Source organism: Bradyrhizobium sp. CB82 (assembly GCF_029714405.1).
Taxonomy (GTDB): Bacteria; Pseudomonadota; Alphaproteobacteria; order Rhizobiales; family Xanthobacteraceae; genus Bradyrhizobium.
This window is the reverse complement of record NZ_CP121650.1, coordinates 2,746,448-3,207,820: the sequence shown is the minus strand read 5'-3', so window position 1 is coordinate 3,207,820 and position 461,373 is coordinate 2,746,448. Positions and strand designations below refer to the sequence as shown.

The following is a 461,373-nucleotide window of genomic DNA, read 5'->3' as shown; positions in this document are numbered from 1 at the left end:
CACACCAAGCTCGCCGCCAATCACTTCGGCTTCGACTTCGCGCAAGGCCTGGCACAGCTCGGCCCGCACACCGCGCATCTGCATTTCGGCGACGCCAAGGGGCTGGACGGCGAAGGCCTTCAGGTCGGCGAAGGCGAGATCGATTTCGATGAAGTCGGCGAGGTGTTGCGCAAGCACGCGCCCAGCGCATCCTTCATTCCGGAAATCTGGCAGGGCCACAAGAACATGGGCGAAGGCTTCTGGACGGCGCTCGAGCGGCTCGAGGGGCACATCTGATGGCGCGCAAGACGCTGGCCGTGATCGCCGCGCGCGGCGGCTCCAAGGGCATTCCGCACAAGAACCTGCTCGATCTCTGCGGCAAGCCGCTGATCGCCTGGACGGTCGAGCAGGCGCGCGCGGCGCGCGGCGTCGACGTGGTCGCGGTGTCCTCCGACAGCGACAAGATTTTGGCCGCAGCCGAAGCCGCCGGCGCCGTCGGCGTGCGCCGCCCGGACGACATCTCCGGCGATCTCGCCTCGTCCGAATCCGCCTGGCTGCACGCGCTCGACGCGATCGACGAGCGCATGGGCCGCTTCGAGCGCATCGTCGCGCTCCAAGCGACCTCTCCGATCCGCGAGCCCCGCGATATCGAACAAGCGCTCGACACCTTCGAGCGGGAAAAGCTCGACAGCCTGCTCTCGGTCTGCGAGGTCGAGGACTATTTCAACTGGCGGATCGGCGCGGACGGACCAGAGCCGATCAACTACGACTTCCGCAATCGCCGCATGCGGCAGCAGATCGAGAAGCGCTATCTCGAAAACGGCTCGTTCTACGTCCTGATCCCCTCACTCCTGCGCGAGCAGAGCAATCGCCTGGGCGGCAAGATCGGCTTTCACGTGATGGAGCGTCACAAGATGTTCCAGATCGACCGCCCCGAGGACGTCAAGCTCTGCGCCGCGATCATACAGGCTTACGGCTATGCCTGACCTCGGCGCCTTCTCGCTTGCCGGCAAGATCGCGGTCGTCACCGGCGCCTCGCGCGGTATCGGGGCTGCGATTGCGGCAGGCCTGAAGGATGGCGGCGCCGAGGTCTTTGGGCTCAGCCGTTCCGGCACCGCGCCACAGGGCGTGACGCCGATCGCCTGCGATCTCTCCGACGATGCCGCGATCGCGCGTGCGGTTGCCATTGTCAGCGCGCAGCACGGGCGGCTTGACGTGCTGGTCAACGCGGCCGGCATCAGCCTTCCCGCCCAAAGCGCCGAGAGCGAGCTCGCGCGCTTCCGCAGTACGGTCGCGACCGATCTCACCGGCGTCTATGCAACCATCCTCGCCGCCCATCCGCTGATGAAGACGGCCGGCGGCTCGATCATCAACGTCACCAGCATCAATTCAGTGCGCGGCTTCCCGGGCAATCCCGGCTACGTCGCTGCGAAAGCGGGCCTCGCCGGGCTGACGCGGGCGCTTGCCGCCGACTTCGCTGCCGACGGCATCCGCGTCAATGCGCTGGCGCCCGGCTATGTCGCGACCGAGATGACCGCAAAGAGCTTCGCCGATCCGGCGATGCATGAAGACCGGCGCCGCCACACCATGCTCGGGCGCTGGGGCCAACCCGCCGACATGGTCGGCGCGGCCGTGTTTCTGGCATCGCCAGCGTCGGCCTATGTGACCGGCCAGGAAATCTTCGTCGACGGCGGCTGGACCGCCAAAGGCCTCGCCACCAGTTTGGACAGACAACCGTGACCGCAACACTCGAACGCATCGGCTTCATGCAAGGCAGGCTGTCGGCGCTCGTCGACGGCAAGATCCAGGCATTTCCCTGGAATGAATGGCGCGAGGAATTTTCGCGCGCGAAAGCTCTCGGCCTGACGCGGATGGAATGGACCATCGACCAGGAGCGGCTGCGCGAAAATCCGTTGATGACCACGCAGGGGCAGAACGAGATCATCGCGCTGTCGCGCGCCAACGGCATGCGCATCCCGAGCCTGACCGGCGACTGCTTCATGCAGGCACCGTTCTGGAAGGTCGACGCCGTGGTACGCGACGCGCTTGTTGCCGACCTCGACCTCCTGCTCGCCGCCTGCAGCCGGCTCGGCATCGAATTCGTCGTGATTCCGCTGGTCGACAACGGCAGGATCGAGCGCGAGAGCGAGAGCGATACGCTCAAGCGGGTGCTGCTCGCCCGCCGCGAGGCGCTCGCACGGCAGAACGTCAAGATCATCTTCGAATCCGATCTGCCGCCGCGCGAGCTCGCCCGGTTCATGCAGGCCTTTCCAGCCGAAACGTTCGGCATCAACTACGACAGCGGCAACAGCGCCTCACTCGGTTATGACAGCGACGAGGAGATCGAGGCCTACGCGCCACGCATCCTCAACGTCCATGTGAAGGATCGCATTCGCGGCGGCACCACCGTGCCGCTCGGCACCGGCAACGCAGACCTCGCCAAGACGATCCGGCTCATCGAGCGCTCCGGCTACAAGGGACAGTATATTCTCCAGACCGCACGCGCGGCCGACGGCGATCACGCCGGCGCGCTCGCCAGGTATCGCGACATGACCGTGGGCTGGATCGAGGACGCCGCGCGATGAAGCTCGAGCTCGAGAACCGCGTCGCGCTCGTCACCGGCGCCAGCCGGGGAATCGGGCTTGCGATTGCGACGACGCTCGCGTTCGAGGGGGCAAGAGTCGCGCTTGCCGCGCGCGGGGCGGAAGCGTTGCATGCGGCGCGCGCGACGATCACCGGCAGCACTTCGGCTCATGTCGCAGACGTCACCGACCCGGGGGCCGCGAGCGCACTGGTGCAGGATGTCGAAAAGCAATGGGGCCAGATCGACATCCTCGTCTGCAATGTCGGCAGTGGCGCTTCCGTCCCGCCCGGCAAGGAAACAGCGGCGGAATGGTCGCGGATGATGGACCTCAATCTGTTCGCAGCGACCAACATGATCGAAGCCGCGCGTCCGCTGATGGCCCGCGGCAGCGGCGATCGCGCCATCATCTGCATTTCATCGATCGCGGGAATGGCCGCGATCGGGGCGCCCGTTACCTATTATGCCGCGAAGGCTGCACTGAACGCGACGGTGCGTGGACTTGCGCGGCCGCTCGGCCTCGAAGGCATCCGCATCAATGCGGTGGCGCCCGGCAACATACTGGCGGTTGACGGCACCTGGGCCCGCAGGATGGCCGAGAACAGGCAGGCGGTCGACGACATGCTCCAACGCGAGGTGGCGCTGCGCCGCCTCGGCAGACCTGAGGAGATCGCAGACCTCGTTGCCTTCCTCGCCTCGCCCCGCGCCTCCTTCATCACCGGCAGCGTGATGGTAGCCGATGGCGGCCAGTTGCGGAGCTGAACAGGAGCATTTTCATGGCAAGCCCCTCCTCCCGCTACGACCTGACCGGACGAACGGCGCTCGTGACCGGTGCTGGTGGACTGCTCGGCAAGCAGCATGTCGCAGCACTCGCGGAAGCAGGCGCTCGCGTGGTCGTCACCGACGTCGGCCTGGCGCAGGCTGAAGCCGCCATCGCGGCACTGAAGCAGGCCATGCCCGAGGCCGATCTGATTGCGCTTGAGATCAACGTCACGTCACAGGACTCGGTGCGTGCCGCGCACGAACAGCTCGCGAGCCGCGGCATCGCCGTCGGCATCCTGGTCAACAACGCCGCGATCGATCCGAAGGTGACGTCGGCGCCCGGCGTCATGCACTCCTCACGCTTCGAGGCATTTCCGGTGCCGCAATGGCAAACCGAAATCGCCGTCGGCCTCACCGGCGCGATGCTGTGCGCCCAGATGTTCGGCGGCGAGATGGCCAGGCGCGGCGGAGGCGTGATCCTCAACATTGCCTCCGATCTCGGCGTGATCGCGCCGGACCAACGGCTCTATCGCCAGCCCGGTGTCACGCGCGAGGAGGAACAGCCGGTCAAGCCCGTGACCTACTCCGTGATCAAGCACGGCCTGATCGGGTTGACGAAATACCTTGCGACGTACTGGGCAGACCACGGCGTCCGCGTCAATGCGATCTCGCCCGGCGGCGTCTTCAATAACCAGGATCCCGCTTTCGTCGAGCGGCTCACGCGGCTGATCCCGATGGGCCGCATGGCCGACGTCGACGAATACCGCGCCGCCGTGCAGTTCCTCTGCTCGGACGCGTCGAGCTACATGACCGGACAGAACCTGGTCATGGATGGCGGCAGGAGCGTGTGGTAGAGGCGGCCGCGTCCGACTGCCCACGAGCGCCGAAAGCCAGCGTGACTGATTCCATGAGCATGAAAGCTGCAGATTGTGACGTCAAATACCAGGCTTTGCTGGTACTTGCCGTCCTTGCCGCCTGGGGGCCGATCATCCTGATCAACCAGGCGCTCTGGGATGACTGGGTTTTGCTGGCGTATTCCGAACTCGGCACGTTCTGGGAGTTCTTCAAGCAGATGGGGCGCCGCGAACAATTTGTGTTGGCCGCCCCCTTTGCGGACCTGGCACAGCCGCGCGTCTGGATCATTGCCGCGCTGGTACTGTGGTGCGCCCTGCCGCCACTAATCTACAACATCATCAGACGGGTCACCCAATGGTCGGCGGCGAGTGCATTCTGGGCTGCGCTGTTGACCGCCCTGGCGCCGCTCAACCAGGCGCGCTTCATTCTGTCGACCATCCCATACGCGTTCTCAAGCCTGTTTTTCGCGCTTGGGCTCGTGCTTTTGCTGCGCGATCTGAACCGCTCCTCGATCCCGCAACGAGTCGCGATCGTCGTTCTTCTGACGATGGCCTTTTCGACCAACTCGTTTCTTGTGCTGGCATGGGTTGCCCCTGCGATCGTCGCGCTCGCGGCTTGGCGGGAAACGGAGCATTCCTCTCCGCTCGATCAGCGCATCAGCGCGATGCTGTGGGGCGTGGCCGGCAGGGGCGAACTCCTCTTGCTGCCCCTTGTCTATTGGCCGGCAAAGCAGCTGCTCGAGCCGACCAGCGGTCTCTACGCGAACTACAACAAGTTCAGGATGAGCATTCCGGCCGCGCTCAAGCAAACAGCCGTCGCCTTCATCGACCAGTTCAGGGATGCCGGCACGCTTCTGCCCACGCGGGGCGACCTGCCGGAGCTTGTAGTCGCGGCTGCAATGGCAATCACGGCCTTCGCCGCATTGGCATGGCTCTGGCGGCTGCCCCTGGCGACAAAGGGCGATCATCTGGACAGGCCGCGCTGGATCGTCACGGCCGTGACGCTCGCCGCCGCAGGAGCGCTCATCATTTGCGCGCTATTCCCCTACGTGATGGTCGGTCAGCCGCCTCGCTTTACCGGATTATGGGAAACGCGCCACCAGACGACGCTGTTGATGGTGAGCGGATTCGTCATCGTTGCTGTATTGCGGTTGATCATGCCCCCGCGGTTCTTATGGCGGGCAGCCGCGGCAATCGCGGCGGGGTTTCTGCTGCTCGACTTGTCCTTCACGCAACGGCTGCTCGCGGACGCGCGCGAGACCCACATGCTGCTCGAAGAGTTCACGCAGAATCCCTCGCCTCCGGGGACGATGATGCTGGTCGTGGAGGCGGACAGGGAGTACCGCGCGTTCGGCCGCTTCTTCCCGTTCTACGAACTTTCCTTCCTGGTCAACGCAGGAAAGAGCGGCCCGAACCTTGCGATCTCTAACCGGGAAGTTCTTGACCCCGCGACGAACGACTACGCCAAATCTGCCGTTCCGCCCGTGATCACCGCCCTCGCCGCACTTTGCGAGAGCCATCGCTCCGATCCGCAATATGGGTTCGGCGGCTTTACCTCGAACGGCCAGATCGAAACGGCCAGCCTGGTTGCCATCCGAGAGCCGCCGGGCTTTTTTCGGACCATCGGCCAGTGGCTTGGCGCATCGGGCGACCGCGCCATTCGCGTGGAGCGAGAGACCGCGGCGATCGGGGGCGTCTGTCAGGCGCCATGCTGCAGCAATCGATGATAGCCGCGCCCCCGCAGCCGAAAACAAATCGACCGCACCGATCGCCTTTGGTAATGCAGTGGCGGCCCCGCTGCCGATCCCGCATCCCGAGGATACCTCCATGCCCCTAGGTCGAAACAATGAGTGAAAAGACCGTGGATGAGCGGATCGAGCTGCAAGGCTGGACTGGGCGGATCGAACCTCGCGCAGCCCTGCTCACCGTCATGGCGATCGGAACCGTCTTGCTCGCCGGGTTGCTCTTTTACGTCATGCTCAAGCAGCCCTTCGAGCCGAACGACGATCTCATTTGGTTCACCAAGCTGCGAAAGCAGAGTTTTTGGGAACTCCCGCTTTCGCCCGCCTGGATCCTGCAGAGCCCGTTCTACCGGCCGGTGGCGGAAATCTTTCTGAAGAGTCTGTACCTTCTGTTCGGCATGGAACTCGCACCCTATCGCTGGGTGCAATTCGCCGCGTTCCTCTTGCTGATGTGGCTCGGCTTTGTCGTTGTTCGGCAACTTCGCCTGCCCTGGGAATCTTCCCTCCTGCTGGTAACCTTTACGCTTGGATCTCCCTTCCTGCCTGGCTCCCTCATTTGGATCAGCGAGCTGCCGCACGTCATCATCTTGATCTGCTTTGCGGCCGCCCTGACCACGATTTTGTCCGAGCAGTCCATCAACACCAAGCTTGTGCTCTGCGCGCTGGCCTTTGCGGTTGCAGTGCTATCGAAAGAGAACGGTCTCGCACTCGCGATCTTCTATCTCTATTTCCTGCGCACCGCGCCGATCAGGGCGGCGCTTGTGTTTGGCGGCATAACGGCGGGCTATCTGCTCTTGCGCGCCCTCGTGCTCGGCCCATCCATCGGGGCCGGCGGGGTCAACGAGTCGGTCGGATACTTCTTCGATTATCTGACTCACGAGCAGCGAATGAGCCTGTTTCCCGGGCATGCCGTCTACAGGCTCTACGTCTATAATGTGACCGCGCAGCTCGCGGCGCTGCTGTTTCGCGCAACCCAATGGGGCATCATCATCTCGCACGTGACCTATCACATGCTGTTGCATACCGCCTCAACTGTCCTGATCGCCATCGGACTAGCTATGCGGATCAAAAGACGGGATGTTCCCGTGTGGTTGGTGATTTTGGTGCTTACGATTCTCGGCGGCACGTTGTTTTCATACTCTTACGCGCGTGACCGTCACCTTGCGCTTCCCGCCTTCGCTTACGGTATCCTCCTGGTCGTTTCTTGTTGCGAACTCGGGCAGTCGATGCGGTCGCGCTTGGCGACGACATCCATAATTTTCTGGCTGTGGCTGACGTGGTCGTATGAGGCCTACAGGTCCGCCATCCTGCTTCCCGGCTCTTCGCTCGAGGTTGTGGAGAAAAGCTATCGGCCTTATCCCGAGGTCCAGAATCCAAGGGTGGACAGCGACATCTGGACGGCCGCGCGTCGGCAGGCGCTGGACCTGGCACCTCGATAGCCCAGAAACCTAAAGCATGATCCGGAAAAGTGCGAAGCGGTTTTCCCTCGCGACAAACGCGGAACGCGTTTGCGCGGAGATCATGCGCGAACAACCACCTAAAGCGCGATGACGATTCATCCTCATCTCATCGCGCTTTAGCGGCGCCGCGACTGCTCCTCCACATGCGTCCAGAGTCGGACAATGGCGCGCTGACGCTGCGTGTAGCCGCCGTCCGCCTCGTCCAGCGATCGGCATAGCCGGTTCAGCACTTCGACGCGAGGGTCGCGGACGTGCACGGTCGTTTGCTGCACCGAGGAGAATGGATCGGCCTGGTCCGCGATGATCCTGTCTCCTTCAGCGCGCTGTCGCGCGTTGATCCTGAAGCACGTTTCCCCCGCGCGGGTATCGATCTTCAGCACGAAGGGGCTCAAAGCCTTTCCGGTGAAGGTCGCTTCCCAGGCAACCGTCTCGGCGTCCGAGGGTCCGGAGAGTGCTGACTCCGATACCTCGTCGTAACCGCACTCGGCCAAGAGCGCGATCAGGTGGATGCCGTAGAAGCGAAGTGCGCCGCCACCGCTGGCGTCGAACCGCTTCCAGTTGTCGAGATTGGCGCGGTAATGGTGCGCAAGGAACATCCAGTCGAGAGAAATGCCGTCGACACCTGAACCGAGGGCTACGCGGAGCCGCTCTGCCCAGGGTAGGAAGCGGAAGGTGTAACCGACACGGTAGCGCTTTCCGGCCCGCTCCAACTCGTCGAGCAGGGAGGCGGCGTGCTGCGGCGTGGGCGCGACCGGCTTTTCCAGGATCAGGTCGCGGATATCAGTCATACGGGCGAGCCGCGGAATCCAGTCGGCCTGGTCGGCCGGGCGGAGCGCAACCACTGCGCCGTTGGCTCGCGCCAGCGCCTGCTCCGTGGTTGCGCACCACGCGACCTGCGACACGTACTGAACCAACTCCGGCCGCCCACCGACGGTAGATCGATAGCGCTCCGGCAACACCACCTTCGTCCCGCACTCGATGAGCGCGGGCAAATATCCGTACATCCCGAAACCCGATCCGAGGATCGTGAATACGGCGGCCTCAGGCATCGAAGTCGTCGGAGCTGAGAACGTCGATCACCGGTCCTCCGTATCCGTTGTCGGAGAGATATTGCCGGATTTCGCGGGAAATGTGCCAGGCGAGATTGAGCAGCGGCTTGCCCTGGTCGCCGCGCGCGAATAGCTCGTCGTCGGAGACGATCGGAATGCGGGTACCCGGCACATAAGTTCCGATCTTGATCGAGCCGGGCTTCTCGTGAACAGCGACGATCTCGCTTTCGGTCAGACCGAGTAGCTTGACCAGGATCGCCGCACGACCGGGGAACGCCTTGGCCCGGATCGGGCCATGGGTGGCGAAAATCCGCTTCAACTCCTCGCCCTTGCGGGCCTTCCAGAGATCGACATCGCGCGCGAGCTTTCCGAAGTCGGTGAGAAAATTGCTTTCCCGTGCGATCACACCGTCCTCGACGGGATCGCTCGTCTTCTGAGCAGCTCGGCCGAGGATCACGCGAATGTTGCCGCCATAGCGCGCAGGGAATTCCGCGTTCACGATGTCGAGGCCGAGCGACTTGGCGATGAAGCTGAACGAGTTGTACGAATAGGTGCGCGGATGTTCGTGATAGAAGGTGTCGAACTGATGCCGGTCCAGCACCGCGCCGAGATAGTGATTTTCGATCACGATGGCGGTGTTCGGCCCGAGCAGCGACTTCAGCGCTGACAGCACACCCGAAAGATCCTCGATGTGGGCGAACACGTTGGTGAAGGTGATGATGTCGGGCGTGCCGACGCCGCGACGGATCTCCGCGGCGGTGTCTGTGCCGAGATAGTTCTGCACCACGAAATGACCTTTGGCCGCCGCGTCCTGGGCCGCGCCCGTCGGCTCGATGCCGGCCGTCTTCGCGCCGGCTTCACGGAAGAAGTCGAGCAGGCTGCCGTCATTGCAGCCGATGTCGAGCACGACCTTGCCGGTCAAGGGCCCCATCCGCTCCGCGCAGGTCGCCACCAGTCCTCGCATGCCCGACAGCACGTCTGCGGTGAAGCGCGAGCGATAGTGGTAGTTCTTGGGGAACAGGTCCTCCTTCGGCACCTGGAAGCGCTGATGCGCCGTGGCGCAGGTCGGACAGAAATCGATCTTGATCGGGTATTCGCGACACTGACGGGAATCGCCGACCGTCACGAGATCGTCGCACAGCGGATGCAGCCCCAGATCGAGTACGGGAACGAGCTGCGTATTGCCGCAGACCTCGCAGCCTCTGATCTCGGTGAGCGGTCTCGTCGACGTGGTCGTCATGTTCATTTGATCCGGTTTGGGCCTATTCGGGCCGGGAAGTAGCGGGCTCGTCCCGCTTCGTGTTCATGAAAGAGTCGATCTGGTCAATCATGACCGGCCTGACTGCGGCGCCGCGATCGAACGCCTTGTACCACTCCACCACAGCCGCTGCAGCGCGCTCCAAGCCCCATCGTGGCGACCAGCCGAGATGCGCCCGCGCCTTGGCGCTGTCCAGCGCCAGGAGGCGCGCCTCGTGCGGGTGCTGTCCAGGCTGCGGCATCTGCTGCGGCTGAACGCCCCACAAGACGGCCATGCGGTCGACCAGCCAGCGCACCGAGCGGACACTGTCGGGATCAGGACCAAAATTCCATTCGCTTGAGTAGGCGACGGGATCCCGCCAGAGATGCTCGGCGAGCAGAAGATAGCCGGACAACGGCTCGAGCACGTGCTGCCACGGCCGCACCGCATCGGGATTACGCACCGGCACCGGCTGCCCGTTGCGGATTGCCGCGATGATATCGGGGACCAGCCGGTCGGGCGCCCAGTCCCCGCCCCCGATCACGTTGCCTGCCCTGGCGCTGGCAAAGCCGATTCGATTGGCTCCGCAAAAGAACGATGCTCGATAGGCCGCCGTGACCAACTCAGCACAGCCCTTGCTGCTCGAATACGGATCCTTGCCGCCGAGCGGGTCGGACTCGCGGTAGCCCCAGACCCACTCCTTGTTGTCGTAGCACTTGTCGCTGGTAATATTGACCAGCACGCGTACGCCGGCTGTCCGCACCGCCTCAAATACGTGAACGGTTCCCATGACGTTGGTTGCGTAGGTGCCGACCGGATCTTCATACGAGGCGCGCACGATCGCCTGCGCTGCCATGTGAAACACGATCTCGGGCTGGAACTGGTCAAATACCGCCTTGACGGCGGCAAGATCGCGGATGTCGCCGAACACAGAGACGACATCCTGCGCGCTTTCGGTCAGATCGAACAAATTGGGGGTCGTCGCAGGCGGCAAAGCGAGCCCCGCGACCTCCGCCCCGAGATGGCGCAGCCACGCGACCAGCCAGCCGCCCTTGAAGCCGGTGTGACCAGTGACGAGAACGCGTTTGTGCTTCCAGAAGGAGGGAGTCATTGCCAGCTCTTCCACGGGGCCCGCCCGGCGTCCCAAAGCTGCTCCAGGTGCAGCTTGTCCCGCAGCGTATCCATGGCTTCCCAGAAGCCCGAATGACGGTAGGCCGCCAACTGTCCGTCTTGGGACAACCGCTTCAGCGGCTCCTGCTCCCAGATCGTCGTATCGTCGCCGAGATAGTCGAAGATCGCGGGCTCCAGTACGAAGAAACCGCCATTAATCCAGCGGCCGTCGCCGCGCGGCTTCTCCTCGAAATGCTGGACGACGTCGTCGTCGATATCGAGCGCGCCAAAGCGGGCCGGCGGCTGAATGGCCGTTACCGTCGCATGGCGTCCATGGGCGCGATGAAAGGCTTGGAGCTTCCCGATATCGACGTCCGCGAGCCCGTCGCCGTAGGTCATGCAGAACGTCTCGTTGCCGACATAGTCCTTGACGCGCTTGAGGCGCCCCCCGGTCATCGTATTGAGGCCGGTGTCGACCAGCGTCACCTTCCAGTGCTCGGCGAACTTGTTGTGGACCGCCATCGAATTGGTCGCGAGGTCGAATGTCACGTCCGCCATGTGGAGGAAATAGTTCGCGAAATATTCCTTGATGACGTACGACTTGTAGCCGCAGCAGATGATGAACTCGTTGATGTCATATGACGAGAAAATCTTCATGATGTGCCACAAGATCGGCTTGCCGCCGATCTCGATCATGGGCTTCGGCTTGACGTGGCTCTCCTCGGTGATGCGCGTCCCGAAACCGCCCGCCAAGATCACGGCCTTCATGCTCATACTCGCCCCGCTGAAAGAGGCCACATCAGAACGATTGGCTCTGTCTTGTCAATATGATCCAAACCTCCACAGCCCAGTTCCGGGAACGGTTGAAGTTGCCGGCTTACCTGCTAAAGAGGCGATTGAACGATGGCAACCCCAGCGAGCTAACCACCCCAGGCGGCGGTCTGCCCGATCTCAGCCCATAAGCGACTGATCTTTCTCGATGGACGTGTTGGAGGATTGATGCGCAAGAGGATCAGCCTTGTGACCCCCTGCTACAATGAAGAGGCAGGTATTCGCGAGTGTTATGCGACTGTCAAGAGGATCATGGATACCGAGCTCCCGGGCTATGACCGCGAGCATATCTTCTGCGACAATGCCTCCACCGACCGGACGGTGGAGATCTTGAAGGAGATCGCGGCCGAAGACCCCTCGGTCAAGGTGATCGTGAACGCCCGGAATTTTGGCGTGCTGCGAAACACGTATAACGGCGTGCTGGCTTCAACCGGCGACGCGACCATATTGTTCCTGCCGGCCGATTTGCAAGATCCGCCGTCGCTCATTCCGACCTTCGTCAAACACTGGGAGCAAGGCTACGAGATCGTGTTCGGCATCCGGGCGCGGCGCGAGGAGCCGCTCTTGGGCCGCACGGCGCGGCATTTGTATTACAAGCTAATCAGCCGCATGTCCTATGTCGACTACCCCGCCGACGTCGGCGACTATCAGCTGGTCGACCGCAAGGTACTCGACGCCATGAAGCAATTCGACGACGTCCAGCCCTTCATGCGGATGATGCCGTTCGAGTGCGGTTTCCGCTCGATCGGCGTGCCCTACACCTGGCAGTCGCGCAAGCATGGGATCTCGCGGAACCGGCTGTCGAGCCTGATCGACCAGGGTCTGTTGGGAGCAATCAGCTTCAGCACGGTCCCGCTGCGCAGCGCCTTCTTTTTCGGATTGATCATTTCGTCCTTGAGCTTCGTCTACGCCTTCGCCGTTTTCCTACTCAAGATCGCTGGTTTCGATATCGGGCCGCGCGGTATTCCGACGATCGTGATCGGGCTGTTCTTTTTCGGCGGCGTCCAATTGTTCTTCCTAGGCGTGATGGGCGAGTACATCGTGGCCATCTTCAATCAGGTTCGGCGCAGGCCGATTGTCGTCGAACGCGAACGAATCAATTTTGACTGAGCTGTTCTCTGGCGCTCGGGCGCTGATGTCGAACTGACAGCAAACAGGCGCCGTGCCGGCACAACCGTCTAGGGGCAACATGTTGACGCCGAATCCGTCCCGCGCCGACGCACACAGCGACCTGCCGCGCGCCGCCTTGCTGGACCGAACGAGCTGCCTTCTCGTCGGTTTCCTGCTGATCGTGCACGTCCCCCTTGCCTTCAACAATGGGCTGTTCGGCGACGATTGGCTGATGTTCGAGATCAAGCCAGGATACCAAACGCTGATTTCCTTCCTGCTGCATGGCGCTGGGCATCCGATCACCTACATTTACTGCGCGATGGCCAACTTTACCGGCTATCCGACGCTCTTCATGAACGGGCTTGCGCTGGCGGGGATCGCAATCGGCGCCCTGAGCCTGCGATCTTTTCTGACTCACCTGCGGATTCTTTCCGACTTCGAGACGTCGTGCGTTGTCTTCCTCGTGTGGACCTACGCAGGCTTCCGTGACTGGGCGACCAAGATCACCGCTCCATATATCTTCAGCTTCGCTCTGCTCTGCCTCGGGCTCGATCTCTTTGCCGGCATCGCAAGTTCACGCCGTCCAAACGTCGGTTTACGGCTCGTGAGCCTCGTTGCAATCTTCTGCAGCTTCGCGATCAACTCGATGATCGTCGTCTACTTCGTTGGCTTGCTGGCCGGCATTTGGCTGATCAAACCCGACGAAGGCCGCAAGCAGTCGATAGCGCGCCGCCTCGCTCAATCGGCAAAACGCTTTGCAGACTACCTTGCGGTTCCCTTCGTTTACTGGGTCTCGACCAACTATTTCTTTCCCAAGGTCGGTCCTTACCGCGACTACTATCTGATCCGGATCCCCGCGCTTGGCGATACGCTTGTTCAGCTGCGGCAATTCGTGCGATGGGGCACCTGCGAACCCTTCCTCAACGCGATCGATCTTGCCGCGCAATCCCGCTTGCCTGTCATCCTGTCGCTTGTTGCCGGCGTCGCGTTTGTGGCCTTGGCTTTGTGGCAGAGCAGGATTGCCGTAAGCCGTCCGCAGACGTTGCCACGCGACCTGATCTGGCCGGCCGTCGCCGGGATCATGCTCTTCATCGTCTGCGCGCTGCCCTATATCAGCGTCGGCATCTCGCCGACCGGTCATTTTTACGAATCACGGCACTTGATCCTTTTTGGTATTCCTCTTGGCTTCATTCTCGTCTCGATCCTTCGTGTCGTGCAGCACGCTTCCAACAAATTCGTCGGTTATGCCCTCTGCGCACTGGTTCTCTCGGTCAATCTTTGCTCGCTCTGGAACAGCTATTTCCATCAGCAGGCCAGATGGATTCGGCAGTCAGCCATGATCGACCAGCTGCAGCGCGGTTATCGCGAGCCGCCTGCGGCGGTGTTCAATCTGGTCGATGGCTTCCTCGACTATCCCGGGCATACCTATTACGGGATCAGCGAGATAACCGGCGCCTTGCACGTCGCCTGGGACAACCGTCCCCTGTTCGGCTTCACCGGGAGAAATGAGCGCCCGACGGTTCTTCAGGAAATAGACCTGGCCATGCGGATGGACGGGACAGCGTTTCGCAACATGGATTTGCGCGGTCCGCAGGCGACGATCGAGTTTGTTCCGAAGGCGCCGGTCCTGAGCAACTATGAATTATCCACCCGCTATTATGGCTGCCTGATCCGCTTTTGCGACCGGCAGGCATTCCTCGACGCGGAGGCAAGCACCTCGGTTCGTATCGGCCCGATCCCTAATATCGTTCCGCTCGACGGAAAGGCGGCCCCTTGACGAGCTCGACGAAGAAAGCGTTCCGGGCATGAACTCGCTGCAAGCCGGCACCGAAGCGGATCGATCAGCTGCAATGCCCGATCGTACCAAAGTCCCCCCCGCAATTTCGATTGTCACACGGTTCGGATACGCCCTGCTTTGGTTTATCCCCCTGTGGTATCTTCTGCCCTTCGCCTCAGCCGCGCTCTACAGCAGTCCATCGACCGACGATTTCTGCCTGGCCTCAAGCACCCTCGGGCAGGCAGTCGGGGCCGTCCACCAATATTACGTGTCGGTGACTGGACGATTGCCCGCGCTGGTGATCATCACCATCCCTTCCCTGCTGGCGAGCGCCACCGGGCTCGATCTTTTTGTCGTCTATCCGATCTTCAACGCCTTCGTCATCGTCCTGTTCGCTGCAGCCATGACGATTTCGGCAATATTGCTGTTACGGACGGACGATTATCTCCTCGGCGGCCTGCTTGGCTTGCTGTCGAGCACTCTGATTTTGAGCCTTGTCCCAAACATCAGCGAGTTCGTCTACTGGGTGACGGGCGAAGCCTGCTATTTGACGGCTGCTGTCGGCGCGTCGCTCTTTGCGGCCTGGGCAACCAGTGTCGCGCTGAACCGAAGTCGGATCGGCATTTTTTCGATTTGTCTTGTCATTCTCGTCTGCGCGTTCACCGCCATGTTCAATGAATTCACGGCATTCTTCCTCCTCGGCGCAGCCGTGTTGTCGCTGCTGTTCAGGGTTTTGGTAATGCGGCGCGAGGCTCAGGCCGGGTACCACGTGGCCATCATCGCGACCATCCTCCTGAGCTATTGCGTCGTGTTTTTTTCACCCAGCAATGCCATTCGGCTCGCAGCCTATCAGCAAAGCGGCAACATCGGCGCGTCACTGGATAGCGCGCTCATCTATCTCGCCGATTACGCGATCTTTCTGGGCGGGCTGGAGGCTGTTCAGTCGTTCGGAATTCTGGCCGTCTGCTTTGGCATCGCCACCGCCAGTCGGTTATCGTTCAAGACGGCCGCGCAGAATACCCTGTTTGCCATCGGCCTGCTCTGCCTCGGTGCGCTGTGGGCATTCTCGTCCTACTTCATCGGCGCCTATAGCACTGGCGAGGTGCTTGCGCTCAGAGCGAGAAACGAACTTGTTGCTGTTGAGGTCATGCTCCTGACGACCTGCATTGTCATCTGGGTCCAAGCCGTCTTGGGCGCATTGCTTCAATTTCAGAAGAACGAAATGCCACGAACGGCAGGCGTCGCCGCCCTCCTCGTCGTCGCGTTCGGAACGTGGCAGATCCTGCCGGTAACCGGGGCCCCTACCTACGTACAGCTGAGAGACGAATGGCCGCAGCTTGTCGTCTACTGGCGTGAGAGCCTCGCCAGAAACTCGCTTCTCTCCACAACCAGCGACGCAGACGTCACTATCTCCCGCCGCACCGCGATGCCGCACCTCTTGGCGGGTGATGAACTCAAGGAAACCCCACTGCAGCTGCCGAACGACTGCATTGCACGCTTTTACAACAAGTCCACGGTGGTGCTCGCCCACTAAGACGTTTGCGTAACGACTTGATCATCGTTTGTTCGGCTCGTCCCCTCGCAGGGACGGCAAAGACGATGGCCGGCTCAATAAGACTGCTTCGCGGGGTTGCCCTGGAGGAGAACCACAGCTAGAAATCCACGTGGCGGGGGCGCTACGACTTTTGTCAGGGGCATCGTGGATCAGTACAATTCGGACACAGCACCGGATGCGAGGAGTGTTTTGAAGTTCATCGGAGCGCGGCTCTGGAAATTCAAACTCCCGATCGCAGGCGCGGCCTTGGCCGCCGCCGTGCTGACATTTGCCCTCTACGAGCCGAAACCCGTACAAGCCTGGACCGGCAAGACAACCGTGACGATCGGAATGGCCCCGCCGGCCGCTTTTGTCTTGCAGCTGTCTGGCCCTCCGCTGGCTCCGCTCGAGCCTCCGCGGAGCCTGGTCGCACGGATTTCGGATCAGGCCTTCAAGGAAAAGGTCGCCAGTCGCGCGGCCCTTGATCCTAAGACCTCGAGCTTTTCCAAGATCATGGTCGCGTCCAGCCTGCGCGGCATAATTCTGGAAAGCGACCGTGACATAGCAGTCGAACTTTCGGCAGGCTCTTCCGCCGATGTTCAGGCGGCGCTCGCCGCCCTGGCTGCGGAAATCAGCGAGGCGCACGGCGCCCTGCTCAAGCAGCGCCTGCAACCCCTGCGGGCCCAGATCGAGGACGCCAAAGCACGGGTGGCTCAAATCGAGAAATCGAACGACAGTATCAACGCCCGTATCCTGACCCCGGAGCCCGCCGACAATATCCGCCCGCCGATCGTGCCCACCGTAACTGCGGCGATTCCAGCCTGGAACCAGTTGAAGGATCGTATTCAGACCGGCGAGAATCTGGCAGAGATGAGCGAGCCTACGGTTGTGCAGCTAAACGCCGCTATTTCTCCCATGGCCTCTCGCTCGATCGGAACGCTGAGGGCGTCCATTTTGGCCGGCCTTGTTATGATTGCGGCGATGAGCATTCTCGCTCTGGCCGTGGGCCCACGTAGAGGATCCGGAGCGTGAAAAGCGTAAAGATGCGCCTATCCACGTCGTGTTGATTTCAAGAAGATGTCTGCCCTCCCAGACCAGGTCGCAGTCGCTTTTTCGACGAGCGCATTCTGCTTGTTTGTTCTTTTCCTGGCAGCCTACCGGCCTGTGATCTTTCTGGGGTTCTTCTTCATCCTGTTCACCTTTGTCTGGCGCACAGCATCGACCACCTTCATCGACTTGGCTGGTCCCGTATGGTCGTCCCAGACCCTTCGCTACATCGGCCCTGGCCTTGCAACGCCGCTGCACGTGCTGGCCTATTTCGTGACACTTATACCCTTTGTCATGGTGCTGCGGCCGAGCGTGATCAGCTCCTGGCGTGACGCGATCGACCGCCGCCGAGCGCAGCAGGGGATGCTGACGCTCTCGGATCTGACGATCGTGCTGTCGGCCCTGTTCCTCGGTTACGTGTTTGTTGACATGCTGCGCCACGGCTCCATTCCGCTGTTTGCGCACGTTGAGCGCTATGCTTACACGGCGGAGATGGCCGGCGCGGCGCACCGGTGGCTCGTTAGGTACGGCAATTTCCTCACATTCTGGTGGGGCATCATGTTTGCCGCGGAATGGTTGCGAAATCGCAGGACCGATGTCCGCTATCTGGGACTGCTCGTGATCCTGCTCGCCTACATGTTCCTTACTGGCAATCGTTTTTCGGCATTCTACAGCCTGCTGAGCTTCTTCGTCATTCCGTCATCTGCAATCGTTGCACAGGGTGCCGCCGAGCGATCGAAGGTGCCGTTTGACTGGATTAGACAAGTATTTGGCACGCGCGAGATTGCAATAATCGGCGCGGGCATTTCGCTCGCCGCCCTCTTGGCCGCCACAGCCATCTATAACAATCTGGTCAGTGTCCGCGGTTATGAAGGCTCTCAGGTCGCGTCCCAATTCTGGGAGCGCCTGCTGATCCAGCCGAGCGAAATGGGTTGGATTTCCTACGAGCGCGTGTTCGTCCTTAATCATTGGCAGCCCGATTCTGTCTACGATTTCCTATTTCAGCGCCCGCTGGATCCTAACAAGAACACAACACCGCAATATCTGATGCTGGAAACAATCGGCGAGCCCCGCACGTCCGAACACATATTCGGAGGCTTCCAGTTTGCCGGCGGATTTCCGGAGATCTTCTTTGAATTGTTCGGTCCCATCTACGCCTGGCCATTTCTTTTCGGCTGCGGCTTCACTGCCGCATTATTGACCGCCCTGATCGTGAAAGGCGCGATGCTCGGACGATATTCATCCGCATTTCTGGCCCTCTACGTGCTGTACGGCTTCCACGTGATGTACATCGGCGGCATGCTCAATTTCGTGACCGTGGAAAGCTACTGGATCAAGGTCGCCGCACTGGCGATCGCTCTGATTCTGGAATCCAGACTTGCTCGTGCCGGATTACCACTCGTACCATGGGCCATTGCCATGGTCCGCCCCCGCTGGCTTGCGACTAAGTTCGGGTTCATTGGACAACACTTCCAACCTAGGGCAACGCAATAGTTGAAGATGATCTCAACCCATCCGAGATGCTTCGCGCTGGCAATGGCGTTGCTATGTAACGGCCATCCCCCATGCTGAGACAGGCCGTCATTCTCGTCGGCGGGCTCGGCACGCGGCTTGGCGAGCGAACCAGGGCCGTGCCCAAGCCGATGCTTGAGGTCGGCGGGCAGCCGTTCCTGGACACGCTGATCGATGAAGTCGCCCGCTACGATTTGTTCGACGAGATCCTGCTCCTCGCAGGCCACAAGGCCGAACTCGTCGAGACGCGGTATTCCGGGGCAAGCCGGGGCCGCGCACGAATCATCGTGTCGCGGGAAACGGAGCCGCTCGGCACTGCGGGCGCGCTGGTTCATGCGAGCCCTCTTCTCCATGACCGCTTTTTGCTGCTCAATGGCGACTCGCTGTTCGACTTCAACCTGCTGGACCTGATCGCCCACGCGCGCGCTGACGGCGTCCACATGGCGCTGCGCGCCGGCGTCGAGGGCGACCGCTACGGCCGCGTCGTACTGGAGGGCGACGTCGTGCGGGCATTTGTCGCGCCCGGTGCGGGCGCCACGGGGCCTGTGAACGCAGGCGTCTACGTCGTCAATAAATCCGTCGTAGCAGGCATCACAACGCTTCCCGCCTCGCTCGAGCAGGACGTGTTCCCCTCTCTTGTTGCACAGGACGCGCTGCACGGCACGGCCTATCGGGGCTATTTCATCGACATCGGCATTCCTGAGGATCTCGCGCGCGCCGACCGCGAGCTGCGCGAGAAGCTGCGGCGGCCGGCCGTGTTCTTCGATCGCGACGGCGTGCTCAACCATGATTCCGGCTATGCCTACGAGGCAGACAAGCTCGAATGGATCGACGGCGCGCGCGAAGCCGTGAAAGCCGTCAACGATGCCGGATACTTCGCCTTTGTCATCACCAACCAGTCCGGCATCGCGCGCGGCTATTACGAGGAGCAGCACGTCGTGGCGCTGCATCGCTGGATGGCGGACCAGATGGCGCTGATCGGCGCCCATATCGACGCGTTCGAGTATTGCCCGGACCACCCGGACGGCACCATTGCGCGCTATTGCCGTACCAGCGATCGCCGCAAGCCGGCACCCGGCATGATTACCGACCTCGTCACGCGCTTCCCGGTCGACATGTCGCGCAGCATGGTGATCGGTGACAAGGCAAGCGACATGGAGGCCGCTCAGGCCGCTGGCGTGGCTGGCCATCTGTTCGAGGGCGGCAACCTCGAGGCATACGTCAGGGAACGACTCGGTTCGACCGGCAAGGCCTAGGCGGGCCGGCCAGCCCGATCCGACGTGCCATCAAAAAGTGCAGCATAAGCGGGCACTTGGCGCTGACGAAAAGGCTGCTCTGTTGCACGCAACCGCCAGTGTGCTATAGCGCCATCCTATTGGGAAGACTGGATTAATCGCGTTTGGGGTCCGGCATGAAAGAACTTAAGGACGCCCGCGTCCTCGTCACCGGCAGCGACGGCTTCATCGGCTCGCATGTCGTCGAGGAGCTGGTGAAGGCCGGGGCCCGCGTCAAGGCTGTCGTCTACTACAACTCCTTCAACTCGTGGGGCTGGCTCGACACCGTTGCATCCGACGTGATGGCATCGGTCGAAGTCGTCGCCGGCGATATCCGCGATCCCCATTTCATGATTGGCGCGGCGAGCGGCTGCACCGACGTGCTGCATCTGGCGGCGCTGATCGCGATCCCGTTCTCCTACGTCGCGCCCGACTCGTACGTCGAGACCAATGTCCGCGGCACCGTGAACGTGCTGCAGGCTGCGCGCATGGCCGGCGTGCGGCGCTTCGTGCAAACCTCGACCAGCGAAGTCTACGGCACGGCACAGAGCGTTCCGATCAAGGAGAGCCATCCGCTGGTGGGCCAATCGCCCTACTCCGCCTCCAAGATCGCATCTGACCAGATGGCGCTGTCCTTCCACGCCTCGTTCGACATGCCCGTCGTCGTCATCCGGCCATTCAACACTTTTGGCCCCCGGCAATCGGCGCGCGCGGTCATCCCCACCATCATCAGTCAGATCGCAACCGGCAAGCGTAAGATCCGCCTCGGTGCCGTCAGCCCGACGCGCGACTTCTCGTTCGTCACCGACACCGCGCGCGGCCTGATTGCGGGTCTTACCGCGCCCTCCGACCAGGTGCTCGGCCAAACCATCAATCTTGGCAGCGGCTTCGAAATCTCGGTTGGTGCGACCGCGCAGATGATCGCTGACACGATGGGAACGACCATCGAGATCGAGACCGACGAAGCGCGCTTGCGGCCGGCTGGCAGCGAGGTCGAGCGCCTGTGGGCCGACAATTCCAGGGCGCGCCAGCAGCTCGGCTGGGTTCCAGCATTCGGCGGCGTGGACGGCATGCGCCGTGGCATCGAGAAGACGGTGAGCTGGTTCACCAATCCATCCAATCTCAGCCGCTACAAGGCTGACGTCTACAATGTCTGAGGAGGCAGTGGGCATCGTCGTGACCAGGTCCATTTTCGAACCAAGAGCCGTCGTCGACGCGGTGCGGCGCGCCGTAGGAACGCCGAACGGCGTGCTCGGCCTGCACGAGCCGGTCTTTGCCGGCAACGAGATTGCCTATCTCGAGGAATGCATCAAGAGCACCTTCGTCTCCTCGGTCGGAAAGTTCGTCGACCGCTTCGAGCGCATGCTCGAGGAGGTGACCGGCGCCCGTCGCGCCGTCGCGGTGGTCAACGGAACGGCGGCACTTCACGCCTGCTTCCGGCTCGCGCGCGTCGAGCCCGGCGATGAAGTGATCTCGCCGGCGCTGACCTTCATCGCGACGACGAACGCCATCGCCTATTGCGGTGCGACTCCGCATTTCGTCGACAGTTCCCTCGAAACGCTCGGCATGGACCCGCGCGCGCTCGCCGCGCGCCTCGATGCGGTTGCGGAGCGGACCGCGAACGGCACGATCAACCGCGAGACCGGCCGCCGGATCGCCGCCATCGCGCCGATGCACACCTTCGGTCACCCCGTGGACATGGACGGGATCGCCGCGCTGGCAAGAGACTGGAACATCGCGCTGGTCGAGGACGCCGCCGAATCGCTCGGCTCGACCTACAAGGGCCACGCCGTCGGGTCCCAGGCCCGCCTGGCGGCGCTCAGCTTCAACGGCAACAAGATCGTCACGACCGGCGGCGGCGGCGCCATCCTCACCGATGACGAAGAGCTCGGGCGACGCGCGAAACATCTGACGACGACGGCGAAGCTACCGCACAAATGGGCCTTCATGCATGACGAGGTCGGCTTCAACTACCGCCTGCCCAACCTGAATGCGGCGCTGGGCTGCGCTCAGCTCGAGCAGCTCGACGGATTCCTCAAGAGCAAGCGCAAGCTCGCTGCAGCCTATGAGCACGCCTTCGCGCATGTTCCCGGCGTGCGCTTCTCGCGCGAGCCTGCGGGCACCACGAGCAACTATTGGCTGAATGCGATCCTGCTCGACGAGGCTCATGCCGACCAGCGCGACGACGTGCTCGCCGCGCTGAACGACGCGGGTTTCGGCGCGCGTCCGGTATGGACACTGATGCACAAGCTGCCGATGTATGCGACAAGCCCGCGCGGCGACTTGCCGACGGCGGAATCGATCGAGCGGCGGCTGATCAATTTGCCGAGCAGCGCCAGTATCAGGGCCCGCGATGAGTGACGCCGCGCGCAAGATCTGCTTCGTCACCGGCAGTCGGGCTGATTTCGGGCTGCTGGCCTGGCCGATGCGCGCGATCCGGGAAACCCCCGGCCTGACACTTCAGCTCGTTGCGACCGGCATGCATCTCGCGCCGGAGTTCGGCTACACCTTCAACAACATCCGCGACGAAGGATTTACCGTCGACGAAACCATCGAAACGCTGCTCAGCAGCGACACCGGCGCCGGTGTTGCAAAATCGGTCGGACTGGGGGTGATCGGATTTGCCGACGCGTTTGCGCGACTGAGGCCCGATCTCGTGGTCGTGCTCGGCGACCGTTTCGAGACATTCGCAGCCGCGCAGGCCGCGATGTTCATGCGTCTGCCGATGGCACATCTGTTCGGCGGCGACGTCACCGAAGGTGCAGTCGATGAATCGACGCGTCACGCCATCAGCAAGATGTCGCATCTGCATTTCACCAGCAACGAGGGTTCGACCCGGCGGCTGATCCAGCTCGGCGAGCATCCGTCGCGGATTCACACCATCGGCTCGGTCGGCATCGACGCGATCAAGCGCCTGGCATTGCTGGATCGCGACGGCACCGGTCGCGCGGTAGGGATGGCGCTCGCGAGCCGCAATGCGCTGGTGACGTTCCATCCTGTCACGGTCGAAGCGGGACGGTCGGTCGCTGAACTGGAGGAGCTGTTCGCTGCGCTCTCGACGCTCGATCCTGCCTTCGGTCTGGTCTTCACGCTCGCCAACGCCGATGCCGAGGGGCGCGCACTGAACGACCGGATCGAGGCATTCGTAGCCGGACGGCCCAAGAGCGTCGCCGTCGCATCGCTCGGCCAGCTTCGCTATCTCAGCCTCATGAACCAGGTGGATGTCGTGATCGGCAACTCGTCGAGCGGCATCCTCGAAGCGCCCTCGCTCGGCATTCCAACGGTCGACATCGGCGAGCGTCAGCAGGGCCGCGAGCGCGCTGCGTCGGTGTTTCATACACCGCCCGGGCACGCCGCGATCGCCGCCGCCATTGCGCAGGCTCTGGCGCGCGGGCGCCAGGCGACGGTCAATCCCTACGGTGACGGCGAATCCAGCCGGCGATTTGCGGAGATCGTCGCCGGCATCCCCGATTTCAGGCCGCTCCTGAGGAAGGGATTTTACGAGCCTGGAGCGCGCCCATGACGGCAAGCCGTACGCTGATCATCGCGGAAGCGGGCGTCAATCACGACGGCAGCCTGGAGAAGGCGCTGGCGCTGGTCGATGCTGCAGCAGAGGCCGGTGCCGACGTCGTCAAGTTCCAGACGTTCAACGCGAAGTCGCTCGCGGCCAGCGCTGCGAAAAAGGCGGACTATCAACAACGTACGACGGATGCTGCCGAGAGCCAGCTGGCCATGCTGACGCGACTCGAACTGCCGCACGCCGCACATCAGGCCCTGATCGCGCGCGCTGCCGCCCGCAACATCGAGTTCCTGTCGACCCCGTTCGACCATGCCTCGCTCGCCTTTCTTTTGTCGTTGAAGCTGCCGCGCATCAAGCTCGGCTCCGGCGATCTCACCAATGCACCGCTGCTGCACGCAGTGGCGAGGGCCGGCGCGACGCTGATCCTTTCGACCGGCATGGCGACGTTGGGAGAGATCGAGGAGGCGCTGGGCGTGCTGGCACATGGTTATGCCCGCCACAGCGATCCGCCGGGCATTGCCGCCTTCCGCGCGGCATGGCGCGATCCGGCCGCGCGCGCCACGCTCGGGCGGCACGTCAGCCTGCTTCATTGTACCACCGAATATCCCTGCCCGACCGCCGATGTGAATCTCGCTGCAATGACGACGATGCGGGCTGCATTCCAGCTGCCGGTCGGCTATTCCGATCATACCGACGGATTCGAGATTTCGCTCGCCGCGGTCGCGCTCGGCGCGAGCATCATCGAAAAGCACCTGACGCTCGATCGAAAGGCCGAAGGCCCCGATCATGCTGCATCGATCGAGCCGGAAGAATTCAAGCGGATGGTGGTGGCGATCCGCAATGTCGAGAGCTCACTTGGCGATGGCGTAAAGGCGCCAAAATCCTCGGAGATCGGCAATGTGCCCGTGGCGCGCAAGAGCCTGGTTGCGGCGCGGTCGCTGAAGCCTGGCGAAATCATTGGCCCGGAGGACATCATTGCCAAACGTCCAGGATCCGGCCGTCCTCCAATCGACTATTGGTCGCTGATCGGGACGGCAGCGTCGCGCGCGCTCGAGCCGGACGATCCTGTCTAGCCGCGAGGCTTTGCCGGAACACCGCTGAGCGCCGATCCGTCGGGACAGGAGGCCGTGACCACCGAGCCCATCGCAATAAACGTGTCCTTGCCGATGGTGATGTGATCCCGCACCCGGCTTCCGAGACCAACGAAGCAGTTCTCGCCGATCTCCGCGCCACCACCGGCAACGGTTCCAGGCGACAGATGGGTGCAGTCCCCGATACGCACGTCGTGCTCGATGATGACGCCGGAATTGATGATGCAATGATCGCCGATCACGGCCCTCGCATTCACGATGGCACCCGGCATGACGACGGTGCCCACTCCGATCCTGGCCGATGGCGAGACGAATGCGCGTGGATGAATGACGCAAGCCCAGCGCTTGACCCGCACACGGCCGATCATCTGCGCGCGCGCCGGCCCGGCCTGCAGCGTCCCAATTCCGACCACGAAGGCGGCATCCGGGTAGTTCGGCACGTCCGCATCGGTTCCGAGGTAGGGAAGCTCGCCGAGCCTGACGAACTGGCGATCGACGAACCCGACGATATTGAACTGACCGGACAGCAGCGCCGCCTCGTAAACCATGACGGCGTGCTCGCCGCCGCCGATGATGATGAGATCGTCCATTACCACTCCCCTGCGCCCTCATCCTACTGCCCGGGTTTCGGGCCTTCAAACCACCGATCCGGACCGGAAATCGCGTACGTCAACAACGACAATCCGACGTAGCGCCCCTTGGGGTTGACGCCGCCCCGCCCAGCCGCGATATAGCTCAATCACCCGCGGGGCGCCCCCAAAAAACCGGCGTATACGAGGCAGATTGCCATGAAATCCTGGCGCAGAGCCATCGTTGGAACGCAGGCGACTGTGGGCGAGGCCATTGCGGCGATCGAAAGCGGCAGCATTCAGATTGCGCTCGTGCTCGACGACCAGAATCGCCTGCTTGGCGTGGTCACGGACGGCGATGTCCGGCGGGGCCTGCTCCGCGGCATTTCGCTCACGGGACTTGCGACCGACGTGATGAACCGCGCGCCGGTATCGGCGCCGGCGACGCTGTCGCGCGACGACCGTCTGCATCTGATGCGGCAAAAATCGATCAAGCAGCTCCCGCTCGTGGACGAGGGCGGCCACCTGATCTTGGTCGAGACGCTCGATGAGCTGCTCGAGGCGCGCCACTATCCGAACCCGGTTTTGATCATGGCCGGCGGGCTCGGCGAGCGTCTCGGTGCGCTGACGCGGGACGTACCGAAGCCGATGCTCAATGTGGGCGGCCGGCCGCTGCTGGAGACCATCGTGCGCAACATCGTGCAGCAGGGCTTCGGCAACATCCTCATCTCGGTCAATTACAAGGCCGACCTGATCAAGGACCATTTTGCCGACGGCGCCGCTTTCGGCGCGAATATCCAGTATGTCCATGAAACGGAGCGCTTGGGGACCGCCGGCGCTCTCGGGCTGTTGCCGACGCCGCCGGACCTGCCGATGGTCGTCACAAATGGCGACATCCTCACCACGATCAATTACGGCGCGCTTCTCGACTTCCACAACGGAACGCCGGCCGAAGCGACGATGGCGGTACGCGAGCACAAGGTGCACGTGCCCTATGGCGTGATCTCGACGTCCGAAGGCTTTCTCCAAACCATCCGCGAGAAGCCGACGGAGAGCTGGTTCGTCAGCGCCGGCATCTATGTGATTGGGCGCTCGGTGTTTCGCCATGTCGAACCCGGCGTCCGGGTGGACATGCCGGCCGTGTTGGAGCGTGTCATGGCCAGCAAGGGACGTGTCGCGGTCTATCCGATCCGCGAATACTGGCTCGACATTGGCCGCATGGAGGATTTCGAGCAGGCGCATGCGGAGTTTCACGAGGTCTTCCTGTGACCTCCAGAACCGCCGTCGTGATTGGCCTGGGCTCGATCGGACTCCGCCACGCGCGGGTCCTGCGTGAACTCGGTCTGCAAGTGACAACCGTGAGCCGCCGCGACGGCGGCGACCACGGGTCCATCGAGACCGCAGTCACACAGATGCGCCCCGACTACGCGGTCGTCGCCACCGAGACCGCGCGACACGCGGGCGATTTGCTGGCGCTTGCACAGGCCGGCTTTCGCGGATCGGTGCTGGTCGAGAAGCCGTTGTTCGCAAAACCCGCGCCCGCGCCCGACTACCCATTTGCCCATGTAAGCGTCGGCTACAATCTACGCTTCCACCCGGTGATGACCGCACTCGCCGAAAGGCTCCGAGGGCGCGAGGCGATCACCGTCGCGGCCTATGTCGGGCAGGACATCAGGGATTGGCGGCCCGGCCGCGATCATCGCACAACAGCCTCCGCAACTGCTGATGCCGGCGGCGGCGTGCTCAGGGATTTAAGTCACGAGCTCGATTATCTGTTGTGGCTGTTCGGCCCATGGCACCGCGTCGCGGCGCTTGGCGGCGCGTCGGGGGCTCGCGACATCGACGTCGACGATCACCTCGACCTCCTGCTCGACATGCAGCGGGCACAATCGGTTCACGTCCACATGGATTACCTGGACCGCCAGGGCATCCGCCGCATCCGCGTCAATCTCGACAACGACACCATCGAAGCCGACCTCGTGAGCAGCCGCCTCACGGTCAATGGCAAGGCAACGGACATCGCCAGCGAGCGGGACCAGAGCTATCGCGACATGCACGTCGCGGCCATGCGCGGCGCGAGCCCGGTCTGCTCTCTGCCGGAAGCTCTCGGCGTCATGCACCTGATCGATGCCAGCGAGCGCGCGCTGCACTCGGAGAGCTGGATCTCGCCATGAGTCTGATCTGCACGATCTGCGCGCGCGGCGGCTCGAAGGGGGTCGTGGGCAAGAATTCCCGCGATCTGATGGGCAGGCCAGTGCTCGCCTGGAGCATCGCACAGGCACGCGAGACTGCGCTGTTCGATGCGATCGCCTTCAGCAGCGATTCCGACGCGCTGCTCGAGGCCGCGCTGACGGCCGGCGCCGACATCGCCGTCAGGCGTCCCGACGAGATGGCGACCGACACCGCGCCGAAGCTACCGGCGATCCGCCACTGCCTCGAACAGGCGATCGCCCGCACCGGCAAGACGCCGGAGATCTTCGTCGACCTCGACGTTACCTCACCGCTGCGCCTTGCCTCCGACATCACCGGCGCCGTGAATCTGCTGCGACAGTCCGGGGCGCGCAACGTCATCACCGGTGCGCCGGCGCGCCGTTCGCCCTATTTCAATTTGGTCGAGCAGCGCGCCGACGGCAGCGTCGGCCTGTCGAAATTGGCCGATCCTCCGATCGTGCGACGCCAGGACGCGCCGCGCTGCTTCGACATGAATGCGTCAATCTACGTCTGGCGTGTCGGGCCGTTCCTGCAACATCCGGCGGTGTTCTATCCGGACACCCACCTATTCGAAATGCCGGAAGAGCGTTCGGTCGACATCGATTCCGATCTCGATTTCGCCTTGGTGGAGCTCTTGCTCCGTCAACGGCTCAAGGCTTGAGGACTGAGCGATGAGCACGAGCTTCAAGGCCCTGTTCGACCTCACCGGCCGCACGGCCGTCATCACCGGCGGCTGCGGCATTCTCGGACGCCGATTCGCCGATGGCCTCGCGGAATTCGGCGCCAATGTCGCGCTCGTCGATCTCGACCAGACGGCGACTGAAAGTGCGGCAGCCGAGATCGCATCACGCCACTCCATCCGCGCCAGGGGCTATGCCTGCGACATCACCCGACCGGACGCGGTACGCAACGCTGCGAGCGCCATTGAAACCGATCTTGGACCGGTTTCGATCCTGCTCAACAATGCCGCCAGCAAGACCCGCGATGTCGACGCCTTCTTCGCGCCCGTCGAGAGATTCTCGCAGGAAACCTGGCGAGAAATCATGTCCGTCAATCTCGACGGCATGTTCAACGTCGCGCAGGTATTCGGCGGGCTGATGGCCGAACGCGGATATGGCGCGATTGTGCAGACCGCGTCGATCTACGGCCTGATGGCGCCCGACCAGCGCATCTATGAAGGCTCCGAATATCTCGGACGCGCCATCAATACGCCCGCGGTGTACACGGCCTCGAAGGCTGGCGTGATCGGCCTGACCAAGCACCTGGCGACCTACTGGGCGGCCAAGGGCGTTCGTGTCAACACCCTCACGCCTGGCGGGGTCGAGAGCGGACAGAACGAAACCTTCAAGCAGCGCTATGGCGCCCGCATCCCGCTCGGCCGCATGGCGCGCGCCGACGAGATGGTGGGCGCAATGCTATTCCTGGTGTCCGATGCGGCGTCTTACGTGACCGGCCAGAATATCGCCGTCGATGGCGGCCTGAGCGCGTGGTGACCTGGCCAATGCCATGCTGAAGCGCCTGGTTCAGAATACCGTGGTGTCCGCGATCGTCTTCGGACTTGTCGCGGTCCTCGGCGTCGTCGTCATTCCCATCATCATCCGCACCTGGGGCGTTGCCGAGTTTGGACTGATCGTCCTCACCCGCCTTTTCCTGCCCTCGGGCCTGATCGGCATCATCGATTTCGGCCTGCCTGAAGTGACCACGCAGGTCGTGGCGCGTGCCAGGGAACACCGCGACTGGCGGCTGGGCGGCAGCCAGATCCTGTTGTTGACGCTGGTCTCCTTGCTCCTGGGGATTGTGCTGAGCCTTGCGATTTGGCTGGCCGTTCCGCTGATCGTCGCCCAATTCAAGGTCGAAACGGCTCACGCCGCGAGCTTCACCAATATGCTGTTGGCGACGGCTGCGAGCAATCTCCTGCTTTTCCCGGCATTGGTGTGGGAAGGCATCGTCAAGGGTTTCGAACGCTATGGGCTGCTGCGGATCTGCGAGTTCCTGACCACCCTTCTCTACGTCGGTGCCACCATCTATGCCGCACGATCGGGACAACCCTACGAGGCGGTGACCTACTATTTCGTCGTCGCCGCGCTGTTGCGCGCGGTGATCCTGCTTGGCGCCTCGATTGCCGCGCTCAGCCGCACGCGGATCAGGCTCTCCATGCCCGCATCCACGGTCAGCCGAGAGGTGATGACGCGCTGCATTCTCGTCATGCAGGGCAAGTTGATCGGCGGCATTATCGCGCCGATTCAGCCTTTTCTGATCGGTATCTACATTGGTCCGCAAAGCGTGGGCATTTACGATACGCTCGTGAGAATCCCGCGCCTCGCCAAGGTGGTCGCGAGTCTGCTCACGTCCGCGCTGCTTCCCGTCGTGAGCCGGCTCGATCAGCGCAACAACCACCGGCAGTTCAATCGATTTGGCGAAGCCGGCATCATGATGCTGCCGATCGTGACCGTGCCGCCCTTTGTCGCGGCCGCGGTCATGTCACCCGCCATCATGCAGATCTGGATCGGGCCGCAGATCGTTCCTTTCGCCCACTGGATGGGCCTGATGTTCGTGGTCACGATGTGTTTTCAATACGTCATCTTTGGCAACACGCTGTTCATGACCCGTACCAAAGTTCAGGCACGGCTGAACATGCTGATGATGATCCATCTGATGATCTGGGCGGCGGTCACCCTTGCGGCCGTGCATCTTTTGGCCGAGCGTGCCTTCATTCTCGGACAGACCATCGGAACCGCCGCGATCGTCCCTTGGCAGCTGATGATTTTCGTCAGGGAACTCGAAATCGACTCGAGGCGGTTCTGGTTCGCCATCCTGGCCCATTGGGCGATCCTCCTGATCGGTGCGCTTTTTCTCGCCGCCATGCTGTATTTCGCGCCCAGCCCGGGAATCGGCACCCTGGCGACGCTGATGGTCGCGTTTTGCGCCGCCACATGGGGAGCACAATATTTCCTGGTCTTGAACCAGGAGCAACGCAGCCTGGTTGCCGGTCTCGGGCGGTCCTATTTCGGCCGAAAGGGTGTCTCGCCGGCAACACTTTAGGGTAGCAAAAGGGTGCGCCATGAGGTTAAAGAGGCCTGCTTTCCTGCGATCGGGCGACCCCATATGACGACCATCGATGCCGGCGTGAAAACACCGAAGAAGCAGAAGATCAACCAGTTTCGCCGTTTGTTGTGGCACATCAACCGGACCGATCTCGGCTGGGTCACCAAGGCGGCCCTGACCACTCTGCAACCGGGCGCGCGGGCCAAGCGCGTCGCGCTGCTGAACAAGCTTCCCTCGAAACCGGAATGGAGCGAGGCGAGCCGCAGGCTCGACCGGGACGGCTATGTCGATGTGTCCTCGCTGGTGGACCGCAGCCTCGCAGAAGCCGTGGCCGGGGTCGCCGACAACAAGGTGAGCCGCCTCAACGAACTCTCCGGCAAGCAGAAGCTCGGACACAAATCGTTCTGGGTGAGCCTCCTGGACGAGGACCTCGTCAAGGGTGCATTCGCGACCGACCATCCCTTCGTGCGTTACGCACTCCAGCCGGCGGCGCTGCGCATCATCGGCGATTTCATGCATGATCTGCCGCAGCTCTCCGACGTGCTGCTGACCCTGTCGCAGCCGACGCCGAACCAGGCGCTGAGCTATTCCCAGCTCTGGCATCTCGATCACGACGACAAGCGCGTTTGCAAGCTCTTCATCTACCTGACCGACGTCCGCGACACCGCCGACGGGCCCTTTACGTTCATTCCGGCAGGTCCCTCGAAACCGTTCCGCAACACGCTGAAGAGCCATATGAGCGACGCGCAGGTGTTCGCCAAGACCGGACAAGGCGCGGTGAAGGAGATGGTCGCGCCGCGCCTGTCATCGTTCATCGTCAACACGGCCCGCTGCCTGCATATGGGAAGCCGCATCCAGTCCGATCACAACCGACTGCTCTATACCGCGACCTACATTCAACAGCCGCGCATGTACCCCGAACCGCCTCCGCGCTTCCGCGCGACGGGGTCCCTGACGGATATCGAGCGCGCCGCGATGCGCCTTTGAGCCGGATCTGCCGGGAGCAACGATCTTGCGCATAGGCCTGGTGGTCGATCACCCCAAGCGTGACTTGGCGGGAGCTGTCCTGCTCGGGTATCAGCTCGCGCGCCGCGGCGTCTCGGTCGCGCTGGTGCCGATGTACGAGCAGGCCGTCGACGTGCCGCGGCTGGGGCTCGACGCGCTGGTCGCCAACTATGCGCGCGCCGCTAATCTCGATCTGATGCGCGGCTTCGCCAAAGCCGGCCTTGCTCTCTACGTGTTGGACACGGAAGGCGGCGTGCTGGCGGAAAAGGGCGGCAACTCACCTCCGGCGATGGCCGCGCATATTCGCGACAGCGGCTATGCCGACATCCTCTCCGGCTATTTCTTCTGGGGCAGCCGGCTCCACGAGGCGTTCAACGCCGCCGGAACGATGAAGCCCGAACAGCTTCACCTGACCGGATGCCCCCGGTTCGATTTCGCGGCGCCGCGCTGGCGCTCGATGCTCGACGGCGAGCCGCGCGGCTATCTGCTCATCAACGCCAATTTTCCGCTGGTCAATTCCCGTTTCGCCGGCAAGCCGGGCGGCGAACGCGAGGCGATGATCCGCGCCGGATGGGACGCCGCCTATGTCGACCATTTCATTGCGGACTTGAAGCGCGTGTTCGCCAACTACCTCGCCGAGATCGATCGCCTCGCCGCAGCCCGGCCCGACCGCAGCATACTCGTTCGACCGCATCCGTTCGAGAACGAGGAAGTCTATCGCAACGCGCTCTCCGATCGTGCCAACGTCGTGGTCGACGGCACCGGCAACGTCCTCGACCGCATCCGCAACGCCGCGGCCATCGTCCATCTCAATTGCGGCACGGCAGTCGAGTCCGTTCTGCTCGGCAAGCTGCCTCTGCAGCTCGAATATCTCAACACGCCGGCGACCGCCGGCCATGCGGCTCTGCCGGCGCGCGTCAGCCGGACGGTCACCTCGTTCGACGAGCTCCTGAGTGCGATCGATCGCATCGACAGCGAGACGGAAACGTTCGGTTTCGACCGGGTTCATGCAGCCGATATCGCGGCATTCTTCCACCACAATGACGGACTAGCGGCCGAACGCGTCGCGGATGTACTGACCAACACGCCGAATTCGCGCCGGACCTATGTCTCGCTGCTCGCAACCGTGAAAGGCATGCGCGCGAACCCGAGTGTCGGCCAGATCGCCAAGGGCGCTGCCAGCGCGCTGCTGGGCTCGGCCGTGACGGAACGGCTACGGAGCCAGTTCAATCCGGTTCGGCGCGACAAGCGGATCGAGCCTGCCGTCGTTTCCGGCCTGCTCGATCGGATCGCCGCCCACGACCACGCAGACCCGTCGCAGTTTGCTGCCCGCCGCGCCCATTGCGCGACGACCGGCGTCCCGCTTGCCAGCATTGCGATCGAGAAAACGCCAATACGCGCATGACGGCATCTTCCAGGACCATCCTCATCACGACGCTCGCTGAATACCAGACCCGGTTCTGGATTCCGGTGGCGCAGCGGCTGCGCGCCGCAGGACATGACGTCGCTCTGCTCGCCTTTGATGATCGCAGCGCCGAGATGTCGGAAACGGAAGGCGTGCCGGTTACCAACATGTATCGCGAGGGCCTCAAGGTCGGGCCAGCGCCCGAGGACCGGGCGGCCTTTGACGCACGCGTTGCAGCTTATGGGCTCGACGGCACCAATTTCCTTTTCAGCCACGAGCGCTTCACCTTCGGCATTCGCGACACTGCAGCGCTGCGCCGTCGGTTCATGATCTATGGCAATGCCATGGAAGTGCTGCTCGACAGGCTGGAGGCGCAGGGCAAGCGCGCCGAGCTGGTGCAGGAGCTCGGCGGCTTTCTTTCCGTCATCGCGAGCTTCTACGCCGCGAAGCGCCGCAGCATCCGCAACTGGTTCATCGAGCCGTCATTCTTTCGCGGCCGGATGTACTTTACGCCCGACAGCCTCGCCGCGCCCGACGTGATGGCGAAGCCCGCGGACACCGTGTCGCCCGAGGTCCAGGCCTATCTCGATGACACGCTGAAACAGCGCGCGATCGTCATTCCCAAGAAGGACCAGCATCATTATTCGGCAGCGTTCAAGAAGGTCGCGAACCTGCGCAATGGGCAGCGCCTCGCCGAAAAGCTCTGGGACCAGTTCGCGCTCGGCAAGCATCAGGAGTTCGGACACAATCTGCGCCACGCCCGCGTTCACGCGGCGATGGCCCTCAACGCGACGCGGCTACGCAAGCTCTACAAGCCGATACCGGAAACGCCTTTCGTCTATTATCCCTTCCACGTTCCCGCCGACATGGCGCTGACGCTGCGCTCGCCGGACTATCTGGACCAGGTCGCGACCGTCGATTTCCTTTTGCGCACCATCCCGGACTCGCATCTGCTGGTGGTGAAGGAGCATCCGGCCCAGATCGGCGCGATCTCGGCCGACCGTCTGTTCGAGCTCGCGCGCCGTTTCGACAATTTCATCCTGCTGCCGCCGCAAACCAACAACTACACCGTGCTCAACCGCTCCGACGTCGTCATCTCCGTCAACAGCAAGTCGGGCGCCGAGGCGCTGTTGCTCGGCAAGCCGGTCGTGGTGATGGGCGATGCCTTCTATCGTTCCTGCCCGCTGGTCCATGCCGTCGATCGCCTGAGCGACGTGCCTGCGCGGTTGCGCGAGGCGTTGCGCGCCGGCCCGTTCGATCCCGCCGAGGGCGCCCACTTTTTCGAAGCCGCCTGGCGCCGGTCGTATCCGGGCGAACTCTACGTCAGCGACCCAAAGTTGCTCGATACGTTCGCGGCGTCCCTACGCACCGCGATCGCCGAACCTGTCGCTGCGACCTGAACGGATATCGGATCAATGCCGCTCGTTTCGATCATCACGCCCTCATGGAATGTTGAGCGCTTCATCGAGGAGACGATCCATTCGGTCCAGGCCCAGACCTTTGCGGATTGGGAGCTCCTGATCGCCGACGACTGCTCGACCGACAAGACGCCCGAGCTGATCGAGGCGACCTCCGCACGCGATCCGCGCGTCAAGCTGATCCGCCAGGAGAAGAACGGCGGTCCGGCGCTGGCGCGCCAGGCCTCGATCGACCACGCGCAGGGTCGCTATCTCGCCTTCCTCGACAGTGACGATCTGTGGCTGCCGAACAAGCTCGAGCGGCAGCTCGCCTTCGCTCGCGAGAAGCGTGCTGCGCTCAGCTACACCGCTTTCCGCCGCATCGACGAGAGTAATACAACCACCGGCCGCCTGATCGAGGTGCCGACCTCGCTCAGCTATGAGCAACTGCTCAAGAACACCTCGATCGCGACTTTGACGGCGCTGGTGGACCGCGAGATCGCCGGCCCCGTCGCCATGAAGAACGAAGGTTACGACGATTTCTGCCTGTGGCTCTCGATCCTCAGGCCCGGCCACACCGCCTTCGGCCTCAATGAGGATCTGGCACGCTACCGCGTCAGGGGCACCTCGGTCTCCAGTCGTCCCATGCGCTCCGCCAAATGGGTCTGGCACATCTATCGCAACGTGGAGCACCTGCCGCTGATCAAATCGGCCTGGTGCTTTGGTCATTGGGGCGCGCGCGCCTGGCTGAAGCGCCGGGACTTCTAGTCGCCCGCTGTCCTTCTTGGGACCACACAAAAATAACGAAAACAACCCCATGCAAAGTCGAGGTATTCAAACACCTCCAACCGAAGGGCCACTTGGCTATTGGCGAGCCCAGCCGTTCTCGATACCACTCAACGCCGCTCCGCCCGAACAAATCTGGAACCGATCATGTCGTTTGAAAACTACAGGAATAGCCGCATCCTCGTAACCGGGGGCGCCGGCTTCATCGGATCGCATCTCTGCGAGCGACTCCTCAAAACAGGCGCAGAGGTGGTTTCGGTGGACAACTATTTCACCGGCAGCCGGCGCAACATCGCCCATCTGATTGCAAACCCGCTGTTCGAGGCGGTCAGGCACGACGTCACCTTCCCGCTTTATATCGAGGTCGACGCGATCTTCAATCTGGCCTGCCCGGCCTCCCCGATCCACTACCAGCGCGACCCCGTGCAGACCACCAAGACGTCCGTGCACGGCGCCATCAACATGCTCGGGCTGGCCAAGCGGCTCAAGGCACGGATATTCCAGGCCTCGACCAGCGAGGTCTATGGCGATCCCCTGATCCATCCGCAGACCGAGGACTACTGGGGTAACGTCAACCCGATCGGGATCCGCTCCTGCTATGACGAAGGCAAGCGCTGCGCCGAGACGCTGTTCTTCGACTATTGGCGCCAGCATAGCCTGCCGATCAAGGTCGCGCGCATCTTCAACACATATGGTCCGCGCATGCAGCCCAATGACGGACGCGTGGTGTCGTCGTTCATCGTCCAGGCGCTCAGGGGCGAGCCGATCACCGTGTTCGGCGACGGCGAGCAAACCCGCTCCTTCTGCTATGTCGACGACCTCGTCGAAGCCATCGTCCGCCTGATGGCGACTGAAGAGGCCGTGACCGGCCCGATCAACCTCGGCAACAATTCGGAGTTCACCATCCGCGAGCTCGCTGAGAAGGTCATCAAGCTCACCGGCTCGCGCTCGCAGCTGATCTTCAAGCCGTTGCCGCAGGACGACCCGCGACAGCGGCAACCCGACCTGACCAAGGCAAAGACGCTGCTGGATTGGCAGCCGAAGGTCGCGCTCGAGGACGGACTGAAGGAGACGATCGCTTATTTCAAGCACACGCTCGAAGCCTGACCGGGCACACGGCGTCCGACCGCTCGCAGGTACCCGGTCCGTCATGGCTTCAGTTTCCGGCGTCTTCTCCGATGTACGATCGCGACTTGAATCGCGGCCCGGACTGGCTGTGCTGGTTGCCCTCCACAGTGCGATCACGTGCCTGTCTCTGATCAAGGTCGCCAACTATCAATTCTACATCTTCTTCAACGAAGATCGGCTGTGGCTGGCGGTGACGATCGCACTGTGCTTTTCGACCGTCTCGCTGCTGTTCGTCGCGGCCCGTTTCAGCCTCGGATATTTCGTCGGCTTCTATCTCTACACCATGATCCTCGGTTTCCTGTGGATCGACACCTTCTCAAAATACAACTACGAGCGCGTGGCAGCCGGCGTGTCGGCAGCGCTCTCGCTCGTGCTGTTCCTGATCCCGGTGCTATTCATCAGGACGCCGATCAGGCGGGTCATCACCCTGTCGGACGCGAACTTCGAGCACCTCCTGAACCTGATCCTGGCGATCTCGGCGGCGACCATCGCGGTCGCCGCGAGCTACAATTTCAGGCTGATATCGATCAGCCACATCTACGACTATCGTAATGAACTCGAATTCCCGGGCGCGATCCGCTACCTCCTCGGTATGACGTCCAGCACGCTCTTGCCCTTCGTTTTTGCGTGCTGCTGGATGCGGAGGCATTTCTGGCGCCTGCTCGCCGTGCTGCTGCTACTGCTGCTCCTGTATCCGATCACGCTGACCAAGTTCGCCTTGTTTACGCCGGCGTGGCTGATCATCCTGGCAATCCTCGCTCTTCTGTTCGAGGCACGAACATCGGTCATCTTGTCGATATTTCTTCCCCTTCTTGCGGGGATCATCGCCATCTCGATTGCGACTACGTCGCTCGGTGAGAGTTTCGCCGGAAAATATTTCGATGTCGTCAACATTCGAATGATCGCGACGCCATCGAGCGCGCTCGACATCTATAACGACTATTTTTCCCACCATCCGCTCACCTGGTTCTGTCACGTCTCGTTCCTGAAGACGGTGACGCATTGTCCCTACCGGGATCCATTGTCGGTCGTGATGCAGAACACCTATGGGTTCGGCAACCTCAACGCGTCGCTGTTTGCGACGGAAGGAGTCGCATCGGTCGGCCCCTACCTTGCGCCGCTGACGGCGCTCGCATCGGGCCTGGTGCTGGCGTTCGGCAACCGCGTCTCCGCCGGCCTGCCATGGCGCTTCATCGTGGTGTCCGCAGGCGTCTTGCCGCATGTTCTGCTCAACGTGCCGCTCACGGTCGCCCTGCTCACCCACGGCACCGCCATCCTCTTCCTGCTCTGGTATGTGATGCCGCGGAGCTATCTCGAACGGACAAAATAACCGCCGTGCGCGTCCTCATCCTCAACGCAGACTATCCGCGCTTTCTCGCCTGGCTCTACCGGCGTCATTCGGGCCTCGACGGCGCCGCCTACGATGGGCAGATGGCAGTGCGCAACGCCAGTCTGTTCGGGGTCGCCGATTTCTATTCGCGCAATTTCGCAGCTCTCGGGCACGTCGCTGCCAACATCCACGTCAACAACGCCTGGATGCAGACGGCATGGGCGCGCGAACATGGCCTCGCCGCCGAGCCACCGCCGCCGCCCGGCACCGCCGTTCGCGATGCCGTTCCGGGCTGGCTGCAGCGCATTGTCGCGCCGTTCAAGCCGGCGCTGCGGCCGCTGGCGCGCAGGATCGGATTGAGCCCGCGCCTCGACGCGCAGTCGGAGCAGATCCTGCTGGCCCAGATCGAGGACTTCAAGCCGGACCTCGTGCTCAACCAGGATCTGTTTCACGTCGACACGCGCCTGGCGCGCCGGATCAAGCAGATCGGCCGCCCCATCCTGGTCGGCCAGGTCGGGATTCTGCCGTCACGCGGCGAAGATTGGTCGGTCTACGATCTCCTGATCTCGCAGATCTCCGCCGTGGTCGAGTCCTTCCGCGCCCATGGCGCGCGTTCGGAGATGATCCATCTGGCGTTCGAGCCGGAGATCCTCGACATTCTTCCGCCGGCGCCGCCGCGCGACGTCGACGTCTCATTCGTCGGCGCGATCTCGGCCGACCACCAGCAGCGTGTGGCCCAGCTCGAAGCGGTGGCCCGGCGCTACGATCTCAAACTGTTCGGCAGCGGATTGCACACCCTGCCCGCCTCCTCGCCGCTGCACCGCTGCTACCAGGGCGAGGTCTGGGGCGTGGAAATGTATCAGGCGCTGCGCGCCTCCCGCATCACGCTGAACTCGCATATCGACCAGGCGGGGCGTGAGGCCGGAAACATGCGTCTGTTCGAAGCCACCGGCGTCGGCACTTTCCTGCTGACGGACTTCAAGGACAATCTGCATGCGCTGTTCGACCCAGACCGCGAGGTCGCGGCCTGGCGTTCAGTCGACGAATGCAGCGCGTTGATCGAACGCTATCTGAGGGATGATCAGGCACGCACGGCCATTGCCGCGGCCGGACAGGCCCGCACGCTCGCAACCCACACGTTCCGGCAACGTGTCGGCACGATCCTACAGCTCGTCAGCTAAGTCGAGCGGCACCGGGTCATCAGCGCTCGCCCTTGACGGTGCAGGCCAAAATGGCCAAAGTGCCGCGCCGGAACGGCTATGTCACTCTAATTCCAGAGTTTTTCGAGGCCAATCGATGGAACACGTCGAACACGTTCGATTCGGCGACGAACTCTATGCGATCATCGTGCGCGCTTCGTTTCGCGAACCGGGCATCCATTTCTTTTCGTCGCCGGAGCTCTCGCAGCAGCTCGCCTTCATGAGCCATCCGCAGGGCAAGAGCATTGCGCCCCACCGTCACAACAAGGTGACACGGGAGGTGCACTACACGCAGGAAGTGCTCCTCATCCAGAAGGGGAAACTTCAAGTCGATTTTTATACGCTTGCCGAAGAGTACCTCGAAAGCCGCGTGCTGTGCGCCGGCGACATCATCCTGCTCTCCAGCGGCGCACACGGCTTCCATGTCCTCGAGCCGCTCGAGATGTTTGAGATCAAGCAAGGCCCCTATGCCGGAGAGAACGACAAGACTCGTTTTCCGGAGGCCGCGCCGTCCGAGATACGGATCAAAGGTCCCGGCCTGTGACCGAAACGTTCATTCCCGTCAACACGCCGCTGCTCGACGGAAACGAGGCTGACTATCTGGCGGAGTGCATCCGCACCGGCTGGATTTCGTCCGAAGGTCCTTTCATCAAGCGCTTCGAAGAGGCGATGGCTGGTGCGGCGGGGCGCCGCCACGGTGTCGCCGTCACCAACGGCTCCGTCGCGCTCGACATCGCTGTTCACGCCCTTGGACTCGAACCGGGCGATGAAGTCATCATTCCGACCTTCACGATCATCAGCTGCGCCGCAGCCGTCGTCAGGGCCGGCCTCGTGCCGGTCGCCGTGGATTGCGATCCGGCGACCTGGAACATGACCATCGAAGGCGTGGAAGCAGCGCTGACCCCGCGAACGCGCGCCATCATGCTGGTTCACATCTACGGCCTGCCGGTCGATCTCGATCCGATCCTCGAACTCGCGCGTGCGCGCGGGCTCAAGGTGATCGAGGATGCCGCCGAGATGCACGGCCAGACCTATCGCGGCGTGCGCTGCGGCAGTTTCGGCGATGTCTCGACCTTCAGCTTCTATCCCAACAAGCACGTCACGACCGGCGAAGGCGGTATGATTCTCACCGACGACGCCGCTCTCGCCGAGCGCCTGCAAAGCTTGCGCAACCTCTGCTTCCAGCCGCAGCAGCGTTTCATCCACGAAGAGCTCGGCTGGAACGCGCGCATGACCAACTTGCAAGCGGCGCTTGGCGTCGCACAGGTCGAGCGCCTGCCCCGGACGGTCGAGCTCAAGCGTCGGATCGGCCGCCTGTACGATGAGCAACTCGCCGACGTGCCGGGGATCCGCCGTCCCGTCGCTAGAACCAACTATGCCGAAAACATCTATTGGGTCTACGGCGTCGTGCTCAACGACGAGGTGCCGTTCGATGCCAAGGACGCGATGCGGCGTCTCGCCACGAAGGGCATCGGGACGCGGCCGTTCTTCTGGTGCATGCACGAGCAGCCGGTCCTGCGCCGGATGGGCTTCATGCTGAACGAATCCCATCCCAACGCGGAACTGATCGCGCGCCGCGGGTTCTACCTGCCAAGCGGGCTTGCCTTGACCGACGACGAGATCGCGCGGTCTGCGCAGGCGCTCAAGGAGATCTTGCCGTGACAGTGTTCGCGGACTATGCCCCCTGGTACGATCTGCTCTACCGGGACAAGGACTACGCCGCGGAAGTGGACTTCGTCGAACGACGCCTGCACGATCATGGCGCGGCGCAGGGCAAGCTGCTCGATCTCGGCTGCGGCACGGGAGTGCACGCGATCGAATTCGCCCGCCGCGGCTGGCGCGTCGCCGGCGTCGATTTGAGCCGGGACATGATCGCGCGGGCGAAGGCACGCGCCGAACAGGCCGGCCTTGCCATCTCCTTTCGCCAGGGCGACGCCTGCGAGACGGGTCCCGAGCGCGATTTCGACGTCGTGGTGTCGCTGTTTCATGTCGCAAGCTATCAGGACGACCATGAGAAGCTCGAGAGCATGTTCAGGACCGCGCATGCGGCTCTGAAACCCGGCGGCTTGTTCTTCTTCGACTACTGGTATGGCGGCGCGGTGCTGGCGCAGGGCGTCGAGACGCGCGTCAAGGTCGTCGCGCAAGCGCCGCTGCGCCTGACGCGGATTGCACAGTCCGATCATGATGAGCTCAACGCAACCGTTCTCGTGAACTACACCCTGTTCTGTGAAGACATGGATCGGGCAACCATCCGGCGCGTCGACGAGACGCACCGCATGCGTTACTGGTTTCCGTTCGAGATCGATGCCGCTCTCGAGACCAGCGGCTTTCGACCGGCAAGTCACGCAGCCTGGCTTTCCGACCACGATCCACCGAGCTCGAAGACCTGGGCTGCCTGTTCGGTCGCAAGAAAGAGCACCACGCCGTGAGACCGTTACGCCTGGCCGTGATGCTGGAGCAGGCTCTCGACGTCGGCGGGGGCTTTCAGCAGCCTCTCAACGATCTCTTGTGGCTGCGCGACTGGGCGGCGCAATCGGGCAATGAAATCGTGGTCTACTCGCCCCATGTGCAGACCCTCGGGATACTGAAGGAATTCGGGGTCGATGCCCGCCTCCTGAAGTTCGGCATCCTCGACCACATCTTCCTGTTTCTGAAATATTGCCGGCCCTTCGATCTCGTCCAGATCGCGATCGAGCTCAAATCGCCGTTCGAACGCGCGCTGATCCGCGACGGTGTCGACCTCGTGCATTTCACCTCGACGTCGAAGCGACATCTATTGCTCTACCAGCTTCCGTTCATCATCACGATCTTCGACGGCTGCCATCGTGACGCGCCGGAATTCCCGGAGGTGCGCACCTTCGGCGAGTTCGAGCGGCGGGAGATCCTGTTTGGGCTTGCGAGCACCAAGGCGGCGCTGGTGATTGTCAACGCGCAGGAGTTGATCGACGATCTTTGCCGGCGCTACGCCATGGGGCGTGAGCGCGCGGTATGCATCCCCTTCTCGCCGTCGACCTATGTCGCCCAATCACCCGGCAACGCTGCGGCGGATGCGGCTGTCCTCGACAAATACCGGCTTGAACCGGGCTATCTGTTCTATCCGGCGCAATTCTGGCCGCACAAGAATCACATCACATTGCTTGCCGCGCTTGCCCAGCTCAGGCAGCAGGGCATCAAGCAAAGGCTGGTGCTGTGCGGCTCGGATCGCGGCGGACGCGAGAAGATCGACGAGGCAATCACGAGCTACGGCCTGTCCGACCAGGTTTCGATCGTCGGATTTGTCGAGTCCTCCGAGCTTGGCGCGCTCTATCGGGGAGCATCGGCCCTGGTCATGCCGAGCTATTTCGGTCCGACCAACCTGCCACCGCTCGAAGCCTGGGCGGTCGGAACGCCCGTCATCTATCCCGAGGCGTTCAAGGCCCAGGCTGGCGACGCGGCGATCCTGTTCGACTATGACGATCCGCGTTCGCTGGCCGACGCGATCATCAGTCTCGGCGCAGATGGGACGCGCGAACGCCTGCGCGCCGCCGGCGAGCTTCGGCTCAAGCACTTCGCCGCAGAGACCGAGATCGGCCGCCGGCAATTCGCGCGGCAGCTTGAGCGATTGAAGCATCGCCTCGCACTTTCGCTGCGCTGACACGCAGCTTCCGCGCCTAAGCCGCGATGAGATTGCGATGAGTAGTCATCGCGCTTTGGGTTGTTGTTTGCTCATGATCTCCGCGCGAATGCTCCGCGTTGGTCGCGAGGGAAAGCCGCTTCGCACTTTTCCGGACCATGCTTTAGGCCGGAACTAGCACCCTCGCGCGATCGCGCACGTGCTTGCTCAGCAGCGGGCTTGCCAGAATGCCGACCACGACCAGCCACAGCGCGCATTCGCCGAGAAAATGCGCAAGGCCGCCGCCCGCAAGACGCGATGTGACGATGGCGCCGATGCCCCATCCCGACAGAACGATCGCCATGGCGACCATGACGAGAAAGGCGGTGTGCCGCAGCGGATGGCGCAGGGTCTGGGCCATGATCGGAAGCGCAAGCAGGCCGAACTGAACAAGGAGGTCGCTCGCGATCACGGCTAGAGCAGCACCGAGTGGTCCAAAGCCGGGGATCAACACAAACGACAGCACCAGGAAGACGACCAGTTGCAGCCCCTTGGTCCGCACCAGGAGATCGCCACGGTTGCTGTGATTGGCAAACACGAGCGCAAACAGCGACGGTGCAACCGCAGCCGAGCCGAGCAACAGGGTGATCGTGAGCGGTGCGTCATAGGGAATGCTGCCACGCGTCCAGAGTGCGAAGAAGTCGGGCCAGAACGGCAGCAGGCCCGCAACGACCAGACACGCCATAACGGTGACGAATGCCGAGCCATGGGCATAGAGCCGGCGCAGCCGCTCCCTGTCACCGATCGCGTAATCATGGCCGAGCTCGGCACCGAGCGGGAGGGCGACTTGGATGCAGAGACCGCGTACAAGGCTCGCGATCACGCGTGTCAGGCCCCATTGCGCGACCGCCACCCGATCTGTGACGAGGGCACTCACTAGCAGCACCGGCAAATTGACGAGCGCTAGCTCCGTGACGTTGGCAACCGCAAAAGGAAAGGCGCGGCCGAATTGCCCGGCGCACCAGCGCAAGGATCCGGACCAGGCGCGACGGATCCGGTCCCGGCGCAGAAACGGAAACAGACGCGGCGCATCGCGGGCGACCAAAAAGACCGCAAACAGGATCTGCATCGCGACGAAGGCGATCGCGACCGCGAGCAGGCTGCCGAACAGAGCGATCGCGACGAGCTGGGCGATCTGGGCCAGGAGCAGAGCTGCGTTTTGCAGCCAGACGGTGCGACTGTATCGGCCGCGCACGCGATAGAGGCCGGAGACCAGATTGGCAGGCAGAGTCAGGAGCATGCCGAGAGTCGTCACGAGCAGCGCAGCATCGAAGCTCTCGGTCGCATGGAAGCCGAGAACCGCCGAGGGCGGCGCGACATAGGCGCCGAGGAGCAGGAGAACGCCGAGCGCCGCGACCGCGAGGACATAGACCCGCAGCATGCGCGCATAGAAGCTCGCCGTCCGTCCGTCGCAGTCGACACAGGACTTGAAGGCGAGAAACCGGTTGATGGCACGCAGCTGCAATCCGACATCGGCCATGACGACAAGGCTCCCGGCCGCGTAAATGGCAAGCCAGGCCGCGAGCACGTCACTGCTCCAGAAATGCAGGAACGCCGGAATGAGCAGCAATTGCTGGGTCAGGCCCAACACCATCTGAACGAGATTTGCAGACCAGCCGTGGACAAGGCGACGCAGGCGGCCGCGGCCTGCCCCTGCAGCCTCTCCTGTGTTGCCTGCCACATCACCTTGCGCGTCGGTCAAACCCAGAACCTTCCTGGCCAAAGAGCCGTTGATCCTGGGACGACAAGCTCAAAGACCATCCGCCGCGGGCGCCGCGGAAGCACCAAGCCGGCAAACTAGTTCCGATGTCCTGTGCCTTCAACCCCGATCAAATCAAAACGGGAAATTATGAGGCCCCTTTGCGCGGCCGGATTCCTGCTCCTCGCCAGCAACGCTTCGGTGGCCATTGCGTCGACTTCCAACAACCGGAGGCCGCCAGCTCCACCAGGCGGGCCGGATGGCGCAGAGGACGCAGCCGCCGTGTTGGCCGAACTATCGGATCAGGAAATGGTCAGCCAATAGATGAGCTAAGAGAACATTGATCTGCGTCGCCGGAGATGTTTGAGATGCCGGTGCCGTAGCAACGCCGGTTGCTCCATCGCCGTTGAGATCCTGATGGAAGCTCGGCTCGAGCGACTCCAGCGCGTAGCTTGCGCCCGACACGACCCCACCGGTCGCATTACCAACCACATTGCCGCTGCTGTCGGTATTCCAAACCGTGTACTGATCGGCCGTCAACGAGTGCAGTGCCGCCTCATAGCCACGGCCCGTCTGCTCAGCGCCGATAACCGCCCAGCCACCCAGGGCCGCTGCCGAGACGGGACTTCCGCCGTATTTCAATTCCGGTCCGGTGCCACCCGAAACAGGATTGAAGAAGAAGTTGTCGCCAAGCTTCACGAGGCTCGTCGAGCCGAACGACTCGATGACCGTGCTTGACGCACCGGTTTGGCCATCGCCATTGAGATCCTGGTGGAAACCGGGTTCGAGCGACTCGAGCGCGTAGCTCGTACCCGACACGACCCCACCGGTCGCATTGCCGACCACATTGCCGCTGCTGTCGGTACTCCAGACCGTGTATTGGTCGCCAGTCGACGAATGCAGTGCCACCTCATAGCCGCTGCCGGTCTGTTCCGCGCCGATAACCGACCAGCCACCCAGCGCCGCCGCCGAAACCGGACTTCCGCCGTACTTCAATTCCGGCCCGGTGCCACCCGAAACGGGATTGAGGAAGAAGTTGTCGCCAAGCTCCGTCAGGCTCGTCGAGCCAAACGACTCGATCACCGTGCTTCGGGCACCGGTTTGGCCATCGCCGTTGAGATCCTGATGAAAACTCGGTTCGAGCGACTCCAGCGCGTAACTCGCGCCCGACACCACCCCACCCGTCGCATTGCCAACCACATTGCCGCTGCTGTCGGTATTCCAGACCGTGTATTGGCCGCCAGTCGGCGAATGCAGCGCCACCTCATAGCCGCTGCCGGTCTGCTCGGCGCCGATAACTGTCCAGCCACCCAGGCCTGAGACAGTGACGGGCGAGCCGCCATACTTCAATTCTGGTCCGGTCCCCCCGGCAACGGGATCGAGGTAATAGTTGTTGCCAATCTGCACCACACTCGTCGAGCCAAGCGACTCGAGCACCGTGCTGACGACACCGATTTGGCCATCGCCATTGAGATCCTGGTGGAAACTCGTCTCGAGCGACTCCAGCGCGTAGCTTGCGCCCGACACGACTCCACCGGTCGCATTGCCGACCACATTGCCGCTGCTGTCGGTATTCCAGACCGTGTATTGGTCGCCAGTCGGCGAATGCAGTGCCACTTCATAGCCACTGCCGGTCTGCTCCGCGCCAATAATTGCCCAACCACCTAGGCCCGTTGCCGAGACGGGGCTGCCGCCGTATTTCAGTTCAGGGCCAGTGCCGCCCGAAACAGGATTGAGGAGGTAGTTGCTGCCCGCCTGCACCAGTTTCGTAGAACCAACAGACTCGATCACAGTTGTGATGACGCCGATCGTGCCATCGCCATTCAGGTCCTGGTGGAAGCTAGCCTCGAAAGACTCCAACGCATAACTCGATCCCGAGACGGCCCCCCCGGTCGCGTTGGAGTAGCCGTTGCCAGTGCTGTCGGCATACCAGACCGTATACTGATTGCCAGTGGACGAATGCAGCGCCACGTCATAGCCGCTGCCGGTCTGCTCCGCGCCGATAACTGTCCAGCCACCCAGGCCGGAGACAGTGACGGGCGAGCCGCCATACTTCAATTCTGGCCCGGTCCCCCCGGCAACGGGATCGAGGTAATAGTAGTTTCCGATCTGCACCACACTGGTCGAGCCAAACGACTCGATCACGATCGGATTGCTGATGGCGAGGTGAAATCCGAGAGCATCCAGCTGCTTCAGATCGACGGATGTCAGCCCTTGAGTGGTGCTGCCGGTGTAGTACTCGTTGAAGGGATCGTTCGGCCCCTGCACGCCGCTGTTCAGGAAGTCGCTCGGGTCGGAGTTCTGGCCGTAATCCGCGATCTTGGTTGCGCCATTGTCGAGCGAGAAATACGCCGCCGGCGCGGTGGCGCCGCCCTGGAAAAGGCGGACGTTTTGGCTTGTGAAACGGAAGAAATCAAACACGTCGGGCGCCGAGCCATAGGGCACGCGGCCCATCGCGTGGGTCAGTTCATGCAGCGCCACGCCGACCAGCAGGTTGGGGTCGATGTCAGTGGAAAAATACGCGCTGGCATCATCGGTCGTGGTATCGCTGGCCCCGAGCACACCCCACAGCTTCAGCTGCGCATTCCAGACCGCGACGCTCGACTGTCCCTGGATCGTCGAGCCGGCCGGCAGGCTGTTGAACGTGGTATCGCCGGCGCTCGCATTATTGATCAACTCCGAGTGGACCCAGGAGTAATTCTCATAGTACCCGGAATCCGGGCCGGCGGCAGCGCCGCCCCCGGTCCCGCTGTAGTCGATCTTGATATTGACGGTGATCTTGTCGGTGATGTTCGCGGCGAGTATCGCGACCGCCTGTTGCAGACCGTTCTTGAAGCTCGCCGGCGCGGCCTGCGCGGCCGCATCGAGGATCAGGTTGATCGTGATGCCGCCCGAGGTGACCGAAATGACCGAGCCGGGTGTGGCAGTGCCGCCGGAGGAACCTCCCGAGGTCGCGGGGATATAGCTCCCTTGGATGCTGTTACCGACGACAGTGTAAAAGGGATCATCGGAGAGCAGATCTTGGTCCGGGGTAGAGTTTGATCTCATCGCCTGTCTCGACTTCGAACGCTTACACCTTCAGTTCCAGCATTGCTCCACTCCGACGCAAAAGCGAAGGGTGAAACGAATCGGGGCGCTTGCACCGGCAGTACCATGCTTTCAGGCCCAAACGATCGACCCATCTGGGTTAATTTGCCGTTTCTCGGCGGCTCTACCGACGTCCGATCCTTCCCCGCAAATGTCGTCACAACGATCATCGCTGGTCAATCCTGATCGCCCGGATCGACCGGAGCATGATCTTCATCAAGCCGAGGGCCGCAGGAATTCACGCGGCGTTCACTATATCTCTGATCCCCTGCATTCGGCTCCGGCTGGAATGGTCCACGTGACACTCACGGCTAAGAAGAGAGCTCAAAGACCATCCGCCTCGCCGCCCTTCGGCGTCGAGCGGGCACGAATGGCACGAAAGAGGTGTCGCGCATAGCCGGGGCGGTCCAGGTTTCCCCCTTGTTCCCGGAGGGACGGCAGCCGCTGGACGGAACTCAACGACCAGCCTGCCCGCGATTCACCCTGGCGCAGCGCGGATCACTTTGACGAGCGGCAGCGGGGCCTCGGTCGCCTTCGGAGGCGGCGGCGCCGGAGCCTGCTCGGCTGGCGAGCTTTTTCGATGGGTTCGAGAAACCGTGGTCTGCATCGAGCAGCCTTGCTGGATGTTCCTTCAGCTTTATTGTGCACCGAGATCATCCTCTTGGAGCCCTTCCATATGCCCTTCCCGCATGCCTCACAGGCCCTGTCGCGCTTCACCGTGCTCGATCTGACCCGCGTCCGGTCCGGTCCCACTTGCGTGCGACAGCTCGCGGACTGGGGCGCCAACGTCATCAAGATCGACGCCCTCATGGAGGATGCCGGTGGCGAGCAACCGGGTGGACCGCGGCACGGGGCGGACTTCCAGAACTTGCACCGCAACAAGCGGGCGATGACGCTCAATCTGAAGGACCCGAGGGGTCTCGAGGTGTTCAAGCGCCTCGCCGCCAAGGCCGACGTCGTGGTCGAGAATTTCCGCCCCGACGTGAAGAAGAAGCTCGGCATCGACTATGAGAGCCTGCGCGCGATCAACCCGCGCCTGGTTTATGGCAGCATCTCCGGCTTCGGCCAGGACGGCCCCTACCACAAGCGGCCGGGCTTCGATCAGATCGCGCAGGGCATGGGCGGGCTGATGTCGATCACGGGGGCGCCGGGCGGCGGTCCGATGCGGGTGGGTATTCCCGTCGCCGATCTCACCGCCGGGCTGTTCTGTGCGATCGGCATTCTCACCGCGCTGCTCGAGCGCGACGTCTCCGGCGAGGGCCAGTGGGTGCAGACCTCGCTGTTGCAGGCGCAGATCTTCATGCTCGACTTCCAGGCCGCGCGCTGGCTGATGGAGAAGGAAGTCGCCAAGCAGGCCGGCAACAATCATCCGACCAGCATTCCGACCGGCGTGTTCAAAACCTCCGACGGCTACATCAACATCGCCACCACCGGCGGGCGGATCTGGGAGCGCTGCGCTCAGGCAGTCGGCGCGCCCGAGCTCCTCGCCAATCCGGACTACGCGACCGCGCCCGCGCGCTCGAAGAACCGCGATGCGCTCAACGCCGAGATCGAGCAGCGCACGGTGGCGAAATCGACCGAGACCTGGGTCAGGGAGCTCAACGAGGCCGGCGTGCCCTGCGGGCCGATCTATGCGATCGACCAGATGTTCGACGATGCGCAGGTCAGGCATCTCGGCATCGCGCAGGACGTGCCGAACGCGGAGAACCGCCACATCCGCCTGGTCGGCCAGCCCGTCACGCTGTCGCGCACGCCGAGCACGATGGTGGCAAGGCCGCCTGAATTCGGCGAGCAGACTGACGAGGTGCTCGAAGAGTTCGGCTTTGATGTGGCCGAGATCACAGCGCTGAAGGAGGCCAAAGTCGTATGACCTCAACCAGCGTCGCAACTTATAGTTAACACTGAATAAACAGCACCAGGGCTTTGATTTGTAATCGCATTCGAGCGGCAACCGAGAACCCGCCCGAGCCATTTTAAATCATGTCTCAGCCGGCCGCCGCAATCGTCCGACGCCGCTGAATAGCTTGTCGATCAGCGGCCAGAACAGCAGCAGGATTGCCAGCGTCGTGATCGAGCCGACCAGCCCATTCGACCAGAACACCCTGAGGTCGCCACTGGCGCCGATCATCGACAGGCGGAAGGCGTCCTCGGCGCGATTGCCGAGCACGAGCGCCAGCGTGAAGGGCGCCAGCGGAATGCCGATCTTCTTGAAGACGTAGCCGACGACGCCGAAACCCAGCATGAGCCAGATGTCGAACATCGCGTTCTGGATGGCATAAGCGCCGATCGCGCAGGACACCACGATCATCGGCGCGACCGCGGCGAACGGCACGCGCAGAATCGAGGCGAAGACCGGCACAGTGGTCAGCACCAGCATAAGGCCGACGATATTGCCGAGATACATCGAGGCGATCAGGCCCCAGACGAAGTCCTTGTGCTCGACGAACAACAGCGGCCCCGGATTGAGCCCCCACACCATCAACCCGCCAAGCAGGATCGCCGCCGTACCCGAACCGGGAATGCCAAGCGCGAGCATCGGCAGCAGCGCCGAGGTGCCAGAGGCGTGCGCGGCCGTTTCCGGCGCGAACACGCCCTCGATGCGCCCTTTGCCAAAGCTTTGGGGATCCCTGGCGAAGCGTTTTGCGAGATTGTAGCCCATGAAGGAAGCTGCGATGGCGCCACCCGGCGTGATGCCGAGCCAGCAGCCGATGAAGGAGGAGCGCAGCAGCGTCACCCAGTATTTCGGCAGATCCTTCCATACCGACAGGACGACGCGTAGCGAGATGCTCGCGGCGTGCCCCCGCAGCGCCAGCCGCTCCTCCATCGTCAGCAGGATCTCGCTGATACCGAAGAGCCCGATGACGGCAACGAGGAAGTTGATGCCTCGGAGCAGTTCGGCGGAGCCGAACGTCATGCGCAATTGGCCGGACACGGTATCCATGCCGATACCGGCGAGCAAAAGGCCGAGCGACATTGAGATGACGGTCTTGTGCTTGGCCTCGCGGCCGAGACCGACGAAGGAGCAGAAGGTCAGGAGGTACACCGCAAAGAACTCGGGTGGGCCGAATTTGAGCGCAAATGAGGAGATCAGCGGTGCGAGGAAGGTAATCAGCAACACCGCAACCAGCGAGCCGATGAAGGAGGAGGTAAACGCCGCAGTGAGTGCTTCCGCCGCCCTGCCCTGCTGCGCCATCGGGTAGCCGTCGAAGGTAGTCGCCACCGACCAGGCTTCGCCGGGGATGTTGAACAGGATCGAGGTGATGGCGCCGCCGAACAGCGCGCCCCAATAGATGCAGGACAACATCACGATGGCCGAGGTCGGATCCATCGTGAAGGTCAGCGGCAGCAGGATCGCGACGCCGTTGGGGCCGCCGAGCCCCGGCAACACGCCGACGAAGATGCCGAGCACGAGCCCGACCATCATCAGGACCAGCGTCTTCCAGGTAAGCAGGACGGCAAAGCCGTGGACAAGGAGACCGAACGCTTCCATCGCGGGCCGCCCTAGAAGCCGAAGGCCGCTTCGAGCGGTCCCTTCGGCATGATGACGTCGAAGGCGATGTCGAAGGTGACGAACATGATCGCCGTGAACAGGAAAGCGGTGAGCAGCGCCTTCCACAGCGCAATCTTGCCGATCAGCCGCATGAAGCCCGCGATCAGGAGGAAGCTCGCGACATAGAGCCCGAGGAACTGCGTCACCAGACAGAACAGAAGCGTCGGTGCAAACACCGCCATCACGCGGCGGGCCTGCGCGCGGGTAACGAAGGGCTCGCTGCCGGTGCGCCCGGCAAGCAGCGCCGCGACGAGGCCATAGAGACTTCCACCGGCGAGGATGACGCACAGATAGAACGGGAAGTAACCGGGCTCGGGCCCGGTCGTATCCCAGGAAATGCCGGTGCGCCAGTTGTCGTAGCCGAGCGTGATGGCGAGCAGCAGCAGCACGAGCGAGACGATGATCTCGATCGTTCGCGAACTGACGACGCTCGGCGAGTCATCTTCAGGCGCGGTCGGATCGTCGACGACGATTTCGATATCGGTTTGAGGCATGAGCTGTTAGGGACGGAATGCTGCCAGTTCTCCCTCTCCCCGCTTGCGGGAAAGAGGGTTGGGGTGAAGGGAAGTCTCCACGCGAACGGTAAGAATTGGACTCGCTGAGAGAGCCCCTCACCCCGCCCCTCTCCCCGTAAGAACGGGGAGAGGGCGAAGAGAGCCTACTTCGCAACGAAACCTGCTTCCATCATCAGCGACTTGTTCAGCGCGTCGTCCTCCTCGAGGAACTGCACCATGTCCTTGCCGGTGAGGAAGATCGGCTTGAGCGCCTGCTTCTCCATGTAATCCCTGTACTCCGGGGTCTGCGTCACCTTCTGGAAGAGGTCGGCGTAGAACGCCTGCTGCTCCGCCGTGACCTTGCCGGGCAGGAACATCGCGCGCAGCATCAGGTACTGGATATCCAGCCCCTCCTCCTTGCATGTCGGGATGTCGTGCCAGGACTGCGTCTCCGTCACCTTGGTGGTGTAGGAGATACGCTCCTTGTCGAACACGCAGAGCGCCCGCACCTGGCCTGCGCGCCAGACTTCGAGATTTTCGCTTGGGTTGTTGACGTTGGATTCGGTGTGGTTACCGACGAGCTGCGTCGCGGCCTCGCCGCCCGATTTGTAGGGCAGATAGGAGAATTTCGCGCCGGTCTTCTGCTCTAGGAAGACGGTCAGGACGTGATCCTCACGTTTGGAGCCGGTGCCGCCCATCTTGAACGGGGGGCTTGCGGCCTTGGCTGCCTCGATGAAATCCTTCACCGATTTCGGTCCCGCCGCGTTGTCCCACAGCACGAACTGGTCGAGCGCGATCACCGAGACCGGCGTCAGCTCGCGCCAGTTGAACGGGATCTTGGCCGACAGCGGCAGCATGTAAATCAGCGAGTAGGCGATCAGCACCTTGTTCGGATCGCCCTCGCTGGACTTCATGTACATCAGCGCTTCGGCCCCGGAGGCACCGCCCTTGAGCGACACCACCATCGGCTGCTTCAACAGATTGTTCTTCTGGATCGCGGCCTGCATCATGCGCGCCATCTGGTCGGAGGCGCCGCCTGCACCGGCTGCGACCACGATCTCGACAGGCTTGGTCGGCTCCCAGCCGGCCAAGGCCGGCGCGCTCATCAACATGGCCGCCGCAGCGCCGACGGCCTTCATTGGAATACGCACGAGTTTCGTCCCCTGGTTTTTATTGGCTTTGTGATGCCGGGAAATCTATCGGCGCATTGTGCGGAGGAATGCCGACGAGTTCAAGCGATCGGGCATTCTGCTGCATATGACTTTCGGCTGACGGAAGGCGTCCTACCTACCCTTCCACTTCGGCGCGCGCTTGTTGAGGAAGGCATCCATGCCTTCACGAAAATCTTCGCTCATATAGGCTTTGAGGATCAAATCCTCACCTTCTTCACGCGACAGCGTGCGGCGAATGCGGCGCACCGCCTCCTTGGTGGCTTCCAGCGTGAGCGGCGCGTGGCTCGCGACGAGCTTGGCAGTCTCGTCGGCGCGGCGCTGGAGCGTCTCGACGTCAGGCACAACCTCGCTGAGCAGGCCGAGCGCGAGCGCCTCCGGCGCCTCGACGAGGCGCGCCTTGAAGATCAGGTCCTTGGTACGGGCAGGTCCCACCAGCGAGACGACGCGGCTGATGTTCGACATCGACAGGCAGTTCCCGAGCGTGCGCGCGATCGGAAAGCCGATGCGGGTGGATTCGGTGCCGATGCGGATATCGCAACAGGCCGCAATCCCCGCGCCGCCGCCGGTGCAGGCGCCCGCGATCGCCGCGATGACGGGGACGCGGCACTGCTCGAGCGTGCCGAGCACGCGATCGATCCGCGCTTCGTAGTCGAGCGCATCCTGCGCGGTCTTGAAGGCGCGGAACTGCGAGATGTCGGTACCCGAGGCGAACGCCTTGTCGCCGGCGCCGGTCAGGATCAGTGCCTTGATCGAACGATCGGCATTGATGGCCTGGCAGATCTCCGCCATGCGCTCATACATGGCGAAGGTGAGCGCGTTGCGCGCTCGCGGACGGTTGAAGGTGATGCGCGCAATGCCGTCCGTGACGGAATAGAGCAGGTCTTCACTGGCAGTCACTGGGGCGTTCATCGCGCTCTCTTTCTTCGCTCACTCGAGTTAGTTCAGGCGACTTGAGCCTTGGTCATCGCCACGACGTCGCGTCCCTTGAGGACGTCCATGGCTGCCAGCACTCCGCCGCTCCGATGCGGAACCTTGGCAAGATCCAGGCCCATCTCGACGCCGGACAGTGTGCCCATCAGCATCAGATCGTTGAAATGGCCGATATGGCCGATGCGGAACACCTTGCCCTTGACCTTGTTCAGCCCGGTGCCGAGCGACATATCGAAATTCTCCAGCACCACCTTGCGGAAACTGTCGGCGTCATGACCCTCGGGCATGCGCACGCCAGTGAGCGCCGGCGAGTGCGCACTGGGATCGGCGCACTGCGTCTCCAGGCCCCAGACCTTGATCGCCGCGCGCGTCGCGGCGCTATGGCGCTTGTGGCGGGTCCAGACGTTCTCGAGCCCCTCCTCTTCCAGCATCTTGACCGCCTCGCGCAGGCCGAAGAGAAGGTTGGTCGCGGGCGTATAAGGGAAGGTGCCGGCCTTGTTGAAGGCGATGACCTCCTGCCAGTCCCAGTAGGAGCGCATGCCTTGGTTGGCCTTGGCGACGGCAAGCGCCTTCTCCGAGACGGCGTTGAAGCCGAGGCCCGGCGGCAGCATCAGGCCCTTCTGGGAGCCTGCGACCGAGACGTCGATGCCCCAGGCGTCGTGCTCATATTCCATCGAGCCGAGACCCGAGATGGTATCGACCATCAGCAACGCCGGATGCTTCGCGCAGTCGAGGATCTTGCGCACCTCCGAGGGCGGCGTCACGCAGCCCGTCGAGGTCTCGTTGTGCACGACACAGACCGCCTTGATCTTGTGCTGCTTGTCGGCGGACAGGCGCTGTTCGATCTCGGCGAGATCGGCGCCATGGCGCCAGTCGCCCGGGATGAAGTCGACATCGAGCTTGAACTTGTCGGCGATGCCGCGCCACAGCACCGCGAACTGGCCGGTCTCGCACATCAAAACCTTGTCGCCGGGCGAGAGAACATTGACCATCGCCGCTTCCCAAGCGCCGGTTCCGGAGGAAGGATAGATGATCACGGGCTGCCTGGTGCGGAAAACCCGCTGCATCGCGGCCAAAACGGCAAAACCGATCTCGGCGAACTCCGGACCGCGGTGGTCCAGCGTCGGCATGTCCATCGCCCGCAGGACCCGGTCGGGCACGTTGGTCGGTCCTGGAATCTGGAGAAAATGCCTTCCAGTATGCACGGTCATCGGCGTCCTTCCCGGTCCCTAGAGTCTGCCTTGGAGGTCTCGGCGAACCGCTCGCATATCACTATTCGCCGGGCTTGTCCCTCGCTTAAGGAGGCCCGTCAATGCGCAACAAGCAGGGCTCGGCTTGCCAAGCCGGCGGACCCTAGGCAAGACGTCACCGGCGAAAAAACGAGAGCGGATCATGGCGGCTGACGTGGCCGAAAAATCGAGAAAATCGGCGCAAAAGAGTGGCCTGGCTGCGCGTCTGGCCCGTGAAATCACGGGCGACGTCCTGTTCGATGCGTTCAGCCGCGGCCGCTACGCGACCGATGCCTCGTTCTATCAGATCATGCCCCTGGGCGTGGTTGTGCCGCGCAGCATGGACGAGGCGCTGCGGGCGCTGGCCGTTGCCCGTGACGAGGGCCTGAAGGTCACCCCACGCGGCGGCGGGACCTCGCAATGCGGCCAGACCATCAATGACGGCCTCGTCATCGACGTCTCGAAACACCTGAACCGCATCCTCTCGCTCGATGTCGAGAACCGCATTTGTGTGGTCGAGCCCGGCATCGTGCTCGACGATCTCAATCGCCAGCTCAAAAAGCACGGCCTGTGGTTCCCGGTCGATGTCTCCACCGCGTCGCGCGCCACCATCGGCGGCATGGCCGGCAACAATTCCTGCGGCGGACGCTCGCTACGCTACGGCACCATGCGCGACAACACACTGTCGATGGAAGCCACGCTCGCCGACGGCACACCGGCGCGCTTCGGCGAGGTGCCGCGCGATCTTTCCGACGTCAATGCAGACGCTACGACGCTGGCGCTGTTCCGCGACATGCTCGATCTCGGCGCGCGCGAGGCCGACGAGATCGCGGACAGGTTTCCGAAGGTGCAGCGCCGCGTCGGCGGCTACAATCTCGATGCGCTGACCCCGCGCAACGCGCCGAACAACATGGCGCATCTTTTGGTCGGCTCCGAAGGTACCCTCGCCTTCACGACCAAGGCCGAGCTGAAGCTGTGGCCGGTGATCCGCAACAAGGCCCTCGGCGTCTGCCATTTCGGCAGCTTCTACGAGGCGATGGATGCGGCCCAGCATCTGGTCAAGCTCAAGCCGATCGCGGTCGAGCTCGTCGACCGCACCATGATTGCGCTCGGCCGCGACATCGCGATGTTTCGCCCCATTATCGGCGCCGCCATCAAGGACGACCCGGATGCTGTGCTGGTCGTCGAGTTCGCTGAAGAGGACCAGGCGACAAATTTGCAGCGCCTGAAGCAGCTCACCGAGCTGATGGGCGATCTCGGCTTCGGCTGGACCAACGACAAGCGCAAATGGGGTGGCGTGGTTGACATCACCGAGCCCGCCTTGCAAAGCGGCATCGCCGATTTTCGCGCCGCCGGCCTCAACGTCATGATGTCGATGAAGCAGGAGGGCAAGCCGGTCTCCTTCGTCGAGGACTGCGCGGTGCCGCTGCCGCACCTCGCCGACTACACCGCGCGCCTCAACGAAGTCTTCGCCAGGCACGGCACCAGCGGCACGATGTATGCGCACGCCTCCGAAGGCTGCCTGCATGTGCGACCGGTCCTTAACCTGAAACTGGACAAGCACGTGAAAGCGATGCGCGCCATCGCGGAAGAGGCCTTCGCCATGGTGCGCGAGTACAAGGGCTCGCATTCCGGCGAGCATGGCGACGGCATCGTGCGCTCGGAGTTTCACGCCACGATGTTCGGCGAGCGTCTCGTCGCAGATTTCAGGGAAGTGAAGCAGCGATTCGATCCCGGGAACGTGCTCAATCCCGGCAAGATCGTCGATGCGCCCAGGATGGACGACCGCTCGCTGTTCCGCTACCGGCCGGACTATCGCGTCGCTGAGCTGAAAACGAAGCTCGACTGGTCTGCCTGGCCCGGTGCGGGCGGCGGCTTCCAAGGCGCGGTCGAGATGTGCAACAACAACGGCGCCTGCCGCAAGCTCGAGGGCGGCGTGATGTGCCCGTCCTATCGCGCGACGGGCAACGAGAAGGACGTCACCCGCGGCCGCGCCAACACGCTGCGGCTCGCGATCTCCGGCCAGCTGGGCCCCGATGCGCTGTCCTCCGATGAGATGATGGAGACGCTGAAGCTCTGTATCTCCTGCAAGGCGTGCCGCCACGAATGCCCGACCGGCGTCGACATGGCCAAGATGAAGATCGAGGTGCTGGCGGCGCGCGTCGCGTCTCACGGTTTGGCGCTGCGCGACCGGCTGGTCGGCTATCTGCCGCGCTATGCGGGTATCGCCTCGCGCTTCGCGCCGCTTGCGAACCTGCGCAACCGCAGCGTTCTGCTGCGAAATCTGTTCGAGCGTTTTGCGGGCATCAGCGCGCGCCGCGCCTTGCCTGCCTTCCGCAGCGATGTGTTTGCGCCGCCTGCGGAAGCAGTCGGACCCGTGGATGGGCGCGAGGTCGTGCTGTTCGCCGATACGTTCAATCGGATCTATGAGCGGGAAAACCTCGACGCCGCTCTGCAGGTGCTCGTCGCAGGCGGCTATCGCGTGCATCTGCCAAAGCCCGTCAGCGGCACCCGGCCGCCTTGCTGCGGCCGCACCTTCCTGTCTGCAGGTCTCGTCGACGAAGCGAAGGCCGAGCTCGACCGTCTCGTCGCAAGCTTCGCGCCATTTGCCGCGCGAGGCGTGCCGATCATCGGCCTCGAGCCGAGCTGCCTCTTGACGCTGCGCGACGAGCTGTTGTCCTTGCGCAAGGACGACGACGCCAAGACGGTCAGCGCCCACTCCCTCACCTTCGAGGAGTTTCTGGTGCGCGAGGCGGAAGCAGGACGCCTGCAGCTGCCGCTCGGCGCGATCGCCGAGAAGGCGCTCGTGCACGGCCATTGCCACCAAAAATCCTTCGGCGCCTTCAAGCCGGTCGAGCAGGTGCTGCGCCTCGTCCCCGGCCTGAAGGTCGAGACCATCGAGTCGAGCTGCTGCGGCATGGCCGGAGCCTTCGGCTATGGCTCGGACACTTACGATGCCTCGATCGAGATGGCCGAGCTGTCGCTGCTGCCGGCCGTGCGCCGTGCGGACCAGGCAACGCTCGTGGTCGCCGACGGCACCTCGTGCCGGCATCAGATCCATGACGGAATGCAACGCGATGCCCTGCATGTCGCGCGCGTGCTCGCCATTAGCCTCGATCGCGTCAAGACAGATGCCAGGGCACATTCCAAAACAAATCCAACGACCTCATCACACAAGGATATTCCAAATGGCTGAACTCACCCTCGACTCCGCCCGCAAGATCCTCGACGCCGCCTTCGCCAAGGCCGCCGGACTGAAGCTGAAGCCGCTGGCCGTCACCATCCTGGATGCGCGCGGCGTCCTCAAGCTCGGGGCGGCGCAGGACGGCACCAGCCTGATGCGCGCGGAGATCGCCCACGGCAAGGCCTATGGCGCGCTCGCCATGGGCATGGGATCGCGCGCCCTGTTCCAGCGCGCCCAGGAACAGGCTTATTTCATCAACGCAGTGAACACCATCGCCAAGGGCGCGCTGGTCCCGGTCCCTGGCGGCGTGCTGATCCAGGACGGCGCTACGCTACTCGGCGCGGTCGGCGTCTCCGGTGATACCTCGGACAATGACGAAGCCTGCGCCGTCGCCGGCATCCAGGCCGCCGGGCTGAAAGCGAACGCGGGATAATGTTCGTCAACGACGCAAACGAGGCAGGCGGGGATGTCCCGGGTTCTGTTGAATTTCTGAAGAGGTCGGCGTTGCCCACCTTGAGCCGGTAGGCTCGGGGTGCTGATTCCACAAAGGAGAGCAACGCCATGACGAGAGATATCACACCGGCTGGTTGGCCGGCGACCGGGGCTGTGGACGAAGCGTTTGCAGAAGTGCGGGCGAGCTTCGATCGGTTCTGCCTTGCGGCAGGGATCGAGGCGCTCGGCACGATGATGGAGGCGGATGTCACGGCGGCCTGCGGGCCGCGCCACGGTCGCGACGCGGCGCGGCGGGCGCACCGTTGGGGCCGAACGCGGGGACGGATCGGCTTCCACGGCGGCAAGATCGAGGTCGAGCGCCCGCGGGTCCGGGGCGTGGACGGCCGCGAGGTCACGATCCCGAGCTGGGAAACGGCGGCGGAGGAGGACTGGCTCGGTCGCTGGGCGATGAACCTGATGCTGATCAATGTGTCGACGCGCCGGTTCGGCCGCGCTGTCCGGCTGCCCGAGGGTGACGTGCCGGCACCGCCCGGATCGGGGGTTTCGAAGTCGGCGGCCTCGCGGAGGTTCGTAGCGCTGTCGGCGGCGCGGCTGGCCGACTTCATGGCTGCCGATCTGTCCGCGCTCGACCTTCTGGTGGTCCAAATCGACGGGCTGCATCTCGGCGACGATCTCGTGCTGGTCGCCGCGATCGGAGTTGACGGCGAAGGCAACAAGCATCCGCTGGCTCTGGTGGAAGGGGCGACCGAGAACGCCGCAACGGTTCAGGCCCTGCTGGACAACCTGGTCTCGCGCGGGCTCGACCCGACGGTGCCAAGACTGTTCATCGCCGACGGCGCGAAGGCGTTGTCGAAGGCGATCCGCCGCACCTTCGGTTCGGCCGCTGCGATCCAGCGCTGCCAGATCCACAAGGCGCGCAACATCATGGAACGCCTGCCGAAAGAGCATCATGCGGCCACCCGTCGGGTGCTGCGCCAGGCCTGGGAGCTCGATGACGCCGACAAGGCTGAAAAATTGATCCGCAATCTCGCGCGTCGACTCGACCAGCAATGGCCCGGCGTAGCGGCCAGCATCCTCGAAGGCCTCGACGAAATCCTGACTGTCGTCCGGTTGAAGCTGCCGAAGGAGCTTCGTCGATCGCTCGCTTGTACCAACATCGCCGAGAACATGATGGGCACCATTCGCCGCGTCACGCGCAACATCAAACGCTGGCGGGATGCCGGCATGGCCTTGCGATGGGTCGCGGCCGGCATGATCGAGGCCAACAAGGGCTTCCGACGATTGAAGGCGCATAAGCAATTGTCGGTTTTGCGTGCGGCCCTTCAAGCTCGCCACAATCGCATGACGATCAACCCCGTTGCCCACGTCACGAGGGCCGCGTAACATTCATTCCGGCAACGTCGGCCCGACGTAGTTCAACAGCGATCGGGACATCCCCAGGCAGGCAGTGTAAATGCAGACATTGTCGCGTTCATGTTCGAAAATGACACTTCCTCCGCCGGGCTAACTGAAGCTGAGATATCGCTCAACCTCGGGGGTTCGAGTCACTGGAGCGCTACCGCTTTTCCCCACACCAACCAAACCTACGATTTCTCATCCAATCCTTCGCATAAGAGCTTACTCGGAATCTTCTTCCTCCATTCACCCATTGACGACATTGGCGAATTGCCTCGGTTCAGATTGGGACTCCAAGGCAGGACCGGGAGATTGGACAGACAAGCGCGCGCCCAGGAGGTGACGGACTCACATTCAACAAGTCCGAATTATGCGCTGTCGAACCTGCATAGAACGCGCAAGATGAACTTGCTCTTCTTGAAACGGGAGATAGGCCGCAGCTGGTGCACATCGCCGACATCGGGCGATCGTTGCGTTCCTGGACAACGGCCACGCCTCAGGGATGACATGGTATGACGCCCTTCAGTCATCTCTCAGTCATGGCTCTCTTGACCGGATAATTCAGCCACTCGCCGAATTTGTCGTTAGCGCGTCAATCGAACTCCGGGGTGGTCGCCGTCGATGAATTCAACCCCTGCGGCCTCTAAAGCACGTCTGACCGCGGCCAAGTTATTTATTGAAGGGATCCTGCGGCCTTTTTCGAAGTCGCGAATAGTGCTCTCGCTCAAATTGGACCGAGCAGCCAATTCGGCCTGAGACCAGTCGAGCAGTCCACGGGCTGCCCGAGATTGATCGGGGGTCATCCAACCGCCATTTCATGAGACACGTTTTCCGTCTATCAGCCACGAAAAGCGTTGACATCCGCGATTTTAAACGGTAATCGTTTAATGCAGACGGTTTTCGTGTATTGGAGTTCAATTTGATGGGCGAGCATCTTGGGAGCATTTGCCCGAATTGTGATACGTCGTCAGACCCAGCTCTTTTGGTTCTTGAGAGGCGATTCATCGCCATAGCAGCAGAACTCGAACGCGAAGTTGGGGATCTTGAGTCTTCCGACGGCTACTCCACGATGGGGGATGAAGCACTACTAGCCTGCCTCGACCCTATCGAACGAGCGATCATGGAGACCCCGGCACACACGATAGCAGGCTTGGGCGTTAAGGCCCGCCATTTGGCCTATGTTGTATCGGAGTACTGGGAAGCCCCGATCGATCAAATCTCTTGGGAAGGACGAGCGGTACGTCTGCTAATCGAAACAGTCTGCAGTATCGCAAACGCGCCTTTGCGCATCGAATACGGTGACGCCGATCCTATGCTCAAACTGACGAATAGATCGGCTCGGGGATCGAGTGTCAGACAGCAACTCGGCGGCTTGCCGGATACTCCCATAATCGGCGGCTGCGATCGCGAACTGGAGCTGCTGCAGGTCATCACCAATCAATAGCAAGCGCCATGGGAGGCCCCAGGCGGATTACCGGAGGACGCGTGGCGTACGCCTTCGATTTCACTGCTGTCGTCGCGCATTGGCGCGAACTGCTGAGGGGCTGCCTGCTGACGCTGCAACTGTCGCTGCTTGCGATGCCGATCACGCTCGCGATCGCCATCGCAGCCGTGCTGGTGCTGCAGATGCGGGAGAACATCAGCACCTGGCTCATCGGAACATTCGTCGAGATCGTGCGCAACACACCGTTTCTAGTGCAGATCTTCTTTCTCTACTTCGGACTGCCCAGCATCGGCGTGCGGCTCGATCCAAATATCGCGGCGATCATCGCCCTTAGCCTGAACGGCGCCGCCTATACGATCGAGATCCTGCGCGCTGGCGTGGAGGCGGTGTCGCGCGGCCAGATCGAGGCGGGGCTCGCGCTCGGTCTCAGGCCGACGCAGATCTTCCGCTACGTCGTTCTCAAGCCGGCGCTGCGCACCGTGTATCCGGCGATGACCAGTCAGTTCATCTTTCTGATGCTGACATCGAGCATCGCCTCGTCCATCACAGCTACCGAGCTGACGCACGTCGGTGCGGAGCTCGAGGCCGTGACCTTCCGCAGCTTCGAGATCTACTTCGCGATCGCCGGGCTCTACCTGCTGATGTCCTTTGGGCTCTCCAAGTTGTTTGCGTTGATCGGGCGCGTCGGTTTTGCATATCCGGCACGGTGAGAGGCGCGCATGCGAGGCCAGCCATGATCACCTCACTTGGGCCCGCACAGTTTCATCTGCTGCTGGTCGGTACCCTGTGGACGCTGGCCTTGTCGACAGTCGGTTTCCTGTTTGGAGGGCTCGGTGGACTCGCCGTGGCGTTATGCCGGACGTGCGGTTTGAGGGCGCTGGAGCGGTTCGCCGCCGCCTTCATCGAGATATTCCGCGGCACGCCGCTGCTACTGCAATTGTTCATCGTCTACTACGGCATCGGGCTGCTCAACATCTCGGTGAGCCCCTGGATCGCGGTGTCGATTGCATTCATGCTTCACGCGAGCGCCGTTCTTGGCGAGATCTGGCGCGGATCGATCGAAGCGATCCCGCGCGGCCAGACCGAAGCCGCAAAGGCGCTCGGCATCCATTACTGGTCCCGGATGCGCTACATCATCCTGCCGCAAGCGCTTAAGATTTCGCTGCCGGCGACCATCGGCTTCCTGGTTCAGCTTATCAAGGGCACGTCGCTGGCGGCGATCATCGGTTTCACCGAGTTGTCCCGGACCGGAACGCTGCTCTCCAACATCACGTACCGGCCGCTGCTGATCTACGCGATCGTCGGCCTGATCTACTTCATCGTCTGCTGGCCGCTCTCGCGGCTGGGACAGGCGATGGAACGTCGCCTCTCGCCAGTGAGAAGCCAATAAACCCAAATGAACCAAGGAGGAAATGTGATACCGAAATATTTTCATCGTCGCGTGATGGTTTGTGCCTTAGCGCTCGTCGCGCTCGGATTGGGGGCCATGTCCCCCCAGCGAGCAGGCGCTCAGACGATCGCGGAAATCAAGCAGCGCGGCATAGTCAGGATCGGTGTGTTGTCGGAGTTGCCGCCGTGGGGCTTCCTCGATGCGTCGGGCAAGCCTGCGGGCTATGATGTGGAGGTCGGCGAGCTGCTCGCAAAGAAGATGGGCGTCAAGGCGGAGTTCGTCGGCACGACCGTCGCCGCGCGTATCGCGCAGGTCATGACCGGTAAGGTCGACATGCTGCTTGCGACCATGGGCATGTATCCGGAGCGCGCCAAGGTGGTGCAGTTCACCGAGCCTTATGCCGGCATGAAGATCATCCTGCTTGCCAAGAAGGGCCAGACGATCGAGAAGCTCGAAGACGCAGCCGCTCTTCGCATCGGTGTCGTGCGCGGCGGGGCGCAGGATATTGCAATTACCAACGGCCTGCCCAAGTCCGCCGACATTCGCCGCTTCGACGATGACTCGGCCGTCATCCAGGCCCTAATTACCGGGCAGGTACAGGCCGTCGGCGCAAACACCACCTACATGATCAACATCAACAAGATATTCCCCAACAATGAGTTCGAGCAGAAGCTGGTCTTGAACGAGCAGTGGATGGGTATTGCGACCAAACCCGGCCAGAAGGATCTGAACGTCTGGCTGAACACCCTGATCGACGAAATCCGGGCCAGCGGCGAACTGGCTGCGGTCAACAAAAAGTGGATCGACCAGCCGCTGCCCGAATTCCCGACCAAGATCGACGGCGTTCCCTTTACCGTGCAATAAGTAGGACGCTCCATGCCCGCCACCGTCGATTCCCAAACCGCCATCGTGATGGATGGCGTCAACAAGTACTTTGGCGGATTTCACGCGCTGAAGAACATCAACTTCAGAGTCGGCAACGGCGAGCGTATCGTGCTGTGCGGACCGTCCGGCTCCGGAAAGTCGACCCTCGTGCGTTGCATCAACCAGTTGGAGACCGTGCAGAGCGGCACGATCATCGTCGATGGCATCGATCTGACGGCCGGACGCAAGAACGTCGACGCGGTGCGAATGGAAGTCGGCATGGTGTTCCAGCAATTCAATCTCTTTCCGCACATGACCGTGCTCGAAAACTGCATGCTCGCGCCGTTGAAGGTCCGGGGCGTGTCCCGGGACGAAGCGCGGGCGACGGCGAAACGCCTGCTCGCTCGCGTCCAGATCGGCGAGCACGCGGAGAAGTACCCAGCTCAGTTGTCCGGCGGCCAGCAGCAGCGCGTGGCGATCGCCCGCGCGCTGTGCATGAACCCGAAAATCATGCTGTTCGACGAGCCGACTTCGGCGCTCGACCCGGAAATGGTCAAGGAGGTGCTCGATACAATGATCAGCCTCGCCGCCGGCGGCGTGACCATGGTCTGCGTCACCCACGAGATGGGCTTTGCACGGGCGGTGGCCGACCGAGTGGTCTTCATGGCCGACGGTGAAATCGTCGAAGAGGCGTCCCCCGAACAGTTCTTTTCGGCGCCCACACACAAGCGGACGCAGGCCTTTCTCGGCCAGATTCTCGTCCATTAGAAGTCGCCCAAATAAGGAAAAAACATGAAGAAAATCTTCATTCTGAACGGATCTAACCTCAACCTCCTGGGCCAGCGCGAGCCCGAGATCTACGGGCGAACCACGCTCGCCGAAATTCGCGAGCGTTGCATCGCCCGCGCCAAGCCGCTTGGCTACGAGATCGACTTCCGTCAGACCAATTTCGAGGGCGAACTGGTTGAGAGCATACATCAGGCGCGCCAAGAGGCCGCAGGTATCATCGTCAATCCGGCCGCCTACACCTTCACCTCGATCGCGCTGTTGGACGCGCTGAAGACCTTCGACGGTCCCAAGATTGAGCTGCATATCTCGAACGTTCATGCGCGCGAGAGCACCTACCACAACTCCCTGATCTCACGCACCGTGACCGGGATCCTGATTGGCTTTGGCGCGAACGGATACGAGCTCGCCATCGATGCCATGGGTCGATTCTTGGCCCCGGCTTGACCGACGGCCGTCTGACGTATTGCCGGAGCGAAGGCCGAGATGTCCTGCACGGCGACGCTGGTCGGCAACGGCATCGACACGGCGCGCTATTCATCAGTACCGACACCTGCTGACAAGGCGCTGCGCGCCCGACTGGCTCTGTGATCGAGACGGGCTCCATCGCGGACGCTGAGATGCCGTCGCTCTATCGCCGCTCGCCGAGATTGAAGCAACGGCAACGCGGTTCGAGGGCATACCCGGAGCGTCCGTTACCATCGTCTCATTTGAAGAATGACAAGGAACTGATCATGTCTGACCTCCACACTCACTATTCCGTCGTCGTGATCGGCGGCGGACAGGCCGGCCTCGCGATGAGCGCGCAGCTTAAACGGCATGGCATCCAACATGTCGTGCTGGAAAAGAACACCATCGCCCATTCCTGGAAAACGCAGCGCTGGGATGCCTTTTGCCTGGTAACACCAAACTGGCAGTGCCAGCTCCCGGGCTTTCCCTACGCCGGCAAGGATCCGCACGGCTTTATGCTGCGAGACGACATCGTGTCCTATATCGAGGACTTCGCGAGGCCACATCGGCGCGCCGGTTCGGGAAGGCGTCGCCGTCACGCGTCTTAAGCAGGCTGGGAGCGGCTTCACTATTGAGACGACTGCTGGCGAGATCACGACCGACCGCGTTGCGCTGGCCGTCGGCGGATATCACGCCCCGAATATCCCCGCGGAAAGGTGGTAAGTCCGCCTGATGAAAAAGTACCGACTGTTCGTCCTCACGTTCGAGGGCATCGTGATCCAGAATATCGCTCTGTTCTGCACCACCGAGGACGACGCAAAGCTGCCTGGGGCACCCACGAAGTGCGAATTGTGCACCGTCTCTCCACAGGCTTCCACATAGCCAGGGATGGTAGACTCGTTCCCCGCCCAATAGGCTTGCTTGGCGGGGACATTCCAATGACCAATTGGCAATCTGATCTCGATGCGTTCATCGCCGAAACGAAGGCGTTCGTTGAAAGGGTTGGCGCCAAGCGGCGCCTCGCCGACGAGTACGACGCCGCGCAAGAACGGGGAGAACTCCGTAGCAACGGCGAGCGCAGCTTTTCCAGTCCGGAAAAGGTAAGCGGCCCAGAGTTAGTGCCGCCAAAGGAACTGCACGAGGCCCGCATCACCCGCGACGCTGAGGCCGCCGAGCCTGGCATTGTCCAGCGCGCGCTCGATGAGAAGTTGGTACTCGGCGAAGAGCCGACCAAGGCCTCACGGCGGCAGATTGTTGCCGACCCGAACCGACCGCGCGAAGAAATCCTCCAGCGTGTCGCAAATTTCAGAGCGCACCAGGAGCGCTTTATGAGGGAGCGAGAGGATTTTGCGGCAGCGGAATTGAGAAGGATGTGGGGGCGCGCTAATATTTGGCTGCAGAAGGACCTTCAGGGCTTCGCCATGGGCTGCGCTGGTGCGTTATTTCCGCTCGTGGCTGCCCGGACTACCGCTTGCGCTCGCCAACCGGGTGCGCTGAGATGTTTCTGGTCTCGGGAGATCAGCCAATGCGCGTCTTAGCGATCGCTCTCGCACTGTTGCTCACCGGCTGCGAGGGCGACCGTATCAAGAATGGCAGCATGAACGAGCGCCAGGCGCAGCCACAAAGCACCGTGCTCACCTAACATTACAGTTGCGGTTTTTGTGGGCTTCTGAATCTATGGGCAACCATGATTCGAAGATCGTGGACGCGGGCAGCGTCGATTGAGGAGACGCTTGCGTTGTGGGCGGCGTCGCTTCGGGAGATCAAGAAGCGGATACGTCCGTTGTTCAGGCAAGAGCGTGGTGCGACGAATGCAGGTCTGTTCCTGGAAGGTCTGCTCGGAGATGAGCAACGCAAGATCGGTTGGATGCGCGCGGAGGCGGCTGGCGATCCCGGTCCATGGCGGCAGCAGGCGATCCTGGGTCGCATGGATTGGGATGCTGATGCTCTGCGCGATATCGTACGTGATTATGTCATCGAGCATTTGGCGGATGACGATGCGGTGCTCGTGATCGACGAGACTGGCTTTCTCAAGCAGGGCAAGGCGTCGTGCGGAGTGGCGCGGCAATACACAGGTTCGGCGGGCAAGATCACGAACTGCCAGATCGGCGTCTTCGCGGCCTACGTTTCGCGCCACGGTCATGCGTTCATCGATCGCGCGCTGTATCTGCCGAAGGAATGGACCGACGATCCAGATCACCTGGAAGCCGCATACGTGCCCCCCGATATCGGCTTTGCGACCAAACCCAAGCTTGCGGCAAACATGATCACGCGCGCCATTGCCACATCCGTCCCGTTCAACTGGGTCGCTGGTGATACCGTCTACGGTGTTGGCGACATCGAACAGCAACTCCGCCAGGCGGGCAAAGGCTACGTACTTGGCATCAAGAGCACTCATGTCTTCCGATCCTGGGGCAAGCCGCAGCCGATCGCCGGAACCGCCGAAGACATCGCTCGGACGCGGCCGGTGTCCGATTGGAAACGCCTGTCGGCGGGGGCCGGAACCAAAGGACCGCGGCTGCATGATTGGTGCTATCTCGAACTGGCCGATCTCGAGGCCGGAGAGTTCAACAGCGCCAATGAAGGTCTGTGGACGCGCGGTCTGCTGATCCGTCGTCATATTGCCGATGGCGATCTCGCCTTCTTCACCACATGGTGCCCAGCGGGAACATCCATCGCAACGCTGGTGGCGGTCGAAGGCCATCGCTGGGCGATCGAGGATAGCTTCGAGACCGCAAAAAACGAGTTCGGGCTCGATCACAACGAGACCCGGTCCTGGCATGGTTGGCATCGCCACGTTTCTCTGGTGATGCTCGCCTTCGCCATGATGGCGGCGATCCGCCATCGGGCCAACCCGCCGCCGCCAAAAAAAACAAAGCGAGACCGCGCCGTCACTAATCCGTTGGTCAATCCAGGAAATCCGCCGCATCGCCGTCAGGCTCGCGCGAAAGCGGATCCAACCCGCACATATCGTCGCATGGTCACTCTGGCGTAGAGCTCACCAGGCTGCGGCTCAGCGCGCGCACCTCAAAGCAAAAAAACAACTGTAATGCTAGGCCGTGCGCGAGCACAGTCCCAACGACTGCCGAAAGAACCGACGCAGCGAATATGGCGATCCTGGCCGAAAAGTCGGTGGTGCTCGGAAACGCCTCCCCGGCGACGAAACGAGGGGGCCCGCCCCGGCCAACTGCACCACGTGTACTCCTCGGTTTCACAGCTATGCCTGCGCGCACGGCCGCGGCAGCCGCGAGAAGGACGCCGAACGGCTTTCCTACGGCGAGGCCAGCGACGATCGTGGCGATGAGCAAGCCATGCCCAACGAAGACGCCCGGGTTTAAATCGCCACACCCGCATTCGCTAGGTACGCGTCCGGTGAGCCATCGCCCGGCAAACCAGCATTCTTGTGATCTTCAACCGCCCGACTTTTGCGGTCGCTTCATAGTCAGAAGGTTCGTCACATCATGCAGATCATCTGCCGATGCGACGGCAATCGTTAGCCATTTTCCGTCGATGTATGTTTTCGCGTCATCGTAGAGTTTGATCAATTGCGGGTGCCAAACATAGCGCCGCTTCTCAAACTTTTCTCGCTCTGCTCTACCCATGACCACCACAGCTGAAACTCGTCGGAATTCCGGCACCAGGTGGCAGAACGCCCTGGTCTTCTTGTAACGCAGGGACCAACCGCGGTTCTTTCCACCGTAGAGCCAATCCGGCGCGAAAACTTCTGGGTAGGATTCATCGATCCAGGTCCGCAGCTTGGCCCAGTATTCGAAGCCATCTGCTCCGATCCATTCGCGAACGGTGCTTTCATCGGGCGATGCTGATTTGTCGGTGATCCTGTCGCCGATTTGCGGAAGCGTACTAATCATCGGAAGACCTCGTGTTGATAATCCCGCGGGGAGCCGGAGGTTAAACGGGCGCTTGTCAAGGCTTGCCATGGGCCCTCAGAATGCCGCCGCTGCGACTTTGTCCAGAGCACGGAGAGCATTGCGATACGGTCTTGCGATCCTCGAGAGCACGGCTGATCAAGCAGCTACGTCTCGAAGCTCTCGCACGACTGTCAAGTCGATAGCGTCAATTACCTTCTCGCTCGCTAGCGGGGCTTGGCCCCCTTCAATAAACGCGGTGGCCTGCAGCGGAAGGAATTGCAGCGTCTTCAGCCCAATAGAGTTCAGTGCCAGCGCCAGATAGGGCGTGAGAAAATCAGGCTGATTTGCTCTCTCTCTCGTGAAGACGCCGCCGGAAGCGACGCCGATAAAAACCGGACGATCCGGAAGCATTCCCACCTTCCCGGCGGGCGTCGACTCCATCGTGCGGCCAACGCGCAGGACTTGGTCGATCCACGCTTTGAGAACCGAAGGGATAGTGAAGTTGTGCATTGGCGTTCCAATGACAATCACATCGGCCGCCTCGACTTCCCGAATGAGCGTTTCGGCAAGGTCAAAAGCGGACTTCAGCGGCGCCGCCAGTGTGGCCGGCGATGACAGCGTATCCGCGTAGTCAGCCGTGGCAGAGGCAGAGGATCAGCTCCAAGATCACGCCGCCTGATGCTCGCATCCGGCGCAACCTGAAGAAGCTTTTTGACGATCGCGGCCGAAAGCTCTCGGCTATGCGATTTCGGGCGAGAACTGCTATCAATATGGAGGATATTCATGCGACCGATCCAAATGGCTAGGAAGCTCTTGCATCAACCGCCTCCAGGGCTCCTTGGAGGCGGTTGATACTACTGGCAGACTCAGATCGAGCCGGCCGGTGCCACAGCGGGGAAGTCCTTGTCGGGATTGAACACGTTGTTGAAGAAGTTCGTCAGCGAGTACATGGCCACGAGCGCGATGATCTCCATGATGTTCGCATCCGTGTAGCCCGCATCGCGGACGGCTTGCAGATCGGCGTCTGTGACATGGCCGCGGCTTTCGATGATCTCGCGTGCAAACTGGACGGCGGCGTCCCGCTTCGGGTCCCTGGCATGACCCTTTCGGGCGAGAATGATGTCGTCGGCCGGCAGCTTGGCCATGTGCTCCGCCGTGAAGCTGTGCACCGTCAGGCAGTAGTTGCAGCCGTTCACTTCGGAGACCGCAAGGCCGATGCTGTCGCGCGTCTTGACGTCGAGCGCCTTGCTCAACGAGCCGAGCAGAGCGGCCCATGCGTTGAACGCGATCGGGCTTTGCGCGAAGGTCGCCATCATGTTTGGCGTGAACCCGATGCTCCTGGTGAACATATCGAGGGTTGGTTTCGAATCGGCCGGCACGTGTTCCGGCTTCAGAGCGGCAGCTCTGGCCATGTTATTTCTCCTTGGATGATTGATTTCAGGGTTGGTTATGCGAAGTGCAGCACGTCGGCCACGGGCAAGCGCGGCTTCTGCGGCCAGTTGCCGGGCCGCTCCGGTCCGACGGTCAGCAGCATGACCGGGATTTCATGTTCGGCCAGGCCGAACTCTTTGTGCACGGCCTCTGCATCGAAACCGATCATCGGTGTCGAACCCAGGCCCAGCGAGTGGGCTGCATAGATGATGGCTGCGCCGCCGAAGGTCGCGGAGCGTACGGCCTCGTCACGCTGGCGCTGCGGTTGATTGTCGTACAGGCCGCGAGCAGGTCCCTCCCATTCCGGCACCATATGTGCTGGCATGATCCCGGCTTCCACGACCGGCGCCAGGCGCGCAGGAACGGTGCTGGCATCGGCCAATTGGCCGACGACGATGAAGGTCACGGCTGCTTCGGTGATTGCGGGCTGGTTCCAAGCGATCGGCCGGAGCCGTGTCTTTGCTTCGGGTGAGCGCACGGCGATGAAGCGCCAGTTCTGCAGATGGAAGGATGTCGGCGCTGAAGTGCCTATCCGCACGAGGTCGCGGATCTGATCGTCGCTGAGGACGGCCGTCGAGTCGTAATACTTCGCCGCACTGCGGCTCAGAATGGTTTCGATTACGGCGTTTGCCAGCGGCCGCCCAAGCGAACGGGAGGTTTCCCGATCGGCAGCGGCAGCGGTTGTAGTCGTGTTGTTCATTGGGGGTGCTCCGTTATCAAGTGATGACGGAGCCCAATTTACCGCCGGGAATGATCGTTTCGAGCTTCTAGTGGCTCAAATTGATGCTCAAAAGGATCATTCTGGCGGCGACGACCCAGACTCATCGCCGTTGTGCGCCAGTCGGCGCCATTCCCCCGGCGTCATGCCCATCCTCTCCGCAAATATACGCCGGAAGGCCGAAACGGATTGATACCCGACCGTCTCAGCCACAGCTTCCGTGCTGATCCTTGGCTTCTTGAGTTCGTTGGCGGCCATACTCATGCGCAGATCGGTCAACAGGTCGAGGGCGGAGCGACCTAACTTATCCTGAAACTGGCGCATGAATGTCGCGCGTGACATGCCGCATAGATCGGCTAGGTCGGGAAGCTTCCAAGGTCGCGACGGATCGGCGAACATCGCCGCAATGGCAGGCGCCAATCTCGGATGGCCAGCAAGGGCCAACAAGCCTTCGGTGGATTTTCCGGATTCGCTCGCGGCGCGTAGAACGAGCGTGAATAAGACCGAAGACAGTGCGTTGAGAATGGCGCGTCCTCCCGCTCTGTCCCCTGCGGACTCCATTCGCATCAGAGCGACCAGTCCGGAAAGTTGCCTCGATGCCGACGTGATGTCCTGTTCTCCATGGCTTTCCTTGGCCCGCACTACCAGATTTGTCGGCAGGTAGTTGCGGATTAGTCGATCATGAGGTGGCACGACGAAAAACCGCCCGCACAGCAGATCGAGTTGCTCACCTCCTCCATCGTTCTCGCTCAACATCCATCCTGCGGAGCCCCTGCTTTCGTGCGTGCTGATCGGCGTTTCGCCGCTGCCGTCGTGCAGCATGTGCGCCGAACCGTGAGGGAGCAGCACGATATCCCCGCTCCCAAGCTCTTGCATCGTTCTCGAATTGGGATCTTCGAAAAAGGCACGGCCCTTGACTATGACATGGTAGGGGATCTCGTTCGCCGCGGCCCTCGGCCAGCTAATACGCCATGGTGCGCCGTAAGCGCAGCGGACCTCGAGTTGGCCGGTCACGGTGATGATTTGCAGGAGATGACTCAACCAGTCGACTTGAGACATGAGACCTCGAGAACCTGAATTGCCCACGCAGCATATCGTATTGCGCCGAGCGCGCTTCTAATTACTACGGCCCGGAGATCAGCCCGTATTTCCAACGATATGTGTCCCTGATCTCTTGCTGCCTCCCAAGGCGGATCAGCAAAGACATGAGCGGGAGAAAGAAGCCGTGAATTTGAAGTGGTTTCAATTCTGACGAGAGGATGGACAGAATACCCCTGGCCATTCGTCGCACGGACCCGGTCGGCAATCATGGAAAACTCGTTATTTGCCGGTGGCGAAACCAAGGCCCTCCATGAACCGGCATCCGCGGCGCTGGAACGTCGTGGTCGCAAAGTGCACGGTTGCCTGCGATTGAGCACAACTGAAGCGTGAGCCGCACCAATCGCTACAGCTGCTCGTCGCCACACTCTTCGATTGCCGTGGACGGCGCAACAATTCAGTGCTCTTCGGCCTTGAGCCCGCCGACATGCTTCTGGGTGTAGAGCTCGAGGCCGATGCGGCCGATTAGATCGAGCTGGGTTTCGAGGAAGTCGATGTGATGTTCCTCATCGCTCATCAGCTCCTCGAAGAGGTCGCGCGTGACGTAGTCCTTTACGCTGTGGCAATAGGCCGCCGCTTCCTCATAGAGGGCACGCGCGCTCATCTCCGCGGCGAGATCGCACTCGATAATCTCCTTGACGTTCTGGCCGATGCGCAGGGGATCGAGCACCTGCATGTTTGGGAAACCATCGAAGAAGATGATGCGGTCGGTGAGCTTGTCAGCGTGCTCCATCTCCTCGATGGACTCCTTGCGCCAGACCTTAGCCATCTCTAGGAGACCCCAATTATTCAGGAAGCGGTAGTGCAGCCAGTACTGATTAATTGCCGTGAGCTCGTGACGCAGTGCCTTGTTGAGATACTCGATGACTTTCGGGTCGCCCTGCATGATGAACTCCAAGACTTGAGGCCCGTTCTTGACCCTCGCAAGTTTAGATCGATTCCGACGAAGGACAAGCAGACGGGCATTTTCTGGACATGAAACCGAGAGGCGCCTGTCCAGCAAATCAAGGGAACCTAGGCTATTTTCGACGCGAGTTTGGGCTCATTCATCCTTGGTCCCACCATGCGGGCAGCCAGCCTGACAGGCTAGTACACGCTCCCTGTACGCCTCGTCGATAATCGTCCTCATGGTGTGCGCGCAGCGGCCGCATTCGGCGCTGCAACCCAGGTGCCCATAGATCTGCTTGGCATTGCGCAGCGCGGTGTCAGCCGTGTTTTCACTGCGTGGCGAACTTCCCGGTCGCTGAGGACATTACAGGAGCAGATGATCATGAAACTCGAAGGAAGACCCTCAGTGATACGGCGTCACCGATAGGAGACGGAGCCAGTGCGCGTCGGAGGCTCCAAACAAGGAGGAGATGGTTGCGTGTCGACCGCCATGGGAAGTCAGCCTTGACCTTTGATCTTTGGAGGTCAGCAAAAATCTGCTTGGTCAATCGGGGCGACCGGTAGCTGCAGATCGGACGGAGGACACAGAAGCACCGCTCCACGCCGGCCGAAGATCAACGCTTTCGGTTAACGTAGATGACACAGCCGGAATCTGTTGGCCCTGAGTAGCAGCCACCACCGCGTTTCGGGTGTTGTTGAAGGCCTCCTCGATCTCCCTTCGCTGAATCCATCCGCGCAAGAAGAGCCGTCATCAGCTGACTATGTGGTTCAGCCAGATCTTCGACGACCTGGCCAGGCGCTGCTGAGCTCAGGATGAGCGCGTTCTCACTCGTTTTAATGGGGCAATCCATTTGACGACCGCGTCGATAGCTCCGGCGTCATCGATCGCAATCGCGTCAACCTGTCCGGAGAGCAGGATCTCTCCGCCTTCGTGGGTCTGGCTTCCGAACAACGGGAGCTCGAGGACGAGGTGCGGCCGTAGCGTCGGGACGTCCGGAAGGGCGAGCGCCCGCGTGGGCTGCACTACACCATTGGGCCACACGGCACAAGGACGACAGTGAGGTCTGGCGTTCGTCGACCCAGCCATACGCAGCAGCTGGCGCGCCACCCCCTCTGCTGGGAGCGCCCAATTGCCCGGCCCGAGAACAAACGCTTCAGACCAGAGCACCGACACAACGCTCTAATCAATGAGGTGGTCGCGACCATCGGCATTGCTCAAGCCTTGGCGGCCGGCCGATCCCGCTAGCGCCGGAAGTGACTTCGTCGCGGCTAAGCAACTTGCCTTGATCTAGGAACGGGATTGAGGACTGTCGCCGCACAATTCCCCCCGCTATGGAAACCATAAGTACTGGCTATTGGAAACTTTCGTGCCGCGCTGCGACCTTGACAGCCACTCAGTCGAATAGCGACCAGGACAACCGTTTCAGCCAACACGCGCAGGAGACCCCTGATGTCGCTGCTCGAGCGTTTTCACTCCGACAAGGTCAGCGCGATGATACCAGTGTATGACCCAAAGCCCGTTCTCATCGCGAGTGACGGACGAACTACTACCACCGAAATCGCCGCCCGACTCGAGTGCGATCTCAAGTACGGTTTGCCGCTGAAGGCCAGCGCGCGTCATGTGTACGTTGCCGGCGATTTCGCCCTGATCGTGTTGGATCGGTCAATTGATGGCAGAGGTCTAAGTCGCAAATACGTTGGAGGCTCAGCGAGCGGCGTCGTACGCCGCGGCGCGGATCGACGATGGCAGTACCTGATCGACAATAACCAAAGGACGGCTGTGGCAGCTCTCAGCGATGGAGCCACTCGTCAGCTTGGCACCGATATCACCGCCACCTAGTGAAGCAAACCAACCGGAGAACTCGGACCTGCGCGCCCGAATTCTTTGGAAGACGACCGATTCGCTACTCGATGCAAAACTTGCCACCAGTGATCAGCCAGTCTCACCGGAGCGGAATGCTCGCGCTGGCATTTTTATCAGCGGTAGTTTCCTTGGTGGTCTCATTCGCCGCTGCGGCCGCTCCGATCCCCCTTTACAACACCTACCGGACAGAAGACGGGTTCACTAACGCCGGTATTTCGATGGCCGTCGTCGCGTACGCCGTCGGCACCATAACCGCACTGTTGGTACTGGGACGCCTGTCCAATCATCTGGGCCGCCGGGTCACTGCGATCACTAGCCTCGGTCTTCTCCTGCTGGGGTGTCTGCTGTTGCTGAATGTGCACGACATCGACACTCTGCTGGCCGGTCGGCTCCTCGTGGGCCTCGCCACCGGGTTGGCTGGCAGCAGTCTGACCTCCTACATCGTCGATGCGGCACCCAGAAGACCGGAATGGTTGGCGTCCGTTGTCACCAGCCAAGGGCCGATGCTCGGCGTCGCTATCGGCGCCATAGCATCCGGCGCGCTTGTTGAGTTCGGCCCCTGGCCGCGCGAACTCATCTATCTCGTCTGCGTTTGCTTCCTATTACTGTCTGTTGCACTCGTCGCAATCAGTCCGGAAACAGCAACTCCGACTCCCGGCGCTTGGCGATCGCTGTTACCCCAGGTCAGCGTACCGGCGCGGGTCAGGCATCTGCTCCCTGTCGCGGCGGCGGTGTTTCTGGCCACTTGGGCCAGCGGGGGCTTCTACCAAGCGTTCATGCCTGCGCTTGTACAAGATGAACTTCACACCCGCAGCCCGTTGATCCTCGGGCTAGTGTTCGCTGCCTATATGACCCCCAGCGTTCTCGGCGCTCCCATTGGTGGCTGGTTCACATCCGCGGTAGCCCAACGCGTCGGTATGATCACCTTCGTGGCCGGAATGATCGGCATCAGCACTGCAATCTTAGCCGGCACACTGGTGTTGTTCATCACCGCGACCATGGTTGCCGGTGCCGGTCAGGGCATCGCCATCAGCGCCGCCACACGCGGCTTGCTGCACGGCAGCACGCTCGCCGAACGGGCACCAATCTTCAGCGCGATCTACCTTCTCTGCTACAGCGGCGCCGCCTTTCCGAGCCTCATCTCCGGGCAACTTTCCAACCTGTTCTCGCTTCCGCAGATCACGCTCGGATACGGCGGACTTGCCGCCGTGGCCACCCTATTTACCCTCCTCGGTGCACGCAATCCGCACACCGACAGGACCGGGAAGAGCACGTCCGACGGTTCGACCGCTAGCGGTTCACCAGTACAGGGAACAGTGTCATGAGAATCGTCGCTGTCTTGGGCGCCGCTTTATCCGGATTGAAGCGCAGATTACCGCCGCAACATACCCAGCAATGAGACGAACGACAGAGGAGATCATTCCCATGAAAGCGATCGTTGTGACGGACCAGGCTGCGGGAACGGCCGGGATGAAGCTGGTGGAGCGCCCCGAGCCGCAGGCAGCGATAAATGACGTCGTCGTTCAGGTTCATGCGTCTGGATTCACCTCGGGCGAGCTGACGTGGCCTTCGACCTGGACCGATCGCCTCGACCGTGACCGGTCGCCGACGATTCCCGGCCAGGAGCTGGCAGGTATTGTCACCGCTCTCGGCTATGGCACGACCGGACTGTCGGTAGGACAACGGGTGTTCGGTCTCTCGGACTCGTATCGCGGCGGCACCCTGGCCGAGTATGTGGCAGTGGAGGCACGCAATCTCGCACCGCTGCCAGGCGAAGTCGAGTTCTCGGTGGGGGCGGCCGTGGCGATGCCGGGCCTGACTGCTTGGCAAGGACTGTTCGTGCACGGTCGCCTTCAGGCGGGGCAGAGCGTTCTCGTGCACGGCGCGGCCGGCGCGGTCGGCTCGATGGTGACGCAGCTCGCACGAGAGGCCGGTGCCTACGTCATCGGCACGGGACGTGCCGCCGACCGTCAGAAAGCGCTCGACTTCGGCGCGCAGGAGTTCGTCGACCTCGAGAACGACGATCTCGAAGGCGTCGGCGGAGTCCATCTGGTTTTCGACGTCATCGGAGGCGAGATCGGTAAGCGGTCCGCCGGCCTGGTTCGAACCGGAGGAACGTTGGTAACCATCGCCGGGCCGACCGAAACGCGGCCCGCCGACGGCTTGGCGATCGACTTTGTTCTGGTGTCCGATCGCGCGCAACTGGGTGAGATCGTCCAGCGGGTACGGGACGGACGACTGCGTACAAACATCGGCAACATCGCGCCCCTTGACGAGGCTGTCGCCGCTTTCAATCCGACGCGGCGGATCAGCGGGAAAACGATCATCCGAGTTCGTCCGTGAGGAAGCAGCGAAGGCGAGCGGTTCTCCCCTCCCATATGGATTGTCGGCGCTTTCCCCGCGGGCCTGTGCGTGGGGCGGGCAGTGCCCATCCATCCCGTCGTCTCTCAGCTGGTTTCCAAGGTCGTGCCCGGGTACCCATGCCATACCGCGGCCGTATCGTTGCCTGCTTTTCTGGATGCACCAGCGGGCAAGCTCGGCTCGCATCCTGGCGGAGAATTCGCCTTTGCCCCGGCCCGGCGCGGCCCGCTTATCTAGGAGGAAGAAAGTGACCGTCGATCATCCAATTTTTGCGCGCTGGCCGGCGCAGTATCCCGATCGGCTGCAACTCTTTTCCACTTCCACGCCCAACGGAGTGAAAGTCGGCATCATGCTTGAGGAAACGAGCCTTCCTTACGAGCCGCACCGGATCGACATCATGGCGAACGAAACCCACGACCCGGCCTTTCTCGCGCTCAACCCCAACGGAAAGATTCCCGCAATCTACGACCCTGATGGGCCTAGCGGAACACCGCTCGCGCTGTTCGAATCGGGCGCGATTCTCCTCTACCTTGCCGACAAGACCGGACAATTCATCTCGGCCGATCCAAACACCCGCTATGAAACGATCCAATGGGTGATGTGGCAGATGGGCGGAGTCGGGCCGATGTTCGGCCAGGTCGGGTTCTTCAACAAATTCGCCGGTAAGGCCTATGAAGACAAGCGCCCGCGCGACCGCTACGCGACCGAATCAGCGCGGCTGCTCGGTGTCCTGGACCAACGGCTCGCGGGCCGGGACTGGGTGATGGGGACCGACTACAGCATCGCCGACATTTCGCTGCTCGGCTGGGTGCGCAATTTGATCGGCTTCTACGAAGCACGCGATCTCGTCGGCTTCAATCGCTTTCTTCATGTGCAGGCATGGCTCACCCGTGGCCTCACGCGGCCGGCGGTGCAACGCGGGCTACAAGTGACAGCTGGCTAGAAGCGCTCGCGAAGAACACGTCACTCGGTCCGGTTGAAAGAAGCGACTGCCTCGTCGAGGGTAGCGATGTTGCATCGAGCTCCCAGGCCTGGCGCAGCACCCGACGGGTGGCCGCATGATGCTCTTTCGGCAGGCGTTCCATGATGTTGCGCGCCTTGTGGATCTGGCAGCGCTGGATCGCAGCGGCCGAACCGAAGGTGCGGCGGATCGCCTTCGACAACGCCTTCGCGCCGTCGGCGATGAACAGTCTTGGCACCGTCGGGTCGAGCCCGCGCGAGACCAGGTTGTCCAGCAGGGCCTGAACCGTTGCGGCGTTCTCGGTCGCCCCTTCCACCAGCGCCAGCGGATGCTTGTTGCCTTCGCCGTCAACCCCGATCGCGGCCACCAGCACGAGATCGTCGCCGAGATGCAGCCCGTCGATTTGGACCACCAGAAGGTCGAGCGCGGACAGATCGGCAGCCATGAAGTCGGCCAGCCGCGCCGCCGACAGCGCTACGAACCTCCGCGAGGCCGCCGACTTCGAAACCCCCGATCCGGGCGGTGCCGGCACGTCACCCTCGGGCAGCCGGACAGCGCGGCCGAACCGGCGCGTCGACACATTGATCAGCATCAGGTTCATCGCCCAGCGACCGAGCCAGTCCTCCTCCGCCGCCGTTTCCCAGCTCGGGATCGTGACCTCGCGGCCGTCCACGCCCCGGACCCGCGGGCGCTCGACCTCGATCTTGCCGCCGTGGAAGCCGATCCGTCCCCGCGTTCGGCCCCAACGGTGCGCCCGCCGCGCCGCGTCGCGACCGTGGCGCGGCCCGCAGGCCGCCGTGACATCCGCCTCCATCATCGTGCCGAGCGCCTCGATCCCTGCCGCAAGGCAGAACCGATCGAAGCTCGCCCGCACTTCTGCAAACGCTTCGTCCACAGCCCCGGTCGCCGGCCAACCAGCCGGTGTGATATCTCTCGTCATGGCGTTGCTCTCCTTTGTGGAATCAGCACCCCGAGCCTACCGGCTCAAGGTGGGCAACGCCGACCTCTTCAGAAATTCAACAGAACCCGGGACATCCCCTTGGTGGTACGCGGCCGGCGGTAGAGCGCCTCTATCCCCATCCGCCGCATCAGCGTTTTAATATGCCGGCGGCCGATCTTGCACCCCTCGGCAGCCAACAGGTCTCGCAACATTCGCGAACCGGCGAAAGGAAACTCCAGATGCAGCCGGTCGAGCCGTCGCATGATCGCGAGGTCGGCGGAAGGCACTGGACGCGGCAGATAATAGACACTGCCACGGCTGATCTTCAAAACTTCCGCCTGTTTCGTGATCGGCAGGTCGTGCTCACGGTCGATCATCGCTTTGCGCTCAGCAGGCCGGCTTTGCTGAGCGCGCCTTCTAAAAAACTGAGCGGGGCGCTGCGCGCCCCCTGTGGGATAGAAACGGGTAACCGCTAGACTGCGGCCGGAAGGGAGCGGCCGATACGATTTTGGTGGCACGTGACCCCGTCAAAAAACCTGGTCCATGGGCTGTTGCGCACTTGAGAGTGGTGACGCCATCTCGGCGATCCCGTTTAGGAATTTGAATGAATTGCGCAGCCCAGCCCTTCCGCCGGAGTCAGGAGGAGCTACAGATGAATCCCAAAAGATCGAAGTCGAAGGACGGCGGTAAGATGCCGATGGTGCACCCGAACGCGGCTGCCATCGACGTTGGCGCCACCATGCATATGGCGGCCGTTAGGGCAGATCGCGCACCGGAGCCAGTCCACAGTTTCGGTACCTTCACGGCCGATCTGCATCGGCTGGTCGACTGGTTTACGGAATGCGGCGTCGAGACCGTCGTCATGGAATCGACCAGCGTCTACTGGATTCCGATTTTCGAGCTTCTCGATGCCCGGGGATTTACCGTGTTTCTTGTCAACGCGCGCGATGCCAAGCACGTGCCGGGGCGTAAGACCGATGTCAGCGATGCGCAATGGCTGCAGCGGCTCCATTCATTCGGGTTGCTGCGGGCCAGCTTTCAGCCCAAAGGGCAGATTGCCGAACTGCGAGCCTACGTGCGTCAGCGCGAGCGTCTGCTGGAGTACGCGGCCTCACACATCCAGCATATGCAGAAGGCCTTGACGGAGATGAATCTTCAGCTCCACCACGTCGTCGCCGACATCACCGGCGCGACCGGCCTGCGTATCATACGCGCGATCCTTGCCGGCGAGCGCGATCCCGAGGCGCTGGCGTGCTTGCGCCACTACAGTTGCCACGCCAGTGCCGAGACGATTGCGAAGGCGCTCACCGGCAGCTACCGAGCCGAGCATCTGTTTGCGCTCGAGCAGGCACTTGCGCTTTACGACACCTACCACGAGAAGGCATCTGCCTGCGACGCCCGGATCGAAGCCGTGTTGAAGGAACTGAGCAACCATCGCGGACGTGGCCATGGACCAGCACCGCCGGCCTCGCTGCGTCGGAATCGAACCGATCAGGCGAACGCTCTAGCTTTCGACGTCCGCGAGGCGCTGTTCGCGTTGCTGGGAAAAGACATCACCACGATCGACGGCCTCGGTTCTTACCTCTCGCTGAAGCTGATCGCTGAATGCGGTGACGACCTCTCCTCGTGGCCAAGTGCAAAGCATTTTACCTCCTGGCTAGGACTGGCGCCGAGCAACAAGGTCTCCGGCGGCAAAAGGCTCTCGTCCCGAACGCGCCGATCCGGCGGCCGGGCGGCGGCGCTTCTGCGCCTTGCTGCCGTCACCGTCGGACGCACCGATACTGCGCTCGGCGCCTTTTACAGGCGACTTTCATCGCGCATCGGTAAGGCCAAGGCAGTGACCGCCACGGCCCGCAAGATCGCAGTTCTGTTCTACAATGCTGTGCGATACGGAATGGACTATGTCGATCCCGGGGCCTCGTCCTACGAGACGCGCTACCGGACGCGAGTGGTCAACAATTTGCATCGGCGTGCCAAGGCATTCGGCTTCGTTCTCCAGCCCTTGGAGCCGAACGTCGGCGATGCCGTTTCTTAGGAATCGTTCTCCAGCGTGAGCTCCCCGATCTTGGCGTGCAGCGTTTTCACGTCCACCGCGGGCTCGCTCGTTCTGTTGCCACCGCCAGGACCAAATACCTCGGCCGCCGCTTCCTGAAGCTGTGACTTCCACTGCGTGATCTGGTTCGGGTGCACGTCGAAATGCTCAGCCAGCTGGGCCAGCGTCATCTCACCCTTGATCGCGGCTAACGCCACCTTCGCCTTGAATGCCGGTGCGTGGTGCCGACGGGTTTCGTCTGCTCATCGTCTCTCCTGATTCGCGGGACAATCTTGCCCGCCGTCAGGCAGAAACTCCACTTATCGCCCCGTCCAGAATTCCGGAGCCAGCTCTCCATTCCATCCGTTTGGCGCTAGGGAGTTCAGTCGGGAAGCTGGCCTCTTGAAACGGAGGAATCGTAGCCGACTCGCGGCTTTCCACACAGCCAGGGTCAGAAGGCGACCATCGGCACTCCCCTCCCCTTCGTCTGCTTCACACCAATGGGCAGACCTTGAGGCTCACGGAACTTAGCGCCTACTTTGTGACTGATAAGCTTTTCGTGAGACTGATAAGGTTTGCAGCCAAACCTTATCAGCCGCCTAACTGACTACGTGTTCGTACGAAACCTTATTAGTCCGCGAGCTCATCCCGTCTGTATGATTTGCTTATCAGTCCGCAACGCGGCTTCATTTGCGGCCAAATTCGGCCGGCAGATCGACTTTTACCTCGCTTCGATCGCAGCCCGTCGGGGGTTCGAGTCACTGGAGCGCTACCTACGTTCCCCCCGACAGTTTTCAGCCGAGTTTTTGGTGTCCGCGGGCTAATCGCCGATCAAGGCCCCCCTGAGAGCTTGCCAATCTTTCTCGTTTTGCGTGGTCATCGAAGGATGTGGCAGTTCCTCGTCGTGGCAACGCGTGGGCTGGTGCGGCTGTGGCGAGGTTGGGGGATGTCGATGAACGCTCCTCTATGCGCTAGCGAGGCGGTTGCCTTGCAGGATGTTGTTGGCGAGGGCGTACCAGAGCACGACGGCGCGGACCTTTTCGAGGCCGCGCACGGTCAATTGCCGCAGGTCCCAGTTGCGCCAGCGGGCATGTATGCACTCGCAAATCGACCGGGGCTTGTATCGGGCCTTGCCCTCTTCGCTCGCCATGCGCGCACGCCAGGCCAACACCCCCGGGCCGTCGCCGCGTCGCGGTAGATGGGGATCGGTGCCGTGCTTGGATTGAGTGGGCGGGCAAAAGATATCGATGCCCTCGGCGTGCGCCCACTCGATGTCCTCGGCACTGCCAAAGCCGCCATCGACGAGATGGTCCTTGGGCAACCCGCCAGGACGCGCGCGCTGCCGCTCCAGCATGGGCCGCATCAGGCCGCGGTCGGACCCGGTGTTGCAGACCTTGATGTCAACGACGATCGGCTGGCCGGCGGCACTCGTCACCTGCACGTTGTAGGCGGGGCGGAAGCCGCCGTCGGCCATCTTCATGACCCGTGCGTCGGCGTCCGTCGTGGAGGCCCGCGGCTCTTTCGGCTTCTTGCCGTTGCCGCGCTTTTCTTCGCGCTCCTTGCGCTGCTGCTTGATTTCGGCGAGCGCCGTCTGCGCCGCTTTGACGCGCGCTCTGCGCTCACGCGCGGCGCGCTCCTTGGCGGCCTTCATGCGCTGATTGCTAGCATCCGAACGAGCGTCAACCTCGCGTTTGAGGTCTTCCACCACCGCCTCAGCCAAGGCCAGGTGCCGATCGAGCGTCGCCTCCCGCCGGAACGAAGCGGCCCCGGCGCTGGCCCGGACCCGAACACCGTCCTGCGCCAGCGTTTCCAGATTGACGAGGCCGACCTTCGCCAGCACCGCCAAATGCTCGCAAAGCAGCCGGTCGAGCAGGTCGGCGCAACCGACCCGGAAGTCCGCCAGCGTGTGATGGTTCACCGACACCCCGCCACACAGCCAACGATAGGTGTCATGGCTCTCGCAAAGCCGCTCCAACGCGCGCGCGCTGCCGACGCCCTCGCTGGTGGCATAGAGCCACAGCGCCAGCAAAAGCCGCGGCGATGTCGCGGGGTGACCGGGCCGATCGCCCCGCGCCTTGATCCGGTTCTCCAGCTCACTCAGGTCGAGTTCCTCGACATAGGACCAGATCAGGCGCACCGGATGGTCTTCCCCGATCAGGCTCTCGATATCCACTGCTCGCAACTCGATTTGATCGCGTTGGGGCTCACGAAGTCGCGGCGCTGCGAGCGGCGCCGCACCGGCTTGCGGCTTTGCCTGCTCCGGCAGATCCCCAAACAATTCATCAGCGGCCATCATCCCTCCTGCGAATCCATCACCGCAAGAGAATCACACAGCACCAGCTTTCGGCTATACCGCTTGCGAGCAGTCAAAAAGATTCACAGCCTCTGAGGGTGTCCATACTTCCGCCAGCCCGGCGCCGGGCAGGACCTTTTCGTCTTTGGAAGTCGCTCATTAGGGCGATGCCCACCACCCTTCGGGGAATGGCTCAAACGAACTAGCGCCCATGATGTTGTCGTTGAAGGCTGTCGGCTTCGCGATTTGATCAGCGAGGGGACTGGCTGCGATTGTAAGAAAACGCCACTCGTCGAACCCGGTTGTGCCGCGGGTCTTGTGATCTTGCTCTAACGGTCTCGCCGATCAGTACCAGCCTACCGGGCAACTCGAAGAAGTACCTGATTGCTCCGCGCTTACTACGTCGCTTCGATACTTCCCTGTGGATTGTGCGAGTAAACCTATAGATTTGCAGCCTTCAGTCGTGCCGACTTACAGGCGCAGGTGCTTCTCTGTGTGGAATGAGTTTCAGGAGGGTGCCGACCGATGACCCAGCTCGGCTCTGTCTTAACTGCTCTTGCCCTAGCGCTTACCGCCTACTTTGCCGTAGCTGCTTGGCAAGCGACTGCTGATGATCGCCGCGATGCGGCTCCAGTGATGATGTGGGAATCAACTGAGGCGCTGACGCAACAGTAGACGAGGAACTCGCCTCTACCATCATTTGTGAACGGCGAGAGCGCTTCTGTACGGCTAGGATTACGTCCATTGCGAGAACGCGATGGATACGCCAAAACCGATCATCCCAATCGATATATTGCTTATAGTCGCGATCAACGTGATCGCTGCCGTGGTGGCTTACTACCTGATCGTACTCTGGGGTTTGGTAGGTGGGTAAGCCAGCAGCTTGGCCGGATCGGCCGGCGTGTTTACAAACTTTGCTCCTTCTCCCCTTGTGGGAGTATGTGGCTCTGTGTAACCGATTGAAACGGAAATCGGTGTCCGTATAGTGTCCCTTGCGCGGGGTTCGTTGCCGCGCGGTCCCGTAGCCGGTGCCCCGTGGCCGCCTATGCGCTGGCGCGGGGTGCCCGGTGGTCCTCCTTAGCCCTGCCGCCCCGGCGCGCTGTAGGACCGTTTATTGCGGTTCTGGCGACGCCTGCCCGTCGCTTGCCGCTCCCGGTGTGCGCTGCGTCCCGTCGCCTGCCGCCGTCGTGGTGACGGTGACGCGCTCGCGCGCAATCGACGTTCTGGCCCGGATGATCTTCAATGCGGCTGAGACATGGTGGTGGCCGATAAGCGAGAGCGCAGCGCGATGTTCAGCGCGAGCGATGGAGGCGACGAAATGAGAGACATTGCTGAGCGGCTTCGCAACGAGGAGCCCTTCTGCCGGGCATGTGCCGACCTGCGCCGGAGCGCCGCCGACGAGATCGAGCGACTGCGGGCAGTGAAGTCCGCCGAGGAGATCAAGCGGTTGCAGTTTGTGCTCGACACGTTTCGCGAGGCCCTCAGAGACATCGCGATAGGCCCGGGCGGCGGGCGACGCGTGCTGAAAAAAGCCTCCATGCAGCAGCGAGCTTCCGAAGCGCTGGACGTAGAATGGGAAAGCCGGGAGCGATGAGTGCTCGCCGACCGCCTGTCTGAAAGGCCCATCGCCATCTCGCCTGCCGCCGTCGTGACGCTGGCGCGCTCGTCGTGGTGATGACGCGATGCCGTCCGCTATCGGTCGCCTGTCGGCTCATGTTCATCATCATCCGGCAGATCAATGACCTGATGAAGGTTCGTTACACGGTAGCCCGCTGGTCTGCCGCCCTTTGTCTGCACATTGATGTCCACGACGAAACCCTTCTTGAAGAGGTTGTCGTCGGCATCCCTTATCTCATGCTTTATGCGCTGCTCAGCGAGATCGGATGCGTAAATCAATGGCAGCTCCCGATCTGATATCGCCTCCACCATAACCAGTTCGCCAGTGCGCTTGCCGACCGCCGGGCTCCTTACGTTCGCTTGCCGAAAGACCATCAACTCACGCTGGAAATCAGCACTGTCCTTCCGTTCAAGTTTCTTACGGTGTTCCTCAATGTGCTCAACGGCCCGCGAAGCTTCTCTGGACGTGAACTTGACAGCAGCTTTGACTTTCCGCTTTCCGTCCTCGAAAACGAGAGCCTCAAGCGAGGCAGACCCATCGGGATCGTTTGCGATGGCCGCGAGCGAGCCCATGAAGTCTTTCAGGTCCGATCTGGACGCGTCCGGTACCTCGCCGCGCTTTTTGAAATATGCTTTGAGCTTCGAGCCGTAGTTGCGCACGAAGTCATTAACGGCGTTGACCTGTTCGATACTGGAAACGATCTGCGGCGCGAACATTGCGAAGGGCACAAACGGCAGTAGCTCGGCAATTATCGAGCCCTTCTTTATTTGCTTCACATAGATACGGGCTTCCGGTCCTAAATCTGGGTGGTTCTCTCTGATGAACTTGTCGTATTGCGACGCAACAGAGGTAAACTCAGCAACGAAGTCCCCTAGCTCAATAGGGTTCTTCGTTTTGATCTTTAAAATGATATGCGCCGCAGCCCCGCCCATAGTCACATCAGCCCCCCACCCAATTGGTCACATCATAGGTTGCTCGTTGCGGTTGTCGATGCCCCTTCGATAACCCTTTTTCGTGCAAGGCGGAGGACCGTCGAAGGATGGCGGTCCCTCCGCAATCGGTCGTCAGGTCCTTCCGAGAGCGTGAGCTAATGCGGGGACCGCCGGACGCCGACCTATAAGCGTATTTCACTCCGCGCATTCCCGGCTTTATTCGGTGCGAACCGGTTACACAAAGGGCGGTGCGCGATATGACGTATGTCGAATACGGAAGCAGTGATCTTGATGGATTGGAACGCCGGGACCGGCACGAGGTTAGATGGATTGCACACCATCGCGGCGGCGCTGACCGCGCGCTGGATTGGAGGCAGCACATGATCATCGTGGACGAAGACGGCGAGATCATCGCCACAGCATCCGATGACCATACTCTAATCGGCGGCCACCACCGCCTCGCGGTGGCGGCCAGCCTTGGTAAAAAATTGTTCTGGCGAGATACCGGCGAACCAGTGAAGCTTGATAACTTCTTCAAGCATTATGGAAGTTCTCTTCGACATACAGCCTAAGCCGCTCGCCGAGCGTATCGTTGTTCACTTCGCAGCCGCTATCGGGCTCCGGTCATTGCTTGAGGACTTCGCGCCGACGATCCCCGATTGGGACTCCTTCAACGCCGGGTCCGGCTCGAACGACCAGTCAAGCGCCATCGGGAAACCTCATGCTTGAAAGGGCCAATTGGCGCGTCTGGCTAGTTGCGCGGCACATAGCCTATTTTTGTCCCCGGTCGCTTCTCAAGCTCTGTCAGATTTTGGTCGATGTGTTTTTTTGGTCCGCCAGTTGTCTGAGCTCCTGTTGTCCGTCCGTCGTCGTGGTGTCGAGCTTCGCCATGTCAGCAGCAAGCCGCGCAGACACCGCGCGCAGTCGCGCATTCTCATTGTCTTGGGCGCGCTGTTCGGACCTGAGTTGCTCACGACCCTCCGCCGTATAGAGTGGGCTGAGGCCGACCTTAATAGGTTCGCGAGAGAGCGCGCGGCGATGCCAAACAATCAAAATCAGAAACATGATGATCCATGCGGCCCCAGCGATGACGTTGCCCCACAATCCAACCGGGAAAAAAGCAACGATGATCGAAATCACCGCTGGCACCAGCGCAGCGAACACCTTCTGAGGCGTGTCTATTCCAACTGTAGCCAATGTCGCACGGAGAGCAGCGCGGCGGCTCTCGGATAGGATCGCCATGGTGGGTCTCGCTCGTTTTGCAAATCAGATGCCCGCACGATGGCACAATGCAGGGTAGTGATGGGGATGCCGTCCGGGCTATCCACAGCGGTAGCCACAGCTAAGATCACGTGGGGCATGGGCGCGGTCCGGCTACTGCCCCATCCTCCGGGCCATGGTCCAGCAGCGACGGCCTCCCTCCGGCTTCATCGAACCGTGCCTGCTGTCGAAGGCGGCGCGCCGATCCATGCTTTCCGAAACGGCGGAAAAAAGAAGCAGGGAGCGTTGCACATTTACAACCCGCGTGGCCATCCGAGACATTAAGCTACGCGGTCAAGACCGAAATATATTCAATGTTTATTTCAGTACGATCAGCGGGGGCCGAAAGATGTTTGATGTCTATCGCAATGATAAACGCGACTTACTCGTCCTAAGCACGGGCTCAGCGATACCCGTGCTTAGCTCCAGGCATAAGTGGCGCAAGAGCAGAAAGCGGGTTTGCAAAGTCAGCGACGAGATCAGGTCAGCCGTTCAGAGGCAAGGCTATTACGTCCGCAGCTTGCGCGTACCGAGAAGGGATTGATCTAGGTCGAGTACGCAAAACATCGTCGGATACGGGAGCATGTACGTCATCGGCACCTCCAGGGGGATTGGGGGGCCCCTGGGCATTTTAGTCAATGGCTGACGACTACTTCGAATGCGATGGTTGAGCCGATCCACCCCAAGGCGATGCCGGTGATCCTGACGACTGATGAAGAGCGCGATGTGTGGATGCGCGCGCCGTGGGATGAGGCGAAGGCGTTACAGCGGCCATTGCCGGATGATGCGCTCAAGATCGTGATGCGCGGGGCGGAGAAGGAGGATCGGGCGGCAGGTCGAACGCGAACAGACTGGTCGGTTAGCTCGTCGTTGCGCCATCCAACCGCGCCAGCCCAGCCTCGATCACGACGATGTCTTCCTCAATTTGCTGAATAGTACTCGCGCAGTCGATCCCGGTACACGCATTAAGGTCTGCGATAAGTTTCCGGCGTTGTATCCGAAGCTCATCGAGAGCCTTCTGGTCCTTGAGGGAAACGTAACCATCCACGATCAGCCCAATAGCTCCTGACATCTCCACCCCCAGCCTTATTCATACCCTCAAGCCCTTCTGATCAAGCAGGTTTGGGAGTGTGCCAATAAGGTTACATCACGCAATCACGCGCCCCGAGTTCGTCTAAAACCACGTCTCTCCGCAAATCGTGTGCGGCGGTCGTCAAATGGGAGGCTACAATTAGACCGAGCCGCCTTAAGGTCAGGAGCGCAACGGGGTCACACAGCTCGATAGAAAGTCCGGCTCCCAATATCGCAATGGCGCGTTGCTCATCCGCGTCGAGATCAGCCCATGAGATGCCGCCTTCCATCACGCGCCTCAAAGTTGTCCCCGAGAGGGTATTTCAAAACCCAAACGCGTGCCTGATTTGCCGCAGCATAGCCATGGCCGCGTCGGTGTACCGACCGTTAGTTAGGTATTGATCCAGCTGCACTGTACTAACCAGCGCCACAACTGCCACCGTGAAGCCCTTAAACATTGGGCCTCTCCTGCAAAAGACCGCCAACCGGGCGTGTCGAAGTATTAAACCGTTCTCGGAATGCGCTGCCGCATATGGCGACCTATATGTAAATGGTGACAGTGACTAGTAACCAATTCCTTAACCGGCGGCTTCATGCGCCCGGAAGTCAGGCGCACTATTCGATCACCAACCACCGCGCGTTGGCGGTCCACCTGTCACCAACATCCGCGATACATCATCGCCGCATTGGCGCGGCTTGCTGAAGCCGGCGGACGCCGCGAAACAAATTGACCTAGTCGATAGGATGTTCTGAGGCAACCTACCTTTTCGGCGCACCTATATGACTACAAGCTCGCACCTGATCCGCTTGTGAAAGTTCGCAGTCGTATTGTCTGTCTGTACTCAATGGCTTCGGGCACCTCCCGGAATTCCAGAAGTTCTCCTGCCAGCTGAGCGAGATGCGCTTTTGCTTCCAACGGCGTAGCCCGAAAAAACTCTCGCCGTCGATTCACCTCATTGACGCGGTAGTCAGCGAGACGATCATGCATGGACGTTTCGATGCCGACGGCATCGTTGGAGAAGAAGAGGGCGTGGACATCAAAATTGAACGGAACTGATGCGTCGCTCAGCTCCCGAATGCGCTCCATTGGATCAAGGCGTCTTGTCATTCCAATCTTCACCATCTTCTCGCCAAACGAACCAATGTTAGAGATCACGTACACGTAACCGGCGCGCGTATTCGCTGCGCGAGCCTCAACGCTCTCGATTGCCTTATCTACGTCTGCGATTTGCTCGCGAAGCCGTTGCATGCCATCCTGATCGCCATTTGCGGTAACCGCTTCAAGCGCGTTCTGGTAGTGCTGCTTCTCTTTAGCCAATTTCGCGCGCTCGCGCTCGATCTCTTGTTGAGCTTTCCGCTCATCTCGCATTCGCTCACGTTCTCGGCGCTCGGCCTCCTTTTCTTCAGCCTGCTTCTCAAGAAAATCGGCAGTTAGTTCCAGCTCATCGATCCGCAGTTGCGCGTATGCGGGTGAAATACTCACCTGTAACGTGGCACCCAGCTTCCTGACCGTCTCCTCAACCTTTCTCAAACGCTCGATTGCACTTTGTAGTTTGTACGGCTTTAAGCTGCGGACGAGATTATCGGCCTCGGCATTGAATGCTCGCAACATGAGCTTCGATATTTCGCGAGTCATCTTGCGGCCCTCAGCTTCGGACCCGCCGACTGTCCAGTTGGTTGAAGCAAGTACCGCGCCGCCGTCCTTCTTTGCAGTTGCCTTGATGGCGTCTTGGAGACGATCCAAAGCGCTCTCGTAAGCCAGAGCGTCTGTAAGTGGATGCCGGTATTCATAGATACCAATTTCTTGAAGAAGGGCGGTTTCCCTTGTTTCCACTATGCTTTGATGAGCTTCTTCAACTTCCTTCCGCAAGGTGTCTCGTTCGGACGCAATGTCAGCACGAGCCTGAACGAGTTCTTTGTTCAGCGTATCCACCTGCGCCTGCAATTCCCGTCGGCGCACATCAATGTCGAGGAGCGGAGCAGCTCCAAAATATTCCAGTTGCTGTTGCGCAAGATCGCGCGCCGCTCGAAGTTGCTTAACTTCGTTGCCCAGCCGCTCGACGGCCGCGCTGAGATCAGCATTCTTAGACAGAATTTCTTTCCGTTCGCGTTCGGCTGATTGAAGTTTTGAGCTAAGCTGATCCGCCTCTTCCAGGAGTTTGCGGGCAAAGGCGCGAGCGCCAAAAAACGGCACAGCCCTGTTCGGCTCGTAAGCAACTTCCTGCATCGAAACACCTTTAAAAAATCAGCCCTAACAACCGCCGGATTGCTAAAGCGATCTGAGGTTGAATGAGAATTCCAGAGCAGCATTGCACTTTCAAGCAGGATTGTGAGATCACGACGTGCGACCTTGGACGTAGCGTATAGCCCGCGGGGATGTCCCGGGTTCTGTTGAATTTCTGAAGAGGTCGGCGTTGCCCACCTTGAGCCGGTAGGCTCGGGGTGCTGATTCCACAAAGGAGAGCAACGCCATGACGAGAGATATCACACCGGCTGGTTGGCCGGCGACCGGGGCTGTGGACGAAGCGTTTGCAGAAGTGCGGGCGAGCTTCGATCGGTTCTGCCTTGCGGCAGGGATCGAGGCGCTCGGCACGATGATGGAGGCGGATGTCACGGCGGCCTGCGGGCCGCGCCACGGTCGCGACGCGGCGCGGCGGGCGCACCGTTGGGGCCGAACGCGGGGACGGATCGGCTTCCACGGCGGCAAGATCGAGGTCGAGCGCCCGCGGGTCCGGGGCGTGGACGGCCGCGAGGTCACGATCCCGAGCTGGGAAACGGCGGCGGAGGAGGACTGGCTCGGTCGCTGGGCGATGAACCTGATGCTGATCAATGTGTCGACGCGCCGGTTCGGCCGCGCTGTCCGGCTGCCCGAGGGTGACGTGCCGGCACCGCCCGGATCGGGGGTTTCGAAGTCGGCGGCCTCGCGGAGGTTCGTAGCGCTGTCGGCGGCGCGGCTGGCCGACTTCATGGCTGCCGATCTGTCCGCGCTCGACCTTCTGGTGGTCCAAATCGACGGGCTGCATCTCGGCGACGATCTCGTGCTGGTGGCCGCGATCGGGGTTGACGGCGAAGGCAACAAGCATCCGCTGGCGCTGGTGGAAGGGGCGACCGAGAACGCCGCAACGGTTCAGGCCCTGCTGGACAACCTGGTCTCCCGCGGGCTCGACCCGACGGTGCCAAGACTGTTCATCGCCGACGGCGCGAAGGCGTTGTCGAAGGCGATCCGCCGCACCTTCGGTTCGGCCGCTGCGATCCAGCGCTGCCAGATCCACAAGGCGCGCAACATCATGGAACGCCTGCCGAAAGAGCATCATGCGGCCACCCGTCGGGTGCTGCGCCAGGCCTGGGAGCTCGATGACGCCGACAAGGCTGAAAAATTGATCCGCAATCTCGCGCGTCGACTCGACCAGCAATGGCCCGGCGTAGCGGCCAGCATCCTCGAAGGCCTCGACGAAATCCTGACTGTCGTCCGGTTGAAGCTGCCGAAGGAGCTTCGTCGATCGCTCGCTTGTACCAACATCGCCGAGAACATGATGGGCACCATTCGCCGCGTCACGCGCAACATCAAACGCTGGCGGGATGCCGGCATGGCCTTGCGATGGGTCGCGGCCGGCATGATCGAGGCCAACAAGGGCTTCCGACGATTGAAGGCGCATAAGCAATTGTCGGTTTTGCGTGCGGCCCTTCAAGCTCGCCACAATCGCATGACGATCAACCCCGTTGCCCACGTCACGAGGGCCGCGTAACATTCATTCCGGCAACGTCGGCCCGACGTAGTTCAACAGCGATCGGGACATCCCCGGTGCTGACGGCGGAGGTCGGATTGCTGTTAAATGCTACCCACCACGATCGGCGCCTTTAAAAATGTTCACCAAGTCGATCAACAACGTAAAAACCAATTTCCCTAAACGGTCCGAAACGAATCCGTTCTAGGCTGCTCCGAGCAAGCAATAAGAGGCTCAAATGTTCGTCATCTTTAGGGTGCTCGTCATCGCAGCATGCGCTTATGCCGGTTCAGCGGTGGCAAGCATTCAATTCCCTGAATTACCGGACTGCAATCAAACATACCACGCAAGGGGATGTCCCGATCGCTGTTGAACTACGCCGGGCCGACGTTGCCGGAATGAATGTTACGCGGCCCTCGTGACGTGGGCAACGGGCTTGATCGTCATGCGATCGTGGTGAGCTTGAAGGGCCGCACGCAGAACCGACAATTGCTTATACGCCTTCAATCGTCGGAAGCCCTTGTTGGCCTCGATCATGCCGGCCGCGACCCAGCGCAAGGCCATACCAGCATCCCGCCAGCGTTTGACGTTGCGAGCGACGCGGCGAATGGTGCCCATCATGTTCTCGGCGATGTTGGTACAGGCGAGCGATCGACGAAGCTCCTTCGGCAGCTTCAGCCGGACGACAATCAGGATTTCATCGAGGCCTTCAAGGATGCTGGCCGCTACGCCGGGCCATTGCTGGTCGAGTCGACGCGCGAGATTGCGGATCAATTTTTCAGCCTTGTCGGCGTCATCGAGCTCCCAGGCCTGGCGCAGCACCCGACGGGTGGCCGCATGATGCTCTTTCGGCAGGCGTTCCATGATGTTGCGCGCCTTGTGGATCTGGCAGCGCTGGATCGCAGCGGCCGAACCGAAGGTGCGGCGGATCGCCTTCGACAACGCCTTCGCGCCGTCGGCGATGAACAGTCTTGGCACCGTCGGGTCGAGCCCGCGCGAGACCAGGTTGTCCAGCAGGGCCTGAACCGTTGCGGCGTTCTCGGTCGCCCCTTCCACCAGCGCCAGCGGATGCTTGTTGCCTTCGCCGTCAACCCCGATCGCGGCCACCAGCACGAGATCGTCGCCGAGATGCAGCCCGTCGATTTGGACCACCAGAAGGTCGAGCGCGGACAGATCGGCAGCCATGAAGTCGGCCAGCCGCGCCGCCGACAGCGCGACGAACCTCCGCGAGGCCGCCGACTTCGAAACCCCCGATCCGGGCGGTGCCGGCACGTCACCCTCGGGCAGCCGGACAGCGCGGCCGAACCGGCGCGTCGACACATTGATCAGCATCAGGTTCATCGCCCAGCGACCGAGCCAATCCTCCTGCGCCGCCGTTTCCCAGCTCGGGATCGTGACCTCGCGGCCGTCCACGCCCCGGACCCGCGGGCGCTCGACCTCGATCTTGCCGCCGTGGAAGCCGATCCGGCCCCGCGTTCGGCCCCAACGGTGCGCCTGCCGCCCCGCATCGCGACCGTGGCGCGGCCCGCAGGCCGCCGTGACATCCGCCTCCATCATCGTGCCGAGCGCCTCGATCCCTGCCGCAAGGCAGAACCGATCGAAGCTCGCCCGCACTTCTGCAAACGCTTCGTCCACAGCCCCGGTCGCCGGCGAACCAGCCGGTGTGATATCTCTCGTCATGGCGTTGCTCTCCTTTGTGGAATCAGCACCCCGAGCCTACCGGCTCAAGGTGGGCAACGCCGACATCTTCAGAAATTCAACAGAACCGGGACATCCCCCCACGCAAGAGCCAATGGAGATAACTTAACTCTGGATCGAGCTCATCTAAAGCAATTCCAGCAGTAACCACGTTCAGTTACGGACCGTCAGGGATTACGGCGTTTGCTCTTGTCAGGTTACTGTGGCGGAGAGGGTTATGCCTGTCGGACGGTACATAGCCTGGGTCGGAACGTCGCTTCTTGCGTTGCTATTCGTAGCAAACTGGTTCCTTCCGCACTCCTTAGCGGAGCCTAGTGGTAATGAGACCGATCGGCCTGTCATTCGGATCGCATCGGTGCAGCAGCCACCGGAACGGATCGTCATCGATACGACACTGCCAACAATAGTGCCGCCGGCAACTCCAGTCCCGCCTTCAAACCTGATTGAAAGTACGTCCAAGCGAATTAATACCACGGCAATCATATGTGGTGCCGGCTCCCAGTTCTCCAATTGCAGTTGATCAAGGCAAGCGGAAGATCGTTAAGCGCCAGGAGGGGCCAAAGATTGCGGCCAAGCAGGGACCGTTGGCGATAACCCCGTCGGTCGCGAGTGGTAGCCCGGCGACGCCTGTTGTCCCACCGACCAAATTATCGTTCGCGGACATTGTGTCCGGCCAGCTTGTGAGAAACTTGTTCAATCTGCATTGATGCAGCGAGCGATCACAGGATAACCATCGTTCGCATCCGTTCCCTTGAAGGTGACGGTGCTCATGATATCAAAGCGCCCTTCGAATCAAAGGAGATCGCAAGTGGCAAAGAAGACCAAGAAAGCCAAGCCGGCCCGGGAGCCATATACAGCGTCAGACATCAAGATTCTGAAGGCGCACTCGAAAGCGCGCACGCCAGTGTCGAAGGTCGCGAAGACCATGAAGCGAACTGAAGGTTCACTGCGACAGAAGGCGCTCTCGCTCGGGATCGGGCTCGGACATCAGCGATAGCGTTCAAGAGTCCGGCGCAGTCCGTGAGGCACTAACCGCAACGCAACCATTTTTGATGCGGCCCAGAGGAATCAATGCGGGAGCTTCGAGACACGCAGGTCCCCCACCGCTCCCCGGTCGATCACCTTGTGATCCGAAACAGCCATCATTGATGAGAGCCATTGATCGTGAGCTTAACCCTGCCCAGGTTAGGCTCTCGCCGTCCGCTTTGCGCCAATAGCTGTGGGTTCAACGAGGCTTGCCTTTGGCCCAACTCCGACCTAGCCAGATGTCCGCTTTCGTGCTGCTGTTGGGGGCGAAGCAGTCTATGCGTCCATCTAGAGATCGAGGACGAATGATGCGGCAGATTCCGTTGGGAGCCAGAGGAACATCGACATTGCGGGTGCAACCCGAACACCTTGCCGACCGATTCAAGGACGCCATATTGCCGCAAGTGCTTGCGACGCCCGTGATGATTTTGATCATGGAAAACGCCGCGCTCAACGCGATCAGACCGTTTTTGGATGCGGGTGAAAGCGCGGTCGGCACTGCCGTAGATGTACACCACTTGGCCGCCACGCCCGTAGGCCGCGAGGTGCACGCGACGGCCGAGGTAGTCAATGTCGAGGGAAAGCGAGTTGACTTCAAGGTGTCGGCAAGCGACGGCATAGAGGAGATCGGCAGCGGAACCCACCAAAGAATTGTGATCGATCTTCGTTCGTTCAACGAGCGCCTTGCCAAAAAGAGGAGCTACTAACGCAACGGTCGGCCTGCCATTGCGGCCAACTCTTGACACAACGCGTGCCCGACCTGCTCGTGACGGAGCCGTAGCGCCTTGCGATCGGAAAAGGAGCAAATCAAGTGCGACCAGAAGGCCAGAATAGTGTGACTTCTCAGTGGCAGTATCAGGTTAGGTTCGACGTGAACGATTCTGCTCTGGCGGATTCGGTACGCCGAAAACTCCCTGATCCGGCACTGGCGCCGCTGTTCGATATCCTCGCCGAGCATCGCGCTGCGCTGAAATGCCAGTTCGACGCCTTTGCGGAGTATGTCGCCGCAGCAGAAGAGCACGGCGTCGAATACTATCCGCTCTACCAATGGACGAAGGCGACGATCGAGAATCCGACGAAAAAGGAAAAGTATTTGAGATCCTTTACATTCTACGTGGACGATCGTGAGGTCTATGCCAAGGAAATTGCCGAGGCGCTGGAGGCGGACTTGCAACCGCTCGCCACTAGCGGGCTGATCACGCGAATATCCAAGTACGATACCAATCCCGCCAACAATCCTCAGTCGCCGCAGCGCCCCCGCGAGCGGGGTTAGCCTATCCGCGAGAGCGAGCTCTGATTTTGCGCATAGTCGCGATCCCGACCGCTTCCCGCAACTTACGAGGCGATCGATCTCACGCGGACGTAAGAGCCAGGCGCGTTTTCGATAATCGCCAGTGCACCGCTACCGGGTTCGCGGGCTGGAACGCGGCCTGCATCAAGTGGCGTTACCCATTCGTCCCAAAGCGGCCACCACGACCCTTGATGAGGCGTGGCGCTGGCGAACCATTCGTCCGGACTGGGCGGCAAATTGCCGTTCGTCCAATGGCCATATTTGGTGCCTGGCGGGCTGATCACGCCAGCCATATGGCCCGCATCGGCTAAAACGAATTTGATCGGCCCGGAATATAAGCGTGTCGCGGCATAGGTCGACTTCCATGGCGCAATGTGGTCTTCGCGCGCAGCCAGAATGAAGGTCGGAGTCCTGACTTTCGAAAGATCGATCGGCACGCCCGCCAACCTGATGCCGCCCGGTTTTGCCAAGAGATTTTGCTGATACATCCCGCGCAAATAGAACGAATGCATCGCCGCGGGCATGCGCGTCGGATCCGAATTCCAAAACAAAAGATCAACGGGCACCTGCTTCTTGCCAAGCAGGTAGTTACTGACGACGAAGGACCAGATCAGTTCGTTGGCGCGCAACATATTGAACGCTGTCGCCATCTCTTGCGCGTCCAGATAGCCGCGCTCGCGCATCCGTCTTTCGAGAGACGCCAGCTGCGCCTCGTCGATGAAGACTGCCATATCCCCGACTTCGGTAAAATCGACAAGCGTCGTGAAATAGGTGGCGCTTGTAATTCGGTCGTCGCCCTTCGCGGCCGAGTATGCCATCGTCGCGGCGAGCAATGTTCCGCCGAGGCAATAGCCAATTGCGTTAACACTATGCTCTGCGGTCGCAGACTCGATTGCGTCCAGTGCCGCCAAAGGCCCCTCGAGCATGTAATTTTCAAGCCCCTTTTCGGCGAGCTTCCCATCGGGATTTACCCAGGAGATGGCGAAGACCGTATGCCCCTGATCGACGGCCCATTTGATGAAAGAGTTCTTCGGCTGTAGATCGAGAACATAGAACTTATTGATCCACGGTGGCACGATGAGGAGTGGCCGCACGCGAACTTCTCTTGTCGACGGCGCATATTGGATTAATTGCATGAGCTCGTTTTGGTAGACGATCTTTCCTGGAGTGGTTGCGATGTTCTCGCCGAGGCGGAACGCCTTCATGTCGGTCGTCGTAATCGCAAGGCGGCCATTGCCGCGCTCCAGATCGGCAAGAAGGTTCTCCAAACCACGCAGCAGGTTCAGTCCGCCGGACGCAAGGGTTGCGGTGAGGACCTCCGGATTGGTGGCGACGAAATTGGAAGGTGACAAGGCATCAACGAACTGGCGGGTGTAGAAATCGACTTTGCGAGCCGAGGCCTCGTCCATGCCTTTGACTTCGCGGATTGCAGAAAGAATCGTCTCTGCCGCGACGAGATAATTGTCCTTCACGAAGTTGAAGATAGCATTCTCGCTCCACTCTGGATGCTTGAACCGTTTGTCTTTCGAGGCATCGGCCTCGCGTGCACGCAGCATGAGCATGCGTTCCGCGGTTTTCTGCCAGATACCTAGCGTCTTGTAGAATAGGTCGATCTGGGCGCTGGCGACCACCACCGGATCGATCATCATCCTCGTCATGAGCTCGAAAAAATCGAACCCGAGTGTTGACCTGTTGCCCATGCCGAATTTAATCGCGTCCGGTTGATGAGACACGAAGCAGCGCATCAGTACTTGGCCTTGTCCCGCGATGTTCCGCAGTTGCGCTGCAAGCGCAATTGGATCCCAGGTGAACTGCATCCGTTTGTCGGCCATAGTTTTCCCCTGCTGTAGGCCTGTACGGTGCCGCTTGGGTTGCGTCCAAAAGATTAACACCTCACCGGACGCGATTGGAAAACGAATAGGCTCGATTTCGCTGTCTGGCCCGATCCCTTGCGGTGTACCCAAAACGAAGTACCGCCGTCGTCGCGGCTACGAGCGGCGAAAATCGCCCAAACCTTCTGCGGCGCAGCTAGACGTTGTGCGACCTCCTTCCGATGTCATTACCAAGGTCGCCCAATGCAAGAAGAGGGTAGCGGGGTTCGTCTCCGCAACTCCAGGGGGAGAGGAGCGGCCACTTAGCTCCAGCGTTGAGCTCGAACTTTCGAGCTACGCGATGGGAAAGGAGGAAATGCCTGGGCGCTACTTCCGCCTCCGCTTTGCGCAATTTCCGGCCGGAGTTGCAGGAGGATACCCCGGAGCTCCCCTGAAGCGCGCCGGGACGCAGTTTTCTGGTGGCGCGTCTGTGAGTTTGCTGACGAGACCTCGACCCCGCATAGGTTGAGCTCTGGGCTGTAGGCAGCCGTGCATCAAACGCTGGCGGCGCGGCGTCTTATAGCAAAGGCGCGCATTTCGGCCACGTCTGCTCTGCATCCAACTAGCCAAGGGCTCCGCCCTTGATATCCCTGCCGTGACGAGGGGCGGTGGAGGATCACCGGAGATCAAAGGGGAGCCATGGCTGAAGGCCGAGAATGACCGCTATGATCCGGCTGCTGATCGCCCGCTGCCGAGCCGGTGCCCAACTTCCCGCGACTTCGTGCCTTGGCGCTTTTTGGACGCCGGTCAGTTGAGGGGGCGGAGCCGCTTTGTTGCCAGCGTCCAAAAACCTTGCACACAAAGGGACATCGGGCGATAGCGTCTCAGGGATCGGCGACACCGGAACTCATTCAGACGGCTGCGAATAGGCGCATGGGCTCGGAGAGACCCTTAAGCTCGGCCCGTCCCTGGTCGACGAACTTGAGGCCGGCACCTGCCACTAGATCCTTTACCGTGCTCGAGGCCAGCACTTCGCTCGCATTCGCATGCTGAGCTACCCGTGCTGCGATGTGCACAGCGATGCCGCCCACATCGTCGCCCATCATCTCGACCTCACCCGTGTGCACGCCGGCCCGCACTTCGAGATCGAGCGGCCGCACCGCGCTGACGATCCCCTGGGCGCAGCGAACAGCGCGCGCCGGGCCGTCGAACAGGGCCAGAAATCCGTCGCCCGTAGTCTTAATTTCGCGGCCGCGATGCCGCTCAAGTTCCGAACGCACCGCTGCATGATGCGCTTCCAGAGTCGAACGCCACTGCTTGTCGCCCACCAACGAGGCTCTCCTTGTCGAATCGACGATATCGGTGAACAGCACAGTCGAGAGGACGCGATCAACCTCGATGGCAGGAGCGGCTACACCCATGAACTGTCTGATCTCCTCGACGAGCCGATTCTGATCTCCGAACCATGGGACGTGATCGTTACCTGGTAGTTCGATATAGCGTGCGTCAGAAATTCTCTCTCCAAGCTCGCGGCCGGCGAGTGCGCGAATGCGCACGTCGTCGCGCCGATGCATGACCAGCGTAGGAACATGGATCGACGGCAGGATGGCCGTCAGGTCGATCTCGCGGTTCATGCGCATCAGGTTGATCACATCAGACGGGCTGGCCGCCGAGCGCTCGAACTTGGCGAACCGCTCAATGGCCCCGGGAATCGCGGCTGCCGACGGGGCGAAACTTGGCAGACTCTTGCCGGTTCCCCAGTTCGACCGGATGTCGCGCTCCAAGGCCGCCAAATCGTCAAACGGAACGGAGGCGCCCACCGTGCGCGCATACGCGCCGAACAGGATGAGACCGGCGACCCGCCCAGGATAGGTCGCCGCGAACAGGATAGACATCGGCCCACCCTCCGAGACACCGAACAAATAGGCCCTCTTAGAACCCGCGGCGTCGAGCACGGCGCGAATATCGTCGATCCTTTCATCGAGATGCGGGACACCGACGCCACGATCACTGAGACCCGCGCCGCGTTTGTCGAATCGGATCAGTCGCGAGAACGAGCCGAGGTCGTTAAGGAAGCGCGCCGCGGTGGGATTCTCCCATGACTGCTCGAGATGCGATACAAAGCCCGGCGTCATGAGCAAGTCCGGACCGTCCTGTCCGGATATTTGATACGCGACGAAGACCTCGCCGCTGGTCACATAGCGCGTCTCGACAACCATGGCTTCCCTCAAGCCTAGCCCGCTGGGTAGCCTACGGCTAACGGCCAAGCAGTGCAATTGAGCGGCGAGAAGCTCATGGATTAGTGTGGCGATGGCCTCAGCTGCCCATGTTCACTAAGGGTCACGAGCACTAATGCTCTGACTGAGCGTAAGATTTCCGCTTGGCCCCTGATAGCGGCGCGAGAGCGGACCTCACCAGAGGCCGAGTTAGGCCATGTGTGGACGGCTCCGCGTTGGCAAGGAGAATCTTCACGTCACAGGATTGGTCGGAGCAGCCATGTGTTCGGCCTGTTTGCGCGGTACACATGACCGCTGGCCATAATGCCCTCCGCGGATCAGGTCCCGGTCAAAAGCACGCATTCGAGATGCCATCGCCCAAGTGGGTTGTCCTGATCGCCGGATCGACCGGCACTGCATTTCGTGCTGTTCGCCCTCCCAACCGTTACGTCACGCCGGCGATGTCGGCGCGATCTCGTTTAGGCCGCCAGCGCGGCCGGCTCCTGGTAGCGTTCGTTCCTCGCCATCATCGCCCAGGCCATCCTGGCGAGCTTGTTGGCAAGCGCGATGGCCGCGACCTTGGTGGGCCGCCGGACCAACAATCGCGTGAGCCATGGCCGATGATCGGTGCCATGGATCTTGGCGTACCTGATTACGGCGAGCGCGCCAGCCGTGAACAGGCTACGCAAATAGCGATCGCCCTGCTTGCTGATGCTGCCAAGCTTATCTTTGCCCCCGCTCGAGCTCTGCTTTGGCACGAGACCAACCCAGGCCGAGAAGTCCCGCCCGGATCGGAAGGCTTTGGGATCGGCAATGCTGGCGACCAGTGCTGTTGCCAGCGCCGGACCGACGCCAGGGATCGCGTCCAGCCGCTTGCTCGTCGCGTTTGATCGATGCCAGGCGATAATGCGGCGGTCGAACTCCAGGATCTGGGCCTTCAGCGCGCGCAATTGACCGCCAAGAGCAGCAAGGCACATCCGGGCGACCTCCGGGACTCGGTCTTCGGCTTTATCGGCGACGACTTCCAGCAGTTGCTCGACGCCTCGCCGCCCAACAGGGGCGACAATCCCGAACTCCGCAAGATAGGCGCGGATCGAGTTGATAATCGCGGTCTGCTGGCGGATGAATAGGTGGCGCGCTCGGTGAAGCATCAGACAGCTCTGTTGCTCGACTGTCTTGGTCGGCACGAACCGCATGTTGGGCCTCGTCACCGCTTCACAGATCGCCTCCGCGTCCGTTCTTCTGCCGCTTGACGTAGGGCTTCACATAGGCCGGAGGCATCAATCGCACCGTATGTCCCAACGCCTGCAATTCACGAGACCAATGGTGCGATGATGCGCAAGCTTCGATCCCCACCAGGCATGGCGGCAACTTCTGGAAAAACGCCAAGACGTGGCGGCGCCTCAACTGACGGCGTACGACCACCTGGCCGGCTGCATCAACGCCGTGCACTTGGAAGACCGACTTCGCAATATCAAGGCCAATCGTCGAAATTGACTGCATAGGCTGCTCCTCCGAATCGTGGGAGCCTCAAAACGGCACCCACTCCTTGGCACTCTCGTGCCGGTGGAGGAGCCGTCCACATGGGGTAATCGCGGGAGCGAGTCGCCCCTGAGTCAGTCCCAACCGACAATGGAAGCTGGTGGCTGTTCCCCGATAGGATGGAAATACGGGCTCACGACTGGACGCCGGGCCCAAGCATCGAATGGAGAACAGCCATGGAAGAGTATATTGGTCTCGACGTGTCGATGAAAGAGACGGCAGTCTCGATCCGCCGAGCAGGTGAACGGATCTGGCGCGGCAAGTGCGCATCTGATCCCAGCATCGTCGCCGAGCTCATCCGCAAACGGGCGCCATCCGTGAAACGCGTGGTATTCGAGACCGGACCGCTGTCGGTATGGTTCTATCATTCTCTGCGCACCGAAGGGTTGCCGGCGATCTGCATCGATGCGCGCCATGCTAAAGCGGCGCTCGATATGGCAACGAATAAGACGGACGCGAACGACGCCGATGGTCTGGCGCAACTCGCGGAAGTCGGCTTCTTTCGTGAGGTGCGTGTGAAGGGATTCGACAGCATGCTGACCCGCACGCTTGTCGCAGCGCGGACGCGCCTGGTCCGAATCACTACCGAGCTTTCCAACCAGATCCGCGGTGTCATGAAAACCTTCGGTCTGCTCGTTCCCGCCGGAAAGGGAAGCACCTTCGAGAAGAATGTGCGGAGCCTTCTAGCCGATCAGGACGGACTTGCATCCATCGTGCTGCCGATGCTGGAAGCCTGGCGTGGCATTCGCCTCCGCGCCGCCGAACTCGGACGCCAATTGGTGCGGGACGCGCGCCAGAGTCAGGCTTGCCGCATCCTCATGTCGATTCCTGGCATCGGTGCCATCACCGCAACCTCCTTTACCACCGCTATTGAGGAGCCTGACAACTTCAGGAAGTCCCGATCTGTCGGTGCGTGGATCGGGCTAACAACGCGCCGCTACCAATCCGGAGAAGTTGATTATGACGGCCATATATCCCGACGTGGCGACCACAATTTGCGAGGGCTTCTCTACGAAGCGGCGGCGGTCATTCTGACGCGCAGCTCAACTCACAGCACGCTGCGCACGTGGGGTCTGCAGCTCCGGGAGAGGATCGGCTTCAAAAGAGCTGCCGTGGCTGTGGCCCGCAAACTGGCGGTAATAATGCATACGATGCTTAAGACCGGCGAGCTGTTTAACCCGAATGCCGGAGCCGCCGCATAAGTCCCGATCGCGTTCGGAACCCGAACGCCTAAGGCGTCCCTGCCGGGACGTGAGCCGAGCCATTCCGCTGATGCTGTTGCATTGCTGACTCAGCAAAGTGCGTCGTCCACATTGAAGGCTCGTCCCGCGAAGCTCCATCATGCGGCGGCTGATGCCGACCGCGAAGACAACCATGCACCCGGCAGTGTCCTCAGCGATTATATGCTTGACGCCCCGGCAGCTCATTCGGGTTACTTCGTCTGCACGAGCGTGCGCGTGCTCATTCGGGCAGCCCTGCTTTCCGGAGACCTTCCATCATCAGCTTCGCGTTAGACTGTCCGCCCCGAGCGAGCCAGGTGGATATCGTAAAGGCGGGATCGACCTCAAGCAGCCGCGCCGCCGCCTCACGCGCCTCAGCGTCACGTCCGAGATGGGCAAAAGCGGACGCGAGACAGCGGTAAGCTGGAGAATAGGAGGGGTTAATACGCTGGGCTTTCTTCCCTGCGGCAATGGCCTCATCAAAGCGACGAAGCTCAACAAGGGCCAACCCCATCCCAACTAACATCAGGTGTAGCAGTGAGTCTACCGGGCTCATGCGGTGGGCACGTTCAAAGCTCCGGACCGCTTCCTCGGGCAGCCCCGCGGTCTTATAGACCCATCCTCTGCTGTGCCATGCTTCAAATGAATTGGGGTTGAGCGCGACCGCCCGGTCAGCCATTTCGATCTCACTTTCACTATCCCCGATCATGAACGCCGAGGTTACGCAAACCCAAGCTAACGTTTCTGGATCACTATCGTCGATACTTAATGCCAGGCGAAGAAGCCGAGCTGCTTCCCTGCGCTCGAATTGAGGATCGATTGCATAGCCCCAAATGACGTTGTTCATGTGACAGAGACCTGCCAGCGCCGCGACAAGGCCGAACCGAGGGTCCAGTTCCAAGGCGCTATGAGCCAGCCGGAGCGCCTCGGCCAACCCTTCGCGGGTCGCAAGGTAATACTGCGGCATAGCCCGGAGAAAAAAGTCATAGGCGGTGAGGTTCTCTGATCGCCGCCGGGCCGCCATTGCAATTTCTGTTTGAAGCAATTTTGGCTGTATTGCACAGACGACAGCGGCCGTGACTTCATCTTGGAGAGCAAAAATGTCTGTCAGATCACGCTCGAACCTGTCCGCCCATATGTGCGAGCCTGTAACCGCATCAATCAACTGCCCTGTGATGCGAACTCTCCCGGACGCCTTGCGCACCGACCCCTCTAGGACATAACGCACGCCAAGCCTGCGTCCGACGTCCTTGATATCGACGGCGCGACCTTTGAAGGTGAAGCTCGAATTGCGAGCGATTACGAACAACGATTTGAACCGCGAGAGAGCGGTGATGAGCTCCTCAACCATTCCGTCGGCAAAATACTCCTGCTCGGGATCGCCGGACATGTTCTGGAATGGCAGCACGGCGATAGACGGCTTGTCCGGCAGCGTCAGCGGTGCATCAGTCCCGGCGGCTAATTTTGCGCTCACCCCCGCCAATGGTCCGCCCGGACGCACCGCATAAAGCCGGACCGGTCGATCGATGTTCTTCAACGACTTTTCGCCGAGATCATCGAATTCAAAATTTGTCTTTCCCCTCACCTGCTCGAAGGCGCTACCGGATAGGCAGACGCCTCCCGGCGCGCACTCGCTTTCCACCCGCGCCGCGATGTTGACGCCGTCGCCAAAAATGTCGTCACCGTCTATGATGATGTCGCCGACATTGATGCCGATGCGAAACAGAATTTCTACCGCATCGCTGCCGTTCCTCTTCGCCATCTTGGTTTGCATGGCGATCGCGCAGGTTACGGCATCCACGGCGCTCCCAAACTCGACGAGTAGGCCATCACCAGTCGTTTTGACGATGCGACCCCTGTGCGCAACAATCTCGGGATCGATAACCTCGCGGCGATGCGCTTTCAGGGCGGCCAGCGTTCCGATCTCGTCGGCACCCATCAGTCGCGACTAGCCGGCGACATCAGCCGCAAGCACCGCTGCCAGCCGGCGTTCGATACGCTCAGTGGTCAAGATTTTACCCCCACAAACCCGCAAAGTCGCATTCGCAATAAAAGCATGTCGGGCTGGCGTCCGGCCAGAGCAAACTTCCGCCTTGGGTCAACCTGAGAAGAACTCAGGTTGAGCAAATCTGGTCGGCTGGGGCGCGATGAGCGGACCTCCGGTAAACGGGGAGCAACTTCGCAGACGGGCCATAGGACTAAACCGCTCGCGCGGTAAGGCGCTGCGGCAAGCGGGGCGGCCAAGCCGATAGCGCCAAGGGGCGTCCTGTCTTGAGATTGAGGGGTTGCAACAACCTCACTCAAGACAGGAGCATCCCCATGACCGACGAGGCAGTGAGCCCATTGCGCCGGCGCATGATCGAAGACATGACGATCCGCAAGTTGGCCCCGAAGACCCAACATGACTACGTGCAAAGGGTCAAGAACTTCGCGGCGTTCCTCGGGCGCTCGCCCGATACGGCGAGCTTCGAGGACGTGCGCCGCTACCAGCTGCATCTGGCGGCGAGCGGTGTTGGCGCGCCGACCATCAACCAGACCGTCTCGACATTGCGGTTCTTCTTTAAGGTCACGCTCAGGCGCCACGAGATCGTCGAGCACACCCATGTCATCCACGAGCCGCGCAAGCTGCCGGTGGTGCTCAGCGTCGAGGAGGTGGCGCGCCTGCTCGATGCCGCACCGGGGCTGAAGTATAAGGCGGCGCTGAGCGTGGCCTATGGCGCCGGCCTGCGCGCCACCGAGGTGGTCTCGCTCAAGGTTTCCGACATCGACAGCAAACGCATGATCATTCGCGTCGAGCAGGGCAAGGGCGGCAAGGACCGTAACGTCATGCTCTCGCCCAGCCTGCTCGACCTGCTGCGCGCCTGGTGGAAGGCGGCGCGCCCGCAGGGCTGGCTGTTCCCGGGCCGCGACCCGGCCCAGCCGATGACCACGCGCCAGCTCAATCGTGCCTGTCACGCCGCGGTCCAGATGGCGGAGATCAAGAAGCGCGTCTCGCTGCATACCTTGCGGCACAGCTTCGCCACCCATCTGCTCGAGCAGAACATCGATGTCCGTGTGATCCAGGTCCTCCTCGGCCACGCCAAGCTCGACACCACGGCGCTCTATACCCGCGTCGCCACCAAGACGATCAGCGAGGTCATGAGCCCGTTGGAGCAGGTCGCGCTCAAGCTCAAGGAGATCCGGCCGCCCAACTGACGCGCGGCAATGTCGCGCTCGGCGTTGGAGGTTGCGGATATCTTCCGCAGCCATGGTCCGGCGTGGCGCAAGGCCCATGCCGGTCACGTCAGGCTGCGGCGGTCACATGATCATCATCGAGGTCTTCGAGGCCGGTTGTACGCCACGTCATCGGCCGACAGCTCCAACGAACCGCTTCAGGATCGACACCTCGTGACCGCGTCACAATCCCGCAAATCTCCTCATTGTGCTCGCCATCTCTCGATCGGCCACCGGAAAGCGCGTTCTGATATCCGGCTGTCACCGCAAATCGTTCGACAATTTACAGCGCTCGGCACCATCCGCAGCTCATTCGTCCGCCGCTCAACTGTCGAACAGCTCGTTGCATCGGCTCGATTCAAATCCGCCAGCTCGCCCGCGGCGCCCAAATCCCCATAGCGCATGCGGCCCCACCTTACGTTCCCTTACGCGCGGTTTCCTTGTATGGGCTTTGTCAAGGCGGCGGCGTTTCAACAGGCGACAGGTCGGCGCATCTTTTCCTTCGTCAGTTTCTTTGTTCGATCTGAGATCCGTTTCTTCGTCCCGACCCGTACTTCGTTTGCGCTGGCGCGCGCAGAAGCTGTCAAGGTTGGCCGTCGCACCAACCTTACGACAGGCTCCGCCGTTGCCAGGCCACACCGTGACAGCTTCGAGCACGACGGCACGCTTTGGTGCGATCGGGATGACGATCGGAGGGGAGCCCGCTTGCGGGCGCGATCAATCGCGCCACAACCTTGTATCCGGTGGGTCCAAGGACCCGAACCATGATGCAGATCCTATGCAGGCGCGACGGACGGGAGGTGTGTTACCGCCTCGGTTTCTACCTTCCCACCAGTGCATAGGAGACGACTCTGATGGAAGCCCGCACAGTAAACAACCCGCCGCCCGCCGCATCCCATGATGACGCAGTACGCTGCGTTCTTGCAATCGAATTGAGCAAGAAGAGTTGGATTGTCGCGGTCAACACGCCCTCGTCGGAGAAGATCAGTCGCTACACGTTGAAGGCCTGTGATTGGAAGGAGCTTTTAAAGCTGTGCGAGCGGATCGGGACGCGGATCGCCCAAGAACTGAAGAAAGACGTCGAATTGGTTTCTTGCTACGAAGCGGGCTACGACGGCTTCTGGCTTCACCGTCTGCTCGAAGCACACGGCATACGCAACTATGTCATCGATCCGGCAAGTCTGCAGGTTGATCGTCGTGCGCGCCGAGCCAAGACAGACCGCGTCGATGTCGAGCGGTTGCTGCGATCACTGATGGCGTATCTGCGTGGGGAACCGAAGGTTTGGAGCGTGGTGTGCGTGCCTAGTGTCGCCGAGGAGGACGACCGTCGGCTCCATCGTGAGCGTGGCCGGCTGATTAACGAACGTATCCAACACGTCAACCGGATCAAGGGACTGCTCGCGATCCATGGCATCTATGACTACCAACCCCTGGGCCACGATCGGATGAAGCGGCTGGAACGATTGCGCACCGCTGATGGCCGGACACTGTCACCGCGGCTCAAGGCAGAAATCCTGCGCGAACTGCAGCGATTGGAGCTTGTGATCGGAATGATCAAGACGATCGAGGCGGAGCGCGATGCCATTGCATCGGCCAAGATTGAGACGGAGCATAGCAGCGCAAAACGGATTCAGGATCTGGCCAAAGTCAAGTGTATCGGGCCCGAATTTGCAACTACACTTGTCGGCGAAGTATTCTACCGCTCTTTTGACAATCGCAAACAGCTAGCGAGCTACGTCGGTCTGACGCCGGCGCATTTCCAGAGCGGCGAGACGTGCCGTGATCAAGGTATCAGTAAGGCCGGTAACGCCAAGGCTCGCAGGGTCATGATTGAGCTCGCGTGGCTGTGGTTGCGACATCAGCCCGCCAGCCCTTTGAGCGTCTGGTTCCACGATCGTGTCGGCAAACTCAAGGGCCGTATCCGGCGGATTACGATCGTCGCAGTCGCACGCAAGTTGCTGATTGCTCTCTGGCGCTATCTCGAGACAGGTCTGGCGCCTGAGGGCGCCATTCTGAAGGTGTAATTTGAATCGCGGAAAGTGGACGAAAACAACATTACCGATCCCAAGGTGGATGTGTGACCGTGCGCATGACTGGCTGAAAGAAGCCGTGTTGCAGAAGGGTGCCATCCTCCTTGGAGCCCTGTGCCCTCGCATGTTGCATGAGGGACCTTGGTACGGGGCTCGCCCCGACCGGATATAAGTTGATGCGGCGAGCGCCGCATAGCCAAAGAGCTCCGCCTTGGGATCAATTGAACAAACATAGTCGGAACTTCAATCGGGCAAGAGGGGATCAGGAGCGCAAAATACGTATGCAGCGTGATGGCCGGACACGATTGTAGCTCGGCGCGCGCTTTCGCCGTCAACCCCTCGCGCCTTCCGGCGCGACCCTCCGGGCTCCGGGGTTGACCGCTCAGCGCGACCAAGCAGAGGAGCCGCCGTGCCATCAATGCAGACTTGCGCTCGCGTGAGCCTCTTGAAACGGACAGAAGGAAGAAATGTTGATCGCGAAAAAACTCTTGACTCACGAAGCCTCATATAAGTCATGCGCATCGGCAGCGAAGCTCCGAAGCGGCGGACCCATTCTCCCTTTCGGCATTGAAGCCAAGGAAACACGTCGGGACCCCGCCACCTCGAACCGTCATCGGCCACACCGTCACGAGCGGACGGACAAGGCCGAAACTGTTGGCCTTCAGTGATCTCCGTTCATGGATGCCGGCCGCAGAACGACGCCGTCCGGCACTACACCCTCCCGCACGAGCCGCCACAGGTCGATTAGCAGCTTGCGCGCCACGGCCACGATCATGGTCTTGCGCGTCCCGCGGGCATTCTCGGTCCGGGTTCGAAACCACTGCGCTAAGACGCTGTCCTTCTGGAACCTGAGAAATCGCCAGGCCAATTCGATCATGCCTCGTCTCACTCGAGCGTTGCCGGAACGCGTCAGCCCTTTCTCCCGGCGTTTTCTGCCGCTCTCGTCGGGCGAGCCGGTGAGGCCAGCATAACGCGCTATCGCCCTTCGGTCGCGCATGCTTCGCGATAGTACCTCCTGCACCAGCATGTCGGCGGTCTCGACACCAACGCCGATCACCCGCGCCAATAGGCGCACCATTGCGCGTGGTCCATCGCTGGGCGTTTGCTTGAGATGCTCCAGGCGAGCGTCCTCGATCTGCCGTATCTGATCGCTGACGAGCCGCCGGCGCGCCATGTCGCGACGCAGCTCAGCCAGGGTGTTGGGCGGGATCGGCTCGCCCTCGGGGGTGCGTAAGCCGTCAAGGCGTTCGGCGGCTTTCTTCAGCTTGGGATTGAAGCCGCGGATGCCGAGCCGTATCAACGCTGCTTTCATTCGGTTGACGATCCGACTTTGCTCTCCGATGAGGCTCTCGCGCTCACGGGTGGGGCGCTTGGCATCTTCGTCCTTGATTGTCGGGATCGCGACCATCTTGCAGTGATCACGCTCGCCCCGCAACCAGCCGAGAAAGCTGCGTTTGAGCAGTTCGGTGTCGAGACGATCGGTCTTGGCGCGCCGGTGCTCGCGCGATACCGCTATGCTCGATGCGTGAATGACATGCGCCTCGATGTCGCGCGCCCTGAGCCAGCGGGCCAACCAGAAACCGTCACGGCCGGCCTCGAAAGCGACCGCGATGCGTTCGATTCCGTGTCCTGCCCTCCGCGCTTCTTCTCGCCAGCGATTGAGCAGCTTCAGCAAGGCGTTCTCGTCGACCTCAAGCTTCTTCGACGGCTGGCGCTCGACACCAGGCACAATCCCCGCAACGAGCCAGCTCGACAGGCTCATCTCGATCACAGCGATCAGCGTGCCGTCTGGTTTGAGGGGCGTGAGGGATCGGCTCAGGTCATTCAACTTCTGCATGGGGTACTCCATCGGTTCGCATCAGGGCCGATGAATGCCATATCCTCACCGTCCTCACCGCCGCCGCCCGCCCCATAGCATCTCCCTTGGAGGCTTTCGGACGCCAGCCGCCCGAATCCGCGGCGCCATCCCTCACGCGGCCGGCATCCGAAACCCTTCACACAACCGGACTCATGCAAACGCAGCAACGAGTCCCCAAGCGGCTTGCCATGAGAGAACAGCCGTAGCTGGACCATCGCAGGAGGTATATTATGCGAAGGAGTGGCACTGTTGAGCCGTCCCTGCGACCGGCATCGATGAGAGGCGCGCTGTGGAACAATCATCCCCGAGCATATCGATACGACCTCTCGACGAAAGCGACCTGCCGGAAGCCGGCGCAATCTTGCGTCGTGCATTCGCGGCCCAGTTTGGGATGGCGCCAGATACGTTTTGGACGGATCGGGACTTCGTCACCGGACGTTGGATGACAGATCCCTCGCTGGCTTTTGGCGCATGGATGGGAGATCGGTTGATCGGATCGAGCCTGGGAACTAGTTGGGGAAGCTTGGGAATATTCGGCCCGATCTCCACACACCCCGACACTTGGAATCACGGGACCGCCAGACTTCTCATCCCGCCGGTGCTCGAACGGTTGAATGTATTGGGAGCTCGGCATCTAGCCTTCTTCACGTTTGCCGAGAGCACAAAACACATTGCCTTGTATCAGAGGTTTGGCTTTTGGCCGCGGTTTCTCACCGCGATCATGACCCGCATGGTCGAAGCCAGTGAGATAATGCCAGAAACGACTCGCTACTCGACCGTTGCCGGCGCAGGTCAAGCACCTTGGCTCGACGAATGCCGAGCTTTAACGACTGAGGTGCGCGACGGATTGGATCTCTCAGCGGAGATACGCACTGCTCACGCGCATGGACACGGCGACAGCGTCTTTCTTACGGATGGATCACGAATGGTGGCGGTGGCATTGTGCGAGTATGGACCGAAGAGCCCCGCAGGCGCCGGTTCATGTTTGATCAGGTTCGCGGCGGTTCGCCCCAGCTCGGAGAGTGAAACGCGCTTCAGTCAATTGGTCACTGCCTGCGGAACACTGGCAGCAGACGAAGGGCTTAAGCAGGTGGTGGCATGTGTAAATGCCAGCCGGCCCAAAACATATCGACATCTCCTATCAATGGGCTTCCGTGCCCAACGCAATGGCGTAACTATGCATCGCCCAAATGAGGACGCATACCATCAAACAGCCTCGTACATCCTTGATGATATGCGATAGTCCGCGCTATGGCGTCTGACAAAGCGACTTTTGATCTGTCGCAGCAACTTCACTAGTTGTTCTGCTGAGAGACGTGCCCGTCTCGACCGACGGCAGTCTATGCGCAGATTTGGTCCTATGTCCGAAATGGGTCTTGGCCGCGTGAAAACGTTTCAATGCGGGGGCGGCGCTTTGAACAGCCCCATGGGGTCGCGGATTGGCGCCGAAATGGCATAATTTCCGGCGAGGCCCCGGAAGCCAGCCCAATGGCTTGCCCGAGCCACTATAATCGATGATGAGGTTGGTGGCACGCGCGCGACAGCGCTCCTGGCTCACGCCTGAATCGCCGCGATCAACGCACCAGCACCCATGATGTTCATCACGCGCGTGAGCTTGTAGGCGAGCACGTGCAGCGCCATCTCAGTGGCGACTTTCGGCAAGCGCTTCGTCAAGAAGTGCGTCGCGCCCATGCGCATCTTCAGCGTGCCGAACGGATGCTCGACCGTCTCGCGACGGCGACGCATCGCCTGAGGATCAGCGTCGAGCCGCCTCTGGGCATCCTCCATGACGTGCTCATGCTCCCAACGAGAGATGACGCGGTTTTTGGCCGTGGTGCAGCGCGCCTTCAGTAGGCAACTCCCACAAGCTTTCGTGACGTAGCGCCGAATGGTGCGTTCGCCATCCACTGTTGTGAGCCAATATGCCAGCAACTCGCCAGCCGGGCAGCGATACACATCCTGTTTGGCCAGATAGGCGAAGTCGTGCTTTCCAAACTTGCCCTTCGCCTCCATGCCGGTCGTGTTTGGCTTCGGTAGAGTCACAAGGATATCAGCGTCGGCGCAAGCCTTGATCTCCTCGCCTGTGTAATAGCCGCGATCGGCCACCGCCTCGAGCTTGTCGACGCCGAGCACGGCCTTGGCCTGTTTGCCCATGTTTGCCAGTTGAGCGCGATCCGAGCCGCTATTCGTTACTTCGTGCGCGATGATGAGGTGATGCTCGGTATCTACGGCAACCTGCACATTGTAGCCAACGACGCCCGAGCCACGGCCACTCGTTGCCATGGACCGACTGTCGGGATCGGTCAGCGAGATCTGTTGATCTGGTGATGCCAGCATCGCCTCTTCGTAGGCTTCGAGCTTGTGCATCTCGCTCTTGAGCTTGGTGAGCTTTTCCTTCAGATGCGCCGTCTTCGCGGCGAGAGTCTCAGATGGCTCCTGCAGATCTGCCGTGTCGAGCTGTGCGAGATAACGCGAGACGCTCTCCTCCAGTTGCTGGCGACGGCGCTCGACCTTGCCCTTTGTGAAGTTCTTGTCACGCGTGTTGACCGCCTTGAACTTCGATCCGTCGATGGCGACGCTCGCCTGCGTCAGCAATCCCATCCGCCGGCAAAGCTCAACGAACTTCGCGCACACCTTCCTGATACCGAGGCCGTTGTCGCGACGAAAGTCGGCGATCGTCTTGTCGTCGGGCGAAAGCCGTTGTAACAGCCAGATCACCTCGAGATTGCGTCGTGCCTCCCGCTCCAGCCGGCGGCTCGACTGGATGCGGTTGAGATAGCCGTAGATGTACAGCTTGAGCAGCACCGCTGGATGATAGCCGGGTCGCCCGGTCGCCGACGGTTCGATGTCCTCAAAACCCATCTCGTCGAGATCAAGTGCTTCGACAAACGCATCGACAACGCGAACAGGATTGCTCTCACCGACCCAATCATCGAGGCATTCCGGCAACAACGTCGATTGATTGCGATCCGCGCCTTCAATGAACCGTCGCATCGACCGTCTCCGAAAAACCCAGAGACGATCTCTATCTGACTCGTTGTTTTCACGCGGCCAGGGTCAAAAGCGTAAGCGCTTAGCCGGAACCCTTGCTTCGGGATCGGAATAGCTGTGCGAAGAAGCCTCCGGGTTGGACGGAGGTTTGAGATGGGATTGGACAGCAAAAAGGACGTCCATTTAGACGGCCCAGGGTCGGTGAGCCGGTTGGAAGTTCTGGAAGGACCGTCGGGGCGGCGCGTGCGCTCGGAAGCTGAGAGAGCTCGGATCGTCGCGGAGAGTCTGTTGCCCGGTGCCCAGGTGGCCGAGGTGGCGCGCAAGCACGGAGCGACGCGCTGGCAGATCTACGATTGGCGACGGCGCTTTCGACAGCGAGGCCTGCTGCCGGCGTGCGAAGCGTCCCAGCCGACATTCGCGCCGCTGGTGGTGGGAGGTGCGTTGGAAGAGCGTCAGGCTCCGGCCATCAAGCTTGAGATCGCGATTGGTGATATCGTGCTGCGGACGGATACGGCCATTGATGCCGAGCAGCTGTCCCGGGTGATCCGCGTGCTGCGAGCATCACGATGATTGCGGCCGGTGCTGATCTGAAGATTTACGTTGCAACGCGGCCGATCGACTTCCGCTGTGGCCACGATGGGCTTGCGGCGAAGGTGCAGGAGATGCTTCGTCTTGACCCGTTCAGCGGCGCAGCCTTCGTGTTCCGATCGAAACGAGCGGACCGAATCAAGATTTTGGTGTGGGACCGAACGGGCCTGGTGTTGGTTCACAAGCGCCTCGAAGGTTGCAAGTTCGTTTGGCCAACGATCGCGGACGGCGTGATGCGGATGTCGCCGGCGATGTTCGCGGCTTTGTTCGAGGGGCTGGATTGGAGGTTGGTCCGCCCGGAAGAAGCGCGGCGGCCGCAGGTCGCTGGATAACTGCGGCAGAATGACTCGGCAGCTATTTTGAGCGTGGCACGTGTGGCGCCGATGTGCTCGAAATAGCACATGAGCATCGCGGCGCTGCGCGACGAAAACGAACGCCTCAAGGCGCTTTTGGCGCAAACGCAGGCGGCCTTGAGCGAGCATCAGGGGGCGCTGGCGGCGTCGGAGGAAGCGCGGCGTCGGCTAGAGATCATTCTCGGCGAATTGCGCCGCGAGAAGTTCGGCTCGAAGTCCGAGAAGCTGCGGCCAGATCAGTATCACTTACCGCTGGAAGACGTGGAGATCGCGCAAGGCATCCTGGACGCGGCGCAGGAGAGAGCCGAGGCTGTGATCAACGGCCGATCGCGGAACGTGCCGGATCAAGGTCCTCATCGCAATCGCGGCTGCTTGCCTGCCCATTTGCCGCGGGTGGAACGGATCATCGAGCCTGCAAGCACGCTCTGTCCGTGCGGTTGCGGCGCCATGGCGAAGATCGGCGAGGACGTCAGCAAACGCCTGGACGTGATACCGGCGCAATGGAGGGTGTTGGTCACGCGCCGCCCGAAATATATCTGTCGCCGCTGCTCGGGCCCCGTCGTGCAGGCGCACGCACCGGAGCACGTCGTGCCCGGCGGGCTGCCGACCGAAGCGGCCATCGCGCACGTGATCGTCTCCAAATTTGGCGACCACACGCCATTTTACCGTCAGGCCGAGATCTATGCGCGCCAGGGGATCCGGCTTGATCGGGCGACACTGGGCAACTGGTCCGGCCGAGCCTGCTTCCATCTTCAACCGATCGCGGACCACATGCGCCGCCGCCTGGCCATGGCGGATCGCCTGTTCATGGACGAAACCACGGCGCCGGTACTCGATCCCGGGCGCGGCCAAACGAAGAAAGGCTACTTCTGGGCGGTTGTCTCCGATGACCGCGGCCACAGCGGGCCAAGTCCGCCGATCGTGCTGTTCCGATATGCCCCTGGTCGCAGCGGTGCCTTTGCTGAGCAGTTCCTCGACGGTTTTGGCGGACGCTACCTGCAATGCGATGCCTATGACGGTTATGACCGGCTGACCGAGGTCGTTCGACCGCAAGGGCCGTGGACGCTCGTGCATTGCTGGAGCCATTTGCGCCGGCGCTTCGTCAAATTGGTGCGCAACAGCAAGTCTCCGATCGCCGAGGCCGCCGTTCGACACATCGCGCAGCTTTACGCCATCGAAGCCATGGTGCGCGGCTCGTCGCCGGACGTCCGGTTGGCCACGCGCAAGGAGCACTCGCTGCCCCTCATCGCGGCTTTAAAACCGTGGTTTGAGAAGCAGCTTTCTATGATCTCCAGCGGCTCAACGCTCGCCGAGGACATCCGCTATGCGCTCAATCACTGGCAGGGGCTGACCCGCTTCCTCGAAGACGGGCGTCTCGAACTCGACACCAACCCGGTCGAGAACGCCATCCGGCCGGTCTGCCTAACCAGAAAAAATGCGCTCTTCGCGGGCCATGAAATCGGGGCCGAAAACTGGGCCATGCTGGCGTCGATCGTCGCCACCTGCAAGCTCAACAGCGTCAGCCCGGTTGCCTACATCGCTGAAACACTCGAGGCGATCATCGACGGCCATCCCCACAGCAGGATCGATGACCTCATGCCGTGGCGATTCCGCAAAACGTCAAGCCAGCTTCAATAGGGTCATGGCTAAGCGCTTACTCAAAAGCGTCGCCAGCCCGATGATCGGGTGGCGTCCGGTCTTCCGCAGACAGCCGACGTGGCGACAGGACCTCAGCTAGTCAGCTCGGGGCCATAGCACGAAGTCGCTGCGCTCCAGCCCGCTGCGCGGGAGCAGGAGCCGAGAGGCCGGTAGCCGGCTGAGAGGACAGCGATAGCGGGGTGGCAAGGTCAACACGATCAACCAGCGTAGTGTTGGCGTGCAACACATGATCGCGCGCGGGTCAGCATCTTCATCCGACCAGCCACATCATCGGCCGCACCGATAACGCAATGATAAAGAATTGCCTTGACGAAAGCGCCAACCGGTTTGCTTGAATGTGCCGTCTATATTTCGGCTTCGCTGAACTTCACGCGCCTGCCGAGATGCCCGCCCGCTGCTTAGCCGGTGCCCAACTTCCCGCGACTTCGTGCTTGGCGCTTTTTGGACGCCGGCCAGTTGAGCGCGCGGGTCTTTCATTGTTGCCGGCGTCCAAAAACCAGCACAACAGCGGAAGCCATCGTAACTCATTCGATGACCTTGTCAGCTCGAGCCATGATGCTGTCCGGAATGGTTAGGCCAAGCGAGGCGGCAGTTTTAAGATTTACCGCGAGCTCGAAAACGACCGGCTGCTCGACAGGGAGTTCAGCAGGGTTGGCTCCCTTGAAAACCCTATCGCAGTATTGCGCAACCTTGACATAGATCGCCTCTAGCTTGGGATGGTAGCTGGCCAGTCCGCCCAGTGGGGCGTAAGGGCCAGACTGGTAAATTGCTGGTATTCTTGACCTTGCGGCCAAAGTTACAATTGCCGGCCTGGTTACATCGGCAAGCACAAATATGGCATCACAGTTCTCCTGTTTGATCGATTCAAAGGCCTGATCGAGATCACCAGGAGTCGGTGCGACCACGCGAACGGCTGCAAGTCCCAACCTGTTGATGGATGTTTCGGCCAATTCATATTGCTGCGGATGAGTTGGGTTGTTGGACATGAGCACAGCAACACGTTTTGCGGACGGCAGGATCGCGCGGAGAAGTTCGACCCCCTTGCCGACGGCATCGCCAACCATTGGCCATGCCCGTAATGTTGCCTCGGGGCCGTGCAAAGCTCTTGATGAAGCCCGAGCCAATTGGATCGGTCGCCGGGGCCATGATGATGGGAATTGTTGACGTCGCTTTCTGGGCGGCTGCTATGGCCGGCGTTGTGACGGCAACGATAACGTCAGGATGGAGAGCCACCAGGTCGGTTAAGAACGAAGGCAGTCGCTCAAGTTTCCCGTCAGCGCTTCGCTGGTCGATTATTAGATTCTTGCCTTCGATATAGCCGAGTTCTCGCAGTCCCCCGCGAAAGACATCATACATGGCGAGGTCCGGGGGGTTATCGAACCTTCCTGGATAGATGTGTGCAACGCGCCATATCTTACTAGATGATTGGTTCGCCATTGCGATCCACGGCCACACGACCGTGGTGTAACCGATGGCCCTAATGAGATTGCGCCGCAACATTGAACGGGCTCCAAATCAACTAGCTGGAAATCTGCACAATTCAAGCGAAGCCGATTTTGACCGGGCTGTGGAATTTCGCAAGCGGGCGTTGGTCTGATCCGGGTCACGAGCGTCGTCTTGTGCAATAGACGGGTGCTCGTCAACTTCCGCTATGCCCCGTTTGCGACCGAGTTCGTGTCGCGACGCAATATGTCGCGAAGGGCACATGAGCCGACATTTCAACTTAAATTCTATCGGGGAAACGGATTATGAAGCCACCACGGTTCGGCATCCGCACTTTGGGCAGCGTCTCGGGGTTCATGGTGTCGGTCTCACCGATGAGTTTGTTTTTCGCTAGGATGAACGCGGTCAGAGCGTAGACCTCGTCGTCGGTGAGTGACCTCGGCTGCTGCCACGGCATCCCTCTACGGATGAAGTCGAAGAGCGTCGTGGAATAAGGCCAAAAGTTCGCAATGGTCTTCATCCCGGCCGATATGTCGGTGATCTTGCCGCCTCCGAACAGCGGTGAAAAACCGAATTTGTTCTTGCCGTCCTGGTCATGGCAGGCGACACATTTCTCCGCGTAGATCCGCTCGCCTTGCGCCGGCGTACCGCTTCCCGCCGGCAGGCCAGAGCCGTCAGGCATAACGCTGATATCCCACGCCGCGACGTCGGCGGGGTCAATAGGCGTGCCAAGATTGGGCCCGTCGGCGAACGCTACGCTGATGCTCAGAGCGAACACCAACGAAGTGCTGTAGACGAAAATTCTATGTATAGGCATGGCTGATCTGCCCTTTGGCGTCGACCGCCCAACTAGTCACCGCGTTGAAGTGCTGGTTGGGATACGCCCCGATCGGTGGGACATTCTTCAACTCGCCGCGTCTGGCTACGAACTCGGCGCGTGTGGGTTGGAAGTTCCCGGCCTCATCCCAGGCCCGGCTTTGAAGTATTGCGGGGCCACCGTTCCAGTGCCAGGCCATGCGAAAACGGGTGAAAGCCTTCGCTAATACCGGCTCCTGCAGCGCCGCTTCGGCCCAACTCTGCCCGCCATCGGCCGAAACCAAAACTCGGGCGATACGGCCGGTGCCGGAATATGCGACACCGGAAATCTGATAAAGGCCGGGCTGCTTTAGGGTCATTCCGGGAGACGGCTGCGTGATGAACGATTTGACTTCTTGCAGGAAATAAAACTGGTATGCCTCGCCGTTCGGGAGAAGCTGCGTGTAGGTCTTGGTCTCCCAGAAGCCCATGGCTGGTTCCTCCACGAGCTTGATGCGCCGCAGATACTTGACGTTCATGTTACCCTCGTAGCCGGGCAGCAGCAGGCGCACCGGATACCCGTTACTCGGCGTGAGGCGCTCGCCATTTTGATAGAGGGCGATCATGGCGTCGTCCAAAGCCTTCGCCACGGGCACGCTGCGTGTCAGGTGAGGCGCGTCCGCGCCTTCGGCGATGAACCATTTCGCCTTCGGATCGATGCCGGTTTCTTCGAGCAGGGTGGAGAGCTTCACACCCGTCCATTCCGCACAAGACGCGAGGCCGTGCAGTGCCTGAACGTTGCCCTGCAGCGGCTGGGGGGAAAACAGCGGTGCGCTGTTGCCACCGCACTCCAGGAAGCTGATACGCGACACCATCGGGTAGCGCGCGAGTGCCTCAAGCGTGAACATCAAAGGGCGTTTGACGAGGCCATGAACTACGAGGCGGTGCTTGTCCGGATCGATGTCGGGCGGGCCGCCATAGGCGATCACGAAATGCAGGCCATTCGGCGTGATCATTCCGTTGAGCATGTGATGCGGGGTACGCGCAGTTTGAATGAATGGCAGGCCGTCGGGGTTGTTCAGCGTTCGCGCGACGTTCTTCTCAAACCGAGACGGCAGCTCATAGGGTTTGATGCTCGAACCGGGCTCAAGGCTCCATGGATCATCCTTGAGTGGCTCGGCCGCGGCGCTTGTCAGCGAGGCCCCGACGCCCGTGCTGAGCGCGCCTGCTATAGCGACGCCCTGCCCGAGCAATGCACGCCGGCCAATCAGACCGTTTCCAGCTACAGCGTCCCCCGAAGGATAACGAATTCCCTTGGGCATGACCGCCTCCACAGCTGTCGGCGTCTTGAGAGTATAGCGCTGATTTCCTCTCGCCCGCAATGACCGGTTCGGGTCGATGCTGTCGAAAAAGGGGCTTGAGAAGCCCGCCGAACAGTGATTTTTGCTGAGAAGGCGGCAGGAGAGTCGGCGATGATGGGGCGGCAGGACCGAGATCAAAGGCAGCTCTTTTATGAGTTTAGCCTCGACGACATGATCCCGGCTGACCACCTGTTGCGACGGATCAATGTGTTTGCGACGGCCGTTCTGGCCGATTTGCACCAACAGCTAAAGCCTTTTTACAGCGACATCGGCCGCCCCTCGGTTGATCCCGAGCGGATGATCCGGATGCTCCTGGTCGGTTATTGCTATGGCATTCGTCATGAGCGCCGGCTGTGTCAGGAAGTGGCGCTGCACCTGGCTTACCGCTGGTTCTGCAAGCTCGATCTCGACGACAAGGTTCCGCACCACTCGACGTTCTCGGTGAACCGGCTTGGCCGCTTCCGTGAGAGCGAGATCCTGCGGCATATCTTCGAGCGCGTGGTTGCAACGTGCATGGCCGCCGGCCTCGTCAAGGGCGAAGGGTTCGCGGTGGATGCGAGCGTGATGGAAGCCAACGCCAGCCGTTATCATGGCAAAGCGCCGGATGAGTTGGACTGGACCGACGCGCAACGACAGAAGCGTGCCGTGGCCGAGTATCTTGCTGGACTTGAGGCCGAGGCGCAGGTCCAGCAAGGCGGGGACAGTCGCGGTGGCGGTTCTGACGGGACCCCGACCGCAGCGCCCGATCGCAAGCCGCCGAAGGTGATCTCGCCTTCCGATCCGTCCTCGGCGTGGACAGCGAAAGCCAACAAGCGCGTGCAGTTCGGGTATGGGCTCAACTATCTCATCGACGTCGAGCACGCAGTCATTGTCGACGTCGAACCAACGCCCGCGCGCACCTATGACGAGGTCGAGTCCACAAAGATAATGCTCGACCGAACCGAGCATCGCTTTAGTTTGAAGCCGAAGCGGCTCGCTGCCGACACCGCTTACGGAACGGGCCGTTTCCTCGGTTGGCTGGTTGGCCGCGGGATCGCTCCACATATTCCCGTTCGCGCCGCAAGCGAGCGCGATGACGGCACCTTTTCACGCAGTGACTTCCGCTGGGACAAGCGGCGTGGCGTCTACATTTGTCCAAACAACAAAGTGCTTCACACCACCGGCACCGTGCACGACGGCAACATGCTCCGCTACCGTGCCTCCAAATTCGACTGCGATGCTTGCGCGCTGAAGATGCGATGCTGTCCGAATATGGCTGCCCGACAGGTGCCCCGTGACATTCACGAAGATGCTCGCGATATGGCGCGACGGCTGATGGGGACAAAGCGCTTCCTCAAATCGCGAGATGAACGCAAGCGCGTTGAGATGCGCTTTGCTCATCTCAAGACCCACCACGGGTTCGAACGCATGCGGCTCAGAGGTCTCTCCGGCGCTCGTGACGAGTTTCACCTTGCCGCCATCGTGCAGAACCTCAAGACGATGGCGCTCCATTTGCTCGGCCCACCAACAGGTCAGGTGCGCGTCGATTGCGTAAGAAGCACGGCAATTTGGGCGATCCAGCCAGGCCGTGACGCCCAGCCAGGGGCCAAGTGAAAACGTCTCCCCAACAGCAAGCGATTTGGGGGATGTCCCGATCGCTGTTGAACTACGTCGGGCCGACGTTGCCGGAATGAATGTTACGCGGCCCTCGTGACGTGGGCAACGGGGTTGATCGTCATGCGATTGTGGCGAGCTTGAAGGGCCGCACGCAAAACCGACAATTGCTTATGCGCCTTCAATCGTCGGAAGCCCTTGTTGGCCTCGATCATGCCGGCCGCGACCCATCGCAAGGCCATGCCGGCATCCCGCCAGCGCTTGATGTTGCGCGTGACGCGGCGAATGGTGCCCATCATGTTCTCGGCGATGTTGGTACAAGCGAGCGATCGACGAAGCTCCTTCGGCAGCTTCAACCGGACGACAGTCAGGATTTCGTCGAGGCCTTCGAGGATGCTGGCCGCTACGCCGGGCCATTGCTGGTCGAGTCGACGCGCGAGATTGCGGATCAATTTTTCAGCCTTGTCGGCGTCATCGAGCTCCCAGGCCTGGCGCAGCACCCGACGGGTGGCCGCATGATGCTCTTTCGGCAGGCGTTCCATGATGTTGCGCGCCTTGTGGATCTGGCAGCGCTGGATCGCAGCGGCCGAACCGAAGGTGCGGCGGATCGCCTTCGACAACGCCTTCGCGCCGTCGGCGATGAACAGTCTTGGCACCGTCGGGTCGAGCCCGCGTGAGACCAGGTTGTCCAGCAGGGCCTGAACCGTTGCGGCGTTCTCGGTCGCCCCTTCCACCAGCGCCAGCGGATGCTTGTTGCCTTCGCCGTCAACTCCGATCGCGGCCACCAGCACGAGATCGTCGCCGAGATGCAGCCCGTCGATTTGGACCACCAGAAGGTCGAGCGCGGACAGATCGGCAGCCATGAAGTCGGCCAGCCGCGCCGCCGACAGCGCTACGAACCTCCGCGAGGCCGCCGACTTCGAAACCCCCGATCCGGGCGGTGCCGGCACGTCACCCTCGGGCAGCCGGACAGCGCGGCCGAACCGGCGCGTCGACACATTGATCAGCATCAGGTTCATCGCCCAGCGACCGAGCCAGTCCTCCTCCGCCGCCGTTTCCCAGCTCGGGATCGTGACCTCGCGGCCGTCCACGCCCCGGACCCGCGGGCGCTCGACCTCGATCTTGCCGCCGTGGAAGCCGATCCGTCCCCGCGTTCGGCCCCAACGGTGCGCCCGCCGCGCCGCGTCGCGACCGTGGCGCGGCCCGCAGGCCGCCGTGACATCCGCCTCCATCATCGTGCCGAGCGCCTCGATCCCTGCCGCAAGGCAGAACCGATCGAAGCTCGCCCGCACTTCTGCAAACGCTTCGTCCACAGCCCCGGTCGCCGGCCAACCAGCCGGTGTGATATCTCTCGTCATGGCGTTGCTCTCCTTTGTGGAATCAGCACCCCGAGCCTACCGGCTCAAGGTGGGCAACGCCGACCTCTTCAGAAATTCAACAGAACCCGGGACATCCCCCGCTGTGATCGCACGACAGGTTGAAACCCGATAGCGAAGCGTTTTGATTTTTTCGGCAAGTTCAAGCGCTCGACGGACAGAGATGCGCTACCTTCAAGGCGGTCGGTCTAACCGCCTACCCTGATTGATTTGACTCAGAATATCCACGGCACATACCGACGACCCCCGTTTAAGCCCCCGCGACGATCGCACCCAACTCCTCCCGAGAGGTCCTCCAACTCCAGTCTAGGCTCGCGACGCGAACTACCAGAATACGATAGTCGGGTCTTCCGGTGAGAACGGATAAGGGCCGAAGACGCTCGCTAACGCTCGGAATCTCTTTCGCGACAGTCGCCAACGAGAGGAAACGAACTAGCCCCCGTTCTAGCTTAAGCCTCCCCGGGCTTTAGAAGCGCACCGGCTTATTTTCGGAGCGAGGGGCGGGCCCGGCCGAAAACGCTCGCTGCGCCTTCCCTGGCTCACCGGTCTTTCAAAGGCTGGTGTCGCGCGAGGCTTACCTTGCCAAGCCAAGAATGCTGAGGCGGCAATAAACGCGGACAGCACGTAGTGCAGCGCCGGTCGATCCGGCGATCAGGACAACCCACTTCGGGGCCCAAGTATCCGCTCAGGCGAGGAAACTGGCTACCATCAACGCCATTCTTCAACGCCGGGGTATCGGAAAAACCTATTTGGTCGCTGCAGACTCCTGACACATGACGCAACGCGGACATGGCTGGGGTTGTCGTGGGTGAGATTTACCGGAAGTTGTATTGGGCGAAATTGACGTCGCAAGTCCCTCGGTTGCATTGTGATTAGATAACGGACTGTGCCGAAGATCACGATTTGCCTTTCGAGCTGTATCATATTCTTATTGGAGCATTGCTTTCAGTGGGAGATACGGATGAAGATCCGGTCGTTCCTTTTGGCTCTGATCTTTACACTGCTTGCGCTCGTGCTTATGACGGCTGCGGACAATTGCCTTGCCGATACGAGGGTCGCGTTGGTGATTGGCAACGGGGCCTATCGCAATGTCCCGCGGCTGACCAATCCGGCGAACGACGCCGCCGATGTTGCCACCGCGCTCAAATCCCTCGGGTTTGAGACGATCGTGGCAACCGATCTCGATCGGGCCGGAATGGACGAGGCCGCGATCCGCTTCTCTCGCGCGGCTCGAGACGCCGACATTGCGCTGCTATACTACAGCGGCCACGCGCTTCAGTTCAGTGGGGTCAACTACCTGGCGCCGATCGACACGCGACTGACTGATGTGGCGGACCTGCGACGCCTGGTACGCCTCGACGATATCGTTGCCGACCTACAACAGGCCAAGAACTTGCGCATTCTCGTGCTCGATGCCTGCCGCGACAACCCGTTTGCCAACGAGTTGCGGCGTTCGCTCGGCACCAGCCGGGCCGTCCCGCTCCAGCGGGGATTGGCCAAGCTGGACAATGCGCAAGGCATGATCGTTGCCTATGCCACCCAGGCCGGACAAACCGCGGAGGATGGCGATGGTCGCAACAGTCCGTACACCACGGCCTTTCTCGAAAACATCAAGGCACGGGAGGAGATAGGAACGATCTTCCGCAGGATCAGCTCCGATGTCTACGAAACGACCAAGCACAGCCAATTGCCCGAGCTTTCCCTGTCGATCATCGGTGAATTCTATTTGCATGGGAAGGTGGAGATTTCTCCCACAGCTCAGCCCTCCGTGCTGGCGAGAACCTTGCTGGGCACGCCGTTCAATCCCGACGAAGTGCCCTTTTTGTGCGATCAGTGCCGTGCGCAGATCACAGCCGGCTTCGTCGGCAAGCCCTTGCATTCCGCCCTGGTGCTGTCGTTTGACGGCGGGTCCTATTGGTCGACAGGACGGCATACCGCCCTGGAGGCGCGCGCCGGCGCCCTGGCTCAATGCTTGAACGTCAATCGGTTGGGCTGCTTCGTCTACGCCATCGATGGCCGCATCACTTGGGATGAACCGCCGCCGCCCCTCCCGATCGAACCCTGGATTTCAGCGAACGCCAGTGCAGGCCGGCCATTGAACATTCAGGACATAGGCGCGATTCATACGAGCGACCGCGACAGAGCGGCGCGACTGTATCAGCAATATCACGGCAAGGCTCTCGCAGTCGGACCGGACTGGCAATGGACAATGACTGGCCGAGCCGACGCCGACAACGAGGCCGCACGTGTGGTCCTGCAGCGATGCGGCTACATCACCACTCTCCGTGTCGCGTGGTCGCAATTGGCGATTCCTTCGTCGTCGACCGTACCCTCTTGGAGTCCGTGCCTCGTTCGCTGCCCGCAAGGCCGCTGTCGCAGAACGTGACCGGGCCTGATTACGCGTTGACGGGGCCGCAACTTCGGTGGAACGAAATTCCATTCGTCTGCGATCAATGCCGCAAACAGATCGAACAGGATCTGAGCAGCAGGCCTAGCCACACTGCGCTCGCCATTTCCTGGTCTGGCGGCTACTGGACGACGTGGGGGCGGGGCAGCGCTGAGGAGGCCCGAACGCGCGCCCTCGGCTCCTGCCTCGGTGCATCACAGACAATGTGTTTCGTCTATGCCGTCGACGGAAAAGTGGTGTGGAAGGAAGCGCCCCTGGATGTTCCGCCTGCGCCCTGGTTCAGCCACGTAGGCGAAAAGCCATTGGCCGTGAACGAGCCAGGCGTCTTTTCCGACACGGCGCGGAAGTTCATTGAGAGATTCTATTCTCCGGCGTCCGGACCAAAGGCCATCGCCATGGGCGACGGCGGATACCTCGGATACGCGCTTGGCGCGCAGCTCAAATCCGAAGATGAGGCGGCGCGCATGGCACTTGAACGTTGCGGGTTCCTGATCCAAGCGATATGCCGTATCGTTGCAATCAACGACAGCTTTGTCGTCGATACCGATGCGATTATACGCTTGCGCCGTTGAATGCCGCAGATCGGACGCGCTTGTCACCTCGCGCGGACGGCAGCGGACGTCGTGACGGTGCTGGAAGATGTCTCCCTTTGTGAAAGGCTTCGGATGCCGGCCGCTGGAGGATCGAGGCCACAGCCACGGGCGGCCGGCGTCCGAAAGCCTCCCAGCAGGAAACCGCGCTTGAGGGAACGCAAGGCCGCGCGGCAGGCGCTGGAGCTCAATGCGAGGAGCGGCGCAACGAGTCTGAAGGCCATTGCAGCCGGTCTTACCGAAAAAGGCATTGCGACCGCGCGCGGCGCGGTCCAGATCGCTTTGCGGCCCTGTAAGAATTCCGGCAGGCAGTGCCAGTAGTTGCCGGAGCGCTTCATCGCAGAGACTGCGGCATGGTGCAGGCAGATCTCGTCCTTGCCGGCCCTGCAGTGCCAGACTACAAGCGCGCGGTCGCCACCGGCTTGCAGGTATGTCCAGAGCTTCATCTGATGGGGTCGAGGCCGCCAATTGTTGTGCGGCAGCAGGATGTCGCGCATTTGTCCTAGAGGCGGGGTGCCGTGGGAATTCTGGCTGACAGCCGAGTTCTCTCGCTGAACGCCCCGGCAAATTGCTTTTTCGTGCCAAAGATTGGCAACAACTAACAAGCGAACGTCGTTGACGTCTCGCTTGGGAGGGCTCAAAATCCCGTCACATCTTCACTCGGTTGATGGCTTTTCTTCCAGCAGTCGGGGGCACCTTTCGGCCCGGCAGCGATGCCGGGCCTTTTCTCTTTTGCGCGAGAGCCGTCAGCCTTGAACGGATGAATAGCAACGCCGGGCCGCAGGCTGACTGCAGCAACGTCGATATCTGGATCAGGAGCCAGTGAGCGAACAGCACGACGACCACATCTGGCTGACAGTCCGCGGCGAGGCTTGGGCCATCCGGCGCATCAGGGGCCGCACCTTTCACCTGTGGCGCGGCTACGAGCCCAATTTGGAGTTCTGCGCCGTCGACATTCTGGATCCCGACTGGGACGCCTATTGCGCGGCTGCGGTAGAGCTGCTGCGCAAGCAATACCCTACCGACCCCTGATTTTCTTCGGCAGCCTGCTCATCCTGACCGCCTTGTGCTTGCCCAGCAGGTTCGATTTCCGACGGAGCTGCTTCAGCTGAGGGGCGACATCACGCCGCGAGAAGTGACGCTCGGCCACGTTATTCCTGACTTCTTCAAGCTCATAAGGTTTCCCAACATGCTGGAACCCTCCGTCCCGGAACGAGGCCCCAGCTCAGGAGTTAGGTCAAAACCCCTCCAAGGAGGGAGTGGGAGGGCAGTCCCCAGCGTTACAGATCCCCTTTCCGCAGCGTTGAGGCTGCCCTCTTGGAAGCCTAACGCCGCGTTGAATGTCGGAAGATGCGGTGATGCGCGATTATCGGACCCATCTCGAAAAGCTGCGACAGGACGCCGCCGATTGCCAGGTCATCGCGACGCTCGCGACCGACAGCAGCAAGCGCGACATGTTCAGGCGACTAGCCATGCACCTCTCGAGGCTCGCCGACGAGGTTGAGCGCGAACTCTCGTTAGAATGCCAGAAGCGTCCTCACTAGGGCGCGTTAGTGCCGCGCTAGTGGGTGCGGCGTTACATCGCTTTCTGCTTTTCAGAATAGTCGCCGTGCTGACTGCCGAGTTCGCCAACGGAGCGATTCTCGTCAAACTGGTCAGCCCAGAGGTGCGCACCGCTCTCGGTATCGATGAGCTGGGCATGCACGCGCAGCCGTCGCCACTCGGCTGCACGCTGCCTTCCAGCACATAGCGCACACCTAGATCCTTGCCGATCTGCCGCACGTCGATTGGCTTGCCCTTGTAAGTGAAAGCGGTCGAGCGGGAGATGACGAAATTGTCCCGAAAACGCGAGAACCCGGTGGTCAGTTCGTCGCGGATGACGTCTGTCAGATAATCCTGGCTCGCATCGCCGGATAGGCGCAGTGCAGCGGCACGTCTGATGTTGGGTGTAGTCGGACGTGACTGGCCAACTACAAGCGAGATTGACCCATTGGAGACCTTGCTACTGCCGACGTCTAGGCGACTTCCCGTTGACCAAGCTCTCCGGTTCGTGGGCACAACGTCGGAATTAAATACGAAAAGCCACCCTGAACGACAGCTGACGGAATGCGGCTATTTGATTTTAACCCAGGCCGGAATCTATGGGGCTATGCCAGCACATCGGTCATCGATCAAAGCGCTTCGATGAACTCGACCATCCGACGACGTTGATCGGGATCGGGCAATGGGCCGCGCATCGCGCCGGCATTGTCCGCCATGTGGCCGGGATCGCCGGTCCCCGGGATCACTGCGGTCACGCTCGGATCGCCTAGCAAATATTTCAGGAAAAACTGCCCCCACGAGCTCGCGAACACCCGCGCCCAGTCCGGCAATTCCTTGCCGTGGAATAATCTGCCATTGCCGTAAGGCACGGCGGTCAACACGCCGGCTCTGATTTCGGCGGCCAGTGGCAGGATAGTTTCTCAGCCCCGCGGTTATCCAGGGAATAGTCGATCTGCACGAAATCAGGCTTCTCCCGTTCAAGCACGGCCTCGACCGCGGGATAGTCGCGGCGGAATGTCGAAGTGATGCCGACATAACGGCACACGCCTTGTTTCTTCCACTCCCGGAAGCGTTGGAGAGATTGCTGCTTGCTCCTGACATTGTGGAGCTGCAGCAGATCGACGCTTGGAGTCTTCAGTCGGGCCAATGATCGCCTGAGTTCCTTGGAATCAGGCGACTCGAGCTTAGTGGCAATGAAGAGTTTGTCGCGCAAGCCGGCAGTTGCGGTAACCTCGCCCAGCACGCTTTCCGCATCGCCATAGGTCGAGGCGGTGTCGATGAGTCGTCCGCCATTCTTGATCAGCGCCTGTACGACTGCATCGGCCTTGCTCCGCGTTGTTTCATTATTCTCGTCAAAAACATAGGCGGTCCCAAGACCAACTGCGGGAATGCGCTCGCCGCTGCCAGGAATCGGGCGGGTGAGAAGCGGTGGCTCGGTTTGGGCAGCTGCTTTGGTCGACAGCAGGAGTCCGCCGGCTAGTGCGGCAAAGTCGCGGCGGGTGATTTGGCGAGTTATTCGCCGACTCGTTCGGATTGCCATTCCGGCGCTCCTTGATCATCACTTCTTGTTGCAAGGCCCTCCTGCGTTCGTCCCAGTGCGGTTGAGAGGAAGAGCCATCCCGCCGCGACCGGCAGCGCACACAGCGCAATGGCGCCAAGCTTCAGCCCCAACGCCTGCAGGCTTTCGTAGACCCAGCCGTACAACGCGTCCGAGCCGCGATAGATCACCACATCGATCAGGTTTTTGGCCTTATATTTTTCCTCGCGCCCAACCACGGTGAAGAACAATTGGCGTGCCGGATTGGCGATTGCGAAGTTCATCCAGCGTTGTGTGACCTGGAGTGTCACCACCACGGACAGGCTCGGCGCCATCGCCAGCGCTGCGAATCCCACGACATAGATAGCGGGCAAAGCTGCGGCGGCGATTCCGGTGCCGAAGCGCTTGAGGAACGTGGCGGTGGCAAATACCTGTGTCGCCAGGCTCAGCAGGCCCACCGCGAGATCGATACCTGCGAACAGACGCGTTTGCGCTGTCGCGTTATGGAACGTCGTCGAAACGATGTTGGCCTGCGCGAAATAGGCAATCGTCGCGCCGAACGAGAGCAGGCTGACCCAGCCGGCCACGCCGAGTAGATAAGGCGACCGCATCAATTCGGACAATCCCGCGAACGCGCTGCCGCCAATGCGCTGAGCTCGAGCATCGACTGCCGCCGGCGGATCCGCCATTTGTTCAATTCGATGCACACAGAGCACAGCGAGTTCGAGGAAAATAGCGGCCGCGATCAGCAGGTTGACCGGACCGAGCGGCCCCGAGAGCCAGATTGTGATGACGGGACCAAGAAGCGCGCCTGCCGTTCCTCCGGCGCCGATGAACCCGAACAGCCGCTTGCCCTGCTCTGACGTAAACAGATCGGCCATGAACGACCAGAACACCGCGACCGCGAACAAATTGAAGACGCTGACCCAAACGAAAAACACGCGCGCCACCGTCACGTTTTCGATGTCGAAAAACAGCAACAGCCAAAACAGGACCAGGTTGGCGACGAAGAAGTGGTAGACGATGGGAATAAATCTGACCCGCGGCAGCCTCGCTACCAGCGCGCCGTAGAGCGGCTGTGCGACGAGCAGGCTGACAAACGTGGCCGTGAACAGCCAGGGCAGGTTTTTGGTCCCGCCGGCAATACCCATCTGATCGCGCAGCGGACGCAGCACATAATAACCGGCAAGCAGGGTGAAGAAATACGCGAATGACCACAGCGCTGCCCCCCGTTCTTGCGCGGTGCCGGGCACTGTGCGGTGCAACCAGCCCCCGAGAGCTGCCGTAGAAGCCGTCATGGTGTCAGCGACAGCTTATGCCTGAGCTCCGCGGCGCTCACGTTCTGGCCATATCCCGGCGCGCCGCGCTGGAAGCGGCTCGCGTCGGCCAGTTTGCCGACCTCCACCGGGTCAAACCCGGCATCACGCACCAGTCGCGCCGCGACCCCGACGGCTTCCTGATCATCGCCCGCGATCGGGACCGCGAGCCTCGGGGCAGTGCGGTTCGCTTCGCGTTCGAAGATCATGTAAGACAGCGTGTTGAAGGCGCGCACCAGCCGCGCGCCGGGCAGATATTTCTGTGAGGTAACTCCGATGCCATTATGCTCGACCTCCTCGGCAATGGCGCCGTCGCGGCTGGCGACAGCATTATTGGCGTCGAGCACGATCTTCCCCGCCAACAATTTGCTGTAATCTCTGCCGATCTGCGGCACTGCGCCGTAAGGTACGGCGATCAAGACAACGTCGCCAAACGCAATCGCCTGATCGACAGTGCCGGACTGTGCAAGAGGGCCAAGCCGTGCAACGAGGTCCTGCAATTGCTCCGGATGGCGTGATGAGAAGAAGACGGCATGGCCGGCCCTGGCCCAGAGGCCACCGATCGTGCCGCCGATATGGCCTGCGCCAATCACGCCGATTTTCATCTTGGGAGCAGAGGACGTCTGACCCGATGCGGTCGTCGCCAAAAGAACCCCTTCGATAGTCAGCACTCCCGCAGCGCTCAACAGTGCGCGACGACGGAGATCAATGGGGACATGCTCGACCATCAGCAGACCAATTGCGAGCGGACGAACTCTTGTCGTGCTCTCCAGCTTTAATAGCTTTAATCGACCCCTGCATACCTCCCATTATAACGCGGAGGGTGTGATAATTAGCGGCTCGAAATTGCGCTCGCATAGAGTTGATCCCTGTTCCAAATGCTGCAAGCGACGCAATTGCCTGACATTGCGCCTCTAGCACTCAACCCAGTAGGCTGGTGCACGCGCGAAAGCTGCTATCGTTCTTTAGCAGGGGGTCTATGGGGTGCAACGGAGGGAGCGCCGTTCTCAGAGGGAATAGTCGGCACGTCGTCTTTCACGCTACACTGTTCGACATAACGATCTTCCGTCAAACCGCGTTTCATCTTGGCTTCCTTATCAGCTCTCCATTCAGCTTCGCATTCCTCCTCAATATTCCTTGGGCTTTGTCCGTCTGTTTTGTGTGGCGCGGAACTGGCAGCAGGGACGGTGGTGGTATTTGGCTTAGCAATCTCCGCAGATGCGCCGAAATGTAGGATTGTGATCCCAGCAAGCACACCGCAAACAAAACAGCGGTGCTTCGTCATCTTTGGACTCCCGTTGGCACAGCTTGTCTCGCTAGAAGGACCTTTCGAAACGCGTGTTGTGCCTGCAACCGTTCCATCCCCGTCCCCGCACAAACCAACACGAATCTTTGGAGCCTGTTCCTGCTCGGTTGGGTCTCGGAGGAATTTCAAGCCGTCTGCCGATCGGCTAAATCCATCGGATGACTCGTGCAGCCGCCATGACGCTTGCTATGTCCGATGTTGGCGTCGAAGCTCAACCCTCGCCCTGGCGTTGGCTCTTTGGGGTAGACCGACGTGGTCGCGGTCATGGCCGTCGACGCGATGACCATTTCAGACCTATCGGCCAGTTTGAAGAATAGCTACCATTTGACGCGCGTAAGTCTTTGGATCGCTTCCCATCGGGCTATCTGTGTGGAGGGAATACCACATGAGTGGACTAACATTCACGGCTGAAGCTGCGCGGCACCTCGAAAAGACATATCGTACCAAGGACATCGTTGCGCAGCGGCGCGAGACAATTCGACACCTCAATTTATCGACTGGTGAAAAAGTCCTCGATATCGGATGTGGCCCGGGTTTTCTGTGCGAAGAAATGAGCGAAATTGTTGGCCGCCACGGAGCTGTGGTCGGTATCGATATCTCGCCTGATCTCGTAGAACTTTGCGCTCGACGAGAGCATCCCTCATGGTTGTCATACGAGGTCGGTGATGCGACCAAACTCCGTCAATCTGATGCGTCTTTTGACGTTGTGGTGTGCACGGCAGGTTGCTGAGTATATCGCCGATGTTGACGTGGTCTTGTCGGAGGCTTTTCGCGTTCTAAAGCCGGACGGGCGAACAATCTTCATCACCACTGATTGGGATGCTCTCGTGTGGTATTCCGACGACGCGAAACGAATGGCGGCTGTTTTGAAATCGTGGGAGGCGCATTGTGCCCACCCGCGTCTACCGGGAACGATGCCGCACAGGCTCAAAAATGCTGGATTTCGACTTAATGATGCTTTCGTATACTCGCTCCTCAACCTGAGTTACGACGATGATAGCTACAGCAAAGGACTGTCAACAATCATAGAAAAGTTCGTGGGAGGACGCGGAGATGTTTCGGCGAGCGACCTCAATGATTGGCTTAGCGAGTTCGCGCCTTTGAATGAAGCTGGCCGATATTTTTTCAGCAGCAATAGGTACATCTTCAAGGCTTCAAGACCGGCACTCTAACTCTCCTGAATGTCGGCTGTTGGCCCCCAAGGCGCTGGTCCGGCCGGCGTCCCTGTTGTCGGCTATCGTGGTAGACCGGAAGCAGCCGGCCGAGCGGCCAAATGGCGCTTATGACCCTGGCTGCGTGAAAGCAACGAGTCAGATAGAGATCGTCTCGGGGTTTTCGGAGACGATCGATGCGACGGTTCATTGAAGGCGCGGATCGCGATCAATCGACGTTGTTGCCGGAATGCCTCGATGATTGGGTCGGTGAGAGCAATCCTGTTCGCGTTGTCGATGCGTTTGTCGAAGCACTTGATCTCGACGAGATGGGTTTTGAGGACATCGAACCGTCGGCGACCGGGCGACCCGGCTATCATCCAGCGGTGCTGCTCAAGCTGTACATCTACGGCTATCTCAACCGCATCCAGTCGAGCCGCCGGCTGGAACGCGAGGCAAGACGCAATCTCGAGGTGATCTGGCTGTTACAACGGCTTTCGCCCGACGACAAGACGATCGCCGACTTTCGTCGCGACAACGGCCTCGGTATCAAGAAGGTGTGCGCGAAGTTCGTTGAGCTTTGCCGGCGGATGGGATTGCTGACGCAGGCGAGCGTCGCCATCGACGGATCGAAGTTCAAGGCGGTCAACACGCGTGACAAGAACTTCACAAAGGGCAAGGTCGAGCGCCGTCGCCAGCAACTGGAGGAGAGCGTGTCGCGCGATCTCGCACAGCTCGACACGGCAGATCTGCAGGAGCCATCTGAGACTCTCGCCGCGAAGACGGCGCATCTGAAGGAAAAGCTCACCAAGCTCAAGAGCGAGATGCACAAGCTCGAAGCCTACGAAGAGGCGATGCTGGCATCACCAGATCAACAGATCTCGCTGACCGATCCCGACAGTCGGTCCATGGCAACGAGTGGCCGTGGCTCGGGCGTCGTTGGCTACAATGTGCAGGTTGCCGTAGATACCGAGCATCACCTCATCATCGCGCACGAAGTAACGAATAGCGGCTCGGATCGCGCTCAACTGGCAAACATGGGCAAACAGGCCAAGGCCGTGCTCGGCGTCGACAAGCTCGAGGCGGTGGCCGATCGCGGCTATTACACAGGCGAGGAGATCAAGGCTTGCGCCGACGCTGATATCCTTGTGACTCTACCGAAGCCAAACACGACCGGCATGGAGGCGAAGGGCAAGTTTGGAAAGCACGACTTCGCCTATCTGGCCAAACAGGATGTGTATCGCTGCCCGGCTGGCGAGTTGCTGGCATATTGGCTCACAACAGTGGATGGCGAACGCACCATTCGGCGATACGTCACGAAAGCTTGTGGGAGTTGCCTACTGAAGGCGCGCTGCACCACGGCCAAAAACCGCGTCATCTCTCGTTGGGAGCATGAGCACGTCATGGAGGATGCCCAGAGGCGGCTCGACGCTGATCCTCAGGCGATGCGTCGCCGTCACGAGACGGTCGAGCATCCGTTCGGCACACTGAAGATGCGCATGGGCGCGGCGCACTTCTTGACGAAGCGCTTGCCGAAAGTCAGCTGCACGTGCTCGCCTACAATCTCACGCGCGTGATGAACATCATGGGTGCTGGTGCGCTGATCGCGGCGATTCAGGCATGAGGCAGGAGCGCTGTCGCGCGCGTGCCGCCAACCTCATCATCGATCACAGCGGCTCGGGCAAGCCATCGGGCTGGCTTCCGGCGCCTCGCCGGAAATTATGCCATTTCGGCGTCAATCCGGACCCCATGGGGCTGTTCAAAGCGGCGCCCCCCGCATTGAAACGTTTTCACGCGGCCAAGACCCTGAGCAGTCATGGTGCTGGGCTGAAATCTCGCGGCGCAGCAGACTCCTGCTGTAGTGAGGTGCGGTAAGGCGCGACCGATACTTAACAGACTCCAGCGCCTCTGTTAGGTTTGGTTTTCCGTGGCTCGGGGCTAATCATGAAGCGGCGGGACTTCATTCGGCTTGTTGGAACGGCCGCGGCTTGGCCGCTTGCAGCGCGCGCCCAGCAGATGGGGCCAAGCCCTAAAATTGCGAAGATCGGTGTGCTCTGGCATGCGGGCAGCGCAGACGAAGAGAAAGTATATCTCGATGTGCTGACCAAGGCATTCAGCGATCTTGGTTACATCGAAGGCAAGAACGTTGCGTTCCTCCATCGCTTTCCCGCCGAACAGGCGGACCGATTTCGCGCCCTCGCGCGGGATCTGGTCGACAACAAGGTCGATGTCATCATCGCCACGACCCAAATGGGTGCGATAGAGGTCAAGCAAGCCACGAGCACAATCCCAACAGTTTTTGTCATCGTGCCGGACCCAGTCGGTGCCGGTCTCGTTGAGAGTCTGGCGCACCCGGGCGGCAACATGACCTGGCTCTCGATCATGTTTGGCGGCGTTCCCGGCAAACGTTTGGGTCTCATGAAGGAAGCGGTCCCAAACCTCAACCGTGTCGCACTGCTCATTGACCCGAATGATCCGATTTCTACAAGCGCCATCACACCTTATTCGAATGCGGCGAACGCTCTAGGCCTTGTGCTACGTCCAGTCGAGGTGAGGGCACCGGACGCGATCGAGCAGGCATTTTCCGCAATTGCACAGGACGGTTTCGACGCCGCGTTCGTAACCGGATCGATGCTGTCCAACGAACGGGCGCGTGTCGGTGTGTCGGCATTGGCGAGCGGGATGCCGACGATGTCAGTCATCGCCGAAATGGTGCCATACGGAATGTTGATGTCGTATGGGCAAAACGTTCCCGATTACCTTCGAAAAGCGGTTGGTTATGTCGATAAGATCTTGAAGGGCGCGAAGCCCGCCGATCTGCCCGTCGAACAGCCCACGCGCCTCAAGCTAGTGATCAATCTCAAAGCAGCGAAAGCACTCGGCCTTACTGTTCCAACTTCGCTGATCATCGCAGCCGACGAGGTGATCGAATAGGATGCCGTTTGCTGCGATGCATGAGTCCGGAAGTGGCCCGTCGCTTCAGTTGGCGCGCAAGAATGTCGAGATTGAACCACAAGAGACATGCTGCGACGCTTTGAGTTCCAGAGCAAGGCCGCGTCCCGCTAAGGCGCTTCGCGCGGTGGTGCGGAGGCGGCGCCTTTGTAAACCTGGGCGGCTATCCCGTCCTGCTCGGCGGCTCGCATTTCCCGCGCAGTCTTCAATGCCCGTCGAAGGAAAGGGTCTTCTGTCTCTTTGGATAGGGTTATGAGCTTATTGCAGTTGTGGCAGTTGACCTGCAAACCATCACGGACTCGGTTGGCTTTCTCTCGGAATACGCGTGTGCAGGCCGGGCACCTGATCTTCACCTTCTCGTCCATGACCATGACAAAACCTTTCGATGAAAGGCTAAGTGTCGCAGCTTCGCTGTTACGAAAGCACTAAGTGGTAAGACAAAAGACCGCGCGAAGGCGCCTTTTCCTACCAATAGTCTGGCGTTTGGCAATGCTCAGGGTTAGCGGTTTCTTACTCCGACCGACAAAGGAACTGCGGACGCGCTGCCAGATCGTCTGCTCACTAAAGTTGACCGGAAGCGAATGGCAAATCTCTCGACGGGCGCTTTTGTGCCCATCAGCGAAGTTGCGGCAGGCCTCATCGAGCTCCGCCCAGCGGGGCATAGCGGACTAGATTTGCTCACCTTGAGTTCTTCGCGTTTTGGCCCAAACCGGTCCTCCAGAAGCGGTGCTCTAGACAGGTGCACAGCATCCGGAATCCTGGGAGCTGCGCAAGCCGCGACGAGCTAGCGCAGCGCTGGCGTGATCAGGGGAAGCCGCAACAAGCTCGCGAACTGCTCGCTCAGTTGATTGGTTCACCGTAAGCGCCAAGCTGAGGCCGTTCAGGCTTTGAAGTGCCAAGGCATGAGAGCATCGATCTGAGAGATCGGCCAGCTCTGCGCGATCCGTTCGAGAGTTTGCGTGAGCCAGGCCTGCGGATCGACATCATTCATCTTCGCGGTCTGCAGAAGCGTGGCGATGGTCGCCCAGGTCCGGCCGCCGCCATGGCTGCCCGCAAAGAGCGCATTTTTTCTTGTGATGGTTTGCGGCCGGATTTCCCGCTCGACGGTGTTGGAGTCGATCTCGATACGGCCGTCGCTTAGAAAGCGCTCGAGGGCGGTGCGTCTGGATGTGGCATAGCGGATCGCCTCGGCGAGTTTGGATTTGCCCGACAGGCGCGGCAGCTCCTTGTCCCACAGATCGAAGAGCCCCGCGACGATAGCGGCGGACTTTTCCTGGCGCGCTTTCACCCGCATCTCAGGATCCTGGCCGCGGATGTCGGCCTCGATCTCCCACAGCCCGGCCATGGTGGTGACGGTCTGGGTCGCCAGGTGCGAGCTCTCGTTGACGTGAAGCTCGTAGAACCGTCTCCTGACGTGGGCAAAGCACGCTGCCAGCGTCACTCCCTCATTGGCACGCGCTGACCTGGCGAGCCGATTGTAGGCGGCATAGCCGTCGACCTGCAGGATGCCGGTAAAGCCCGCCAGATGTCGCTCGACGCATTCGCCGCCCCGACTGTCCTCAAAGCGATAGGCGACCATCGGTGGACCGATGCCGCCAAATGGCCGATCGTCGCGCGCATAGGCCCACAGCCAGGCCTTTTGTGTCTTGCCGGATCCGGGAGCGAGCGTTGGCAGGGTCGTCTCGTCGGCGAAGACCCGTTCGCCCTGCTTGATCTTCTCCAGCACATAGTCGGCCAGCGGCTGCAATTCGAAGCCGACCTTGCCCATCCATTGCGCCATCAGCGATCGGTCGAGATCGACACCGTCACGCGCGTAGATCGCTTCCTGCCGGTAGAGCGGCAGCCCATCGGCATATTTGGCCACCGCGATCTGGGCGAGAAGCGCTTCGGTCGGAAGGCCGCTCTCGATCAGATGCGGCGGCGCTGGCGCCTGAACCACGCCATCGCGGTTGCGATACGCGTATTTCGGGCGACGCGTCACAATCACCCGGAACTTGGCCGGCGTCACGTCCAGGCGCTTCGACACGTCCTCGCCGATCAGGACCTTCTCCAACCCCTCGCAACCAGGGGGCACCTCGGGCTCGACGACGATCTCCACCCGCTCCAGGCGCGCTGAACTCCTTGCGCGGCCGTGACGCGCGTTTCGGCTTGTCCTGGCCGCCTGCCTTGGCCAGTTCGGCTTCAATGGCCGCCACGCCGGTGGCGATCTCATCAAATACGAAGGCGACCTGCTCATCGCTCGGCGTGTCGCTACGCAAGCGTTCCGAGCGCGTGCCGTAGAGCGTGCGCTCCAACATCTTCACGAGCGCCGTCAGCTCCACGATCCGCGCGTCGGCCGTCTGGTTGACCGCAGCAAGATCGGCGTTGGCCGCTGTCAGTGTTGCAATCTCGGAGGCGATGCGGCTGTTCTCGGCCTCGATCGCCGCCCGCTCTGCCGCCAAGGCGAGGATCAGCGCATGGGCTTCGGCAAGGGTCGTCGGAAGCTCTGCAACGGGCGTCGTCATCGCCGCCATCCCAGCAGAGTCGCCGCCAATCTTCCAAACCTTTCAGCCGCCCTGATTCAATTCGCCGCAGGTCGTCAGCCCACCGATTCCGGGCGCTTCACCGCCACCGGACGCACCTTCGTCCAGTCCAGCCCATCGATCAGCGCGAGCAATTGCGCATGGTTCAGCCGCACCCGGGTCGGCGCAATCTTCGGCCAGCAGAACGCCGTTTCCAAGCGTCTTGGCAAAAAGGCAAACCCCAGTTCCATCAAACCACACGATCTTAATTTTGTCCGCTCGCTTCGAGCGGAAGACGTGGAGCGCCCCTGAGAACGGATCGATGCCACCATCGCGCACCAAAGCCATCAAACCGATCGCTCCCTTGCGGAAGTCGACCGGCGTGCTGGCCACGTAAACCTGAACGCCTGCCGGGATCATGCCTGCCGAACCGCCCGGATTACGGCAGCAAGTCGCTCAGGCTCTACATCGCTGCCGACACGGACCACAACATCGCCTATCGCGATCTCCACCAGGTCGCTCGTCACCGCATCAAACCGCGCGAACTTGACTGCCTGGCCTCGCGCCCCAGAAACCGGTGCGACCAGTCCCGAGGCCAGCGCCTTGCGTCGCCACGCAAACAACTGCGATGGATCGAGCCCGTGAGATCGCGCGATCACCGACACGTTCGCCCCAAGCGCAAACGTTTCCTTGACGTTCCGTTCCTTCGCCTCCCGCGACCAGGTGCGATAGCTCCGCCCCGGACTGACCGCAAGCCGCTCGGGTATGGCCCTGATAACTTCGAAATTCTTGGTGTCAGAGGTATGTTCGCTCACATGAGCTCCTGGCAAACAAATCACCAGGGGATTCTCTGACAATCGAACATCATCCGCTACGTGGGAGCACCTACACGCTTACGGTTCACCGAGGGCTTTGACCACGTTGGAGTTGATGCAGGCCAGGGACGTTTCGCGCGATGCCGACATGCGGCAGGTTGTCGGCGAAACGCCGACGAAACGCCGAAACTCTCCGAGGGCTTGCAACGCTGGCCTTTTTGTATGTCGGAACGATAGGTCGATCGCGGTGCCTTGCATGTCGTATGCGCTTCAGGTCGCGAAAGCGACATCAATCCTGCGATCGCTGCGCCACACCCTATCGCAATAGAAGCGAGAGCCCTCATCGGAATGACCAAGGTGAAATAAGGAGGGATGCGGATCGAACTCGCTACGTCCAATGCCGCGCCTTGTTCGGACAAATTTCTGACCATGCAGCTGAAGGCCCGCCGGGAAACTCTATCTTCCCCGTCTTACGCGCCGACGTGCGACAGCCGGTTTTTTCATCGTGCCCCCCGTTAAGGGAGATATGTCTAAAGAAATCGATGAAGAGCGTTCTCGATGCTTGGGGCTGGACTTTAAGGATCGACTTACCAACAGACAGATAGGTAACTTGGGTGAGCTTTGGTCGGTCCTCATTCGAACTTTTCGTAAGTGCGTTTAAATCTATTGAAATGATTGTTTATCACGGTTTGCTCCATGTGCGTCATATTGGCGGCGGTACTTATGTGGAGGGTGCCTTGAGTCACACGCATTTTCTTGGTTCCAAGCTATTGAAAATCGCGCCGCGCGAAATCATCGACGCTTTGGTGATTTTTTCCATATCCGTCATTTCGTACCACTTGGCCATGATGGACTGGGGCGGGTTCTCAATCCTCGGCGCGCAGCAGGAGCAGCCGCTATTCTTGTACTTTGTCGGGATTGCGTTGGTCGTATTCAGCATCCGTCGCATCATAGACCAAAGGAACGAACGGGTCCGACGCGTCGCAGCTGAGCAGCACGCCCATGACGTTTCGATGCGTGACCCGTTGACCCAGTTGCCAAACCGGGCGAAATTTGAAGTCGAAGCGAGTGCCCGGTTGAGGCGCCCCAACAGCAGAATGACGGTATTGTTATTGGGCCTTAGTCAATTCAAGAGGCTTCATGACGTGTATGGCCATCTTGGATGCGACGCTGCGCTCTTGCAGGTGGCTAGGCGGTTGCAAGACCGGATTGACTGCGAGAGTTTATTTGCGCGAATTGGCGATGACGAATTTGCTCTATCCTTGTCACACGTAGATCCAGAAGTCGCCAGCAAAATAGCATCGTCACTCGTTGAGGATGTGAAGGAGCCCGTTCAAATCGGGATCGAGCATCTCAGCCTTGGCGCAAATGTCGGCATAGCTCAAGCTGGCCGAGGTCAAGTCACTGTCGACGAGCTTCTCAGATGTGCGCATGTTGCACTATCTCGCGCGAGAAATAATCGAGCTGAATATTGCTTCTTTGATCCAATGATGGACGCACACGTTCGCGAACGATCTCTCCTGGAATTGGACTTGGTGGCAGCAATCGGAAAACATGAAATTCAACCGTATTACCAGCCGATCGTTGATTTGAAATCAAGACAGATTGTCGGCTTTGAGGCCTTGGCAAGGTGGCAGCATCCGGTGACTGGCTTCATACCGCCGGATAAATTCATTCCGGTTGCCGAGGAACTGGGTCAGATGGAGTTGTTGTCGAGACGGCTTTTGGGCGATGCCTGCCGCGACGCCTTGACTTGGCCCGACGAGATTACCCTGTCGTTCAATTTTTCGCCGTCTCAGCTCAGCGACAGGCGTTTTGCGGATGAGGTGCTGTCAATTTTGAGCGACACTGGCCTGCCAGCGCATCGCCTCGAAGCGGAAATTACTGAGAACGCGATAGTGACAGACATCGATGCTACGCGGCACGCGATAGAGACTTTGCGCAACTCGGGCGTCCGTATAGCTATCGATGATTTCGGTACCGGATACTCGAGCCTCTCTCATCTGTATGAATTGCGGTTTGACAAACTCAAGATCGATAGACGATTTGTTCAAGAGCTTGGCATGACCAGCGAGAGCGATATCTTCATGCGAGCAATCATCGGCCTCTGCGGAGGCCTTAATTTGTGCACTACGGCAGAGGGAATCGAAACGGAAGCTCAGGCGTTGGCGGCAACGAGACACGGTGTGCATCAGGCGCAAGGCTTTCTATTCAGCAAAGCGATTTGCTCCAGATCGGTAATGCAGTTGCTCTCCACTTCCAGCCGATCGCAGCGTGTGGCGTAGCGGCGGGGCATCCCAGAAATTCGTCGGGATAGGATCAGCAAGCGAGCAATCCAAGCGACTTTTTCGAAGCTGTAATTGTGCGTTCCTTAATGCCGAGAGATCGCCGGCGGTGTTAGCCCACGCCGATTAGGCTATCGAATAGAACCTTTCTGCCCAGTGCAAGAGTCCGAACTTCGGCCTTCGCGACATATTGCGCCGCCGCACGATCTCGGTCGATTTGTGAGCGAAGCGGACATCATCGCGTCACACCATCAAGTTTAGGGTGCACGGCCTAGCCAGCTGGTTTCGGACCTTCTGTGGAGAAGTGCAGCCGCGCGAAACATCTCTACGAGGCAGCCAATATGCTGCTCACACGCGTAGCAAACCGGCTGGTTTCGCTGATGGCAGGCGGTTTTCTTAACCGCCTACCCTGATTGATTTGACTCAAAGAATCCACGGCGCATACCGACGACCCCCGGTTAAGCCCCCGCGAGTATCGCATCGAGGCCTTCCCGAGAGGTCCTCCAAGTTCAGCTCGCGACGGTTGCGGCCGAACGAACGTGGATGACACTCCGCGTCTTCTCGCCCGGAAACAACCGATATGGGACGGGGACGCTCGCTAACGCGCGGAATCTCTTTCGCGACAGCCGCCGATGATAGGGGAACGAGCTAAGCCGCCGTTCTAGATTACACCCCGACGGGCTTTAGAAGCGCACCGGCTCACTTTCCGGAGAGAGGGGCTAGGCGGTAGCGGGTTGGGACGAAAACACACCCTGCGCCTTCCCCGGCGTTCCCGGGCTTACTGTGCGGACCTCATCGCACTCTCGCGCCGATGGTCCCTCAAACCTGGGCGACACATTTCCAGTGATACATTGTCGAGGACTAAGTGGATTACACCACCTTCACTCACGCGAGAGACGTGCCGAGAACAGATCTCGCGCGCTTGGGATTTCAACCAGGGCCCGACAAGCACCTTCGAAAGCAAAGAAAAGGGAACGAGAGATTTTGCGACAGCCAAACGCATCGAACTGTGACGCACCATCGACGTACCCAATTCGCATCATCGACATACCAGAATTGAGGCATTTAAGCGTGAGTTACCGGAAGATCTACGACAGATCACGCCGCTTTGCTCAAGCGCCTGTCCGATTTTTCGGTGACGGACGGCTTCCGAACTATCGTTCTCGCGCGTCGTTCGTTTCTCAATACGAGTATGGCGGTACTGAATGGGCTTATCGGGTCAGTAGGACACCAGAAGACAAAATGCGAATAGGCGTAATCGCTCGGTATATTACAATAGAGGGTAGATGAACTCCGCTATGCCGCCACTCACCCTGGAGACTGGCTCCGCTACCGTACGTTCCTTGTGCACAACAGAACGAGCAGATAAAGAGCTTGATTCATCGCCTTGCCGGGGCGGCTCTCGACCAGCGGTTATATAAACCGTAGGCCGAGACGGGTCATTGCAATTAAACCCCTCCATTTCGCGACAGTTCTCCCCTTCTAGTCAAGCAGTCTATTCTCGCCGAGGTTGTACGGGTAAACGGGCAGGTAATCCGAATGGGGTCAAGGAGACGCCCACTTCCGCTTTCTAGCCCCGGAATGCACGATCGCTAACGTCGGCTAACGCGCGCCATCGTTTCGGTGTAGTCACCGTTCGTCGGAAGAGCCGAGCACGCGCTAGCTTACACTTCCGTGCGCTTTAGGAGCGCAGCCGCTCATTTTCCGAGGCGGGGCTTAGAAATAGCGGGCGGCATTGAAAACACGCGTACGGCTGCCCGCGCGAGCCATGTCGCGGAGATTTCCTCAGCCGGGAGATGCGGATTGGGGTGTCGGCTTTTCGCTCGATTCCGTTGGAAAAGGCCGGCAGTACTTCGTTTTAATAGCTCCGTCGCGACGTGCCGAACTGCGACCCTATGCGAGCCTCGGGGTGGGCATCGGGATCAGCTAGGCCATCTTTCGAAGGTTCTGGGCGGTGGCTGCGAGGATGAACTCGTCGCGCGCGCCGTTTGGACCTCGTAAGCGCAAACGGTTGAGCTTGAGAATGCGCTTGAGGTACGCGAACAACATCTCGATCTTCGTTGCCCTGGTGGCAAAGTTCTTACCACAACCGGAAGGTTGGTGAATGATGGTGCCACCATGCTTTACCTCGCCAGCAAGCGCGATTGTGATCGATGCGCATTGAAGGCTCGGTGTTGCCCCAAGCAGGCTTCACGGAGAGTGCCGCGCGCGATCTATGACGGCGCTCGCGACATGGCGCGCCAGATCGCGAGATCGTGGGAGGGAGGCACCTCGCGCCGGCTCCGCAAGAAGATCGAGATGTTGTTCGCGTACCTCAAGCGCATTCTCAAGCTCGACCGCCGAAAACCGACGCAAAGAAATTGGAATTGCCATCATTGATGGTTTCGCCCCCGGGCTCACCCACGACCCATCATTGATGCGTCGAGCAGAACATGGGTCACTGAGCCACGCTCCTATCCCTGAAATCGAGCGCTCGGAATTAAATAACCGTGGAAAAAACTGCGAAATGCCATCAGGTGACTGCGCCTTTTGACATTCCACTCGCCCGGATAGGCCGAAGCAATGCCGGGAAGTCAAGGTCCGAGGGGAAACCCCTCCCCAGCCCGAAAAGGCGTATCTAGCCGCTACCGGCGCGGCAGGCGCGTCGTGGGGATCCCCTTGATTGGTTGGACATCGTTATGACCGATCCAGTGCCGAACGTGGATATTTGTCGGTCGTCCCGTGGCGGGTACGCGGACATGCCGAGCTTTTCGAGCCACTCCGCAAACTGGGCAATCTGGAGCGGTGTCGACCCAGCCTAGGCAATGACCCTATCCAAATTCCCGCAAAGTTTGTCCGCAGTCTGTCAAACAGCTCCAGCGAGTAAGAATCGCTTAAAGGAAGATCGGTACGGTATCCGTAGAGATGGGGCTTGTCTGCAATTGGTCCCGGCGCGAGGGAGAGAACGACCGCCCGTCACATGCATTGCGACCGGAGGGCGTCGTCGATTTGATGCTTTCCGGAGCCCATGCCATGTTGTCCAACATTTCCATACGAACCAAGATTACCGTTGTCGTCGCCAGCATGTTGCTGGCCCTGATCACCAGCAGCGCTTTCGCGATCTGGAAGATGCAGGCGATCAACACCGCCGTCGTGGATATCGCCACCAACTGGCTTCCGAGTGTCCGCGTGCTCGGCGAGCTGCGTGCGACCGGCATCACCTACCGCAACGCCGTGCGGCAGCACCTCTTGTCCGAACGCGCGGAAGACAAGGCGGACTTTGACGGAAGGATCGAGCAAGTCAATGGAAGGATGGCGACAAATCTCGCAACCTACGAGAAGCTCATCTCCAGTCCGCAGGAGCGTGCGCTCTTCGACGAATGGCGCGGTATCTGGAACGAATACATGAGGGGATCGCAGGAGGTGCTGCGCTTGTCCCGCGCCGCGGTCGGCCGTTTCCCCCAGGAAGCCAACCAGCTCAACAGCACCTCCGTCAACGCCATCGGCCTGAAAGCCGATAAGGTCCTGGCCAGTGCTATCGACCTTAATAACAAGGGAGCGGACGAGGCGGGCGCGGAGGCCGCGGCGGCCTACAACCGTGCGTTCAACACCCTAGTGGCAATCGCGGCCATCGCAGGGGTCCTCGGCGCCCTCGTTGCCTTCTTCTTGGTAAAAAACGTCTCGCAAGGCATCGCCACGATCGTCGCGCCGATGCAGGCCCTCAGTTCCGGCGATCTATCGATCGTCGTGACGCACCGGGGCGAGCGCACCGAGATCGGCCAGATGGCCGACGCGCTGCAGGTGTTCAAGGAGGCGCTGATCGCCAAGAAGGAAGCAGAGGAAGCCAGGGCCGAACAGGAGAGGCAGCAGGCCCATCTTCAGCGGCGCGAGATGCATCGGCTTGCCGACGCGTTCGAAGCTGCGGTCGGCGAAATCGTTCAGACAGTCTCCTCGGCCTCGACCCAGCTCGAGGCATCGGCGAGCGCGCTAACGGCAACGGCCGAGCGCACGCAAGGTGTAGCGACCGGCGTCGCCGCCGCCTCCGAGGAGGCGACGACCAATGTCCAGTCGGTCGCATCCGCCTCCGAAGAATTGGCGGCCTCAGTGGGCGAAGTCGGCCGCCAAGTGCAGGAGTCCTCGCGCATCGCGGGCGAGGCCGTGCGACAGGCCGGGATCACGAATGAGCAGATCGCACGCCTGGCGCAGGCGGCCACGCGGATCGGCGACGTCGTCGATCTCATCAACAGCATCGCAGGCCAAACCAACCTCCTGGCGCTCAATGCGACGATAGAGGCAGCCCGCGCGGGCGATGCCGGTCGCGGTTTCGCCGTGGTGGCGGCCGAGGTCAAGGCGCTGGCCGAACAGACCGCCAAGGCGACTGAAGAGATCAGCCACCAGGTCAGTGGGATGCAGGACGTCACGGGAAAATCGGTCGCGGCCATCACGGATATCAGCGGCACCATTTCCAGTATGTCCGAAATCGCGACAGCCGTGTCCGCCGCGGTGGAGCAGCAGGGCGCTGCGACGCACGAGATCGCTCGCAATATCCAGCAGGCGGCCCAGGGCACCGGCGAGGTCAGTGCCGGCGTCGCCGACGTGCAACGCGGCGCAGCCGAAACCGGCAGCGCATCGGCTCAGCTCCTGTCATCTGCCAGGCTGCTGTCGCGCGATTCGACGCGACTCAAGGACGAGGTCGCGCACTTCCTGCGCTCCGTTCGGACGTGACGCGCTCTTCGGGTGGCGAGGAGGCTCGCTTCTGCCTAACGGTTGGCTGCCAAGAGATCCGCAACAGTTCGTACCTCTGGTGATCGCAGAACGATCATGAAGGGGGCGTAAGTCGGCTAACACTGCGTTGTTTGCCATTTACAATTTCCTAACCGTCGATAGTAACGGGAGCTTGTCGTCTTTGCTGCATCTTGCATCCCAGGGGAGGGCTGCATGGGCACATCAATCCGATGGACGACGCGCCTGCGTGCGCTGCTGCGCCGCTGGCGCGGGGCGCCGCTGACGTGGCTGATCGTTGGCGGCTTCGTGCTGATGGCTGCTACCGCGATCGGCACCGCCCTGACCGTCGAGCGCTTCCGAGAGAACGCGATCGAAAGCGGACGCGACAGCCTGGAGAGCGCGGTACTGCTGCTGGCCCGGCACTTTGATCGCGAATTCGAGGATTTCTCGGTGCTGCAGACGAGCATTATCGCAGAGATCGAGAGCCATGGCATCGAGTCCCCCGATGTGTTCCGCGGCGAAATGGCGACCCTTGCTATGCACGAGATGCTCCGAGCCAAAGCCAGCGGCTGGTCTGATGTCGCGGGCGCCAACGTATTTGATTCCGATGGCGTACTGATCAACTCCTCAAAGCGCTGGCCGGTCGAGCATGTCACAATTTCCGACCGCGGCTATTTCAACCGGCTCAAGAACAACCCGGTCTCGCAGGAAGAGGTAGAGGTTGTTCCCGGCCGGTTCGGCGGCGGACCGGCAATCGTGTTCGCCCGTCGCGTATCCGGCCTCCATGGGGAATTTCTCGGCGTCGTTACGCGCGCTATCACGCCGGAGCGGCTGGAATCTTTCTTCGCCTCGACCGGGTTGGGCGATGAATCCTCCATTGCCATGCACCACCGGAGCGGCCAGCTGCTCGCACGCATTCCGCGCGTCGACGCGATGATAGGCCAGAATTTCCGCAAGGGTTCGACCGAGCAGATGGCCGTCTTCGACCGATCCTTTGGTATCACTCAGCTCGCAAGCCCGATCGACGGCAATGAGCGGATCGTCGCCTCGCGCATGTTGACGGTTGAGCCACTTGTCGTGGTCGCGACCAAGACGCTGAATGCGACGCTTGCCACTTGGCGCACGCAGACGAAATTCTTCGTGACGGTCGCGGTACTGTCGACCGCGCTGCTTGTTCTGACGCTATACCTGACCTTCTGCCAGATAACGCGCAGGCTCTCCTTGGAGAAGCAGCGGCTCGACACCGCAATGAACACCATGACCCAGGGGCTGTTGATGTTCGACCAGGACGAGCGGCTCATCGTTTGCAATCGCCGCTATGTCGATATGTATGGGCTGTCGGCCAGCGTCGTGAAGCCCGGTGCCCATCTCCGCGACGTAATCCAGCACCGGCACGATACTGGGTCGTTCAACGGCGATGTCGATTCCTATTGCGACGGCATTTTGAGCGCAATGGGCCGCATCCAGAGCTCAGTGGTCGAGACAACCGCTGGCCGGCTGATTGAGATCAGGAACCAGCCGGCCATCTCCGGCGGATGGCTTGCCACCCATGAGGACGTCACCGAGCGCGTCCGAGCCGACGAGCGCATCGCGCACATGGCGCATTACGATGCGCTCACTGATCTTCCCAACCGCATGTTGATGCGCGGACATCTGGAACGCCGGATCGCGGAGCTTGCCGAGGGAAAGCCATTCGCGATCCTCTACATCGACATCGACGAGTTCAAGGGCGTCAACGATTCTCTGGGCCACGAAATCGGAGACGAGCTGCTGCGCCAGGTCGCAAACCGCCTGCTCAGCTGTATCACCGCCAACGACCTCGTGGCGCGGCTCGGTGGCGATGAATTCGCGATCATCAGGGCAGGCACAAGCGATCAGGCCAACCTAACAGTGCTGGCAGAGCAGATCCTGAAGACGCTGCGCGCACCCGTAAACTGCAAGGGCCAGGAGATCCCGGCCGACGCCAGCATCGGCATTGCGATTGCGCCAGATCACGGCGACAATCTCGACGACCTGCTAAGACGCGCGGATCTCGCAATGTACGCGGCGAAATCCGAGGGACGTGGCACCTACCGCTTCTTCGCGACCGAATACGACGTTAAGGCCCGTCAGCGGCGTCAGCTTGAGTTTGAACTCCGCCAGGCGCTTGTTCGCGGCGAGTTCGAAGTACATTATCAGCCTCTGGTCGACCTCGCAGCCAATATTGTCACGGGTTGCGAGGCGCTGCTGAGATGGCAGCATCCCGAACGCGGCATCGTTTCGCCTGCGGAGTTCATCCCGGTCGCAGAAGAGACTGGACTAATCGCCGAAATCGGCGAATGGGTGCTGAATCAGGCTTGCACAGAGGCCGCGACCTGGCCGGGCCAGATCCGGGTCGCAGTCAATGTCTCGCCGGTGCAGTTCCGCTCCAAGACGCTGGCCTTGAAGGTTGCAGCCGCGCTCGCCGATTCGGGCCTGGCGCCGGGACGGCTCGAACTGGAGGTTACCGAGACTGTCCTCATTCGCGATGACGAGGAAGCGCTCACGATCCTGCAACAGCTCCGAGACCTTGGCGTGCGAATCGCGCTCGACGATTTCGGCACCGGCTATTCGTCACTTAGCTATTTGCACCGCTTCCCATTCGACAAGATCAAGATTGACCGCAGCTTTATCAACGATATTGGCGAGCCCGAGGATTCCTCACCGATAGTCCGAGCCGTGGTGACTATGGCCACGGCTCGCCACATGGCGACGACCGCCGAAGGTGTCGAGACCGAGGCGCAGCGCGAAATCTTGAGACAGCTCGGTTGCAGCCAGATGCAAGGCTACCTGTTTAGCCCGGCGATACCGGTACTGCGGCTAAGACAATTACTTTCGACCCAACAAGCCTCCGCGGCCTGAGGAGTCGATAGTGAAGGTCCTACCGAAGTGTGTTCACTTCGCGCCGACAGCTGCCATTCAGGCTAGATCGGTCTTTTTGACCGTAACGCACCATCCATAAGTAGTGAACGGCTGGTCGAACCGATCAACAACGTACACTTCGTCGCGGAGAGTCAGACACGAAGGCAATGCCGTTCATCCAGCTACTGCGCCCGCGTCGGGGCAGCCGCACCGTGAACTCGGTGAAGTCACCGACTTCGCTATCGACCGTGATGGTGCCGCCGTGCTGCTGGGTGATGATCTCGTAGCTTATCGACAGGCCAAGCCCCACTTCGCCGGTTGGCTTGGTTGTAAAGAAGGGCTGGAACAGTTTCTCGCAATATTCCGGAGGAATGCCGACGCCGTTGTCGCGCACCCGGACCTCGACGCCTTCGCCGAATTCGTGGGTCGCGATCTTCAGTAGCGGGCGAAAAGCGCCGGCGCCCCCGCGCTCACGTTTGCCGACGGCATAGAATCCGTTGCTGATGAGGTTGAGGAGCACTCGACTGACATCCTGCGGAGGAGGAGAAGCGCACCTGCATCTTCGACATTTCCGATCCCGCCTACTCTATCCTCGCCCGTAACCTGGCGCGACAACCTCATGGCCACTATTGCCGCGCTGGAGCGCGAGCTGGCCGGAACAGAGCAGCGGGCGGCCTGATCCAAAGCTGTGCAGCAGAAAACAGCAGAAAATGGAGCACCGCGCATTGAGTGCAGGGGACCATTTATCCCATCACTGACGCTTGGGGCAGAATCGCCGATGGGAACTGAGCGCGAAAGTGCTCTTTTTCACGGATTAAAACAACCGTGCGCTCTCGGCCCAGGATACAGTGAAAGCTTTTCGACCACTAGAGAAGCCGTAACTCGCGAAATGTCACGCCCATGCGCTCCCTCTGACGCCAAACGCTTTGGCAAAAGACGGGCGCGCCGCCAGGTATTAGCAGGGTAAAGAATTTTGGGACACGGATTGCGTCCGGCAAAGCCAGCCCTGCATCGCATTCAGACACGTCGATGATCTTGCAAGGGAGAGCGTTCTCGCGAAACTCAATGGTCCCGCGCTTTAGAACTCGCTTACGGCTTGCTACTCTTCTTTCCATGACGACCACTCGTAGCAGCGAAATGTAAGCAACTTGCTACGGGTTTTCTGCGATCCGGCTTGTCCATGTTGACGCTCTGTATACCTTTCGGCTTCGCAAGCCTGTCATATTGCAGGCGAGCTGCCCAAGCAACCCATGCAACGCTCTCTGGATTGTGGCTCACGGCAGCGCCAGCGACAAGCATTATCAGGTGCTTAAATTCGGTTTTGGGGCGGTCCTGGGCGGGGTTTAGCGATGAGCTTCCCCAGCCCTAGCCCTCCCTGCTTCGATCTATATGATTTTGCAATCTTAGATACCTGATTGTAAGCGCGGTCAATATTTACAGACCAAGCGATGCTGAGAGATAGATATTTTGGAAGCGATGACACGCAACGACTTCGCGATCTCGAACCCAGCGTGACAGCGCAATCGTCTGACTTTTCGCTGGTGCACTTTCTTCGCCGCCATTGATGCCCCCACCACCATGGTCGAAGGCAAGGTTGCGTGATGCTCCGACCGCGAAAGAATAATTGATTTTGGCAGCCAACGTTCGCAAGCGAACATAACTGAGTTCTTGATTGGGCTAGGCTGGACTGTGACCTCACAAAAACAGGTTGGGAGAACACGGGAGGATGGGAATGAAAACGGTGCGCCGCATGCGCGCGATAGCCTCGCTCTGTCGACAGAGTGCCGCGTATCATCCTGACAAAAATTGGAAGCTGCTCGCTGAGGCGGAGCACTGGGAGCACATGGCAAGTGCCGCTCTGCTGGAGCATTTCAAAGAATGCACGGCAAGCTCGAATGACCCGACGCAGCCTTGCGCGGCGACTGAATTCGTAGCTGTGAGGGTACAACGTTGAGCCGACGCACGGTTGGAAGATCATCCGAGACCCACGAATTGCAAGAGATGGCGCAGATGTTGGCGAGACTACGCGAAGCCGCGCAACGTCTCCCCGAGGGACCGGAGCGACGGAATGCATTAAGGGAGATCGGGGGATTTCAAAGGCGGCTGGCCGCGTTAGTTGCTCGCCCTCTAGGCTGAGGTTTGGGCGATTCAACCAACGTCCTGATGTCTTTGCAATTCCATCGTGCCATCGAGCACATGGACCTATGGAGCGCAAGCAGCGACGGCTTTTCATTTGTGATCACCTACGAGAGCCCCACCGGCCCCGGCTTTCGCGGGCTCGCCGGCTTTGTGGCGTCGTGGCGCCGCGCCATCGGGAGCGGCGGTGCGGTCAAGATCGGCGGCTCGCCCTTTAAAGTGCTCACCGAAGCCGAGGAGGCTTGCAACGCCGTCCTAAAGCATCTGACAAACGTCGGTTGAATGTTGGTGCTGCTCGCGCTGCCGCCTGCAATCTCGTGACGGGGTTGGGCGAATATTTGATCTCGTTGTAGCCGCGCTGGCACTCGGATTGCTCAGGCTTGCTCGAACCCAACGCCCGTTTTCGGGTTGTACCGCGCCGGAGCTGGCCCATGCAGCCAACGTCCCGTTTAGAGATACTCTGAACCACCCCGCACCTCCATGAAACTTCAGGCGCTCATCGGTGATCTGCGTTGGCGCGTTCAGCTTCTCGACCGCGACATCCAAGTCGAGGAGAAGCGGACGGGTATCTCCAGCGTCTCCAACACCGCCTACCCGATCCTTGCCCGAAATCAGAGAACCAGACGCGACAATCTCTTGGCCACGATCATGGTGCTTGCTAGCCAGACTGAGATATAAGAAGTCTGACGCCTGAGCGTATCAAGCAAGAACCGCAAAAGGTGCTCAGACACCGAACAGCCAAATTATTGATCGGGGTTTGCGAGCTACGCAGCCGAGATCAGAAACTCGGGCAAATCTGTGTAGGTAGCGCTATCTCGATAAGCGAATGCGCGCTTGGCACAAATTCCGACAATTCGGCTGACCCTTTCGCCATGCTTGACTTGCCATGCCCCTAATAGGATTTTGCAAGTAGCGTTCTCCGCGAGAACGAGCAGGTGATCCGACCGGAAGAAGACGCGCGGGTAGTGGGTCATGCAGGAAGGACATCCAATGAAACCAAGATCGGTTTGGCTGGTGCTGGTCGTCGCCCTGCTCCTGGTTGCGAGTTGGGGTGGGGGGTGGGCAGACACCAGTGACGTCAAGGGCTCCGCCCTGGTGATCGTGGGAAAGTCTGGCAAGCATTGCAAGGACGATCCGCACTGCTTCAACCGGTATCACTTCGCAATCAAGCCGGTCGCCCGTGTAAATCCTGAGCAGCTTTTTGTATTCGAAACGCGTGATGCGCTCGATTCTGACCTGACGTTCGATTCGACGGCGCAGGATGTGGCGGCCGCCAATCTCAACCTCGTGCATCCGCTGACCGGGCCCGTCTACATTGAAGGGGCGAAACGAGGGGACGCACTCGCCGTTACGGTGGTCGACATCGCGCCCGACGATTTCGGTTACACTACGATCGTGCCAGGATTCGGCTTCTTGCGTGATGTCTTCCGCGATCCTTTCATCGTGCACTGGAACCTGTCTCGTCTTGAAGCGCGTTCGAAGGATCTGCCGGGAATTTCCGTTCCCATGAATGCGTTCATGGGCACGGTCGGCGTCTTGCCGGGCGAGCCTGAACTTGAGACGTGGCTCAAACGGGAGAAGGCGCTCGCTGACGCCGGCGGCGCGGCGCTGACGCCTCAGCCGGTTGATGCCGTGCCGGCGGATCTTTGCGGTCCCAATGGTACGGCGAAGGACAAGTGTGTTCGCACCGTCCCGCCACGGGAGAACGGCGGCAATCTCGACACCAAGCAGACAGTGGTCGGCACGACGTTGCTGTTTCCTTGCTTTATCGATGGCTGTGGGCTTTTCGCGGGCGACGTTCATTTCGCCCAGGGCGATGGCGAGGTGGCGGGCACCGCCATTGAGATGGGTGCAAAGGTGACGCTTCAGGCCAAGGTGATCCCCGGCATGGCTTCGCTGCTTACGACCATGCACTTTGAGGGCGGCTCGCAGCTAAAGAGCCTCGCTCCGGGCAGCTTTTACGCTGTCTCGGGGCTTCCGCTCAAGCCCGAGGGCGAATTGCCAGTGTTCGACACCTACCTTGGTGGCCAGAAGATCGCTCCGCTGGCAAACCTCTCGGAGGATGTCAGTTTGGCAGCGCGAAATGCCACGCTCAACATGATCGACTTTCTGGTCAAGACAAAGGGTCTTAGCCGCGAGCAGGCTTATGTACTGGTGAGTGTGGCCGTAGATCTCCACATCGCGCAGCTCGTCGATATCCCGAACCTGGGTGTCACAGCGATCTTGAACCGCGACGTGTTCAAGCCGCAATAACGGGTGCCTGAGCCAATCGTTGGTCCAGGCTGGGCATCGTACCGCTGTCTTGGAGCTTGGCGAGTATGAAGCGGCGCACGATCCTCACGTCGGGAACAAGTGCGGCGGCGCTTGTTCTTGCCGGGCGTAGAACGTTTGCGGTCGCGGGCCCTGATCGACAGCAACGGTCGACCGGGCCGCGGTTTGCCGACTTGAATCCAGACCGTATGTGGCCGGTCTACCGGCGCTACCACCTGCTGATCGTCGGCCAACGCGATGATGAAAGCGGCAGCGCTCTTGCGGCAGCGACCGTCGACGTGCTGATGCGATTTCTTCCGGACTCGCGCGCCATGCTGGTCCGCGCTGCGGATGCTCGGCGCGTCGGCGTGCTTGTTGCCACGGATCAACAGGACGTCGCAATCATGGCGGCTGGAAGTGCGGAGGCCCTCTTTCTTGGCAAGCCGCCTTTTGACGATATCCGCGACGCGCCCCTGCGGGTAATAGTTTCACTTGGAAGCCACTCCCTCGTGTGCCGGCCGAGTTTCATGGCACGCCACGCCTATCTGATCGCCAGAACGCTGGCTGAACACAAAGACGCTTTTCCTACGCCCGTCGGTGCTCCCGACGGCGTCGTCCCGGCGCACCGGGGATCGCGCGCCTTTTTTGCCGGTGAAGAGATGCCCAATGACTGATGACTCGGCCACAGAAAACGCGTCCCGCACAGGGCAATGGCTGACCGCCAGCCCGCGATGCGCAGCCTTACGGGGTCCCGCGCCGAGGCTCGTTCTTTTCGCTCTCTTCTTTTTGACGCTTGGCGCCCGCACGCTGGACGCTCATGACGTGATCGACATCGAGCGAGCAAACGGGCTTGTCTCCGCTGCCATCGAGGAGCTCGCACGCGCCAGAACCGCCGCCGGGCCAGGACCTGAGGGCGTGGCGCGATTCGCGCTCGGTATGGTTCTAGTCGAGGCGACCAACATCCTCAACCGCGATCTCGCGGCGCACAGCGGGCGGCTTACGGTTAACGCCGAATTCTTGCTGAAGGCTCTCACCCAGCGCGATCTGGCGCCCCGCTTGGACGATGCGATCGGACGCTACCGCCTGCCGAGAACTCCGCTTGAGGAAGCTATTCGCCTCTCACCCGAAGCACCTTATTCGCTGCGCGCGCGGTTCGAGCTCTTGAAAGCTGGCTTCTACGAGAGCTTCGTACTCGATCCTTTTCAGCTTGTGGGCATTGGGTTGGACGATCTTGATCACCAGATCGCCGAGGCAAAAGCGTTGGCTTTGGCCATCGCGAGCGGGGACGACGCCGAGGAGGCAGCGTTCATTCACGCGATCGATCTTGCGCGGGCCTCACAGCTTGCGCCGCCTGAGGAAAGGCGCGCATTCACCAGCAAGGCGCTGACGGCGCTTGCAGCGTTCTCAAAAGCCTACCCCCAGAGCATTCGTGCCGCGACGGCAGGTGTGATCATTAAGCGCCTGGGCGGTGCCGAATGATTGGCGGCCGACGCCAGCGACGTCAATGAACTGGGCGTTCCACCGAACGCGCTTTGTACAAAGCCTCCGGATCCGCCCAGGCCGTGCTCGTCTCAACAGCGCTCCCGCCAAAAGCACGTCACGCGCTTGGCTTGCCCTAGCCAGCGTTGCCGTCGCTGCCGGCGCCACTTGGGAGACGCAGGCGCACAACGCCGGGGTCAGCACCTCGCGCATTGTGATCCACGGCCGCACGGTCGACGTTGAAATCAATGCCCTTGGGCGCGACTACGAAAAGGCGGCCGGGATTCGAATTACCGAAGCAAAGTCGGGCGAGGTCAACCGTGTGGCGCTGGCGATCATGGCGCCGTCAATATTCACCTACGTTGGCGACCAAGTTGCAGTCTTTGCCGGCAGGCAGCGATGTGCGCCTACGCCAGGAACGGCACGGCCGGCCGAAACCCACGTTCTGGTGACGGTGGCTTGGGCCTGTCCGTTGAATGGCGGTGAGCTGCGCTATCGCGCGACCCTGTTTCACGACGTGGATCCCGCCGCGCGACATCTCGCTATCATTGCAACCGAGAGCGGCGAGCGCGAGCTCGCCATCGACAGCAGAGCGCCCGAAGTCGCTCTATCCGGTGCGGGGTCGTCGGTACTCCAGGTGGTCTGGCGGTTCGTCCAGGCCGGTATCGAGCACATCTTTCTCGGCTACGATCACGTCGCATTCCTTGCCGCGATCATGCTTTGGGCGCGGCGTTTGTGGCCGGTGATCAAGATCGTCACCGCCTTCACGATTGCTCACTCGATCACGCTGTCCCTTGCTGCGCTGCAGATTGTCGTATTCCCAAGTACCATCGTCGAACCGGCGATCGCCGCGACGATCATATTTGTAGTGGTCGAGAACTTTTTCTCGCGCAATGTGGACGGTCGATGGCGGGTGACGTTCGTTTTCGGGCTCATTCACGGCTTCGGCTTCGCCAGCGCACTGCAGGAGATCGGGCTGCCAGCGCATGCGGCCGTGCCCGCGCTCATGGGTTTCAACATTGGCGTGGAGATTGGGCAGGTCGTGATTGTGGCCCTGATCTTTCCACTTCTCCTCTGGTCGGATCGGATCGGTCAGGGGGCCGCGGCTGGCAAGGGACGGCATCCGGCGGTGGTCTACTTCTGTTCAGCGGCGATCTTGCTGGTTGGACTTTACTGGCTGATAGAACGTACCGTGCTCCCCTGAAGCATCGCGTCGTCGCTTTACATTCGATGTCGGGCTTGGCGCCGCTGTTGAGGGTAGAGCTGACGTCGAACCCACCTTCCCCACGGCGTTCTGCTCTATGGGGACGCGCGTATGTCTTTGGGCTCTGCTATTTGTCGCCGTCGTATGCTGCAACTCTTACGCCCTCTGTCGAGGCAAAGCGGACCCGCTGCATTACCTCTAGTTGCCCCTTCACGACATTGACGAATTGGCAAAGCCACCAGCCTAGCGCTGGGCATTACCGTGACGCCGGGCGGCGGCAGGTCATCGTCGGGCACGAAGAAGTCCGGCGCCAGCTGGACCGAGGCATCGACGCGATAGCGGTCGAAATCGCTCACTCCCGTGGCATAGAGCAGCTTATCGTCGATTAAGAAATGCCCGGTGAACTCGCGGGACGGCTTCGTGAGGATGACATAAGCCGCGTCTCCCATAATCTCAGGCTTGCGGCTCGCTTGCAGCGATCGCAACATTGGCGCCGTCGCGTGCGGCGCGCAGCGCGATTGCAAGCCCAATGCCGCGGCTCGCGCCGGAGATAAACAGCGTCTTGCCTTTGAGGGATGACATCGGAGGACTCCCGTAAGGGACGCCCGGGGTAATTTGGCTCACTCCTACTTGCGGGGCGGGCGCACCACAAATCACCGGACCTAAGACTATCTCCCTCCCTTGCCCTTCCCACAAGGGATTGAATGAGAGTGGCTACCTCGGTTAAGAGGTGATCCCGACATTACCGGCACGAGCCAAATCGACGCTCGTGACCCTAAACCAGTCATCCGAAAGCACCGCTAACCCTAGACAGGTCTTCTCGCCTGCGGGATCATGCCAGAGCCGAGCTAGGGGGGGACCCCATGGACGTCGGAGGTTGGCTGCGGAGGCTTGGCCTCGAACGATACGAGACGGCATTCCGCGAAAATAGGATCGACGATACTGTCCTGCCGAGGTTGACGGCTGAGGACTTGAAGGAGCTCGGTGTAGGATTTGTTGGGGATCGGCGTAAGCTGCTCGACGCCATCGCTCTTTTGCGCGCTGAAGCCGCCGCACCAGCGCCGCTGTCCGACGCTCCTCTGGCAACCGACAAAGCAGATACCGCCGAGCGCCGTCAGGTGACGGTGATGTTCTCCGACTTGGTCGGCTCGACGGCCCTCTCGGCGCGCATGGACCCTGAAGACTTGCGCGAGGTCATTTCAGCCTACCAGAGGTGCGTCGCCGATACCGTGCAACTCTTCGGCGGCTTCGTCGCGAAGTTCATGGGCGATGGGGTGCTCGTGTACTTCGGCTACCCGACAGCCCATGAGGACGACGCTGAGCGCGCCGTGCGCGCCGGGCTACATGCGATTGCCGCAGTTGCCGGGCTCAAATCGTCCGTTCCGCTGCAAACGCGCGTCGGTATCGCAACGGGCCTGGTCGTCGTCGGCGACCTGATCGGCACGGGATCGGCACAGGAGCAGGCGATCGTCGGCGAAACACCCAATCTTGCCGCACGCCTACAAGGCATCGCCGAGCCGAACACGGTCGTCATTGCGGAGGCCACGCGCAGGCTGCTCGGCAATCTGTTCGAGCTGCGGGACCTCGGGGCAAAGGAGCTCAAGGGGATCGCCGGCCCGGTGGGCGCTTTCGCGGCGCTGCGGGCCAGTTCTATCGAGAGCCGGTTTGAGGCGATGCACCCGGGCGGCCTGACGGCACTCGTCGGACGAGAAGAGGAGCTTGAACTGCTGTTACGGCGCTGGACCAAAGCCAAGATTGGCGACGGCCAGGTGGTGCTGCTATCCGGCGAGGCCGGCATCGGCAAATCCAGGCTCTCCGCCGCGCTCATGGAGAGTATCGCGCCCGAACCCCACACGCGCTTGCGTTATTTCTGCTCGCCCCAGCACACCGACAGCGCCTTTTATCCGATCATCGGACAGCTCGAACGTGCCGCCGGATTTGCGCACGGCGACCCGCTGCAAACCAAGCTCGACAAGCTCGACGCGCTACTCGCGCAGACCTCGACGGCCAAGCAGGACACAGCGCTGGTGGCCGAGATGTTGTCACTTTCCAACGACGGACGCTACCCCGCTCTCGAGCTTGCCCTGGAACAGCGCCGAGAGAAAACGCTTGCAGCGCTGGGCGTCCAATTGGAAGTCTTGGCGCGCGCCAGCCCAGTGCTCATGATCGTCGAGGATGCGCATTGGGCCGACCCCACGAGCCTGGAAGCGTTCGGTCGCATTGTAGACAGGATCGCAGCGCTTCGCGTGCTATTGATTGTGACGTTTCGGCCGGAGTTCGAGGCGCCCTGGGTCGGACAACCGCACGTCACAGCTCTTGCTCTCAATCGGCTGGCAAATCGCGAGGTCGGCACCATGATCGACCGCGTGCTCGGCAACAAGCTGCTGGCGGCTGACATCCGGAAAGACATCATCGAGCGCACCGACGGCATCCCCCTGTTCGTCGAAGAGATGACAAAGGCCGTGTTGGAAGCCGGGGGCGAGCTCGAAGCGAAGCAGATTGCGGCCGCGGTTCCCTCTCCGACGGTGGCGGTCCCCGCGAGCTTGCATGCTTCTCTGATGGCTCGGCTCGACCGGCTCGGCCCGGCTAAGGAGTTGGCGCAGATCGGGGCGGCGATCGGTCGCGAGTTTTCTCACGCGCTATTAGCCGCGGTGGTGCGCAAGTCCGAGACGGAATTGGCCGCATCACTCGATCGTCTGATCCGGGCCGGGCTGCTGTTCCGCAAGGGCGTGCCGCCGCACGCGACCTATTTGTTCAGGCATGCCCTGGTGCAGGACGCCGCGTACGGGACTCTGCTGCGCGAACCGCGACGCGCGTTGCATGCCCGCATCGCCGACACCTTTGAAAGTCAGTTCGCTGAAATCGCTGAGAAACAGCCCGAAATCTTGGCGCGTCACTGCACTGAGGCTGGACTGATCGAGAAAGCCGCCGGTCTATGGGGCAAAGCCGGACAACGGTCGCTGGCGCGCTCGGCTCTGGTTGAAGCCTTAGAGCAGCTCACACGTGCGCTTGCTCAGATCGCGACGATCCCCGCCACGGAAATATTGCGTCGTGAAGAGATCAAGCTGCAGATCGCGCTCATAACTCCGCTTGTCCATGTCAAGGGGTATGCCGCGCCGGAGACTAATGCTGCCGCCGAGCGAGCACGTCTCCTCATAGACCGGGCTCAGATGCTGGGAGAGTCCCCCGAAGACCCGCTGTTACTGTTCTCGCTCCTCTATGGGGTGTGGACATCCAATTACGTGGCATCTAACGGCGACGCTGTTGGCAAGCTTTCGGCACAGTTCCTGACGCTCGCGGAGAAACAGCAGGCAACAGCGCCACGATTGATCGCCCATCGCATCATGGGCATTTCCTTGGCGTTTGCAGGACAGATTACAAGAAGCCGGGAGCATTTCGACGAGGGAATGGCCCTCTACGACCGCAGGGAACATCGTCAGCTCGCAGCTCGTTTTAGCGTGGATAGCGCAGTTTCGATGTTGTGCTATCGTTCTTGGGACCTTTGGTTTCTGGGATACCCCAGGGCCGCACTCGCGGACGCAGATCAGGCGATTAGTGATGCGCGCCAGATTGGTCAAGCTACCACGCTGCTTTATGCGCTGTGGCACGCATCCATAACTCAAATCGAGTGCGGGAACTATGGCCGAGCGAGGGCGCAATTGGACGAAGCTATCGCACTAGCCAACGAAACGGGTGCCGCTTTCTGGAAGGAAATGTCAGCGATGGCTCGCGGCCGCACGTTGGTCTTCGTCGGTGATGCCTCCGATGCGATACAAGTCGTCACGTCCCAAATAGCCGCGTTTCGGGCAACAGGAGCGAGGATTTTGCTTCCCGCGCACTTAATTAGTCTGGCGAGAGCCCACGCTGAACTCGGTCAATTCGAAGCAGCTTGGGGCGCCGTTGGCGAGGCGACGGCGCAGATGGAAGCAGCCGAGGAAGGCTGGTGGCGGGCTGAGGTCCATCGCGTGGCCGGCGAAATCGCCCTGATGCCGCCACAGCGGGATGCAGCAAAAGCAGAAGCCTATTTCGAACGTTCGCTAGAGATCGCGCGCGAGCAACAGGCGAGATCGTGGGAGCTGCGTGCAGCGATGAGCATGGCGCGGCTGTGGCGCGATCAAGGGAAGCGGGATGAGGCACGGGAGCTTCTCGCTCCAGTGTATGGCCGGTTTACCGAGGGATTTGACACATTGGACTTGAAGCAGGCCAAGGCCCTACTCGACGAGCTAGCATAGAGTGCCTGTGGTGGCGAGAGCCGGCGTGAAGGCCAACGTGTTTGCTGAATGCGACGCACGCGGGATGTCCCAGGCTAATAAGCTGCAAAGGTGAGAACGCGCGCAGATGACCAACGCACGCGTCTTCGTTCCATTAAATGGAACCACCGCACTCTTTCGAAGAAGTGCGCGAAACATTTCGCATCGCTGTAACTTTAAGTTAATCGTGGGGCCTAATCGAAAAGGTCGATATGGAACTGACTGATCGAATATCGGACCACCCGGTCAATCTGTGACGAGGTAGGTGACAGATTGCAACAGATCTCGCGAAGCCTCGCCTCTGCCCCCTACCTCGAACGCCACGCAAACTACCGGTCGTGCTAAGCGCCGACGATGTCGTTCGCTTCCTGGAAGCAATCCCGAGCCCCAAGAGCCGTACCGCGTTGACCACCGTCTATGCCGCAGGCTTGCGCGTATCGGAAGTGGTCCTCTTGAAGGTTGTCGACATTGATAGCCAACGGATGTTGATCCGGGTCGAGCACGGCAAGGGCGGCAAGGACCGTTACGTTATGCTCTCGCCGCAGCTTTTGAGGATTCTACGGACGTATTGGCGGCTCACTCGGCCAAAACTGGCTCTTTCCCGGCCGCGACGACGAGCGTCCGCTCGTCCCGAACGTGCTGCACGCCGCCTGCCGTTCAGCCTGTGCTGCGGCCGGCTTGAGCAAGTCGGTGACAGTGCATACGCTGCGGCACACATTCGCGACCCATCTCCTCGAGAACGGGGCCGACGTGCGCATCATCCAGGTGCTGCTCGGCCATGCCAGTCTGGCCAGCACGGCGCGCTAATCAGCAATACGCCAAGTCCACTTGACCGGCTCCGCCTGGAGGTCGTGCCGCCCGGCTGAGCGGACCTGATGGCTCCGGTTCTGGAAGTGGCGGATATCTTCCGCCGCCACGGCGAAGCGTTTCGGCAAGCCCGTGTCGGGCATCTGGGCCGCGTCGAGCGGCGCATCATGGGTGCGATCACGGCGTGCCGGACGGCTGTGCTCGGTGGCCACCTCGAGCAATGCGACGACTGCGGTGCCACCCGCATCGCCTACAACTCCTGTCTTATGGGCAAATTCCGTAATGGGGAGTAGACGGACGACCACACCGGGTTGAACGTGGATTTTAGAGGCTTTGACTCTCCATTACGAACTGCGCTTGAGCAAGGCGCTCAGCTTGTCCGGAGACCAAACGGTCTCTGCTCCAGCGCATTGGCAACAAAGGTGGCGACGGCTTGGACCAATCTCAGCTGCAGATTTACGTTGTTCCGGCGTTCGATCTACAAACAGCCTTCCGAACATTATGCGTAACCCAACGGGTAATCTCGCAACGCAGCCGTCTCGGTGGGTTCTTTGTAATGGAGAGCAATCGGGCGATTGATCAGCTCAGAAACCCGCGAATGCCGCTAGACTGGCTGCTGAACTGGTCGCCTGCTCCCCATTAATGGATTTGCCCATAAGACAGCTAATGGGCGACGCCCATTAGCTGTCGCAATCGGCATTGCCCGAAGTGCCAGGGCTCGGCGCGCGCGCAATGGTCGGGGGGCGGTGATGCCTCGCCAGAAAACTGCATTTGCGACCGAGAAATTAATGGTGAGAGCCGAAGCAAGAGTGGCCATTCCAATGCAGATCAAACACACCAGACGCGTCATATCCCGTGGCGCGAACGAGAGGGATGCGCCCGGTTCTTGATCTTGAGCCTGTGCTTGCACCTGCCGGCAAGATACGGCCGCTCCCGGTGCTTCGGGCGTTCCCTCCCTAGACTTGGGCCGCTTGTGGCAACGCAAGCGGCCTCTTTCCGCTTGGATTCTCGGCGCGAGAGAGGGTTCCGGTGTGCGCGTCTGTGTCCTGATTCCCACACTGCGATTGGAAAACGCGTCTGCGTGTCGCTTTCGAACAGACAAGTCAAATCCGTTCCGCTCAACTGCTCTTACCGGAATCAGTCATCGGCTGGGGAGGCGAAATGGATCGTTCCCTGATAACTGACATGCCGCGCGACAAATATGTCGAGCGGTGCAAGCAACGGGCCTTCGCTTATCTCGACCGCGGCGATCTTAAAAACGCGGTTGCCGCGTTTGTCAGCGATATGCGCGCCCGTCCCGATTGCGAGTTGCCACACCACTTGGCAGCGCTTGGCGTTTTGCTGCTGATGGGGGACGATGCGTTCGGCTGGAGGACGCTGATCGAAGGATTCAGGTGATGATCACTCTCAATTGGGCCACCGGAGCGAACACCGCGGCACCCCAATTTACTGTAGTTGGCGGTTTTTCCTGAATCGGACCTTGGAGCAACCTATGCTGGCCTTCTATTTGCCCATACTGATCAGTCTAGGAATACTGGAAGTCTTGCAAGCAAACATGAGCGCAAGTGGATCGTTGGCGGCCCGACGCAAACAGGAGCAACATTAGGTTTAGAGAAAGGGGCGAATGCAGACAGATCTTTTATTGGTGTGGCTGGCGCTGCTGGGGACCGTATCGTTTTTAGCTTATTCATCCGATCGAAGGTGACCGCGGCGCACCGCGCGACCAGTCTTTGGTGCTCCAGTTGCGGGCGCTCATCCTGGCCTGCCAAAGGTCCGGGCCGACGTGGGCGCCGCGCCTGCCGCACGCCCTGCAAACGAACCGATCCTCAAAATCGGAGAGCTTTACGCTGCCTGGCCAGGAGTCGGCATCCATCGTGATCGAGTAGCTGCACTTGTAGTCGGGGCAACCAGCACGCGCCGCGCGGGCTCCGAGAGCCGCGCTGTCGCCCCTTGGGATTACCCGATTGCCCGGGCCGCCACGTCGGCGCCCGATGCTCCATGAACTTCTTTTTGCGGTCACCCACAATGACATCGATCCACAGGCTTGGCTCGCCGACGCGCTGGCTCGCCTGCCGGATCATTCCGCCATGTCGCGCGCCATGGAAAACTGCCCCCTCGGCGTCACGAGGAATTGCCCCCTCCTTGGATAGCCGAGGAGAGAGCGAATGAACGAGGAACGAATCACGGAATGCTCGTCGTGGAGTGATCCACGGGGGCAGGTGATGAAGACGCCGGATGACGTGGCGGAGATGTTGCGCCTGAGGGCGTGCGGGTGGGGTCTGAAGCGGATTGCGCACCAGCTGGGCTGCAGTCATCACACGGTGAAGGACTACGTGGCGGCGGGCGGGGTGAAGCCGTTCAAGTCGCCTGAGCGCCCGAAACGGCTCGATGGCCTTGAGGGTTGGCTGCGCGAGAGGTTCATTCGGCATCGCGGCAATGCGGATGTGGTGCGCCAGGACCTGTTGGCCCGAGCAAGGCGTGGCGGTCAGCCGGCGAACGCTGCAACGCGCCGTGCAGCCCTATCGTCAGGCGCTGAAGGCCGAGGCGCTGGCGACGACGCGGTTCGAGACGCCCCCGGGCCGACAGCTGCAGATCGACTTCGGCGAGCGTCTGGTCGAGATCGGCGGGGTGAAGGTCAAAGCATTCGTGTTCGTGGCGACGCTCGGGCATTCGCGACGGCTGCATGTGCGTGCGTTCCGGGCCGAGAAGCAAGAGCACTGGTTCGCCGGGCTCGAGAGCACATTCACAACGTTCGGCGGCGTGCCGGAGGAAGTGCTGATGGACAATCCACGCGCGCTCGTGGTGCGCCACGACGCGGTGAGCCGGTCGGTTCAGTTTAACGACAAGCTCATCGCGTTCGCGAAGCATTGGGGCTTCCGTCCTCGCGCCTGCGCGCCGTATCGGGCGCGCACGAAGGGCAAGACGGAGAATGGCGTCGGCTACGTGAAGAAGAACGCGATCGCGGGGCATTCCTTCGCGAGCTGGGAGGCATTCGAGGCGCATCTCGCCGAGTGGGAGCGTGAGGTGGCGAACGTGCGTATCCACGGCACGACCGGCGAGGCGCCGATCGCTCGCTTTGCGCGTGACGAGGCACACCGGTTGAAGCCGCTTGGCGGGCAGCCGTCGTTCGGATCGTTGCGCGAACTGGCCCGCGTCGTCGGCAACGATTGTGCCGTCGAGGTCGACACGAACAGCTACTCGGTGCCGTGGCGACTGATCGGCGAGCGCGTGGCGGTGACGGTTGCGGCCGGCGAGGTGCGCATCCGCCATGGCATGCGCGAGGTTGCGGTCCACAAGCAATCGGAGGGTCGCCGGCTGCGGATCGTCGATTCCGCCCACCTCGACGGGGTTGCCGGTCGCAATGGCGCGGTCTGCCGACCGGCAATCGCGACACCGGCAGGGCCGGCGCCTTCTCCACTGCCCTCGTTGTTGCGCCCTCTTGCCGAATACGAAGCAGCGATCGGAGGGAGCTTCTGATGGCGCGCACAAGGAAGGCTACCGAAGCACCAATCGACCGGCTCGAGGCCATGCTGGCGCGATTGCAGCTCTCCGGCATCCGCGACCAGCTCGACAACCTGCTCGACGAGGCGGCGCGCGCGAACCTGTCGGCGCGTGAGACGCTGTTCCTGCTGTGCGAGCGCGAGATCGCGCGCAAGGATCATCGCCGCATCGAGATGGCGCTGAAACTCGCACACTTCCCAGCCGTGAAGGAACTTGCGGGCTTCGACTTCGAGGCGCAGCCGTCGATCGATCCGAAGCAGATCCGCGACCTGGCCGCGTCACGTTGGATCGCCAACGGCGAGAACGTGCTGCTGCTCGGCCCGCCGGGCGTCGGTAAGACGCACTTGTCGATCGCGCTCGGGCGAGAGGCGATCCTGGCCGGTTACACGGTGCAGTTCACCACGGCGACGACGCTGGTCGCTGGCCTGGCCAAGGCGCATGGCGAGCGGCGCCTGGACGAGAAACTGCTCGCGCTGGCGAAGCCAAAGCTGCTGATCGTCGACGAACTCGGCTACCTGCCGCTGGAGCCCGACGCGGCGCATCTGTTCTTCCAGTTGGTCAGCCGCCGCTACGAAACCGGCGCCATGCTGATCACGTCGAACCGCAGCGTTGCCGAATGGGGCACCGTGTTCGCCGATCCGGTGGTCGCCACCGCGATCCTCGACCGGCTCCTCCACCACAGCCACGTGCTGACCATCCGCGGCGACAGCTACCGGCTCCGTGCCAAGCGAAAGAGCGGCCTCATCCAGCCGCCCGCCGCTGACGGCCCTCCGGTCGGCTCCGCCTCCCTCCGTCCCGTCAGCGGCGGAGCCAACCTTCAACCGACATCATGAACCCGAGGGTGGGGGCAGTTCTTCATGACGCAAAGGGGGCAGTTCCGGATGGCGTTTGACACGCCAAGCTCATCCACGAACTCATGCCCTGGAATTGGCGACCTCAGAACGTCGCTCACGCGGCATAAGCGCGGTCAGCTCTCAACCGCGACCAGCCCAAAAGATAGCCCTTTGCCGCTGCACCGTAGCGTCGCTGGGTGGGCTCTTTTCGCTTGGCTTGGCGGGAAGTGCCGGCCGGCGCCGGACGCATCCACAGCCTGCCTAGGGCACCCATAAAGTGCGAGTTGTGCACCGTCTCTCCACAGGCTTCCACATAGCCGGGGATGGTAGACTCGTTCCCGTCCCAATAGGCTTGGTTGGCGGGGACATTGCGATGACCAATTGGCAATCTGATCTCGATGCGTTCATCGCCGAAACGAAGGCGTTCGTTGAAGGGATTGGCGCCAAGCGGCGCCTCGCCCAAGAGTACGACGCTGCGCAAGAACGGGGAGAACTCCTTAGCAACGGCGAGCGCAGCTTTTCCAGTCCGGAAAAGGTAAGCGGCCCGGAGTTAGTGCCGCCAAAGGAACTGCACGAGGCCCGCGTCATCCGCGACGCTGAGGCCGCCGAGCCTGGCATCGTCCGGCGCGCGCTCGATGAGAAGTTGGCACTCGGCGAAGATCCGGCCAAAGCCTCACGGCGGCGGATTGTTGCCGACCCGAACCGAGCGCGCGAAGAAATCCTCCAGCGTGTCGCAAGCTTCAGAGCGCACCAGGAGCGCTTTATGAAGGAGCGAGAGAATTTTGCGGCAGCGGAATTGAGAAGGATGTGGGAGTCGCGCTAATATTCGGCCTCAGAAGGACCTTCGGGACTGCGCCGTGGGCCGCGTTGGTGCGTTATTTCCGCTCGTGGCCGCCCGGTATGTTTCTGGTCTCGGGAGGTCAGCCAAGGCGCGCCTTAGCGATCCTGGCTCTTGTCCTGTTGCTCACCGGCTGCGAGGGCGACCATATCGAGAATGGCAGCCTGAACGAGCGCCAGGCGCAGCCACAAAGCACTGTGCTCACCTAAGCTAAGCTGCTGCGGTCGCTCATAGCAATCGCCGCCCCGCACGCGCATCGACGAAAGCGCGCGGGAAGTCTCCATCCTCGTTTAAATCCTGTGGATAACAGCTGTGGATAAAGTGAGAAGACTGCTCAGTCGCCTGATTTTGGCCACACGGAGTCTTGGATGATTCGGCGAGAGATCATACGCGCCCTTGGGAGGCGATCGTCATGCCGGGACAAGAAATGCGAATGAGCGGCGCGGATTGGCCGAAGGCGAGCCAAATGCCGCGTTGTACGATGTGCTTTGACTTGATGACTGCGCCTGAAAGCAGCGTCCTTATGCCCGATGGCGTCGTCAGCTATCTCTGGAGCTGCGATTCCTGCGGCGAAACGGTGGTCACACACTGCTTCAGCCAACCTCGCTATACAGCGCCTCACTAGTGCCAAGCTTAGCTAACGGCATTGCTGTCATAATCCATAATCTTACGGCAGCGAACCTTTTCGCGGTTCCAGATCTAACAGTCTGTTGCATGAGACGGAGAGCGACTGATGACGGAACGCACGCAAGCGTCGCGTGGCAATGCGTTGGAGAATTAGTGGTGGAACCTTTGCTCTTTTGGTAGCGGGAGCCGCCGCGTTGCTGCCGGCTGTTTCCCAAGCCCAGCCCATTTCCGCGGAAGTAGCGAGGAAGTGCAACCTTCGGGCGAAGCAATTCCCACCGCGTCAGAGGCAATCCGGCCGCTGGTAGCGCCTGAGGCAAGCCGACACAACAAGCACCATCTGGCCCATTGGCTCGATCAGTAGTCCGAATGCGAGCGGCGCCAGCGCTTGGCAGATCCGGGACGGCGCCCCGATCAGCCCCATCGGAGCTTTGCCGACACGTCTATCCGGAGCAAAGAGTGGAGAAGAAACACCGAGTATCGGTGTTGCGCGCCCTGAGAATACTGGTGAGACGCGAAGGCCTTGAGGTTTGGCAACTGGTGCTACGTCACGAGCAATCTGACACAGAGTGGTTTGGTCGAAGGTGTGCTCTGAGGCCGCGAGACGCTCGGCGCCTTCGCGTTTGAAGGTGTGTCCTCAATCAAGCGTTGGAGAAAAGTTGTAGACGCGCGGCGAAAGAAGCCCGCGAAATCCGCCAAGTACCTGAAATCGCTGGCGCTCCCTAGGGGAATCGAACCCCTGTTTCAGCCTTGAGAGGGGCTCAAGGCATGCGCTGAACAGGCGAATTGCAAAGGGGGTTAATCCGGGGGTTGAGCTCAAAATAGACTTAAAAAACCAATATTTTCAATTACATATGGCGGAGAGGGAGGATTCGAACCCCCATATGCGAAGGCGCGGTACTGCCAACTACCATCCTGTAGCCCTTGACCACACCCGCGGACCCTAATCTCAATCGTTCACCATGGACGGCTTAGGTCGGATCTTACGCATGGCCCTAGAGCGGCGCGCGAATTGATCCGCGAGCGATCCCGATGTATCTATGAGATATCCCTCTTGGCGAAACATTGATCGGCCAAGCCTGGAAAATCAAAGGTTTACGCTGGATCTGGTAGCGGGTGTCAACGGCGCGCGGAATCTCCTCAGAAGTGGCGCCGCAAAATTCCCCAGCTTGGCGGGATGGCGATCAGCCGTCGACGTGATCGGCAACTCCGTTTTTCGGTGGCCGGGCCGGCCCCCGGCGTTTCAGGGTCGGCGGAATGTGTTTTGCGGTTGCCTGCGTCTTGTGGCGGATTGTCTCGGGGACAAGATCGGCGTGTTCGCGTAGGCGATAGCTCGAGCCCTCGATTTGAATGACGACAGCGTGATGAAGGAGACGATCGAGGAGCGCGGTCGCGACGACGGAATCGCCGAAGATCTCTCCCCACTCCGCGAAGCCGCGGTTCGAGGTCAGGATCATCGCGCCTTTTTCATACCGGGCGTTGACGAGCTGGAAGAACAAGTTGCCACCGCCGGGAGTGACCGGTGGTTAGCCGATTTCGTCGACGATGAGCAGCGCAAAACGGCAGTAGTAGCGGATCCGCTCGCGCAGAGCGCCGTCACGTTCGGCCTTGGCGAGCGAGGCAACGATATCAGCGAGAGAGCTGAAGTAGACGCTGCGCCCAGCTTTGACAGCCTCAACACCGAGGGCCAGGCTCAGATGGGTCTTGCCGGTTCCTGGTGGCCCGATGAGGTGGATGGCTTCGGCGCGATTAATGAACTGCAATCCGGCGAGCGCCAGGACGCGGTTTTTGTCGAGCGAAGGCTGGAAGGCGAAGTCAAAGCCGGCGAGAGTTTTGATCGCCGACAACTTGGCCATCTGGACCGCCATTTTAACGCGGCGGTTTTCGCGCATCGTGAGTTCTTCGGTAAGCAAGGCGTCGATGGCATCGACGGCGCCCATTTCGCCGCGTTCGATACCGCGCAGGGTAGTATCAAGGATTTCCAGCGCACGCGGCATTTTCAGGCCGACGAGACTGGTCTTGATCCGCTCGACGACGGAGGAAGAACTCATCACACGACCTCCTGGGTTGCCAGGCGGCGGCCGACGGCCGCGTAGAAGTCCAGCGAACGACGAACGGCGAGGTCACCGGCGCGCGTGAGAGTGATTGGTTCCGGATTGCCTGAGCGGCGTCGGCCGAAGCTGGCGAGCTTGCGATGCGCAGGATCGAGCCGCTTTTGGCCGCGCTCTTCGAGCGGAGCATGGCTTGCCACCAGAACGCTGCCCTCGAAGATACGGATTTCGTCGGCGAGGACATGGACGTCGAAGACCCGCCGACGCGTGGTATCAGGCACGCTGTAGAGATTGCCGCCGACGCTCACCATGCCTTCATGCGAGGCCCGCCGCTCCAGACGCAACACCGCCCGATACGGCGCGCTCGGTAAGGCTTGCAGTGACGCCCTTTCCTCGGCGAAAGCCTCGTTGACGACCCGACGCGTTGTGGCATGCACCCGAGGATTGGCGACCGTATCCAGCCAATGGCGGAGCTGGCCGTTGAGGTCCTCGAGATTGCCGAAGACGCCGCCGAGGAAGAAGTCCTCGCGGATATAGCGGAACGGCCGCTCGACCTTGCCCTTGGTCTTGGCCCGATAGGGCCGGCAGGCGCGTGGCTGGAAGCCATAATGGCGAGCGAGATCGACGAGGGCGCGGTTGTAGACCACGAGCCCCTCGGCGTCCTCGCCGAGGACAGCGGTCTTCATCCGGTCGTAGAGGATCTCGCGCGGAACGCCGCCGATCGCCTCCAGAGCGGCAATATGACAGCGAAGAACGGTTTGCAAATCTTGATGGACAACGAAGCGCGCCCAGATCAGCCGTGAGTAGCCGAGCACCATCGAGAACAGCCAGACGATGCGCTTGACCCCTGGCTCATCGACGAACTCGACCTCGAACCTGGCGAAGTCGACTTGCGCCTGCTCACCCGCTGGCGTTTCAAAACGGACTTCGAAGCCCGCCGGCCGGGAAGGCCGCAGCTCCCGCACGCGATCGCGGACGACGCTGTAGCCGCCAGCGAAGCCGCGTTCCTTGAGCTCACGCCATAGCCGCACGGCCGTGAGCGCGGGATAGGCCGCCAGTCGTTCGCGCAAATAGGTTTCGAAGTGATCGACGATTCCCGGCCTTGGTGCCCGCTTTTTGTAGACCGGCGGCTCCAACCCTTTGGCGATGTAGGCCCCTGACTTTCGGTCGACACCAAGCTGCCGGGCGATAGCGCTGACCGACAGACCTTGGCGATGCAAATCCAAGATCATGACAAGTTCCCCAAGTTTGATCACCGCGCCCTCCCTCCCGCCTGCAGGAGGAGCGTCAGCGATTCGGCGCGCCCGGTCGGCCGTCACGAAAACTGGGGAATTTTCAAATGCCATAGGTGGGGAGAATAACTCCGCCACTCACAGCGGGGGAGCGCTACCGCCTTTCCCCACACCAACCAAACCTACGATACCTCATCCAATCATACGGATAGGAGGGCAGCTCGTGAGCCCGGGGACGAGCACAGCTCTATGCTCATAGAGGATATTGAAAGACCTTAAGCTACCGGTCGGGTGAAAGCGACTTCCATCGAGGAAAATCAAAGGCGCGCATTTTCGGTTCCGCTTTGTCCCACACTATGAGACATCGGGAGAGGTCGCCAACCGGCGGGCCTGCTCGTGGCGGGTTCATCGCCAGCAGCGCCCTGGCCCCAAAAGATGCGCCACGGGAGCCGGCTGCGCATTCTCGTAAGGCAATGGACAAAGCAGCGTAGGCTTCGGCTAAGGCTTTTCGTATGAACGCTTATCAGTTGACGGATCGACCCCGCTTTGCCGAGTAACCTGTCCAGCTCGCAATCGTCATTTCCTTCCCAACCAAGCAATTCGGCGCAAAATGAACGATTGCGTCCGATAACAGCTCTTCTCGGAAGTTATCGAGGCTGAAGCCAACGGCCTTTCAGAGCTGTCGGAGTAGCGGCCTCTACTCCGTGAGCGCAAGGAATACTCTTCGTTAGACGTAGCGGGATCAAGAATCAACCTAGCGGCAAAGGACAACCGCCCGGCTGTGAACTACAGGTAGCAGTAAAATCCCCATGGGAGAGCATTACGGCTAAAGCACGGGCAGGATTGGGGTTAGAAGTCGACTACCGTACAGTTTATTTGAATCGTCACCAATGAAACCATACCTGCACGCGCGAATCGCGCGGCAAGCTTGCAGTTGACGATGGCAGCCAGATTTATCCTTGCAGCAAACTGCCCGGGTCGCTGCACTACTTTGGCAGATTATCGCTTTTGCCGCGTTTTGTGAAGCTCATTTGGCCGATTACCAAAGTCCGCGGGAAGCCACGAAAGCACCACGTACCAGATGTCTTATCGATTGCGGCAGAACAAATGCTGGCCAGCGCCAAATGGAAAACCGTGAGTTGGCGCAGCAGAACGAAAGGTCGTCTGACAGCCCGATTTGCTGCTGTCCGCGTCCGCACCGCCGACGGCCCTCCGCAGCGGATTTGGGATAAAGGTCAGCAGCATCTCCCGGGCGACGAAGGCTGGCTGATTGGCGAGCAACGCGCCTCAGGGGAGAAGAAATACTATCTCGCCAACCTCCCAGCGGGGACGGATCTGCGCACACTGGCCGCCACCATCAAGGCGCGATGGATTTGTGAGCAGGCGCATCAGCAGTTGAAGGAGGAGCTTGGACTTGATCACTTCGAAGGGCGATCATGGCAGGGTCTTCATCGCCACGCCCTGATGACAATGATTGCCTACGCCTTCCTGCAACATCGCCGCCTCGCATACGCGGGGCGAAAAAAAAAGAATCAACGGGCCTCCGCCTCAGCCAACCATGCCCGCCGTGCGTCACGCCATCGTCGGTCTCATCCTTCGGCCACCGTCTCAATGGTGTCCATACTGCCGAAAACAAATCCTTGAAAAACACCGGCGCAAACAGATTCTGCCAAAGTAGTGCTAGGCCGTGTACCTATAAGGCTCGCCATCGTGCCGCGCCTGGTGAGTGTAGGTGCGGGCGTCACTCCGATTTTCTCGCAATTGAGGTTTTGATGGCTTGCTGAACGCGGGCCAATTCGGCCGAGCCAGCGCTCCCCGTCGATCGTAATCGGCACAGAAACGTGCGCGCCCTTCGGCACAGCTCCGGGCCTTTCTTCATCTGACACGTTTGGGCTAACCGCCTTGTCTCACACTGTCGAGAAATTCCTCCTTTTCGCCCGGCGCGTAACCCTGCGCAGCGCCAAAATACGGCTCGTTGTAATACGGTGCCGGCCGATCGTAGATCGGCGGCCCAGGTGGCGCGGAGGCAAAACCCGAAGCGGGGTCTGAGAAGACGGGACGAACAATAGCGTGCCGCTGGTGCGCGTGATGCACCGTAGCTGCCTTCGCAACGCCACACAGGGCGATCAAAAGGCTCAAGGCCAAAACAGAACGCATCGCTTTTACTCCAGTCAACCTCGTTGCGCCCGCTCAGGTAAGGCTCGGGTCGCGCCGTCACAACAAATCACGGCTTCACGACTAGTCACATCGGTGTCATCACCGCGCGGCTTGCATCTACTTCACCGCAGTTCTCAGGCGACCGGGTGCACAAAAAGAAAAGCCGCCTGCGTTGCCACAAGCGGCCAAGTCTAGGGAGGAAACGCCCAAGGAGGGCAGCGGTAGCGGGAGCGCTACCGCACACCGTAATAGATAGGACGACTCGCTATCGGTTCAATAGAACGTAGGTAAACGTCGATAATCTAAAGCAGGTACGGACCGATACCAAGGTATACGGCGCTCGTCGCAAACGCCGGTCGGATGATGCACGCAAATTGCCGGGCGTGACACGAACAGATTGCCAATGTGGCTCTTCGTGCTACAGAGCGCCTTCCCCAAAAGCAGGAAGTCGTTATGGCCAAGAAAGCTAAGAAGATCATCCGCAAAGAATATACCTCTGCAGACGTTAAGGCGTTGCGCGCGCACTCCAAGGCGCGCACGCCTGTTGTTAAGATCGCCAAGGAAATGAAGCGAACGATCGGAAGCTTGCGACAGAAGGCGCTGAAGCTTGGCATTTCGTTGGGGCATCAACGATAGCTGTCGGTACTTGCCCAACTAGATCAGCGTCGTTCGCGGAAGGTTTTGCCCGTTTCGGGAAAGAAGTTTCCAAGGTCGAACCAACCGCGAACGAGCTTACCTCTCGCATCCCGTGTTGTATGCCTGTCGTCATCATCGGTTTCTTTCCGCAAAAGCGCGGAAGTTGAAACATTATGTCGGAACGTTTTCGCCCGTCGACGTTGTTTTGACAGCGGGAACGATTTCGAGAGGTGGCAATATGGCCCACCCCATGAAGGGCTGCCGCGTTCTCATCGTCGAAGACGAGTACTTAGTCGGGGATGACCTCGCAAACGCGCTGCGGTCGCTCGGCGCTCACGTCATCGGACCGATTTCCCAACTCGCAGAAGCACTGGCTATCCATCAGGATAGCTTTGATGTCGCTGTGCTCGATATAAATTTGCGCGGCGAAACCAGCTATCTGTTGGCGGACGAACTTATGCGTATCGGAAAGCCCTTCATCTTCACCACTGGCTATTGTGCCGATATGATTCCGCACAGGTTTCAGGATGCACGCCGATGGGAAAAGCCTTGGCAGCTTGAAGACGTAACTACCGATATCGCCAGAATGTGTAGCCAGCTTCAGCCGCCTGTTGCGGCGTAGCGCCGTCATCTCATTCCCGGCTGTCGTCCTTCAACTCTTCACGGGCAATCGGCAGGCAATACCGGCTCTCCCAAAACATATTCTCCATGTCGCCATACTCATCCCAGAGCGCCGCCAACTCGGCTTGCGATTTGAATTTAAAGAATCCGCAACAAGGGTCACCCCGAAGCCATGCTTGCGCTTTGGACGATCACATCTTGCGGCTGGCACTCTTGCTGAAACCATCCTCCTCCCGGTGTCGATCGGCGTTCAAATCTGGCTCTGACTCACTTTGATGCAGTTCGAGTTTGATCATAACGGGACGCATCACGTCGCTAAATACCAACGCGAAGGCCCTTTGGAATGAGCGCGTGTTCGCTGTCCTGCCCGCCAAACACCGTCTGGCGACACAAGAGATAGTTTACTGGGCCGACTTGCGCGACGAGTCAGACGTTGGCGCAAACTTTTCGAGCCTGGTATATCGGGAGGTCCGCCGATCGTATTGAGCTATTCTGCCTATTGGCAGCATGACAACGGAAACCCCGCATTGGAAACTTTTCAAAGGCTGCTTTCGGAGCGCTACCTCTCACGCTGTCCGGTCACTTGATGTGCGCGGCGACGCTTCGCAAAAGCCCGATCCGTCGCCATAAAGCGCGCCAACATGGGAGCGATCAGTTTCGCTGGATCGCTGATCGATTGTCCGCTTTCCCGGGCCAACGCATCGGCATAAGCGACAAGGTCCCGATGAACACTTGCCGGCAGCTCGTGCGTAACCTTAACCGGTCTATCGTCAGCGAGAATTCCAATTTTGAGTTTAGTCATGCTTCGAGCCTCTATACGGTTCGAGAACGAGATCCCGGTTGACAATTACCCTCACTGGAAACCCTGGCCGAATGGTCAGTGTTGGCTGAATATTGAGGTTGCGCCGCACAAGCTGTTGCCCGACTTGATTTGCGGAGTCGCCTGCCCCACGCCGTAGCGCCTGGATGAGTGCGCCGTTTGTGTTGTTGACGTCACTGCCTGAATTCACCTCGGTGCCGACAGCCAGTAAAGTTGAGAGCGCGGCCGCGCCCAACAACTCCTTCCAGTGGTTGTCGACCTCATCCTCAAGGCCCGAGTAACCTGCAGCATCGGCTCCCGGCTGCCGCTCCAGCACGATGGACCGGCCGTTTGGCATGATCAACCTGGTCCAGACCAGAAGCACACGCGACTGCCCAAATGCGACTTGGCTATCGTAAGTGCCTATCAACCGTGCGCCTTGCGGAATTAGTCGGGTTCGACCCGTAGGAGTATCGTATACCGCCTCGGTAACTTGCGCCGTGATTTGGCCAGGGAGATCGGAGCGGATCCCGGTCAGCAGAGCACCAGGAATCACTGTCCCTGCTTGCACCACAAACGGCGATGCTGGTTTGACCAGACGATCGGGGCTCGTCGTACGACGATCGGCCGGCCCATTCACGAAGGCAAGTTTTCGGTCCTGGCCATTTTGTGTGAAGGCTTCGTCGGACGACATCGTCCCGTTCGTCGGGGCTTCGTTCGGCGGCGCCATCGCGGTCGGCGTCCGGACATTGGTAGCGGCGAACACTTTGCTCGTGCGAGCCGCTTCACTCTCCCGATCGACACGCTGTTGTTCGGCGTCAACTGCCAATGGACCGGTCTGGGTCTTCGCTGCGACGATCGGCCGCCCCAAATCGCCGGGCAAAGGCGGTCCAAGCGGTGGCACATCCCGCGGGATTGCCGTGTAGTCCTTTGGTAAGCCGGCAAGCTGGTCGGCGACGTTGTGGTGATCGGTCGAGTAGAGTTCTTCCGAAGCGGGAGCACGCTTCTTGCTGGATTGTAGGGCCAACAGTACCGCTCCGGAGATAAGGGCAAGGACTAGGGCCGTGCCTCCGATCAGGACCCTACCGGAGATCCGCGTCACGCCTGGACGTTCAGGACGCAACTGGAAGGCTTTCGAAGCATCGTCGTGTGCCTGTGGCGGCACAGAATTCTGATCCGGCGGACCGCCGCTTGTACCGATCATGACGACCTCCCATCGGCTCTGACGATGCGCACCTTCTGCTGGTTCTCTCCCCCTAGTCTCAATTCAGCGGCGGCGAACAGCCGATCGACAATCAGCAGGCTTCCGAACGCCCGGTAGTTGACAAGCTCGGGCTTCCCGTCTTGCCCGATAACGAAGAGGGGTGGCATCTCACCCTGTCCGATGCCTGGCGAGAACTCGATGTAAACTTTGCGTCCGTCGTCGTAGGCGTTGATCGGACGCCAGGGCGGGGTGTCACCTTCAATGGTATAGCGATAGCGGCGCTGGGCTGGATCAGGGATAAACGGCGTCGGCGGCACGCTCCGGCCACGCATGCGATCTTCGGGATAAAACCAGGTCACCGAAGGCATGTACGGCTTTTCGCGAGAACGTAGTTCGAGCAGGTAGGTGCGCCGATCGGTATTGACGACAAGATTGGTCGCGATTTCCGGGCGGGTCGGCTTGACCATGATATGGACGCGGCGGGTCTCCCCGCCACCGCTCTCGGTATCACCCACAACCCAGCGCACGGTGTCGCCGGCGGCGACGGGTCCCGACCCGATCAATTGCTCACCTGGCTCGAGCGCTATGTCGGTGATCTGTCCTGGTGCTGCGTAGATCTGGTAGAGCGCGCCAGGGCTATAGGGAAACACCTGCACCGCGTTGTAGTACGCCGCCTTGCGCGGTTGAACGCGCGCTGCGTCGTTGGCGCTCTCGATCCTTTCGATCGGTTCCTTCGCTTCCTTCTGCTTACCACCGTGCGCCGGGCTCCAGGAGGGCGGCACGTGGAGCGGTCGCGGCCGATCATCGGTCGCCGCAGGTGGATCGGGAAGTGGCGGGATATCCGAGTCGTAGCTGATCTGCGGAGGCTTGAAAGCGGTGCATCCGCCAAGCGCGAAGAGCGAAATCGACAGGGCCGAAGCTAAGCTCCGCCGCAAAGTGCAAGATGTTTGACAAGAGGAGTGCATGCTTATCCCAGCTCCTTCGACCAATTGATGGCGTTGACGTAGATGCCGAGGGGATTCTTGCGCAGCCGATCGATGTCGCGGGGCGGCTCCAAGACGATGGTGAGGATCGCGCTCCAGCGCTCGGTGGCGGCAATCTGGCCGTTTTCGTAACGCCGTTCGATCCAGGCTAAACGGAAGCTTTCGGGTGAGGCCCTGATGACGCTGGAAACCTCGACCGTAACCTGCGTCTTCCCAACCTTGGCGAAGGGATCGTTGTTGCGCGCATAGTCATTGAGGGCGGCAGCGCCCCGGTCCGTCGTGAAGTCGTAGGCGCGGAGCCAATCCTGGCGCAGCACGATCGCGTCCATGGGAAGGCCGCGAACATGTTCGATGAACCGGGCGAGGTGGAAGGCAATCTGAGGATCATTGGGTTGGTAAGAGGAATCTGCGGGTGCGAGGGCTCTCACCTCACCCAGATGATCGACCTCGACTACCCACGGGGTGATGGTGCCCTGTGCTGACTCCCAAACAAGCGCAGCGGCGAAGCCCGCGCATAAGAACAGACAGCCGAATGCCATCAGACGCCAGTTTTTGGCCTGGACGCGTGCCGAGCCGATGCGGTCATCCCAGACCTGGGCTGCTCGTTGATAGGGCGTGACCGGAGCAGGCGTGCGGCCATAGTGGATCGCCGATCGTTTGAACATGCTTTGACCTCAGGAAATGAATGGGAACGGCAGATGGGTGATCACAGGCATTAGCTCTCGCCCTGTGAGAGATCGACGGAGGCGCCTCCCCCGCCGTGATCGCCTGCGCGGACCGCCTGTGTCGCGCTTGCGGCCCCATGACTGAGAGTCTGCGTCCGTTTCATGCGGCGAACCCAGGCGGGCGCTCTCTCGGACGACGCGGTAGCGCCACCATGCGTGCTGCCGCTCGATCCACCGGATTCGACGGCAGCAGAGCGCAGGGGGCTAGCTGGGGCCGACATAGTTGCTTCTGTGGCGCCGGACAGACCTCCTGCTCGGAAGGCGCTCGAGGTGGCGCCCGCAATGGCGCTGCCTCCACCGACGGCACTTCCGGCCAGAGCGGCGCCACCGGCTGCGAGCGCGGCTCCGGCCGCAGCCACGCCACCGGCCGCCAAGCCGGTGCCGACGGCGCTACCTGCGCCGAGTTGTGGTCCACCGGAAACGATCCCGTTGGCGATACCGGGCCCGAAGATGCCGAGACCAAGCAGTGAGAGCGCTCCCAACACCATCGCCATCGCATTCTCAATGGTCGGCTGGTTGCCACCGAATCCCGCCGTGAACTGCGCAAAAAGCGTCGAGCCAATGCCGACGATCACGGCCAGGACCAGGACCTTGACGCCGGAAGACATCACGTTGCCGAGCACCCGTTCCGTGGCGAAAGCGGTTTTCCCGAACAGGCCGAAGGGAATCAGTACGAAGCCTGCCAGCGTCGTCAGCTTGAACTCGATCAGGGTGACGAAGAGCTGGATCGCCAGGATGAAAAACGCGAGCAGGACGACGATCCAGGCGAACAACAGAAGGACGATCTGGACAAAATTCTCGAAGAAGCTGACATAGCCCATCAGGCCGGAGATGGATTCGAGGATGGGCCGTCCGGCGTCGAGGCCGACCTGCGCAATCCGGCCGGGACGCAAGAAGTCCGCTGACGAAAGGCTCGTACCGGAGGCTTTCAGGCCGAGGCCCGCAAAGCTCTCGAACACGATCCGGGCGAGGCTGTTCCAGTTGCCGATGAGATAAGCAAAGACGCCAACGAACAGGGTCTTCTTGACGAGGCGAGCGACGATGTCCTCATCGCCGCCCCAGGACCAGAACAGCCCGGCAAGCACGATGTCGATCGCGGCGAGCGTGGTCGCGAGATAGGCAACCTCACCCCCGAGGAGCCCAAATCCGGAGTCGATGTAGCGGGTGAAGGTTTCCAGGAACTGGTCGATGACACCGGTGTTGTTCATCGCTCGTTCCCTCCGGGCGTCCGCGGGAAGGGGTAGCCAGAAGGTAAGCGGCTTTCGTCCTTCACTATCGACCCGCTAGACGACGCGCCGTCGCCGCTTTGTCGCACAGCCTCCTTCCTCTGGCTCAGGAATTGACGCCGCTTCTCTGCCCAGATCTTGCGACATTCGATGAAATCATCTCTCTGCTCGTAGTTGACGGTACGGCACTGCGCGAGCTTGGATGCGAGAGGATCGGTTTCCTGGCTTGTCGATGTGGGAGCCGCGGCCTCATCTTCGCCGCTGCGCAGTTGGATTGCACAGGCGCCGACAGCTGCGGCAAGAAGCAGTGCGGCTCCCACGAGCCGTATGCGGATAATTGTGTCCATCATCAGTGAAACATCTGCACGGTTGCGGGTTGGTAGCCTTGCCCCGGCGTTAGAAACCGGCGCAGTTGCTCCCTGCTCTGGTCTTGTGCAACGGCGCGCTGCGCGGACTCCAAGCTCTGAGCTCGTCCCTGTGCGGCAACGACGGCGGAGAGATCAGCGAGCTGCTGGGCCTGCAATCCGAGGAGTTGGTTACCGGCCTGACTTGCCTGGAGTGCGCCAGTCGCGCCTTGGCTCGCGATCACGAGCGCCGACATTTGGGTTCGGCTGGTGTCGAGATTGCCGACAACGGTGGCCTGCATCCGCATCGCGTCCTACAGGCCCGCGACGGCGTTCTGCCAGCGTGCTTGTGCATTGGCCACGAGGGCCCGGTCCGAAGAACTTGACGACGCCGGCGCATAGGTCGTCGAGAACGCTCGATCGATCTGCTGGATGTCGTAGGCAATGCGCTGAGCTTGTCCGAGCAACTGCTGGGTACGCTGGATCGACTGCTCGAGCTGTAACAACGACGAGAACGGCAGGGCCGCCAGGTTCTTCGCCTGGTTGATCAGCATCTGCGCCTGATTTTGCAGTGACGTGATCTGGTTGTTGATCTGCTGCAAGGCGCGCGCGGCGGTCAGCACGTTCTGCGCGTAATTGTTGGGATCGAATACGATCCATTGCGCCGACGACGGCTTGGGGTTGCCGGCAAGAGCGATCGCGATGGCGCCTGCCGCCACGACACGACGGAGGAGACTCATGAGGAAAGCTCCAGGTTAGCGAGGTGTGGGATGAGATCACAAGCCCAGCCGATATTCCTGGCCTGCAGCCAACCGGGCACAAAGTTCTCGCCGCCCTCTTCGACCAGCACCTTCTCGATCAGCGCCTGGTCGGCTTTCGAGGAGGCAGCAGTGAACGCCAGGGCGATCTCACCGAGGCCAAGTTCAAACAGGCGGTTGCCGCGACGCGACTGGCAGTAGTAGTCCCGCTTCGGTATCGCGCGGGCGAGAATCTCGATCTGACGGTCGTTCAGCCCAAAGCGGCGATAGATCGCCGTGATCTGTGGCTCGATGGCGCGATCGTTGGGGAGCAGGATCCGGGTCGGACAGCTCTCGATGATGGCGGGTGCAATTCCCGAGCCGTCGATGTCCGCCAGCGATTGGGTTGCGAAAATGACGGAAGCGTTCTTTTTGCGCAGTGTCTTCAACCACTCGCGAAGCTTTCCCGCAAAGTCCGCGTCATCGAGCGCAAGCCAACCCTCATCGATGATGAGGAGGGTCGGCCGACCATCGAATCGGTCCTCGATCCGGTGAAACAGGTATGACAGGACGGCCGGCGCGACCGATGTACCGATCAAACCGTCAGTTTCGAAGACTTGAACCGAGGCCTCGCCCAGTCGCTCACTTTCGGCATCAAGCAACCGATCGTAGGGACCGCCCAGGCAATAAGGTTGGAGCGCTCGCTTCAAAGGATTCGACTGCAAGAGGACGGAAAGGCCGGTGAGAGTCCGTTCCGGAAGGGGTGCTGAGGCCAGCGACGTCAGGGCCGACCAGACATGATCCTTGACCTCGGGTGTGACCTCGATCCGTTCGCGGGTCAGGATCGAGGCGATCCACTCGGCAGCCCACCCACGTTCTGCGGGATCGTCGATCGCAGCGAAAGGCTGGAGCGAAACATACTCGGACACTTCTCCTGCAACCGCGCCGCCAAGATCATGCCAGTCGCCCCCCATGGCGATCGCGGCCGCCCGGATCGATCCGCCGAAATCGAACGCGAAGATCTGGGACTCCGGATAGCGGCGGAACTGCAAGGCCATCAGCGCCAGGAGCACCGACTTGCCGGCGCCGGTCGGGCCAACAACCAGCGTGTGTCCGACATCGCCGATGTGGAGGGAGAACCGAAACGGGGTCGACCCTTCCGTCTTGGCAAAGAACAGAGTCGGTGCCTTGAAGTGATGGTCCCTCGCCTCTCCCGCCCATACCGCCGAAAGCGGAATCATATGCGCCAGGTTCAAGGTCGAGATGGGAGGCTGACGGACGTTGGCATAGACGTGTCCCGGCAGGCTGCCGAGCCAGGCCTCGACAGCATTCACCGTCTCAATCATGCAGGTGAAATCACGTCCCTGAATCACCTTCTCGACGAGACGCAGTTTTTCGTCGGCGGCACGGGCGTCTCGATCCCAGACGGTGACCGTCGCGGTGACAAAAGCCTCGCCGATCTGATCCGTCCCCAGTTCCTGAAGCGCGGCGTCGGCATCGATGGCCTTGTTGTGCGCATCCGTGTCGAGAAGGCTGGACGCCTCGTTGGTCATCACCTCCTTCAGGATCGCGCCGATCGACTTCCGTTTGGCGAACCATTGGCGACGACTCTTGGTGAGAAGCTTTGTGGCATCCGTTTTGTCGAGCATGATCGCCCGGGTCGACCAGCGGTACGGAAAGGCAAGACGGTTGAGATCGTCGAGGATTCCCGGCGTGGTCGCCGTCGGGAATCCCACGACCGTCAGAACGCGCACGTGGGCTTCGCCCAGCGTCGGCTCAAGACCACCGGTCAGGGGCTGATCGGCGAGCAGCGCATCGAGATACATGGGGATCTCTGGCACGCGTATCCGATGCCGCCTGGTCGAAACGGTCGAGTGCAGGTAGGTCAGCGTCGCCTCATCATCGAGCCAGGCGCATTCCGGCATAAATCCTTCGATGAGCTGGATTACGCGGTTGGTCCGGTCGATAAACCCACTCAGGACCTCCCGTGCATCAGCGTCGACGGTGCGGCTGCTATTCTCGTAGAGCAACCGTTCTGCCATCGCGGCACCCTCCTCTGGCGGGAGGTAGAGGAACGTCAGGTAGTAGCTCGAGTCATAGTGGCTGCCTGATTCCTCGAACTGGGCTCTCCGCTCCGCGTCGACCAGGGCAGATGCAACGTCGGGAAATGTGCTCTGCGGGTAGGCGCCCGCGGAGTGCCGCTGTGCCTCGACAAAGATGGCCCATCCAGATCCAAGGCGGCGAAGCGCATTGTTCAGACGACCAGCGACCGCGACGAGTTCGGCCGGCACTGCGCTGTCGAGATCTGGTCCCCGAAATTTTGCGGTCCGCTGGAACGAACCGTCCTTGTTGAGGACAATTCCCTCATCAACCAGCGCAGCCCACGGAAGAAAGTCCGCCAGACGCGTCATTGAGCGTCGGTATTCGGCAAGGTTCATCATGGAGGACTCACAGGCTGAGGTGACCGGGGATGCGGACGTGTCGGCGCACGACCTCGACGAAGGCGGGATCGCGTTTGGTGGCCCAGACGGCGACCATGTGGCCGACGAACCAGAGGAGAAGACCTGCCAACCAAAGGCGCAGACCGAGGCCAAGCGCCGCGGCCAAGGTGCTGTTGAGGATGGCAACCGATCGCGGCGCACCGCCCATCAGGATCGGTTCGGTCAGGGCCCGATGCACGGGCGCAACAAAGCCTGTGATCTGCCCTTCCATCAGATCACCACACCGCCGCCAAATGAGAAGAAGGACAGGAAGAAGCTCGAGGCGGCAAAGGCGATTGACAGGCCGAAGACAATCTGGACCAGCCGGCGGAAACCGCCCGATGTGTCGCCGAAGGCGAGCGACAAGCCTGTCACGATGATGATGATGACGGCGATGATCTTGGCGACGGGACCTTCGACCGATTGCAGGATCTGGTTGAGGGGCTGCTCCCACGGCATGTTGGAGCCTGCGGCCCACGCGGGGCCGGCAATCAGGCAGTACCCGGTGAATGCTCCGACCGAAAGGATGATCCTTCCGCAAAACAAACGACAATTCATAGCTGGTCTCCCATTGGTGAAAGGCTGTAGTCGCCGGCGGGTCCGAGCCCGGTTACACGGGCCAGTTCTGCAAGCCGGCGATCGGCACCACGGCCGACGAGCACGGCGATGACGTTGATGGTTTCGGAGATGAGAGCGCGGGGGACCGTGACGACGGCTTCCTGGATGAGCTGCTCGAGCCGGCGTAATGCACCGAGCGCCGTGCCGGCATGGATGGTGCCGATACCGCCGGGGTGCCCGGTCCCCCAGGCTTTGAGAAGATCGAGCGCTTCTGCCCCGCGGACTTCGCCGATCGGAATGCGGTCAGGCCGCAGCCGCAGCGACGAGCGCACGAGATCGGAGAGCGAGATCACATTATCCCGCGTACGCAAGGCGACGAGGTTCGGCGCCTTGCACTGAAGCTCTCGGGTATCTTCGATGAGGACGACGCGGTCTGCAGTCTTGGCGACTTCCGCAAGCAGCGCGTTCGTCAGCGTCGTCTTGCCGGTCGAGGTGCCCCCGGCGACCAAGATGTTCTTGCGAGCGGTGACGGCGCCGCGTAGCGCATCGGCCTGATCGGAGGCCATGATCCCCGCCGCGACGTAGTCATCAAGCGAGAACACGGCGATCGCGGGTTTGCGGATCGCGAATGCTGGAGCGGCGACGACCGGCGGCAGCAAGCCTTCGAAGCGTTCACCCGTCTCGGGCAACTCGGCCGACACGCGCGGCGCGCCAGCGTGGACCTCATGACCAACATGATGGGCAACCAACCGGACGATGCGCTCCCCGTCGGAAGCGGACAGGCTCTCGCCGGTATCGATGAGGCCGTTTGATAACCGGTCGATCCACAACCGGCCATCGGGGTTGAGCATCACTTCAACAATTGACGGGTCTTCCAGAAAGCGTGCGATGGCGGGGCCAAGCGCCGTACGCAGCATGCGTGCCCCACGCGAGATCGCCTCTGACTGAAGAGAATGGATTGGCACCGCCGTCCCCCAACGACTGAGGGCAAATCGAGCGCCTCAGATGGGGATCATTAGAAAAGGCAGGAGACCGATCAGTTCAACGAGAGGCTCACTGCGTTCGCAGCCTGGCGTAGAAAAAGAAAGATGATTGATGCCCGAGAGAGGGCGCGCACGAGCTCTGCCGCATGCAAGACGAGCGCCCGAACGCGTGACATTCGGAATGACGTTACCATTCCGCACACTCGTGCGCGTCGATGATCGAGATTTCGGCAGGTGGAACTTCAACCGAGTCCACATGTCCTGAGCGGTGATGCAAGAGGGTTCTGACAATCCACGCACCCAATTCTCGTGTCCAGGGAACGCTAAACCAAGCCAGCGCCGCGGCTTGAACCGCAACGCTCAACCCAAAGGCAACCTGATAGGATATCAGCGGATAGTGCCCATCTTGAACGGTCCATTGCTGCAATATGAATCCAGTTCCGGATTGAATCGCGAAGGCCCATCCGAAATGCAAGAGGTTCAGGCAGCCATTCGCTCGCGCGGCGAGCTCGATTGGAAAGTATCCCGATGCCACGTCTTCGCAACCGGTCGGCAATTGAACCCAACAGCAACGCGCCGACGCATATGCCGATCGCCATGGCGAACAATTGGGTCACCAAGGCTTCGCGGTTCAGTCCCTCGACGTCCGTGAGCCAGGGCGCGGCCCACAATGCCTGCAACGACCAGGCGGTCCCAACGCAGCTCGCGGAAAGAGGCGCAATTCGCCAGAACTGTCGATTTGTGAAGATCGCTTGCAGCCGGAGCCCCGCCGGTCGTGCTTGTCGTGCGATCCCGCTCTCCGGAACGGCTAGAAAGATCAAAAGGGCGACTGCGAGCGTTATGATCGCTAAAACCTCGAATAGTCCATGCCAACCCATCCAGTGCAGCAACCATTCGGCGGGTTGGGTTGCTGTCACCGCTCCCAAAGCACCCAGCATGATCATATGGCCGTTCATCCGCGCGACCCGCTCTCTCGGAAACCAGAGAACGATTGCTTTTAGGCCAGACATCAATGCGGCTGCGACGCCGAGTCCAATCATCGCGCGGGCGAGCAGGAGGGACGGGAAACTGGTCGAAGCACCGAACAGAGCGGCACCTAAGGACGCGACCAGCAACAAGCGGCTCTGAACCCGGCACGGACCAAAACGATCCAACAGGATTCCGATCGGAATCTGGGCGGCTCCAAAGATCAGGAAATACACTGATGTCAGCAGCCCGATACTGCCGGCGTCCAGACCCAGGTCGACCGCCAGAGGTTCAGAAATGAGCGTATTGATCGTACGGAATAGATAGGAGAGATAGTAGCCTGCCGCGAACGGCAGAAAAACACCCAGGATCAACCGCCATTTTGGAAGCCGACTGGAGACATCCGACTCCGGGAATCCGGGTACGGCAGACCGGACGAGCGGGATCTGGCCTGCCCTCCTTCCGGCCGCCTCAGCCGAGTCAACACAACGCGTTTGGCAAATGTCGAAAGTTGGGGTGGCTGCCGTCCTCCTGGACGGCAGCCGTTTGCTCGGATTCCACATTTCGCTCGACGTCGGCGAGAACCTCATTCTGATCTTCCGAACGACTGGGCGCGGCTTCCCCATCGCTCTCAGGCGGAGAGACGGCGCGCTCGGTCGCGCCGAGACGGGCGATAGTCTCCCGCATCAACGGCTGTCCAGAGCGCACGCGCCGGTCAACCTGCTCGGCCAAGGCCTTGAACCGCCGATAGCCCAGCACACACGCATCGCGCTGTTGCGATGGGGGCATCGGCGGCGTCACCGTGAGGTGATAACGGGCGTGCAACGCGACCGTCTCGGCGACGATCGCAAGTTCGCTCTCCAGGCGTTCAATCTGATCGCCGATCCGATGCAAGGCCTCGTGAACCACGCCTTCCACTGGCGGAGCCGGGCTCAGGAAACGTTCGAGAGCTTCCTCCACGACCATGCTCTTGCCGGCACCCGGCTGGCCGGTTGCAGCTTCCAAGCGCTCGAAAATCGTCTCGGAGAGCTGAACACTGACTCTTCTGGTTCGGGGAGTCTCACTTGGGATCGACGAGGCGTTCGCCTCCTCAGTCTGATCCAAACTCAAGTTGACCTGTCCACGTCGTTCGTTGTCGGTTGTCATGATCTCCCGCTCCCCGTGCAACTGAATCGATCGGTGCAGCTCGCGCTCGCGATCAGCGAGGCGATATCCGATCATCGTGAAAGCCGTCTTCAATGCCGGCAGGGTGACAGAAGGGGCAGTCCCGTTTTTGCTTCAACCGCACAGGCATCGATGTCGTAGTCTGGCGTAGCGAAAGAAAGAATCGGCAGACCGATCAGGCGTGATCAGGTTTGTCGGCCGGCCGAACGCGCGGCTCGACGTCCAAGATGAGTTCCTGCGCGAGGCTCTGGCCTCGGGCGAGCCGGCGGCCCAAAGCTTCGACGAACCCTTCATAGCGCTCGCGGCCTTTGGCCTGCGCAGCAGGTTGTGCGGTATCCGGCAAAGGCGGCGTCGCCGTCAGCCAGAAGCGGACGAACAACGCCAGCGCTTCATTCGAAATTGTCACGTGACGCTCGAGACGCTCGACCTGGCGCGTCAGCCGGTCCAACCGCCGGCCGAGGGCCGCTTCCATGCGCTCGGAACCATCCGGGGAGAGGAATGATGACAGTGCCGATTCGACAACGAGGGCCTGTGGCACCCGCTTCCGGTTGGCATAGTCCGCCAACTGGCTGGCGAGATCGGGTGGCAGGCGAAATGTATGCTTGGTCCGCATCATTTCACCTTAGAGATCAAGGCCATCATCGGGATCCATCGCCGCCTGGCGGGCTACGCCTGCCACCGCCCGGCGCAGTTCACCTGCACGCTGGATGTCATCATCGGAATCCTCATCGGTGAATTCGAACTCGGTCTTCACGGGAGTCCGCTCTGGCACCACGTCTTCATGCACGGGAAGCTCCGGCTCCCGCCTGATGCCACCATTGGTGGGATCGTCGATGGATCCAGTTTGCTGTTCTTGAACCTTTGGCTTCTGCGTGTCGCGCGGGGTGACCGCCAGGGGCAATTTGCTCCAGTCATCCTTTGGAGGCCGAACATGGGTCTCCACCCCACTTGACGAGGCTGGCGGAAGCACCCGCTCCCGAAACCGCGGGTCTTCGTAATAGCGCGCCTTCTTCGCGCGGATCGGGGGGCACCCTGAAATCAGAACCAATTCATCGTCCGGTGGTAATTGCATCACCTCGCCAGGCGTCAGAAGCGGACGTGCCGTCTCCTGCCGCGACACCATGAGGTGACCGAGCCAGGGGCTTAGCCTGTGTCCGGCATAGTTCTTCATGGCGCGCAATTCGGTCGCGGTTCCCAGCGCCTCTGACACGCGCCGCGCGGTCCGTTCGTCATTGGTGGCGAAGGACACGCGAACATGGCAGTTGTCCAGGATCGAATTGTTCGGGCCATAGGCCTTCTCGATCTGGTTGAGGGACTGGGCGATCAAGAAGCTCTTGAGCCCGTAGCCCGCCATGAACGCGAGTGCGGACTCGAAGAAATCCAACCTACCAAGGGCCGGAAACTCGTCGAGCATCAAGAGCACACGATGCTGGCGCCCCTTGGCATTCAAATCTTCCGTCAAGCGACGGCCGATCTGATTGAGGATCAGTCGTACCAGCGGCTTGGTCCGGCTGATGTCGGAGGGTGGCACCACCAGATAGAGCGTGGTCGGCAGGTCTGCCTCCACCAGGTCGCGGATCCGCCAGTCGCTGTGGCGCGTGACCTGCGCCACAACCGGATCGCGGTAGAGCCCAAGAAACGACATCGCGGTGGAAAGCACGCCAGAGCGTTCGTTTTCGCTCTTGTTCAGGAGCTCGCGAGCCGCGGAGGCGATCACCGGATGAACGCCGGCATCGCCAAGATGGGCCGCCGACATCATCGCGCGCAAGGTCGCCTCAATCGGGCGCTTGGGATCCGACAGGAATTTTGCGACGCCAGCCAGGGTCTTGTCCTGCTCGGCGTAGAGGACGTGCAGGATCGCGCCGACCAGCAGGGAATGACTGGTCTTCTCCCAATGGCTACGCCGTTCCAAGGCACCTTCCGGATCGACCAACACGTCGGCGATGTTTTGGACGTCCCGAACTTCCCACTCGCCGCGACGGACCTCCAGGAGGGGATTGTAGGCCGCCGAGTTGCGGTTGGTGGGATCAAACAGCAGCACCTTTCCATGGCGGGCGCGGAAGCCGGAGGTCAGATGCCAATTCTCGCCCTTGATGTCATGGACAATGCAACTGCCCGGCCATGTCAGAAGCGTCGGCACCACAAGGCCGACGCCCTTGCCCGACCGCGTCGGTGCGAAGCAGAGGACGTGCTCGGGTCCATCATGTCGAAGGTAGTTGCGATCAAACCGGCCGAGCACGACGCCGTCTGGACCCAAGAGCTGCGCGCTACGGATTTCATTCTGCAGCGCCCATCGGGCCGAACCAAAGGTGGCTGCGGTCTGCGCCTCCTTCGCGCGCCAGATCGACATTCCGAAGGCGACAATGATCGAGATCACTCCGCCGGACGCCGCGATGCAGGCCCCCTCGGCGAAGATTCTTGGGGCGTAGGCATCGTATGCGTACCACCACCAGAAGAAGGCGGGCGGAAGGTAGATGGGCATGCCGAGCTCAAACCAGGGGGACCCAAGTCGCGGCTGAAATCCGAGCCTCCAGGCAACCCATTGCGTCGCTGCCCACGTGGTGATGAGCACGATGGCAAGGACAAGCGTGATCTGGCCCCAAAGCACTTTGGTCGTCGACATGGCCGGGATGCAGCAGGGCTATCCGCGCGACATCAAGGACAAGAAGCCCACAAGGGTGCGTTGTGCGGTTCCCGCGCAGAAATCGGACAGATCAGGATCCGGTCTATACCGCTAGAGGCCTAGTCCGCGCTTACGACCAAAATCCCAATCGATCCTGCCGCCTGGCATCATGACGCCGGTCACCTGCTTTCCAAGATGCTGCTCCAGGGCTGGCCGCCACGGCACGAGTTGAAAACCGAGCCCATCATCGATCATGGCAAAGCGCCCCGAGGCGAGGGTCACTCGTTGCCTGTAGATGCCCGAAATAGAATCGCCCTCAGCAGTCAAACGGTGGTCAAGCCCCGTTTCGGCCCCAAGCTTGGCTCCGGCCTCCTGCAACTCCCGACGCCGCAACGTCGCGAGCAAGTCGCGTGCGAACACCACGCGCGGTCCCTGCCGGCGGGCCAGCCCCTGCTCCACGAGATGATCGGTGCGCGCTTCCATTGCTTCCCGCACCTCGGCACCAAAACCGGCGCGACTGAGCGGCGGATCCTTGGTAAGGAGCTGGCGATCGAGCCAGGTGCTGCCGTTCGCCGCCACCTGCTCTTCGATGGACAGATCCGAGCGGATGGCGAGCGATACCCGCCGGCGTCCATTCGCATCATCATAGACGCGCGCCTCGACGATGGCGCCGGCGGGCGCATCGCCGGTCATGTCGATATCGCCAAAGCGCAGGTGGTGCGTGCGTCCGTCGATGCCGGCGACGATCGCGTAAGCGGTCCCCTTAAGCTCATCGTCGAGCCCGCGTTGGACAAGGCGGCCGAGAATCGGATCGCTGGGCGCTTCGCCGTGCAGGGCAAAGGTGCCGACGTCTGGCTCGCGACCGTTACCACTCAAGGCCTGGTGCATCGTCTTGATGATGTCACCGCGCATGCCTAGCTGGCGAAGTGTCTGTTCAAGACCAGGTTTCAGGGTCCAACAGGCGGGGCCGGCAGGCTCTGCCAGGCCGAGGCGCTCAAGCTTGGCGGCCCTGCCGATCAAGAGCCGGCGTAGTTCGGGATCTCTGACATCTTGGCTCGGCCTAAGGTCTGCTACGCCGCCGGACGCGTCGGAGACGTCGCGTAGCGCCCGGTCGAGGCTGGTCCAGCGCTCCGCATCCACCTCTCGTTCGAGGCTCGTGCGAATCTCGTGCTCGCTGCGCGGCCCCAGCTCGAGCGTAACTCGGTCGGCCGCCCGATCACGGAAGCCCCGGCTGATATACTCGCGACTGATCACGAGGTCCTGACCGTCGTCAGCACGCCCGCGGATGAGGACGTGGACATGCGGGTTGTCCGTATTCCAGTGATCTACCGCGATCCAGTCGAGCCTGGTTCCGAGATCTTTGTCGACGTCGCGCATCAGCTCGCGCGTGAACGCTTTGAGGTCACCGAGCGCCGCCCCGTCCTCCGGGGAAATGATGAACCGGAAATGATGGCGATCATCTTCGCAGCGCTCGGCGAAGGCACGCTCGTCTGCCGCATCGGAGGCCGCGTCAAACATACGGGGGTCTTCGCCATCGCGTGTGACGCCATCGCGCTTGAGATACGCGAGGTGCTTGGGCAGCGGCGCCGATCGAAAGCGCGAGCCCTTGTGACGCACGACGCGTGCTTTCGTCACCACGCGCCGTGCATTCGAGCGCAGGCGGATCGAGACCGCCGCGCGTCGGCCACGACCGAACTGAGAGCGGCTGCGCACCTGGCTTGGTCGGAAACTGTTGCCGACGTGTCCCGCCTTCTTCGCGGACCGCATCACCTCACCGACGAAGGTCTGGGGCCGCTTAGCCCCACGGTTGCCGTGGTGGATGCGTCCGGGGCGAATGCGCAGGTCGTCGTCGCGCGCCGTCACGACACGAAACCTTGCCCTGGCGTAGGTGTCTGGCGCGAGAAAGGTTGATTTCGTTCGATGAATTGCGAAAAGCGCCGGCAGAGGGCACCGCCGGCATGACCAAATCCTCGAACCCAACCAACCACATAGGCCGGACCGACGGCCGGCCTTTTCCCTTGCCATCCCCGGTCGGCCATCCCCTACGTCCTCCATCCAACTGCCGAACGTACGAAAACATTCGACAACCTCCGACAGAGCGCGAGTGCGATCATCTTGATGATCCCGCGCTTGAAAACTGCACAAACAGGCCAGTCGCACGAGGTATCAACGCAGACACATCCGCGTTGGGCATCTCCCCGGAGCGACCAATCTGTCGTGCAATCGTTGCCGAGCGATTGCCAGCGGAAGAACTCGTCGACGGCCCCACCGAGGGCGCGTCTCGCAACCGAGAAGCAGCGGGCACGGTAAGCGGAGCTCCGGATTGCCCGCGCTCGATTCCAATCTCCGATTGGATCGTTCGGACGTAGACCAACGTCTCTTCGGGCAGCCGACGGCCTGTTGCCAAGAGCTGCTCGTAGCGGCCCGGGCCTGCGTTGTAGGCAGCAAGGAACCCTTCTAAGCCGAAGCGGTCGAGCATCTCGCGTAGGTAGGCCGTCCCTGCCAAAATGTTCTCACGGGGATCAAAAGGATCGGAGCTGAACTCGTAGCGAACGCTGAGTTCGACCCAGGTCTCTGGCATGATCTGCATCAAGCCAAGCGCACCCCGAGGCGATATCGCCTGCGCATTGCCGCCACTTTCGACTTTCATCACGGTGCGGATCCAGTGTTCCGGGATCGCAAACCGGCGAGATGCCTCGGTCACAAATGGCGCGTATGGGGCGACTGGCAGGATCTCCGGCGAAGGCGCAGCCGATAAGTTTTCGGCTGTCGTAGGGCAATTCGACTGTCATCAACGCGGCGATAAGGCCGACTACAACTGTGAGCGATGGGAGTCGTGTGGCTGAAGTCGCGGCTGCCCAGCACATCGCACAGAAGTGGCGGCCTCGCCGTGGCTCCGAAGCGCCGCTATACACGCTGGGCTTCGGGGAATTGCCCGAGAAGGGGAAAGGCTGTCGCGAGCGGCAAGACGGAAGAGGTGCAACTGAACGAAGCGAGATCGGCATGCTCACTCCTCCTTGGTCCAGATCGGAAGCGCATGGCCAATGACCGCAGATGCGGGGATGGGCCCGAAATACCGACCGTCCATTGAGTCGACCGACTGCCAATTCATGACGAAGATCTCGCCGGCGTCGATAACGCGGCACCCCTGCCAGCTTGGCAATGGCCGGCCGCGGCTATCGCGTTCGCGGGCTTGCCCCATCTCGATGCTATCGACCGTGATTGTGAGCCCGCTCCTGCAGACGGTCTGTCCCGGCAATGCCAGGACTCGCTTGAGCATGGGCACGCCGGTCGGCAGATAGCCGTTCCAGTCGAGAAAGCTCGCAAGCGGCTCCGGCGTTTGAATTGCCACGAGCTCAGTGACCGTTAGTTGCTTGGCGGGTTGCAAACGATACAGACCGAGCGGAACGCTCTCTGAGACGTTCCAGATGTAGGAAGGAGGAGTCTCGTCGATCGTAGCGAGCACAAGGGCTAGAGCTCCAAGACTCATGGCGATGGTGCACATTCGGTTGGTCATGACCCTACCCTCCGCCGATGCAGCCACGCCTGGTGACGGGCGCGGGTGTAGCCTCTTGGCGTCTCGTTGACGGAGAGACGGTTGTGCACGTGATGCCAATAGTCGGGAGCGACGTCAGCCGGATCGATTCCGAGCGCCTCGACGGCGTCGATGAGCTGCAGGACGCGCTCGACCTTCGGCCAGCCGGACAATCGCAGCAGGCTCTCGCCGCCGGGACTGACCCAAGGGACAGTCGAGTAGCGTCGACCAGGCTCCGCCGCGCGCAGAATATCGACGCGTGAGAGCACTGTACCGAAGTCGTTGGAGGTCCAACGGACGAACGCGAACATGCTGCCGGGTACGAATGAGAGGACGCGCCGATGACGATCAACGATCTGTTCGCGAACTGGATGGCCGAACCGGATCCGGTTTTCGATCCGCTTTTCGACCCACATAAGCTCGACGGTCGTGACGTCATTCATGTTGCAGCTCCATATCGCGAGGAGGATAGAGGTCTAGGCCGTAGATCGCAGATGCATTCGATGCGCCGATGAACCGCTCTGGCGTCGGCCGGGACAACGGAAAGCCTCGTGTTATCTCTCCTGCACAGCGTTTGACTGCGCGTGGAAGTCGGCGCTGGCGAGAGGCGGATCTGCACGTGATCCAGCTGGAGGCGAGCGGCTCGAGTTCGCTAATCGAGGAGCGGGCTCGCAAAGGCCCGCACCCGTTCGCGAGACCTTGTGCACCGACATGCGGGATGTTCGGTTCCGTTAGAAAGAATCCGAAGAATTCCAAGTTAGGAAAGTTAAGAGAGCAGGAAATGCTTGCGCAGCAAAGTGTTGGCCAGGATTTTGGTTCCTGATAGCACCAGGACCCAGTCCCCGATGGCACGATAGTCTTGGTCCCCGATAGCACGAGTTGATTCACAGCTTATCCCCCGGCTCACGGACGGCTCGCTCACGCGGTGGTGCTGCAAAGGGATCGATGAGGGCGGGCGCAAAGTTGAGTCGCTCGCTGCCGCTTGGATCGCACGTGATGACCAGTTGGTAACCGGGCAGCGTTTGGCAACGAACGATCTGGCGCAGGTCGTACGCAAAATGTTTGAGCGGCGACAAGCTGCCGGACTTCGCATGAAGGTGCACGATATCGAAGCTCGAGGCGCCTTCCTGGCGGCCACCGTGCTTGCGCACGAGGCGATAGAGCCACCGCTCCAACCCGCCCGTGAGGTCGAAATACGCGCGGTCGATAGTAAGGACGAGGGCTTCGTTCAGGACGCCGGTGTAGAACCAATCTGGCAGAATGAGCTCCAGCCCGCGGGGCTGGCCGTGCAAGTCTGCCGTTTCTTTCCATTCATTGATCCAGGAGAAACGATGCCGCCGGCGTTCCGTCGGCTGGCGGATTGATGTCATTACAGTGGTCGACTGCAGCCGGTCGAGCGCAGCCTTGAGGCGGTCGTAATCACGCACGCTGGTGCCACGGCCGACGAACGTCAGGATCTCGTAGGGCGTTGCGGCCATCAGCCTGGACGTCTTCGGCCCGGCATCGCGTGCTTCGACAATCTGCGAAGCAGCCCAGATCAGGACGTCGGCATCCCAGATTGTCGCCATGCCGTGTTCTGGCACGGCTTCGACACGAATCGAGATCGTTCCCACGTGGAAATCGATCGGCATGATCCGCTTGGACTTCGCCAACGAAAAGAACGGATAAGCCATCAGGTCCTGTGCGTCGCGCGGCGCAAGATCGCCGGGAAGCGCACGGAATAGATCGAGTTGATCGCGCTCGGAGCGACGGCGGTGTGCAGATGATTTGCTGTCAGACATGGATCAGCGCCGCTCTTTGCCCGCATAGGGAATGGGGACGTGCCGCTTTGCGGGCAACACCCCGCCGCCTCCGGGATCGCTGGTTGACGTCTTGGCGCCACGATCGACCCACGCCTTTAGGTCATCGACCGCATAGACGACACGACCGCCGAGCTTGCGGTAGGTGGGGCCCGTGCCGTAGGTGCGATGCTTCTCCAAGGTGCGGCCGGATAGGCCGAGAAATCGCGCGGCTTCGGGCGTGCGCAGGTATCGCGGCGGCAAGCCGGCGTTCGGATCGGACATTTGAAGGGCTCCGTGATCATCTGGCGCGCTGTCGACTTGCAGCGCGCGTCGACGGTCATGATGGCGGAGTGGACCTGCGTAGGGGGATGCCGAACATGAGGGGATCGATTTTCGATACCCTGCCGCGGATGGGACGCTTCGGAAGATGATCTACCGAATTCACTTTGCTCGTCCCAGCAGCGCGCGATAGCCCCCGCGCATCATCGACACCCCTGTTTGAACCAAGCGTATCGTGCGGTTGCGCAAGTCGAAGGTCTTCCAGCCTCGCTCGGGAACCCGCTGTCGCCCGAACAATTCGATTGCGATGTCGCGATAGCTATGTCCTTCCAGCCAGCCATCCAGTGCGCGCATGGCGAGGATCAGCCGCTGTCGTCGCTGCACCGAAAGTGCAAGAAGAGATGGCCCGGTTGGGCGCCGTTCGAGCGCCAACCAAAGTCGAAGTGCCGCGCGCGCTCGAACGTCGAAATCGGAATCGAATTGCAGCTCGACAGCGATGGGCGAACCGATCGCCGGCAGGTCTTGCAGCCACAGGCGGTGATTCGTGCCTCCGAGCGGCAGGATGGCATGCCATCCGTCCGCCGCATGACGAAGCTCACCACGGCGCAGCATCTTCAAGTCGAGATTGTACCGCTTGGAATCCGAAGGCGCGACCACAGTCCGGAGTCTCAGCACGGTGGACAGAGTCTCGGGCGACCAGAAGATTGACTGCTGATCGAAAGGCTTTTGCGGGTCAGCTGCGAAAAGACAACCCCCATTGTTGCCGGAAATCGTCGCTCACTTCGCTGGATCGCTGCGCGCCGGTCAGGCCCTTATAGGCCTCCTGGTACTCGCCATCGCGGCGAAGCCACTCCCATGCAATGTCCATTGTCTCTGCTCCATAGACACTGTCATAGGCAGACTCTGATCTCCAGTCGAAGGCTGACATCGTAACTCATTCCCCACTTTACGAGTGCAAGGAATTGCAGCACGACGAATGTGACAATTTAAGGTTGTATCGCGCACGCCGATCTGCCTTTGCTATCGGCGACATAAAAAATCACGTTTATTTCAAACGAAATTCATCTTTCGTCCTTCGGCCCCTTCTGCAGTAAGTGACGATAGCCATGGCGCGCGGCCCACTTTGCACGTGCCAGATGACTCTCGAAACTGCGCCGAGCGCGATCCGGCTCGAGGGTGGGATCGAGGTGAAGGACGATCCGCGCGACCTCGCGCCAGTCGGCGTTTCCTGCATCGGCGTCAAGGAGACGCATATACGTAACGGCATGTTGCTCGTCGTAGGACGTCAGCCTCGGCTCGTCGGGGGCCAAATTCGCAACTTCTGGACTACGCGGCGGCACAGCATGAAACTCCTATGGTCCTAGAAGCTTCGATCCAGCGAATCCTGACTGCATCTCAATCATTGTCGTATCGCTCTGCCCACTGGTCCACAGGTTTTCTGCATACCAGAGATGAAATATTCTTCGGGTAGCGACGTCGAGGCGCTTTGATCCTCACGTTTGTAGAGAATACTCCGTGGAGAAATACTCTTCAAGGCGCTGCCTTCTCGGCTATGAAGGTCCGAGAGGTTTTGGCGCTGAATGTGCGGAAGCTTCGGCAGGCAAAAGGCTTGTCGCAGGAAGAGTTGGCGCATCGCGCAAAAATAGATCGCACTTATGTCAGCTCGATCGAAAGATGCCGCTATTCCGCCGGCGTGGATGTGGTGGATCGCCTTGCGCGGGTTCTCGGGGTTGAAGCATCCGATCTGCTAACGCGTCCCACCCCGGACAGAAAAAAGGGACGGAGTTCGACTCCTGCTTAAAGTAAGCCTGCGCTTGGGCGGGCATTTACCTCGCCAAAGGCGAGCGAAGAATCGTCAGCCGCTAACGCTGGAAGAGAAATGCAACTGCTGGCCGGCACGGGCTCGGTTTTGGCGGCAACTCGCGGCACACGGCGCAGGATCGCCAGGTGGCTCCCAACGAATCAGCCCGTAGGCCAACGATAGGCCCGTGAGGAGCATCCCGATTGGAACAGGGATCACCCGCCTGACAAGGGCGCGCCGAAGGCTGTGCGTCTACACGCGCCTGACGACGACGTCGTCATGAAGATCTCTTGCGCGGAAGCCCGGGGATACCGCTCCGGCCGGCACGAAATCGTGCTTCACCCTTGCCCGCGCGAGGGCAGAGCCCTTAGCAATCTCTTCAAAGAAAAATGCGCTTCTGCTTCCTTCCAAAGCGGCGCAAGAAATGCAAAAATGCCCCGCCTCCGAGGAGGCGGGGCTGACGATCCCGAAGGGATCAGTCGCCGTTGCGGCGAGACCAGATCAGGGTGAAGCCCTCGTCGCCTTCGACCTTCACCAGCGAGGCGTAAATCGGGGCCGGGAAGCTCGGATCGTCTAGCTTGACAGAGAGGTATTCGCGATCGGTTTCGCGAGCGGTCTTCTTCCAGGCCGCGCCGAACTCGACCACGCCGGCGAAGATGCGGTAGTCGGGCGCCTTGTCGTTGTCCTTCTCGGATGCGACGAACCGTGCCTTGGTGTTCAGCGTCAGCGTCTTGATGAAACCGATGAAGCCGTTGTCCGATGCAGTGAAGGTGCCGATGGTAGCCATGGTAGTCTCCGTTTGTTGCTCGGGCCGCGCCCATCGCAGCCTCGATGGCGATCCATGGCCCGGGGAGCGATCGGCCCGCAGCCTTCAGGCCCGCAGCGCCAGCGGAGGACGGCGATAAACCTGCTTTTTTGTCTCCCGCGAGGAATGCCGCCACTTCGCGGCAGGGGAAAAAAGCAGGCGCAGCCGTTGCGGGAAGGCGATCGAGGCTCTTGCCGGCCCTCGGGCCTGATCAGCCCATTCGAGGTTGCGTTGGACGCGAGCCATGAACGAACTGACGCAAATTACCATGGCGCGCGGTACCGATGCTGCACAAGGACGCGGCTCGATTGATCGGATACATGATGACGACTGCGCATCAACGGCCAGAAAGACGCACCTCCGCAAACGCTGGCGACTGCAATCGTATTCCCGCGTGCTTGATCGAAGGGGTTTGGAGTTACCCGCCCAATTGCGATCCCAACACCGCCGTCATCGCACGATCAAAGCGCCCGGACTTAGCTACATCGTCGCGGATAAAAGCAGAGCAACCTGCAAACCCTTGGCTGCAGCAGAAGGCGCTGATCTGAAGGACCATGCCCCTCATCCGCGTCGGGACTTCTCGACCAGTCGCAGCTTTGCATGCATCGAAAACGGCCGCGCGCCGGTTAGGTGCGCGTCCGAATTTTTTGAACTTGCCGAGGCAGCTCACGCGGCCTCAGCTCAAGTGTTACTCCGCAGCTTGCGAGTAGGCTTCAGCTTGCGCGCTTCGCGGTGACAGCGCCGCAAGGGCCGCCCGCAAACAGCGCAGTGAGAAACAGCGCAGTCGTGAGATTGGGTGGTTTGCTTTCTTTCGATCTGGCCGTCTTCAAACTCCGGAGGTGTGGCGGCTCTGGAGGTCACTGCCGTCTTAGAGCAACGCGCGTGCGGCACGCTCGATATCGCGGGCCGATGGCTGGTGCCATGGGAGACTGGATGCCGGATGCGCAAGGGGAATGGCGGTGAAGAATTTTCACAAGATTTGTATTGAGAGATCATTTTTCATGTAATATTTAGACTTGGACGGCTTTTTTGGCTTCTGCGAAGAAAATTCAGGAAACGGCGCCATTTTTCAGGAAGATTACCGTGCGCGCACGATTTTCAGGACCAGTGAGCGTTTTTCACAACCGGCGGTTGCCCGAGACGGCTGTTCCGGCGGGCTACGCCGCCCTGATCGACGCCTACAATCTGCCTGTCCCGGTTCCCCGTATGCTTTCGGCGATCGGCACCAAGCACCGCATCCTTGAGCAAGACGATTGGCACATTTATACGCCGCGCCATGCGCCTGAGGCCTCGCTTGAGGCGCACCTGACATTTGCGCTCAAGTACGAGGGCTTGGATCTCGCCCTCCTGAAGCGGCTTTTCCTCGCGGTCAAGGACGAAGACGTCGCCGAGATTGTGCGGCAGAAGCCTACGGGGATCTACACGCGCCGCATCTGGTTCTTGTACGAATGGCTGCTTGGCCGCGAGTTGAAGCTGCCTACCGCGGACAAAGTCTCTTATGTGGATGCTGTCGACACCGACATCCAGTTCGCAGGCGCGGGGCAGAATTCGGCTCGGCATCGCGTTCGCAACAACCTTCCCGGCACGCCGGAATTTTGTCCGCTCGTCTTTAAGACTTCTGCGCTGAACGAATTCATCGCCCAGGACTGGAAAGAGCGCGCGCGCGCCGTCGTGAGCCAAGTGCCGAAGGATCTGCTTGCCCGCGCTGCAGCGTTCCTTTTGCTCAAGGACTCGAAGTCCAGCTATGTGATCGAAGGACAACGGCCCGCGCAGGATCGTATCCAGCGATGGGGCCGCGCCATCGGCGAAGCGGGCCGCGCACCGTTGGACGAGCAGGAATTTCCTCGCCTGCAGAGGATTGTGATCGAAGACGAGCGTTTCGTGAAGCTTGGCTTCCGCAAGGATAGCGGTTTCGTCGGCGAGCACGACCGCGACACGCAGCGCCCCATTCCGGACCATATCAGCGCGCGGCATGAAGACATCGCTTCGCTCATGGCCGGATTGATCGCGTTTGATCATAGCGCCGAGAACGACCTCGATGCCGTTGTCGCGGCGGCCGTGCTCGCGTTCGGGTTCGTGTACATCCACCCATTTGAGGATGGCAACGGGCGTATTCATCGCTATCTGATGCACCATGTTCTCGCACGTCGGGGGTTCAACCCGGCGGGCGTGCATTTTCCTGTGTCCTCGGCCATCCTCGATCGTATCGCCGAGTACAAGAGCGTACTTGAGAGCTATTCGGGCAGGTTGCTCCCCTGCATCCGATGGGAGGTGACGCCAAGCGGCAATGTCAAGGTTCTCAACGATACGGCAGACTTCTACCGGTTCTTCGATGCGACGCCGCACGCGGAGTTTCTGTACGCCTGCGTGCGTCAGACGATAGAGCGGGATCTTCCGAACGAAACCAGCTTCCTTCTCAGCTTCGATACGTTCCGCGCCGGCCTCGAGAACATGATCGACATGCCGGAGCGGACGCTGAACAATCTATTCGGCTTCCTCAGAAAAAATCAGGGCAAGCTGTCGAAGCGCGCGCGAGACAATGAATTCGCTGCGTTTACCGAGGACGAGATCACAAAGATTGAACAACTGTACGCCGATTCGTTCGGCCAAAGCGGAGAGTGACTGACGGTACGTCGGATTAGGCCAGGGGTGCGTCTTGCGACGATATCTCTATCAGCTCGACATTTCGATCCGAGCGGCTCTGGATCCGGCACTGGCAAAGAAAGACACTTCTCTGCGCCGCAATTAGATCTATAGGGCGACGCGCGATGAAAACGCGAGACGAACAATTCGCATGAAATGCTCTTGATGAGCGGGCTGGCGACATCCGAGTTGCCCGCGAGAGTCGAGTAGAACGGCGCTCACGCGCCGTCCTTGCCAAATTTCCAGACCGGGATGCCGAGTTTCTTCGCCTTGTCTGCGAGGTTGTCCTGTATGCCTGTTCCCGGAAACTGCATGAGCCCGATTGGCATGACCGCCAGCATGGCGTCGTTGCGTTTGAATGGTGCCGCCTTGGCATGCTTCGTCCAGTCCGGTTTGAAGGTGATCTGCGGTACCCTGCGATTGCTAGCCCATTTTGCGGCGATCAATTCAGCACCTTTCGGCGAGCCGCCGTGGAGCAGAACCATGTCGGGATGTTTCGCGTGAACCTTGTCGAGCCGGTCCCAGACGAGCGCAACGTCGTTGAAATCGAGCCCGCCGGTGAGCGCGATCTTCGGCCCGGCTGGCACCATCACCTCGATTTCGGCTCGACGCTTGCCAGCGAGGAAGTCGCGGCTGTCGATCATAGCGGCGGTGAGCGTGCCATGGTTGACGACTGATCCAGAGCGCGGCCGCCAGAGCAAGCCGGTGTGGACTTCGAAGCATTCGGCAGCCTGGTCGCGAAAGAGTTCCATGGCGTTGCGGCGCTCGATGAGCGTGATGCCTTCGGCGGTGAGCCGTTCGAGTACGACAGATCGCACCTCCGAGCCGTTTTGCTCGCGTTGGCTCTTCTGCTGCGCCTGCTCGTTTGCGTCGAGCCCGCGTTCGATGCGGTCCACCGCGCGGTGGAAGAGATTGACGCTCGACCAGAGTAGGTCATCAAGGTCCGGTTCGAGCCGCGTGTCACTCAGTGTCGAGACGAGCGCATCGAAGATGTCGGCGACAGCCCCTGCGATCGCCTTCCCTTCGGGAAGCGGCCTTGGATCGGGTTCATCCTGCAAGGGGCGGTAGCCATAGAGCTGAAGCTCGTTGAGGACGTGATCGGTTGCGGATGCAGCGTGCGGCGGTTCGAAATCGGTGTCGTCGTGGTCGGTCGTCATGGGTGAGGCCCTTTGCCGGATCGGCCGCGCCCATCGCGGCCTTCGTGGCGATCACCTGCGGCGGGCGGAAAGGACCAGAACCCGAAGCTAAAGCGAAGGGCCGAAGCGACAGCGGAGGATGGCAGAGTTGCGGCTATTTTGCTTCGCGATGCAAAGGCGCGAGGAGCGCCGGCGGAAAATAGCCGGATCGCAGCCATTGCAGGGCCGCACCCGCCTGCCGTCCGATCGCCCTCTAGATGGCCAGGGGCGCGACTCTGTCCGGCGGCCGCGGCATCAGTGACCGATCGCGACGGCCTCTGAAACGACCCACGTTCAATCCCTCTCGGCAGCCATCAAGGACATGAAGCGCACGACGTCCTGCGGAGCGAGTTGTGCGCGCAAGGCCTCACGAAGCTCATCGACGCCGAAGCTGCGTAGATCCTCGTTGAAATCCCCAAGCCGGGGCGACAACGGTATGGCCTCGATACTGGCGCCCAAGGCACGTTCGGTCAGGGTAGCTACCGCGAAGTCGCCTGCCGAATCGCGATCGCGCGCGACGTAGAGTCGACGCAGCCGCAGCGGAAGCAGCAGGGCAGCAACATGGTTTGCGGAAAGCGCGGCAGCCATTGGCAGCGTTGGGGCTGCGCAGCGGAGCGACAGCATGGTCTCGATGCCCTCTCCCGCCACAAGCACGTCATCAGCCGCCCCGAATCGAACCGCGTTACCGAGAAGATCACCCATGGCCCGTCGCGGTGTATCGATTGGCGCCTTACCCAGGAGCACAGCATTGAAGCCATTGGGATCGAGCCAGGTGCGATGCGCGCCGGTGATCCGACCATCAAGATCTGTGACGCCGGCGATCAATGCCGGCCGGATCTCGGTGGGCGCGTCCCCATGGGGTCGGTAGTAGCAACGTGGGTGGAAGCGCAGCACACTATCGTCATGTGTCCTTGAAATGCCCCGATTCCGCAAATAAACCTCTGCGAGAGTCCCTGCGACTGGCTGCGATATGGCAAAGAGCCGCCGGGCCGCCTCGGGCGAACCGGCCAGTGCTCTGCTGTGCGCAAGCTTCGGCGACGGAGCGCGGTCCGAGCGAGGCGAGTTGAGAAAGCGGCGCGCCTCATCTGCCACGTCGCGGAAGTCGAGGAGCCCACAGCTTTCGCGAATGACATCGAGCAAGTCCCCGTGCTCGCCCGTTGCAGCGTCGGTCCATTTCCCGGCCGGCCCCTTGGAGGACTGCTTCAATCGGACGAACATCGAGCGCCCCGGCGTGTTGCGGGCGTCGCCGACCTGCCAATAACGGCCTTGACGCCGACCGTTCGAAAGATAGTGACGGCACACCGCCTCGGCCTCGCGCGCAAGCCGGTGCGCCAGTTCGGAAGCGTCGCGTGCCATCACGCGGCCTCCCGCTCGCCGATGTGCTCAACCGGATGGCGCGCCAGCACCGGCCGGTTGAAGGTAATGTCGCGGGTTCGGGACATAGTGCTTTTTTGGACAGCTTTCGCCATTTCGATTCTCCACGGCGGGCAGCCAAGAGCCTCTCTCTCGGCTTTCAACCCGTCGCGGAAATCCACCCACCCCTCTCACTCTTCTTCCGAGCCGAGCCGCGTCCTTCAAGCCGCCTCATACTCCCCACGCGGCCACGACGCAGATCGTTCGGGCTTTGATGGCAGACCAGGAAGGCATTGTAGGGCGCACCTTCTGGCTGCAACGCAGCCACAATGAATGCCGAGCAAGCGGAGGCGCGCGACGGCGGGCGAAAAGGAAGCAGCCGCAGGAGCGTCAGCATAGCGCCGCCGTTGAGCGGGACGCGGGACCGACTGCAGTCTCGAGACCGGTTAAGAAGGCACCCGCAGGAGGGTTAGCATAGCGCCGGCGCGGAACGCGACAGAACCCGGGACCGAGTGCCTCCGGCGAGAGACACATATTGCGCGTGAGGGATCGAAGCCGTCGGCCGAGACGCAGCGCGGCTCGGTTCACGAGAGCCTGTTGCGGCAAATGCTGCACGCGCAAAGAGGCGGGTCAAAATTGTCTCAGCGGCAGCGATTGCTTCATGGCGGCGATACCCCTGATCGCAACCTCGCGAATACTTACGAACTTCAGCTGAGCACCAGGAGAAATCCATCTACCGCCGAGGCACGTAGGATGCGGACCATTCCGACAAAGAGAAGACTTGCTGCGGTTTCCAATGCGGGTTGAGCAACAAGTTTGTCGGATTGAGCGCTGATAATCCATCAGATTCAGCTGACTCTCAGTCAGAGGGCGAGGATGGGCGTTGGAGCGCCAACAGCTTGCATCCGTCCTGTTGGATTGGCTATTCATAGATCTGCGGGAGCCGAAGCGCTTCGCTACTTGCCGATCAATTTCGCCGCGCATCGGCGCAATTGCGCTCCGACCGCCAGATCGAACTTCGCACTCAGCTAAGCCGTGTTGCTCGTACCGGCGTTTAGGCGGGCCGGGAGTTGGTCCGGCAAGTGTGGCCATTTGGTAACGCAGCTAGTGATCCGCATGACAAGCGTCCTACAAGACCCGCGTCCTAGGTGACGGTGCTCTTGACGGCCCAGATACGGCTCAGGTGCCGGCATTCCAAAAACGGGACAGCGAAGCGCTGCCGTCGTCTGCGCCGCCTTGCGGCCAGCGTTCTGATCGAACTCGACTTGCGACCATCCGCGCGCGACTATGATCGTCTCTGCTAGCTACATCGCCCGTCCTATTTTCACGCCACGCTAACCGATTCTCAGACGGATTCTCTGCTCTCCTTTTCTCTGACGCCGTCTTGCTTGCAAAATCGAAGGTGCCGTTGACAAGACCACGCGGAACTATGCTCGCAAGGGGTACAAGAAAGACTGAGTGCAAGATGAACCAGCTAAATCGGTACCTTCGCGTCTTGCACAGGGCAGGAGCCTGTCAAAAGTTCTCACTACTGATGGCACAGCCTTGACACCTGCGCTCATGGCAATGCGCCCTGCCCCTCCTGCTCGTTATCCGCCCATCGGCACCTGGCCTGCACTCATGCGCGCCGATATGGCCGCTGCCTACCTCGATTATCGCGATACAGGTGAACTCGCACGCGCCGTTAGGCGCGGCGAGGCACCACCTCCCATTGGCTATCGCGGAACTGGACGCGCGAGACAGCCAATTTGGTCGAAGGCCGCTATCGATAACTTCGCAGCCCCCGTGAGAACAATGGATCCAGATAGATCGGAAAACTTGGTATCTCTCGTATGAAGTCATCCCGTGGATCAAGGCTTCCGCGCTACTGCCGACAAATTCCATTGAAGAGTGGTGGATGGGCATACTTCTTTGAGCCGCCGACCTGGGCCCGCAAGCAGGGCTGCCACGTCAAGGCTGAAGCATTGGGGGAGGACTACGCTGCAGCCGTCGAGCGAGCGGAGAATATCTTACTTCCAGCCTTCGACAGTTGGCGTTCTAGAGGTTTGACCGACATGGTTCCGCCTTCTCCTGTGCCCGGCACGTTCGATTGGCTGATCGGTATCTTCGAAACCCACCAGAAATGGAGGGAGATCGATCACAACACACAGCGTTTATATAGGCAGGGACTTGCCCTCTTTGCCAACCACACGCTGAAGGACGGGAGCCGCGCGGGCTCCAAGCAACTCTCTGATTTTACGAAGGGATTCGTTGACGCAATCTACGCAAAACTGCTCTTTGTGGAGCACAGGGACGGATGTGGTAACGTCGTCAAGCGCGAGCGTCGCCGCTTTGCGAATGCAGCCATGGCCTCTTGCAGGCGCGCTTGGTTTGTTGGGCAGCGTGCTCAAGAAGCGAAAGTGCCGGCTATCAATCCATTTTCGCGAATGGGGCTGAAGACCCGTGCGCCTGGCCAGCCTACCCGCCAGACGCCCACGGCGACTTGGGACGAACTCGTAGCCTTCAGGGCAGTGGCGAAGAAACTCGGATACCGCTCCGTCGGAACGGCCGCGCTATTGACATGGGAGTGGCTGCAACGCGAAGAGCACGTATTCGGCGCCTTCGAGATCTCGCACTATCGGCCAAATGAGCGGCCAAACAGCGTAAGGATTGTGCATCCGAAAAACGGCGAGGAAGCCTGGTGGCCACTATTCGACGAAATGGGCGAGCCTCTCTTCCCCGAACTGATGGCGGAGCTCGATGCCATCAAGGGAAACGTGATCTCGGGGCTGGTCTTCCGGCGGGATCACGAACATCGCAGGTCGCCCGACCCGCTCCCATGGATCACAGACCGCAAGGACCTGCGCTATTTGCGGCGTGTCGTAAAAAAGATCGTGGCTGCAGCTGGGCTTCGAAGTGAACTCTCTTTTACCTCGTTCCGTCACGGTGGTTTCACTGAAGGTGCAGACAGCGATCTCACGGATGCTGAATTACGGGCCGCTGGCCGCCACCGCTCGGCTCGCCAATTGCCCACCTACGCCAAGCGCACGCGCAAACAGCTGATCGCAGGCTCCAAGAAGCGCCGTGAGGAGCGAGCAAAAGCAGCCTTTGTCGGAATTGCCGCTACTCACCAGCAAGACTGACGGCCCGAGCATTGAGAGCTCTCAGGAGACTTAAACCGGGAGCCTGGCGATTTGGAATGCTTATTTCCCTGTCCACGAAGGCTTGCGCTTTTCGCTGAATGCCTTCAGGCCTTCCTTGGCGTCCTCGGTCATCGCGAGCAGCGCGATCTGGCTCTCGGTATAGGCGATGCTCTCGTCGAACGACATCGAGGCGATGGCGCGCATCGCGTACTTGCCGCGGCGGATCGCGGTCGGCGATTTGTCGACGATACGGCCGATCAGCCAGTCGACCTTGGCGTCAAGCTCGGCCGCGGGCACGACGTAGTTGAGGAGGCCCGCCGCCTGCGCAACCCTGGCATCGAACGGCTCGCCCGTCAGCGCCCATTCGTTGACGAGCCGCGGCGGCGCGATGTTCTTCAACAGGCTCAGGACCTGCATCGGAAACACGCCGACCTTGACCTCCGGCAGGCCAAAAATGACGTGATCGGCGGCGACCGCCATGTCGGTCATGCACAACAGGCCCATGCCGCCGGCCATGCAGACGCCACTGAGGCGCGCGATCGCCGGCTTCGTCGCATCCTGCGACAAGCGCAACAGATCGGCGTAGTCGACGTTGGGCCTGGAAAAATCCATCGCGAAGGCGGCGCCGGAATTCTGCAAGTCGGCGCCGGCACAAAACGCCTTGTCGCCCGCCCCGGTGAGCACGATGACACGAACGTCCTTGTCGTCATGCGCGTCGCGGTAGCCCTTGGCGATGCTCGCGATCACCTCGCCATTGAGCGCATTGCGCTTCTCCGGACGGTTGATGGTGATCCAGAACGCCTGCCCGCGCTTCTCGGTGATGACGCTGCTTGTATCGGTCATGGCTCGCTCGCCTGTTTGCGCTTTCTTGCAGGCCATTTGCGGCAGGTCGGACGTCGAGCGCAAGCGCAATCTATCGCCTAGCGCCTCGACGCAAATTGGCTCGGACGCGCGGCGATCGGAACTTTCAGGCGTTCGCCGCCTTCTTCAGCCAGACCTTGTTGTCGTGAAACGGCGCGCCACCGATCGGCGCGATCGTGTCCGCGCCGGTCAGCACGTTGATGCCGCGGCCACCGATGTGGTTCCTGTTCGGATGGACGGACTCCGCGATCAGCACGCCACGCTGCACTCCGTCGAACAACGTTGCAATGAGCGTCGTCTCGCCGCGGGTGTTGCCGAGCGTCACCGCGTCGCCCTCGGCGATTTCGAGCGAGGCGGCGTCCAGGGGATGGACCATCACGCTCGGCTTGCCCTCGCGGGCCTGCGAGGATGGCGTCTCGTTGAAGGTCGTGTTGAGGAAGCTGCGCGAGGGGCTCGTCGCCAGCCGGAACGGATGGTCCCGATCGGCCTCTTCGATCACGGCCCAATGGTCTGGCAGCGACGGCATCTTGTCGAAATCGCCCATCATCAGGCCGAACGGCGGATGCACCCAGTCGGCCTTGAAGTGGAATTTCTTGTCGGCGTGCGCAAAACCGTCGAGAAAGTGCGACGTACGGAAGTCCGGCTGGAGATCGCGCCAGATATCCGCCTCGAGCGCCTCGACATCGCCGTGGCCGCTCAGCTTCAGCGTCGCGTCGATCAATTCGCGCGCCGACATCTCGAAACCCTGATGCCTTGCACCAAGACGCGGCGCCAATGCCTGGAGCACCTCGTGGTTGGAGCGGCACTCACCGGGCGGGTCGATCAGCTTGGGCCCGACCGAGATGTGCTGATGACCACCGCCGTAATAGAGATCGTCATGCTCCATGAACATGGTCGCCGGCAGCACGATGTCGGCCATCTGCGCCGTCTCGGTCATGAACTGCTCGTGCACCGCCACGAACAGGTCCTCGCGCGCAAAACCCTGCCGCACCAGCATCTGCTCCGGCGCGACCGTCACAGGGTTGGTGTTCTGGATCAGCATCGCCTTGACCGGCCCCCCGCCGTGTAGGGCCTCCGCATCTCCGGTCAGGATGCGGCCGATCTTGGACTGGTCGAGCGCGCGCGTCGAGCGATCGATCGCCTCGTGGCCTTCGATGATGGATTCGTCGAAGTGCCATAGCGCGTAATTGTTGAAGAAGGCACCGCCGCCCTCATATTGCCAGGCGCCGGTCACCGCGGGGATGCAGGCCGCGGCATGCATCTGGGCCGCACCGTTGCGGCTGCGGCTGAAGCCGTAGCCGAGGCGGAAGAACGTCCGCTTGGTCTCGCCGACCGCCTTCGCAAAGGCCTCGATCTCGGCGACCGGAACGCCGCAGATCGCGGACGCCCATTCCGGCGTGCGCGTCTTCAGATGCGCTTCGAGCTCACCCGGACAATCCGTGTATTTGTCCATATAGGCGCGGTCGGCATAGCCGTCGCGGAACAGGACATGCATGACGCCGCAGGCGAACGCGCCGTCGGTGCCGGGACGCAGGATGATCTTGATGTCAGCCTGCTTCATGGTCTCGTTGTTGTAGATGTCGACGGCGGCGATCCTCGCGCCACGCTCCTTGCGGGCACGGGAGGCGTGCGTCATCACATTGACCTGGGTGTTGACGGCGTTGGTGCCCCAGATCACCACGAGGTCGGAGACACCCATCTCGCGCGGGTCGACGCCGGCGATCTTGCCGGCTCCCACCGCAAAGCCGACGCGTGCGACGTTGGCGCAGATCGTCGAATAGAAGCGTGAATATTTCTTCACATGCGTGAGGCGGTTGAGGCCGTCGCGCATGACCAGCCCCATGGTGCCGGCGTAGTAATAGGGCCAGACCGCCTCGGCGCCGAATTCGCGCTCGGCCGCGTTGAAGCGATGCCCGATCTCGTCCAGCGCCTCCTCCCAGGAGATCCGCGCAAACTGGCCCGAACCTTTCGGCCCCGTGCGCCGCATCGGATATATCAGCCGCTCGGGGTGATGGATGCGTTCGGCATAGCGCGCGACCTTGGCGCAGACGACGCCCGCCGTATAGGTCTGCTGTTTCGAGCCGCGGACGCGGCCGATGCTGCGGCCTTCGATGACCTCGACATCGAGCGCGCAGGCCGACGGGCAGTCGTGCGGACAGGTGGAATGGCGGATCGCGATCTTGGCGTGCTGGTTCATGGGCAAGTTCGTAACATCAAAGTACCGGCCAGCCGAGCCCATTTATCCGGGATTGCCCATGCAAATAGCTCAGGCCGACGCGGCCTGTTCCGCGGCGTAGCCACACCGGAAACCGCACAATATTCCCAGCCAGATCGACTTTGTGAGGCGTCGACAGGCGACTTGGCCTGCCGTTACAGTGACGGTCAACAAGAACGACAGAGGGAGGCGGGCATGACGCGCCCAGGATTCGCGCTGGCATTGGCCGCCGGGCTGCTCACCCTGTTCTCCACGCCGCGCTGTTTCGCGCAGGATTATCCCACACATGCGGTCCGGATCATCGTCCCCTTCGGCCCCGGGGGTCCCGCCGATGTTGCCGCGCGGCTGATCGGGAACGTCCTCCAAGAGAGCTTCGGCCAGCCCTTCGTGATCGAGAACCGCTCCGGCGCCGGCGGCGTCATCGGCACGCTGGAAGCCGCGAAGTCGCAGGCCGACGGTTACACGCTCTTGATGATGTCCAACACCCAGACCGCGAACGAATCGCTGCTGACACCTGCGCAGCGCAAATACGATCTGATGCGCGACCTCGCGCCGATCGCGCCGGTGAACTATTCCGATCTCGTCATCGTGGTTCACCCTTCCGTGCCGGCGAAGTCGATTTCCGAGTTCATCGCGCTCGCCAAGTCGCAGCCAGGCAGGCTGAACTACGCGTCATCGGGACAGGGCACGCCCTATCACATGGCGGGCGAGTTGTTCAAAGCCATGGCCGAAATCGACGTCGTGCACGTCCCCTATCGCAACAGCGGCGAGGCACGCAGCGGCGTGATCGGCGGACAGGTGCAGATGATGATCGACGCGGTCCCGGCGATGGCACCCAACGTCGCCGAGAATCAGGTTCGCGCGCTCGCAACCACCGGCAAGCAGCGCTCCGCGGTGTTGCCCAACGTTCCGACCGCAGGCGAAGCCGGCGTACCAGGCTATGAGGCAACCATCTGGCTCGGCCTGATGGCACCGGCGGGCACGCCGAAACCGGTCATCGACAAGCTCAACGCAGCCGTCACGGCACTGGTGAAGCGGCCCGAGATCGTCAAACTATGGACGGAACAGGGCGCGGTGCCGATGACGATGACGCCGGATGAGTTCGAAAAATTCCTGCGCGGCGACATCGTGAAATGGGCCGATGTCGTCAAGAAGTTCGACAAGTCCTGAGGTCCGGAAATGCCAACCATTCGATTTCGCCTGAACGGCTCCGACACCGCGATCGACACCGATTCCGATCAGATGCTGCTCGCAGCGCTGCGCGGCCAGCTTGGCCTCACGGGCAGCCATTTCGGTTGCGGCGCCAATGAATGCGGCGCGTGCTACGTCATGGTCGACGGCCACGCGCTCGCCTCCTGCGACATGCCGCTGTGGTCGGTAGCCGGCAAGGACGTCACGACCGTGGAGGGCCTCGGCACGCCCGAACATCCGCACCCGTTGCAGAGCGCCTTCATCGCCGAACAGGCGATGCAATGCGGCTATTGCGTGCCGGGCATTTTGATCAGTGCAGCGGCACTGCTGCAACGCAAGCCGTCGCCGACCGAGGCGGAGGTCAGGGAAGCGCTCGATCGCAACCTCTGCCGCTGCGGCTCGCAGAATCGCATGGTGCGGGCGGTGCTGCGCGCAGCATCGGAAATGGCCGCGCCATGAGCACACCGCCGCCTCCTCCGCAACTGTCGCCCAGCCTGGCTGCCAATCCAAGGCTGTCGTCCTGGGTGAAGTTCACGCCCGACGGACGCGTGGCGATCTCGCCAGGCAAGGTCGAGATCGGCCAGGGCATCGTCACGGCGCTGGCCCAGATCGCCGCCGACGAGCTCGACGTCGATATCGGCCGGATCGCGATGATACGCGCCTCGACGGCCGCAAGCCCGAACGAAGGCGTCACCTCGGGCAGCCTCTCGATCCAGCAATCCGGCCGCGCGCTTCGCCAGATCTGCGCCGAGGTGCGCCGGCTGTTCCTCGCAGCGGCGTCGGAACGGCTCGGCGTCGATGCATCGACGCTCGACATCGACGACGGCACGATGTCCGGACCGGGCAATGTCCGGACCAGCTATTGGGAGCTTGCCGGCGAGGTCTCGCTCGATCGCAGCGCGACCGCGGAAACGGTCGCGAAGCCGGCCGCCGCGCGCAGCCTGGCCGGGCAATCCGTTCAACGGATCGACATTCCCGACAAGGTGTTCGCGCGGCCGCGCTTCATTCACGACACGCCGCTGGCGAACATGCTGCATGGCCGCGTGCTGCGGCCGGAGGTGTCGGGCGCAAGGCTCGTTGCGCTCGATGAAACCGCCGCGCGCGCGGTTGCCGGGTTCATCGCCATCGTGCGGGACGGCAGCTTCGCAGGTATCGTCAGCGAGACCGAGGACGGGGCCGAGGCCGCGTTGAAAGCATTGCGCAAGGGCGCGACATGGTCGGCGGGCGAGCCGCTGCCGGACGAGGACAATCTGGCTGCGTTCCTCAGGAGCCAGCCGGTCGAGACCAGAGTCATCGACACCAAAACAGCGGCCGCGCCGAAGCAGGTCGCGCGCAGGCTCCGCCGGCAATACACCCGTCCGTATATCGCGCATGCCTCGATCGCACCGTCCTGCGCCATGGCACAATGGGAGCGAGATCGCGTCCGCGTCTGGACACACAGCCAGGGCGTCTACATGCTGCGCGCCGACCTCGCCATCGTGCTGAAGCTGCCGGTCGAAAGCATCATCGTCGAGCACATGGAAGGCGCCGGCTGCTACGGTCACAATGCGGCCGATGACGTCGCGCTCGACGCGGTGCTGCTCGCAAAGCGAGCCGGCGGGCGGCCGGTGCGGGTGCAATGGTCGCGGCACGATGAAATGTCGCATGCGCCGTTCGGTGCGGCGATGACGATCGAGATCGAGGCCGATCTCGATGCGCATAGCGAGATCGTTGGCTGGCGGCACGCGATCTGGAGCAACGGCCACACCGCCCGGCCGGGACGCGCGGCGCAGCCTGCCCTGCTCGCGGCAACCGAGCTCGCAACGCCCTACCCGCGCCTGATCTCGTCCGATCCTCCGGCGGCCAATGGCGGTGGCGGCGACCGCAACTCCGTTCCGCTCTATGAGCTGCCCGCCTGGACGATCGAAAGCCACCGCCTCCTGACCATGCCCATACGCACCTCGGCGCTACGGACGCTTGGCGCGCAGGGCAATGTGTTCGCGATCGAATCCATGCTCGACGAGATCGCGGCCATCAGCGGCGAAGATCCCGTCCAGTTCAGGCTGCGCCATTTGCGAGACGAGCGACCCAAGGATGTGATCCGCGCCGTCGCGGCGCGTGCGAAATGGAAACCGGAACAGAAGACCGGCATCGGCTACGGCCTCGGCTTCGCGCGCTACAAGAACACCGGCGCCTATTGCGCGGCGATCGCAGAAATCGAAGGCGAAGAGGACATCCGTGTCAAACGGCTGACGCTCGCGGTCGACGTGGGCGAGGCCATCAATCCGGATGGGGTGATCAACCAGATCGAGGGCGGCGCGATCCAGGCCACCAGCTGGGTTTTGAAGGAGCGTGTCCGCTTCGACCGCACACGCATCACCTCCACATCCTGGACGGACTATCCGATCCTGACCTTCAGCGAGGTGCCGGTTGTCGACGTCGACGTCATCCAGCGACCAGAGATCGCGCCGGTCGGCGCCGGCGAAGCCGCGCACGGACCGGTGACGGCGGCGATTGCGAATGCAGTGTTCGATTGCCTCGGCATCCGCGTGCGCGACCTGCCGATCACGCGCGAAAGGCTGATCGCAGCAATGGAGCTTGCATCGTGACGGCGATCCATATTTTGAGCGGCGGCGCGGCGCAGGGCCTCGTTGCCCAGCTCGCCGAAAAGTTCAAGACTCAGACCGGCTTTGCAATCGAGGGCGAGTACGGCGCCGTCGGCCTGATGGCGGACAAGTTGCGTGGAGGCGCGCCGGCCGATCTCGTCATCCTGACGCGCGCGCTCGTGACCAGGCTTGCCGACGAAAAGCTTGTCGACACCACCTCGATCGCCGACGTCGGCGTGGTCGAGACCGCGCTCGCCGTCCGCGCCAACGACCCCGGGGTCACGGTCAAGACCGAGTCTGATCTGCGGGACGCACTGCGCGCGGCCGATGCGATCTTCGTTCCCGACACCAAGACCTCGACGGCAGGAATTCACGTCGCCAAGGTGTTGGACCAGCTCGGCATCGCCGGCGAGGTTGCGTCTCGCCTCAAATTCTTTCCGAACGGCGCAGTCGCGATGCGGCAGCTTGCAACATCCGATGCCAAACGGCCGATCGGATGCACGCAGGCGACAGAGATCATCGCAACGAAGGGCATTGTGCTGTCCGGCCCGCTGCCTTCGGGCCACGCGCTCGCGACGATGTATACAGCGGGCGTGACGACGCGCGCGGCACATGTCGCCGCGGCGCGCGTCCTGATCGAGCTTCTCGCCGGCGCAAACCAGACGGAGCTGCGCCGGCGCGTGGGCTTTGCAGGTTAAAGCGCGAAGAGTTTAGGTTTGATTGTTCCCGCAAAGAAGGGGCGCTCCCTCTCCCGCTTGCGGGGGAGGGCTGGGGTGGGAGTGCTTCCGCGATCGAGATACTCCCTGTGCGGAGACAGCCCCCACCCGGCGCTTCGCGCCGACCTCCCCGCAAGCGGGAGAGGTTGATAGAGCCCCCTGCCCAATCGATTCAACCTAAAGCCATTCCGCTCTAGATGAACGCGCTCGCGTTACTTGCTGAGCTGCGTGAGACCGGTCGGTGGCCCGTCGACGGCGGTCCAGCCGCCATCGACGAACAACGTGCTGCCGCTGACATAGCTCGCCGCATCCGAGGCGAGATAGGCCACCGCAGTCGCGACCTCGTCGGCGCTGCTCCAGCGATTGAAGACGGTGTGCCGGGCGTAGAGATCATAGATGTCGGGACGCTGCTTGAACGGGCCGGTCAGCGCGGTCTCGGCAATGCTCGGCGCAATCGCGTTGACGCGAACGCCGGCATGCCCGACCTCGGAGGCAAAGCCCTTCACCAGGAGACCGATCGCTGCCTTGGTCGATCCATAGATGCCAAGGCCGGGCTCGATGGTGACCGCACGCACCGAGGAACAGGCGATGATGCTGCCGCCTTTCTGCTCGACCATGATGCGGCCGAAGGCCTGGAAGAACCAGACGGTGCCCTTGACGTTCAGGTTGAGGACGCGGTCGAGGTCCTCCTCGGTATAATCGAGAATGGTCTTGCGGATGTTCAGCCCCGGCGTCGTCACCGCGATGTCGAGCCGCGGGAATGTCTGCAGCACGGTCTTTGCGAGCGCGGCAACGTCGGTCGCGCTTGCCGCGTCACATGAGGCGGCTTCCGCCCAGCCGCCATCATCGCGGATCCTTGTGGCGGTTGCTTCGGCGTCCCTCGCGGTACGGTCGGCGCAAACGACGCGCGCGCCGAGTGCAGCCAACGCCTCGGCCGACGACTTGCCGATGCCCGATCCGGCGCCGAGCACCACCGCGGTCTTCCCGGTGAGATCGAAGAGCTTGCGATAATCGGTCACGGACAGGTTCTCCCCTATTGCTGGCTATCCCTTGTAACCCATCAGCAGGCGCGGCAGCCAAAGCGAGAAGGCGGGGACGTAGGTCACGAACATGAGCGCTGCGATCAGGGCGGCGTAGAACGGCAGGATGGTGCGCATCACCGCGCCCACCGAGATGCCGCCGATGGCGCAGCCCACGAACTGCGTCGTTCCGACCGGCGGGGTGTTCAGCCCCAGGGCGCAGTTGATCAGCATCAGCATGCCGAACTGCACGGGATCCATGCCCGCCTTCATCGCTATCGGCAGGAAGATCGGCGTGCAGATCAGGATGGTCGCCGCCATGTCCATGAAGGTGCCGAGCAAAAACAGGATGACGTTGATGAGCAGGAAGATCATCCAGGGTTCCGAGGACACCTTGTTCATCATGTCGCCGGCGAGGTCGGCCACCTCATAGAGTCCCATCAGATACTGGAACATGGTGGAGACGCCGATCAGCAGCAACACCACGCCCGTCGTCTTCACCGCCTTGGCCGCGGCCCGCAGGAAGTTCTGCAGGGTCATGGTGCGGTAGATCAAGAAGGTCAGCAGGATCGTATAGGTGACCGCGACGGCTGCGGATTCAGTCGCAGTGAAGACGCCGGACAGGATGCCCGCCAGGATGATGCCGACAATCAGAAGGCCGGGCAGAGCGGCCGCGAGCGAGCGGAACACCTCGGCCCAGCCCGGGAACTTGCCGGCCGGGTAGCCTCGCTTCACCGCGACAGCATAAGCGGCAACCAGCATGCACACCATCAGCACGAGCGCCGGCAGGATGCCGGCGGCGATCAGCGCGCCGATCGATACCTTGCCGCCGGCGGCCAGGGCATAGATGATCATATTGTGGCTGGTCGGCATCAGCGCTCCGACCAGCGAGGCGTGGGTGGTGACGTTGACGGCGTAGTCGGTGTCGAAGCCTTCCTTCTTCATCATCGGGATCATCACCGCTCCCATCGCCGACACGTCGGCCACGGGCGAGCCGGATACGCCGCCGAAGAGCGTGCAGGCGACCACGTTCGACATGCCGAGCCCACCGCGGATGTGTCCGACGAGGTTCTTGGCAAGCTTCACGATCTTGTCGGCGACGCCGCCATGCAGCATCAGCTCACCGCTGAAGACGAAGAACGGTATCGCGAGGAAGGAGAAGATGTTCATCCCCGACATCATCTGCTGGAAGATGACGGCGACCGGCAGGCCTTCGTAGAGGATGGTACAAATCGCCGAGAGGCCGATCGCGAAGGCGACCGGTACGCCGAGGATCAGGAAGCCGAAGAAGGTGGCGCCGAGAATGATCAGTTCCATGAGGGGACGACCTCTTCGCCGCGCAGGAGAGCAATGATGTGCTCGATTGAAAAGGAGACGATCAAAACGCCCGAGGCGATCAGCGGCACGTAGCGGACGACCTCAGGCAGGCCGAGATTGGGGATCTTCACCGTTCCGACCGACGCCCCGAGGATCCAGCCGTTGTAGACCATCGCAATGCCGAACAAGGCCACCAGTACGTGGATCACAAGCTCGATTTTCTCTCGCAAACGATCCGGAAGCATCACCAGCAGGCTGTCCATGCCGATGTGTCCCGCATCGCGCACGCCGACGGCGGCGCCGATCAGCGTGACGTACAGGATCAGAACCAGCGCCAAGTTCTCCGTCCAGGTTGGACTGGAATTGAGCACGTAACGTCCGAACACCTGGTAGAACACGATGGTGACGATGACGAGCAGGCCGCTCACGGACAGATACATGCCCACGCGGGCGACGGTGGCATTGATCCGCGACAGCAAGCCGGTGGACCGGCGTGCCGCGGCGGCCTCCGGCTCGTGGCTTGCGGCGTGTGGGTCTGACATCCAGGTCTCCTTGCGCGTCTCCTTGCGAGGGTCCGGCGTCGCCGCTCGGCGACGCCGGAGCTCGACGCTCTGTCCTTACTTCGTGTCCTGGATACGCTTGACGAGGCTCTGCAGCTTTTCGTCACCGGCGAACTTCGTGTACACCGGCTTCATCGCATCGACGAATTCCTGCTTGTTGGCGATCGGAACGACCTGGACGCCTGCCGCCTCAACGGTCTTGCGGGACGCCTGCTCGCGCTCGTCCCAGAGCTTGCGCATCACCGGCACCGATTCCTTGGCCGCCTTGCGGATCATCGCCTGATCCTCCTTGCTCAGCGTGTCCCAGACCTTCTTGGACATCACGAGAACTTCGGGCGCCAGGGAGTGCTCAGTGACGTTGTAGAACTTGGCTGCCTCGAAATGGCGCGACGACTCGTAGGAGGGCCAGTTGTTCTCGGCAGCGTCAACCAGACCGGTCTTGAGAGCGGTATAGACCTCTCCATACGGCATCGGCGTCGGGTTGGCCCCGAGGCTCTGGATCATGCCGACCCACAGGTCGGATTGCTGGACGCGTATCTTCAAGCCCTTGAGATCCGCGAGCGACTTGACCGGCGCCTTGACAGTGTAAATGGACCGCGCGCCGCTGTCGTAATAGGCAAGGCCAATCAATCCTGCAGGCTCCATGGCCGCCAGGATCTCATCGCCGATCGGCCCGTCGAGGACCGTGCGCATATGCTGCGTGTCCCGGAAGATGAACGGCAGGCACAACGTGACGGTTTCCGGCACGAAGTTGTTCAACGGCGATGCGTTGATCCGCATCATGTCGAGTGCACCGATCTTGAGTTGCTCGATGGTGTCCTTCTCGGAGCCCAGGGCTCCATTGGGAAACACCTTCACACCAAGCTTGCCGCCGCTCGCCGTCGCGAGCTGTTTGCCCATGAACTTGACGGCCTCGACGGTCGGATAATCGGCGGGGTGCACGTCGGCGGAGCGGAAGTCGCGTGCGGTCGCCAGGGGCGCCGAGACCGCCAGCGCGGCGGCTACGATGATGCCGGTCAGTGTCTTCATCTGGGTTTTCCTCCTGATTTGATTATGTCGTCGTCGCGCAGATGCTACGGGCCGCCTTGGGTCGCTCCTCTTCAGGTGTGAAGTCAAGCGTTCCAAATGCACCACCTTGGTAGCATAGTGCGACGGAGTCGAGCGGATTCGGCTGCTTCATCATCGCGGCCACAAAGTCCCCAGGCGTCGCGAAGGTCGCCGTTCATGACCTCTCGCCCTCGTGCTGCGGCGCGATGAAAGGCTTCCAGCCGGCGCGCGACAGGTGCCGCCCCCTGCAATCGTGCTCCGCCGTCGGCAATGCCGAACGCGAGGTAACGATGCTCGTCGTAGCCATGGATGTTTCTCTCGTTTTATGCCCGGCCGCTATTGGTTGCGGCTTCAAGGTTCGGTCGAGACGGTCGGCCCATCCCGAGCGGACGCGCTGCATCAGCGCGAGGTCGCCCATCTCGTCCCTAGGGCGGGCGGCACTCTGAGTCCAAGCCAAATACGGCATCGATCAATGCAGGAGTTGCATCGATGGATCTGGCGCGATTCGTATTTGCGTGAGACGCGGCGGACCGGCTTGACATTACCGGCGCGTCACTTGACGTCGCCCGCGCGTCACTTGACGTCGCCGGCGCGTCTCTTGACGTCGCCAATGGAGGCCCCTCAAGATGCCCGAAACACCGGATCGTTTTGAGGGAATGCCCATGCGGAAGCTGATCGACATCTCGGTGCCGTTGCAGAACGACGTGCCGGCCGATCCGCCCGGCAACCATCCGACGATTCAGTACATAGATCACCAGCAGGGCCTGCCGCGCATGCTGCAGTTCTTCGATGGGCTGAAAGCGGAAGATCTGCCCGATGGCCAGGGCTGGGCGGTCGAGCAGGTATCGCTGTCGACCCACAACGGCACGCATCTCGATGCGCCCTGGCACTTCCATCCCACCATGAACCGGGGCGAGCGCGCCTGGACCATCGACGAGGTGCCGCTGGAGTGGTGCCTGCAGCCGGTGTGAAGCTCGACTTCCGCCACCTGCCGGACGGCCATGTGGCGACCGCCGACGACGTTGAGAAGGAGCTCGATCGTATCGGGCACACGCTGTCGCCGCTGGAGATCGTCGTCGTCAACACCAGCGCCGGCGCGAAATTCGGGCGCGCAGATTACGTCAATTCAGGCTGCGGCATGGGCTATGAGGCCACGATGTATCTGCTCGAGCGCGGCGTGCGCCTGACCGGCACCGATGGCTGGAGCTGGGACGCGCCGTTCGTCCATACCGCGAAGAAATATGCCGAGACCAGGGATGCGAAGCTGATCTGGGAAGGCCACAAGGCCGGGCGTCATATCGGCTATTGCCATCTCGAGAAACTGCACAATCTCGAAAAGCTGCCGTCAACGGGCTTCACGGTCTCCTGCTTCCCGGTGAAGATCGAGCGCGCCTCGGCAGGCTGGACGCGGGCCGTCGCCATCATCGACGGCTAGATCAGGATGAATCGATCATCGCGCTTCAGGTTATCGTTTGCGCATGATCTCGGCGCTAACGCGCTCCGCGTTTGTCGCGAGGGAAAACCGCATCACACTTTTCCGGATCATGCTTTAGCCTTACTGCGTCATAAACGCTCTAACTCCTCATCCTGAGAAGCTTGCGAAGCAAGCGTCTCGAAGGATCTGGGCCACAGGCGGGGCCTCATGGTTCGAGACGCGCTTCGCGCTCCTCACCATGAGGGGTTAGTGACACAGTAAGGTTAGCAGCGCCTTACGCTAGCGCTCGCCTTCGAGACCGCTTTCGGAGAGCTCGCGCAGCGCGTCGACGTCGAGCACGACGATGGCGCCATGCTCGAGGCGAACCCAACTCCGCGCGGCCCAGGCCCGCAACTGCTTGTTGATGCTCTCGCGGGTCATGCCGACCATCTCGCTGATCTCCTGCTGGGTGATCGCGAGGGTTCCGCTGCCGGAGTCGAGCTTGCGCTCCTCGGTCAGGCCAAGCAGTGCACTGGCGAGCCGTCCCGGCAGGTTCTGCAAGATCACCTGCTCGACCTGCTGACTGGTCCAGCGCAGCCGGCCGCAGAGCAATTCAATGAACTTCATTGCCAATTCCGGCTGGCTCTTCACGAACGGGAGGAAGTCCCGACGATCGATGATGTAGAGCTCGCAATTGGTGTTGGCGGTCGCGTCTGCCGATCGTGGTGCACCATCGAGCACCGCGATCTCGCCAAAAATCTCTCCAGGACCGATCAAATTGAGGATGGCGTTGCGGCCATCTGGCGAAGAAGAGGAAATTTTCACCGTGCCGGAAATGACCGCGAACAGGTTGTTGCCGGGATCGCCCTTCGCGGCGATCGTCGCGCCGCGCTTGACCGTCGTGTGCTTGGCATAGCGGCAGAGCTGATCGAGCGCCTCCGGCTTCAGATCAGCGAAGATCGGATGCTTGCGCAGCACCGATAGCTTGTTGCCCGACGACTGCCGGGGATCGCTGGTCTTGTCCTGAGGCACGCCGCCGGACTCCTAAGACTGCGAGGTACTGGAGTTCCTGCGTAGTCAACGTTGCCGGGCTTTTCAACCGGAAACCACATATGCACTTTTGGACAAGCGACTGAAAAGGACCGTTCCCGCCGGTCGAAAAGCGCATCCACAGGCTGTATCTGCTCAATGCGCGCGATGCTGAGTTGCGGACACAACATCGCGCGGCGATGTGCGGCCTTCACCCCGCAGGGCTGAGATCGGCGGTCAGCCCGCCCCTGTTCCAGGTCCTGCCAACGCGGCTACGGCCACGGCGGCTTCGATGTTTGAAGGCCGTTTCGTTCGACTTGAGCTGGTTGGGCCTCGTTTGGCGATCCGCCCACGCCAACACCGCCGCGAAGGCGACGAAGACGATCACAACGGCAATGGTCATCAACAGCGCGTCGATCGGCATGCTGCCCCACCCCTCAGCTTTCATCAGCCTGGGCATTATGCGCGGCGGCCGATCGTCGTCGTTGATCGCGATCAAAAATCAGCGATCGGCATGGAAGGAGTCTCTCAGGCCGCCGCCAGGGCCTCGGCGCGCGCCGGGTCGAGCAGGCTGATACCGCCATGGATGATCTCGATGACACCAACGCGCTCGAGCCTGGTGAAGGTGCGGCTGACCGTTTCGATGGTCAGCCCGAGATAGTCGGCGATATCCTGACGGCTCATCGGCAGCGGCACGGTGTTCGACGGCCCGTCGAGCGGTATCAGGCGCTCGCGCCAGCCGAGGAGAAAGGTTGCAACCTTCTCCTCTGCCGAACGGCGTCCAAGCAGAACCATGTGGTCGCGGGCCTGGCTCAATTCGCGCACGGCGAGTTCGTTGATGCGGCGCAGGAGATGCGGCCTCTCCTCGATGAAGCGGCTGAATGCGGCCTTGGCGAACTGGCAGACCGTCACGACGCCGATCGCATCGGCGGAAAAATTGTGGCGACCGGAGACATTCATTCCAAGGAAGTCGCCCGGCAGCGCGAAACCGACGATCTGCCGTCGCCCATCCGGCAACAGCTTGTAGAGCCTCATCACACCTTCCAGAAGATTGTAGAAGGATGTCGTGATGTCCTCTTCGGAAAACACCGTCTCGCCGGCGGTAAAATGCACCCGGCGTCCCAAATGCTCGAACTCCCTGAGCTCAGCCGCATCGAGCGAAGCGCACACGCTGAACTCACGTATCGAACACTCCTTGCAGAAATGCACATTCGGTTCGATTGCAACCAGGGAAGACTTCATCCATCGCTCCAGCCAAGCGCGGCCCGCTTCGCCATAGACCTCAGTCTGCCGCGCGTCGGCATTTTACTGCCTTGTCCCAAACGCAGTTGACCCAGATCAATTTTGCGGGACGCCGCCTCCGTATTCTCCGTGCCGGCCGTTCGAGACCACTCCTCCATGCTGCAATTCACGCTTCGTCAGATCCTGATCGCGCTTCTCCTCGCCACGCCGGTACTCGCCGCCTCCAAGGCCGAGCAACGCGGCAAGACCTACGCGCGCGCCAATTGCGCGCGCTGCCATGCCATCGACCGCAGGTCGGAAAGCCTGCTGAAGATCGCTCCGCCTTTCCGGACATTGCATCAACGCTACCCGATCGAAACGCTCGGAGAAGCGCTCGCCGAGGGCATCTACACCGGCCACGCCGACATGCCCGCCTTCGAGCTCGATCCGGACCAGATCCACGATCTCCTGTCCTATCTGAAGACCTTGGAATAGCGGATCGCGGGGCGTGTAGCCGTAAACTCGTCGCGTCGTCTCCGGGCCGAACACTTCGGATAGGGCAGTGATACTCACCCTCGACGACGCATCGCCATTTCATTGGGCGATGCCCATCTCATTCGCCGCCGAGCCCGCAGCCGACAGTCGGGGCGATTTTCAAGACGGTCGCGCGCCTGTGTCTCAATTCCCACACCGCAACTAAAAGGCGTCAGTTTGTCGCCTTTCGAACAGACGGGCCGATGCCGACCGCTCAATCCTGTCAGCGTTCTTTGTATTAGATTTGAGGGATCGCTGGCAAAAATGGAACGTTCCCTGATAACCGATATGCCGCGCGACAAATATGTCGAGCGGTGCAAGCGACGAGCCTTTGATTATCTCGACCGAGGCGATCTCAAGAAGGCGGCCGCCGTCTTTGTCACCGATATGAACGCCCGTCACGATTGCGAATTGCCAGATCACTTGGCGATGCTCGGCGTTTCACTGCTGATGCGTGACGATGCGCTCGGCTGGCGGGCGTTGATCGAAGGATTGAGGTGATCGAAGCTGGCTCGGGCGAAGCACCGGCAGCAACCGGCGATGGACGGGGGCCATAAAGCGCTCGAAAGTGATGGCTCGCGCTGGTCCCATGGTCAGCGACCAGAACAGCTTCGCTGGCGTATCTCTCGACACAGCGAGCCTATCGGTTTTACCAGCTTGCAGCGGCCCCACGGTTATAGCGTGACCGTGAAGGACCGGCAGAGTAAGATGGCCGCTAGACTGAAAGGCAAGTATGCCGATTTCCGATCATCGGCGTCGAGGCCGTTGATCAGAAATAAGCCATCGTATCTGAGGGCTTGCGAGGGAGGGTATGTCCCCAGCTTGTGGCGAGTGAAGTGAGAAGAAGGAGAAAGGAAATGAAGCGATCAATCGCACCATTTGCTGTTGCTTCTGGCCTTGCTGTCCTAGCAGCAGCACAAATCCTGCCGAAGGCGGCACCGCAGGCCGCCGAGATGCAAATGAAGCCTCCGGTCAACGTGGAAGACATCACGTGGGGTCCCGCGCCACCGAACATCCCGCCCGGCGCGCAGCTCGCCGTCGTCGCCGGTGATCCCAGCAAGGAGGGGCTGTTCACGATCCGGCTCAAGATGCCGGCCAACTACAAAGTCCCGGCCCATAACCATCCCACCGACGAGTTCGTGACGGTGATCTCAGGTGTCTTCCGAGTCGGTCTCGGCGACAAGCTCGACATGGACAAGGGGCAGTCCCTCAAGGCCGGGGCTTTTGGCGAGATGCCAGCAGGCATGAATCACTATGCCTGGACCACGGAAGAGACCGTGGTACAGATCGCCGGACCCGGGCCGTTCGCTATCACCTACGTCAACCCGGCCGATGACCCGAGCAAACAGGCCGCGAAATAGCGGGTGAGTGAGAAGCAAACATCGTGAAGCTCGGATGCGGCCGGATCGCCAGATTCTATCTCAGCTTCGCGTCCAAGGAGGCGATATCCGACAGGCAATGAGTACGCGGCAAGTAAAAGGCCCCGACGATGCACGTCGGGGTCCTTCAAGAGCAGGTGCATACGCCGCGCCTCCTGAGTGCGTGATGAACTCGCGCCTTTTCATGCCCTCTTCGTCCAAAGCTCCGACGAAGTTGCCGGGCGGCCCTCGCCGGCGCTTCGGCCTCAGTCAGATCGGATGCCAAATGCCCGCGCTGCTTAGCTTTACATTTCTGGATCTGAAATGGGGGTCAGCATCTTCACGTGCGGTCCCGCCCGTTTGAAGATCGGCTCCCAAAAGGCATAGGCCTTCTCGGCGAAACTCGCGCTTACGGTGAACTTCGTGAGCGCCCCCCGATATGCGGCCTGTCGCCGGCAGCCCAGCCCCTCAAGGTGCCAGATGAATTGAGCGACCTGGCGCGCGTACGTGCTCGGACGACCTCGGTGGTTGGGTACGATCTCAAGCCGCATGCTCCCGGTGTCGCGCGTCTCTGGTTCGGTGATATTGGCAAGCCAGATGAAGATTGATGGATCAATGCTCGCCGCATAGCCATCGCGCTTGAGCTGCTGATTGATCATAGAGAACGCGCTGGCGGCTTCTCTGAAGCATTCGCTCAGGATGAAGTTCGCCTGATTCTCCACCTTGCCGCTCCGAAGATCGTCCAGCAATCTGACCGCCTCGTCAGTGAGCCGCCGCATGTATCGCGGTTGCGGTGCATGGTCCGACGCCGCATTCAGGCTGGCTTTGATGTTTTCAAAGGCTCGGTTTTGATAGTCCTCGGCAATCTTCACCACCATCTCGGTGGTAGTGTCGGAATCCAGGAGTTCTTCCTTGCGCGGCGCCGCCGCGTTCCGAGATTCAAGCACCGCAACGGGACTCGGAGCCATCGCTTGCCTTGCAAGGGTTGTTTGATCAGACGTCTTCTCGCCTGTGTGCTCCGATCGCGGATTGGAAGCAGCAATCCCGCTGGACAACACAAACAGGCCACCGTCAACGGCTCGGCTCGCCGCCGCGGTAAGCTCCACGAGCGAGCGTCGCGCACAGCGCGTTTGGCTAGCACGCCGCCTTTTTTGCGTGTGGCTCATGATCTAACGACCCCTCGACAAGCTTTTTCAAGACCCAGCGCCACAGCTCACGAATTTCCTCCGAGGCTCTTCCCTCTTGTGCAAACTCGGTCACGCCCAATCCCGTCCCCAGCGCGTCCTGGTGGTCGTTGCGCTGTCCGACGTAAGGAAGCGCTAGCACGCCGAGCGAATTGAGCGAAGTTGCGGCTTCGCTCAAACGGCAGCCCCGCGGCGGCGTCTGATTGAGGACGAACGCAAATCGGCGATTGAACCTACGAATAGCAACCAGCGTCGGTATTGCAGCTTCGATGTCGGCGGGACTCGGACGCGTCGGGATCAGGCAAAGATCGGCCTTCGTGATGGCGTGCGCGGCCAGCGCATTGTTCGTGGCGGCAGTATCGATGATCGCAAGCCAGATCCCCTCAGCTTCGAGGCGGACCAGCGCCCTTTCTATATCGGCAGGATCGGCGACCCGAACGACCCGCGGAAAGGGATTGCCGCGCCGCTCCCTCCATTTTGATATCGTGCCCTGTGGATCAGCCTCGACAAATGCGACGCGCTCCCCGTTCTCCATTGCCGCGACTGCAAGTCCGACGGCCAGCGTGCTCTTGCCGCTTCCGCCTTTTTGGGTGACCAGAGCAAGGACGTACATCTCCTGCGCATCCCCGATAAACAACTACATGAAACGCACGTGTCGTCGAAAAAATTGCGCCTACCAATCGGTGACCTACCACTCCCCTTCGTGAATCGCATCAAGTGCGAGCATGGAACTCACAACCAAATCAAGGCCCAGCCACTAACGACATACCGCGCTATACGTCGGCCAACGCCGGCCGGTCCAGACATGACGTCTATGAGTACGCGGCCCTAGACCGATTGCACGGTCCAGCCGATCAGCTCCTTGGCGATTCGCGCGAAGGCGGCGTTGAAGGCCTCGACCGCGGCCGCCGGCTCGATCTTGTCGAGCTTCTCGCTCGCTTCGAGAAGGCGTGAGGCGATCACCTTGCCGTTCTTGTCGACGATCCTCGCCGAGAGACCGATCTCGGCGACCGGATCGCCGTCGGTCGAGATCCGGAAGCGCCTGACGTCGATCAGGAGCTGATGGTCCGCCTGCCCGACATCGCTCGCGCGCAGCGGGGCGTGCGCGACGTCATAGTTCTCGAAACTGTCGATCAGCCTCGCCTGCAGCAGCTTTGGAATGCTGTCGGCCCACAGGAACTCGGCAAAGCCGGGATAGTCCTTGACCGGTGAAAACAGCATCCGCTGTGTCTGCAACATCGCGACCGCGGTCGGTTCCGGGATCGCCAGCGGCTCCGACAGGGTCTTGCCGATGGCTCCGAGATTCTTCGGCGCGCGAAGATCGAAGGTGATCTTCTGCGTCGGCGTGCCGCCGCCCGTCATCCTCTCCAGCCCACCGACGATGCCGTCGAGCTTGCCGGTGTTGCGCGCAAGCCCCTCCGAGAAGGTCTTGAAATTGGCGATCGTGTCCTTCAACGGACCGGAATTTTCCTCCAACACCGAGTCGACGCGCCGCAACGCATCGCGGGCCGCCTGAGTCATGCTCTGTCCGGCCCCGGCATCGGCGACGAGCACCGGCGTCTCGCCCGGTTTTGCGACGATCATGCCGCCTTCCAGCGCCACCACGGGCACGCCAGTCAGGCCCTGGAAATCGAGCCCGACCTTGGTGTCGGGACGCACCGGGGTCGCCGATGCCACCGAGATCGTCGCGTTGACGAAGCGCGGATTGTCCGGCGCCAGTGCGAGCGCCGTGACCTCACCAACGCGGATGCCGTTGAACAGCACGCCGGCGCCGACCAGAAGCCCCGGCACTGGACCCTGGAACTGCACGTGGTAGCTGGTGCGCGGCCCGATGCCGCCGGTGTTGTTCAACCAATAGATGAAACCGAAGACCGCGAGAATCGCAGCCATCACGAAGGCGCCGATCAGGACGTAGGGAGCGCGCGTTTCCATGTCTCATCTCATCTGGGGTTGCAGCATCTGGGACCGCTTGCCGTGGAAATAGGCTCGCACCCAGGGATGCTCGGATTGAAGCAGCTCGCGCATCGGCCCGATGGCCACGATCTTTCCATCCGCGAGCGCCGCGACGCGATCGCAGACGGTCGTAAGACTGGCGAGATCGTGGGTGACCATGAACACGGTGAGCCCCAGCGTCTTCTGCAAGGTCTTGATCAACGCATCGAAGTCGCCAGCCGCGATCGGGTCGAGGCCAGAGGTCGGCTCGTCGAGGAACAGGATCGGTGGATCGAGTGCCAGCGCGCGCGCCAGCGCGACGCGCTTCGTCATGCCGCCGGATAGTTCCGCCGGATATTTGTCCCCGTCCTGCGGCCGCAACCCGACCATCTCGAGCTTTGCGGTCGCGATCTCGTCCATCAATTCCTGCGACAGCACGAGATTTTCGCGAAGCGGAAACTGGATGTTCTGCCGCACGGTCAGCGATGAGAAGAGCGCACCCTGCTGAAACAAGATGCCCCATCTGGTCGCGACGACCTGAGTGCTGCGATCGTGCGTCGCGCCGATCGGCAATCCCATCACGTCGATCTCACCGCTCCGGCGCGGGATCAGGCCGATGATGGTGCGCATGAGTACCGACTTGCCGCCACCGGATGCGCCGACCAGCCCGAGGATCTCACCCCGGCGCACATCGAGCGACAGTTGATCGAGCACGATCTGGCGACCGAAGCCGACCACGAGATCGCGGACGCGGATCGCGAGCGCTTGTGACCTATCCACCATCGTCACATTCCGATCGAGGCAAAGAAGATCGCAAACAGGCCGTCGAGCACGATGACGAGGAAGATCGACTTCACCACCGACGTCGTCGTCTGCTTTCCCAGCGACTCCGCGCTGCCCTTCACGCGTAATCCCTCGCTGCAGGCAACGATGCCGATCACCAGCGCCATGAACGGCGCCTTGAGGATGCCGACCTTGAAATGGATGACCGAGATCGCCTCGTGCAGCCGCGCGAGATAGATCGCCGGCCCCATGTCGCCGTAGAACTGCGCGACCAGGCCGCCGCCATAGAGGGCGGCGATCGATCCGATGAAGGCCAGGATCGGAAGCGCGATGACGAGCGCCATCACGCGCGGCAGGATCAGCACGTCGACCGGATCGAGCCCCATGGTCGATAGCGCATCGATCTCCTCTCGCATCTTCATCGAGCCGAGTTCGGCGGTATAGGCGCTGCCCGATCGTCCGGCGACCATGATGGCGACGATCAGGACGCCGAGCTCGCGCAGCACCAGAATGCCGACCATGTCGACGGTATATGACTCGGCACCGAACCTGCGGAAATGAAAAAAGCCCTGCTGCGCGATGATCGCGCCGATCAGGAAGGTGATGAGCACGATGATCGGGATGGCTTGCCAGCCGATGCGGTAGAGCTGGTAGACAAGCGAGGTCAGCCGCAACGATCGCGGCCGGCGCACGACGCCGATCAAGGCCACGAACAGCGCACCCAGCATCTGCAGGAAGATCGCGATGTCTTCCCGCGCGCCGACCGTCGCCTTGCCGAGATCGCTCAACCGAAGCAAAGCGGGGTTGGGTGCAGGCATTGGCGCAGGATTGTGCCGGTTGACCTGGTGAACCTCCTCCATCAGGCCGCTAAGGTTGTCAGCGAGGCCGACGAACTGAGCCGGCCGGTCGCTTGGCGACATCCGACGGGACAGTTTCTCCAGCAACCATGCGCCGAGCGTGTCGAGCTCGCTCACGCCTGCCATGTCCAGTCGAACGATCTTTGACCGGTCAATATCTATCTTGACCGACTGTGATAGCGCTTCGAGTTTCGCCACGTTGGCAGCGGTCCACGGCCCCGCTGGGCGCAATTCGAGCACATCACCGGACGGCGTCGCCGCCAACAGGGGGTCAGAGTTCAAAGCCGTATCCTCATCGGGACAACCGGTCCCAAATCATGAGGAAGGTTCTAGGCGCTCGCGTAACCCTCGGCTTGACCTGGCTCAAACCCGACCCGCGCGCAACGACGGTGTGCGCTTGCCGGTCAAAGTTTCAGCCGTACGTCGCAAATATCAGGCTCGACCGGGTCCGGCTTCACCTCGAAGCCGAGCTGGCGGCACATGTCGAGCATGACGATGTTCTCCTGCAGCACATCGCCCGATATGACCTTCAGTCCTTCCGACCTCGCATATTCGATGATCAGCTGCATCAGGACCCATCCAAGTCCCCTGCCCTTCAGGTCGGATCGCAACAGGATAGCGTACTCGCCGGTCTCGTAGATCGAGTCCGAATGGATTCGGACCACGCCGACCATCTCGCCGGTCGCCTCGTCGAAAGCGATGAAGGCCATCGCGCGCGCGTAGTCGAGCTGGGTCAGGCGAGCGATGAACTGATGCGTGAACTCCTTCATCGGCGCGAAGAAGCGCAGGCGGAGGTCGTGCGGCGTCACGTGTCTCAGGAACTCGTGAATGGTCGGCTCGTCCTCGGGACGCATCGGCCGCACGAAGATGCGCCAGCCGTCCTTGAGCTCGAGGTGACGCTCCCACTGCGACGGATAGGCGCGGACAGCGAAATTGCCGGGCCCCGTGCCTGCAAATCTTCGCTGCGGCGGCCCGACGGCGACGCGCGCATCGACCGCCGTCACGCCGGTCTCATCGGCAAGCAGCGGATTGATGTCCAATTCGCGGATCTCGGGAATGTCAGCGGACATCTGTGCAAGCTTGACCAGCACCATGGCGACCGCATCCTGCTTGACCGCCGGCACGTCCCGATAGGCGCGCAGCAGGCGCGAGACGCGGGTGAGTTCGATCAGGTCACGCGCGAGTTGCAGGTCGAGCGGAGGCAGCGCCAGAGCCTTGTCATTAATGATCTCGACCGCGGTGCCGCCCCGCCCGAAGACGACGACCGTACCGAAGGTCGGATCGTCGGCAAGGCCCAGGATGATCTCGCGCGCCTTCGCCTTCACGACCATGGCCTGCACGATGACGCCGGAAATGCGCGCCTCGGGTCGCAGCTTCCTCGCCCGGGCCAGAATGTCCGCGGCGGCCGCGCGCACGGCGTCGGGCGTGGTCAGGTTGAGGACGACGCCGCCAACGTCGGACTTGTGCACGATGTCGCGCGACAGGATCTTGAGCACGACGGTGGCGCCTTGCGCGAACATCTCCCTGGCATAGGCGACCGCCTGATCGACGTCGGCAGCCGCATAGGTTGGCACCATGGTGATGTCGTAGGCCTCGAGCAGCCGCTTGATCTCGACCGGCTCGAGCCATTTGCGGCCGTCCGCGATGGCGGCCCTCACGATTTGTCCGGCGGCCTCAACGTCGGGTGCGAACGTGTCGGGCATCGCCGGCGGCACCTGCGTGATTTCCTCGACCAGCTCGCGATGCCGCACCAGGTGCATGAAGCCGCGCACCGCGTCGTCTTCTGTCGGGTAGTTGGGGATGCCGGCACTTGAGAGCGTGTCGACGATTGTCTGATCGGCCCCGACCCAGGCGGCGAGCACCGGCTTGGCCCAGCTGCGATGCTGCTCGCGGTATTTCCTGACAAGCTCGGTGACCGTGGTCGCGATTTCGGAAGCGGACGCGATCGCGGTCTGGACATTGAGAACCAACACCGCGTCGTTGCCGGGATCGGCGAGCAGCACCTCGAGCGCGGCCGCGTAGCGCGAAGGGTCGGCATCGCCGACGATATCGACGGGGTTTGCGCCCGACCAGGTCGGCGGCAGCACCGCGTCGAGGTTTTGCCGCGTCTCAGTCGTCATGGGAGCGGGAATGCCGCCGAGTTCGACCAGGCGGTCGACTGCAAGGACGCCGATACCGCCGCCATTGGTGAGAATGGCAAGCCGCTTTCCGCTCGGCGATTCGACGCGCCCGAGCGTCTCCGCGCAGTCGAACAGCTCGCGCAGATCAGACACTCGCAAGATGCCGGCCCGGCGGAACGCCGCGTCGTAAACGGCGTCAGTGCCGGCCAGCGCGCCGGTATGCGTCGCGGCCGCGCGCGCCCCTTGCGCCATGCGGCCGGATTTCACGACGACCACCGGCTTCACCCGCGCCGCGGCGCGCGCCGCCGACATGAATTTCCGTGCGTCCTTGATGGCCTCGATATAGAGCAGGATCGCGCGCGTCTTGTGGTCAAGCGCGAAGTAATCGAGGAGATCGGCGATATCCACGTCGAGCTGGTCGCCGATCGAGACGATGCCGGAGAAGCCGACGCCGCGCTGTGCCGCCCAATCCACCATGCCGGCAGCGATCGCGCCGGACTGCGAAATCAGCGCCAGGCTGCCCGCGCCGGGCATGTGAGCAGAGAAGCTCGCATTCAGGCTCACGCCGGGCATCATGATCCCCAGGCAATTGGGGCCGATCAGCCGCATGCTGTATCGCTGCGCCGCGACGAGGGCCGCTTCCTCGAGGGATCCCGGACCATGCCCGAGGCCGGCCGTCACGATCAGCGCACCCGCCGAACCGCGGCGGCCGGCCTGCTCGATGATGCCGGGGACCTCGCTCGCCGGCGTGGTGACGGCAACCAGTTCCGGCACGAATGGCAGCTTGTCGAGACTGTCCACGGCGGGGATACCCGCGATCTCGGCATAACGCGAGTTCACCAGCCCCAGCTCGCCCTCGAAGCGCGATTTGCGGATGTTTTCCAGAACCGCACGACCGACCGAGACATGGCGCGGGCTGGCTCCGACGATCGCCACCGATCGGGGCGACAGCAAATTCTTCAGATGATAGGTCGACATGTCGTAATCATTCACTCGGCGCCAGGCCACTGCTTGGAACCCGGCCATGACTGATGGCTGAAGCAGCTAAAGCGCGGTCGCGAAGGAAAACCGCTTCACACTTTGCGCTAACGCGGCCCTTCGGGTCCGGATCATGCTTTAGTGCGACATGATAACCCAACAGGGTGGATCGCCGATGACGGTCTTGGTCACGCCGCCCCAGACGATCTCGTTCAGGCGGGAATGCTGGTAGGCCCCCATGACGATCGCATCGATGGCGTGCGCACGTGCAAAGCTCCCGAGCACCTTGCCGATCGAGCTGCCGTCGATCCGGACGACTTCAAAGGATGCAGGAACCCCGTGCTCCCTGAGATGGTCGACGAGGCCGGTCCCGGACGTCATGACGTCATCGGTCTTTTCGTCCGCTACGGTGACGATCCGAACCGAAGCCGCCGCCTGGAGGATCGGCAATGCATCGCCCACTGCCCGCGCCGCGCGCGCAGAACGGTCCCATGCGATCATGACGTTCTCGAATTCAACCGGCAGCTTGTCGGCGTGTGCTTCGGGACAGAGCAAAAGAGGCCGGCCGGATTCGAAAATCAACTGCTCGATCAGGTGTTCCGCACGGCTATCGTTGGCCTTGACCGGGACCAGCGTGAGATCGCTGTAACGCGCTCGCTCCGCCATCGCCGACGCAATCGCCTCTGCCTTCAATTTGTGCAACTGGCTGTCAGCCCGAGCGTTCAAGCGGGATGCCGCCGTCCTGAATGCATTCAACAGGTCCTGTACCCCCGTCACACTGCGTACGGCATGAGCCTCCGCCGCGTTGTCCAGGTCCGACGAGATCACCACTTTGGGTCGGACGAGAATATCCTCCTCAACGGCAAACGCGGTGATCTTCGCACCGAGATCGGCGGCAGCCGCCACGCATGTCTCGATCGCGGCCAGTGCCGGCTCACTCGGCTCGCCAACAAGCGGCAGAAAGACGTCCTTGATGGGCATCGGGATTCTCCTCTGTCGGTTAAAATAGACCGCCTCCCCGCCCGCCCCTTGATCCTTGTCAAGGCCAAGGGGACGCCGGCCGGCAAACCACGACAAGATTTGATGGACGTCAAGGACTTGCCGTGTTCCCACCTTAGGATCGAGGTGATTGCTGCGATGCGCTGCGGAGAGATTGATGCGCGCGATGGTGCTGCCCGGCCCGCGAGCGCGGCTGCGAATGGATGAGCGGTTCGACCCGATCCCCGGCGACGGCCAGATCCGGGTGAAGGTCAGCGCCTGCGGCGTCTGCCGTACCGACCTTCATGTGGTTGACGGCGAGTTGCCCGACATCCGCTATCCGATCGTCCCCGGCCATGAGATCGTGGGCCGCGTCGACCTCGTTGGGCCCGACGTGACGACCCATCGGCCAGGTGATCGCGTCGGCATCCCCTGGCTCGGCTATACCTGCGGGACCTGCCGGTTCTGTCGCGAGGGCATGGAAAATCTCTGCGATCATCCATTGTTCACGGGCTGCACCCGCGATGGCGGCTATGCGACGCATGCCATTGCCGATGCACGCTACGCATTTCCGCTTGGCGAGGACGGCGACGACGTCGCGATCGCGCCGCTGCTATGCGCCGGCCTGATCGGCTGGCGTTCGCTGGTGATGGCGGGCCTCGCGGAGCGGCTCGGGATCTATGGCTTTGGAGCTGCCGGCCACATCGTCGCCCAGGTCGCGGCTTGGCAGGGCCGATCGGTCTACGCCTTTACCCGTCGCGGCGACATCGCGGCACAGGATTTTGCACGCGATCTCGGCGCCGTCTGGGCTGGGGCTTCGGACGAGCTGCCCGATGCGCCGCTCGATGCCGCGATCATCTACGCACCTGCCGGCGAGCTCGTTCCGGCGGCCTTGCGCGCGGTCCGCAAAGGTGGTCGCGTGGTTTGCGCCGGCATTCACATGAGCGACATTCCGAGCTTTCCGTACAATTTGCTCTGGGAAGAACGGCAGCTGCTCTCCGTTGCCAACCTCACCCGCCAGGATGGATTGGATTTTCTGAAAATTGCGCCTCAGGCGGGCGTCCGGACCGAGACGACCGTGTTTGCGCTGAACGAGGCCAACGAGGTTCTGGACAGGCTACGGAGTGGACAGATTATTGGAGCGGCCGTGCTGCGGCCTTGACGATATCGGCACATGACGTCCTCTCAGCCAGACACTTCGACCCAGGAGCGGATTTTCGCATTCCTGACCGATCCGACGACGCATCCCGGCGTCACGCGGATCGATACGCATGCGGCCTCGGTTTTTCTCGACGGCAATCGCGCGTTGAAGATCAAGCGGGCCGTGCGCTTTCCCTTCCTCGACTATTCGACGCTGGAGAAGAGAAAGGCGGCCTGCGAAGAGGAGATGCGGATCAACCAGCCCTTAGCGCCGCAAATCTACCGGCGCGTGGTGGCGATCACCGAGCATCGCGATGGCTCGCTGATGATTGGAGGAGACGGTCAGGCGATCGAATTCGCCGTGGAAATGACCCGCTTCGACGAAAACCGGACGCTGGACCACTTGGCAAAAGCGGGCCCATTCGACGCCGATCTCGCCACAGGTATCGCCGACGCGATCTCGGCCTCGCACGCGATCGCAGAGCGCGTCGAGGCACCTCGCTGGATTGGCACGATTCCTGTGCTGATCGACGGAAATAGCGAGGGTCTGCGGCGCGGCGGCCATGTCTCGACGGCCGAGATCGACGAGTTGGCGCGGGCTTCGCACGACGCATTCCTGCGCGTCCGGCGGTTGCTAAGGGATCGCGGAGGCCGCGGTTTTGTGCGGCGTTGCCACGGCGATCTGCATCTGGGAAACATTGTGCTGATCGACAACCAGCCAACTCTGTTCGACGCCATCGAGTTCGATCCGGAGATGGCTTCGATCGACGTTCTCTATGACCTTGGTTTCACGCTGATGGACCTGCTGCATTACGAGCAGCAATCCGCAGCAAATGTTGTACTCAATCGCTACCTCGCCGCGACTGAGACCGAAAACGACGACGCGCTTGGCGCGCTTCCTCTGTTCATGTCCATCCGCGCAGCGATCCGCGCCCAGGTATTGCTCGCAAAGCTGGCGCGGCCTCACGCCGATGCGACCGGGATCATCGATGATGCGCGCCGCTATTTTCGGCTGGCACAGGCGCTGATCAATCCTCCGGCTCCCCGCTTGATTACGGTCGGCGGCCTTTCGGGGACCGGAAAGTCGTTGCTCGCGCGCATGCTCGCGCCGCGCGTTCCGCCACAGCCGGGAGCCGTTGTGCTGCGCAGCGACGTCGTCCGAAAACAGCTTTGTCGGGTCCGGGATACAGACCGGTTGCCGCAATCCGCCTATCAGCCCGACGTTACCGCGCGGGTCTATGATGCGCTGGCCGAGCGTGCGCGGCGCGTTCTGGCGCAGGGACATTCGGTCATCGTCGATGCGGTCTTTGCGCAGCAGTCCGAGCGGAACGAGGTGGCCGCATTGGCGCGGGCTTGCGACGTCCCTCTGAACGGGTTCTTCCTGGTTGCGGACCTGGCGACGCGCCAGGCACGCATCGGCAGCCGGCGGGACGACGCGTCGGATGCAACGCGAGAGGTTGCCGAGCTTCAGGAGCGCTATAATATCGGAGATCTGGACTGGACGGTCGTCGACGCGTCGGGAACGCCCGGGGAGACGCTGGAACGGTGCCTAGCGGGAATCGCGGGAGACAGGTAGTCAAGACGATGGCGCGACCCACCACGACACCGGAGGCCCCCGCCCGCGTCGAACCGGCGTCCCGACGGAGCGCCTCTCCGGCCCGCCTGAGCCCCGGAATGGCCTGCGATACCGCATTTCGAATCGTCGCCCGCCGCCACCTCAACGCGGTCATGGTTCAGCACGAGGGGACGTGCAGCGGCGATCCCGACGCCCTGCACCAGATTCGCATAGCGCTCACGCATCTTCGCACCGCCATCCGGTTCTTTTCTCCGATGGTCGACGACACCGTGCGGCCAGTCGTCTGGACCGAGCTGAAATGGCTGCACAGACAACTCGGCATGGTGCGCGATCTCGATGTCGCGATCGAACGATTGGTCGCCGCCAGCGGTGAGGAACTCGCCCTGATTGCGCAGCTCGAGTCATGGCAAGAAAAGCGGGCCGAAAGCCATCGTCTCTTGGCGCGGGCGCTGCGATCGGCCCGCTATCGCCGCCTGATCGAGCAGACATCCGGCTGGATCGAGAGCGGGCCCTGGTCAACCAGACGAGCGAAGGAGGCCATCAGACTGCGCCGCGCTCCACTCGCCGAACATGCCGCGCAGCAGCTGGCAGAGTGGGAAAGGATCCTTCTGAAGAAGTCGCGCAAGCTCGACGAGCTCGGTGTAACGAAGCGGCATCGCTTGCGGCTTCGTAACAAGCGGCTGACCTATGCGATCGAATCCCTGGAGGACCTGTTCGTCGACGAGTCGCTTGAGAAGCAGAAGGCCGTCCTCAAACAGTTGCGACGGGCACAACGCAGCCTGGGGCAGCTCAATGACGATGCAAGGGGCCGTGCGCTTGCCAACGCGCTTAATGGTGAGGGGTCGGCCCTCAGCCTGCACTTCCTCGGTCGCAAGCGCGAGAAGAAACTGCTGCAGACGGCGGCGACCGCCTACAGGAAGCTCGACAAGGCGAGGCCTTTTGGAGCCTCAGGGTTGACTCTCGGCGCGGAGCCTGCCGACTAGGTCAGGACGTATTCGCCGGGCGCATCCGGCAGCTGATCGACATTGCCGAGCCCCATGCGAGGCGGTTGGCTGGGATCGCCGGACCGCGCTATGAGCCATTTGGTCCATTCCGGCCACCACGACCCCTCGACACGCGGCGCGAGATCGAGCCATTCATCACGGCCTACATAGGGCGCGTCTGCCGCCTTGGTCATCACCTGATAGCTGCGCCCTGGCTCACCCGGCGGCGCCACGATGCCCGCGTTGTGCCCACCGCTGGTCAACAGGAAGGTCACGTCGGCATCGACCTGATAGTGGATCTTGTAGACCGATCGCCATGGCGCCACGTGATCCCTCAGCGTGCCGACCACGAACATCGGCGCGTGAATGTCTGACAATGCGACATTGCGTCCATCGACGTGATAGCGTCCTTCCGCCAGATCATTGTCGAGGAACAGCTGGCGAAGATATTCCGAATGCATCCGATACGGCAGACGCGTGGCATCCGCATTCCAGGTCATCAGATCGCTCGGCGGCGCGCGCTCACCCAGGAGATAGTCGTGGGACAGCCTCGACCAGATCAGATCGTTCGAGCGCAGGAGCTGAAAGGCTCCAGCCATCTGCGTGGTGTCGAGATAGCCTCGCTCCCACATCATGTCCTCGAGGAACGCGACCTGACTCTCGTTGACGAACAGCGTCAGCTCGCCCGCTTCGGTAAAGTCCGTCTGCGCGGCCAAAAGCGTGATGGACTTCAAGCGGTTGTCGCCGTCGCGTGCCATCGCGGCGGCGGTGATCGATAGTAAGGTTCCCCCTAAGCAGTAACCGAGGGCATGGACCTTCCGGCGCGGCTGGATGCAGGCGATCGCATCAAGCGCGGCCCTCACGCCCAGCCGGCGGTAATCGTCGAAGGCGACGTCGCGGTCACCGGCGCCCGGATTGCGCCACGAGATCGCGAACACAGTAAAACCCTCGCCGATGAGATACTTCACCAGCGAATTCCCTGGCGACAGATCGAGGATATAATACTTCATGATCCAGGCCGGGACGATCAGAACCGGTTCGGGCCGGACCTTCTCAGTGATCGGGTAATACTGGATCAACTCCATCAATTCGTTGCGGTAGACTACCTTTCCCGCGGAGGCCGCCACCGTTTTTCCGACCGCGAACTGGCCGTCACCGGCCAATTTGTTGGCGGAACGCATCTGCACAAAGTCGCTCCACCAATTCTGCCAACCGCGCACGAAATTCTGGCCGCCGCTCCGAAAGGCCTTCTGCAGCACTTCGGGATTGGTCGAGACGAAGTTTGACGGCGCCAGCATGTCGAGGACCTGACGCACGGAGAACTCCACGACCGCCTCGTTGGCCGGTGCCACACCCCGGACGCCGGTCGTCGCCTTGTGCCACCACTGCTCGCTCAGCAGAAACGCCTGAGCCAGCAGGTTGAACGGAGGACCTTCCCATTCGGGCCCGGCGAAGCGACGATCCTGACCTTGCGGTTTGATCAGGGACCACGGGTCCTGATCGGGTCTCGGCCCATGTGCTGCGGTCTGGAGCAGCCGGCCCGCATCTCGAACAACGTCCTTGGCAATCTCCATCTGTCGCTGCGGCGCGGCCACAAGGTGCAATGACCAGTCCAGAAAGGCGAGCGACAAGGCGATGGGCGAGATGCCGCCGGTCAGCCGCGCCAGCATCGCATGCAAGGCTCGGTCAACCGGATAGGATTCCGCCGATGGGGTCGGGTCAACAGTCACCACTTCGGGCGATTTTTCGGGGTTTGAAGCCTCAGTGCCTGCTGACACGTCGGCAATCAGATCCGCCACTGGAGCGGGCACCTCAGCCCGCTGGAGAAGAGAGGTCTTTCCGGCGCTCATGGCTCGCATTTCGTCCGTATTTCCGATTTCTGGCTCAATCGCGAGACGCAACATTGAAGAGGCCGGCGGTGGTCGCGATCACTCTGTCGCCGTGCCTGAAAATCCGATCGCAGTCGCGACGGATGAAATCGAGCTGATGCTGACCGCACTCGACGCAGAGCGTTCTCCAGTCCCTGACCGAATGCGAGCCCGCCAGTTTCGACAGAAACTCCGCGAACAAATGCGTCTCGGTCTGCGTCCGGTCCAGGAGCTCATTGGCAACGAAGACAATCTCGTCGAGGAACAGCCGTTGCGTGCTGAACATGAGATCGTACGCGCGCTGGTTTGCCTCCGCGATGCGCCGGGCGGGATCCGATACCAGCTTCTCCGGCGCAAACTCTTGCAGTCTGGCGAGTTCGCTCAAGGTGACCTCCTGCTTGGCCCTGGGGCTTTCAGGTTCCAGGATATGACCCCACGCCTGGCGCACCTTGAGCTGCGTCAAAGCCCGGCCGCGCCCCTCACCGATTGACCTGCGTCAAATCGCCAAGTCCGGCCCGCACTAGGCTCGCGACATCGAATTCTGACATGCGGAGCTAGACCATGCGCGCCCACCAGATCATGACCCGGTCGGTCATCTCGGTCACCCCGGACACAACCATCGTCGAAGCCGCAAACATCATGCTGAAACGCCATGTCAGCGGTCTTCCCGTGGTCGACGAGACCGGCAAGCTGGTCGGAGTCGTGTCGGAGGGCGACTTCATCCGGCGCAGCGAGATCGGAACCCAGCGCAAGCGTGGCCGTTGGCTGAAATTCATCCTCGGCCCCGGCAAATCGGCCAGCGATTTCGTTCAGGAACACGGCCGCAAGGTTTCGGAAGTGATGACGACGTCACCGGTGACCATCACCGAGGATACGGCGCTAGTCGAGATCGTCGACATCATGGAACAGAACAACATCAAGCGCCTGCCCGTGGTGCGCGGCGACAAGGTCGTAGGTCTCGTCTCTCGCGCCAACCTGCTCCAGGCTGTCGCGAGCCTCGCTCGCCAGGTGCCCGATCCCACGGCGGACGACGATCACATTCGCAGCCGCATCATTGACGCGATGGAAAAGAACGACTGGTGCCCGTTCGGACTGAACGTCATCGTTCGCGACGGCATCGTCCACCTGAGCGGCGTCATCACGGACGAGAGTGCGCGCCGGGCGGCGATCGTCTTGACCGAGAACATCGACGGCGTGAAGAAAGTGCACGACCATCTTTGCTGGGTCGACACCGTCTCCGGCGTCTACCTGAATTCCCCGGAGGACGACGATCTCGCCAAGGCGAGCTGAACGGCGCATCAGCGCGGGATCACGGCGGTGGCTTCGATTTCGACGCGCGCCGCTTTCTCTACCAGCCTGACGACCTGCACCAGCGCCATCGCCGGGTAATGCGCACCGAAAATTTCGCGGTAAATCTGGCCAAGCGCCTTCAGGTTGGCCAGATACTCGTCCATGTCCACAACATACCATGTGAGACGCACGAGGTGCTCCGGCCGCGCGCCGCCTTCCGCGAGGATCGCCGCGATGTTGCTCAGCGTCTGACGGACTTGCGCGACAAAGCCATCCGCGAGACGCTCTTCTGCGTCCCAGCCGATGACGCCGCCGGTGACGACGATGCGTCCTTCCGCGGCCACACCGTTGGCGTAGCCCTTCGGCATCGGCCAGCCGGATGGCTGCAGGATCCGAGAAGATGCACCATCCCTGGTCGGCAGCGTTGCGAGCTGCGGGCTTTTCGGCGTCGTTGCAGACAATCGTCCATTCCTCTCTTGTTTGGTGTCGACACTAAAACGCGATGAGATTGGGGTGAATCGTCATCGCGCTTTAGGTTGTTGTTTGAACATGATCTTTTCGGAAAACCGCTCCATACTTTGCGCTAACGCGGCCCTTCGGGTCCAAATCATGCTCCAGGCGACGAAGCCCCCGCCTGCGCCATCTGCCGCAGGGCGAAGCGCTTCAGCTTGCCCGTCTCGGTCTTCGGTAACTGCGTCACGAACTCGATCGCGCGCGGATACTTGTAGGGAGCGATCTCGCGCTTGACGTGCTCTTGCAGCTCGGTCGCAAGCTGTGCGCCCGCCGTGACGCCCGGCGCCGGGACCACGTAGGCCTTCACGATCATGCCACGCGCCTCATCGGGCGCCCCGACGACGCCGCATTCGGCGACCGCCGGATGCGTCATGAGCGCAGCCTCAACATCCGTACCTGCAATGTTGTAGCCGGCCGAAACGATCATGTCGTCGGAGCGCGACTGGTACCAGAAGTACCCGTCGGCATCCATCACATAGGTGTCACCCGTGATGTTCCAGCCATTGTGGACATATTTGCGCTGCCGCTCGTCGGCAAGATACCGGCATCCTGTCGGTCCTCGGACCGCCAGGCGCCCCATCGTGCCTGATGGCACGTCGTTGCCGTCATCATCGACGATCTTGGCCTCGTAGCCCGGCACCGGCTTGCCGGTGGCGCCAGGGCGAATCTCGTCTTCCGTCGCGCTGATGAAGATGTGCAGCAATTCGGTCGAACCGATGCCGTCCATCAACTTGATGCCTGTTGCCTTGAGCCAGGCGTCGAATGTCGGCTTTGGCAAGGTCTCGCCGGCGGACACGCACTTGCGCAAGGACGAGATATCGCGGCCTGCGATCTTGCCGAGCATCGCGCGGTACGCAGTCGGCGCCGTGAAGCAGACCGTGGTCTTGTAGCGCTCGATGGCCGCAAGAAAATCGTCCGGCGCGGTCTTCTCCAAGACGACGAAGGACGCGCCGATATGCATCGGGAACAACACGCCACCGAAGCCGAACGTGAAGGCGAGCGGCGCCGAACCGATGAAACGATCGTCCTGCTTCGCCCGCAGGACATTGCGCGCATAGCCATCGCACACCGCCAGCATATCCCGATGGAAATGCATGGTGCCCTTCGGGTCGCCGGTCGTTCCCGAGGTGAAGGCGATCAGGCAAACATCGTCGGACGCCGTGTCGACCGCCTCGAACTCGGAGCTTGCATCTGCGGTCAGCGCTTCCAGCGAGTCCGAGGCACCACTGCCCCAATAGACGACGTGCTTCAGCCCGGGCGCGGCCGCTTTCGCCTTCTCCATCTCGTCGGATAGCTTGCCGTCGCACAGCGCCAGCGTGATCTCGGCCTTCTGAATCGGATACAGAAGCTCCTTGGCACGCAACAGCGGCATGGTCGCAACCACGATGCCGCCCGCCTTGATGACCGCAAGATAGATGGCGACCATCATGGGATTGTTCGCCGAGCGGAGAAGAACGCGGCCCCCGGTCACGAGACCAAGCTTGCCGACCAGCACATTGGCAATGCGGTTCACGAGCTGCTGCAGCTCGCGATAGCTGTAGCTGACCGAAGGACTGATCGCGCAAGGCGCATCGCCATGCCCCTCCTCAACCCAGCGATCAAGGAAGTAACTGACGCAATTCAATCGCGGCGGATATTGCAGCTCGGGTCGCGTGAAGATGAACTCGGGCCATAGATCGCGGGGCGGCAGATGTTGCAGGGCAAAGGTGTCGGCGTGAGCCGTTCCAGCCCTGCCGTCATCTGAGCCCGGAAGTTGAACTTTGGCGGCGTTAGCCATCGCACGCTCCTTTCAGCTTGGAGAGCACCCGGCAGCACTATCTGGAAAATCATTTTAGGCTTAAAATAATTTGGCGCAATAGCAGATTTTGGACATTGCGTGCTTTTCTGACGGCAGGGGGGAGTTCGCCCGCGGCGCGGCCGAGCCTTAAGCTCTGCGGCGCGAGGCGGATCTTTGGGCCGAGGCCTTGGTCTTGGCCAAGAGGCGCATCAATTCACGCACGTCCTTTGGCGTGAGCTCGGCAAAGACGTCGGCAATCCAGGTCTCGTGTTCCGCCGCCATCTTGCGAAACTCGGCGCGGCCGAGCTTGGTCAACCGGATGACCTGGACGCGGCGATCGGTATCGGACGTGCGGCGGTCGAGGTGCCCGGATTCCACGAGACGCTCGACGAGCCCGGTGACGTTGCCATTGGAGACCATCATGCGCTTGGAGACGTCGGACAGGGTCATGCCGTCCGGCGCCTTGTCGAGTTGCGCCATCAGATCGAAGCGGGGCAACGTGACGTCGAACCGCTCCCGCAGGCGGCTGCGCACCTCACCCTCGATCAGGGTCGTACAGGTCAACAGACGCAGCCACAGCCGAAGCTCTTCGGCGTGGTCTTCCGGAAGTTCGACGGCCTTGGTCTCGGAATCAAGCATCGTGGTGCGGCCACTGTGTCACAGCACTGGCGGCGGAAGCGCGCCAACGTTCGTTTTGAGCTTCAAGTAATTTCCGCCCTGCCGCAAGCCCAAAACGCGCCGAACAACCCGTGCGGGTCGAATTTCTTTAGGCTTCAAGCAATTGGCGCGCCGCTTGCATATGGCGCCGGGCTGATGGCGCAACGCAAGATGCCGCAGCTTCGGCTTCGCTTGCCGCCGATGCCGTCATCAGAATAAGCTTGGATCGAACGACAGGGCTCTAGCGTGAGCGCGGGCATATCGGGGGAGAGATCATGAACATGCAACTGAAGTTGGCGGGATTGGCTTTGCTCGTAGGTGCCGCACTGGATCCGGCGCTTGCGCAGCAGAAGATCAAGCTCGGCGTGATCGTGACCTTGTCGGGACCTGCCGCCGCGCTCGGCCAGCAGGTTCGCGACGGCTTCGCGCTCGCGGTCAAGGATCTCGGCGGCAAGATGGGCGGCCGCGATGTCGAGGTCATGGTCGTCGATGACGAGCTAAAACCGGATGCGGCGGTAACCAAGGTCAAGGGCCTGCTCGAGCGCGACAAGGTCGATTTCGTGGTCGGGCCGATCTTCTCCAACATCCTGCAAGCGATTCATCGCCCAATCACCGAGTCCAAGACATTCCTGATCAGCCCGAATGCCGGCCCATCGACATACGCCGGCAAGGACTGCAGCCCGTTCTTCTACGTGACCTCCTATCAGAACGATCAGGTGCACGAGATCCTCGGCAAGGTGGCCCAGGATCGCGGCTACAAGCGTATGTATGTGATGGTGCCTAACTATCAGGCCGGCAAGGATTCGGCGGCCGGTTTCAAGCTCGACTACAAGGGCGAAATCGTCGAGGAATCCTATATGCCGCTCAACACGCTGGACTTCCAGCCGGAGCTTTCGAAGATCGCCTCGCTCAAGCCCGATGCGCTCTTCACCTTCATGCCGGGTGGCCTTGGCGTGAACCTCGTCAAGCAGTACCGGCAGGCAGGGCTTGCCGATACGATCCCGGTGCTATCGGCCTTCACGGTGGACGAGTCGACCTTGCCGGCGCAGCAGGACGCGGCCGTCGGCATGTTCGGTGGTGCGAACTGGGCGCCCAATCTCGACACCCCCCAAAACAAGAAGTTCGTCGCGGCCTATGAAGCCGCCTACAACGGCGTGCCCGGCACCTATGCCTTCCAGGCCTACGACGCCGCGATGTTGATCGACAGCGCGGTCAAGGCGGTGAAGGGCGACCTCTCAAACAAGGACGCGGTCGGTGCGGCCCTGAAGAAGGCCGATTTCACCTCGCTGCGCGGCTCCTTCAAATTCAACACCAACGGCTATCCGATTCAGGACTTTTATCTAACCAAGGTCGCCAAGCGCCCTGACGGAAAATTTCAGACCGAGATCGTTCAAAAGGTTTTCGAGAACTACGGTGACCGTTACGCAAAAGACTGCAAGCCGACGAATTAATTGCCGCATTGAAGGTCGAGTAAAGGGAGGAATTCAAGTGAAGAGCGAGATCACCGGCATCACCAGGGCCAATGAAGGTATCCAGGGCATTTCCTGGAACATTCTCGGCCAGACCTATGTGCCAAAGAGCTATGCCGAGCACAGCTTCTCCTGGCATGCAACGCTTCCGCCCGGCACCTTCGTTCCGCCGCACATCCATCCGGACCAGGACGAGTATCTCTATATGTTGGAGGGAAAGCTCGATTTCGTGCTCGGCAATACCGAAGCGCAGGCGACGCCGGGCGACTTGATCCGCCTCGGCATGGGCATTCCGCACGGCATCTTCAACAAGTCGGACCAGACGGCGAAGGTGCTATTCTGGGTATCACCGAGCCGCAAGCTCTATGACCTGTTCTGGGGCCTTCATAACATGAAGGAACAGAAGCCTGAGGACGTCGTCGCGATGGCCGCAGAGTTCAACATCCACTTCCTGCCCCCGCCGCCGTCCTAGGCGGCGGCGCTACGTCACGCCCTGACGGCGGCAAGGCCCGGCACGGCGGCGAAGCCGGCCTTGGTCGCATAGCCCCGCACGATCGCCTCGCGCTGCGAGTAGCTCAGGACGTTCTCGACATTGTCGAAACCGTCGGGCGCGAGCTGCTCGACGGCGTCAATCACCCCTTCCGGGCCGCCGCGACGATTGGAGCGAACAATCTCGGCCGTCATCGGCAGGCGCTTCTTCTCGTACTCGAGCAGCGCCTGGCGCGGGTGCTCGGAGCGCGCCAGCAAATCCGCAAGGCAGCGCGCATCGAGAATGGCCTGCGACGCGCCGTTCGAGCCGACCGGATACATTGGATGCGCGGCATCGCCCAGCAGCGTAACCCGTCCCGACGACCAATAAGGCAAGGGATCGCGGTCGCAGGTTGGGTATTCGTAGAACTCGGGCGTTGCCGAGATCAGGCTCCTGACGTCGACATAGGGCACCGAGAAGCGCGCGACGTGCGGCATCAGCTCCTCGCGCCGGCCCGGCCGCGACCAGTCCTCCTTGCGCGGCGGCGGCGCATTGCCCTCGCCGATCTTCACCAGCACCGCCCAGTTCGTGAGGCGGCTCGCGGGGCTCGAGCCCTCGGCGATCGGATAGACCACGACCTTGGCGTTCAGGCCACCGGCGACGATCATCGACTTGCCGGTGAGGAACAGCGGCCAGTCGCGCGCGCCACGCCACAGCATCAGGCCGTTCCAGCAGGGCGGCCCCTCATTTGGAAACAGCGTCTCGCGCACGCGGGAGTGGATGCCGTCCGCACCGATCAGGATATCACCACGCGCCGTGTGGACGTGTCCGCCGGAGCGATCGAAGAAATAGGCGGTGACGCCGCCTTCGTCCTGGGTGAAGGCGCCCAGGCGACGACCGGTGTGAATGACCTCGGGCCCCAGTCGCTCTTCGACCGCGCGGTGGATGACGCCTTGCAGACGGCCGCGATGAATCGAGAACTGCGGCACGTCATGGCCGGCATCAATGCCGCGAGCTTCGCGCCAGACTTCCTGACCGTGACGATTGAGATAATAGAGCTGGTCGGTGCGGATCGCGACCTCGTCGAGCTTCGGCAAGAGACCAAGCCCGGCAAGCTCGCGCATGGCATGCGGCAGGGTGTTGATGCCGACGCCGAGTTCGCGAATGGTATCTGCTTGTTCGAAAATCTCGCAAGCGATGCCGCGCGAGCGCAGCATCAACGCCGTGGTGAGACCTCCGATACCGCCACCGACGACAATCGCCTTCATCGCCCAAACTCCACTCGATATACGCCAGGCAACGGGGTTAACGTCGCATGGGCGGTCACTCCGCCGCAAGCGGCTTTATCGCCCTCGCCTCCGCGCCAACCTAAGTCTTGGGCTTAGCCTTAATTGACAACTCCTCGAATATCCCGCCGCTTGCATATTCTGCTGCGGAGCGGCCTTAATCGCCCCTGAAGCCCGGCTTGACTTTGTTGGCGAAAGCCTCGAAAGCGCGCTTGAAATCGGCCGTGGTCATGCAGAGCGCCTGTGCCACGGCTTCCGCCTCGATCGCCTCTTCCACCGACATGGCCCATTCCATGGCCAGCATGCGCTTGGTCATGGTGTTGGCGAAGGACGGGCCTTCCGCGACTTGCTTCGCCAGCAGTTGCGCCTGCGGCAAAACCTGATCCGACGTGACGATGCGGCTGAAGAAGCCCCAGCGCTCGCCCTCTTCCGCAGTCATGAAACGACCGGTGTAAAGCAGCTCCGAGGCACGCGATTGGCCGATGATCCGCGGCAGGATGGCGCAGGCCCCCATATCGCAGCCGGCGAGCCCAACCTTGTTGAAGAGAAATGCGACCTTTGCCCCACCTGTCGCCAGCCGCATGTCCGATGCCATAGCGACAATGGCGCCAGCACCGGCGCAGATACCTTCGACCGCTGCAACGATCGGTTGTGGGCAGGCCCGCATCGCCTTCACGAGATCGCCGGTCATCCGAGTAAACGCGGTGAGCCCTTTGGTGTCCATCTTGACGAGGGGGCCGATGATCTCGAACACGTCACCGCCCGAGGAGAAATTGCCGCCGGCACCCGTGACGATGATGGCCTTCACGTCGTCGTCGAACGCACAGGCGCGGAAGAAGTCGGTGAGCTCGCGATAGCTCTCGAACGTCAGGGGATTTTTTCGTTCCGGGCGATTCAGCGTGACCGTGGCCACATGGTCAACCACTGCAAGCAGGAAATGCTGAGGCGAATAGTCCGCCAACGGCACGGTAACGGGATTGGCTGGTCTGCTCATGAGGACTCCCTATCATTCTCGTTCCGCTACCCTGCGGTCTATATTTCGCCACCGGCCACCGCGATCGACTGGCCCGTGATCGCGCCGGCACCTTCTCCACATAGCCAGAGCACCGTGTCTGCCACCTCCTGAGGCGTGACGAGCCGGCCCTGCGGGTTGTGCCGCGCGAGATCGGCGATCGCCTGCTCGCGGCTCCGCCCTGTCTTCTTCATGACGTTCTCGATGCTATCGGCAACGAGGTCCGTATCCGTAAATCCCGGGCAGACAGCGTTCACGGTGACATTGCTACCAGCCATTTCCAGCGCCAGCGAACGCACGAGCCCGACCACGGCGTGTTTGGCTGCGGCATAAGCGCTGACGTAGGCATAGCCTTTCAGTCCCGCGGTCGATGCGATCGCGACGACGCGGCCATAAGGCCGATCCTTCATCCCGGGCAACACGGCCCCGACGGCGTGCACCACGCCCATGAAATTGACGTCCATCATCCGGGCAAAGAGCGCAGCATCCGATTTCGCGAATGGAGCGGATTCAGCGCTACCGGCATTCGCGATCAGGATATCGATGGGCTGTCGTTCAGCCGCCTTCGTGATCGCAGCCCTCAGCGCCGCCTCATCGGAGACATCGGCGACAGCAGCAAAATGCGCCGCACCTCCATTGACAGCGTCTTCCAGCGTCGCAGCATTGCGGCCGAGTACGGTGACCGTGGCGCCGGCTCCTGTCAAAGCTGACGCGATCGCGCGACCAATACCGCGGCTGCCGCCTGTCACCAGAGCATGCGAAGAACGCGGCAGTCCGGACATGTGCAGCCTCCCTGAAGGCATCGGCTCGTCGAGCTTTCCGGATATATTTTAAGCTTAAAGTTTTTGCAATGGAAGCCCCTGCTTCAGCTCTTGCAGGGGCCGGCCCGGGAAATTGCTTTAAGTATAAAATTATGTCTTCCCATACCCGATAGGCCTGTTAGCATCGGCGGACGAGCAAGAGGAAGCCACGTGCAGCAACCGAGGCCGACGATAACGGGGAATGGACGCTTCGCCTATGAGGTCGCAGGCAGTCCGGGTGCGACACCTTTGGTCTTTCTGCATGGCATTGGCGGTTCAGCGCGCGCCTGGCGCCACCAGCTCACCACATTTGGCAGCCGGTTTCAGGCGATTGCCTGGGATATGCCGGGCTATGGCGGTTCGAAATCGCTCCCCGAGGTCAGCATCGCTGCCTTGGCGGAGGCGTTGCAGGAGTTCCTGCAACAGATCGAAGTCGACAGGCCCGTCCTGGTTGGACATTCGATCGGCGGGATGATCGTGCAGCAATGGCTGACGCAACATCCTCAGGCCGCACGCGCCGTCGTATTGGCGCAGACCAGCCCGGCTTTTGGCAAGTCCGACGGTGACTGGCAAAGATCGTTCATTGCAGCGCGGCTTGGCCCGCTCGATCGCGGCGAGACCATGGCCTCGCTCGCCCCCTCCCTTGTCAAGGATCTGGTTGGTGACGATCCCGATGCGAATGGCATGAATGTCGCGCGCGACTGCATGGCCAGCGTGCCGGAGGCGAGCTATCGCGCGATGATGCTCGCCTTGATCGGATTCGACCGGCGGAGCGCACTCAAGGACATCGCCGTTCCAACGCTACTCCTGTCCGGATCCAGAGATAACAATGCGCCTGCGCCTATGATGGCGAAAATGGCGGGCTTTATTCCGGCGGCTCGCTATGTGGAACTCACCGGCGTGGGCCACCTCGCCAATCTTGAACGGCCTGACGCGTTCAACGCTGCAATTGATGATTTTCTGAGATCGAGCGTGGCCAGAACACAGGCGACCGAGCAATGACCATGCAAGTCAAGAAGACGAGCACTGCCGACAAGCTCACGCTCGACGCGCCGATCTTCGATCCCGTCGCATTCCGTCTGGACGGCGAGCAGGCGGCGGTCATCGCGCGGGCGCGGGAGATTGGCCAGAGCGTGTTCGCCGGACGCGCCGCGGCCTATGACCGCGATGCGACGTTCCCAATCGAGAATTATCGCGATCTGCACCGCGCAGGCCTGCTCGGTATCACTATTCCCAAGAAGCATGGCGGGCTTGGTGCCAGCTACCAGACCTACGCGCTCGCTGCGGCCGAGATCGGTCGCTATTGCGGCGCGACCGCGCTCACCTGGAACATGCATGTCTGTTCGACCCTGTGGTCGGGACCGTTGGCTGACGACCTCGACATGGACGACGCGACGCGCGCCGAGCACGAGCGCCGTCGCACGATCCACTACAAGCGCATCGTCGAGGATGGTGCAATCTACTCGCAGCCGTTCTCGGAAGGGGGCGCGGCGGCCGCAGGCGGCGTTGCCTTCGGCACCGAGGCAAAACCCATTGGCGACGGCTGGATCATCAACGGCAAGAAGATATTTGCCTCACTCTCCGGCCATGCCGATTACTACGGCGCGCTCTGCACCGAGGTAAAAGAAGGCGAAAAGGCCTCACGCCGCAATACGCTCTACCTTGCCATTCCCGCCAAGGCGGAAGGCGTATCTGTCGTCGGGGATTGGGATCCGCTTGGGATGCGCGGGACGGTCTCACGCACGCTCCTGTTCAAGGACGTGTTCGTGCCGAAAGAAGCCGCCCTGATGCCGCGCGGCGTCTATTTCCAGGCGGCAATGCGCTGGCCGCACATGTTCCTGACGTTGTCGCCGACCTATATGGGCCTTGCGCAGGCGGCCTATGACTTCACCGTGCGCTATTTGCGCGGCGAGGTCCCCGACATGCCGCCGGTCAAGCGCAGGATGTACCCCACCAAGCAGATCGCCGTCGCGCAGATGCAGATCAAGCTCGAGCAGATCAAGGCGATCTGGTTTCAAGCCGTCAGCGAGGCGCGCGCCAACCCGAGCAAGGAGCAGGTGTTGCGGGCCTATGCGGCACAGTATTCGGTGATGGAGGGCGCCAATGAGCTCGCAGCTCTGGCGATCCGCACCTGCGGAGGCCAGGCCATGCTCAAATCATTGCCGCTGGAGCGCATCTATCGCGACAGCCGTTGTGGCTCGCTGATGCTGCCCTGGACGGCCGAGCTCTGCCTCGATCGCATCGGGCGCGAGGCGCTGTACGAGCCCGGCGAATCGGACGACTGACGGTGGACCTCTGTCATCTGATCGATCGCAACGCGGCATTCGCGCCGGACAAGCCAGCCATTCGTTTCGAAGGCAAGAGCTTAAGCTATGCGGCGTTTGCTGCGCGCATCGAGCGGACCGCCGGCGCTTTGAAAGCCGAGCTCGGCGTCGGCCGCGGCGATCGCGTTGCAATCCTGAGCCTGAATCGGCCCGACTACCTCGTATTGCTCTATGCCTGCGCGCGGCTGGGCGCGATGCTGGTCCCGCTGAACTGGCGGCTCGCGGTTGCCGAACAGCTTTTCATTCTCGCGGACGCCGGCGCCAAGATGCTGGTGCTCGAACAGGCCTTTGCCGGCGTCATTCCTGAACTCGAGCGAAGCCTGCCAGGGACCATCGTTCTTGGTCTGGATTTCACGCCGCCAAATGGCAGTACATTCGCCTCACTGCTTGAGCATGGCGAAGGCAACGCTCGCAATCCACATACCGATCTCTCCAGCCCGCTGCTCATCGTCTACACGTCGGGCACGACCGGCCGACCGAAGGGTGCGGTGCTGCGTCAGGACGCGCTGTTCTGGAACAGCGTCATGAGCCAGCACATGCACAACCTGACGTCGGATGATCACGTGCTGACGGTGCTGCCCTTCTTCCACGTCGGCGGGCTCAACATCCAGACCACGCCGGCTTTGCACGTGGGGGCGACCGTCACGATTCATTCGCGTTTCACACCGGAGGCGGCCCTTGCCGGCTTCGAGCGCGACCGCCCAACGCTGACCGTATTGGTGCCGACGATCATCCAGGCGTTGAGCGATCATCCGGGCTGGGCTGCGGCCGATCTTTCGTCCTTGAAGGCCATCGCCACCGGATCAACCATCGTGCCGCCGCACCTGATCGAACGTTTCGTTGCGCGCGGTGTTCCGGTCTTGCAAGTCTACGGCTCGACCGAGACCTGCCCGATCGCCGTCTATACGCGGCTCGGCGGCGACCTATCGCGCATGGGCTCGACGGGTCTTCCAGGGCTCTGCTGTGAAGCGAAAGTGATCGGCGACGACGGCAGCGAGCTGCCGCCGGGAGTGCCTGGCGAGATCGCGGTACGTGGTCCCAACGTCTTCTTCGAATATTGGGGCAACGAGAGTGCTACCCGCGAAGCACTGCGCGACGGCTGGTATCGCACCGGCGATATCGGCCTGTGCGACGACGACGGGTATTTCTGGATCCGGGATCGCAAGAAGAACCTGATCATTTCCGGCGGTGAGAATATCTATCCGGCCGAGGTCGAACGCGTTCTGCTCGAGCATCCCGACGTCAGCGAATGTGCGGTGATCGGCAGATCCGACCCGCGCTGGGACGAGGTGCCAATCGCTTATGTGATCCCGCGATCAGGCCGCCAGCTCGAGGCTGAGCAGTTAAAAGCGCATCTCCAGGCACAGCTCGCGCGCTACAAGGTCCCGCGCGAAATCGTCTTCGTCGGCGACCTGCCGCGCACTGCGCTGGGCAAGGTCCAGCATTTCCTGCTGAAGCGGCTCGACGCACAGTCCCGCGCACAAGGAGAAGTCTCTTGAAGATTGCCGTTCTGGGCGGCGGCAACGGCTCGTTCGCTGCCGCCGGTGATTTCACGCTTTCCGGACATGAGGTGCGGCTCTGGCGACGCCACGAAGATCAAGTGGAAGCTCACCGCGCAGCCGGCTCGCGCATCCTCGTCAAGGACCACAATGGCGCGCACGACGTGAAGCTTGCGCTGGTCACGACCGATATCGCCGACGCGGTCAGCGGCACCGAACTGATCTTGTGCCCAGCGCCGGCCTTTGCCCAACCGGACATCGCTCGCCTGCTCGCGCCGCACCTGCAGGATGGACAGGTCGTGTTTCTACCGCCGGCAACCTTCGGCTCGATGATCTTCGCTCTGGCTCTGCGCGACTCTGGCAATCGCGCCAAGGTGAGCTTTGCCGAAACCGGCACGCTGCCCTGGCTGACGCGCAAGCATGGGCCGTTCGAGGTCGCGGTCACGATCCGCGCCAAGCGATTGCCGGTCGGCGTGTTCCCGCTGAATTTGGCCGCGTACGCCCTCAACGTGGTCGGCCGCGCGTTTCCTGGTGCGATTGAACCCTGTGGAGACGCTCTCTCCGGCGCTTTGATGAACGCGGGACCGATCATTCACCCACCGCTGATCGTCATGAACGCCGGTCCAATCGAGCACTTTGAACGCTGGGACATCCACAAGGAAGGAACGCAGGCGGCGATCCGCAGGGTGACGGATACACTCGATGCCGAACGCATCGCGGTGCGCGAAAAGCTTGGCTACGGAGCCCCGCATTTTCCACTCGCCCATCACTACGCCAAGGAAGGTGAGATCTGGATGTATGGCCGCGGCTCGCACGATCGCCTCACCGACTCCGGCGATTGGCGCGAGCGGATCGTACTCAGGGACCACCGCTACATGCGGGAAGATCTCCGACTCGGGCTCTCGTTCCTTGTCTCGGTCGCCGAGCTGGCCAGCGTTGCGACACCGCTCGCAAGGGCCTTCCTCGCCATTGGCGGAGCAGTCTGCGGCGAGAATTTTGCGGTAGGAGGCCGTACGCTCGCAACCTTGGGTCTCGGCCATCTCAACCGGGCTGACCTGCAGACGCTCCTGCGTGAGGGCTTTGACCGATGACCGCCCGCACTAACATCGCTTGTCTCGGCGCCGGCCGCATGGGCCGAGGGATTGCGGTCGCCTTCGCTTATGCGGGGCATGCCGTGACCATGATCGACATTAAGGGCCGCTCTGCCGAAGATTTCGCAAGGCTTGAGGCGGACGCGTTGAACGAGGTCCGCAAGACGTTCGCGAGTCTGGCGCGCCTGGGGCTGCTCGCCGACGCGCAAGCCGACATGCTCATCAGACGAGTCTCGGTGGTACCGGCCGGTGAAAGCGATACAGCCCTGTCCAGCGCCGGCCTCGTCTTCGAAGGCGTGCCTGAGGTCGTCGAGCTCAAGCGAGAGGTGCTTGCGGCCACCTCCAAACGGGTTGGACGCGACACCATCATCGCCTCCACGACATCGACAATCCTCGTCGACGATCTCTCCGGTGCGATCGAACATCCCGGCCGCTTCCTGAACGTGCACTGGCTCAATCCGGCCTATCTGATCCCGCTCGTCGAGGTGTCGCCGGGCGCTGCCACCGATCCGATCGTTATCGACGAAGTCAAGGCGCTGCTCGAAGGCATCGGCAAGATGCCGGTGGTCTGCGCCGCAACGCCCGGCTTCATCGTCCCGCGCATCCAGGCGCTTGCCATGAACGAAGCTGCGCGCATGGTCGAGGAAGGTGTTGCCAGCGCCGAGGAGATCGACAAGGCAATCCGTTACGGGTTCGGCTTCCGCTATGCGGTCCTGGGGCTACTGGAGTTCATCGATTGGGGCGGTGGCGACATCCTCTTCTACGCCAGCCGCTATCTCGAGGGCGCGCTCGGTAGCGACCGCTATCGGGCACCGGAGGTCATTTCCCGCAACATGCAGGAAGGCCGAATCGGACTCCGTACCGGGGCGGGCTTCCTCGACTATTCAGGCCTCGATGTCGACGCCTATCGCGAGACGCGGCTCAAGGCGATGGTCGACCTGCTCCGGCACTTTGGCCTTGCGCGGCCGCCGGTGTTCGACGGCGACTAGCCGAACACATCCTGCAGCACGCCGTCACGCACGACCGTAACGCCGTCGAGCTCGATCGTGGTTCCCATCATCGGCAGGTCGAAATGCCCCGCCGTGTAGCGGCCGGCAAATTCGTTCGCACCGGTCGAAAACAGAAAGTTGCCTGAGACCGCGCGCAGTTCGGTGCCGTTGGTATCGCGCTGGTCGTACATCGTCAGCGCCTCGTAGCGCGCGCCCGGGTTCATGCCGAAGCCGACATGCGATACCGCATAAGCCTCCCGGTCGCCCCAGGCAGCAAGATAGGCGCGCATCATCGCAGCGTCGGTGCCTTCGCCCTCGAGCGCGACGACATAATCGTCTTTCAGCGTCATCCTTACCGGCGACGTCAGGTAACGCTTGAAGGTGAGATTGATGTCGCCCGGGGCCATGACCAGCGTCCCGTTGATGGTCCCGCTCTTCGGAAAGCTGACGACGATGCCCCCCGGCCAATGTGCCAGCGTCCCTGGCTTGTCGGTCCACCCCCAGACCCCGACCGTCGAAGCCCCGACCATGTCGACATCGAGAGCGGTGCCTGCCTTCGAAGTGACGCGCATCCGCTTCGTCCCATGCAGCATCTTCGCCGCTGCACGAACCCGCTTTTCGAGCGCAGGGTCCGGCACCATGCGCTCGAGCGCTTCAGGGTGTTCATTGGAGATCACCAAGATTCGGGCACCGGCCTCGAGGATTTCCGGCGTCTCCACGGCGTGCATCAAGCCTTCAATGGTGCAATCGACCACGAAACCAGCCTGCTGGAGGGCGCTGATGACGGGCGCCATCCGCTGAATCGCCTCGCTCGCCCCCGTGGAACGGACGGGCACGATATGGCGGTTTCTCGGAGTGGGCATAATGACATGGAACGGTCGTGCGCCCAGACGCAGCAGAGCGAGCTCCGCCAGATGCACGTTGAGCGCACGCGACTGGGTTTCCGAAAGAATTGCCGCCGTATCGCCGGCCTTGACGGCGCACCGCTCAAAAATCTCGCAGAACGCGTCGATCCATTTTGCCTCGATCCGATCCGCCAGCATGATTCACCCCCCTAGTTCTTGTTCGGTCAGATCACGTTTCTGGAAAACCCCGCAGCAGGTACGACCGCGCGGCTTGCAATAGCGCGTTCAGGATCAATCCCAGCAGGGAGATCGTGATCAACGGCACGAACATGTCAACAGCCTGGAACGTGCGGGCCGCGGTGATGAGCACATGGCCGAGGCCGTCGGTCGACGTGATCATCTCGGCCAGGAAAACCACGATGCACGAAATGACAAGCCCGATCCGGCAACCAGTCAGGATTGACGGCATTGCGGCCGGCAACACAACCTTGAGCAAGATCTCCCGCCGCGGCGTGCCGGCCGCCATCGCAGACCAAATCAGCTTCTGCTCTACGGTGGAGGCACCATAATAGGTGGACAAAAGGATCGGGAACAGCGCGTCCGCAGTGACCAGCGCGATCTTCGATTCATGACTGAAGCCGAGCAGCAGCAGCAGCGCCGGATAAAGTGCGACCTTGGGCAGCGGCGCAAGAACCCGTACGAGCGGCCGCACGATGGCGTTGATCGCAGGACTCGCGGCCGCCACCATACCGATGCTGACGCCCAGCGCGACCGCAATCAGGAAGCCGGCAAATAGTCGGAACAGAGTCGCCATGATCTCCTGCTGAAACCCGACGGTTACAAGCTGTTGCAGCAGTCGCGCAAAGACGTATCCTGGCGGGGGCAGCAATGCGACTGGCGCCACTCCAAACGATACCAAGCCCTGCCACAATGCGATGAGCAAGGCGATCGGCAGAAGCCCGAGGAAGACGTCCATGGAGAGCGCGCGCAACTTCATGAAAAGCTCAAGGGCATATCGAACTGGGGCTCCGACCACTGCACCAGGCGTGCCCGGACCCTCTCGAAGGCAGCATCGAGGCCTATTCCCATGGCCCCGACGATAATGATCATTGCGAAGACGGTGTCGTACTGGCCCATGTCAAGTGCGTTGAAGAGGATATTGCCTGCGCCGGACTGACGGGCGATCATCTCACTGGTGATCATGGTGATCAGCGCCAGCACGAGCCCAGTACGACAACCGGTCAGGATCTCCGGCAACGCCGCCGGCAGCACAATGCGGACCAGGCGTTGTACAGCCGACAGGCCCATGGCGGCCCCCGACCATAGCATCTTCTCTTCGACCGCCTTGGCGCCTTCAAAGCTGTGATAGATGACCGGCAGGCTGACGCCCAGGAAAATGACAAGCGTTTTGGCGATGTCGCCGACGCCCAGCCAAAGCATGATGATCGGCATCAACGCCGCCTTCGGCACGGGATAGATCACCATCAAGAGCGGATTGAAGAAGGATGCCACGGCCCGGCTCCGCCCCATCATGAGCCCGAGCGGAATTGAAACGGCGACGGCTACGGCAAAGCCGATCGTCATGCGACGGAGCGACGCCAGGATATTGATCAGAGCCTCCTTGTCGCCAAGGATGGCCGGAACCGCACGCATGGCTTCGAGCGCAGTCGGGAAACTGTCGTTCTTCAGAATAAGCGCCGCAACCTGCCACGCCGCGAGCAGCCCCACGCAGGCGAACAAGGGAGCGAGGCGCCGGCCGATGGCAACGGGCAAAGTCATGCGTTCACACCACCCTCGTCGCTGTCATCGAACATGCGTTCGATGTCAACGACATTTTTCTGATAACGCGGGTCGAGCAACAGCTCTGTCCGCCGCCGCGGCCGCGGCAGGTCGATATCGATCACCTGCCGGATGCGGCCGGGAGAGCGCGACATCATCACGACCTTGTCCGAAAGAAACACAGCTTCATCGACGGAGTGAGTCACGAACAGAACCGTCTTCCTGTCGCGCTCCCAGATGTTCAAGAGGTCGTTCTGAAGCCGCGTACGCGTATGAGCATCGAGCGCGCCGAACGGCTCGTCCATCAGCAGCACTTCGGGATGGTAAGCGAGCGTGCGGGCAAGCGCGACGCGCTGCTTCATTCCGCCTGACAGCTCCTTGGGAAAGAAATTCTCGTAGCCCTTGAGGCCGACCATCTCGATCAGCGCGCGGCTCTGTGCCTCGGCTTCGGTCGCGCCGACACCCTGCTGACGCGGCCCGTACATTACGTTGCCGAGGACGGTCTTCCAGGGAAAGAGCGCGAACTCCTGAAACACCGGCCCGCGATCGGGCCCGGGGGCCGTGATCGTCTTGCCCTTCACTTTTACTGACCCGCTGGTCGGACTGACAAACCCGCCGACGATGTAGAGAAGTGTCGACTTGCCGCAGCCGGACGGTCCGAGAATGGAGACGAAAGCACCTTCTTCGATCGTCAGCGAGATATCCGACAGCGCAAGATGATCCTTGCGCGCCGACGTTTGAAAGATCTGAGAAACGCGGTCGATCTCGATCATTGCGGTTGCAGGCTGCCGCGCCGGTGCCGGCGTCGCCACCTCACTCGATCTTGGCAACACCTTCATGCCGTCTCCTGCCTCAAGCGCGCGTGACACCGAATACGAACGACCAGTTCAATTCCCTCTACGATTGGCATCGACTTACACGACACTTGCCAGACGAATGCCATTCCGGCGCCACTCACTTGAACCACGGCCATTCCGCCGGTCCTTCGTGAGTGACTGCTCCGCCCGGAGCCTGCCCAACCAGGCGCGCGTATTTCGCAAGGGCGCCGGCGCGATGGCGCGGCGGCTGTGGCTTCCAGTCGCGCCGGCGCGTTGCGAGCTCTTGTTCGTCGACCAACAGATCCAAGCGACGGCCGCCGGCGTCGATTCTTATTCTATCGCCGTCGCGCACCAGCGCCAAAGGCCCTCCGACAAAGGCCTCCGGGGAGACGTAGCCGATACACAAGCCGCGTGTCGCGCCGGAAAATCGCCCGTCGGTGATGAGGGCGACCTTCTCGCCCATACCCTGGCCATAGATCAGCGCCGTGACGCCGAGCATCTCGCGCATGCCGGGACCGCCAACCGGTCCCTCGTTACGGATCACGAGGACCTCACCCGCCTTGTAGCCGCGGTTACGCACGGCTTCGACACAGGCTTCTTCATCCTCGAAAACGCGCGCGTGCCCCTCAAAGAATAGGTTCTTCAGGCCCGCAACCTTGATCACGGCTCCATCCGGGCAGAGACTGCCCTTCAACACTGCGACGCCTCCGTCATTCATGATGGGCGCGCGGGCCGGGTGGATGACTTCGCCATCCGGCGCATTGGCGCTGCCATAGGCCTCGGCAAGAGTGCGACCTGTAATTGTCAGGGTGCCTCCGTCGACATGCCCGCTCTGAATGAGCTCTCGGATGACGACGGCCGCTCCTCCGATATCGTAGACATCCTTTGCCGTGTACTTGCCGCCAGGGCGCAGATTTCCAATCAGAGGCGTGCGGGCAAATACCTCACCAACATCATCGATGGTAAAGGAAATCCCGGCCTCGTTCGCTATTGCCGGCAGATGCAAGGCCGCATTCGTCGACCCCCCGGTCGCAGCGACAATTGCAGCACCGTTCTCCAGCGCCTTCCGTGTCACGATATCGCGCGGCAGCGGTCCGCCGCGCTCGAGCATTTCCATGACGAGTCGACCCGCTCCGCGAGAGATCTGCGCGCGCTCCGGATACACGCCCGGGATCATCGAGCAATTGGGGATGGTCAGGCCCATGGCCTCCGAAACCATCGCCATGGTGTTTGCGGTGAATTGTCCGGCGCACGCGCCGATGGTCGGTAGGCAGCTCCGCTCGATCTTTTCGAGCGTGGCGCCATCGATCTCGCCGGTCATGAAACCGCCGACCGCCTCATAGGAATCGAGGACGGTCAGCGTTCTGCCTTCCAGTCGGCCGGGTAATGCGCTGCCACCGTAGATGAAGATCGACGGCACATTGCAGCGAATCATGCCCATCATCACGCCGGGAAGCGTCTTGTCGCAGCCGCCGAAGCCGATCAATGCATCGTAGGCAAGCCCGTGAACGACGGCTTCGATGGAATCAGCGATCAGCTCGCGTGAAAAGAGGGAGAACTTCATCCCCTCGTGATTCATGCTGATGCCGTCGGACACCGAGATCGTCGTGAACTCGCGCGGTGTTCCGCCGGCTTCCTCGATACCCGCCTTGGCCGCATCAACCTGGTAATCATGCGTCATGTTGCAGGGCGTCTGCTCACCCCTCATGCTGACGACGCCGACCATGGGCTTGGCGAGCGCCGCGTCGTCCAGCCCCATTGCGCGCATGAAGGCGCGATGCGGCGCGCGGTCGAGGCCGTCAGTCGTAACCCGGGAGCGCAGCTTCTTCATACCTGTATCTTCTACATTCGACGTCCCACGTGATATTGGGACGCCGCAGCTCGTTCCGGCTATTCGCCAAGTTGCCTATTGCAACGGCGCAACGATGGTCGGATGCTTGAACTGCGCAACATCCAGTTTCGGCAGCATGCCGGTCTCGGCGTAGATATCTAGCATCTTCTGGATCGCCGGGAAGTTCGGTGCCGCGCCCGGATCGCGTCCGAAATCATTGTCCTTGAGCAAGTAAGTGTCGAGGACCGGGATCGGCGCCTTGAGAACCTCCGAGACCACTTTCAGCGTCTCTTCGCGGTTCGCCAGCGCTTTCTTCATGCCCGAGGTGATGTCACGCACATAGGCTTTCACCAGCGCCGGATTCTTGTCGACGAAATCGGCGCGGCAGGCTTCGAGGATGTGCACTATGTTCGGCATGGCCTGCGAGAGTGAAAACAGCTTGCGCGTACCGCCCTTTGCTTCCGCGCGCGCAGCGAACGGCTGGTTCATGTTGACGGCGTCGACCCGGCCCTGCCGAAGGGCATCTTCGGAGACCGCAAAGCCGACCTCGACGAGCTTGATGTCCTTGGCGGGATCAACGCCATTCTGCTTGAGCAGCATGTTGAACGGCCCCTGCGTGCCACCTCCGATCACCGAAATGCCGACCGTCTTGCCCTTGAGATCGGCGATCGTCTTGATCGGCGAGTCGTCCATCACTGCCCAGTAGACCGAAAAGCCGCCCGGCTTCTCGAACACGTGCTGAGCCACGATGTAGGCCTTGAGATTGCCGCCGACCACGCCGTTGGCCAGCGACAACGGCGCCTGCGTGGCGCAGTCGAGCGCGCCGGCGGCCAGCGCCTGCGTCATGGGCGCGGTGCCCTGGAATTGTGTCCACTCGATGTTGTAGGTTTTGCCGAGATCGGGAAATTCCGCCGGCCGCCTCATCATCCAATATTTGGATTCCTCAGCCGGAATGGTCCAGCCGACACGGATCGTCTGTTGTGCCCGCGATGAGCCTGCACTCGCGGCGATAGCCGCCACCGCCCCAAATGCCAGGATCCACTTTGAAACCGTCAGCATCATGCCCGCTCCGCTGCTTTGGCGTCGGCCGACGCCACCCAACCCGACCAAGAGGTAAATGTTTCATGGTTCAAACAGTCAGGCAAGCCATCCGCGCCGACTTCAATTTCCCCACCGGCTCCCGTGTATGCTAGGGCGACGTTCTACCAGCATTGCACCGCGACAGAAGGAAGCGACCCATGGCTGAATCCGACGGCGCGAACCCGCACCTCGCCGAGAAGCTCGGTTACCTCGGCCTGGGATTGATGGGTGCCCCCATGACCCGGCGACTGCTCGCGGCCGGTTACGAGGTCGCAATCTGGAACCGCACGGCCGCGAAGGCGGCTGCCCTCAGCGAAGCCGGCGCAAAGCGCGCAGCCAGCCCCCGCGACGTTTTGACCAATGCCAGCATTGTTTTCATATGCCTGACGGATGCCGCGGCGGTCGAGGACGTGATCTTCGGCCCTGACGGACTTGCGACGCCCCCCGGCGCGGGCAAGCTCGTCGTCGACTTCTCATCCATCCATCCAGATGCCGCGCGCAATATCGCCGCGCGGCTTAAGGCGGCAAACGGTATGGGCTGGATTGACGCGCCCGTCTCGGGCGGCACAAAAGGAGCAGAGGAAGGCACGCTCGCGGTCATGGCCGGCGGAGACGCCGCCGATGTCGAGAGGGTGCGGCCGTACGTCCTCGCAATGGCACGCAGGCTCACACACATGGGCCCGATCGGCGCCGGCCAGACCACCAAGCTCTGCAACCAGGTGATCGTGGGCTGCGCGATGGCCGTCCTTGCCGAGGCGACGCGTCTTGCCGTGAACGCCGGAATCGACGCAGCACGGCTTCCGGAAGCCCTCGCCGGAGGCTTTGCCGATTCCATTCCCCTCCAGCTCTTCGTCCCGCGGATGGTTCAAGGCATTCACTCGCCGCCGCTCGGCCACATCGCGACGATGATGAAGGATCTCGACACTATCGCCGATGTCGCCCACGCCACCTCGACGCCCGTGCCAATGGCTTCGCTCGCGGGGCAACTATTCAGGCTAGCAAGCGCAAGCCGCGGCGCGGATGCCGATGCACTGGAGATCTACAAGCTCTCTGCGCCGAAAGGCTGAATTGGCTTGGGTGAGGAGCGCCGAACCGGCCCGTCTTACGAGGATTTCGGGCGATCATCCTCCGCCAAAAAACGCCCGTAGCTCCCGCGCGCAAAAAGCAACGGCTCGTTTCGATTGTAGGAGTAGGCCTCGACGGCTCCAAGAAAGATCACGTGGTCGCCGCCGTAATACCGATTGACGGACCGGCACTGAAAATTGGCGACACTTTCCGTAAGCACCGGCGCATTCCCGAGCCCGGGACTCCAGTCAACGCCGGTGAACTTGTCGTCCGAGGATTTTGCGAACCTGTTCGCAAGCGCCTGCTGTGAGACTCCGAGCACGTTGACCGCGAAATGGCTGGCGTTCTGAAACACTGTCAGGCTCGACGAATAGACCACGAGGCTCCAGAGCACGAGCGGCGGATTGAGAGACACCGAAGCAAACGAATTGCACGTCAGACCATAGGGTTTGCCATCAGGCCCCGTCGCGGTAATGATGGTTACGCCCGTCGCATAGGTGCCAAGGGCATTGCGAAAATCGCGCGGATTGATCGGCGAGCTGTCGCTTGCCAATTCGTTGGCGGGGTCCGCGGCCGGCGGCTGCTTGGGCAAATCAGTCATCGGCCGGCCTCACAGCGTCAGGTTCTCGGACGGCAGGCCGAGCGCCACGCGACCGTAGTTCGTGCCAGCTGCGTCGAAATTGAACGCGAGATGCGAGTTGATGGCGTGGGCATCGCGGAATTGCCGCTGCAAGACGCCGCTCGTGAACAACCCGCGTGCGCCGCTCGCGGCGAACAGCATCGATACCGCCTCGGTGCACAGATTGACCGAGAATGCGCCGTCACGCCTGTACTTTGTCTTGGCTGCCATGTTCGGAACTTGGCCATGCCGCGCATCTTCCATTGCAACGGCACAGGCGGAACGCATGATCAGGCGGGCGGCATCGACCTTCGCAGAGGCATCGGCAATCTTGATCTGGGTGCTTTGGAAATCACTCAGCTTGGCGCGATTGTAGGTCGATATGCGATGGCGCACCACCTCGACATAGTCATCCAGGCACGCCTGCGCATTTCCGAGCGCGACTCCGGATAGAACGTATGGAAACAAGGAAAAGACCGGAAGGGCGTAGAGCGGATTGGAATTGACCGCGCTCCCGGGCGTCGGACCTCCGGCTAGATTGCCGACGGCGACCGTCATGTAGTCGGGAACAAAGGCATCCCTGACTTCCACGTCGCTCGAACCGGTGCCGCGCAGTCCTGCAGCGTTCCAGGTATCGAGGATCTTGTAGTCCTTCTTGGGAAGCAGGAAGATGCGATATTCGATGCCGTCAGCCTCATCATCGGAATAAACCACGCTCGCAAGCATGTTCCATTCGCAGGATGCCACGCCCGAAGAGAACGGCCAGCTTCCGTGCAGCCGATAGCCGCCATCGGTCTTCCGGGCGCGACCGGCGGGGAAAATGAACGACGAGGCGATCAGAGTATTGGCATCGTGGCCCCAGACCAAAGTCTGGGCCTTCTCTTCGAACATGCCGAGCATCCAGTGGTGGCTCGCCAGATTGGCAAAATTCCAGGCCACTGAAGCGTCTGCCTGCCCCAGGAGGTCAGCACAATCAATCAGCGCAACGTAATCGAGCTCCGCCCCGCCAAAGCGCTTGGGCTGAAGGATCCTGAACAGGCCGGCTTCATGAAGGTCCTGCTCGGTTTCGGGCGGAAGGCATCGAAGCTCCTCCGTCCGCGCCGCGCGTTGACGCAATTGTGGAACGAGCGCCCTGGCGCGCGCGATCATCGCGGCATAGGCACGCTCACCGGTCTCAGCCTCCGGCTGGGCCGCACCTGAGATGGGATTGCCGGCTACCATTCGTGTTCCCCGTTTCACGACTGTTATGCGGCCGGAAGCCCGCCAAATCAAGGCGATGCGGTATCAGCGGCCGGGTTACCCCGATCGCCGGCCGGCTCCGAAGGCACCGTTCTCTGCAAGCTCGGCGAGCCGTCGCTCGTCAAAACCAAGCGTCTTGCGCAAGACGTCCCTGGTGTGCTCACCCAACAGCGGCGCCGCGATGGGCTCAACTGCAGGCGTGAGACTCATGGACAGCGGAGATTCGATGTTAGGCACCCAGCCCGCCGTGGGGTGCGGGATCCGGTTCAGTCGTTGCCGCTCCCGCGCCTCAGGCGCATTGAAGCCTTCCTCGATGGTGCGAAGATAGCCAACCGGGATATTCGCCTGTTTCATCTTGATCATCCAGTTCTCGAGGCGATCGCCTGCAAACACCTCGGCAATGGCGGCACGCAGCTTCTCCTTGTTCTCGGACCGCGCCTTCCGCGTTGCGAAGCGAGGATCGGTGATGAGGTCAGGCCGGTCGAGCACCTCAATGGCCAGGCGGCGGTAAAGCCTGTCATTGGCGCAGGCCATATAGAGAGGTCCGTCAGACGCTTCATACACTCCGACGGTGGGCGAACCGCTTGGCGAGTTGCCAAATCGTCCGGGATTCTGGCCATTAATCAGATAGGCCATACCGTAGAAGCCCGTCATGGCCATCGCGATATCAAACAACGCGACTTCAACGTGCTGCCCGCGGTCCAGCTTCTCCCGCGCCAACAGCGCAAGGAGGATGGCGTTGGCGGCTGCCATCCCCGTCGCCATGTCGACGATCGGCGGACCAGTCCGGACTGGGGGACCATCAGGGAAGCCATTCAGCGACATGAAGCCACTCTCGGCCTGGGTGATGGGATCAAAGCCGGGCCGCGAGGCAAACGGCCCGGTCCGGCCATAGGCAGAGATCGAACAATAAATCAGCCGCGGATTGATCGGCGAGACTGACTCATAGTCGAGGCCGAACTTCTTCATGACGCCGCCCGAGAAATTCTCCACGACCACGTCCGCCTTGCGGATCAACTCGCGCGCCACGTCGCGCGCGGCAGGCACTGCGAGATCCAGCGCGATGCCGCGCTTGTTGCGATTGAGGCTAAGAAACGCGGCGCTCTCGCCTCCGATCTCGGCGTGCTCATAGGCCCGCGTATCGTCTCCCCCGTCTGGGTTCTCGATCTTGATGATATCTGCGCCGAAATCGCCGAGCATCTGCGTGCAGGCAGGTCCTGCGACCACGCGTGTGAAATCGATGACTAGCAGTCCGTCGAGTGCCGTCGGTCCGTTTCCGGCGCGTGGCGGGCGCTCCGGCAGTTGCGGCTGATCCAACATGCGCGCTTTCTCCCTACATCGGCTTGTGACCGCCGAATACCGCTTTAAAGCCCGGCGCACCGCACGGCGCAAGTCCCCTGCCCGCTTCCGATCATAAAGCATGGCTATCGCAGATGGCTGGCGCAACGAGCGATCGAAACGCAAAAGCGGCCCGGCAGCATTAGGCTGCCGGGCCGTATCCACGCAACGGACGATGGTCTGCTGTCTTGACAAGGCGAGACGTGCCTTGCGCAGTGCGTTCCGCTTCGCGGAAGCACGACCTCGCCTAAACCCGGCTCAGCCATTTTCGCCAGCGTATTCCTCCAGCCCCACGGCACCTCCGGCTCATAGAGCCGGTAGCCCGTCGCAATGAAGTTGTTCGCCGATATTCTGTTGTCGGTCGTGTCCGAAACGATGCTCTCCCAACCGATCCGCCGTGCCTGCACCTCGACCGCCCGCATCAGTCTGCGAAGGCCGAGCCCCTGATGCTTGTGCAAGACGCCAACACGGCAAAGATTCCCGCTGTTGCGAGCATGCGTGGAGGGCACGACGCCCGCAAATGCAACAGCCTTGGCTCCATCATAGGCAAGCCACCAATATCCCGACCGGAACTGCGGAACGGCTGCGGTGCCAAGGAAGGTCCATTGATGAAGATCGCGGAGGATTTCGGCGACTTCGTCGTCGTCGCCATCGACAGCCCGAATACGGTGCACGAGCCTACTCCCTGGAAGACGAGACGAACCTTCGACCGAGATGACACTGCCCATGCTCATTTGCCCAGCACGGCCTTGACGCCCAGCCAGAGTGCGCCGATCAAGCCGGTCGCTATCTCGAAGACGAGGAGCTTGGAAAAATAGATCGCAACGCAATAGCCCATCAGCTTGTCCGGCTCATAGATCCCACCAAACCGGTCGGAGTTCTTATAACGGTACCGCGAAGCGCTCGCGCTCGTTTCCCCCAAAAGGGGTCACCGTCTTTAACCACGTTGCTGTGCTCGACGAGATAGGCGGCAAGGCCGCCACCTTGTCAATCACCGTCGGAAACGGGAGCATCTCACGCCCAGCGAATGCCGCAAGCCCCATCGTCACGGCGCCGATTCCGGCACCTGAACGAAAGGGATAGTCAGGGAACGGCGCAAATGAGCGGCTGGACACGCGTTGATTGAGCGCCGATCAGCGTGCCAATCCACGGGTGATTTGCCGACGCGTCAAAGTCGTTTCGGATTTTCCTATCCAGCCGGATTTCTGCACTAGCTTTCCGAACCGACGTTCCCGGAGGCATGGCAGTTTGTCTCTTATGGGCCCATAAGCTGCCGTCTGCGTTAGGGCCGCTGACGCATTGCCATCGCTTTTCCTGCGGTGCGCGACTTTTTGCCCCATCGTCTGAACTTTGGGATTTGTGTGGCGAACAAAGAAATATGTAAACGGGAGTTTAGCTCCCCGTAGGATTCACAGCGGTAGCGGATACGTTTGTATGAGTCGCAATTCGGCTCGCAATACGAACCGACGACAACTTTGTCCGCAACGAGCCCAAGCGCTCCGAGTCATCCAGAGGTATCGCTGCCTTTTCGAAGGAGGAGGAGACCTCATGCAGCTCAAGCAAACCGCGATCCGCATATTAGCGGCCGCCTGTCTCAGTTGGACCACGACGGTTTTCGCTCAGATGGGTGAGCCTCAGGACGCGAGGATCAAGACGGCCATGGACCTCTTGGTATCAATCGCGGCCCAACTGGGGCCGCCAAGGATCGAAGGCACCGACTCCGTTGCAGGCAAGGAAGTACCCGTCATTTACTTTGGTTCGGCCAAGATGAACAACAGTTTCGACCTGGTCGACGAGGTCGTGAAGAAAGCGCAGGGCACGGCGACAATCTTCGTCAAAAGCGGTGACGAGTACGTTCGCGTCGCGACCAACGTGAAGAAGGACGATGGCTCCCGAGCGATCGGGACCATTCTGGACCCCAAGGGCAAAGCCATCGAGTCCATCAGGAAAGGCGAAGCGTTCTACGGCGAGGTCGACATCCTCGGTAAACCTTACATCACAGGTTACAAGCCTATCCGGGATGCCTCGCAAAACGTGATCGGCATCTACTACGTAGGCTATTTGAAGTAGATCGTCTCTGCCGTCTGACCCGCCGCCGGCGCTCCTTCATGCCGAGGTCGCATATTGGTCTGCTCTGTTGCGCTCGACCGCCGCGCTTTCGTCATGCTCGGACGACGGCGCGCTGGTCGGCGCTCAATGAACGCGTTTCAACGAGGCGAGGCCGCGATGCGCCGCCGCCGTCCGATCTCGGTAATTGGAATGAAAAAACCCGCGGCGGATGTCTCCGCGCGGGTCGATGCGAACTCTTTCGATGATGCCACTTTAGAGGTGATTTGCCCGACGTGTCAATCAATTTCGGATTTACCAAATCCGAAATCTGCGCGGGAGCGTTTCGCCCCGGCGAGCGCGTGAGACTCACTTTCGGGGCTCAGCGACTGTTTTTGTTGATCCGTCCGGAGCTGCCTGCATCCCCGGCGGACTTTGACCTTGCGGGCTTTCCGGCGGTGCACCACCCGATTTTGTTCCAAGCGGTCCAGTCCAACCTTGTGGCTGCAATTGGCCTTTTTCCTCCTGTTCCGAGCGCCCTGTTGTCGAGTTCACGTCTTTCTTCGGACCGGCCTGTGCTGCCGCATATCCGCACGACAACGCCCAGCAAATCGTTGTTATCAGAATGATCCGCATTGCGAACTCCGCCAGGCTGAAAATACCAAACAGGCGGAGCCAGCTTCGGTTCCTTGTTGTAACGCGGGCGGTCAAACCGGTGGCGAACACCATACGTTTTGCCGGCGATGGCGGGACAGCGCCTGACAGCTGGCATCGAAACAAAAAAACCGCGGCGGATTCTCCGCGCGGGCTTGAACTCTTTCGATGATGCCACTTTACAGGTGATTTGCCCGACGCGTCAAGTTATTTCGGATTTTCCTATCTGAACTCGGCCCGTGATTTGCGCGACGTGTCAAACTTTATCTAAAATGCACGAAATCGAATTTGGCGGAATGAAACTTCTCCACGCCACCATCATCTCCTATGAAGGATCAAACGTCGCGCGGCGGCCCGACGCTTGAAATCCATCGGAGGAGATCGATGTACTACGTCGCCGCTGCGCTGCTCGGCCTGTCGGGCCTGTTCTATTCGGCGAGCCATCACGAGATCGGCTCGTTAGGCGTCACCATGTGCACCTATGGTAGCGCCTTCTGCGATAGTCCCATCATTGTCTTTGCTGGCGCGGCCCTCGCCGCCGCCTGGGCCACGTTCGTCAGCGTCCGCTAGTTTCTGTGCTTTGCGGTGGCGAGCGGAACCAAAGCAGAGGCGTTCGAAGTTGCTGCGTTAGTGTCAGGGGGCATGGCGATGATAAAACGAGCAATCCCAGCTTTTGTCGCATTGATTGCGCTTGCTCAAACGGCCACAGCAGGTGTCTCTTGCGCCGTTGTACGTTTTTATGTCGCCAAATACTCGGAAGCGACCGCTGAGGCGTGGGCACGCAGTCACGGCGCCAGCGATGCCGAAATCGAAGCGGCGCGTCGTTGTCTGCATCATAGCATTAACGTGCAGACAGCAAGCTCGGCTGCGAGGCCACAGGTGCTGGCTCCTGTAACCGTGCAGGAGCCAGCCCGGCACGAACCCGAACGCGATCCAGATCAGGCCGCGTCGCAAGTTGTGCAGGCCGCGTCGCAAGTTGTGCCCGTGCAGGATCAGCGCGCCGACCCCGTGAAGGATAGTCACGACGACGAACCACGCATTCATGACATCGTCCGCCCGAAGGATATCGAGGATTCTTCCGCCGGGCATGTGAGCCACGAAGTTAAGGATCTCGTTCCCTCCGATAGAAAGCCTACCACGTTGGGTCCACGCCATGTGGGCGCTATGCATCGCGCCGACCATAGAGGAGCGACGGGTCATGTGGCATGGTTCAAACGACTCTGGGATCACCTAGTTGGGCGGCGCCGATCCAGCATCACCCTTTTTGCATCTCCTCGATGGGGATCGTACAAAGGTCGGCATCATCTCAGTGGGAACGTATCGGGCCACAGAGCAGGGTGAGCTGCCTATTCTATTCCGCGAGCCATCACGAGATCGGCTCGCTAGGCGTCACCATGTGCACCTATGGTAGCGCGTTCTGCGACAACAATTTACGTTCTCACAGGCGCAGGTCTCGCCGCGGCCTGGGGCATATTCGTCAGCGTCGGCTAGTTTCGGCGCTTCGGTGCTTCCTCCTCGATAACCTGGCTGACATCCGACACGCCGATGCCGTCTGCCCTGTTGCAAGAGCACGGCTCACCTGCTCCGCACTGGCAACCAAGCTCTTTGCTCCATGCACGATCAGGATGGTTCTCGCACACCCGACCTATGCCGAAGCAGATGGGGCAGTTGGGATCAGTCAATGCTTGCATTCTCCTTCCATTGACGAACGGCTCTCGCGTGACAGCGTTCCTTTCGGAACAAATTTACCGATTCCTTCGTTCAACAAGCACTTGACGGAGGATATTCATGGCAAGAGCAGCATGGAGGCGACCCGGATCGCCAATCGGCAAGAAGGGTCCGCGCAAGGCAAACCCATCTTACAAGCGTCGTTCGCGCAAGCCGTGGTCCGATAAGGATCTGTCGAAGCTCAGGCAATTAGCCAAGGGAAACACACCAACTGGCGTGATAAGCATCAAGCTCCAGCGTCCTGCCACTGCAATCCGTAGCAAGGCGCACCGCGAGGGAATCTCGTTGAAGCCCACAAATCGCTCGCCGTACAATCGCCGAGCGAAGTCAGCGAAGCGACGCCGATAAAGGCTTTGACTGTTCCTATTTTGACTTGGTGAGCCCCTTGAACGAGCTTGCCCGCAACAGTCCCTCGGACGTGATATCCCGGTATTCGACGTCGGCATAGAAACGCGGTTCGACCCAAGTCGCTTTGGGCTTCCTGATCGGTTTGGTGAGCTTGGATTTCGGGCTCACCACCGTATCCAGCTGCTTGCGAATCTGGCCAGAGATCGTGCGCGACCAGCCCGTCCCGACCTTTCCCAGGTAAACCAGCTCTTTGCCTTCCTGCTTGCCGAGATAGAGTGCGGCGACGCCGGCCGCGTCCTTGACGAAGCCGACGACCGGAAACTTGCCCTTGTGTACACTTTTGACCTTAAGCCACGCCTCTGTGCGCTCGGATCGGTACGGCGCGTCTGCGCGCTTCGAGATGATGCCCTCGTAGTTCAGCTTGGCGGCATGCTCAAACAGGCGCTGGCCGTCGCCGACGACATACTCGCTAAAGAGGGCGGGCGCTTCGAGAGCGTGGGTGTCGAACAGTTCCTTCAACAGACGCTTGCGCTCAAGCTGTTGCAATTTGCGCAGATCCTTGCCGTCGAGCCAGAGGAGATCGAAAGCGTAAAACAGCAAGCGGTCTTGATCGCCCTTCGCAAGGTCGGCCTGCAATTCGGAGAAGCTGGTGCGGCCTTCGTGAACCACCACGACCTCGCCGTCGATGATTGCCTCCCCTGGAATGTCGAAGGCAGCAGCAATGAGGGAGAACCGCTTGATCCAGTTGAGCCCTGTCCGGGTGAACGCCTTGGCCTTGCCATGCTCCAGGTGGAGTTGGATGCGATAGCCATCATATTTGATCTCGTGGAGCCAATGCTCGCCACTCGGCGCCTTGCCCCTGAGGGTGGCGAGTTGAGGCTTAATGAACCCCGGCATCGCCGAACGTGCTTCAGTACGCTTCGCCACAACGCAACTCACTAAATGGCCGTACGGCGGCCAAAGCAGTCAGGATTCACAACACCCGATGAACCCCACAGTTCTATTGGTAACTAAATTTCCTTGAATGTAACAAATGCGACTTACGCCGTCGGAAAAAATTGGCAGGCTAGCCTCTTTCGGGGGACAGCCATGAACGAGCAATTCATTAAAGGGCGTGTTCTGCGCATCCGCGAGATTGCAACGAACGCTGACCCGTTCACCAAAAGGCGGCTTCTCGACCTCGCCAACAGCTACGAGCGCAGCCTTCGCCGGGCATCATATCCGACCGCAAAGCTTCCGGGCGAGCAGGTGCGCGAGCCGGTCGAGCCCTAGCCAGCGCTGTGCGGCTTATTCCAGAAGAACGCGCGATTGCCGAGAGCGGCTTCGGCGTATTGATCGATCGCGACCTGGATGGCCTGAACGTGCTGAAAGCACCAGCCTTCAAACGGCGCGAGGCGGCGGACTTGAGCCAGCGCCTTCACGAACTCCGAATGTTCGTCGCTATCCGAAAAATATTGCGGGCGCTCTTTCACCATTTTCGTCCTCCCAGCACCCTGCCCTTCACCGGACCCGGCTCAGACTTCCTCAGTTCATCGCGCTGCGCGCAGAGCTGCTCCACCTTGCCTTGCATGCGTTGCAGCAAGGTCTCGGCCGAGGCCGTTGAGATGCCGGCGCGCTGAAGCTGCAGGACTTCCTTGCGCTGGCGTCCTATCTCCGCGCGCATGCGCTCGATCTCCGAGCGGATGAATTCGAGGGTCGGCATTCTCTGCTCTTACAAGCGATGAACCTTGATAAGAACAAAACAAGAACATAGAGTCAATGAGCTAGGCTCTGGTTCGGGCAAAAGAGTTATCCCTCGAAAACAAACCTCGTGGGAGACTGCAGGCTGCTGCTGTCCGGCGAGCACCAAGGATCAATCCCGTTCATGTGCAATCTCTATTCGATCACCACCAATCAGGCGGCGATTGCCGATCTCTTTCGCGTCGTTCGCCGCTACGAAGGCAACCTGCCGCCGATGCCGGGCGTGTTTCCGGATTATCCGGCGCCGGTCATCCGCGATGCAGGCGATGGCGAACGCGAGATGGTGATGATGCGCTGGGGCATGCCGCCGCCACCGCGCACTGGCGGTCCGCCCGTGACCAACATCCGCAACACCACCTCGCCGCACTGGCGCGCCTGGCTCAAGCCGGAGAACAGATGTCTCGTGCCGGTGAACAGTTTTGCCGAGTACGCACCGGAGCCCAACCCGGAAACGAAGAAGAAAGACGTCGTGTGGTTCGCACTCGCGGAGGCACGACCGCTGTTCGCTTTCGCCGGCATCTGGACCATCTTCAAGGGTGATCGCGGCACGAAGTCGAAGCCCATTCCGGGCCCGCATCAGGTCTATGGCTTTTTCACCACGGCGCCGAATGCGATCGTCGAACCGATCCATGACAAGGCGATGCCGGTGATCCTGACTACGGCCGAGGAATGGGACGTGTGGATGCGAGCACCATGGGATGAAGCCAAGGCGCTGCAGCGGCCGCTGCCGGATGAAGGGCTGAAGATTGTCGCGCGGGGAGCCGAGAAGGAAGACGTAGTCTCGTCGGCCTAAGATCTTGATAGACTGCTTGCCTCACTTTGGTTGCATTTAGGCAGGCGCTTGCAAACAAAGAGCCATCTTCATAGAGACCGCTCGGGAGCTGGCGCAAATAGTTGAGCACCAAAGCGCTATATATGACCGTCTAAGCGAGACTTGCCGACTAAAAAATTTGCGCCAAGCTTCATAAGCAAATCCTTGTTCACATCTAGCCGTAAGATTTTCCTACCCTCTAGATGCCTAATAGCAGCCAATGCTATTTCATCCATTTTCCCGCGCTTTATGAGCGCATCCCTTACCAACCAAGCGAGCATATCGGCATCCTGTAGCGAACGAACCTTTACATCATTTCTGAAGATTGGAGGGCTTCCGAGATTCTTGCTGATACCTGGTTGTTGTAGGTTGTCGATATTTTCCTTCACCCAATTCCATCGTTCTAGCGCGCTCTCTCCGAGCTTGCCCTGCTAATCAAATACAAAATCGCAATCACTATTCCAACCAATGTCATCGGCAATCGCGACCGACAGCACAAGATGATAGAAGAGGATAAAATAGGGGTTGTTGAACGCAACACCCTGCAATATCCCTGCAATAAAGGTGTCGAAGTCCTTTTGGCGGATCTATTTTTTCGATTAGGCCAACCAGCTTTAGGATGAGTTGGTCGCGGAGAGGAACGGTCCAACCTCTCTTAAACTCTCCTTCCATCGCCATTGCCTCGCGCATCTTGAAATAGGCAAGACCCTCTTCGTTGAGAATCCGCGCCCATTCATCTGCGACAAATTTCCAGTCCGAGACTGGCGCGACAAATCCAGCAAGAACGTAATATTCGCTGGCAGCATGGCTGCCGCTATCGTCAAAATAGCCCGTCTGCAACACCATCAGGCGATGCGCCTCCTGCTCCGCGGCTGGTAGCCCAGAGACAAGCGCGTCGATCAGCTCCGATGGAATCGGCCCGTCCCCGTCACTTATGCTATCATTCGCGGCCGCCTGGAGCATGTACTTCAGCATCGCTAGTCTGCGGATAACAAGAAAGCCCGCGACCGGTGACGGCGCGGGCTTGACGATTTCTGCGATGATGCCTGTTTAAACCTGATTTGCCCGACGCGTCAAGCGAAAATGCTGACAATCCGAAAGAGCGCCGCGGTTCAGCCGCTGGAACTTCTCAGCCCTACCCCGAGTTAGCCGGGAGAATTCGCAACCGCCAACCGAAACGAGGCGCCGCCGTTCATGACCGACTCCACCCTTCGCGCACCGCCAAAATCCCTTCGGATGGTGCTGAAGCGGCTGGGGCCGGGTCTGATCACGGGGGCGGCCGACGACGATCCGTCGGGCATCGCCACCTATTCGCAGGCCGGCGCGCAGTTCGGCTTTGGCCTGCTCTGGACGGTGTTTCTCACCCTGCCCTTCATGATCGCGATCCAGCTCGTCAGCGCGCGGATCGGCCGGGTCACCGGCAAGGGGCTGGCGGCCAACGTCGTGAAGATCGCGCCGCGCTGGGCGGTGCTGGCGCTGGTCGCGATGCTCGTTGCCGCCAACACGTTCAACATCGCCGCCGACATCGCCGCGATGGCGGAGGCGCTGTCGCTCGTCATCGGCGGGCTGAACCACGAGCACGCGCTGATCTTCGCGGCATCCTCGACCCTGCTGCAGGTGTTCGTGCCCTATCGCCGCTACTCGCCGCTGCTGAAATTTTTGACGCTGTCCCTGTTCGCTTATGTCGCGACAGCCTTCACCGTGAAAATCCCCTGGAGCACGGCGCTGCTCGCGGCAGTCTGGCCGCAGGCCAATGTCAGCGCCGATTATTTCCTGATGGTCGTCGCCGTGCTCGGCACCACCATCAGTCCCTATCTCTTCTTCTGGCAGGCCTCCCAGGAGGTCGAGGAGATGAACCACAAAAACCACCGGCCGCTGGCGAAGGCGCCGCGCGCCGGCGATCCCGAGCTGACGCGCATCAGGACCGACACCACGCTCGGCATGCTGCTCTCGAACGGCATCGCCTTCTTCATCGTCCTGACCACGGCGTCCGTCTTGCACGCGAACGGCGTCACGAAGATCAATTCGGCGACTGAGGCCGCCGAGGCGTTGCGTCCACTCGCCGGCGACTTCACCTTCCTGCTGTTCGCGCTCGGCATCATCGGCACGGGCCTGCTGGCGATCCCGGTGCTGGCAGGCTCTGCGGCGTATGGCGTTGCGGAGATCTTTGGCTGGCGCGCCACGCTGGAGGCGAAGCCGGACGAAGCCGTCGGCTTCTACACGATCATCGCGGCCGCCACCGTCATCGGCTTCTCGCTCGGCTTCACCGGCATCGATTCCATTCACATGCTGGTGTGGAGCGCCGTGCTCAACGGCATCGTCGCCGTCCCCATCATGGCGATGATGATGCTGATCGTCTCGAATGCCGGCCTCATGGGCCAGTTCAGCGGACGGACATGGCTGATCGCGCTCGGCTGGCTCGGCACGGCTCTGATGGCCTTCGCGGTCGTCGCCCTGCTCGGCTCGTCCGTCGTCGCCTGAAGCCGCGCGCGGCCCTTTCCGCTTTTTCGCGCCGCAAAATGACGCCGTTGCATGAGCGCTGCGCGCTTCCCACCGCTTCACGGTCGCAAGGCCTTGGCTTAGCGTGGCGAGCGCACGCGAAAGCAAGAGATCAACACGGCCCGACCAGGAGCCGCCGGGGAGCGACATGACGAGTTCATCGAAAGCCACTGCCATCGAAATCCTCGCCTGTGATGCCGGCTGGCGAAATTATCATTTCGTTAAGCTGACGACGGAGGACGGCATCGTCGGCTGGAGCGAATTCGACGAGGGCTTTGGCTCGCCGGGCGTCGGCGCCGCGATCCAGCGGCTCTCCACGCGCGTTGTCGGGCAAAACGTCTTCCAGCACGAGCGCATTCATGCCGAGCTGTTCGCGGCGACGCGGCCGGCCGCCGGCGGCGTCGTGGCGCAGGCTCTGGGTGCGATCGAGAATGCGCTGCTCGATGCCAAGGCAAAATGTCTCGGCGTGCCCTGCTATGAGCTCCTCGGCGGCAAGATCCGCGACCGCGTGCGCGTGTACTGGTCGCATTGCGCGACGTGGCGGATCAATCACCCCACCTGGTACAAGCCGCCGATCGATAGCTTCGACGGCGTCAAGGCGATGGGGCGCGAAGTGCGCGAGAAACAATTCACCGCGCTCAAGACCAACATCTTCTCCTATGACAGCGGCATGCCGACTGGCTGGCGGCCCGGCTTCGGCACGCCGTTCCTGCCCGAGATCAATGTCGACCGGAAAATCCTGCGCGACCTGCACATGCATCTGGAGGCGATCCGCGACGGCGCAGGGCCAGACGTCGAGATCCTGCTCGACTGCAACTTCAACGCCAAGACCGAAGGTTACCTAAAGATCCTGCGCGCGATCTCCGACATCGACATGTTCTGGGTCGAGATCGACAGCTTCAATCCGGAAGCGCTGGGTTATATTCGCAGGCAAAGCCCGCACCCGATCTCATCCTGCGAGACGCTGTTGGGCCTGCGCGAATTCCTGCCCTATTTCCGCGAGCAGGCGATGGACGTTGCAATCATCGACACGCCCTGGAACGGCATCTGGCAGTCGATGAAGATTGCGTCCGCCGCCGAAGCCTTCGAGGTCAACGTCGCGCCGCATAATTTCTACGGCCATCTCTGCTCGATGATGAACGCTCATTTCTGCGCCGCGGTGCCGAACCTGCGCATCATGGAGATCGACATCGATCGCCTGGCCTGGGACCGCGAACTCTTCACGCACGAGCCGGAGATCGCAAACGGCCATCTCGTCATTCCGGACCGCCCGGGCTGGGGCACCGAGCCGAACGAGGAGGCCTTGCGCGCGCATCCGCCAAAGACCAGCGGCGGGCTCCTCAACTACGGCCGCAAGAACTGAAGGAGCAAGCGCTGAAGGCCAAAAGCTGAAGGCTAGTCTAAGGCGTCACGGGATTGACGGTCGGGGACGTCTTCGGCCCCGGGCGCGCCGGCTCGACCGGCGATCTCGGCTCGGTCGGCAGCACCATCGCGCCTGCGGCGCGCGCGGCTTCACCTGTGGTGTGATACATCGCGACATGCGCGGGCTGCGACTTGGCCCGGTTCCACGGGCCGTGATCGACGAGCAGCATCGCGGCAATGGTGACGCCGGCGACGATGAGCGCGATCACGCCGGGATGGCGAAGCGTAACGGCAAGGGAGTTCGTGAAGCGGGTTGCCATCGAACACTCTGGACTGTTTCCTCTGCGAGGTTAATTCAATGACGCCTCGGAGAGTTCCGCGGGGAACGGACAGTTCCGCCTGCATCTGAACGAAAGCGCCCAGTTGATAAGTTCAGCCGACGCGGGCGAGGTCGCCATTCATTCCGCCGGCGAGATCGCATTGCTCGGCGTCGGGCGATCCGCGATCTGTTGCCCGAACAGGCTGCCGATCAGCTCGACCGCCGTCCGCGCAGTGCGTCCGCGCTCGTCCAGGAACGGATTGAGCTCGACGATGTCAACCGACCGGACCAGCCCGGAATCGTGCAGCAGCTCCATGATGAGATGTGCCTCGCGATAGGTCGCGCCGCCCGGCACCGTGGTACCGACGCCGGGGGCCACGCAGGGGTCGAGGAAATCGACGTCGAAGCTGACGTGCAGCACGCCGTCGCTTTCCTTCACCCGCTCAATGAAGCGCCGGATCAGCACGGCGACGCCGAACTCGTCGATCTGGCGCATGTCCGCGACGCGGATGCGCCGCGTGCGGATCAGCTCCCCCTCGAGCTTGTCGATCGAGCGCGTGCCGAACAGCTCGAGCTGGCCGGGATCGATCGAGGCGCGCGGCTCATTGCCGAGCAACCCGTCGAGCCCCGGCTCGCCGCACAAAAACGCCGCGGACATGCCATGCATGTTCGCCGTGATCGTCGTCGCCGGCGTGTTGTAGTCGGCATGCGCATCGAGCCAGAGCACGAACAGTTTGCGCCCGCGCTCTTGCCAGTGACGCGCCATGGCGTTGACCGAGCCCATCGACAGCGTGTGATCCCCGCCGAGAAAGATCGGGACTGCCCCGCTCTTCGCGACGTCGTGGGCCCTATGGCTCAGCAAGCGCGTCCAGCGCTGGATCTCGCGGTAGTGATTGGCGTTGTGGGGCGGCTCGTCGCTGGGATCGGGAATTCCGGCAACCGAAAGGTCGCCATGATCGGCGACCTCGAATTCGAGACTTTCCAGCAAGGTCGCGAGGCCGGCGGTCCGCAAAGCGGCAGGGCCCATCAGGGTCCCGCGCTGCGAAGCCCCCATGTCGATGGGGGCGCCGAGCAACGCTATGCGCTTGGTTCGATCCGATGTTGTACGATCGGTCACGACCGTCTCCCTGATCAGGTTTGTGCTGGGGCGTCAGCCTAACAGAGATTCGCATCCGTCGTTTCCCGGATCCGCCGACCTCGCGGGAACAAAACCCCGCCGGCTGAATTGCAGATGCAGGCCGGCACCCGCCGTCAAGACGGCGCCAGTCGCGGATAGCCAAAGGTCTTCGGACCCGCTGTTCAAAACGAGCGCTCGCGAGGATAGCCAAAGGTGCCGGTCCCTGCCATTTCGCGGGCGTGGAGAACTTGAGCCTTGAGCGTGGACATACCGGAACCCGTTTCGCAATCAGGCATAGCCGAGCGCGCCGTCGATGCCGCAACCGATGTCTCCCGCACGATCGGCGAGGTCGCCGGCGGCCTGCATGCCGCTGTCGATCGCCTGACCGCGACCATTGAGGAGGCGCGAAAGCCAGGGAAACCGCTGTCGACGATCGCCGCCATCACGCGCGAGGCGCCGCTGGCGAGCCTTTTCGTTGCATTCCTGTTCGGCGTTGCGATTGCACGCCGGCGCTAGCCTCAGAACAGCTTCGGTCCCCGCCGGTCGAGCTGCGCTTCCCATGTCGTCAGCGTGGCAGCCACGATCATGACCGCAATGCCGGCAATGCTGACCCAAAGTTGAGCGAGGAAGCCGCCGGAAAGATCGCTTAGGATGACGTGACCGACAAAGGACAGCAGCACTCCCAAGCAGTACATCGAGAGTGAATTCTCGCCGCAACGGATCATCGCAACCGCAAGCGCCGGCGCACCTAGGCGCCCCATCCGCAGCATGAAGCGCCAAACAACGACAGCTAGCGCGAGGAAGTGCAACAGCCGAACAGGCGCCAGGTGGCTCTTGTAGATCGGATAGATCAGGCTCGAGACGTCGTCTGGTATCAGCAGCTTCAGCGCCTCGAACTGCCAACTCAAGGTGACGACGAGGCTGAACAGCAGATAGAGCAGCCCGATGACCAGGGTCGCGCGTGACTGCGCGAGCGGCCTGATCATGTTACCGCCGCCACCGGCATACCAGGCGCCGAACACGAACAGAAACTGGAACGCGAACGGGTTGAAATACAGCTCACCGGTCGGCCATGCCGGCATATGCCAGCTCCGGAGCTGGACCATCAGATATACGAGGAACGACGCCACCAATGTCGTCGTGGGAATGCGGATCAGGAGCCACAACAGCACCGGGAATGCGAGGTGCAGCAGCACGAAGGTCGGCAGGATATCGGTATTGACGGGCGTATATTGCAGCGTCGCCGCATGCACGATCGCAGCGCCAGGATCCCTAAAGAAGAAGCCCGTGTTGGTTTCATCAACGTAGCGCTCGCCACCGCCGACGAGCCACACCAGGGCGACATAGGCGACGAACAGCAGCAAGAACGCGCAGTAGATCTCGACGCAGCGCCGCAGTGCGCGCGCGATGATCGTCAGCCATCCCTGCTCCGGCAGGGCACCGCCATAGGCGAGCATACAGGTGTAGCCGGAGACGAAGACGAACACCTCGGTGGTATCGCTGAAGCCGTAATTGCGCAGCGTCAGCCACGCCAACGAATTGTCCGGGATGTGATCGATGAAGATGAACCACAGCGCCAGCCCGCGACAGATATCCAAACGCAAATCGCGGTGGCCCTTCTGGTCGATCAGAGGTGCGGACTTGGCCAACTTCGGCTGATAATTTGCCACGATCTCGATGAGCCTCACACGACTGGCATGTCGCACGCGGCCCATGATACAGATTTGGCCGGGTTTGTCTTTACGACCGCGCGCCGCGCTTAGGCCGCGCCAACCGCCACCCGGACGCACCGTCAGGAATTGTCGTTCGAACTCAGCAGCCGGCATCGGGCGGTCGATGACATCTCATGCTCAACTCTTGCGCCCGGCGACACGCTGGCGATCAACCTGTCGACGATCGCGAACGATCCGCGCCAGTGCCCGTCGTCTCGACGGCGACATCACCGGGTCCTTCGAAGTACGGCAAGCATCGTCCCGCTTCACTCGCAAGCATCTTCGCTCACGCTAGCCGTGGCCTTCACCTTCAGCAACGTATCGGAGCACATATGTCTGGATCGTGGTACAACGACCATGTCACCGCGGGCCTGACCTCGGGATCGCTTCGGCGGCACCAACTATCTGACGCCGACCTATCGCCAAGGGCTCGACATCTTTGGCGCCTCGCACTGCACCGACGACCTTCTTGTCGCGCAACGGCACCTCGGCTAACTTCTCGGGTCCCGAACGCCTGGTTCACATGCTACCAGACTCGTACCGACTCGTGGTGGATCAAGTTCTCAAGCGCGAGCCAGACCGCAGTCACGCCCTCTTCACGTCGCAACAATTCCATCTCGGCGGCGCCGCCTTCGGCCGTGGCTATGGCGACGCCGAAATCGCCGGCGACAACGGGCTTGCCGGGTCGTTCGAGCTTCGCTTCGACCAGACATTCAACTTCCGCTACTGGACCGACTACTAGAATCTACGACTTTGCCGATGGTGGCGCGGTGTGGAACGACGCTGAACGACGGGCTGTCGCTGACGTCTGCCAGCGCTGGCATACGTCTGTTCCTGTGGGACGATTTGCGGGGCCGATCTCGCCGTCGCCGTGCCGCTCAGCGACCGCGCCCGACAATGGGCGTCGGAACGCGCGGTTCCCGTTCACCCTGTCGAACGCATTCAGGCTCTGCCCGGAGCGGAGGCAAAGGCAACAAACTGCCTCTAGTTCTCGGCCCATTGTTTTGCTTTGCAGTGGACCGCATAAGCTTGCCTAAATTTAATCCGGTCTCGCCCTCACATTCGCTCGATCCGAGAGTTCCCCATCATACCTCTGTGAAAAGTGATCGGGGGAAAACGATGAAAAGGGCCTTTGCGATTCTGGCATTCCTTTGCGTCCTGGCTGCGGGCGAATATTTCGCCGTGAGCAAGTTCGCGATCCGCCACGAGACGCTCAATCTGTTCGACGCCGCACGCCAGCGGCCGGTCTCGGTCGACATCGCCGTGCGCCGCGATTACGAGACCAAGGCCAATCTTGGCCTCTGGAAGCTTCCCCTTGCGGTCATCAGCAACGGAAACACGGTCAAAGCCACCGAGTACTCGTTCCTGGCCAACGTGCTCGCCGCGCGCGGATATCTCGTTGCCAGCATCCAGCAGGATCTACCGACCGATCCGCCCCTGATGACCAAGATCGGCCAACCCTATGTCGGCAGGCAGGGCGTCTATATGCGCTGCGAGGCGAACATCCTGTTCGTGCTTAACGAATTGAAGAAGCAACAGCAGAATGCGGAATACGATCACATAACGCTCGTTGGCCATTCCAACGGCGGCGACGTCTCCATGTATGTCGCCCACCAGCATCCCGAACTGGTGGCGAAGGTAATCACGCTCGACAATCTGCGGGTGCCCTTCGTGCTCAGCAATCACCTGAAGATCCTGTCATTCCGCTCGAAGGACCCGAATTTCGTGACTGATCCCGGCGTTCTGCCGACGCCCGAGCAGGCGAAATCGCGCGGCATCGACATCATCAATACCGGTGCCCAGCACACCGAGTTGAGCGACCGCGGCCCGGATTCGGTGAAGGAGAAGATCCAAGCTACGCTGGATCAGTTCCTCCGCAGCAGCTCCAGGAGCGAGCTCGCGCGGGCCGATACGACCAGCCCGATGATCATGAACCCCGCCGACTACTAGGCCCCATTCGTCAATCGACGGGTACGACTGAGGTCCGCTTGTCCTCCAACAGCCGTGGTTTGTTGAACCGGTGGCATGGCTGAAGCGACCTACGGGGTTCGCAGGGTGCGACGACGGCCGAGCGCGTCATGTGGGTCACGCCCCGGCCAGGCCGACTTGCGGCAGATCAAGGCGGCGCCGCGCCAAATGCGCGACAAGGCGAGCCTCGAGCGTCGGGGATGCCCAGATGTCGCACTACACACAACGTCTAAGGCTGCCTGCCACGGCTGCGTCGGCCTTCCTTCGCCGTCTCTACCGCTCCAACCGCAGGCTGGTCCGGTGGATCATCGCCCGCATCGATCTCTCGCAATTCCCCGGATCATGCTGCGGTTGAGCGCGGACACCGGACAAATGGTTCAAAGGACGCCTCATGCGCGTACCTATCAGATGGCTTCCAACCCTGATCGTCGCAGCCGGCCTGTCCGGATCGCCGGCTTCCGCAGCCGACCCGGATCACGGCGCCGATCTTGCAAAGCGCTGGTGCGCGAGCTGCCACCTCGTGACGAGCGAACAGAACCAGGCGAGTGCCGACATCCCAGCCTTTGCGGCCATCGCGCGCCGGCCCGACTTCACGCCGGAGAAGCTTGCCTTCTTCCTGCTCGATCCGCATCCGAAGATGCCGAACTTCCCCTTGAGCCGGATCGAAGCCGGCGACATCGCCGCTTATATTGGCTCGCTGCGCTAGATGCCGTAATGGGCCCTGCTCCGAGCAAGGGGTCATGATGGTGGCTGTCCCCCGATAGATGATGAAACGGGGTCACGACCTGAGTCGGCCCCAAGCATCTGGAGACGGAGGACAGCCGTGGAGAACTATGCCGGAATCGACGTATCATTGGAACTGTCGAGCGTGTGCGTTGTGGATGCCCAGGGTAAGATCCTGAAGGAGGCGAAGGTCGCGAGCGAACCCGACGCCTTGGTTGAATTTTTTGAGACGCTTGGCTTTGCAGTGAAGCGGATCGGGCTGGAGGCTGGGCCGCTGTCGCAATGGCTGCATGCGGCGCTGAAAAGAGCAGGCTTCGAAACGGTTCTGCTGGAAACGCGACATGTAAAGGCCGCATTATCTGCGATGACGGTCAAGACGGATCGCAAGGATGCGCGCGGGATTGCCCAGTTGATCCGGATGGGATGGTTCCGGCCGGTACACGCAAAGTCGGTCGATGCGCAAGAGATCCGGGCCCTTCTGATCGCACGCAAACAGCTTCTCGGGCGGCTGATCGACGTGGAATTGAGCATCCGCGGGATTTTGCGCGGCTTTGGGCTGAAGGTTGGCCCGGTGACGCGGAAGAATTTCGAAGCGCGGATCCGTGAGTTGGTTGCGGGTCAGGCGACATTGGAGCGCATTGCCGCAGCGATGCTTTCGGCGCGATCGGCCTTGAAGGCTGAGTACGGAAGGCTACACAAGGCTGTGCTGGCAACGGTGCGTGACGATGCGGTCTGTCGCCGGCTAATGACAGTGCCAGGCGTTGGTCCTCTGGTGGCTATTACCTACAAATCGGCGATTGACGACCCCAATCGCATCACGAAGTCAAAATCGGCAGGCGCGCTGTTCGGGCTCACGCCAAAGAAGTACCAATCGGGCGAAAAGGACGTCACGGGCGGGATCACGCTGGCCGGCGACGAGATAGTGCGTACGGTGTTGTATGAGGCCGCCAACGTTCTGCTGTCGCGCATCACCCGGTTCTCAAAACTTAAGCGCTGGGGGATGGACGTCGCCAAGCGGCGAGGCTCGAAGCGCGCCAAAGTCGCCTTGGCACGTAAGCTCGCAGTGATCCTGCATCGGATCTGGGTCGACGGCACAACTTACCGCTGGGCTGACGCGGGCCCGATCGCAGCATAGAGCACGAGGAGAAGAGCTGGAATGCAATCGGGCTGAACAGAAGCCCAGTGCCCGAAGTCCCGTCGCCGGGACGGTGGATGCGGCGAAGCCGTTACACGCCCAGTGGCCGTCGCCCGACGAACCACGCGTATCTAGATAGGCTCACCGCTCCCTCTGACAGCATGATGTGGCGGCCAAGCGTTGACCACGGACAGAAGCATGAGCTCGGCGGCGTGACGTTCACTCGGGAGGCTTGACATCATCGGGCCCATTACAGAAGTGCCCGAAGTCCCGTCGCCGGGACGGTGGATGCGGCGAAGCCGTTACACGCCCAGTGGCCGTCGCCCGACGAACCACGCGTATCTAGATAGGCTCACCGCTCCCTCTGACAGCATGATGTGGCGGCCAAGCGTTGACCACGGACAGAAGCATGAGCTCGGCGGCGTGACGTTCACTCGGGAGGCTTGACATCATCGGGCCCATTACAGAAGTGCCCGAAGTCCCGTCGCCGGGACGGTGGATGCGGCGAAGCCGTTACACGCCCAGTGGCCGTCGCCCGACGAACCACGCGTATCTAGATAGGCTCACCGCTCCCTCTGACAGCATGATGTGGCGGCCAAGCGTTGACCACGGACAGAAGCATGAGCTCGGCGGCGTGACGTTCACTCGGGAGGCTTGACATCATCGGGCCCATTACAGAAGTGCCCGAAGTCCCGTCGCCGGGACGGTGGATGCGGCGAAGCCGTTACACGCCCAGTGGCCGTCGCCCGACGAACCACGCGTATCTAGATAGGCTCACCGCTCCCTCTGACAGCATGATGTGGCGGCCAAGCGTTGACCACGGACAGAAGCATGAGCTCGGCGGCGTGACGTTCACTCGGGAGGCTTGACATCATCGGGCCCATTACAGAAGTGCCCGAAGTCCCGTCGCCGGGACGGTGGATGCGGCGAAGCCGTTACACGCCCAGTGGCCGTCGCCCGACGAACCACGCGTATCTAGATAGGCTCACCGCTCCCTCTGACAGCATGATGTGGCGGCCAAGCGTTGACCACGGACAGAAGCATGAGCTCGGCGGCGTGACGTTCACTCGGGAGGCTTGACATCATCGGGCCCATTACAGAAGCCGTTACACGCCCAGTGGCCGTCGCCCGACGAACCACGCGTATCTAGATAGGCTCACCGCTCCCTCTGACAGCATGATGTGGCGGCCAAGCGTTGACCACGGACAGAAGCATGAGCTCGGCGGCGTGACGTTCACTCGGGAGGCTTGACATCATCGGGCCCATTACAGAAGTGCCCGAAGTCCCGTCGCCGGGACGGTGGATGCGGCGAAGCCGTTACACGCCCAGTGGCCGTCGCCCGACGAACCACGCGTATCTAGATAGGCTCACCGCTCCCTCTGACAGCATGATGTGGCGGCCAAGCGTTGACCACGGACAGAAGCATGAGCTCGGCGGCGTGACGTTCACTCGGGAGGCTTGACATCATCGGGCCCATTACAGAAGTGCCCGAAGTCCCGTCGCCGGGACGGTGGATGCGGCGAAGCCGTTACACGCCCAGTGGCCGTCGCCCGACGAACCACGCGTATCTAGATAGGCTCACCGCTCCCTCTGACAGCATGATGTGGCGGCCAAGCGTTGACCACGGACAGAAGCATGAGCTCGGCGGCGTGACGTTCACTCGGGAGGCTTGACATCATCGGGCCCATTACAGAAGTGCCCGAAGTCCCGTCGCCGGGACGGTGGATGCGGCGAAGCCGTTACACGCCCAGTGGCCGTCGCCCGACGAACCACGCGTATCTAGATAGGCTCACCGCTCCCTCTGACAGCATGACGTGGCGGCCAAGCGTTGACCACGGACAGAAGCATGAGCTCGGCGGCGTGACGTTCACTCGGGAGGCTTGACATCATCGGGCCCATTACAGAAGTGCCCGAAGTCCCGTCGCCGGGACGGTGGATGCGGCGAAGCCGTTACACGCCCAGTGGCCGTCGCCCGACGAACCACGCGTATCTAGATAGGCTCACCGCTCCCTCTGACAGCATGATGTGGCGGCCAAGCGTTGACCACGGACAGAAGCATGAGCTCGGCGGCGTGACGTTCACTCGGGAGGCTTGACATCATCGGGCCCATTACAGAAGGGCGTGAACCTACAAGCCGAGCACCGCAGACAAATCCGCTGGTCTGAATTCGGCTAAAAGGAGACCTCGCGCCCGGTAGGCCAATCTCCGGACTTTAGGCTGGGTACATCGAAGCAAAATCCCATCATCCCTTTTTCGGGTGATTGAGTAAGTGACTACCGTTGTCGTCAGGGTTTGGCCGTTGGTTGGGTTTTGCTTCCGCTCTACCCATCCTCGAGTCGAACCGACGCGATATGCGAGGTCGCCCCGCGCCCCTCTCGCCAGCATGGAAAACTGTCGAGTCACCATTTATTTCTCAACCAGCAATTGCTGTGCTATCATCCGTTCACCTCCTCAACGGAGGTCGCTTTCAAAGAACTGATTTTGAACTGGGTGGAAATTGCAGATGCGGCGGTCTTATGGACTATAATATCCCTCCATAGGGAACCGATCGACTATGCCGATGTTGCGCGGCAGAGCTCACTGCCTGCCGACATCCTGTGCGGAAACTCGAGGTTCAGCATGGCGGCAACTTTTGAGCGACGTGTTGCGTCTTTTCTTTCTGCCGATGTGGTCGGATACAGCCGTCTAATCTCTCAGAATGATGAACGGACGGTCACGACGCTGCGCGCCTGCCGTCAGGTGGTTTACGACGCCGTACGCAAGCACAATGGCCGCGTGTTCGGCAGCGCCGGCGACAGTTTCATGATTGAGTGCGCGCGTCCAGTCGACGCGGTTCTTTGCGCCGTCGCGATTCAAGGCGCTCTCCGGCAACGAAATAGAACGCTGCCCAAGGATCAGCAAATGTGGCTGCGCACCGGCGTCAGCGTTGGTGAAGCCATTGATGAAGATGGTGTCTTGCACGGGGAGCACGTCAATATCGCGGCTCGATTGCAGGAGGTGTGCCCAACGGGTGGGATCGTTATATCCGAGCCGGTGCATGCCGAAGTCACGGGAAAGGTCGAGTTCGGATTTCGCCCATTGGGCGAGCTGGTCCTCAAGAATATACCGAGCCGCTTCCAAATCCTCGAAGTGATGGCTGATCAGGCCGGCACGCCGGAAATCGCTCCGGCATTGTCAATTATCGACGTTAGCCAGCCAATCCCGGGTTTCAGCGGTCGAGCGGCGCTGGCTGTTCTGCCCCTCGAAATCAAGGATCCTCAGAGCGCATATCTGGCAGACGGGTTCAGCGAAGACCTGGTCACGGCCCTTTCGAACATGCGTTGGCTGCCGATCATCGACCGCAATTCCAGCTTTGCGTTTCGCGGAGCCATCAGGAATCCAAGGCGGATAGGGAAGCTGCTTGGCGCGCGCTACCTACTGGGCGGGAATCTACGCGTCCAAGGGGATCGGCTACGGATCGTCGTCCGCCTGGTGGAGAGCGAGGCGGGGCACATTTTATGGACCGCGCAGTATGATGTGCGACTGGCGGATATGTTATCGGCTCTTGATGATGCGGCTGCTTCCATTGCCGGTACACTTGAGGGGCGCATCGGACATGCCGAACAGATGAGGGCCCGAGCCAAGCGGCGTAGCCGCCTGGATACCTGGGAGCTGATCTGGCGTGGACGATGGCACCTGAATCGCCTGACCCGCGTCGACGCCGAGGAGGCGCGTCGATTATTCGAGGAAGCATTGACCCAAGATCCGCATTCGGTCGAGGCGCTGCTCCATGTCGCATGGTGGACTTTTTACGATATCTGGACCCAGCGCCGATCTCGAGAGCATGTCATGAGCTTCAAGGAGCTCTCGCTGCGCGCGCTCAAAGCTGATGAGTTCGACGGTCGGGGACACCTGCTGGCAGGATGTGCGGAAATCCTCCTGCGCGATCCGGATGCGGCATTGCGTCATCTCAACGAGGCGATACGGCTAAATCCGAGCCTGGCCTATGCCTACGCTCAAATTGGTAGCAGTCAAATGCTCGCGGGCAGGCCTGAAGATGCTGTGGCTCCCCTCAAGAAATCTCTGCGCTTGAACCCCCACGACCACTACGTGTTCTATGTTCTCGGTGAGCTCGCTGCCGTGCGCTACATGCTAGGCGACTGGCAGGAGGCGATCGCGCTTGCCGAAGACTCCCTTGGAGTACGCCAAGCCTACTGGCACGCGCGCATGACGAAAATCGGTGCGCTTGCGCGATCCGGTAAGCACCAACAGGCGTCTGAAGAGCTGGAAATCCTCTTCGCCAAGCATCCTGACTTCTCGACGAAATATATCGATTGGTTGCCTTTCAAGGACCAGAGATGGATCGACTACTTCGCTGAAGGTCTGGCTCTCGCCGATTCCCGAGCCGGCTTTGCAAAAAAAGCCGGCCACGTGGGAACAGACGCTCTTCGGGGATAAGATCCTCGTTTTGCGGCCTGCTGACGATTCCGGACCGACTCGGAGGGCGGAACGAAAGGACGCGGACCATGCAGCCCCAGCAGGTCAAGTACTACGAGAAGATTCGCGAGGCAGAAGCTGCTTCGGCCAACAAACCGCCATCAAACGCCTTTGACTGGAGCCGATTGAAGAAGGGGGGCGTCGGAAGCCGGATCACGACTTGGCTGCTCGCATGGCATCCCCTTTACCGCGTCCTGCGCTTCCTGCCCATTCTAAAGCTTTGGGGGGTGTACGTCGTCACCAGATACGATGACGTCAAAATGGTGCGCGCGCGTCAGGATGTCTTCGAGGTGCCGTACGGACCGGAGATGACGGAGCTGACGGGCGGCGCGAGCTTCTTGCTGGGAATGCCGCCAGGGCGCGACTACGACCGGCAGAAGGCGTTTCTCACTTCCGTTCTTAAAACGGAGGACATCCAGCGCACCATCGTGCCGACGACCTCAAGCATCGCAACAGAGCTTGTCGAAATTTCTGGCGGTCAGATCGATGTGATCGAAGACTTGGTGATACGGGTGCCGGCCGAAGTGTGCGCGGCCTACTTCGGACTTGACGTCGATGATCCGCAAGCATTCGCAGAGTGGCTGATGGCAATCAGCACCCTGCTGTTCGCAGACTATCATGGCGATCCAGTAACGCGCGAGCTCGCGCTCACAGGCGCCCAGCGGGTTAAATCCGTGATCCATAGGTCCCTCGGCCAGGCAAGGGTCGGAACGCACAACTCTCGCCGCACACTGGTGGATCGCTTCATCGCAATGCAAGTACAAGCGGATGGGCCCACGGACGACGAAATCGCGGCGATGCTATTGGGGCTGGCGGTGGGATTCGTGCCGACCAACACACTCGCGGCCGCCCATATCTTGTCGATTCTGTTCGAGAAAACGGAAGCGATGCAGCAGGCAGCGAGTGCGGCTCGGGAGGACAACGACGAGGAGCTCGAGAGCTGCCTGATCGAAGCATTGCGATTCAGGCCACCCATCGTCCCAGGTCTTCCGCGGTATGCAAAGCAGCCGTTCATTCTGAGCAAGGACCGCTGGTGGCCAACGACGATTCCTAAAGACGGAGTCGTCCTCGCTGCCATCATGTCGGCCATGCTCGATCGCTCTCATGTAGATCAACCCGAAGTATTCGATCCCGGACGTCAACTGAAGGATGATCTTGCGTTCGGAGGGATGGGGCTCGACCACTACTGTCTGGGTGAGCAAATCGCGAGAGCGCAGATCACGCAAACCCTCAAGCCATTGCTGAGGCAGAGCGGCCTACACAGGGTCGGCCAGGAAGAAAACGTGGGGCCGTTCCCGCGACATCTGACGGTGCAGTTCGCTCCGAAGGATGGCCAGCGCACCCAGTCAATGATCACGATCTGCATTCCAATGGCAGGTGAAGCGGATCACGACGCAGTCGCCCGGGAAATAGCTTCATTGGGCAACCCGGCGAAAGCGCCGATCCGGACAGCGCTCGATGAAACGCAGCGGATCCATTTCGCGAGTCTGAACGTCATAAAGGGTGAAATGGACGAGCCCTCCTATGTGGTTTTCGAGCTGAACGTGGACGGACCGGAAGGATCGGCGATTGACGCGGCGTGTGAAAAGGCTGAACGTCAACTGCTTCCGATTTTTCAGTTGGCCTGTGGGATAGGCGATCTCGAAGCGCTTAAGCGTTGTCTGCACGACAACGTCGTTCATTCGAAGGCTACGCCCCTTGCAACGCGGCATGTGACAAGCGGACTAAACTTTTCGGGAACGCCGGAACTTGCTGTCACCCGTATCGACCAGGAACGAAAGATCGCGAACGTCGCCTATACGCTCGTTACGAAATGGGTTCAGCAGAACGGGAAGCTTGCGTTGCCGGCAATGCCGGCCCTTCGATTCACGCGGGACGAATTGCTCAGGAGCGGAACCCTAAGACATCGATTGGTGAGGCCGTTGAACAAGCCGTTGGCGATTTCGCGACACGCGGACCTCGGTAGGTTAGAGGCCGTGAAGTCTTTCCTCACCGATCGCTCGCTCATCGTTACGCTGGCCGCGTTGACAATCGGAATGGGACTGCTGCGGTTCTTGGTGGTTTGGCACGGTAGACTCATCCAAGACTGGTTGGATTGGGCAATTAGGATAGGCAGTTTCCTGATCTCCCTGGTCGATGGTCTGCTCTATGTCGGTTTCCTGGTGTTGCTTGTTCTGTCGGCATTGGTCTTGTTGCTTCGCCGTCAGGAAGCTGCCGATCCCGTTGAGGATCTCGATCCCGGCCCAATCCACCTACAAGAGCTTTTGGCAGTTGAGAACCCGCCGGGGTATGTGCAGAACCATCTCACCGCGATCACGCCGCTAAAGGCAGGTTGGTTGCGTCGCCTGACGCTTGCGGCGGCATTCTGGGGAATCAACAAGCTGGTCAAACACCGATTCCGGCCTGGATTCATTCTTGACATCGGCACCATCCATTTCGCCCGCTGGTTTCGGCTGCCCAAGACCGGCCGGCTGGTATTTCTCGCCAACTACGACGGTAGCTGGGAAAGTTACCTGGAGGATTTCATCACGAAGGCCCACTACGGTCAGACTGCCGTGTGGAGCAACGGAAGAGGCTTTCCAAGAACAAGATTCCTGATACTGGACGGTGCAGAGGACGGAGCGCGCTTCAAGCGCTGGGTAAGGCGTCAGCAGGTACCGACGCCATTCTGGTACTCGCGTTTTCCCGCACTGACGACCGATCAGATCCGAAACAACGCGCTGATTTGTTACGGGTTGGCCAACGCACGAACCGAGAGCGAGGCCCGAGCCTGGCTGGATCTGTTCAACTCTCAACCACGTCCGCCATCAGCGATCGAACTGCATGAGATCCAGTCTCTTGTGTTCGGACCTCTGGGAAGGCTTGGCTCGGCCGAGATGGTTCTCCTGCGCTTTCCTGACGATCCTGCACGTTGCAGGAAGTGGCTTCAGGACATCACGGCAATGTGCAGCACTGTCGCGGATGACGGGGAGCTGAATGGAGAGCCAATGTTGCCTTTGCGTGCCGACTACGAGTTGCCCCTCGCGTCTACTTCCCGAGTCTCATTCGGCGATGTTGTGGATGAGAGGCGTGCACTGATGATGGCATTTTCAGCGGCAGGCTTGCGGCGTCTGATCGCCGACAAGATGAACGACGGCGATGTCGGGAACATATTGGACTCCTTCCCTGCAGCTTTCGTCGAAGGCATGAGCGAGCGGTCACGAATTCTCGGTGACCTCGAGGCCAGCGCGCCGGAGCACTGGAAATGGGGAGCAGGTGATGCTCAACAACGTGCCGACGCCATACTGCTCCTCTATGCGACCACGCCGAATGAACTGCAATCCTTGCGGAAGGAGGAACTGAGCAGAGCTCGGAAGTTCGGCCTCCTGCCATTCCATTCGATTCGCATGCAGGATGTGGGCGATCCGGGTCGTTCGCGAGAGCCCTTCGGTTTTCGTGATGGCATCTCGCAGCCCATCATCCGGGGCACGAAACGTTTCGCCCGCGATGCCAACTCGATCCATGTCGTCGAACCAGGCGAGTTCGTGCTCGGCTACGCGGACAATCATGGATATTTTCCGCCGACACCGGTGGTTCCCTCCGAGCGCGATCTCAATAACATTTTGCCGGACACGCCTGCGAATCTACAGGATCGCTTTCCGGCATTCGCCGGTGAGATCGCGAGCGCCCCCCGTGATCTCGGACGCAATGGGTCCTTTCTTGTTGTGCGCCAACTCGAGCAAGACGTCGCCGGCTTCAACGATTTCCTCGATGCTACCGCCGGCGCGCTCCGCAGCGCCTATCCGACAGCGAACCTGTCGGCACATTGGGTCGCCGCCAAAATGGTCGGGCGTTGGCGAGATGGCGCATCGCTCATTCGACATCCGGAAGGTCCGGCAGCAGACGAGGACAACGACTTCTTGCCTGGGGTCGAAGATCCCCAGGGGCTTCGCTGCCCCTACGGGGCACATATCCGGCGCGCGAACCCGCGGGACAGCCTTCAGCCCGGCAGTGAAGAGCAGATCAAGATTTCCAACCGGCACCGGATCGTGCGAGTAGGTCGGCCCTATGTGGAAGGATCAGGCGGGGAAGATCCGGTCGGTGATGATCAGCGACTGGAAGCGCGGGGCGTGGCGAACGGGCCAGGTAACTTCGATAAACGGGGTAGCGACTGGTCCACGCAAGATGAAGGGACAACGTGCGAGGCGTCACAACGAATAGACAGTTGCGAGCCAAAGGGATTGTTGTTCATGTGCCTCAACGCCGATATTGAGCGCCAGTTCGAGTTTCTTCAGCAGACCTGGATTAGCTCGCCATCCTTTCATGGTCTGAAGGATGAGCGGGATCCTCTAGTGGGCACATCTGGTCCCGGCAAAACGGGGACATTCACCGTTCCCACCACGGTCGGTCCTCTTGAAATCACCGGGTTGCAGTCTTTTGTGACCGTCAAGGGGGGCGGCTATTTTTTCCTGCCTAGTCGCTCGGCGCTGCGGTTTCTTAGCCAAGGTCCTTGAGGCAAGCTCGATGCCTTCGCTGTGGGCTCAGGAACTGAGATCTACGCGCTTTGCGGGCAAACGCTTGGGCGGCGAGCGAAAGTCCCCCATCAAGGCAAATCCCTGCCGGTTGAGCCGACAGTCGCGCGCCGCCTGCGGTTCAGGACTTGCCTTTGCCGGGTTGCATCAGGTTGCCGGTGATCTGTCGCATATGCTCACCAGCGTTGGTGAATTGACTTCTCAGGAATTCGGACTGAATGCGCATCGCTTCCTGGAGATCGGTTGCGTGAACCAGCTTGCGTGCGTGCTCGAACGCCGTCTTCATGTTTTGTTCAGTGAAAGCAAGCGCCTGCTTGGAAACCTCTGTGCCGGTTCCAGGCACCGATGACATCGACTTGGTGGCAGCATCGAAAAACAGGCTGAAGGCTTTTTCCGCCTGATCGATGGTCTTCTCGGCCAGATCGCGCAATTCGGCCGGAACTTCGAGCTTCGGTTCGATCATGTCGCCGTCCTCCCCTTGTCCTCACTGATCTATCACACTTGTCGGATCGCATTCCAGCAGTTCGGCCGGGATTAGGGATTCCTGGGGGCAGTCGGTTCTGGTTGGGGCGTCGACGGGCGATACCCCGCCTCACGAAAGCGGATGTTCGGAAATCTCTTCGGTGGAGAGGTCTTCGACCAGCTTGATGACCTCGAAACGCTGCCGGGGCGCGAGCTTGAGGAATGCACGCAGCAGTCGCAGGCTCTCGACGGTTTGACTCGCAGGCGCCCCCAGCTTCAGGTGCAGTTCAGTCGCGAAATTGAGGTTTTTCATCTCGCACCCTATGAAAGGAACGGCCTTCGTGAGAGGGTACACGGCATTCAAGAACCAGACGTCGGACATGAACGGCTCTCGGCCGGGTGACCGCGGGCGGACCACCAAATCGCGTGCCCGCAACGGATCGGGCGAACCCGATGAGGTTGCAATTATGACAAGGAACAACCCCTCCGGCAAGCCAAACTGCTGGCAGAGGGTTACTTTGTCGTCATCGGACCTCAGCAATTCCGGATGACGGACCCGGTCCACCCCGCCCACGACAGGATTCAACAGGTGATAGCTGCACTTGGCTCAACCGGCGTCAATGCGACGTATTCTGTTTCCAAATATAAACGGGGAGTGGGGTCACGCTCACACGATAACCCAGCGCGACGATTCATCCCAGTCTCATCGCGCCCAGGGCGCGCCAACGAAGCCGCCCCCCTGGAGGGAAAGCGCATGCCGTGGATCGCACCCAGTTGCGCTGGACCCAGATCGGCGCCGGCATCTGCACGTTGATGTTTGGCGGCATGCTCTTCAACCTGCTTCGCCTGCGTGGTCCTCGCCATCGCAAGCCTACGCTAGCCGGCCATTCCCGTCACAGTGACGTCTTCGCGCGTGATCGAAAGCCGCCAGGGCTCGTTGGCGCCGCTGATCGTGGCCGCAATCAGCGCCGCCGTGGGAGCCGCCCCATCCTGGATCGTCGTTCGCGCGAGCTTCTCAGCTAGCGGCTACGGGGGCTTGTCGCGCCAGGGTCGTCAGACGCAAAGCCATAGATCAGAGCCAGCCGGTCCAGGCATTCCTGCAGCCGCTTGGAGAAATAGTCGTTCCAACGCTGGCTGCGCACGGCGCGGCGTTCGCCGACCTGCTCCATCGTCAGTCCGAGCACCAGGACATCATGCACGAGCGCCGCGCCGTCGGTGCCGAGTTCGTGCTCGATCCGGTTGAGCCGCAGCACCGCCTGGCGCTGGCTCTCGGTGACGGGCTCGCGGCCAAGGATGCCGTCGACATATTCCCGGTTCGGATCGATCGCCTGCGGCCCCCGCTCCGCCTTCTCCCAGTCGCTCTGGAACGCACGGCCGCCACGGTACTGCGCTTCATCGATCTGGTGATGCGCATGGAGCCGACCTAACGGATCGTTGCGAATCGAGCGCAACGCGACGATCTTCTCGCCGGGATCAAGGCCTAAGGGATTGTCGACTTCGACTTCCGCCACTTCGGCGTGTGGCGGCAAGTCGCGTGACCTGCGGTCGTAGATCCTTCCCAACCTGTAGGTCTTACTCCGTTTGGCACGTGCCACTTGGATACTCCTTGACACAAAACGATGGAAACGGGATTCCCAGCACGGGGCGACCGCGCTCAAGCGGCCGCGACGAGCCGCAGGATGACCGGGCCGGTCGTTCGCACCGTGTCGGGCCCGGAGGTCAGGTGAAAATGGGGCGTGCAATAGCTGGAGCCCGGGCGCCGGGGATGACCGCAGAAGGCGATCGGCTCCCCGTCCTTATCCCCACCATACGGATAGCGGCAGTCACCAGGTTCGAGCGCGAGCAGCGAGATCAGCCTCGGCCGGATTCCGACGCAGCGCAACTTGAGCGGTCCGGCCGGCACGAGGGGCGGTTTGGACGCCTCGCCTTTCCCCGAAGCGTTTTGCGGAAAAGGTCCATTCGCCAAGAGCGGTGCGATCGGGGGGCTCGATGCCCGCCCGGGCGCGGCAAGCCCCATCCGCTTGGCCCGCCCGATCACCGCATTTCGTGTGTAATTCGTTCCAAATCTTGCGTTAATCTCCCTTCCGATCTTCGAAAAAGACATTCCCTTGAGAAAATAGTCGCGCAGTGCGTTGGAATGCTCCGACGCCCAGTTGCCCGGTTCCATACTGACTTGCCCTGTGATCCGCCCCATTTGGCCCGAATTACCCTCTTGAGGCGAACGAGACATTCCGATATTCCGAAGGACAAGTCAGCGCGGAATTCTGATATTCGTAATAGATAATTCCGAATTTCGGGTTAAGGTGGTCACGAAGATGGACAAGCGAGGGAATCGCCATGCTGGACGCGACGATGATCGAACGAGGCCTGAAGCGGTCAGGCAAGAGCAAGGGCGGGCTGGCCCAGGCCATGGGCGTCCGCCCGGGCGCGGTCTCCGAAATCCTCGGCGGCGAGCGCCTGGTCAAGGCGTCGGAAATCCTGCCCATTATGGAATACCTTGAGCTCAATCTCTCGCCGATCATGGGCCGGGTCGGCGCCGGCGCCGTAATCGAGCCGGAATATGAGCAGGTCCCGCCGGAAGGACTTGGCGACGTCGTACTGCCCTTCCCGATCATGGAGGAGACAGTCGCGTTCGAGGTCATGGGCGACTCGATGCTGCCCAAGTACGAGAATGGCGACGTGATCGTGGCCTACAAGGAGCAACGTTTCCCGCTGTCGAGCTTCTATGGTGAGGAGGCCGTGGTCCGGCTGAAGACGGGAGAGCGCTATCTGAAGACCATCGAACGAGGCAAGACCCCCTCGGTCGTCAACCTCGCCAGCTTCAACGCCAAGCCGATCGTCGGCGTGAAGCTGGAATGGGTCGGCGAAATCTGCCTCACGATGCCCAAGGGCCAGCTCGAGCGCCTGCGCGCCAAGTCGGCCCGCGCCCGCAAGGGTAAGGGCAAATAACGCGGGGCCTGTTCGAGATCACAGAGCTCGATTTCCGATTTTTGGAAATCGAGACTTGACTGGATTCCTATTTTCAGAAATACTGCAGCTTGCCTCGATGCGGGCAGGGAATCTTGATGCAGTATTTCGTCGTGATGATCGATTATGGCCGCCGCGGGCGCGAAGCTGTGGTCGACCCCGAAATCTCCCGGCGTGAGGTCGTCTCGCGCGTCGCCTCCGGTGAATACGGAAATATCTGCTTCATCCACGAAATCAGCGGGTCCGCGGTCGAGGACGTGACCGAGGACATTCTCACCCAGGCCGCGCTGCCAGAAGTTGCGCCTGGCGAAGTCGATCTCCAGGCGGACCGGTTCGATCACGCCCGCGACCTGCGCAAGCACGAACGGTCATGATGCAGGCCGCGAGCGGCCTGCATCATCATCCGATCGGGCATTATACCAACAGCACGGTCGACCCTGTGGTCTTGCGCGCCGCGAGATCGGCATGCGCCTTCGCCGCGTCCTTCAGCGGATAGGTCTGGTGGACCTCGATCTTGACCGCGCCGGACTTCACGACGTCGAACAGTTCACCTGCCATCGCGACCAGGTTCTCGCGCTTCGCCGCGTAAGTGAAGAGCGTCGGGCGGGTGACGTAGAGCGAGCCCTTCTGCGCGAGCAGGCCGAGATTGAGCGGCTCGACCGCGCCGGAGGATTGGCCGAACAGCGCGACGACACCGAGCGGCGCCAGGCAATCCAGTGACTTCAAGAAAGTGTCCTTGCCGACTGAATCATAGACGACCGGCACCTTCTTGCCGCCGGTGATCTCTTCGACGCGCTTCACGAAATCCTCGCGCGTGTAGATGATGACGTGATCACAGCCATGCGCCTTCGCGAGCTTGGCCTTCTCGTCGTTGCTGACCGTGCCGATCACTGTCGCGCCGAGATGCTTCGCCCACTGGCTCAGGATAAGACCGACGCCGCCGGCTGCCGCATGCAGCAGGATGGTGTCGCCCGCCTTCACACGGTAGGTCTGCCGGATCAGATACTGCGTCGTGAGCCCTTTCAGCATCATTGCCGCTGCGGTCTTGTCGTCAACGCCGTCAGGCAGCTTCAAGAGCCTGTCGGCGGGAATGAGCCGCGCCTCGGAATAGGCGCCAAGCGGTGAGGCGCCGTAGGCAATGCGATCACCCGGCTTCAAATCGCTGACGCCGGGTCCGACCTCCTCGACCACACCGGCCGCCTCGCTGCCGAGCCCGCTCGGCAATTGCGCGGGATAGAGACCCGAGCGGTTGTAGATGTCGACGAAATTGAGACCGACCGCGGTGTGACGGATGCGCGCCTCACCCGGACCGGGCTTGCCGACCTCGACTTGCTCCCAAACCAGGACTTCCGGACCTCCGGTCCTGTGAAAACGAATGGCATGCGTCATGGGTGTTTGCTCCCTTATTGTTGGAGTGTTCGTCGAAGAAGCGGGCTGGGCTGTGAAATAGGCATTTAGTCCGCCCGTTACAGTACAGAGACGTTACAAGAATGTCACAGCGAACGACAAACGCCCGCCGTTCCGCCTCTGTTCGAAAGAGTTGATGACGGCGCTCACGCCACCGGCGGTAGATTCTGCGCGGGGTTTGGTGGTCGCTTGCGAAGGAGAGCCGAGATGCCAGCCTATGTACAGCATCATCAGGGCATCGAGATCGCGCCTGTGATTTGCCCTAGCTGCATGGGGTTCCTGCCCATGTATGTGCGCGAGGTCGAGCCGCATTGGAGCCTTGCCAGAATCGACTTCGTCTACGAATGCGCCGATTGCGGCGGCGAGGTGCGGCAGACCATCCGCAAACCTGAGTTGCTGCGTCACTGATCGAGACCGCCGAGCCTGCGCTCGCATATTTGCGCTGAGCGGAAAAATGCCATCAGCGCAATGCGTTCCCCGATAATCGAGGCTTGTCCTTTGTCCGGAAGGGGGGCAGAACAAGCCTCAAGCAGGACCACCGGGAGCGCCCATTCGTGGCTGATCAGAAGGCCTCGACCTCGATCGAGGCAGTGGAGAGCGGCCTCGCCGCGCAAGGCTATATCGCGAGCCGGCAGATCGCGACCGCAGTCTATTTGTCGCAACAGATCGAGAAGCCGATCCTGGTCGAGGGGCCCGCCGGCGTCGGCAAGACCGAGCTTGCCAAGGCGATCGCCGCCTGGCGCGGCATGAAGATGATCCGCCTGCAATGCTACGAGGGCCTCGACGAGGCCAAGGCGCTCTACGAGTGGAAGTACGCCAAGCAGCTTCTCTACACGCAAATCCTCAAGGACAAGCTCGGCGAAGTGCTCGGCGGCGCGCAGACGCTGCACGCCGCGCTCGACCAGTTGCATGATTTCGGCGACGTCTTCTTCTCCAAGGAGTTCGTCGAACCGCGCCCGCTGCTACAGGCACTCGAGCAGCCCGGCGGCTGCGTGCTGCTGATCGACGAAATCGACAAGTCGGACGCAGAGTTTGAATCGCTGCTGCTGGAAATCCTGTCTGATTTCCAGGTCACCATTCCCGAGCTCGGCACCGTCTCGGCGATCACCCCGCCGACGGTGATCCTCACCTCCAACAGCGAGCGGGATCTCGGCGACGCCTTGAAGCGGCGCTGCCTGCATCTGCACATCGGCTTCCCCGAGCAACGGCTGGAGGAGCGCATCGTCGAGAGCCGCGTGCCCGGCATCTCGCAGACGCTGCGCCGGCAGATGGTCGGCTTCATCCATGAGATTCGCACGCTGGACCTGAAAAAACTGCCCTCGGTCAGCGAGACCATCGACTGGGCACGCGCGCTGGTGCTGTTGCAGTCTGGCGAGCTCGACACCGATATCGTCAAGGACACGCTCAACGTGCTCCTGAAATACGAGGCCGACATCGAGGCGGCGGCGCCCCACGTCACGACGTTCATTGCCAAGGCGGCGCGGTCCAACGTCTTCGGTTGACACCGATGCGGGAGAACCTCCATCGCTTCTTTCGTGCGGCACGCGGCGCCGGCGTCCACGTTTCGCCCGCCGAAAGCATCGACGCGATGCGCGCGGTCGCGCAGGTCGGTTTTTCCGACCGCGGCATCTTGCGCGATGCGCTGCTGCTGACGCTGGCGAAGTCGCAGGACGAGAAGCTCGCTCTCGGCGACTGCTTTGATCTTTTCTTTAGACAACCGGAGCCGCGCCAGGAGCGGCCCAAGACCAACGACAACGATACGCCTCCGGCGGGCAGACAGCCGCCCTCTCCCGGCACGACGAATGACGCGGGCGGCGGTCCGCCCACCGACGGCCTGGGGCCGCTAGCTCAGATGCTGCTCTCGCAGGACCGCAACGCGATCGCCGCAGCGATCGCCAGCGCCGCCAGCGCCGCGTCGCTGTCCGACATCCGCTACTCCACCCAGCGCGGGATCTTTTCCAGCCGCATCCTCGACGCGATGGGCATTCAGCGCCTGCGCGACGATCTCGACGAACTGACCGCGGCCAACCCCTCGCTCGCCGAGCGTCTGCGCACGGCACTCGAGGGTTTGCGCGAAGCCGTCCGCGACACAGTCTCGCAGGGGCTCGCGCTCTATGCGCGCGAGGAGGCCGAAAACCTGCGCAACGAGATCTTGCGCAACGCGCCCCTTGCCCGGATTGAGCCGCGCCAGGTCGAGGAGATGCGCGCGCTGATCCGCAAGATCGCGCGGCGCCTGCGCGAGCGCTATTGCAAGCCGCGCAAGCGCCAGCGCCGCGGCCATCTCGACGTCCGTCGAACGCTGCGCCGCAACGCCGCCTGGGGCGGCGTTCCGTTCCTTACCGCCTGGAAGCGCAAGCACCGCGACCGGCCGAAGATCGTGGCGCTGTGCGACGTCTCGGGTTCCGTCGCTCGCGTCTCCGACTTCTTCCTGCTCCTGATCCACTCGCTGCACGAGGTGGTCGACGACGTCCGCTCCTTCGCGTTCTCCTCGCATCTGATCGAGGTCAGCGACATCCTGGAATCGAACTCGCCCGAAGCTGCGATGGCCGAGATCATGTCCAAGGTCGGCTTCGGCTCATCCGACTACGGCTCTTCCCTCGACGACTTCGAACATGAGTTCATGAGCACGCTGACGCCGCAAACCACTGTGATCGTGCTGGGCGACGCCCGCAGCAACAATCTCGATCCGCGCGCCGACATCTTGCGGCGCATTTCCGAGCGATCGAAGCGACTGGTCTGGCTCAATCCCGAGGGCCGCATGGTCTGGGGCTTTGGCGACTCCGAGATGCCGCGTTACGCGACATTTTGCAGCGTGGCGCGACAATGCGCCACCGCGCAACAGCTCGAACGCGCCGTGTCAGATATCGTGGCGAGCTATCAGTAAACCGCTGAAAGTCGACTAGCTGGCGGCTGGGCGCAGATCGCTATGAGCCAGATTGCACTCGCGAAAATGGTAGGCGATCTCGTCGAGGGCCCGCCGCTCCCACTCTTCCGCCTGCGCGAGCCAGAAAACCCTGCGATCGGAATCCAGCGCCGCACGTTCCCGGCAAAAGGATTCCTGACTGCGAATTTCCACCAGCCTATTCATGCACTCCACTCCTGCAGCGTGAAGCTTATTCCGCGCTTGTCAACGTAGCAGAGTCTAGAACGGCTTGTCTCATGTTCCTGTGCCCATCGCAGCGCAGAATGGGGCAGGCCTCCTTCCCGTGCACTGCGGCAATTCGCAACGCACCATCAACTCCAGATCATAGAGAAGTGATCGAGTATCTGGACGATATCCGCATGCGCGCGATCTTAACTATTGCGGCGCGATGATCTCAGGCATTCGTGAAGAGATGTTCTAAACAGTCAATCGAATTCCCGACTCAATGTCGTCGCATGGTTTTCATGCTGCACCGCTAATCGGTGCACGAACGGCCCAGATATTCGAGGCAACATGAACGACGATTTCGACTTCGATCTTTCGCCCGACCAGTGGGAAATCTTGAAAGCATTGCGCTGTCCGGCCTCGCAGCATCGTTTTTCGAAGGAGCATGCGATCGCAGACCTCGTCAAACTCGGCCTCGTTGCGATCAAGGACGGCGTGCCCGCCATGACATCATCCGGCCGTAAGGTGCTGGTGCGCGGATCGTGCCGGCTGCTGGATCTGGCGGCGTAGCCCCGCCTTCAGAATATCTGCGGGATCACGATCGCGTAGGAGATGAACACGACGCCCAGCCCCCACAGCATCGCCGGAACCTGCGTGCGGCGCCCCATGGTCACCTCAAGATGACGTTCGAGCCCATCGCCGGCGCAACGGCGAGCGGCAGGTTGGCCAAAGGCCCATCATTATCGAGCCGAAGATTGCGGCGAGTGCCGTGGCGCTGACGAGATCGGCGCGATCCATCCCGGCGTTGGACTTGATCGCCGGGTTCACCGCGATGATATCGGCCATCGCCGCGAAGTTAGTCGCACCGGCCATGACGTCGCGACCAACGCTGGTTCCGCGCTGGGTGAGGCCGAAGATGCGATCGAGCGGGCTTCGGTATCGTCGGCTGTGGCTGCACGACCTGCATCGGCAACTCCGGGCCGCTTGCACCACGCATGGCCAGTGCGGTGTCCGAAAAGCAAATGGTGCCGGTCGCCGTGCTGTCGGGCAACCGCAAATTCCTCGGCCGTGTGCATTCGCACAAGCTGCAGCGCCCGGTCGTTGTCGTGGCCGGCGAGCGCTACGGCATGGGCTCGTCGCGCGACTGGGCGGCGAAGGGCGTCGCGCTGCTCGGCGCGCGCGCCGTGCTGGCGCTGAGATTCGAAAAAGATTTGTCCTCCTCTTGAACGGAAAATATTCCGCCCCTAGGTCGCTTTGCAGCACGGAAGGCCGCTTGACCACCTATCTTCAATCAAGACGGAAAAGGAGGGAAAGTCATGGCTGCCAAGGACGTGAAATTCTCGACCGACGCTCGCGAACGCATGCTTCGCGGCGTTGACCTGCTGGCGAATGCGGTAAAGGTGACACTCGGGCCGAAGGGCCGCAATGTGGTGCTGGAAAAATCCTTCGGCGCCCCGCGCATCACCAAGGACGGTGTCACCGTCGCCAAGGAGATCGAACTCGAGGACAAGTTCGAGAACATGGGCGCGCAGATGGTGCGTGAGGTCGCGTCGAAGACCAGCGACGCCGCGGGTGACGGCACCACCACCGCAACAGTGCTCGCTCAGGCGATCGTCAGGGAAGGCGCCAAATCGGTCTCCGCCGGCATGAACCCGATGGACTTGAAACGCGGCATCGACCTCGCAGTCGATGCGATCGTTGCCGACCTCGAGGCACACGCGAAGAAGATTACCTCGAACGCGGAAATCGCGCAGGTCGCCACCATCTCGGCCAATGGCGATACCGAAATTGGCCGCTACCTTGCCGAGGCCATGCAGAAGGTCGGCAATGAAGGCGTGATCACGGTCGAGGAGGCCAAGAGCCTCAACACCGAGCTGGAAGTGGTCGAAGGCATGCAATTCGACCGCGGCTATGTCTCGCCCTACTTCGTCACCAACGCCGAGAAGATGAAGGCCGAGCTCGAGGATGCCTACATCCTGATCCACGAGAAGAAGCTCACTGCGCTGCAATCTCTGCTGCCGCTGCTGGAATCGGTGGTGCAGTCGGGCAAGCCTCTGCTCATCATCGCGGAGGATATCGAAGGCGAGGCGCTGGCGACGCTCGTCGTCAACAAGCTGCGCGGCGGGTTGAAGGTCGCTGCGGTGAAAGCCCCCGGTTTTGGCGACCGCCGCAAGGCGATGCTCGAGGACATTGCGATCCTCACCGGCGGCACTACGGTCTCGGAAGATCTCGGAATCAAGCTCGAGAACGTTGCACTGAACATGCTGGGCCGCGCCAAGAAGGTCGTGATCGAGAAGGAGAACACGACCATCGTTAATGGCGCCGGCGCGAAAAAGGATATCGAGGCGCGTACCGCGCAGATCAAGTTGCAGATCGAGGAGACCACCTCCGATTATGATCGCGAGAAGCTGCAGGAGCGGCTGGCCAAGCTCGCCGGCGGCGTGGCGGTGATCCGGGTCGGGGGCGCGACCGAGATCGAAGTGAAGGAACGCAAGGACCGCGTCGAGGACGCGCAGCATGCAACCCGCGCGGCGGTCGAGGAAGGCATCCTTCCCGGCGGCGGCGTGGCGCTGTTGCACGCCACCAAGGCGCTTGACCGCATCAAGACCCAAAATGCCGACCAGAAGGTCGGGGTTGGCATCGTGCGCCGAGCGCTCCAGATCCCCGCCCGCCAGATCGTCGAGAATGCCGGCGAGGACGGTTCGCTCGTTGTCGGCAAGCTCATGGAGAAAGACAGCTACAACTGGGGCTTCAATGCCGCGACCGGCGAGTACCAGGATCTGGTGAAGGCCGGCGTGATCGACCCTGCCAAGGTCGTTCGCACGGCACTGCAGGACGCAGCCTCCATCGCCGCCCTCCTGATCACGACCGAGGCGCTGGTCGCCGACAAGCCGAAGAAGGCAGAATCAGGGGCCGGCGCCCCCGCGATGGACTTCTGATGCCCGATCGAGCCCGGCCCCACAGGGCCGGGCTCGTCCCGATGGATATCCAGCCGATGGGGACGCGCCCCTGGCAGCGCAGGCTTCGCGTCGCCCCGGAATGACGGCACAAGGGAACGTGGATGCCCGGGGCGAGCCTGGGCACGGCGACCAAAAACGCAGAGGAATGGCTTCATTTCCGTCAAAGCCGCGACAATCTGGCACGGATGTTGCTACTTTTTGGCGTCCAAGACGCGTCAAACCGGGGAAGTTCACCATGTCGACCATCACCGCGGCGCCGGCCGCCGAGCCGAAGCCGCTTTACACCTCGCTGTTCGTCCAGGTTCTGGCGGCGCTGGTACTCGGCATCATCCTTGGCATGACCGTCCCGGACTTCGCCATCGGCCTCAAGATCCTGAGCGACGCCTTCCTCAAACTGATCTCGATGATCGTGGCGCCGATCGTGTTCTGCGTGGTCGTGCACGGCATTGCCGGCGCCGGCGATCTCAAGAAGGTCGGCCGGGTCGGCGTCAAGGCGCTGGTCTATTTCGAGGCGATGACGACGGTGGCGCTCGTCGTCGGCCTCATCCTCGCTTACGTCTTCGGCCCCGGCCATGGCATGAACATCGATCCCTCGACGCTCGACGCCAAGGCGCTCAACACCTACGCCGACAACGCCCACAAGCTGCAGGGCGCGGGTATCGGCGCATTCCTGCTCAACGTCATTCCGTCGACCTCGTTCGACGCGCTGTCGCGCAACGACGTGCTCCAGGTGCTGTTCTTCGCCGTGCTGTTCGGCGTCGGCCTCGCGCTCGTCGGCGGCGAGAAGGGCAAGCTCGTCACCACCATCATCGATGCGGCCTCCACCGTGCTGTTCCGCGTCATGGGGCTGATCGTGCGGGTCGCCCCGCTCGGCGTGCTCGGCGCGGTCGCCTACACCGTCGGCAAATATGGCGTCGGTTCGCTGAAGCAGCTCGTCTCGCTGGTGATGCTGTTCTATGTATCAGTCGGCATCTTCGTACTTGGCGTGCTCGGCGGAGTGATGGCGCTGGCCGGAATCAACATTCTCAAATTCCTCGCCTACCTGCGCGAAGAGCTGACCATCGTGCTCGCGACCGCCTCCTCCGACGCGGTGCTGCCGCAGATCATGAAGAAGCTCGAGCGGATGGGCGTCAAGGATTCCGTGGTTGGACTCGTGATCCCGACCGGCTATTCCTTCAACCTCGATGCCTTCTCGATCTATCTCACGCTTGCCGTCGTGTTCATCGCGCAGGCGACCAACACGCCGCTGTCCTTCGGCGATCTCCTGCTGGTGCTTGGCGTGTCCCTGATCACCTCAAAAGGCGCCCATGGCGTGCCGGGTTCGGCGATCGTGATCCTTGCAGCGACACTCAACGCGGTGCCGAGCATTCCGGCGATCGGTCTCGTGCTGGTGCTCTCGGTCGACTGGTTCATCGGCATGGCGCGTGCCGTTGGCAACCTCATCGGCAATTGCGTCGCCACCGTCGTGGTCGCCGCTTGGGAAGGCGATCTCGACCGCGCCAAGGCGGCGCAGGTGCTGGACGGCGGCGAGACCGTGGACGTGACGGCGGGTTAAGCCGCCTCGCGCACGCGGCACTTACTCTCGTTGTAAGGCGAGAAGGGAAGGCTCCTAGTCTAGACTAGCCTTCCCGCGGCCGGAAATTCTCGATCACTCTGAGCAGCACGCGCGCGCCGGCGTCGGCGTCGGCGGGCTCGACGTGCTCGTCAGGGTGATGGCTGACGCCGCCGCGGCAGCGGACGAAGATCATGCCGACATCGGCGATGTCGATGATGGCCATGCCGTCATGGCCGGCCCCGCTCGGGAGCTCGAAGACGGCAAAACCTTCCGCTGCGATCGCCTGCGCGATCTGGCCCCTCAGCCAAGGCGCGCACGGCGCGGTGCGGTTCTCGTGGGTGACGTCGAGCTGGAGCAACAACTGCCGGCGCCTGGCTATCGCCTCGATCTGGCGGACGACGTCGGCGACCGCGCGCTTGCGGTGCATGTCAGTCGGCGCACGCATGTCGATGGTAAACGACACTTCGCCAGGAATGACGTTGGTCGCGCCGGGTTTTGCGTGGATGTAGCCGACGGTGCCGACGAGCCCACCCTCATCGGTGCGGCAGAACTGCTCGATCGCGGCGATGCATTCGGCCGCACCCGTCAGCGCGTCGCGGCGGAGCGCCATCGGCACGGTGCCGGCGTGGCCGGCCATGCCAGTCAGCCGCGCAGCGAGACGTGTCGCCCCGGCGATCGCGGTAACGACCCCGATCGGGAGATTTTGCGCTTCCAGCACCGGCCCCTGCTCGATGTGCAGTTCGAGATAGGCCAACAGCTCCCGCCGCGTCCGCGCGGCAGCTCCAATGTGATCGGGATCGAGGCCGAACTGCACGAGCGCATCGCGCATCGAGACGCCGTCGCGGTCGCGCGTGTTCAACACGCTCTCGTCGAACGCGCCGGCAACCGCGCGGCTACCGAGCAGCGTGGATGCAAAGCGCACGCCCTCCTCGTCGGCAAAGCCGATGACCTCGATCGCGAACGGCAGGCGTTTGCCGCAGCGGTTCAGCTCGGCGACGCAGGCAATCGCCGTGATCACACCTAGCGGACCGTCCCATTTGCCGGCATCGCGCACGGTGTCGTAGTGCGAACCCAGCATCAGGCACGGCAGCCCCGGCCGCTCGCCCTCGTAGCGGCCGCAGACGTTACCGATCGCATCGAGATGCGCACGCATGCCCGCCTCGCGCATCCAGATGAGGATGAGGTCGGCGGCGGCGCGCAATTCCTTGCTGAGATAGATCCGCGTGAGTTTGCCCGCGTCCTCCGAGATGGCGCCAAGCTCGTTGATACGACGTACGATCTCCTCGCCGAGCGAGCCATTTTGAACGGCGATACCAGAAGCCATCTCGCTCAAACTTTCCATCCTGCAGGCCGCAAACGCTCAAGGGAGGCCACATGACCATCGATACACAAGTTCGGTGCCAGCGCACGCTTCACGCGCGGGTCCGACTCGCGGACTGGTTAGCATGAATGCCGGGCCGGCAGACCATCTGGGACACCGAACGGCCGTTAAGAGTCGGGTTAATGCTGCTTAACTACCTTGCATACAATCGAGAGATACTGCCTATAAATTAATCTGTCCACCGCCTGCCCTAAATTCGAACTCAAAAAATATCAGTTATTTCACAATGACTTAAATGCAGATGCTCGCGCGATAACCTCTGGCACGAAGCTTGCGACATCCTATTCCGGCTGCCCCTGACTGGCGGTGGCCAAGAGAGAGGGCGGACCATCCGCCAAGGGAGCATCCAATGGATTCTGGCAGGATTTCACGACGGCATTTGTTGCGAGGTGGCGCGGCGCTCTCCTTGGGAGCGGCAGTCGGTGTCCGCCCGGCTTTCGCGGCCGAGACGACCATCGGCTTCATCTATGTCGGCTCGCGCGACGACTATGGCTACAACCAGGCACATGCGCAGGGCGCGGCGGCACTGAAGAAGATTCCGGGCCTGAAGGTGGTCGAGGAAGAAAAGGTGCCGGAGACCGATGCGGTCGAGAAGACCATCGAGTCCATGATCAACCTCGATGGCGCCACCCTGCTCTTCCCGACCTCGTTCGGTTACTACAACCCGCACATGATCAAGATTGCGACCAAGTACCCGAAGCTGCGCTTCGAGCACTGCGGTGGCCTGTGGACCGACAAGGATCCGAAGAACGCCGGCAGCTATTTCGGCTATATCGACGAAGCCCAGTACATCTCCGGCATCGTCGCGGGCTACACCAGCAAGAGCGGCAAGCTCGGATTCGTAGCTGCAAAACCGATCCCGCAGGTCCTGCGCAACATCAACGCCTTTACGCTCGGCGCGCGGCTCGCCAATCCGAAGGCGACGACGCAGGTGATCTTCACCGGCGACTGGTCGATGCCGGTCAAGGAGGCCGAGGCCACCAACAGCCTCATCGACCAGGGCGTCGACGTGCTCACCTGCCATGTCGACGGGCCGAAGACCATGGTCGAGAACGCCGCCCGCCGCGGCGCCATGGTGTGCGGCTATCACTGCAACCAGTCGGCGCTGGCCCCGAAGGCCTATCTCACCGGCGCCGAGTGGAACTGGGAGGCGCTCTACCCCAAATTCGTCAAGATGATCGCCGCGGGTCAGGAGATTCCGAACTTCTATCGCGGCGGCCTCAAGGAAGAGATCGTCAAGGTGTCGCCCTATGGCGAAGCGGTGTCCGCCGAAGCGCGCAAGCATGCCGACGACATCAAGGCAAAGCTCACCGCCGGCAACTACGTCATCTTCAAGGGGCCGATCACCGACAACAAGGGCAAGACGGTGATCGCCGCCGCGACCGCGCGCGGCCAGCAAGATCCGGAGCTCGAAAAGATGGACTATCTGGTCGAAGGCGTGATCGGAGCGACTTCGTGACAACGGAAGCGGCGGATCCCGTCGGTGCGGTCGGGGCCGTCGCCCCGGCGGCCGAGTTGGGATTCCTCCAGCGCCACGGCGCGAGCATCGAGTACATCCTGATCCCGGGCGCGGCGCTGGTCGGCGCGCTCGCGGTGTTCGGCATCTTCGTCGCGATGTTTGGCAAGAACCCGCTCGATCTCTATTTCTACATGTACCAGGGCGCATTCGGCACCTGGTTCTCCTGGCAGAACACGCTGACGCGCGCGGCACCGCTCATCCTCACAGCGCTGTGCACGGCCCTGCCGGCGCAGCTCGGCATGGTCGTCATCGGCGGCGAAGGCGCGCTCCTGATCGGCGCGCTGTCGGCAACCAGCGCGGCGCTGGCGCTACAAGGCGCAACGCCGTTCGTGATCCAGATCGCGATGGTCTGCGCCGGCGTGATCGGTGGCGGACTGTGGATCATGCTATCCGGCGGCTTACGGCAATATCGCGGCGTCAACGAGACGATCTCGAGCCTCTTGCTCGTCTATCTCGCGCTCGCCATCCTCAACCATCTCGTCGAAGGCGCGATGCGGGATCCCGCAAGCCTCAACAAGCCCTCAACGCGCGAGATCGGCGCCGCCAACATGATCGGCAGTATCCCGGGCACCGACGTGCACTGGGGCATCGTCTTCGGCCTGGTCGCCGCAATCGCTGCCTACATCCTGATCTATCACACCGTGTTCGGCTTCGCCGCGCGCGTCGCCGGTGGCAACATCCGCGCCGCGAAGATCGTCGGACTCGGAGTCAACAAGCTCATCCTCACGATCTGCTTCCTCGCCGGCGGCGCGGCGGGGCTCGCGGGCATGGTCGAGGTCGCTGCCGTGCAGGGCCGCACCAATGCCAATCTCGCGGCCGGCTACGGCTTCACCGGCATCCTGGTCGCCTTCCTCGCGCGGCAAAATCCGCTTGCGATCGTTCCGGTGGCGATCCTGCTCGGCGGCATCAGCGCCAGCGGCGGGCTGTTGCAGCGCCGCCTGGGGCTGCCCGATGCGTCCGTGCTGGTGCTGCAAGGCATCATCTTCGTCTTCGTGCTGGCAAGCGATGCGCTCTACGGCCGCATCGGATTTCTCAAGGGGAAGTCCTGAGATGGCGGATGGCTCGATCGGACTGTGGACCGTGCCGCTCGCCGTGTTCGGCGGCGCCATTCGCGTCTCCACGCCGTTCCTGTTCGTGAGCCTGGGTGAATGCATCACCGAGCGTTCCGGCCGCATCAATCTCGGCCTCGAAGGCACGTTGGTGATGGGCGCGATGAGCGCCTATGGCATCTCCTATCTCTCCGGCTCGCCGTGGCTGGGCGTGCTCGCTGCCGGCATCACCGGTGCCCTCCTCGGCGCGTTGCATGCCGGCGTCTGCTCACTGCCGCGTGTCAACGACATCGCCGTCGGAATCGCGCTCATGCTGTTCGGCACGGGCCTCGCGTTCTATCTCGGCAAGCCGTTGATCGAGCCCACAGCACCGCGGCTGCCCGCGATCGATTTCGGCTGGTGGAGCGACATCCCGCAGGTGCGCGCGGCGCTGCGCATCAACGTCATGTTCCTGATCGGCGTCGCGCTCGCACCCATCCTCTACTGGGCCTTCAGCACCACGCGGTGGGGGCTCCTCATCCGCACCACCGGCGAAAGCTCGGATGCGGCACGCGCGATGGGCCATTCCGTTCTCCTGATCCGGCTGCGCGCTACCATGATCGGCGGCTTTCTTGCCGGTATCGGCGGCTCGTTCCTGTCGCTGTTCTATCCCGGAAGCTGGAACGAGGGCCTGTCCTCCGGCCAGGGCATCACGGCGGTCGCGCTCGTGATCTTCGCACGTTGGGATCCGATGCTGTGCCTGTGGGCCTCGCTCGCCTTCGGCGGCGCCGCGGCGCTGGGACCAGCGCTGCAATCGGTCGGCGTCACCTCCGGCTATCATCTCTTCAACGCTGCGCCCTACATCCTGACGCTGGCGATCATGATCATCACCTGCTCGCCGAAGCGCACGCTGACCGGCGCGCCGGCCGAATTGTCGATCACTCGCTAGAGAACCAATCCATGCCCGACCGCCACATCAAGTCCGAGCCCTACGCCTGGCCCTACAATGGCGACCTCCGCCCCGAAAACACGGCGCTGATCATCATCGACATGCAGACCGATTTCTGTGGCGTCGGCGGCTATGTCGACAAGATGGGCTATGACCTGTCGCTGACGCGGGCGCCGGTCGAGCCGATCAAGAAGCTGCTCGCGGTGATGCGCAGCCAGGGCTTCCACATCATCCATACCCGCGAAGGCCACCGCTCCGATCTCTCCGACCTGCCCGCCAACAAGCGCTGGCGGTCGCGGCAGATCGGCGCCGGGATCGGCGATCCCGGCCCGTGCGGCCGTATTCTCGTGCGCGGCGAGCCCGGCTGGGAGATCATCCCCGAGCTCGCACCGATGCCGGGTGAGCCCATCATCGACAAGCCCGGCAAGGGCTCGTTTTGCGCCACCGATCTCGAACTGATCCTGCGCGTCCGCGGCGTCGAGAACATCGTGCTCACCGGCATCACCACCGACGTCTGCGTCCACACCACCATGCGCGAGGCCAACGACCGCGGCTTCGAATGCGTGCTGCTGCACGATTGCTGCGGCGCGACCGACAAGAGCAATCATGACCACGCGCTGAAGATGATCAAGATGCAGGGCGGCGTGTTCGGCGCAGTCTCGACCTCGGACGCGCTGATCGGAGCGATCTCGTGATCATCGGCGAGACAGCACCGCCCGCAGGCGCCTTCGGCGTCGACGCCATCGCCATGACCATGCGCTTCGGCGATTTCCTCGCGCTGGACAAGGTCGAGCTGAAGGTGCGTCCCGGCTCCTTCCATGCGTTGCTCGGCGAGAACGGGGCCGGCAAGTCGACGCTCGTCAAATGCATCATGGGCTATTACCACGCCACGGAAGGCGACATCCTGATCGGCGGCCGCCAGCAGGCGATTGGCAATCCGAAGGAAGCGCACGCGCTTGGCCTCGGCATGGTCTACCAGCATTTTACGCTGGTGCCGGCGATGACGGTCGCGGAGAATCTCGTGCTCGCGCGCGACGACGTTCCGACGGTGGTGGATTGGTCCAAAGAGAAGAAGGAGCTCGAGGCGTTCCTCGCGCGGATGCCATTCAAGGTGCCTCTCAACGCGAAGGTCTCCGATGTTTCAGCCGGGGAACGGCAGAAATGCGAGATACTCAAGCAGCTCTATCTGAAACGGCGCTTCCTGATCCTGGACGAGCCGACCTCGGTGCTGACGCCGGCGGAAGCCGACGAGGTGCTCGGTATGCTCCGCGACATGGTGGTCAAGCGCGAACTGACGATTCTGATGATCACGCACAAGTTTCGCGAGGTCATGGCCTTCGCCGATGAGGTGACGATCCTGCGGCGCGGCAAGCTCGCCGGCCAGGGCAAGGTCGCCGAGCTCACGCCCGACGCCATGGCGCGCACCATGATCGGCGCCGAGCAGTTGACCGTGCAGCCCCCGCGCACCGGTGAAACAGGCCAGACGAGGCTGGAGCTGGCGAAGGTCCGCGCGCTCGACGATGCCGGCGCCATTGCGGTGCACGATGTCTCCCTTACGGTACGCGCCGGCGAGATCGTCGGCATCGCCGGGGTCTCTGGCAACGGGCAACGCCAGCTCGTCGAGGTGCTGGCCGGCCAGCGCGAGGCCGAGAGCGGCGAGATCCGCGTCGCCGGCGATTCTTATCGCGCGCGCCGCGAGGAGATGCGCCGGCACAAGATGTCGCTGTTGCCGGAGGAGCCGCTCAAGAACGCCTGCGTCGGCGGCATGAGCGTCGCCGACAACATTGCCTTCCGCGAATTCGACCGCGCGCCCTTTGCGAGCCTCGGCTGGTGGCTCAACCGCGGCGCATTCCGCGACGACGCCCGGAAGAAGATCGCGCAATACAAGATCAAGACGCGCACGCCGGAGACGCCGATCTCGGCGCTGTCAGGCGGCAATGTCCAGCGCGCGGTGCTGGCGCGCGAGCTCGGCGGCGATGTCGAGGTGCTGGTCGCGGCCAATCCTTGCTTTGGCCTCGACTTCGCGGCGGTGGCCCAGATCCACGCCGAGATCATGGCGGCGCGCAATCGGGGCGCGGCGGTGCTGCTGGTCAGCGAGGATCTCGACGAATTGCTGGAGCTGTCCGACCGGCTGGTGGTGATGTTCCACGGCGAATTCGTGTATGAAGCACGGACCAGCGAAGCAGACCTCACCGTTGTCGGCCGTCACATGGCGGGACATTAACTGGGAGTAGCGATGAGCGGCGCATCGGAACGCGACGAGCACTTCTTGCGCCTTTCGTTTGAAGTCGCCCGCCGCTCCCTTACCCATGGCAACCACCCGTTTGGCTGCCTTGTGGTCGATGTAGACGGCAACGTGCTGATCGAGGCCGAGAACGGCTACATGCCGGACCATGACGGCACCGCGCATGCCGAGCGTCTCGCCGCCACCCAAGCCTGCCGCGCGCTGAGCCGCGAGGTGCTCGCCAAGGCAACCCTCTATTCCTCCGCCGAACCCTGTGCGATGTGCGCCGGCGCGATCTACTGGGCCGGCATCGGCCGCGTGGTCTATGCCTTGAGTGAGCACCGCCTGCGCGGCGTCACCGGCAACCACCCGGAGAACCCGACTCTCGATCTTCCCTGCCGCGAGGTCTTCGCCAGCGGCCAGCGGCCGACCGAAGTCGTCGGCCCGCTTCTGGAAGACGAAGCCGAAGCCCTGCATGATGGCGTGTGGACGAAGTCGACCCAGTCGTAGCAACCATTAAATGGTGGCTGTGTTCTACGCCCTTTTGATCATCCGAGCCCGCCACGATGACGCCGTACTCGCGTCCGTCAAGGCGTGGCCTGGCGGCAGATAAGGTGAGTTCTGGCGAGCGACGGCCAGCCTTGACGGACGCTGCGCGCGGCGTCGTGAGAGGCCGTAGGTCGGGACGAAGAAACTCGTCCCGGTCCAACTAAGAAACAGAGAAGGATCGCACCGGCGGTTCGCCGCACCATGGCGTGCCGCGAGCCACCACTGTGTTGGCAAAGATGAGCATCTTCCTGGCACAGGCAACGAGCGCGCGCTTGTGTTCCTTTCCGGCTGCGGTCAGCCTGCGGTAGAGCTCGATGAGCTGTGGATTCCATCGAAACGATGCAGCCAGTGAAGCGGTATAAAGGGCGCGACGCAGCCGCTTTCGTCCGCCTTCAATATGCCGAACCCCGACCTGGTCGCCGCTGTCGTCGTCATAGGGCGCAAGTCCGGCGAGAGCGACAGCTTGCTCCCGTGTGATCCGGCCGATCTCAGGCAGACGCACCAGGATGGCAACGGCGGTCGGCAGCCCGATGCCGTCGACGCTGTTGATCAGCGCAAGCCTCTTGGCAAGGTCGGGATGCTTGCAGATCGAGGCGACCAGAGCCTTGAGTGCGGCCTTCTCACGTTGTTCCAAACGCGCGATATCCTCATGCCAGAGCTGGTTAATCCCTACATTGCGGCAGCTCTCGATCCTGTTCTTGAGGCGCGCGATATCCTCGCCGATCTGATCGATCATGGTCAGTTGCTCGGCGAATGGCCGCAACCGAGGATCGGGAGCGGCATGGATCTTCCGCACCGCTGCGGTGCAAGCTGCGATAAGAGCAGCATCGATCTTATCGTTCTTGGCCCGCCGCAAGTGGAATTTGGCATAGGCCCGGACCTGAGCCGGCTGAAACACCACAACCACAAACCGCTTGCGTCGCAGTTCAGCGACGACAGGCTGTTCGTAACCGCCGCTCGCCTCGATGCCGATGCGCTTGACGCGATGCTGTCGCAGCCACGCCAACAAAGCCTCGTGACCTTCCGACGTGTTCTCCACCTGCAACTGCTCGCGGCGGCCCTCGATCGCCACATCAAGCTTCCGTTTGCCGGTATCGACCCCGGCACAGGTCGTGGTATGCTTGCCCATCTTCGTCGATCCCTCCCTTGTTATGCGAACCTCAAGTTCGTTCAACCATTCGGGTCCCGATGAAGTGCCGGTCGCGATCTCGCTACGTCGGACAGCCCTTAAGGCTTCGATGGGTACCGATCCGATCGAACGGCGACCCAGCTCGGGCCGTCACCCGGGCTGGGCCATTCCTCACGGAACGGCACCATCATAAGAGATCGGGCTAATACAAGGATGGGTTAGTAAACGCTCTAACTCCTCATCCTGAGGAGCTTGCGAAGCAAGCGTCTCGAAGGATGTGGGCCACAGGCCGGGCCTCATGGTTCGAGACGCGCTTCGCGCTCCTCACCATGAGGGTTAGTGACACAGCAAGGTTAGCGCAGCGTAACCCACCACTTCTTTTTAAGCGCGGAAAGAAGGAGGTGGGTTACGCCTTCGGCTAACCTACCCTACGCCCCTCGTGCGATCAGAACTTCAGAGTGACACCACCATAGACCGTGGACTCGGTGCAGCTCTTGGTGCTCTGGCCGGTCGCCGCGACCGTGCAGACGCCGGGCATGGCGTTGTGGTCGAGGCCGAACTTGTTCTGCCAGTAGCGATAGGCGACCCAGAGATCGACGAAGTGCGAGTACTTGTCACCCCACACCGCCTTCGAGGCTCGAAGGTCAGACGGATCGGCTCGCTGTTCAGCTCGGTCTTGGACGCCGTGGAGAACCGGCCGACGCCCGAGAGCGCAGGAAGGCCGTTGGAGTCGCCCTTCGGTCCATACCAGCCGGCGCGGCCGCTGATCGACCAGTACTGCATGTTCGGCGGCAGGAAGCCGAGATCCATGTAGTAGTTGATTTCGACCGCCCAGGTGGGGTTGTAGCTGACGTTGCCGTCCGAGTTACAGACGACGCCTGCCGGCCCGGTAACGAACAGGCCGCACTGGGTGAAGGCGTTGTGGTTCGAGAACTCCCAGTACATCAGGGGCGCGACGTTGATGTAGCCCTTGTAGGGAAGATCGAAGGCGAACTGCAGACCGGCGACGACGTCGCGCTTGGCGGGCGCGAGGAAATTGTTCTCGGTGTTGCCGTCCATACCGACTTCGAACGAGACGTTGTGCAGCGGGCCGGCGGTGAAGCCCTTGGTGTTGAACAGCTCGTTCCAGCCGAAGGTCGAGCGGAACAGGCCGTAGATCTCGGTCGCGCCGGCGCAGTCTGGCAGCGCCGCCGGTGATGGTCACGAGCCAAGCCGCCGGTGGCCAGCGTAGCAAGAGACAGCGCCGTTGCTGCAATTGCCGTGAAACGAAACGACATCCTGAACACCCCCAAAATTGAAGCTTCAGAAATCAAGCCTCGTTGGGTGCGACACTTGCGCCGTTCCCTGGAGGTGAGAAGCCTCAACTTGCTTCAACGCCTGCTGCAGGTTTCAGCAGAAGATTTGCGGGGGGTTAGGACTTTTCGCCAAGCTTCATGCGCGGCAATGCGCGCGCCAGGGCACGTTGCGCAGGCCCTGCCAGATTTTCCCGGTTGTTTTTATTTGCCTTTTGTGCCCGGCACAAAACGACACGCTGAGCCCGAACCCGCGGCGTCACGGTGCCGGCGCAAAGCATACGAGGCGAAAGCGTTGGTTTGCCCAAGTTGTCGTCAAGCCTGCATAGGCGGTTCCGATTTGGCTTGAACCGTCACAAATTTGCAACAAACACTTACCGCACAACTACGGACTCGCTAAAACTGCCGCTCGAGAATCGCAAATGGACGGCGAATCCTCTCGTTTGCCGAAGCGTTGAGCAAGGCATGACGTTTTTTCGCTACTTACGCGGCGGATCAAACTAGCCCACTATTGAGGCAGAGGCACTTTACCCGACCCACGAATGTCAGACGCGATGCCCAACAGCCTGCATACCGGGGAGCTACCGCTGCTCCAGACGATCGGGCTCACCAAGCGCTACGGCGACTTCCTCGCCAACGCGTCGATCGACATTGATATATTTCCCAGGGAGATCCACGCTCTGCTCGGCGAGAACGGCGCCGGCAAGTCGACGCTGGTCAAGGCGATCTACGGCCTGATCCAGCCAAGCGCCGGCGAAATTCGCTGGAAAGGCGAAAGGATCGCGCTGTCCGGCCCGTCGGAAGCCCGCAGCCGCGGCATCGGCATGGTGTTTCAGCATTTCTCGCTGTTCGAGAATCTCACCGTCGCCGAGAACGTCGCGCTCGGGCTCGACGGCAGCGAGTCCTTCAAGGACATGTCGGCGCGGCTGGAGCAGGTCTCGAAGACCTACGGCCTGCCGCTCGATCCCAGGCGCGAGGTCTGGCAATTGTCGGTCGGCGAGCGGCAGCGCATCGAGATCGTGCGTGCCTTGATGCAAGATCCCAAATTCCTGATCCTGGACGAGCCGACCGCCGTGCTGACGCCGCAGGAAGCCGACCAGCTCTTCATCGTGCTCGAACGGCTGAAGGCTGAGGGCCGCGCGGTCCTCTACATCAGCCACAAGCTCGAGGAGGTGAAGCGGCTGTGCGACACCGCCACCATCCTGCGGGCCGGCGAGAAGGTCGCAACCTGCAATCCGCGGCAGGAGACGGCAGCCTCTCTCGCCCGCATGATGGTGGGCGGCGAGATTAAGGAGGTCAAGGCCGCAGCCGGCCGGCAGACCACCGTGCCGCGGCTCGTCGTCAACGATCTCACGCTCGCGCCTGACGAGCCGCACGGCGTGCGGCTCGAGCACATCTCGCTCGAGCTCAAGGGCGGTGAGATCCTGGGCATCGCGGGCGTCGCCGGCAACGGCCAGGACGAACTCTTCGCAGCCTTGTCGGGCGAGCGGCTGTCGAAGGATCCCGGCACGGTGGTGATCGAAGGCATCGCCGCCGGACATTTGTCGATCACCCAGCGCCGCAAGCTGGGCGCGGCTTTTGTCCCCGAGGAGCGGCTCGGCCATGGCACCGCGCCGCGCATGCGACTGTCGGAAAACGCACTGCTGACGGGCCACGCCGCAAGCGGCATGGTCAGGCACGGCTTCATTGATACGGCGGCCACGTTGAAGACCGTCGACAAGGCGACCGAGACCTTCGACGTGCGCAAGGCCAAGCGCGATCCGGAAGCGGCCAGCCTCTCCGGCGGCAACTTGCAAAAATTCATCGTCGGCCGCGAGATCCTGCGCAACCCGGCCGTGCTGGTGGTCAGCCAGCCGACTTGGGGCGTGGACGCGGGCGCGGCCGCCGTCATCCGCCAGGCGCTCCTGGATCTCGCCGCCGGTGGCGCGGCCGTGCTGGTGACGAGCCAGGATCTCGACGAGCTCGCTGAAATCGCCGACCGTATCGCGGTGATGTTCCACGGCCGGCTGTCGGCGCCGCTCGCAGCCGGCGAAGCGACACGCGAAAAGCTGGGCCTGTTGATGGGCGGCAGCAGCCTGGACCAGAGGGAGGTCGCGCATGCAGCTCGTGCTTGAGAAGCGCGCCGAGCGCTCCAACACGATCGCGCTGGTCTCGCCGCTGATCGCGATCGGCCTCACGATCGTGACCATGAGTGTCTTGTTCGCGATCCTCGGAAAGAATCCACTGCTCGCGCTACAGGCCTATTTCATCGCGCCCCTGACGGATGGCTACTCGCTCCAGGAGATCGCGGTGAAAGCCACGCCGCTGGCGATGATCGCGATCGGGCTGTCGCTCTGCTATCTCGCCAATGCCTGGAACATTGGGGCCGAAGGCCAATTCCTGATTGGCGCGGTCGCCGGAAGCTGGATCGCGGTGAAGACGCAGGGCACGGACGCCGGCGCCTGGGTGCTGCCGGTCATGCTGTTGCTCGGCGCGATCGCGGGCGCGCTGTACGCCCTGATCCCGGCGATCTGCAAGGTGAAGTTCGGCGCCAGCGAAATCCTGACCAGCCTGATGCTGGTCTATGTCGCCGACCTCTTTCTCGACTATCTCGTGCGTGGCCCCTGGCGCGATCCACACGGTTTCAATTTCCCGACCACGGCGGAGTTCGATCCCGTGGCGACGGTCCCGGTGCTGATCGAAGGCGGGCGGCTTCATCTCGGCTCGATCATCGCCCTCCTGGTCGTCGCGGCGGCGGCGGTGCTGCTCGGACGAACCATCAAGGGGTTCGAGATTCGCGTGGTCGGCGCTGCGCCGCGCGCGGCGCGGTTCGGCGGCTTCAACGCCAACCAGCTGATCATCCTGACCTTCGCCGTCTCGGGCGCGCTTGCGGGCCTTGCCGGCATCATCGAGGTCGCGGGCCCCGTTGGGCATCTGCAACCCGGCATCTCGCCCGGATACGGTTTTACCGCCATCATCGTCGCCTTCCTCGGCCGCTTGAATCCGATTGGAATATTGGTTGCAGGCCTTTTCCTCGCATTGACCTTCATCGGCGGCGAGCAGGCCCAGATCGCAATGAAGATCCCGCTGGATGTCACCAAGGTTTTTCAGGGCATTTTGCTGTTCTACGTGCTCGCCTGCGATTCCCTGATCCTGTACCGCTTCCGGCTGATCTTCCCGAACCGTCAGGTGGCCCGTGGAACTGGTTGAAGCCATCATCCTGTCGGTGCTTGCCGCTTCGACGCCGCTGCTGATCGCGGCGACGGGCGAGCTCGTGACCGAGCGCTCAGGCGTTCTCAACCTCGGCGTCGAGGGCATGATGATCATGGGCGCGGCCTGCGGCTTTGCGGGCGCGTGGCTCACGGGCTCGGTCTTCGTCGGCGCGCTCTGCGGCATCGCCGCGGGCACGCTGATGTCGCTGGTCTTCGCGCTGATGGCGCTCGGGCTAGCAGTCAATCAGGTTGCGACCGGGCTCGCACTGACCATCCTCGGCGTCGGCCTCTCCGGTCTAATCGGCGCGAGCTTCGTTGGCGAGCGCATCGCGCCGGCACCGCATCTCAATATCCCCATCCTCACCGACATCCCGCTGATCGGCCGAGTCGTCTTTGGCGAGGACGCCTTCGTTTATCTCTCGATCGCGCTGATCGTCGGCGCCTGGCGGTTCCTGTACCGAACGCGCGCCGGTTTGATCCTGCGCGCCTGCGGCGACAACCACGTCTCAGCGCATGCGCTGGGCTATCCGGTGCTGCGCATCCGCACCCTTGCGGTGATGTTTGGCGGCGCCTGTGCCGGACTTGCCGGCGCCTATCTACCGCTCGCCTATACGCCGTTCTTCATCCCCGGCATGACTGCGGGCCGCGGCTGGATCGCACTGGCGCTCGTCGTGTTCTCGTCGTGGCGACCGGGGCGGCTCGTCGTCGGTGCTTACCTGTTCGGCGCGGTGACGATCCTGCAACTGCACGCGCAGGGCTGGGGCATCGGCATTCCCTCGCAATTCATGTCGGCACTGCCGTATCTGGCGACGGTGATCGTCCTGGTGCTGCTGTCACGCGCGCGCACCGGCGGCTCCACCGCGCCGGCCGCGCTCGGCACCGTGTTCGTGCCGGATCGTTGATGGATTTCCGCGACGTGCGCGATGGGGCGCGCACGTTGCGGATTGTGGCTTTCCCCGACTGTTTGGAGATTGATGATGAAGAAAACACTTCTGGCAGCAGCTGCAGGGCTCTTGGTGGCCGGCAGCCTTGGTGCGGCCTCCGCCGCCGACAAGCTGAAGGTCGGTTTCATCTACCTGGGCCCGATTGGCGACCTCGGCTGGACCTATCAACATGACCTGGCCCGCCAGGAGCTCGTGAAGGAGCTCGGCGACAAGATCGAGACCACCTATCTCGAAAACGTCCCCGAAGGTCCCGACGCCGAGCGCTCCATCGAGCAGCTTGTTCGCGCCGGCAACAAGCTGATCTTCACGACGTCGTTCGGCTACATGGACCCGACGCTGAAAGTCGCCAAGAAGTATCCGAACGTGCATTTCGAGCACGCCACCGGCTACAAGCGCGACAAGAACATGTCGACCTATTCGTCGAAGTGGTATCAGGGCCGCTATATCCAGGGCCTGATCGCGGCCAAGATGTCGAAGTCCGGGGTGCTCGGCTATGTCGGCTCGGTGCCGATTCCGGAGGTCATCTCCGGCATCAACGCGACGATCCTCGCGGCGCAGACCATCAATCCGAACATCAAGGTCAAGATCATCTGGGTGAACTCGTGGTTCGATCCGGGCAAGGAAGCCGACGCCGCCAAGGCGCTGCTCGACCAGGGTGCTGACGTGATCATGCAGCACACGGACTCGCCGGCGGCGATGCAAATCGCGGCCGAGCGCGGCAAGCTGGCCTTCGGTCAGGATTCCGAGATGATCAAGTTCGGGCCCAAGGCCCAGCTCACCTCGATCCTCGACACCTGGGGCCCCTACTACATCGCGCGCGTCAAGGCTGAGCTCGACGGCACCTGGAAGTCCGAGGACACCTGGGGCGGGCTCGACAGCCACATGTTCGCGATGGCGCCCTATACCAACATGCCCGACGACGTGAAAAAAATCGCGGAGGATGCCCAGGCCGCGATCATCGCCGGCAAGCTGCATCCGTTCAAGTGCCCGGTCGTCGGGCAGGACGGCAAGGAAGTCGAATGCAAGGGCGGCGATCACCTCGATGACGGCCAGATCCTCGGCATGAACTTCTACGTCAAGGGCATCGACGATAAGGTGCCGGGCAAGTAGCACGCTTCTTGCATCGCTAAAATCACCTGCTCCCTCCCGGAGGAGGTCGGGAGGGGGTAGCTACCAATACCCGGCAATGGTGGTTGCCCCCTCTTCTCTATCCTGCCCGCCTACCCTGCCTGCATCGTGCGGGCCACAGCGCTGTGGCGGCGGATCAGATCGGCGACGTCCAGGCCCGGGATCGTCCCGTCGACCACGGCCCATTTGCCCGCGACCATCACCCGATCGGCCCGATGCGCGCCGCAGAGCACGACCGCCGCAATCGGATCGCCGTGGCCCGAGAAGCGCAATTCATCGACCTTATACAGCGCAAGGTCGGCGGCCTTGCCGAGCGCGATCTCGCCGAGCTCGGGACGGCCGACGCAGGCGGCCGAGCCCTTGGTGGCCCAACGCAGTGCGTCCTTGTGGCTGATCCTCGTCACGCCATAGCGCGCCCGCTGCAGCAGGAACGCGGAGCGCACTTCCTGCATCAGATTGGACGCATCGTTGGAGGCCGAGCCGTCGACCCCGAGGCCGATGCCGACGCCGGCCTCCTCCATGTCGCAGACCGGACAGCAGCCGGACGCGAGAAGCTGGTTGCTGCACGCGCAATGGCTGATGGTGGTCTTGGCCTTGCCCAGCCGCTTCATCTCGTCGGCATTGAAGAAGATGCCGTGAGCGAGCCAGGTGCGCGCATTGAGCCAGCCGCATTGCTCGAGATAGTCCAGCGGGCGGCAGCCATACATCTGCTCGCAGAACCTGTTCTCGTCCTCGGTCTCGGCGAGATGGGTATGCAGGCGGACATCGAGCCTGTCGGCGAGATCGGCGGTGGCGCGCATCAAGGACGTCGTCACCGAAAATGGTGAGCACGGTGCCAGCGCGATCTGCACCATCGCATCCGTACCGCGCTGGTGATGTTTTGCGACCACCCGCGCGCTGTCCGCGAGAATCGTGTCCTCGTCCTGCACCACGCTATCAGGCGGCAGGCCGCCGTCGCGCTCCGACAGGTTCATCGAGCCGCGCGTGAGCAGCACGCGGACGCCAAGCCGCTTGGCAACGGCGACCTCGATGTCGACGGCGTCTTCCAGACCCGCAGGGAAGACGTAGTGATGGTCCGTCGTGGTGGTGCAGCCCGACAGCAACAGCTCCGACATCGCCACGGTAACACCGAGCTGGAGCGCCTCCGGCGTCATCCGCGCCCAGACCGGATAGAGCGCCTTGAGCCAGGGAAACAGCTCACGGTCCATCGCCGCCGGCAGCGCGCGGGTCAGCGTCTGGTAGAAGTGGTGGTGCGTATTGATGAGCCCGGGCAGCACGACATGCTCGCCCGCCTCGAAGATCGCGGCGTCCGCTGCTGGCTCGCCGCCGGCGGGCACAAGCTCGACGATCCGCCCATCCTGCACCACGATGCCGCGCCCGGCACCGTCGGCGAGGATGGCGAGCGGATCCTTGATCCAGACCGACTTTGCGTTATCCATGATCCCGTTTCTCCTGACGTCGGCAGGCATTTTCGCCTGCAAGGCGAAGGCCAGCCGCTTGCATCCTTGTTGCGACTTGGCTCCGGACTTGCAAGACTCGTTTCGAGCGATCGATCCGATTCAGGGCGTTGGCGCACTCATGGACTTAAATACCATCACGTCGGTGGCCCATCCGCAGAGCCGCGCACAACTGCCCGTTTGGACGGCAGGTGACGCTTGGCTCGCGGGCGGAACCTGGCTGTTCTCGGAGCCGCAGGTCCACCTGTCCCGCCTGATCGATCTCGCCGACCTGAAATGGCCGGCACTGACCATCACCGACACCCATCTGACGATCGCGGCCACCTGCACCGTCGCAGAGCTCGATGCGCTCGCTTGTCCGCCCGAGTGGCTGGCTGCGCCGCTGATCAACCAATGCTGCCGCGCGTTCCTCGCCTCGTTCAAGATCTGGAAGACGGCGACGATCGGCGGCAATCTCTGCATGTCGCTGCCGGCGGGTCCGATGATCTCGCTGACGTCAGCGCTCGATGGTGTCTGCACGATCTGGAAGACCGGCGGCGGCGAACAGAAGCTTCCGGTCCTCGACTTCGTCACCGGCAACCAGCGCAATCGCCTGACGCCCGGCGATCTGTTGCGGCAAATCGATATCCCCCTCGCGGCGCTGAAGCGCCGTTCGGCTTTCCGCCAGATCTCGCTGACGCCGGTCGGCCGCTCCGCGGCGCTGTTGATCGGCAGTCTCGATGGCGATGGCGCGCTGAACCTGACGGTGACTGCATCGACCGTGCGCCCCATCCGATTGTCCTTTCCAAAGCCGCCCGATGCGAACGCGTTGCGCGCAGCCATCGCGCTCGAGATCACCGACAGCCTCTACCACGACGACGTGCACGGCAAGCCGTTCTGGCGCAAGCACATGACGCGACACCTTGCCGAGGAGATCCGTCGCGAATTGCTCGACACGGCGCGGCCATGAGCTTCGAGATCAACGGCAAGCCGTTTTCGCAAGCGCCGCGCGCGGGCCAATGCCTGCGGACCTTCCTGCGCGAGCTCGGCCATTTCGGCGTCAAGAAGGGTTGCGACGCCGGCGATTGCGGGGCCTGCACAGTGCTGCTCGACGGCGAGCCCGTACATAGCTGCCTGATCCCGGCCTTCCGCGCCGAGGGCCGCGCGATCACCACCATCGAAGGACTTGGAGGCGATGGCGGCACGCATCCGATGCAGCAGGCCTTCCTCGACGCGCAAGGATTCCAGTGCGGCTTCTGCACCGCCGGCATGATCCTGACCTGCGCGTCGCTGAACCAGGCGCAGCGCACCGATCTCGGCGCGGCGCTGAAGGGCAACATCTGCCGCTGCACCGGCTATCGTGCGATCGAGGACGCGCTCGACGGCAAGACCGATATCGACGATGGCGTCGAGGCCGGCGGCGCGTTCGGCCGCAGCCTTCCCGCGCCCGCCGGCCCCGACATCGTGCGCGGCAATGCGCGCTATACCTTCGACACCGCGATTGACGGCCTGCTCCACGTCAAGCTCGTGCGTTCGCCGCATCCGCATGCGAGGATCGTCGCGATCGACAAGACGGCCGCTTTGAGCGTTCCTGGCGTCCACGCGGTGCTGACCCGTGAGGACGTGCCCGACCGGTTGTTCTCGACCGCGCGGCACGAGAAGGACTGGATGGATCCGGAGGACACGCGCGTCCTCGATGATGTCGTCCGCTTCATCGGCCAGAAGGTCGCCGCCGTCGCGGCGGAGACTGAGGCCGCCGCGGAGGAAGCGTGCCGGCGCCTGAAGGTCACCTACGACATTCTTCCCGCCGTGGTCGATCCCGAGCAGGCGATGGCGCCGGGCGCACCGGTCATCCATCCCGACCGCGGCAGCGAACATCGCATCGCCAACGCAAAGTGCAACATCGTCGCGGAAACGCATGGCGAGTTGGGCGACGTCGCGGCGGCACTTGCGGCTTCAGCCGTCACCTATCAAGGCACTTTCACGACCCAGCGCGTTCAGCATGCCGCGCTCGAAACGCATGGCGGGCTTGCCTGGCTCGATCCGTCCGGCGTGCTCAACGTCCGCTCCTCCACGCAGGTGCCGTTCCTGACGCGGCGCGCGCTGTCGGACATTTTCGCTCTGCCCATGGACAAGGTGCGCGTGTTCTGCGAGCGCGTCGGCGGTGGCTTTGGCGGCAAGCAGGAGATGTTCGTCGAGGACATTTTGGCGCTCGCCGCGCTGAAGACGGGGCGGCCGGTCAAGCTCGAGCTGACGCGCGAAGAGCAGTTCATCGCGACCTCGACGCGGCACCCGATGCGCGTCCACATCAAGGCCGGCGCCGATGCGGCCGGCAAGCTGACCGCACTCCAGCTCGACGTGCTCTCCAACACAGGCGCCTATGGCAATCACGCCGGCCCCGTGCTGTTCCATGCGGTGGCAGAGTCGATCAGCGTATACAACTGCCCGAACAAGAAGGTCGACGCCGTCGCGGTCTACACCAACACGGTGCCCGCGGGCGCGTTTCGCGGCTATGGCCTGCCGCAGGCGCTGGTGGCGGTGGAAGCTGCGATCGACGAGCTGGCGAAGCAGCTCGGCGTCAACCCGTACGACATCCGTCGCCGCAACGTCGTCAGGCCCGGCGATCCCATGCTGGCGCCGACGCCGTCGGAGTATCACGACGTCTCCTATGGTTCCTACGGGCTCGACCAGTGTCTCGACCTCGTCGAGCGCGCGATGCAGGCGGACGCGCCGCAACCGGATTTGTCGGCGGACTGGCTGCTTGGCGAGGGCATCGCACTGACCATGATCGACACGGTGCCGCCGGCCGGACACATCGCGGACGCGATGATCGCGCTCAACGACGACGGCAGTTTCGAGCTCACGGTCGGCACCGCCGAGTTCGGCAACGGCACCAGCACGGTGCACCGGCAGATCGCGGCCACCGCGCTCGCGACCACCGTCGACAACATCCGCCTCAAGCAATCCGACACCGCGCATGGCGGCCACGACACGGGAGCCTATGGCAGCGCCGGCGTTTTTGTCGCCGGCAAGGCCACGCACGCGGCGGCCGAGGCTCTGGCGCGTGAGCTGATGGCCGCTGCGGCCGGCGCGTGGCTCTGCGACGCAGCGGCCTGCACGATCGAAAGCGATGCCGTCGTCTGCGGCGTCAGGCGGATGTCCTTTGCAGAACTGGCGCGGAGCGCGCGCGAAGACGGCAAGCAGCTCAGTGCGAGCGGCAACTCACAGGGCACGCCGCGCTCGGTGGCATTCAACGTGCACGGCTTTCGCGTGGCGGTGAACAGGGCCACCGGCGAGTTGAAGATCCTCAGGAGCGTGCAAGCAGCCGACGCCGGGGTCGTCGCCAATCCCATGCAATGCCGTGGCCAGGTCGAGGGCGGCGTAGCGCAGGCTTTGGGAGCCGCGATCTTTGAGGAGATGGTAATCGACACGAATGGCCGCGTCATCAATGCCAAATTCCGCGACTATCACCTGCCCTCCTTCGCCGATGTGCCGCGCACCGAGGTGCTTTTCGCAGAAACCTCCGACACGATCGGACCGATGGGCGCGAAGTCGATGAGCGAGAGCCCTTACAATCCCGTCGCCGCCGCGCTCGGCAACGCCATTGCCGACGCCACCGGCATCCGCTTCACCTCGACGCCGTTCAAGCCGGACCGGCTATTCCCGGCGCTGCACGAGAAATTCGGCGGCTAGCTCCCACGATAGGTCGCATAGCTCCAGGGCGTGACCAGCAACGGCACGTGGTAGTGGCCCTCCGGCTCGGCGATCGAAAAGCGCAAGGGAACTTCGTCGAGGAACGGCGGGTCCGACATCGGCACGCCACGTTCGGCGAAATATTTGCCGACGCTGAAGCGGAGCTCGTAGCGGCCGATCGGCAAGGGCCGCCCGCCGATCAGCGGCTGGTCTGTGCGACCGTCATGGTTGGTCACGGCACGCGTGATGATGCGGCTCTCGCCGAGTGCGGCAAGCTCGACAAGCTCGACCGCGATGCCGGGCGCAGGCTTGCCGCTGTGATTGTCCAGCACGTGGGTCGAGAGCCGGCCGTGCACGTTCAAGCGATCTTCGGCGGCGACGAGCTGATTGAGCCGCAACGCGGCGATGCGGCAGATCTCCGCGATCGACCGCCGCATCTCGGTCTCAGCATCGTTCGGCAGTCGCTGCTCGAAATCGCGTAGGATCGAATCCTTGGTATGGCGGCGGACGCAGACGATATAGGGGATGCCGAATTTTGAACGATAAGCGTTGTTGACGCGCTCGAATGCGGCGTACTCCGCGTCCGATAGCCGGTCGAGCCCGACGCTACTCTGCTCGGCGTTGGAGTCCGCAGTGAGTCCTGCCGCGCGCTGCGTCTTGTCGGCGAGATCGGGATGCGCCTTGATCAGCGCCAACCGCAACTCCGCTACAGCACTTTCGACCGCCGCCGTCATCGCCGCGAACAACTGATTGACGCCGGCGAACGGCCGCTGGTCTGCGATGCGTTCGGCAATCCATGGCGAGTGCTCGAAGACATTGGCGAGCGCCGCGACGAAATCGGTCTTGCTAGCAGCGTTGAGAGCGGACAACGACAATTGCGACATCGCCGTCCGCCTCACATGATCTCGAATGCGTCGTCGGCGAGATGGGCGAGATTGTCGCGCCAGTGATGCGCGATCTGCAATCGCGTCGGCACCCAGACGCGCTCGTGCTTCCCGATATAGTCGAGGAAGCGCATCAGTCCCGCCGCGCGGCCGGGACGGCCGACCAGGCGGCAATGCAGGCCCACCGACATCATCTTCGGCGCGCTCTCGCCTTCGGCATAGAGCACATCGAACGCGTCCTTGAGATAAGTGAAGAACTGCTCGCCTTCCGCAAAGCCCTGCGCGTTGATGAAGCGCATGTCGTTGTTGTCGAGCGTATAGGGGATGATGAGCTGCTTGCGGCCCGCGCCCTTGATCCAATAGGGCAGATCGTCGGCATAGGAATCGCAAAGATAGAGGAAGCCGCCCTCCTCCATCAGCAGCCTGTTGGTATTGATCGAGGAGCGGCCGGTGTACCAGCCGAGCGGCCGAGAGCCGGTCGCTTCGGTATGCACGCGGATGGCCTCGGTGATCTCGGCGCGTTCCTGCACCTCGGTCATGTCCTTGTGCTCGATCCATTTCAGGCTGTGGCTCGCGATGTCCCAGCCCGCCTCATGCATCGCGGCGACGATTTCCGGATTGCGTTTCAGCGCGGTGGCAACGCCGAACACGGTGGTCGGCCATTTGCGCATCGTGAACATCCGCCACAGCCGCCAGAAGCCGGCGCGCGAGCCATATTCGAACATCGATTCGATGTTGGCATGGCGCTGGCCCGGCCAGGGCTGTGCGCCCAGCACGTCGGACAAGAACGCTTCCGAGGCACGGTCACCGTGCAAGATGTTGTTCTCGCCGCCCTCCTCGAAATTGACGACGAACTGCACCGCGACCCGGGCTCCGCCCGGCCAATGCGGATGCGGCGGGTTGCGGCCATAGCCGCGAAGATCACGGGGATAGCGGGGCTCCGACAAATCAGACTTCCTCGAAGCGGATCGGCAGGGCGCCCTTCCACAGAACGCTCTTGCCCAGGGTCGCCAGATTCTCCAGACCCGACGTCAGCGTGATGAAATGGTTGCCGGCGAGCTGGCCCATCTTGCTCGCGAAGTGCACGCCGCCATAGGCGAGCAGGATCTCGGTCTCGCTGATGCCACCGGGATAGAGAATGATCTGGCCCGGCGCGGGATAGCTGGTGTGGTTCTCGTAGCCGACGCCGAAATCGAGGTCGCCGAGCGGCATCCACACGCCCTCACCGCTCCAGCGCACATGGATAATGTGGCTTTCGAACGGCATGGCTTTACGGAATGCGGCGACGGTCTTCGGCGCCAGTTGCTCCTCGAAGCGGGCATCGAAGGTGAAATCGCCGGCGCGGATAACGAGTTTGCTCATCTCATCTCTCTAGGTGGGAGGGCCTCGGCCCCCCATGGGAACTCTTAGAGCAAAGAGCATTCCGGCGGGATGAGCGCAAGTGGTGGTGCGTCTCACCTGCGGTCATAGGACCAGCCGAAAATGCCGCTCCGCCGCTTCTCGGCCTCCGGCTCGGCGGCGGGCGGAGGCGTCTCATTCAGTTCCGCCTGGGGCGGGGGCGCCGGAAGATTCTCGCATTTCATGGAATAGACCAGCTTGCCGTCCGCGGTGCGCCCGATCGGGAAGCAGGGATCCGGGCGGGCCGCCGTGGTCTTCGGCGTCGGCTTGACCTGCGCCATTGCCGGCGAGGTCACCAGGGCAAGAAGCAGCAAATACTTCCACATCGTTGTGGCTCGACACATCAGCTCGTCCCATTCAACCGGATCGCCTGCGGCGAGTCTATCGGGCGCGCGGCTACGATCGCCGAATTTTTGGCTCCGACCAAAATTTCGGCTCGCCGCTTCGTTGAAGGCCGAAACCGTGATGTCAGGCAGGGCGCATTGCTATCTACAAGGACTGCGGCGCCGGCACGAGACGTTTCACTCCAACGACCCAAGGTGTCGCCAAGCCAGAATGATCAAGGGAGATGATGATGCGAACGACAACACTGGCCACCTTGGCCGCGACGTTGATTGCGGCCCTCACGGTCCAGACGGCATCGGCGAACCAGCGGCACCACGCCCGCAAGGCCCCTGCTCCGGCCAACCAGTCATTCCGCGACTCCAACGCCGCTGCTTGGCCGACCGAACCGAGGGAACTGGACTGGTGGCGCTACTCGACTGGCGCGCTCTCGGCGCCTGCGGGGCGGTGAGAGAATGCAACAGTCGTCCTGGCTTGTGCCAGGACGACTGACGGGGAGACGTCCACCCCGACCGCATCTCAGCTGCGGACACGCCTTCGCATTCGGACGGCGCGCTTTGCCCGCAGGGCTCAGTACGGCTGGTAATAGTAGCGTGGGCCGTCGTAGTAGGGCCCGCCGCCGTAATAGCCGGGACTGTAATAGCCGCCCGGGCCGTAATAATAGCGATTCTCGTAATACTCCTGGCGGCGCTGCTCGGCGATCGCGCCGGCGATCAATCCGGTCGCTGCACCCATGAAAGCGAGGCCTGCGGCGCTCGGTCCGCGGCGGTAATAGCGGCGCCGCGCGGCGCTGAAGTCGGTCGCGCCGGCGGAAGCTGAGGCAACCGCGCCAGCCTTCGGACGTGACGTGGGTGACGCCGCAGCCGAGGAGACCACTGACGCCGCGACGAGTGCGAGACCAGCAAGCGTGGCCACCAGGACGCTTCTGCTTCGCAAGGACATCATGGCTTGATCCGTCATCTGAGCTTCCTCTGTTCGTGCTCAAAGAACCGAATTGCAGATATGCAAACGATGGATAACCCACAACCCAGCGATGCGGTTGCCCGATCGCGGCAATCCGCCGCGCCGATTTGAACGATTGTAAACCTTCCCGGGCAAATCCGGCTTGATCGATTTCAAGGAAGCCGTTATGAAACCGGCGCGCTGATCTACGGCGCCGTAAGCGTTTCACGTGAACCAACGCATCAACCGACGCGGTCGGGATCGATGCATTTTTCAGGGTTCAACGTGACTGACGCGTCCTTTTCCCAAAGAGATCAGATGATTGCGGTTCGCAAACTGCCGGCGCGCTATGCGCCTGTTATCATGCCATTGGTGCTTTCCATCCTCATGACGGCCGTGGTGTCGATCATCTCGACACTGAAGAGCCTCGGACCAACCTCTCTCTTCCTGGCGACGTGGCCAGCGGCCTGGGGACTGTCGTGGCTCGTCGCCTTTCCGACGCTGCTGATGGTCCTGCCACTGGTCCGCCGGATCGTCGCCTTCGTGGTCGCCTCCTCCGCGGACTCGCCCCGCTAACCGGCAGGGATGGCGACTGCGCCCGCCATCCCTGACTTCACCTCGCATGAGTTTGGATCAAATGACCTCCGACCAAACATCGCCCGCTGCTGCTCTATATCGGCTCCAGCACGCTGTCGGAATTTGCTCACAACATCGCCACCGTCGTCGTGGGATGGCAAATCTATGAGCTGACAGGCAGCGCCTTCTATCTCGGCATGGCGGGCCTCGTGCAGTTCATTCCGAGCGCTGTTCTTGTCTTCGTCGCAGGGCACGCGGCCGATCGCTACGACCGCCGCCGCATCGTTCAACTTTGCCAGGTCATGCAGGCCCTGGCTGCAGCCTGACTCGGAATACGCACGTTCGCGGGATCTGTGACGGCGCCGGAGATCTTCGTAGTCCTTGCCATCCTCGGGTTCGCCGGCGCCTTCGAAAGTCCAGCCTCCTCCACGCTGCTGTCAGGCGTCGCACCGGACGGCATGCTGCAACGCGCGACCGCCATGGCGACCGGCACCCGGCAGTTCGCGACGATCGCGGGTCCCGCCCTCGGCGGCTTCGCCTACGCGCTCGCGCCGGGCGCGGCTTATGGCGTTATGGCACTATGCTCGCTGCTGGCCGTGGTGCTCGTCGGCGCGATCCAGCTCCAGCGTCCCGCCGACTCCGAGCCGCCGAACCTCGCTGAATTGTTTGCAGGCCTTGCGTTCGTGCGCGGCAATCCCGCGATCCTCGGCACGATCTCGCTCGATCTGTTCGCCGTGCTGCTCGGCGGTGCGACCGCGCTGCTGCCGATCTATGCCAAGGACATCCTGCATGCCGGCCCGTGGGCGCTCGGCATGATGCGGGCAACGCCCGCTGTCGGCGCGCTTCTGATGACGGCAGTGATCGCGCGCCATCCGATCGCGCGCCACGCGGGCCTGCGGATGTTCCAGGCGGTGATTGCATTCGGACTTGCCACCATCGTCTTCGCGCTGTCGCAAGCCGTGTGGCTGTCGATCGCTGCGCTGATGGCCATGGGCGCGGCCGACACCATCAGCGTCATCGTCCGCGTCGCGCTGGTGCAGCTCGCCACCCCCGATCCAATGCGCGGCCGCGTCGGTGCCGTCAACTTCCTCTTCATCAACGCCTCGAACCAACTCGGCGAGTTCGAGAGCGGCATGGTCGCTGTCCTGCTCGGCGCGATGCCGGCCGCGCTGCTTGGCGGCATCGGCACCATCGCGGTGGCACTGTTGTGGATGAAGCTGTTCCCGATCCTGCGCCAGGTCGACCGGCTGGAGTGAGATCGGCCACGGACGAACGTGCGGGGGCTGTGAGAGGCCGCACCGACAACTATTGCTGTGCGGACTCCAGCTGCACCGGAGCCGACCGTCGCACCGCCGCATGCGACGCGGGAGCGGCCTGAGCCGGCTTGCGTGACGACGCCGCAGCCGGGCGCGGTGGAGGCACGGCGGCGGCTGCCGTCTTGGGACGCGTGTCGGGATCGGACGCCTGGTGCCCCGTCTTTCCGGCCGTCTTGTCAGGCCCATCGACCGGCGCCTTGTTGTCAGGCGCTTTAGCGACAAGACGCGCGATTTGCTCCTGGCTCGCTTTCAATTCGTCGGCAACCTTGAGGTTGTCCAGGGACATTTGCTCCTGGTTCGCCTTCAATTGCGCCTGGCTCGCCTTGAGCTGCTCGATGCCCTGCTGCACATTGGCGAGATCGCTCGCCATCTTCTCGAGCAGTTCCGTCACCTGCGGAGGCAGCGTGGTGGCGGTGGGCGCGACCGGCTCCGGGACGGCCTGAACGGCAGGCGCCGGTTGTAGCGACGCCGGCTCGGCCTGGGCCAGCTGCGCGTTTGGGCTCGGCTGAGCAGCGGGCGCCGGTTCTTCCTGCAACTGCGATGACAGCGCGGCGCGCAGCGGCACCAAGCCGGCGATCATCTGCTTGACCGTATCGCCGTACGACGATTGCGAGATCAGGGCAGCAGCACAGATGCCCGCTGCGAGCACCAGGCCGACGAGGCCGCGGAGCGCCGGCCCGCCGCGCGGCGGGCGGCTGCGCGGCGGTCGATTGCGCGCGTCATCGCGCTCCAGCCTGGAAAGCTGCTCGCTGGCGCGCGCGATCTCTTCATCCACGCTTCTGATCTTCTCATAGGTGTGCGTGAGCTCTTCGTCCATGCGCGCGGACAGGACATGACGCGGTTCTATTTCTGTCGACTTCATCACGGCACTCATTGGCGCTCCTTGCCCCAGCCCAATGTCGCCCCAAGGGCGTCCGTCGCATTTCCGCCCGGCTGATGATCGCCGACGCGGTTTGTCCAAAGCAAGACCCCATCATGGAAAGTGTGAGGCCGGGTCGAGGAGAGCGCCGCAGGCTCCCCTCCCCTGATACCGCTGTGCGACTATGACAACGCCCCCAGCACGCCGCGCGTGGCCTTGTCGATCTCCTCGACATAGCGGCGACGGGCGAAGGTCTCGGTGAGAAAGCCAATCACCTTGCGGCTGTCGGCGGATTCGACCACGGCCAGCATCTCCGCCTCCGCCTCGTCGAACACCGCCATCGCGCTCTTCACGTTCATTTCCGGGATCAGCACGATGTCGGTGTAGCGGGCGAGCTCGATCACCTGGATGTCGTCGGCGATGGTGTCGAGGTCGCTGGAGAACAGGTCGGGCAGCATGACGAGACCGACATATTCGTCAGCGTTGTTGACGACGACGATGCCCGGTCGCGAGCCCAGCGCAAATTCGCGCCTTGTGGCCGCGATCGTCGTCGAGGATGGCACCTTGCCGACGTCGCTGCGCATCATCCGCTCGACCGTCAGGTTGCGCAGCCAGCCGACGTCGTTGGCACTGCGGATGGTCTCGCCGCGCAGATGCAGGCGCCAGGTCGAGAACGAATGGCCGAACATGAAGCGCACGCAGATCGAGGTTACGATGCAGCCTGCCAGCACCACGGCGGTGACGTCGACATTGCGCGTCATCTCCAGCACCAGGAACGACATCGTCAGGGGACCGCCGACGATGGCGACCCCGAGCGTGGCCATGCCCGTGAGCATCGCGACCAGCGGGTCGATCGCGAAGCTGGGGCTGATCAGCAAGAGCACGGCCGCGAAGAATTTTCCGATCAGGCTGCCGACGAACAGCGAGGCGAAGAACAGGCCGCCGCGGAAGCCTGATGCCAGCGAAATCAGGCAGGCCGTCAGCTTGAGGGCAATGATCAGCGCGATCAGGTTGATCGTCATATCGTGGTGCAGGTCGAGCACCATGGCGCCGTGTCCCGCCGCCAGCACCTGCGGTGTCGCGATCGCGAACGCCCCGACGATGAGGCCGCCGAGCACCGGGCGGAGCCAGACCGGAAGCCAGGTGAACAACCGCTCGAACATCGACGAGGAGCGCATCACTGCGATGCCGACGCCGCCGGTCACGAGCGCGAGCCCGATCAGCGCCAGATATTGCTCGATGCCGACCGAGCTGACCTTCGGGATTTCGAGGGAGTACGGCGCGCCGCCGAGCCACTGCGCGGTCAGCGCGCCGGCGAGCGAGGCTGCCAGGATCGGCGCGGCGCTGCCGACCGCATAGACGCCGACGATCAGCTCGCAGGCATAGAACGCGCCGGTGATCGGTGCGCCGAAGGCGGCTGCAATCGCCGCCGCAGACCCGCAGCCGACGATCAGGCGGAGATCGTTGCGCCGGAGGTTGAGGAACTGGCCGAGCAGCGAGGCGATGCCGGAGCCGATCTGGGTATAGCCGGCCTCGAGGCCGACGGAGGCGCCGCAGCCGTTGGAGATCAGCGTCTGGCTCGAGACCACCACGCTGTCGCGCAGGGACAGATTGCCGCCACGCAGCGCGTTGGCCTCGATCGGGTCGACGGCGCTGGAGATCTTCAGCCGCCGCCGCGACCATTCCATCATGCCGAGCGCCAGGCCGCCAAGGGCGGGCGCGCTCAGCGCCGCCCACGGGCTGACATAGGCGTTCGCGGACAGCCGCACGTCGACCGGAATGCCGAAGATCAGGACGTGGGCGATCTGCGCGATCTCGGCCATCAGCGTCACGACGACGCCGGCGGCGGTGCCGATCAGAAGCGCGAGCGGGATCAGGTAGAATTCATTGCTGCGCAGGAGGGCGCGGATGCGGACCAGCATCCGGCTCGACGCCTTGTTCGACCCCTTGTTCGATCTCTTGCGATCGACGATGTGCCTGATCCGCGCAAACACCGGCAAGCTCTTCTATTCTTCGGCCATGCCATCGCCGGCCATGCGCTGTGTTGTCATAGGATCGGCATCCTGGCGATGCGCGCGTTCCGCGCTCTCATCGACCCGAGTTACGTCAAAGCCATGAGGCTGCGCAAGAGAAAGCGGACGACATTGCGGAAGGTGATATGCCCGGTCCGGGAGGTGTGCGAAAATTACAATAAAATCAACGCATTGATCTCATTTGAGGAGTTCACGACAGGTTGGCGCGGACCGCGGCATGCCGTTCAGCACGAACTGCACCGAATAGGCCGCAAGCAGGATGCCGAGCAGGCGCGAGAGCTCCGCATTGCCAGTCCGGCCCCAGCGTGCGCGCGATCAGGGTCGAGGCGGCAAAGCAGATCATGCAGAGCAGGCAGACCAGGAGGATGATCGCGATGTTGATGCCGAGCCGGGCGGCGTTGCCGGCGTCGCCCGAGAGCGGCAGCGTGGTCGCGATCGCGCCGGGACCGGCCATCATGGGAATCGCGAGCGGAAACACCGCGACGTCGGAGGCATGGTGGCCGTCTCTTCGATAGTGTAGCGCTGACGCCCTCCATAACGGCTCCCGGCCCTCCTTACGAGGAACATTTGTCCTCGCCGCGTCTTGATCGCGAGAGGATTACGGAAGGTGACGCCTTCCGATCGGCCTCGAGAGGAGGACACATGGCCAAGCGAGCAAAGAAACGAGCAACCAAGACATCGACGGCGCGGCGCGCGCGCCGGGCGCCGAAGACTCTGAACGACCTGTTTCTGGCAACGCTGAAGGACATCTATTTCGCCGAGAACAAGATCATCAAGACATTGCCGAAGATGGCGAAGGCCGCGCAATCGAAGGACCTCACCGCCGCCTTCAACAAGCACCTCAAGGAGACGCAGGGCCAGGTGAAGCGCCTCGACCAGGTGTTCAAGATGCTGGGCAAGCCGGCGCGCGGCAAGCCGTGCGAAGCCATCAACGGCATCGCCGACGAAGGCGCCGAGATCATGAAGGAGTTCAAGGGCGCGCCGGCGCTTGATGCTGGCCTGCTCGCGGCGGCCCAAGCCGTCGAGCATTACGAGATCTCCCGCTACGGCACGCTGCGCACCTGGGCCGAGGAACTTGGCATGCAGGACGCGGCACGCCTGCTCCAGGAAACGCTGGACGAAGAGGAAGCGACCGATCGCACCCTGACTGAGCTCGCGACCTCCGTCATCAATCTCGAGGCCGAAGAGCAGTACCGGGCGGCGGCCTAGAGGCCGCACGCAACCGGGCAAAACGGCAATTGACGGCGCCGTGCGCGCGATGCCACGGCGCCGAAGCGCTTTGTCGGGCAGCACGGCCCCGCCGAGGCCGTCGAGGCAACCTCGCAGGCTGGTGCTGGATTTCCCGGGAACCAGCACCATATGCAGGCTTTCCATTCCAGAGCCGGCGCCATGCAACCCAAAAACCCCCTCGACTGGATGCTTTCCGAAGCCCTGGAGCAGCTCAACCGCGGCGAGCGGCTGCGCCAGCAATTCGGCCGCCAGGAGTCCTGTTGGGAGCCGCCGATCGACGTGCTGGAGACTGACCGGGAGCTCCTCATCCTCGTCGCCCTTCCCGGCGTCGATCCCGACAATGTCGAAACAGTGATCCATGACGGCGTGCTCGTCGTCTCGGGCCGGCGCACGCTGCCGCCGGAACTACGCAACGCCCGCATCCACCGGCTTGAGCTGCCGCAGGGCCGCTTCGAGCGCCGCATTCCCCTGCCGGTCGGACGCTATGCCATCAGCCGTTTCGTGATGGACGGCTGCGTCGCGCTGCGCCTCGCCAAATCCGCTTGAGGTCCACCATGGCCAACGAACGCCAGACCGAGCCCACCGTGAACACCGAAGCCGCCAAAATTCCGGACGACGCGCTGATCGTCATCCCCGTCCGCAACATGGTGCTGTTCCCCGGCGTGATCGCGCCGATCACGATCGCAAGGCCGAAATCGATCGCCGCGGCGCAGCAGGCGCTGCGCGAGCAGCGGCCGATCGGGATCGTGCTTCAGCGCAACGGCGACATCGATGATCCCGCGCCGGATGATCTCTATCGGATCTGCACCGTCGCCAACATCGTGCGCTACATCACCGCACCCGACGAAACCCATCACATCGTCTGCCAGGGCGTGCAGCGCGCGCGCATCCTTGATTTCCTGCCGGGGACGCCTTTCCCAGCCGCACGGGTGCAGCAGATTCCGGAGCCGAGCACGACTTCGCCGGAGATCGAGGCGCGCTTCCTCAATCTGCAGCGCCAGGCGATCGAGGCGATCCAGCTCCTGCCGCAGGTGCCGCCGGAGCTGGTGGCGATGTTCCAGGGTACGAGCGCGCCCGGCGCGCTGGCCGATCTCGCCACCGCCTATATGGACATCAAGCCGCAGGACAAGCAGGAGATCCTGGAGACCGTCGATCTCTCCGTGCGCATGGAGAAGGTCTCCAAGCGGCTCGCCGAGCGGCTGGAGGTGCTGCGCATCAGCAATGAAATCGGCCAGCAGACCAAGGCGGCCTTCGACGAACGGCAGCGCGAGGCGATCCTGCGCGAGCAGATGGCGACCATCCAGCGCCAGCTCGGCGAAGGCGACGGCAAGGCGGCTGAGGTCGCCGAGCTGACCGAGGCCATCGCAAAAGCAAAAATGCCGCCAGAAGCAGACGCCCATGCGAAGAAGGAGCTGCGCCGCTATGAGCGCATGCCGGAAGCGGCCGGTGAAGCCGGCATGGTCCGCACCTATCTGGACTGGTTGATCGAACTGCCATGGACGCTGCCGGAGGAGAAGCCGATCGACATCGCAGAGGCCCGCCGCATCCTCGATGCGGACCACTATGGCCTGGAGAAGATCAAGAGCCGCATCATCGAATATCTCGCGGTGCGCAAGCTCGCGCCCCAGGGCAAGGCGCCGATCCTGTGCTTCGTCGGGCCACCCGGCGTCGGCAAGACCTCGCTTGGCCAGTCCATCGCGCGCGCGATGGATCGCCCCTTCGTGCGCGTCAGCCTTGGCGGCGTGCACGACGAGGCGGAGATCCGCGGCCACCGCCGCACCTATATCGGCGCGCTGCCCGGCAACATCATCCAAGGCATCAAGAAGGCCGGTAGCCGGAACTGCGTGATGATGCTGGACGAGATCGACAAGATGGGCCGCGGCGTGCAGGGTGATCCCTCGGCCGCGATGTTGGAGGTACTCGACCCTGAGCAGAACGGGACATTCCGGGACAATTATCTGGGCGTGCCGTTCGATCTCTCGCGCGTGGTCTTCATCGCCACCGCCAACATGCTGGACTCGATCCCGGGTCCCCTTCTGGACCGCATGGAGCTCATCAGTCTTGCCGGCTACACCGAGGACGAGAAGCTCGAGATCGCCAGGCGCTATCTGGTGCGGCGTCAGCTCGAGGCCAACGGCCTCTCGGCGGATCAGGCAAAGATCGAGCCGGAGGCGTTGAAGCTGATCGTCAAGGGCTACACCCGGGAGGCTGGCGTGCGCTCGCTGGAGCGCGAGATCGGAAAAGTATTCCGTCATGCGGCGGTGCAGATCGCCGAGGGCACGGCAGCCAAGGTCGTCGTGGGCGCGAAGGACATCACCCCCGTGCTCGGCCAGCCGCGCTTCGAGGGCGAGATTGCGCTGCGCACCAGCGTGCCGGGCGTTGCCACAGGCCTCGCCTGGACGCCGGTCGGCGGCGACATCCTGTTCATCGAGGCGACGCGCGTGCCCGGCAGGGGCAATCTGATCCTGACCGGCCAGCTCGGCGACGTCATGCGCGAGAGCGCGCAGGCCGCGATGACGCTGGTGAAGAGCCGCGCCAGCCAGCTCGGCATCGAGCCCTCGCTGTTCGAGAAGAGCGACATCCACGTTCACGTCCCGGCGGGCGCCACCCCGAAGGACGGCCCGAGCGCGGGCGTTGCGATGTTCACGGCGCTGACGTCGCTGCTGACCAACCGCACCGTGCGCAACGACACGGCCATGACCGGCGAGATCTCCTTGCGCGGCCTGGTGCTGCCGGTCGGCGGCATCAAGGAGAAGGTGGTGGCGGCGGCAGCCGCAGGCCTCAAGCGGGTGATGCTGCCGGCGCGCAACAAGCGGGATTTCGACGACATCCCGAAAGGCGCGCGCGAGAGCCTCGAATTCATCTGGCTCGAACGGGTCGACGAGGCGGTCGCCGCGGCGCTCGACCCGGCCAAACCGCAGGTCGAGGCAGCCGAGTGACAATGGTGATGACGATGGCGTCGAAGAGAACGAAGACGAGGCGAAAGGTAGAGCAGCTGCGGCAATGGTTCGATCGTGCGATCGGCCGGCTCCGAGAGCAAATCCCCGCGCCGCGCGGTCAGCTTCAGCCCGTAAGGGTCAAAGCCAGATACCGCAGGGACTGACCCCTCCGCCTCACCCCTGCGGCACCTCAAAACAAAAGGCCCCCTCTTGTGGAGGGGGCCTTTGCTTTTAGCCGTTAGGCCACGGCGTCCTTGGCGGCCTTCACGGGCCGTGCGCGGACGATCTTCCGGGCCGGCTTGGCCTTGAACATCATCTCTTCACCCGTGAACGGGTTGGTGCCCTTGCGCGCCTTGGTCGCGGGCTTCTTGATGACCACGAACTTGGCGAAGCCCGGCACCAGGAAGAGGCCGTTCTTCTTGAGCTCCTTGTGGCCGACGTCCGTCAAGGTCTCCATGACGTTCTTGACGTCGCGCTTGGAAAGCTCGGTGGCGGTCGCGATCTTTTCGATCAGCTGCGATTTGGACAATTGGGTTGGCATCGTGTCTCCTCTGATTCGTTGCCGGTTGCATATTAGACCAACCGTTGAAGGCCTATAGCCTTCTGCACAGTTTTGTCGCGAAAATACGGGCTTTTTTGTCCCCCTGTGACAAAAAACCCTGCTTTTTAGCCACTTCCAGAGCGGGTGGCAGCCAAAACAGCGCTTTCTACCTTATTTCAAAGGCCCGCGACGCCCTTGCTAAAGCTGATTCCATGCTCTCGACAAGCGACGACCGCCCTCTTTGTGCACGAAGGCGCGCGATTCACCCTATGAAAGAAGGCTAAACCCGCTCGATGATCACCGCCGGCGCCATGCCGCCGGCGGCGCACATGGTGACGAGGCCGCGTTTCAGGTCGCGCCGCTCCAGTTCATCGAGGATGGTGCCGATCAGGATCGAGCCGGTGGCGCCGATGGGATGGCCGAGCGCGATCGAGCCGCCGTTGACGTTGACCTTGGCGCGGTCGAGCCTGAGGTCGCGAATGTACTTTTCCGCAACCACCGCAAAGGCCTCGTTGATCTCGAAGAGATCGATGTCGTCGATCGTCAGCCCGGCCTTGGCCAGCACCTTGCGGGTCGCCGGCACCGGCGCGTTCAGCATCAGCGTCGGCGAATCCCCCATATTGGCCATCGCGACCACGCGGGCGCGGGGCCTGAGCCCATGCGCCCTGGCATAGGTCGGCGAAGCCAGCAGGATCGCGGCGGCGCCGTCGACGACGCCGGAGGAATTGCCGGCGTGGTGCACGAAGTCGATTGTGAGGTCCGGATATTGCTGGAGGATCAGGCCGCGATAGGTCGTCCCCTTGTCGTCGAGCGCATAGTCCGCGATCGCCGGGAATGCGGGCTTGAGCGCCGCAAGGCCTTCCATCGTGGTCTGCGGCCGCGGATACTCCTCGTGATCGAGCGCGAGGCTGCCGTCCTCGCGGTAGACCGGCACCAGGCTCTTCTTGAAATGGCCGTTCGCCATCGCATGCGCCGCGCGCTTCTGGCTTTCCAGCCCGAGCGCGTCGACGTCGCTTCGCGTAATACCCTCCATGGTCGCAATCGCATCCGCGCAGACGCCCTGATGCGACTGTGGATGCCTTGCACGCAGGCGCAGATTGCCGGAGTCCATCATCATCGGACCGCCGCCGCGTCGTCCCTCCATCGACATCATCTCGCAGCCGCCGGCGATGACGAGGTCTTCCGCGCCCGCCATGATCGAGGCCGCCGCCATGTTGACGCTGGTGATGCCGGAGCCGCAGAAGCGATCGAGCGTCACCGCGCTGGCGCGCACGTCGTAGCCGGCATCGAGCGCCGACATCCGCCCGAGGTCGCCGCTTTGGGTTGCGACCTGCGCGCTACAGCCCCAGACGACGTCGTCGACGTCAGCGGTGTTGATGCCGGTGCGTTTCGCGAGCGCGCGCAGCACGGTGGCACCCAGTTGCTGCGGATGGATCCCTGACAGCGCCCCCTTGCCGGCCTTGCCCACCCCGCGCGGCGTCCGACAGGCGTCGATGATCAGCGCGTCAACCATGGCGTTATCCTCTTGTTCTTGGCTGTTGAACGCGGTTTTGAATCAGGGGGAGAGTGGAGTCAATCGGCGAGCCGGACTGCTCGTCCGCAAAAAACTGAAAAACAACCCCATGCAAAGGCGCGAGGGCGGGCGGATGATGCATTGCGGATTTTACGAAAATCGCTTGACACGTCGGGCAAATCAGGGGCAATATCCTATGATCGCGCAATCCGGTGTGAAGAGGCCGTCTTCGCGACATCGGCGATAGATGCACTCGCGGAGACTCCCCCTCATCCGGAATTCGCTGTCGCAAATTCCGGCCTCCGCAGGCGGGGAGAGAAGGCGCTACACCCCCGCCGCGTTCTTCGCGATCACGTTGCGGTAGAAGCTTGCGCTGAGCTTTGGCGTGCGGACCTGGGTGTCGAAATTCACGTGGTAGAGGCCGAACCTCTTGTTGAGCCCGTAGACCCACTCGAAATTGTCCATCAGGCTCCAGAGGAAATAGCCGCGGACCGGCACGGCCTCCGCCGTCGCGCGCTCGAGCTGGGCGAGGTAGTTGCGCAAATACATGATGCGGTCGGTGTCGAAGATCTTGCCGTCGGCCGTGACCCGGTCGTCGCCGGAGGCGCCGTTCTCGCTGATATAGAGCGCATTGGTCTTCCAGATCTTTGCAGCTAACTTCGGCACCCAGTAGATCGTCTCGGGGCCGACGCGCAGCCAGTCCGAATTCATGTGCGGGAACGATTTTGGGATCGGCAGGAGCGAGAAGCCGGCGCCCTTGTCGGAGGCCATGACATAGTGCTGCGGCGCGTAGATGTTGAGGCCGAGGAAGTCGATCGGCGAGGAGATGATCTTCAGCTCCGCATCGGTGAATTTCGGCGCGTTGGGCCCTGCGAATTTCAGGAAGGCATCGGTGTACTTGCCCTCCATGATCACGTTGAGATAGCCCGCGTTCAGCTCGCGAAGCGCGATCTCGGTGGCGCGGACATTCTCGGGCGTGTCGATCGCCGGAATGCAGGCATCGATATTTTCCGCCGGCCCGACCCTCGTGCCGCGGCGGCCGGAGCTGCGGACCGCCTGCACCGCGAGCCCGTGCGCAAGCGCGGTGTTGTGCCTGATCTGGTTCACCTCGGCTTGCGACAGCGTTAGCCCCGGCGCGTCGATGCCGATGCCATAGCCGAAATAGACGAACCTGCCGCTCTCGTTCAGCGTGAACACGTTTTTGACGCGATCGGTCAGGTGCCGCGCGACATAGGCCGCATAGTCGCCGAACGCCTTGCAGGTCTCGACCGAGCGCCAGCCGCCGAAGCGATCTTGCAGCGATTGCGGCAGGTCCCAATGATACAGGGTGAGCCACGGCTCGATGCCGTTTGTCAGGAGTTGGTCGATCAGGCGATTATAGAAGTCGAGCCCCTTCGGGTTCGGCTTGCCGTCGCCATCCGGAAACACCCGCGGCCAGGCGACCGAGAAACGATAGGCCTTGCAGCCGAGCTCCTTGATCAGCGCGATGTCGTCCTTGTAGCGATGGTAATGCTCATTGGCGCGGTCGCCATTGGTGCCGTCCTCGATCTTGCCGGCCACGCGGGTAAAATTGTCCCAGATCGACGCCCCTCGCCCGTCCTCATTGACCGCGCCCTCGACCTGGTAGGACGAGGTCGCGGTGCCCCACAGGAAGCCCGCCGGAAAGCCGCGCGAGCCGCATGGCGCAGCATCGGGCTTCGCCTCGACGGATTGCCCGGGCGCCGTTATCGCGGCTGCGGACAGCCCCGCGATCTTCGCGAACTGGCGACGCGAGAACTTGTCCGACATTGATGCTGCTCCGCTTCCAAACGCTTCGGACCGGCACAATGACCAGTCCGGGCCGATTTGAGAAGTGGAGTTCGGGCGCGATTGCACTTCCGGGTGCCAGGGAAATACCGACAAGGCGCCTCGGAGTAGAACGACGTGTTTTGATGGATGGGAGATGCGCCCGGCTTTCGCAATCGGTTGGGGCGAACAGGATTGTCAAACCCGCGATTTGTGCCCGACCATCGCGCATGACGATCGGCCGGTGTGCCGCTCGCGCCATGCGCGGGCTCCGACCCGTGCATGGCGCGCGTGACGCAGGAGCTTCACCAGCGGCGCTTGTCTAAAGCGCAATGAGATCAGGGTGAATCGTCATCGCGCTTTAGGTTGTTGTTTGCGCATGATCTCCGCGCAAACGCGTTCCGCGTTTGTCGCGAGGGAAAACCGCATCACACTTTTCCGGATCATGCGCTAGTGATGCTCGTCCTTCGCCTTCGGCGGCGCTTTCGGACCCAGTGCGGGGCGAGCCGCGGCAACGGGATGCGCCGGCGTGGCGACGGCCGCAGGCGCCAGTGGCCTCTGCGGTGCGGCGACCCCAGCGACGGCCGGGCTACGCGGTCACAGCGGGTTTCGCGGTGGTCGCCGGGGACGTGGCCGGGTTATTGACCGTGGCATGCTGCTGCTGGTTGTTCACAAGCGGCGGCTTGTTTCCAACAGGCTTGGTCTCGAGCGCCCGGTTACTTTCAAGACGCTTGTTGGTTGCTGGCAGGTTGTTGGTCGCCGGCGGGTTGTTGGCCTCGCTTGCTAGCCACCGGTGGCTTGTTGGCTTCAAGCGGCTTGAGACCAGCGGGTTTGTTGGTTTCGATCGCTTTGTTGACCTCAGGGGGCTTCGCGCCAGCCGGAGTCGCCATCCCCGATGTCGAAGGTCCCGGCTTTGCTTCTCGGGCAGCGATAACGTCTGATGCGACATTGTGGCGCACAACTGGAAGGTGTTTGTCGGGGAACTTCGCCCTGTTCGAGGTGTCAACCTGGCTGGCGATCTGACGAGCTCGCTTCGCGCGCTTGATTTGCGCCGGGATGACCGCAGGCGATGGCTGACCTGGATCGGCGTTGGAGGACAATCCGGCGATACCGGCAAGATCTATCGATGCGTCGTCACGAAACGCGATCGATCAATGGAGCTTCGCCGTCAACTTCAAGCGCCTGTGCCCGCTCCAAGATTTTTGCCTGCGACCTCGCTAGGTCCCGTTTGGGAGAGCATCGTATTGACCGTCTGCTGATCGCTTCCGGTCCACTCCGGTCAGCACGACAACCTGCCAACCGGTGTGGACTGCGCATTTGGGCCCATCAACGCAATTCCCGATAAGGCGTTATCTGACCAAACCATGGTTTAGCTTGAATGGAGCCCGGTTCCTGAGGTCTCATCCGGACGACTTTGCACCGAATCGGACGTCCCTCGTGTGGATACCGGGACTTTCTGTGTTCAAGGCATGAAACTCGCATGACAAGGCATCGGGAGATCCGTAGCTTTTCGCTTTGAACGCGCACGAGGGGACAGGGGTGATTCACGCTGGCGTAAGCCCGATGGCGTTGCGTGGTGATCGGCACGGCCAGGATGTCGTTGCCGGCCTCACGCCAGGCCTTTCGTTCGCTCTGGTGCGACATGCGCCGCGAGAAATGCTGCGCGTTTTACGGTGCGGCCCTGTCGTCACCGTGGAGATGCATTGGCCGTCGGGAGAGGCAGGCCTCTTCCTGCGATGCCGTATCGAGCTGAGCTCGAGAGACCAATGGCGGTCGCGGCATCGGCGGCACGCCCATCAGGCTGCGAACCATCAATCATCGCAATTGGCGATCCTTGCAATGACATTGCTGCTCGCCGTCTGCGGCTGGATCGTCGGCGGAGCCGAGGGCATGCAACGGGCGCTGTCGGGAAGCACGCCCCGTCCCGACGAAACGGTCATCTCGCGCGAGAGCGTGTATCGCTGGTTCGGCGCCCGCCTGCTGTCGCCTGCCGAGGTGCCGGACCTGTTCGCCATTCTGACGAAAGTTTGCAGCCGGGCCGGCCTGGTGCGATTGCCGGATCTCTATTGTCTGCCGGCACCGCGTGACATGAACGCCTATGCGCTCGGTGGACCGGAACGCAGTGCCATCGTGTTGACCGAAGGCCTGCTACGCGGCATGACGCGCGACGAAATTGCCGGGATATTGGCCCATGAAGTCGCTCATATCCGCAACAATGACGCCTGGACGATGGGCTGGGCGACAGCGCTGCGACGCGCGATCGATTGGACCTCGCTCGCCGGTCTCGCGCTGCTGCGAACCAGCCATCATCACGGTGGCATGACATCAAGCCGGCCATCGGCGATGCTGCTGAGCGCAGCACCAGCTCTCGGCCAGCTCCTTGGACTTGCCCTGTCGCGCGTGCGCGAACTGGATGCGGATGCAACGGCGCTCGAACTGACCGGCGACTCGCGCGCACTCATCGCCGCACTCGACAAGCTGGAGCGCCATCACACCGGGTCTGCGCCAAGTCGCACGTCCGCATTCGTGCATGATCCGGTGCGCTTGCTGCGCAGCCATCCCGTCACCTCCGAACGCGTCGGCACGTTGCTCAACCTCGCCTACTGATGCGGCGAGATCTGGACGAATCCGCCTTCGCGTTTTGGATTATTTGTTTGAGCACGATCTCTCGCGACAGCGGAACGCGTTTGCGCGGAGATCACGCTCCAGCATTCGCTCACGTCGATGCACATCGGAAGGCTCGCTGACCAGGCAAAGAGTGCTGACGAAAATCCGCGCCGCTTGAAATTTTTGCGGAGTTTGATAGCCGCCAAAATATCGCCGCGCTTTCGCGAAACTATTTTGACGTGAGGACGTTTTTCGCGTCTCTGCTCATTGCAGAACTGGGGAGATACCAGCGCAATTGTCGAGCGTTTGAGCGGGACGTAGGACATAAGTGATAAATGGCTGGCCAAAGTGCCAGCGAGGAAAATCCGCTCCACATCTTTCGACGGCTATCATTTTGCCGCTCTAAACCATCTCAACCGTCGGCTCGTCGCCTTGAGGGGACACGACTCGTGCCTCCCAAGAGGGCGACGCTGCCTACCGTTGAGGCTTCCGTGCCAAGCATTTGAACTTGAAGGTTCAACGCCGTCGCACCGGCGTGACAGACCGCTATTGCCCGCGAAGGGGTCGCGCATGCGACCGCCTTGGAAGGAATTTGGGCTGAGGGCAACAACCATCGCAAGGAGGCCAAGCGATGACGTATTATGACACCCTGCAACAGAACCTCGCGCATGGCTCGCCATTCGGACAGTTCGGTCCGCAACAATGGGGATCGGGAGCATTCGGTTCACAAGGCGGCCAACAGTTTGGAGGAGGCGGTCTTGGATTGGGCCAGGCGGCCTATGGACAGCAATATGGACAGTTCGGCGGTCAGCCGACCTTTGGCGCGTTTGGATATGGTCCCGGCTGGGGCGGGCAAATGGGCTGGGGTCAGCAGCACTGGGGGGGACAACAGCGCCAACTTTCGCCACAGGACGTGAATGAGGTCGTGCGGCAATTGGTACCGGCGCTGCCTCAAATTCTCGCGCAAACTCAGACTCCGTTCGCAGGAATGGGCTATGCGGCTTACGGCCAGGCGCCGCGGCAGCTAAGTCCGCAAGACGTGAGCGAGGTCGTCCGGCAGATCCTACCCATCGTGCCGCAGATCGTTGGAATGCTGCAGAGCCAACCCCAAATGCAGCATTCGGCCATGCACGGCGGTCTCGGTCAGGGTCAATTCGGAGGCCTCGGTCAGTTCGGTCTCGGTTATCCCCCGCAGACTCAGCCGGGGCAGATGTGGGGTACGCAGTTCGGCGCGCCGCAGTTCCAGGCGGCATTCGGCGGTTCGACGGGCTTTGGCCAGCAGCGACAACTGACGCAGCAAGATGTCGCCGACATCACCCGCCAGCTGATCGGCGTGATCCCACAGGTCATCGGCAACCTTCAGGCCTACGGCCAGCAGCGGATGATCTGACCGCGCAGTAAGGCGCGACCGCCGCCAAAAGCGGCGGTCGCGCCTGCCGTTGCGCACGATTCCTCCGAAGGAGAACCCTCATGTCGGATTCCAATCCCTCCGCCGCATCCGCGTCACAGCGCCATTCCTCAGACATTCAGCAGCTCGTGGGCCTGCTTGGCAATTTGATGCCGCTGCTCTTGCGCCTGCAGTCGCAAACGTTCGAGCAGCCGTTCCGAGCCGTGCCCGGCAACTTCCCGATGCCGAACCCGGTGCTCGATCATCAGGCCGCGGAAAACATGATCGGTGACATGATCGCAGATTCGCTGCGTTCGCTCTCTGCCTATCTCGAGGCCAACGCCGCACAGCATGCGGGCCTCGAAAACTGCGTCTCGATCGTCACCCAGGCGGCCAACAAGTTTACCGAGCGGGATTTTGCACAGGCCTTCAACCTGATTTATTTCGCCTATCGCGCGATCGAAGCCGCCCGCGCAGCCGATCCCCGCCTTCCATTGCTGCGACAGGCTTCGATCGATCGCACGCAATCTTCCATCCACTGAAACCGAAGGAGGCGACGCCATGGCACCAAGTCCAGACGATGCGCGACCGACCTCGAGCGGCAACCGAAGCAAACCCGTGCGCAGCACTCAATACATGATTGCGCCAGCGGGCCCCGGCGTCAGCGCACAAGCGCTGGCCGAACAACTGAACCAGTTCGGCAACATCCTGTGGACCCACGACCAGCGCGGCGTGAGCGGCCCGCCCATTGCGATCGTGCGCATGCCTGACGAAGCCGCCGCCGCCTTGCGCCGCTCCACGGGCGGCAGCCTGATCATCGAGCCGGACAGCCATCTGCGAGCTGCGTCCTTTGCCGGCCCGGCCTCCGCTTTCATCCCGGCGGCCACGGCGATGACCGCGCTCGGGCCGGACTTGAAGGTGACGATCCGGGTCCTCGGCGAAACTGGCGCGCCCGTGGAACAGGCAACCGTTCGGCTCGTTGGCGAGCAGGCGTCAGTTCAGGGGCGGACGGACCGCGACGGCAACGTCGATCTGACGCTGCGGGACGAGGTGCCGGAAACAATCGCCGCCATTTTCGTCAGCGCACGCTCCGGCCATTGGGGCTTGTGGCAACAGCAGCCCAATATCGAGGCCGATGCCGTGAACACCCTCACCCTGAAACCTTTGTCGCTACCTGGCCGGCTGGATTGGAGCGGCGAAGCGATCCGCTTCGATCAAATTCCCGACCACTGCCGTGGGGCTGACGTCAAGATCGCGCTCATCGACAATGGCGTGGCGACCAGCCACAAGCAACTGGCTGGCATCGAGCACGGCATCGATGCCCGAAGTGGCGAAGATCGCTCATGGTCAAAGGATGTCACTGGCCACGGTACGCCTTGCGCAGGCATCATCAATGCGGCTGCGCAGGCAGATCATGGCATCCGCGGCTACGCCCCGGACAGCGAACTGCATGTTTACAAGCTTCCGCTGGATGCCCGCTGCAGCGACCTGATCGCGGCGCTCGATGATTGCCTGCAAAATGGCATCGACGTGGCGTGCGTCGGAGTCGGTTGCGAGCGCGGCTCCGTGCTGGTCGAGCAGCACATCGCCATGGCCAAGCAACAAGGCGTCAGCATCATCGCCGCTGCCGGCAACTCCGGAGAGGGCGTACTGTTTCCGGCCTGTTCCCCGCATGTCATGGCAGTCGGCGCGGTCGGACGGATGGGAAGCTTCCCAGAAGACAGTCCGCAGGCGGCGCAGGCCGCAGCCGCCACTGCGGCGGCGGGCGGGTTGTTTGTACCGCCGTTTTCCTGCCGCGGGCCCGAACTCGACCTCTGCGCGCCCGGCGTTGCGGTCATTGCCTGTCAGTCGCCGGACGGCTACGCGGTCTGCGACGGCACCTCGCTCGCAGCGGCTCACGTTGCCGCGCTTGCTGCCTTGATCCTCGCCGACCACGCCGACTTCAAGGGCACCTTCATCGCAAAGGATGCCCACCGGGTCGAACGGCTGTTCCAGATTCTGAAGGATACGGCGCAGCCCATCGGCCATCCCTGGCAGACCGGAGCCGGGTTGCCGGATGCGGCCCGCGCGCTCGGCGTCTGGTCCGATCAGCGGCCCCTTGCCATGCCTCTGAATGCCGGATTGCGCGAGATGCGCAGCGCCATTCGGCAGCTCGATCGGATTCCGCTCGGCGCAAGCCAGGCGATGCTATTCGAGCCGCCGCGCGGCCCGGCCAACGTGACGCGGCTTCCGCTGAATCCGGCCCCTCTGGCGTTCCAGGCCGCCGGCGGGGGAATGGCGACGGTGCATGAGCTCAGAGCAGCGATGGCGCTCGCGGGTCTGGCGGAAGGACCTTAGGGGATGATCGGCACCCCGCAGTCCTAGAACGTCGCGTGCAGGCCCGCATAGAAGGCGCGCGGCCGAGCCGGGCTCAGCGAGCGCGGGTCGGTGAAGGGATTGCCGCCATTGGTGAAGTTGGGCACGGCGGTGGTGTCGAAGAACTGTCCGTAGGTCGCGTAGCGATTGTCGAAGACGTTGTCGATCTTGCCGTAGACCTGGATGGTCTTGGTGACCTGGTAGGACGTGTGCAGGTTGAACACGGTGTAGGACGGCAGCTTCGAGGCCTGGTTGGATTCGTCGCCGACCAGATACTGGCTGGACACGAACAGCGCATCGCCGCCGACCTTCCAGGCATCGGTGACGGCATACTCGACGCCGGCCTTGACGCGGTGACGCGGCACGGCCGGGATCTGGTCGCCGGGGACGACCTGGATGGTCTTTGTGGTCGGATCGGCGAACGGGCTGTTGGAGGAGAGCTCGAGCGCATTGAGGAAGCGTGCGTCGACGAAGGCGTAGCTCGCATGGAACTGGAGCGCGGCCGATTTGAGATTGACCTCGGCCTCGAGCCCCTGCCGGCGCGTCGCACCGACGTTCTGGAAGAAGCCGAAACCCTGACGTCCCGCCACCGGAAGGCCCATGATGTCGTCATGATTGGTGGCGCGGAAGCCGCCGATCTTCCAGCCGAGCGTGCCGATGTTCAATTCCTTGGTGCCGCGGAGGCCCGCCTCGATCGTCTTGGACACGACCTGCCTGAGCGACGGATCGGAGACGAGGAAGGACGCGATCAGGCATGGGTTGTTCGGATCGGCGCAGCCGAGCTCGAGCGGCGTCGGCACGCGGTTGGCTTCCGAATAGCCTGCATAGGCGGTGAGCTCCGGCGTGATCTTGTAGGTCCCGCCGATGATCGGATTGAAGCGGTCGTACGTGTGATCGCCGTTGAGCGCGGTGCGGAGCTGGTCCTCCAGGGTGATGCGGGCGAGGTTGAAGCGGCCGCCGCCGGTGATCGCGAAGGCATCGGTCACGTTGAAGGTGTCGAGCGCATAGAGGCCAGTATACTGACTGACGGTGCGCAGCGACACCGGGCCCATTTCGCCTGTCGCAGGGGTGCCGGATTGGCCTAAGAAAATCCCGCTGCCGGTGACGACGTAATCCCTACCGATGGTCCCGAGCTCGGCCGTTGCGTTGAAGCGGGTGACACTGGCATCGAAGTTCCCGCCGACGACAAAGCGGTTCTCGTGAGCGAACAGCCTGTCGGTGTTTGTCGCCTGCCCGGAGACGCCGAATGTGGTCGATCGCGTCGTCGTCCGGTCCAGTTCGCCAAGCAGCGTTCCGGGCGCGAAGGGATTGGTGAGCTGCGCGCCGTTCAGACCGTTGGCCGGCGTGGTGTCATTGTTGAAGCACAGGAGCGTCGGGTCAGCGCATTCCTGCACGTTGGTGGGATTGCCGTCGACCACCCGCTGCTCGAACACGCGCGCATGCGCTGTGCCTTCGAAGGTCCAGGTCGGCGTCGCCTCGACCTTGCCGGTCAGGTTGACGTAGCCGACGCGATTGTTGGTGGTCTGTGGGTTGGTATAGATCGCGCCCCAATATTGCTGGAGCAGCTCGGCGGGCACGGTGGCGGTCGCGCCGAAATTGTTGTTGGAGAGCCCCATATTGACGTGGAATTCGCTGTCGCCGCCCTTGTAGCCGATGTCGCCATAGAAGCGGCGCACGTCCGACTGCGAGAGGTTGCGGAAGCCATTGTCGTGCAGTCCCTCGAGCGCGGCGTAGACGGCGTAGTTGGTATCGACCCGCTTGCCCCATTGCGCCGAGCTCTGGATGCGACCGAACGAGCCGCCCATGGTGTCGATCTCGGCGCCCTGATTGGTGAAACCGTCCTTCATTTGCAGGTTGACCGCGCCGCCGAGCGCATTGAGGCCGAAGGCGGGATTGTTGGTCACGACGGTGACCGACCGGATCGCGGCGGTCGGGATCAGGTCCCAATTGACGCTGTCGGCGAAGGCTTCGTTGATGCGCACGCCGTTCTGGTAGACGGCAAGCCCCTGCGGCGTGCCGACGACGGGCGACGCGATGAAGCCGCGAAACTCGACATTCGGCTGGAATGGATTACCGCTCACCTCGGAGATGTTCACGCCGGCCACATTGTCGCGGAGCGCGTCGGCGACGTTCAGCGAGCCGGTGCGCTTGATCTGGTTGGCATCGACGGCGTTGATGCTGGAGGGAACCTTGTCGACGTCGAGCCCCTTCGCGTTGCCAGGCGCGGTCGGGTAGACGTAGATGCGACTGCGCGGACGCGATGTCGTCACCACGCGCGTTGCGGGCCGGCTCGGCATGCGTCGGGCGCTCGGCTCCGGCGCGACCACCTCGACCGGCGGCAGATTCTGGACGTTGGTGTCCTCATCCTGCGCCGCCATGCCGGCGTCAGTCCACAGCACCAGCCCCGTCGACATCGAGGCGATCAACAACCTTCGCGCGCCCATCCCCTGCCGTCCCATTCGCAAGCGTCGGCTGTTTTGAACGTCGCCGATTGCGGGACGAAGTGTAAGCGACGATGAGCAATGCGCCAGCTCCAAAAGGTCGGGCAATATTTGCACCATATTTCCCGACGAAATCGGGAATTAATCCCGACCGTCAACTCGCCGCCGTCGGAATCAGCGCCTCCACCGTCACGCCGCCCTCGCTTGAAGCAACGTTGAGCGTTCCACCCAGCGCGAGAATCCGCTCCCGCATGCCGACGAGGCCGAAGCCGAGCTTCTGGTCAGGCTCCATGCCGCGGCCATTGTCACGGACGCGCACGCGCGCGCAGCCGCGCCCCTCACGCTGGCCGCCGGGCTGCTCGGCCGGCTCGATCGTGACGTTCACCGAGGTCGCACGAGCGTGACGGAACACGTTGGTCAGCGCCTCCTGCACGATGCGGTAGATGGTGAGGTCGGCAGTCTCGCCGGTCACCCCCAGCGCCGGCGAGATCGTGGTTTCGATGGTGACCTCGGGATGCGACTCCCGCCACAGCCGCGATAGCGATTCGAGCGCCTGGCGCAAGCCGAGTTCGGCAAGGCCGACCGGCCGCAGGCGCTCCAGAACGCGGCGGTTGAACTGCTGGAGCGCGTTGACCTGTTCGAGGATCGCGCCGCCATGCTTGCGCACCGCCTCCGCGCTCAGCTCGCGCGCCTCCGACAGCTTTGCCAGCGCGCTCGCATGAGCGCGCAGCGAAAACAGATAGGGCCCGAACTCGTCGTGCAGTTCGCGAGCGATCTCCTTGCGCTCCCTGTCCTGGAGCGACACCGCGCGCTCGGCAAGGCGTCGCTTCTCCTCGACCGCCTCCCCCAGCGTTGCCGCAAGGTGGTTGAGCCGGGTGCAGATCGCAGCAAGCTCCGGGGCGCCGCCGGACGCGACACGCGCGTCATAGCGGCCGGATTCGAGCGCGATCATGGCCTGCGACAGCGATTCGAGCGGTCTTAGCGCGCGGCCGACCACCGTCATGATCACCAGGAACAGCGCCAGTGCAATGGCCGATCCGATCTCGAGCTGGGTCAAGATGCCGTCCCAGATCTCGGCGATCTCGTCATTGGGATGCGAGGTGATCACCAGAGAGCCCGGATTGCCGCGGATCGAGACCGGAACGCTCACCGCGGTCTGCTCGGGATGAACGAGGCTGACGAACCAGGCCGGCGGAGCTCGCGCGTCGTCATCCTCGTCCGCGCGCGGCGGGGTCAGCGCGTTACCGCTGGCATCGCGCAGGGCAATGCTGATATGGCGCTGCCGGTTGAGGTCGTGCGCGATCTGGTTCAGCTTGGCGTCGGGATCCGGCGCCTCCTTCAGTTCGGTGACGATCATCTCGATGAACTCGCGCGCCAGGCGGATCACGCTCTGATCCTCCGCCTGGACGCGCGGCCCCGCCTCCGCGACCTGCCGCGCGATGTTGACGCCAAGTCCCATAGCCAGCACGAGCGCCAGCAGGAGATTGATGCGCCCGCGCAAGGATAAATTTTGCCACATTGCTTTCGCCCGCCCCGCGAAGGTTCGTCCATCGGGAGCGTTGACATGACCAAAGCGCCCGATATCTAATCCGGACCGTACAGCAATCTCGGCCGGGTTGCATGATCCAACGAGGGACGTTCGTTGCGAGCGTTGTCGCTCGGTCTCATGCGACGCAAATCCAAGGCTTTTGAAACTAACGGCTTACAAAACTAAGGCTTGCAAAACTAACGGCTCGAATGGCTGTCGCGGGGAACGCCTATGCGCATTCTGATCGTTGACGATCATCCTATCGTCGCCTCCGGCTGTCGTGCCGTGCTGGCCGACGAAGGCGAGATCGATATCCTGGAAGCCGCCGACGCCGAAAGCGGCGAATGCGTATTCATGGTCGAGCGCCCCGACATCTGCGTCATCGACATCAATTTGCCTACCGTCTCGGGCTTCGAGCTGGCGCGCCGCATCCTGGATCGCGCACCCGATGCCCGCATCATCATGTTCAGCATGAACGACGATCCGGCCTTTGCCGCGCGCGCCATCGAATGCGGGGCGAAGGGCTACGTCTCCAAGACCGGCGATCCCAACGACCTCGTCGAGGCGATCCGCGCCGTCGGCAAGGGCGAAACCTATCTGCCGAGCGCGATCGCCCGCAGCATCGCGTTCGCCGGGCCTCAGCTTGCGCAAAATCCATTGTCGAAGCTGAATGCGCGGGAGATGGAAATCCTGCGGCTGCTGAGCGCCGGCAAGAGCCTCTCGGAGATCGCCTGGCTGGTGCAATCCTCCTACAAGACGGTCGCCAACACCTCGTCGATCATGCGCCAGAAGCTCGGGGTGAAGACATCGGTCGAGCTGGTACGGCTGGCGATCGACAGCGGCGTCGCCTGACAAAGCGCGCTTGCGCAAAAATTCGGTCACACAGGCATTGCAATCCTGATGCGGTGAGACGCCACGGAGTTTTCGGCATGACGCTCCAGACTGTTTCGACCAACAAATCCTATGGCGGCGTACAGGGCGTGTACCGCCATGCGAGCGGCGCGACCAAGACCGACATGACCTTCTCGGTCTATGTGCCGCCGCACCAGGACGGCGCAAAGCTGCCGGTGGTCTGGTATCTCTCCGGCCTCACCTGCACGCACGCCAACGTCACCGAGAAAGGCGAGTTCCGCCGCGCCTGCGCCGAGCTCGGATTGATCTTCGTCGCGCCCGACACCAGCCCGCGCGGCACTGATGTGCCCGGCGATCCCAACAACGCCTATGATTTCGGCCTCGGCGCCGGCTTCTATGTCGACGCCACGCAAGAGCCGTTTGCGCGCAACTATCAGATGTGGAGCTACGTCACCGACGAGCTGCCGCGGCTGGTGGCCGAGTACTTTCCAATCGATGCCAAGCGGCAATCGGTGATGGGCCACTCGATGGGCGGCCACGGCGCGCTGACGGTCGCGCTGCGCAATCCGCATCGCTATCGCGCGGCGAGCGCCTTTGCGCCGATCGTCGCGCCCTCGCAAGTGCCCTGGGGCACCAAGGCGCTGACCGGCTATCTCGGTCCCAACAAGGAGACTTGGCGCGCGCACGACACCGTCGCCCTGATCGAGGACGGCGCGAAATATTCGGGCTTTCTGGTCGACTATGGCGATGCCGACAACTTCTTGACTGAACAACTTCGGCCGGAACTGCTGCAGGCGGCCTGCACCAAAGCGAACATCCCGCTGACGCTGCGCCGGCAACCGGGCTACGACCACAGCTATTACTTCATCTCGACCTTCATGAGCGAGCATCTGCACTGGCATGCTGCGAGATTGACGGCGTGAGGCTGCTCTATCGCTGCACGCTCCCCCTTCCCCTTGTGAGAGATTGCATGGCAGGAGATCAGCATAGGCTGCCTTGTCGATCTTCTTCAAAAAAGGCCCCGACGATATTGCGCGTCGGGGCCCTTTGAGACCATCAGGCCGGTTACCTCCGCCGTGCCTTCCGATCAAAACATCGCTGACTCCCGGGTGCCGTCACGGTCCTCATCGGCGCAACTCGTGTTCGGGACCCTGGCTGCACCAGCGCTGAGTTCGGCACACCTCACTTCGTGCTGAATGTACCCCACTCGTGATTGCATGCGCTCGCAACGTTCGGCACAGGCGGAAACGCGCCTACCGGCATCCACTTGCCTTCGTCGGTCAATCCGTCAAACTTCCCGGTTCCCTGCACGACATGCCAGGTTCCTTCAGCCTTTGCCGGATCGCCCTTGCGAGCGTACACACCGAAGACTTTGTCACCGGCCGCATTCCAAAACTGGCAGCTGCCAGTCTCGCTGTAGTCGCCCTTGATGATGGTGAGAAAGCCAACGCAACGTCCCGACAGGTTCTGATATGGGGTACCCTCTTGGCCAGGCATCATCCCAGTGAGTTCGTATGAAACGGCTGTGATGCCCTCGCCCTGCTGAATGACGTGGCTCGGACCCGCATAGCAACTGGTCATGTCATATTTGCCTTCGGCGGCGCAAACCTGCGTGCAGAAGGCCAACCCTGCGATCATGCCGCAACCGAGTAGCACTCTGTTTGACATAGCACCCTCCTGAGCTTGCTTCGAATCGTGAACTGCGTGAAATGTCGACCCGTGCCGAGCGCAGAATTTCCTCACGCTCTCAACAAATTTCTCTTCGCATTGATGTTACGATCGAACCTGATTGCACAGCCGGCGCAGGTCATCGCATCGAAGGGAGATGATAATAAAAATTTACACCCAGCTCGGTCGACATCTCTTTCGAGGTAGCCCACCAGCTTACGCTTGGGCGAAGGCTTGGACTCGCTACACGCCTTCATCGCCGGTCGCACAAGGCTCATGGGTGGAAATCTCGCCACCCGCGCGGCGCGCCAGCAGCCTGGACGCGGAACCCGTTTCCTGGCGCCTCACGGAGCGCGAGGCGAAGATCTACTCCGGCTTGCCGTAGTTCGGTGCGAGCAGGCGGTTGCGGATCAGGTAGCTCATGGCGCGGGACCAGGATTCGTCGGTGTTGCCGCGCATGTCGGCGCTGGCCACCGTGACGAGATTTCCGGTGTGCACGTCGCGCAGGTAAATGTTGAGGTTGAGGATCAGATTCGAGACCTTCTGTACCACGCCGGTGATTTCGAGATCGGCACCCAACTGCCCCGCCAGCGTGACGTCGCAGCCACCGCAGGCCTGGAGATTGCTGTGCCGGGCCGCATCACTGACCGGCGCGATATCCACGACCTGGAACCTGCCTGACTGCGCAAGTTCTTTGCGCAACTGATCGCCGATGCGCAGCATGCGCTCGTTCTCCGGTTTCGATCCGTAGAATTCACCCGGCAGGCTGGTGTCGATCAGTTCGAAATCAAACACGACAAGTTTCGGCGGATCGGCGAACGCGGCCGTAGCGGTCAACACGAATAAGGCGGCCAGCAAAAGCGCTCGCATGATCGTGACCTGCTCCTTCTCATCGCGATGACGAAATGCGGGGTTGCAAGCTAAGCCAAATCGGTCATGTTTCAAGGCGGGAAATGCCTCCACCGATACCTAAGCCGGGGAGGATGACAAGGAGGAAACATGAGCCGATGGTTGGCCGGCCTGATCGGCGTCAGTGTTGCGGTGACGCAGGCGCTCGCGGCCGACCCCACCGAGATCGGGATCGGCTATCTCGGCGTCGCCGGCACAAGATCGACCCTGTCCCTGGTCGAGCAGCCCGCCGAGAATGACGGCGTCGCCGGCGCGCGGCTCGCCGTCGAGGACAACAATACCACCGGCAAATTCCTCAACCAGCGCTTCAAGCTCGAGGAGCATCGGCTGAAAGAAGGCGAGGATCCGGTCCAGGCCGCGACTGCGCTCGCCGAGCACAACGGGTTGATCATCGCTGACCTGCCGGCGGACGCGCTTCTGAAAGTCGCCGACGGCTTGCGCGATCGCGGCACGCTGCTGTTCAATGCGGGTGCGATCGACGAGCGGCTGCGCGAGACTGATTGCCGCGCCAACGTCATCCATGTGGCGCCGACGCGCGCGATGCTGGCCGATGCGCTTGGGCAATACCTGGTGTGGAAGCGATGGTCGCGCTGGCTGCTCGTGGTCGGTTCGCATGACGAGGACAAGCTCTATGCCGATGCGCTGCGCCGCGCCGCCACGCGCTTCGGCGCCAAGATCGTGCAGGAGCGCACGTTCGAGGACACCGGGGGCGCCCGCCGCACCGATTCCGGCGTGACGCTGATTCAGCGGCAGATGCCCGTCTTCACCCAGCAGGCGCCCGCCTATGACGTGCTGGTCGCCGCCGACGAGAGCGAGGTGTTCGGTGCCTACCTGCCCTACCGCACCTGGGATCCGCGGCCCGTCGCGGGCTCCGCCGGCCTCGTGCCGCGCAGCTGGGATGCCGCGCAGGACCAATGGGGTGCCATCCAGATGCAGAACCGCTTCATGAAGCTGAACTCGCGGCGCATGACGGCGCTGGACATGCAGGCCTGGACAGCGGCGCGCATGATCGGCGAAGCGACCTCGCGCACCAATTCCGGCGACGTCAAGAAGGTCATCGATTTCATCAAGGGGCCGGATTTTTCCGTGGCCGCATTCAAGGGCACGCGGCTGACCTTGCGAGACTGGAATCTGCAGCTTCGCCAGCCGATTCTCCTGGTCGACGGCCGCATGGTGGTGTCGGTGTCGCCGCAGGAAGGTTTTCTGCACCAGGTCTCCGAGCTCGATACGCTCGGCTACGATCGCCCGGAGAGCAAATGCAAGTTGAAATGAGCATTCTGATGCGATGGAGTCGCTGCAGAGATGGTGCACCCCCTCTCCCGCTTGCGGAAGAGGGATGGGGAGAGGGTATCTCCGCGACGAAGATCCCCCAAGAGGAGCGAGCCCTCTCCCGTATCGCATCTCACGATGCGATACGACCTTCGCGAGCGTGGGAGGTGAAGACAGCGCGCGGACGGACCTTGCGCATGCTGGGGACAGCCTTGCCCGTGGCACTCGTGCTTGCCGCGGCGCCCGCGCGCGCGTTCATCGCCTATGTCTCGAACGAGAAGGGCAACAGCGTCTCGGTGATCGATACCGACACCTGGACGGTGACGAAGACCATCAAGGTCGGGCAGCGCCCGCGCGGCATCGAGTTCACGCGGGACGGAAAGTTCGTGATGGTCGCGGTCGGCGACGACGACACCATCCAAATGATCGACGCCAAAACCCAGCAGATCGTCGACACCCTGCCCTCCGGTCCCGATCCCGAACTCTTCACTCAGGATGTGAGCGGCAAGGTGCTCTATGTCGCCAACGAAAACGACAACACCGTCACCGTGATCGATCTTCAGAAACGGACGCGGATCGGCGATATCCAGGTTGGCGTCGAGCCAGAAGGCATGACCGTGAGCCCCGACGGCAAGATCCTGATCAACACGTCGGAAACGACCAACATGGCGCACTTCATCGACACCGAGAAGCGCCAGATCGTCGCCAACGTGCTGGTGGATTCGCGGCCGCGCTTTGCCCAGTTCAAGCACGACGGCTCGGAGCTCTGGGTCTCCTCCGAGATCGGCGGCACGGTGTCAATCATCGATCCCGTCAAGCACGAAGTGACGGGCAAGGTCCCATTCGAAATACCGGGGCTGCGGCGCGAGGCGATCCAGCCGGTCGGCATCGGCATCACCAAGGACGACAAGACGGCCTTCGTCGCGCTCGGGCCCGCCAACCGCGTCGCGGTCGTCGATGCCGTCACGCACAAGGTGACGAAATATCTGCTGGTCGGGCAGCGCGTCTGGCACATGGACTTCACACCGGACGAGAAATATCTGCTGGTCACCAACGGGATTTCCAACGACGTCTCGGTCATCGACGTCGCCGCGCAAAAAGTGATCAAGACTATCCATGTTGGCGAATTGCCCTGGGGCATTACGATCTCGCCATGACGACACCTGCACCCATCGCCGCGCCGGCCGAAAGCGCGGCCCGACCTGATCCAGCCCCGCTGCCGGCGCTGTCGATCGACGGCATCAGCCACGCCTATGGGCCGCGCCGCGCGCTGATCGATGTCTCCTTCACGGTGGCGCCCGCAAGTTTCACGGCGCTGCTCGGCCTCAACGGCGCCGGCAAGAGCACCCTGTTCTCGCTCGTGACGCGCCTGTTCGGCATCCAGACCGGCCGCGTCGGCATTTTCGGCCATGACGTCAGCCGAAATCCCGGCGAGGCGCTGCGGCTACTCGGGGTCGTGTTCCAGCCGCGCACGCTCGACCTCGACCTCTCGCTGACGCAGAACCTGCTCTACCACGCCGCGCTCCACGGCATCAGCCGGCGCGAGGCTGCCGCGCGTAGCGCCGAGTTGCTCGGCCGCATCGGCCTTGCCGACCGTGCCGGCAACAAGGTGCGCGATCTCTCGGGCGGCCAGATGCGGCGGCTCGAGATCGCGCGCGCGCTCCTGCATCGGCCGCGCCTGTTGCTGCTGGACGAGCCGACCGTCGGCCTCGACGTCAAGGCCCGCGCCGACATCATCCGCCATGTCCGCCAGCTCGTGACCGAACAAGGCATCGGCGTGCTCTGGGCTACGCATCTGTTCGACGAGATCACGGCGAGCGACGATCTCGTCGTGCTGCACCAGGGCAAGGTGCTGGCGAAGGGGCCGGTCGGCCGCGTGATCGCAGAGGCCGGCGCGCAGGACGTCAATTCCGCCTTCATGCGCCTCACCGGCGCGCAAGTGATGCCGGGAGGCGGCGCATGAGCAGCATCACCACGCGCGACGCCGCGCCGCGCGGTTTCCCGCTGTCGGCCTACATGACCTGCCTCACCGGCATCGTCTGGCGCGAGGGCCTGCGCTTCCTGCACCAGCGCGAGCGCTTCGTCTCCGCGCTGGTGCGTCCGCTGGTGTGGCTGTTCATCTTCGCCGCCGGCTTCCGTCAGGTGCTCGGCATCTCGATCATCCCGCCCTACGAGACCTACATCCTCTACGAGGTCTATATCGCGCCGGGGCTGATGGCGATGATCCAGCTCTTCAACGGCATGCAGTCGTCGCTCTCGATGGTCTATGACCGCGAGATGGGCAATATGCGTACGCTCCTGGTGAGTCCGTTGCCGCGCTGGTTTCTGCTGTTCTGCAAGCTGCTCGCGGGCACTGCCGTGTCGCTCTTGCAGGTCTACGCGTTTCTGATCATCGCCTGGGCCTGGGACATCACGCCGCCGCCGCTCGGCTACCTCACGGTTCTGCCGGCGCTGATGCTGTCGGGCCTGATGCTGGGATCGCTGGGCATGCTGATCTCCTCCGGCATCAAGCAGCTCGAAAATTTCGCCGGCGTGATGAACTTCGTGATCTTCCCGATGTTCTTTGCCTCATCGGCCCTCTATCCGCTGTGGCGGGTGCAGGAAGGCAGCCCGTATCTCTACTATGTCTGCCAGGCCAATCCGTTCACACATGCGGTCGAGCTGATCCGCTTTGCGCTCTATGGACAGATCAACTGGGTCTCGCTGTCAGTGATCGCGACCTGCACAATCGTCTTCATGATCGGCGCGATCTATGCCTATGATCCGTCGCGAGGGCTGGCGCGACGCGGGCCCGCGGGAGGCGAAGGATGAGATTTCGGATCGTGGCCATAGCGACTGTGGCGCTCGCGGCATCGACCGCGGCCTCGCAGGCGGCCGATCCGCGCTATCCCGACTGGCCCTGCACGCAGGCGAAAGTCCCGGAGGTCTCGCTCGCCGCGGTCTGGGCCGGCCCGCCACTCGACGACGTCCAGGACAAGTGGAAGGACAATGCCAAGATCGGCGCGCTGGTGTCGAAACTGGCGGCGCGCAAGACGCCGCTGGACGACGCCGAAAAATCCGTGAAGGAGTTCTTGGCAAGCTCCGCCTCCGACAAGACCACGAACGCAAAGCTCTTGTTCGCCGGCCTGTTCGACACGCTCAACGCCCAGCGCTCCTCGGTCATGAACGGGCTCGAGCGCGTCACCCGCAAGCAGCGCGAGGCCGCCGACAGGATCCGCGACGACACCATCGAGCTCCAGAGGCTGCAGGATGCTGCTCCACGCGACGACGCCAAGATCGACGCGCTGTCCAACCAGCTGATCTGGGAAACCCGCATCTTCGAGGACCGCCGCAAGGTGGTTCGCTTCGTCTGCGAGGTGCCGACCGCGATCGATCAGCGGCTGTTCGCGCTCGGACGCGTTATCCAGCAGGAACTGGAATAGTGTCAGCCTCGCTGACGCCTGTGCGAGCAAGGTTCCCACTACCGGCGGGATTCGTTAATCTTTGCCGCACTGTCGGCCGGAACCAAATCGATCTAGGATGTCTTGTCGAAGTGAATCCTAGACGCCGGGAGGCCTCGATGGGAACAGCAAGACGTCTTCTCACCAGCGCTGCAGCCATCGGCATGCTCGCGTCAGCGGCTGTCGCCGAAGACAACATGAACGGAATGATCACAAAGATCGACCGGCTCAACAGCACCATTTCGATCCAGGAAATGCAGGGCGGTACGGTCGGCGCCAATGGCGGTGCGACGGGCCCGGTGCAGGAGTTCAAGGCCAAGGACGCGGGCATGCTCGAGAGCGTCCATGCTGGCGATCGCGTGAGCTTCTCCACTGACGCCAACGGCTCCAAGACCATCACCAAGCTGCAAAAGGCGAAGTAGCGGCGCCTCGCCGAGGCCGGCTATCTGCCTTCGTCCGGCCGCGGCTCCGGCTGCGCTTCTGATGTCACCAGCTTGGCGCGTTCCCAGCCGTCGGTGCCCTCGGGATACCAGGCGACGTTGGCGTAGCCATGGGCAAGCGCGCGCTTGGCCGCATTCCACGACATCCAGCAGTCGGCGAGGCAGTAGATAACCAGCAGCGCTGACTTGCTGCCGTGCGAGGCGCGTTCGAGGCCGCGGCGGAAATAGTCGTCCATCGCCGGCGGCAACGTGCCGTAGCCGGTATCGGGCAGCCAGATGCTGCCCGGGATGTCAAAGCGCGGCGTATCGCGCCAGACCGTGCCCGCGGGAAGATTCCTGGGCTTCGGCGGCCGCGGCATCACGTCGATGAAGGCGCCCCGCTTCTCGCGCCAGATCGCTTCCGCCTCTGCCGTTGTCAGCACGCGCGCGCCGGCCAGCGTCGGCGGCACCGGCGCGCGGTAATTGTCGGTGCGATAGCCATCCGGCTCGAACGGCTCCTGCTGCTGCGCGAGCGTCGGCGCCAGAATCGCTGCGACAACGAGCGCAGCGGCAAGATGCCGCTTCATGGCGACGTGCTCATGGCGATGAGCTCATGGCAATTTCTTGGCGGTCTCCGCGCCGAGCGGCCGGTCGCTCTCATCGAGCAGCGGCACGCCGAAATCGATCAGGATCTTGTTGATCTCGGCCTGGTTCTCCTGGATCAGACGGTTGAGCTGCCGCTTCCAGTTCTGGTCGGCGGGACGCACGCCCATGCCGATGCGATAGACGAGCTTTGGCCCGCTGGTTTCCTTCACCAGCGGGGTGACATGGAGCGGCTGCGTCGCCTTCTTGGCGTAGAAGCCGGCCATCGGGCCCCACAGCACGCCGGCATCGATCGTGCCTGCAGTGAGATCGTCGACCATCGCCTGCGCCGAATTGTCGAAGCGGGTGTCGATCATCAGAGGATATGGCTTTGCGTTCGTCATCAGGCCCGCGATCGCCATGTTGGTCGCCGGCGGCGTGCCCGCGATGATGCCGATATGCTTGCCCTTCAGCCGCTCGTCCTCAAGCGTGTCCACGTTCTCGAGTCCGCTGCCGGCCTTGGCGATCAGCGCATAGGAGGTGCGGTAATACGGATTGGTGCCCTGGACGAGATCGTCGCCTTGTGGAAAGCCCATGATGACGTCGCAGCGATGCGCGCCCAGCGTCATGCGCACGAAGCCGGTCGCCTGCGGGAAGAAGACGTAGTCGAGCTTCTTCTGGAGCTTGTCGGCGAAGAATTCCGCAAGCTTGTTCTCGAAACCTTCGCCCTTCTCGTTGGAGAACGGCAGGTTGCGCGGATCGGCGCAGACGCGCAGCACTTTTGGATCGACCAATTCGAACGAGAGATCGCCGCTGTCGGTGGTCTGTGCGCGCGCGGCGCCGTCAGCAACAGATAGTGCAGCAATCGCCAACACCGAGAACAACCAGCGACGATGTCGTCCGGCTTCCGTCATCGCGCTTCCTCCCGCTTTCTTGATCGAATGCTAGCCATGGATCACGTTACGCGCCATGGTTTGCGAAGTTTCTGGATGACTTCGCTTGATGACTCGACTTGTTGCAGTGCAATGCCGCGCGACGATCGGAACTGAGGCGTAAAAATGGCGCATGTCGCTCGGATGATCGCGGTGCTCGTCCTGCTGCCGACGCTAGCACGCGCAACCCCGCCTGAATTGCCTGTGAGCGAAGTCGCCCCCGGAATTTTCGTGCACGCAGGGTCAATTGCCCTCATGAACTTCGAGAACGAGGGCGCCATCGCCAATGTCGGCTTCGTCATCGGCAAGGACGCGGTCGCGGTGATCGACACCGGCGGCAGCGTCCGCGAGGGCGAGGCGCTGCTCGCCGCCGTGCGGGCGCGGACCGACAAGCCGATCCGCTACGTCATCAACACCCACGGCCATCCCGACCACGTCTTCGGCAATAAAGCCTTCATGCGCGATGGCACGAGCTTCGTCGGCCATGCCAAGCTCCCGCAGGCACTTGCGACACGCGGGCCGTTCTATCTGGACAATTTCCGCCGCACCATGGGCGCAGAGCTGATCGATCCCGTCAGAATCGTGCCGCCGACGCTGCTCGTCACCGACACGTTGCAGCTCGACCTGGGATCGCGCACTCTCGCCCTCAAGGCGTGGCCGGCCGCGCACAGCGACAATGACCTGACGGTGCTGGACGAGACGAGCAAAACGCTGTTTGCCGGCGATCTCGTCTTCCTCGACCATGTTCCCGTCATGGATGGCAGCATCCGCGGTTGGCTCGGTGCGCTCAAGCAACTCGAAAGCTTGCCGGCGCAACGCGTCGTTCCCGGTCACGGTCCCGTGAGCGATTGGCCCGCAGCGCTCGCCGATGAGCGACGCTACCTGGAAGCCTTGCTCGCCGATGTCCGCGCGCTCAATCAGAAGGGCGAGCCGATCCGGGCGGCCGCGGACAAGGCGGGCGCAAGCGAGCGTGGGCGCTGGCAATTGTTCGACGACTACAATGCCCGCAACGCAACCGCAGCATTTTCGGAAATTGAATGGGAGTAGCGGTCGCGCTACGTTGCCGCCCTGCTTCGTCTCCGCGAGAGCCGCGCGCATGATCAAACATTCGTTTCGCCTGACCTTTGCGGCCACGCTGCTCGGCATGGCCCTCGCCGCACTGCCCGCGCGTGCCGAGGAGGCCTATGATCCCTGGCCGGGCCTCGTACAGGACATCTTCAACAACCGTCCCATGAACGACGGCAATGACGTCATCGGCATCGAGATGCCCCATCGTGCGGAAGATGCGGCCATCGTGCCGGTCACGCTGCGCGCAAAGCTTTCGCCTGGCGACAGCCGCCGGATCCGCGCGATCACGCTGGTGATCGACCGCAACCCGGCGCCGATGGCGGCGAAGTTCGCGCTCGGGCTCGATGCCAATGTCTCGGAGATCTCGACGCGCGTGCGCGTCAACAACTATACCGATGTCCACGCCGTCGCCGAACTCAGCGACGGGCAGCTCTATGTGAGCAAGACCTATGTAAAGGCGTCCGGCGGCTGCTCGGCGCCGGCCGTGAAGAATGCCGAGGAAGCCAAAAATCGCCTCGGCCAGATGCGCTACCGGCAATTCGCGCGCGCCAACGACGCGCCCGCCAGCCGGATCCGCGAGGCGCAGATCATGATCGGCCATCCCAACAATTCCGGCTTGCAGATGGATCAGGTCACGCAGCTCTACATTCCCGCCTTCTTCGTGAATGAGCTCAAGCTGTGGCAGGGCGGCAGCCTCGTGCTCGCGGTGGAAGGCGGCATCTCGATCTCGGAGGATCCCAACATCCGCTTCACCTACGTCTCCAACGGCGCGAAGCATTTTAGCGCCGAGGCGAAGGATACGGACGGGCACGAGTTCCGGAACGAATGGGATGTCGAGAAGCCGGGGACGTGATGGGGTGCTGCGTTCCCCTGAACCGTGCGGCCATAGCGCTCGTCGTTCTGCGAGCTTCAACTTACCGTATACGTGCGGATTACATTGCAACTCAATTCGCGCTACGACGCGGTTCGCACCGGGGCTGGCAATTTAGGTAACGGAAAAATACTTCATTCCGGTGGGCCGCAGAGCAATCTGCGGCCATTTTGCTTTGTGACGGTCGCCTTTACGGTTGCAGATTTTCTGCCAGCATCATCGCCGAACGCGAGCCTGCATGTCCCTCATTGCGGCTCCCGTTCCTCGCGGGGAACATTACAATTACGCCCATTCCGCCCAAAAGTAACATCAGGAGCGCCCGATTTGGCTTAGCTTGGCGGTGCGGGCGCGCTCCGTGCGCCAGCCCATCGGACCACCGGCCCCGCCATGCCTCTCCAGCCGCTGGAAGGGGCCGGCTGGCCCGAGGCGCTTGCTCAGCATCAAAACGATGATGACCCCTCCGGATAGGACGTAGCCGAACAACCTCTTGTCGGGCTGCTGAGATTATGAGGCTAGGCACACCGCGCCTCGCCTTAACCGCATCGCGCGCCATGATGATTGCGTGTAAGTCTCACCATGTCGAAGCGACGGGAGGCTCGACATGTCCGCCCATTTGCGATGTTGATCTCGCTTCATTGTGCTTAAGGCGATAGTCGCTGTGTAGAGCGAATACGAGCTACCGCCAAGAACCCGCGCGCAAGAACCCGCGCGGTGAAGATCGAGTTCTCTGCCCGATCTCGATCTATCGAGATGATAGGCTCGATCTTCCTTCTCCGCACCGCGCGTCACGGGCCTGCGCGCATCATCCGGTGGCCGTTGCAACGCCTTCGCCTCATCCCCCGGCTCACTACATGCCAAGCTCGCGGACTGCCTGCGCGGAAATCTCAACCGGGTCTCGCACGCCGGTTTGCGCGATCTCGACGACCTTCTTCGCGATCATCTCGGCCATAGGGTCGTTGCGGTCTTTGATGCCGATGGTACGCAGCGCTTTCTCGAAAGCCGTCGTCATACGGTTAACCTCCTCCGGCCCCATCGGGAGGTTTTGGAGCAACCGATAAATCGGCATTAGCTCAGCCCTCTGAAATCCAGCGCGAGCACATTGTAACGGTTTTCGAGCGGGGGAAAACACTCTGTCGCAGCATAGTTAGCCTTTCGGCCACCGGACAGCGAGATCGGGTTGTCAAAGAGGGTAGATCGACGCGCGGCGGCGAGACGGGTGAGCGGTTCTCTCCGCGGGCGATCCTCTTTCAGCCGAGCGTGCCGATCGATACCCCTCATCCGGCGCCATAGCCGATGCGAAGCATCTGCGTCTCTAAAGAATGGCACGGCCGAAGGCCGCCTATGCCACCTTGTCCCACAAGGGGGCAGAAGGGAAAGCACCGCCCGTGCTGCAAGCATCAAAAACACCTTACCTCGGCCTCGGCCTGGGCGCGCCTCAGATCGTTGACGGCCGAGGTCGCCAGCTCGGAGGTGCGAAACTGGGTGCCGAGGTTTCCACGTACCTGTGACATGCTGAGCGCGGTTTCCGCGGTGACATATCGTTCATAGGGCACGATCGAGGCGACGACGTCGATCGAGCAGGAGCATTGCTCGATCGCCTGCCGGGTCTCGCCATTGGCCTTCATACAACCATAGACGTATTCGGCGCGCGCCGCGGTCGGGTAATCATTGGCCTCCTCGGCCCGCGCGGCCATCGCGGTGACGGCGAGCACGGCCAACGCGGCGAGGATCGGTCGTGGCAGTCGTGCTGAGATCATGGCCGTCCTCCCGCTGGTTGCGATGGAAACTATGCTATGCCTATTGTCCTGAAAAGCACACGTCTTAAGGAAATGGCCTGGAAGTGATGGGACGCCTGGTTCGAACATTGGCCGTATCGATCGCTCTCGCGCTGACGCAAGGCGGGACCGGCCGTGCTGCGGACACAATCCGCCTCGCGGTTCAGAAAACCGGGACATTCTCCTGGGAACTGGCTGCGATCCGCGACCAAGGCCTCGACAAGGCCGCCAATCTGTCGCTCGAGGTCACCGAGCTTGCGAGCACCGAGGCCGGCAGGATCGCGATGCGCGCCGGCAATGCGGACATCATGCTGTCGGACTGGCTGTGGGTGTCGCGCGAGCGCGCGCTCGGCGCCAAGCTGACTTTCTATCCCTATTCCAGCGCGCTGGGCGCGGTGATGGTGCCGGCCTCTTCGCCGATCAAAACGCTCGCGGACCTGAAGGGCCGCAAGCTCGGCGTCGCCGGCGGTGCCATCGACAAGAGCTGGCTGCTGCTACAGGCACGGATGAAGCAGGACGGCATCGACCTCAAATCGGACGCGAGCATCGTCTATGGCGCCCCGCCGCTGCTCGCCGCCAAGGCGCTCGACGGCGAGATGGATGCGAGCCTGAATTTCTGGAATTTCTGCGCCCAGCTCGAGGCCAAGGGCTTTCGCCGCCTCGCCGGCATCGAGGAGATTCTCCCCAAGCTCGGCGCCAAGGGACCGGTCGCCGCTGTCGGTTACGTCTTCGACGAAGGCTGGGCGGCGAGCCACCGCGACGTCGTGACGCGATTCATCGCAATGACGCGCAAGGCCAAGGAGTTGCTGACGACCTCGGATGCGGCATGGGAGAAGGTCGTACCGCTGACCGGCACCAGCGATCCCACCCTGCTCCAGACCTATCGCAACCGTTATCGCGACGGCATTCCGCACCGGAGCATCGATGACGAAGAGGCCGATGCGCGCGTGCTCTATCGCGTGCTTGCCGAGGTCGGTGGCCGCGACCTGGTCGGCCCCGCACCGGATCTCGATCCCGGCACCTTCTATCACGCATCCGGCGGAGACTGACGTTGCTGCGTCTCGTCTCGTTTGCGCTGTTTCTCGCGATCTGGTGGATCGCCGCCCTGTTCGTCGGCGGGGCGAAACTGCCCTCGCCGCCTGCGGTGCTCGACGTGATGATCGCGGAGGCGGCCTCCGGCGCGTTGTTCCTGCATCTTGGCGCGACGCTGGCGCGCGTCACGCTCTCCTTCGTGCTCGCGATGTCGCTCGGCAGCGCGATCGGTTATCTCATGGGCCGGAACAAGCTCGCTGACCGGCTCGGCGATCCCTGGCTGATCCTGCTGCTCAACCTGCCCGCGTTGGTCGTGATCGTGCTCGCCTATATCTGGGCCGGGCTGACCGAAGCCGCCGCAATCGCGGCGATCGCCATCAACAAGCTGCCGACCGCGGTGGTTACCTTGCGCGAGGGCACCAAGGCGCTCGACCGCTCCCTGGACGAGATGGCGAGTGTGTTTGCGATGTCGCGCTGGCGCACCTTCCGCCATGTCGTGCTGCCGCAGCTTGCGCCCTACGTCGCCGCCGCCGCGCGCTCCGGCCTGTCGCTGGTCTGGAAGATCGTGCTGGTCGCCGAATTATTGGGACGGCCGAATGGCGTCGGCTTCGAGATCGGCGTCGCCTTCCAGCTTTTCGACACCCCGCGCCTGCTCGCCTATTCGCTGACCTTTGCCGCCGTCGTGCTCGTCATCGAAACCCTGCTGGTGCAGCCGTTTGAAACCCGCTCAACCCGGTGGCGGCCCCGTGCGGCTTGAAGTCGACATTTTAGGCAAGACCTTCACCAGCGCGGCCGGTGGGACGCACGAGGTGCTCGCCCCGGTCAAGTTCTCGCTCGGCGCGGGCGAGGTCGGCGTCCTCGTCGGCCCGTCCGGCTGCGGCAAGAGCACGATGCTGCGCATCATCCTGGGTCTCGACCGCGATTTCCGGGGCGACATCAGGCGGCCGCCGAACGCGCGCATCGGTATGGTGTTCCAGGAGCCGCGGCTGCTGCCGTGGCGCTCGGTCGAGCAGAACGTGCGGCTGGCGGCGCCCGAGGTCGACGACCTCAAGCTTTCCGAACTGTTCAAGATCCTCGAGCTGGAAGCCCATCGCAGCCATTATCCCGGCGAACTGTCGCTCGGGCTTGCGCGTCGCGTCGCGCTCGCCCGCGCTTTCGCCGTCGAGCCCGACCTGCTGGTGCTCGACGAACCCCTCGCCTCGCTCGATGATGCGCTGGCCGGCCGCTTGCGGGAGGAGATCGCAACGCTGGTCGCAAGCCGGCCGGTGATGACGCTCCTGGTGACGCACAGCCTGGACGACGCGGTGCGCCTTGGCGACCGCCTGTTCTTCCTGTCGCCGCGGCCGGCGCGGATCCTGGCCGAGGTGCCCATCGGCATCCCCCGCGGCGCGCGGGGCGAGGCCGAGATCGCCGCGATCAAGGCCGGCCTCGTGCGGCGGACGCAAGGCGAGCGCGCCGGGCGCGATGCCTCGTAGTCGTCCCGTACGCTGACGTGCTAAACGGTCCGGCGGCGGAGTTTGATCATGAAGCGAACGGTCGCCCTGACGATGTTCGGTCTCGCGCTCGTCGCGTCTGCGGCAAACGCGCAGGACATGATGCGCGACCTCGACCTCACCTCGCCGGCGATGGTCACGGCCGAAATGACGAGGCCGGAGGTCGAAGCCGTGCTGGCCAAAGCGAGCGCGGCAGCGCCAGCCGATTTCACCGGCAAGCGGCTGTCGGGCCTCGACCTCTCCGGCCTGGACCTCTCCGGCGCCATCTTACGCGCGGCGCGGCTCAACAAGACGAAGCTCGCGGGCGCGCGGCTCGATCGGGCGATCCTGGACCAGGCCTGGCTGCTGGAGGCGGACCTCACCGGCGCAAGCCTGAAGGGCGCCAATCTGTTCGCCTCGCAGATGGCGCGCGCTCGTCTGGACGGCGCCGATCTGACCGGGGCACGCATCGCCGCCGACCTTTCCGGCGCAAGCCTCATTGGCGCGTCCATCGCGGACGCGCAGCTCGGCGCCGACATGCGCAACCAGTCGATGGGCTTGATGCGGACGGTGTTGCGCTCGGCGAAGCTCTCGGGACTGAATGCACGCAACGCCGACCTGTCGCGCACCGATCTCGAATTCGCCGTGCTCAAGGGCGCCGACCTGACCGGCGCTTCGCTCAAGGGCGCCCAGCTCGGCGGCGCGGATCTGAGCGGCGCGACCGTCACCGACGCCGATTTCGAGGGCGCCGATCTCGTCTCGACGAAGCTGATCGCGCCGATCGGGCTTGACCGCGCGAAGAATTTCGACAAGGCAAGGAACCTCGAGCGCGTCATCAGAGAATGACGGCATGAGGAGGAGCGGCTGATGATGCGTTGGTGTCTGGCTTTGATCGTGGTGATGGCATGTGCGGGCGAGGCCGCCGCGCAGAGCAAGGGCAAAGGCATCCGGCTCTGGAATCTGACTTCGGACACCATTTCCGGCTTCCAGCTCTCGCCCGCCGGCAAGACCGAGTGGGGACCAAACCAGACCTTGAACGACAAGGACAAGGAGGTCGACCATGACGAGCGGCTGCGCATCACCGGCGTCGAGCCCGGCCGCTATGATGCCAAGGTCAGCTATCCCAACTCGCGGCAGTGTGTCGTCCGCGATATTGAGATCCGAGCGGACGCGGTGTTCTCGATTGCCGACAAGGACCTGAAGGACTGCACCAAATAGCGCGGCGACTCTTAGGCGGGCTTTGCGCCGCCCGCATCCGCACGGTCGTTGCCGTGCGGATATTCGCAGCGCCAGCGCACGGCCTGCCACTTCGGATGCTCGCCGACCCATTGCGCGATATAGGGCGGCGCCGCCATGGCGCACTGCGCCGGCGAGCCGCCATAGGCGAACACCAGATGCTGCTCCTCGCAGGTCGCCGGCGAAAGCACCGCGCAGACAGTCACAATCAGGTCAATCGGATTCATGTCTGAAATCCCTCATAGTCGCCAAGAGATAGCATACGCCCGGCGCCGCCGGAAGTTTCAAACCGGCGTGAGAAAGCAGCGCGGAACCGGGTCTAAAGCGCGATGAGACTGGGCATCGCGCTTTAGGTTGTTGTTTGAGCATGATCTCCGCGCAAACGCATTCCGCGTTTGTCGCGAGGGAAAACCGCTTCACACTTTTCCGGATCATGCTCTAGAAATTGACGCCGAACACCAATCGCGCCTGGTGGCGCTCGAAATTGACGAGGTCGAGATTGGCGCCCGTTCCCGCAGGGCGTCCCCACACCTGCGTGCTCCAGCTTGCTGTCAGGCGCGAGCGCTCGGAGAGCTGGAAATAGGCGGTCGGGCCGACGAACAGCGCCTGGCCGGCGAGGTCGCCGAGCCCGATGCCCTCATACTGCCGGAAATAGCGCAACTCGCCGCCGAGCAGCATGTTCGGACCCACGCGCATCATACCGGCGAACGCCGCGCCGAGGGTGGAGCTCTTGTCGGATATGTCGGGAATCTCGAACCGCGTCCAATCCGGCTGATAGATCAGGTTGAGCGCGCCGATCGCGAAATTCGGAATGATCTCGCGATCGAATGCGAGGGTGAAGTCGGTGCCGTAGCTGCGCGCCTTCGCGCCCGTCATTTCGTCGATCCGCTCGCCATGGCTTTCCGCGGCGATGGTCATCCCGAACGGCGCAGTCTCGCGATCGAGCAGACGATAGCGCAGGTCGAGCGAAAACCCCTGGAAGTTGAGCTGACGGCGGTCATCGATATCGGGGACGCCGGTGATGTCATGCAGCGCGACAGTGCTGCCGATCTCGACGCGGAAGTTCGGCAGCGGCACCAGCTCGATCTCGACTTCCTGGCCGACCGCGCGATAGCTCCCGCCGCCCTTCCCGAACCGCCCCGTCGTCTGGCTCTGGAATTCGCGCTCGCCGGGATTGCCGACATCCGATCCGATCATGAAGCCAAAGATGTGCTCGGTATCAAATCCCTCCTCGGCATGCGTGCAGAACGGCGCGAGTGCGAAACCGCATGCGACGACAATAAAACCGCCCAGTGCAATCCGCCGCATCCCCGCTCCCGCAAGCGCGCGCCGCCCCAGAAGCGGCAATAGCGCTGACCAAGGGGCAGCGTAACACAGTGCGGCGGCCGTTGAGTCGAGATTTTGGAGCGTGACTGTCGAAGCCGGCTCGGCCCGGCTTCAGGCCACCACGACTTCAGGGAGGAGAGCGTTCAATCCGACGCGCGTGTGGAGACATCGGGACTCGCTGACACCGCCACGGCTTCAACGGTGTTGGCCGTTGAAGCCGCGGCAGGTCGTCAGGATGGTCGTCTTACTTGCGCGAAGCGCAGGCGTACATGTTGATTTCCATGCCGACCGACACTTCCACGATCTTCGGAGCTTTCCAAGCCATTCGGGGTCTCCCAAGGTATTGAGCGCGACATCGCGCGAGGCGAAACCTAGGGCTGCATCGCCAATCACGCAAGCATGTAATCTCGCGCCGAACATTTCTTGTTCGATTCCTCGCGAACTAGTTCTCTCTGGGGCAAAGCATCTTCACTTTTGGACAAGCCCGCGCAGCCTTGTGCGATGCATCGGGAGACTTTCCCGAGTCCGAACCGCCGGGAGATCTTCCCGACACCGATGTCGGCTGATGTCAGCGCACCTTCAACAACCCTTGCCGGCTGTTTGCGGATCGGCCATTGCGCTTTCGGCGCGTTGTGCCGCGGTCGGCTGACTCTGCATCTGCCGCTGCGCATCTTCCGACGACGCAGCCGTCTCACCGCTGGCGCGATTCATCGTACTGTCAGCGGATGCTGGCTCGCGTCATTCTCGGCGCGCCAACAAACAGGACGCAAGCTTGAAGCCGCAGTTGCGCGCTCATTTGAGCAGGCGCAGCAGGGCACGTCCTGCGGGCGACTTCAGTTCCTTGGCGTCGAGCGTTCCATCCTTGTCGGGATTGGCCGCGTTGAAACGCTGCTCCACGACGGCGAGATATTCGTCGAGCGTCAGCGTTCCGTCGTGATCCGGATCGGCGGCGGCGAGCTCCTTGGGGGTCAACCGTCCGCGCAGCTCGCGCGCGTCGAGCGTGCCGTCATGATCAGGATCGAGCTTGGCGAAGGCCGCGGCCGCGGCCTTCTTCACCTCGGCGAGATCGAGCGTGCCGTCATTGTCCGTGTCGAACATCTTGATGGCGTTTGGCGATGCCGACCAGGCCGGACCGCCGAGCAATGTGGCTGCAACTGCGAATGCAATGGATCGACGCGATATCATCGAAAACCTCCCGGCTAGAGCACCCGGCTGGCCAATGGAATCGAAATAGTCGCCAACCGGCACCATGATTCGAAGTCTACGCGGCTCGTCGTGCACACGCAAAGCTGGCGAAGACGTGGCGGGGACGATCTTCGTGCCGCGGAATTTCGTGCCGGCACCCTTGTATGCGGTGCGAAACGGCGAGCGGTTTACCAGGGGTAACTGCCACCCGGTGTCCAACAATTCGGCAGCGCGTTTCCGACTTTCGTGTTGACGCATTTTGCGTTCCATCGGAGTGTTGCGACTGCAGCGTCAAAAGGCGCGCACATTGGGAGGAACGGATGAAACGCTTTGCGATGGCCGCGAGCCTCGTCATGCTTGCGTCGACGGGTGTGAATGCCCAGACCACAGAACAACTCAACAAGGGTGCGTCAGACACATCGAATGTTCTCAACTACGGGATGGGTTACAATCTTCAGCGCTTCTCGACGCTGAATCAGATCAACAAGGACAGCATCAAGAACCTCGTCCCGGTCTGGAACTACAGCTTCAACGATGATCGCAGCGAGGAATCGCAGCCGCTGGTGTACCAGGGCGTGATCTATGTGACCTCGCACAACGCGACCATGGCGGTCGACGCCAAGACTGGAAAGCAGCTCTGGAAGACCAAGGTCGAGTATCCCGCCGAAACACCGCGCATCGTCTGCTGCGGCATCATCAATCGCGGCGCGGCGCTGTACGACGGCAAGGTTTTCCGCACGACGCTCGACGCCAATGTGATCGCGCTCGATGCCAAGACTGGCAAAGAGCTGTGGCGCGCGCAGGCCGCGGACATCAAGGAAGGTTATTCGATGACGGTGGCCCCGCTGGTGGCCGACGGCGTCGTCATCACCGGCATCTCCGGCGCCGAGTTCGGCACCCGCGGCTTCATCGACGGCTGGGATCCCGCGACCGGCAAGCACCTCTGGCGCATCCATTCGATCCCCTCTCCGGATGAGCCGGGCGGCGACACCTGGAAGGGCGATACCTGGAAGCTCGGCGGCGGCTCGACCTGGATCACCGGCTCCTACGATCCGGAGCTGAACACGGTCTATTGGGGCATCGGCAATCCGGGCCCGTTCAACGCGGCGGTGCGTCCGGGCGACAATCTCTACACCTGCTCGGTGCTGGCGCTCGATCCAAAGAGCGGCAAAATCAAGTGGCACTACCAGTTCTCGCCGAACAATCCGTTCGACTATGATTCGGTCGCCGAAATGGTGCTTGCCGACATGAACGTCGAGGGCAAGCCGACCAAGGTGTTGATGGACGCCAACCGCAACGGCTTCTTCTACGTACTCGATCGCACCAACGGCAAGCTGCTCGCGGCCAATCCCTACGTGAACGTCAACTGGGCGACCGGCGTCGACATGAAGACCGGCAGGCCGATCGAGACTGATGTCGCGAGGGACGCGCGCGAGGGCAAGAAAGTCACGGTCTATCCGTCGGTCCTCGGCGGCAAGAACTGGGAGCCGATGTCGTTCAATCCGCAGACCGGCTTGGCTTACGCCAACACGCTCAACTTCGGCGGCAAGTACAAGGCCGAACCGGTCACTTTCAAGCAGGGTGAATGGTATCTCGGCATGGATCTCACCGATCCCTGGGAGTTCGGTGACGGACCGCGCGGCCATCTCAAGGCGATCGATCCCCTGACCGGCAAGGCGAAGTGGGAAGCGGCCAGCGACATTCCGCGCTTCTCCGGCGTGTTGTCGACCGCGGGCGGCGTGGTGTTCACGGGTTCGCTTACCGGTGAGTTCGAGGCCTTCGATGCCGACAGCGGCAAGAAGCTCTGGCAGTTCCAGACCGGCTCCGGCATCGAGGGACAGCCGGTGACCTGGCAACAGGACGGCGTGCAGTATGTCGCGGTGACAAGCGGCTATGGCGGCGTCTACTCGCTGTTCTCCGGTGACGAGCGGCTCGCCAAGGTGCCGCCCGGCGGCTCCCTGTGGGTTTTCGCGATCAAGCAATAACCAAGGGTTCGACGTGCTGAAAGAGACTTTGATCAGGACGGCGGCGACACTCGCCGCCGTCGGGGGGCTGGCTGTTGCGTCGGTGGCGATCGTCCGCGCCGCGGATGAACCGAATGGCAATCCCGTTCAGGCGCAGATCGACCACGGCAAGGCGACCTACGCCGAAAAATGCTCGCATTGCCACGGCCCCGGCATGATGAACTCCGGCACCATCACGCCGGACCTGCGCGCCTTCCCCGACGACAAGACGCGGTTCGTCACCACGGTGAAGAACGGCAAGAACAACAAGATGCCGCCGTGGGGCGACATCCTCAGCGAGGACGAGATCACCGACCTCTGGGCCTACATTTCGAGCCGGAGACGGCCATGAGACTTCGGCTTGGAGCGTTCGGCCTTGCCGCGATGTTTGCGATTCTCACAACAATCGCCGATGCGGCCGATCCCTTGCGAGTATGCCTCGACGAGGACCGGCCGCCGCTGTCCGTGCATCACCGCAGCAAGCCCGGCACGGGCTTCGACGTGACGCTGGCGCAGGCGATCGCGCAGCGGCTCGACCGGCCGCTCCAGATCCAGTGGTTCGAAAGCAGGTTGGATGAGGATTCGAGCCCGCAGCTCGAGGCCAACGCGCTGCTGTCGGACGGACGCTGCGCGCTGGTCGGCAGCTACGCGCTGACCCGCGATTCCCTCGTCGTGCCCGGCATGAAGACGGCAAGGCTTCCGGATTTCGACGGCGCCACCCGCGAGGACCGTCGGCGCCGTGTCGCTCTGGGCGTGCTCGCGCCGAGTCAGCCCTACATCCATTCGCCGATGACGGTCGTGCTCGGTCCGAAGGCGCGCGATCGCAAGATCAGCGACATCGGCGACCTCGCAGGTCTCCGCCTCGTGATCGAAAGCGGATCGCTGGGCGACGCCATTCTGATGACCTTCGACAAAGGGCGGCTGATCGACAGCATCACCCATCTCGTCCCCGGCCGCGACGATCTCCTCGGCGCGCTCGACCGCGGCGACTATGATGCGACACTGCTGGACCTCGCCCGCTTCGACGCCCACCGCGCCGCCCATCCCGACACTGCGATCACCGCGTCCGGCTATTTTTATCCGATCGCCGCCAATCGCGGCTACGTCGGGCTCTCCAGCGATCCCGCTTTGATCTCTGCGGTCAACAAGGCGCTTGCCGAACTCATGGCAGAAGGCAAGATGGCCGAGTTTGGCAAGCAGGCCGGGCTCACCTACCTGCCGCCGCGCGAGCCCGCGATCCTCGGCGACGTCTGGAAGCAGATCATCCAGAGGTGACGACATCCGTTGCGCTGCTTCTTCATCGCCTTGCGGCGTCGTTCGCCGGAGGGGCCAAGCGGAATTGTCGAGCAGTGCGTGGTCAACGTGATCACGGGCGGCACGTTCGGCCTCATCGCGGCGAGGCCGAGGAGACTGTCTGGCGTGTCATTCAGAAGGGCGGCGGGCCGTCACGAGCTTTGTCGTGAGAGGCTCATTTGCGACCGATGAAGCGGACGCCGCGCAGCCGCAGCTAATGCTCTTCAGAGGAAACGGCGTTCAGCTGTGCCTTGTGGATCGACGACGGCACGACGCCAAAGTACTTCCGGAACACGCGGCTGAAATGTGACGAGCTCGAGAAGCCCCAGGAGAAGGCGACGTCGGTGATGGTCTTGCCGACGTGGGCCTCGAGCTCCTGACGGCAGTTCTGAAGGCGGGCCTGCCAGATGTAGTCGCTCACCGTCGTGCCGCGTTCGCTGAACAGCATGTGCAGATAGCGCTTGGAGCAGCCGAGCTCGGCGGAAATCTGGTCGATGCACAAATCCGGATCACGCAGGTGCTCGCGGATGAAAAATTGGGCGCGCACATACATCGCCTCGGGCCCGACCCGATCGAACATCGTGTCGGCCTCGCGCAGCGGCAGCAGCAGGAGGTCGATCAGCGAATCTGCGACGCCGACCGCGCTGTTCGCCGAGAGCTTTGCGGCCTCGTCGAAGGTGGCGTGGACGAAGTCGTGGGCGATTCGCCCCATGCCGGTGCGCGCCGACAGCTTGCAGGCGGGCATCCGCTGCGACGGGAAGCCGCGATCGCGCAGCAGCGACTTCGGCACGATCACCACATCGTGCCGCGTGAAGGCGGGGCTGATGATCGAATGCGGACAGGACACGTCATAGGCGATGATGTCGCCGGGCATCAGCTCGATGTGGCGGCCGTCCTGCTCGAAATAGGAAATGCCGTAGGTCTGGAAATGGATCTTGATGTAGGGATGCTCATTGGCCTTCGCGCGCGCATCCGTGTGCGCGATGCGATGCTGGCTAACCTCGATCTGGCAGAGTTTCAGGCGCGATATGGTGGTGTAGTCGATCCGTCCCTCGAGCGATGATGCTTCCAGCGGATCGACGTCGAAATGGCCGCACAGACTGGTCAGCCCGTCGACCCAGCTCTGGATCTGCCTTTTCGGCGTCAGCCCGGTCGTGCTGAGTGTGTGTATTGTGTCGGACATGATCCCAGCCACTGATTTGACTCAAATCGTGATGGGGCCGCCAGAGGCCCCCTGTCACGATGAAGCGACGTTTACCTCAAATTAGGGCGGTCTTTGGAGCAAGCGCCAGTGCTCCGTCTGCCATCCTTGATTGATGATCCTCCGCCTTAGTTGCAGCGCCGTCAAGGGGAACCTGAGTCGGGTGCCCGCCGCCAGGCAGCACAGAAGCCGCTGAATTCGCTACTGCAAAATCAAAAAGTTCTGGCCTTTGCGCTGTCAAGCAAATGCCCTTCCCTCTTGGGCAAGTTTCCCGTTTGCGAACCGGTTACGGATTGCGGCAGGAACAACAAAGAAACGGGCCGCACCTCACAAGCGGACCCGTGGGCTCATACCAGGAGGAGGAAACAGCACAGCATCGTTTCTGGTCCCAATCGTGACCGCCCTGCACGAGCAGACGCTGGACCCCCAATGCCCAGCGGTACGCAATGCTTCAGAAACAATAAACGAGACCTAGGAGGAATGACTATGCGCAAGGTGCTACTGGCGACGTTTCTTGGCTCTGCCGCGGCTTTGGCCGTCGGCAACGCTTCAGCAAATGATGAACTGATCAAGATGTCGCAGAACCCGAAAGACTGGGTGATGCCGACGGGCGACTATGCCAACACCCGCTATTCGAAATTGAATCAGATCAACGCACAGAATGTCGGCAAGCTTCAGGTCGCCTGGACCTTCTCGACCGGCGTACTGCGCGGCCATGAAGGCGGCCCGCTGATCATCGGCAACATGATGTACGTCCATACGCCGTTCCCGAACAAGGTCTACGCCCTTGACCTTTCCAACGAGAACAGGATCGTCTGGAAGTACGAGCCCAAGCAGGATCCGAACGTCATCCCGGTGATGTGCTGCGACACGGTTAACCGCGGTCTAGCCTATGGCGACGGAAAGATCCTCCTGCACCAGGCCGACACCACGTTGGTTGCGCTCGATGCCAAGACCGGCCAGGTCGCCTGGACTGTGAAGAACGGCGATCCCACCAAGGGCGAGACCGGGACCTCGGCGCCGATGGTCGTCAAGGACAAGGTGCTGATCGGCATTTCCGGCGGCGAATTCGGCGTGCAGGCTCACATGACGGCCTACGACCTCAAGACCGGCAAGCAGGTCTGGCGTGGCTACTCGGAAGGGCCGGATGATCAGATCCTGGTCGACGACAAGACCACGGCTCTGGGCAAGCCGATCGGCAAGGACTCGAGCCTCAAGACCTGGCAGGGCGATCAGTGGAAGATCGGCGGCGGCGCCACCTGGGGCTGGATCTCCTACGATCCCGAGCTCAACCTGATCTATTACGGATCGGGCAATCCCTCGACCTGGAATCCGAAGCAGCGTCCGGGCGACAACAAATGGTCGATGACGATCTGGGCGCGCAATCCCGACACCGGCGTGGCCAAATGGGTCTATCAGATGACGCCCCATGACGAATGGGACTACGACGGCGTCAACGAGATGATCCTCTCGGATCAGCAGATCAACGGCCAGGCGCGCAAGCTGCTGACGCACTTCGACCGCAACGGTCTCGGCTACACGCTGGATCGTGCAACCGGCGAGCTGCTGGTCGCCGAGAAGTACGATCCGAAGGTGAACTGGACCTCCGGTGTCGACATGGACAAGAACTCGCCGAACTATGGTCGTCCGAAGGTTCTTGACGCGGCCTCGACCGAAAAGGGCGGCGAGGATCACAACACCAAGGGCATCTGCCCGGCCGCGCTCGGCACCAAGGACGAGCAGCCGGCAGCCTACTCGCCCGACACGCAGCTGTTCTACGTTCCGACCAACCACGTCTGCATGGACTACGAACCGTTCAAGGTCAGCTACACCGCGGGCCAGCCCTATGTGGGTGCGACGCTCTCGATGTATCCGCCGCAGGGCGATGCCAACATGGGCAACTTCATCGCCTGGGACGGTAAGACCGGCAAGATCGTGTGGTCCAACAAGGAGCAGTTCTCGGTCTGGTCGGGTGCGCTCGCGACCGCCGGCGGCGTGGTGTTCTACGGCACGCTCGAAGGCTACCTGAAGGCGGTCGACGCAAAGACCGGCAAGGAGCTCTACAAGTTCAAGACTCCTTCCGGCATCATCGGCAACGTCACGACCTATGAGAACGGTGGCAAGCAGTACATCGCGGTGCTCTCCGGCGTGGGCGGCTGGGCCGGTATCGGTCTGGCGGCAGGCCTGACCGATCCGACCGCCGGTCTCGGTGCAGTCGGTGGCTATGCGGCACTTGGCAACTACACGGCACTCGGCGGTACGCTGACCGTGTTCTCGCTGCCGAACTAGCCGCAACCTCATATCGTCCCGGCGCGTGGATCAACTCCACGCGCCGGCTCGTCTCCACCGAACGCTGTCGAGGAAAAACTCTCTTGCGTAGAATCTGCTCTGCAATAGCTGCGATGATCTTGGTCGCGTCCGGAGGAATTGCTTTCGCGGACGGCACGGGCGACCCGGGCGCCGTTAAGCAAAACGAGAATGGTGAGTGGCTCGATAAGGAAGGAAACCCGACCTATAAGATCTCGGCCGACGGCACCGTTGACTGGTACACCTATTCCGGATACCGCCGCTATCATTCGGACTGCCACGTCTGCCATGGCCCGGATGGAATGGGATCGACCTACGCGCCGGCATTGAAGGACTCCCTGAAGACGATGAGCTATGCCGACTTCCTCGGCGTCGTCGCCTCGGGCCGCAAGAACGTCTCCACCGCCGCGGAGAACGTCATGCCGGCGTTCGGCGATAATCCGAACGTGGCCTGCTACATGGACGATCTCTACGTCTATCTGCGCGCCCGTTCCAACGAAGCCTGGGGCCGCGCGCGGCCGGGCAAGCACGAGGACAAGACTGAGGCCTATACAAAGGCAGAAGACTCCTGCATGGGCAGGAAATGAACGTTTGGAGCTCGGCCGAGACCAAATCTCGGCATCTCCAGCAGAGAGAATTTGAGGAGCTTACGATGAAGACACGTGCCGCGGTCGCTTTCGAAGCAAAAAAGCCGCTTGAAATCGTCGAGGTCGATCTGGAAGGACCGAAGGCCGGCGAAGTTCTGGTCGAGATCAAGGCGACCGGAATCTGCCACACCGATGCCTACACGCTCGACGGTTTCGACAGCGAAGGAATCTTCCCCTCGATCCTCGGCCACGAGGGCGCCGGCATCATCCGCGAGATCGGCGCAGGCGTGACCTCGGTGAAGCCTGGCGATCACGTCATCCCGCTCTACACGCCCGAATGCCGGCAGTGCAAAAGCTGCCTGAGCGGGAAGACCAACCTTTGCACCGCGATCCGCGCGACGCAGGGCAAGGGCGTGATGCCCGACGGCACCAGCCGCTTCTCCCACAAGGGCAAGCCGATCTATCACTATATGGGCTGCTCGACCTTCTCGAACTTCACGGTGCTGCCTGAGATCGCAGTCGCCAAGATTCGCGAGGATGCCCCCTTCGACAAGAGCTGCTACATCGGCTGCGGCGTCACGACCGGCGTCGGCGCCGTCGTCAACACCGCCAAGGTCACGCCGGGCTCCAACGTCGTGGTGTTCGGCCTCGGCGGCATCGGTCTCAACGTCATCCAGGGCGCCAAGATGGCCGGGGCCGACAAGATCATCGGCGTCGACATCAATGACTCCAAGGAGGATTGGGGCCGCAAGTTCGGCATGACGGACTTCGTCAACCCCAAGAAGGTAACCGGCGACATCGTGCAGCATCTGGTGACGCTGACCGACGGCGGCGCCGACTACACCTTCGACTGTACCGGCAACACCACTGTGATGCGCCAGGCCCTGGAGTGCTGTCATCGTGGCTGGGGAACATCGATCATCATCGGCGTTGCGGAAGCCGGCAAGGAGATCGCCACCCGCCCGTTCCAGCTCGTCACCGGGCGCAACTGGAGAGGCACGGCGTTCGGCGGCGCGCGCGGCCGCACCGACGTGCCCAAGATCGTCGACTGGTACATGAATGGAAAGATCCAGATCGATCCCATGATCACCCACGTGCTGAAGCTCGAAGACATCAACAAGGGCTTCGACCTGATGCACGAGGGCAAATCGATCCGTTCGGTCGTCGTCTACTAAACCAGAACCATCACCCACAAGGAGGATCATCCCATGACTGTTGCTCTCCATCCCTTGATCGACAATGGCCTGAAACAAGGCAGCGGCAGCTTTGCCGGCGGCACGCTGGTCTGCAAATGCAAGGACCACCCGGTCAAGGTCGGCATCAAGGGCGACGTGGCGCACAACCACGCCTGCGGCTGCACCAAGTGCTGGAAGCCGCAGGGCGCGATGTTCTCCGTCGTCGCCGTGGTGCCGCGCCAGAACGTCACCGTGCTCGAGAACGGCGACAAGCTGCAGATCGTCGATCCGTCGGCGGTGATCCAGCGCTACGCCTGCAAGGCCTGCGGCACGCACATGTACGGCCGTATCGAGAACAAGGACCACCCGTTCTACGGCCTCGACTTCATCCATCCCGAACTGTTCCAGGAGCAGGGCTCGCAGGCGCCGCAATTTGCCGCCTTCGTCTCCTCGGTGATCGAATCGGGCGTCAAGCCGGAGCAGATGGCCGGCATCCGTTCGCGGCTGAAGGAAATCGGGCTCGAGCCCTATGACTGCCTGTCGCCGGCGCTGATGGACGCGATTGCGACCCATGTCGCGAAGGCCAAGGCCGCTTAGGGACAAGGCTGCTTAGGTACAAGGCGGCTTAGCGGCTGTCTGAGGCAACGCGTGCATCCTCGCCGGCTCTCTCGGCTCGCTGGTCTGGACCACCGCCAGCGAGCCGGAACCGAATGGTTGGCATTGCCGCTTCATTCGCTCGTGAGGCGGCCGGTTCCCTCAGCTTCGAGATTTGTACTGATGCCGCAGCCTCGCCAGCTCGCAAAGCTTGCGCCCTGCGTTCTCCCTCCCTCGACTGAGGTCTCCTGCTTCGTCCGCGCGGAGTCTGCCGGACGAAGCCTTTTTGTGTTTGTTGTGTTTGCCCGCAATAAAGGCTCTGCTCCGCCGCGCGAGCTGGGAACGAAGGTCGCGCCCAGCTTTTGACAAATCGCAGATGCAATGTGATCGCGAACACAAGCGGCTGTGATGCCCGCCGTGTCCGGTTTCTGCTAGCATCACGCTCGTCACGATGCCGCGCGAAATTCATCAAATAAGAATCCACCGGGAAGTATCGAGCACATCCCAGACATCACCCGTCGTCATCCCCTCCGTCCCGGGAGTTGCCTGGGCTTGCGGAAGCAGGGGATGCGGACGCCGCCACACCAATCAATCACGCCCATCGGATCATCGGCTTAAGAAGAGCGAGAAACGATCATGATCAAGATAAAAATCAACGGCCAGGAGCAAAGCTGGGATGGCGACCCGGATCTTCCGCTGCTCTGGTTTCTCCGCGACGAGGTCGGGCTGACCGGCACCAAATTCGGCTGCGGCCAGGCGCTGTGCGGCGCCTGCACCGTCATCGTCGACAAGGAGGCGGTCCGCTCCTGCATCACTTCGGTCAATGACGTTGCGGGCCGCGAGGTCACGACCATCGAAGGCCTGCATCCGAACGGCGATCATCCCGTGCAGAAGGCGTGGCGCCAGGTCAACGTTCCCCAATGCGGCTTCTGCCAGGCCGGCCAGATCATGCAGGCAGCGGCGCTGCTGATGGACAATCCAAAGCCGTCACATGACCAGATCCGCGAGGCGATGGCGGGCAACATCTGCCGCTGCGGCTGCTACCAGCGAATCGAGAACGCCGTTCATCTCGCATCGACGGGGGCGTGATCATGAATTTCATCGACAATCCAAAGAAGCTTCATGGCTTCGAGAAGCATGTCAGGATCGAGAAGATTTCCCGCCGCAGCATCCTGAAGGGACTGGGCGTCACTGGCGGCTTCGTGCTCGCCGCGCCCGTGATGTCGCGCCAGGCCTTCGCCTATGAGACCGGCGCCGGGAAGATGCCGCACGGCGTCGTGGTCGACCCGCGCGTGTTCGTCGCGGTCGCGCCCGACGGCATCGTGACCATCGTCGCGCACCGCTCCGAGATGGGCACCGGCGTGCGCACCAGCCTGCCGCTGATCGTCGCTGAGGAGATGGAAGCCGACTGGTCGAGGGTCAAGGTCCAGCAGGCCCATGGCGACGAGGTCAAGTTCGGCAACCAGGACACCGACGGCTCCCGCAGCACGCGGCACTATCTGATCCCGATGCGCCAGATCGGCGCTTCTGCGCGCATCATGCTGGAGCAGGCCGCAGCCAAGCGCTGGGGCGTGCCGGCAACGGAAGTGAAGGCGGTCAATCACGAGGTCGTTCACGGCGCGAGCGGACGCAAGCTCGGCTTCGGCGAGCTCGCAGCCGACGCAGCCAAGGAATCCTTGCCGAGCGTCGACAGCCTCAAGCTGAAGGACCCCAAGGATTTCCGTTACCTCACCAAGGGCCAGATCAGCATCGTTGACCTCCACGACATCACCACAGGGAAGGCGGGCTACGGCGCCGACGTGCGGCTGCCCGGCATGAAATACGCCGTCATCGCGCGCCCGCCGGTGACCGGCGGCAAGCCGGTCTCGTTCGACCCGGCCGACGCATTGAAGGTCTCGGGCGTCGAGAAGGTGATGCAGGTGCGCGGTTGGCCGTGGCCCTCGAAATTCCAGCCGCTCGGCGGCGTGGCCGTGATCGCCCGCAATACGGGTGCGGCGATCAAGGGCCGCGATGCGCTGAAGATCGTCTGGGACGACGGGCCGAACGGCAAGTACGAGTCGGTCGCCTACCGCAAGGAGCTCGAGGAGGCCGCGCGCAAGCCCGGTCTCGTCGTGCGCAAGGAGGGCGATGCGGACGCTGCGCTCAAGAGCGCCGACAAGGTGATCGTCGGCGAGTACTACATTCCTCACCTCGCCCATGTCAGCATGGAGCCGCCGGTGGCGGTTGCCGACGTCAAGGGCGACAAGGCGGAGATCTGGGCGCCGGTGCAGAGCCCGGGCGGCACCCGCGAGGACGTCGCCAAGACGCTCGGCATCCCGGAAGCGAACGTCACCGTGAACGTGACGCTGCTCGGCGGCGGCTTTGGCCGCAAGTCGAAATGCGACTATGCGCTCGAGGCCGCCCTGCTCTCCAAGGAGCTCGGCGCGCCCGTGAAGGTGCAGTGGACGCGCGAGGACGACATCCACAACGGCTTCCTGCACACCGTCTCGGTCGAGCGCATCGAGGCGGGCCTCGACAAGAGCGGCAAGGTGATTGCCTGGCGCCACCGTAGCGTCGCCCCCAGCATCGCCTCGACGTTTGCGGCGGGAACCGTACATCAGGCCTCGTTCGAGCTCGGCATGGGCCTCGTCGACATGCCCTTCGAGATCGCCAACATCTCCTGCGAGAATCCGGAAGCGGCCGCGCATACCAGGATCGGCTGGTTCCGCTCGGTGTCAAACATCCCGCGTGCCTTCGCCGTGCAGTCGATGGTCGGCGAGATCGCGCAGGCCACCGGCCGCGACCAGAAGGACATGCTGCTCGACCTGATCGGCTCGCCCCGCATCGTCCAGCTGGCCTCGGTGAAGGACCTCTGGAACTATGGCGAGCCCTATGACAGCTACCCGATCGACACCGCGCGCCTGCGCAAGGTGGTCGAGCTGGTGGCCGAGAAGGGCGAATGGGGCCGCCAGGTGCCGAAGGGCCATGGGCTCGGCATCGCCGCGCACCGCAGCTTCGTCAGCTACATCGCGACGATCGTGGAGGTGGCCGTCGACGACAAGGGCAAGCTGACGATCCCGCGGGTCGATACCGCCATCGACTGCGGCACCTTCGTCAATCCCGAGCGCATCCAGTCCCAGATCGAGGGCGCTGCGATCATGGGCCTGAGCCTCGCCAAATATGGCGAGATCACCTTCAGGGACGGCAAGGTCCAGCAGAAGAACTATGACGACTTCCCGGTGATCCGGATGGACGAATCTCCGCTGGTGACCAACGTTCATATCGTGCCACCTGGGCCCGGCACGCCGCCGAGCGGCGTCGGCGAGCCCGGCGTGCCGCCATTCGCGCCGGCGCTGATCAACGCGATCTTCGCCGCGACCGGCAAGCGCATCCGCTCCTTGCCGATCGGCAAGCAATTGGAGGCGTAGCGCCGGGAACGTTAGGCGACAGTTCGCCGTTGCCGTCGATCTGACAGGCGAGATCGATGGATCCCAGACCACCGGGACGTCCAGTCAGGATCCCAAGGTCATGGAGATGAACGCGAAGGAAAAGAGTAACGTCGAGCGCGAGGGCAAATAACGGCGCCTCATAGCCAGACGAACAAAATGCGGCGGACGTTTCGTCCGCCGCATTCGCTGCCCCCCTTGCCGCGCCGCTTGGGGTCGATTCGCCTGAGGCCCTACTTCTTCAGCGCGAACACCCAGACCACGCCGCCCTGCGCCACGTTGGCCTCAATGCCGATGTTGTTGGTCGCAAGCGCATCCTGGATTCGTTGCGCGTCGATGGCCCAGCCGGACTGGATCGCGACATATTGCGTACCATCGATCTCGTAGGAGATCGGCATGCCCATGATGCCGGAGTTGGTTTTCTGCTGCCACAGCAGCTCACCGGTCTTGGCGTTGAAGGCGCGGAAGTAGCGGTCGTTGGTGCCACCGGCGAAGACGAGATCGCCTGCGGTCGCCGTCACCGAGCCGAACAGCTGCGACTTCGGGAAGTCATGCTGCCACACCTTCTTGCCGGTCGCAGGGTCCCAGGCCTGAAGCTCGCCGAAATGATCCGCGCCGGGCTTCGCCTTCAGGCCGATATCCTCCGGCTTTGTGCCGAGCCAGAGCTCGCCGGGCTTGAGCGCCACTTTCTCGCCGGTCAAACCGCCGCAGAAGTTACTCGTTGGCGGGAACGTAGACGAGGCCGGTCTTCTGGCTGTACGCAGCCGAGGGCCAGTGCTTGCCGCCCCACAGCGACGGGCAGGACTCGACGCGCTTGCCGATGACGGGCTTATGCACGGGATCGATGATCGGTCGCCCGCTCTCCGCATCGATGCCCTTCCAGACATCGATCGAGACGAACGGCCAACCAGCGACGTAATTGATCTTGGTCGTGCGTTCGAGCACCCAGAAGATCGCGTCGCGGCCCGGATGGATCAGGCTCTTGATCGAGCGGCCGTCGCGTTTTAGGTCGACCAGCATCGGCGCATCGACCTCGTCCCAGTCCCAGGAATCGTTCTGGTGGTATTGGTGGTAGGACTTGATCCTGCCATTGGCGGGATCGAGCGCGATCACCGACGAGGTGTAGAGATTGTCGCCGGGATGGCTGTCGCCGGGCCATGGCGCGGCGTTGCCGACGCCCCAGTAGATCGTCTTCAAGTCCTGTCTTGTTGAGAAGCTTGACTGTGTAGGCGTTTCTGACCGAGCCATCGGACAGGGTCACAGCCAGGGCGCCGCGGTCGTGCAGCACCGCTATGGCGCCCGTGGCCTTGGTTTCCAATGATCCGACCAGGCCGGCCGCCAATCCTACGCTGACAACCGCGAGCGCGATGGTTTTCGGGCGCACCAACCGTGAGGCGCGGGCCTCGCCGCGATGGCCCGCTCGATATTGCGCCAGCTTTCATAATCGATCAGGCCGCGGGGGCGATCGAGCCTGGTCATGACGCGCCCGCCATCCCAGCGCAGGAATGGTGTGACGTAGTAGATCGACAGCGTCAGGACGAGGATGGCCCACTTGATCCGCCGCATGCGCCCCGACACGGCTTGCGGCACGACCGGCCCCGCCCGCTTGACGCGGGCCTTGGCCGGCTTGTTTGCACCGGCCACGGCGCCCCTGGCGCGGTTGCGGGAATGGTCAATTTCGATGACGGTCATCGCGCGGGATTCTCGTACTACCGGTTTCATTGACCTCGGTAGCGCCGAGCGGCGTTATTCATCTCCGGCGCGATTAATCGACGGCTTCAAAACCGTCGCCCCGGCGCGAGCAGTACACTCTCGCCCCGCGCCACCAGCTTTTGCGAAGACTTCGCATGACCACTACAGGCAGGCGGCGAGGTCGTATTTGACGCGGCGCAAACTCGCGGATGAATTAGACTTTCGGCGGGAACCGATGCTCGACCGCAAAGCAACGGGGGCGACAGCCGTCAGGCGCCGCCCCCGTTATGACCTCGGACGTCGGCGCCGTCACGCGCCGTAGGTGTAGAAGCCTTGGCCGGTCTTGCGGCCGAGATGGCCGGCATCGACCATTTCCTTGAGCAAGGGCGCCGGCCGATATTTCGGGTCGTTGAAGCCCTTGTAGAAGACCTCCATCACCGACAGCATGGTGTCGAGCCCGACGAGATCGGCGAGCGCCAGCGGCCCGATCGGATGGTTGCAGCCGAGCTTCATGCCGGCGTCGATTTCCTCGGCCGTCGCGATCCCCTCCTGAAGTGCGAAGATCGCCTCGTTGATCATCGGGCAGAGGATGCGGTTGACGGCGAACCCCGGGCTGTTCTTGGCCGTGATCGCGACCTTGCCGACGCGCTGGGCAAAATCGAGCGCCTTGGCGTGGGTGTCGTCGGAGGTCTGCAAGCCGCGGATCAGCTCCAGCAGTTGCATCACCGGCACCGGGTTGAAGAAATGCATGCCGATGAAGCGATCGGGGCGATCGGTCGCGGCGGCGAGCTTGGTGATCGAGATCGACGAGGTGTTGGTGGCGATCAGAGTGCGCGGCGACAGCGTCGCGCAGAGGTCTTTGAGGATCTTGACCTTAAGTTCTTCATTTTCCGTGGCGGCCTCGATCACGAGGTCGCAGTCGGAAAGCTTGGCGCGGTCCGTCGTGCCGGTGATGCGCTTGAGCGTCGCCTCGCGATCGGCCGCCGACATCTTCTCCTTCTTGACCATGCGCTCCAGGCTGCCGCCGACGGTCGCAATCCCGCGGTTGACCGCAGCGTCGGAGATATCGACCATCACGACCGAAAGCCCGGCCGCGGCACAGATCTGGGCGATGCCGTTCCCCATGGTGCCGGCCCCGATGATACCAACGGTTTGGATCATTGCTTCGAATCCTTCTCATCTTGTCGGGCGAGCCGACCGGCCCTGCCCCTTCTGCCTGAACCAGGGTCGCGCACCGCAGGCGGGCGGTTGACCCGGCCCCTGATAGGCCCTTCCTTAAAGCATCCATGGCGGGAATAAAGCCGCCTCTTGCATTGCGCGAGGCGCAATTTGACGTTCTAGCGGCCCGTTTGGGCCGACGTTATCGAGGAGACGCGCCGGCGCGGTTGGGCAAGGACCAACCAGGAGTACGTCAAGGGCGTGGTTGGTTGTGCGGTTCCGATCCTCTCGCCGGACCGCGAGCTGATCGCGTGCCCGGGCGTCTCCGTCCCGGCGGCACGCGTGCGCTTCGCCGAACTGGACCGCTTCATCGCCCCGCTTCAGAAGGCCGCCGCGCTCCTGTCGGAAACGATCCTGCAGGACGATGATGACGGCGGATGGGTGCGAGGTCGGCCAGCCTACTTCGCAATCCGCTCCACCACGTCCCGCACCAGGCCGACCAGCAGCTCGAGCTTGTATCCGGTCATCGGCAGCGGCTTTGCGCCCGACGTCGCAAGCTGCGCGGCTTGCGCGATGATTTCCGCGTTTGCCGGCTTTCCCTCCAACGCGGCCTGGCATGCCGTCAGCCGCAGCGGTACCGGGGCGACCCCACCGGCGGCGATGCGGACGAGCTGGAAGATGCCGGCGGTTACCACGGCGCGCGCGCAAACTTCGACCAGCGGCCATTCGGCATAACTGCGGCTGATGGCACGCTTGTAGTGGGCGCGCTCGAAGGCGAGCGGTGCGGGAAGTGAGATGACCTCGATCCTTTCGCGCGGCTCGAGCGCATGGTCCGCAGCGCCGTTTGTGCCATCGCCGATGAGATCGGGCAGCGACAATCGGTTGCGTCGGTCGGTCGCGATCGTCGCATCATAGGCGAGCAGCGCCATTGCCATGGTCGACGGATGCGGAGCCACGCAAGGCCCGAGATCGAATGCTGCGTGATAAAGATGATTGCCCGATCGCGCCGGGCAGCCGGAGCCGCCCTTCTTCAGACAGCCGATCAGCGGATTGCGGAAATACCAGCAGCGCGAACGCTGGGCGAGGTTGCCACCGAGCGTTGCCAGATGCCGGATCTGCGGCGTGGCGAGGCCTTGCGCGGCCGCGGCGATGCCGGGATAAGCATCCCGGATGCGTTGATCGGAAGCGATGGCCGCAATCGTGGTGAATGCGCCGATGCGGGCCGAGCCGTCCGCAGCCCAGTCGATCCCGATCGTGCCTGATGTCACGGGGAGATCGACGATGGGCCCCCGGGACACGCCGCTACGACGGCGCTCGGATAGATCGGTGCCGGCGGCGCGGAATTCGGGCACGGCGCCTGCGATCGTTGCTGACGAGGCGCTCATGCCGCGGTCCTCCCCTTCAAGGCGGCGACGATGCGGTCTGGCCGGATCGGAATTTCGGCGAGGCGAACGCCGATCGCATTGAAAATCGCGTTCGCGACCGCAGGGGACGTCGGCACGGTCGCCACCTCACCGATGCCGACGCTATTGCCGAGCACATGATCAAAACCGGCCTCGTCGAAATGCACGTCGATCTCCGGCGTATCCGCAATGCCGGGGATGCGATAATCCTCCATGCTGGCGGTCAGGACATCACCGCTGAGCGGATCGACCTCGCGCGCCTCGTAGAGCGCGTAGCCAATCCCCTGGATCACAGCGCCGCAGGCCTGGCTGTGCGCGAGCTGAGGCGCCGCGATCTTCCCGACCGCGAGTCCCGTCTGCACCTTGAGCACGCGCACGTGACCGAGCCAAGTATCGACCTCGACGTCGATCACCTGAACCGAGCTCGGCACGCCGGCGCCGATGACGATGTTGGAGTTGCGGCGCATCATCCAGCCGAACACCACGCCGAGAAGCCCGAGGTCCTTCAGCGGCGAGCGGATGCCGGGCGCCGTGTTCTTGCCGTCCTCGCCACGCGCCTCTGAGATAGCGATATCGGGTGAGCGCGCAATCAACTCGCGCCATGGCGCATTTGAGCCTGGCGCGGGCTTGCGCGTGGCCTGCTCGAGCAGCGCGGCTTTCAATTTATGGATCGCCGTGAGCGTCGGTGGCAGCACCGAGGCCGTCACGCGGCTGCCACCGGAGCCGGGGCCTTCGGGCAGCGCGGAGTCGCCGATGCGCACCTCGACCTCGCTCGCCTCGAGATCGAATTCGCGCGCAACCGTATCAGCCAGAACGCTGCGGGTGCCGGTCCCGATATCCTGTGTCGCGGTCGATGCGACGATGCGGCCGCCCTTGACCGCGACCTCGACCTTCACCTTGGGCTGCCAGAGATAGAACCAGTAGCCGGTCGCGACGCCAACGCCGCGGCGATAGCGACCGCTCCCGGTCGACGTCCGATTGCGCCAGCTGTCGAGGCTTGAGGCCCAGTCATAGAGCCTTTGCCGATTGGGATCCGGATCCCAGCGCTTGCGCAAGGCAATCGGATCGACAGCCAGCCGCAGGGCGGCCTCGTCGATCGCCTGCTCGACTGCAAATGCCATCGGCGGACCGCCGGGCGCGCGGAACGCCGCGCCCGGCGGCAGATTGCTGATGACGTCGAAATCCGACAGGTCCTTGGCCTCGGCCGGATACATCAGCCGCGCCAGGCCCGCGATCGTCGAGTTGGTCGCGGCGCCCGTATCGGCATGCGCCGTGACGGACAGCGCTTTCAACTCGCCCCGGTCGGAAGGCAGCAGCGCGACCTTCACCTCCGCGGCCGGCCGATAGCCGGCGACCGACAATTCTTCATGACGGTCATAGGCAACTCGTACCGGCGCATTCGCTGCGCGTGCTAGCTCGACCGCGGCAATCGTCTCGGCGCCAAGGCTCGCCTTCGAGCCGAAACCGCCCCCGACATGATCGGCGATGACCCGGACGCGCGCAGGATCGAGCTTGAATCGCTTTGCGATCTGCTCCTTCAGATGGACCACCCACTGGGACGAGGCGTGCACCGTCAACACTTCGCCATCGAAGCGCGCAACCGCGGCATGCGGCTCGAGACAGGAATGCTGCTGCGTGCCGGTGCGGAATGTTCCCTCGACCAGAAGACGGTTATTCGTCTGGCGCGCCTCGTTCACCCAGTTGCGCGCCCTCTTGGCGCGCCTGGCAAATACCGAGGTCGGCCCGCGAACGTTCTGCTTCCATGGCGCAGGCCCGCCCGCCGCTTCCGAGACATTGCCGGCTCGCTTGCGGCTCGCCCGGTCGAACACCACCGGCGCATCAACTTTCCGCGCCGCATCGAGCCCGATCACGGCGGGCAGCGGTTCGCTGGTCAGCTTGATCGCGGCGAGCGCCGCGAGCGCAGTCTTGCGGTCTCTCGCAGCGACCGCCGCGATCGGCTCACCGACATAGCGTACGATGCGGTCGTCGGGCAGCAGCGACACCGCAATGACGCCGCCTAGCGCCCGCGCCGGGGCCAGATCGAGCGCGGTGATGCGCGCATGCGCATCACGCGAACGCAGGATCACGCCTTCGAGCTGGCCGTCATGCTTTATATCTACCGTGTACTTTGCCGCGCCCGTTACCTTGTCGCGCGCCTCAATGCGTGGACTTGCGAAGTTGTTGCCGTCGAAGCGGCCGGCACAGGCATCCGCCACGGCGCGAAAGATCGCATCGTAGGCGCCACACCGGCAGAGGTGGCCCGACAGCGCCGCGCCGATCTCCTCGCGCGAGGGCAGGACCGTCCCGTTCGTGCCGCGCCAGCGATCGCAGAACGCAGCCGCTTCCACGATGAAGCCGGGCGTGCAGAAGCCGCATTGCAACGCGTCATGCGCCATGAACGCCTTCTGCACCGGGTGCAGTTCCCGCGCGCCGATGCCTTCCACCGTCGTCACGGATTTTCCGGCGACGGCGCGCGCCGGCATCAGGCAGCTCGTGACCGGCACACCGTCGACGAGCACGGTGCAGGCGCCGCAGACGCCGCCACCGCAGACGAGCTTGGTGCCGGTGAGACCAAGCTGATCGCGCACGACATCGATGAGCAGCGCATCGGGATCCTCGGGCAGGGGCTCGATGCGGCCGTTGATGGTCATCGTATTCATGGACGTGCTCCGGCTTTGCTGCGTGAGGATCGTTCTCTGGTCCCGGCCCTGCTCGCGGGCTGTTCCTGCGACTTCGGCACGGCGCCGGCGCAAAGCGTCCGCACCATCATCGCCATGTCTTTCAGGAAGGCCTCTGCCGGCTGCATGGCCGGATGCTGCGACTTCGATCCGTGCACGGCCATTTCGACGAGCCGGGCGAACTCGGCCGGCGACAGGCCCTGCGGCAACACGAGCTTCTGCTTACGCGCAATCCGGGCGATCGCCGCGACCAGGCGCTCCGCGTAGAGGGCGGCATATTTCTGATAGAGATCGCGCCCATGCACGAGGTGCTCGGAATACAGCTCCTCGATATGAGGCGAGCCGTCGAAGGACGCGATCATGGCCTGCATCCGCGCCGTCATGCCGGCGACGAGAATGTCGGCGAAGCCGCGGCCCGCCTTCTCCGCCGCGCCGATTGCGGCCTCCTCGGCCGCAAGAGCGGTTTCGTGCACGCGCGCGATGACGGCGCGGAACAGCGCTTCCTTGGATTCGAAATGATGATAGAGCGCCTGCCGCGTCAGGCCGGCAGCCTCGGCCACCTGCTCAATCGAGGAGCGGCGAAAACCGTGGCGGCGAAACACCAGCATGGTCGCATCAAGAATGCGCGTTTTCGGTCCCATTTGTCGATTTTGACAAAACATGAAGAAATGTCAAATAGCGATTTGGTGAGCCGCCGTGGGAGGCTTTCCAGTGCAACCGGGGCTGGCGCTCGTGACCACATGCGCCGGCCCATTCCGGACCGCGTGCTCGCCTGCGCCGACAACGTGATCGAAGGAGAGGCCGCGTGACACCATGCGGCCAGGTCCCGCGCGTCCTCGTCATAGCCGCAGGATCTTGCCGGGGTTCATGATGTTCTTTGGATCGAGCGCCCGCTTGATCGTGCGCATGACGTCGAGCTCGGTCTTCGAGCGGTAGCGCGCGAGTTCGTCGATCTTCTCGATGCCGATGCCATGTTCTGCCGAGATCGAACCGCCCATGGAGGCGATGAGATCGTTCACCGCCCTGGTGATCGCTGCGGAATACTGCGTGAGCGTCTCCCGGTCCATGCCGATCGGGCCCATGAAGGAGAAGTGCAGATTGCCGTCCCCGATATGGCCGAGCGGATAGGGGCGGATCGTCGGCAGGATGTCGAGGACGGCCTTGAGTCCCTTGTCGATGAATTCTGGAATTCTGGAGATCGCGACCGACACGTCGTAGCTCAAGCCGGGCCCCTCGGCGCGCGAGGCTTCGGCCTTGCTTTCGCGAATACGCCACATGTTGCGCGACTGCGCCTGCGTTTGCGCGATCACCGCGTCGAGCACGCGGCCCGCCTCTAACTGATCGGCCAGGAACTGCTCCATCTTGTCCGACATGCCCGCGGTACCGTCCAGCCGCGGCCGGGAAGACGACCATTCGAGCAGGAGATACCACGGGGTCTCCGTCTTGAGCGGGTCCTGGGTGCCGGGGATGTGGCGCAGCACCATGTCGATGCCGGCGCGGCTCATGAGCTCGCAAGAGCCGACATTGTCGTCGGATGCGGCGTACGCTTCCGAGAGGATCTCGATGGCGGCCTGCGGATCGCGGATCGCCAGCCACGCCGTGCAGACGTCCTTCGGCGCCGGCCACAGCTTCAGCACCGCCTTGGTGAGGATGCCGAGCGTCCCTTCGGCGCCCATGAAGAGATGCTTGAGGTCGTAGCCAGTATTGTCCTTCTTGAGCGCGCGCAGCCCGTCCCAGACGTCGCCATTCGGCAGCACGACCTCGAGGCCCAGAACCAGGTTGCGCGCATTCCCATAGCGCAGCACCTGCACGCCGCCGGCATTGGTGGAGAGATTGCCCCCGATCATGCACGAGCCCTGCGATCCGAGGCTGAGCGGAAAGAAGCGGTCGTGGCGCGCCGCCGTCTCCTGGAGCGTCTCGAGGATGCAGCCTGCCTCCACTGTCATGGAATAACCGACCGGATCGACGTCCAGCACGCGGTTCATGCGGCCGAGCGAAAGCAGGATGCCGCGGTGGGTTGGCCACGGCGTGGCACCGCCCATCAAGCCGGTGTTGCCGCCCTGCGGCACGATCGCGATGCCGTTGTCGTAGCAGAGCTTCACGACTTCAGAGACCTCGGCTGTATTCGCCGGACGCACGACTGCAGCAGCCTGCCCGACCAGCGTCCCGCGCCACTCGGTCACGAAGGGCTGCTTGTCGTGCTCGTCCACGATCAGCCCCTTGTCACCCACGATCTTCCGCAAGGCGTCGAGGATGGCCACCGTCGCAGGCGCACCTGGAAGGGAGGGATCGGTGGGAGGGGCTGCAGCTGGCATGTGTTCCTCTCTTTAGAGCCCAGCTTGGATGCGCCGGCCTTCGTTGTCGTCAGTCGTTTTCGACCTTGGGTGCCGACCCTAGCATGAAGCCTTCGCTCGCCGGAACGTCACGGCCTCCGACGTTTGCGCAGATCAGGTTCGAGCTTCGAACACGAGCGGGCTTCCGCCCACGACCGGCATACCCTACTGTGGTCGGATCACTCGCCAGGTCCGAGATCATGAGCCGCTTCTGGAGTCGCGTCGTCCGCACCTTGTCGCCGTACGTGCCGGGCGAGCAGCCCAAGCAGGACGGCGTCGTCAAGCTCAACACCAACGAGAATCCCTATCCACCCTCGCCGCGCGTGCTCGCGGCGGTCGCATCGGCTGCAGAGCGATTGCGCCTCTATCCCGATCCGCGCGCATTGCACCTGCGCGAGACGATCGCCGCCCACTACAAGGTCGCGCCCGAGGAGGTGTTTGTCGGCAACGGCTCGGACGAGGTGTTGGCCCATACCTGCCAGGCGCTGTTGAAGCACGATGCGCCGCTTCTGTTTCCCGATGTCACTACAGCTTCTACCCCGTCTATTGCCGCCTCTATGAGATCGCCCACGAGGAGGTGCCGCTCGATGCCGCGATGCGCGTGCAGATTGCCGACTACCGGCGGCCATGCAGCGCGATCCTTCTCTCCAATCCGAACGCTCCAACCGGCATCGCCCTTCCGCGCAATGCGATCGCCGCGCTGCTCACCGAGCACACGGACCAGCTCGTGGTGGTCGACGAAGCCTATGTCGATTTCGGCGCCGAGAGCGCCGTGCCGCTCGTTGCACGCCACGACAATCTGCTTGTCATCCAGACCTTCTCGAAATCGCGGGCGCTCGCCGGCCTGCGGGTCGGCTTTGCGATCGGGCAACGGCCGCTGATCGAGGCGCTGGAGCGGGTGAAGGACAGTTTCAACTCCTACCCCATCGATTGCCTAGCCCTCGCCGGCGCAGTCGCGGCCATCGAGGACGACGCATGGTTTCAGGAGACGCGCGGGCGCATCATGGCGAACCGCGGAACGCTGACGCGTGAGCTCGCGGGGCTCGGCTTCGAGGTGTTGCCGTCGCAGGCAAATTTTGTCTTCGCGCGCCATTGGAGCCAGGGCGGCGCGGATCTTGCGGCTGCGCTCCGGCAGCGCGGCGTCCTGGTCCGACATTTCCGAAAGCCGCGCATCGAGAACTTTCTGCGCATCACGGTCGGAACGGAGCAGGAGTGCGGCCGGCTGATCGCCGAGCTGCGCGGCTTGGTCTGATCGCGCGCCAGTCCTGGGCTGCTCGCGCTGCTGTACGGACGGGCTGCAGAGCGCGAGCATCTCGTCGCGCGCGATGTTGCGGGTGATCAATGCGATGCGCGAGCGACGATCGGCGTCGGGCCAGTTTGCGGGCGCCACCGGCGGATGGAAAACGCGGTGCACTCCATTGCGAACTGATCGCCGACAAGACGTACAAGTCCGTCTATGGTTAGGCGCGAGCCTGTGCACGAGCACGACGGCCGGCGCCGTGACGCCAAAGGAGGTTCAAAAAAATGAGGCGCTATAAACCAGCCGTCCGCAGCGACAGCATTCACGCCGCCACGATCTTTCCCCCTCGCATCTGATTCGCATTGGCAGCCTGTTGTGGCTGCACCAGCTCATTCGAGCCGGACGTACATTCCCTGAAATGCTCCTGCACGGCAGCGTCCGCAGCGTGTTCCCAGTATTCCGCCTCCGCGAGCAGCTTCCAGCTTCGGTCAGGACGGTACGCAGCGCTCTGTCTGCAGAGCGAGGCCATTGCACGCAAGCGGCGCACGGTTTCCATTCTTTCCTCCCGTCTTTTCGGCTATTTTTTGCCGGTGTTTTCCCCGAGCTTATTTTCTATTTCTGCATCTGAGCCATCATAATTATGATCTAGAACTATTTTTTGCTTCTCCGGCGTACCCCATCAGGCGAAGGGTTGCCGAGCTTGTTGCGATCCAGTTTCGGTTCCCCTTCACATCGGTTTCGAATGCTCGCCGCCTCTATCTCCATGGTTTTGCGATCTCCGATCGGAGCCATCATGAACCGACGCCGGCTTTTTCTTGGATTGGTCATTGCCGCTGCGCTCGCGGGGGGCGCCCGGTTCCTGCGTCGGCCGACGGCAAACGCGTAGCTCTGGTGATCGGCAACGGCGCCTGCAAAAGCGTGCCGGCGCTGCCTAATCCGCCAACGATGCCGGCGATGTCGCCGATGCGTTCAGGCGTCTCGGCCTCGCCGGTAACCCCGTTCGCGTGCGTCGCCGAAGACGTCGCGACACGCGGCGCAGCTCGAGAGCCTCCGTCGCCTGGGGTGGGACCTATCCAAGGCTACTATTGCTCCGACGATCTCACTGAGGAACGCCAGCCCCTCGGCAACGTAGCCGCGCGCGAGCGCGAGGCTCGCGCCGGCGAAAACTCTACCCGCCGGCTCAACGCGGCTTCAAAAGCTCGCGCGCGACGATCAATTTCTGGACCTCGGTCGCGCCCTCGTAGATCCGCAGCGCGCGGATTTCGCGGTAGAGGCTCTCGACGATTTCGCCCTTGCGCACGCCGCGTCCGCCGAACATCTGCACGGCGCGGTCGATGACGCGCTGCGCGGTCTCGGTCGCCGTCAGCTTAGCCATCGCAGCTTCTCGGGTGGTCGGCAGCTTCTGAACATCGCGGCGCCAGGCCGCGCGGTAGGTCAGGAGCGCGGCGGCGTCGGTGTCGGTCGCCATGTCGCCGAGCGCGGCCTGAGTCAACTGGAGATCGCCGAGCGTCGCACCGAACATGTGCCGGTTCTGCGCATACGACACCGCCTCATCGAGTGCGCGCCGTGCAAAGCCGACGGCCGCGGCGGCGACCGAGGCACGAAAAATGTCGAGCGTCTGCATGGCGAGCTTGAAGCCACCGCCGGGCGCACCGAGACGACGACTCCCCGGAATGCGGCAGTTCGTGAAGCGCAACGTCGCGAGCGGATGCGGTGCGATGACGTCGATACGTTCGGCAATGCTGAACCCGGGATCATGGGGGAAGACGACGAAGGCCGAAATGCCGCGAGCGCCCGGCGCCTCGCCGGTTCGCGCGAACAGCGTGTAGACGTCCGCGATGCCGCCGTTCGATATCCAGGTCTTCTCGCCGTCGATGACGTAGTGGTCGCCGTCGGCGCGCGCTGTGCAGGACATGGCCGCAACATCCGACCCCGCCTCCTTCTCCGACAGTGCGAAGGCCGACAGCCATTCGCCCGATCGAACTTTTGGCAGCACGGCCTTGCGAAGCTCGGCCGAGCCGCCGAGCGCGATCGCGCCCGAACCGAGCCCCTGCATGGCGAAGGCGAAATCCGCGAGCCCGTCGGCATGGGCGAGCGACTCGCGTGACAGGCAGATGGAACGCGAATCGATCGTCGTCGCATCGCCATCGGCCGAGGCGACCGCGCACTCGAGCAACCCCGCCTCGCCCATCGCGCGCACGAGCCTGCGGCAAGCGCCGTCGACATCGTCGTGGTCGATCTTGTCGATCGTCCCCGACCGCACGAAGCGGTCGAGCGCCTCGCCGATCGCATGATGGCGCGGCTCGAAGAACGGCCAGTCCAACCAATCGCGCCTGATCAGTTTTGTAGCGGAGCTCATCGGGTATCTCCCGCGCTCACTGCGCGGCCGCAGCGGCGGCGCGCGCCAGATTGGTCTCGTATTGGCCCTTGGCGGACAGATATTGCTTCGGCCAGTTCACGGCGGTGATGCCGATGCGCGCGGCTTCGTGCAGCGTCCAGGCAGGATCTGCGAGATGCGGCCTTGCAATGGCGCAGAGATCGGCGCGGCCTGCGGCGAGGATCGAGTTGGCGTGATCGGCTTCGGAGATCGCGCCGACCGCGATGGTCTCGACACCGACCTCGTTTCGGATCAGGTCGGCGAAAGGAGTCTGGAACAGGCGTCCGTAGATCGGCTGCTCCTCCTTCCAGACCTGTCCCGACGAGCAGTCGATCACATCAGCACCCGCTTCCTTGAACATCGCAGCGAAGATCGCCGCGTCCGCCGGCGTGTTGCCACCCGCCGTCCAGTCATGGCAGGACAGGCGCACCGACATCGGGCGATCGGATGGCCATGCGGCGCGCATCGCCTTGAACACCTCCAGCGGAAAGCGCGCGCGATTATCGTGGCTGCCGCCGTACTCGTCGGTCCGCCGGTTGGTCAGCGGCGACAGGAAGCTCGACAGCAGATAGCCGTGGGCACAATGGAGCTCGAGCCACTCGACGCCGGCCGCCGCCGCGCGACGGGTTGCCGCGACGAAATCGTCGCGCACGCGATCCATGTCGCCTCGGTCCATCGACCGCGGCAACTGGCTGTGCGGCAAATATGGCAATGCCGACGCCGAAATCAGCGGCCAATCTCCGGACTCCAGCGGCTGATCGATTCCTTCCCAGGGAACCCGGGTCGCGCCCTTTCGTCCCGCGTGACCGAGTTGAATGCCCACCTTGGCATGTCCGACACTGTGAACGAGATCGACGAGGCGACGCCACTGCGCCGCCTGAGCATCGTTCCAGAGGCCAAGGCAACCCGGCGTGATCCGCGCATCGGGCGAGACGCAGGTCATCTCAGCAAAAATCAGCGCGGCGCCACCCATGGCGCGTGCGCCGAGATGGGCGATGTGGAAGTCGTTGATGAGCCCATCCTGCGCCGAATACATCGCCATCGGCGAGACCATGATGCGATTTGCAAGGCTGAGCCCCCGCACGCGGTGCGGGGTCAGCATCGGCGGCGGCACGCGCTCGCCGTCCTTGACGGCGATCCCTGAGCGCGCGGCAAACCAGCGCTCAAAGCCTTCCAGCCAGGTGCGGTCACGCAGGCGAAGATTCTCGTGGCTGATGCGCTGCGAGCGCGTCAGCATCGAATAGAAGAACTGCGGCGGCTCGAGCGTGTCGGCATAGCGCCGGCCGACCACCTCGAACCATTCCATGGCGTTCCGCGCCGCATTCTGGATGCGAGCGACGTCGACGCGGCGCACCTCCTCGTAGGCTTCCAATACGGTCTCGATCCTGTCGCGACTGTGGCCGTGGCGATCGAACTGGTTGGCGAGTTCGATGGCGTCGTCGAGCGCGAGCTTGGTGCCCGAGCCGATCGCGAAATGCGCCGTGTGCGCGGCATCGCCCATCAGCACGACATGGGAGCGGCCGTTGAACACGCTCCATTTGCCGCAGATCAGGCGGCTGAAATTGAGCCAGGCCGAGCCGCGCAGATGGCGGGCGTTGGTCAAGAGCTTCGCACCGTCCAGCGTCTCGGCGAAGAGCTTCTCGCAGAATTCGATCGAACCCTGCTGGTCGAGATCGCCAAGCCCATGGCCGTTGTAGGCTTCTTCCGTGGTTTCGACGATGAAGGTCGACGTTTCACTGTCGAACTTGTAGATATGCGCCTGGAACCAGCCGTGTTCGGTCCTGCGGAAGTCGAACGTGAAGGCGTCGAACGCCTTCTTGGTGCCCAGCCAGATATAGCGGTTCGGCCGGATCACCATGTCGGGCTGGAACCGCTCGGCGTAGCGGGCACGGATCCTGGAATTGACGCCGTCGGACGCGACGATCAAGTCGGCATCGGGGAATTCGAGATCAGAATCGACTTCGCGTTCGAAAACCAGCTCGACGCCGAGCGCCTCGCAACGCCGCTGCAGGATGTTGAGCAGGTGCTTGCGTCCGATACCGATGAAGCCATGGCCGGTCGTGCGCTGGCGCGTCCCCCTGAAGACGAGCTCGATGTCGTCCCAATGATTGAAGGCGTCCTCGATCTCGGCTGCACTTTCGGGATCGGCGATCCGCATCGCCTGCATCATGGCGTCGGAAAACACCACGCCCCAGCCGAACGTGTCGTAGGGCTTGTTGCGCTCGACGACGGTGACGACGTGCTCCGGGTGCCGGCGCTTCATCAGGAGGCCCAGATAGAGCCCGGCGGGGCCGCCGCCGATACAGACTATGCGCATGATCCCTCGCTTTCGCGCGCTGCGCCGTGTAGAGAGCTGCCAGCCAAATTATTTTAAGTATAAAATATTTCGCTGGACCACGGGTTGTCAAGACGCCAGGGCCCAGCGGCCGCAAACGTCTGCCGCCGGCCGAAAAGAAGTGGTTTGTTAACGGCTTAAATTGTCCTGGGGATGCCGATGGTCGGCAGCCCATGGGGCAGAGCGCTGGGTATCTCTACAAACAGGGCATACCAGGCCCACGATCAGGACCTGCGGACTATCACGGCAGAAGCTTCGTGCCGGATCCCCTGCACGAGAACGTCCCGCGCAAGTGGGTCCAGGAGCGCGGTGCCGATCCGGCGAGACGAGGCGTACTCGCTCAGATCGAGTTGCATCATCGGGCGGGCTGCTCTCGCAACAAGGCTTCGATCTCTAGACGGCGCGGCATCGCAGGCGCCGTCCCGGGCCGCGTGACCGAGATTCCGGCCGTCGCCGAGCCGAAGCGCACCGCCTCGAGCGGCTCGGCGCCGCGCGCCAGTGCCGCGGCGAATCCGCCGACAAATGCATCGCCGGCGCCGGTCGTCTCGACCACCTTGCCGACGGCAAAGGCCGGCACGTGAACCGAGCGATCCCTCGCGTGAAGCAGCGCGCCGCGCTCTCCAAGCGTGATCAGTGCGGTTCCGGCGCCCTTTGCAAGAAGAACGTCACCCGCGCGGCGAGCCGCCGCGATGTCCGCCACGGCGATTCCCGTGAGCATTTCCACTTCGCTTTCGTTAGGCACGACATAGTCACAGAGTGCGAACAGGCCGTCGTCGAGCTTGGCCGCCGGCGCGGGGTTGAACACCGTCACACTGCCCGCGGCACGGGCGATCTCAAGCCCGCAACGAGCGGCATCGACCGGTTGTTCGAGCTGGGTCACGAAGACGCGGCTGCCGGAAATGGCATCCTTCGCTGCCTCCACATCCGCCGGACTGAGCTCGCTCGCGGCGCCCGGGACAACGATGATCGCATTGTCACCCCGCGTCTCGTGGACATAAATGAACGCAGCCCCGGTCGGGGCCGTCGTGGCGCGCACGACGCGCGGCTGGATGCCCTCGGCTTCCCAGGTTTTCATCGCAAGCTCGCCGAATGCATCGCTGCCGATCCGGGAGACGAACGTCACGTCGGCCCCCGCACGGGCCGCGGCGACAGCCTGGTTCGACCCCTTCCCGCCGGGTCCCATGGCAAATCCCGATCCCGCGATCGTTTCGCCTATTGCAGGCATCTTGTCGGCTCGAAAGGCCAGATCGACCACGAACACGCCGAGCACGGCAACACCATTCTTGCTCATGACCGTCTCCCTACGGCGCGGCGGCGGCAGCCGGAAGCGGCATATCGCGGATCAGCCGTCGCTTGACCCGCACCACGGCTCGCCAAGCTTCAGGCGTATCGAACAGCGGGTTGACGCTCGTCATTGTCACCTCCCAGGCTTTGCAAATCGGTCGGGACTCTGGCGGTCCATATCTCCGATATGACTGCATGGCGGACTCCCTACTCACCATAGGGAATCCAGATGTTCTTCACCTGCACCGCATGGCGCAGCAGGATCGGGCCCTCGCTCGCCGCCTTGTCGTACCAATCGAGCATCAGCCCGTGATCGACCAGCGTGCGCTTGAGATTGCCGGCAGACAGCCGTTCCGCGGTTGCCGAGGCCTCCTTCGATCCGAAAACCCAGATCGCATCGACATCGTCATGCTGGGCGAGCACCTTGACGAGATCGTCGTGACTGCCGGTCACGATGTTGACAACCCCGGGCGGCACATCCGACGTCTCCAGCACCTGGTAAAAGTCCGTCGCGGCGAGCGGATGCCGCTCGCTGGGAACAGTGACGACCCGATTGCCCATGGCGATAAGCGGTGCGACCAGGCTGACGAACGCAAGCAGCGGCGCTTCATCGGGGCAGGCCACGCCGACCACGCCGATCGGCTCGTGCATCGCCAGCGCCACGCCGCGCAGCGGCGGCGCATGAACGGCGCCCTCGTACTTGTCGGCCCAGGCGCCGTAGCTGAACAGCCGTTCGATGCTCGCACCGACCTCCGCCCGCGCCTTTGCTCCCGGCGCATCCGTCATCTCGGCGATCCGCTTTGCGAACTCGTCACGTCGCGCGGACAGGTTCTCGGCAAGATAGAAGAGAATTTGTGCACGATTGTGTGCCGTTGCCCTCGCCCATGACTCGGCCGAGCGCGCGGCAGATACGGCATTGCGCACGTCCTTGCGGTTGCCCTCGCCCACTTCGCCGATCTGCCGTCCCTTCGGCGAAAGCAGGCTGCGCGAGTAATTGCCGTCGGGCCGAACCTGCTTGCCGCCGATGAACAGCTTCGCCGTCCGATCGATCGAGGGTATGCCAAATCCGGCCCCCTCAGCCGACGGAGCCGGCGACGGCGACGCTTTCGGTCGCGCCTTGCGCGCACTCCAGGCCTTGGGCTTGAGATACTCGTAGATGCCTTCACGGCCCCCCTCGCGGCCGAAGCCGGACTCGCGATAGCCGCCAAACCCCACGGCGGCATCGAACAGATTGGTCGCGTTGATCCAGACGACTCCGCACAGCAGTTTCGGTGCAATGTCGAGCGCCAACCCGATCGTCTCGCTCCACACGCTGGCCGCAAGTCCGTAGCGCGTATTGTTCGCGAGCATGACAGCCTCGTCTGGCGTGCGAAACGTCATCGCGACCAGCACGGGACCGAAGATCTCCTCAGTGGCGACGGTCGAGGACGGATGCACGTTCCAGAGCAGGGTCGGCGGATAGAAGCATCCTTCCGCCGGGATCGCGGCACAGGCCTGATACTTTTCTGCCCCCTCTTTCACCCCGGTCTCGACCAGCGACTTGATGCGCTCGAGCTGCACCGGCGCGATCACCGCGCCCATGTCGATCGCCTTGTCGAGCGGCATGCCGACACGGAGAGTCTCCATGCGGCGGAGGAGCCGCTTGCGGAACGTCTCCGCGATCCCTTCCTGCAGGAGCAGGCGCGAGCCGGCGCAGCAGACCTCGCCCTGGTTGAACCAGATGGCATCGACAACGCCTTCAACGGCACCGTCGATATCGGCGTCGTCAAACACGATGAAGGGAGATTTGCCTCCCAGCTCCAGAGTCAGCGACTTGCCCGAACCGGCGGTCGATTGCCGAATGAGCCGGCCAACCTCCGTCGAGCCCGTAAAGGCGATCTTGTCGATGCCGGGATGCTCGACGAGCAACGCGCCGGTCGCGCCGTCACCCGTGACGACGTTCAACACACCGGACGGCAGGCCCGCCTCGGCGGCAAGCTCGGCGAACAGCAAGGCCGTGAGCGAGGTGAATTCCGCCGGCTTCAGCACGACCGTATTGCCGGCGGCCAGCGCCGGCGCGATCTTCCACGCCAGCATCAGCAGCGGGAAATTCCAGGGAATGATCTGCCCGATGACGCCGATCGGCACATGACCGGCGAGCTCACGCTCCTGCAACTGCGCCCAGCCGGCATGATGAAGGAAATGGCGCGCGGCAAGCGGCACGTCGAGATCGCGAGTTTCCCTGATCGGCTTGCCGTTGTCGATCGCTTCCAGCACCGCGAACAGACGCGCATTTCGCTGCAGCATCCGCGCCAGCGCATAGAGATGGCGGGCGCGCCCGTGGCCACCGAGGGCAGCCCAAAGCGGCTGCGCCAGACGTGCAGCATCGACAGCCGCCCCAACATCGGGAGCTGAGCCTTCGGCGATCTTCGCAAGCACCTTGCCGGTGGCAGGCTCGATCGTCGCCAGGTGCTTGCCGGAATGCGGCGCGACGAAGCTGCCGCCTATGAAATGGCCGAATACGGAGCGATGCTTGGCCAGCCAGGATCTCGCCACGCCGTCCGCCTCGGGCGCCGGGCCGTAATCCATGGTCTCGTAATAGTGTTGGACGCTCATGGCCGGCCCTCTCAGCCCACGGGATGACGGTTGAAGGCCGAGTAGCGACCGGTGACGTGATGTTCGAGCTGGCGCTCGATGTCGGCAAGCAAGCTGGACGCGCCCACGCGGAAGAGGCTGGGCTCGAGCCACTCGCGCCCCAGCTCCTCCTTCATCAGGAATTGATAGTTGAGCACATCCTTCGCTGTCGAGATTCCGCCCGCCGGCTTGAATCCGATCCTGTAGCCCGTGCGCTCCCGATAGGACCGGATCATCCGCAGCATCGCGAGGGTCACCGTCAGCGTTGCGTTCACGCCTTCCTTGCCGGTGGACGTCTTGATGAAGTCCGCACCCGCCATCATCGCGACCATCGATGCCTTGGCGACGTTGCGCAGCGTCTTGAGATCGCCGGTTGCCAGAATGGCCTTGAGATGCGCATCGCCGCAGGCCGCGCGAAAATCCTTCACCTCTTCGTACAGCGCGCGCCAATCACCAGTCAGGACGTGCTCCCGGGTGATGACGATGTCGATCTCCTGCGCGCCATCCCTGACGGAGGCTTCGATCTCACGAAGCTTCAGGTCGTGCGGCACGAGTCCTGCCGGAAAGCCGGTCGACACCGCGGCGACAGGGATGCCCGCCCCCTCGAGCGCTTCGACCGCCGTCGCGACGAACCGGTGATAGACGCACACCGCGCCCGTGTGCACGCGACGGCCGGCAAAGCCGAGCGCATCGAGAATGTCGCCTCGGACCGGAGCCCTGGCCTTCGCGCACAGACGCTTCACGCGTTCGGCCGTATCGTCGCCGTTGAGCGTCGTCAGGTCGATGCACGCGATCGCCTTCAACAGCCACGCCGCCTGCGCATCGTTCTTGACCGTCCGCCGTCCCGGCAAGCTGGCAATGCGCCGCTCGGCGGCCGACAGATTGATCCTGATATCGTCGACCCAATCCATCTGGAGGGGACAGCCGTCATTGCGCGCGAACGGCTGGTCGCTCCCGTGCAGCGACGTTACAGCGGCCGACGGTTTCGAGGCGTGCTGCGTCATCGAAACGCCCTGCGGTCCTAGCGAATCGACGAGATCGCCAGATAGATTGAATGTCTCGATCGCGACATGTGACACTCCCACACCGAGCTCGCCGGCTATGCTATTTGCCGACGAACGCCACCGCCAGCCATCGCGCCCTCGTGAACGATGTTATTATCGTAACATCTTTCCGTTGATAAACTCACAACATTGTAAGATCATTGTCAACCAGATAAGCACGCCCGGTGAACAGAATGGCTGAGACGTCGAATTCACGAACCAGCGAGACGCGCGTGCAGCGCCTTCAGAGGCTGCGCCGCGCCGTCGAGACCAGCGGAGCGCTGCACCTCCGGGATGCCGCCGAGTTGCTCAAGGTCTCCGAGATGACGGTGCGACGCGACCTTGCAGGGCGGGAGTCCGCGCTCGCTTTGCTCGGCGGTTACGTCGTCAATGCGGCTTCTCCAATGGGCGTGAAATACGCCTTCGAACAGGAGATCGACCAGCATACGCAGGACAAACTCCTGGCCTGCCGAGCCGCGGCCGCGGCGATCAAGGAGGGCGACACGATCTTCATCGATTGCGGAACCACGATGCAGTCGCTGGCGCATTGCCTGCCCGAGGACATGCCGCTCTCGGTGATCTGCTATTCGCTGAACGTGGCGAGCATTGTCACGCGGCGACCGGCAACGCAGGTGATGCTGATGGGCGGACTTTATCATCCGTCATCGCAGTCGTTTTCGTCCGAGGATGGCTTGTCCTATTTGCGCCGGCTGGGCGTCAACAAGGCCTTCATATCCGCAGGCGGCGTGCACTGGACTCGCGGAGCGAGTTGCTCCAACTTTCACGAGGTTCCGATCAAACAGGCCGTCATCGCCACCGCCATGGAGAGCATGCTGGTGGTCGATGCCAGCAAGCTCGGCAGCCTGAAACCGGCGTCCTTCGCCGATGTCGGGGCGTTCTCGAGGATCATCGTCGGCGGCTCGGCCGCCGCCGACATGCGCAAGCACTTCCGCAGCCTTCCCGTCGAATATGTAAGCGACGCAACCTGACACCAAACGGCGATGCGCGAAGTCGCGCATCGCCGCACACCACGTCAGTTGCAGGCGGGCTTGGCCTTGGTGCGGCGCCCGGCGACCGTCTTGATCCAGCCGAATGCCTCCTCGATGCGCTTACGGACGCGCTGACTGACGGCATAGCCGCCGTGCCGGGTCGTTCGTCCGTCAATCGCGGAACTACGGCCGCTGTTGTTCTGTGCAACATGCGGCGTCACGTCCATCGAGCGCAGTTCGTTGACGAAGTTTTCTGCATCGTAGGCTTTGTCGGCGCCAAGCGTGATCGCTGTCGGTCGGTCGGCGCGAGGCTCGATCATGTGCAGCGCGGCTACCCGTTCGGCATGCCCGTCGGCCTGCGTCAGGCAGGCGTCGACCAGCAGGCCGTGGCGGTTCTCCATCAGCCCGTGCCCGATGAAGCACAGCTTCGTCTCCTTGCCTTTGCCCTTGCGGTAGAGCCTGGCGTCCGGATCGGTGGTCGAAGCATGGGTGTCGTTCGAGCGTTTCTGGCCATGGAAGTCCGCTTCGGCATTGCGCCCGCCGCCGGGCGCCGGCGGCTCGCCAGAGCCATCCTTCGGCTTGACACTCTTCATCGAGGCCCAGGCCTCGATCAGCGTGCCATCGACCGAGAAGTATGTGGTCAATGCGTCAGCGTTGGCCACCATGTCCACAGCCTTTCGCGGCCTGCATCCGCGCCAGACCGCCATCGGCGTGCGATAGCCGTGCGCCTGATGAAGGCGACGATCGTTGTAGAAGGCGATCCATCTCGCGACCCCTGCCTTGGCCTCGCGGCCGTCGGCATAGCCCTTGAGATAGATGTCCTCATGCTTGAGCGGCCGCCACAGCCGCTCGATCAAGATGTTGTCCATCCAACGATCGCGGCCATCCATGGAGATCTTGATCCCTGCGCCCGCCAACGCGCCGCTGAAGGCTGCACTGGCTAGCACCTGTGCGGGCCGCTAAAGCGCGATGACGATTCATCCTAATCTCATCGCGCTTTAGTCTGTCTTGGCCTCATAGGCTCGGATCAGCGCGAGATTTTTCAGAATGCGCTCAGCCAATGACTCCTCTTCGGCGGCGCGGTCGCAATCCGAACCTGGGCCTGCCTTGTAGTTTGCAAGGTCCTTACGGTCGTTCTCTACCGCCCAACGAAGCCGACGGATGGATTTCATCGAATTGCCCACCGCAATGTGCCCGCATCGGCGGCCCGGCACACCGCCCCCGCCGAAACGTATGCCGGGCCTAGCCAGTCTTTCGCTGGTCGAACTCCGACCGGCTAGTGTCGATATTGAGGCAAAAATGCGCTCTTGGAAATTGCTCGGCTGCAACACTTGATAGATCTTTCTGTATGACCGCGCCACAGAGCACGGACTAACGGCCAATAAGCGCATAGCCATGGTGGGTAGTACGAATGATGCCACGCATCGGCCGCGGACAGGCCAGAATCACCGTTGCATTTTTGACCCGTCGAGGACCTTGGTCGATATCCGCGTTGGTACGATCGGAAATCTCGACTCCCGCTCCATCGCTATTCAGCCCCCAGCCCCAGCGATGGAGCGGGGCAGGAATCGGAATGGATATTCCGGCCTGCAGGATCCTGAACCGAGCGCAGTCCGGGACTTAACCCGCTGCAAGGGGCCTCTGGTCTTATTCTGGGCAAATTCCGACTCGACGATTAGCGCCCTTGACGGTCGGACCTCATCGGCATGATCAGGATTATTGCCGCTTGTATGGTATGCGTGGTTGGCGTGGTTTCCCCGCTCGGCCCGAGCCGCGCGCCGGCACCAGCTACCGAGGTTGGCATGGCATCGAACTTTCCGGCTGTCAGCGGCAACAAAAGCGATCGGCTTCCGATCTACACGGAAGCAGTCATGCCAAAGGCCGCCGCAGAGGCGGCTAAGCCCCCCGTACCGACACCCCAAATCGCTGTCGCTCCGCCGCTCGCCGACCCCATGCCCGATCGAACGCGGCCCGAGTTCATTGCCCGCCATTGGCACGATCCGACTTCTTCTAAGTACAAGATCAAAATGCGCAGTGCCGCTGATGCTAAGACGTCACTGACACGTCCGATCGACAAGCCAAAGCAGGTGAGTGAAGTGAAACCCTGCAGTTCGGACGGATTGGCTTCTCTCCTGCGAAACCTCAATCTGCAGCCGCGCTGCGAGTGAGAAAGGGCGTGCGGAGTCTAGGACGTCTCGCCGTAGACGGATGTCGTCCGCTCCTACGCATTTTCGCTCCTCTCGACTGATCAGGAGGGCTAAATCGCGAAAACCCGCTATTTCGCAATTTCTGTCTTATTGTTGAGCAGCCTATGGTCCTGTCGGCCAACTTTGGTCGCGCGCAAAAGCCGCCTTTTGTGCGCTAATTACATTATGACAGTCTAGCTGACCTAATCTGCTCCTGATGAGCCTTGACGAAGTCATGCATACTGTTGAACCGGAAATCGACGTGCGGCATCTGGCCCGGATTCATGGTGGCTCCGAAGCCCTGCTGGGCGTGACGACGGTAGATCCAGCACGACTTCAAGCCGTGCTCGTTCGCCGGCTTGTGGTCATGGAACATGCTCTCGGCCGTGTGCAGGATCTTCTCCTTCTTCACTCCGATCTCTCCCAGCTTCTCGATCATGTAGTCGAAGTTTCGGGACGATGGCTTGTACGATCCGACGTCTTCGGCGGTATAGATCGCGTCGAATTCCACCTGGAGCCTGCGATTACTCGCTTGGAAGCTCTCGTTGTCCACGTTGGAAAGGATGACGAGCTTGAAATACTTCTTCAGATACTGAAGCGCTCCCGGAGAATCTTCGAACGTCGGCCAATTTCCGACGGACCGGCCATATTCGACGCAATCTTCGTGGGTGACGTGCACGCCCCACTCCTCGGCGAGACGCTTGTAAACGATCGACAGAAGATCCCGATATCGCTTGGCTGGCGTATATTTCTGCTGGCTCGATTCATGACGCGCATGCGCTTCCAGTATCTGGTCGCGCGCGGGCGGATGCTTCACGCGTTCCGTGAGGCTCTTCAGTGCCTCGACCATCCCGCTCTCCCAATCGATCAAGGTGCCGTAGCAGTCGAAGGTCAGCGCGTCGAAATCGGTGAGCATCATGTCGATAACTCCTCATTGATTGTCTCAGCATAGGCGAGGCGGTTGGCAGGATCGCCGCGTCGACCCGGTCGGGCCCGCAGAACCGACCGGATTTCGGCCTCGCGACGGCACAATCTGCCGCCGCCGGGCGGCTGGCACCGAAGCGCTTCATGAAAATAGTGCGATCCAGAATTTCGTACAGCATTCTCATGGGCCGAAGCAACTCCGCGTCGGAGGCGATCGATACGAAACCCAGCGATGTGAACTGCCGAACATCGCGGCATTTCGGCATCTGCTTCTTCGAAATCGCTGTCGAACGGCAAGCGCTGCCGCGCGAATGCGCGAAGATGATCCAGCGCCAATCGGGAGTTGCAGGCATGTCTAAGTCGGTCCACGTTCACGCCTTTCGCGACCTTCTTGACGGCGGGGGCATCGTCGACGATCCGGAGCGCATCGCGACCTACACGACGGATCAACGCCAGACCTTCACCGGCTCGACGTTCGCGGTACTGAAGCCGGCGACGACGAAGGAGGTTTCCGACATCGTGCGGCTGGCGGCGCGCCTCAACATCGGAATCGTTCCGCAGGGCGGCAACACAAGCTACTGCGGCGGCGCGACGCCGGACGCCTCTGGACGGCAGATCATCGTGAGTCTCGAGCGGATGGACAGGATTCGGGAGATCGATCCGGTCTCCATGAGCATCTCCGTCGACGCCGGCGCCATCCTGAAGAACGTACAGGACGCGGCGGCGGGCGCCGGGCTTCTGTTGCCGCTCAGCCTCGGCGCCGAAGGGAGTTGCCAGATCGGCGGCAATATCAGCACGAACGCCGGCGGATTGTCCGTCGTGAGATACGGGATGACCCGCGACCTTCTTCTCGGAATCGAGGTCGTGCTGTCGGACGGCACCGTGGTCTCCGACATGCGCAAGCTGCGGAAGAACAATACCGGCTACGACGTCAAGCAGTGCTTCGTCGGAAGCGAAGGGACCCTCGGGATCGTCACAGGCGCCGTGCTGCGTCTGGCGCCCTTGCCTGCCCGTCGCGCGACCGCCTGGTTGAAGCTCACGGCGGGCGCCCCGCTCGCCGAGCTCCTCGCTCTTGTCCGGCGGGAGTCCGCTGACCTGATCACGACGTTCGAATTCATGACCGCCAGATCGATCGCGCTCGCGACCGCCGCAATGACCAACCCGCCCGCCGTTGGCGCCGGCCCTGGCGGCGCGGTCCTCGTCGAGCTCGCCTCCTCTTCCAGTCATCTCGATCTCGACGGGCTGATGGAGGCCATCCTCGGCGAAGCCATCGGATTCGGGTGGATCGAGGACGCGTACCTCGCTCAAAGCGGAGTCCAGCAGGCCTCCATGTGGGAGGTGCGCGAGACCATTCCGGAGGGCGAGAAGCGCCGCAACGGATCGGTGAAGCACGACATCTCCGTACCGCTCGCCTCCATCCAGCGCTTTCTGGATGTGGCCGGCTCGCAGGTGCGTGCCCATGACGCCGATCTTGAGCTTTCCGTCTACGGCCACGTCGGCGACGGCAATCTGCACTACAACGTCCTGGTCCCTCCGGACGCCGACCGGATCGAGTTCACCCGCGAGATCGAAAGAGGCCTCTCGCTGCAACTCTACGATACGGCCGCATCTCTCGGCGGCACCTTCAGCGCGGAACACGGCGTCGGTCGGTTCAAGAAGCATCTCCTGGAGAAGTATGGCGACGCGGGCCGTATCGCCGCGATGCGCCGGATCAAGGCCGCCTTCGATCCGTCGGACATCCTGAACGCCGGCGCGGTGGTTCGTCCGTTCGAGGCTGGCAGCATCGGATGAGTGGTTCGACGTTCCGCATCCGAGCGGCACCGGACGTCCTCCCGCGCGTCGAGAAGCGCGTCCGCCGAGATCGACTACCGCCGTGCGTTTCACGACGCGCCCGTCGGCCAAGCCATCGCCAGCAATCGCGTCATGACCGCCTGCAACAAGCCGTTCGCCGAAATCTTCGGCGGCAAGCCGAGCGAGTACACCGGAACGACCTTCGAGCGGCTGCATCCGAGCCATACGCATTTCGGAGGCGCCGGCCTGCGCATCGGATCGCTGCTTGCGAAGGAACAAGGTGTTTTCGGACGATCGCGTGATGCGCCGTCTTGACGGCGAACTGTTCTGGGTCCACGTGCGAGGCTTCACGTGCACGCCCAAGGACCCGCATTGGAATACGCTGTGGGTGTTCACGGAGCTCTCGAACCGGCAACCGAAGAACCTTACGATTCGGAGTTCGCTGACACCGCGAGCGCGATATCGCCGCGTTGTTGATCGAGGAAAGACCGGCAAAGAGAAGCCGCGCTCGCCCTCGGAATTAGTCCGAGGACGGTCGACATCTACAAGACCCGGCTGCTTCGCAAGTACCACGTGACGAACACGCCGGACCTAGACTAGTGCAGAGGCTTCTCACGGGCTGACGAGGTCGCGCTCCTGCCTGCTCATCGCGCGGTCAGTCCGCCGATGTGGGAGGCCTTGATCTCCAGATATTCGTCGATGCCGAATCTGGATCCTTCGCGACCGATACCGGATTGCTTGATGCCGCCGAACGGAACGGCGTCCCGAAGCTGGATCGGATCGACCTGAACATCCTTGTCCAGCTGCAGAAGGATGGCAGGATGACCAACGCCAATCTGGCGGAGCCTTTCGGCGAGCCCTTGCCTGCAGCGCGTCAAGCGGCTGGAATCAGCGGGGTACATCACAGGCTACGGCGCGCAGATCAACCTCGCAAAGCTAACCGAGAGCATAACGGTTTTTACGGAGGTAACGCTACTCGATCACCGGAGGGAGGATTTCGTAAAGTTCGAGGCCAACATGTGGAACGTCGATGGACTGATTGAGTGCCACTTGATCAGTGGCGGCTATGATTATCTGCTCCGGTTCGTGTGCCGCAACATCAACCACTACCAAGAACGGATGGAAAATCTGCTCGAACGGAACGTCGGGATCGAGAAGTATTTCAGCTATATCGTGCTCAAATCCCCGATCGTGAAGAACGTGCTGCCACTCAAGGCCTTGCTCGATCCTTCCCGGTGATCGACCACCATGTAGCGCATGCGATCGCACGAGAGTCTTGCGACAAGCTCAACTGGCTGTTCTTCTGGGCGCTCATGCCCCAAACAGATCCGGTTCTCAGGCTCCGCACAAAGGACGGCGCCCGGCGAAGCAGGCCCTGTGGGCCGGCGACAGACGCTCTTACAGCGCGATGAATGCGCGTGAGGTTGGGTCTGCTCCAGCGCAGCGGCTTCCAAGGCGATAGTTATTGACGCCGGGCCGACTGAAGAAGGCGCACCAGATCCGCCATGACACCAGTTGCTGGCGCCTCTAGACCGATGGCGTTAGCTCGATCAACGACCGCGCCGTTGATGGCTTCGATTTCGGTTACACGTCCCGCGAGCAAGTCCTGAAGCATCGAGGCTTGTGATCTCGATGCGACAGAAACGCGTGATCGAGAGCCTTTTGCACCCGGTCTTTGTTCACCTTGATGCTCAGCGCGCGCGCGACGGCCAGCGTTTCCGAAGCAATCGCACCGGCAAGGCGACGGCCTGTTCCGCTTTGGCCGATCGACCCCACGGTCAGGCCGCTCGCGGCGCAAAGCGAGTTCAAGGCGGCGTTGAACGCAAGCTTTTCCCAAATAGCGCTCTCGACATCAGGGTCTGCGATGCAGTTGAGCCCCGCGCAACTGAGACTGCGCGCAATCTTGAATACCACGTCGCTCGGCTTGCGCGTCATCGACCATATCCGGACTTCACCACTCCCGTGCGACACAACGTGTCCCGAGGCACGAATGTCCGCGGGCCAAGTCGTCATGCCCACAACAATGCGATCCTCCGGGACAACTTGTGCGATTGCCTCGGCATTGCCAAGTCCATTTTGAACCGTCATAGCGATGCCGCTGCTGCCGAGCAGGGGCGCCGCCGTTCTGATCGCTGCGCGCGTGTGAAAACTCTTTGTGAACACAACGAGGAGATCGCAGGGACCCGAGAACATCTGCGCCTCGCCAATGGGCAGGTGCAATACACGGCTCCCACAATCAGTATCCAATCGTAGCCCTCGGTCACGAATGGTCTCGATCTGCGTCTGCGCCACCTCAATAAGGAAGACGTCCTCTTCCGCTTCCGCCAGCGATCCCGCAAACAGGCATCCCATCGCGCCTGCGCCAATTACCCCAATACGCATTGTCGTCACCTTTCATCATTCGAGGTGCAACATCAGCATCAATCGGCGCCGCAGAGCATTCCTTTTCCCAAGGCCAGCACCCTTCATGCGGGCACCGGATGATACCCTGGCCACGCTAAAGCCGACAGGCGGTTGGCTCCCCAGTCGGCACGAGTTGATGTCTGCTCGTGGGTTCCTGTGACTGCAACTCTGCGGCAGTTGCCCGCCCAGCCATTCGAAGCTCAAATTATCGCACTGCGGCACTCCTATGCACGGCTGCGCGTTTGCAGTAGAATGACAAGATGCAGCGTGCTGTGCGCGGGACTTACATATTTCACGCGGTCCCGGCGACAGTCAGTCATCTGCGGCTGCCGAACTACTCGCCGCAGAACATCGTCCGCGTCTGCCTTAACCCCCCTTGGAGCAGCGGAGCGGGCGAGGCGCTTTCCCCGGCGAGAGGTGCGCACGCGCTTCACAGTTGACCGGGAGTAGGAACCATGAGTAGCAAACATCTTCTCGCTCTCACGCTATTGTTGCCATTCTTGACCATGCCGAGCTTCGCCTATGCCGCCCAGACTTATAGCCATTGGCAAAATTCGGCTCGGCTGGCGCAGCAAAGGGTGCCAAATGCTCGGGCCGAGGCACTGCCGCTGGTCGCCGACCCATACCGTACTTGGAGTTTGACGATCTGCACCTACCAAGGTGGGCCGAAGGCCAACAGTTGGGTGTGCCGGTGATGCGTCGACCAGTTGCCGAGCGCCTGAAGACGGGTGAACTGGCCCTGCTTTCCGTGGCCTCGCCTCGCATCACGATCTGCGCGCGTCATCCACGACGGGTGCTGTAGCTCGCCTTACCTTCGCGCTACACCTTGGACCGAAGCGGGCGAACAGAACGGGCCACGTAGATACTTTAGTCGGCCTCATCTCGCCACTGCGGAGCTGGGGCTTTTTTTGCGGAAGCGGCTACCACGTGTCGCAGCGCTTAGCCTGGGAAGAACCGAATTCGCCGGCGAAGGCTGCGTTAGCCACACCACGAACTGTGCCGCGGCAACTCGACAAGAACACGCCCTCCCGCTTGAGTACCTCCTAATGGTAGACGCCCCATCTACCGTTTGCTGGCAACGACCGGCATGATGCACGGACTGTACGCCGTGAGGTAGAGACAATGACCAATCACCGCCTTGTACGGCCGCCGATTGCTCGCATCCGCAAGATCGCCATCATCGGAGCCGCATTCCTCCTGCTCGGGCCGATGGCCGCTTCCACCGTTCTTGGGGCCGGAACGCGCATCTCTCAAGGCTTCGAACCCTTCGAGAAATCGGCAAATGAGCGTGTTTCTGAAGCCTTCGAAGACATTAAGGGCGTCGCCCCCGTCTCCGACGAACTGAAGACTGCGCTGGCATCGCTGACACAGAGCATTCATAGCGCGCAGACGCCGCCGGTTCAGGCTCAAGGCAACGAATGACCTGAGCTTCTGGGACGAGGCAACAGGTACTCGCAGCCACGCGCGTAGCAAACCAATGGTCAAGCATTCCGGCGAGGAACACATCCCCGCAAGGCGCAGTCGAGACTTAGAGTTTTCTTGACTATCGGGCTATGATCTACTGGATGCCACGCGCGCCTCGCCGGCTGTGAACAGTAGCCTAGCCTGACGGTCAAGCCGAGCGCCTTGGCGGCCTTGCCCAGCAAATCCAGGTCCAGCAGGAAAAACGGCTGTACGGCACAAACCTGGTCACCCGCGTCCTTGATGACAAAATACCGGTAGTCGAACTCGGGATGAAGCGTATCCTCGACCAATTCGTAATATCGATGATCCTTGCGCTCGTTCGCGAAAGCGACTTGCCAGCGCGAACAGCGTTCTAAATCATCACGCGCAACGACTTCGAGATACCGTGCGTGCTGCATCGGGTCGAATCCCGAGAAGTTCACGATTGGACTTGTCGAGCCCCGGCACGATCTCACGTTCGCTACGGTTCACGCCCGCAAGGCAGCATCTTATCACGACGCTACGGCACCGAATCTGACTTATCAGTCAGAAACTGACTCATTAGTCATTAGCGATTTGGGAACCATTCCTGACAGTGCCGGAAAGCGATAGCGACGATGGATGTGGTTCAACAAGCTCCGGCTGATGGATTGGCGCAGGATGTCGAATTGACCGACGTCCGTCCAAAGCGTTTCGAGCCCAGTGAAGAGCCGTGTCAGGCTTGCGGATCGATAGCTCTGGTCGACAGCTTCCGCCGGGCTTGATGAGCCAAGCGACCCAGCGCTGTCGGGATCAGTCTTACGGGGATCAGAAAAGGCGTTCTCGCGGCGTAGGCGTCATATTCGGGAAAAGCCAGCCTAAGAATCCGCTCTTCGTTGATCATTCGCCGACATTGAACCATCACGACCACAATCGCGATGAGCACGGCAAGCGGTGAAAGCACTTGGAGTGTCACGCCGACCAAAGCAATTCCCTCGCAGAGGTAGAGGGGATGCCGGACGATTCGATAAGGCCCTTCCGTCACCAGGCGTCTTGCCTCCGCCAGAATGCTGAAGGATTTGCCCAGCCAGCGGAGCACCACAATCGAGAGCGAGGTCGCCACCAGGATCAATGCTGTGGACAGAGTCGACCAGATTGGGCCGAGCTCTGCCTTTGGAAGAAAAGCGAGTGCGATACTCAGAAAAGCGCCCAGTAAGGCTGAGATCCGCGTCTCGATACCCCTCGACTTCATTATCGGGACCAGTCGGGTCATGGTCGTCATTGCAACCAAGCCAAGAAACAGGACGTTTGCAATGCTGGCCGCGACCATCAGCAGCTCGGGAACGCCGTCCAACGGAAGCAGCTGAGGAATACCCGCGGCACCGAGAAGAGCAGACCCTCCATAGATGATGATTATTGCTGCTCTCGAGGTCCACTCCAGCCATGGATTGACGCCGCAACTGGCGATCCCGTTCTTGGCTGTTGCGGGGTTTACCTGGCCGAGCTTCACGTCAGTCACGGCACTGATCTCGCCCGTTCAAAATCTGTATCACTAGACGCTATGCCTCCCGGGAGGTCAATCGGCCGGCTGTCTGCAGGGCCGGTTACGCCGTCTTTTCCGATCCGGTTCCACTTTCCGCAGGTCTGCGGATCATCAAGATGTCATTGAACCGATTCTGTTGTGGCGGCACCTATATTGAAAGTGTTCCTTTGAACAGTAGCACTGCCATGGATTCACACGGGTTTGTGAAACTGCGCCGAATTATCTTTTTTCTCGCCGTGTTGCTCCTGTGTCAGCCGGCATGGGCCGCAAATCGTGTGGCGCTCATCATTGGCAATTCCGCCTATAAGAACGCGACGCCACTTTCGAACCCGGTCAATGATGCTCTAATGGTCGAGGCGACACTGAGAACCGCGGGTTTTGACGTGGTGCAAACCCGTCTGGATATTCAGGCGGTCGAGATGCGACGCGCGCTGCGCGATTTTGCCGACCAGGCTCGCGACTCGGATGTGGCCGTGGTCTATTATGCTGGTCATGGCATCGAGATCGAAGGTACGAACTATCTGATTCCGATCGATGCCACGCTAGAGCGCGATACAGACGTCTACGACGAGGCGTTTTCGCTCGATCGGGTCCTACTGGCCATTGAACCGGCACGGCAACTGCGGGTTGTGATCCTCGATGCTTGCCGCAACAATCCTTTCTCCGAGAAGATGAAGCGAACGGTCGGCTCACGAGCAATCAGCCGGGGCCTTGCGCGAATTGAACCGGCGACGTCGAATACGCTAGTGGCCTTCGCCGCCAAGGCTGGCTCGACGGCGTCGGACGGCAACAGCAAGAACAGTCCCTACACTGCCGCACTGGTCAAATACATCGGAACGCCCGGCCTGGATTTGCGCAGGGTGTTCGGTTTCGTCCGCGACGACGTCATGAAGGCAACCGGCAATCGGCAAGAACCGTACGTCTACGGTACGCTTGGCGGCGACGATGTACCGCTGGTGCCGGCCAAGGAAACCGCCAAGGAAGCAGCCAAGGAAACCGCCAAGGAAGCAGCCTCATCGGCAACGCCCCGGTCCGAAATGCGGCAGGACTACGAACTCGCGCTGCAGGTCGGCAACAAGGATGCATTGAACTTTTTCATCGCCCAGTATCCGGACGGCTACTACGCAAATCTGGCAAAGCTTCAGCTCGCCAAGATTGATGCGGAGGAGAAGCGTGCGGCGGCGGCCGAAAAAGCGCGTCAGGCCGAGCAGGAGCAGGCCCGTCTCGTCAGCGAGGGCGCTCAACAGACGCAACTCGCCAAGGCAGCCGCGGAGCTGAAAGCAGCCCAGGAAGCTCGGGCCGCCGCCGAGTCGGCCAAGGAAGCCGCGCAACAACAGGCGGCTCAGGCCGAACAGAGGCGTGTCGCGGCCGAGAGTGCCGCCGCGGCCACAAAGAACACCACGCCGGTTGCCCCCTCCGCGCCAGACCAGCCGCGAGAGACGAACACAAGTGCGGATACAAAGGTTGCCACGCTGCCCAGTCCGCAAGCGTCCGCGCCTTCGACTTCGCCACCCGAGCTCGCAAAATCGCTACAGACCGAGTTACGCCGGGTTGGCTGCTTCTCAGGATCGGCCAATGGGGAGTGGGATGCGGCCTCGCGGCGCTCGCTTGAGCTGTTTAACCAGAACGCCGGCACCAAATTCGATGCCAAGGCCGCGAACCCCGATGCGCTTGACGCGATCAAGCTCAAAACGGCGCGGGTTTGTCCATTGACTTGCGGATCCGGCCTCAAACGTGACGGCGATCGCTGCGTCAAGATTACGTGCGCCCCGGGGTACTTCGTCAATGATGACGCTGAATGCGAGAAGCGCAAGGTACGTCAGGCCCCATCCGCTAGGCTTGAGCGCAGGAGTAGGGATAGGGAGGAGGCTCCGGCAAGACCTGCAAAGCCCAAGGCCGAGGCCAGCGCGGGCAACAAGGGGGACGGCGGAATGCCATTCATGCCCTTCTTCCTGCCCTAAGATTTTGTCGACCTAGCGTACAGCCGCGTTCTGGGAATACCGTTGTGATATGAATCGACATTTTCAATCGAGAAGCCGTCGGCTCCCTTCCGCGAAACATCCACCAGAGATGCGATCTATGGGCGAGTTTGCCTCAAAATGGCTCCAACTGGCAAGATGCGAAATTGGTCGCGGCGACCGCTGGGCAGCTTAGAACAACCTCACTCTAGGGTTAGGCGTAAACGACCGCAGGCGAACGAAGAAACTCCGACGTCTCAATTTGATGATGCCGGTTGGTCGACCACTGCGCATCGATGAGATTCCCAGGACTCGCTATCGTACTCGTCTGATCCGGCCCTCCTTATGATAAGTGTTTCGTGTTTCACGAGAGGACTGGCCTTTGATTGACAGTGCCGATGTGGTCATCGTGGGTGCAGGCCGCCTGGGTGCGGCAACTGCCTACTATTTGACGAAGCAAGGGGGATTGAGGGTCACGCTGCTCGATCAGCACGAAATCGGGTCGCAGACATCGCCCCGCGCGGCGGGCATGGTCAGTTGTCTGCGCAAGAGCGAGATCATGATTACGCTCATCACCGACGCCTGCAGGAAGATCGAAGGTTTCACCGACGAGACCGGGCAGCCGCTCGACTGGGTCGGTTCAGGGAGCCTGAAGATCGCGCGCCGGCCGACGGACGCGGATGTGCTGCAAGAGGACCTCAACCGCGGGCGCGCCACAGGACTCGATGTCGAGCTGATATCGCCGGAGCAGGCGGGCGCCCTTCATCCCTTTCTTCGGTCCCGGGGCATTGAAGCCGTCCTGAGGATTGGTGACGACCGCTACTTCAATCCGGCGCAGGTCGCGACAGGTTACGCGGCGGCGGCGGCGGCAAACGGTGCGCGGATTCACGCGAACACCAGGGTGCTCGGCATCGACATCGAGGCTTCGCGCGTCATGGGCGTGTCGACGCCGATGGGCAAGATCCGCACTGGCGCGGTCATCGACGCGGCGGGCGCCTGGACGCGAATGGTTGCCGGGCTGAGCAACATCAACGTTCCGCTAGTGCCGACGCGGCAGCAATTGATCGTCACCGAGGAGCTGCCAGGGGCCGTCGCCGACCTTCCGATGATCCGCATCATGGACGCCGCCGTGTATATGCGCCCCTGCCTTGGTGGCTTCCTCTGGGGCGTCTACGAGGAGCACCCGAGATTTTTCGACATGCAATCGCTGGGAACGGATTTTGACATCAAGGACATGCCGCTCGATCGCGCCGTTCTCGATGCCGCAGCCGCCGAGGTAGCCGATCAGCTCCCGGTCCTGCAGACGGCGCAGCCACGCGAATTTCGTGGCGGCATTCCGACGATGACGGCCGACGGGCACCATGTGCTTGGCCCTTCGCCCGATCTCAGGGGATTTTTCTTCGCCAGCGGCTGCAACGTCGCGGGACTTTCCATTGCGCCCGCCCTGGGCGAAAAGCTGGCGAGCTGGATTATCGATGGAAAGCCCGGGATCGATCTCTCCTGCATGGCTCCCGCGCGCTTCGCCGGGCTGGAATGGAGCGAGGAGGAACTGCAACGCGCAGCCGCCTGGCAATACCGGCACTTCTATGGCGCGGTGTAATGCGACGCGGTGAACCTTCAGGTTCACGATCTCTGGCAAACACAGCCGAGGACGATAGTCCCTGCGAGACCTGAGGACGGTGGCAGGGTGACTCCACCTCTTCACCGTCCCATTGACTCCCTTCCGGTCTCTGCGATGCACTTGCTACGGATGCGAGAACGTGGCGATCAGACCGGTCGCTCCCTTGGCGTGGCCGTCGAGCGCCTTGATCAGCTCGTCCCGCGTCATACCCTCCTTGAGATCCTTCGCATCGAGGTCTGTCGCGATCAGGGTAAAGATGTAGTGGTGCGGCGCGCCGGCCGGCGTGCACGGACCGAAATAGGTCGGCAGCTTCATGGTGCTCTGGCCGCCAACAAACTTGTCGCTGGGCTTGGACAGTTCACCCTCAGGAAAGGAGGTGACCGAAGCCGGAATACCGTAGGCCACGAAGTGGTTGACGCCGCCGGGCGGACGACCTTCGGGATCGAAGATCAGGAGCGCGAAGCTCTTCGTGCCGACCGGCGCGTTGCTGATCGTCAGTTCCGGCGAGACATTCTCGCCGACGCAATTCGGATTGGACTTGTTGTTGCCGGCGGACTTCTGCGGCAACGGCTCGCCGTCCTTGAAGGTGGACGACGACAGTACAAAACCATCAGCGGCCAACGCCCCACGTGTACCGAACAGCGCCGTGAGTGCCACCGCCAGGATCCATCCACGCTTTGACATGGTTCCTCCCATAGTCATCGATTCCATCAGAATTGTCCGAGTAATTTCCACCAAGCGAAGTTCAGTGGCACGATCACCAGGATCGATAAAACCGCCAACACGATGGTCAGTTTTGTCGTCGCTATTGCCGAAGCGCCGCCGAGTTCGGCGGCCACCACGATAGGCGGCGCCTGATAGGGCAGGAACACCGTCGAGAATCCGATGACCTGCACCATAATGACCGTGACCAGATCGAAGCCCGTCCGAGCGCTGATCTCGCTCGCCATCGGCGTGAATAACGCCGGTTCTCCGTTTGCTGTCGTCACCACCGAGAGCGAAGCAGTCAGCCCGACCAGCGCCAGATAGTTGCTGAAGGTCGCACCCGGGCTGAACGGGATGACAGAGAGGAGGAATCCGCTGAGCTCGCGGCCGAGCCCGGTATGATCGACCGTGGCGACAAGGCCGAGCAAACCCGCGACGTAGAACACGGTCCGGAAATTGATCGATGTGAACGAGGCCGCCTCGATGATGCCGATACCGGGCATCAGGCATATTGTCGCCGCAGCCAACCCGATCCAGGCGGGCTGAATGTGATGGATGGAGTCCGTCATCCAGAGCGCGAGAGTTGCGGCGATAATGATGCTCAAACGCCGCTCTTTCTCGCTGAACGGCGCACGAGCGGGCGCCGTTCCATCTATCGCTGTGGCGTCGAGCTTGTCCGGAAAAAGGACCAGGATGGCCGCGGTGATAAGTACGCCCTTGACGATCCCGAGCACCGGCGCGTGGAGCAGGAGATAAGGAAGATAGGAGAAACGCACGCCGTAGATCGTTTCAGCGGCGCCTGCCATCACCAAGTTCGGCACATTGGCCGGCAGGATCGAGGTCGACAGCATGAACGTGGCAAATCCAACCGCGAGCACGACGCCGGTTCGCCCGGGCCTGCCGGGAGCGAGACCCAGATGGTCGGCCAGCGCCAGCATGATCGGCACCAGCAACGAGATGCGGCCCATGTTGGACGGCATGACGAAGGACAAGCCGAAGCTGATGACGACGATCCCGCTGATCAGGCGGACGTAGGATGTCGACAGCGAGCGCGCCAGCGCTCCCGCAATGCGTTGCGCCAGGCCCGTCTTGCTGATCGAGAGACCCACGATCATGCCACTGAGCACCAGCCAAAAGGCCGAAGAGGCGAAGCCGGAGAAAATGACGGAAGAAGGCGCCAGCATCGTCAAGGTTGCGAGCGCGAAGAACAGGAGCGTGGTCGCAATTTCCGGTATGGCCCCGGTCGCCCAGCACCCCATGCATAGCAGCCCGATCGAAGCCGCTTGTGCAATCGGAGGCGCCATGTTGACGCGATAGGCGACACCGAGCACCAGCCCCGCAGCACAAGCGATCGCCGCGAAACGAATCGTCTCAGTCCAGCCCGGGGCCGTCGCTGGCGCAGTGCTCGTCATGGCGCTCGCTTTCGCAGAAGATCCCTGCCCTCCAGCGGGCGGCGATGAGCACTGGGCCTTGCGCGAAGCAGAGCTGATGGCTTCACTGGATTCTCCTCGAGAGCCAATTGCATCACGCGCTCCCGTCAACTCAACTCGCCGGGACCGACTCGATGGTCGCTCTTGGCGCGCCGGAATCCAGCGTTGATGCGCGCATCGGCATGGGCCCCTCTCCGGCCAGCGCGCGAATCCAGCGGCGGTATTCCACGCCGAGCAGATCGCTGCGCAAATGCATCTCTTCCTTGGGATTGAGAGGCAACGGCTTTGGCCGCTGCGATTCGACGATCAAGCGATCCTGCTCGAAGACTCTGTCCTGCCGCTCCAGAATCTGCTCTACGCTCAGCTCCCAACCAAAGTTGATCGCCACCGTGAGATGCACCACGCAGGTCTCGAGATCGACCGGCGTCACCGCCAGCAGCGTGCAGAAGCGCTCCACTTCTCCGGTCTTCTTGTTGAAATAGGCCGTCGTCGGGCGAAAGCAGTGATATTCATAACGAGCCGTGACCGGGATCCCGCGATGATCACCGTAGGGCTGGAATACCGCAATCTCGCCCGTTTTCAGACCTTCATCGGTCAGCAGAACATCGTAATCGGCGAGTTCGTCGGGGGCGTCGGGATTGCCGTTGAGGTTGGCGTGCACGAACGGAAAATGAGCGGCGTCGAGAAAATTTTCGACCGCGCGAAGCGCATTGGCGCTGTAGTGATATGGTCCGGCCTTGACCTTCCGATAGCTCGTGTCGTCCCACACCGGAAACGGAGGCACATCGGCAACCGGGGTCCCCATACAAACCCAGATATAGCCGTATCGTTCGGTTGCATGATGTCGATAGGCTGCAGCACGGCCCGTCGGCTTTGTCTTCGGGTGGGCCGGATAGCGGCGGCAGTCCCCGTTGGCGTTGTACTCCCACCCGTGATACGGGCACACCACGCAACCGTCCTTCACCCAGCCGAGCGACAACCGCGCGCCCCGATGCAGACAGTAATCCTTCCACGCGTGGATCTCGCCGTTGTGGCGCCACAGAATGATATCCTCGCCCAACAGCCTCGCCGGCACGATGCTATCTTCGGCCACCGCCTGGCTCGCGAGCACCACGTGCCAGTCGTTGACGATGGCCCGATAATCCGGCCTTTGGGTATCCCAGGTGGGAGCTATGACCATTGCATTGGCCCCGCTAACCGTTGGTCCAGACCGGATTGGTCCAACCCGACAAGTCGTAGTCGCTCATGCAGCGCCGGACCATGGCGAGCGATTGCTCGACAATGCCTTGTTTCGCCGAATGCCCGAGAAGGTCGAGCCGCACCTGCTCATTGTTGCCGGCGTAGTTGTACTCGTAGAGCTCATGCCGCCCGCCGAACTCGCTGCCGATCGCATCCCAGACCAGCTTGTAGAGCTTGATGCGATGTTCAGCGTCGGAATCAGAACCGCGGTAAAAGCGATCGATCAGAGGCCTGAGCAGTGGCGATTTCAGATCGGCCGCGCTTGAAGGCATCGCAATCGGTGCGCCTCCCAGCGCTGTCTCGAATATCTCCTTCATCTTGCCGTTGAGATACGTGCCGAAATACCTGGCTGTGGCGGCCACCTCGAGCCTCGGCAACACGGTTCCGTTGGGCCCTTGATCCGGCTCGGCGCACATCGCCGTGGTCAGCGACCACATCAAGTTGCGCCAGCCCGCCACTTCGGCGACCTTGGTCTGAACACCCCTGAAATCGTACGTGCCGTTGGAGCGCAGGCCCGCGATCAGAAGACCGAGCATGAAGTCGAGCTTGACGGCGATCTTGGTGGTCGACTGCAAGGCATAGCGGTTGAGGAATCCCGAGGCCGCATAGAAGCTGCGCGCCTTGTCGATGTTCCGATAGATCAGCAGATTCTCCCAGGGAACGAGGACATCGTCGAAGATCAAGACCGAGTCGTTCTCGTCGAAGCGGGCGGAGAGCGGATTGTCGAAGGGGCTCAACGTGGAGTCCTCGTAGGACCGCCGACACATGACCTTGAGACCCGGAGTGTTCATCGGCAGCACGAAGACGAGCGCAAAGTCCTCACCCTTGCCCTTCTCGAAGGAGACCGCGCTGTTCTGGGCGACGAACGTGGCGTTCGACAGCGCCGCGCTGGTTCCCACCATTTTCGCGCCGCGTACGATAATTCCATCGTCCCGCTCCCGCACGACGTGGACGAAAACGTCTTCCGCTTCATGCACGGGCCGGTTTCGATCGACCGGCGGGTTCACGATCACGTGGTTGAAGAACAGCGCCTTCTCGGCGGCTGTGCGATACCAACGCAAGGCGTTGCCTTCGAACGGATTGTAGAACTCCGAAAACGAGCCGAGGGTCGCGATGAAGCCCGCCTTGTAATCCGGCGTGCGGCCCATGAATCCGAATGTCATGCGTGCCCAATGCGCAAGCGCATCGCGCGCCTTGAACAGATCGTCGGAGGAATAGCTCGAGGTAAAATACCGATGCGTCCGGAATCCCTCCGGGCTCGTGGTCAGCATGACGTCCGCGGTGCCCGGGTCGTGCAGCGCGTCATAGAGATGGGCCAGCGAGCGCGCTGCGTTACGGAACGCGTGGTGGCTCGTGACGTCCCGAACGGGCTCACCGTAGATGAAGACGCTGCGGTCGTCGCGCAGGCTGTCGAGGAACGAGGCTCCCGTCATGAGCGCGCTGGCGGCCTTCGTTTCGGCGGGCTCTTGAACCGCGAGGTTGGGCATGTGAACAGGCTCCGATGGGCTGGACAGCAGCATCAAGGAAAAAGGGAGTCAGACTGCGACATCGAGCTGCGCGGCTTCGATTTCGGCCAATGCAGCGCGCAGGACCCTGTCCAAGCCGTCGCAAAGAGCCTGCTCCGGTATGGTGAGCGGCGGCATGATCTTCAGGACCTGGTCCCATGCGCCGCAGGTTTCGACAATGACGCCATCGGCAAGCGCGCGGCGCGCGACGCTCCGCGCAAACTCGCGATCGCTCCAAGCCACACCTTGCAGCATGCCGAGGCCTCGTACCTCGCCGCGGGTCGCGTGAGCGATCCTTTGCAGCCGCTCACGCATCAGTTCGCCCTTGCGCGCGATCGCGCGCTCGAACGCTGGCTCGCGCCACAGTCGCAGCGCCTGCGCCCCGGCCACAAATGCCAGGTTGTTGCCGCGGAAGGTTCCGTTGTGCTGTCCTGGCTCCCAGACGTCGTGTTCGGGACGAATCAGGACGAGCGCCATCGGCAATCCCAATCCGCCAATCGACTTTGCCATGCAAACGACGTCGGGATAGAGGCCGGCTCGCTCAAAGCTGAAGAAAGGACCGGTTCGTCCGCAGCCGGTCTGGATTTCATCCACGATCAATAGCGCGCCGTGCCGGCGTGCGACCTCCTGCAGGCCACGAAGCCAGTTGATGCGGGCCTCGTTCAGTCCGCCTTCGGCCTGCAGAGTTTCGACAATGAACGCCGCCGGCGCATCGATGCCGCTCCCGGGATCGCTCAGCGCCTCGTCGAGATATGCGAGGGTGTCGACGTGCGGGCCGAGATAGCCGTCGAACGGGAATCGATCGACTCCGACGAACGGGAGCCCGGCGCCGCTCCGCTTGCGCCGCGCACTCGACGCGCCGAGGGCACCGAGCGACATGCCGTGAAAGCTGTTGGTAAAGCTCACGACATTGGTCCGCGAGGTCGCGCGCCGCGCAAGCTTCAGCGCGGCCTCCACGGCGTTCGCCCCGGTCGGACCCGTGAACTGCATTCTATAATCGAGATGGCGGGGCGCGAGGATGGTCTGCTGGAACTCACAGATGAAGCTCCGCTTGGCCCCCGTATACAGATCGAGCGAATGCGTAACACCGTCCGCGTGCATATACTCAATTACAGCCTGTTTCAACTCCGGATTGTTGTGGCCGTAGTTGAGAGCGCCGGCACCGGCCAGGAAGTCGATATAGGAGCGGCCGCGCTCATCGAAAAGCAAATGCCCTGACGCCCTGTGAAATACGACAGGGATGTCACGACAATAGGACCGAACCTGCGACTCATGTTGTTCGAAGATCGACTGGGATTCCACAGCGCGCTCGCTCGATTTGATTTATTTAATCCGCAAGACCAGGTTATACATCTTTAGGTTGCCTAATATCATGAAACATGTAACACGAAGAAAGTAAAGAGCCAAGAATCGCCGCCTGGAGCGTTGTCGATGACGAGGACATCCATTTCGATGCCCAACACGGCGCTCGAACCGGCGCGGCCGTTCGCGCGCGAACTGCAGGACGTTCCCGATCAGCATCTCGCGCCGGCGTTGCAAATGCAGTCGGTCCATCACAGCGGCGATCGCCGCAAAAAGGCGCAGAGATCACGCACCGATTCCGGCCGATCTCGACGAGCCGGCCGTTCGCATCGCGCATCACCAACATGAGTTAGCATCAATGACCGAAACTGCGTTCGACATTGTCGGCATCGGATTTGGACCGGCGAACATCGCTCTTGCGGCGGCGCTGGAGGAGCGTGACACGCCTCATAAGGTTGCATTCCTTGAGGGGATGAATGCACCCGCCTGGCAACCCGCAATGCTGCTGAGCGGGTCCGACATTCAGAACAATCCCTTGCGCGACCTCGTCACTCCGCGCAATCCGCGAAGCCAATATTCGTTCATCAACTTCCTTCACGAGCAAGGCCGTCTGTTCGAGTATCTCAACCTCGGAGTCGAGTTCCCGCTGCGCAAGGAATATGCGCAATACGTGACTTGGGTCGCGCGGCATTTCGACCGCTGGGTTCGCTATGGCCGCACCGTGACCGACATCAAGGTCGGAGGCGGAGATGAACAATATGTGGTTTCGACCGCGTGCGGCGAAGCCTATTCGGCGCGCAGCATCGTCGTCGCCCCAGGCCGCACACCGCTCGTTCCTCCGCCCTTCGAGGGCCAGGAAAGCGAGCGCCTATTTCATCTCACCTGCTATCTTCCCAGGCTCGAGCAGTACCAACGGCGTCATGGTACGCCAAGGACCATCTGCGTCGTTGGCGGCAGCCAAAGCGCGGTGGAGCTGATTCTCGATTTGTCGGCCCGCTTCCCGGAAGCCAACATCGTCAACGTTCAGCGCGGCTACGGTTTTGCGCTCAAGGACACGAGCCCGTTCAGTGATCACGTCTATTTCCCGGAGCACGTGGATTATTATTTCGATGCTTCGCCGGCCAGCAAGGCAGCTATCGACGAGCAACTCAAGCGGACCAACTATTCATCGGCGGACGGCGACGTCATCCGGAAACTCTACCTCACGATCTACGAACAGAAGCTGGACCGCGTAGAGCGAATTCGTATCCTTACGAATACGAGGGTCGTCTCGGTTAGCGAGTTCAAAGGTGCCCCACTGCTTGCCCTCGAGGAAATCCACCACCATCAGGAGAGCAAGCTCTGCGCCGATATCGTCATCCTGGCCACCGGCTTTCGCAATCTTGGACCAGATCCTAGCCAGGAACGCTTTCCGCCGATCCTCGCCTCGATAGCCGACCGGCTGCTGACCGACCAAGCGGGGGTGCTGCACGTGGCGCGCGACTATCGACTACTGCCGAGGCGCCCCGAAGTGCTCTTTCCTCCGATCTTCCTCAATGGCCTGTGTGAAACCAGCCACGGCATGGGCGACGCCGGCTCGTTCAGCCTGTTGTCACTGCGAAGCGATCTGATCGCCACATCTCTCGAAGCCGCCCTAGCCGATCAATCAACGCTGCTGCAAGCCTCGTAGGGTGCGCCATGTATCATTATCCGAACTATCGGGAAGAGAATCCTGAGCGCCTGATCCCGGTCATCCAAGCCTATTCACTTGGATTGATCATCAGCCACGACGGCGAGCGGTTCCAAGCCAGCCACATTCCGTTCATGGTCGAGCGAGGGCCGGATGGAGGCTGGCAGTTGCGCGGACACATGGATTGCAACAATCCCCAGCTCGCGATGCTCGACGCGGCATCGGTCTACATCGTCTTTCAGGGACCAAACTCGTACATCTCGCCAAACGTCTATGTCACGCGGCAACTACCGACGTGGAATTATGTGGCCGTCCATGTGGAAGGGCGCTGCAGGGTCGAGAGGCCAGGCCTGGACATTCTGAATGACATCGCGCGCCTCGCGCGGGAGGCGGAGCGCAACGGCGACGGCTGGGTTCTCGATCAGTCGGAACCGCGCGTCCGCAACCTTGCTCCCCTCATAGGCCGAATTGTCGTCGACATCGAGCGAATGGAGGGCCGCTTCAAGCTGTCCCAGGAAAAAAGTCCGGCCGAGCGCCAGGCCGCCACCGCGCACTTGGCCGGCCAGACTCCGACTTCGGCGCGACCATTGCTCGAAGAACTATCCTTCGGCCGCAGCCCGAAAACCGACGAAATGCCACCCAAACCACAAGCTCGCACGGCCTCGGACACTCCAGGTGACACCGGGCGCATAGACGAAGCCAGCATCGTATCGCGCGTCACGGGCCGTCTCATTCCCTTTCTCTGCCTGGTCTACTTCTTCTGCTTTCTGGATCGCGTGAATGTCGGGTTCGCGGCGCTGACAATGAATACGGACCTGGGATTGACCGCAACAATGTTCGGCTTCGGAACAGGCGTGTTCTTTCTGGGATACGTCCTGTTCGAGATTCCTTCCAATCTGGCGCTCAGACGCTTCGGCGCGCGCCGCTGGCTTGCTCGCATCATGATTGCTTGGGGGTTGATCTCCGGGACGACTGCTTTCGCGTCGGGACCATCCAGCTTCTATGTCATTCGCTTCCTGTTGGGGGTCGCCGAAGCCGGGTTGCTGCCCGGCGTCATATATTACCTCGCCTGCTGGGTGCCGGATACGAAGCGGGCGCAGCTCCTCGGTCTCTTCATGGTTGCCATCGCGCTGTCGGGTCTGATCGGCGCGCCTCTGTCGGCGCTTCTGTTCAAGCTCGACGGCGTGTTTGGCCTTGTCGGCTGGCAATGGATGTTCATCATCGAGGCTACCCCAGCGGTCGTGCTTGGTCTCGTGACCCTGGCTTACCTGCCGGAGCGGCCTGCCGATGCGAGCTGGCTCTCGCCGCAGGAGCGCGCCTGGCTCCAAGCCAGAATGGATCAGGAGGAAAGGCAGCGCACGAGCCAGCATCCGCAGACACTGCAACAGACGTTCACGAGCGCCCGGGTATGGTCGCTGGGCTTGGTCAACTTCGGTCTTCTGGTCGGCCTTTACACCATCAATTTCTGGCTGCCGCAGGTGATCAAAGAGGCTGGCATCACGAACCCCTTCGAGGTTGGACTGATCGCGGCGATTCCCGCGCTGGTCGGCGCCGTCGGCATGGTCGCATGGAGCAGACGTTCCGACCGCAGCGGTGAACGGACCTGGCATCTGTTGTTCGCGATCGTCGTCGCGATCGTCGGATTTTCGTCGGCGGCCTCAGCTCCCAATCCGGCGCTGGGTATCGCGTTCCTGACCGTCGCCGCGCTCGGCATCTATTCGGCGCTGCCCTTGTTCTGGAGCATGCCAACTCGCTTCCTCAGCGGCGCCGGCCTCGCCGCCGGACTCGCGCTGATCAATTCGATCAGCAATGTCGGAGGCTATGTCGGCCCACAATTGATGGGATACATCAAGGACAGGACGGCGAGCTTTGCGCCGGCCTTTGGTCTGATTGCCTGCACCCTCTTCGTTACCGCAGCGATCGTAGTGCTTTCCGACCTCGCGGCGATCAAACGGATTCGTTTCCGAAGCCAAACCGACGAGCTGCGGGATCCGATCCAGCAGCCGGACCATGCCTGACGACTTCCGAGACGCCATACGTCCTTATCGCCGCGACCGTCCGCGTGCTTTCGACGGACCGCGCGGCAAGCGTTTTGGAATTACGATATCTTCGCTGGTCTCCTTGACCGTGGAGCCGCCGACGCTGTGTTTCGGCGTCTACCAGAGTTCAGCTTGAAAGCCGCTTCTCCCGGAAATCATTATGACCAATGATTCCCCGTCATCGATCGAAACGCGACCGCTCCAAGAGCGAACCGTCACCATGCTCGTCGATCCCGAGCCGACGACCCTGATCGCGCTGACGAACAGCGCCGATCCGACCATGCTCGTCTCGGGCAAGATCAACGAAGGCCTCCTGTCCTACGATTTCGAACTCAATCCCGTGCCGCAACTCGCGACCGAATGGCGGTTGGACCCGTCGGGCCTGATGCTGACTTTCACGCTGCGTCCGAATGTGCGTTGGCACGACGGCGAGCCCTTCACCTCAGCCGATGTTGCCGCTTCGATCATGCTCTTGAAGCAATTCCATCCGCGAAGCCGATCGACCTTTGCGAGCGTGACGGAAGTGCAAACGCCGGATCCGCTGACCGCGGTCATCTGTCTTTCGCAGCCCGCGCCCGCGCTGATCCATGCGCTTGCAGGCGCGGAATCGCCAATGCTGCCGGCGCATCGCTACAAGGAATCCGCGCCGTCGGCGAGTGCCAACGAAACCTCTCCGATCGGGACCGGTCCCTACATCTTTCGGGAATGGATCAAAGGCAGCCACGTGACGCTCGAGCGGAATCCCGCCTATTGGGGCGCGCCGCAGCCGTTCGTTACTGGCTTGTCCATTCGCTTTATCGGGGATCCGCAGGCGCGCGTGGCTGCAATTGAAGACGGTGCGATCGATATCGCGCCGCAGACGCCTGTGCCGGTCGCGGCGCTCGAACGGCTGTCGCGCGCGCCACACCTCCTGTTCGAGACAAAGGGTTACGAATACACCAACCAAATTGTCCGTCTGGAATTCAATCTCGACCACCCTATCCTGGGTGACTACCGTGTTCGCCGAGGTATCGCGCATGCCATCGACCGTGCCGATCTCGTGGCCGCGGCATGGAATGGCTACGCTAAAATGGCGGTCGGCCCGATCAGTCCAGACTTGCGCCCGTACGGCGCCGAGCGACTGGTCGTCCCGGAACTCGATCATGTCGAGGCGGAGCGCTGGCTCGATGCCGCCGGCCTCAAGCGCGATTCCAATGGCAGACGCTTCGCGGTCGAACTCGATTTCGTGCCGGCCGGCGACGGTTACAAGCGGACCGCCGAAGGCGTCGCGAAGGCGCTGGCAGAGGTCGGCATCATAGCCTCTGTTCGCATTCAGGATTTTGCGACCTATGTGCGAAGGATCTATACCGATCGGGAATTTGCGTTTGCGATCGCGCGCAGCAACAACATGTTCGACCCATCGGTCGGCGTCCAGCGCACCTACTGGTCGCGCAATTTCCGCAAGGGCCTCCCGTTCTCGAACGGTTCTCACTATGCGAGTCCTGAAACCGACAATCTGCTCGAACAGGCTTCGGTCGAACCTGACCCCGCCAAACGCCGCGACCTCTACCTGGCATTCCAGAAGCGCGTGATCGCGGATTTACCCGATATCAGCCTGCTTGCGCCATCGCAGATCACGATCGTCAACCGAAGGATCAAAGGACACACGATCTCGGCCGACGGACCGAACGCAAATCTCGCCGAGGTGACCATCGCACCTTAGCCAGGTATCCGATACGCCACGTGCAATCCCTTGCCGACGAATTCGCCGGACGCTCGATCGAGATTCAAGAGCCGCTTGGCGAGCGACGGCTCCGAGGCATCAAATGCCGCTCCAGCACTCTCGATCTCGGCCAGCACTGCCCTGGCCGTATTCGCGGGTCACGCCCCCACAGCCCATTCCTTCCGCCGACACGAAGCGTCTCCAACGAACCGGTAGGCTGAGCCGCCACGCAGACCTTCATTCCTCTCGACGGGTAGTCACCTAGAGACTATTCCCCACATGGTCGACGATATTCGACTGTTTTCTCAAGGAATCAGGCGATAATATTGCTCGGTTGCGGAGGCAACCAACATGGAACTGAGTGGGGATGCCCAAACTTAGTCGAAACACCCTGACGAGCGACGCCTATGATATGGTGCGCTCGATGCTGCTTGACGACAGTCGATTCCAGCCCGGGCAGAAACTAAGCGTGGAGATGATCTCGCGTGAGCTGGGGGTAAGTCGCTCGCCCGTTTGGAGTGCAATTGCGCGCTTGGATGCGGAGGGACTGGTGGATGTCTCGCCGCGCCAGGGCGTCTACCTCGTCGCATTCGATGAGGAGCACCTCAGCGCCTTGTTCGAGACGCGGGAAGCGCTGGAAGGCATGGCGACCCGACTGGCCGCATTACGCATGAGCGACGAGGAGCTAAGTGCGCTCGCCGCGACGATGAAGCACCAGAAGACGCTACTCACCGAAAAATTTGAGCGCGAATTTGCTGCGTCTGCGCTCAGGTTTCACGAACAGATCCTTCGTGGCGCGCGAAGCCCGCTGATCGAACGGCAACTCAATGGCATCTATGCGCGCACGAGTGCGATGTGCCGGGGTCGCACGGGGCCGCGGACGGCCAAGGTGCTCACCGATAATTTCAAGGACCACAACGAGATCACCAAGGCGGTGCGCGAACGGGATGAGGACACTGCCGAGGTACTCGCGCGCATGCATGTGCAGCGGCTCAGGGCGGCCCTGCTGAACTCGGCAGTTCATTCGAAAAATAACAAGGTCAGTTCCGCTCCACCGATCGCCTCGGGGGCGGCGCGCCGAGGCTACCGGCCTACCGATCGCAAGTGATCGGCATCCGCCTCCGGCAGGCCGGCTAGCTTTGGTCTCTCAGGAGGTTGTCCATCTGGTCTGAACCGAGGAAGTTGAGGTTGCGAAGCTTCAGTGTTCCAAGGAGAGACCAGATGAACGTCAACAAATGTGCCAGTTGCGCTCGACGAATTTCACGAAGGACGAGTGCTCGCCGTAGACGTGGCTGACATGTCCGCCGCGCGAGAAAGGCGATACCGCGATCATCGGAATCCTGGGACCGGTGCCGAAGAAGTCGACCGGCTGGATGAAGCCGGAGTTCATAATAGCCGCCGCCCTCGTCCACCGTGACGAAGATAGCCGTCGATTCCCAGAGCTCCTTGTTTCCTTGCGCGAGCTCGATCTCCTCGCCTTCCTCGCCGTGGCGCGGGAGCGCAGCTTCACGCGTGCCGCGGCAAAGCTCGGCATGACGCAATCCGCCCTAAGTCAGATGATCCGGAATCTTGAGGAGCGGCTCGCCGTACGCTTGTTGAATCGGACGACGTGAAGCGTCACACCAACTCAGGCCGGAGAACGGCTGTTCCTAAGCGTAGGCCCCAAGTTCAACGAGATGGATGCCGATCTCGCGGCACTCAGCGAGCTGCGCGAAAAGCCTGCCGGCACCGTGCGCCTGACGGCGACGGAATTCGCCACCGCCGAGATCCTTCTGCCGGCCCTAGGAAAGGTCCTTCCTAAGTACCCCGACATCCATGTCGAGGTCATCATCGACTACGGGCTCACCAACATCGTGGCGCAGCAGGTCGATGCGGGCATCCGCCCGGGCGAGCTCGTCGCCAAGGACATGATCGCCGTGCGCATCAGCCCCGATCTCCGGATGGCCGTCGTCGGCTCGCCCTCCTACTTCGCCGATCGCAAGCGGCCGAAGGAACCGCAAGACCTGACGAACCACAACTGCCTCAACCTTCGCCTGCCGACACATGGCGGCAGTCTCTACGCATGGGAGTTCGAGAAAAACGGGCGAGAGCTCAATGTGCGGGTCGAGGGACAGCTTGTGTTCAACAGCGCCGGCCTTCTCCTGGACGGAGCGCTGAAGGGCTTGGGCCTCGCCTATCTCACGGAGGGACACGTGCAAGCCGTATCTTTCCGACGGCCGACTAGTCAGAGTGCTGTCTGATTGGTCGCAGCATCTGATTCTTGCGCTGGTGGATACCAAATCGCTGACGCACATCGATAGACTAAATCGCGGTGTAGCCGCCGTCGGCATTGATGCACGCGCCGGTGATGATCGAGGCTCGGTCGCTGGCGAGAAACGCCACCACATGCGCGATTTCGTTCGGCCGGGCCAACCGACCGATCGGCTGCCGCACCAACATCATCTCGCGGGTCGCTTCCGGCAGCTTTCCCAGAAGTGGCGTATCGACATAGCCCGGAGAGACACAGTTGGCCCGGATGCCCTGTCGCGCATAGGTCAGCGCTATCGAGCGCGTGAGGTTGACAACTGCGGCTTTCGCCGCCGAATAGGCGTTGCTGTTCTCCTGGCCGACGTGGGCCAGGATCGAGGCCATGTTGACGATCGCGCCGCCGCCCGTCGCGAGCATGGCCATCGCGGCAAACTTGTTGGAGATAGCCACACCGGTGAGGTCGACATCGATCACGCGCCGCCAATCGGCGAGATCAAGCGCGTGGATCGGCGACTTGCGCTCGGGGATGCCGGCATTGGCGACAAGGATGTCGAGCCGGCCGAATTGCGTCACGGCCGCCTGGATCAGCGCGGCAACTGAGGTCTCATCGGTGACGTCGACACGCTGGAAGTCCGCTGCGTGACCTTCGGCGGCAAGACCAGCCGCAAGCGTAGCGCCGCTTTCGGCGAGATCACCGAGCACGACTTTCGCTCCTTCGACCGCAAACAGCTGCGCGACGGCGGCGCCAATCCCGGAGCCGGCGCCAGTGATGACGGCCACTTTTCCCCGCAGCAGCATCGGTTGCTCCCGTCCAGATTGGTCCGCCGAGCTCAGTCCTTCTCGAAGCCGGGGCGCGGAATGGTGCCCATCAGAGTGCGGGTGAAACCGCCGTCAACCACGAATTCCTCTCCCGTAATGTAGCTCGCGCGCTCGCTTGCGAGGAACACGACGGCATCGGCGATATCCTCCGGACGCCCTATCCGCTGCACCGGCACCAGCGTCCGCCGTGCCTCGTGTACGCGCGGCGTCCGATAGATGGCCTCGGTCATCGGCGTGCGGATCATGCCCGGACTGACCACGTTGCTGCGCACGCCGCGCGGTCCCCATTCGACCGCGAGCTGGCGCGACAGCATGACCACGCCGGCCTTGCTCGCGCTGTAGGCGCCGCTGTAGCTCTGTGGAAACGAGGCCGAGATCGACGCGACATGGACGATGGCGCCCGCGCCGCGCGCCAGCATCGGCGCTCCGAAGACCCGTGCACAGCGGAGGTAACCAGTCAGGTTCAACGACAGAATGCGATCCCAATCCGCCACGCTCGTGGTGTCGAGCCCGCCCGGCAACATAGTGCCCGCATTGTTGACGAGGATCGCAGCATCGCCGACATTCCCCGCCAGCTCGCCGGCGGCGCGCGCGACGCAGTCATCGCTGGTGACATCGCAGGCGAGGAACTCGGCGCGGCCGCCACGAGCGCGAATCTCCGCTGCTACGGCCGCGCCGCCCTCGTCGCGGTCGAGCACGACCACGGTCGCGTCAACGGCCGCAAGACCAAGAGCAATGCCGCGCCCGATTCCACCGCCACCGCCCGTGATGACGGCGACTTTCGCCGAGAGATCGATCCATGCCATGCAGAGCTCCAAACGTCGTGAAGGCGAGCGACGCCTCAGGTGGCCAGGCCGGACAGGGATGGCAGCTCGATCCTGCGGATCAGCCGGTTCTCCTGCGCGACGATAAGATGCTCGGAGGCTTGCAGGTAGGCCGGCCAGTCGGGATCCTGGTCGCGTGCGGTGTGCCGGCGCTCGAACTCGCCCATGTCGGGGAAGCCCCAGAGATGGACTATCTGGTTGAGCGGCCCGACCGCGCTCGTGAACATGCCCAGCGGGCGCCCCAGATATTTTAGCTGGACCGGGATTGCGAGCCGGTCGAACACATCGACGAATTCCGCCATCTTACGCAGGCGGATGGTGTAGACGCGCAAATCGACAATGGCGTGCTCGATCATCGGACGGTCTCCCGATTTGCTCTCTCAGCTGCGCACCAGCGCGCAGCTTCCCTCCTCGAGGGGCCGGAACGCTTCGGTTGTGCTCAGGGTCGAAACCAGCTTGTAGACGTCGCCGGTGGACGTGCTCTCCGCGGGCTTTTTCACTTCGAAGAGATAAGCCGGATGGATCTTGCGCCCGTCGGCGCGGATCATGCCCTGGCCGAAGCAGTCGTCGTCGGTCGGCATTTTCTTCATCAGCTCGACGACCTCGCGGCCGTTGCGCTTGGCCCGCTCGACGCCGAACTCCTTCACCGCCTTGAGGTAGTGCAGCACACAGGCGTAATCGCCGGCCTGGCTCATATTGGGATAGACGCTTGCTGCCAGGCGCGGCTTCACCCGGTTCATGAAGGCGCGCGTTCGCTCATTGAGATCCCAGTAGAAGGTCTCGGTAAGCGACAGGCCCTTGGCCGTCGACAGGCCCATGCCGATGACGTCGGTGACATAGCCGACCAGCGCCGCCATGCGCGTGCCGCCTTGGTCGAGGCCGAACTCCTGGGCCTGCTTCAGACAGTTGATCAGCTCATTGCCGGAATTAGCAAAGGCGATCACATTCGCGCCGCTCGATTGGGCCTGCAGCAGGAAGGACGAGAAGTCCGAGGTCGAGCCGAAGGGATAGCGTACCGAGCCGAGCACAGTACCGCCCGCCGCCTTGACGAATTTCGCCGCATCCGCCTCCGCCGCATGGCCGAAGGCATAATCGGCGGTGAGGAAGAACCACTTCGAGCCGCCGGTGCGCACGAGCGAGGTCGCCGTCGAATGGGCGAGGCACCAGGAATCCCAAGACCAGTGCACGAGGTTCGCACTGCAGCTCCTGCCGGTCAGGTCCGACGAGCCGGCGGTGGTGATGAGCGCGGCCTTGTTCTTGTCCTCGATCAGGTACTTGGCGCCGAGCGCGATCGAAGAGTTGCCGACATTCTCGATCACGTCCACACCATCCTGGTCGAACCATTTACGGATGATCGCCAGGCCGACGTCGGCCTTGTTTTGATGGTCGGCGACCAGGATCTCGACCTTGATGGAGGGGTTGGCCGCCATGAATTCGGCCGCAGCCTGCTGCGCACAGGCGACCGTCGTGGGCCCCGACACGTCGCGATAGATGCCGGACATGTCGGTGATCACACCGATGCGGATCGTGTTATGGGACTGTGCTCTCGCGAGGCGCGGCGCCAACGCCGTGGCGAGGCCGGCACCGACGAAATTACGGCGTGTCATGGTCATGTCGTTTCTCCCTCACCTGCCCTGCCTTCCGGCATGGGTCGTTGTTGATCCCGTTGTGCCGATCAGGCGTGCTGGCCGGCCAGATGACGGCCGGTGATGTAACCGAAGGTCATGATCGGCCCGAGCGTGATGCCGGCACCGGGATAGTTGCCGCCCATGATCGAGGCGCGATCATTGCCGACGGCATAGAGCCCGGTGATCGCCGTGCCGTCGTGGCGCACCACGCGACCGACAACGTCGGTGGTCAGACCGTCGAACGTGCCGAGATCGCCCATGATGAGCTGCAGCGCGTAGTATGGTCCGGTGCCGATGGGCGCCACGTTAGGGTTCGGCTTGTGCTCGGCATCGCCGAGATACCGGTTGAATGCGGTCGACCCGCGCTTAAACGCGCGGTCGATGCCGTGGATCGCGCACTCATTGTACTCGCGCACCGTTGCTTCCAGACCGTCGGCATCAATGCCGACAGCAGCGGCAAGCTCGCGCAGCGTCGCGCCGCGGCTCAGATAGCCGTTACGCACGAAGGGCCCGACCGGCACGGGCGCCGGCTTGGCATAGCCGAGGCCGTATTTGCGGATCGTGGCGTGATCGCAGATCAGCCAGGCCGCGGTCTCGCTGCCGCCGGCGCTGTCCGCGATCATCGCTGCGCCGACGTCGTGATATGACTCGGACTCGTTGGTGAAGCGGCGGCCTTGCCTGTTCACCGCGATCACGCCGGGCTTGTAGCGGTCCACGAGATGCGGAAACACGCCTGTGCGATTGCCGAGCGGCACGCGCGACACCGGCATCCAGGCCGCAGCATGCGGAAAACGGATATCGCAGCTGCCGCCCGCCTCCTCCGCCATGCGGATGCCATCGCCGGTGTTGGACGATGGCGTCGGCGACTGATGCTCGCCACCGCGGGCAAGGTGCGGATAAGCGCGGGCGATGCGCGCCTGATCATGTGGGAATCCGCCGCTTGCCAGCACCACAGCGCGGCGTGCCGCGATCGCGAATTCGCCCTTGGCATCGCTGACGACAGCGCCTGTGATGGCGCCGTTCCAGCTGGTCAGCCGTTGGGCCGACGTCGCCGTGAGCAGCGGAATTCCGAGATCGAAGACCGTCTTGGCCAGGCGCGCGGCCAGCGCGTTGCCGCTGGTGATCTTGACGCCCCGGCGATAGCGCGCGAGGTCCCAGAGATGGCTCGCGAGCCGCTTGGCCACGTAGATCGCCGACGCAAGCGAAGAGGTCACGCGGAAGAAGTGCTTCAGCTCGTCGTTGGACGAGTTGAACATCATGCCGATAAAGGTGATGGTCTCGAGCGGCGGCCGCAGCCGCCGGATCTCGTCGCCGAGCGCGCGGGCATCGTAAGGCGCCGCGGTGACCGACCGGCCGAGCCTGGCTCCGCCTTCCACATCGGGATGGTAATCGGGATAGGCCGACAGCACGAACTGCGCCTCGGTCTCCTGCTCGAAGAAGTCGAGCATGCGCGGGCCGACATCGAGAAAGGCGTCGATCGCCGCATCGTCGAAATGATTGCCGGTCTCGTGCTTGAGATAAGTGCGTGCCGCCTCGCGACTATCCGCAACGCCCGCGTCGCGCGCATGGCGATTGCCGGGGACCCAGAGCACGCCGCCCGAAAATGCGGTGGCGCCGCCAAAGTACCGATCCTTCTCGACGATGATCACGTCGAGCCCGCACTTTCGCGCCGTAATGGCGGTGGACAGCCCGCCGGCGCCCGAGCCCACGACCAGCACGTCGCACGACAGATCGCGCGCTTGTCCTGACATCGGCGTTTCCTCCCTGCATCGTCGCGCCGTCGTCTTGTTCTGTCCGATGACGCGCGAAACTCTGGATAGGCGCGCCGGGCGACGCCGCCAATGGACGAAACTCCTTTTGTATTGTACTTTTCATAGCCGCAGTGCAGCGACCGGCGGTTGCCCCTGTCGCCGCGGAGGGAACCTCAGACATGATCCCGCACTATTTTTTGTATGAGGAGGCGGCGCCGGATGTCGAGCCTTCCTTCCTTCATATCGAACCGATTCCAGTGCGCAGCGGCCGGCACAATTGGACAATCCGGACCCACAGCCATCCCGACCACCATCAGATCCTGGTGATCAGCAAGGGTGGCGGCGCCATCGAGGTCGAAGGTGTGAGCTGGGAAGTGTCGCCGCCGTCGCTGGTCATCATTCCGGCGCTGACGATCCATGCCATCCGCTTCAAGCCCGGCACCGACGGCTATGTCATCACCGTGGCGCCGCCTTTCCTGCAATCCGCGCTCGATGACGATGCCGACCTCGTCGACGGCTTTCGTCTGCCGGCGCGCTTCCTGCCGCAACAGATCGGCCGGGACATCGATCTCGTCGGCCTGTTCGCCTCGCTCGAGCACGAATTCGTCTGGTCGGCACCTGGCCGCCGCACCGCCATCAAGGCCTATCTGCAACTGCTCGCGGTGACGGTGCGCCGGCTGCTCGAGCAGGAGCGCGTCCGCCCGATCTCCAGCGCGCGGGAAGCGGAGACTGTGATGCGCTTTCGCGAGCTGGTCGAAAAGCACTATCGCCATCATACCTCGCTCGAGGTCTACGCGCGCAAGCTCGGCGTAACGGCGGCGCGCCTCAACGCCTGTTGCCGGATGACGACGGGGAAATCGTCGCTGGCGCTGATCAATGATCGGCTGCTCACGGAGGCCAAGCGCAACCTGGTCTATTCCGGCATGACTGTGAACGAGATCGGCGCCGCACTTGGCTATGCCGATCCGGCCTATTTCAACCGGTTCTTCTCCCGCAATGTGGGCTTGTCGCCTGGACGATTTCGCGAGCGGCTGCTTTCCGATGTTCCCCACACGGCGGCCGGTTGAGCCCGCACTCCGCAATCAGCTCTCGAGGGAAAAGACCAGTCCCTGCCGCTGGAGCATGGCAGCGCCTTCGTCGATATCCCTGAGCGGCTGCTCCGACAAGATCTCGAGTACGACGTTGCCGTCATAGGCCTGCTGCCGGAGCCACGTGGCAATCGCCGTAAAATCGATCGCGCCCGAGCCGATCGGATCATGCCGCCACTGCCCTTTCGGGGCGTCGGACAAATGCACGATGCCGAGGCGCGGCGACAACGCCTTGAGTCCCTCGACCGGGTCCTCGCCGATCGCAAAGGCGTTGGCGACATCGTAGATTACCGGCATGTCGGCGTAGCCTTCGGCGTCGAGAAAGCGTGCGGTATCGGCGGCAGTGGCGAGCAGCCCCTGCGGATGGTTTTCGAGGATGATCGGAATGCCGGCACGCTGCGCCTTGTCATGGATGCGGGCGAAGGCGTCACGAAAGCTCGCCATCAAGCGATCGTTGGCCTTTGCGAACAGCGCGTGACGTCGGCCGGAGCCGACGCAGATCCAGCGCGCGCCGAGCTCGGAGGCACGATCAATCGCGGCCGCATAAGACGACACCGCAAAATCGACCACATGCGGCGAAGGGCTCGCGAGATTGACGTCGCTGCTGGCGAGGTCGAGCGCCAGCAGCGACAGGCCGTGACGCTCGATCAGCGCGCGAAGTCGTCGCGTGCGCGCGGCATCCTCTATCCAGGGATTGAAGTGCGGCGGCGTCGCCATCAACTGGATGGAACGATAGCCAGCCGCAGCCAGCCGCTCGATCGCCTCATCGGCGGCACAATCCCAGGCGAGGCCGAAGGTATGGGCGCCGAGCAGCGGGAGCGTCATGGCGCCGCCCGGTAGAGCTCGATGGTGCGACCGATACCGTCGCGCAACGAGGTCGCAGGCAAGCCGGGGAACACGGCCCGCAAGTCGCCTTCGCCGATATCCTGCGCGAATGGAAGCACGGGTCCATCGACGCCGATCGCTGCGGCCGGCACGACGGCGTGCACGGCCGCGACGACATCATCGTTCGAAGCCACCTCGCCCGGCAGATTGAAGACATGCGCGCCGTGAGGCTCGCGCCGAAGCGCCGCCTCGTAAGCTGCGACCACGTCGTCGACAAACACGAGACCGGCAGTGCCGATGTAAGGAATGACGTAACTTTCGCCGCGTGCCGCCGCGCGGCAGGCGAGCGACGGGCCGGCGGTCAATCCGGTTTCGCGGCCATAGCCGTACACGATGTAGGGCCGAAAGCCGGTGCTGGCGATGCCATGATCCTCCCAGTAGGCCCTCGCACTGCCTTCGCAGGCGAGCTTGAACGTGCCGTAATGGGTGATCGGACGCGGCGTCGCCTCATCATCGGGACCATAGACTCCGGCGCTGCTGGTGTAGACGATGCGACGAATGCCGAGCGCCTGCGCCGCATTGAACACGTTCAGCGTGCCGATGAGATTGATCATGGCGCCACGCACGGGATCGGCCTTGCAGGCGGGCGTCAGCACACCGGCGAGATGAACAATTGCGTCGCAGCCCTCTGCTGCCGCTCGCACGGCTTGCCCATCCGCGATATCGCCGATGCGCCACTCCACCGAGCCAGCGACGGCCCCGACAATCCCGCTGAACTGGGCCGAACGCTCGACCGGCTCGAACACCCGCGGCCGATGGCCATCGGCCGCAAGCCGCCGCGCCAGCCAAGCGCCGATGAAACCGCCGCCGCCCGTGATCAGGATCCTCATCGTTAACCCTCCCGCTCAGGAGCCGGCGTCGAAGAAGCTCTCGCCGGGACGCGCGACGCGGCCGTAGAGGCCGGGCGAGGCAAGCGTCGCCATCGAGAGCTCCTGCGCGGTCTGCAGCAGCGCCGGCGCGAGCTCGAACATGCGTTCCTCAGTCAGGCGGATGTGAGGACCCGCGATCACCACGGCTCCGGTCACCTCCTTGGACTTGGGATGACGGATCGGTGCAGCGGTCGCGCTCATCCAGGGCGTATAGGTCTGCACGCAGATGCTGACACCGCGCTTGCGCGTCAGACGCAGATATTTCAGCAGCGCCGGCCAGCTCTCGGGTGCTCGCGGACCATAATCCTTGCGCAGCCCATACCCCTGCTTCTCGACCAACGCGCGCGCATCTTCGTCCGAGAGGCACGACAGCCACGCATGTCCGCTGGCCGAGCAGGACAGCCGTCCCACTTGCCCCATGTCCGGATCGTAACGCAGGCCGGCGGGCGAACCCTGCGCCTTGGCCACCCACACGAGTTCCCGCCCGTCGATCATGGCGAGACGCACCAGCTCGCCGCTTTCCCGCGCCAGGCGGTCCAATAGCGGCTGCGCGAAATCGGTGATGCCGCTGCCGGCGAGAAAGGTGAAGGCGAGCGAGGCGATCTTCGCTGTGAGCTGATAGGCGCCCTGCTCGCGCTCCTGCTTGACGTAACCATGATCGATCAGGCTCGTCAGCACGCGATGGGTGGCGCTGCGGGGAATGTGCAACGAATCGGCGATCTCGAACAACTGCATGCCGTGCGCATTCGTTGCGAGCAGCTCGAGCACGCCGAGCGTCCGTTCCAGCAGGCCGCTCGGCGCATCCGCGGGGTCGGCATTCTTCAGCATCAAGGCAGCATCCTGATTCACAATTCCACCTCCTGAACAGGCCGCACTATCTGACCGGTTTTGGCGGCTTTGTGAACGGCCATCGTGGCCTGCAGGGTCAGCATGCCGTCGCGCGCGGTAATCAGCGGGGCTTCCTCAGCCCTGACCACCCGCGCCAGATGATCAATCTGCGCGCGATAGGGATCACCGCGCTCGACGTCGACCATGTCGCGCGAGATCGGGGCAAACCAGCTCTTCGCCGACGCATAATGCCAATAGTCGAGCGTCGGCAGCGCGAGTGCGCCTTCGGTCCCGTTGAGGAAATGCGTCTGCACCGGAACCGGCTGCGGCGGATAGTTCGGACTCTCGCCGCTGGCGAGATCCCAGCTCCACGGGGACGCCGCAGTGTCGCTGAGACTGAGCGTCACCAGGGCACCATTGGCGAGCCGGAGCAGGATCGCCGCGCTGTCCTCGACGTCGAAACCGCGCACGGCGTTGGAGACGATGGCCTGCACGGACGCGATCTCGCCGCAGAGATGGCGGACGAGATCGATCTCGTGAATGAGGTTGATCAACACCGGGCCGCCTCCGGGCTCCCGGCGCCATGCGACGTCGAAATAGTCGGCGGGCTTGTAGAAGGTCGCGAGCACGGTTGCGCTGGTCAACCGACCAAGCGCACCCTCGGCAATCAGGGCGCGGGCCCTCCGCGTGACCGGGTTGTGCCGCCGATGGTGGCCGACCAGAACCGGCACGCCTGCGCGCTCCGAAGCGGCCGCAATCGCCGCGGCATCGGCAAGCGTGCTCGCGATCGGTTTCTCGACCAGCGCCACGACGCCGCGCTCGATGCAGGCGATCGCGAACTCGCGGTGGGTTGCATTCGGTGTGGCGATGATCGCCGCATCCGGCTTCACTGCACTGAGGAGTTCGCGCGCGTCGGCGTGCCAGGGCACGCCGAGACTCTCCGCATAGGCCCTTCCCGCCGCGGCAGGTTCGGCGATTGCCGCAAGCTTGCAGCTCGCGGATCGGCCGATCGTTTCGCAATGGGCCCGTCCGATAGCGCCGGCCCCGATCACCGCCACGGCGATCTCTGTCATTCCGCATCCTCTTGAACTGGCGTTGCTCCCGAACATGGCTTCTAGCATGCCGCCCACGAAATTGGAATTGGATTCCAATTTTTCAATTTCGATATTGGAATCCAATTCCAGTCGTGTTAGGGCAAGCCTCAAGAGCCGCTTGGACGGCCCGCCGGCAACGACCGGCGCATGTCAGAAGGGAGGAACGAAATGTCGGACCGGAAGAAGACACTTGCGACGACAGGCTTTTGCATTGGCCGGCGCGGCCTGCTCCTGGGTGCAACGTCGCTCGCGGCCTCGCGCCTAAGCATGCCCTATGTCGGCAATGCGGCTGCCGCCGAGCCGATCAAGATCGGAATGATCTGGGCCAAGACCGGCTCGATCGTCGACCAGGCCGAATATCTCGCCCAGGGCGGCATGCTCGCGCTGGAACAACGCAACAACACGCTGTTGGGACGACCCGCCGAGATCGTCTGGCTGGACGAGCCCAATCCGCAGGGGGCGCAGCAGAGCGCGGAACGCCTCGTCGGCGAGCAGAAGGTCGTCGGCATGGTCGGCGGCGCGCTGTCCTCCTTCGCGCTTGCGATCTCGTCGGTCGCCAAGAAAGCCAAGATTCCCTACGTCGCCGCCAATGCCGCAGCTGGTGACCTGACCGGAAAATCCTGCAACAAATATACGTTCCGCCTGCAGCCTCCGGTCGATGTTCACGCCCGTGTTCTTGCCCCCTACTGCGCCTCGATCGGCAAGAAGTGGTACCTCCTGACCGCATCCTATGCGTTCGGCCAGGATATCAAGCGCGCCTTCAACGACTACATCACCGCCAACGGCGGCACGGTCGTCGGGGCCGACGAGGTACCGGTCGGAACGCCGGACTACTCCTCCTTCATCCTGAAGATCCGCGCGGCCAAGCCCGACGTCGTGATCGGCGGTATCGCCGCCAGCGACCTCACCACCTTCCTCAAGCAGTGGAACGAGCTCGGCATGAAGGGCAAGATCCCATTCGCCGAGATCTCGGTCGGCAATACCGATCTGTGGGGCGTCGGGCCCGACGCCGCCGACGGGCTCTACACCATCACCTGGTGGTACAAGAATCCGAACAACTCGCCTGAGGAGCAGTCGATGGCTGCAGCCTATGAGAAGAAATACAACAGGCCCGCAGCGGACAAGGCCTGGATGGGCTGGCTCGGCATGAAGAGCCTGCTCGACTCGATCGAGTTGGCGAAATCGACCGAGCCCGCCGCAATCGTGCAGGCGCTCGAGAGCTGGAAGTATCGCCGCGGCGACATCGACATCGGTTACCGCGATTTCGATCACCAGATGACTAGCCGTCTCCTGGTCGCCGGCATCCATCCCAAGATATCAGACAAATGGGACTATTTCGACGTCAAGGCCGAGCTGCCGAAGACGCCGGAGGACATCGCAAAGGCCTTCGGTTCGGCCGGCGACGGCGCCTGCAAGATGGACTCGCTCTGAGGTTGACCTCGGGACAACGCGGCGGCGCAAGCCCAGCGCTTTCGCCATCGCGCCACCCTAATCCGAAACGGATGTCGCCATGCTCGACATGATCCTGTCGCAGGCCGTCAACGGCCTGGTGCTCGGCTTTCTCTACGTTCTGATCGCGATCGGACTCTCGATCATTTTCGGAATGCTCGGCATCGTCAACTTCGCGCATGGCGCCTTCTTCGCCGTCGGCGCGTACCTCGCCTATGCGCTCGCCAAGGAATTCGGCTGGTGGGCCGCGCTTGCCGCACCCTTGCTGACCGGGATCATCGGCGTGGTCGTGGAGATGATCCTGATCCGGCATCTCTACGGCAAGGAGCCGCTGCTCGGGCTGATCCTGACTTTCGCGCTCGCGCTTCTCGCGGAGGCGGTGTTGCGGCTGATCTTCGGCGGCGCGCCCGTGCCCTTTGCCGCACCAAAATTCCTGGCTGGCTTCGTCGAATACGGACCGATCCTGATCACCAAATACCGGATGTTCGTGCTGGTCACGACCGCGCTCGTGCTCGTCGCATTCTGGGCCTTCCTCGCCTACACGCCGTATGGGCGGATCATCCGTGCCGGGTCGCGCGATCCGGAGATGGTCGGCCTGCTCGGCATCAACCTGCCCATCGTCTTCAGCGGCGTATTCGGCATGGGCTGCCTGCTCGCCGGTCTCGGCGGCTTGCTGGCCGCGCCGCTCTGGACCATCACACCATCGATGGCGGCCGGCGCCATCATGCCCGCCTTCGTGATCGTCACCATCGGCGGTCTCGGCTCATTCCTCGGCGCCATCGTCGCTGGCCTCCTGGTCGGCCTCACCACCGCCATGACCATCCAGTTCCAGCCGGAATGGTCCGGCGCGGCCATGTACATCTTGATGGCCGCCATTCTCCTCGTCCGCCCGCGCGGACTGTTCGGCGAACGCTGGGAGAGGTTCGAGTGACACGTCTCGCTATCCTGCGCCATCCGGCGCTCGTCGCTGGCATCGTCCTCGCCGCCCTCACCGGACTGTGGTCGCTGCTTGGAGCACCGATCTCGCTGATCACGGAGATCGCGATCTATACGCTCTACGGCGCCGGCGTGAACCTTCTCGTCGGCTATACCGGCCACGTGCCTTTTGGCGCGTCCGTGTTCTTCGGCTGCGCAAGCTATGCGGCCGCCTTCTTCATCCTCGGCCATTACGGCAACGACCTCGTCTCCCTGCTGCTCGCCACGGTGTTCTCCGCGGTGCTCGCGCTCGCGATCGGCGCCATCATCCTGCGCCGCAGGGGATTGTACTTCTCGCTCCTGACGCTGGCGTTCTCGCAAATCGCCTTCGAGATCGCTTTCAAATGGACCGCCGTCACAGGCGGCGAGAACGGACTCCAGGGCGTGTCTCGCACGAGCTTTGCCGGGCCATGGTCGTTCCACGTCTTCGTGGTCGGCGTCACCGTTGCCTGCGTCTGGCTGATGTGGCGGATCGCCCACTCCCCGTTCGGCCGCGTGCTCCAGGCGGTGCGTGACAACGAGCAGCGCGCGAGCAGCCTCGGCTACAACGTCCATCGTTTCCGTCACGGTGCGCTGATCCTCACCGGCACCTTCGTCGGTTTTGGCGGAGGCCTGCTCACCCTCATGCTCGAAGGCGTCTATGCCAACAATCTGAGCTGGCAGCATGCCGGCGATTCTCTGCTGATGACCGTGCTCGGCGGCGTGCACCACGTGCTCGGGCCGTTGTGGGGCGCGATCGCCTTCATCTTGCTCGAGGACCGGCTGTCGGCCGTGACAGAAAACTGGTGGCTGATCTTCGCGCCGATCCTGATGCTGTTCGCGCTGACATCGCCTGAAGGCATCCAGGGCCTCTGGCAGCGCCTCACAGGCCGGCAGCGCTGGACACTCGTGCGGCCCGATATTCCGCCTCGCCCCAACGTCATCGCCCCGTTTGCGAGCGGCGCCACCAGCCTCGACCGCGGCAAGCCGCTGCTGCGGACGATCGGATTGAGCAAGAACTTCGGCAGCCTGGTCACGGCGAAGAGTATCGATCTCGAGATCCATGGCGGCGTGCTTCACAGCATCATCGGGCCGAACGGCGCCGGCAAGACCACGTTCTTCAACATGCTCTCGGGCGCGCTGAAGCCCAGCGGCGGGCGCATCGTGTTCGATGACATCGATATCACCCAAATGCCGATGCATGTGCGCGCCAGGCTCGGAATCGGACGCTCATTCCAGATCCTGTCGATCTTCCAGAACCTGACCGTGTTCGAGAACGTCCGCGTGGCCGTACAGGCCCAGCGCAAGGGATCGGGCCGGCTGTTTGCCGATGCCTATGCGATCGACGAGATCAACGCCAGGACCTGGTCGATCCTCGATGCCGTCGGCCTTGCCGATGTCGCAGCCGAACCGTGCATCAATCTTCCGCACGGCGCAAAGCGGCTGCTCGAGATCGGCATTACGCTGGCCATCGATTCCAAATTGCTGATGCTGGACGAGCCGCTTGCCGGTCTCGCCGAAGCCGACCGCGTCGTCGTCGCCGATCTCATCAAGAAGCTCGCGCAGAGCCACGGCGTGCTGCTGATTGAGCATGACATCGATCGCGTGCTTGCGATCTCGGACCGCATCTCGGTGCTGCACCAGGGCAGGATGATCGCCGACGGCAGGCCGTCGGACGTCGCCGCCAATCCCGACGTCATCGCGGCCTATCTCGGCGCCGCCAATGACGGCACCCAGCCGCCACCGCCGTCGCTGGAGCGGACGGCCCACGCGAAGGCGTCGCTCTTGCTTGCGGCAAGTGGCGTGTCGGCCGGCTACGGCGGCAGCACGGTTCTCGAAGCGATTGATCTCGCCGTTCATGCCGGCGAAGCCGTCGCCCTGCTCGGCCGCAACGGCGTCGGCAAGACGACATTGCTGCGCAGCCTGAGCGGCACGCTCGCGATCTCCGGTGGCAGCATCGAACTGGAAGGCAGGCCGCTGACGCGCCTCAAACCGTACGAGATCAATCGCCTCGGCATCTCCCTCGTTCCCGAAGGACGCCGGCTGTTTCCCAACCTCACGGTCACGGAAAACCTGCAGCTTGCGACCCGTCCCGGCGGCATCGGGCTCGAGGAGGTATTCGCATTGTTCCCGCGCCTGCGCGAACGGCGCTCGGCCAAGGCCGAGAGCCTGTCCGGCGGCGAGCGACAGATGGTCGCGATTGCCCGCGCCCTGGTCGTGCCGAGCAAGCTTATCCTGCTTGACGAGCCGTTCGAGGGGCTGGCGCCGGCCGTTGTCAAGGAAGTGATGGACGCGCTCATCAAGCTACGCGGCAAGGTGGCCATGGTGATCGTCGAACACCACGCCGAGACTGTGCTGCCGATCGTCGATCGCGCCTATGTACTGGTGAACGGCCAGATCGCTTTTGCGGGCGATGCGGTCATCCTCGAACGTGACCATGACTTGCAGGCCCGCCTGCTCGGCGTGGTCCAGGCCGAAGCGGTACAGGCCCGCGGAGCAGCTTAACCAAGAAGAGACCAACAATGATCAGCCTCAACCTGACCGGCGCGACCCGCCTCAACATCATCGTCGGCGATCCCGTTGCGCAGGTGAAATCTCCCGCCGGTGTCACGCAGGCCTTCGTCGACCGCGGCTATGACGGAATCCTGGTACCGGTGCAGGTCGATAGCGACCATCTCAAGGCCCTTCTGACGACCGCAACCGACATTCGCAATCTCGACGGCATCATCGTCACGGTTCCGCACAAATTCGCCTGCTACGAATTCTGTGCGAGCTCGACCGACCGCGCCCGCCTGCTCGGCTCGGTCAACATCATGCGGCGGCGCCGCGAAGGCGGCTGGCATGGCGACCATGTCGACGGGCTCGGCTTCGTCGGCGCCGTACGCGCCAATGGCTACGATCCCGCAGGAAAGCGCGCAATACTGGTAGGTGCAGGCGGCGCCGGATCGGCGATCGCCATGGCGCTGGTCGAAGCCGGCGTGCGCGCGCTGTCGATCCACGACAGTGATGCGGCGCGCCGCGATCGGCTCATCGCCAAGCTGAAGAGCCTCGGCAGGGCCGAAATCGGTCCGGGTTCGGCCGATCCGTCCGGCTTCGATCTCGTCGCCAACGCGACGCCGCTCGGCATGAAGGCCGACGATCCGCTTCCGCTCGATGTCTCGAAACTCAACGCCGGCATGTTTGTCGGCTGCGTCATCACGAACCCCGCGATCTCGCCACTCGTCGAAGCGGCACGCCGCCTCGGCTGCAGGACATCGACCGGCAGCGAGATGTACAACGCGCTGCAGAGTTCGATGGTCGATTTCCTGCTCGCGCGCGACGGAGCGAGGTGACGGCCATGTTCAAAAGCATCGAGGCGATCTCGGATGGCGCCCGCTACGATCTGGTCATGATCGGCTCGGGCGCGGCCGGCATGGCGGCCGCCCTCTTTGCGGCGATTGAGGGGCGCAAAGTCCTGCTGGTCGAACGCACCGAATATGTCGGCGGCACCAGCGCGCTCTCGGCCGCAACCACCTGGATCCCCAACTCGCATCATTCCATGAGCGTCAATCCCGATGACAGCCGGGAGAAGGTCAGCAAGTTCCTCGACGGCGTAGTCGGCAATCATTCGGCCCCCTCGATGCGCGAGGCCTTCCTCGACAGCGCGCCGGATGCGGTCGCGACGCTCGAAGCCAACAGCTTCGTCAAGTTCCGCCCCTATGCGACTCATCCCGACTACGAGCAGCAGTTCGAGGGCGCAACCATGCGCGGCCGGGCCCTGGAGCCGGTGCCGTTCGATGGCCGCACCCTCGGCGCGGACCTCGACAAGATCCGCCCGCCGATCCCGGAGTTCACGATTTTCGGCGGCATGATGGTCGACCGCACCGATATCGGTCACCTGCTGGCCATCAGGAAGTCCGGGCGCTCGCTTGCCCACGCCGTCAAGATCCTGGCGCATTATGCCGGCGATCGGCTCAGGGGTCGGCGCGGCTCGCGCCTTGTCATGGGCAACGCGCTGATCGGGCGTTTCCTGGCCTCGTTGAAGGCGCGCGGCGTCGACATCCTGATCCGTACCGAGGTGCAGGATCTCGTGACCGAGAACAGCGCCGTCACGGGCGCCGTCCTGAAATCCGGCGCCACGACCCGCAGCGTCGCAGCCGCGCAAGGCGTGGTGCTTGCCGCTGGCGGCTTCAACCGGCATCCGCGACGCCGCGCCGAGCTATTGCCCCAGGGCGAAACGTACAGCCCTTCCGCGCCGGGCCATACCGGCGCCATGCAGGACATCGCCTTGCGACTCGGCGCGCGCCTCGGCGAAGGAAACCTCGACAGCGCGTTCTGGGCGCCGGTCTCGATCCGCAAGCGCACCGACGGCAGCATTGCAAGCTTCCCGCATTTCGTCATGGACCGCAGCAAGCCGGGCACCGTTTGCGTCGACCAGACCGGGCGCCGCTTCGTCAACGAATCTGTCTCCTATCATTTGTTCGGCCGCGCGATGTTCGAGCACAACAAGCGGGTCGCCTGCATCCCCTGCTTCATCATCACGGACACCGTGGGTCTGAAGAAATATGGTCTCGGCATGGTGCGCATGGGCACCCGCAATCTCGCGCCCTATCTTGCCGATGGCTATCTGACGGAGGGCGCGACCGTGGCCGAGCTCGCCAACAGGATCGGCGTGCCGGCGGCGAACCTGGAGAGCACGATTGCGGCGATGAACCGTTATGCCGCTGATGGCGTCGACCCGGACTTCGGACGCGGCACCACGCCCTATCATCGCGTCAATGGTGATCCGTCGGTCGCGCCAAACCCGACGCTCGGTCCGATCTCGACCGCGCCGTACTACGCCGTGCGGCTCTATCCTGGCGATATCGGCGCAGCCACTGGTCTAGTGATCAACGAATGGGCGCAGGTGACGCGCGCCGACGGCAGCGCGATTGCAGGGCTTTATGCCTGCGGCAACGAGGCCAATTCGATCATGGGTGGCACCTATCCGGGCCCCGGTATCACCATCGGCCCGGCCATCACGTTTGCCTATCGCGCAGTACGTCACGCGCTTGGTGCGACGCAGGCGCGCCGCGCTGCGTGAATCGGAGACGGGCGTGAGCGACGACAATATCAACTGCGATCTGCTCGTCATCGGCTCCGGTGCAGGAGGCCTGGCAGCCGCGGTCACCGGTGCCTCGCTCGGTCTCGACGTCATTGTGATCGAGAAAGAGGCCCAGCTCGGCGGCACCACCGCCTGGTCCGGCGGCTGGATGTGGATCCCGCGCAATCCGCTGGCGAAGGCGGCGGGCATCGCCGAGAACCCCGAGCAACCCAAGCTCTATTTGCAGCACGAGCTCGCTGACGGCTACGACGCGGCCCGCGTCGAGATATTCCTTGCGCAGGGCCCGCGCATGGTCGACTTCTTCCAGCGCGAGACGCATCTGGCCTTCGTCGACGGCAATCAGATCCCTGATTTTCACGGCAAGAGCCCGGGCGCGGTGACGGGTGGTCGCTCGGTCTGCGCAGCGCCGATCGACGGCCGCGAGCTCGGTCCACGCATTCGTGATCTCAAGCCGCCGCTTGATGAAGCCGCTCCGTTCGGGATGGGCATTGCGTCGGGCGCGGATCTCAGACATTTCCTCAACGTCCGTTCGTCGCCGACCTCCTTCCTTCACGTCGCGCGCCGGCTCACGCGGCATATGCTCGACCTGCTGCGCTTTGGTCGCGGCATGCATCTGGTCAATGGCAACGCGCTGGTGGCTCGGCTGCTGAAATCCGCCGACGCGCTCGGCGTCCGCATCATGCCGGCGACGCCGGCCCGCTCGCTCCTCAACGACGGAGCCCGCATCGTGGGCGCAAACGTCGGGCATGACGGCGCGACGTTCGACATTCAGGCGCGCCGCGGCGTCGTGCTCGCATGCGGCGGCTTTCCGCACGACACGGCACGGAAGGCGGCGTTGTTCGCGCACGCACCGACGGGCAACGAGCATTGGTCGGCGGCGCCGGCGAGCAATACCGGTGACGGCATCCGCCTCGGCGAAGCTGCCGGCGGCCGGCTGCGGGACGATGTCTCCGATCCCGGCGCCTGGGCGCCGGTGTCGCTGGTGCCGCATCGCGACGGTTCGGTCGGTCACTTCCCGCATCTGATCGAGCGCGCCAAGCCTGGGCTGATCATGGTGCGCAGCGATGGAGCGCGCTTTGCCAACGAGGCCGATTCCTATCACGACGTCATGAAGGCGCTGTTCGCCGCCACGCCCAAGGGCGCGCCGGCCGAGGCCTGGGCCATCTGCGACGCAAGGTTCCTCAAGCGCTACGGCCTTGGTCGCGTACGTCCGCCGCCCTTCCCGGTCTCGCCCTGGGTTCGCAACGGCTATCTGAAGCGTGGCGCGAGCATCGAGGCGCTTGCACGCGCTTGCGACATTTCGGCCGAAGAACTCGCGGCAACGATCGAGCACTACAATCGCTTTGCCGCGCGTGGCGAGGATCCCGCCTTTGGACGCGGTGACACGCCGTACAATCGCGTGCAGGGCGACATGGCGCATCTGCCGAACCCATGCGTCGCTCCCATCGAGTCAGGTCCGTTTTATGCCGTGAAAATCGTCGCCGGCAGTCTCGGCACCTTCGCAGGCCTCAACACCGATGAACATGCTCGGGTGCTCGATGCACAATCCAAACCGATCGACGGCCTCTACGCCGTCGGAAACGACATGGCGAGCATCATGGCCGGTCGCTATCCATCCGGTGGCATCACGCTCGGACCGGCCATGACCTTCGGCTACATCGCCGCGCACCACGCCGGCGGAATTCCGCTCGAGAACAACCGGTCGGCAGCCGCCTGACCGCAAGGAGAAGACGCATGCTCTACGAGATCGCAACGTTGACGGTAAAGCTCGGAACCGCGGCCAAGGTCGTGGCGGGGATCGGCGACTATGTCAGGGCACCGGAGGCCAACGGCACTCTGCTCGGCTGCTGGACCAGCGAGATCGGCGCGCTCAATCAGCTCCTGGTGCTGCGATCGTTCGGGGATGACGCCGCTTGGCGCGACGAGCGCGAACGCGCGCTGCGCACCGCCGATCCCTTCAATGCTGGCGAGGCCATCACCGAGATGAGCTTCGACACCTACGCGCCGTTCCCATTCCTGCCGCAGGTCGCGCCGGGCAAATACGGCAGCGTCTACGAGATCCGCACCTATCGTCTCAAGCACGGCGGTGTTCCCCCGACGATCGCCGCGTGGGAGGCTGCCATGCCCGAGCGAGGAAAGCTGTCGCCGCTCTCGATCGCGATGTATGCGCTCGACGGGCCGCCGCGCTTCACCCACATCTGGCCATTCGCGAGTCTCGACGCTCGCGCCGCTGTGCGCGCTGAGTCAGTTGCCAAGGGCGTCTGGCCGCCGAAGGGCGGACCCGACTGGCTGACCGGCGACATGCGCTCGATCATTGCGCTGCCGACGGCAATCTCTCCGCTGGCCTGAGGCGACGATCATGCCGAACATCTATTCGCTCGCCTATCTCACTTCGGCGCCGATAGCGCCGCCGGATGCGCTGGTCCTCGCCGCCAAGCTTGGCTACCAGGCGGTCGGGGTTCGCATCGCGCCCGCCGCGCCCGGCGGCGACTTCTCGCCGCTCAGCTCGGATGCCGCCATGCTGCGTGAAACAATAAGGCGCATCGATGCCACCGGTGTGCCGGTGTTCGACGTCGAGATCGCACGCCTGGGTGCAGACTTCGAGCCCGATCGCTTCGCGTCCTTTCTCGAAACCGCAGGAAGACTCAAGGCGCGCGCGATCTTGGTCGCCGGCGATGATCCCGACGAAGCGCGCCTGACCGAGTCGTTCGCAAAATTCTGCCGTGCTGCGGCGCCCTACGGCCTCACCGCCGATCTCGAATTCATGCCGTGGACAGCAGTCAAGAACGCAAAGGCAGCATTGCGGATCGTGACCAACGCCAATGAGCCCAACGGCCGCGTGCTGATCGACGCGCTGCACGCCGCGCGCTCCGCGACCAGCCTCGACGACATCGCGAGCCTGCCGCGGTATTTGCTGAGCTATGCCCAGCTCTGCGACGCGCCCGCAGGCATCCCCGCCAGCAATGACGAGTTGATCCACACCGCGCGCTGCGCACGCCTTCTGCCGGGCGATGGCGGCATCGATCTCGTCGGGATCGTCCGTGCGCTGCCGGACAATCTTCCGCTCAGTCTCGAGATTCCGAACCACGAATGGCTTCCGATGCTCGGCGCGGAGGAATGGGGACGACGGGCGCTGGCAGCGGCCCGCAGGATCGTCGAACGCGCGGCAGAGGGAAAGGCGAACGCATGAGCGGGCTCGATTTCACAGGTCGCATCGCGGTCATTTCCGGCGGCTGCGGTGGCATCGGTCGCGCCGTTCGCGAGCAGCTTGCCTCCTCTGGCGCCAAGGTGCTCATCTGGGACGTCGCTGACGGCGCCGACGAACGGATCGACCTCACCGACGAGGCGGCCGTCAACGGCGCGATGGCGCGCCTCCTCGCTCAATTAGGTCACGTCGACATCCTCGTCAATGCCGCGGGCATCACCGGCCCCACGGTCAACATCGAACAGTACAGCCTCGCCGAATGGCGGCGTGTGCTCGATGTGAACCTTACCAGCACGTTCCTCTGCTGCAAGGCAGCCGTCGCACAGATGCGACGGCAGAACGCCGGACGCATCGTCAACCTGGCATCGATCGCCGGCAAGGAAGGCAATGCCGGCATGACCGGCTATTCCGCGGCCAAGGCCGGTGTGATTGCACTCACGAAATCGCTTGGCAAAGAACTTGCCGGCACGGAAATCCGGGTCAATGCAATCGCACCTGCCGTTATCGCCACCGATCTCGTCAAGCAGATGTCGGATGAAGCCTATCGGAGCGTGCTGGCGAAGATCCCGCTCGGGCGCGCAGGTCGCCCCCAGGAGGTTGCCGCACTGGTCGCCTGGCTCGCATCCGACGAATGCTCGTTTTCGACCGGCGCTGTGTTCGATCTGTCGGGCGGACGAGCTACTTACTGAATCAATTGCGGCGCTCGAGCTCTGCCGTTCATCCGGATGTGGCGTCAGCGGTGGACCGGATGGCTTCTATCGCAGGGGGCAGTCCACCGGCTGCAACGATAAACCACATCGCCAATGACGGGTTCAGCGGTCGGACAACCAACCGCGCGTTACTCTCCCACGTCATTGCCCTCCGGGCGAGGGTGAATGCGACCTTCTTTCTTTCGGCTATGGCCGACGGGGTGCGACGTACGCTGATCCACTTACCCTCCATCCACCACGCACTCCGCACCATCGATAACGTACGCCGCGTGACGAAAATCCCTAATGGTGGCGAGCTTGTCGGCGGACCAGTTCAGCAGCATGAAATATTTCGGCGGCCCGTTCGGCTCATTCGGATCGAACACCAGGATCGCCGGACGTCCCTCCACCTGCCCGGTCACCAGGTGCCAGTCGCTGACCTTCGAGTAGTTGCCGAAATAGCGCGACACCTCGGCCTTGCCGTTCAGCCTTGTGCGGTTGACGAGCTCAAGCCTGACGTCATCGGCAATCATGGCGCGGATGGCGTCGAAGTCGCGCGCATTGAAATAGCCGACATAGGTGTTGAGCCGCGCGCGGTCGGCTTCCGAGAGGCCCGGTTGCGGCGCATCGTCCGGCTCCTCAGCGAACTCACGCAGCTGCGTGCGCCCACGATACAGCGCGGCCTTCACAGCCGGCAGGCTGAAATCCATGATGTCGCAGACCTCGGCAAGCGAGCAGCCCAGCACGTCCATCAGGATCACGCTGGACCGCTGCGCCACCGGCAGCCGCATGAAGGTGCGCAGGCTGGTCGCAGCGATCTGGCGGCTTTCCACATCATCGAGCTGGTCGGCAATCATCTCCACCTCCTCAGCCGAATGCAGCGCCTCTTGGCGGTTGCGGCGGCGCAGGAAATCCAGCGCGGTGTTGTGCGCGATGCGGAACAGCCAACCCTCCGGATTGACGACGGGCGTGACCGATTGCAGCGCTTCCATCGCCTTGATCAGCGCATCCTGCAGCACGTCCTCACCGTCGATGACCGAGCCGACCATGCGCGCGCAGTAGCGATGCAGCTTCGGCCGCATCGCCGCCAGCAGGGCCTCGACATCGATGCTGGCCAGTGGGTCTGGCGCCATTGCTCCTCCGCCTTGCCTGTTCAGGACTCGTCCAGCATACGGTAGTTTCCGACGATCCTCACATCACGAACCAGCGGCGGATCGGCGCAGCGGTCGCGGATGCCGTCCTGGAATACCTGAAACGCCTTGAGTTTCGGGATTGGACTCGAGCCGTCCTCGGCCGCAGCCTCGACGAAATGGATGAAGGTGTCGTCCTCCAGCCGTAGCGTCAGATAGCGCACGCCGTCCGGCCTGGCCGCCTTCAATTCCGCAAACACCGCCGAAACCAGTTCAGCGTTCCTGTCGGCCAGCTCCGGCTTGGCCTTGTATCTGATCAGGGTCCTTCTCATTGCGTGCTCCTTGCTCTTGTCGCGACCTGGATCGCGCTGTCGCGCTCCATCTTGGCCGCACCCCAAGGACGTTTGCCCGCGGCCGAAGGATGCGGCCCGGGAAAAATTATTTTCGGGCGCATCCTTTGTCCCTCCGACCTCGTCTAGCCCGCAGAACGCGCCGCGACAGGGTGGTGCGACACACGGAGAGAGGGCGTGCAGACCCCGACCAATCGCGCCGAGCAGAACTGGGTGCTTGGCGTCACCGCGCTGGCATCCTTCATGATGGCGCTGGATGCCATGATCATTACGACGGCATTCGCGGCCATCCGCGCCGAATTCGGCAGTCCGGTCGAGACGCTGCAATGGACCGTCAACGCCTTCAATCTGACCTTCGCTGTGCTGCTCCTGACCGGCGCCGCGCTCGGCGACCGCTTCGGTCGCCGCCGCATGTTCGCGGTCGGGATCGCCCTGTTCGTTGTTGCGTCGGCGGCCTGCGCGCTCGCGGGCAACGCCACCGCGCTGATCGCCGCCCGAGCGCTACAGGGCGCCGGCGCCGCGCTGGTGATGCCGCTCGCGATGGCGATCCTGAGCGGCACGTTCGGCCGGGAGGAGCGCGCCCGCGCGCTCGGCATTTTCAGCGGCATCACCGGATGCGCGCTGATCATCGGCCCCGCCATCGGCGGCTTCATCACCGAACACCTCGGCTGGCGCTGGCTCTTTTGGATCAACCTGCCGATCGGCCTGATCGCGATCGGGTTGGTGCTGGCGCGGTTGCGCGAAAGCTTCGGACCGGCCGCCGCATTGGACATCCCCGGACTATCGCTCGTCGCCCTCGCGGCGCTGGCGCTGGTCTGGAGCCTGTTGCGCGGCAATGCTGTGGGATGGGCGAGCGCTGAGGTGACGGGCGCGCTGATGTCAGGCCTGGTGCTCGCAGCCGGCTTCGTATTCTGGGAATTGCGCGCGGCCGCGCCGATGGTGCCGATGCGGCTGTTTGCATCGCGCGCGCTCGCGTCCGGCATGTCCGCAAGCGTCCTGTTCTACGCCGCGATGTACGGCGTATTGTTCCTGCTGCCGCAGTTCCTGCAGACCACGCTGGGCTTCGACGCCTTCGGCGCCGGACTGCGCCTGCTGCCCTGGACAGCGACCTTGTTCGTCACCGCCCCCGTCGCGGGCGCGGTCGTCAACAGGTTCGGCGAGCGGCCGCTGGTGGTGACGGGATTGCTGATGCAGGCGATCGGGCTTGGCTGGATCGCCGAGATCGTGAGTCCCGCGGTTCCCTACTCCGCACTGGTCGCGCCGCTGGTGCTGGCCGGCGTCGGCGTCTCGATGGCGATGCCAGCAGCGCAGAACGCCATCCTGAGCTCGGTCGCGGTGGCCGAAATGGGCAAGGCGTCCGGCGTCTTCAACATGGGCCGCTTCCTCGGCGGCATGTTCGGCATCGCCGCGCTGGCAAGCTTCTCGGCCCACGGTGCGGTCGATTCGGCCGCGCATTTCGAGAGCGGATTTGCTGCGGCGATGAGCCTCGCCGCAACACTCTCGTTGGCCGGCTCGATTGCGGGGTTTTTCCTGCCGGCACAGCGACGGACCGCCGGCGCAGCCGCGCCGCAAGATGCGTGACACTCATCTGCGTTGCCGTGGATGCTCAGCAAAGCGCTTTCATGATTTTCTCATGGAGCGTCACACGGTCCTCGCAAGCTTCGAGTCTTGTGCGCGGCACCACCCTTCTGAGGGAAAGCCCGTCGGATGTGCCGGATATCTTGCCGAGCACCTCAAAGGTTTTATGCCCAGAAGGGCGGATGTCTCACGGAGGCGCTGACCAGCCGGAAGACCGGATGGAGGCTGCAGGAGCTGTGCTTCGAATGATTGCCCTTGAGTTTACTGACCAGACCGCTACAATTTTGGCGCGAGCACCGAGCTCGGCCGCGAGGCTGTTATGGACACCGCGAAGTTGCGTCAATGCCTCGCCGCCGCGTTGCTATGTGCCGGGGCATTCACACCATCGCCACTCACCGCCGAGCCAGCCGCTTTGCGCGGCTACAACGCACCGATCGGTGAGAGCTCAATCTCCGGCATTTCGTCCGGTGCGTTCATGGCCGTGCAGTTCGGGACGGCATGGTCGTCGGTCATCAAGGGCGTCGGAGTGGTGGCCGGTGGCCCCTATTGGTGCGCTAAAGCCGACGCGATAGCCTGGTCCCTGTGGTACTTGGGAGGCCCGGCAAGCCGGGCCGAAGGTGCCTGCTTGAAAGGACCGGCGTCGGAGCTGACGTTAAGCGATTTCACGGCGAAGGCGGACGCAGAGGCATCCGCCGGCGGGATCGACCCTCTCGACAATCTCGGTGGCCAGAAGATTTATCTTTTCCACGGTTACAATGATTCCAAAGTCGCCAGAGCTGCCACCGATGCTGCCGCCGATTTCTATCGCCACTATCTCGGCGATGCCAATCGCGGCAATCTTTTCTATCAGACCACGCTCGGCGCCGGTCACTCCTTCGTTGTGGCGAAACCAGCGGGTGGCCTCAACGCCTGCAACGCCAACCAGAGCCCGTTCATCAACCAATGCGGTTACGATCAGGCCGGCATCATCCTGCAGCACATTTACGGCCGTCTGAATCCGCCCAACCCTGGGCAGCTTGCAGGCACCGTGAAGATCTTTGATCAATCAATTTACACCAAGCCGCTCCCACCGGACTCGTTGAGCCTGGACGACAGAGGATACGTATTCGTCCCAAAGGATTGCGAGCAAGAAAGCGCTCGCTGTCGCATCCACGTGGCGCTGCACGGCTGCAAGCAGGACGAAGGCGAAGTCAAACGGCAGTTCGTGGACGATGCCGGCTACAATGCGTGGGCGGACAATAACCACCTGATTGTCCTCTATCCACAGACCAAGGTGAGCAGGTTTTGGCCGACCAACTGGTACGCCTGCTGGGACTGGTGGGGCTACGTCGATTACCTCGACAGCTACGTCACCAAATCGGGGCCGCAGGTCAAAGCCATCAAGGCCATGCTGGATGCACTCACCGCTGGCGCAGCGCCGCCGGACGAGACGCCTGCGTCATTCCCGGCAGCCCCCGACGGGCTTGCGGTCATCGACACTTCCGATACCGCGGCCGATCTCGTCTGGTCTCCGGTCGCGGGGGCTACGACCTACAGGGTGTCGCGCGCGAGCGCCGATGGTGCGTTCCAGACCATCCGAGAGGTGGCGGGACCAAGCTTCGGCGATTCCGGCCTCACACCGCAAACGACCTACCGCTGGCACGTCTCAGCCATCGCAAACGGAGCGGCAGGTCCCACCTCCGTCGACACCGCAGCCACGACACGTGCAACCCCCGCCCCTTGTGGCAGCCCGGGGTCTTGCCCGGTCAGCAAATGAGCATTGAGTTCAGGACTGCCCGCATTCACGTTCCACTCTTTGCTGAGGCTCGGTCAATCGCGTCGAACTCGGTCTCACTCAAGCGCCAACCGAGTGCATCGAGATTGGCCCTGGCGTGATGAGGCTTGGTCGCGCCGGGGATGGGAATCACGTGACTGTCGCGCGCCAACAGCCAGTTCAGGGCGACCTGGCTGATGCTGGCGTCGTGCGTGCCGGCAATATCGGCGAGACACATCAGCAACGCTTTCGTGCCCATGCTGTCCGAGGGCTGCGTGAGGCGGCCGGACGCCAGTGGAAAATACGCGACCAGTGCCACATCGAGCTCACGGCAGGCTTCGAGCACCCCATTTGTTTCCGCGGCTCGTCGCAGCAGGCTGTAGTTGACCTGATTGGCGGCGAGCGGAACACCTGCCCTTGCGAGGTGATCGGCGATGCGGCGCATCTGGTCCGCATTGAAATTTGCCACGCCGACCGCGCGCGCCTTGCCGGACTTCACCGCTTCGACGAGACCTTCGGCGAACACTCTCATGTCGATCAAGGGCAGCGGATAATGAACATAGTAGAGATCGATTGTCTTGAGGCACAGGCGCGCGAGCGAACCGTCAAGCGCGCTCATTAGGCGGCGCGGAGAGGTTCGGCCCGGAAAGGGAAGGAATTTCGATGCTATCACCGCGCGGGTGGGACCGGCACGCAAGCAGTCACCCACGACGCGCTCCGAGAAATAGATCTCAGCGGTGTCGATCATGCAGGGGCCGGCATCATGAATGGTCCTGTATGTTTCCAACACGGCCGAACGATCGGCACGCCGCCACTTGTTGGTGCCGATGCCCAAGGGCAGCACATGGATGCCGGTTCGACCCAAGGGGCGCGTATCACGGCGAATATCATGATTTGCGGACATCGCTGACCTCTCACAAGGCGAGAGCGCCGTTGGCTGGTCGGTGTGATGACGCTGGCGCTTCAAGTTTACGCCATAGCGACTACGGCTGCATCATCTTCTGCGGCTACGTCCGTATCAGGACGACGCCAAGGATCATGATATTTGCGCCGGCAAGCCGGATCAGGCTCGCGGGGTAAACGGAAATGCCGATCAGACCGAGGCGCTCAGATGAGACAGAATTGATGTCCGCTTTGTCCTCCACTAGCTGGGCAAGTGCGGACATGCCCATGGGTCCGGGTTGAGTCACGAGTGTCGCCCTGTGCGATATTCGGCTGGCCGTCGACTGCCACTTATCCACACTCGCGACCGAGATTGCGTGGCGCTGCAACATGTCGCAAAGGCCAGCAGCTGACCTCTCTGGCCTATCAGCGGCCGACCGGCAGCCTGGAGCGGCTGTATTCGCAACCCTACCAAGGAGGTAACGCACGGCTCTAAACTTCGTTTTTCCGAAGTTGCTAAGTATCATCCCGAAGCTCGCGGTAGCTTGGCGAGTTTCTTCCCTGTTGGGTCAAAGCGCGAGGGCGCAGGGCCAATAGTTGCTTTTATCCTCCCGTCCACATCGGCTAAACTGGTATGGCTCGCAGTACGGGGTGACCATGGACATCCCACCGATTACGAGGCGTTTGGCTGCGATTCTGGCAGCGGATGTTGCCGGGTACAGCCGCCTCATGGCGGCGGACGAGGAAGCGACCCTGCGGACCCTGGACGCATACCGTCGCACGATCTCCGACCTCGTATCTGAACATGCGGGGCGCATTTTCGGATCCGCCGGAGATAGTGTGATTGCAGAGTTCAGCAGCCCGGTGCAGGCCGTGCGCGCCGCAGTCGCGATGCAGCGCGCGCTCCACCGCCACAACGCCGACCTTGCCAGCGACCGGAGGATGGAGTTCCGAATTGGCGTCAACCTCGGCGATGTGATGGTGGACAATGACAACCTGCTCGGCGACGGCGTAAACGTTGCTGCGCGGTTGCAAGGCATCGCTGACCCGAGCGGAATTTGCATCTCTGGTGCGGTCCGCGATCACATCGAGGGCAAGCTGACTTTTCCCCTCATGCCCATCGGGCAACGATCGCTTAAGAACATGAGTCGTCCGGTTTCGGTCTATTCCGTGGACTGGCGGCTCCAGCATCCGGCGGCTACGGGCGTTTTGGGTGGCGAGCTTGCGCTTCCGGACAAGCCATCGATTTCGGTGCTCCCTTTCTCGAACATGAGCGGCGATCCCGAGCAGGAGTATTTTGCCGACGGCATTACAGAAGACATCATCACCGCTCTGTCTCATCACCGATGGTTCTTTGTCATCGCGCGAAATTCGACGTTCGTCTACAAGGGGCGCGCCGTCGACGCAAAGCAGGTCGCTCGCGAGCTCGGCGTGCGGTACATCCTCGAAGGGAGCGTACGACGGGCCGGTCAGCGGGTCCGGATTACGGCTCAGCTAATCGAAGCCGAAACCGGAAACCACCTGTGGGCCGAGCGGTTCGACCGCGACATGGCCGACATTTTTGCCATACAGGACGAGATCGCGCAGAGCGTGGTCGGCGCGATCGAGCCGGAAATGCTGCTGATCGAAGGCCGACGAGCCTTTCGCAAAAGCGTCGACAACCTGGATGCGTTCGACTGCTGCATGCGCGCGATGTGGCATTTTTCACAAATCACTCCCGATGACCAGGACCAGGCCGTCGGTCTGTTGCGGCGGGCGATCAAGCTCGATCCGACTCTCGCCCAGGCACACATGGCACTTGCGCGCACGCTGAACAGCCGGGTTTGGAACGGCTGGACCAGCGATCTCGCGAGCGTGGCATCTGAGGCTTATGCGGCTGCGGCGCACTCGGTTGCGATCGACGACCGCGATCCCTACTGCCACTACGCGTTGTGCTGGACGAGTTTGGTGATGCGAATGCACGCGCAGGCGCTTGGCGAGGCACAGCGTTCGATCGACCTTAACCCGAATTTCGCGCTCGGGTTCTTCAGCCTTGGCCTGGTTCGGGTCTATATCGGACACTTCAAAGAAGCTCTCGACCCTCTGTTGCGCTTCCTCCGTCTAAGCCCGAACGATCCTCAAGCCGGCAACTTTCTCGGCACGGTCGCGCTGGCTCATTATCACCAGGAGAACTACGAAGAAGCGCTCCATTATTGTCAGCTTGCGACCAACACACGCCGTTTGTACCCGTGGCTCAGGACCCTTCTCGCAAGCCTTGGCCAACTTGGACACGTTGAGGAAGCCCGGCCGTTACTGCATGATTTCACCTCCCGGCCGGCGGACCCGCAGCAGCTGTTCGACCTTACGACCCCCTACCTTGACATGACGTACCGGGAGCACCTCGCAGACGGCTTGCGTCGTGCGGGCGTAACCAACTTGCGGTGACAGTCGTTTGGTGGAACCTGTTGTCTCGCACCTTGAAGTATGTCGCAGTTGGGTCATTCGTGTCGTTCACGTCGTGGGCCAGTCACTTCCGGTCAATCCCTATGACGAGGCATTTTTAGAGACCGTCTGGACTTCGCATGCGGGCCAATAGGCGGCCTTTTGGTAATGCTCAATCCTCGAAGTCAGCAATCCGCCTGAGGACGATCACGATGGCGATGACTAAGCCAAGTATGCCGCCGGCAATTCCGGCTAGACCAGAACCAAAGGCGCCACTCACATCACGGCCAGATAGAGCGAACACGACAATTTCAGCCGCGAAGCCCATTCCCAGCGTCAGCGCAATTATGATTGCAATACATTTGAGAAATTCGATCACAAATCGAAGGACGATATGGCGCTTCCCGGGCAGTTGGCGACTTCTTTCGCGGCCGTTGGCGATCAATCGGTTCGCGCGGAGATTGCCGTTAGGACCGTCGAAGGCTTCCAGTTTTGAGTTCTCGCCGCACAATCAGGACAAGAGTTAGCGCCCAACATAGAAATGCGCCCAGCCCTGCTATGTAGCCGGCTTTCCACGAGTGCCCGAACAAACGAAAGGCGCCTTCGCCTAGCACTATAATAAGGCAGACACACCCGGCAGGGTCGCAGACAGCAAGTCCGGCCTGTCTAGCTTTCTCGGCCCAAGATCGCTTTCCTTTGGGGACGATGTCGGCCCTCATCGGTTTGCCTTTCGACCCTCCGCACGATCTGCACACGCAATCCACTAAGATGTAGAGTGCTGGTCGTAACGCGCAACCCTCCGCGGCGCTCGCCTTCCAGAGCGATGTCGTGATCGAACGCGTGATCCGCGCTGGCCTGCCCCGTTTCACGCCGAACACGATCGTCGAGCCGAAACGACTGAAGTCCGAGCTCGCAGCGATCAGAGCCCGCGGATATTCGATCGACGAGGCCGAGCACGAGCCGGAGCTGCGGTGCGTGGGCGCCCCGATCCGCAACAGCACCGGGCGTGTTTTCGCGGCGATCAGCGTTAGCGGCCCGAGCCGGCGCGTGACGCTTGAGCGGGTGCCGGAATTGGCCAAGGCGGTGATGACTCATGCCGAGTTGCTGTCGATCCGGCTGGGTTATCAGCCGCCCCCGCACAATCTGACCACGGGCCCTGCTCCCGAGCGCACCACCAAGCGTCGTCAACGGGGCGCGGCAGGCACGGCACAAGGTGAACGTCGCGCCTGATCGCACACTTGCGTTCGCTTCCACACCGCGCAAAGTCGCGTCGAACTTGCGGAGTCAGCGATCGAGAAGCTGAGCGCGGTCTACCGATAGGGGCAGGAGCGAGAATATGGGATGTGGATGGTTCCAGGTGAAGGCGTTCACCGGTCGCCAAGGCTTCTGCGTGAGAGAACGCTCCACGCCGCCGGGAACGAGATAGCCGCTGCGGTAACGCGCAGCCATCCCGCCAATTGTTGAGCGGACGGCAATGTCGACGAGCACGGAAACCGAACGAAAACTACCAACTGACGTCCCAACTAAAAGGTCCGTCCTCCGCTAGGTTCGGCCAAGTCTTTGAAAAGCTTGGTGGGCGCACCAGGGCTCGAACCTGGGACCCGCTGATTAAGAGTCAGCTAAGGGTTAAAAACAATCAATGACTTACCAATCGCACACCTGGGATTATCCGGCCGAAAACGGGCATTCGTCGCACGATCATAGTGCTTAGTTGCACTGCGTTATCGAGAAGGCGGTGCGGACGCGATCGGCAGGCCCCTAGTCGCGCTTCAGCCACCGGACAGGCCCGGCGGTGCCGCGCCAAGCCATGCTACGTTCGCCCAGTAGCGGCGATCCGCCCAAGTGCGGTTTTCACGCGGTGTGAAGCTCTGCACGAAGTCCGTCCACATCGCCTTGGTTTCCGCTGTCGGCCAATCCGGCTGCGCGCTCCATGCCGCGACGGCTTCTGAGTCAAGCCATTGCCGAAGCTCCTGACCCGTCCGGAAGGTGGCGCCGGTGTCGGTGACGGCCTTGATGGCAGCGAGCCTCGAGTTGAAGCCGGCTTGGATAAGGATGTAGGCGGAGCGATTCAACGTGCCGGTTTCGACGGCGGGAACGGCGAGACCAAGCTCATGGTCTTCGAGGAGACGATCAAAGACGCCGACCGTATCGCCGTTTGCCGCCGCACGGACGCGGATCGCCTCCATGCGCCGAACCCATACGCCGTTCCCAGCCTAACGGTCGCGTACACATGGTTCCCTCGGCCAGGGAAACGGTTCGGCTCGGGGTATTCGACACCACCTTGCCGCCCATTCTTACCATCGAGTCGGGCGACACCATCAGTTCCCCGACACTTGGTCGCACTTCCTGAATGAAATGCAGCCAGGAGTGCCGGTCGATACCCTGGCGCAGCTGCGCGTGAGCAATCCGGGCCGGGGGCCACATTCGATCATTGGACCGATCGCTGTGGCCGGCGCCGAACCGGGCGACGCGCTGGAAGTCCGGTACCAGTCGATCCGCCCCTACGAATGGGGCGCGGTGTTCAACAACCCGGGATCGCTCGGAACGGGCTTCCTGCCCCAGGACTATGCGCAGGGGCAGATCAAGTACGTCGATCTCGACCTTGGCGCCATGACCGGCAAGTTTATTCCCAACATCAGCATTCCATTGAAGCCGATCAAGTTTCTGGCGACGCGGGCGAAGATCAGCGAGCTCGAGCTCTGTGCAGCATCGCCGCAAGCTTCCGCGTGACGCAGGTGGTGGACATCGTGCGCGGCGTTCACGCCCTGATCCCGAAGGCCATCTTCGCTCCCGATCTCAGGCGCGAGATGACGGTGATATGAGCTCGGCCTGCGCTCTCGCCTTTGCGCGAGAGGGTACTTATGTGATGGAGTACCTGCAGCCAAAGCGACAATGGGAGCTATGCTCATGGACGCGCCGAGCAACGAATTTGCGTTGGCGGGCAGCCTTGAGGAGCTGAGGCTCAAGGGGCGGCTCGTTGTGCACGGTGGCCATCGTCCGATTCTCGTCATCTACGACCGCGGGCGCGTCTTCGCGCTGGACAATCGGTGCCCGCACATGGGCTTCCCGCTTGAGCGGGGCAGCGTCGAGGACGGCATCTTGACCTGTCACTGGCACCACGCTCGCTTCGATCTCGAAAGCGGCTGCACCTTCGACCTCTGGGCGGACGACGTGCCGATCTGCCCGGTCGAGGTGCGCAATGGTGACGTCTGGGTGCAGACCACGTTCACGCATGCCGATCCCGCCGCGCACTGGCGTCAGCGGCTTGCGGACGGCCTCGCCCACGACCTCGGCCTCGTCATTGCCAAGGCCGTGCAC

The 461,373-nt window shown here is 62.2% G+C and carries 396 protein-coding genes and 33 pseudogenes (2 of these 429 only partly in view); 226 read left to right on the top strand and 203 right to left on the bottom strand.

Features of this window, described 5'->3' with window-relative positions:
• The 8 genes from QA640_RS15370 to QA640_RS15335 all read left to right on the top strand — a co-directional run.
• Positions 1 to 276 carry the 3' portion of an N-acetylneuraminate synthase family protein gene (locus tag QA640_RS15370; RefSeq protein WP_283041450.1) on the top strand. It extends 1,644 nt beyond the left edge of the window, so the window shows 276 of its 1,920 coding nt (coding positions 1,645-1,920); its start codon lies off the left edge, out of view; its stop codon occupies positions 274 to 276.
• Complete coding sequence (locus QA640_RS15365; protein ID WP_283041449.1) at positions 276 to 965, top strand: acylneuraminate cytidylyltransferase family protein; 690 nt, start codon at positions 276 to 278, stop codon at positions 963 to 965. Before QA640_RS15370 ends, QA640_RS15365 begins: the two co-directional genes overlap by 1 nt.
• A complete protein-coding gene (locus QA640_RS15360) occupies positions 958 to 1,719 on the top strand; it encodes an SDR family oxidoreductase (protein WP_283041448.1) in 762 nt (253 codons plus the stop codon). Before QA640_RS15365 ends, QA640_RS15360 begins: the two co-directional genes overlap by 8 nt.
• Positions 1,716 to 2,564: a TIM barrel protein gene (locus QA640_RS15355; protein WP_283041447.1), complete on the top strand. Its 849-nt coding sequence runs from the start codon at positions 1,716 to 1,718 to the stop codon at positions 2,562 to 2,564. The genes QA640_RS15360 and QA640_RS15355 overlap by 4 nt, the downstream gene beginning before the upstream one ends.
• Complete coding sequence (locus QA640_RS15350; protein ID WP_283041446.1) at positions 2,561 to 3,322, top strand: SDR family NAD(P)-dependent oxidoreductase; 762 nt, start codon at positions 2,561 to 2,563, stop codon at positions 3,320 to 3,322. The genes QA640_RS15355 and QA640_RS15350 overlap by 4 nt, the downstream gene beginning before the upstream one ends.
• A gap of 14 nt (positions 3,323 to 3,336) precedes the next feature.
• Entirely contained in the window at positions 3,337 to 4,176 is an 840-nt protein-coding gene (locus QA640_RS15345; RefSeq protein WP_283041445.1) for an SDR family oxidoreductase, read from the top strand.
• A gap of 53 nt (positions 4,177 to 4,229) precedes the next feature.
• Entirely contained in the window at positions 4,230 to 5,903 is a 1,674-nt protein-coding gene (locus QA640_RS15340; protein WP_283041444.1) for a hypothetical protein, read from the top strand.
• A 119-nt stretch (positions 5,904 to 6,022) separates the two neighbouring features.
• Entirely contained in the window at positions 6,023 to 7,357 is a 1,335-nt protein-coding gene (locus QA640_RS15335; RefSeq protein ID WP_283041443.1) for a hypothetical protein, read from the top strand.
• Positions 7,358 to 7,494: 137 nt separating this feature from the next.
• Here the strand turns inward: QA640_RS15335 and QA640_RS15330 are convergent, their stop codons facing one another.
• The 4 genes from QA640_RS15330 to rfbF are packed head-to-tail and all read right to left on the bottom strand — an operon-like array spanning position 7,495 to position 11,542.
• Positions 7,495 to 8,370, bottom strand: a complete 876-nt coding sequence (locus tag QA640_RS15330) for a hypothetical protein (protein ID WP_283041442.1) — start codon at positions 8,368 to 8,370, stop codon at positions 7,495 to 7,497.
• Positions 8,371 to 8,419: 49 nt separating this feature from the next.
• Positions 8,420 to 9,667 (bottom strand): class I SAM-dependent methyltransferase, encoded by a 1,248-nt coding sequence (locus QA640_RS15325; RefSeq protein WP_283041441.1) that lies wholly within the window; start codon positions 9,665 to 9,667, stop codon positions 8,420 to 8,422.
• Positions 9,668 to 9,689: 22 nt separating this feature from the next.
• Entirely contained in the window at positions 9,690 to 10,775 is a 1,086-nt protein-coding gene (gene rfbG, locus QA640_RS15320; protein ID WP_283041440.1) for a CDP-glucose 4,6-dehydratase, read from the bottom strand.
• Positions 10,772 to 11,542 (bottom strand): glucose-1-phosphate cytidylyltransferase, encoded by a 771-nt coding sequence (rfbF, locus tag QA640_RS15315; protein WP_283041439.1) that lies wholly within the window; start codon positions 11,540 to 11,542, stop codon positions 10,772 to 10,774. The genes rfbG and rfbF overlap by 4 nt, the downstream gene beginning before the upstream one ends.
• Before the next feature lie 231 nt (positions 11,543 to 11,773).
• Between rfbF and QA640_RS15310 the strand changes: the two genes are divergently transcribed.
• The 10 genes from QA640_RS15310 (at position 11,774) to neuB (ending at position 24,452) form a co-directional block, all read left to right on the top strand.
• Complete coding sequence (locus QA640_RS15310) at positions 11,774 to 12,715, top strand: glycosyltransferase family 2 protein (protein ID WP_283041438.1); 942 nt, start codon at positions 11,774 to 11,776, stop codon at positions 12,713 to 12,715.
• A 232-nt stretch (positions 12,716 to 12,947) separates the two neighbouring features.
• Positions 12,948 to 14,492, top strand: a complete 1,545-nt coding sequence (locus tag QA640_RS15305; RefSeq protein WP_283041437.1) for a hypothetical protein — start codon at positions 12,948 to 12,950, stop codon at positions 14,490 to 14,492.
• A gap of 28 nt (positions 14,493 to 14,520) precedes the next feature.
• Positions 14,521 to 16,026, top strand: a complete 1,506-nt coding sequence (locus QA640_RS15300) for a hypothetical protein (protein ID WP_283041436.1) — start codon at positions 14,521 to 14,523, stop codon at positions 16,024 to 16,026.
• 210 nt (positions 16,027 to 16,236) lie between these two features.
• Positions 16,237 to 17,058, top strand: a complete 822-nt coding sequence (locus QA640_RS15295) for a hypothetical protein (RefSeq protein WP_283041435.1) — start codon at positions 16,237 to 16,239, stop codon at positions 17,056 to 17,058.
• A gap of 99 nt (positions 17,059 to 17,157) precedes the next feature.
• Positions 17,158 to 18,567 carry a DUF6418 domain-containing protein gene (locus QA640_RS15290; RefSeq protein WP_283041434.1) on the top strand — a complete coding sequence of 470 codons (1,410 nt, stop codon included), beginning with the start codon at positions 17,158 to 17,160 and terminating at the stop codon, positions 18,565 to 18,567.
• Positions 18,568 to 18,638: 71 nt separating this feature from the next.
• Complete coding sequence (locus QA640_RS15285) at positions 18,639 to 19,841, top strand: HAD-IIIA family hydrolase (protein WP_283041433.1); 1,203 nt, start codon at positions 18,639 to 18,641, stop codon at positions 19,839 to 19,841.
• 155 nt (positions 19,842 to 19,996) lie between these two features.
• Positions 19,997 to 21,016, top strand: a complete 1,020-nt coding sequence (locus tag QA640_RS15280; RefSeq protein WP_283041432.1) for an NAD-dependent 4,6-dehydratase LegB — start codon at positions 19,997 to 19,999, stop codon at positions 21,014 to 21,016.
• Between the two features lie 19 nt (positions 21,017 to 21,035).
• Positions 21,036 to 22,220 carry a LegC family aminotransferase gene (locus tag QA640_RS15275; RefSeq protein WP_283041431.1) on the top strand — a complete coding sequence of 395 codons (1,185 nt, stop codon included), beginning with the start codon at positions 21,036 to 21,038 and terminating at the stop codon, positions 22,218 to 22,220.
• Complete coding sequence (gene neuC, locus QA640_RS15270) at positions 22,213 to 23,382, top strand: UDP-N-acetylglucosamine 2-epimerase (protein ID WP_283041430.1); 1,170 nt, start codon at positions 22,213 to 22,215, stop codon at positions 23,380 to 23,382. The genes QA640_RS15275 and neuC overlap by 8 nt, the downstream gene beginning before the upstream one ends.
• Positions 23,379 to 24,452: an N-acetylneuraminate synthase gene (gene neuB, locus QA640_RS15265; protein WP_283041429.1), complete on the top strand. Its 1,074-nt coding sequence runs from the start codon at positions 23,379 to 23,381 to the stop codon at positions 24,450 to 24,452. The genes neuC and neuB overlap by 4 nt, the downstream gene beginning before the upstream one ends.
• Here the strand turns inward: neuB and QA640_RS15260 are convergent.
• Entirely contained in the window at positions 24,449 to 25,060 is a 612-nt protein-coding gene (locus QA640_RS15260; protein ID WP_283041428.1) for an acetyltransferase, read from the bottom strand. The genes neuB and QA640_RS15260 overlap by 4 nt on opposite strands.
• A 198-nt stretch (positions 25,061 to 25,258) precedes the next feature.
• Between QA640_RS15260 and QA640_RS15255 the strand changes: the two genes are divergently transcribed.
• From QA640_RS15255 to QA640_RS15180, 16 genes are all read left to right on the top strand, one after another.
• Positions 25,259 to 26,308: a nucleotidyltransferase family protein gene (locus QA640_RS15255; RefSeq protein WP_283041427.1), complete on the top strand. Its 1,050-nt coding sequence runs from the start codon at positions 25,259 to 25,261 to the stop codon at positions 26,306 to 26,308.
• Complete coding sequence (locus tag QA640_RS15250) at positions 26,305 to 27,213, top strand: Gfo/Idh/MocA family oxidoreductase (protein WP_283041426.1); 909 nt, start codon at positions 26,305 to 26,307, stop codon at positions 27,211 to 27,213. Before QA640_RS15255 ends, QA640_RS15250 begins: the two co-directional genes overlap by 4 nt.
• A complete protein-coding gene (locus QA640_RS15245) occupies positions 27,210 to 27,911 on the top strand; it encodes an acylneuraminate cytidylyltransferase family protein (protein ID WP_283041425.1) in 702 nt (233 codons plus the stop codon). Before QA640_RS15250 ends, QA640_RS15245 begins: the two co-directional genes overlap by 4 nt.
• A 10-nt stretch (positions 27,912 to 27,921) precedes the next feature.
• Positions 27,922 to 28,743 (top strand): SDR family oxidoreductase, encoded by an 822-nt coding sequence (locus tag QA640_RS15240; protein ID WP_283041424.1) that lies wholly within the window; start codon positions 27,922 to 27,924, stop codon positions 28,741 to 28,743.
• Positions 28,744 to 28,756: 13 nt separating this feature from the next.
• Positions 28,757 to 30,292 (top strand): oligosaccharide flippase family protein, encoded by a 1,536-nt coding sequence (locus QA640_RS15235; protein WP_283041423.1) that lies wholly within the window; start codon positions 28,757 to 28,759, stop codon positions 30,290 to 30,292.
• A 63-nt stretch (positions 30,293 to 30,355) separates the two neighbouring features.
• Complete coding sequence (locus QA640_RS15230; RefSeq protein WP_283041422.1) at positions 30,356 to 31,282, top strand: hypothetical protein; 927 nt, start codon at positions 30,356 to 30,358, stop codon at positions 31,280 to 31,282.
• A gap of 25 nt (positions 31,283 to 31,307) precedes the next feature.
• Positions 31,308 to 32,705 (top strand): surface carbohydrate biosynthesis protein, encoded by a 1,398-nt coding sequence (locus tag QA640_RS15225; protein ID WP_283041421.1) that lies wholly within the window; start codon positions 31,308 to 31,310, stop codon positions 32,703 to 32,705.
• Positions 32,702 to 34,105 carry a capsule biosynthesis protein gene (locus QA640_RS15220; protein ID WP_283041420.1) on the top strand — a complete coding sequence of 468 codons (1,404 nt, stop codon included), beginning with the start codon at positions 32,702 to 32,704 and terminating at the stop codon, positions 34,103 to 34,105. Before QA640_RS15225 ends, QA640_RS15220 begins: the two co-directional genes overlap by 4 nt.
• Before the next feature lie 15 nt (positions 34,106 to 34,120).
• On the top strand, positions 34,121 to 34,870 hold the full coding sequence (locus QA640_RS15215) for a glycosyltransferase family 2 protein (RefSeq protein ID WP_283041419.1): 750 nt from the start codon (positions 34,121 to 34,123) through the stop codon (positions 34,868 to 34,870).
• 165 nt (positions 34,871 to 35,035) lie between these two features.
• Entirely contained in the window at positions 35,036 to 35,995 is a 960-nt protein-coding gene (locus QA640_RS15210; protein WP_283041418.1) for a UDP-glucuronic acid decarboxylase family protein, read from the top strand.
• A 109-nt stretch (positions 35,996 to 36,104) separates the two neighbouring features.
• Positions 36,105 to 37,346 (top strand): hypothetical protein, encoded by a 1,242-nt coding sequence (locus QA640_RS15205; protein ID WP_283041417.1) that lies wholly within the window; start codon positions 36,105 to 36,107, stop codon positions 37,344 to 37,346.
• A 5-nt stretch (positions 37,347 to 37,351) separates the two neighbouring features.
• Positions 37,352 to 38,527, top strand: a complete 1,176-nt coding sequence (locus QA640_RS15200; RefSeq protein WP_283041416.1) for a glycosyltransferase — start codon at positions 37,352 to 37,354, stop codon at positions 38,525 to 38,527.
• Between the two features lie 115 nt (positions 38,528 to 38,642).
• On the top strand, positions 38,643 to 39,089 hold the full coding sequence (locus QA640_RS15195; protein ID WP_283041415.1) for a hypothetical protein: 447 nt from the start codon (positions 38,643 to 38,645) through the stop codon (positions 39,087 to 39,089).
• A complete protein-coding gene (locus QA640_RS15190; protein WP_283041414.1) occupies positions 39,086 to 40,207 on the top strand; it encodes a DegT/DnrJ/EryC1/StrS family aminotransferase in 1,122 nt (373 codons plus the stop codon). Before QA640_RS15195 ends, QA640_RS15190 begins: the two co-directional genes overlap by 4 nt.
• Complete coding sequence (locus tag QA640_RS15185; RefSeq protein ID WP_283041413.1) at positions 40,204 to 40,974, top strand: class I SAM-dependent methyltransferase; 771 nt, start codon at positions 40,204 to 40,206, stop codon at positions 40,972 to 40,974. Before QA640_RS15190 ends, QA640_RS15185 begins: the two co-directional genes overlap by 4 nt.
• Positions 40,971 to 42,179, top strand: a complete 1,209-nt coding sequence (locus QA640_RS15180; protein ID WP_283041412.1) for a glycosyltransferase family 1 protein — start codon at positions 40,971 to 40,973, stop codon at positions 42,177 to 42,179. The genes QA640_RS15185 and QA640_RS15180 overlap by 4 nt, the downstream gene beginning before the upstream one ends.
• A 142-nt stretch (positions 42,180 to 42,321) precedes the next feature.
• Here the strand turns inward: QA640_RS15180 and QA640_RS15175 are convergent, their stop codons facing one another.
• Together QA640_RS15175 and QA640_RS15170 are read right to left on the bottom strand one after the other, a co-directional pair.
• A complete protein-coding gene (locus QA640_RS15175) occupies positions 42,322 to 43,899 on the bottom strand; it encodes a hypothetical protein (RefSeq protein WP_283041411.1) in 1,578 nt (525 codons plus the stop codon).
• Between the two features lie 291 nt (positions 43,900 to 44,190).
• Positions 44,191 to 46,944 carry an NF038122 family metalloprotease gene (locus QA640_RS15170; RefSeq protein ID WP_283041410.1) on the bottom strand — a complete coding sequence of 918 codons (2,754 nt, stop codon included), beginning with the start codon at positions 46,942 to 46,944 and terminating at the stop codon, positions 44,191 to 44,193.
• Between the two features lie 715 nt (positions 46,945 to 47,659).
• Here QA640_RS15170 and QA640_RS15165 point away from each other — a divergent pair.
• Positions 47,660 to 48,853 carry a CoA transferase gene (locus QA640_RS15165; RefSeq protein WP_283041409.1) on the top strand — a complete coding sequence of 398 codons (1,194 nt, stop codon included), beginning with the start codon at positions 47,660 to 47,662 and terminating at the stop codon, positions 48,851 to 48,853.
• Between the two features lie 108 nt (positions 48,854 to 48,961).
• Here the strand turns inward: QA640_RS15165 and QA640_RS15160 are convergent, their stop codons facing one another.
• The 5 genes from QA640_RS15160 to QA640_RS15140 all read right to left on the bottom strand — a co-directional run bounded on the left by QA640_RS15160 (position 48,962) and on the right by QA640_RS15140 (position 54,340).
• Positions 48,962 to 50,473, bottom strand: coding sequence for a tripartite tricarboxylate transporter permease (locus QA640_RS15160; RefSeq protein ID WP_283041408.1), 1,512 nt, complete (start codon positions 50,471 to 50,473; stop codon positions 48,962 to 48,964).
• An 11-nt stretch (positions 50,474 to 50,484) separates the two neighbouring features.
• Complete coding sequence (locus QA640_RS15155) at positions 50,485 to 51,027, bottom strand: tripartite tricarboxylate transporter TctB family protein (RefSeq protein WP_283041407.1); 543 nt, start codon at positions 51,025 to 51,027, stop codon at positions 50,485 to 50,487.
• A gap of 164 nt (positions 51,028 to 51,191) precedes the next feature.
• Complete coding sequence (locus tag QA640_RS15150) at positions 51,192 to 52,166, bottom strand: tripartite tricarboxylate transporter substrate-binding protein (protein ID WP_283042803.1); 975 nt, start codon at positions 52,164 to 52,166, stop codon at positions 51,192 to 51,194.
• A 144-nt stretch (positions 52,167 to 52,310) separates the two neighbouring features.
• Positions 52,311 to 53,108 (bottom strand): enoyl-CoA hydratase/isomerase family protein, encoded by a 798-nt coding sequence (locus QA640_RS15145; protein WP_283041406.1) that lies wholly within the window; start codon positions 53,106 to 53,108, stop codon positions 52,311 to 52,313.
• Between the two features lie 32 nt (positions 53,109 to 53,140).
• The gene (locus QA640_RS15140) at positions 53,141 to 54,340 is read right to left on the bottom strand and encodes an aminotransferase class V-fold PLP-dependent enzyme (RefSeq protein ID WP_283041405.1); all 1,200 of its coding nucleotides are present in this window, start codon (positions 54,338 to 54,340) and stop codon (positions 53,141 to 53,143) included.
• A 181-nt stretch (positions 54,341 to 54,521) separates the two neighbouring features.
• Between QA640_RS15140 and QA640_RS15135 the strand changes: the two genes are divergently transcribed.
• From QA640_RS15135 to QA640_RS15125, 3 genes are all read left to right on the top strand, one after another.
• Positions 54,522 to 57,554, top strand: a complete 3,033-nt coding sequence (locus QA640_RS15135; protein WP_283041404.1) for an FAD-binding and (Fe-S)-binding domain-containing protein — start codon at positions 54,522 to 54,524, stop codon at positions 57,552 to 57,554.
• Positions 57,547 to 57,975 carry a heme-binding protein gene (locus QA640_RS15130; RefSeq protein WP_283041403.1) on the top strand — a complete coding sequence of 143 codons (429 nt, stop codon included), beginning with the start codon at positions 57,547 to 57,549 and terminating at the stop codon, positions 57,973 to 57,975. Before QA640_RS15135 ends, QA640_RS15130 begins: the two co-directional genes overlap by 8 nt.
• Before the next feature lie 128 nt (positions 57,976 to 58,103).
• Entirely contained in the window at positions 58,104 to 59,378 is a 1,275-nt protein-coding gene (locus QA640_RS15125) for an IS256 family transposase (RefSeq protein WP_283041364.1), read from the top strand.
• A gap of 596 nt (positions 59,379 to 59,974) precedes the next feature.
• Here the strand turns inward: QA640_RS15125 and QA640_RS15120 are convergent.
• Together QA640_RS15120 and QA640_RS48315 are read right to left on the bottom strand one after the other, a co-directional pair.
• Complete coding sequence (locus QA640_RS15120; protein WP_271597979.1) at positions 59,975 to 60,193, bottom strand: helix-turn-helix transcriptional regulator; 219 nt, start codon at positions 60,191 to 60,193, stop codon at positions 59,975 to 59,977.
• Between the two features lie 443 nt (positions 60,194 to 60,636).
• Entirely contained in the window at positions 60,637 to 60,831 is a 195-nt protein-coding gene (locus QA640_RS48315) for a LysR family transcriptional regulator (RefSeq protein WP_349253723.1), read from the bottom strand.
• 44 nt (positions 60,832 to 60,875) lie between these two features.
• On the opposite strand from QA640_RS48315, the gene QA640_RS15110 reads away from it, so the two are divergent.
• The 9 genes and pseudogenes from QA640_RS15110 (at position 60,876) to QA640_RS15070 (ending at position 67,319) form a co-directional block, all read left to right on the top strand.
• Positions 60,876 to 61,544 (top strand): amino acid ABC transporter permease, encoded by a 669-nt coding sequence (locus QA640_RS15110; RefSeq protein WP_283041401.1) that lies wholly within the window; start codon positions 60,876 to 60,878, stop codon positions 61,542 to 61,544.
• A 26-nt stretch (positions 61,545 to 61,570) separates the two neighbouring features.
• Complete coding sequence (locus tag QA640_RS15105) at positions 61,571 to 62,224, top strand: amino acid ABC transporter permease (protein WP_283042802.1); 654 nt, start codon at positions 61,571 to 61,573, stop codon at positions 62,222 to 62,224.
• Between the two features lie 96 nt (positions 62,225 to 62,320).
• A complete protein-coding gene (locus QA640_RS15100; RefSeq protein ID WP_283041400.1) occupies positions 62,321 to 63,088 on the top strand; it encodes a transporter substrate-binding domain-containing protein in 768 nt (255 codons plus the stop codon).
• Between the two features lie 12 nt (positions 63,089 to 63,100).
• The gene (locus QA640_RS15095) at positions 63,101 to 63,856 is read left to right on the top strand and encodes an amino acid ABC transporter ATP-binding protein (RefSeq protein WP_283041399.1); all 756 of its coding nucleotides are present in this window, start codon (positions 63,101 to 63,103) and stop codon (positions 63,854 to 63,856) included.
• Positions 63,857 to 63,880: 24 nt separating this feature from the next.
• The gene (locus QA640_RS15090; protein WP_283041398.1) at positions 63,881 to 64,321 is read left to right on the top strand and encodes a type II 3-dehydroquinate dehydratase; all 441 of its coding nucleotides are present in this window, start codon (positions 63,881 to 63,883) and stop codon (positions 64,319 to 64,321) included.
• Between the two features lie 287 nt (positions 64,322 to 64,608).
• Positions 64,609 to 65,002 (top strand): annotated as a pseudogene (locus tag QA640_RS15085) (NAD(P)-binding domain-containing protein); the annotation flags it as partial.
• Positions 65,003 to 65,056: 54 nt separating this feature from the next.
• Positions 65,057 to 65,206, top strand: coding sequence for a hypothetical protein (locus QA640_RS15080; protein ID WP_283041397.1), 150 nt, complete (start codon positions 65,057 to 65,059; stop codon positions 65,204 to 65,206).
• A 56-nt stretch (positions 65,207 to 65,262) separates the two neighbouring features.
• A complete protein-coding gene (locus QA640_RS15075) occupies positions 65,263 to 65,862 on the top strand; it encodes a hypothetical protein (protein WP_283041396.1) in 600 nt (199 codons plus the stop codon).
• 149 nt (positions 65,863 to 66,011) lie between these two features.
• Positions 66,012 to 67,319, top strand: coding sequence for an IS701 family transposase (locus QA640_RS15070; RefSeq protein ID WP_283041395.1), 1,308 nt, complete (start codon positions 66,012 to 66,014; stop codon positions 67,317 to 67,319).
• A gap of 415 nt (positions 67,320 to 67,734) precedes the next feature.
• On the opposite strand, the gene QA640_RS15065 is transcribed toward QA640_RS15070, so the two are convergent.
• From QA640_RS15065 to QA640_RS15030, 8 genes and pseudogenes are all read right to left on the bottom strand, one after another.
• Entirely contained in the window at positions 67,735 to 68,193 is a 459-nt protein-coding gene (locus QA640_RS15065) for a DUF3788 domain-containing protein (RefSeq protein WP_283041394.1), read from the bottom strand.
• 156 nt (positions 68,194 to 68,349) lie between these two features.
• Positions 68,350 to 68,748: an NAD(P)H-dependent oxidoreductase gene (locus QA640_RS15060; protein ID WP_283042801.1), complete on the bottom strand. Its 399-nt coding sequence runs from the start codon at positions 68,746 to 68,748 to the stop codon at positions 68,350 to 68,352.
• A gap of 29 nt (positions 68,749 to 68,777) precedes the next feature.
• Positions 68,778 to 68,978 (bottom strand): NAD(P)H-dependent oxidoreductase, encoded by a 201-nt coding sequence (locus QA640_RS15055; RefSeq protein ID WP_283041393.1) that lies wholly within the window; start codon positions 68,976 to 68,978, stop codon positions 68,778 to 68,780.
• An 81-nt stretch (positions 68,979 to 69,059) separates the two neighbouring features.
• Positions 69,060 to 69,605 (bottom strand): carboxymuconolactone decarboxylase family protein, encoded by a 546-nt coding sequence (locus QA640_RS15050; RefSeq protein WP_283041392.1) that lies wholly within the window; start codon positions 69,603 to 69,605, stop codon positions 69,060 to 69,062.
• A gap of 35 nt (positions 69,606 to 69,640) precedes the next feature.
• Positions 69,641 to 70,258: a nitroreductase family protein gene (locus QA640_RS15045; protein ID WP_283042800.1), complete on the bottom strand. Its 618-nt coding sequence runs from the start codon at positions 70,256 to 70,258 to the stop codon at positions 69,641 to 69,643.
• Positions 70,259 to 70,420: 162 nt separating this feature from the next.
• The gene (locus QA640_RS15040; RefSeq protein WP_283041391.1) at positions 70,421 to 71,401 is read right to left on the bottom strand and encodes an AraC family transcriptional regulator; all 981 of its coding nucleotides are present in this window, start codon (positions 71,399 to 71,401) and stop codon (positions 70,421 to 70,423) included.
• 436 nt (positions 71,402 to 71,837) lie between these two features.
• Entirely contained in the window at positions 71,838 to 72,326 is a 489-nt protein-coding gene (gene bfr / locus QA640_RS15035) for a bacterioferritin (RefSeq protein WP_283041390.1), read from the bottom strand.
• A 156-nt stretch (positions 72,327 to 72,482) separates the two neighbouring features.
• Positions 72,483 to 72,712: pseudogene (locus QA640_RS15030) on the bottom strand ((2Fe-2S)-binding protein).
• A 1,066-nt stretch (positions 72,713 to 73,778) separates the two neighbouring features.
• Between QA640_RS15030 and QA640_RS15025 the strand changes: the two are divergent.
• The 4 genes from QA640_RS15025 to QA640_RS15010 all read left to right on the top strand — a co-directional run bounded on the left by QA640_RS15025 (position 73,779) and on the right by QA640_RS15010 (position 77,496).
• Positions 73,779 to 74,168 carry a hypothetical protein gene (locus QA640_RS15025; RefSeq protein WP_283041389.1) on the top strand — a complete coding sequence of 130 codons (390 nt, stop codon included), beginning with the start codon at positions 73,779 to 73,781 and terminating at the stop codon, positions 74,166 to 74,168.
• Between the two features lie 116 nt (positions 74,169 to 74,284).
• Complete coding sequence (locus QA640_RS15020) at positions 74,285 to 75,517, top strand: MFS transporter (RefSeq protein WP_283041388.1); 1,233 nt, start codon at positions 74,285 to 74,287, stop codon at positions 75,515 to 75,517.
• A gap of 100 nt (positions 75,518 to 75,617) precedes the next feature.
• Positions 75,618 to 76,535: an NADP-dependent oxidoreductase gene (locus tag QA640_RS15015; protein WP_283041387.1), complete on the top strand. Its 918-nt coding sequence runs from the start codon at positions 75,618 to 75,620 to the stop codon at positions 76,533 to 76,535.
• Positions 76,536 to 76,800: 265 nt separating this feature from the next.
• Positions 76,801 to 77,496, top strand: a complete 696-nt coding sequence (locus QA640_RS15010) for a glutathione S-transferase N-terminal domain-containing protein (protein ID WP_260374757.1) — start codon at positions 76,801 to 76,803, stop codon at positions 77,494 to 77,496.
• Between the two features lie 73 nt (positions 77,497 to 77,569).
• On the opposite strand, the pseudogene QA640_RS15005 reads toward QA640_RS15010, so the two are convergent.
• Together QA640_RS15005 and QA640_RS15000 are read right to left on the bottom strand one after the other, a co-directional pair.
• A pseudogene (locus tag QA640_RS15005) lies at positions 77,570 to 78,454 on the bottom strand (transposase); the annotation flags it as partial.
• Positions 78,455 to 78,552: 98 nt separating this feature from the next.
• Positions 78,553 to 78,879 (bottom strand): annotated as a pseudogene (locus QA640_RS15000) (IS3 family transposase); the annotation flags it as partial.
• Positions 78,880 to 79,106: 227 nt separating this feature from the next.
• On the opposite strand from QA640_RS15000, the gene QA640_RS14995 reads away from it, so the two are divergent.
• Complete coding sequence (locus QA640_RS14995) at positions 79,107 to 80,489, top strand: IS110 family transposase (protein WP_283037969.1); 1,383 nt, start codon at positions 79,107 to 79,109, stop codon at positions 80,487 to 80,489.
• Positions 80,490 to 80,491: 2 nt separating this feature from the next.
• Here the strand turns inward: QA640_RS14995 and QA640_RS14990 are convergent.
• Together QA640_RS14990 and QA640_RS14985 are read right to left on the bottom strand one after the other, a co-directional pair.
• Positions 80,492 to 80,704 (bottom strand): annotated as a pseudogene (locus QA640_RS14990) (transposase); the annotation flags it as partial.
• 746 nt (positions 80,705 to 81,450) lie between these two features.
• On the bottom strand, positions 81,451 to 82,782 hold the full coding sequence (locus tag QA640_RS14985; protein WP_283041386.1) for an IS1182 family transposase: 1,332 nt from the start codon (positions 82,780 to 82,782) through the stop codon (positions 81,451 to 81,453).
• Positions 82,783 to 83,304: 522 nt separating this feature from the next.
• Between QA640_RS14985 and QA640_RS14980 the strand changes: the two genes are divergently transcribed.
• Positions 83,305 to 83,454 (top strand): hypothetical protein, encoded by a 150-nt coding sequence (locus QA640_RS14980; RefSeq protein ID WP_283041385.1) that lies wholly within the window; start codon positions 83,305 to 83,307, stop codon positions 83,452 to 83,454.
• A gap of 580 nt (positions 83,455 to 84,034) precedes the next feature.
• Complete coding sequence (locus QA640_RS14975) at positions 84,035 to 84,373, top strand: hypothetical protein (RefSeq protein ID WP_283041384.1); 339 nt, start codon at positions 84,035 to 84,037, stop codon at positions 84,371 to 84,373.
• A 98-nt stretch (positions 84,374 to 84,471) separates the two neighbouring features.
• Here QA640_RS14975 and QA640_RS14970 read toward each other — a convergent pair whose 3' ends face one another.
• Positions 84,472 to 85,329 carry a hypothetical protein gene (locus tag QA640_RS14970; RefSeq protein WP_283041383.1) on the bottom strand — a complete coding sequence of 286 codons (858 nt, stop codon included), beginning with the start codon at positions 85,327 to 85,329 and terminating at the stop codon, positions 84,472 to 84,474.
• A 380-nt stretch (positions 85,330 to 85,709) separates the two neighbouring features.
• Here QA640_RS14970 and QA640_RS14965 point away from each other — a divergent pair, with 380 nt between their 5' ends.
• Positions 85,710 to 85,901 carry a hypothetical protein gene (locus tag QA640_RS14965; RefSeq protein WP_247989752.1) on the top strand — a complete coding sequence of 64 codons (192 nt, stop codon included), beginning with the start codon at positions 85,710 to 85,712 and terminating at the stop codon, positions 85,899 to 85,901.
• Between the two features lie 232 nt (positions 85,902 to 86,133).
• Here QA640_RS14965 and QA640_RS14960 read toward each other — a convergent pair whose 3' ends face one another.
• Entirely contained in the window at positions 86,134 to 86,571 is a 438-nt protein-coding gene (locus tag QA640_RS14960) for a hypothetical protein (protein WP_283041382.1), read from the bottom strand.
• Between the two features lie 367 nt (positions 86,572 to 86,938).
• Here QA640_RS14960 and QA640_RS14955 point away from each other — a divergent pair, with 367 nt between their 5' ends.
• Positions 86,939 to 87,133 (top strand): hypothetical protein, encoded by a 195-nt coding sequence (locus tag QA640_RS14955; protein ID WP_283041381.1) that lies wholly within the window; start codon positions 86,939 to 86,941, stop codon positions 87,131 to 87,133.
• Between the two features lie 95 nt (positions 87,134 to 87,228).
• Positions 87,229 to 87,525: pseudogene (locus tag QA640_RS14950) on the top strand (hypothetical protein); the annotation flags it as partial.
• Here the strand turns inward: QA640_RS14950 and QA640_RS14945 are convergent.
• Positions 87,449 to 87,661, bottom strand: coding sequence for a hypothetical protein (locus QA640_RS14945; RefSeq protein WP_283041380.1), 213 nt, complete (start codon positions 87,659 to 87,661; stop codon positions 87,449 to 87,451). The pseudogene QA640_RS14950 and the gene QA640_RS14945 sit on opposite strands and share 77 nt — an antisense overlap.
• A gap of 629 nt (positions 87,662 to 88,290) precedes the next feature.
• Here QA640_RS14945 and QA640_RS14940 point away from each other — a divergent pair.
• Positions 88,291 to 88,368: pseudogene (locus QA640_RS14940) on the top strand (SOS response-associated peptidase); the annotation flags it as partial.
• 76 nt (positions 88,369 to 88,444) lie between these two features.
• On the opposite strand, the gene QA640_RS14935 reads toward QA640_RS14940, so the two are convergent.
• Complete coding sequence (locus QA640_RS14935) at positions 88,445 to 89,887, bottom strand: DUF4041 domain-containing protein (RefSeq protein ID WP_283041379.1); 1,443 nt, start codon at positions 89,885 to 89,887, stop codon at positions 88,445 to 88,447.
• 244 nt (positions 89,888 to 90,131) lie between these two features.
• Between QA640_RS14935 and QA640_RS14930 the strand changes: the two genes are divergently transcribed.
• Complete coding sequence (locus tag QA640_RS14930; RefSeq protein ID WP_283041364.1) at positions 90,132 to 91,406, top strand: IS256 family transposase; 1,275 nt, start codon at positions 90,132 to 90,134, stop codon at positions 91,404 to 91,406.
• A gap of 384 nt (positions 91,407 to 91,790) precedes the next feature.
• On the opposite strand, the gene QA640_RS14925 is transcribed toward QA640_RS14930, so the two are convergent.
• Positions 91,791 to 93,065, bottom strand: coding sequence for an IS256 family transposase (locus QA640_RS14925; RefSeq protein ID WP_283041378.1), 1,275 nt, complete (start codon positions 93,063 to 93,065; stop codon positions 91,791 to 91,793).
• Between the two features lie 826 nt (positions 93,066 to 93,891).
• Between QA640_RS14925 and QA640_RS14920 the strand changes: the two genes are divergently transcribed.
• The 3 genes from QA640_RS14920 to QA640_RS14910 all read left to right on the top strand — a co-directional run bounded on the left by QA640_RS14920 (position 93,892) and on the right by QA640_RS14910 (position 95,382).
• Positions 93,892 to 94,080 carry a hypothetical protein gene (locus QA640_RS14920; RefSeq protein WP_283041377.1) on the top strand — a complete coding sequence of 63 codons (189 nt, stop codon included), beginning with the start codon at positions 93,892 to 93,894 and terminating at the stop codon, positions 94,078 to 94,080.
• Between the two features lie 334 nt (positions 94,081 to 94,414).
• On the top strand, positions 94,415 to 94,816 hold the full coding sequence (locus QA640_RS14915; RefSeq protein ID WP_283041376.1) for a thioesterase family protein: 402 nt from the start codon (positions 94,415 to 94,417) through the stop codon (positions 94,814 to 94,816).
• A 128-nt stretch (positions 94,817 to 94,944) separates the two neighbouring features.
• On the top strand, positions 94,945 to 95,382 hold the full coding sequence (locus QA640_RS14910; RefSeq protein ID WP_283042799.1) for a hypothetical protein: 438 nt from the start codon (positions 94,945 to 94,947) through the stop codon (positions 95,380 to 95,382).
• A 62-nt stretch (positions 95,383 to 95,444) separates the two neighbouring features.
• Here QA640_RS14910 and phaC read toward each other — a convergent pair whose 3' ends face one another.
• The 3 genes and pseudogenes from phaC to QA640_RS14895 form a co-directional block, all read right to left on the bottom strand.
• Positions 95,445 to 97,232, bottom strand: coding sequence for a class I poly(R)-hydroxyalkanoic acid synthase (phaC, locus tag QA640_RS14905; RefSeq protein ID WP_283041375.1), 1,788 nt, complete (start codon positions 97,230 to 97,232; stop codon positions 95,445 to 95,447).
• Positions 97,233 to 98,122: 890 nt separating this feature from the next.
• Positions 98,123 to 99,409 (bottom strand): adenylate/guanylate cyclase domain-containing protein, encoded by a 1,287-nt coding sequence (locus QA640_RS14900; protein WP_283041374.1) that lies wholly within the window; start codon positions 99,407 to 99,409, stop codon positions 98,123 to 98,125.
• Between the two features lie 497 nt (positions 99,410 to 99,906).
• Positions 99,907 to 100,930 (bottom strand): annotated as a pseudogene (locus QA640_RS14895) (IS110 family transposase).
• A 215-nt stretch (positions 100,931 to 101,145) separates the two neighbouring features.
• On the opposite strand from QA640_RS14895, the gene QA640_RS14890 reads away from it, so the two are divergent.
• Positions 101,146 to 102,171, top strand: coding sequence for an IS110 family transposase (locus tag QA640_RS14890; RefSeq protein ID WP_283041373.1), 1,026 nt, complete (start codon positions 101,146 to 101,148; stop codon positions 102,169 to 102,171).
• 259 nt (positions 102,172 to 102,430) lie between these two features.
• Here the strand turns inward: QA640_RS14890 and QA640_RS14885 are convergent, their stop codons facing one another.
• The gene (locus QA640_RS14885) at positions 102,431 to 104,128 is read right to left on the bottom strand and encodes an adenylate/guanylate cyclase domain-containing protein (protein WP_283041372.1); all 1,698 of its coding nucleotides are present in this window, start codon (positions 104,126 to 104,128) and stop codon (positions 102,431 to 102,433) included.
• A 380-nt stretch (positions 104,129 to 104,508) separates the two neighbouring features.
• On the opposite strand from QA640_RS14885, the gene QA640_RS14880 reads away from it, so the two are divergent.
• Positions 104,509 to 105,384: a tyrosine-type recombinase/integrase gene (locus QA640_RS14880; protein WP_283036857.1), complete on the top strand. Its 876-nt coding sequence runs from the start codon at positions 104,509 to 104,511 to the stop codon at positions 105,382 to 105,384.
• 872 nt (positions 105,385 to 106,256) lie between these two features.
• Positions 106,257 to 107,426 carry an IS110 family transposase gene (locus tag QA640_RS14875; protein ID WP_283041371.1) on the top strand — a complete coding sequence of 390 codons (1,170 nt, stop codon included), beginning with the start codon at positions 106,257 to 106,259 and terminating at the stop codon, positions 107,424 to 107,426.
• A 667-nt stretch (positions 107,427 to 108,093) separates the two neighbouring features.
• Here the strand turns inward: QA640_RS14875 and QA640_RS14870 are convergent.
• Positions 108,094 to 109,269 (bottom strand): IS110 family transposase, encoded by a 1,176-nt coding sequence (locus QA640_RS14870; protein WP_283041370.1) that lies wholly within the window; start codon positions 109,267 to 109,269, stop codon positions 108,094 to 108,096.
• A 463-nt stretch (positions 109,270 to 109,732) separates the two neighbouring features.
• Between QA640_RS14870 and QA640_RS14865 the strand changes: the two genes are divergently transcribed.
• Complete coding sequence (locus tag QA640_RS14865) at positions 109,733 to 110,533, top strand: hypothetical protein (RefSeq protein WP_283041369.1); 801 nt, start codon at positions 109,733 to 109,735, stop codon at positions 110,531 to 110,533.
• 311 nt (positions 110,534 to 110,844) lie between these two features.
• On the opposite strand, the gene QA640_RS14860 is transcribed toward QA640_RS14865, so the two are convergent.
• Positions 110,845 to 112,284 (bottom strand): IS1182 family transposase, encoded by a 1,440-nt coding sequence (locus tag QA640_RS14860; protein ID WP_283041368.1) that lies wholly within the window; start codon positions 112,282 to 112,284, stop codon positions 110,845 to 110,847.
• Between the two features lie 150 nt (positions 112,285 to 112,434).
• Here QA640_RS14860 and QA640_RS14855 point away from each other — a divergent pair, with 150 nt between their 5' ends.
• From QA640_RS14855 to QA640_RS14845, 3 genes are all read left to right on the top strand, one after another.
• The gene (locus tag QA640_RS14855) at positions 112,435 to 112,851 is read left to right on the top strand and encodes a transposase (RefSeq protein ID WP_283035445.1); all 417 of its coding nucleotides are present in this window, start codon (positions 112,435 to 112,437) and stop codon (positions 112,849 to 112,851) included.
• Complete coding sequence (tnpB, locus tag QA640_RS14850; protein ID WP_080134255.1) at positions 112,848 to 113,201, top strand: IS66 family insertion sequence element accessory protein TnpB; 354 nt, start codon at positions 112,848 to 112,850, stop codon at positions 113,199 to 113,201. Before QA640_RS14855 ends, tnpB (QA640_RS14850) begins: the two co-directional genes overlap by 4 nt.
• 69 nt (positions 113,202 to 113,270) lie before the next feature.
• Positions 113,271 to 114,860: an IS66 family transposase gene (locus tag QA640_RS14845; RefSeq protein ID WP_283041367.1), complete on the top strand. Its 1,590-nt coding sequence runs from the start codon at positions 113,271 to 113,273 to the stop codon at positions 114,858 to 114,860.
• Between the two features lie 545 nt (positions 114,861 to 115,405).
• Here QA640_RS14845 and QA640_RS14840 read toward each other — a convergent pair.
• The 3 genes from QA640_RS14840 to soxC form a co-directional block, all read right to left on the bottom strand.
• Complete coding sequence (locus QA640_RS14840) at positions 115,406 to 115,945, bottom strand: ABC transporter substrate-binding protein (RefSeq protein WP_283041366.1); 540 nt, start codon at positions 115,943 to 115,945, stop codon at positions 115,406 to 115,408.
• Positions 115,946 to 116,604: 659 nt separating this feature from the next.
• Positions 116,605 to 117,102 (bottom strand): c-type cytochrome, encoded by a 498-nt coding sequence (locus QA640_RS14835; protein WP_283042798.1) that lies wholly within the window; start codon positions 117,100 to 117,102, stop codon positions 116,605 to 116,607.
• Positions 117,103 to 117,127: 25 nt separating this feature from the next.
• Positions 117,128 to 118,441 (bottom strand): sulfite dehydrogenase, encoded by a 1,314-nt coding sequence (soxC, locus tag QA640_RS14830; protein ID WP_283041365.1) that lies wholly within the window; start codon positions 118,439 to 118,441, stop codon positions 117,128 to 117,130.
• A 150-nt stretch (positions 118,442 to 118,591) separates the two neighbouring features.
• Here soxC and QA640_RS14825 point away from each other — a divergent pair.
• Positions 118,592 to 119,965, top strand: a pseudogene (locus QA640_RS14825) (IS1182 family transposase); the annotation flags it as partial.
• A gap of 191 nt (positions 119,966 to 120,156) precedes the next feature.
• Here QA640_RS14825 and QA640_RS14820 read toward each other — a convergent pair.
• Positions 120,157 to 121,431, bottom strand: a complete 1,275-nt coding sequence (locus QA640_RS14820; RefSeq protein ID WP_283041364.1) for an IS256 family transposase — start codon at positions 121,429 to 121,431, stop codon at positions 120,157 to 120,159.
• Between the two features lie 979 nt (positions 121,432 to 122,410).
• Here QA640_RS14820 and QA640_RS14815 point away from each other — a divergent pair.
• From QA640_RS14815 to QA640_RS14790, 6 genes are all read left to right on the top strand, one after another.
• On the top strand, positions 122,411 to 123,835 hold the full coding sequence (locus QA640_RS14815; RefSeq protein WP_283041363.1) for a caspase family protein: 1,425 nt from the start codon (positions 122,411 to 122,413) through the stop codon (positions 123,833 to 123,835).
• A gap of 224 nt (positions 123,836 to 124,059) precedes the next feature.
• Entirely contained in the window at positions 124,060 to 124,428 is a 369-nt protein-coding gene (locus QA640_RS14810; protein WP_283041362.1) for a hypothetical protein, read from the top strand.
• Between the two features lie 168 nt (positions 124,429 to 124,596).
• The gene (locus tag QA640_RS14805; protein WP_283041361.1) at positions 124,597 to 124,767 is read left to right on the top strand and encodes a hypothetical protein; all 171 of its coding nucleotides are present in this window, start codon (positions 124,597 to 124,599) and stop codon (positions 124,765 to 124,767) included.
• A gap of 501 nt (positions 124,768 to 125,268) precedes the next feature.
• The gene (locus QA640_RS14800; RefSeq protein ID WP_283041360.1) at positions 125,269 to 125,478 is read left to right on the top strand and encodes a hypothetical protein; all 210 of its coding nucleotides are present in this window, start codon (positions 125,269 to 125,271) and stop codon (positions 125,476 to 125,478) included.
• A 326-nt stretch (positions 125,479 to 125,804) separates the two neighbouring features.
• Positions 125,805 to 125,990, top strand: coding sequence for a hypothetical protein (locus QA640_RS14795; protein ID WP_283041359.1), 186 nt, complete (start codon positions 125,805 to 125,807; stop codon positions 125,988 to 125,990).
• Positions 125,991 to 126,055: 65 nt separating this feature from the next.
• Positions 126,056 to 126,196 carry a hypothetical protein gene (locus QA640_RS14790; protein WP_283041358.1) on the top strand — a complete coding sequence of 47 codons (141 nt, stop codon included), beginning with the start codon at positions 126,056 to 126,058 and terminating at the stop codon, positions 126,194 to 126,196.
• Positions 126,197 to 126,617: 421 nt separating this feature from the next.
• Here the strand turns inward: QA640_RS14790 and QA640_RS14785 are convergent, their stop codons facing one another.
• The 5 genes from QA640_RS14785 to QA640_RS14765 form a co-directional block, all read right to left on the bottom strand.
• Positions 126,618 to 126,866: a hypothetical protein gene (locus QA640_RS14785; RefSeq protein WP_283041357.1), complete on the bottom strand. Its 249-nt coding sequence runs from the start codon at positions 126,864 to 126,866 to the stop codon at positions 126,618 to 126,620.
• Positions 126,863 to 127,528, bottom strand: a complete 666-nt coding sequence (locus tag QA640_RS14780; RefSeq protein WP_283041356.1) for an aldo/keto reductase — start codon at positions 127,526 to 127,528, stop codon at positions 126,863 to 126,865. The genes QA640_RS14785 and QA640_RS14780 overlap by 4 nt, the downstream gene beginning before the upstream one ends.
• Complete coding sequence (locus QA640_RS14775; protein ID WP_283041355.1) at positions 127,501 to 128,778, bottom strand: MFS transporter; 1,278 nt, start codon at positions 128,776 to 128,778, stop codon at positions 127,501 to 127,503. Before QA640_RS14775 ends, QA640_RS14780 begins: the two co-directional genes overlap by 28 nt.
• Before the next feature lie 41 nt (positions 128,779 to 128,819).
• Positions 128,820 to 129,569, bottom strand: a complete 750-nt coding sequence (locus QA640_RS14770) for an NADPH-dependent F420 reductase (RefSeq protein WP_283041354.1) — start codon at positions 129,567 to 129,569, stop codon at positions 128,820 to 128,822.
• A 227-nt stretch (positions 129,570 to 129,796) separates the two neighbouring features.
• Positions 129,797 to 130,126, bottom strand: coding sequence for a hypothetical protein (locus QA640_RS14765; protein WP_283041353.1), 330 nt, complete (start codon positions 130,124 to 130,126; stop codon positions 129,797 to 129,799).
• Positions 130,127 to 130,532: 406 nt separating this feature from the next.
• Here QA640_RS14765 and QA640_RS14760 point away from each other — a divergent pair, with 406 nt between their 5' ends.
• The 4 genes and pseudogenes from QA640_RS14760 (at position 130,533) to QA640_RS14745 (ending at position 134,232) form a co-directional block, all read left to right on the top strand.
• Positions 130,533 to 130,877 carry a methyltransferase domain-containing protein gene (locus tag QA640_RS14760; RefSeq protein WP_283041352.1) on the top strand — a complete coding sequence of 115 codons (345 nt, stop codon included), beginning with the start codon at positions 130,533 to 130,535 and terminating at the stop codon, positions 130,875 to 130,877.
• Complete coding sequence (locus tag QA640_RS14755) at positions 130,813 to 131,319, top strand: hypothetical protein (RefSeq protein WP_283041351.1); 507 nt, start codon at positions 130,813 to 130,815, stop codon at positions 131,317 to 131,319. Before QA640_RS14760 ends, QA640_RS14755 begins: the two co-directional genes overlap by 65 nt.
• Positions 131,320 to 131,495: 176 nt before the next feature.
• Positions 131,496 to 132,922: pseudogene (locus QA640_RS14750) on the top strand (IS1182 family transposase).
• A 320-nt stretch (positions 132,923 to 133,242) separates the two neighbouring features.
• Positions 133,243 to 134,232: an ABC transporter substrate-binding protein gene (locus QA640_RS14745; RefSeq protein ID WP_283041350.1), complete on the top strand. Its 990-nt coding sequence runs from the start codon at positions 133,243 to 133,245 to the stop codon at positions 134,230 to 134,232.
• A gap of 898 nt (positions 134,233 to 135,130) precedes the next feature.
• Here QA640_RS14745 and QA640_RS14740 read toward each other — a convergent pair.
• From QA640_RS14740 to QA640_RS14730, 3 genes and pseudogenes are all read right to left on the bottom strand, one after another.
• A pseudogene (locus QA640_RS14740) lies at positions 135,131 to 136,754 on the bottom strand (IS66 family transposase).
• A gap of 42 nt (positions 136,755 to 136,796) precedes the next feature.
• The gene (gene tnpB / locus QA640_RS14735; protein WP_283041349.1) at positions 136,797 to 137,171 is read right to left on the bottom strand and encodes an IS66 family insertion sequence element accessory protein TnpB; all 375 of its coding nucleotides are present in this window, start codon (positions 137,169 to 137,171) and stop codon (positions 136,797 to 136,799) included.
• Positions 137,168 to 137,566, bottom strand: a complete 399-nt coding sequence (locus tag QA640_RS14730; protein ID WP_283041348.1) for a transposase — start codon at positions 137,564 to 137,566, stop codon at positions 137,168 to 137,170. The genes tnpB (QA640_RS14735) and QA640_RS14730 overlap by 4 nt, the downstream gene beginning before the upstream one ends.
• 614 nt (positions 137,567 to 138,180) lie before the next feature.
• On the opposite strand from QA640_RS14730, the gene QA640_RS14725 reads away from it, so the two are divergent.
• The gene (locus tag QA640_RS14725) at positions 138,181 to 139,851 is read left to right on the top strand and encodes a bifunctional diguanylate cyclase/phosphodiesterase (RefSeq protein WP_283041347.1); all 1,671 of its coding nucleotides are present in this window, start codon (positions 138,181 to 138,183) and stop codon (positions 139,849 to 139,851) included.
• A 1,926-nt stretch (positions 139,852 to 141,777) separates the two neighbouring features.
• Here the strand turns inward: QA640_RS14725 and QA640_RS14720 are convergent.
• Positions 141,778 to 141,909: pseudogene (locus QA640_RS14720) on the bottom strand (transposase); the annotation flags it as partial.
• A gap of 39 nt (positions 141,910 to 141,948) precedes the next feature.
• Here QA640_RS14720 and QA640_RS14715 point away from each other — a divergent pair.
• The 3 genes and pseudogenes from QA640_RS14715 to QA640_RS14705 all read left to right on the top strand — a co-directional run.
• Positions 141,949 to 142,191: pseudogene (locus tag QA640_RS14715) on the top strand (transposase); the annotation flags it as partial.
• 672 nt (positions 142,192 to 142,863) lie between these two features.
• On the top strand, positions 142,864 to 144,555 hold the full coding sequence (locus tag QA640_RS14710; protein WP_283041346.1) for a methyl-accepting chemotaxis protein: 1,692 nt from the start codon (positions 142,864 to 142,866) through the stop codon (positions 144,553 to 144,555).
• Positions 144,556 to 144,768: 213 nt separating this feature from the next.
• Positions 144,769 to 147,435, top strand: a complete 2,667-nt coding sequence (locus QA640_RS14705; protein WP_283041345.1) for an EAL domain-containing protein — start codon at positions 144,769 to 144,771, stop codon at positions 147,433 to 147,435.
• Between the two features lie 124 nt (positions 147,436 to 147,559).
• On the opposite strand, the pseudogene QA640_RS14700 reads toward QA640_RS14705, so the two are convergent.
• A pseudogene (locus tag QA640_RS14700) lies at positions 147,560 to 147,958 on the bottom strand (ATP-binding protein); the annotation flags it as partial.
• A gap of 1,209 nt (positions 147,959 to 149,167) precedes the next feature.
• On the opposite strand from QA640_RS14700, the gene QA640_RS14695 reads away from it, so the two are divergent.
• The 6 genes from QA640_RS14695 (at position 149,168) to QA640_RS14665 (ending at position 154,504) form a co-directional block, all read left to right on the top strand.
• Complete coding sequence (locus QA640_RS14695) at positions 149,168 to 149,389, top strand: hypothetical protein (protein ID WP_283041344.1); 222 nt, start codon at positions 149,168 to 149,170, stop codon at positions 149,387 to 149,389.
• A 209-nt stretch (positions 149,390 to 149,598) separates the two neighbouring features.
• Positions 149,599 to 149,853, top strand: a complete 255-nt coding sequence (locus tag QA640_RS14690; protein ID WP_283041343.1) for a hypothetical protein — start codon at positions 149,599 to 149,601, stop codon at positions 149,851 to 149,853.
• A 732-nt stretch (positions 149,854 to 150,585) separates the two neighbouring features.
• Complete coding sequence (locus tag QA640_RS14680) at positions 150,586 to 151,824, top strand: acetamidase/formamidase family protein (RefSeq protein WP_283041342.1); 1,239 nt, start codon at positions 150,586 to 150,588, stop codon at positions 151,822 to 151,824.
• Positions 151,825 to 151,889: 65 nt separating this feature from the next.
• Positions 151,890 to 152,495: a hypothetical protein gene (locus tag QA640_RS14675; RefSeq protein ID WP_283041341.1), complete on the top strand. Its 606-nt coding sequence runs from the start codon at positions 151,890 to 151,892 to the stop codon at positions 152,493 to 152,495.
• A gap of 148 nt (positions 152,496 to 152,643) precedes the next feature.
• The gene (locus QA640_RS14670; RefSeq protein ID WP_283041340.1) at positions 152,644 to 153,300 is read left to right on the top strand and encodes a hypothetical protein; all 657 of its coding nucleotides are present in this window, start codon (positions 152,644 to 152,646) and stop codon (positions 153,298 to 153,300) included.
• Between the two features lie 25 nt (positions 153,301 to 153,325).
• A complete protein-coding gene (locus QA640_RS14665) occupies positions 153,326 to 154,504 on the top strand; it encodes a HupE/UreJ family protein (protein ID WP_283041339.1) in 1,179 nt (392 codons plus the stop codon).
• Positions 154,505 to 154,755: 251 nt separating this feature from the next.
• On the opposite strand, the pseudogene QA640_RS14660 reads toward QA640_RS14665, so the two are convergent.
• Together QA640_RS14660 and QA640_RS14655 are read right to left on the bottom strand one after the other, a co-directional pair.
• Positions 154,756 to 154,980: pseudogene (locus QA640_RS14660) on the bottom strand (short chain dehydrogenase); the annotation flags it as partial.
• On the bottom strand, positions 154,958 to 155,086 hold the full coding sequence (locus QA640_RS14655) for a hypothetical protein (RefSeq protein WP_283041338.1): 129 nt from the start codon (positions 155,084 to 155,086) through the stop codon (positions 154,958 to 154,960). The pseudogene QA640_RS14660 and the gene QA640_RS14655, both read right to left, overlap by 23 nt.
• Before the next feature lie 281 nt (positions 155,087 to 155,367).
• On the opposite strand from QA640_RS14655, the gene QA640_RS14650 reads away from it, so the two are divergent.
• The 7 genes and pseudogenes from QA640_RS14650 (at position 155,368) to QA640_RS14620 (ending at position 164,718) form a co-directional block, all read left to right on the top strand.
• On the top strand, positions 155,368 to 158,736 hold the full coding sequence (locus QA640_RS14650; protein WP_283041337.1) for an adenylate/guanylate cyclase domain-containing protein: 3,369 nt from the start codon (positions 155,368 to 155,370) through the stop codon (positions 158,734 to 158,736).
• A 332-nt stretch (positions 158,737 to 159,068) separates the two neighbouring features.
• A pseudogene (locus QA640_RS14645) lies at positions 159,069 to 159,620 on the top strand (tyrosine-type recombinase/integrase); the annotation flags it as partial.
• Between the two features lie 9 nt (positions 159,621 to 159,629).
• Positions 159,630 to 159,824: pseudogene (locus QA640_RS14640) on the top strand (transposase zinc-binding domain-containing protein); the annotation flags it as partial.
• Between the two features lie 898 nt (positions 159,825 to 160,722).
• Complete coding sequence (locus QA640_RS14635) at positions 160,723 to 160,959, top strand: hypothetical protein (protein WP_283041336.1); 237 nt, start codon at positions 160,723 to 160,725, stop codon at positions 160,957 to 160,959.
• A 1,080-nt stretch (positions 160,960 to 162,039) separates the two neighbouring features.
• A complete protein-coding gene (gene istA / locus QA640_RS14630) occupies positions 162,040 to 163,038 on the top strand; it encodes an IS21 family transposase (protein ID WP_283041335.1) in 999 nt (332 codons plus the stop codon).
• A complete protein-coding gene (istB, locus tag QA640_RS14625) occupies positions 163,038 to 163,895 on the top strand; it encodes an IS21-like element helper ATPase IstB (protein WP_283041334.1) in 858 nt (285 codons plus the stop codon). The genes istA (QA640_RS14630) and istB (QA640_RS14625) overlap by 1 nt, the downstream gene beginning before the upstream one ends.
• Positions 163,896 to 164,268: 373 nt before the next feature.
• Positions 164,269 to 164,718: a hypothetical protein gene (locus QA640_RS14620; RefSeq protein WP_283041333.1), complete on the top strand. Its 450-nt coding sequence runs from the start codon at positions 164,269 to 164,271 to the stop codon at positions 164,716 to 164,718.
• Between the two features lie 113 nt (positions 164,719 to 164,831).
• On the opposite strand, the gene QA640_RS14615 is transcribed toward QA640_RS14620, so the two are convergent.
• The 3 genes and pseudogenes from QA640_RS14615 to istA (QA640_RS14605) form a co-directional block, all read right to left on the bottom strand.
• Positions 164,832 to 165,017, bottom strand: coding sequence for a hypothetical protein (locus QA640_RS14615; RefSeq protein ID WP_283041332.1), 186 nt, complete (start codon positions 165,015 to 165,017; stop codon positions 164,832 to 164,834).
• A 1,524-nt stretch (positions 165,018 to 166,541) separates the two neighbouring features.
• A pseudogene (gene istB, locus QA640_RS14610) lies at positions 166,542 to 167,408 on the bottom strand (IS21-like element helper ATPase IstB).
• Entirely contained in the window at positions 167,408 to 168,664 is a 1,257-nt protein-coding gene (istA, locus tag QA640_RS14605) for an IS21 family transposase (protein WP_283041331.1), read from the bottom strand. The pseudogene istB (QA640_RS14610) and the gene istA (QA640_RS14605) overlap by 1 nt, the downstream one beginning before the upstream one ends.
• 996 nt (positions 168,665 to 169,660) lie before the next feature.
• Between istA (QA640_RS14605) and QA640_RS14600 the strand changes: the two are divergent.
• The 3 genes and pseudogenes from QA640_RS14600 to QA640_RS14590 form a co-directional block, all read left to right on the top strand.
• Positions 169,661 to 170,284 (top strand): annotated as a pseudogene (locus tag QA640_RS14600) (transposase); the annotation flags it as partial.
• Between the two features lie 966 nt (positions 170,285 to 171,250).
• Positions 171,251 to 171,433, top strand: a complete 183-nt coding sequence (locus QA640_RS14595) for a hypothetical protein (RefSeq protein ID WP_283041330.1) — start codon at positions 171,251 to 171,253, stop codon at positions 171,431 to 171,433.
• Between the two features lie 163 nt (positions 171,434 to 171,596).
• Positions 171,597 to 172,055: a response regulator gene (locus tag QA640_RS14590; RefSeq protein ID WP_283041329.1), complete on the top strand. Its 459-nt coding sequence runs from the start codon at positions 171,597 to 171,599 to the stop codon at positions 172,053 to 172,055.
• A 558-nt stretch (positions 172,056 to 172,613) separates the two neighbouring features.
• Here QA640_RS14590 and QA640_RS14585 read toward each other — a convergent pair.
• From QA640_RS14585 to QA640_RS14470, 24 genes and pseudogenes are all read right to left on the bottom strand, one after another.
• Positions 172,614 to 172,856 (bottom strand): DUF2274 domain-containing protein, encoded by a 243-nt coding sequence (locus QA640_RS14585; RefSeq protein ID WP_283041328.1) that lies wholly within the window; start codon positions 172,854 to 172,856, stop codon positions 172,614 to 172,616.
• Entirely contained in the window at positions 172,849 to 174,057 is a 1,209-nt protein-coding gene (locus tag QA640_RS14580) for a TrbI/VirB10 family protein (RefSeq protein WP_283041327.1), read from the bottom strand. Before QA640_RS14580 ends, QA640_RS14585 begins: the two co-directional genes overlap by 8 nt.
• On the bottom strand, positions 174,054 to 175,022 hold the full coding sequence (trbG, locus tag QA640_RS14575) for a P-type conjugative transfer protein TrbG (RefSeq protein ID WP_283042797.1): 969 nt from the start codon (positions 175,020 to 175,022) through the stop codon (positions 174,054 to 174,056). The genes QA640_RS14580 and trbG overlap by 4 nt, the downstream gene beginning before the upstream one ends.
• 2 nt (positions 175,023 to 175,024) lie before the next feature.
• Positions 175,025 to 175,705 carry a conjugal transfer protein TrbF gene (gene trbF / locus QA640_RS14570; RefSeq protein ID WP_283041326.1) on the bottom strand — a complete coding sequence of 227 codons (681 nt, stop codon included), beginning with the start codon at positions 175,703 to 175,705 and terminating at the stop codon, positions 175,025 to 175,027.
• A 50-nt stretch (positions 175,706 to 175,755) separates the two neighbouring features.
• Positions 175,756 to 176,973 carry a P-type conjugative transfer protein TrbL gene (gene trbL / locus QA640_RS14565; protein WP_283041325.1) on the bottom strand — a complete coding sequence of 406 codons (1,218 nt, stop codon included), beginning with the start codon at positions 176,971 to 176,973 and terminating at the stop codon, positions 175,756 to 175,758.
• Positions 176,970 to 177,338: a putative entry exclusion protein TrbK-alt gene (gene trbK-alt, locus QA640_RS14560; protein WP_283042796.1), complete on the bottom strand. Its 369-nt coding sequence runs from the start codon at positions 177,336 to 177,338 to the stop codon at positions 176,970 to 176,972. The genes trbL and trbK-alt overlap by 4 nt, the downstream gene beginning before the upstream one ends.
• Before the next feature lie 2 nt (positions 177,339 to 177,340).
• A pseudogene (gene trbJ / locus QA640_RS14555) lies at positions 177,341 to 178,075 on the bottom strand (P-type conjugative transfer protein TrbJ).
• Positions 178,072 to 180,513, bottom strand: coding sequence for a conjugal transfer protein TrbE (trbE, locus tag QA640_RS14550; protein WP_283041324.1), 2,442 nt, complete (start codon positions 180,511 to 180,513; stop codon positions 178,072 to 178,074). The pseudogene trbJ and the gene trbE overlap by 4 nt, the downstream one beginning before the upstream one ends.
• A 7-nt stretch (positions 180,514 to 180,520) precedes the next feature.
• Positions 180,521 to 180,784 carry a VirB3 family type IV secretion system protein gene (locus QA640_RS14545; protein ID WP_283041323.1) on the bottom strand — a complete coding sequence of 88 codons (264 nt, stop codon included), beginning with the start codon at positions 180,782 to 180,784 and terminating at the stop codon, positions 180,521 to 180,523.
• Entirely contained in the window at positions 180,784 to 181,110 is a 327-nt protein-coding gene (locus tag QA640_RS14540; RefSeq protein WP_283041322.1) for a TrbC/VirB2 family protein, read from the bottom strand. Before QA640_RS14540 ends, QA640_RS14545 begins: the two co-directional genes overlap by 1 nt.
• On the bottom strand, positions 181,107 to 182,027 hold the full coding sequence (gene trbB / locus QA640_RS14535; protein WP_283041321.1) for a P-type conjugative transfer ATPase TrbB: 921 nt from the start codon (positions 182,025 to 182,027) through the stop codon (positions 181,107 to 181,109). The genes QA640_RS14540 and trbB overlap by 4 nt, the downstream gene beginning before the upstream one ends.
• 389 nt (positions 182,028 to 182,416) lie before the next feature.
• Entirely contained in the window at positions 182,417 to 183,433 is a 1,017-nt protein-coding gene (locus QA640_RS14530) for an MFS transporter (protein WP_349253722.1), read from the bottom strand.
• 106 nt (positions 183,434 to 183,539) lie between these two features.
• Positions 183,540 to 184,280, bottom strand: coding sequence for a hypothetical protein (locus QA640_RS14525; RefSeq protein WP_283041320.1), 741 nt, complete (start codon positions 184,278 to 184,280; stop codon positions 183,540 to 183,542).
• 118 nt (positions 184,281 to 184,398) lie between these two features.
• Positions 184,399 to 184,836: a CopG family transcriptional regulator gene (locus tag QA640_RS14520; RefSeq protein ID WP_283041319.1), complete on the bottom strand. Its 438-nt coding sequence runs from the start codon at positions 184,834 to 184,836 to the stop codon at positions 184,399 to 184,401.
• A 9-nt stretch (positions 184,837 to 184,845) separates the two neighbouring features.
• Positions 184,846 to 186,846 carry a conjugal transfer protein TraG gene (locus QA640_RS14515; RefSeq protein WP_283041318.1) on the bottom strand — a complete coding sequence of 667 codons (2,001 nt, stop codon included), beginning with the start codon at positions 186,844 to 186,846 and terminating at the stop codon, positions 184,846 to 184,848.
• Positions 186,847 to 186,957: 111 nt separating this feature from the next.
• The gene (locus QA640_RS14510; protein WP_283041317.1) at positions 186,958 to 188,709 is read right to left on the bottom strand and encodes a VirD2 family relaxase/mobilization nuclease; all 1,752 of its coding nucleotides are present in this window, start codon (positions 188,707 to 188,709) and stop codon (positions 186,958 to 186,960) included.
• A 247-nt stretch (positions 188,710 to 188,956) separates the two neighbouring features.
• Complete coding sequence (locus tag QA640_RS14505) at positions 188,957 to 189,550, bottom strand: lytic transglycosylase domain-containing protein (protein ID WP_283041316.1); 594 nt, start codon at positions 189,548 to 189,550, stop codon at positions 188,957 to 188,959.
• 303 nt (positions 189,551 to 189,853) lie between these two features.
• Positions 189,854 to 190,363: a S26 family signal peptidase gene (locus QA640_RS14500; RefSeq protein WP_283041315.1), complete on the bottom strand. Its 510-nt coding sequence runs from the start codon at positions 190,361 to 190,363 to the stop codon at positions 189,854 to 189,856.
• Entirely contained in the window at positions 190,360 to 190,824 is a 465-nt protein-coding gene (locus QA640_RS14495) for a DUF2840 domain-containing protein (protein ID WP_283041314.1), read from the bottom strand. Before QA640_RS14495 ends, QA640_RS14500 begins: the two co-directional genes overlap by 4 nt.
• 441 nt (positions 190,825 to 191,265) lie before the next feature.
• Positions 191,266 to 192,162 carry a replication initiator protein A gene (locus QA640_RS14490; RefSeq protein ID WP_283041313.1) on the bottom strand — a complete coding sequence of 299 codons (897 nt, stop codon included), beginning with the start codon at positions 192,160 to 192,162 and terminating at the stop codon, positions 191,266 to 191,268.
• A 3-nt stretch (positions 192,163 to 192,165) separates the two neighbouring features.
• The gene (locus QA640_RS14485) at positions 192,166 to 192,444 is read right to left on the bottom strand and encodes a helix-turn-helix domain-containing protein (protein ID WP_283041312.1); all 279 of its coding nucleotides are present in this window, start codon (positions 192,442 to 192,444) and stop codon (positions 192,166 to 192,168) included.
• Between the two features lie 159 nt (positions 192,445 to 192,603).
• Positions 192,604 to 193,116 carry a DUF2285 domain-containing protein gene (locus QA640_RS14480; RefSeq protein WP_349253721.1) on the bottom strand — a complete coding sequence of 171 codons (513 nt, stop codon included), beginning with the start codon at positions 193,114 to 193,116 and terminating at the stop codon, positions 192,604 to 192,606.
• 58 nt (positions 193,117 to 193,174) lie between these two features.
• Positions 193,175 to 193,369 carry a DUF6499 domain-containing protein gene (locus tag QA640_RS14475; RefSeq protein WP_283041311.1) on the bottom strand — a complete coding sequence of 65 codons (195 nt, stop codon included), beginning with the start codon at positions 193,367 to 193,369 and terminating at the stop codon, positions 193,175 to 193,177.
• Between the two features lie 133 nt (positions 193,370 to 193,502).
• Positions 193,503 to 193,751, bottom strand: a complete 249-nt coding sequence (locus QA640_RS14470) for a DUF2285 domain-containing protein (protein ID WP_283041310.1) — start codon at positions 193,749 to 193,751, stop codon at positions 193,503 to 193,505.
• Positions 193,752 to 193,993: 242 nt separating this feature from the next.
• Between QA640_RS14470 and QA640_RS14465 the strand changes: the two genes are divergently transcribed.
• Positions 193,994 to 194,242: a helix-turn-helix transcriptional regulator gene (locus QA640_RS14465; protein ID WP_283042794.1), complete on the top strand. Its 249-nt coding sequence runs from the start codon at positions 193,994 to 193,996 to the stop codon at positions 194,240 to 194,242.
• 475 nt (positions 194,243 to 194,717) lie between these two features.
• On the opposite strand, the gene QA640_RS14460 is transcribed toward QA640_RS14465, so the two are convergent.
• Complete coding sequence (locus QA640_RS14460) at positions 194,718 to 195,029, bottom strand: DUF736 domain-containing protein (protein ID WP_283041309.1); 312 nt, start codon at positions 195,027 to 195,029, stop codon at positions 194,718 to 194,720.
• 262 nt (positions 195,030 to 195,291) lie between these two features.
• On the opposite strand from QA640_RS14460, the gene QA640_RS14455 reads away from it, so the two are divergent.
• Positions 195,292 to 195,783, top strand: coding sequence for a hypothetical protein (locus QA640_RS14455; RefSeq protein ID WP_283041308.1), 492 nt, complete (start codon positions 195,292 to 195,294; stop codon positions 195,781 to 195,783).
• Positions 195,784 to 196,154: 371 nt separating this feature from the next.
• The gene (locus QA640_RS14450; protein ID WP_283042793.1) at positions 196,155 to 197,669 is read left to right on the top strand and encodes a Fic family protein; all 1,515 of its coding nucleotides are present in this window, start codon (positions 196,155 to 196,157) and stop codon (positions 197,667 to 197,669) included.
• A gap of 239 nt (positions 197,670 to 197,908) precedes the next feature.
• Here QA640_RS14450 and QA640_RS14445 read toward each other — a convergent pair whose 3' ends face one another.
• Positions 197,909 to 198,847 (bottom strand): DUF2493 domain-containing protein, encoded by a 939-nt coding sequence (locus QA640_RS14445; RefSeq protein WP_283041307.1) that lies wholly within the window; start codon positions 198,845 to 198,847, stop codon positions 197,909 to 197,911.
• A gap of 312 nt (positions 198,848 to 199,159) precedes the next feature.
• Entirely contained in the window at positions 199,160 to 200,221 is a 1,062-nt protein-coding gene (locus tag QA640_RS14440) for a toprim domain-containing protein (RefSeq protein WP_283041306.1), read from the bottom strand.
• A gap of 1,829 nt (positions 200,222 to 202,050) precedes the next feature.
• Between QA640_RS14440 and QA640_RS14435 the strand changes: the two genes are divergently transcribed.
• On the top strand, positions 202,051 to 203,340 hold the full coding sequence (locus QA640_RS14435; protein ID WP_283041305.1) for a hypothetical protein: 1,290 nt from the start codon (positions 202,051 to 202,053) through the stop codon (positions 203,338 to 203,340).
• A 60-nt stretch (positions 203,341 to 203,400) separates the two neighbouring features.
• On the opposite strand, the gene QA640_RS14430 is transcribed toward QA640_RS14435, so the two are convergent.
• Both QA640_RS14430 and QA640_RS14425 read right to left on the bottom strand, forming a co-directional pair.
• A complete protein-coding gene (locus QA640_RS14430; RefSeq protein WP_283041304.1) occupies positions 203,401 to 204,183 on the bottom strand; it encodes an enoyl-CoA hydratase/isomerase family protein in 783 nt (260 codons plus the stop codon).
• Between the two features lie 124 nt (positions 204,184 to 204,307).
• Positions 204,308 to 206,398 carry a molybdopterin-dependent oxidoreductase gene (locus tag QA640_RS14425; protein ID WP_283041303.1) on the bottom strand — a complete coding sequence of 697 codons (2,091 nt, stop codon included), beginning with the start codon at positions 206,396 to 206,398 and terminating at the stop codon, positions 204,308 to 204,310.
• 213 nt (positions 206,399 to 206,611) lie between these two features.
• Here QA640_RS14425 and QA640_RS14420 point away from each other — a divergent pair, with 213 nt between their 5' ends.
• From QA640_RS14420 to QA640_RS14405, 4 genes are read left to right on the top strand one after another with little or no spacing between them, the layout of a single operon-like run.
• Positions 206,612 to 207,586 (top strand): tripartite tricarboxylate transporter substrate binding protein, encoded by a 975-nt coding sequence (locus QA640_RS14420; RefSeq protein WP_283041302.1) that lies wholly within the window; start codon positions 206,612 to 206,614, stop codon positions 207,584 to 207,586.
• Between the two features lie 9 nt (positions 207,587 to 207,595).
• The gene (locus tag QA640_RS14415) at positions 207,596 to 208,066 is read left to right on the top strand and encodes a (2Fe-2S)-binding protein (protein ID WP_283041301.1); all 471 of its coding nucleotides are present in this window, start codon (positions 207,596 to 207,598) and stop codon (positions 208,064 to 208,066) included.
• Positions 208,063 to 210,195, top strand: a complete 2,133-nt coding sequence (locus QA640_RS14410; RefSeq protein ID WP_283041300.1) for a molybdopterin cofactor-binding domain-containing protein — start codon at positions 208,063 to 208,065, stop codon at positions 210,193 to 210,195. Before QA640_RS14415 ends, QA640_RS14410 begins: the two co-directional genes overlap by 4 nt.
• The gene (locus QA640_RS14405; protein ID WP_283041299.1) at positions 210,192 to 210,890 is read left to right on the top strand and encodes a substrate-binding domain-containing protein; all 699 of its coding nucleotides are present in this window, start codon (positions 210,192 to 210,194) and stop codon (positions 210,888 to 210,890) included. The genes QA640_RS14410 and QA640_RS14405 overlap by 4 nt, the downstream gene beginning before the upstream one ends.
• 230 nt (positions 210,891 to 211,120) lie before the next feature.
• Here QA640_RS14405 and QA640_RS14400 read toward each other — a convergent pair whose 3' ends face one another.
• The 5 genes from QA640_RS14400 to QA640_RS14380 all read right to left on the bottom strand — a co-directional run bounded on the left by QA640_RS14400 (position 211,121) and on the right by QA640_RS14380 (position 215,158).
• Complete coding sequence (locus QA640_RS14400; protein WP_283041298.1) at positions 211,121 to 211,927, bottom strand: SDR family oxidoreductase; 807 nt, start codon at positions 211,925 to 211,927, stop codon at positions 211,121 to 211,123.
• 24 nt (positions 211,928 to 211,951) lie between these two features.
• Positions 211,952 to 213,244: a TRAP transporter large permease gene (locus tag QA640_RS14395; RefSeq protein WP_283041297.1), complete on the bottom strand. Its 1,293-nt coding sequence runs from the start codon at positions 213,242 to 213,244 to the stop codon at positions 211,952 to 211,954.
• A complete protein-coding gene (locus QA640_RS14390; protein ID WP_283041296.1) occupies positions 213,235 to 213,786 on the bottom strand; it encodes a TRAP transporter small permease in 552 nt (183 codons plus the stop codon). The genes QA640_RS14395 and QA640_RS14390 overlap by 10 nt, the downstream gene beginning before the upstream one ends.
• Before the next feature lie 75 nt (positions 213,787 to 213,861).
• A complete protein-coding gene (locus tag QA640_RS14385) occupies positions 213,862 to 214,833 on the bottom strand; it encodes a TRAP transporter substrate-binding protein (protein ID WP_283041295.1) in 972 nt (323 codons plus the stop codon).
• A 193-nt stretch (positions 214,834 to 215,026) separates the two neighbouring features.
• Positions 215,027 to 215,158 (bottom strand): hypothetical protein, encoded by a 132-nt coding sequence (locus tag QA640_RS14380; RefSeq protein ID WP_283041294.1) that lies wholly within the window; start codon positions 215,156 to 215,158, stop codon positions 215,027 to 215,029.
• A gap of 349 nt (positions 215,159 to 215,507) precedes the next feature.
• Here QA640_RS14380 and QA640_RS14375 point away from each other — a divergent pair.
• Positions 215,508 to 216,286: pseudogene (locus QA640_RS14375) on the top strand (cyclase family protein).
• A 279-nt stretch (positions 216,287 to 216,565) separates the two neighbouring features.
• Here the strand turns inward: QA640_RS14375 and QA640_RS14370 are convergent.
• The 3 genes from QA640_RS14370 to QA640_RS14360 form a co-directional block, all read right to left on the bottom strand.
• The gene (locus tag QA640_RS14370; protein WP_283041293.1) at positions 216,566 to 217,297 is read right to left on the bottom strand and encodes a Crp/Fnr family transcriptional regulator; all 732 of its coding nucleotides are present in this window, start codon (positions 217,295 to 217,297) and stop codon (positions 216,566 to 216,568) included.
• A 208-nt stretch (positions 217,298 to 217,505) separates the two neighbouring features.
• A complete protein-coding gene (locus QA640_RS14365) occupies positions 217,506 to 217,793 on the bottom strand; it encodes a hypothetical protein (protein ID WP_283041292.1) in 288 nt (95 codons plus the stop codon).
• A 29-nt stretch (positions 217,794 to 217,822) separates the two neighbouring features.
• Positions 217,823 to 218,536: a helix-turn-helix domain-containing protein gene (locus tag QA640_RS14360; RefSeq protein WP_283041291.1), complete on the bottom strand. Its 714-nt coding sequence runs from the start codon at positions 218,534 to 218,536 to the stop codon at positions 217,823 to 217,825.
• A gap of 156 nt (positions 218,537 to 218,692) precedes the next feature.
• Between QA640_RS14360 and QA640_RS14355 the strand changes: the two genes are divergently transcribed.
• The 3 genes from QA640_RS14355 to QA640_RS14345 all read left to right on the top strand — a co-directional run bounded on the left by QA640_RS14355 (position 218,693) and on the right by QA640_RS14345 (position 220,410).
• Positions 218,693 to 219,010 (top strand): cytochrome c, encoded by a 318-nt coding sequence (locus tag QA640_RS14355; RefSeq protein WP_283041290.1) that lies wholly within the window; start codon positions 218,693 to 218,695, stop codon positions 219,008 to 219,010.
• A 327-nt stretch (positions 219,011 to 219,337) separates the two neighbouring features.
• Positions 219,338 to 219,550: a hypothetical protein gene (locus QA640_RS14350; protein ID WP_283041289.1), complete on the top strand. Its 213-nt coding sequence runs from the start codon at positions 219,338 to 219,340 to the stop codon at positions 219,548 to 219,550.
• A gap of 356 nt (positions 219,551 to 219,906) precedes the next feature.
• The gene (locus tag QA640_RS14345) at positions 219,907 to 220,410 is read left to right on the top strand and encodes a cupin domain-containing protein (RefSeq protein ID WP_283041288.1); all 504 of its coding nucleotides are present in this window, start codon (positions 219,907 to 219,909) and stop codon (positions 220,408 to 220,410) included.
• A gap of 302 nt (positions 220,411 to 220,712) precedes the next feature.
• Here the strand turns inward: QA640_RS14345 and QA640_RS14340 are convergent, their stop codons facing one another.
• From QA640_RS14340 to QA640_RS14310, 7 genes are all read right to left on the bottom strand, one after another.
• Positions 220,713 to 221,513 (bottom strand): hypothetical protein, encoded by an 801-nt coding sequence (locus QA640_RS14340; RefSeq protein ID WP_283041287.1) that lies wholly within the window; start codon positions 221,511 to 221,513, stop codon positions 220,713 to 220,715.
• A gap of 28 nt (positions 221,514 to 221,541) precedes the next feature.
• Positions 221,542 to 222,204, bottom strand: a complete 663-nt coding sequence (locus QA640_RS14335; RefSeq protein WP_283041286.1) for an AAA family ATPase — start codon at positions 222,202 to 222,204, stop codon at positions 221,542 to 221,544.
• 215 nt (positions 222,205 to 222,419) lie between these two features.
• Positions 222,420 to 223,523: an MlaD family protein gene (locus QA640_RS14330; RefSeq protein ID WP_283041285.1), complete on the bottom strand. Its 1,104-nt coding sequence runs from the start codon at positions 223,521 to 223,523 to the stop codon at positions 222,420 to 222,422.
• Positions 223,524 to 223,526: 3 nt separating this feature from the next.
• Positions 223,527 to 224,306, bottom strand: coding sequence for an ABC transporter ATP-binding protein (locus QA640_RS14325; protein WP_283041284.1), 780 nt, complete (start codon positions 224,304 to 224,306; stop codon positions 223,527 to 223,529).
• A gap of 2 nt (positions 224,307 to 224,308) precedes the next feature.
• Complete coding sequence (locus QA640_RS14320) at positions 224,309 to 225,445, bottom strand: MlaE family lipid ABC transporter permease subunit (protein ID WP_283041283.1); 1,137 nt, start codon at positions 225,443 to 225,445, stop codon at positions 224,309 to 224,311.
• Between the two features lie 122 nt (positions 225,446 to 225,567).
• Positions 225,568 to 228,261, bottom strand: a complete 2,694-nt coding sequence (locus QA640_RS14315; protein WP_283041282.1) for a bifunctional acetate--CoA ligase family protein/GNAT family N-acetyltransferase — start codon at positions 228,259 to 228,261, stop codon at positions 225,568 to 225,570.
• A gap of 138 nt (positions 228,262 to 228,399) precedes the next feature.
• Entirely contained in the window at positions 228,400 to 229,242 is an 843-nt protein-coding gene (locus tag QA640_RS14310; protein ID WP_283041281.1) for a universal stress protein, read from the bottom strand.
• A gap of 175 nt (positions 229,243 to 229,417) precedes the next feature.
• Here QA640_RS14310 and QA640_RS14305 point away from each other — a divergent pair, with 175 nt between their 5' ends.
• From QA640_RS14305 to QA640_RS14295, 3 genes are read left to right on the top strand one after another with little or no spacing between them, the layout of a single operon-like run.
• Complete coding sequence (locus QA640_RS14305) at positions 229,418 to 230,401, top strand: zinc-dependent alcohol dehydrogenase family protein (protein WP_283041280.1); 984 nt, start codon at positions 229,418 to 229,420, stop codon at positions 230,399 to 230,401.
• 12 nt (positions 230,402 to 230,413) lie between these two features.
• Complete coding sequence (locus QA640_RS14300; protein ID WP_283041279.1) at positions 230,414 to 231,955, top strand: bifunctional aminoglycoside phosphotransferase/ATP-binding protein; 1,542 nt, start codon at positions 230,414 to 230,416, stop codon at positions 231,953 to 231,955.
• An 8-nt stretch (positions 231,956 to 231,963) separates the two neighbouring features.
• Entirely contained in the window at positions 231,964 to 232,938 is a 975-nt protein-coding gene (locus QA640_RS14295; RefSeq protein ID WP_283041278.1) for a CHAD domain-containing protein, read from the top strand.
• On the opposite strand, the gene QA640_RS14290 is transcribed toward QA640_RS14295, so the two are convergent.
• Together QA640_RS14290 and QA640_RS14285 are read right to left on the bottom strand one after the other, a co-directional pair.
• Complete coding sequence (locus QA640_RS14290; RefSeq protein WP_283042792.1) at positions 232,935 to 234,608, bottom strand: alpha/beta fold hydrolase; 1,674 nt, start codon at positions 234,606 to 234,608, stop codon at positions 232,935 to 232,937. The genes QA640_RS14295 and QA640_RS14290 overlap by 4 nt on opposite strands.
• A 214-nt stretch (positions 234,609 to 234,822) precedes the next feature.
• Complete coding sequence (locus QA640_RS14285; RefSeq protein ID WP_283041277.1) at positions 234,823 to 235,191, bottom strand: hypothetical protein; 369 nt, start codon at positions 235,189 to 235,191, stop codon at positions 234,823 to 234,825.
• Positions 235,192 to 235,367: 176 nt separating this feature from the next.
• On the opposite strand from QA640_RS14285, the gene QA640_RS14280 reads away from it, so the two are divergent.
• Positions 235,368 to 236,096, top strand: a complete 729-nt coding sequence (locus QA640_RS14280; RefSeq protein WP_283041276.1) for a CBS domain-containing protein — start codon at positions 235,368 to 235,370, stop codon at positions 236,094 to 236,096.
• Between the two features lie 8 nt (positions 236,097 to 236,104).
• Here QA640_RS14280 and QA640_RS14275 read toward each other — a convergent pair whose 3' ends face one another.
• From QA640_RS14275 to QA640_RS14265, 3 genes are all read right to left on the bottom strand, one after another.
• Entirely contained in the window at positions 236,105 to 236,557 is a 453-nt protein-coding gene (locus QA640_RS14275) for a RidA family protein (protein WP_283041275.1), read from the bottom strand.
• A 146-nt stretch (positions 236,558 to 236,703) separates the two neighbouring features.
• Positions 236,704 to 238,386, bottom strand: a complete 1,683-nt coding sequence (locus QA640_RS14270) for a benzoate-CoA ligase family protein (protein ID WP_283041274.1) — start codon at positions 238,384 to 238,386, stop codon at positions 236,704 to 236,706.
• 147 nt (positions 238,387 to 238,533) lie between these two features.
• On the bottom strand, positions 238,534 to 239,025 hold the full coding sequence (locus QA640_RS14265; protein ID WP_283041273.1) for a MarR family transcriptional regulator: 492 nt from the start codon (positions 239,023 to 239,025) through the stop codon (positions 238,534 to 238,536).
• 293 nt (positions 239,026 to 239,318) lie between these two features.
• Between QA640_RS14265 and QA640_RS14260 the strand changes: the two genes are divergently transcribed.
• Complete coding sequence (locus tag QA640_RS14260; protein ID WP_283041272.1) at positions 239,319 to 240,494, top strand: ABC transporter substrate-binding protein; 1,176 nt, start codon at positions 239,319 to 239,321, stop codon at positions 240,492 to 240,494.
• A 37-nt stretch (positions 240,495 to 240,531) separates the two neighbouring features.
• Entirely contained in the window at positions 240,532 to 240,984 is a 453-nt protein-coding gene (locus QA640_RS14255) for a cupin domain-containing protein (protein WP_283041271.1), read from the top strand.
• A 14-nt stretch (positions 240,985 to 240,998) separates the two neighbouring features.
• On the opposite strand, the gene QA640_RS14250 is transcribed toward QA640_RS14255, so the two are convergent.
• The 3 genes from QA640_RS14250 to QA640_RS14240 all read right to left on the bottom strand — a co-directional run bounded on the left by QA640_RS14250 (position 240,999) and on the right by QA640_RS14240 (position 244,061).
• Entirely contained in the window at positions 240,999 to 242,249 is a 1,251-nt protein-coding gene (locus tag QA640_RS14250) for a flavin-dependent oxidoreductase (protein ID WP_283041270.1), read from the bottom strand.
• A 175-nt stretch (positions 242,250 to 242,424) separates the two neighbouring features.
• Positions 242,425 to 243,261: an enoyl-CoA hydratase family protein gene (locus QA640_RS14245; protein ID WP_283041269.1), complete on the bottom strand. Its 837-nt coding sequence runs from the start codon at positions 243,259 to 243,261 to the stop codon at positions 242,425 to 242,427.
• Positions 243,262 to 243,299: 38 nt separating this feature from the next.
• Entirely contained in the window at positions 243,300 to 244,061 is a 762-nt protein-coding gene (locus tag QA640_RS14240; RefSeq protein ID WP_283041268.1) for an SDR family oxidoreductase, read from the bottom strand.
• Between the two features lie 189 nt (positions 244,062 to 244,250).
• On the opposite strand from QA640_RS14240, the gene QA640_RS14235 reads away from it, so the two are divergent.
• The 5 genes from QA640_RS14235 to QA640_RS14215 are packed head-to-tail and all read left to right on the top strand — an operon-like array spanning position 244,251 to position 249,982.
• Positions 244,251 to 245,081, top strand: a complete 831-nt coding sequence (locus QA640_RS14235; protein ID WP_283042791.1) for an alpha/beta hydrolase — start codon at positions 244,251 to 244,253, stop codon at positions 245,079 to 245,081.
• Entirely contained in the window at positions 245,078 to 246,364 is a 1,287-nt protein-coding gene (locus QA640_RS14230) for an acyl-CoA dehydrogenase family protein (protein ID WP_283041267.1), read from the top strand. The genes QA640_RS14235 and QA640_RS14230 overlap by 4 nt, the downstream gene beginning before the upstream one ends.
• 2 nt (positions 246,365 to 246,366) lie before the next feature.
• The gene (locus QA640_RS14225) at positions 246,367 to 247,902 is read left to right on the top strand and encodes a long-chain fatty acid--CoA ligase (RefSeq protein ID WP_283041266.1); all 1,536 of its coding nucleotides are present in this window, start codon (positions 246,367 to 246,369) and stop codon (positions 247,900 to 247,902) included.
• Positions 247,899 to 248,993 carry an NAD/NADP-dependent octopine/nopaline dehydrogenase family protein gene (locus QA640_RS14220; protein ID WP_283041265.1) on the top strand — a complete coding sequence of 365 codons (1,095 nt, stop codon included), beginning with the start codon at positions 247,899 to 247,901 and terminating at the stop codon, positions 248,991 to 248,993. Before QA640_RS14225 ends, QA640_RS14220 begins: the two co-directional genes overlap by 4 nt.
• Positions 248,990 to 249,982, top strand: a complete 993-nt coding sequence (locus QA640_RS14215) for a 3-hydroxybutyryl-CoA dehydrogenase (protein WP_283041264.1) — start codon at positions 248,990 to 248,992, stop codon at positions 249,980 to 249,982. Before QA640_RS14220 ends, QA640_RS14215 begins: the two co-directional genes overlap by 4 nt.
• Here the strand turns inward: QA640_RS14215 and QA640_RS14210 are convergent.
• The 6 genes from QA640_RS14210 to QA640_RS14185 all read right to left on the bottom strand — a co-directional run bounded on the left by QA640_RS14210 (position 249,979) and on the right by QA640_RS14185 (position 256,314).
• Positions 249,979 to 251,025: a peptidase M29 gene (locus QA640_RS14210; RefSeq protein WP_283041263.1), complete on the bottom strand. Its 1,047-nt coding sequence runs from the start codon at positions 251,023 to 251,025 to the stop codon at positions 249,979 to 249,981. The two genes, QA640_RS14215 and QA640_RS14210, sit on opposite strands and share 4 nt — an antisense overlap.
• A 31-nt stretch (positions 251,026 to 251,056) precedes the next feature.
• Entirely contained in the window at positions 251,057 to 251,824 is a 768-nt protein-coding gene (locus QA640_RS14205; protein ID WP_283041262.1) for an ABC transporter permease subunit, read from the bottom strand.
• The gene (locus QA640_RS14200; protein ID WP_283041261.1) at positions 251,821 to 252,606 is read right to left on the bottom strand and encodes an ABC transporter permease; all 786 of its coding nucleotides are present in this window, start codon (positions 252,604 to 252,606) and stop codon (positions 251,821 to 251,823) included. The genes QA640_RS14205 and QA640_RS14200 overlap by 4 nt, the downstream gene beginning before the upstream one ends.
• On the bottom strand, positions 252,603 to 253,445 hold the full coding sequence (locus tag QA640_RS14195) for an ABC transporter ATP-binding protein (protein ID WP_283041260.1): 843 nt from the start codon (positions 253,443 to 253,445) through the stop codon (positions 252,603 to 252,605). Before QA640_RS14195 ends, QA640_RS14200 begins: the two co-directional genes overlap by 4 nt.
• 115 nt (positions 253,446 to 253,560) lie before the next feature.
• Positions 253,561 to 255,255, bottom strand: a complete 1,695-nt coding sequence (gene ilvD / locus QA640_RS14190) for a dihydroxy-acid dehydratase (protein WP_283041259.1) — start codon at positions 255,253 to 255,255, stop codon at positions 253,561 to 253,563.
• Between the two features lie 75 nt (positions 255,256 to 255,330).
• Entirely contained in the window at positions 255,331 to 256,314 is a 984-nt protein-coding gene (locus QA640_RS14185) for an ABC transporter substrate-binding protein (RefSeq protein WP_283041258.1), read from the bottom strand.
• A 179-nt stretch (positions 256,315 to 256,493) separates the two neighbouring features.
• On the opposite strand from QA640_RS14185, the gene QA640_RS14180 reads away from it, so the two are divergent.
• Positions 256,494 to 257,402 (top strand): NAD(P)-dependent oxidoreductase, encoded by a 909-nt coding sequence (locus tag QA640_RS14180; protein ID WP_283041257.1) that lies wholly within the window; start codon positions 256,494 to 256,496, stop codon positions 257,400 to 257,402.
• 35 nt (positions 257,403 to 257,437) lie between these two features.
• On the opposite strand, the gene QA640_RS14175 is transcribed toward QA640_RS14180, so the two are convergent.
• The 4 genes from QA640_RS14175 to QA640_RS14160 all read right to left on the bottom strand — a co-directional run bounded on the left by QA640_RS14175 (position 257,438) and on the right by QA640_RS14160 (position 261,270).
• A complete protein-coding gene (locus tag QA640_RS14175) occupies positions 257,438 to 258,001 on the bottom strand; it encodes a flavin reductase family protein (protein ID WP_283041256.1) in 564 nt (187 codons plus the stop codon).
• A 9-nt stretch (positions 258,002 to 258,010) separates the two neighbouring features.
• Entirely contained in the window at positions 258,011 to 259,240 is a 1,230-nt protein-coding gene (locus QA640_RS14170) for an acyl-CoA dehydrogenase family protein (protein WP_283041255.1), read from the bottom strand.
• Positions 259,241 to 259,315: 75 nt separating this feature from the next.
• Entirely contained in the window at positions 259,316 to 260,578 is a 1,263-nt protein-coding gene (locus QA640_RS14165) for a CoA transferase (RefSeq protein WP_283041254.1), read from the bottom strand.
• 104 nt (positions 260,579 to 260,682) lie between these two features.
• On the bottom strand, positions 260,683 to 261,270 hold the full coding sequence (locus tag QA640_RS14160) for a GNAT family N-acetyltransferase (protein ID WP_349253720.1): 588 nt from the start codon (positions 261,268 to 261,270) through the stop codon (positions 260,683 to 260,685).
• On the opposite strand from QA640_RS14160, the gene QA640_RS14155 reads away from it, so the two are divergent.
• Both QA640_RS14155 and QA640_RS14150 read left to right on the top strand, forming a co-directional pair.
• Positions 261,202 to 261,414, top strand: coding sequence for a hypothetical protein (locus tag QA640_RS14155; RefSeq protein WP_283043153.1), 213 nt, complete (start codon positions 261,202 to 261,204; stop codon positions 261,412 to 261,414). The two genes, QA640_RS14160 and QA640_RS14155, sit on opposite strands and share 69 nt — an antisense overlap.
• Before the next feature lie 730 nt (positions 261,415 to 262,144).
• Entirely contained in the window at positions 262,145 to 262,666 is a 522-nt protein-coding gene (locus QA640_RS14150; RefSeq protein ID WP_283041253.1) for a Cache 3/Cache 2 fusion domain-containing protein, read from the top strand.
• A 345-nt stretch (positions 262,667 to 263,011) separates the two neighbouring features.
• On the opposite strand, the gene QA640_RS14145 is transcribed toward QA640_RS14150, so the two are convergent.
• Complete coding sequence (locus tag QA640_RS14145) at positions 263,012 to 263,371, bottom strand: hypothetical protein (RefSeq protein ID WP_283041252.1); 360 nt, start codon at positions 263,369 to 263,371, stop codon at positions 263,012 to 263,014.
• Between the two features lie 309 nt (positions 263,372 to 263,680).
• On the opposite strand from QA640_RS14145, the gene QA640_RS14140 reads away from it, so the two are divergent.
• Both QA640_RS14140 and QA640_RS14135 read left to right on the top strand, forming a co-directional pair.
• Positions 263,681 to 263,866 carry a hypothetical protein gene (locus QA640_RS14140; RefSeq protein WP_283041251.1) on the top strand — a complete coding sequence of 62 codons (186 nt, stop codon included), beginning with the start codon at positions 263,681 to 263,683 and terminating at the stop codon, positions 263,864 to 263,866.
• A 78-nt stretch (positions 263,867 to 263,944) separates the two neighbouring features.
• Positions 263,945 to 264,127: pseudogene (locus QA640_RS14135) on the top strand (hypothetical protein); the annotation flags it as partial.
• Positions 264,128 to 265,387: 1,260 nt separating this feature from the next.
• Here QA640_RS14135 and ligD read toward each other — a convergent pair.
• Positions 265,388 to 266,269, bottom strand: coding sequence for a non-homologous end-joining DNA ligase (gene ligD / locus QA640_RS14130; protein ID WP_283041250.1), 882 nt, complete (start codon positions 266,267 to 266,269; stop codon positions 265,388 to 265,390).
• Between the two features lie 192 nt (positions 266,270 to 266,461).
• On the opposite strand from ligD, the gene QA640_RS14125 reads away from it, so the two are divergent.
• Positions 266,462 to 266,644, top strand: a complete 183-nt coding sequence (locus tag QA640_RS14125) for a hypothetical protein (RefSeq protein WP_283041249.1) — start codon at positions 266,462 to 266,464, stop codon at positions 266,642 to 266,644.
• Here the strand turns inward: QA640_RS14125 and QA640_RS14120 are convergent.
• Positions 266,641 to 266,847: a hypothetical protein gene (locus tag QA640_RS14120; protein WP_283041248.1), complete on the bottom strand. Its 207-nt coding sequence runs from the start codon at positions 266,845 to 266,847 to the stop codon at positions 266,641 to 266,643. The genes QA640_RS14125 and QA640_RS14120 overlap by 4 nt on opposite strands.
• On the bottom strand, positions 266,841 to 267,074 hold the full coding sequence (locus QA640_RS14115; protein WP_283041247.1) for a hypothetical protein: 234 nt from the start codon (positions 267,072 to 267,074) through the stop codon (positions 266,841 to 266,843). The genes QA640_RS14120 and QA640_RS14115 overlap by 7 nt, the downstream gene beginning before the upstream one ends.
• Positions 267,075 to 267,236: 162 nt before the next feature.
• On the opposite strand from QA640_RS14115, the gene QA640_RS14110 reads away from it, so the two are divergent.
• Positions 267,237 to 267,905 (top strand): SOS response-associated peptidase, encoded by a 669-nt coding sequence (locus tag QA640_RS14110; RefSeq protein WP_283041246.1) that lies wholly within the window; start codon positions 267,237 to 267,239, stop codon positions 267,903 to 267,905.
• Positions 267,906 to 268,021: 116 nt separating this feature from the next.
• Here the strand turns inward: QA640_RS14110 and QA640_RS14105 are convergent, their stop codons facing one another.
• Together QA640_RS14105 and QA640_RS14100 are read right to left on the bottom strand one after the other, a co-directional pair.
• Positions 268,022 to 268,312, bottom strand: coding sequence for a hypothetical protein (locus tag QA640_RS14105; protein ID WP_283041244.1), 291 nt, complete (start codon positions 268,310 to 268,312; stop codon positions 268,022 to 268,024).
• An 82-nt stretch (positions 268,313 to 268,394) separates the two neighbouring features.
• Positions 268,395 to 268,898 carry a hypothetical protein gene (locus tag QA640_RS14100; protein ID WP_283041243.1) on the bottom strand — a complete coding sequence of 168 codons (504 nt, stop codon included), beginning with the start codon at positions 268,896 to 268,898 and terminating at the stop codon, positions 268,395 to 268,397.
• Between the two features lie 219 nt (positions 268,899 to 269,117).
• Between QA640_RS14100 and QA640_RS14095 the strand changes: the two genes are divergently transcribed.
• Both QA640_RS14095 and QA640_RS14090 read left to right on the top strand, forming a co-directional pair.
• Positions 269,118 to 270,404 (top strand): divalent metal cation transporter, encoded by a 1,287-nt coding sequence (locus tag QA640_RS14095; RefSeq protein WP_283041242.1) that lies wholly within the window; start codon positions 269,118 to 269,120, stop codon positions 270,402 to 270,404.
• Between the two features lie 166 nt (positions 270,405 to 270,570).
• The gene (locus QA640_RS14090) at positions 270,571 to 271,785 is read left to right on the top strand and encodes a mandelate racemase/muconate lactonizing enzyme family protein (protein ID WP_283041241.1); all 1,215 of its coding nucleotides are present in this window, start codon (positions 270,571 to 270,573) and stop codon (positions 271,783 to 271,785) included.
• Positions 271,786 to 271,822: 37 nt separating this feature from the next.
• Here the strand turns inward: QA640_RS14090 and QA640_RS14085 are convergent, their stop codons facing one another.
• Together QA640_RS14085 and rocF are read right to left on the bottom strand one after the other, a co-directional pair.
• A complete protein-coding gene (locus QA640_RS14085; protein WP_283041240.1) occupies positions 271,823 to 272,104 on the bottom strand; it encodes a hypothetical protein in 282 nt (93 codons plus the stop codon).
• Between the two features lie 138 nt (positions 272,105 to 272,242).
• Positions 272,243 to 273,220 (bottom strand): arginase, encoded by a 978-nt coding sequence (gene rocF / locus QA640_RS14080; protein WP_283041239.1) that lies wholly within the window; start codon positions 273,218 to 273,220, stop codon positions 272,243 to 272,245.
• A gap of 255 nt (positions 273,221 to 273,475) precedes the next feature.
• On the opposite strand from rocF, the gene QA640_RS14075 reads away from it, so the two are divergent.
• The gene (locus tag QA640_RS14075) at positions 273,476 to 273,736 is read left to right on the top strand and encodes a hypothetical protein (protein WP_283041238.1); all 261 of its coding nucleotides are present in this window, start codon (positions 273,476 to 273,478) and stop codon (positions 273,734 to 273,736) included.
• Between the two features lie 2 nt (positions 273,737 to 273,738).
• On the opposite strand, the gene QA640_RS14070 is transcribed toward QA640_RS14075, so the two are convergent.
• The gene (locus QA640_RS14070) at positions 273,739 to 274,890 is read right to left on the bottom strand and encodes an OpgC domain-containing protein (RefSeq protein WP_283041237.1); all 1,152 of its coding nucleotides are present in this window, start codon (positions 274,888 to 274,890) and stop codon (positions 273,739 to 273,741) included.
• 511 nt (positions 274,891 to 275,401) lie between these two features.
• On the opposite strand from QA640_RS14070, the gene QA640_RS14065 reads away from it, so the two are divergent.
• From QA640_RS14065 to QA640_RS14040, 6 genes are all read left to right on the top strand, one after another.
• Positions 275,402 to 275,674, top strand: a complete 273-nt coding sequence (locus QA640_RS14065; protein ID WP_283041236.1) for a hypothetical protein — start codon at positions 275,402 to 275,404, stop codon at positions 275,672 to 275,674.
• A 377-nt stretch (positions 275,675 to 276,051) separates the two neighbouring features.
• Positions 276,052 to 276,882 (top strand): alpha/beta fold hydrolase, encoded by an 831-nt coding sequence (locus tag QA640_RS14060; protein ID WP_283041235.1) that lies wholly within the window; start codon positions 276,052 to 276,054, stop codon positions 276,880 to 276,882.
• Between the two features lie 409 nt (positions 276,883 to 277,291).
• Complete coding sequence (locus QA640_RS14055) at positions 277,292 to 277,606, top strand: cytochrome c (protein ID WP_283041234.1); 315 nt, start codon at positions 277,292 to 277,294, stop codon at positions 277,604 to 277,606.
• Positions 277,607 to 277,723: 117 nt separating this feature from the next.
• Positions 277,724 to 278,758, top strand: a complete 1,035-nt coding sequence (locus QA640_RS14050) for an IS110 family transposase (RefSeq protein ID WP_283035464.1) — start codon at positions 277,724 to 277,726, stop codon at positions 278,756 to 278,758.
• A 2,424-nt stretch (positions 278,759 to 281,182) separates the two neighbouring features.
• On the top strand, positions 281,183 to 283,195 hold the full coding sequence (locus QA640_RS14045) for a tetratricopeptide repeat protein (RefSeq protein WP_283041233.1): 2,013 nt from the start codon (positions 281,183 to 281,185) through the stop codon (positions 283,193 to 283,195).
• Between the two features lie 68 nt (positions 283,196 to 283,263).
• Positions 283,264 to 287,727 (top strand): cytochrome P450, encoded by a 4,464-nt coding sequence (locus QA640_RS14040; RefSeq protein ID WP_283041232.1) that lies wholly within the window; start codon positions 283,264 to 283,266, stop codon positions 287,725 to 287,727.
• Between the two features lie 139 nt (positions 287,728 to 287,866).
• On the opposite strand, the gene QA640_RS14035 is transcribed toward QA640_RS14040, so the two are convergent.
• The 4 genes from QA640_RS14035 to QA640_RS14020 all read right to left on the bottom strand — a co-directional run bounded on the left by QA640_RS14035 (position 287,867) and on the right by QA640_RS14020 (position 290,374).
• Positions 287,867 to 288,208, bottom strand: coding sequence for a phasin (locus QA640_RS14035; RefSeq protein ID WP_283041231.1), 342 nt, complete (start codon positions 288,206 to 288,208; stop codon positions 287,867 to 287,869).
• A 129-nt stretch (positions 288,209 to 288,337) separates the two neighbouring features.
• Complete coding sequence (locus QA640_RS14030; protein WP_283042790.1) at positions 288,338 to 288,520, bottom strand: hypothetical protein; 183 nt, start codon at positions 288,518 to 288,520, stop codon at positions 288,338 to 288,340.
• Positions 288,521 to 289,226: 706 nt separating this feature from the next.
• Positions 289,227 to 289,802, bottom strand: a complete 576-nt coding sequence (locus tag QA640_RS14025; protein ID WP_283041230.1) for a hypothetical protein — start codon at positions 289,800 to 289,802, stop codon at positions 289,227 to 289,229.
• A 59-nt stretch (positions 289,803 to 289,861) separates the two neighbouring features.
• Positions 289,862 to 290,374 (bottom strand): GcrA family cell cycle regulator, encoded by a 513-nt coding sequence (locus tag QA640_RS14020; RefSeq protein ID WP_283041229.1) that lies wholly within the window; start codon positions 290,372 to 290,374, stop codon positions 289,862 to 289,864.
• A gap of 170 nt (positions 290,375 to 290,544) precedes the next feature.
• On the opposite strand from QA640_RS14020, the gene QA640_RS14015 reads away from it, so the two are divergent.
• Both QA640_RS14015 and QA640_RS14010 read left to right on the top strand, forming a co-directional pair.
• Positions 290,545 to 291,156, top strand: coding sequence for a S24 family peptidase (locus QA640_RS14015; protein WP_283041228.1), 612 nt, complete (start codon positions 290,545 to 290,547; stop codon positions 291,154 to 291,156).
• A 116-nt stretch (positions 291,157 to 291,272) separates the two neighbouring features.
• The gene (locus QA640_RS14010; RefSeq protein WP_283041227.1) at positions 291,273 to 291,548 is read left to right on the top strand and encodes a hypothetical protein; all 276 of its coding nucleotides are present in this window, start codon (positions 291,273 to 291,275) and stop codon (positions 291,546 to 291,548) included.
• Positions 291,549 to 291,588: 40 nt separating this feature from the next.
• Here the strand turns inward: QA640_RS14010 and QA640_RS14005 are convergent, their stop codons facing one another.
• Positions 291,589 to 292,563: a quinone oxidoreductase gene (locus QA640_RS14005; RefSeq protein WP_283041226.1), complete on the bottom strand. Its 975-nt coding sequence runs from the start codon at positions 292,561 to 292,563 to the stop codon at positions 291,589 to 291,591.
• Between the two features lie 225 nt (positions 292,564 to 292,788).
• On the opposite strand from QA640_RS14005, the gene QA640_RS14000 reads away from it, so the two are divergent.
• From QA640_RS14000 to QA640_RS13990, 3 genes are all read left to right on the top strand, one after another.
• Complete coding sequence (locus QA640_RS14000; RefSeq protein WP_283041225.1) at positions 292,789 to 292,989, top strand: hypothetical protein; 201 nt, start codon at positions 292,789 to 292,791, stop codon at positions 292,987 to 292,989.
• A 146-nt stretch (positions 292,990 to 293,135) separates the two neighbouring features.
• On the top strand, positions 293,136 to 294,083 hold the full coding sequence (locus QA640_RS13995; protein ID WP_283041224.1) for a MoxR family ATPase: 948 nt from the start codon (positions 293,136 to 293,138) through the stop codon (positions 294,081 to 294,083).
• A gap of 5 nt (positions 294,084 to 294,088) precedes the next feature.
• Positions 294,089 to 295,465, top strand: a complete 1,377-nt coding sequence (locus tag QA640_RS13990; RefSeq protein WP_283041223.1) for a VWA domain-containing protein — start codon at positions 294,089 to 294,091, stop codon at positions 295,463 to 295,465.
• 15 nt (positions 295,466 to 295,480) lie between these two features.
• Here QA640_RS13990 and QA640_RS13985 read toward each other — a convergent pair whose 3' ends face one another.
• Entirely contained in the window at positions 295,481 to 295,669 is a 189-nt protein-coding gene (locus QA640_RS13985; protein ID WP_283041222.1) for a hypothetical protein, read from the bottom strand.
• A gap of 348 nt (positions 295,670 to 296,017) precedes the next feature.
• Here QA640_RS13985 and QA640_RS13980 point away from each other — a divergent pair, with 348 nt between their 5' ends.
• From QA640_RS13980 to QA640_RS13960, 5 genes and pseudogenes are all read left to right on the top strand, one after another.
• Positions 296,018 to 296,239 (top strand): hypothetical protein, encoded by a 222-nt coding sequence (locus QA640_RS13980; protein WP_283041221.1) that lies wholly within the window; start codon positions 296,018 to 296,020, stop codon positions 296,237 to 296,239.
• Between the two features lie 359 nt (positions 296,240 to 296,598).
• A pseudogene (locus QA640_RS13975) lies at positions 296,599 to 296,745 on the top strand (aconitase family protein); the annotation flags it as partial.
• Positions 296,740 to 296,895, top strand: coding sequence for a hypothetical protein (locus QA640_RS48310; RefSeq protein ID WP_349253747.1), 156 nt, complete (start codon positions 296,740 to 296,742; stop codon positions 296,893 to 296,895). The pseudogene QA640_RS13975 and the gene QA640_RS48310, both read left to right, overlap by 6 nt.
• 90 nt (positions 296,896 to 296,985) lie before the next feature.
• Positions 296,986 to 298,608, top strand: coding sequence for a chaperonin GroEL (gene groL, locus QA640_RS13965; protein WP_283041220.1), 1,623 nt, complete (start codon positions 296,986 to 296,988; stop codon positions 298,606 to 298,608).
• 256 nt (positions 298,609 to 298,864) lie between these two features.
• Positions 298,865 to 300,184, top strand: a complete 1,320-nt coding sequence (locus QA640_RS13960; RefSeq protein ID WP_283041219.1) for a dicarboxylate/amino acid:cation symporter — start codon at positions 298,865 to 298,867, stop codon at positions 300,182 to 300,184.
• Between the two features lie 64 nt (positions 300,185 to 300,248).
• Here QA640_RS13960 and QA640_RS13955 read toward each other — a convergent pair whose 3' ends face one another.
• Positions 300,249 to 301,508 (bottom strand): allantoate amidohydrolase, encoded by a 1,260-nt coding sequence (locus QA640_RS13955; RefSeq protein WP_283041218.1) that lies wholly within the window; start codon positions 301,506 to 301,508, stop codon positions 300,249 to 300,251.
• Positions 301,509 to 301,914: 406 nt separating this feature from the next.
• Here QA640_RS13955 and QA640_RS13950 point away from each other — a divergent pair, with 406 nt between their 5' ends.
• Genes QA640_RS13950 through QA640_RS13925 form a run of 6 tightly spaced genes read left to right on the top strand, consistent with a single transcriptional unit; the run spans position 301,915 to position 307,795 of the window.
• Positions 301,915 to 303,024, top strand: a complete 1,110-nt coding sequence (locus QA640_RS13950; protein WP_283041217.1) for a BMP family ABC transporter substrate-binding protein — start codon at positions 301,915 to 301,917, stop codon at positions 303,022 to 303,024.
• Positions 303,021 to 304,133 carry an ABC transporter permease gene (locus QA640_RS13945; protein WP_283041216.1) on the top strand — a complete coding sequence of 371 codons (1,113 nt, stop codon included), beginning with the start codon at positions 303,021 to 303,023 and terminating at the stop codon, positions 304,131 to 304,133. Before QA640_RS13950 ends, QA640_RS13945 begins: the two co-directional genes overlap by 4 nt.
• A 1-nt stretch (position 304,134) precedes the next feature.
• Positions 304,135 to 305,061, top strand: coding sequence for an ABC transporter permease (locus QA640_RS13940; RefSeq protein ID WP_283041215.1), 927 nt, complete (start codon positions 304,135 to 304,137; stop codon positions 305,059 to 305,061).
• A gap of 11 nt (positions 305,062 to 305,072) precedes the next feature.
• Positions 305,073 to 305,756, top strand: a complete 684-nt coding sequence (locus QA640_RS13935) for an isochorismatase family cysteine hydrolase (protein ID WP_283041214.1) — start codon at positions 305,073 to 305,075, stop codon at positions 305,754 to 305,756.
• On the top strand, positions 305,753 to 307,285 hold the full coding sequence (locus QA640_RS13930; RefSeq protein ID WP_283041213.1) for an ABC transporter ATP-binding protein: 1,533 nt from the start codon (positions 305,753 to 305,755) through the stop codon (positions 307,283 to 307,285). The genes QA640_RS13935 and QA640_RS13930 overlap by 4 nt, the downstream gene beginning before the upstream one ends.
• Positions 307,286 to 307,297: 12 nt before the next feature.
• Positions 307,298 to 307,795, top strand: coding sequence for a nucleoside deaminase (locus tag QA640_RS13925; RefSeq protein ID WP_283041212.1), 498 nt, complete (start codon positions 307,298 to 307,300; stop codon positions 307,793 to 307,795).
• 199 nt (positions 307,796 to 307,994) lie between these two features.
• On the opposite strand, the gene QA640_RS13920 is transcribed toward QA640_RS13925, so the two are convergent.
• Together QA640_RS13920 and QA640_RS13915 are read right to left on the bottom strand one after the other, a co-directional pair.
• Entirely contained in the window at positions 307,995 to 308,963 is a 969-nt protein-coding gene (locus tag QA640_RS13920; RefSeq protein WP_283041210.1) for an IS110 family transposase, read from the bottom strand.
• 445 nt (positions 308,964 to 309,408) lie between these two features.
• A pseudogene (locus QA640_RS13915) lies at positions 309,409 to 310,154 on the bottom strand (hypothetical protein); the annotation flags it as partial.
• A 643-nt stretch (positions 310,155 to 310,797) separates the two neighbouring features.
• On the opposite strand from QA640_RS13915, the gene QA640_RS13910 reads away from it, so the two are divergent.
• The 4 genes from QA640_RS13910 to QA640_RS13895 all read left to right on the top strand — a co-directional run bounded on the left by QA640_RS13910 (position 310,798) and on the right by QA640_RS13895 (position 315,500).
• Entirely contained in the window at positions 310,798 to 312,369 is a 1,572-nt protein-coding gene (locus tag QA640_RS13910; RefSeq protein ID WP_283041208.1) for an ABC transporter ATP-binding protein, read from the top strand.
• Positions 312,353 to 313,444 (top strand): ABC transporter permease, encoded by a 1,092-nt coding sequence (locus QA640_RS13905; RefSeq protein WP_283041207.1) that lies wholly within the window; start codon positions 312,353 to 312,355, stop codon positions 313,442 to 313,444. Before QA640_RS13910 ends, QA640_RS13905 begins: the two co-directional genes overlap by 17 nt.
• A complete protein-coding gene (locus QA640_RS13900; protein WP_283041206.1) occupies positions 313,431 to 314,348 on the top strand; it encodes an ABC transporter permease in 918 nt (305 codons plus the stop codon). Before QA640_RS13905 ends, QA640_RS13900 begins: the two co-directional genes overlap by 14 nt.
• A 75-nt stretch (positions 314,349 to 314,423) precedes the next feature.
• Entirely contained in the window at positions 314,424 to 315,500 is a 1,077-nt protein-coding gene (locus QA640_RS13895; protein ID WP_283041205.1) for a BMP family ABC transporter substrate-binding protein, read from the top strand.
• A gap of 110 nt (positions 315,501 to 315,610) precedes the next feature.
• Here the strand turns inward: QA640_RS13895 and QA640_RS13890 are convergent, their stop codons facing one another.
• Positions 315,611 to 316,957, bottom strand: coding sequence for an 8-oxoguanine deaminase (locus QA640_RS13890; RefSeq protein WP_283041204.1), 1,347 nt, complete (start codon positions 316,955 to 316,957; stop codon positions 315,611 to 315,613).
• A gap of 139 nt (positions 316,958 to 317,096) precedes the next feature.
• Here QA640_RS13890 and QA640_RS13885 point away from each other — a divergent pair, with 139 nt between their 5' ends.
• On the top strand, positions 317,097 to 317,924 hold the full coding sequence (locus QA640_RS13885; RefSeq protein ID WP_283041203.1) for an FAD binding domain-containing protein: 828 nt from the start codon (positions 317,097 to 317,099) through the stop codon (positions 317,922 to 317,924).
• Entirely contained in the window at positions 317,921 to 320,647 is a 2,727-nt protein-coding gene (locus QA640_RS13880) for a molybdopterin cofactor-binding domain-containing protein (RefSeq protein ID WP_283041202.1), read from the top strand. Before QA640_RS13885 ends, QA640_RS13880 begins: the two co-directional genes overlap by 4 nt.
• Here QA640_RS13880 and uraD read toward each other — a convergent pair.
• The 5 genes from uraD to QA640_RS13855 form a co-directional block, all read right to left on the bottom strand.
• Positions 320,644 to 321,531 carry a 2-oxo-4-hydroxy-4-carboxy-5-ureidoimidazoline decarboxylase gene (gene uraD, locus QA640_RS13875; protein WP_283041201.1) on the bottom strand — a complete coding sequence of 296 codons (888 nt, stop codon included), beginning with the start codon at positions 321,529 to 321,531 and terminating at the stop codon, positions 320,644 to 320,646. The genes QA640_RS13880 and uraD overlap by 4 nt on opposite strands.
• A gap of 11 nt (positions 321,532 to 321,542) precedes the next feature.
• Positions 321,543 to 322,478, bottom strand: a complete 936-nt coding sequence (gene puuE / locus QA640_RS13870) for an allantoinase PuuE (protein ID WP_283041200.1) — start codon at positions 322,476 to 322,478, stop codon at positions 321,543 to 321,545.
• Between the two features lies 1 nt (position 322,479).
• Entirely contained in the window at positions 322,480 to 322,893 is a 414-nt protein-coding gene (locus tag QA640_RS13865) for a DUF3830 family protein (RefSeq protein WP_027528380.1), read from the bottom strand.
• Positions 322,894 to 322,985: 92 nt separating this feature from the next.
• A complete protein-coding gene (locus QA640_RS13860; RefSeq protein ID WP_283041199.1) occupies positions 322,986 to 323,255 on the bottom strand; it encodes a hypothetical protein in 270 nt (89 codons plus the stop codon).
• Between the two features lie 586 nt (positions 323,256 to 323,841).
• A complete protein-coding gene (locus tag QA640_RS13855; RefSeq protein WP_283041198.1) occupies positions 323,842 to 324,231 on the bottom strand; it encodes a hypothetical protein in 390 nt (129 codons plus the stop codon).
• Positions 324,232 to 324,531: 300 nt separating this feature from the next.
• On the opposite strand from QA640_RS13855, the gene QA640_RS13850 reads away from it, so the two are divergent.
• Together QA640_RS13850 and QA640_RS13845 are read left to right on the top strand one after the other, a co-directional pair.
• A complete protein-coding gene (locus tag QA640_RS13850; protein ID WP_283041197.1) occupies positions 324,532 to 324,789 on the top strand; it encodes a DUF2798 domain-containing protein in 258 nt (85 codons plus the stop codon).
• A gap of 86 nt (positions 324,790 to 324,875) precedes the next feature.
• A pseudogene (locus tag QA640_RS13845) lies at positions 324,876 to 326,045 on the top strand (MFS transporter).
• Positions 326,046 to 326,094: 49 nt separating this feature from the next.
• On the opposite strand, the gene QA640_RS13840 reads toward QA640_RS13845, so the two are convergent.
• From QA640_RS13840 to QA640_RS13830, 3 genes are all read right to left on the bottom strand, one after another.
• Complete coding sequence (locus tag QA640_RS13840) at positions 326,095 to 326,922, bottom strand: hypothetical protein (protein ID WP_283041196.1); 828 nt, start codon at positions 326,920 to 326,922, stop codon at positions 326,095 to 326,097.
• A 224-nt stretch (positions 326,923 to 327,146) separates the two neighbouring features.
• Positions 327,147 to 328,958, bottom strand: a complete 1,812-nt coding sequence (locus QA640_RS13835; protein ID WP_283041195.1) for a chloride channel protein — start codon at positions 328,956 to 328,958, stop codon at positions 327,147 to 327,149.
• Between the two features lie 229 nt (positions 328,959 to 329,187).
• Positions 329,188 to 329,454: a MarC family protein gene (locus tag QA640_RS13830; RefSeq protein ID WP_283041194.1), complete on the bottom strand. Its 267-nt coding sequence runs from the start codon at positions 329,452 to 329,454 to the stop codon at positions 329,188 to 329,190.
• Positions 329,455 to 329,639: 185 nt separating this feature from the next.
• Between QA640_RS13830 and QA640_RS13825 the strand changes: the two genes are divergently transcribed.
• The 3 genes from QA640_RS13825 (at position 329,640) to lon (ending at position 333,166) form a co-directional block, all read left to right on the top strand.
• Entirely contained in the window at positions 329,640 to 330,206 is a 567-nt protein-coding gene (locus tag QA640_RS13825) for a DUF892 family protein (protein ID WP_283041193.1), read from the top strand.
• Between the two features lie 180 nt (positions 330,207 to 330,386).
• Positions 330,387 to 330,773: an Hsp20/alpha crystallin family protein gene (locus tag QA640_RS13820; RefSeq protein ID WP_283041192.1), complete on the top strand. Its 387-nt coding sequence runs from the start codon at positions 330,387 to 330,389 to the stop codon at positions 330,771 to 330,773.
• 8 nt (positions 330,774 to 330,781) lie between these two features.
• The gene (gene lon / locus QA640_RS13815; RefSeq protein WP_283041191.1) at positions 330,782 to 333,166 is read left to right on the top strand and encodes an endopeptidase La; all 2,385 of its coding nucleotides are present in this window, start codon (positions 330,782 to 330,784) and stop codon (positions 333,164 to 333,166) included.
• Between the two features lie 238 nt (positions 333,167 to 333,404).
• On the opposite strand, the gene QA640_RS13810 is transcribed toward lon, so the two are convergent.
• The 3 genes from QA640_RS13810 to QA640_RS13800 all read right to left on the bottom strand — a co-directional run bounded on the left by QA640_RS13810 (position 333,405) and on the right by QA640_RS13800 (position 337,008).
• Positions 333,405 to 333,707: an HU family DNA-binding protein gene (locus QA640_RS13810; protein WP_027528369.1), complete on the bottom strand. Its 303-nt coding sequence runs from the start codon at positions 333,705 to 333,707 to the stop codon at positions 333,405 to 333,407.
• 280 nt (positions 333,708 to 333,987) lie between these two features.
• Positions 333,988 to 335,220: an acetyl-CoA C-acetyltransferase gene (locus QA640_RS13805; protein ID WP_283041190.1), complete on the bottom strand. Its 1,233-nt coding sequence runs from the start codon at positions 335,218 to 335,220 to the stop codon at positions 333,988 to 333,990.
• A gap of 324 nt (positions 335,221 to 335,544) precedes the next feature.
• Positions 335,545 to 337,008, bottom strand: a complete 1,464-nt coding sequence (locus QA640_RS13800) for a GH1 family beta-glucosidase (protein ID WP_283041189.1) — start codon at positions 337,006 to 337,008, stop codon at positions 335,545 to 335,547.
• 1,836 nt (positions 337,009 to 338,844) lie between these two features.
• Between QA640_RS13800 and QA640_RS13795 the strand changes: the two genes are divergently transcribed.
• The 4 genes from QA640_RS13795 (at position 338,845) to QA640_RS13780 (ending at position 343,336) form a co-directional block, all read left to right on the top strand.
• Positions 338,845 to 339,612 (top strand): M48 family metalloprotease, encoded by a 768-nt coding sequence (locus QA640_RS13795; RefSeq protein ID WP_283041188.1) that lies wholly within the window; start codon positions 338,845 to 338,847, stop codon positions 339,610 to 339,612.
• Positions 339,613 to 340,243: 631 nt separating this feature from the next.
• Positions 340,244 to 341,002: a hypothetical protein gene (locus QA640_RS13790; RefSeq protein ID WP_283041187.1), complete on the top strand. Its 759-nt coding sequence runs from the start codon at positions 340,244 to 340,246 to the stop codon at positions 341,000 to 341,002.
• A gap of 80 nt (positions 341,003 to 341,082) precedes the next feature.
• On the top strand, positions 341,083 to 341,541 hold the full coding sequence (locus QA640_RS13785; RefSeq protein ID WP_283041186.1) for a hypothetical protein: 459 nt from the start codon (positions 341,083 to 341,085) through the stop codon (positions 341,539 to 341,541).
• Between the two features lie 19 nt (positions 341,542 to 341,560).
• Positions 341,561 to 343,336 (top strand): S8 family serine peptidase, encoded by a 1,776-nt coding sequence (locus QA640_RS13780; protein WP_283041185.1) that lies wholly within the window; start codon positions 341,561 to 341,563, stop codon positions 343,334 to 343,336.
• Positions 343,337 to 343,359: 23 nt separating this feature from the next.
• Here the strand turns inward: QA640_RS13780 and QA640_RS13775 are convergent, their stop codons facing one another.
• Together QA640_RS13775 and QA640_RS13770 are read right to left on the bottom strand one after the other, a co-directional pair.
• Positions 343,360 to 345,798 (bottom strand): TonB-dependent receptor, encoded by a 2,439-nt coding sequence (locus QA640_RS13775; RefSeq protein ID WP_283041184.1) that lies wholly within the window; start codon positions 345,796 to 345,798, stop codon positions 343,360 to 343,362.
• 151 nt (positions 345,799 to 345,949) lie between these two features.
• The gene (locus QA640_RS13770) at positions 345,950 to 347,314 is read right to left on the bottom strand and encodes an ATP-binding protein (protein ID WP_283041183.1); all 1,365 of its coding nucleotides are present in this window, start codon (positions 347,312 to 347,314) and stop codon (positions 345,950 to 345,952) included.
• Between the two features lie 240 nt (positions 347,315 to 347,554).
• On the opposite strand from QA640_RS13770, the gene QA640_RS13765 reads away from it, so the two are divergent.
• Positions 347,555 to 348,175: a response regulator transcription factor gene (locus QA640_RS13765; RefSeq protein ID WP_283041182.1), complete on the top strand. Its 621-nt coding sequence runs from the start codon at positions 347,555 to 347,557 to the stop codon at positions 348,173 to 348,175.
• A gap of 77 nt (positions 348,176 to 348,252) precedes the next feature.
• Positions 348,253 to 349,098: an S-formylglutathione hydrolase gene (fghA, locus tag QA640_RS13760; RefSeq protein WP_283041181.1), complete on the top strand. Its 846-nt coding sequence runs from the start codon at positions 348,253 to 348,255 to the stop codon at positions 349,096 to 349,098.
• Positions 349,099 to 349,357: 259 nt separating this feature from the next.
• Here fghA and QA640_RS13755 read toward each other — a convergent pair whose 3' ends face one another.
• Positions 349,358 to 349,813, bottom strand: coding sequence for a hypothetical protein (locus QA640_RS13755; protein WP_283041180.1), 456 nt, complete (start codon positions 349,811 to 349,813; stop codon positions 349,358 to 349,360).
• 396 nt (positions 349,814 to 350,209) lie between these two features.
• Positions 350,210 to 350,713 (bottom strand): DUF3280 domain-containing protein, encoded by a 504-nt coding sequence (locus QA640_RS13750; RefSeq protein ID WP_283041179.1) that lies wholly within the window; start codon positions 350,711 to 350,713, stop codon positions 350,210 to 350,212.
• 129 nt (positions 350,714 to 350,842) lie between these two features.
• On the opposite strand from QA640_RS13750, the gene QA640_RS13745 reads away from it, so the two are divergent.
• From QA640_RS13745 to QA640_RS13720, 6 genes are all read left to right on the top strand, one after another.
• Positions 350,843 to 352,024, top strand: a complete 1,182-nt coding sequence (locus tag QA640_RS13745) for an ABC transporter substrate-binding protein (RefSeq protein ID WP_283041178.1) — start codon at positions 350,843 to 350,845, stop codon at positions 352,022 to 352,024.
• 194 nt (positions 352,025 to 352,218) lie between these two features.
• The gene (locus QA640_RS13740) at positions 352,219 to 353,178 is read left to right on the top strand and encodes a YVTN family beta-propeller repeat protein (RefSeq protein WP_283041177.1); all 960 of its coding nucleotides are present in this window, start codon (positions 352,219 to 352,221) and stop codon (positions 353,176 to 353,178) included.
• Entirely contained in the window at positions 353,175 to 353,984 is an 810-nt protein-coding gene (locus tag QA640_RS13735; protein ID WP_283041176.1) for an ABC transporter ATP-binding protein, read from the top strand. The genes QA640_RS13740 and QA640_RS13735 overlap by 4 nt, the downstream gene beginning before the upstream one ends.
• Entirely contained in the window at positions 353,981 to 354,832 is an 852-nt protein-coding gene (locus QA640_RS13730; RefSeq protein WP_283041175.1) for an ABC transporter permease, read from the top strand. Before QA640_RS13735 ends, QA640_RS13730 begins: the two co-directional genes overlap by 4 nt.
• Entirely contained in the window at positions 354,829 to 355,443 is a 615-nt protein-coding gene (locus QA640_RS13725; protein ID WP_283041174.1) for a hypothetical protein, read from the top strand. The genes QA640_RS13730 and QA640_RS13725 overlap by 4 nt, the downstream gene beginning before the upstream one ends.
• Positions 355,444 to 355,580: 137 nt before the next feature.
• Complete coding sequence (locus tag QA640_RS13720) at positions 355,581 to 355,883, top strand: copper-binding protein (protein ID WP_283041173.1); 303 nt, start codon at positions 355,581 to 355,583, stop codon at positions 355,881 to 355,883.
• A 20-nt stretch (positions 355,884 to 355,903) separates the two neighbouring features.
• Here the strand turns inward: QA640_RS13720 and QA640_RS13715 are convergent, their stop codons facing one another.
• Positions 355,904 to 356,467, bottom strand: a complete 564-nt coding sequence (locus tag QA640_RS13715) for a PQQ-dependent catabolism-associated CXXCW motif protein (RefSeq protein ID WP_283041172.1) — start codon at positions 356,465 to 356,467, stop codon at positions 355,904 to 355,906.
• 24 nt (positions 356,468 to 356,491) lie between these two features.
• Positions 356,492 to 357,376, bottom strand: a complete 885-nt coding sequence (locus QA640_RS13710; RefSeq protein WP_283041171.1) for a substrate-binding domain-containing protein — start codon at positions 357,374 to 357,376, stop codon at positions 356,492 to 356,494.
• A gap of 144 nt (positions 357,377 to 357,520) precedes the next feature.
• On the opposite strand from QA640_RS13710, the gene QA640_RS13705 reads away from it, so the two are divergent.
• A complete protein-coding gene (locus QA640_RS13705; protein WP_283041170.1) occupies positions 357,521 to 358,441 on the top strand; it encodes a quinoprotein relay system zinc metallohydrolase 2 in 921 nt (306 codons plus the stop codon).
• Between the two features lie 49 nt (positions 358,442 to 358,490).
• Positions 358,491 to 359,315 (top strand): quinoprotein dehydrogenase-associated SoxYZ-like carrier, encoded by an 825-nt coding sequence (locus QA640_RS13700; protein ID WP_283041168.1) that lies wholly within the window; start codon positions 358,491 to 358,493, stop codon positions 359,313 to 359,315.
• 865 nt (positions 359,316 to 360,180) lie between these two features.
• Here QA640_RS13700 and QA640_RS13695 read toward each other — a convergent pair.
• Together QA640_RS13695 and QA640_RS13690 are read right to left on the bottom strand one after the other, a co-directional pair.
• Positions 360,181 to 360,342 carry a hypothetical protein gene (locus tag QA640_RS13695; protein ID WP_283041167.1) on the bottom strand — a complete coding sequence of 54 codons (162 nt, stop codon included), beginning with the start codon at positions 360,340 to 360,342 and terminating at the stop codon, positions 360,181 to 360,183.
• Between the two features lie 388 nt (positions 360,343 to 360,730).
• Complete coding sequence (locus QA640_RS13690) at positions 360,731 to 361,090, bottom strand: hypothetical protein (RefSeq protein WP_283041166.1); 360 nt, start codon at positions 361,088 to 361,090, stop codon at positions 360,731 to 360,733.
• Between the two features lie 86 nt (positions 361,091 to 361,176).
• Between QA640_RS13690 and QA640_RS13685 the strand changes: the two genes are divergently transcribed.
• Genes QA640_RS13685 through QA640_RS13665 form a run of 5 tightly spaced genes read left to right on the top strand, consistent with a single transcriptional unit; the run spans position 361,177 to position 364,830 of the window.
• On the top strand, positions 361,177 to 362,157 hold the full coding sequence (locus tag QA640_RS13685) for an ABC transporter substrate-binding protein (RefSeq protein WP_283041165.1): 981 nt from the start codon (positions 361,177 to 361,179) through the stop codon (positions 362,155 to 362,157).
• Positions 362,158 to 362,159: 2 nt separating this feature from the next.
• Positions 362,160 to 362,897, top strand: a complete 738-nt coding sequence (locus tag QA640_RS13680) for an ABC transporter permease subunit (protein WP_283041164.1) — start codon at positions 362,160 to 362,162, stop codon at positions 362,895 to 362,897.
• On the top strand, positions 362,887 to 363,615 hold the full coding sequence (locus QA640_RS13675) for an ATP-binding cassette domain-containing protein (RefSeq protein WP_283041163.1): 729 nt from the start codon (positions 362,887 to 362,889) through the stop codon (positions 363,613 to 363,615). Before QA640_RS13680 ends, QA640_RS13675 begins: the two co-directional genes overlap by 11 nt.
• Before the next feature lie 48 nt (positions 363,616 to 363,663).
• Positions 363,664 to 364,458 carry a pentapeptide repeat-containing protein gene (locus tag QA640_RS13670; RefSeq protein WP_283041162.1) on the top strand — a complete coding sequence of 265 codons (795 nt, stop codon included), beginning with the start codon at positions 363,664 to 363,666 and terminating at the stop codon, positions 364,456 to 364,458.
• A 21-nt stretch (positions 364,459 to 364,479) separates the two neighbouring features.
• Complete coding sequence (locus QA640_RS13665) at positions 364,480 to 364,830, top strand: hypothetical protein (RefSeq protein WP_283041161.1); 351 nt, start codon at positions 364,480 to 364,482, stop codon at positions 364,828 to 364,830.
• Positions 364,831 to 364,841: 11 nt separating this feature from the next.
• Here the strand turns inward: QA640_RS13665 and QA640_RS13660 are convergent, their stop codons facing one another.
• The 4 genes from QA640_RS13660 to QA640_RS13645 form a co-directional block, all read right to left on the bottom strand.
• Positions 364,842 to 365,075 (bottom strand): hypothetical protein, encoded by a 234-nt coding sequence (locus QA640_RS13660; RefSeq protein ID WP_283041160.1) that lies wholly within the window; start codon positions 365,073 to 365,075, stop codon positions 364,842 to 364,844.
• Between the two features lie 211 nt (positions 365,076 to 365,286).
• Positions 365,287 to 366,156: a hypothetical protein gene (locus QA640_RS13655; RefSeq protein ID WP_283041159.1), complete on the bottom strand. Its 870-nt coding sequence runs from the start codon at positions 366,154 to 366,156 to the stop codon at positions 365,287 to 365,289.
• Positions 366,157 to 366,418: 262 nt separating this feature from the next.
• On the bottom strand, positions 366,419 to 366,499 hold the full coding sequence (gene pqqA / locus QA640_RS13650) for a pyrroloquinoline quinone precursor peptide PqqA (protein WP_035663753.1): 81 nt from the start codon (positions 366,497 to 366,499) through the stop codon (positions 366,419 to 366,421).
• A 467-nt stretch (positions 366,500 to 366,966) separates the two neighbouring features.
• Positions 366,967 to 367,359, bottom strand: a complete 393-nt coding sequence (locus QA640_RS13645) for a calcium-binding protein (protein WP_283041158.1) — start codon at positions 367,357 to 367,359, stop codon at positions 366,967 to 366,969.
• Positions 367,360 to 367,679: 320 nt separating this feature from the next.
• Here QA640_RS13645 and QA640_RS13640 point away from each other — a divergent pair, with 320 nt between their 5' ends.
• From QA640_RS13640 to QA640_RS13630, 3 genes are read left to right on the top strand one after another with little or no spacing between them, the layout of a single operon-like run.
• Positions 367,680 to 369,344 carry a methanol/ethanol family PQQ-dependent dehydrogenase gene (locus QA640_RS13640; protein WP_283041157.1) on the top strand — a complete coding sequence of 555 codons (1,665 nt, stop codon included), beginning with the start codon at positions 367,680 to 367,682 and terminating at the stop codon, positions 369,342 to 369,344.
• Between the two features lie 13 nt (positions 369,345 to 369,357).
• Positions 369,358 to 369,714: a cytochrome c gene (locus tag QA640_RS13635; RefSeq protein WP_283041155.1), complete on the top strand. Its 357-nt coding sequence runs from the start codon at positions 369,358 to 369,360 to the stop codon at positions 369,712 to 369,714.
• Entirely contained in the window at positions 369,711 to 370,637 is a 927-nt protein-coding gene (locus QA640_RS13630; protein WP_283041154.1) for a transporter substrate-binding domain-containing protein, read from the top strand. Before QA640_RS13635 ends, QA640_RS13630 begins: the two co-directional genes overlap by 4 nt.
• A 232-nt stretch (positions 370,638 to 370,869) precedes the next feature.
• On the opposite strand, the gene QA640_RS13625 is transcribed toward QA640_RS13630, so the two are convergent.
• Positions 370,870 to 371,838, bottom strand: coding sequence for a helix-turn-helix domain-containing protein (locus QA640_RS13625; protein ID WP_283041152.1), 969 nt, complete (start codon positions 371,836 to 371,838; stop codon positions 370,870 to 370,872).
• A gap of 504 nt (positions 371,839 to 372,342) precedes the next feature.
• On the opposite strand from QA640_RS13625, the gene xoxF5 reads away from it, so the two are divergent.
• The 6 genes from xoxF5 to QA640_RS13595 all read left to right on the top strand — a co-directional run bounded on the left by xoxF5 (position 372,343) and on the right by QA640_RS13595 (position 379,926).
• The gene (xoxF5, locus tag QA640_RS13620) at positions 372,343 to 374,145 is read left to right on the top strand and encodes a lanthanide-dependent methanol dehydrogenase XoxF5 (RefSeq protein WP_283041151.1); all 1,803 of its coding nucleotides are present in this window, start codon (positions 372,343 to 372,345) and stop codon (positions 374,143 to 374,145) included.
• 113 nt (positions 374,146 to 374,258) lie between these two features.
• The gene (locus tag QA640_RS13615) at positions 374,259 to 374,750 is read left to right on the top strand and encodes a c-type cytochrome, methanol metabolism-related (RefSeq protein WP_283041150.1); all 492 of its coding nucleotides are present in this window, start codon (positions 374,259 to 374,261) and stop codon (positions 374,748 to 374,750) included.
• Between the two features lie 65 nt (positions 374,751 to 374,815).
• Complete coding sequence (locus QA640_RS13610; RefSeq protein ID WP_283041149.1) at positions 374,816 to 375,925, top strand: S-(hydroxymethyl)glutathione dehydrogenase/class III alcohol dehydrogenase; 1,110 nt, start codon at positions 374,816 to 374,818, stop codon at positions 375,923 to 375,925.
• Positions 375,926 to 375,958: 33 nt separating this feature from the next.
• The gene (gfa, locus tag QA640_RS13605) at positions 375,959 to 376,522 is read left to right on the top strand and encodes an S-(hydroxymethyl)glutathione synthase (RefSeq protein WP_283041148.1); all 564 of its coding nucleotides are present in this window, start codon (positions 375,959 to 375,961) and stop codon (positions 376,520 to 376,522) included.
• A gap of 633 nt (positions 376,523 to 377,155) precedes the next feature.
• Positions 377,156 to 377,608: a (2Fe-2S)-binding protein gene (locus QA640_RS13600; protein ID WP_283041147.1), complete on the top strand. Its 453-nt coding sequence runs from the start codon at positions 377,156 to 377,158 to the stop codon at positions 377,606 to 377,608.
• Positions 377,609 to 377,610: 2 nt separating this feature from the next.
• Entirely contained in the window at positions 377,611 to 379,926 is a 2,316-nt protein-coding gene (locus QA640_RS13595; protein ID WP_283041145.1) for a molybdopterin cofactor-binding domain-containing protein, read from the top strand.
• 251 nt (positions 379,927 to 380,177) lie between these two features.
• Here the strand turns inward: QA640_RS13595 and QA640_RS13590 are convergent.
• The 3 genes and pseudogenes from QA640_RS13590 to QA640_RS13580 all read right to left on the bottom strand — a co-directional run.
• Positions 380,178 to 381,147, bottom strand: a pseudogene (locus QA640_RS13590) (PQQ-binding-like beta-propeller repeat protein); the annotation flags it as partial.
• 141 nt (positions 381,148 to 381,288) lie between these two features.
• Positions 381,289 to 381,636, bottom strand: coding sequence for a hypothetical protein (locus QA640_RS13585; protein ID WP_283041144.1), 348 nt, complete (start codon positions 381,634 to 381,636; stop codon positions 381,289 to 381,291).
• A gap of 309 nt (positions 381,637 to 381,945) precedes the next feature.
• A complete protein-coding gene (locus QA640_RS13580) occupies positions 381,946 to 382,797 on the bottom strand; it encodes a 3-hydroxybutyryl-CoA dehydrogenase (protein ID WP_283041143.1) in 852 nt (283 codons plus the stop codon).
• 198 nt (positions 382,798 to 382,995) lie between these two features.
• On the opposite strand from QA640_RS13580, the pseudogene QA640_RS13575 reads away from it, so the two are divergent.
• Positions 382,996 to 383,226: pseudogene (locus tag QA640_RS13575) on the top strand (IclR family transcriptional regulator C-terminal domain-containing protein); the annotation flags it as partial.
• A gap of 26 nt (positions 383,227 to 383,252) precedes the next feature.
• Here the strand turns inward: QA640_RS13575 and QA640_RS13570 are convergent.
• The 4 genes from QA640_RS13570 to QA640_RS13555 all read right to left on the bottom strand — a co-directional run bounded on the left by QA640_RS13570 (position 383,253) and on the right by QA640_RS13555 (position 389,190).
• Positions 383,253 to 384,179 carry an FAD binding domain-containing protein gene (locus QA640_RS13570; RefSeq protein WP_283041141.1) on the bottom strand — a complete coding sequence of 309 codons (927 nt, stop codon included), beginning with the start codon at positions 384,177 to 384,179 and terminating at the stop codon, positions 383,253 to 383,255.
• Positions 384,176 to 386,857: a molybdopterin-dependent oxidoreductase gene (locus QA640_RS13565; RefSeq protein WP_283041140.1), complete on the bottom strand. Its 2,682-nt coding sequence runs from the start codon at positions 386,855 to 386,857 to the stop codon at positions 384,176 to 384,178. The genes QA640_RS13570 and QA640_RS13565 overlap by 4 nt, the downstream gene beginning before the upstream one ends.
• Positions 386,854 to 387,516 (bottom strand): TetR/AcrR family transcriptional regulator, encoded by a 663-nt coding sequence (locus QA640_RS13560; protein ID WP_283041139.1) that lies wholly within the window; start codon positions 387,514 to 387,516, stop codon positions 386,854 to 386,856. Before QA640_RS13560 ends, QA640_RS13565 begins: the two co-directional genes overlap by 4 nt.
• Before the next feature lie 198 nt (positions 387,517 to 387,714).
• Positions 387,715 to 389,190 (bottom strand): FAD-binding oxidoreductase, encoded by a 1,476-nt coding sequence (locus QA640_RS13555; RefSeq protein ID WP_283041138.1) that lies wholly within the window; start codon positions 389,188 to 389,190, stop codon positions 387,715 to 387,717.
• A 218-nt stretch (positions 389,191 to 389,408) separates the two neighbouring features.
• Between QA640_RS13555 and hisC the strand changes: the two are divergent.
• A pseudogene (hisC, locus tag QA640_RS13550) lies at positions 389,409 to 390,460 on the top strand (histidinol-phosphate transaminase).
• Positions 390,461 to 390,770: 310 nt separating this feature from the next.
• On the opposite strand, the gene QA640_RS13545 reads toward hisC, so the two are convergent.
• The 6 genes from QA640_RS13545 to deoC all read right to left on the bottom strand — a co-directional run bounded on the left by QA640_RS13545 (position 390,771) and on the right by deoC (position 399,968).
• The gene (locus QA640_RS13545) at positions 390,771 to 391,004 is read right to left on the bottom strand and encodes a hypothetical protein (RefSeq protein WP_283041137.1); all 234 of its coding nucleotides are present in this window, start codon (positions 391,002 to 391,004) and stop codon (positions 390,771 to 390,773) included.
• A 624-nt stretch (positions 391,005 to 391,628) separates the two neighbouring features.
• Positions 391,629 to 392,807, bottom strand: coding sequence for an acyl-CoA dehydrogenase family protein (locus tag QA640_RS13540; protein WP_283041136.1), 1,179 nt, complete (start codon positions 392,805 to 392,807; stop codon positions 391,629 to 391,631).
• A gap of 16 nt (positions 392,808 to 392,823) precedes the next feature.
• Entirely contained in the window at positions 392,824 to 395,142 is a 2,319-nt protein-coding gene (locus QA640_RS13535) for a bifunctional salicylyl-CoA 5-hydroxylase/oxidoreductase (protein ID WP_283041135.1), read from the bottom strand.
• A gap of 373 nt (positions 395,143 to 395,515) precedes the next feature.
• Entirely contained in the window at positions 395,516 to 396,451 is a 936-nt protein-coding gene (gene rbsK / locus QA640_RS13530; RefSeq protein ID WP_283041134.1) for a ribokinase, read from the bottom strand.
• Between the two features lie 200 nt (positions 396,452 to 396,651).
• Positions 396,652 to 399,039: an aldehyde dehydrogenase family protein gene (locus QA640_RS13525; protein ID WP_283041133.1), complete on the bottom strand. Its 2,388-nt coding sequence runs from the start codon at positions 399,037 to 399,039 to the stop codon at positions 396,652 to 396,654.
• 11 nt (positions 399,040 to 399,050) lie between these two features.
• Entirely contained in the window at positions 399,051 to 399,968 is a 918-nt protein-coding gene (deoC, locus tag QA640_RS13520) for a deoxyribose-phosphate aldolase (RefSeq protein ID WP_283042788.1), read from the bottom strand.
• A gap of 326 nt (positions 399,969 to 400,294) precedes the next feature.
• Here deoC and QA640_RS13515 point away from each other — a divergent pair, with 326 nt between their 5' ends.
• Positions 400,295 to 401,089 (top strand): DeoR/GlpR family DNA-binding transcription regulator, encoded by a 795-nt coding sequence (locus QA640_RS13515; RefSeq protein ID WP_283041132.1) that lies wholly within the window; start codon positions 400,295 to 400,297, stop codon positions 401,087 to 401,089.
• 44 nt (positions 401,090 to 401,133) lie between these two features.
• Here the strand turns inward: QA640_RS13515 and QA640_RS13510 are convergent.
• From QA640_RS13510 to QA640_RS13500, 3 genes and pseudogenes are all read right to left on the bottom strand, one after another.
• Positions 401,134 to 401,724 (bottom strand): annotated as a pseudogene (locus tag QA640_RS13510) (transposase); the annotation flags it as partial.
• A gap of 132 nt (positions 401,725 to 401,856) precedes the next feature.
• Positions 401,857 to 401,958 (bottom strand): annotated as a pseudogene (locus tag QA640_RS13505) (hypothetical protein); the annotation flags it as partial.
• 129 nt (positions 401,959 to 402,087) lie between these two features.
• Positions 402,088 to 402,261, bottom strand: coding sequence for a hypothetical protein (locus QA640_RS13500; RefSeq protein WP_283041131.1), 174 nt, complete (start codon positions 402,259 to 402,261; stop codon positions 402,088 to 402,090).
• 534 nt (positions 402,262 to 402,795) lie between these two features.
• On the opposite strand from QA640_RS13500, the gene QA640_RS13495 reads away from it, so the two are divergent.
• Positions 402,796 to 403,257, top strand: coding sequence for a hypothetical protein (locus tag QA640_RS13495; RefSeq protein WP_283041130.1), 462 nt, complete (start codon positions 402,796 to 402,798; stop codon positions 403,255 to 403,257).
• 202 nt (positions 403,258 to 403,459) lie between these two features.
• Here QA640_RS13495 and QA640_RS13490 read toward each other — a convergent pair whose 3' ends face one another.
• Positions 403,460 to 404,194, bottom strand: a complete 735-nt coding sequence (locus tag QA640_RS13490; RefSeq protein ID WP_283041129.1) for a haloacid dehalogenase type II — start codon at positions 404,192 to 404,194, stop codon at positions 403,460 to 403,462.
• A 356-nt stretch (positions 404,195 to 404,550) separates the two neighbouring features.
• On the opposite strand from QA640_RS13490, the gene QA640_RS13485 reads away from it, so the two are divergent.
• Together QA640_RS13485 and QA640_RS13480 are read left to right on the top strand one after the other, a co-directional pair.
• Positions 404,551 to 405,990, top strand: a complete 1,440-nt coding sequence (locus tag QA640_RS13485; RefSeq protein WP_283041128.1) for an FAD-binding oxidoreductase — start codon at positions 404,551 to 404,553, stop codon at positions 405,988 to 405,990.
• Positions 405,991 to 406,305 (top strand): hypothetical protein, encoded by a 315-nt coding sequence (locus tag QA640_RS13480; protein ID WP_283041127.1) that lies wholly within the window; start codon positions 405,991 to 405,993, stop codon positions 406,303 to 406,305.
• 329 nt (positions 406,306 to 406,634) lie between these two features.
• Here QA640_RS13480 and QA640_RS13475 read toward each other — a convergent pair.
• A pseudogene (locus QA640_RS13475) lies at positions 406,635 to 406,745 on the bottom strand (aldehyde dehydrogenase family protein); the annotation flags it as partial.
• Here QA640_RS13475 and QA640_RS13470 point away from each other — a divergent pair.
• Positions 406,725 to 407,229: pseudogene (locus tag QA640_RS13470) on the top strand (Lrp/AsnC family transcriptional regulator). The pseudogenes QA640_RS13475 and QA640_RS13470 overlap by 21 nt on opposite strands.
• Positions 407,230 to 407,574: 345 nt before the next feature.
• On the opposite strand, the gene QA640_RS13465 reads toward QA640_RS13470, so the two are convergent.
• Positions 407,575 to 408,372, bottom strand: coding sequence for a 2-dehydropantoate 2-reductase (locus QA640_RS13465; protein ID WP_283041126.1), 798 nt, complete (start codon positions 408,370 to 408,372; stop codon positions 407,575 to 407,577).
• A gap of 476 nt (positions 408,373 to 408,848) precedes the next feature.
• Here QA640_RS13465 and QA640_RS13460 point away from each other — a divergent pair, with 476 nt between their 5' ends.
• Positions 408,849 to 409,088 carry a hypothetical protein gene (locus tag QA640_RS13460; protein ID WP_283041125.1) on the top strand — a complete coding sequence of 80 codons (240 nt, stop codon included), beginning with the start codon at positions 408,849 to 408,851 and terminating at the stop codon, positions 409,086 to 409,088.
• A 427-nt stretch (positions 409,089 to 409,515) separates the two neighbouring features.
• Positions 409,516 to 409,815, top strand: a complete 300-nt coding sequence (locus tag QA640_RS13455) for a hypothetical protein (RefSeq protein ID WP_283041124.1) — start codon at positions 409,516 to 409,518, stop codon at positions 409,813 to 409,815.
• A gap of 59 nt (positions 409,816 to 409,874) precedes the next feature.
• Here QA640_RS13455 and QA640_RS13450 read toward each other — a convergent pair whose 3' ends face one another.
• A complete protein-coding gene (locus QA640_RS13450) occupies positions 409,875 to 410,255 on the bottom strand; it encodes a hypothetical protein (RefSeq protein WP_283041123.1) in 381 nt (126 codons plus the stop codon).
• Positions 410,256 to 410,551: 296 nt separating this feature from the next.
• Positions 410,552 to 411,334: an isoprenylcysteine carboxylmethyltransferase family protein gene (locus QA640_RS13445; RefSeq protein WP_283041122.1), complete on the bottom strand. Its 783-nt coding sequence runs from the start codon at positions 411,332 to 411,334 to the stop codon at positions 410,552 to 410,554.
• A 209-nt stretch (positions 411,335 to 411,543) separates the two neighbouring features.
• Here QA640_RS13445 and QA640_RS13440 point away from each other — a divergent pair, with 209 nt between their 5' ends.
• Positions 411,544 to 413,319 carry a caspase family protein gene (locus tag QA640_RS13440; protein WP_283042787.1) on the top strand — a complete coding sequence of 592 codons (1,776 nt, stop codon included), beginning with the start codon at positions 411,544 to 411,546 and terminating at the stop codon, positions 413,317 to 413,319.
• A gap of 379 nt (positions 413,320 to 413,698) precedes the next feature.
• On the top strand, positions 413,699 to 414,916 hold the full coding sequence (locus QA640_RS13435; protein WP_283041121.1) for an FAD-binding oxidoreductase: 1,218 nt from the start codon (positions 413,699 to 413,701) through the stop codon (positions 414,914 to 414,916).
• Between the two features lie 144 nt (positions 414,917 to 415,060).
• On the opposite strand, the gene QA640_RS13430 is transcribed toward QA640_RS13435, so the two are convergent.
• From QA640_RS13430 to ectB, 5 genes are all read right to left on the bottom strand, one after another.
• Complete coding sequence (locus QA640_RS13430; RefSeq protein ID WP_283041120.1) at positions 415,061 to 415,621, bottom strand: YbhB/YbcL family Raf kinase inhibitor-like protein; 561 nt, start codon at positions 415,619 to 415,621, stop codon at positions 415,061 to 415,063.
• Positions 415,622 to 415,647: 26 nt separating this feature from the next.
• Positions 415,648 to 417,054, bottom strand: coding sequence for an SLC13 family permease (locus tag QA640_RS13425; RefSeq protein ID WP_283041119.1), 1,407 nt, complete (start codon positions 417,052 to 417,054; stop codon positions 415,648 to 415,650).
• 130 nt (positions 417,055 to 417,184) lie between these two features.
• The gene (locus tag QA640_RS13420; protein ID WP_283041118.1) at positions 417,185 to 418,186 is read right to left on the bottom strand and encodes an aromatic ring-hydroxylating dioxygenase subunit alpha; all 1,002 of its coding nucleotides are present in this window, start codon (positions 418,184 to 418,186) and stop codon (positions 417,185 to 417,187) included.
• Between the two features lie 79 nt (positions 418,187 to 418,265).
• On the bottom strand, positions 418,266 to 419,798 hold the full coding sequence (locus tag QA640_RS13415) for a 4-hydroxyphenylacetate 3-hydroxylase family protein (RefSeq protein ID WP_283041117.1): 1,533 nt from the start codon (positions 419,796 to 419,798) through the stop codon (positions 418,266 to 418,268).
• A 48-nt stretch (positions 419,799 to 419,846) separates the two neighbouring features.
• Positions 419,847 to 421,118, bottom strand: coding sequence for a diaminobutyrate--2-oxoglutarate transaminase (gene ectB / locus QA640_RS13410; RefSeq protein WP_283041116.1), 1,272 nt, complete (start codon positions 421,116 to 421,118; stop codon positions 419,847 to 419,849).
• Positions 421,119 to 421,476: 358 nt separating this feature from the next.
• Between ectB and QA640_RS13405 the strand changes: the two genes are divergently transcribed.
• The 4 genes from QA640_RS13405 to QA640_RS13390 all read left to right on the top strand — a co-directional run bounded on the left by QA640_RS13405 (position 421,477) and on the right by QA640_RS13390 (position 427,636).
• Entirely contained in the window at positions 421,477 to 422,787 is a 1,311-nt protein-coding gene (locus QA640_RS13405) for a SidA/IucD/PvdA family monooxygenase (RefSeq protein WP_283041115.1), read from the top strand.
• An 8-nt stretch (positions 422,788 to 422,795) separates the two neighbouring features.
• Positions 422,796 to 424,805 carry an MFS transporter gene (locus QA640_RS13400; RefSeq protein ID WP_283041114.1) on the top strand — a complete coding sequence of 670 codons (2,010 nt, stop codon included), beginning with the start codon at positions 422,796 to 422,798 and terminating at the stop codon, positions 424,803 to 424,805.
• Between the two features lie 181 nt (positions 424,806 to 424,986).
• On the top strand, positions 424,987 to 426,528 hold the full coding sequence (locus QA640_RS13395) for an ABC transporter substrate-binding protein (protein ID WP_283041113.1): 1,542 nt from the start codon (positions 424,987 to 424,989) through the stop codon (positions 426,526 to 426,528).
• 367 nt (positions 426,529 to 426,895) lie between these two features.
• The gene (locus tag QA640_RS13390; protein ID WP_283041111.1) at positions 426,896 to 427,636 is read left to right on the top strand and encodes a GntR family transcriptional regulator; all 741 of its coding nucleotides are present in this window, start codon (positions 426,896 to 426,898) and stop codon (positions 427,634 to 427,636) included.
• Positions 427,637 to 427,756: 120 nt separating this feature from the next.
• Here QA640_RS13390 and QA640_RS13385 read toward each other — a convergent pair whose 3' ends face one another.
• Complete coding sequence (locus tag QA640_RS13385; protein ID WP_349253719.1) at positions 427,757 to 427,918, bottom strand: alkaline phosphatase family protein; 162 nt, start codon at positions 427,916 to 427,918, stop codon at positions 427,757 to 427,759.
• A 64-nt stretch (positions 427,919 to 427,982) separates the two neighbouring features.
• On the opposite strand from QA640_RS13385, the pseudogene QA640_RS13380 reads away from it, so the two are divergent.
• Positions 427,983 to 428,772 (top strand): annotated as a pseudogene (locus QA640_RS13380) (LysR family transcriptional regulator); the annotation flags it as partial.
• 57 nt (positions 428,773 to 428,829) lie between these two features.
• Here QA640_RS13380 and QA640_RS13375 read toward each other — a convergent pair.
• The 5 genes from QA640_RS13375 to QA640_RS13355 all read right to left on the bottom strand — a co-directional run bounded on the left by QA640_RS13375 (position 428,830) and on the right by QA640_RS13355 (position 433,797).
• The gene (locus QA640_RS13375; protein ID WP_283041109.1) at positions 428,830 to 429,573 is read right to left on the bottom strand and encodes an SDR family NAD(P)-dependent oxidoreductase; all 744 of its coding nucleotides are present in this window, start codon (positions 429,571 to 429,573) and stop codon (positions 428,830 to 428,832) included.
• Between the two features lie 32 nt (positions 429,574 to 429,605).
• Entirely contained in the window at positions 429,606 to 430,400 is a 795-nt protein-coding gene (locus QA640_RS13370; protein WP_283041107.1) for an SDR family oxidoreductase, read from the bottom strand.
• A gap of 35 nt (positions 430,401 to 430,435) precedes the next feature.
• Complete coding sequence (locus QA640_RS13365) at positions 430,436 to 430,774, bottom strand: NIPSNAP family protein (protein WP_283041105.1); 339 nt, start codon at positions 430,772 to 430,774, stop codon at positions 430,436 to 430,438.
• A gap of 24 nt (positions 430,775 to 430,798) precedes the next feature.
• Positions 430,799 to 432,031 carry an ABC transporter substrate-binding protein gene (locus QA640_RS13360; RefSeq protein WP_283041104.1) on the bottom strand — a complete coding sequence of 411 codons (1,233 nt, stop codon included), beginning with the start codon at positions 432,029 to 432,031 and terminating at the stop codon, positions 430,799 to 430,801.
• A gap of 62 nt (positions 432,032 to 432,093) precedes the next feature.
• Entirely contained in the window at positions 432,094 to 433,797 is a 1,704-nt protein-coding gene (locus tag QA640_RS13355; protein WP_283041103.1) for an FAD-dependent oxidoreductase, read from the bottom strand.
• 179 nt (positions 433,798 to 433,976) lie between these two features.
• Between QA640_RS13355 and QA640_RS13350 the strand changes: the two genes are divergently transcribed.
• Entirely contained in the window at positions 433,977 to 434,864 is an 888-nt protein-coding gene (locus QA640_RS13350) for a helix-turn-helix domain-containing protein (protein WP_283041102.1), read from the top strand.
• Positions 434,865 to 434,879: 15 nt separating this feature from the next.
• On the opposite strand, the gene QA640_RS13345 is transcribed toward QA640_RS13350, so the two are convergent.
• Genes QA640_RS13345 through QA640_RS13330 form a run of 4 tightly spaced genes read right to left on the bottom strand, consistent with a single transcriptional unit; the run spans position 434,880 to position 438,540 of the window.
• Positions 434,880 to 435,710, bottom strand: coding sequence for a sugar phosphate isomerase/epimerase family protein (locus QA640_RS13345; protein ID WP_283041101.1), 831 nt, complete (start codon positions 435,708 to 435,710; stop codon positions 434,880 to 434,882).
• Complete coding sequence (locus tag QA640_RS13340; protein ID WP_283041100.1) at positions 435,707 to 436,600, bottom strand: SDR family oxidoreductase; 894 nt, start codon at positions 436,598 to 436,600, stop codon at positions 435,707 to 435,709. Before QA640_RS13340 ends, QA640_RS13345 begins: the two co-directional genes overlap by 4 nt.
• Positions 436,601 to 436,615: 15 nt before the next feature.
• Positions 436,616 to 437,488, bottom strand: a complete 873-nt coding sequence (locus QA640_RS13335; protein ID WP_283041098.1) for an IclR family transcriptional regulator — start codon at positions 437,486 to 437,488, stop codon at positions 436,616 to 436,618.
• Complete coding sequence (locus QA640_RS13330) at positions 437,485 to 438,540, bottom strand: Gfo/Idh/MocA family oxidoreductase (RefSeq protein ID WP_283041097.1); 1,056 nt, start codon at positions 438,538 to 438,540, stop codon at positions 437,485 to 437,487. The genes QA640_RS13335 and QA640_RS13330 overlap by 4 nt, the downstream gene beginning before the upstream one ends.
• A gap of 189 nt (positions 438,541 to 438,729) precedes the next feature.
• Here QA640_RS13330 and QA640_RS13325 point away from each other — a divergent pair, with 189 nt between their 5' ends.
• The 9 genes from QA640_RS13325 to QA640_RS13285 all read left to right on the top strand — a co-directional run bounded on the left by QA640_RS13325 (position 438,730) and on the right by QA640_RS13285 (position 449,941).
• Positions 438,730 to 439,992 (top strand): ABC transporter substrate-binding protein, encoded by a 1,263-nt coding sequence (locus QA640_RS13325; RefSeq protein ID WP_283041095.1) that lies wholly within the window; start codon positions 438,730 to 438,732, stop codon positions 439,990 to 439,992.
• Positions 439,993 to 440,071: 79 nt separating this feature from the next.
• A complete protein-coding gene (locus QA640_RS13320; RefSeq protein ID WP_283041093.1) occupies positions 440,072 to 440,941 on the top strand; it encodes a branched-chain amino acid ABC transporter permease in 870 nt (289 codons plus the stop codon).
• Positions 440,938 to 443,469 (top strand): branched-chain amino acid ABC transporter ATP-binding protein/permease, encoded by a 2,532-nt coding sequence (locus tag QA640_RS13315; RefSeq protein ID WP_349253718.1) that lies wholly within the window; start codon positions 440,938 to 440,940, stop codon positions 443,467 to 443,469. The genes QA640_RS13320 and QA640_RS13315 overlap by 4 nt, the downstream gene beginning before the upstream one ends.
• Before the next feature lie 17 nt (positions 443,470 to 443,486).
• On the top strand, positions 443,487 to 444,296 hold the full coding sequence (locus QA640_RS13310) for a shikimate dehydrogenase (RefSeq protein WP_283041090.1): 810 nt from the start codon (positions 443,487 to 443,489) through the stop codon (positions 444,294 to 444,296).
• 5 nt (positions 444,297 to 444,301) lie between these two features.
• Entirely contained in the window at positions 444,302 to 446,026 is a 1,725-nt protein-coding gene (locus QA640_RS13305; RefSeq protein WP_283041089.1) for an FAD-dependent oxidoreductase, read from the top strand.
• 13 nt (positions 446,027 to 446,039) lie between these two features.
• A complete protein-coding gene (locus tag QA640_RS13300) occupies positions 446,040 to 447,764 on the top strand; it encodes an FAD-dependent oxidoreductase (RefSeq protein WP_283041088.1) in 1,725 nt (574 codons plus the stop codon).
• Between the two features lie 17 nt (positions 447,765 to 447,781).
• On the top strand, positions 447,782 to 448,396 hold the full coding sequence (locus QA640_RS13295) for an NIPSNAP family protein (protein WP_283041087.1): 615 nt from the start codon (positions 447,782 to 447,784) through the stop codon (positions 448,394 to 448,396).
• A gap of 10 nt (positions 448,397 to 448,406) precedes the next feature.
• Positions 448,407 to 449,237: a TIM barrel protein gene (locus QA640_RS13290; RefSeq protein ID WP_283041086.1), complete on the top strand. Its 831-nt coding sequence runs from the start codon at positions 448,407 to 448,409 to the stop codon at positions 449,235 to 449,237.
• On the top strand, positions 449,234 to 449,941 hold the full coding sequence (locus QA640_RS13285) for an SDR family NAD(P)-dependent oxidoreductase (RefSeq protein WP_283041085.1): 708 nt from the start codon (positions 449,234 to 449,236) through the stop codon (positions 449,939 to 449,941). Before QA640_RS13290 ends, QA640_RS13285 begins: the two co-directional genes overlap by 4 nt.
• 242 nt (positions 449,942 to 450,183) lie before the next feature.
• Here the strand turns inward: QA640_RS13285 and QA640_RS13280 are convergent, their stop codons facing one another.
• Both QA640_RS13280 and QA640_RS13275 read right to left on the bottom strand, forming a co-directional pair.
• On the bottom strand, positions 450,184 to 451,074 hold the full coding sequence (locus QA640_RS13280) for an RNA polymerase sigma factor (protein ID WP_283041084.1): 891 nt from the start codon (positions 451,072 to 451,074) through the stop codon (positions 450,184 to 450,186).
• Positions 451,075 to 451,094: 20 nt separating this feature from the next.
• Complete coding sequence (locus QA640_RS13275) at positions 451,095 to 451,403, bottom strand: hypothetical protein (protein ID WP_283041083.1); 309 nt, start codon at positions 451,401 to 451,403, stop codon at positions 451,095 to 451,097.
• 195 nt (positions 451,404 to 451,598) lie between these two features.
• Here QA640_RS13275 and QA640_RS13270 point away from each other — a divergent pair, with 195 nt between their 5' ends.
• Both QA640_RS13270 and QA640_RS13265 read left to right on the top strand, forming a co-directional pair.
• The gene (locus tag QA640_RS13270; protein WP_283041082.1) at positions 451,599 to 453,002 is read left to right on the top strand and encodes a DHA2 family efflux MFS transporter permease subunit; all 1,404 of its coding nucleotides are present in this window, start codon (positions 451,599 to 451,601) and stop codon (positions 453,000 to 453,002) included.
• A 316-nt stretch (positions 453,003 to 453,318) separates the two neighbouring features.
• Positions 453,319 to 454,755 (top strand): hypothetical protein, encoded by a 1,437-nt coding sequence (locus QA640_RS13265; RefSeq protein WP_283041081.1) that lies wholly within the window; start codon positions 453,319 to 453,321, stop codon positions 454,753 to 454,755.
• Between the two features lie 25 nt (positions 454,756 to 454,780).
• Here QA640_RS13265 and QA640_RS13260 read toward each other — a convergent pair whose 3' ends face one another.
• On the bottom strand, positions 454,781 to 455,656 hold the full coding sequence (locus QA640_RS13260; RefSeq protein WP_283041080.1) for an aldo/keto reductase: 876 nt from the start codon (positions 455,654 to 455,656) through the stop codon (positions 454,781 to 454,783).
• A gap of 103 nt (positions 455,657 to 455,759) precedes the next feature.
• Positions 455,760 to 455,918 (bottom strand): hypothetical protein, encoded by a 159-nt coding sequence (locus QA640_RS13255; RefSeq protein WP_283041078.1) that lies wholly within the window; start codon positions 455,916 to 455,918, stop codon positions 455,760 to 455,762.
• 373 nt (positions 455,919 to 456,291) lie between these two features.
• Here QA640_RS13255 and QA640_RS13250 point away from each other — a divergent pair, with 373 nt between their 5' ends.
• Complete coding sequence (locus tag QA640_RS13250; protein ID WP_283042786.1) at positions 456,292 to 458,058, top strand: tetratricopeptide repeat protein; 1,767 nt, start codon at positions 456,292 to 456,294, stop codon at positions 458,056 to 458,058.
• A 169-nt stretch (positions 458,059 to 458,227) separates the two neighbouring features.
• Here the strand turns inward: QA640_RS13250 and QA640_RS13245 are convergent, their stop codons facing one another.
• Positions 458,228 to 458,500 carry a hypothetical protein gene (locus QA640_RS13245; RefSeq protein ID WP_283041076.1) on the bottom strand — a complete coding sequence of 91 codons (273 nt, stop codon included), beginning with the start codon at positions 458,498 to 458,500 and terminating at the stop codon, positions 458,228 to 458,230.
• Between the two features lie 383 nt (positions 458,501 to 458,883).
• On the opposite strand from QA640_RS13245, the gene QA640_RS13240 reads away from it, so the two are divergent.
• Positions 458,884 to 459,285, top strand: coding sequence for an IclR family transcriptional regulator C-terminal domain-containing protein (locus QA640_RS13240; protein WP_283041074.1), 402 nt, complete (start codon positions 458,884 to 458,886; stop codon positions 459,283 to 459,285).
• Positions 459,286 to 459,824: 539 nt separating this feature from the next.
• Here QA640_RS13240 and QA640_RS13235 read toward each other — a convergent pair.
• On the bottom strand, positions 459,825 to 460,241 hold the full coding sequence (locus QA640_RS13235; RefSeq protein WP_283041073.1) for a hypothetical protein: 417 nt from the start codon (positions 460,239 to 460,241) through the stop codon (positions 459,825 to 459,827).
• Between the two features lie 181 nt (positions 460,242 to 460,422).
• Here QA640_RS13235 and QA640_RS13230 point away from each other — a divergent pair, with 181 nt between their 5' ends.
• Entirely contained in the window at positions 460,423 to 460,785 is a 363-nt protein-coding gene (locus tag QA640_RS13230; protein ID WP_283041071.1) for an acetamidase/formamidase family protein, read from the top strand.
• Positions 460,786 to 460,962: 177 nt separating this feature from the next.
• A protein-coding gene (locus QA640_RS13225; RefSeq protein WP_283041069.1) for a Rieske (2Fe-2S) protein crosses the window boundary here: on the top strand, positions 460,963 to 461,373 show its beginning. The gene runs 1,371 nt beyond the window's last position; only the first 411 of its 1,782 coding nucleotides appear in the window; it begins with the start codon at positions 460,963 to 460,965; its stop codon lies off the right edge, out of view.

Excerpts from the sequence above, each read along its gene's own strand:
- QA640_RS15365 (WP_283041449.1), top strand. The coding sequence starts at position 276 with ATGGCGCGCAAGACGCTGGCCGTGATCGCCGCGCGCGGCGGCTCCAAG.
- QA640_RS15360 (WP_283041448.1), top strand. The coding sequence starts at position 958 with ATGCCTGACCTCGGCGCCTTCTCGCTTGCCGGCAAGATCGCGGTCGTC.
- QA640_RS15350 (WP_283041446.1), top strand. The coding sequence starts at position 2,561 with ATGAAGCTCGAGCTCGAGAACCGCGTCGCGCTCGTCACCGGCGCCAGC.
- QA640_RS15345 (WP_283041445.1), top strand. The coding sequence starts at position 3,337 with ATGGCAAGCCCCTCCTCCCGCTACGACCTGACCGGACGAACGGCGCTC.
- QA640_RS15340 (WP_283041444.1), top strand. The coding sequence starts at position 4,230 with ATGAGCATGAAAGCTGCAGATTGTGACGTCAAATACCAGGCTTTGCTG.
- QA640_RS15335 (WP_283041443.1), top strand. The coding sequence starts at position 6,023 with ATGAGTGAAAAGACCGTGGATGAGCGGATCGAGCTGCAAGGCTGGACT.
- QA640_RS15325 (WP_283041441.1), bottom strand. The coding sequence starts at position 9,667 with ATGACGACCACGTCGACGAGACCGCTCACCGAGATCAGAGGCTGCGAG.
- rfbG (WP_283041440.1), bottom strand. The coding sequence starts at position 10,775 with ATGACTCCCTCCTTCTGGAAGCACAAACGCGTTCTCGTCACTGGTCAC.
- rfbF (WP_283041439.1), bottom strand. The coding sequence starts at position 11,542 with ATGAAGGCCGTGATCTTGGCGGGCGGTTTCGGGACGCGCATCACCGAG.
- QA640_RS15310 (WP_283041438.1), top strand. The coding sequence starts at position 11,774 with ATGCGCAAGAGGATCAGCCTTGTGACCCCCTGCTACAATGAAGAGGCA.
- QA640_RS15305 (WP_283041437.1), top strand. The coding sequence starts at position 12,948 with ATGTTCGAGATCAAGCCAGGATACCAAACGCTGATTTCCTTCCTGCTG.
- QA640_RS15300 (WP_283041436.1), top strand. The coding sequence starts at position 14,521 with ATGAACTCGCTGCAAGCCGGCACCGAAGCGGATCGATCAGCTGCAATG.
- QA640_RS15285 (WP_283041433.1), top strand. The coding sequence starts at position 18,639 with ATGCTGAGACAGGCCGTCATTCTCGTCGGCGGGCTCGGCACGCGGCTT.
- QA640_RS15280 (WP_283041432.1), top strand. The coding sequence starts at position 19,997 with ATGAAAGAACTTAAGGACGCCCGCGTCCTCGTCACCGGCAGCGACGGC.
- neuC (WP_283041430.1), top strand. The coding sequence starts at position 22,213 with ATGAGTGACGCCGCGCGCAAGATCTGCTTCGTCACCGGCAGTCGGGCT.
- neuB (WP_283041429.1), top strand. The coding sequence starts at position 23,379 with ATGACGGCAAGCCGTACGCTGATCATCGCGGAAGCGGGCGTCAATCAC.
- QA640_RS15260 (WP_283041428.1), bottom strand. The coding sequence starts at position 25,060 with ATGGACGATCTCATCATCATCGGCGGCGGCGAGCACGCCGTCATGGTT.
- QA640_RS15255 (WP_283041427.1), top strand. The coding sequence starts at position 25,259 with ATGAAATCCTGGCGCAGAGCCATCGTTGGAACGCAGGCGACTGTGGGC.
- QA640_RS15245 (WP_283041425.1), top strand. The coding sequence starts at position 27,210 with ATGAGTCTGATCTGCACGATCTGCGCGCGCGGCGGCTCGAAGGGGGTC.
- QA640_RS15240 (WP_283041424.1), top strand. The coding sequence starts at position 27,922 with ATGAGCACGAGCTTCAAGGCCCTGTTCGACCTCACCGGCCGCACGGCC.
- QA640_RS15235 (WP_283041423.1), top strand. The coding sequence starts at position 28,757 with ATGCTGAAGCGCCTGGTTCAGAATACCGTGGTGTCCGCGATCGTCTTC.
- QA640_RS15230 (WP_283041422.1), top strand. The coding sequence starts at position 30,356 with ATGACGACCATCGATGCCGGCGTGAAAACACCGAAGAAGCAGAAGATC.
- QA640_RS15220 (WP_283041420.1), top strand. The coding sequence starts at position 32,702 with ATGACGGCATCTTCCAGGACCATCCTCATCACGACGCTCGCTGAATAC.
- QA640_RS15215 (WP_283041419.1), top strand. The coding sequence starts at position 34,121 with ATGCCGCTCGTTTCGATCATCACGCCCTCATGGAATGTTGAGCGCTTC.
- QA640_RS15210 (WP_283041418.1), top strand. The coding sequence starts at position 35,036 with ATGTCGTTTGAAAACTACAGGAATAGCCGCATCCTCGTAACCGGGGGC.
- QA640_RS15195 (WP_283041415.1), top strand. The coding sequence starts at position 38,643 with ATGGAACACGTCGAACACGTTCGATTCGGCGACGAACTCTATGCGATC.
- QA640_RS15170 (WP_283041410.1), bottom strand. The coding sequence starts at position 46,944 with ATGAGATCAAACTCTACCCCGGACCAAGATCTGCTCTCCGATGATCCC.
- QA640_RS15165 (WP_283041409.1), top strand. The coding sequence starts at position 47,660 with ATGCCCTTCCCGCATGCCTCACAGGCCCTGTCGCGCTTCACCGTGCTC.
- QA640_RS15160 (WP_283041408.1), bottom strand. The coding sequence starts at position 50,473 with ATGGAAGCGTTCGGTCTCCTTGTCCACGGCTTTGCCGTCCTGCTTACC.
- QA640_RS15155 (WP_283041407.1), bottom strand. The coding sequence starts at position 51,027 with ATGCCTCAAACCGATATCGAAATCGTCGTCGACGATCCGACCGCGCCT.
- QA640_RS15150 (WP_283042803.1), bottom strand. The coding sequence starts at position 52,166 with ATGAAGGCCGTCGGCGCTGCGGCGGCCATGTTGATGAGCGCGCCGGCC.
- QA640_RS15145 (WP_283041406.1), bottom strand. The coding sequence starts at position 53,108 with ATGAACGCCCCAGTGACTGCCAGTGAAGACCTGCTCTATTCCGTCACG.
- QA640_RS15140 (WP_283041405.1), bottom strand. The coding sequence starts at position 54,340 with ATGACCGTGCATACTGGAAGGCATTTTCTCCAGATTCCAGGACCGACC.
- QA640_RS15135 (WP_283041404.1), top strand. The coding sequence starts at position 54,522 with ATGGCGGCTGACGTGGCCGAAAAATCGAGAAAATCGGCGCAAAAGAGT.
- QA640_RS15130 (WP_283041403.1), top strand. The coding sequence starts at position 57,547 with ATGGCTGAACTCACCCTCGACTCCGCCCGCAAGATCCTCGACGCCGCC.
- QA640_RS15125 (WP_283041364.1), top strand. The coding sequence starts at position 58,104 with ATGACGAGAGATATCACACCGGCTGGTTGGCCGGCGACCGGGGCTGTG.
- QA640_RS15120 (WP_271597979.1), bottom strand. The coding sequence starts at position 60,193 with ATGACCCCCGATCAATCTCGGGCAGCCCGTGGACTGCTCGACTGGTCT.
- QA640_RS15100 (WP_283041400.1), top strand. The coding sequence starts at position 62,321 with ATGTCCCCCCAGCGAGCAGGCGCTCAGACGATCGCGGAAATCAAGCAG.
- QA640_RS15095 (WP_283041399.1), top strand. The coding sequence starts at position 63,101 with ATGCCCGCCACCGTCGATTCCCAAACCGCCATCGTGATGGATGGCGTC.
- QA640_RS15090 (WP_283041398.1), top strand. The coding sequence starts at position 63,881 with ATGAAGAAAATCTTCATTCTGAACGGATCTAACCTCAACCTCCTGGGC.
- QA640_RS15080 (WP_283041397.1), top strand. The coding sequence starts at position 65,057 with ATGAAAAAGTACCGACTGTTCGTCCTCACGTTCGAGGGCATCGTGATC.
- QA640_RS15075 (WP_283041396.1), top strand. The coding sequence starts at position 65,263 with ATGACCAATTGGCAATCTGATCTCGATGCGTTCATCGCCGAAACGAAG.
- QA640_RS15070 (WP_283041395.1), top strand. The coding sequence starts at position 66,012 with ATGATTCGAAGATCGTGGACGCGGGCAGCGTCGATTGAGGAGACGCTT.
- QA640_RS15065 (WP_283041394.1), bottom strand. The coding sequence starts at position 68,193 with ATGATTAGTACGCTTCCGCAAATCGGCGACAGGATCACCGACAAATCA.
- QA640_RS15055 (WP_283041393.1), bottom strand. The coding sequence starts at position 68,978 with ATGAATATCCTCCATATTGATAGCAGTTCTCGCCCGAAATCGCATAGC.
- QA640_RS15050 (WP_283041392.1), bottom strand. The coding sequence starts at position 69,605 with ATGGCCAGAGCTGCCGCTCTGAAGCCGGAACACGTGCCGGCCGATTCG.
- QA640_RS15040 (WP_283041391.1), bottom strand. The coding sequence starts at position 71,401 with ATGTCTCAAGTCGACTGGTTGAGTCATCTCCTGCAAATCATCACCGTG.
- bfr (WP_283041390.1), bottom strand. The coding sequence starts at position 72,326 with ATGCAGGGCGACCCGAAAGTCATCGAGTATCTCAACAAGGCACTGCGT.
- QA640_RS15025 (WP_283041389.1), top strand. The coding sequence starts at position 73,779 with ATGTCGCTGCTCGAGCGTTTTCACTCCGACAAGGTCAGCGCGATGATA.
- QA640_RS15020 (WP_283041388.1), top strand. The coding sequence starts at position 74,285 with ATGCTCGCGCTGGCATTTTTATCAGCGGTAGTTTCCTTGGTGGTCTCA.
- QA640_RS15015 (WP_283041387.1), top strand. The coding sequence starts at position 75,618 with ATGAAAGCGATCGTTGTGACGGACCAGGCTGCGGGAACGGCCGGGATG.
- QA640_RS14995 (WP_283037969.1), top strand. The coding sequence starts at position 79,107 with ATGAATCCCAAAAGATCGAAGTCGAAGGACGGCGGTAAGATGCCGATG.
- QA640_RS14985 (WP_283041386.1), bottom strand. The coding sequence starts at position 82,782 with ATGATGGCCGCTGATGAATTGTTTGGGGATCTGCCGGAGCAGGCAAAG.
- QA640_RS14980 (WP_283041385.1), top strand. The coding sequence starts at position 83,305 with ATGACCCAGCTCGGCTCTGTCTTAACTGCTCTTGCCCTAGCGCTTACC.
- QA640_RS14975 (WP_283041384.1), top strand. The coding sequence starts at position 84,035 with ATGGTGGTGGCCGATAAGCGAGAGCGCAGCGCGATGTTCAGCGCGAGC.
- QA640_RS14970 (WP_283041383.1), bottom strand. The coding sequence starts at position 85,329 with ATGGGCGGGGCTGCGGCGCATATCATTTTAAAGATCAAAACGAAGAAC.
- QA640_RS14965 (WP_247989752.1), top strand. The coding sequence starts at position 85,710 with ATGATCATCGTGGACGAAGACGGCGAGATCATCGCCACAGCATCCGAT.
- QA640_RS14960 (WP_283041382.1), bottom strand. The coding sequence starts at position 86,571 with ATGGCGATCCTATCCGAGAGCCGCCGCGCTGCTCTCCGTGCGACATTG.
- QA640_RS14955 (WP_283041381.1), top strand. The coding sequence starts at position 86,939 with ATGTTTGATGTCTATCGCAATGATAAACGCGACTTACTCGTCCTAAGC.
- QA640_RS14945 (WP_283041380.1), bottom strand. The coding sequence starts at position 87,661 with ATGTCAGGAGCTATTGGGCTGATCGTGGATGGTTACGTTTCCCTCAAG.
- QA640_RS14935 (WP_283041379.1), bottom strand. The coding sequence starts at position 89,887 with ATGCAGGAAGTTGCTTACGAGCCGAACAGGGCTGTGCCGTTTTTTGGC.
- QA640_RS14930 (WP_283041364.1), top strand. The coding sequence starts at position 90,132 with ATGACGAGAGATATCACACCGGCTGGTTGGCCGGCGACCGGGGCTGTG.
- QA640_RS14925 (WP_283041378.1), bottom strand. The coding sequence starts at position 93,065 with ATGACGAGAGATATCACACCGGCTGGTTCGCCGGCGACCGGGGCTGTG.
- QA640_RS14915 (WP_283041376.1), top strand. The coding sequence starts at position 94,415 with ATGATGCGGCAGATTCCGTTGGGAGCCAGAGGAACATCGACATTGCGG.
- phaC (WP_283041375.1), bottom strand. The coding sequence starts at position 97,232 with ATGGCCGACAAACGGATGCAGTTCACCTGGGATCCAATTGCGCTTGCA.
- QA640_RS14890 (WP_283041373.1), top strand. The coding sequence starts at position 101,146 with ATGGAAGAGTATATTGGTCTCGACGTGTCGATGAAAGAGACGGCAGTC.
- QA640_RS14885 (WP_283041372.1), bottom strand. The coding sequence starts at position 104,128 with ATGGGTGCCGACGAGATCGGAACGCTGGCCGCCCTGAAAGCGCATCGC.
- QA640_RS14880 (WP_283036857.1), top strand. The coding sequence starts at position 104,509 with ATGACCGACGAGGCAGTGAGCCCATTGCGCCGGCGCATGATCGAAGAC.
- QA640_RS14875 (WP_283041371.1), top strand. The coding sequence starts at position 106,257 with ATGGAAGCCCGCACAGTAAACAACCCGCCGCCCGCCGCATCCCATGAT.
- QA640_RS14870 (WP_283041370.1), bottom strand. The coding sequence starts at position 109,269 with ATGCAGAAGTTGAATGACCTGAGCCGATCCCTCACGCCCCTCAAACCA.
- QA640_RS14865 (WP_283041369.1), top strand. The coding sequence starts at position 109,733 with ATGACAGATCCCTCGCTGGCTTTTGGCGCATGGATGGGAGATCGGTTG.
- QA640_RS14860 (WP_283041368.1), bottom strand. The coding sequence starts at position 112,284 with ATGCGACGGTTCATTGAAGGCGCGGATCGCAATCAATCGACGTTGTTG.
- QA640_RS14855 (WP_283035445.1), top strand. The coding sequence starts at position 112,435 with ATGGGATTGGACAGCAAAAAGGACGTCCATTTAGACGGCCCAGGGTCG.
- tnpB (WP_080134255.1), top strand. The coding sequence starts at position 112,848 with ATGATTGCGGCCGGTGCTGATCTGAAGATTTACGTTGCAACGCGGCCG.
- QA640_RS14845 (WP_283041367.1), top strand. The coding sequence starts at position 113,271 with ATGAGCATCGCGGCGCTGCGCGACGAAAACGAACGCCTCAAGGCGCTT.
- QA640_RS14840 (WP_283041366.1), bottom strand. The coding sequence starts at position 115,945 with ATGGTTGGCGATGCCGTCGGCAAGGGGGTCGAACTTCTCCGCGCGATC.
- soxC (WP_283041365.1), bottom strand. The coding sequence starts at position 118,441 with ATGCCCAAGGGAATTCGTTATCCTTCGGGGGACGCTGTAGCTGGAAAC.
- QA640_RS14820 (WP_283041364.1), bottom strand. The coding sequence starts at position 121,431 with ATGACGAGAGATATCACACCGGCTGGTTGGCCGGCGACCGGGGCTGTG.
- QA640_RS14815 (WP_283041363.1), top strand. The coding sequence starts at position 122,411 with ATGAAGATCCGGTCGTTCCTTTTGGCTCTGATCTTTACACTGCTTGCG.
- QA640_RS14810 (WP_283041362.1), top strand. The coding sequence starts at position 124,060 with ATGTGTTTCGTCTATGCCGTCGACGGAAAAGTGGTGTGGAAGGAAGCG.
- QA640_RS14795 (WP_283041359.1), top strand. The coding sequence starts at position 125,805 with ATGCGCGATTATCGGACCCATCTCGAAAAGCTGCGACAGGACGCCGCC.
- QA640_RS14780 (WP_283041356.1), bottom strand. The coding sequence starts at position 127,528 with ATGGCAATCCGAACGAGTCGGCGAATAACTCGCCAAATCACCCGCCGC.
- QA640_RS14770 (WP_283041354.1), bottom strand. The coding sequence starts at position 129,569 with ATGGTCGAGCATGTCCCCATTGATCTCCGTCGTCGCGCACTGTTGAGC.
- QA640_RS14765 (WP_283041353.1), bottom strand. The coding sequence starts at position 130,126 with ATGACGAAGCACCGCTGTTTTGTTTGCGGTGTGCTTGCTGGGATCACA.
- QA640_RS14760 (WP_283041352.1), top strand. The coding sequence starts at position 130,533 with ATGAGTGGACTAACATTCACGGCTGAAGCTGCGCGGCACCTCGAAAAG.
- QA640_RS14755 (WP_283041351.1), top strand. The coding sequence starts at position 130,813 with ATGCGACCAAACTCCGTCAATCTGATGCGTCTTTTGACGTTGTGGTGT.
- QA640_RS14745 (WP_283041350.1), top strand. The coding sequence starts at position 133,243 with ATGAAGCGGCGGGACTTCATTCGGCTTGTTGGAACGGCCGCGGCTTGG.
- tnpB (WP_283041349.1), bottom strand. The coding sequence starts at position 137,171 with ATGATCCCGGCAGGCGTTCAGGTTTACGTGGCCAGCACGCCGGTCGAC.
- QA640_RS14710 (WP_283041346.1), top strand. The coding sequence starts at position 142,864 with ATGTTGTCCAACATTTCCATACGAACCAAGATTACCGTTGTCGTCGCC.
- QA640_RS14705 (WP_283041345.1), top strand. The coding sequence starts at position 144,769 with ATGGGCACATCAATCCGATGGACGACGCGCCTGCGTGCGCTGCTGCGC.
- QA640_RS14695 (WP_283041344.1), top strand. The coding sequence starts at position 149,168 with ATGAAAACGGTGCGCCGCATGCGCGCGATAGCCTCGCTCTGTCGACAG.
- QA640_RS14690 (WP_283041343.1), top strand. The coding sequence starts at position 149,599 with ATGTCTTTGCAATTCCATCGTGCCATCGAGCACATGGACCTATGGAGC.
- QA640_RS14675 (WP_283041341.1), top strand. The coding sequence starts at position 151,890 with ATGAAGCGGCGCACGATCCTCACGTCGGGAACAAGTGCGGCGGCGCTT.
- QA640_RS14665 (WP_283041339.1), top strand. The coding sequence starts at position 153,326 with ATGAACTGGGCGTTCCACCGAACGCGCTTTGTACAAAGCCTCCGGATC.
- QA640_RS14655 (WP_283041338.1), bottom strand. The coding sequence starts at position 155,086 with ATGTCATCCCTCAAAGGCAAGACGCTGTTTATCTCCGGCGCGAGCCGC.
- QA640_RS14650 (WP_283041337.1), top strand. The coding sequence starts at position 155,368 with ATGGACGTCGGAGGTTGGCTGCGGAGGCTTGGCCTCGAACGATACGAG.
- QA640_RS14635 (WP_283041336.1), top strand. The coding sequence starts at position 160,723 with ATGGATCGTTCCCTGATAACTGACATGCCGCGCGACAAATATGTCGAG.
- istB (WP_283041334.1), top strand. The coding sequence starts at position 163,038 with ATGGCGCGCACAAGGAAGGCTACCGAAGCACCAATCGACCGGCTCGAG.
- QA640_RS14620 (WP_283041333.1), top strand. The coding sequence starts at position 164,269 with ATGACCAATTGGCAATCTGATCTCGATGCGTTCATCGCCGAAACGAAG.
- QA640_RS14615 (WP_283041332.1), bottom strand. The coding sequence starts at position 165,017 with ATGGAGACTTCCCGCGCGCTTTCGTCGATGCGCGTGCGGGGCGGCGAT.
- QA640_RS14595 (WP_283041330.1), top strand. The coding sequence starts at position 171,251 with ATGGCCAAGAAAGCTAAGAAGATCATCCGCAAAGAATATACCTCTGCA.
- QA640_RS14585 (WP_283041328.1), bottom strand. The coding sequence starts at position 172,856 with ATGACTAAACTCAAAATTGGAATTCTCGCTGACGATAGACCGGTTAAG.
- QA640_RS14580 (WP_283041327.1), bottom strand. The coding sequence starts at position 174,057 with ATGATCGGTACAAGCGGCGGTCCGCCGGATCAGAATTCTGTGCCGCCA.
- trbG (WP_283042797.1), bottom strand. The coding sequence starts at position 175,022 with ATGCACTCCTCTTGTCAAACATCTTGCACTTTGCGGCGGAGCTTAGCT.
- trbF (WP_283041326.1), bottom strand. The coding sequence starts at position 175,705 with ATGTTCAAACGATCGGCGATCCACTATGGCCGCACGCCTGCTCCGGTC.
- trbL (WP_283041325.1), bottom strand. The coding sequence starts at position 176,973 with ATGAACAACACCGGTGTCATCGACCAGTTCCTGGAAACCTTCACCCGC.
- trbK-alt (WP_283042796.1), bottom strand. The coding sequence starts at position 177,338 with ATGGACACAATTATCCGCATACGGCTCGTGGGAGCCGCACTGCTTCTT.
- trbE (WP_283041324.1), bottom strand. The coding sequence starts at position 180,513 with ATGATGAACCTTGCCGAATACCGACGCTCAATGACGCGTCTGGCGGAC.
- QA640_RS14545 (WP_283041323.1), bottom strand. The coding sequence starts at position 180,784 with ATGGAAGGGCAGATCACAGGCTTTGTTGCGCCCGTGCATCGGGCCCTG.
- QA640_RS14540 (WP_283041322.1), bottom strand. The coding sequence starts at position 181,110 with ATGAATTGTCGTTTGTTTTGCGGAAGGATCATCCTTTCGGTCGGAGCA.
- trbB (WP_283041321.1), bottom strand. The coding sequence starts at position 182,027 with ATGCTGCGTACGGCGCTTGGCCCCGCCATCGCACGCTTTCTGGAAGAC.
- QA640_RS14525 (WP_283041320.1), bottom strand. The coding sequence starts at position 184,280 with ATGATCGGATATCGCCTCGCTGATCGCGAGCGCGAGCTGCACCGATCG.
- QA640_RS14520 (WP_283041319.1), bottom strand. The coding sequence starts at position 184,836 with ATGCGGACCAAGCATACATTTCGCCTGCCACCCGATCTCGCCAGCCAG.
- QA640_RS14515 (WP_283041318.1), bottom strand. The coding sequence starts at position 186,846 with ATGTCGACGACCAAAGTGCTTTGGGGCCAGATCACGCTTGTCCTTGCC.
- QA640_RS14500 (WP_283041315.1), bottom strand. The coding sequence starts at position 190,363 with ATGACCAACCGAATGTGCACCATCGCCATGAGTCTTGGAGCTCTAGCC.
- QA640_RS14495 (WP_283041314.1), bottom strand. The coding sequence starts at position 190,824 with ATGAATGACGTCACGACCGTCGAGCTTATGTGGGTCGAAAAGCGGATC.
- QA640_RS14490 (WP_283041313.1), bottom strand. The coding sequence starts at position 192,162 with ATGTCTGACAGCAAATCATCTGCACACCGCCGTCGCTCCGAGCGCGAT.
- QA640_RS14485 (WP_283041312.1), bottom strand. The coding sequence starts at position 192,444 with ATGTCCGATCCGAACGCCGGCTTGCCGCCGCGATACCTGCGCACGCCC.
- QA640_RS14475 (WP_283041311.1), bottom strand. The coding sequence starts at position 193,369 with ATGTCAGCCTTCGACTGGAGATCAGAGTCTGCCTATGACAGTGTCTAT.
- QA640_RS14465 (WP_283042794.1), top strand. The coding sequence starts at position 193,994 with ATGAAGGTCCGAGAGGTTTTGGCGCTGAATGTGCGGAAGCTTCGGCAG.
- QA640_RS14460 (WP_283041309.1), bottom strand. The coding sequence starts at position 195,029 with ATGGCTACCATCGGCACCTTCACTGCATCGGACAACGGCTTCATCGGT.
- QA640_RS14455 (WP_283041308.1), top strand. The coding sequence starts at position 195,292 with ATGAACGAACTGACGCAAATTACCATGGCGCGCGGTACCGATGCTGCA.
- QA640_RS14445 (WP_283041307.1), bottom strand. The coding sequence starts at position 198,847 with ATGACGACCGACCACGACGACACCGATTTCGAACCGCCGCACGCTGCA.
- QA640_RS14440 (WP_283041306.1), bottom strand. The coding sequence starts at position 200,221 with ATGGCACGCGACGCTTCCGAACTGGCGCACCGGCTTGCGCGCGAGGCC.
- QA640_RS14435 (WP_283041305.1), top strand. The coding sequence starts at position 202,051 with ATGAAGTCATCCCGTGGATCAAGGCTTCCGCGCTACTGCCGACAAATT.
- QA640_RS14430 (WP_283041304.1), bottom strand. The coding sequence starts at position 204,183 with ATGACCGATACAAGCAGCGTCATCACCGAGAAGCGCGGGCAGGCGTTC.
- QA640_RS14425 (WP_283041303.1), bottom strand. The coding sequence starts at position 206,398 with ATGAACCAGCACGCCAAGATCGCGATCCGCCATTCCACCTGTCCGCAC.
- QA640_RS14420 (WP_283041302.1), top strand. The coding sequence starts at position 206,612 with ATGACGCGCCCAGGATTCGCGCTGGCATTGGCCGCCGGGCTGCTCACC.
- QA640_RS14415 (WP_283041301.1), top strand. The coding sequence starts at position 207,596 with ATGCCAACCATTCGATTTCGCCTGAACGGCTCCGACACCGCGATCGAC.
- QA640_RS14410 (WP_283041300.1), top strand. The coding sequence starts at position 208,063 with ATGAGCACACCGCCGCCTCCTCCGCAACTGTCGCCCAGCCTGGCTGCC.
- QA640_RS14395 (WP_283041297.1), bottom strand. The coding sequence starts at position 213,244 with ATGGAACTGATCATTCTCGGCGCCACCTTCTTCGGCTTCCTGATCCTC.
- QA640_RS14390 (WP_283041296.1), bottom strand. The coding sequence starts at position 213,786 with ATGTCAGACCCACACGCCGCAAGCCACGAGCCGGAGGCCGCCGCGGCA.
- QA640_RS14385 (WP_283041295.1), bottom strand. The coding sequence starts at position 214,833 with ATGAAGACACTGACCGGCATCATCGTAGCCGCCGCGCTGGCGGTCTCG.
- QA640_RS14380 (WP_283041294.1), bottom strand. The coding sequence starts at position 215,158 with ATGGCTACGACGAGCATCGTTACCTCGCGTTCGGCATTGCCGACGGCG.
- QA640_RS14360 (WP_283041291.1), bottom strand. The coding sequence starts at position 218,536 with ATGAAGTCTTCCCTGGTTGCAATCGAACCGAATGTGCATTTCTGCAAG.
- QA640_RS14355 (WP_283041290.1), top strand. The coding sequence starts at position 218,693 with ATGCTGCAATTCACGCTTCGTCAGATCCTGATCGCGCTTCTCCTCGCC.
- QA640_RS14350 (WP_283041289.1), top strand. The coding sequence starts at position 219,338 with ATGCCGCGCGACAAATATGTCGAGCGGTGCAAGCGACGAGCCTTTGAT.
- QA640_RS14345 (WP_283041288.1), top strand. The coding sequence starts at position 219,907 with ATGAAGCGATCAATCGCACCATTTGCTGTTGCTTCTGGCCTTGCTGTC.
- QA640_RS14335 (WP_283041286.1), bottom strand. The coding sequence starts at position 222,204 with ATGTACGTCCTTGCTCTGGTCACCCAAAAAGGCGGAAGCGGCAAGAGC.
- QA640_RS14330 (WP_283041285.1), bottom strand. The coding sequence starts at position 223,523 with ATGGAAACGCGCGCTCCCTACGTCCTGATCGGCGCCTTCGTGATGGCT.
- QA640_RS14325 (WP_283041284.1), bottom strand. The coding sequence starts at position 224,306 with ATGGTGGATAGGTCACAAGCGCTCGCGATCCGCGTCCGCGATCTCGTG.
- QA640_RS14315 (WP_283041282.1), bottom strand. The coding sequence starts at position 228,261 with ATGTCGACCTATCATCTGAAGAATTTGCTGTCGCCCCGATCGGTGGCG.
- QA640_RS14310 (WP_283041281.1), bottom strand. The coding sequence starts at position 229,242 with ATGCCCATCAAGGACGTCTTTCTGCCGCTTGTTGGCGAGCCGAGTGAG.
- QA640_RS14305 (WP_283041280.1), top strand. The coding sequence starts at position 229,418 with ATGCGCGCGATGGTGCTGCCCGGCCCGCGAGCGCGGCTGCGAATGGAT.
- QA640_RS14300 (WP_283041279.1), top strand. The coding sequence starts at position 230,414 with ATGACGTCCTCTCAGCCAGACACTTCGACCCAGGAGCGGATTTTCGCA.
- QA640_RS14295 (WP_283041278.1), top strand. The coding sequence starts at position 231,964 with ATGGCGCGACCCACCACGACACCGGAGGCCCCCGCCCGCGTCGAACCG.
- QA640_RS14290 (WP_283042792.1), bottom strand. The coding sequence starts at position 234,608 with ATGCTGGCGCGGCTGACCGGCGGCATCTCGCCCATCGCCTTGTCGCTC.
- QA640_RS14280 (WP_283041276.1), top strand. The coding sequence starts at position 235,368 with ATGCGCGCCCACCAGATCATGACCCGGTCGGTCATCTCGGTCACCCCG.
- QA640_RS14270 (WP_283041274.1), bottom strand. The coding sequence starts at position 238,386 with ATGGCTAACGCCGCCAAAGTTCAACTTCCGGGCTCAGATGACGGCAGG.
- QA640_RS14265 (WP_283041273.1), bottom strand. The coding sequence starts at position 239,025 with ATGCTTGATTCCGAGACCAAGGCCGTCGAACTTCCGGAAGACCACGCC.
- QA640_RS14260 (WP_283041272.1), top strand. The coding sequence starts at position 239,319 with ATGAACATGCAACTGAAGTTGGCGGGATTGGCTTTGCTCGTAGGTGCC.
- QA640_RS14250 (WP_283041270.1), bottom strand. The coding sequence starts at position 242,249 with ATGAAGGCGATTGTCGTCGGTGGCGGTATCGGAGGTCTCACCACGGCG.
- QA640_RS14245 (WP_283041269.1), bottom strand. The coding sequence starts at position 243,261 with ATGAGCAGACCAGCCAATCCCGTTACCGTGCCGTTGGCGGACTATTCG.
- QA640_RS14240 (WP_283041268.1), bottom strand. The coding sequence starts at position 244,061 with ATGTCCGGACTGCCGCGTTCTTCGCATGCTCTGGTGACAGGCGGCAGC.
- QA640_RS14230 (WP_283041267.1), top strand. The coding sequence starts at position 245,078 with ATGACCATGCAAGTCAAGAAGACGAGCACTGCCGACAAGCTCACGCTC.
- QA640_RS14215 (WP_283041264.1), top strand. The coding sequence starts at position 248,990 with ATGACCGCCCGCACTAACATCGCTTGTCTCGGCGCCGGCCGCATGGGC.
- QA640_RS14210 (WP_283041263.1), bottom strand. The coding sequence starts at position 251,025 with ATGCTGGCGGATCGGATCGAGGCAAAATGGATCGACGCGTTCTGCGAG.
- QA640_RS14205 (WP_283041262.1), bottom strand. The coding sequence starts at position 251,824 with ATGAAGTTGCGCGCGCTCTCCATGGACGTCTTCCTCGGGCTTCTGCCG.
- QA640_RS14200 (WP_283041261.1), bottom strand. The coding sequence starts at position 252,606 with ATGACTTTGCCCGTTGCCATCGGCCGGCGCCTCGCTCCCTTGTTCGCC.
- QA640_RS14195 (WP_283041260.1), bottom strand. The coding sequence starts at position 253,445 with ATGAAGGTGTTGCCAAGATCGAGTGAGGTGGCGACGCCGGCACCGGCG.
- ilvD (WP_283041259.1), bottom strand. The coding sequence starts at position 255,255 with ATGAAGAAGCTGCGCTCCCGGGTTACGACTGACGGCCTCGACCGCGCG.
- QA640_RS14185 (WP_283041258.1), bottom strand. The coding sequence starts at position 256,314 with ATGCTGACGGTTTCAAAGTGGATCCTGGCATTTGGGGCGGTGGCGGCT.
- QA640_RS14180 (WP_283041257.1), top strand. The coding sequence starts at position 256,494 with ATGGCTGAATCCGACGGCGCGAACCCGCACCTCGCCGAGAAGCTCGGT.
- QA640_RS14175 (WP_283041256.1), bottom strand. The coding sequence starts at position 258,001 with ATGACTGATTTGCCCAAGCAGCCGCCGGCCGCGGACCCCGCCAACGAA.
- QA640_RS14170 (WP_283041255.1), bottom strand. The coding sequence starts at position 259,240 with ATGGTAGCCGGCAATCCCATCTCAGGTGCGGCCCAGCCGGAGGCTGAG.
- QA640_RS14165 (WP_283041254.1), bottom strand. The coding sequence starts at position 260,578 with ATGTTGGATCAGCCGCAACTGCCGGAGCGCCCGCCACGCGCCGGAAAC.
- QA640_RS14150 (WP_283041253.1), top strand. The coding sequence starts at position 262,145 with ATGCAGCTCAAGCAAACCGCGATCCGCATATTAGCGGCCGCCTGTCTC.
- QA640_RS14145 (WP_283041252.1), bottom strand. The coding sequence starts at position 263,371 with ATGGTGTTCGCCACCGGTTTGACCGCCCGCGTTACAACAAGGAACCGA.
- QA640_RS14140 (WP_283041251.1), top strand. The coding sequence starts at position 263,681 with ATGTACTACGTCGCCGCTGCGCTGCTCGGCCTGTCGGGCCTGTTCTAT.
- ligD (WP_283041250.1), bottom strand. The coding sequence starts at position 266,269 with ATGCCGGGGTTCATTAAGCCTCAACTCGCCACCCTCAGGGGCAAGGCG.
- QA640_RS14125 (WP_283041249.1), top strand. The coding sequence starts at position 266,462 with ATGAACGAGCAATTCATTAAAGGGCGTGTTCTGCGCATCCGCGAGATT.
- QA640_RS14120 (WP_283041248.1), bottom strand. The coding sequence starts at position 266,847 with ATGGTGAAAGAGCGCCCGCAATATTTTTCGGATAGCGACGAACATTCG.
- QA640_RS14115 (WP_283041247.1), bottom strand. The coding sequence starts at position 267,074 with ATGCCGACCCTCGAATTCATCCGCTCGGAGATCGAGCGCATGCGCGCG.
- QA640_RS14110 (WP_283041246.1), top strand. The coding sequence starts at position 267,237 with ATGTGCAATCTCTATTCGATCACCACCAATCAGGCGGCGATTGCCGAT.
- QA640_RS14100 (WP_283041243.1), bottom strand. The coding sequence starts at position 268,898 with ATGCTGAAGTACATGCTCCAGGCGGCCGCGAATGATAGCATAAGTGAC.
- QA640_RS14095 (WP_283041242.1), top strand. The coding sequence starts at position 269,118 with ATGACCGACTCCACCCTTCGCGCACCGCCAAAATCCCTTCGGATGGTG.
- QA640_RS14090 (WP_283041241.1), top strand. The coding sequence starts at position 270,571 with ATGACGAGTTCATCGAAAGCCACTGCCATCGAAATCCTCGCCTGTGAT.
- QA640_RS14085 (WP_283041240.1), bottom strand. The coding sequence starts at position 272,104 with ATGGCAACCCGCTTCACGAACTCCCTTGCCGTTACGCTTCGCCATCCC.
- QA640_RS14060 (WP_283041235.1), top strand. The coding sequence starts at position 276,052 with ATGAAAAGGGCCTTTGCGATTCTGGCATTCCTTTGCGTCCTGGCTGCG.
- QA640_RS14055 (WP_283041234.1), top strand. The coding sequence starts at position 277,292 with ATGCGCGTACCTATCAGATGGCTTCCAACCCTGATCGTCGCAGCCGGC.
- QA640_RS14040 (WP_283041232.1), top strand. The coding sequence starts at position 283,264 with ATGCAGCCCCAGCAGGTCAAGTACTACGAGAAGATTCGCGAGGCAGAA.
- QA640_RS14035 (WP_283041231.1), bottom strand. The coding sequence starts at position 288,208 with ATGATCGAACCGAAGCTCGAAGTTCCGGCCGAATTGCGCGATCTGGCC.
- QA640_RS14030 (WP_283042790.1), bottom strand. The coding sequence starts at position 288,520 with ATGAAAAACCTCAATTTCGCGACTGAACTGCACCTGAAGCTGGGGGCG.
- QA640_RS14020 (WP_283041229.1), bottom strand. The coding sequence starts at position 290,374 with ATGGAACCGGGCAACTGGGCGTCGGAGCATTCCAACGCACTGCGCGAC.
- QA640_RS14015 (WP_283041228.1), top strand. The coding sequence starts at position 290,545 with ATGCTGGACGCGACGATGATCGAACGAGGCCTGAAGCGGTCAGGCAAG.
- QA640_RS14010 (WP_283041227.1), top strand. The coding sequence starts at position 291,273 with ATGCAGTATTTCGTCGTGATGATCGATTATGGCCGCCGCGGGCGCGAA.
- QA640_RS14005 (WP_283041226.1), bottom strand. The coding sequence starts at position 292,563 with ATGACGCATGCCATTCGTTTTCACAGGACCGGAGGTCCGGAAGTCCTG.
- QA640_RS14000 (WP_283041225.1), top strand. The coding sequence starts at position 292,789 with ATGCCAGCCTATGTACAGCATCATCAGGGCATCGAGATCGCGCCTGTG.
- QA640_RS13990 (WP_283041223.1), top strand. The coding sequence starts at position 294,089 with ATGCGGGAGAACCTCCATCGCTTCTTTCGTGCGGCACGCGGCGCCGGC.
- QA640_RS13985 (WP_283041222.1), bottom strand. The coding sequence starts at position 295,669 with ATGAATAGGCTGGTGGAAATTCGCAGTCAGGAATCCTTTTGCCGGGAA.
- QA640_RS13980 (WP_283041221.1), top strand. The coding sequence starts at position 296,018 with ATGAACGACGATTTCGACTTCGATCTTTCGCCCGACCAGTGGGAAATC.
- groL (WP_283041220.1), top strand. The coding sequence starts at position 296,986 with ATGGCTGCCAAGGACGTGAAATTCTCGACCGACGCTCGCGAACGCATG.
- QA640_RS13960 (WP_283041219.1), top strand. The coding sequence starts at position 298,865 with ATGTCGACCATCACCGCGGCGCCGGCCGCCGAGCCGAAGCCGCTTTAC.
- QA640_RS13955 (WP_283041218.1), bottom strand. The coding sequence starts at position 301,508 with ATGGCTTCTGGTATCGCCGTTCAAAATGGCTCGCTCGGCGAGGAGATC.
- QA640_RS13950 (WP_283041217.1), top strand. The coding sequence starts at position 301,915 with ATGGATTCTGGCAGGATTTCACGACGGCATTTGTTGCGAGGTGGCGCG.
- QA640_RS13940 (WP_283041215.1), top strand. The coding sequence starts at position 304,135 with ATGGCGGATGGCTCGATCGGACTGTGGACCGTGCCGCTCGCCGTGTTC.
- QA640_RS13935 (WP_283041214.1), top strand. The coding sequence starts at position 305,073 with ATGCCCGACCGCCACATCAAGTCCGAGCCCTACGCCTGGCCCTACAAT.
- QA640_RS13925 (WP_283041212.1), top strand. The coding sequence starts at position 307,298 with ATGAGCGGCGCATCGGAACGCGACGAGCACTTCTTGCGCCTTTCGTTT.
- QA640_RS13920 (WP_283041210.1), bottom strand. The coding sequence starts at position 308,963 with ATGGGCAAGCATACCACGACCTGTGCCGGGGTCGATACCGGCAAACGG.
- QA640_RS13910 (WP_283041208.1), top strand. The coding sequence starts at position 310,798 with ATGTCAGACGCGATGCCCAACAGCCTGCATACCGGGGAGCTACCGCTG.
- QA640_RS13905 (WP_283041207.1), top strand. The coding sequence starts at position 312,353 with ATGCAGCTCGTGCTTGAGAAGCGCGCCGAGCGCTCCAACACGATCGCG.
- QA640_RS13895 (WP_283041205.1), top strand. The coding sequence starts at position 314,424 with ATGAAGAAAACACTTCTGGCAGCAGCTGCAGGGCTCTTGGTGGCCGGC.
- QA640_RS13890 (WP_283041204.1), bottom strand. The coding sequence starts at position 316,957 with ATGGATAACGCAAAGTCGGTCTGGATCAAGGATCCGCTCGCCATCCTC.
- QA640_RS13885 (WP_283041203.1), top strand. The coding sequence starts at position 317,097 with ATGGACTTAAATACCATCACGTCGGTGGCCCATCCGCAGAGCCGCGCA.
- QA640_RS13880 (WP_283041202.1), top strand. The coding sequence starts at position 317,921 with ATGAGCTTCGAGATCAACGGCAAGCCGTTTTCGCAAGCGCCGCGCGCG.
- uraD (WP_283041201.1), bottom strand. The coding sequence starts at position 321,531 with ATGTCGCAATTGTCGTTGTCCGCTCTCAACGCTGCTAGCAAGACCGAT.
- QA640_RS13865 (WP_027528380.1), bottom strand. The coding sequence starts at position 322,893 with ATGAGCAAACTCGTTATCCGCGCCGGCGATTTCACCTTCGATGCCCGC.
- QA640_RS13860 (WP_283041199.1), bottom strand. The coding sequence starts at position 323,255 with ATGTGGAAGTATTTGCTGCTTCTTGCCCTGGTGACCTCGCCGGCAATG.
- QA640_RS13855 (WP_283041198.1), bottom strand. The coding sequence starts at position 324,231 with ATGACGGATCAAGCCATGATGTCCTTGCGAAGCAGAAGCGTCCTGGTG.
- QA640_RS13850 (WP_283041197.1), top strand. The coding sequence starts at position 324,532 with ATGATTGCGGTTCGCAAACTGCCGGCGCGCTATGCGCCTGTTATCATG.
- QA640_RS13840 (WP_283041196.1), bottom strand. The coding sequence starts at position 326,922 with ATGGACGAAGAGCTCACGCACACCTATGAGAAGATCAGAAGCGTGGAT.
- QA640_RS13830 (WP_283041194.1), bottom strand. The coding sequence starts at position 329,454 with ATGATGGCCGGTCCCGGCGCGATCGCGACCACGCTGCCGCTCTCGGGC.
- QA640_RS13825 (WP_283041193.1), top strand. The coding sequence starts at position 329,640 with ATGGCCAAGCGAGCAAAGAAACGAGCAACCAAGACATCGACGGCGCGG.
- QA640_RS13820 (WP_283041192.1), top strand. The coding sequence starts at position 330,387 with ATGCAACCCAAAAACCCCCTCGACTGGATGCTTTCCGAAGCCCTGGAG.
- lon (WP_283041191.1), top strand. The coding sequence starts at position 330,782 with ATGGCCAACGAACGCCAGACCGAGCCCACCGTGAACACCGAAGCCGCC.
- QA640_RS13810 (WP_027528369.1), bottom strand. The coding sequence starts at position 333,707 with ATGCCAACCCAATTGTCCAAATCGCAGCTGATCGAAAAGATCGCGACC.
- QA640_RS13805 (WP_283041190.1), bottom strand. The coding sequence starts at position 335,220 with ATGGTTGACGCGCTGATCATCGACGCCTGTCGGACGCCGCGCGGGGTG.
- QA640_RS13800 (WP_283041189.1), bottom strand. The coding sequence starts at position 337,008 with ATGTCGGACAAGTTCTCGCGTCGCCAGTTCGCGAAGATCGCGGGGCTG.
- QA640_RS13795 (WP_283041188.1), top strand. The coding sequence starts at position 338,845 with ATGACATTGCTGCTCGCCGTCTGCGGCTGGATCGTCGGCGGAGCCGAG.
- QA640_RS13790 (WP_283041187.1), top strand. The coding sequence starts at position 340,244 with ATGACGTATTATGACACCCTGCAACAGAACCTCGCGCATGGCTCGCCA.
- QA640_RS13785 (WP_283041186.1), top strand. The coding sequence starts at position 341,083 with ATGTCGGATTCCAATCCCTCCGCCGCATCCGCGTCACAGCGCCATTCC.
- QA640_RS13780 (WP_283041185.1), top strand. The coding sequence starts at position 341,561 with ATGGCACCAAGTCCAGACGATGCGCGACCGACCTCGAGCGGCAACCGA.
- QA640_RS13775 (WP_283041184.1), bottom strand. The coding sequence starts at position 345,798 with ATGGGCGCGCGAAGGTTGTTGATCGCCTCGATGTCGACGGGGCTGGTG.
- QA640_RS13770 (WP_283041183.1), bottom strand. The coding sequence starts at position 347,314 with ATGTGGCAAAATTTATCCTTGCGCGGGCGCATCAATCTCCTGCTGGCG.
- QA640_RS13765 (WP_283041182.1), top strand. The coding sequence starts at position 347,555 with ATGCGCATTCTGATCGTTGACGATCATCCTATCGTCGCCTCCGGCTGT.
- fghA (WP_283041181.1), top strand. The coding sequence starts at position 348,253 with ATGACGCTCCAGACTGTTTCGACCAACAAATCCTATGGCGGCGTACAG.
- QA640_RS13755 (WP_283041180.1), bottom strand. The coding sequence starts at position 349,813 with ATGATCGCAGGGTTGGCCTTCTGCACGCAGGTTTGCGCCGCCGAAGGC.
- QA640_RS13750 (WP_283041179.1), bottom strand. The coding sequence starts at position 350,713 with ATGCGAGCGCTTTTGCTGGCCGCCTTATTCGTGTTGACCGCTACGGCC.
- QA640_RS13745 (WP_283041178.1), top strand. The coding sequence starts at position 350,843 with ATGAGCCGATGGTTGGCCGGCCTGATCGGCGTCAGTGTTGCGGTGACG.
- QA640_RS13740 (WP_283041177.1), top strand. The coding sequence starts at position 352,219 with ATGCTGGGGACAGCCTTGCCCGTGGCACTCGTGCTTGCCGCGGCGCCC.
- QA640_RS13735 (WP_283041176.1), top strand. The coding sequence starts at position 353,175 with ATGACGACACCTGCACCCATCGCCGCGCCGGCCGAAAGCGCGGCCCGA.
- QA640_RS13730 (WP_283041175.1), top strand. The coding sequence starts at position 353,981 with ATGAGCAGCATCACCACGCGCGACGCCGCGCCGCGCGGTTTCCCGCTG.
- QA640_RS13725 (WP_283041174.1), top strand. The coding sequence starts at position 354,829 with ATGAGATTTCGGATCGTGGCCATAGCGACTGTGGCGCTCGCGGCATCG.
- QA640_RS13720 (WP_283041173.1), top strand. The coding sequence starts at position 355,581 with ATGGGAACAGCAAGACGTCTTCTCACCAGCGCTGCAGCCATCGGCATG.
- QA640_RS13715 (WP_283041172.1), bottom strand. The coding sequence starts at position 356,467 with ATGAAGCGGCATCTTGCCGCTGCGCTCGTTGTCGCAGCGATTCTGGCG.
- QA640_RS13710 (WP_283041171.1), bottom strand. The coding sequence starts at position 357,376 with ATGACGGAAGCCGGACGACATCGTCGCTGGTTGTTCTCGGTGTTGGCG.
- QA640_RS13705 (WP_283041170.1), top strand. The coding sequence starts at position 357,521 with ATGGCGCATGTCGCTCGGATGATCGCGGTGCTCGTCCTGCTGCCGACG.
- QA640_RS13700 (WP_283041168.1), top strand. The coding sequence starts at position 358,491 with ATGATCAAACATTCGTTTCGCCTGACCTTTGCGGCCACGCTGCTCGGC.
- QA640_RS13695 (WP_283041167.1), bottom strand. The coding sequence starts at position 360,342 with ATGACGACGGCTTTCGAGAAAGCGCTGCGTACCATCGGCATCAAAGAC.
- QA640_RS13690 (WP_283041166.1), bottom strand. The coding sequence starts at position 361,090 with ATGATCTCAGCACGACTGCCACGACCGATCCTCGCCGCGTTGGCCGTG.
- QA640_RS13685 (WP_283041165.1), top strand. The coding sequence starts at position 361,177 with ATGGGACGCCTGGTTCGAACATTGGCCGTATCGATCGCTCTCGCGCTG.
- QA640_RS13670 (WP_283041162.1), top strand. The coding sequence starts at position 363,664 with ATGAAGCGAACGGTCGCCCTGACGATGTTCGGTCTCGCGCTCGTCGCG.
- QA640_RS13665 (WP_283041161.1), top strand. The coding sequence starts at position 364,480 with ATGATGCGTTGGTGTCTGGCTTTGATCGTGGTGATGGCATGTGCGGGC.
- QA640_RS13660 (WP_283041160.1), bottom strand. The coding sequence starts at position 365,075 with ATGAATCCGATTGACCTGATTGTGACTGTCTGCGCGGTGCTTTCGCCG.
- QA640_RS13655 (WP_283041159.1), bottom strand. The coding sequence starts at position 366,156 with ATGCGGCGGATTGCACTGGGCGGTTTTATTGTCGTCGCATGCGGTTTC.
- pqqA (WP_035663753.1), bottom strand. The coding sequence starts at position 366,499 with ATGGCTTGGAAAGCTCCGAAGATCGTGGAAGTGTCGGTCGGCATGGAA.
- QA640_RS13645 (WP_283041158.1), bottom strand. The coding sequence starts at position 367,359 with ATGATATCGCGTCGATCCATTGCATTCGCAGTTGCAGCCACATTGCTC.
- QA640_RS13640 (WP_283041157.1), top strand. The coding sequence starts at position 367,680 with ATGAAACGCTTTGCGATGGCCGCGAGCCTCGTCATGCTTGCGTCGACG.
- QA640_RS13630 (WP_283041154.1), top strand. The coding sequence starts at position 369,711 with ATGAGACTTCGGCTTGGAGCGTTCGGCCTTGCCGCGATGTTTGCGATT.
- QA640_RS13625 (WP_283041152.1), bottom strand. The coding sequence starts at position 371,838 with ATGTCCGACACAATACACACACTCAGCACGACCGGGCTGACGCCGAAA.
- xoxF5 (WP_283041151.1), top strand. The coding sequence starts at position 372,343 with ATGCGCAAGGTGCTACTGGCGACGTTTCTTGGCTCTGCCGCGGCTTTG.
- QA640_RS13615 (WP_283041150.1), top strand. The coding sequence starts at position 374,259 with ATGATCTTGGTCGCGTCCGGAGGAATTGCTTTCGCGGACGGCACGGGC.
- QA640_RS13610 (WP_283041149.1), top strand. The coding sequence starts at position 374,816 with ATGAAGACACGTGCCGCGGTCGCTTTCGAAGCAAAAAAGCCGCTTGAA.
- gfa (WP_283041148.1), top strand. The coding sequence starts at position 375,959 with ATGACTGTTGCTCTCCATCCCTTGATCGACAATGGCCTGAAACAAGGC.
- QA640_RS13600 (WP_283041147.1), top strand. The coding sequence starts at position 377,156 with ATGATCAAGATAAAAATCAACGGCCAGGAGCAAAGCTGGGATGGCGAC.
- QA640_RS13595 (WP_283041145.1), top strand. The coding sequence starts at position 377,611 with ATGAATTTCATCGACAATCCAAAGAAGCTTCATGGCTTCGAGAAGCAT.
- QA640_RS13585 (WP_283041144.1), bottom strand. The coding sequence starts at position 381,636 with ATGACCGTCATCGAAATTGACCATTCCCGCAACCGCGCCAGGGGCGCC.
- QA640_RS13580 (WP_283041143.1), bottom strand. The coding sequence starts at position 382,797 with ATGATCCAAACCGTTGGTATCATCGGGGCCGGCACCATGGGGAACGGC.
- QA640_RS13570 (WP_283041141.1), bottom strand. The coding sequence starts at position 384,179 with ATGAGCGCCTCGTCAGCAACGATCGCAGGCGCCGTGCCCGAATTCCGC.
- QA640_RS13565 (WP_283041140.1), bottom strand. The coding sequence starts at position 386,857 with ATGAATACGATGACCATCAACGGCCGCATCGAGCCCCTGCCCGAGGAT.
- QA640_RS13560 (WP_283041139.1), bottom strand. The coding sequence starts at position 387,516 with ATGGGACCGAAAACGCGCATTCTTGATGCGACCATGCTGGTGTTTCGC.
- QA640_RS13555 (WP_283041138.1), bottom strand. The coding sequence starts at position 389,190 with ATGCCAGCTGCAGCCCCTCCCACCGATCCCTCCCTTCCAGGTGCGCCT.
- QA640_RS13545 (WP_283041137.1), bottom strand. The coding sequence starts at position 391,004 with ATGGAAACCGTGCGCCGCTTGCGTGCAATGGCCTCGCTCTGCAGACAG.
- QA640_RS13540 (WP_283041136.1), bottom strand. The coding sequence starts at position 392,807 with ATGAGCTCCGCTACAAAACTGATCAGGCGCGATTGGTTGGACTGGCCG.
- QA640_RS13535 (WP_283041135.1), bottom strand. The coding sequence starts at position 395,142 with ATGCGCATAGTCTGTATCGGCGGCGGCCCCGCCGGGCTCTATCTGGGC.
- rbsK (WP_283041134.1), bottom strand. The coding sequence starts at position 396,451 with ATGAGCAAGAATGGTGTTGCCGTGCTCGGCGTGTTCGTGGTCGATCTG.
- QA640_RS13525 (WP_283041133.1), bottom strand. The coding sequence starts at position 399,039 with ATGAGCGTCCAACACTATTACGAGACCATGGATTACGGCCCGGCGCCC.
- deoC (WP_283042788.1), bottom strand. The coding sequence starts at position 399,968 with ATGGATTGGGTCGACGATATCAGGATCAATCTGTCGGCCGCCGAGCGG.
- QA640_RS13515 (WP_283041132.1), top strand. The coding sequence starts at position 400,295 with ATGGCTGAGACGTCGAATTCACGAACCAGCGAGACGCGCGTGCAGCGC.
- QA640_RS13500 (WP_283041131.1), bottom strand. The coding sequence starts at position 402,261 with ATGAAATCCATCCGTCGGCTTCGTTGGGCGGTAGAGAACGACCGTAAG.
- QA640_RS13495 (WP_283041130.1), top strand. The coding sequence starts at position 402,796 with ATGATCAGGATTATTGCCGCTTGTATGGTATGCGTGGTTGGCGTGGTT.
- QA640_RS13490 (WP_283041129.1), bottom strand. The coding sequence starts at position 404,194 with ATGATGCTCACCGATTTCGACGCGCTGACCTTCGACTGCTACGGCACC.
- QA640_RS13485 (WP_283041128.1), top strand. The coding sequence starts at position 404,551 with ATGTCTAAGTCGGTCCACGTTCACGCCTTTCGCGACCTTCTTGACGGC.
- QA640_RS13465 (WP_283041126.1), bottom strand. The coding sequence starts at position 408,372 with ATGCGTATTGGGGTAATTGGCGCAGGCGCGATGGGATGCCTGTTTGCG.
- QA640_RS13460 (WP_283041125.1), top strand. The coding sequence starts at position 408,849 with ATGAGTAGCAAACATCTTCTCGCTCTCACGCTATTGTTGCCATTCTTG.
- QA640_RS13455 (WP_283041124.1), top strand. The coding sequence starts at position 409,516 with ATGACCAATCACCGCCTTGTACGGCCGCCGATTGCTCGCATCCGCAAG.
- QA640_RS13450 (WP_283041123.1), bottom strand. The coding sequence starts at position 410,255 with ATGCAGCACGCACGGTATCTCGAAGTCGTTGCGCGTGATGATTTAGAA.
- QA640_RS13440 (WP_283042787.1), top strand. The coding sequence starts at position 411,544 with ATGGATTCACACGGGTTTGTGAAACTGCGCCGAATTATCTTTTTTCTC.
- QA640_RS13430 (WP_283041120.1), bottom strand. The coding sequence starts at position 415,621 with ATGTCAAAGCGTGGATGGATCCTGGCGGTGGCACTCACGGCGCTGTTC.
- QA640_RS13425 (WP_283041119.1), bottom strand. The coding sequence starts at position 417,054 with ATGACGAGCACTGCGCCAGCGACGGCCCCGGGCTGGACTGAGACGATT.
- QA640_RS13415 (WP_283041117.1), bottom strand. The coding sequence starts at position 419,798 with ATGCCCAACCTCGCGGTTCAAGAGCCCGCCGAAACGAAGGCCGCCAGC.
- QA640_RS13405 (WP_283041115.1), top strand. The coding sequence starts at position 421,477 with ATGACCGAAACTGCGTTCGACATTGTCGGCATCGGATTTGGACCGGCG.
- QA640_RS13400 (WP_283041114.1), top strand. The coding sequence starts at position 422,796 with ATGTATCATTATCCGAACTATCGGGAAGAGAATCCTGAGCGCCTGATC.
- QA640_RS13395 (WP_283041113.1), top strand. The coding sequence starts at position 424,987 with ATGACCAATGATTCCCCGTCATCGATCGAAACGCGACCGCTCCAAGAG.
- QA640_RS13390 (WP_283041111.1), top strand. The coding sequence starts at position 426,896 with ATGCCCAAACTTAGTCGAAACACCCTGACGAGCGACGCCTATGATATG.
- QA640_RS13385 (WP_349253719.1), bottom strand. The coding sequence starts at position 427,918 with ATGAACTCCGGCTTCATCCAGCCGGTCGACTTCTTCGGCACCGGTCCC.
- QA640_RS13375 (WP_283041109.1), bottom strand. The coding sequence starts at position 429,573 with ATGCTGCTGCGGGGAAAAGTGGCCGTCATCACTGGCGCCGGCTCCGGG.
- QA640_RS13370 (WP_283041107.1), bottom strand. The coding sequence starts at position 430,400 with ATGGCATGGATCGATCTCTCGGCGAAAGTCGCCGTCATCACGGGCGGT.
- QA640_RS13365 (WP_283041105.1), bottom strand. The coding sequence starts at position 430,774 with ATGATCGAGCACGCCATTGTCGATTTGCGCGTCTACACCATCCGCCTG.
- QA640_RS13360 (WP_283041104.1), bottom strand. The coding sequence starts at position 432,031 with ATGACCATGACACGCCGTAATTTCGTCGGTGCCGGCCTCGCCACGGCG.
- QA640_RS13355 (WP_283041103.1), bottom strand. The coding sequence starts at position 433,797 with ATGTCAGGACAAGCGCGCGATCTGTCGTGCGACGTGCTGGTCGTGGGC.
- QA640_RS13350 (WP_283041102.1), top strand. The coding sequence starts at position 433,977 with ATGATCCCGCACTATTTTTTGTATGAGGAGGCGGCGCCGGATGTCGAG.
- QA640_RS13345 (WP_283041101.1), bottom strand. The coding sequence starts at position 435,710 with ATGACGCTCCCGCTGCTCGGCGCCCATACCTTCGGCCTCGCCTGGGAT.
- QA640_RS13340 (WP_283041100.1), bottom strand. The coding sequence starts at position 436,600 with ATGAGGATCCTGATCACGGGCGGCGGCGGTTTCATCGGCGCTTGGCTG.
- QA640_RS13330 (WP_283041097.1), bottom strand. The coding sequence starts at position 438,540 with ATGACAGAGATCGCCGTGGCGGTGATCGGGGCCGGCGCTATCGGACGG.
- QA640_RS13325 (WP_283041095.1), top strand. The coding sequence starts at position 438,730 with ATGTCGGACCGGAAGAAGACACTTGCGACGACAGGCTTTTGCATTGGC.
- QA640_RS13320 (WP_283041093.1), top strand. The coding sequence starts at position 440,072 with ATGCTCGACATGATCCTGTCGCAGGCCGTCAACGGCCTGGTGCTCGGC.
- QA640_RS13310 (WP_283041090.1), top strand. The coding sequence starts at position 443,487 with ATGATCAGCCTCAACCTGACCGGCGCGACCCGCCTCAACATCATCGTC.
- QA640_RS13305 (WP_283041089.1), top strand. The coding sequence starts at position 444,302 with ATGTTCAAAAGCATCGAGGCGATCTCGGATGGCGCCCGCTACGATCTG.
- QA640_RS13295 (WP_283041087.1), top strand. The coding sequence starts at position 447,782 with ATGCTCTACGAGATCGCAACGTTGACGGTAAAGCTCGGAACCGCGGCC.
- QA640_RS13290 (WP_283041086.1), top strand. The coding sequence starts at position 448,407 with ATGCCGAACATCTATTCGCTCGCCTATCTCACTTCGGCGCCGATAGCG.
- QA640_RS13285 (WP_283041085.1), top strand. The coding sequence starts at position 449,234 with ATGAGCGGGCTCGATTTCACAGGTCGCATCGCGGTCATTTCCGGCGGC.
- QA640_RS13280 (WP_283041084.1), bottom strand. The coding sequence starts at position 451,074 with ATGGCGCCAGACCCACTGGCCAGCATCGATGTCGAGGCCCTGCTGGCG.
- QA640_RS13275 (WP_283041083.1), bottom strand. The coding sequence starts at position 451,403 with ATGAGAAGGACCCTGATCAGATACAAGGCCAAGCCGGAGCTGGCCGAC.
- QA640_RS13265 (WP_283041081.1), top strand. The coding sequence starts at position 453,319 with ATGGACACCGCGAAGTTGCGTCAATGCCTCGCCGCCGCGTTGCTATGT.
- QA640_RS13260 (WP_283041080.1), bottom strand. The coding sequence starts at position 455,656 with ATGTCCGCAAATCATGATATTCGCCGTGATACGCGCCCCTTGGGTCGA.
- QA640_RS13255 (WP_283041078.1), bottom strand. The coding sequence starts at position 455,918 with ATGTCCGCACTTGCCCAGCTAGTGGAGGACAAAGCGGACATCAATTCT.
- QA640_RS13250 (WP_283042786.1), top strand. The coding sequence starts at position 456,292 with ATGGACATCCCACCGATTACGAGGCGTTTGGCTGCGATTCTGGCAGCG.
- QA640_RS13235 (WP_283041073.1), bottom strand. The coding sequence starts at position 460,241 with ATGGAGGCGATCCGCGTCCGTGCGGCGGCAAACGGCGATACGGTCGGC.